General features: G+C 52.4%; 457 protein-coding genes, 7 tRNA genes, 4 rRNA genes, 2 other RNA genes, 5 pseudogenes and 1 riboswitch (2 of these 476 cut by a window edge). Of the genes and pseudogenes, 192 read left to right on the top strand and 283 right to left on the bottom strand.

What is annotated here, in order from left to right; all coding sequences use genetic code 11:
• A protein-coding gene (rppH, locus tag LCS67_RS04155; protein ID WP_000564481.1) for an RNA pyrophosphohydrolase crosses the window boundary here: on the bottom strand, positions 1-115 show its 5' end (the start). The gene continues 416 nt to the left of window position 1, outside the view; 115 of the gene's 531 nt are visible here — the first part of the coding sequence; it begins with the start codon at positions 113-115; its stop codon lies off the left edge, out of view.
• Between the two features lie 682 nt (positions 116-797).
• Between rppH and mutH the strand changes: the two genes are divergently transcribed.
• The 4 genes from mutH to LCS67_RS04135 all read left to right on the top strand — a co-directional run bounded on the left by mutH (position 798) and on the right by LCS67_RS04135 (position 4,007).
• A complete protein-coding gene (gene mutH / locus LCS67_RS04150) occupies positions 798-1,493 on the top strand; it encodes a DNA mismatch repair endonuclease MutH (protein ID WP_001274930.1) in 696 nt (231 codons plus the stop codon).
• 181 nt (positions 1,494-1,674) lie between these two features.
• Positions 1,675-2,388, top strand: a complete 714-nt coding sequence (locus LCS67_RS04145) for a TerC family protein (RefSeq protein ID WP_000895635.1) — start codon at positions 1,675-1,677, stop codon at positions 2,386-2,388.
• 169 nt (positions 2,389-2,557) lie between these two features.
• Positions 2,558-2,776, top strand: coding sequence for a YgdI/YgdR family lipoprotein (locus tag LCS67_RS04140; RefSeq protein ID WP_000758662.1), 219 nt, complete (start codon positions 2,558-2,560; stop codon positions 2,774-2,776).
• Positions 2,777-2,966: 190 nt separating this feature from the next.
• Positions 2,967-4,007 (top strand): NADP(H)-dependent aldo-keto reductase, encoded by a 1,041-nt coding sequence (locus tag LCS67_RS04135; protein ID WP_000558960.1) that lies wholly within the window; start codon positions 2,967-2,969, stop codon positions 4,005-4,007.
• Between the two features lie 86 nt (positions 4,008-4,093).
• Here the strand turns inward: LCS67_RS04135 and lplT are convergent, their stop codons facing one another.
• A complete protein-coding gene (gene lplT, locus LCS67_RS04130) occupies positions 4,094-5,296 on the bottom strand; it encodes a lysophospholipid transporter LplT (RefSeq protein ID WP_000004684.1) in 1,203 nt (400 codons plus the stop codon).
• Entirely contained in the window at positions 5,289-7,448 is a 2,160-nt protein-coding gene (aas, locus tag LCS67_RS04125) for a bifunctional acyl-ACP--phospholipid O-acyltransferase/long-chain-fatty-acid--ACP ligase (RefSeq protein ID WP_000896101.1), read from the bottom strand. The genes lplT and aas overlap by 8 nt, the downstream gene beginning before the upstream one ends.
• Positions 7,449-8,040: 592 nt before the next feature.
• On the opposite strand from aas, the gene galR reads away from it, so the two are divergent.
• The gene (galR, locus tag LCS67_RS04120; protein WP_000201030.1) at positions 8,041-9,069 is read left to right on the top strand and encodes an HTH-type transcriptional regulator GalR; all 1,029 of its coding nucleotides are present in this window, start codon (positions 8,041-8,043) and stop codon (positions 9,067-9,069) included.
• A gap of 10 nt (positions 9,070-9,079) precedes the next feature.
• Positions 9,080-10,102, top strand: coding sequence for a LacI family DNA-binding transcriptional regulator (locus LCS67_RS04115; RefSeq protein ID WP_000968338.1), 1,023 nt, complete (start codon positions 9,080-9,082; stop codon positions 10,100-10,102).
• 9 nt (positions 10,103-10,111) lie between these two features.
• On the opposite strand, the gene lysA is transcribed toward LCS67_RS04115, so the two are convergent.
• On the bottom strand, positions 10,112-11,374 hold the full coding sequence (gene lysA / locus LCS67_RS04110; RefSeq protein WP_000058915.1) for a diaminopimelate decarboxylase: 1,263 nt from the start codon (positions 11,372-11,374) through the stop codon (positions 10,112-10,114).
• Between the two features lie 117 nt (positions 11,375-11,491).
• On the opposite strand from lysA, the gene LCS67_RS04105 reads away from it, so the two are divergent.
• A complete protein-coding gene (locus LCS67_RS04105; protein WP_000741798.1) occupies positions 11,492-12,427 on the top strand; it encodes a LysR family transcriptional regulator in 936 nt (311 codons plus the stop codon).
• Here the strand turns inward: LCS67_RS04105 and LCS67_RS04100 are convergent.
• The 6 genes from LCS67_RS04100 to LCS67_RS04075 all read right to left on the bottom strand — a co-directional run bounded on the left by LCS67_RS04100 (position 12,399) and on the right by LCS67_RS04075 (position 19,237).
• The gene (locus LCS67_RS04100) at positions 12,399-13,106 is read right to left on the bottom strand and encodes an aspartate/glutamate racemase (RefSeq protein ID WP_000848629.1); all 708 of its coding nucleotides are present in this window, start codon (positions 13,104-13,106) and stop codon (positions 12,399-12,401) included. The two genes, LCS67_RS04105 and LCS67_RS04100, sit on opposite strands and share 29 nt — an antisense overlap.
• Positions 13,107-13,218: 112 nt before the next feature.
• Entirely contained in the window at positions 13,219-14,637 is a 1,419-nt protein-coding gene (gene araE, locus LCS67_RS04095) for an arabinose-proton symporter AraE (protein WP_031566436.1), read from the bottom strand.
• A 351-nt stretch (positions 14,638-14,988) separates the two neighbouring features.
• Positions 14,989-15,750: a 2-dehydro-3-deoxy-D-gluconate 5-dehydrogenase KduD gene (kduD, locus tag LCS67_RS04090; protein ID WP_000602478.1), complete on the bottom strand. Its 762-nt coding sequence runs from the start codon at positions 15,748-15,750 to the stop codon at positions 14,989-14,991.
• A gap of 56 nt (positions 15,751-15,806) precedes the next feature.
• A complete protein-coding gene (gene kduI, locus LCS67_RS04085; protein ID WP_000383274.1) occupies positions 15,807-16,643 on the bottom strand; it encodes a 5-dehydro-4-deoxy-D-glucuronate isomerase in 837 nt (278 codons plus the stop codon).
• 429 nt (positions 16,644-17,072) lie between these two features.
• Positions 17,073-18,251, bottom strand: coding sequence for an acetyl-CoA C-acetyltransferase (locus tag LCS67_RS04080; protein ID WP_000665979.1), 1,179 nt, complete (start codon positions 18,249-18,251; stop codon positions 17,073-17,075).
• Between the two features lie 122 nt (positions 18,252-18,373).
• Positions 18,374-19,237, bottom strand: coding sequence for a LysR family transcriptional regulator (locus tag LCS67_RS04075; RefSeq protein ID WP_001270779.1), 864 nt, complete (start codon positions 19,235-19,237; stop codon positions 18,374-18,376).
• Between the two features lie 103 nt (positions 19,238-19,340).
• Between LCS67_RS04075 and LCS67_RS04070 the strand changes: the two genes are divergently transcribed.
• The gene (locus LCS67_RS04070; protein ID WP_001530217.1) at positions 19,341-19,796 is read left to right on the top strand and encodes a multidrug/biocide efflux PACE transporter; all 456 of its coding nucleotides are present in this window, start codon (positions 19,341-19,343) and stop codon (positions 19,794-19,796) included.
• Between the two features lie 141 nt (positions 19,797-19,937).
• Positions 19,938-21,167, top strand: coding sequence for an amino acid permease (locus tag LCS67_RS04065; protein ID WP_000036828.1), 1,230 nt, complete (start codon positions 19,938-19,940; stop codon positions 21,165-21,167).
• Between the two features lie 30 nt (positions 21,168-21,197).
• On the opposite strand, the gene rcnR is transcribed toward LCS67_RS04065, so the two are convergent.
• The gene (gene rcnR / locus LCS67_RS04060; RefSeq protein ID WP_000019953.1) at positions 21,198-21,470 is read right to left on the bottom strand and encodes a Ni(II)/Co(II)-binding transcriptional repressor RcnR; all 273 of its coding nucleotides are present in this window, start codon (positions 21,468-21,470) and stop codon (positions 21,198-21,200) included.
• 121 nt (positions 21,471-21,591) lie between these two features.
• Here rcnR and LCS67_RS04055 point away from each other — a divergent pair, with 121 nt between their 5' ends.
• Positions 21,592-22,428 (top strand): nickel/cobalt efflux protein RcnA, encoded by an 837-nt coding sequence (locus tag LCS67_RS04055; RefSeq protein ID WP_023226312.1) that lies wholly within the window; start codon positions 21,592-21,594, stop codon positions 22,426-22,428.
• Between the two features lie 209 nt (positions 22,429-22,637).
• On the opposite strand, the gene LCS67_RS04050 is transcribed toward LCS67_RS04055, so the two are convergent.
• The 9 genes and pseudogenes from LCS67_RS04050 to vapC all read right to left on the bottom strand — a co-directional run.
• The gene (locus tag LCS67_RS04050) at positions 22,638-23,396 is read right to left on the bottom strand and encodes a transcriptional regulator (protein ID WP_000134782.1); all 759 of its coding nucleotides are present in this window, start codon (positions 23,394-23,396) and stop codon (positions 22,638-22,640) included.
• Positions 23,383-23,895 carry a CaiF/GrlA family transcriptional regulator gene (locus tag LCS67_RS04045; RefSeq protein ID WP_001613584.1) on the bottom strand — a complete coding sequence of 171 codons (513 nt, stop codon included), beginning with the start codon at positions 23,893-23,895 and terminating at the stop codon, positions 23,383-23,385. The genes LCS67_RS04050 and LCS67_RS04045 overlap by 14 nt, the downstream gene beginning before the upstream one ends.
• A gap of 108 nt (positions 23,896-24,003) precedes the next feature.
• Positions 24,004-25,086 (bottom strand): fimbrial protein, encoded by a 1,083-nt coding sequence (locus tag LCS67_RS04040; protein WP_000147767.1) that lies wholly within the window; start codon positions 25,084-25,086, stop codon positions 24,004-24,006.
• Positions 25,083-25,826: a fimbrial biogenesis chaperone StdC gene (stdC, locus tag LCS67_RS04035; protein ID WP_000798491.1), complete on the bottom strand. Its 744-nt coding sequence runs from the start codon at positions 25,824-25,826 to the stop codon at positions 25,083-25,085. Before stdC ends, LCS67_RS04040 begins: the two co-directional genes overlap by 4 nt.
• A gap of 40 nt (positions 25,827-25,866) precedes the next feature.
• On the bottom strand, positions 25,867-28,356 hold the full coding sequence (gene stdB / locus LCS67_RS04030) for a fimbrial outer membrane usher protein StdB (protein ID WP_000705498.1): 2,490 nt from the start codon (positions 28,354-28,356) through the stop codon (positions 25,867-25,869).
• A 119-nt stretch (positions 28,357-28,475) separates the two neighbouring features.
• Entirely contained in the window at positions 28,476-29,063 is a 588-nt protein-coding gene (locus tag LCS67_RS04025; protein WP_001244645.1) for a fimbrial protein, read from the bottom strand.
• Between the two features lie 718 nt (positions 29,064-29,781).
• Positions 29,782-30,414 carry a YfdX family protein gene (locus tag LCS67_RS04020; protein ID WP_000835269.1) on the bottom strand — a complete coding sequence of 211 codons (633 nt, stop codon included), beginning with the start codon at positions 30,412-30,414 and terminating at the stop codon, positions 29,782-29,784.
• A gap of 46 nt (positions 30,415-30,460) precedes the next feature.
• Entirely contained in the window at positions 30,461-30,997 is a 537-nt protein-coding gene (locus LCS67_RS04015; RefSeq protein ID WP_001038499.1) for an STM3031 family outer membrane protein, read from the bottom strand.
• An 803-nt stretch (positions 30,998-31,800) separates the two neighbouring features.
• Positions 31,801-31,971, bottom strand: a pseudogene (gene vapC / locus LCS67_RS04010) (tRNA(fMet)-specific endonuclease VapC); the annotation flags it as partial.
• A 190-nt stretch (positions 31,972-32,161) separates the two neighbouring features.
• Here vapC and LCS67_RS04005 point away from each other — a divergent pair.
• A complete protein-coding gene (locus LCS67_RS04005; protein WP_001635492.1) occupies positions 32,162-32,968 on the top strand; it encodes a DUF1460 domain-containing protein in 807 nt (268 codons plus the stop codon).
• A 123-nt stretch (positions 32,969-33,091) separates the two neighbouring features.
• Here LCS67_RS04005 and LCS67_RS04000 read toward each other — a convergent pair.
• Positions 33,092-33,165: transfer RNA gene (locus tag LCS67_RS04000), tRNA-Gly, on the bottom strand.
• A gap of 79 nt (positions 33,166-33,244) precedes the next feature.
• Positions 33,245-34,003, bottom strand: coding sequence for an amidase activator ActS (gene actS / locus LCS67_RS03995; protein WP_000244328.1), 759 nt, complete (start codon positions 34,001-34,003; stop codon positions 33,245-33,247).
• A gap of 264 nt (positions 34,004-34,267) precedes the next feature.
• Between actS and idi the strand changes: the two genes are divergently transcribed.
• Complete coding sequence (gene idi / locus LCS67_RS03990; protein WP_000133994.1) at positions 34,268-34,813, top strand: isopentenyl-diphosphate Delta-isomerase; 546 nt, start codon at positions 34,268-34,270, stop codon at positions 34,811-34,813.
• A 75-nt stretch (positions 34,814-34,888) separates the two neighbouring features.
• On the opposite strand, the gene lysS is transcribed toward idi, so the two are convergent.
• The 5 genes from lysS to xerD form a co-directional block, all read right to left on the bottom strand.
• The gene (gene lysS, locus LCS67_RS03985) at positions 34,889-36,406 is read right to left on the bottom strand and encodes a lysine--tRNA ligase (RefSeq protein WP_000003339.1); all 1,518 of its coding nucleotides are present in this window, start codon (positions 36,404-36,406) and stop codon (positions 34,889-34,891) included.
• 9 nt (positions 36,407-36,415) lie between these two features.
• Positions 36,416-37,514, bottom strand: a protein-coding gene (gene prfB / locus LCS67_RS03980) for a peptide chain release factor 2 (RefSeq protein ID WP_010989230.1) whose coding sequence is annotated in 2 segments (ribosomal slippage) — positions 36,416-37,438 and positions 37,440-37,514 — 1,098 coding nt in all. Because the reading frame shifts where the segments join, the coding sequence is not laid out codon by codon here.
• A gap of 104 nt (positions 37,515-37,618) precedes the next feature.
• Positions 37,619-39,352 (bottom strand): single-stranded-DNA-specific exonuclease RecJ, encoded by a 1,734-nt coding sequence (recJ, locus tag LCS67_RS03975; RefSeq protein ID WP_000813394.1) that lies wholly within the window; start codon positions 39,350-39,352, stop codon positions 37,619-37,621.
• Between the two features lie 5 nt (positions 39,353-39,357).
• The gene (gene dsbC / locus LCS67_RS03970) at positions 39,358-40,071 is read right to left on the bottom strand and encodes a bifunctional protein-disulfide isomerase/oxidoreductase DsbC (protein WP_000745614.1); all 714 of its coding nucleotides are present in this window, start codon (positions 40,069-40,071) and stop codon (positions 39,358-39,360) included.
• A 23-nt stretch (positions 40,072-40,094) separates the two neighbouring features.
• Entirely contained in the window at positions 40,095-40,991 is an 897-nt protein-coding gene (gene xerD, locus LCS67_RS03965) for a site-specific tyrosine recombinase XerD (RefSeq protein ID WP_000434302.1), read from the bottom strand.
• Between the two features lie 112 nt (positions 40,992-41,103).
• On the opposite strand from xerD, the gene fldB reads away from it, so the two are divergent.
• A complete protein-coding gene (fldB, locus tag LCS67_RS03960) occupies positions 41,104-41,625 on the top strand; it encodes a flavodoxin FldB (protein WP_001055885.1) in 522 nt (173 codons plus the stop codon).
• 52 nt (positions 41,626-41,677) lie between these two features.
• Here fldB and LCS67_RS03955 read toward each other — a convergent pair whose 3' ends face one another.
• The gene (locus tag LCS67_RS03955) at positions 41,678-42,091 is read right to left on the bottom strand and encodes a protein YgfX (RefSeq protein ID WP_000244757.1); all 414 of its coding nucleotides are present in this window, start codon (positions 42,089-42,091) and stop codon (positions 41,678-41,680) included.
• A complete protein-coding gene (gene sdhE / locus LCS67_RS03950) occupies positions 42,072-42,338 on the bottom strand; it encodes an FAD assembly factor SdhE (RefSeq protein ID WP_000351186.1) in 267 nt (88 codons plus the stop codon). Before sdhE ends, LCS67_RS03955 begins: the two co-directional genes overlap by 20 nt.
• A 249-nt stretch (positions 42,339-42,587) precedes the next feature.
• Between sdhE and ygfZ the strand changes: the two genes are divergently transcribed.
• On the top strand, positions 42,588-43,568 hold the full coding sequence (gene ygfZ / locus LCS67_RS03945; RefSeq protein WP_000874170.1) for a tRNA-modifying protein YgfZ: 981 nt from the start codon (positions 42,588-42,590) through the stop codon (positions 43,566-43,568).
• Positions 43,569-43,683: 115 nt separating this feature from the next.
• Here ygfZ and trhA read toward each other — a convergent pair whose 3' ends face one another.
• Both trhA and yqfB read right to left on the bottom strand, forming a co-directional pair.
• Positions 43,684-44,343, bottom strand: a complete 660-nt coding sequence (trhA, locus tag LCS67_RS03940) for a PAQR family membrane homeostasis protein TrhA (protein WP_000250289.1) — start codon at positions 44,341-44,343, stop codon at positions 43,684-43,686.
• Positions 44,344-44,506: 163 nt separating this feature from the next.
• Entirely contained in the window at positions 44,507-44,818 is a 312-nt protein-coding gene (yqfB, locus tag LCS67_RS03935; protein WP_001182976.1) for a N(4)-acetylcytidine aminohydrolase, read from the bottom strand.
• Between the two features lie 158 nt (positions 44,819-44,976).
• On the opposite strand from yqfB, the gene bglA reads away from it, so the two are divergent.
• Positions 44,977-46,410, top strand: coding sequence for a 6-phospho-beta-glucosidase BglA (gene bglA / locus LCS67_RS03930; RefSeq protein WP_001230152.1), 1,434 nt, complete (start codon positions 44,977-44,979; stop codon positions 46,408-46,410).
• 47 nt (positions 46,411-46,457) lie between these two features.
• On the opposite strand, the gene LCS67_RS03925 is transcribed toward bglA, so the two are convergent.
• From LCS67_RS03925 to LCS67_RS03890, 8 genes are all read right to left on the bottom strand, one after another.
• Positions 46,458-47,351 (bottom strand): transporter, encoded by an 894-nt coding sequence (locus LCS67_RS03925; RefSeq protein WP_000819367.1) that lies wholly within the window; start codon positions 47,349-47,351, stop codon positions 46,458-46,460.
• Between the two features lie 455 nt (positions 47,352-47,806).
• On the bottom strand, positions 47,807-50,680 hold the full coding sequence (gene gcvP, locus LCS67_RS03920; RefSeq protein ID WP_031566498.1) for an aminomethyl-transferring glycine dehydrogenase: 2,874 nt from the start codon (positions 50,678-50,680) through the stop codon (positions 47,807-47,809).
• 162 nt (positions 50,681-50,842) lie between these two features.
• The gene (gene gcvH, locus LCS67_RS03915; RefSeq protein ID WP_001295377.1) at positions 50,843-51,232 is read right to left on the bottom strand and encodes a glycine cleavage system protein GcvH; all 390 of its coding nucleotides are present in this window, start codon (positions 51,230-51,232) and stop codon (positions 50,843-50,845) included.
• Positions 51,233-51,257: 25 nt separating this feature from the next.
• On the bottom strand, positions 51,258-52,352 hold the full coding sequence (gene gcvT / locus LCS67_RS03910) for a glycine cleavage system aminomethyltransferase GcvT (protein WP_031566508.1): 1,095 nt from the start codon (positions 52,350-52,352) through the stop codon (positions 51,258-51,260).
• Positions 52,353-52,806: 454 nt separating this feature from the next.
• Positions 52,807-54,009, bottom strand: a complete 1,203-nt coding sequence (gene ubiI / locus LCS67_RS03905; protein WP_001192136.1) for an FAD-dependent 2-octaprenylphenol hydroxylase — start codon at positions 54,007-54,009, stop codon at positions 52,807-52,809.
• 125 nt (positions 54,010-54,134) lie between these two features.
• A complete protein-coding gene (gene ubiH, locus LCS67_RS03900; RefSeq protein ID WP_000111142.1) occupies positions 54,135-55,313 on the bottom strand; it encodes a 2-octaprenyl-6-methoxyphenyl hydroxylase in 1,179 nt (392 codons plus the stop codon).
• Entirely contained in the window at positions 55,310-56,626 is a 1,317-nt protein-coding gene (gene pepP, locus LCS67_RS03895) for a Xaa-Pro aminopeptidase (protein WP_000193690.1), read from the bottom strand. Before pepP ends, ubiH begins: the two co-directional genes overlap by 4 nt.
• A 25-nt stretch (positions 56,627-56,651) precedes the next feature.
• A complete protein-coding gene (locus tag LCS67_RS03890; protein WP_000027236.1) occupies positions 56,652-57,230 on the bottom strand; it encodes a YecA family protein in 579 nt (192 codons plus the stop codon).
• Positions 57,231-57,396: 166 nt separating this feature from the next.
• Between LCS67_RS03890 and zapA the strand changes: the two genes are divergently transcribed.
• From zapA to LCS67_RS03875, 3 genes are all read left to right on the top strand, one after another.
• Positions 57,397-57,726, top strand: coding sequence for a cell division protein ZapA (gene zapA / locus LCS67_RS03885; protein ID WP_001276011.1), 330 nt, complete (start codon positions 57,397-57,399; stop codon positions 57,724-57,726).
• 41 nt (positions 57,727-57,767) lie between these two features.
• A non-coding RNA gene (ssrS, locus tag LCS67_RS03880) (6S RNA) lies at positions 57,768-57,951 on the top strand.
• 20 nt (positions 57,952-57,971) lie between these two features.
• On the top strand, positions 57,972-58,568 hold the full coding sequence (locus LCS67_RS03875; protein ID WP_031607403.1) for a 5-formyltetrahydrofolate cyclo-ligase: 597 nt from the start codon (positions 57,972-57,974) through the stop codon (positions 58,566-58,568).
• 380 nt (positions 58,569-58,948) lie between these two features.
• On the opposite strand, the gene serA is transcribed toward LCS67_RS03875, so the two are convergent.
• Together serA and rpiA are read right to left on the bottom strand one after the other, a co-directional pair.
• A complete protein-coding gene (gene serA, locus LCS67_RS03870; RefSeq protein ID WP_001151627.1) occupies positions 58,949-60,181 on the bottom strand; it encodes a phosphoglycerate dehydrogenase in 1,233 nt (410 codons plus the stop codon).
• A 266-nt stretch (positions 60,182-60,447) separates the two neighbouring features.
• Positions 60,448-61,107 carry a ribose-5-phosphate isomerase RpiA gene (gene rpiA / locus LCS67_RS03865; RefSeq protein WP_000189741.1) on the bottom strand — a complete coding sequence of 220 codons (660 nt, stop codon included), beginning with the start codon at positions 61,105-61,107 and terminating at the stop codon, positions 60,448-60,450.
• A gap of 153 nt (positions 61,108-61,260) precedes the next feature.
• On the opposite strand from rpiA, the gene argP reads away from it, so the two are divergent.
• Entirely contained in the window at positions 61,261-62,154 is an 894-nt protein-coding gene (gene argP / locus LCS67_RS03860) for a DNA-binding transcriptional regulator ArgP (RefSeq protein WP_000828345.1), read from the top strand.
• A 167-nt stretch (positions 62,155-62,321) separates the two neighbouring features.
• Here argP and LCS67_RS03855 read toward each other — a convergent pair whose 3' ends face one another.
• The 6 genes from LCS67_RS03855 to epd form a co-directional block, all read right to left on the bottom strand.
• The gene (locus LCS67_RS03855; RefSeq protein WP_000669854.1) at positions 62,322-63,068 is read right to left on the bottom strand and encodes an oxidative stress defense protein; all 747 of its coding nucleotides are present in this window, start codon (positions 63,066-63,068) and stop codon (positions 62,322-62,324) included.
• 93 nt (positions 63,069-63,161) lie between these two features.
• Positions 63,162-63,797: an arginine exporter ArgO gene (gene argO / locus LCS67_RS03850; RefSeq protein WP_000626876.1), complete on the bottom strand. Its 636-nt coding sequence runs from the start codon at positions 63,795-63,797 to the stop codon at positions 63,162-63,164.
• Positions 63,798-63,997: 200 nt separating this feature from the next.
• Entirely contained in the window at positions 63,998-64,858 is an 861-nt protein-coding gene (locus tag LCS67_RS03845; protein WP_000389833.1) for a small-conductance mechanosensitive channel MscS, read from the bottom strand.
• Positions 64,859-65,080: 222 nt separating this feature from the next.
• Positions 65,081-66,160: a class II fructose-bisphosphate aldolase gene (fbaA, locus tag LCS67_RS03840; RefSeq protein WP_000034386.1), complete on the bottom strand. Its 1,080-nt coding sequence runs from the start codon at positions 66,158-66,160 to the stop codon at positions 65,081-65,083.
• 101 nt (positions 66,161-66,261) lie between these two features.
• Complete coding sequence (pgk, locus tag LCS67_RS03835; protein WP_000111274.1) at positions 66,262-67,425, bottom strand: phosphoglycerate kinase; 1,164 nt, start codon at positions 67,423-67,425, stop codon at positions 66,262-66,264.
• Between the two features lie 21 nt (positions 67,426-67,446).
• Positions 67,447-68,493, bottom strand: a complete 1,047-nt coding sequence (gene epd / locus LCS67_RS03830; RefSeq protein ID WP_023241571.1) for an erythrose-4-phosphate dehydrogenase — start codon at positions 68,491-68,493, stop codon at positions 67,447-67,449.
• Positions 68,494-68,866: 373 nt separating this feature from the next.
• Between epd and LCS67_RS03825 the strand changes: the two genes are divergently transcribed.
• Genes LCS67_RS03825 through LCS67_RS03805 form a run of 5 tightly spaced genes read left to right on the top strand, consistent with a single transcriptional unit; the run spans position 68,867 to position 71,952 of the window.
• The gene (locus tag LCS67_RS03825; RefSeq protein WP_000218563.1) at positions 68,867-69,292 is read left to right on the top strand and encodes a PPC domain-containing DNA-binding protein; all 426 of its coding nucleotides are present in this window, start codon (positions 68,867-68,869) and stop codon (positions 69,290-69,292) included.
• Between the two features lie 25 nt (positions 69,293-69,317).
• Complete coding sequence (locus LCS67_RS03820) at positions 69,318-69,896, top strand: ECF transporter S component (protein ID WP_000124001.1); 579 nt, start codon at positions 69,318-69,320, stop codon at positions 69,894-69,896.
• Positions 69,897-70,604: an energy-coupling factor transporter transmembrane component T gene (locus tag LCS67_RS03815; protein ID WP_000553256.1), complete on the top strand. Its 708-nt coding sequence runs from the start codon at positions 69,897-69,899 to the stop codon at positions 70,602-70,604. It begins immediately after the preceding gene.
• A complete protein-coding gene (locus LCS67_RS03810; RefSeq protein ID WP_001517914.1) occupies positions 70,592-71,269 on the top strand; it encodes an ABC transporter ATP-binding protein in 678 nt (225 codons plus the stop codon). The genes LCS67_RS03815 and LCS67_RS03810 overlap by 13 nt, the downstream gene beginning before the upstream one ends.
• Positions 71,263-71,952, top strand: a complete 690-nt coding sequence (locus tag LCS67_RS03805) for an energy-coupling factor ABC transporter ATP-binding protein (RefSeq protein WP_023136678.1) — start codon at positions 71,263-71,265, stop codon at positions 71,950-71,952. Before LCS67_RS03810 ends, LCS67_RS03805 begins: the two co-directional genes overlap by 7 nt.
• Here LCS67_RS03805 and LCS67_RS03800 read toward each other — a convergent pair.
• The 7 genes from LCS67_RS03800 to tkt form a co-directional block, all read right to left on the bottom strand.
• The gene (locus LCS67_RS03800) at positions 71,921-72,637 is read right to left on the bottom strand and encodes a nucleoside/nucleotide kinase family protein (protein WP_000684837.1); all 717 of its coding nucleotides are present in this window, start codon (positions 72,635-72,637) and stop codon (positions 71,921-71,923) included. The genes LCS67_RS03805 and LCS67_RS03800 overlap by 32 nt on opposite strands.
• Positions 72,634-73,143 carry an MltR family transcriptional regulator gene (locus LCS67_RS03795; protein WP_000209974.1) on the bottom strand — a complete coding sequence of 170 codons (510 nt, stop codon included), beginning with the start codon at positions 73,141-73,143 and terminating at the stop codon, positions 72,634-72,636. The genes LCS67_RS03800 and LCS67_RS03795 overlap by 4 nt, the downstream gene beginning before the upstream one ends.
• Before the next feature lie 213 nt (positions 73,144-73,356).
• Positions 73,357-74,328 (bottom strand): class II fructose-bisphosphatase, encoded by a 972-nt coding sequence (glpX, locus tag LCS67_RS03790; protein ID WP_001519647.1) that lies wholly within the window; start codon positions 74,326-74,328, stop codon positions 73,357-73,359.
• Complete coding sequence (locus tag LCS67_RS03785) at positions 74,325-75,599, bottom strand: zinc-binding dehydrogenase (RefSeq protein ID WP_000853171.1); 1,275 nt, start codon at positions 75,597-75,599, stop codon at positions 74,325-74,327. Before LCS67_RS03785 ends, glpX begins: the two co-directional genes overlap by 4 nt.
• A gap of 23 nt (positions 75,600-75,622) precedes the next feature.
• Positions 75,623-77,002, bottom strand: coding sequence for a PTS mannitol transporter subunit IICB (locus LCS67_RS03780; protein ID WP_000400411.1), 1,380 nt, complete (start codon positions 77,000-77,002; stop codon positions 75,623-75,625).
• 27 nt (positions 77,003-77,029) lie between these two features.
• The gene (cmtB, locus tag LCS67_RS03775) at positions 77,030-77,473 is read right to left on the bottom strand and encodes a PTS mannitol transporter subunit IIA (RefSeq protein ID WP_042843193.1); all 444 of its coding nucleotides are present in this window, start codon (positions 77,471-77,473) and stop codon (positions 77,030-77,032) included.
• A gap of 311 nt (positions 77,474-77,784) precedes the next feature.
• Entirely contained in the window at positions 77,785-79,776 is a 1,992-nt protein-coding gene (gene tkt, locus LCS67_RS03770) for a transketolase (protein WP_023136680.1), read from the bottom strand.
• A gap of 275 nt (positions 79,777-80,051) precedes the next feature.
• Between tkt and LCS67_RS03765 the strand changes: the two genes are divergently transcribed.
• Positions 80,052-80,810 carry a M48 family metallopeptidase gene (locus tag LCS67_RS03765; protein WP_000701825.1) on the top strand — a complete coding sequence of 253 codons (759 nt, stop codon included), beginning with the start codon at positions 80,052-80,054 and terminating at the stop codon, positions 80,808-80,810.
• Positions 80,811-80,910: 100 nt separating this feature from the next.
• Here the strand turns inward: LCS67_RS03765 and speB are convergent, their stop codons facing one another.
• From speB to LCS67_RS03740, 5 genes are all read right to left on the bottom strand, one after another.
• Complete coding sequence (speB, locus tag LCS67_RS03760) at positions 80,911-81,831, bottom strand: agmatinase (RefSeq protein ID WP_000105549.1); 921 nt, start codon at positions 81,829-81,831, stop codon at positions 80,911-80,913.
• Between the two features lie 228 nt (positions 81,832-82,059).
• The gene (speA, locus tag LCS67_RS03755; protein ID WP_001278580.1) at positions 82,060-84,036 is read right to left on the bottom strand and encodes a biosynthetic arginine decarboxylase; all 1,977 of its coding nucleotides are present in this window, start codon (positions 84,034-84,036) and stop codon (positions 82,060-82,062) included.
• Positions 84,037-84,044: 8 nt separating this feature from the next.
• Positions 84,045-84,176: an acid stress response protein YqgB gene (gene yqgB, locus LCS67_RS03750; protein ID WP_000729109.1), complete on the bottom strand. Its 132-nt coding sequence runs from the start codon at positions 84,174-84,176 to the stop codon at positions 84,045-84,047.
• 85 nt (positions 84,177-84,261) lie between these two features.
• On the bottom strand, positions 84,262-84,411 hold the full coding sequence (locus LCS67_RS22770; RefSeq protein WP_001751809.1) for a hypothetical protein: 150 nt from the start codon (positions 84,409-84,411) through the stop codon (positions 84,262-84,264).
• A 59-nt stretch (positions 84,412-84,470) separates the two neighbouring features.
• Positions 84,471-84,770 (bottom strand): hypothetical protein, encoded by a 300-nt coding sequence (locus LCS67_RS03740; protein WP_001543499.1) that lies wholly within the window; start codon positions 84,768-84,770, stop codon positions 84,471-84,473.
• Positions 84,771-84,825: 55 nt separating this feature from the next.
• On the opposite strand from LCS67_RS03740, the gene metK reads away from it, so the two are divergent.
• From metK to ruvX, 8 genes are all read left to right on the top strand, one after another.
• Positions 84,826-85,980 carry a methionine adenosyltransferase gene (gene metK, locus LCS67_RS03735; protein ID WP_001062140.1) on the top strand — a complete coding sequence of 385 codons (1,155 nt, stop codon included), beginning with the start codon at positions 84,826-84,828 and terminating at the stop codon, positions 85,978-85,980.
• Between the two features lie 492 nt (positions 85,981-86,472).
• Positions 86,473-87,867, top strand: a complete 1,395-nt coding sequence (gene galP, locus LCS67_RS03730) for a galactose/proton symporter (RefSeq protein ID WP_001113171.1) — start codon at positions 86,473-86,475, stop codon at positions 87,865-87,867.
• Between the two features lie 78 nt (positions 87,868-87,945).
• Entirely contained in the window at positions 87,946-88,443 is a 498-nt protein-coding gene (locus tag LCS67_RS03725; RefSeq protein ID WP_000856775.1) for a SprT family zinc-dependent metalloprotease, read from the top strand.
• Between the two features lie 94 nt (positions 88,444-88,537).
• Positions 88,538-89,245 carry a deoxyribonuclease I gene (gene endA, locus LCS67_RS03720; protein ID WP_000286123.1) on the top strand — a complete coding sequence of 236 codons (708 nt, stop codon included), beginning with the start codon at positions 88,538-88,540 and terminating at the stop codon, positions 89,243-89,245.
• A 76-nt stretch (positions 89,246-89,321) separates the two neighbouring features.
• Entirely contained in the window at positions 89,322-90,053 is a 732-nt protein-coding gene (gene rsmE / locus LCS67_RS03715) for a 16S rRNA (uracil(1498)-N(3))-methyltransferase (protein WP_001222488.1), read from the top strand.
• A 19-nt stretch (positions 90,054-90,072) separates the two neighbouring features.
• The gene (gene gshB, locus LCS67_RS03710) at positions 90,073-91,020 is read left to right on the top strand and encodes a glutathione synthase (protein ID WP_023137233.1); all 948 of its coding nucleotides are present in this window, start codon (positions 90,073-90,075) and stop codon (positions 91,018-91,020) included.
• Between the two features lie 215 nt (positions 91,021-91,235).
• Entirely contained in the window at positions 91,236-91,799 is a 564-nt protein-coding gene (locus LCS67_RS03705) for a YqgE/AlgH family protein (protein WP_001053175.1), read from the top strand.
• A complete protein-coding gene (gene ruvX / locus LCS67_RS03700) occupies positions 91,799-92,215 on the top strand; it encodes a Holliday junction resolvase RuvX (RefSeq protein WP_000017096.1) in 417 nt (138 codons plus the stop codon). The genes LCS67_RS03705 and ruvX overlap by 1 nt, the downstream gene beginning before the upstream one ends.
• 31 nt (positions 92,216-92,246) lie before the next feature.
• On the opposite strand, the gene LCS67_RS03695 is transcribed toward ruvX, so the two are convergent.
• On the bottom strand, positions 92,247-92,948 hold the full coding sequence (locus tag LCS67_RS03695; RefSeq protein WP_000098326.1) for an IclR family transcriptional regulator: 702 nt from the start codon (positions 92,946-92,948) through the stop codon (positions 92,247-92,249).
• Between the two features lie 127 nt (positions 92,949-93,075).
• Positions 93,076-94,056, bottom strand: coding sequence for a type IV pilus twitching motility protein PilT (locus tag LCS67_RS03690; protein ID WP_001055636.1), 981 nt, complete (start codon positions 94,054-94,056; stop codon positions 93,076-93,078).
• Between the two features lie 17 nt (positions 94,057-94,073).
• Here LCS67_RS03690 and LCS67_RS03685 point away from each other — a divergent pair, with 17 nt between their 5' ends.
• Genes LCS67_RS03685 through hemW form a run of 5 tightly spaced genes read left to right on the top strand, consistent with a single transcriptional unit; the run spans position 94,074 to position 97,380 of the window.
• Complete coding sequence (locus LCS67_RS03685; protein ID WP_000997790.1) at positions 94,074-94,778, top strand: YggS family pyridoxal phosphate-dependent enzyme; 705 nt, start codon at positions 94,074-94,076, stop codon at positions 94,776-94,778.
• An 18-nt stretch (positions 94,779-94,796) separates the two neighbouring features.
• A complete protein-coding gene (locus LCS67_RS03680; RefSeq protein WP_001094848.1) occupies positions 94,797-95,363 on the top strand; it encodes a YggT family protein in 567 nt (188 codons plus the stop codon).
• Positions 95,360-95,650 (top strand): DUF167 family protein YggU, encoded by a 291-nt coding sequence (gene yggU / locus LCS67_RS03675; protein ID WP_001277203.1) that lies wholly within the window; start codon positions 95,360-95,362, stop codon positions 95,648-95,650. The genes LCS67_RS03680 and yggU overlap by 4 nt, the downstream gene beginning before the upstream one ends.
• A gap of 7 nt (positions 95,651-95,657) precedes the next feature.
• On the top strand, positions 95,658-96,251 hold the full coding sequence (locus LCS67_RS03670) for an XTP/dITP diphosphatase (RefSeq protein WP_023195148.1): 594 nt from the start codon (positions 95,658-95,660) through the stop codon (positions 96,249-96,251).
• A complete protein-coding gene (gene hemW / locus LCS67_RS03665; protein WP_031566572.1) occupies positions 96,244-97,380 on the top strand; it encodes a radical SAM family heme chaperone HemW in 1,137 nt (378 codons plus the stop codon). The genes LCS67_RS03670 and hemW overlap by 8 nt, the downstream gene beginning before the upstream one ends.
• A gap of 91 nt (positions 97,381-97,471) precedes the next feature.
• Here hemW and LCS67_RS03660 read toward each other — a convergent pair whose 3' ends face one another.
• From LCS67_RS03660 to trmB, 5 genes are all read right to left on the bottom strand, one after another.
• Positions 97,472-98,479, bottom strand: a complete 1,008-nt coding sequence (locus LCS67_RS03660; RefSeq protein ID WP_000252191.1) for a DUF1202 domain-containing protein — start codon at positions 98,477-98,479, stop codon at positions 97,472-97,474.
• Between the two features lie 132 nt (positions 98,480-98,611).
• A complete protein-coding gene (gene ansB, locus LCS67_RS03655; protein WP_000394189.1) occupies positions 98,612-99,658 on the bottom strand; it encodes an L-asparaginase 2 in 1,047 nt (348 codons plus the stop codon).
• A gap of 188 nt (positions 99,659-99,846) precedes the next feature.
• Positions 99,847-100,566 carry a DUF2884 domain-containing protein gene (locus tag LCS67_RS03650; protein WP_000984835.1) on the bottom strand — a complete coding sequence of 240 codons (720 nt, stop codon included), beginning with the start codon at positions 100,564-100,566 and terminating at the stop codon, positions 99,847-99,849.
• Positions 100,567-100,615: 49 nt separating this feature from the next.
• Complete coding sequence (locus LCS67_RS03645; RefSeq protein ID WP_001107559.1) at positions 100,616-100,942, bottom strand: YggL family protein; 327 nt, start codon at positions 100,940-100,942, stop codon at positions 100,616-100,618.
• Entirely contained in the window at positions 100,942-101,661 is a 720-nt protein-coding gene (gene trmB / locus LCS67_RS03640) for a tRNA (guanosine(46)-N7)-methyltransferase TrmB (RefSeq protein ID WP_000786890.1), read from the bottom strand. Before trmB ends, LCS67_RS03645 begins: the two co-directional genes overlap by 1 nt.
• Before the next feature lie 154 nt (positions 101,662-101,815).
• Between trmB and mutY the strand changes: the two genes are divergently transcribed.
• The 4 genes from mutY (at position 101,816) to LCS67_RS03620 (ending at position 105,842) form a co-directional block, all read left to right on the top strand.
• The gene (gene mutY, locus LCS67_RS03635; protein WP_001148959.1) at positions 101,816-102,868 is read left to right on the top strand and encodes an A/G-specific adenine glycosylase; all 1,053 of its coding nucleotides are present in this window, start codon (positions 101,816-101,818) and stop codon (positions 102,866-102,868) included.
• Positions 102,869-102,895: 27 nt separating this feature from the next.
• Positions 102,896-103,171 carry an oxidative damage protection protein gene (locus tag LCS67_RS03630; protein ID WP_000091706.1) on the top strand — a complete coding sequence of 92 codons (276 nt, stop codon included), beginning with the start codon at positions 102,896-102,898 and terminating at the stop codon, positions 103,169-103,171.
• Between the two features lie 112 nt (positions 103,172-103,283).
• Entirely contained in the window at positions 103,284-104,369 is a 1,086-nt protein-coding gene (mltC, locus tag LCS67_RS03625; protein WP_000976289.1) for a membrane-bound lytic murein transglycosylase MltC, read from the top strand.
• A 216-nt stretch (positions 104,370-104,585) separates the two neighbouring features.
• Positions 104,586-105,842 carry a nucleoside permease gene (locus LCS67_RS03620; protein WP_001049805.1) on the top strand — a complete coding sequence of 419 codons (1,257 nt, stop codon included), beginning with the start codon at positions 104,586-104,588 and terminating at the stop codon, positions 105,840-105,842.
• Between the two features lie 61 nt (positions 105,843-105,903).
• Here the strand turns inward: LCS67_RS03620 and LCS67_RS03615 are convergent, their stop codons facing one another.
• Positions 105,904-108,039, bottom strand: coding sequence for an ornithine decarboxylase (locus LCS67_RS03615; protein WP_000839721.1), 2,136 nt, complete (start codon positions 108,037-108,039; stop codon positions 105,904-105,906).
• A gap of 425 nt (positions 108,040-108,464) precedes the next feature.
• Here LCS67_RS03615 and LCS67_RS03610 point away from each other — a divergent pair, with 425 nt between their 5' ends.
• Both LCS67_RS03610 and LCS67_RS03605 read left to right on the top strand, forming a co-directional pair.
• Complete coding sequence (locus LCS67_RS03610) at positions 108,465-109,172, top strand: DUF554 domain-containing protein (RefSeq protein ID WP_000234464.1); 708 nt, start codon at positions 108,465-108,467, stop codon at positions 109,170-109,172.
• 105 nt (positions 109,173-109,277) lie between these two features.
• Positions 109,278-109,353: transfer RNA gene (locus LCS67_RS03605), tRNA-Phe, on the top strand.
• Between the two features lie 158 nt (positions 109,354-109,511).
• Here the strand turns inward: LCS67_RS03605 and LCS67_RS03600 are convergent.
• The 4 genes from LCS67_RS03600 to ripC all read right to left on the bottom strand — a co-directional run bounded on the left by LCS67_RS03600 (position 109,512) and on the right by ripC (position 112,700).
• Positions 109,512-109,892 (bottom strand): VOC family protein, encoded by a 381-nt coding sequence (locus tag LCS67_RS03600; RefSeq protein ID WP_000582672.1) that lies wholly within the window; start codon positions 109,890-109,892, stop codon positions 109,512-109,514.
• A 64-nt stretch (positions 109,893-109,956) separates the two neighbouring features.
• Positions 109,957-111,282, bottom strand: a complete 1,326-nt coding sequence (gene ripA / locus LCS67_RS03595) for an itaconate CoA-transferase RipA/Ict (protein WP_000982337.1) — start codon at positions 111,280-111,282, stop codon at positions 109,957-109,959.
• 24 nt (positions 111,283-111,306) lie between these two features.
• Positions 111,307-111,834 carry a (R)-specific enoyl-CoA hydratase RipB/Ich gene (gene ripB / locus LCS67_RS03590; protein WP_001094308.1) on the bottom strand — a complete coding sequence of 176 codons (528 nt, stop codon included), beginning with the start codon at positions 111,832-111,834 and terminating at the stop codon, positions 111,307-111,309.
• Between the two features lie 23 nt (positions 111,835-111,857).
• A complete protein-coding gene (ripC, locus tag LCS67_RS03585) occupies positions 111,858-112,700 on the bottom strand; it encodes an itaconate degradation C-C-lyase RipC (protein ID WP_001112897.1) in 843 nt (280 codons plus the stop codon).
• A 91-nt stretch (positions 112,701-112,791) separates the two neighbouring features.
• Between ripC and ripR the strand changes: the two genes are divergently transcribed.
• Positions 112,792-113,670, top strand: coding sequence for an itaconate degradation transcriptional regulator RipR (gene ripR, locus LCS67_RS03580; protein WP_000423178.1), 879 nt, complete (start codon positions 112,792-112,794; stop codon positions 113,668-113,670).
• Positions 113,671-113,717: 47 nt separating this feature from the next.
• Here the strand turns inward: ripR and LCS67_RS03575 are convergent, their stop codons facing one another.
• Positions 113,718-115,457, bottom strand: a complete 1,740-nt coding sequence (locus tag LCS67_RS03575; RefSeq protein WP_000745171.1) for an arylsulfatase — start codon at positions 115,455-115,457, stop codon at positions 113,718-113,720.
• Positions 115,458-115,525: 68 nt separating this feature from the next.
• Positions 115,526-116,710: an anaerobic sulfatase maturase gene (locus LCS67_RS03570; protein WP_000933446.1), complete on the bottom strand. Its 1,185-nt coding sequence runs from the start codon at positions 116,708-116,710 to the stop codon at positions 115,526-115,528.
• 510 nt (positions 116,711-117,220) lie between these two features.
• On the opposite strand from LCS67_RS03570, the gene LCS67_RS03565 reads away from it, so the two are divergent.
• Positions 117,221-117,904, top strand: a complete 684-nt coding sequence (locus LCS67_RS03565) for a helix-turn-helix transcriptional regulator (protein ID WP_001275356.1) — start codon at positions 117,221-117,223, stop codon at positions 117,902-117,904.
• A 104-nt stretch (positions 117,905-118,008) separates the two neighbouring features.
• Here LCS67_RS03565 and LCS67_RS03560 read toward each other — a convergent pair whose 3' ends face one another.
• The 4 genes from LCS67_RS03560 to LCS67_RS03545 all read right to left on the bottom strand — a co-directional run bounded on the left by LCS67_RS03560 (position 118,009) and on the right by LCS67_RS03545 (position 121,942).
• Positions 118,009-118,566: a DUF3156 family protein gene (locus tag LCS67_RS03560; protein WP_000100109.1), complete on the bottom strand. Its 558-nt coding sequence runs from the start codon at positions 118,564-118,566 to the stop codon at positions 118,009-118,011.
• Positions 118,544-120,043 (bottom strand): APC family permease, encoded by a 1,500-nt coding sequence (locus LCS67_RS03555; protein WP_000475960.1) that lies wholly within the window; start codon positions 120,041-120,043, stop codon positions 118,544-118,546. The genes LCS67_RS03560 and LCS67_RS03555 overlap by 23 nt, the downstream gene beginning before the upstream one ends.
• A 208-nt stretch (positions 120,044-120,251) precedes the next feature.
• Positions 120,252-120,626, bottom strand: coding sequence for a cupin domain-containing protein (locus tag LCS67_RS03550; protein ID WP_000542984.1), 375 nt, complete (start codon positions 120,624-120,626; stop codon positions 120,252-120,254).
• A 14-nt stretch (positions 120,627-120,640) separates the two neighbouring features.
• Positions 120,641-121,942: an NAD(P)/FAD-dependent oxidoreductase gene (locus tag LCS67_RS03545; protein WP_001092825.1), complete on the bottom strand. Its 1,302-nt coding sequence runs from the start codon at positions 121,940-121,942 to the stop codon at positions 120,641-120,643.
• Between the two features lie 161 nt (positions 121,943-122,103).
• On the opposite strand from LCS67_RS03545, the gene LCS67_RS03540 reads away from it, so the two are divergent.
• Complete coding sequence (locus LCS67_RS03540) at positions 122,104-123,588, top strand: NAD-dependent phenylacetaldehyde dehydrogenase (RefSeq protein WP_001286382.1); 1,485 nt, start codon at positions 122,104-122,106, stop codon at positions 123,586-123,588.
• A gap of 135 nt (positions 123,589-123,723) precedes the next feature.
• Here the strand turns inward: LCS67_RS03540 and iraD are convergent, their stop codons facing one another.
• The 5 genes from iraD to LCS67_RS03515 form a co-directional block, all read right to left on the bottom strand.
• Positions 123,724-124,104, bottom strand: coding sequence for an anti-adapter protein IraD (iraD, locus tag LCS67_RS03535; RefSeq protein WP_001543513.1), 381 nt, complete (start codon positions 124,102-124,104; stop codon positions 123,724-123,726).
• Positions 124,104-124,589: an Hcp family type VI secretion system effector gene (locus LCS67_RS03530; RefSeq protein WP_000338753.1), complete on the bottom strand. Its 486-nt coding sequence runs from the start codon at positions 124,587-124,589 to the stop codon at positions 124,104-124,106. The genes iraD and LCS67_RS03530 overlap by 1 nt, the downstream gene beginning before the upstream one ends.
• A 725-nt stretch (positions 124,590-125,314) precedes the next feature.
• Positions 125,315-126,238 carry a polysaccharide deacetylase family protein gene (locus LCS67_RS03525; protein ID WP_000540892.1) on the bottom strand — a complete coding sequence of 308 codons (924 nt, stop codon included), beginning with the start codon at positions 126,236-126,238 and terminating at the stop codon, positions 125,315-125,317.
• A 38-nt stretch (positions 126,239-126,276) separates the two neighbouring features.
• Positions 126,277-127,155 (bottom strand): carbon-nitrogen hydrolase family protein, encoded by an 879-nt coding sequence (locus LCS67_RS03520; protein ID WP_000089257.1) that lies wholly within the window; start codon positions 127,153-127,155, stop codon positions 126,277-126,279.
• 312 nt (positions 127,156-127,467) lie between these two features.
• Entirely contained in the window at positions 127,468-128,064 is a 597-nt protein-coding gene (locus LCS67_RS03515; RefSeq protein ID WP_000428463.1) for a TetR/AcrR family transcriptional regulator, read from the bottom strand.
• Positions 128,065-128,438: 374 nt separating this feature from the next.
• On the opposite strand from LCS67_RS03515, the gene uidA reads away from it, so the two are divergent.
• Genes uidA through uidC form a run of 3 tightly spaced genes read left to right on the top strand, consistent with a single transcriptional unit; the run spans position 128,439 to position 132,921 of the window.
• Positions 128,439-130,250, top strand: a complete 1,812-nt coding sequence (uidA, locus tag LCS67_RS03510) for a beta-glucuronidase (protein ID WP_000945953.1) — start codon at positions 128,439-128,441, stop codon at positions 130,248-130,250.
• The gene (gene uidB / locus LCS67_RS03505; RefSeq protein WP_001075549.1) at positions 130,247-131,620 is read left to right on the top strand and encodes a glucuronide transporter; all 1,374 of its coding nucleotides are present in this window, start codon (positions 130,247-130,249) and stop codon (positions 131,618-131,620) included. Before uidA ends, uidB begins: the two co-directional genes overlap by 4 nt.
• 35 nt (positions 131,621-131,655) lie before the next feature.
• Positions 131,656-132,921: a glucuronide uptake porin UidC gene (gene uidC / locus LCS67_RS03500; RefSeq protein WP_031566616.1), complete on the top strand. Its 1,266-nt coding sequence runs from the start codon at positions 131,656-131,658 to the stop codon at positions 132,919-132,921.
• A gap of 79 nt (positions 132,922-133,000) precedes the next feature.
• On the opposite strand, the gene LCS67_RS03495 is transcribed toward uidC, so the two are convergent.
• Positions 133,001-134,305: an MFS transporter gene (locus tag LCS67_RS03495; RefSeq protein WP_000784371.1), complete on the bottom strand. Its 1,305-nt coding sequence runs from the start codon at positions 134,303-134,305 to the stop codon at positions 133,001-133,003.
• 404 nt (positions 134,306-134,709) lie between these two features.
• Between LCS67_RS03495 and uxuA the strand changes: the two genes are divergently transcribed.
• The 3 genes from uxuA to uxaC all read left to right on the top strand — a co-directional run bounded on the left by uxuA (position 134,710) and on the right by uxaC (position 138,901).
• Positions 134,710-135,894: a mannonate dehydratase gene (gene uxuA, locus LCS67_RS03490; RefSeq protein WP_000815491.1), complete on the top strand. Its 1,185-nt coding sequence runs from the start codon at positions 134,710-134,712 to the stop codon at positions 135,892-135,894.
• Positions 135,895-136,004: 110 nt separating this feature from the next.
• The gene (locus tag LCS67_RS03485) at positions 136,005-137,477 is read left to right on the top strand and encodes a fructuronate reductase (RefSeq protein ID WP_000437125.1); all 1,473 of its coding nucleotides are present in this window, start codon (positions 136,005-136,007) and stop codon (positions 137,475-137,477) included.
• A gap of 11 nt (positions 137,478-137,488) precedes the next feature.
• Positions 137,489-138,901: a glucuronate isomerase gene (gene uxaC / locus LCS67_RS03480; protein ID WP_000190180.1), complete on the top strand. Its 1,413-nt coding sequence runs from the start codon at positions 137,489-137,491 to the stop codon at positions 138,899-138,901.
• A gap of 299 nt (positions 138,902-139,200) precedes the next feature.
• On the opposite strand, the gene LCS67_RS03475 is transcribed toward uxaC, so the two are convergent.
• Both LCS67_RS03475 and gss read right to left on the bottom strand, forming a co-directional pair.
• Positions 139,201-140,256: a methyl-accepting chemotaxis protein gene (locus LCS67_RS03475; RefSeq protein WP_000475255.1), complete on the bottom strand. Its 1,056-nt coding sequence runs from the start codon at positions 140,254-140,256 to the stop codon at positions 139,201-139,203.
• A gap of 669 nt (positions 140,257-140,925) precedes the next feature.
• Positions 140,926-142,782, bottom strand: coding sequence for a bifunctional glutathionylspermidine amidase/synthase (gss, locus tag LCS67_RS03470; RefSeq protein WP_000033688.1), 1,857 nt, complete (start codon positions 142,780-142,782; stop codon positions 140,926-140,928).
• Between the two features lie 226 nt (positions 142,783-143,008).
• On the opposite strand from gss, the gene yghU reads away from it, so the two are divergent.
• A complete protein-coding gene (yghU, locus tag LCS67_RS03465) occupies positions 143,009-143,875 on the top strand; it encodes a glutathione-dependent disulfide-bond oxidoreductase (protein ID WP_000774852.1) in 867 nt (288 codons plus the stop codon).
• 67 nt (positions 143,876-143,942) lie between these two features.
• On the opposite strand, the gene LCS67_RS03460 is transcribed toward yghU, so the two are convergent.
• The 14 genes from LCS67_RS03460 to LCS67_RS03395 all read right to left on the bottom strand — a co-directional run bounded on the left by LCS67_RS03460 (position 143,943) and on the right by LCS67_RS03395 (position 155,921).
• Positions 143,943-144,653, bottom strand: coding sequence for a molybdate ABC transporter substrate-binding protein (locus LCS67_RS03460; RefSeq protein ID WP_001613763.1), 711 nt, complete (start codon positions 144,651-144,653; stop codon positions 143,943-143,945).
• On the bottom strand, positions 144,653-145,705 hold the full coding sequence (locus LCS67_RS03455; protein WP_001032025.1) for an ABC transporter substrate-binding protein: 1,053 nt from the start codon (positions 145,703-145,705) through the stop codon (positions 144,653-144,655). Before LCS67_RS03455 ends, LCS67_RS03460 begins: the two co-directional genes overlap by 1 nt.
• A gap of 75 nt (positions 145,706-145,780) precedes the next feature.
• Positions 145,781-146,029 carry a hydrogenase maturation factor HybG gene (gene hybG / locus LCS67_RS03450; RefSeq protein WP_000334890.1) on the bottom strand — a complete coding sequence of 83 codons (249 nt, stop codon included), beginning with the start codon at positions 146,027-146,029 and terminating at the stop codon, positions 145,781-145,783.
• Between the two features lie 27 nt (positions 146,030-146,056).
• Positions 146,057-146,398 (bottom strand): hydrogenase maturation nickel metallochaperone HypA, encoded by a 342-nt coding sequence (hypA, locus tag LCS67_RS03445; RefSeq protein WP_000544945.1) that lies wholly within the window; start codon positions 146,396-146,398, stop codon positions 146,057-146,059.
• Positions 146,391-146,879 (bottom strand): hydrogenase-2 assembly chaperone, encoded by a 489-nt coding sequence (gene hybE, locus LCS67_RS03440; protein WP_000004951.1) that lies wholly within the window; start codon positions 146,877-146,879, stop codon positions 146,391-146,393. Before hybE ends, hypA begins: the two co-directional genes overlap by 8 nt.
• A complete protein-coding gene (locus LCS67_RS03435; RefSeq protein ID WP_001221960.1) occupies positions 146,872-147,366 on the bottom strand; it encodes a HyaD/HybD family hydrogenase maturation endopeptidase in 495 nt (164 codons plus the stop codon). Before LCS67_RS03435 ends, hybE begins: the two co-directional genes overlap by 8 nt.
• Positions 147,366-149,069: a hydrogenase 2 large subunit gene (hybC, locus tag LCS67_RS03430; RefSeq protein WP_000083045.1), complete on the bottom strand. Its 1,704-nt coding sequence runs from the start codon at positions 149,067-149,069 to the stop codon at positions 147,366-147,368. Before hybC ends, LCS67_RS03435 begins: the two co-directional genes overlap by 1 nt.
• Positions 149,066-150,244 (bottom strand): Ni/Fe-hydrogenase cytochrome b subunit, encoded by a 1,179-nt coding sequence (gene hybB / locus LCS67_RS03425; RefSeq protein ID WP_000017678.1) that lies wholly within the window; start codon positions 150,242-150,244, stop codon positions 149,066-149,068. The genes hybC and hybB overlap by 4 nt, the downstream gene beginning before the upstream one ends.
• Complete coding sequence (gene hybA / locus LCS67_RS03420) at positions 150,234-151,220, bottom strand: hydrogenase 2 operon protein HybA (protein ID WP_001081721.1); 987 nt, start codon at positions 151,218-151,220, stop codon at positions 150,234-150,236. Before hybA ends, hybB begins: the two co-directional genes overlap by 11 nt.
• A 2-nt stretch (positions 151,221-151,222) precedes the next feature.
• Positions 151,223-152,341, bottom strand: a complete 1,119-nt coding sequence (gene hybO / locus LCS67_RS03415; protein ID WP_000145429.1) for a hydrogenase 2 small subunit — start codon at positions 152,339-152,341, stop codon at positions 151,223-151,225.
• A 189-nt stretch (positions 152,342-152,530) separates the two neighbouring features.
• Positions 152,531-152,818, bottom strand: coding sequence for a DUF2623 family protein (locus tag LCS67_RS03410; protein ID WP_001059119.1), 288 nt, complete (start codon positions 152,816-152,818; stop codon positions 152,531-152,533).
• A gap of 84 nt (positions 152,819-152,902) precedes the next feature.
• Positions 152,903-154,546 (bottom strand): methyl-accepting chemotaxis protein, encoded by a 1,644-nt coding sequence (locus LCS67_RS03405; RefSeq protein WP_001238425.1) that lies wholly within the window; start codon positions 154,544-154,546, stop codon positions 152,903-152,905.
• 306 nt (positions 154,547-154,852) lie between these two features.
• The gene (locus LCS67_RS03400; protein ID WP_000439335.1) at positions 154,853-155,347 is read right to left on the bottom strand and encodes a TIGR00645 family protein; all 495 of its coding nucleotides are present in this window, start codon (positions 155,345-155,347) and stop codon (positions 154,853-154,855) included.
• 70 nt (positions 155,348-155,417) lie between these two features.
• Positions 155,418-155,921, bottom strand: a complete 504-nt coding sequence (locus tag LCS67_RS03395) for an ESA_00282 family adhesion-associated protein (RefSeq protein WP_001084409.1) — start codon at positions 155,919-155,921, stop codon at positions 155,418-155,420.
• Positions 155,922-156,024: 103 nt separating this feature from the next.
• Here LCS67_RS03395 and LCS67_RS03390 point away from each other — a divergent pair, with 103 nt between their 5' ends.
• The 3 genes from LCS67_RS03390 to LCS67_RS03380 all read left to right on the top strand — a co-directional run bounded on the left by LCS67_RS03390 (position 156,025) and on the right by LCS67_RS03380 (position 157,834).
• The gene (locus LCS67_RS03390) at positions 156,025-156,435 is read left to right on the top strand and encodes a hypothetical protein (RefSeq protein WP_000936446.1); all 411 of its coding nucleotides are present in this window, start codon (positions 156,025-156,027) and stop codon (positions 156,433-156,435) included.
• Positions 156,422-156,826, top strand: coding sequence for a hypothetical protein (locus LCS67_RS03385; RefSeq protein ID WP_000665657.1), 405 nt, complete (start codon positions 156,422-156,424; stop codon positions 156,824-156,826). The genes LCS67_RS03390 and LCS67_RS03385 overlap by 14 nt, the downstream gene beginning before the upstream one ends.
• Before the next feature lie 123 nt (positions 156,827-156,949).
• Positions 156,950-157,834 carry an SDR family oxidoreductase gene (locus LCS67_RS03380; protein ID WP_000019032.1) on the top strand — a complete coding sequence of 295 codons (885 nt, stop codon included), beginning with the start codon at positions 156,950-156,952 and terminating at the stop codon, positions 157,832-157,834.
• A gap of 112 nt (positions 157,835-157,946) precedes the next feature.
• Here the strand turns inward: LCS67_RS03380 and exbD are convergent, their stop codons facing one another.
• Complete coding sequence (gene exbD, locus LCS67_RS03375) at positions 157,947-158,372, bottom strand: TonB system transport protein ExbD (RefSeq protein WP_001251476.1); 426 nt, start codon at positions 158,370-158,372, stop codon at positions 157,947-157,949.
• A 6-nt stretch (positions 158,373-158,378) separates the two neighbouring features.
• A complete protein-coding gene (gene exbB, locus LCS67_RS03370) occupies positions 158,379-159,113 on the bottom strand; it encodes a tol-pal system-associated acyl-CoA thioesterase (RefSeq protein WP_000527859.1) in 735 nt (244 codons plus the stop codon).
• Positions 159,114-159,364: 251 nt separating this feature from the next.
• Between exbB and metC the strand changes: the two genes are divergently transcribed.
• Together metC and yghB are read left to right on the top strand one after the other, a co-directional pair.
• A complete protein-coding gene (metC, locus tag LCS67_RS03365; protein WP_000130270.1) occupies positions 159,365-160,552 on the top strand; it encodes a cystathionine beta-lyase in 1,188 nt (395 codons plus the stop codon).
• A 139-nt stretch (positions 160,553-160,691) separates the two neighbouring features.
• Positions 160,692-161,351, top strand: a complete 660-nt coding sequence (yghB, locus tag LCS67_RS03360; protein ID WP_000268441.1) for a DedA family general envelope maintenance protein YghB — start codon at positions 160,692-160,694, stop codon at positions 161,349-161,351.
• Between the two features lie 63 nt (positions 161,352-161,414).
• Here the strand turns inward: yghB and LCS67_RS03355 are convergent, their stop codons facing one another.
• Entirely contained in the window at positions 161,415-162,314 is a 900-nt protein-coding gene (locus LCS67_RS03355; RefSeq protein ID WP_001078198.1) for an AraC family transcriptional regulator, read from the bottom strand.
• 192 nt (positions 162,315-162,506) lie between these two features.
• Between LCS67_RS03355 and yqhD the strand changes: the two genes are divergently transcribed.
• The 11 genes and pseudogenes from yqhD (at position 162,507) to LCS67_RS03300 (ending at position 173,241) form a co-directional block, all read left to right on the top strand.
• Entirely contained in the window at positions 162,507-163,670 is a 1,164-nt protein-coding gene (gene yqhD / locus LCS67_RS03350) for an alcohol dehydrogenase (RefSeq protein ID WP_001058720.1), read from the top strand.
• 105 nt (positions 163,671-163,775) lie between these two features.
• Positions 163,776-164,603, top strand: a complete 828-nt coding sequence (dkgA, locus tag LCS67_RS03345) for a 2,5-didehydrogluconate reductase DkgA (RefSeq protein WP_000013100.1) — start codon at positions 163,776-163,778, stop codon at positions 164,601-164,603.
• Positions 164,604-164,768: 165 nt separating this feature from the next.
• Positions 164,769-166,254: pseudogene (locus LCS67_RS03340) on the top strand (DASS family sodium-coupled anion symporter).
• A gap of 140 nt (positions 166,255-166,394) precedes the next feature.
• The gene (locus tag LCS67_RS03335; protein ID WP_000649287.1) at positions 166,395-167,303 is read left to right on the top strand and encodes a hypothetical protein; all 909 of its coding nucleotides are present in this window, start codon (positions 166,395-166,397) and stop codon (positions 167,301-167,303) included.
• A gap of 54 nt (positions 167,304-167,357) precedes the next feature.
• Complete coding sequence (locus LCS67_RS03330) at positions 167,358-168,410, top strand: DUF3828 domain-containing protein (protein WP_000680458.1); 1,053 nt, start codon at positions 167,358-167,360, stop codon at positions 168,408-168,410.
• Positions 168,411-168,439: 29 nt separating this feature from the next.
• Complete coding sequence (gene yqhH / locus LCS67_RS03325; RefSeq protein ID WP_229578409.1) at positions 168,440-168,682, top strand: lipoprotein YqhH; 243 nt, start codon at positions 168,440-168,442, stop codon at positions 168,680-168,682.
• A 125-nt stretch (positions 168,683-168,807) separates the two neighbouring features.
• A complete protein-coding gene (locus tag LCS67_RS03320; RefSeq protein ID WP_000214883.1) occupies positions 168,808-170,514 on the top strand; it encodes an amidohydrolase in 1,707 nt (568 codons plus the stop codon).
• Entirely contained in the window at positions 170,511-171,656 is a 1,146-nt protein-coding gene (locus LCS67_RS03315) for a hypothetical protein (RefSeq protein ID WP_000643576.1), read from the top strand. Before LCS67_RS03320 ends, LCS67_RS03315 begins: the two co-directional genes overlap by 4 nt.
• A 105-nt stretch (positions 171,657-171,761) precedes the next feature.
• Positions 171,762-172,535, top strand: coding sequence for a hypothetical protein (locus LCS67_RS03310; protein WP_223617439.1), 774 nt, complete (start codon positions 171,762-171,764; stop codon positions 172,533-172,535).
• Between the two features lie 139 nt (positions 172,536-172,674).
• Positions 172,675-172,923 (top strand): LPP leucine zipper domain-containing protein, encoded by a 249-nt coding sequence (locus LCS67_RS03305; protein WP_000823890.1) that lies wholly within the window; start codon positions 172,675-172,677, stop codon positions 172,921-172,923.
• 87 nt (positions 172,924-173,010) lie between these two features.
• Positions 173,011-173,241: an LPP leucine zipper domain-containing protein gene (locus LCS67_RS03300; RefSeq protein WP_001044026.1), complete on the top strand. Its 231-nt coding sequence runs from the start codon at positions 173,011-173,013 to the stop codon at positions 173,239-173,241.
• Between the two features lie 37 nt (positions 173,242-173,278).
• Here the strand turns inward: LCS67_RS03300 and LCS67_RS03295 are convergent, their stop codons facing one another.
• The 11 genes from LCS67_RS03295 to LCS67_RS03245 all read right to left on the bottom strand — a co-directional run bounded on the left by LCS67_RS03295 (position 173,279) and on the right by LCS67_RS03245 (position 187,227).
• The gene (locus tag LCS67_RS03295) at positions 173,279-175,498 is read right to left on the bottom strand and encodes a YgiQ family radical SAM protein (protein WP_001274471.1); all 2,220 of its coding nucleotides are present in this window, start codon (positions 175,496-175,498) and stop codon (positions 173,279-173,281) included.
• 133 nt (positions 175,499-175,631) lie between these two features.
• A complete protein-coding gene (locus LCS67_RS03290; RefSeq protein ID WP_001613842.1) occupies positions 175,632-176,519 on the bottom strand; it encodes a YARHG domain-containing protein in 888 nt (295 codons plus the stop codon).
• A gap of 15 nt (positions 176,520-176,534) precedes the next feature.
• Positions 176,535-177,053 (bottom strand): DUF4459 domain-containing protein, encoded by a 519-nt coding sequence (locus LCS67_RS03285; protein ID WP_225090902.1) that lies wholly within the window; start codon positions 177,051-177,053, stop codon positions 176,535-176,537.
• A 64-nt stretch (positions 177,054-177,117) separates the two neighbouring features.
• A complete protein-coding gene (locus LCS67_RS03280) occupies positions 177,118-178,542 on the bottom strand; it encodes a hypothetical protein (RefSeq protein ID WP_000384556.1) in 1,425 nt (474 codons plus the stop codon).
• A 15-nt stretch (positions 178,543-178,557) separates the two neighbouring features.
• The gene (locus LCS67_RS22765; protein ID WP_306294178.1) at positions 178,558-179,463 is read right to left on the bottom strand and encodes a hypothetical protein; all 906 of its coding nucleotides are present in this window, start codon (positions 179,461-179,463) and stop codon (positions 178,558-178,560) included.
• A 911-nt stretch (positions 179,464-180,374) separates the two neighbouring features.
• A complete protein-coding gene (locus LCS67_RS03270) occupies positions 180,375-181,007 on the bottom strand; it encodes a hypothetical protein (RefSeq protein WP_001613851.1) in 633 nt (210 codons plus the stop codon).
• 40 nt (positions 181,008-181,047) lie between these two features.
• Positions 181,048-182,460: a cell division protein FtsP gene (gene ftsP / locus LCS67_RS03265; protein ID WP_000010658.1), complete on the bottom strand. Its 1,413-nt coding sequence runs from the start codon at positions 182,458-182,460 to the stop codon at positions 181,048-181,050.
• 73 nt (positions 182,461-182,533) lie between these two features.
• Positions 182,534-183,271, bottom strand: a complete 738-nt coding sequence (gene plsC / locus LCS67_RS03260) for a 1-acylglycerol-3-phosphate O-acyltransferase (RefSeq protein WP_000965733.1) — start codon at positions 183,269-183,271, stop codon at positions 182,534-182,536.
• A gap of 256 nt (positions 183,272-183,527) precedes the next feature.
• The gene (parC, locus tag LCS67_RS03255; protein ID WP_001281857.1) at positions 183,528-185,786 is read right to left on the bottom strand and encodes a DNA topoisomerase IV subunit A; all 2,259 of its coding nucleotides are present in this window, start codon (positions 185,784-185,786) and stop codon (positions 183,528-183,530) included.
• A gap of 110 nt (positions 185,787-185,896) precedes the next feature.
• On the bottom strand, positions 185,897-186,763 hold the full coding sequence (locus LCS67_RS03250) for an AraC family transcriptional regulator (RefSeq protein ID WP_000998790.1): 867 nt from the start codon (positions 186,761-186,763) through the stop codon (positions 185,897-185,899).
• 71 nt (positions 186,764-186,834) lie between these two features.
• Positions 186,835-187,227 carry a YgiW/YdeI family stress tolerance OB fold protein gene (locus LCS67_RS03245; RefSeq protein WP_000731552.1) on the bottom strand — a complete coding sequence of 131 codons (393 nt, stop codon included), beginning with the start codon at positions 187,225-187,227 and terminating at the stop codon, positions 186,835-186,837.
• A 151-nt stretch (positions 187,228-187,378) separates the two neighbouring features.
• Between LCS67_RS03245 and qseB the strand changes: the two genes are divergently transcribed.
• The 4 genes from qseB (at position 187,379) to LCS67_RS03225 (ending at position 190,418) form a co-directional block, all read left to right on the top strand.
• The gene (gene qseB, locus LCS67_RS03240; RefSeq protein WP_001221574.1) at positions 187,379-188,038 is read left to right on the top strand and encodes a quorum sensing response regulator transcription factor QseB; all 660 of its coding nucleotides are present in this window, start codon (positions 187,379-187,381) and stop codon (positions 188,036-188,038) included.
• Positions 188,035-189,384 (top strand): quorum sensing histidine kinase QseC, encoded by a 1,350-nt coding sequence (qseC, locus tag LCS67_RS03235; protein WP_000779333.1) that lies wholly within the window; start codon positions 188,035-188,037, stop codon positions 189,382-189,384. Before qseB ends, qseC begins: the two co-directional genes overlap by 4 nt.
• 106 nt (positions 189,385-189,490) lie before the next feature.
• Positions 189,491-190,072 (top strand): NAD(P)H-dependent oxidoreductase, encoded by a 582-nt coding sequence (locus tag LCS67_RS03230; protein ID WP_000065416.1) that lies wholly within the window; start codon positions 189,491-189,493, stop codon positions 190,070-190,072.
• 31 nt (positions 190,073-190,103) lie between these two features.
• Entirely contained in the window at positions 190,104-190,418 is a 315-nt protein-coding gene (locus LCS67_RS03225) for a putative quinol monooxygenase (RefSeq protein WP_000958587.1), read from the top strand.
• 124 nt (positions 190,419-190,542) lie between these two features.
• Here LCS67_RS03225 and parE read toward each other — a convergent pair whose 3' ends face one another.
• From parE to nudF, 5 genes are read right to left on the bottom strand one after another with little or no spacing between them, the layout of a single operon-like run.
• Positions 190,543-192,435 (bottom strand): DNA topoisomerase IV subunit B, encoded by a 1,893-nt coding sequence (gene parE, locus LCS67_RS03220; RefSeq protein WP_023262778.1) that lies wholly within the window; start codon positions 192,433-192,435, stop codon positions 190,543-190,545.
• A 27-nt stretch (positions 192,436-192,462) separates the two neighbouring features.
• Positions 192,463-193,044 carry an esterase YqiA gene (gene yqiA / locus LCS67_RS03215; RefSeq protein WP_000105725.1) on the bottom strand — a complete coding sequence of 194 codons (582 nt, stop codon included), beginning with the start codon at positions 193,042-193,044 and terminating at the stop codon, positions 192,463-192,465.
• Entirely contained in the window at positions 193,044-193,871 is an 828-nt protein-coding gene (cpdA, locus tag LCS67_RS03210; protein WP_000444735.1) for a 3',5'-cyclic-AMP phosphodiesterase, read from the bottom strand. Before cpdA ends, yqiA begins: the two co-directional genes overlap by 1 nt.
• Positions 193,872-193,895: 24 nt before the next feature.
• Positions 193,896-194,318: a DUF1249 family protein gene (locus LCS67_RS03205; protein ID WP_000833404.1), complete on the bottom strand. Its 423-nt coding sequence runs from the start codon at positions 194,316-194,318 to the stop codon at positions 193,896-193,898.
• Positions 194,315-194,947, bottom strand: coding sequence for an ADP-ribose diphosphatase (nudF, locus tag LCS67_RS03200; RefSeq protein ID WP_001231950.1), 633 nt, complete (start codon positions 194,945-194,947; stop codon positions 194,315-194,317). Before nudF ends, LCS67_RS03205 begins: the two co-directional genes overlap by 4 nt.
• Before the next feature lie 200 nt (positions 194,948-195,147).
• On the opposite strand from nudF, the gene tolC reads away from it, so the two are divergent.
• The 3 genes from tolC to LCS67_RS03185 all read left to right on the top strand — a co-directional run bounded on the left by tolC (position 195,148) and on the right by LCS67_RS03185 (position 198,676).
• Complete coding sequence (tolC, locus tag LCS67_RS03195) at positions 195,148-196,623, top strand: outer membrane channel protein TolC (RefSeq protein ID WP_001663008.1); 1,476 nt, start codon at positions 195,148-195,150, stop codon at positions 196,621-196,623.
• Positions 196,624-196,835: 212 nt separating this feature from the next.
• A complete protein-coding gene (locus LCS67_RS03190; protein ID WP_000831528.1) occupies positions 196,836-197,507 on the top strand; it encodes a DUF1190 family protein in 672 nt (223 codons plus the stop codon).
• Positions 197,508-197,512: 5 nt separating this feature from the next.
• Positions 197,513-198,676: a glutathionylspermidine synthase family protein gene (locus tag LCS67_RS03185; protein WP_100521890.1), complete on the top strand. Its 1,164-nt coding sequence runs from the start codon at positions 197,513-197,515 to the stop codon at positions 198,674-198,676.
• A 61-nt stretch (positions 198,677-198,737) separates the two neighbouring features.
• Here LCS67_RS03185 and ygiD read toward each other — a convergent pair whose 3' ends face one another.
• A complete protein-coding gene (gene ygiD / locus LCS67_RS03180) occupies positions 198,738-199,526 on the bottom strand; it encodes a 4,5-DOPA dioxygenase extradiol (RefSeq protein WP_001520560.1) in 789 nt (262 codons plus the stop codon).
• A 140-nt stretch (positions 199,527-199,666) separates the two neighbouring features.
• Here ygiD and zupT point away from each other — a divergent pair, with 140 nt between their 5' ends.
• The gene (gene zupT, locus LCS67_RS03175; RefSeq protein WP_000115874.1) at positions 199,667-200,440 is read left to right on the top strand and encodes a zinc transporter ZupT; all 774 of its coding nucleotides are present in this window, start codon (positions 199,667-199,669) and stop codon (positions 200,438-200,440) included.
• A gap of 66 nt (positions 200,441-200,506) precedes the next feature.
• On the opposite strand, the gene LCS67_RS22760 is transcribed toward zupT, so the two are convergent.
• Positions 200,507-200,683 (bottom strand): hypothetical protein, encoded by a 177-nt coding sequence (locus tag LCS67_RS22760; RefSeq protein ID WP_000469257.1) that lies wholly within the window; start codon positions 200,681-200,683, stop codon positions 200,507-200,509.
• Positions 200,684-201,082: 399 nt separating this feature from the next.
• On the opposite strand from LCS67_RS22760, the gene LCS67_RS03170 reads away from it, so the two are divergent.
• Genes LCS67_RS03170 through dsbI form a run of 3 tightly spaced genes read left to right on the top strand, consistent with a single transcriptional unit; the run spans position 201,083 to position 204,262 of the window.
• Entirely contained in the window at positions 201,083-202,879 is a 1,797-nt protein-coding gene (locus LCS67_RS03170; RefSeq protein WP_000460265.1) for an aryl-sulfate sulfotransferase, read from the top strand.
• Positions 202,880-202,898: 19 nt separating this feature from the next.
• The gene (locus LCS67_RS03165) at positions 202,899-203,570 is read left to right on the top strand and encodes a thiol:disulfide interchange protein DsbA/DsbL (RefSeq protein WP_000096230.1); all 672 of its coding nucleotides are present in this window, start codon (positions 202,899-202,901) and stop codon (positions 203,568-203,570) included.
• Positions 203,571-203,584: 14 nt separating this feature from the next.
• A complete protein-coding gene (dsbI, locus tag LCS67_RS03160) occupies positions 203,585-204,262 on the top strand; it encodes a protein-disulfide oxidoreductase DsbI (protein WP_000345576.1) in 678 nt (225 codons plus the stop codon).
• A gap of 170 nt (positions 204,263-204,432) precedes the next feature.
• Here dsbI and ribB read toward each other — a convergent pair whose 3' ends face one another.
• Entirely contained in the window at positions 204,433-205,086 is a 654-nt protein-coding gene (gene ribB / locus LCS67_RS03155) for a 3,4-dihydroxy-2-butanone-4-phosphate synthase (protein ID WP_001076978.1), read from the bottom strand.
• Between the two features lie 105 nt (positions 205,087-205,191).
• Positions 205,192-205,390, bottom strand: a riboswitch (FMN riboswitch).
• Between the two features lie 132 nt (positions 205,391-205,522).
• Here ribB and ubiK point away from each other — a divergent pair.
• Positions 205,523-205,819: a ubiquinone biosynthesis accessory factor UbiK gene (gene ubiK, locus LCS67_RS03150; protein WP_000566824.1), complete on the top strand. Its 297-nt coding sequence runs from the start codon at positions 205,523-205,525 to the stop codon at positions 205,817-205,819.
• Between the two features lie 73 nt (positions 205,820-205,892).
• Here ubiK and glgS read toward each other — a convergent pair whose 3' ends face one another.
• Positions 205,893-206,102 (bottom strand): cell surface composition regulator GlgS, encoded by a 210-nt coding sequence (gene glgS, locus LCS67_RS03145; protein WP_000928927.1) that lies wholly within the window; start codon positions 206,100-206,102, stop codon positions 205,893-205,895.
• Positions 206,103-206,359: 257 nt separating this feature from the next.
• Between glgS and LCS67_RS03140 the strand changes: the two genes are divergently transcribed.
• From LCS67_RS03140 to LCS67_RS03130, 3 genes are all read left to right on the top strand, one after another.
• Positions 206,360-206,980: an OB-fold-containig protein gene (locus LCS67_RS03140; RefSeq protein WP_000171744.1), complete on the top strand. Its 621-nt coding sequence runs from the start codon at positions 206,360-206,362 to the stop codon at positions 206,978-206,980.
• 18 nt (positions 206,981-206,998) lie between these two features.
• Positions 206,999-208,678, top strand: coding sequence for a flotillin family protein (locus tag LCS67_RS03135; RefSeq protein ID WP_031566695.1), 1,680 nt, complete (start codon positions 206,999-207,001; stop codon positions 208,676-208,678).
• A 238-nt stretch (positions 208,679-208,916) separates the two neighbouring features.
• Positions 208,917-208,976, top strand: a complete 60-nt coding sequence (locus LCS67_RS03130) for a type I toxin-antitoxin system Ibs family toxin (RefSeq protein WP_001804776.1) — start codon at positions 208,917-208,919, stop codon at positions 208,974-208,976.
• Between the two features lie 159 nt (positions 208,977-209,135).
• On the opposite strand, the gene hldE is transcribed toward LCS67_RS03130, so the two are convergent.
• From hldE to LCS67_RS03115, 3 genes are all read right to left on the bottom strand, one after another.
• On the bottom strand, positions 209,136-210,569 hold the full coding sequence (gene hldE / locus LCS67_RS03125; protein ID WP_031566698.1) for a bifunctional D-glycero-beta-D-manno-heptose-7-phosphate kinase/D-glycero-beta-D-manno-heptose 1-phosphate adenylyltransferase HldE: 1,434 nt from the start codon (positions 210,567-210,569) through the stop codon (positions 209,136-209,138).
• Between the two features lie 47 nt (positions 210,570-210,616).
• Positions 210,617-213,460: a bifunctional [glutamate--ammonia ligase]-adenylyl-L-tyrosine phosphorylase/[glutamate--ammonia-ligase] adenylyltransferase gene (gene glnE / locus LCS67_RS03120; RefSeq protein WP_031566702.1), complete on the bottom strand. Its 2,844-nt coding sequence runs from the start codon at positions 213,458-213,460 to the stop codon at positions 210,617-210,619.
• A 117-nt stretch (positions 213,461-213,577) separates the two neighbouring features.
• Positions 213,578-214,879: an inorganic triphosphatase gene (locus LCS67_RS03115; protein WP_000046223.1), complete on the bottom strand. Its 1,302-nt coding sequence runs from the start codon at positions 214,877-214,879 to the stop codon at positions 213,578-213,580.
• A gap of 241 nt (positions 214,880-215,120) precedes the next feature.
• Between LCS67_RS03115 and LCS67_RS03110 the strand changes: the two genes are divergently transcribed.
• The 3 genes and pseudogenes from LCS67_RS03110 to LCS67_RS22785 all read left to right on the top strand — a co-directional run.
• Complete coding sequence (locus LCS67_RS03110; protein ID WP_001125344.1) at positions 215,121-215,735, top strand: TIGR04211 family SH3 domain-containing protein; 615 nt, start codon at positions 215,121-215,123, stop codon at positions 215,733-215,735.
• A 62-nt stretch (positions 215,736-215,797) separates the two neighbouring features.
• Positions 215,798-217,039, top strand: a complete 1,242-nt coding sequence (locus tag LCS67_RS03105) for a multifunctional CCA addition/repair protein (RefSeq protein ID WP_000708454.1) — start codon at positions 215,798-215,800, stop codon at positions 217,037-217,039.
• Positions 217,040-217,059: 20 nt separating this feature from the next.
• Positions 217,060-217,144: pseudogene (locus LCS67_RS22785) on the top strand (hypothetical protein); the annotation flags it as partial.
• Here the strand turns inward: LCS67_RS22785 and bacA are convergent.
• Positions 217,143-217,964, bottom strand: a complete 822-nt coding sequence (bacA, locus tag LCS67_RS03100) for an undecaprenyl-diphosphate phosphatase (RefSeq protein ID WP_001281933.1) — start codon at positions 217,962-217,964, stop codon at positions 217,143-217,145. The pseudogene LCS67_RS22785 and the gene bacA sit on opposite strands and share 2 nt — an antisense overlap.
• A gap of 97 nt (positions 217,965-218,061) precedes the next feature.
• A complete protein-coding gene (gene folB / locus LCS67_RS03095; protein WP_000355776.1) occupies positions 218,062-218,421 on the bottom strand; it encodes a bifunctional dihydroneopterin aldolase/7,8-dihydroneopterin epimerase in 360 nt (119 codons plus the stop codon).
• Positions 218,422-218,527: 106 nt separating this feature from the next.
• Here folB and plsY point away from each other — a divergent pair, with 106 nt between their 5' ends.
• Both plsY and LCS67_RS03085 read left to right on the top strand, forming a co-directional pair.
• Positions 218,528-219,145, top strand: coding sequence for a glycerol-3-phosphate 1-O-acyltransferase PlsY (gene plsY / locus LCS67_RS03090; protein WP_001272785.1), 618 nt, complete (start codon positions 218,528-218,530; stop codon positions 219,143-219,145).
• Positions 219,146-219,182: 37 nt separating this feature from the next.
• Positions 219,183-219,245 (top strand): annotated as a pseudogene (locus LCS67_RS03085) (hypothetical protein); the annotation flags it as partial.
• A 123-nt stretch (positions 219,246-219,368) separates the two neighbouring features.
• On the opposite strand, the gene tsaD reads toward LCS67_RS03085, so the two are convergent.
• Positions 219,369-220,382 carry a tRNA (adenosine(37)-N6)-threonylcarbamoyltransferase complex transferase subunit TsaD gene (tsaD, locus tag LCS67_RS03075; RefSeq protein ID WP_001264396.1) on the bottom strand — a complete coding sequence of 338 codons (1,014 nt, stop codon included), beginning with the start codon at positions 220,380-220,382 and terminating at the stop codon, positions 219,369-219,371.
• A gap of 227 nt (positions 220,383-220,609) precedes the next feature.
• Between tsaD and rpsU the strand changes: the two genes are divergently transcribed.
• From rpsU to rpoD, 3 genes are all read left to right on the top strand, one after another.
• Positions 220,610-220,825, top strand: a complete 216-nt coding sequence (gene rpsU / locus LCS67_RS03070) for a 30S ribosomal protein S21 (RefSeq protein WP_001144069.1) — start codon at positions 220,610-220,612, stop codon at positions 220,823-220,825.
• Between the two features lie 235 nt (positions 220,826-221,060).
• Positions 221,061-222,806, top strand: coding sequence for a DNA primase (gene dnaG, locus LCS67_RS03065; RefSeq protein WP_000918862.1), 1,746 nt, complete (start codon positions 221,061-221,063; stop codon positions 222,804-222,806).
• A 14-nt stretch (positions 222,807-222,820) separates the two neighbouring features.
• The gene (rpoD, locus tag LCS67_RS03060) at positions 222,821-224,803 is read left to right on the top strand and encodes an RNA polymerase sigma factor RpoD (protein WP_001120159.1); all 1,983 of its coding nucleotides are present in this window, start codon (positions 222,821-222,823) and stop codon (positions 224,801-224,803) included.
• 123 nt (positions 224,804-224,926) lie between these two features.
• On the opposite strand, the gene mug is transcribed toward rpoD, so the two are convergent.
• The gene (mug, locus tag LCS67_RS03055) at positions 224,927-225,433 is read right to left on the bottom strand and encodes a G/U mismatch-specific DNA glycosylase (RefSeq protein ID WP_000237776.1); all 507 of its coding nucleotides are present in this window, start codon (positions 225,431-225,433) and stop codon (positions 224,927-224,929) included.
• A 125-nt stretch (positions 225,434-225,558) separates the two neighbouring features.
• Here mug and LCS67_RS03050 point away from each other — a divergent pair.
• Positions 225,559-225,634, top strand: a tRNA-Ile gene (locus LCS67_RS03050).
• 78 nt (positions 225,635-225,712) lie between these two features.
• Here LCS67_RS03050 and LCS67_RS03045 read toward each other — a convergent pair.
• Entirely contained in the window at positions 225,713-226,480 is a 768-nt protein-coding gene (locus LCS67_RS03045; protein ID WP_000213763.1) for a siderophore-interacting protein, read from the bottom strand.
• A gap of 231 nt (positions 226,481-226,711) precedes the next feature.
• Between LCS67_RS03045 and LCS67_RS03040 the strand changes: the two genes are divergently transcribed.
• Complete coding sequence (locus LCS67_RS03040) at positions 226,712-227,359, top strand: PadR family transcriptional regulator (RefSeq protein WP_000983434.1); 648 nt, start codon at positions 226,712-226,714, stop codon at positions 227,357-227,359.
• Here the strand turns inward: LCS67_RS03040 and LCS67_RS03035 are convergent.
• Positions 227,356-228,924 carry a methyl-accepting chemotaxis protein gene (locus tag LCS67_RS03035; protein ID WP_000478462.1) on the bottom strand — a complete coding sequence of 523 codons (1,569 nt, stop codon included), beginning with the start codon at positions 228,922-228,924 and terminating at the stop codon, positions 227,356-227,358. The two genes, LCS67_RS03040 and LCS67_RS03035, sit on opposite strands and share 4 nt — an antisense overlap.
• Before the next feature lie 387 nt (positions 228,925-229,311).
• Complete coding sequence (locus tag LCS67_RS03030) at positions 229,312-230,832, bottom strand: PAS domain-containing methyl-accepting chemotaxis protein (protein WP_225090901.1); 1,521 nt, start codon at positions 230,830-230,832, stop codon at positions 229,312-229,314.
• A gap of 429 nt (positions 230,833-231,261) precedes the next feature.
• Between LCS67_RS03030 and ygjG the strand changes: the two genes are divergently transcribed.
• Positions 231,262-232,641 (top strand): putrescine aminotransferase, encoded by a 1,380-nt coding sequence (gene ygjG, locus LCS67_RS03025; RefSeq protein WP_001520281.1) that lies wholly within the window; start codon positions 231,262-231,264, stop codon positions 232,639-232,641.
• A 170-nt stretch (positions 232,642-232,811) separates the two neighbouring features.
• Positions 232,812-234,830, top strand: coding sequence for an NADPH-dependent 2,4-dienoyl-CoA reductase (locus LCS67_RS03020; protein WP_000121531.1), 2,019 nt, complete (start codon positions 232,812-232,814; stop codon positions 234,828-234,830).
• Between the two features lie 80 nt (positions 234,831-234,910).
• Here the strand turns inward: LCS67_RS03020 and rlmG are convergent, their stop codons facing one another.
• The gene (rlmG, locus tag LCS67_RS03015; protein ID WP_000019989.1) at positions 234,911-236,047 is read right to left on the bottom strand and encodes a 23S rRNA (guanine(1835)-N(2))-methyltransferase RlmG; all 1,137 of its coding nucleotides are present in this window, start codon (positions 236,045-236,047) and stop codon (positions 234,911-234,913) included.
• An 85-nt stretch (positions 236,048-236,132) separates the two neighbouring features.
• On the opposite strand from rlmG, the gene LCS67_RS03010 reads away from it, so the two are divergent.
• From LCS67_RS03010 to LCS67_RS02945, 14 genes are all read left to right on the top strand, one after another.
• A complete protein-coding gene (locus LCS67_RS03010) occupies positions 236,133-236,630 on the top strand; it encodes a M48 family metallopeptidase (RefSeq protein WP_000202966.1) in 498 nt (165 codons plus the stop codon).
• Between the two features lie 151 nt (positions 236,631-236,781).
• Entirely contained in the window at positions 236,782-237,474 is a 693-nt protein-coding gene (locus LCS67_RS03005) for a vancomycin high temperature exclusion protein (RefSeq protein ID WP_000951045.1), read from the top strand.
• A gap of 88 nt (positions 237,475-237,562) precedes the next feature.
• The gene (locus LCS67_RS03000) at positions 237,563-238,561 is read left to right on the top strand and encodes a Gfo/Idh/MocA family protein (protein ID WP_000617682.1); all 999 of its coding nucleotides are present in this window, start codon (positions 237,563-237,565) and stop codon (positions 238,559-238,561) included.
• A 269-nt stretch (positions 238,562-238,830) separates the two neighbouring features.
• Positions 238,831-239,799 (top strand): TerC family protein, encoded by a 969-nt coding sequence (locus tag LCS67_RS02995; RefSeq protein ID WP_001098833.1) that lies wholly within the window; start codon positions 238,831-238,833, stop codon positions 239,797-239,799.
• Between the two features lie 254 nt (positions 239,800-240,053).
• On the top strand, positions 240,054-241,298 hold the full coding sequence (sstT, locus tag LCS67_RS02990; protein WP_000235363.1) for a serine/threonine transporter SstT: 1,245 nt from the start codon (positions 240,054-240,056) through the stop codon (positions 241,296-241,298).
• Positions 241,299-241,747: 449 nt separating this feature from the next.
• Positions 241,748-242,410: a DedA family general envelope maintenance protein YqjA gene (yqjA, locus tag LCS67_RS02985; protein WP_000422141.1), complete on the top strand. Its 663-nt coding sequence runs from the start codon at positions 241,748-241,750 to the stop codon at positions 242,408-242,410.
• Between the two features lie 3 nt (positions 242,411-242,413).
• Positions 242,414-242,797, top strand: coding sequence for an EnvZ/OmpR regulon moderator MzrA (mzrA, locus tag LCS67_RS02980; RefSeq protein WP_000917516.1), 384 nt, complete (start codon positions 242,414-242,416; stop codon positions 242,795-242,797).
• Positions 242,798-242,941: 144 nt separating this feature from the next.
• Positions 242,942-243,310: a DUF1090 domain-containing protein gene (locus tag LCS67_RS02975; protein ID WP_000877297.1), complete on the top strand. Its 369-nt coding sequence runs from the start codon at positions 242,942-242,944 to the stop codon at positions 243,308-243,310.
• Positions 243,311-243,351: 41 nt separating this feature from the next.
• Positions 243,352-243,657, top strand: coding sequence for a DUF883 family protein (locus LCS67_RS02970; protein WP_000031219.1), 306 nt, complete (start codon positions 243,352-243,354; stop codon positions 243,655-243,657).
• 2 nt (positions 243,658-243,659) lie between these two features.
• Positions 243,660-244,058: a phage holin family protein gene (locus LCS67_RS02965; protein WP_000785626.1), complete on the top strand. Its 399-nt coding sequence runs from the start codon at positions 243,660-243,662 to the stop codon at positions 244,056-244,058.
• Positions 244,055-244,354 carry a YqjK-like family protein gene (locus tag LCS67_RS02960; RefSeq protein ID WP_000095496.1) on the top strand — a complete coding sequence of 100 codons (300 nt, stop codon included), beginning with the start codon at positions 244,055-244,057 and terminating at the stop codon, positions 244,352-244,354. The genes LCS67_RS02965 and LCS67_RS02960 overlap by 4 nt, the downstream gene beginning before the upstream one ends.
• 247 nt (positions 244,355-244,601) lie before the next feature.
• Positions 244,602-244,994, top strand: a complete 393-nt coding sequence (locus LCS67_RS02955; RefSeq protein WP_024133739.1) for a DoxX family protein — start codon at positions 244,602-244,604, stop codon at positions 244,992-244,994.
• Between the two features lie 67 nt (positions 244,995-245,061).
• Entirely contained in the window at positions 245,062-246,048 is a 987-nt protein-coding gene (locus tag LCS67_RS02950; protein WP_000531158.1) for a glutathione S-transferase family protein, read from the top strand.
• Between the two features lie 123 nt (positions 246,049-246,171).
• Positions 246,172-246,537 carry a DUF805 domain-containing protein gene (locus LCS67_RS02945; protein ID WP_000384139.1) on the top strand — a complete coding sequence of 122 codons (366 nt, stop codon included), beginning with the start codon at positions 246,172-246,174 and terminating at the stop codon, positions 246,535-246,537.
• Between the two features lie 38 nt (positions 246,538-246,575).
• On the opposite strand, the gene yhaJ is transcribed toward LCS67_RS02945, so the two are convergent.
• Entirely contained in the window at positions 246,576-247,472 is an 897-nt protein-coding gene (gene yhaJ, locus LCS67_RS02940; RefSeq protein ID WP_001041026.1) for a DNA-binding transcriptional regulator YhaJ, read from the bottom strand.
• Between the two features lie 104 nt (positions 247,473-247,576).
• Between yhaJ and LCS67_RS02935 the strand changes: the two genes are divergently transcribed.
• Positions 247,577-248,278, top strand: a complete 702-nt coding sequence (locus tag LCS67_RS02935) for a pirin family protein (protein WP_000633548.1) — start codon at positions 247,577-247,579, stop codon at positions 248,276-248,278.
• A 23-nt stretch (positions 248,279-248,301) separates the two neighbouring features.
• Positions 248,302-248,466: a hypothetical protein gene (locus LCS67_RS02930; protein ID WP_000039326.1), complete on the top strand. Its 165-nt coding sequence runs from the start codon at positions 248,302-248,304 to the stop codon at positions 248,464-248,466.
• Positions 248,467-248,578: 112 nt separating this feature from the next.
• On the opposite strand, the gene LCS67_RS02925 is transcribed toward LCS67_RS02930, so the two are convergent.
• The 12 genes from LCS67_RS02925 to garL form a co-directional block, all read right to left on the bottom strand.
• Positions 248,579-249,889, bottom strand: coding sequence for a serine dehydratase subunit alpha family protein (locus LCS67_RS02925; RefSeq protein WP_031566757.1), 1,311 nt, complete (start codon positions 249,887-249,889; stop codon positions 248,579-248,581).
• Positions 249,890-249,914: 25 nt separating this feature from the next.
• Positions 249,915-251,246, bottom strand: a complete 1,332-nt coding sequence (locus tag LCS67_RS02920; protein WP_000443189.1) for an amino acid permease — start codon at positions 251,244-251,246, stop codon at positions 249,915-249,917.
• 315 nt (positions 251,247-251,561) lie between these two features.
• Positions 251,562-252,926, bottom strand: a complete 1,365-nt coding sequence (gene tdcG, locus LCS67_RS02915; protein ID WP_000622086.1) for an L-serine ammonia-lyase — start codon at positions 252,924-252,926, stop codon at positions 251,562-251,564.
• A gap of 69 nt (positions 252,927-252,995) precedes the next feature.
• The gene (gene pflB / locus LCS67_RS02910) at positions 252,996-255,290 is read right to left on the bottom strand and encodes a formate C-acetyltransferase (protein ID WP_000867314.1); all 2,295 of its coding nucleotides are present in this window, start codon (positions 255,288-255,290) and stop codon (positions 252,996-252,998) included.
• Between the two features lie 33 nt (positions 255,291-255,323).
• Positions 255,324-256,532, bottom strand: a complete 1,209-nt coding sequence (gene tdcD, locus LCS67_RS02905; RefSeq protein ID WP_001001855.1) for a propionate kinase — start codon at positions 256,530-256,532, stop codon at positions 255,324-255,326.
• Positions 256,533-256,598: 66 nt separating this feature from the next.
• Positions 256,599-257,930 (bottom strand): threonine/serine transporter TdcC, encoded by a 1,332-nt coding sequence (gene tdcC / locus LCS67_RS02900; RefSeq protein WP_000108129.1) that lies wholly within the window; start codon positions 257,928-257,930, stop codon positions 256,599-256,601.
• A 20-nt stretch (positions 257,931-257,950) separates the two neighbouring features.
• Entirely contained in the window at positions 257,951-258,940 is a 990-nt protein-coding gene (gene tdcB / locus LCS67_RS02895) for a bifunctional threonine ammonia-lyase/L-serine ammonia-lyase TdcB (protein ID WP_000548368.1), read from the bottom strand.
• Positions 258,941-259,037: 97 nt separating this feature from the next.
• The gene (gene tdcA, locus LCS67_RS02890; RefSeq protein ID WP_001094907.1) at positions 259,038-259,976 is read right to left on the bottom strand and encodes a transcriptional regulator TdcA; all 939 of its coding nucleotides are present in this window, start codon (positions 259,974-259,976) and stop codon (positions 259,038-259,040) included.
• Between the two features lie 1,173 nt (positions 259,977-261,149).
• An RNA gene (gene rnpB / locus LCS67_RS02885) (RNase P RNA component class A) lies at positions 261,150-261,524 on the bottom strand.
• Positions 261,525-261,556: 32 nt separating this feature from the next.
• Positions 261,557-262,702: a glycerate 2-kinase gene (gene garK / locus LCS67_RS02880; RefSeq protein WP_000706456.1), complete on the bottom strand. Its 1,146-nt coding sequence runs from the start codon at positions 262,700-262,702 to the stop codon at positions 261,557-261,559.
• 97 nt (positions 262,703-262,799) lie between these two features.
• A complete protein-coding gene (garR, locus tag LCS67_RS02875; RefSeq protein WP_000178106.1) occupies positions 262,800-263,690 on the bottom strand; it encodes a 2-hydroxy-3-oxopropionate reductase in 891 nt (296 codons plus the stop codon).
• A gap of 25 nt (positions 263,691-263,715) precedes the next feature.
• The gene (garL, locus tag LCS67_RS02870; RefSeq protein WP_001057715.1) at positions 263,716-264,486 is read right to left on the bottom strand and encodes a 2-dehydro-3-deoxyglucarate aldolase; all 771 of its coding nucleotides are present in this window, start codon (positions 264,484-264,486) and stop codon (positions 263,716-263,718) included.
• A gap of 529 nt (positions 264,487-265,015) precedes the next feature.
• Between garL and garD the strand changes: the two genes are divergently transcribed.
• Positions 265,016-266,587 carry a galactarate dehydratase gene (gene garD / locus LCS67_RS02865; protein WP_001273723.1) on the top strand — a complete coding sequence of 524 codons (1,572 nt, stop codon included), beginning with the start codon at positions 265,016-265,018 and terminating at the stop codon, positions 266,585-266,587.
• Between the two features lie 239 nt (positions 266,588-266,826).
• On the opposite strand, the gene LCS67_RS02860 is transcribed toward garD, so the two are convergent.
• Positions 266,827-267,774: a sugar kinase gene (locus LCS67_RS02860; RefSeq protein WP_100521892.1), complete on the bottom strand. Its 948-nt coding sequence runs from the start codon at positions 267,772-267,774 to the stop codon at positions 266,827-266,829.
• Between the two features lie 10 nt (positions 267,775-267,784).
• A complete protein-coding gene (locus LCS67_RS02855) occupies positions 267,785-268,618 on the bottom strand; it encodes a DeoR/GlpR family DNA-binding transcription regulator (RefSeq protein WP_001118368.1) in 834 nt (277 codons plus the stop codon).
• Positions 268,619-268,951: 333 nt separating this feature from the next.
• On the opposite strand from LCS67_RS02855, the gene LCS67_RS02850 reads away from it, so the two are divergent.
• The 10 genes from LCS67_RS02850 (at position 268,952) to LCS67_RS02805 (ending at position 278,589) form a co-directional block, all read left to right on the top strand.
• Positions 268,952-269,806: a tagatose bisphosphate family class II aldolase gene (locus LCS67_RS02850; RefSeq protein WP_000469985.1), complete on the top strand. Its 855-nt coding sequence runs from the start codon at positions 268,952-268,954 to the stop codon at positions 269,804-269,806.
• 10 nt (positions 269,807-269,816) lie between these two features.
• The gene (pfkB, locus tag LCS67_RS02845; protein ID WP_000640685.1) at positions 269,817-270,731 is read left to right on the top strand and encodes a 1-phosphofructokinase; all 915 of its coding nucleotides are present in this window, start codon (positions 269,817-269,819) and stop codon (positions 270,729-270,731) included.
• Between the two features lie 26 nt (positions 270,732-270,757).
• The gene (locus tag LCS67_RS02840; RefSeq protein WP_000719914.1) at positions 270,758-272,185 is read left to right on the top strand and encodes a PTS fructose transporter subunit IIC; all 1,428 of its coding nucleotides are present in this window, start codon (positions 270,758-270,760) and stop codon (positions 272,183-272,185) included.
• Positions 272,172-272,978, top strand: a complete 807-nt coding sequence (locus LCS67_RS02835) for an HPr family phosphocarrier protein (protein ID WP_001175244.1) — start codon at positions 272,172-272,174, stop codon at positions 272,976-272,978. The genes LCS67_RS02840 and LCS67_RS02835 overlap by 14 nt, the downstream gene beginning before the upstream one ends.
• Positions 272,979-273,175: 197 nt before the next feature.
• A complete protein-coding gene (gatZ, locus tag LCS67_RS02830; RefSeq protein WP_000676006.1) occupies positions 273,176-274,447 on the top strand; it encodes a tagatose-bisphosphate aldolase subunit GatZ in 1,272 nt (423 codons plus the stop codon).
• Positions 274,448-274,461: 14 nt separating this feature from the next.
• A complete protein-coding gene (gatA, locus tag LCS67_RS02825) occupies positions 274,462-274,926 on the top strand; it encodes a PTS galactitol transporter subunit IIA (protein WP_000080446.1) in 465 nt (154 codons plus the stop codon).
• A 30-nt stretch (positions 274,927-274,956) separates the two neighbouring features.
• A complete protein-coding gene (gene gatB / locus LCS67_RS02820) occupies positions 274,957-275,241 on the top strand; it encodes a PTS galactitol transporter subunit IIB (protein WP_000824293.1) in 285 nt (94 codons plus the stop codon).
• Positions 275,242-275,244: 3 nt separating this feature from the next.
• A complete protein-coding gene (locus tag LCS67_RS02815) occupies positions 275,245-276,618 on the top strand; it encodes a galactitol-specific PTS transporter subunit IIC (RefSeq protein WP_000490600.1) in 1,374 nt (457 codons plus the stop codon).
• 43 nt (positions 276,619-276,661) lie between these two features.
• Positions 276,662-277,705, top strand: a complete 1,044-nt coding sequence (gene gatD, locus LCS67_RS02810; protein ID WP_000844174.1) for a galactitol-1-phosphate 5-dehydrogenase — start codon at positions 276,662-276,664, stop codon at positions 277,703-277,705.
• 110 nt (positions 277,706-277,815) lie between these two features.
• Positions 277,816-278,589, top strand: a complete 774-nt coding sequence (locus LCS67_RS02805; RefSeq protein WP_001083899.1) for a DeoR/GlpR family DNA-binding transcription regulator — start codon at positions 277,816-277,818, stop codon at positions 278,587-278,589.
• A gap of 157 nt (positions 278,590-278,746) precedes the next feature.
• Here the strand turns inward: LCS67_RS02805 and rsmI are convergent, their stop codons facing one another.
• Positions 278,747-279,610 (bottom strand): 16S rRNA (cytidine(1402)-2'-O)-methyltransferase, encoded by an 864-nt coding sequence (rsmI, locus tag LCS67_RS02800; protein ID WP_000812285.1) that lies wholly within the window; start codon positions 279,608-279,610, stop codon positions 278,747-278,749.
• A gap of 63 nt (positions 279,611-279,673) precedes the next feature.
• On the opposite strand from rsmI, the gene LCS67_RS02795 reads away from it, so the two are divergent.
• The 4 genes from LCS67_RS02795 to dolP are packed head-to-tail and all read left to right on the top strand — an operon-like array spanning position 279,674 to position 283,266.
• A complete protein-coding gene (locus LCS67_RS02795; RefSeq protein ID WP_031566790.1) occupies positions 279,674-281,716 on the top strand; it encodes a penicillin-binding protein activator in 2,043 nt (680 codons plus the stop codon).
• Positions 281,674-282,069, top strand: coding sequence for a YraN family protein (locus LCS67_RS02790; protein ID WP_000057285.1), 396 nt, complete (start codon positions 281,674-281,676; stop codon positions 282,067-282,069). Before LCS67_RS02795 ends, LCS67_RS02790 begins: the two co-directional genes overlap by 43 nt.
• 21 nt (positions 282,070-282,090) lie before the next feature.
• Complete coding sequence (gene diaA, locus LCS67_RS02785) at positions 282,091-282,681, top strand: DnaA initiator-associating protein DiaA (protein ID WP_000893481.1); 591 nt, start codon at positions 282,091-282,093, stop codon at positions 282,679-282,681.
• A gap of 9 nt (positions 282,682-282,690) precedes the next feature.
• Complete coding sequence (gene dolP / locus LCS67_RS02780; protein ID WP_000643280.1) at positions 282,691-283,266, top strand: division/outer membrane stress-associated lipid-binding lipoprotein; 576 nt, start codon at positions 282,691-282,693, stop codon at positions 283,264-283,266.
• A gap of 66 nt (positions 283,267-283,332) precedes the next feature.
• On the opposite strand, the gene LCS67_RS02775 is transcribed toward dolP, so the two are convergent.
• Positions 283,333-283,968: an NAD(P)H-binding protein gene (locus tag LCS67_RS02775; RefSeq protein WP_001552025.1), complete on the bottom strand. Its 636-nt coding sequence runs from the start codon at positions 283,966-283,968 to the stop codon at positions 283,333-283,335.
• Between the two features lie 130 nt (positions 283,969-284,098).
• Here LCS67_RS02775 and yhbO point away from each other — a divergent pair, with 130 nt between their 5' ends.
• Complete coding sequence (gene yhbO, locus LCS67_RS02770) at positions 284,099-284,617, top strand: protein/nucleic acid deglycase (protein WP_000037599.1); 519 nt, start codon at positions 284,099-284,101, stop codon at positions 284,615-284,617.
• Here yhbO and LCS67_RS02765 read toward each other — a convergent pair.
• Positions 284,597-285,040, bottom strand: a complete 444-nt coding sequence (locus LCS67_RS02765; RefSeq protein ID WP_000380406.1) for a YhbP family protein — start codon at positions 285,038-285,040, stop codon at positions 284,597-284,599. The genes yhbO and LCS67_RS02765 overlap by 21 nt on opposite strands.
• Positions 285,041-285,077: 37 nt before the next feature.
• On the opposite strand from LCS67_RS02765, the gene LCS67_RS02760 reads away from it, so the two are divergent.
• Complete coding sequence (locus tag LCS67_RS02760; protein ID WP_000928379.1) at positions 285,078-285,395, top strand: GIY-YIG nuclease family protein; 318 nt, start codon at positions 285,078-285,080, stop codon at positions 285,393-285,395.
• On the opposite strand, the gene LCS67_RS02755 is transcribed toward LCS67_RS02760, so the two are convergent.
• Together LCS67_RS02755 and ubiT are read right to left on the bottom strand one after the other, a co-directional pair.
• Complete coding sequence (locus LCS67_RS02755) at positions 285,382-285,885, bottom strand: GNAT family N-acetyltransferase (protein WP_000908562.1); 504 nt, start codon at positions 285,883-285,885, stop codon at positions 285,382-285,384. The genes LCS67_RS02760 and LCS67_RS02755 overlap by 14 nt on opposite strands.
• Complete coding sequence (ubiT, locus tag LCS67_RS02750; protein ID WP_000884721.1) at positions 285,879-286,403, bottom strand: ubiquinone anaerobic biosynthesis accessory factor UbiT; 525 nt, start codon at positions 286,401-286,403, stop codon at positions 285,879-285,881. The genes LCS67_RS02755 and ubiT overlap by 7 nt, the downstream gene beginning before the upstream one ends.
• Before the next feature lie 216 nt (positions 286,404-286,619).
• Here ubiT and ubiU point away from each other — a divergent pair, with 216 nt between their 5' ends.
• The 3 genes from ubiU (at position 286,620) to LCS67_RS02735 (ending at position 289,686) form a co-directional block, all read left to right on the top strand.
• Positions 286,620-287,615 (top strand): ubiquinone anaerobic biosynthesis protein UbiU, encoded by a 996-nt coding sequence (ubiU, locus tag LCS67_RS02745; RefSeq protein ID WP_000421310.1) that lies wholly within the window; start codon positions 286,620-286,622, stop codon positions 287,613-287,615.
• Between the two features lie 8 nt (positions 287,616-287,623).
• Positions 287,624-288,502 (top strand): U32 family peptidase, encoded by an 879-nt coding sequence (locus tag LCS67_RS02740; RefSeq protein ID WP_000877715.1) that lies wholly within the window; start codon positions 287,624-287,626, stop codon positions 288,500-288,502.
• A 176-nt stretch (positions 288,503-288,678) separates the two neighbouring features.
• Positions 288,679-289,686: a luciferase-like monooxygenase gene (locus tag LCS67_RS02735; RefSeq protein WP_000130432.1), complete on the top strand. Its 1,008-nt coding sequence runs from the start codon at positions 288,679-288,681 to the stop codon at positions 289,684-289,686.
• Positions 289,687-289,776: 90 nt separating this feature from the next.
• On the opposite strand, the gene mtr is transcribed toward LCS67_RS02735, so the two are convergent.
• From mtr to LCS67_RS02675, 12 genes are all read right to left on the bottom strand, one after another.
• Positions 289,777-291,021 carry a tryptophan permease gene (gene mtr, locus LCS67_RS02730; RefSeq protein ID WP_000224322.1) on the bottom strand — a complete coding sequence of 415 codons (1,245 nt, stop codon included), beginning with the start codon at positions 291,019-291,021 and terminating at the stop codon, positions 289,777-289,779.
• A 153-nt stretch (positions 291,022-291,174) separates the two neighbouring features.
• Complete coding sequence (gene deaD / locus LCS67_RS02725) at positions 291,175-293,064, bottom strand: ATP-dependent RNA helicase DeaD (RefSeq protein WP_000807248.1); 1,890 nt, start codon at positions 293,062-293,064, stop codon at positions 291,175-291,177.
• On the bottom strand, positions 293,057-293,137 hold the full coding sequence (gene yrbN / locus LCS67_RS02720; RefSeq protein WP_010723222.1) for a protein YrbN: 81 nt from the start codon (positions 293,135-293,137) through the stop codon (positions 293,057-293,059). The genes deaD and yrbN overlap by 8 nt, the downstream gene beginning before the upstream one ends.
• 105 nt (positions 293,138-293,242) lie before the next feature.
• Complete coding sequence (nlpI, locus tag LCS67_RS02715) at positions 293,243-294,127, bottom strand: lipoprotein NlpI (protein ID WP_000802069.1); 885 nt, start codon at positions 294,125-294,127, stop codon at positions 293,243-293,245.
• Between the two features lie 109 nt (positions 294,128-294,236).
• Positions 294,237-296,372 (bottom strand): polyribonucleotide nucleotidyltransferase, encoded by a 2,136-nt coding sequence (gene pnp / locus LCS67_RS02710; protein WP_001670767.1) that lies wholly within the window; start codon positions 296,370-296,372, stop codon positions 294,237-294,239.
• A gap of 241 nt (positions 296,373-296,613) precedes the next feature.
• Positions 296,614-296,883 (bottom strand): 30S ribosomal protein S15, encoded by a 270-nt coding sequence (rpsO, locus tag LCS67_RS02705; protein WP_000059465.1) that lies wholly within the window; start codon positions 296,881-296,883, stop codon positions 296,614-296,616.
• 150 nt (positions 296,884-297,033) lie between these two features.
• The gene (gene truB / locus LCS67_RS02700; RefSeq protein ID WP_023212280.1) at positions 297,034-297,978 is read right to left on the bottom strand and encodes a tRNA pseudouridine(55) synthase TruB; all 945 of its coding nucleotides are present in this window, start codon (positions 297,976-297,978) and stop codon (positions 297,034-297,036) included.
• Entirely contained in the window at positions 297,978-298,379 is a 402-nt protein-coding gene (gene rbfA, locus LCS67_RS02695) for a 30S ribosome-binding factor RbfA (RefSeq protein ID WP_001040208.1), read from the bottom strand. Before rbfA ends, truB begins: the two co-directional genes overlap by 1 nt.
• A gap of 220 nt (positions 298,380-298,599) precedes the next feature.
• Positions 298,600-301,278 carry a translation initiation factor IF-2 gene (gene infB / locus LCS67_RS02690; RefSeq protein ID WP_000133064.1) on the bottom strand — a complete coding sequence of 893 codons (2,679 nt, stop codon included), beginning with the start codon at positions 301,276-301,278 and terminating at the stop codon, positions 298,600-298,602.
• Positions 301,279-301,302: 24 nt separating this feature from the next.
• Positions 301,303-302,805 carry a transcription termination factor NusA gene (nusA, locus tag LCS67_RS02685; RefSeq protein ID WP_001031038.1) on the bottom strand — a complete coding sequence of 501 codons (1,503 nt, stop codon included), beginning with the start codon at positions 302,803-302,805 and terminating at the stop codon, positions 301,303-301,305.
• A 27-nt stretch (positions 302,806-302,832) separates the two neighbouring features.
• On the bottom strand, positions 302,833-303,285 hold the full coding sequence (gene rimP, locus LCS67_RS02680) for a ribosome maturation factor RimP (RefSeq protein ID WP_000105461.1): 453 nt from the start codon (positions 303,283-303,285) through the stop codon (positions 302,833-302,835).
• A gap of 207 nt (positions 303,286-303,492) precedes the next feature.
• A tRNA-Met gene (locus LCS67_RS02675) sits at positions 303,493-303,569 on the bottom strand.
• Positions 303,570-303,912: 343 nt separating this feature from the next.
• On the opposite strand from LCS67_RS02675, the gene argG reads away from it, so the two are divergent.
• Positions 303,913-305,256, top strand: coding sequence for an argininosuccinate synthase (gene argG, locus LCS67_RS02670; protein ID WP_000207658.1), 1,344 nt, complete (start codon positions 303,913-303,915; stop codon positions 305,254-305,256).
• Positions 305,257-305,452: 196 nt separating this feature from the next.
• Here argG and LCS67_RS02665 read toward each other — a convergent pair.
• The 6 genes from LCS67_RS02665 to rlmE form a co-directional block, all read right to left on the bottom strand.
• Positions 305,453-305,539 (bottom strand) — tRNA-Leu (locus LCS67_RS02665).
• Between the two features lie 13 nt (positions 305,540-305,552).
• Positions 305,553-305,885, bottom strand: a complete 333-nt coding sequence (secG, locus tag LCS67_RS02660; protein ID WP_000272680.1) for a preprotein translocase subunit SecG — start codon at positions 305,883-305,885, stop codon at positions 305,553-305,555.
• 222 nt (positions 305,886-306,107) lie between these two features.
• Positions 306,108-307,445 (bottom strand): phosphoglucosamine mutase, encoded by a 1,338-nt coding sequence (gene glmM / locus LCS67_RS02655; RefSeq protein WP_000071171.1) that lies wholly within the window; start codon positions 307,443-307,445, stop codon positions 306,108-306,110.
• Positions 307,438-308,286, bottom strand: coding sequence for a dihydropteroate synthase (gene folP, locus LCS67_RS02650; RefSeq protein WP_000764711.1), 849 nt, complete (start codon positions 308,284-308,286; stop codon positions 307,438-307,440). The genes glmM and folP overlap by 8 nt, the downstream gene beginning before the upstream one ends.
• Before the next feature lie 103 nt (positions 308,287-308,389).
• A complete protein-coding gene (gene ftsH / locus LCS67_RS02645; protein ID WP_001107481.1) occupies positions 308,390-310,324 on the bottom strand; it encodes an ATP-dependent zinc metalloprotease FtsH in 1,935 nt (644 codons plus the stop codon).
• 103 nt (positions 310,325-310,427) lie between these two features.
• Complete coding sequence (gene rlmE, locus LCS67_RS02640; protein ID WP_000145974.1) at positions 310,428-311,054, bottom strand: 23S rRNA (uridine(2552)-2'-O)-methyltransferase RlmE; 627 nt, start codon at positions 311,052-311,054, stop codon at positions 310,428-310,430.
• 126 nt (positions 311,055-311,180) lie between these two features.
• On the opposite strand from rlmE, the gene yhbY reads away from it, so the two are divergent.
• Positions 311,181-311,474, top strand: coding sequence for a ribosome assembly RNA-binding protein YhbY (yhbY, locus tag LCS67_RS02635; RefSeq protein WP_001592995.1), 294 nt, complete (start codon positions 311,181-311,183; stop codon positions 311,472-311,474).
• A gap of 155 nt (positions 311,475-311,629) precedes the next feature.
• Here the strand turns inward: yhbY and greA are convergent, their stop codons facing one another.
• Positions 311,630-312,106, bottom strand: a complete 477-nt coding sequence (gene greA, locus LCS67_RS02630; protein ID WP_001148008.1) for a transcription elongation factor GreA — start codon at positions 312,104-312,106, stop codon at positions 311,630-311,632.
• Positions 312,107-312,353: 247 nt separating this feature from the next.
• Here greA and dacB point away from each other — a divergent pair, with 247 nt between their 5' ends.
• Positions 312,354-313,787, top strand: coding sequence for a serine-type D-Ala-D-Ala carboxypeptidase (gene dacB, locus LCS67_RS02625; protein ID WP_001212675.1), 1,434 nt, complete (start codon positions 312,354-312,356; stop codon positions 313,785-313,787).
• A 130-nt stretch (positions 313,788-313,917) separates the two neighbouring features.
• Here dacB and cgtA read toward each other — a convergent pair whose 3' ends face one another.
• The 4 genes from cgtA to rplU all read right to left on the bottom strand — a co-directional run bounded on the left by cgtA (position 313,918) and on the right by rplU (position 316,789).
• Positions 313,918-315,090 (bottom strand): Obg family GTPase CgtA, encoded by a 1,173-nt coding sequence (cgtA, locus tag LCS67_RS02620; RefSeq protein WP_000673556.1) that lies wholly within the window; start codon positions 315,088-315,090, stop codon positions 313,918-313,920.
• A gap of 15 nt (positions 315,091-315,105) precedes the next feature.
• Entirely contained in the window at positions 315,106-316,071 is a 966-nt protein-coding gene (locus LCS67_RS02615; RefSeq protein WP_000813052.1) for a DMT family transporter, read from the bottom strand.
• 129 nt (positions 316,072-316,200) lie between these two features.
• A complete protein-coding gene (rpmA, locus tag LCS67_RS02610; protein ID WP_000940593.1) occupies positions 316,201-316,458 on the bottom strand; it encodes a 50S ribosomal protein L27 in 258 nt (85 codons plus the stop codon).
• A gap of 19 nt (positions 316,459-316,477) precedes the next feature.
• The gene (rplU, locus tag LCS67_RS02605; protein ID WP_000271398.1) at positions 316,478-316,789 is read right to left on the bottom strand and encodes a 50S ribosomal protein L21; all 312 of its coding nucleotides are present in this window, start codon (positions 316,787-316,789) and stop codon (positions 316,478-316,480) included.
• Between the two features lie 257 nt (positions 316,790-317,046).
• On the opposite strand from rplU, the gene ispB reads away from it, so the two are divergent.
• A complete protein-coding gene (gene ispB, locus LCS67_RS02600) occupies positions 317,047-318,018 on the top strand; it encodes an octaprenyl diphosphate synthase (RefSeq protein ID WP_001047353.1) in 972 nt (323 codons plus the stop codon).
• Between the two features lie 232 nt (positions 318,019-318,250).
• Positions 318,251-318,538, top strand: a complete 288-nt coding sequence (gene sfsB / locus LCS67_RS02595; RefSeq protein WP_000444168.1) for a DNA-binding transcriptional regulator SfsB — start codon at positions 318,251-318,253, stop codon at positions 318,536-318,538.
• Between the two features lie 57 nt (positions 318,539-318,595).
• Here the strand turns inward: sfsB and murA are convergent, their stop codons facing one another.
• The 7 genes from murA to mlaF all read right to left on the bottom strand — a co-directional run bounded on the left by murA (position 318,596) and on the right by mlaF (position 323,459).
• Positions 318,596-319,855 (bottom strand): UDP-N-acetylglucosamine 1-carboxyvinyltransferase, encoded by a 1,260-nt coding sequence (murA, locus tag LCS67_RS02590; RefSeq protein ID WP_000357288.1) that lies wholly within the window; start codon positions 319,853-319,855, stop codon positions 318,596-318,598.
• Between the two features lie 53 nt (positions 319,856-319,908).
• Positions 319,909-320,163 carry a BolA family iron metabolism protein IbaG gene (gene ibaG, locus LCS67_RS02585; protein WP_001518349.1) on the bottom strand — a complete coding sequence of 85 codons (255 nt, stop codon included), beginning with the start codon at positions 320,161-320,163 and terminating at the stop codon, positions 319,909-319,911.
• A gap of 187 nt (positions 320,164-320,350) precedes the next feature.
• Positions 320,351-320,647 carry a lipid asymmetry maintenance protein MlaB gene (gene mlaB, locus LCS67_RS02580; RefSeq protein ID WP_000188844.1) on the bottom strand — a complete coding sequence of 99 codons (297 nt, stop codon included), beginning with the start codon at positions 320,645-320,647 and terminating at the stop codon, positions 320,351-320,353.
• On the bottom strand, positions 320,647-321,282 hold the full coding sequence (gene mlaC, locus LCS67_RS02575; protein ID WP_000476475.1) for a phospholipid-binding protein MlaC: 636 nt from the start codon (positions 321,280-321,282) through the stop codon (positions 320,647-320,649). Before mlaC ends, mlaB begins: the two co-directional genes overlap by 1 nt.
• Before the next feature lie 18 nt (positions 321,283-321,300).
• On the bottom strand, positions 321,301-321,852 hold the full coding sequence (mlaD, locus tag LCS67_RS02570) for an outer membrane lipid asymmetry maintenance protein MlaD (RefSeq protein WP_001193591.1): 552 nt from the start codon (positions 321,850-321,852) through the stop codon (positions 321,301-321,303).
• A 4-nt stretch (positions 321,853-321,856) separates the two neighbouring features.
• Positions 321,857-322,639: a lipid asymmetry maintenance ABC transporter permease subunit MlaE gene (gene mlaE, locus LCS67_RS02565; protein ID WP_000925786.1), complete on the bottom strand. Its 783-nt coding sequence runs from the start codon at positions 322,637-322,639 to the stop codon at positions 321,857-321,859.
• A gap of 7 nt (positions 322,640-322,646) precedes the next feature.
• On the bottom strand, positions 322,647-323,459 hold the full coding sequence (mlaF, locus tag LCS67_RS02560; RefSeq protein ID WP_000531566.1) for a phospholipid ABC transporter ATP-binding protein MlaF: 813 nt from the start codon (positions 323,457-323,459) through the stop codon (positions 322,647-322,649).
• Positions 323,460-323,671: 212 nt separating this feature from the next.
• On the opposite strand from mlaF, the gene LCS67_RS02555 reads away from it, so the two are divergent.
• The 12 genes from LCS67_RS02555 (at position 323,672) to yrbL (ending at position 332,511) form a co-directional block, all read left to right on the top strand.
• Positions 323,672-324,649 carry a calcium/sodium antiporter gene (locus LCS67_RS02555; protein WP_000922736.1) on the top strand — a complete coding sequence of 326 codons (978 nt, stop codon included), beginning with the start codon at positions 323,672-323,674 and terminating at the stop codon, positions 324,647-324,649.
• 13 nt (positions 324,650-324,662) lie between these two features.
• Positions 324,663-325,649, top strand: a complete 987-nt coding sequence (kdsD, locus tag LCS67_RS02550) for an arabinose-5-phosphate isomerase KdsD (RefSeq protein WP_000018613.1) — start codon at positions 324,663-324,665, stop codon at positions 325,647-325,649.
• A 20-nt stretch (positions 325,650-325,669) separates the two neighbouring features.
• On the top strand, positions 325,670-326,236 hold the full coding sequence (kdsC, locus tag LCS67_RS02545; RefSeq protein ID WP_000030029.1) for a 3-deoxy-manno-octulosonate-8-phosphatase KdsC: 567 nt from the start codon (positions 325,670-325,672) through the stop codon (positions 326,234-326,236).
• A complete protein-coding gene (gene lptC, locus LCS67_RS02540; RefSeq protein WP_000047845.1) occupies positions 326,233-326,808 on the top strand; it encodes an LPS export ABC transporter periplasmic protein LptC in 576 nt (191 codons plus the stop codon). Before kdsC ends, lptC begins: the two co-directional genes overlap by 4 nt.
• Positions 326,777-327,331, top strand: coding sequence for a lipopolysaccharide ABC transporter substrate-binding protein LptA (gene lptA, locus LCS67_RS02535; RefSeq protein WP_000669770.1), 555 nt, complete (start codon positions 326,777-326,779; stop codon positions 327,329-327,331). The genes lptC and lptA overlap by 32 nt, the downstream gene beginning before the upstream one ends.
• A gap of 6 nt (positions 327,332-327,337) precedes the next feature.
• A complete protein-coding gene (gene lptB / locus LCS67_RS02530; RefSeq protein WP_000224104.1) occupies positions 327,338-328,063 on the top strand; it encodes an LPS export ABC transporter ATP-binding protein in 726 nt (241 codons plus the stop codon).
• Between the two features lie 47 nt (positions 328,064-328,110).
• Positions 328,111-329,544: an RNA polymerase factor sigma-54 gene (gene rpoN / locus LCS67_RS02525; protein WP_000809020.1), complete on the top strand. Its 1,434-nt coding sequence runs from the start codon at positions 328,111-328,113 to the stop codon at positions 329,542-329,544.
• 22 nt (positions 329,545-329,566) lie between these two features.
• Complete coding sequence (hpf, locus tag LCS67_RS02520; protein WP_001176589.1) at positions 329,567-329,854, top strand: ribosome hibernation promoting factor; 288 nt, start codon at positions 329,567-329,569, stop codon at positions 329,852-329,854.
• A gap of 117 nt (positions 329,855-329,971) precedes the next feature.
• Positions 329,972-330,463 carry a PTS IIA-like nitrogen regulatory protein PtsN gene (gene ptsN, locus LCS67_RS02515; protein WP_000609332.1) on the top strand — a complete coding sequence of 164 codons (492 nt, stop codon included), beginning with the start codon at positions 329,972-329,974 and terminating at the stop codon, positions 330,461-330,463.
• Between the two features lie 45 nt (positions 330,464-330,508).
• A complete protein-coding gene (rapZ, locus tag LCS67_RS02510) occupies positions 330,509-331,363 on the top strand; it encodes an RNase adapter RapZ (protein WP_000243749.1) in 855 nt (284 codons plus the stop codon).
• Positions 331,360-331,632 carry a PTS phosphocarrier protein NPr gene (gene npr, locus LCS67_RS02505; RefSeq protein ID WP_000216797.1) on the top strand — a complete coding sequence of 91 codons (273 nt, stop codon included), beginning with the start codon at positions 331,360-331,362 and terminating at the stop codon, positions 331,630-331,632. The genes rapZ and npr overlap by 4 nt, the downstream gene beginning before the upstream one ends.
• Before the next feature lie 246 nt (positions 331,633-331,878).
• Positions 331,879-332,511 carry a PhoP regulatory network protein YrbL gene (gene yrbL / locus LCS67_RS02500; protein WP_000576805.1) on the top strand — a complete coding sequence of 211 codons (633 nt, stop codon included), beginning with the start codon at positions 331,879-331,881 and terminating at the stop codon, positions 332,509-332,511.
• A gap of 74 nt (positions 332,512-332,585) precedes the next feature.
• On the opposite strand, the gene mtgA is transcribed toward yrbL, so the two are convergent.
• The 4 genes from mtgA to LCS67_RS02480 form a co-directional block, all read right to left on the bottom strand.
• On the bottom strand, positions 332,586-333,314 hold the full coding sequence (mtgA, locus tag LCS67_RS02495; RefSeq protein WP_000044653.1) for a monofunctional biosynthetic peptidoglycan transglycosylase: 729 nt from the start codon (positions 333,312-333,314) through the stop codon (positions 332,586-332,588).
• Positions 333,311-333,964: an isoprenoid biosynthesis glyoxalase ElbB gene (gene elbB / locus LCS67_RS02490; RefSeq protein ID WP_000719811.1), complete on the bottom strand. Its 654-nt coding sequence runs from the start codon at positions 333,962-333,964 to the stop codon at positions 333,311-333,313. Before elbB ends, mtgA begins: the two co-directional genes overlap by 4 nt.
• 226 nt (positions 333,965-334,190) lie before the next feature.
• Complete coding sequence (gene arcB / locus LCS67_RS02485; protein ID WP_000809807.1) at positions 334,191-336,527, bottom strand: aerobic respiration two-component sensor histidine kinase ArcB; 2,337 nt, start codon at positions 336,525-336,527, stop codon at positions 334,191-334,193.
• A gap of 93 nt (positions 336,528-336,620) precedes the next feature.
• Positions 336,621-337,550, bottom strand: a complete 930-nt coding sequence (locus LCS67_RS02480; RefSeq protein WP_001176888.1) for a TIGR01212 family radical SAM protein — start codon at positions 337,548-337,550, stop codon at positions 336,621-336,623.
• Positions 337,551-338,221: 671 nt separating this feature from the next.
• Between LCS67_RS02480 and gltB the strand changes: the two genes are divergently transcribed.
• The 5 genes from gltB to LCS67_RS02455 all read left to right on the top strand — a co-directional run bounded on the left by gltB (position 338,222) and on the right by LCS67_RS02455 (position 348,057).
• Positions 338,222-342,682: a glutamate synthase large subunit gene (gene gltB / locus LCS67_RS02475; protein ID WP_015406273.1), complete on the top strand. Its 4,461-nt coding sequence runs from the start codon at positions 338,222-338,224 to the stop codon at positions 342,680-342,682.
• Positions 342,683-342,691: 9 nt separating this feature from the next.
• Positions 342,692-344,110, top strand: coding sequence for a glutamate synthase subunit GltD (gene gltD / locus LCS67_RS02470; protein ID WP_000081633.1), 1,419 nt, complete (start codon positions 342,692-342,694; stop codon positions 344,108-344,110).
• A gap of 207 nt (positions 344,111-344,317) precedes the next feature.
• Positions 344,318-345,421, top strand: a complete 1,104-nt coding sequence (locus tag LCS67_RS02465; RefSeq protein WP_000184310.1) for a PDDEXK nuclease domain-containing protein — start codon at positions 344,318-344,320, stop codon at positions 345,419-345,421.
• Between the two features lie 115 nt (positions 345,422-345,536).
• Entirely contained in the window at positions 345,537-346,790 is a 1,254-nt protein-coding gene (gene codB / locus LCS67_RS02460) for a cytosine permease (protein WP_000076263.1), read from the top strand.
• Positions 346,777-348,057, top strand: coding sequence for a cytosine deaminase (locus LCS67_RS02455; RefSeq protein ID WP_001180671.1), 1,281 nt, complete (start codon positions 346,777-346,779; stop codon positions 348,055-348,057). The genes codB and LCS67_RS02455 overlap by 14 nt, the downstream gene beginning before the upstream one ends.
• An 81-nt stretch (positions 348,058-348,138) precedes the next feature.
• Here LCS67_RS02455 and nanQ read toward each other — a convergent pair whose 3' ends face one another.
• The 12 genes from nanQ to zapE all read right to left on the bottom strand — a co-directional run bounded on the left by nanQ (position 348,139) and on the right by zapE (position 358,365).
• Positions 348,139-348,606 (bottom strand): N-acetylneuraminate anomerase, encoded by a 468-nt coding sequence (gene nanQ / locus LCS67_RS02450; protein ID WP_000979901.1) that lies wholly within the window; start codon positions 348,604-348,606, stop codon positions 348,139-348,141.
• Positions 348,603-349,478 carry an N-acetylmannosamine kinase gene (gene nanK, locus LCS67_RS02445; protein ID WP_000208981.1) on the bottom strand — a complete coding sequence of 292 codons (876 nt, stop codon included), beginning with the start codon at positions 349,476-349,478 and terminating at the stop codon, positions 348,603-348,605. The genes nanQ and nanK overlap by 4 nt, the downstream gene beginning before the upstream one ends.
• Positions 349,475-350,164, bottom strand: a complete 690-nt coding sequence (locus LCS67_RS02440) for an N-acetylmannosamine-6-phosphate 2-epimerase (RefSeq protein WP_000054444.1) — start codon at positions 350,162-350,164, stop codon at positions 349,475-349,477. The genes nanK and LCS67_RS02440 overlap by 4 nt, the downstream gene beginning before the upstream one ends.
• A gap of 46 nt (positions 350,165-350,210) precedes the next feature.
• A complete protein-coding gene (gene nanT, locus LCS67_RS02435; RefSeq protein ID WP_000108071.1) occupies positions 350,211-351,701 on the bottom strand; it encodes a sialic acid transporter NanT in 1,491 nt (496 codons plus the stop codon).
• A gap of 115 nt (positions 351,702-351,816) precedes the next feature.
• Positions 351,817-352,710, bottom strand: coding sequence for an N-acetylneuraminate lyase (nanA, locus tag LCS67_RS02430; protein WP_001029667.1), 894 nt, complete (start codon positions 352,708-352,710; stop codon positions 351,817-351,819).
• A 134-nt stretch (positions 352,711-352,844) separates the two neighbouring features.
• Complete coding sequence (gene nanR, locus LCS67_RS02425) at positions 352,845-353,636, bottom strand: transcriptional regulator NanR (RefSeq protein WP_000382923.1); 792 nt, start codon at positions 353,634-353,636, stop codon at positions 352,845-352,847.
• A 108-nt stretch (positions 353,637-353,744) separates the two neighbouring features.
• Complete coding sequence (gene sspB, locus LCS67_RS02420; protein ID WP_000366112.1) at positions 353,745-354,245, bottom strand: ClpXP protease specificity-enhancing factor; 501 nt, start codon at positions 354,243-354,245, stop codon at positions 353,745-353,747.
• 5 nt (positions 354,246-354,250) lie between these two features.
• Positions 354,251-354,889, bottom strand: coding sequence for a stringent starvation protein SspA (gene sspA, locus LCS67_RS02415; RefSeq protein ID WP_000257298.1), 639 nt, complete (start codon positions 354,887-354,889; stop codon positions 354,251-354,253).
• 262 nt (positions 354,890-355,151) lie between these two features.
• Positions 355,152-355,904 carry a DUF695 domain-containing protein gene (locus tag LCS67_RS02410; protein ID WP_077906029.1) on the bottom strand — a complete coding sequence of 251 codons (753 nt, stop codon included), beginning with the start codon at positions 355,902-355,904 and terminating at the stop codon, positions 355,152-355,154.
• 198 nt (positions 355,905-356,102) lie between these two features.
• Positions 356,103-356,495, bottom strand: a complete 393-nt coding sequence (gene rpsI / locus LCS67_RS02405; protein ID WP_000829815.1) for a 30S ribosomal protein S9 — start codon at positions 356,493-356,495, stop codon at positions 356,103-356,105.
• Between the two features lie 15 nt (positions 356,496-356,510).
• Entirely contained in the window at positions 356,511-356,939 is a 429-nt protein-coding gene (gene rplM, locus LCS67_RS02400) for a 50S ribosomal protein L13 (RefSeq protein ID WP_000847559.1), read from the bottom strand.
• A gap of 301 nt (positions 356,940-357,240) precedes the next feature.
• On the bottom strand, positions 357,241-358,365 hold the full coding sequence (zapE, locus tag LCS67_RS02395; protein ID WP_076166660.1) for a cell division protein ZapE: 1,125 nt from the start codon (positions 358,363-358,365) through the stop codon (positions 357,241-357,243).
• A gap of 192 nt (positions 358,366-358,557) precedes the next feature.
• Here zapE and zapG point away from each other — a divergent pair, with 192 nt between their 5' ends.
• The 3 genes from zapG (at position 358,558) to degS (ending at position 361,643) form a co-directional block, all read left to right on the top strand.
• Entirely contained in the window at positions 358,558-358,956 is a 399-nt protein-coding gene (gene zapG, locus LCS67_RS02390) for a Z-ring associated protein ZapG (protein ID WP_001519074.1), read from the top strand.
• A gap of 156 nt (positions 358,957-359,112) precedes the next feature.
• The gene (degQ, locus tag LCS67_RS02385) at positions 359,113-360,480 is read left to right on the top strand and encodes a serine endoprotease DegQ (protein ID WP_000716690.1); all 1,368 of its coding nucleotides are present in this window, start codon (positions 359,113-359,115) and stop codon (positions 360,478-360,480) included.
• Positions 360,481-360,572: 92 nt separating this feature from the next.
• Positions 360,573-361,643 (top strand): outer membrane-stress sensor serine endopeptidase DegS, encoded by a 1,071-nt coding sequence (gene degS / locus LCS67_RS02380; protein ID WP_000497705.1) that lies wholly within the window; start codon positions 360,573-360,575, stop codon positions 361,641-361,643.
• A 33-nt stretch (positions 361,644-361,676) separates the two neighbouring features.
• Here degS and LCS67_RS02375 read toward each other — a convergent pair whose 3' ends face one another.
• The 10 genes from LCS67_RS02375 to mdh all read right to left on the bottom strand — a co-directional run bounded on the left by LCS67_RS02375 (position 361,677) and on the right by mdh (position 371,308).
• Entirely contained in the window at positions 361,677-362,408 is a 732-nt protein-coding gene (locus LCS67_RS02375; protein ID WP_000602022.1) for a triphosphoribosyl-dephospho-CoA synthase, read from the bottom strand.
• Positions 362,409-362,427: 19 nt separating this feature from the next.
• Complete coding sequence (locus LCS67_RS02370; protein WP_023230910.1) at positions 362,428-363,729, bottom strand: oxalacetate decarboxylase subunit beta; 1,302 nt, start codon at positions 363,727-363,729, stop codon at positions 362,428-362,430.
• 15 nt (positions 363,730-363,744) lie between these two features.
• Positions 363,745-365,520 carry a sodium-extruding oxaloacetate decarboxylase subunit alpha gene (gene oadA, locus LCS67_RS02365; RefSeq protein ID WP_023230911.1) on the bottom strand — a complete coding sequence of 592 codons (1,776 nt, stop codon included), beginning with the start codon at positions 365,518-365,520 and terminating at the stop codon, positions 363,745-363,747.
• 15 nt (positions 365,521-365,535) lie between these two features.
• Positions 365,536-365,784 (bottom strand): oxaloacetate decarboxylase subunit gamma, encoded by a 249-nt coding sequence (locus tag LCS67_RS02360; RefSeq protein WP_023230912.1) that lies wholly within the window; start codon positions 365,782-365,784, stop codon positions 365,536-365,538.
• Positions 365,785-365,940: 156 nt separating this feature from the next.
• On the bottom strand, positions 365,941-366,558 hold the full coding sequence (gene ttdB / locus LCS67_RS02355; RefSeq protein ID WP_000162405.1) for a L(+)-tartrate dehydratase subunit beta: 618 nt from the start codon (positions 366,556-366,558) through the stop codon (positions 365,941-365,943).
• Positions 366,558-367,457 carry a L(+)-tartrate dehydratase subunit alpha gene (gene ttdA, locus LCS67_RS02350; protein WP_000045349.1) on the bottom strand — a complete coding sequence of 300 codons (900 nt, stop codon included), beginning with the start codon at positions 367,455-367,457 and terminating at the stop codon, positions 366,558-366,560. The genes ttdB and ttdA overlap by 1 nt, the downstream gene beginning before the upstream one ends.
• A 32-nt stretch (positions 367,458-367,489) precedes the next feature.
• Positions 367,490-368,758: an SLC13 family permease gene (locus LCS67_RS02345; protein ID WP_000433390.1), complete on the bottom strand. Its 1,269-nt coding sequence runs from the start codon at positions 368,756-368,758 to the stop codon at positions 367,490-367,492.
• Between the two features lie 210 nt (positions 368,759-368,968).
• A complete protein-coding gene (locus LCS67_RS02340) occupies positions 368,969-369,634 on the bottom strand; it encodes a GntR family transcriptional regulator (RefSeq protein WP_001171581.1) in 666 nt (221 codons plus the stop codon).
• Positions 369,621-370,250 (bottom strand): GntR family transcriptional regulator, encoded by a 630-nt coding sequence (locus LCS67_RS02335; RefSeq protein WP_000723776.1) that lies wholly within the window; start codon positions 370,248-370,250, stop codon positions 369,621-369,623. Before LCS67_RS02335 ends, LCS67_RS02340 begins: the two co-directional genes overlap by 14 nt.
• A 119-nt stretch (positions 370,251-370,369) precedes the next feature.
• A complete protein-coding gene (gene mdh, locus LCS67_RS02330; RefSeq protein WP_000861586.1) occupies positions 370,370-371,308 on the bottom strand; it encodes a malate dehydrogenase in 939 nt (312 codons plus the stop codon).
• Between the two features lie 414 nt (positions 371,309-371,722).
• On the opposite strand from mdh, the gene argR reads away from it, so the two are divergent.
• The 3 genes from argR to yhcN-B all read left to right on the top strand — a co-directional run bounded on the left by argR (position 371,723) and on the right by yhcN-B (position 373,191).
• Positions 371,723-372,193 carry a transcriptional regulator ArgR gene (argR, locus tag LCS67_RS02325; RefSeq protein WP_001257852.1) on the top strand — a complete coding sequence of 157 codons (471 nt, stop codon included), beginning with the start codon at positions 371,723-371,725 and terminating at the stop codon, positions 372,191-372,193.
• 364 nt (positions 372,194-372,557) lie between these two features.
• Positions 372,558-372,821 carry a peroxide/acid stress response protein YhcN gene (gene yhcN / locus LCS67_RS02320; protein WP_000695695.1) on the top strand — a complete coding sequence of 88 codons (264 nt, stop codon included), beginning with the start codon at positions 372,558-372,560 and terminating at the stop codon, positions 372,819-372,821.
• Positions 372,822-372,924: 103 nt separating this feature from the next.
• On the top strand, positions 372,925-373,191 hold the full coding sequence (gene yhcN-B, locus LCS67_RS02315; protein ID WP_000853277.1) for a DUF1471 family stress response protein YhcN-B: 267 nt from the start codon (positions 372,925-372,927) through the stop codon (positions 373,189-373,191).
• A 59-nt stretch (positions 373,192-373,250) separates the two neighbouring features.
• Here the strand turns inward: yhcN-B and LCS67_RS02310 are convergent, their stop codons facing one another.
• From LCS67_RS02310 to aaeX, 4 genes are all read right to left on the bottom strand, one after another.
• On the bottom strand, positions 373,251-373,523 hold the full coding sequence (locus LCS67_RS02310) for a hypothetical protein (RefSeq protein ID WP_001103888.1): 273 nt from the start codon (positions 373,521-373,523) through the stop codon (positions 373,251-373,253).
• 171 nt (positions 373,524-373,694) lie between these two features.
• Positions 373,695-375,662 carry a p-hydroxybenzoic acid efflux pump subunit AaeB gene (gene aaeB, locus LCS67_RS02305; RefSeq protein ID WP_000510913.1) on the bottom strand — a complete coding sequence of 656 codons (1,968 nt, stop codon included), beginning with the start codon at positions 375,660-375,662 and terminating at the stop codon, positions 373,695-373,697.
• Positions 375,663-375,667: 5 nt separating this feature from the next.
• Positions 375,668-376,600 carry a p-hydroxybenzoic acid efflux pump subunit AaeA gene (aaeA, locus tag LCS67_RS02300; protein ID WP_000855138.1) on the bottom strand — a complete coding sequence of 311 codons (933 nt, stop codon included), beginning with the start codon at positions 376,598-376,600 and terminating at the stop codon, positions 375,668-375,670.
• Between the two features lie 7 nt (positions 376,601-376,607).
• Complete coding sequence (gene aaeX, locus LCS67_RS02295; protein WP_000051840.1) at positions 376,608-376,811, bottom strand: p-hydroxybenzoic acid efflux pump operon protein AaeX; 204 nt, start codon at positions 376,809-376,811, stop codon at positions 376,608-376,610.
• Positions 376,812-376,992: 181 nt separating this feature from the next.
• Here aaeX and aaeR point away from each other — a divergent pair, with 181 nt between their 5' ends.
• Entirely contained in the window at positions 376,993-377,922 is a 930-nt protein-coding gene (gene aaeR / locus LCS67_RS02290) for an HTH-type transcriptional activator AaeR (protein ID WP_000440300.1), read from the top strand.
• 121 nt (positions 377,923-378,043) lie between these two features.
• Here the strand turns inward: aaeR and tldD are convergent, their stop codons facing one another.
• The 8 genes from tldD to csrD form a co-directional block, all read right to left on the bottom strand.
• Positions 378,044-379,489, bottom strand: a complete 1,446-nt coding sequence (gene tldD, locus LCS67_RS02285) for a metalloprotease TldD (protein ID WP_000055936.1) — start codon at positions 379,487-379,489, stop codon at positions 378,044-378,046.
• A gap of 144 nt (positions 379,490-379,633) precedes the next feature.
• Positions 379,634-383,434 carry an AsmA2 domain-containing protein YhdP gene (yhdP, locus tag LCS67_RS02280; RefSeq protein ID WP_001253511.1) on the bottom strand — a complete coding sequence of 1,267 codons (3,801 nt, stop codon included), beginning with the start codon at positions 383,432-383,434 and terminating at the stop codon, positions 379,634-379,636.
• 103 nt (positions 383,435-383,537) lie between these two features.
• A complete protein-coding gene (gene rng, locus LCS67_RS02275) occupies positions 383,538-385,007 on the bottom strand; it encodes a ribonuclease G (RefSeq protein WP_000123188.1) in 1,470 nt (489 codons plus the stop codon).
• A complete protein-coding gene (locus LCS67_RS02270; protein ID WP_000210306.1) occupies positions 384,997-385,590 on the bottom strand; it encodes a Maf family protein in 594 nt (197 codons plus the stop codon). Before LCS67_RS02270 ends, rng begins: the two co-directional genes overlap by 11 nt.
• Before the next feature lie 8 nt (positions 385,591-385,598).
• Positions 385,599-386,087 carry a rod shape-determining protein MreD gene (gene mreD / locus LCS67_RS02265; protein ID WP_000179403.1) on the bottom strand — a complete coding sequence of 163 codons (489 nt, stop codon included), beginning with the start codon at positions 386,085-386,087 and terminating at the stop codon, positions 385,599-385,601.
• A gap of 2 nt (positions 386,088-386,089) precedes the next feature.
• Positions 386,090-387,142, bottom strand: coding sequence for a rod shape-determining protein MreC (gene mreC, locus LCS67_RS02260; protein WP_000802538.1), 1,053 nt, complete (start codon positions 387,140-387,142; stop codon positions 386,090-386,092).
• 64 nt (positions 387,143-387,206) lie between these two features.
• On the bottom strand, positions 387,207-388,250 hold the full coding sequence (mreB, locus tag LCS67_RS02255) for a rod shape-determining protein MreB (RefSeq protein ID WP_000913396.1): 1,044 nt from the start codon (positions 388,248-388,250) through the stop codon (positions 387,207-387,209).
• A 307-nt stretch (positions 388,251-388,557) separates the two neighbouring features.
• Entirely contained in the window at positions 388,558-390,498 is a 1,941-nt protein-coding gene (gene csrD / locus LCS67_RS02250) for an RNase E specificity factor CsrD (RefSeq protein WP_001241372.1), read from the bottom strand.
• Positions 390,499-390,701: 203 nt separating this feature from the next.
• Between csrD and LCS67_RS02245 the strand changes: the two genes are divergently transcribed.
• From LCS67_RS02245 to LCS67_RS02185, 13 genes are all read left to right on the top strand, one after another.
• Complete coding sequence (locus tag LCS67_RS02245; protein WP_001148254.1) at positions 390,702-391,676, top strand: MDR family oxidoreductase; 975 nt, start codon at positions 390,702-390,704, stop codon at positions 391,674-391,676.
• Positions 391,677-391,788: 112 nt separating this feature from the next.
• Positions 391,789-392,793: a protein-methionine-sulfoxide reductase catalytic subunit MsrP gene (gene msrP, locus LCS67_RS02240; protein ID WP_000723876.1), complete on the top strand. Its 1,005-nt coding sequence runs from the start codon at positions 391,789-391,791 to the stop codon at positions 392,791-392,793.
• On the top strand, positions 392,794-393,393 hold the full coding sequence (gene msrQ, locus LCS67_RS02235) for a protein-methionine-sulfoxide reductase heme-binding subunit MsrQ (protein ID WP_001240053.1): 600 nt from the start codon (positions 392,794-392,796) through the stop codon (positions 393,391-393,393).
• Between the two features lie 392 nt (positions 393,394-393,785).
• A complete protein-coding gene (accB, locus tag LCS67_RS02230) occupies positions 393,786-394,256 on the top strand; it encodes an acetyl-CoA carboxylase biotin carboxyl carrier protein (RefSeq protein WP_000354628.1) in 471 nt (156 codons plus the stop codon).
• Positions 394,257-394,266: 10 nt separating this feature from the next.
• Positions 394,267-395,616 carry an acetyl-CoA carboxylase biotin carboxylase subunit gene (gene accC / locus LCS67_RS02225; RefSeq protein WP_000884627.1) on the top strand — a complete coding sequence of 450 codons (1,350 nt, stop codon included), beginning with the start codon at positions 394,267-394,269 and terminating at the stop codon, positions 395,614-395,616.
• Between the two features lie 108 nt (positions 395,617-395,724).
• Entirely contained in the window at positions 395,725-395,967 is a 243-nt protein-coding gene (locus LCS67_RS02220) for a YhdT family protein (RefSeq protein ID WP_000340017.1), read from the top strand.
• Entirely contained in the window at positions 395,957-397,408 is a 1,452-nt protein-coding gene (panF, locus tag LCS67_RS02215) for a sodium/pantothenate symporter (protein WP_001175685.1), read from the top strand. Before LCS67_RS02220 ends, panF begins: the two co-directional genes overlap by 11 nt.
• Positions 397,409-397,419: 11 nt before the next feature.
• On the top strand, positions 397,420-398,301 hold the full coding sequence (gene prmA, locus LCS67_RS02210) for a 50S ribosomal protein L11 methyltransferase (protein WP_001145843.1): 882 nt from the start codon (positions 397,420-397,422) through the stop codon (positions 398,299-398,301).
• Positions 398,302-398,961: 660 nt separating this feature from the next.
• Positions 398,962-399,927: a tRNA dihydrouridine synthase DusB gene (gene dusB / locus LCS67_RS02205; RefSeq protein ID WP_031571386.1), complete on the top strand. Its 966-nt coding sequence runs from the start codon at positions 398,962-398,964 to the stop codon at positions 399,925-399,927.
• Between the two features lie 25 nt (positions 399,928-399,952).
• Positions 399,953-400,249, top strand: coding sequence for a DNA-binding transcriptional regulator Fis (gene fis, locus LCS67_RS02200; RefSeq protein ID WP_000462905.1), 297 nt, complete (start codon positions 399,953-399,955; stop codon positions 400,247-400,249).
• An 85-nt stretch (positions 400,250-400,334) separates the two neighbouring features.
• On the top strand, positions 400,335-401,219 hold the full coding sequence (yhdJ, locus tag LCS67_RS02195; protein ID WP_000642611.1) for an adenine-specific DNA-methyltransferase: 885 nt from the start codon (positions 400,335-400,337) through the stop codon (positions 401,217-401,219).
• 82 nt (positions 401,220-401,301) lie between these two features.
• Positions 401,302-401,466: a DUF2556 family protein gene (locus LCS67_RS02190; RefSeq protein WP_000620015.1), complete on the top strand. Its 165-nt coding sequence runs from the start codon at positions 401,302-401,304 to the stop codon at positions 401,464-401,466.
• 150 nt (positions 401,467-401,616) lie between these two features.
• Positions 401,617-403,716, top strand: a complete 2,100-nt coding sequence (locus tag LCS67_RS02185) for a putative bifunctional diguanylate cyclase/phosphodiesterase (protein WP_031571397.1) — start codon at positions 401,617-401,619, stop codon at positions 403,714-403,716.
• 2 nt (positions 403,717-403,718) lie between these two features.
• Here the strand turns inward: LCS67_RS02185 and envR are convergent, their stop codons facing one another.
• A complete protein-coding gene (gene envR / locus LCS67_RS02180) occupies positions 403,719-404,381 on the bottom strand; it encodes an acrEF/envCD operon transcriptional regulator (protein WP_001085725.1) in 663 nt (220 codons plus the stop codon).
• Between the two features lie 413 nt (positions 404,382-404,794).
• On the opposite strand from envR, the gene LCS67_RS02175 reads away from it, so the two are divergent.
• The 3 genes from LCS67_RS02175 (at position 404,795) to LCS67_RS02165 (ending at position 409,536) form a co-directional block, all read left to right on the top strand.
• Entirely contained in the window at positions 404,795-405,952 is a 1,158-nt protein-coding gene (locus LCS67_RS02175; protein WP_001529294.1) for an efflux RND transporter periplasmic adaptor subunit, read from the top strand.
• A gap of 11 nt (positions 405,953-405,963) precedes the next feature.
• On the top strand, positions 405,964-409,077 hold the full coding sequence (locus LCS67_RS02170) for an efflux RND transporter permease subunit (RefSeq protein ID WP_001273290.1): 3,114 nt from the start codon (positions 405,964-405,966) through the stop codon (positions 409,075-409,077).
• Positions 409,078-409,314: 237 nt separating this feature from the next.
• Complete coding sequence (locus LCS67_RS02165) at positions 409,315-409,536, top strand: membrane protein (RefSeq protein WP_000825645.1); 222 nt, start codon at positions 409,315-409,317, stop codon at positions 409,534-409,536.
• A 996-nt stretch (positions 409,537-410,532) separates the two neighbouring features.
• Here the strand turns inward: LCS67_RS02165 and rrf (LCS67_RS02160) are convergent.
• The 7 genes from rrf (LCS67_RS02160) to LCS67_RS02130 form a co-directional block, all read right to left on the bottom strand.
• Positions 410,533-410,648, bottom strand: a 5S ribosomal RNA gene (gene rrf / locus LCS67_RS02160).
• Positions 410,649-410,687: 39 nt separating this feature from the next.
• Positions 410,688-410,763 (bottom strand) — tRNA-Thr (locus tag LCS67_RS02155).
• Between the two features lie 14 nt (positions 410,764-410,777).
• Positions 410,778-410,893: ribosomal RNA gene (gene rrf / locus LCS67_RS02150) — 5S ribosomal RNA — on the bottom strand.
• 197 nt (positions 410,894-411,090) lie between these two features.
• Positions 411,091-414,095, bottom strand: a 23S ribosomal RNA gene (locus tag LCS67_RS02145).
• A 193-nt stretch (positions 414,096-414,288) separates the two neighbouring features.
• Positions 414,289-414,364, bottom strand: a tRNA-Glu gene (locus LCS67_RS02140).
• 85 nt (positions 414,365-414,449) lie between these two features.
• Positions 414,450-415,991 (bottom strand): 16S ribosomal RNA (locus tag LCS67_RS02135).
• Together the 16S, 23S and 5S rRNA genes with 2 tRNA genes alongside form the textbook arrangement of a ribosomal RNA operon.
• Positions 415,992-416,199: 208 nt before the next feature.
• Positions 416,200-416,352: a hypothetical protein gene (locus LCS67_RS02130; RefSeq protein WP_000795911.1), complete on the bottom strand. Its 153-nt coding sequence runs from the start codon at positions 416,350-416,352 to the stop codon at positions 416,200-416,202.
• A 113-nt stretch (positions 416,353-416,465) separates the two neighbouring features.
• On the opposite strand from LCS67_RS02130, the gene LCS67_RS02125 reads away from it, so the two are divergent.
• Positions 416,466-417,020 (top strand): gamma carbonic anhydrase family protein, encoded by a 555-nt coding sequence (locus LCS67_RS02125; RefSeq protein WP_001285635.1) that lies wholly within the window; start codon positions 416,466-416,468, stop codon positions 417,018-417,020.
• On the opposite strand, the gene LCS67_RS02120 is transcribed toward LCS67_RS02125, so the two are convergent.
• Genes LCS67_RS02120 through dprA form a run of 6 tightly spaced genes read right to left on the bottom strand, consistent with a single transcriptional unit; the run spans position 416,996 to position 420,788 of the window.
• Entirely contained in the window at positions 416,996-417,253 is a 258-nt protein-coding gene (locus LCS67_RS02120) for a DUF1488 domain-containing protein (protein ID WP_001070578.1), read from the bottom strand. The two genes, LCS67_RS02125 and LCS67_RS02120, sit on opposite strands and share 25 nt — an antisense overlap.
• A complete protein-coding gene (gene aroE, locus LCS67_RS02115; RefSeq protein ID WP_000451203.1) occupies positions 417,250-418,068 on the bottom strand; it encodes a shikimate dehydrogenase in 819 nt (272 codons plus the stop codon). The genes LCS67_RS02120 and aroE overlap by 4 nt, the downstream gene beginning before the upstream one ends.
• Before the next feature lie 4 nt (positions 418,069-418,072).
• Positions 418,073-418,645 (bottom strand): L-threonylcarbamoyladenylate synthase type 1 TsaC, encoded by a 573-nt coding sequence (gene tsaC, locus LCS67_RS02110; protein WP_001063621.1) that lies wholly within the window; start codon positions 418,643-418,645, stop codon positions 418,073-418,075.
• 4 nt (positions 418,646-418,649) lie between these two features.
• Entirely contained in the window at positions 418,650-419,192 is a 543-nt protein-coding gene (locus LCS67_RS02105) for a type I DNA topoisomerase (RefSeq protein ID WP_001129708.1), read from the bottom strand.
• A gap of 26 nt (positions 419,193-419,218) precedes the next feature.
• Positions 419,219-419,692: a DUF494 family protein Smg gene (smg, locus tag LCS67_RS02100; protein WP_000460663.1), complete on the bottom strand. Its 474-nt coding sequence runs from the start codon at positions 419,690-419,692 to the stop codon at positions 419,219-419,221.
• Entirely contained in the window at positions 419,664-420,788 is a 1,125-nt protein-coding gene (dprA, locus tag LCS67_RS02095) for a DNA-protecting protein DprA (RefSeq protein ID WP_001631020.1), read from the bottom strand. The genes smg and dprA overlap by 29 nt, the downstream gene beginning before the upstream one ends.
• 131 nt (positions 420,789-420,919) lie before the next feature.
• Between dprA and def the strand changes: the two genes are divergently transcribed.
• From def to mscL, 5 genes are all read left to right on the top strand, one after another.
• On the top strand, positions 420,920-421,429 hold the full coding sequence (gene def / locus LCS67_RS02090) for a peptide deformylase (protein ID WP_000114987.1): 510 nt from the start codon (positions 420,920-420,922) through the stop codon (positions 421,427-421,429).
• A 15-nt stretch (positions 421,430-421,444) separates the two neighbouring features.
• On the top strand, positions 421,445-422,392 hold the full coding sequence (gene fmt / locus LCS67_RS02085) for a methionyl-tRNA formyltransferase (RefSeq protein ID WP_001285176.1): 948 nt from the start codon (positions 421,445-421,447) through the stop codon (positions 422,390-422,392).
• Positions 422,393-422,443: 51 nt separating this feature from the next.
• Complete coding sequence (rsmB, locus tag LCS67_RS02080) at positions 422,444-423,733, top strand: 16S rRNA (cytosine(967)-C(5))-methyltransferase RsmB (RefSeq protein ID WP_031571699.1); 1,290 nt, start codon at positions 422,444-422,446, stop codon at positions 423,731-423,733.
• Between the two features lie 21 nt (positions 423,734-423,754).
• Positions 423,755-425,131: a Trk system potassium transporter TrkA gene (trkA, locus tag LCS67_RS02075; RefSeq protein ID WP_000691374.1), complete on the top strand. Its 1,377-nt coding sequence runs from the start codon at positions 423,755-423,757 to the stop codon at positions 425,129-425,131.
• Between the two features lie 141 nt (positions 425,132-425,272).
• A complete protein-coding gene (mscL, locus tag LCS67_RS02070) occupies positions 425,273-425,686 on the top strand; it encodes a large-conductance mechanosensitive channel protein MscL (protein ID WP_000008119.1) in 414 nt (137 codons plus the stop codon).
• A 1-nt stretch (position 425,687) separates the two neighbouring features.
• On the opposite strand, the pseudogene LCS67_RS02065 reads toward mscL, so the two are convergent.
• The 31 genes and pseudogenes from LCS67_RS02065 to rpsJ all read right to left on the bottom strand — a co-directional run.
• Positions 425,688-425,891, bottom strand: a pseudogene (locus LCS67_RS02065) (alternative ribosome-rescue factor A); the annotation flags it as partial.
• A 57-nt stretch (positions 425,892-425,948) separates the two neighbouring features.
• Positions 425,949-426,374 carry a Zn(2+)-responsive transcriptional regulator gene (gene zntR / locus LCS67_RS02060; RefSeq protein WP_000285585.1) on the bottom strand — a complete coding sequence of 142 codons (426 nt, stop codon included), beginning with the start codon at positions 426,372-426,374 and terminating at the stop codon, positions 425,949-425,951.
• A gap of 10 nt (positions 426,375-426,384) precedes the next feature.
• A complete protein-coding gene (locus LCS67_RS02055) occupies positions 426,385-426,753 on the bottom strand; it encodes a DUF1992 domain-containing protein (RefSeq protein WP_000266518.1) in 369 nt (122 codons plus the stop codon).
• Between the two features lie 107 nt (positions 426,754-426,860).
• On the bottom strand, positions 426,861-427,244 hold the full coding sequence (rplQ, locus tag LCS67_RS02050) for a 50S ribosomal protein L17 (protein ID WP_001216370.1): 384 nt from the start codon (positions 427,242-427,244) through the stop codon (positions 426,861-426,863).
• Positions 427,245-427,284: 40 nt separating this feature from the next.
• A complete protein-coding gene (locus LCS67_RS02045; RefSeq protein ID WP_001162094.1) occupies positions 427,285-428,274 on the bottom strand; it encodes a DNA-directed RNA polymerase subunit alpha in 990 nt (329 codons plus the stop codon).
• Positions 428,275-428,299: 25 nt separating this feature from the next.
• Positions 428,300-428,920, bottom strand: a complete 621-nt coding sequence (gene rpsD, locus LCS67_RS02040; protein ID WP_000135226.1) for a 30S ribosomal protein S4 — start codon at positions 428,918-428,920, stop codon at positions 428,300-428,302.
• Positions 428,921-428,953: 33 nt separating this feature from the next.
• Positions 428,954-429,343, bottom strand: a complete 390-nt coding sequence (gene rpsK / locus LCS67_RS02035; RefSeq protein ID WP_001029758.1) for a 30S ribosomal protein S11 — start codon at positions 429,341-429,343, stop codon at positions 428,954-428,956.
• 16 nt (positions 429,344-429,359) lie between these two features.
• The gene (gene rpsM / locus LCS67_RS02030) at positions 429,360-429,716 is read right to left on the bottom strand and encodes a 30S ribosomal protein S13 (protein WP_000090780.1); all 357 of its coding nucleotides are present in this window, start codon (positions 429,714-429,716) and stop codon (positions 429,360-429,362) included.
• 146 nt (positions 429,717-429,862) lie between these two features.
• Entirely contained in the window at positions 429,863-429,979 is a 117-nt protein-coding gene (gene rpmJ, locus LCS67_RS02025) for a 50S ribosomal protein L36 (protein ID WP_000868187.1), read from the bottom strand.
• 31 nt (positions 429,980-430,010) lie between these two features.
• Positions 430,011-431,342, bottom strand: coding sequence for a preprotein translocase subunit SecY (gene secY, locus LCS67_RS02020; protein ID WP_001118864.1), 1,332 nt, complete (start codon positions 431,340-431,342; stop codon positions 430,011-430,013).
• 7 nt (positions 431,343-431,349) lie between these two features.
• Complete coding sequence (gene rplO, locus LCS67_RS02015) at positions 431,350-431,784, bottom strand: 50S ribosomal protein L15 (protein WP_001238917.1); 435 nt, start codon at positions 431,782-431,784, stop codon at positions 431,350-431,352.
• Positions 431,785-431,787: 3 nt separating this feature from the next.
• On the bottom strand, positions 431,788-431,967 hold the full coding sequence (rpmD, locus tag LCS67_RS02010; RefSeq protein ID WP_001140434.1) for a 50S ribosomal protein L30: 180 nt from the start codon (positions 431,965-431,967) through the stop codon (positions 431,788-431,790).
• Positions 431,968-431,970: 3 nt separating this feature from the next.
• Positions 431,971-432,474 carry a 30S ribosomal protein S5 gene (rpsE, locus tag LCS67_RS02005; RefSeq protein WP_000940121.1) on the bottom strand — a complete coding sequence of 168 codons (504 nt, stop codon included), beginning with the start codon at positions 432,472-432,474 and terminating at the stop codon, positions 431,971-431,973.
• 14 nt (positions 432,475-432,488) lie between these two features.
• Positions 432,489-432,842 carry a 50S ribosomal protein L18 gene (gene rplR, locus LCS67_RS02000; protein WP_000358956.1) on the bottom strand — a complete coding sequence of 118 codons (354 nt, stop codon included), beginning with the start codon at positions 432,840-432,842 and terminating at the stop codon, positions 432,489-432,491.
• A 9-nt stretch (positions 432,843-432,851) separates the two neighbouring features.
• Positions 432,852-433,385 carry a 50S ribosomal protein L6 gene (rplF, locus tag LCS67_RS01995; RefSeq protein ID WP_000091939.1) on the bottom strand — a complete coding sequence of 178 codons (534 nt, stop codon included), beginning with the start codon at positions 433,383-433,385 and terminating at the stop codon, positions 432,852-432,854.
• Between the two features lie 12 nt (positions 433,386-433,397).
• Positions 433,398-433,790 (bottom strand): 30S ribosomal protein S8, encoded by a 393-nt coding sequence (gene rpsH / locus LCS67_RS01990; protein WP_000062611.1) that lies wholly within the window; start codon positions 433,788-433,790, stop codon positions 433,398-433,400.
• A 33-nt stretch (positions 433,791-433,823) separates the two neighbouring features.
• Positions 433,824-434,129 (bottom strand): 30S ribosomal protein S14, encoded by a 306-nt coding sequence (gene rpsN, locus LCS67_RS01985; RefSeq protein ID WP_001118932.1) that lies wholly within the window; start codon positions 434,127-434,129, stop codon positions 433,824-433,826.
• 14 nt (positions 434,130-434,143) lie between these two features.
• Complete coding sequence (rplE, locus tag LCS67_RS01980) at positions 434,144-434,683, bottom strand: 50S ribosomal protein L5 (protein WP_001096206.1); 540 nt, start codon at positions 434,681-434,683, stop codon at positions 434,144-434,146.
• A 14-nt stretch (positions 434,684-434,697) separates the two neighbouring features.
• Complete coding sequence (gene rplX / locus LCS67_RS01975) at positions 434,698-435,012, bottom strand: 50S ribosomal protein L24 (protein WP_000729185.1); 315 nt, start codon at positions 435,010-435,012, stop codon at positions 434,698-434,700.
• Positions 435,013-435,022: 10 nt separating this feature from the next.
• Entirely contained in the window at positions 435,023-435,394 is a 372-nt protein-coding gene (rplN, locus tag LCS67_RS01970; protein WP_000613954.1) for a 50S ribosomal protein L14, read from the bottom strand.
• A 163-nt stretch (positions 435,395-435,557) separates the two neighbouring features.
• Positions 435,558-435,812: a 30S ribosomal protein S17 gene (gene rpsQ, locus LCS67_RS01965; protein ID WP_000130101.1), complete on the bottom strand. Its 255-nt coding sequence runs from the start codon at positions 435,810-435,812 to the stop codon at positions 435,558-435,560.
• A complete protein-coding gene (gene rpmC / locus LCS67_RS01960; RefSeq protein ID WP_000644742.1) occupies positions 435,812-436,003 on the bottom strand; it encodes a 50S ribosomal protein L29 in 192 nt (63 codons plus the stop codon). Before rpmC ends, rpsQ begins: the two co-directional genes overlap by 1 nt.
• Positions 436,003-436,413 carry a 50S ribosomal protein L16 gene (gene rplP, locus LCS67_RS01955; RefSeq protein ID WP_000941208.1) on the bottom strand — a complete coding sequence of 137 codons (411 nt, stop codon included), beginning with the start codon at positions 436,411-436,413 and terminating at the stop codon, positions 436,003-436,005. The genes rpmC and rplP overlap by 1 nt, the downstream gene beginning before the upstream one ends.
• 12 nt (positions 436,414-436,425) lie before the next feature.
• Positions 436,426-437,127 (bottom strand): 30S ribosomal protein S3, encoded by a 702-nt coding sequence (gene rpsC / locus LCS67_RS01950; protein WP_000529945.1) that lies wholly within the window; start codon positions 437,125-437,127, stop codon positions 436,426-436,428.
• Positions 437,128-437,144: 17 nt separating this feature from the next.
• Entirely contained in the window at positions 437,145-437,477 is a 333-nt protein-coding gene (gene rplV, locus LCS67_RS01945) for a 50S ribosomal protein L22 (RefSeq protein ID WP_000447529.1), read from the bottom strand.
• Positions 437,478-437,491: 14 nt separating this feature from the next.
• Positions 437,492-437,770, bottom strand: a complete 279-nt coding sequence (gene rpsS, locus LCS67_RS01940; RefSeq protein WP_001138115.1) for a 30S ribosomal protein S19 — start codon at positions 437,768-437,770, stop codon at positions 437,492-437,494.
• A gap of 16 nt (positions 437,771-437,786) precedes the next feature.
• Entirely contained in the window at positions 437,787-438,608 is an 822-nt protein-coding gene (gene rplB, locus LCS67_RS01935; RefSeq protein WP_000301869.1) for a 50S ribosomal protein L2, read from the bottom strand.
• Positions 438,609-438,625: 17 nt separating this feature from the next.
• Entirely contained in the window at positions 438,626-438,928 is a 303-nt protein-coding gene (gene rplW, locus LCS67_RS01930) for a 50S ribosomal protein L23 (protein WP_000617546.1), read from the bottom strand.
• Positions 438,925-439,530, bottom strand: coding sequence for a 50S ribosomal protein L4 (rplD, locus tag LCS67_RS01925; RefSeq protein WP_000424395.1), 606 nt, complete (start codon positions 439,528-439,530; stop codon positions 438,925-438,927). Before rplD ends, rplW begins: the two co-directional genes overlap by 4 nt.
• Before the next feature lie 10 nt (positions 439,531-439,540).
• A complete protein-coding gene (gene rplC, locus LCS67_RS01920) occupies positions 439,541-440,170 on the bottom strand; it encodes a 50S ribosomal protein L3 (RefSeq protein ID WP_000579838.1) in 630 nt (209 codons plus the stop codon).
• 32 nt (positions 440,171-440,202) lie between these two features.
• Entirely contained in the window at positions 440,203-440,514 is a 312-nt protein-coding gene (gene rpsJ / locus LCS67_RS01915; protein ID WP_001181005.1) for a 30S ribosomal protein S10, read from the bottom strand.
• A gap of 379 nt (positions 440,515-440,893) precedes the next feature.
• Between rpsJ and hopD the strand changes: the two genes are divergently transcribed.
• Positions 440,894-441,361 (top strand): prepilin peptidase, encoded by a 468-nt coding sequence (gene hopD, locus LCS67_RS01910; protein WP_000495848.1) that lies wholly within the window; start codon positions 440,894-440,896, stop codon positions 441,359-441,361.
• Here the strand turns inward: hopD and bfr are convergent.
• From bfr to fkpA, 11 genes are all read right to left on the bottom strand, one after another.
• Complete coding sequence (bfr, locus tag LCS67_RS01905; protein ID WP_000675530.1) at positions 441,358-441,834, bottom strand: bacterioferritin; 477 nt, start codon at positions 441,832-441,834, stop codon at positions 441,358-441,360. The two genes, hopD and bfr, sit on opposite strands and share 4 nt — an antisense overlap.
• A 72-nt stretch (positions 441,835-441,906) precedes the next feature.
• Positions 441,907-442,101, bottom strand: coding sequence for a bacterioferritin-associated ferredoxin (bfd, locus tag LCS67_RS01900; protein ID WP_000289082.1), 195 nt, complete (start codon positions 442,099-442,101; stop codon positions 441,907-441,909).
• 184 nt (positions 442,102-442,285) lie between these two features.
• On the bottom strand, positions 442,286-443,470 hold the full coding sequence (tuf, locus tag LCS67_RS01895; RefSeq protein ID WP_000031748.1) for an elongation factor Tu: 1,185 nt from the start codon (positions 443,468-443,470) through the stop codon (positions 442,286-442,288).
• A 71-nt stretch (positions 443,471-443,541) separates the two neighbouring features.
• Positions 443,542-445,656 (bottom strand): elongation factor G, encoded by a 2,115-nt coding sequence (fusA, locus tag LCS67_RS01890; RefSeq protein WP_000124693.1) that lies wholly within the window; start codon positions 445,654-445,656, stop codon positions 443,542-443,544.
• A gap of 96 nt (positions 445,657-445,752) precedes the next feature.
• Positions 445,753-446,223, bottom strand: coding sequence for a 30S ribosomal protein S7 (gene rpsG, locus LCS67_RS01885; RefSeq protein ID WP_001138042.1), 471 nt, complete (start codon positions 446,221-446,223; stop codon positions 445,753-445,755).
• Positions 446,224-446,318: 95 nt separating this feature from the next.
• Positions 446,319-446,693 carry a 30S ribosomal protein S12 gene (gene rpsL / locus LCS67_RS01880; protein ID WP_000246815.1) on the bottom strand — a complete coding sequence of 125 codons (375 nt, stop codon included), beginning with the start codon at positions 446,691-446,693 and terminating at the stop codon, positions 446,319-446,321.
• A 125-nt stretch (positions 446,694-446,818) separates the two neighbouring features.
• The gene (tusB, locus tag LCS67_RS01875) at positions 446,819-447,106 is read right to left on the bottom strand and encodes a sulfurtransferase complex subunit TusB (RefSeq protein ID WP_000903398.1); all 288 of its coding nucleotides are present in this window, start codon (positions 447,104-447,106) and stop codon (positions 446,819-446,821) included.
• Positions 447,107-447,113: 7 nt separating this feature from the next.
• On the bottom strand, positions 447,114-447,470 hold the full coding sequence (gene tusC / locus LCS67_RS01870) for a sulfurtransferase complex subunit TusC (protein WP_000820705.1): 357 nt from the start codon (positions 447,468-447,470) through the stop codon (positions 447,114-447,116).
• Positions 447,470-447,856 (bottom strand): sulfurtransferase complex subunit TusD, encoded by a 387-nt coding sequence (gene tusD / locus LCS67_RS01865; RefSeq protein ID WP_001268010.1) that lies wholly within the window; start codon positions 447,854-447,856, stop codon positions 447,470-447,472. The genes tusC and tusD overlap by 1 nt, the downstream gene beginning before the upstream one ends.
• A complete protein-coding gene (locus LCS67_RS01860; RefSeq protein ID WP_000091471.1) occupies positions 447,856-448,578 on the bottom strand; it encodes a transcriptional regulator in 723 nt (240 codons plus the stop codon). The genes tusD and LCS67_RS01860 overlap by 1 nt, the downstream gene beginning before the upstream one ends.
• Positions 448,579-448,854: 276 nt before the next feature.
• A complete protein-coding gene (gene fkpA / locus LCS67_RS01855; protein WP_000838225.1) occupies positions 448,855-449,673 on the bottom strand; it encodes an FKBP-type peptidyl-prolyl cis-trans isomerase in 819 nt (272 codons plus the stop codon).
• A gap of 219 nt (positions 449,674-449,892) precedes the next feature.
• Here fkpA and LCS67_RS01850 point away from each other — a divergent pair, with 219 nt between their 5' ends.
• Positions 449,893-450,111 carry a protein SlyX gene (locus tag LCS67_RS01850; RefSeq protein WP_001152701.1) on the top strand — a complete coding sequence of 73 codons (219 nt, stop codon included), beginning with the start codon at positions 449,893-449,895 and terminating at the stop codon, positions 450,109-450,111.
• A 188-nt stretch (positions 450,112-450,299) separates the two neighbouring features.
• On the opposite strand, the gene slyD is transcribed toward LCS67_RS01850, so the two are convergent.
• The 4 genes from slyD to kefG all read right to left on the bottom strand — a co-directional run bounded on the left by slyD (position 450,300) and on the right by kefG (position 453,551).
• Entirely contained in the window at positions 450,300-450,890 is a 591-nt protein-coding gene (gene slyD, locus LCS67_RS01845; RefSeq protein WP_000861341.1) for a peptidylprolyl isomerase, read from the bottom strand.
• 94 nt (positions 450,891-450,984) lie between these two features.
• Positions 450,985-451,185 (bottom strand): YheV family putative zinc ribbon protein, encoded by a 201-nt coding sequence (locus tag LCS67_RS01840; RefSeq protein ID WP_001007735.1) that lies wholly within the window; start codon positions 451,183-451,185, stop codon positions 450,985-450,987.
• 9 nt (positions 451,186-451,194) lie between these two features.
• A complete protein-coding gene (gene kefB, locus LCS67_RS01835; RefSeq protein ID WP_000398129.1) occupies positions 451,195-453,000 on the bottom strand; it encodes a glutathione-regulated potassium-efflux system protein KefB in 1,806 nt (601 codons plus the stop codon).
• Entirely contained in the window at positions 453,000-453,551 is a 552-nt protein-coding gene (gene kefG / locus LCS67_RS01830) for a glutathione-regulated potassium-efflux system ancillary protein KefG (RefSeq protein WP_000081820.1), read from the bottom strand. The genes kefB and kefG overlap by 1 nt, the downstream gene beginning before the upstream one ends.
• A 265-nt stretch (positions 453,552-453,816) precedes the next feature.
• Here kefG and LCS67_RS01825 point away from each other — a divergent pair, with 265 nt between their 5' ends.
• Together LCS67_RS01825 and LCS67_RS01820 are read left to right on the top strand one after the other, a co-directional pair.
• The gene (locus LCS67_RS01825) at positions 453,817-455,724 is read left to right on the top strand and encodes an ABC transporter ATP-binding protein (RefSeq protein WP_000634765.1); all 1,908 of its coding nucleotides are present in this window, start codon (positions 453,817-453,819) and stop codon (positions 455,722-455,724) included.
• A 15-nt stretch (positions 455,725-455,739) separates the two neighbouring features.
• The gene (locus LCS67_RS01820; RefSeq protein ID WP_001054030.1) at positions 455,740-455,961 is read left to right on the top strand and encodes a helix-turn-helix domain-containing protein; all 222 of its coding nucleotides are present in this window, start codon (positions 455,740-455,742) and stop codon (positions 455,959-455,961) included.
• 1 nt (position 455,962) lies between these two features.
• On the opposite strand, the gene LCS67_RS01815 is transcribed toward LCS67_RS01820, so the two are convergent.
• Entirely contained in the window at positions 455,963-456,274 is a 312-nt protein-coding gene (locus LCS67_RS01815) for a monooxygenase (protein ID WP_000047689.1), read from the bottom strand.
• 197 nt (positions 456,275-456,471) lie between these two features.
• On the opposite strand from LCS67_RS01815, the gene LCS67_RS01810 reads away from it, so the two are divergent.
• The 3 genes from LCS67_RS01810 to LCS67_RS01800 are packed head-to-tail and all read left to right on the top strand — an operon-like array spanning position 456,472 to position 458,675.
• The gene (locus LCS67_RS01810) at positions 456,472-457,539 is read left to right on the top strand and encodes a hydrolase (RefSeq protein ID WP_001214117.1); all 1,068 of its coding nucleotides are present in this window, start codon (positions 456,472-456,474) and stop codon (positions 457,537-457,539) included.
• Positions 457,536-457,754 carry a YheU family protein gene (locus tag LCS67_RS01805; RefSeq protein ID WP_000586568.1) on the top strand — a complete coding sequence of 73 codons (219 nt, stop codon included), beginning with the start codon at positions 457,536-457,538 and terminating at the stop codon, positions 457,752-457,754. Before LCS67_RS01810 ends, LCS67_RS01805 begins: the two co-directional genes overlap by 4 nt.
• Before the next feature lie 51 nt (positions 457,755-457,805).
• Positions 457,806-458,675: a phosphoribulokinase gene (locus LCS67_RS01800; RefSeq protein WP_001274690.1), complete on the top strand. Its 870-nt coding sequence runs from the start codon at positions 457,806-457,808 to the stop codon at positions 458,673-458,675.
• A gap of 95 nt (positions 458,676-458,770) precedes the next feature.
• On the opposite strand, the gene LCS67_RS01795 is transcribed toward LCS67_RS01800, so the two are convergent.
• Positions 458,771-459,175 carry an OsmC family protein gene (locus tag LCS67_RS01795; protein ID WP_001148919.1) on the bottom strand — a complete coding sequence of 135 codons (405 nt, stop codon included), beginning with the start codon at positions 459,173-459,175 and terminating at the stop codon, positions 458,771-458,773.
• A gap of 307 nt (positions 459,176-459,482) precedes the next feature.
• Here LCS67_RS01795 and crp point away from each other — a divergent pair, with 307 nt between their 5' ends.
• Positions 459,483-459,700 carry the 5' portion of a cAMP-activated global transcriptional regulator CRP gene (gene crp, locus LCS67_RS01790; RefSeq protein ID WP_000242758.1) on the top strand. Its footprint extends 415 nt past the window's final position, so only the first 218 of its 633 coding nucleotides appear in the window; the start codon lies at positions 459,483-459,485; its stop codon lies beyond the right edge, outside the window.

Genomic DNA, 459,700 nt, shown 5'->3' with positions numbered 1-459,700 from the left:
CGCCCTGCGGGAACTGCCAGGAGTGCTGACCAAATCGCCGGGCCCACATCACCTGCCCCTGACGATTACAAATTACGATACCTACATTTGGGCGGTAGCCATCGTCATCAATCACCGGACTACCTCAACATAAACCTTATATATGAACGATTGTTTCATACTCCAGTGAGGCGGTAAACCACTCTGTAATAGTGACACAGCCTAATAACAATTGAATAACTCACAGTAAATAGCCGAGTTATAAACAGATGATGACGCCCTTGCGCCATTTTATTCACCTTTTCTGTGGATATAGTTGTGAAGAAGTATGGAATTACCACGGGAAAACCCAGAACAGTCTGAATTCCTCATACTGGAGGCAGTAAAAATAGTTCCTTATATTCATTGTGTTATAGACAAACCTTACATGCCACCTTCATAAAGCGTGACCAGCATCACATCTAAGATCCTTATGCTGATGAAAGATCAACCAGCGCCGGTTTTATCCACAGATTGTGCCAATAACTTACGCACTATTTGTCTGAATTTTCGATTTTCGTCGCACGTCAAGGCTGTAAATGGAAACAGTAGTGGTGGTTTTACACAGTTATCCCAACTTTCTGTGGATAACATAGTGTAAGATCCTGTTTATTGTCAGTGACCAGAATTGGAAAACCCGCTTCAGCGTTGCGCAACACGAAGAAACAACACAAAAAAGGCAATAAAAATCAGTCTATTGAATATAAGACACAGAAAAAGATAAACTCTGCCCATACGGTATAAAATCACTGCTCACTTTTTGACCTAAGGTAATTGTCATGTCCGCTCTTTGTCCGCTACTGACTCCGCCTGCTTCGGAAGCATTGCTGTTAGCCCAGGCGCGGCAGCTTTCCGGCTATACGTTAGGCGAGCTGGCGGCGATGGCCGGCATTACCACGCCTAAAGATTTGAAGCGAGACAAAGGCTGGATCGGCGTCTTGCTGGAGATCTGGCTCGGCGCCAGCGCCGGGAGCAAGCCGGAGCAGGATTTCGCCGCGTTAGGCGTAGAACTGAAAACCATCCCGGTGGATAGTCTGGGTCGTCCTCTGGAAACAACCTTTGTTTGCGTGGCGCCGTTAACCGGTAACAGCGGCGTGACCTGGGAGACAAGTCACGTACGGCATAAATTGAAGCGCGTGCTATGGGTACCGGTCGAAGGCGATCGCAGCATACCGTTAGCCGAACGCCGCGTAGGTTCGCCGCTACTCTGGAGTCCGAGTGAAGAAGAGGACAGGCAGCTACGCCTCGACTGGGAAGAGCTGATGGACATGATAGTGCTGGGCCAGGTGGAACGCATTACCGCCCGCCATGGCGAAGTCTTGCAACTGCGACCCAAAGCCGCCAATGCCAGGGCGCTCACCGAGGCTATCGGCGCGCGCGGGGAACCTATTTTGACGCTACCGCGTGGATTTTATCTGAAAAAAAATTTTACGCAGGCGCTGCTGGCTCGCCATTTTTTATTGCAGAATCCGTAACGTCCATTACACGCAAATGCGCCTCCGCTATGGCTACGCATCGGGCCGATGCCGGATAAACGTAAGCGTATTGTCGCCGCTATTTTACACCGTTCCTGGTTGCGCAAATTCAGCCTGGGCTTTCGCCCGTCACTCGACGGGCCTATAATTACCGCTTCTTTTTTTGGCAGGACTTTGTTCGATGTTATTTGCATGGATAACCGATCCTAATGCCTGGCTGGCGCTCGGTACGCTGACGCTGCTGGAGATTGTACTTGGGATCGACAACATTATTTTTCTTTCTCTGGTGGTAGCAAAACTTCCTACGGCGCAACGGAACCACGCACGGCGGCTTGGGTTGGCGGCGGCGATGGTTATGCGCCTGGCGCTGCTGGCGTCAATCGCCTGGGTCACTCGTCTGACTAATCCGCTGTTTGAGCTTTTCGGCGAAGCGATTTCCGCCCGCGATCTCATTCTGTTACTGGGCGGGTTATTTTTAATCTGGAAAGCCAGCAAGGAGATCCATGAGTCCATCGAAGGCGAAGAAGAAGGGTTAAAAACCCGGGTTTCTTCTTTCCTGGGCGCAATAGTACAGATTATGCTGCTGGATATTATTTTCAGCCTTGATTCAGTTATCACAGCGGTTGGCCTCTCCGATCATCTGTTTATTATGATGGCGGCAGTCGTTATTGCCGTGGGCGTCATGATGTTTGCGGCACGGCCCATCGGCGAGTTTGTCGATCGCCATCCGTCGGTAAAAATGCTGGCGCTCTCCTTTCTGATCCTGGTTGGCTTTACCCTGATTCTGGAAAGTTTCGACGTTCACGTTCCGAAAGGGTATATCTATTTCGCCATGTTCTTCTCTATCGCAGTAGAGAGCCTGAACCTGTTGCGTAATAAAAAGAATCCGCTGTAATCCTGTCTCGCTCCCCCGCCGGGGAGCGAATACTCACTTTATTTCCTTTCTTCTCACAGATTAAGATTTTGCTGCTTCCGACATGCAGATCTGCGCGTTATTACTAGACTATTATCAGACATATGATTAACAGACTATTATCAGATGCAGGCTACGTGAGGACAAACGGATGAAAAAGTGGGCAGTTGTAATTTCCGCAGTAGGGTTGGCTTTTGCGGTATCCGGATGCAGCAGCGATTATGTAATGGCGACGAAAGATGGTCGTATGATCCTGACCGATGGAAAACCGCAAGTTGACGATGATACCGGTCTGGTCAGCTATACCGATGCACAGGGAAACGAGATGCAAATCAACCGTGACGAAGTGTCTCAAATCATCGAACGTTAAGCGGTGGCCTGTGATCGAGGTCAGCGTTCTGCAAGCCTTCAGGCTGCGTCCCGTAACGGTGCGTGGCGACCACGCCCGGTAACAATTACGCCGCGCAGCCTGCAATTTTACTTTCCCTTTTGCCTTCCCTCTGCCATTTTTATTGTCCTTTGTCGGGAATTTCTGACTTCATAATAAAAAGGAAACGGCTATGCACTATCACCGTATACCCCACAGCTCGCTCGAAGTAAGTACGCTAGGGCTGGGCACAATGACATTTGGTGAACAAAACAGCGAAGCCGACGCTCACGCACAGCTCGACTATGCCATCGCAAATGGCATTAACCTTATCGACGCCGCCGAGATGTATCCGGTACCGCCGCGCCCGGAAACACAAGGGCTGACGGAATCCTATATCGGTAACTGGCTCGCCAAACGCGGCAACCGTGAAAAACTGATCATCGCCAGCAAAGTTAGCGGACCGGCACGTAATAATGATCAAGGCATCCGGCCTCATCAGGCGCTGGATCGTAAAAATATTCGCGAAGCGCTACACGACAGTTTGACCCGGTTGCAGACCGACTATCTGGATTTGTATCAGGTGCACTGGCCGCAGCGCCCCACTAACTGCTTCGGTAAACTCGGCTATAACTGGACGGACTCCACGCCAGTAGTAAGTCTGCTGGAGACGTTAGACGCGCTAAGTGAGTTTCAGCGAGCGGGTAAGATTCGTTATATTGGCGTTTCAAATGAGACAGCGTTTGGCGTTATGCGCTATCTGCATCTGGCGGAAAAACATGACCTGCCGCGTATTGTCACTATCCAGAACCCCTATAGCCTGTTAAACCGCAGCTACGAGGTCGGACTGGCGGAAGTCAGCCAGTATGAAGGTGTTGAATTGCTCGCCTATTCCTGTCTGGCGTTTGGCACATTAACCGGTAAATACCTGAACGGGGCCAAACCCGCAGGCGCGCGGAATACCTTGTTCAGCCGCTTCACACGTTACAGCGGCGAACAGGCGCAAAAAGCCGTTGCCGCCTACGTCGATATCGCGAAGCGTCACAATCTTGATCCGGCGCAGATGGCGCTGGCCTTTGTTCGCCGCCAGCCGTTTGTCGCCAGTACGTTACTGGGCGCAACCACGATGGCGCAGCTCAAGACGAATGTGGAAAGTCTGCATCTGACGTTAAGCGAAGAGGTTCTGGCGGAGATTGAGGCGGCGCATCAGGTTTATACCTACCCGGCGCCGTGACGGTCAGTGCCCGGTGGCGCTACGCTTCCGGGCTTACAGAGACAATGTAAGCCGGGTAACGCGCGCTCGCCGCCCGGCATATTCACTCAGTATGATGCCTGCCGGCGCTGCCAGATCCACAGCGCCGCGATCGCCAGCGCGAACAGCACGCCAAAGCCGATACCTATCGCCACTGCCGGAACGCCAACCAGCACCGCCAGCGAGTACAGTCCCAGCATTAATAGCATGGCGCTATTCTCGCCCAGATTTTGTACGGCAATGGCATTCCCGGCGCCAACGCTCTTCTTACCGCGCTCCTGGAGCAAGGCGTTGAGCGGCACCACAAAAAAGCCGCCCAGCATACCTATCAACAGCAACAAGGCATAAGCAGGCAGCAATGCGTGCTGTAATGAGAAGATCGCAACCACAACGCCAATCAAAATCCCGGCGGGCATACAGCGCGATACGGTCTCCAGCGTCACCAGTTTTGCTGCCGCGCCCGCGCCGACCACAATGCCTACCGCCACCATGGCGTTCAGGTAAGTCGGCGTGGCGTTATCCGTAATACCCAGCGCCACCGGCACCCACAGCACCAGCAGAAAACGCAGCGTCACGCCTGCGCCCCAGAATAGCCCGGTCCCCACCAGCGAAAAACGCGTTTCACCGTTACGCCAAAGGACAACGCAAGCGCAGAAGAAGCTACGCGTCATCGCCGACAACCGCCAGGATTGTCCTGGACGCGCCGCCACAAGCTTCGGGATAAACAGGTTCGCCGCCACTGCGCCAGCGTAGGCCAACGCGCAGGCAACCAGCGCGGCGATAACATGCCAGTCGGCCAATACGCCGCCCGCGACGGAACCGAGCAAAATCGCCGCAATCGTAGAGGCTTCCATCAGGCCATTGGCTTTCACCAGCTTATCGCCCGTCGTCAATTCGCCCAGAATACCGTATTTCGCCGGAGAATAAGCCGCCGCGCCGATCCCGACCAATGTATAACCGACAAAAGGATTCACGCCGAGGCAGATACCTGCCGCTCCCGCCAGTTTAAGACCATTGGCGACCATCATCACCCGGCCTTTGGCAAAGCTGTCCGCTATCTGGCCGACAAACGGCGCAAAAAGAATGTAAGCGCCCACAAACACCATTTGCAAAACAGGCTGGCTCCAGTCCGGGTAAAACTGAGCTTTCAGCAGCGCCAGCGTCGCGAACAGCAGCGCATTATCGCCAAAAGCCGAGAGAAACTGCGCGACAATCACCGACAGCATCCCTTTCGACCAGATGGAGGTGTTAGTACGTACTGACTCACTCATGATGTTGTTCCGGCGCATCCACCCAACTTTTCAGCGTCACAAAATCGGGTTTCCCGCTGCCAAGCAAGGGAAGCTGTTTCAGATAACGGATATCACGCGGGACGGCAAGTTCCGGAATACCGTGTTCACGGGCATAGTGCTGTAACTTTTCTCGGGTGAGTTCGCTGTCAGTCGTAAACAGTACCAGCGCTTCACCTTTGCTGGCATCGCTTTTAATGGCGGTAGCGTGCATTTTGTCCGCCGAAACGCCAAGCGCCAGTTGCTCGACCATCTCCAGCGAGACCATTTCGCCAGCAATTTTCGCAAAGCGTTTCGCGCGCCCCTGAATCTGCACAAAACCATTTTCATCGAAGCGTACAATATCGCCCGTGTCGTACCACCCGCGCTCGGTTTCGCCTCTGGCGTTTTCCGCTGACGGCACCTCCAGCACGCCCGGTTTTTCCACGCGCAGATAGCCATTCATGATATTCGGCCCTTTCAGCTGTAGCCGACCGCCGTTTTCAATACCGGGCACCGCCAGCAGACGCGCGTCCATGCCAGGCAGAATGCGGCCAACAGTGCCCGGCTTAGCCGCCATCGGCACGTTAATCGAGACTACTGGCGCGCATTCCGTTACCCCGTAGCCCTCAAGAATGCGCAGACCGAATTTATCCTGCCACAGTTGTTTGGTGCTCTCCTGAAGTTTTTCCGCACCGGCCACCACATAGCGCAGGCGATAAAAATCATACGGATTGGCAAAGCGCGCATAGTTGCCGAGGAAGGTTGATGTACCAAACAGCACGGTACAGTTACGGTCATAGACCAGTTCCGGCACAATGCGATAGTGCAGCGGACTTGGATAAAGAAACACTTCCGCGCCGGTCAACAACGGCGTAAACAGGCCCACCGTCAAACCGAACGAGTGAAAGAGCGGCAGCGCCGACATAAAACGGTCATTGGCGGTGAAATCCGCAATCGTTTTTATCTGCTCGACGTTCGCCAGAATGCTTTTATGGCTGTGCACCACCCCTTTCGGGTGCCCTTCCGAGCCGGAGGTAAAAAGAATGATCGCCGCGTCTTCCGGCTGCTGTTTTACCTGTGCCAGTCGCGGCGCCAGGAGGTGGGCAAAAATCCACAGCTTGTCGGCGGGTGTGACGTCCGCTTTTAAATCTTCCAGGTAAACCCAGCGAACCTGCGTTAGCTGTTCCGGCAGGTGCCATAATTTACCTTTATCGAGGAACTGGCGGGAGGTAAAAATCGTTTTAATTTCCGCCGCGGTAATCGCGCTGGTCAGCCCTTTTACCCCCGCTGTGTAGTTCATCATGGCCGGAATGCGGCGACGAGAAACCGCGCCGAAAATCACCGCCGCGCTGATGGCGGCATTCGGCAGCATTAAACCGATTTTCTCGCCCTCAACGCTGTACTTTTCCAGAATCCGGCCAACAAAAAGCGTCTTGGTCAGTAACTTACGATACGTATCCGGCGTAAAGTTAATGTCCTCAATACAGTTTTTACCTGCGCCGTAACGATATTGCGCCGCCAGCAACGATTCGTATAACGTCTCGCGCGGGCGCACCGCCATACGCGCTTCCATCATGATCTGGTGCAGCATCTCACCCGCTATCTTACGTCTGTCGCGCGCGCGCGGCGCTTCCGGCATCGGTATTTGCGTCGGCGGTAAAATATGAAGCTGAATGCGGGGGAATAAGCGCCGTTTAACCAGACCTTTAAGGCGACTGAAAGGCGTAAGCTCCGCGCCGTCAATACGGAGCGGAATGACGGTTGCGCCCGATTTTGCCGCCACAAAGCCTGCGCCGTCATAAATTTTCATCAGCGAGCCGGTCACGGAAATCCGCCCTTCCGGGAAAATCACCACTGGACGCCCCTGCTCCACCAGACGCACCAGGTGTTTAATGGACATGGGTTTAGTGGGATCGAGCGGCACAAAATCGATCAGCGGCGTTAACCAGCGCATATACCATTGCTGGCTGATGGAGGTATATACCGCAAAGACAGGCCGTACCGGCAAAAACAGCGCCAGTAGCATACCATCGATAAATGAAACGTGATTGGGGGTAATTAAGACCCGGTTCCCCTGTAGCGCCCGGACATCGCCAGTGACGCGCACACGATAAAGCACGCGAAACAGGTTACGGAAAAATCCAAACAGCATTTCAACTCCCTTTGGCCGACAATTCGCTAAAACATGAATTGTGGCAGATTACACGAGTTGCGTAACAGGAGCGATAGCAAAATAGGTTCGAAAAAAAACCTGCGCATCCGCGCAGGTTGGTGCAAGAGACAGGTACGAAGAGCGTACCGAATAATCTCACCAATCAATACCTCTGGGATCTTGATTGTGGGCTTCGCGCGTCTGCATCGCCAGTCCGAAAACGCAAAGGAATAAACGGAAATGCAACGAGTTGTGTAAATTATCCGTTACTGTTACAGGTTCAGGCGAAACAAAAAAAAACCTGCGCATCTCTACGCAGGTTGGTGTAATTCGTGTGATCAACAATGACGTTGATTCCACCTATCAATACCTCTGGGATCACCACTCTATCAACCTGACTCGCTGGCCTGCCAGCAGACAATCGCAACAGCGCTTCGCAAACTGTAACGAAAGATTTGTATTGTCACTTTACAGACGCATTTCTCCCGTGCAGGTCACATTTGCCCGACACGGCGGGGCAAGAGGCTTGAACAGACGTTCATTTTCCGTAAAACTGGCGTAATGTAAGCGTTTACCCACTATAGGTATTATCATGGCGACCATAAAAGATGTAGCCCGACTGGCCGGTGTTTCAGTCGCCACCGTTTCTCGCGTTATTAACGATTCGCCAAAAGCCAGCGAAGCGTCCCGGCTGGCGGTGACCAGCGCAATGGAGTCCCTGAGCTATCACCCTAACGCCAACGCGCGCGCGCTGGCACAGCAGGCAACGGAAACCCTCGGTCTGGTGGTCGGCGACGTTTCCGATCCTTTTTTCGGCGCGATGGTGAAAGCCGTTGAACAGGTGGCGTATCACACCGGAAATTTTTTACTGATTGGCAACGGGTATCATAACGAACAAAAAGAGCGTCAGGCTATTGAACAGTTGATTCGTCATCGTTGCGCAGCGTTAGTGGTACACGCCAAAATGATTCCGGATGCGGACCTGGCCTCATTAATGAAGCAAATCCCCGGCATGGTGCTGATTAACCGCATTTTACCGGGGTTAGAACACCGCTGTGTCGCGCTGGATGACCGTTACGGGGCATGGCTGGCGACCCGACATCTGATCCAGCAAGGTCATACGCGTATTGGGTATATCTGTTCCAACCACACCATCTCTGATGCCGAAGATCGCCTGAGGGGCTATTACGATGCGCTGGCGGAAAGCCATATTCCGGCTAACGATCGGCTGGTGACGTTCGGCGAACCGGATGAAAGCGGCGGCGAGCAGGCGATGACTGAGTTATTAGGCCGCGGCAGAAATTTTACCGCGGTGGCCTGCTATAACGACTCGATGGCGGCTGGCGCGATGGGAGTATTAAATGATAATGGCGTGGGGGTGCCGGGCGAAGTATCGCTCATCGGTTTTGATGATGTACTGGTCTCACGCTATGTGCGTCCCCGACTGACCACCATTCGGTATCCGATCGTCACCATGGCGACACAGGCGGCGGAGCTGGCGTTAGCGTTGGCGGGGAAATGCCCTACGCCAGAAGTAACTCATGTATTTAGTCCGACACTGGTACGCCGACATTCGGTATCCACGCCGACGGATACCGGACACCTGTCGACAACCGATTAATCAGGGTAGCATGATGGCGACAATGCTGGATGTTTCCCGCCATGCGGGCGTATCAAAGGCCACCGTCTCACGAGTGCTGAATGGGACGGGGCAGGTAAAAGAAAGCACGCGCCAGAAAGTGTTTACGGCGATGCAGGCTCTGGACTATCGCCCCAACCTGCTGGCACGCTCGCTGGCGAATCGCACCAGCAACAGCATCGGTCTGGTCGTCTCTACGTTTGACGGCTTCTATTTTGGCAGTTTGTTGCGCCGGGCGTCGCGCCAGGCGGAGTTTCATAACAAGCAGTTGATCGTCACCGATGGTCACGATACGCCGGAACGAGAGCAGAAAGCCGTACAAATGTTGGCCGACAGACAGTGCGACGCTATTATTCTTTACACTCGCTATATGGATGAGCCGGCGATTTTGTCGTTGATTGACGCCACGGAAATGCCGCTGGTGATTATTAATCGCAACGTCACTCAGGCCCGCGATCGCGCTATTTTCTTCGAGCAGGAGACGGCGGCATTCCAGGCGGTGGAATATCTGATTACGCAGGGCCATCGCGATATCGCCTGTATTACGCTGCCTGTTCATACTCCCACCGGCACATCACGCGTAGCGGGTTATCGCAAGGCGCTGGAAAAATATGGCATTCCCTGGCAACCGGCAAAAGTGAAATACGGCGATTACACGCTGACGCGCGGCTATGACGCCTGCCGGGAATTACTGGAGGAAGGCGTCACGTTTAGCGCGCTATTCGCCTGTAATGATGACACGGCGCTGGGCGCGGCAAAAGCGCTGCGCCAGGCCGGATTACGCATCCCGCAGGATGTGTCGCTGTTTGGTTTTGACGATGCGCCGGGCGCAACCTGGCTTGAACCGGGGCTTTCAACAGTCTATTTACCCATCGAGGATATGATAGCCACCGCAATCGATCAGGCCGTTCGTCTGGCGAACAGCGAGCCGGTCGCCCCGATCCCGCCCTTTACCGGCACGCTGATTCTGCGCGAGTCCGTCGCCGCGGGCCCGTTTTTTCAACGTCCGGCCTAATGATGCGCTTCAGAACATCTCCAGCGCTAACAGCTCTTCAATGGTCTGACGACGGCGGATCAGCCGCGCCTGTCCATTGTCAAACAGCACTTCCGGCAGGAGCGGGCGGCTGTTGTAATTCGATGACATAGACGCGCCGTACGCGCCGGTATCGTGCAATACGAGGTAATCGCCGGGGATGACCGCAGGTAAGGCGCGTGTTTCAACCATTCCCCCTTCCTGCTGCGTAAAAACATCGCCTGATTCGCATAGCGGCCCGGCGACCACCGTCTCGACCCACGGGCCATTTTCAAGCGCGCGACCATCCGCCGCCAGCGCCGAAATACGGTGATAGCTACCGTACATCGCCGGGCGCATCAGATCGTTAAAACCCGCATCTACCAGCACGAAATGGCGGCTTCCCATCTGTTTTACGCTACGCACCTGCGTTACCAGCACGCCCGATTGCGCCACCAGAAAACGTCCGGGTTCGATCTCAAGTTTGACCGCATGTCCCAGATGGCGGGCGATTTGCTCGCGCGCTGCGTTCCACAGGCCATAGTAATGGCGCGTATCAACGGGCTCTTCTCCCTCACGATAAGGTATCGAGAGTCCGCCGCCTGCCGAAATCGCCTCCACATCCTGACCACATTCCAGCACCTGGCGTACCATCGCGCCGCAAACCTGCTCCAGATGGCCATAATCGACGCCGGAACCAATGTGCATATGGATACCGACAAGTTTCAGTCGGTATTTCTGCATTACCGCCAGCGCCGCTGGAAGATCGCTATGCCAGATGCCGTGTTTGCTGTTTTCGCCCCCGGTGTTGGTTTTCTGGCTGTGGCCGTGACCAAAGCCAGGATTCACGCGCAACCAGACGCGATGCCCAGGCGAAACCTGACCAAGCTGCGTCAGCATATCTACCGAGCCGGCATTGACCGGAATATGCAGTTCACTGACGCGCGCCAGCGTGGCGGCATCAATCACATCGGCGGTAAAAACGATATCATCAGGGCACGTTTGCGGATCGTAGCCCGCCGCCAGCGCACGTTCGATCTCTCCCAATGAAACAGAATCCACCTTGACGCCCTGCGCGCGCATTAAGCGCAGGATATGAATGTTCGAACAGGCTTTTTGCGCAAAACGCACGACGTCAAACTGCTGCAGGGCGGCTATCTGACGGCGAATAATGTGCGCGTCATAGACCCAGACCGGACAGCCGAATTCAGCAGGCAATCTGAGCAAATTTTCAGCGTTAAGGTCAGTTTCAGCGTAATAATGCGACAATGACATAACAAACTCCGGAACAGGCTTTTTAACGATTACGCCATACCTTAGAAAGAATAAAAAATATCGTTTTATTGTCAGTCTATGCAAAAATGATATGGGATAAATGATTCAGGAAAACGTATGGCTGCCGTTAATTTACGTCACATTGAAATTTTTCATGCCGTAATGACCGCCGGAAATCTCACCGAAGCGGCGCGGCTGCTGCATACCTCGCAGCCTACCGTCAGTCGCGAGCTGGCGCGTTTTGAGAAAGTGCTGGGATTAACGCTGTTTGAGCGCACACGCGGGCGTTTACATCCGACGGTGCAAGGGCTACGCCTGTTCGAAGAGGTACAACGCTCCTGGTATGGGTTGGATCGCATCGTCAGCGCGGCGGAAAGTCTGCGCGAGTTCCGTCAGGGCGAGCTCTCTATCGCCTGCCTGCCGGTCTTTTCACAATCCTTTTTGCCGCCGCTACTACCGCCTTTTCTGGCGCGTTATCCGGATGTCAGCCTGAATATTGTGCCGCAGGAGTCGCCGTTGCTGGAAGAGTGGCTCTCCGCCCAGCGCCACGACTTAGGGCTGACAGAGACGCTTCATGCCCCGGCAGGAACAACCCGTACCGAGTTACTAACGCTAAATGAAGTGTGCGTACTGCCCTGCGACCATCCGCTTGCCGCCAAAACGGTACTGACGCCAGACGATTTTCAGGGGGAAAACTTTATCAGCCTCTCCCGCCTGGACAGCTATCGACAGTTGTTGGATACGTTATTTGCCGAACATCAGGTGAAGCGCAGAATGGTGGTGGAAACGCATAGCGCGGCCTCCGTCTGCGCGATGGTGCGCGCCGGGGCGGGCGTTTCGATCGTTAACCCGCTAACCGCGCTGGACTATGCCGCCAGCGGCGTCACCGTTCGCCGCTTCAGCATTGACGTGCCCTTTACCGTCAGCCTGATTCGCCCGCTACACCGCCCCGCCTCCGCGCTGGTTGACGCCTTCAGTAAGCATTTACAAACGCACCTTTCGCGCCTGGTCGAACCGCTGGAGGTTATTCTGGGGCCGATGACGAAAGCATAAAGCTCACGGCATCTGCGGCATGAATTGCCGTGGTATCGAAAACCGGTAGCGCGCTTTGCGTCTGGGGAACAAGCAAACCTATTTCAGTGCAGCCAAAAATAACGCCCTGCGCGCCTTGCGCAGCCAGTTGTTCGATAACCTGTAAATAATAGTGGCGCGACGCGTCAGTGAATGTCCCCTGACAGAGCTCGTCAAAAATGACCTGATTGATACGCGCCCGATCGTCCGCCTCCGGCACGATGGTCTCAATCGCAAATTGCTGTTCCAGCCGCCCGCGATAAAAATCCTGCTCCATCGTATAGCGAGTCCCTAATAGCGCCACGCGATGCAACCCCTGACGGGCGATAGCTCGCCCGGTAGCATCCGCGATGTGTAGAAAAGGCAGAGAACAACGAGATTCAATAATGTGCGCGATTTTATGCATGGTGTTGGTACACAGCACAATGCCTTCTGCGCCCGCCTGCTGTAACCCCTGCGCGGCCTGCGCCAGGATATCGCCCGCTTTATCCCACTCGCCGCGGCGTTGACATACTTCAATATCGTGGAAATCTACGCTATGCAGCAGTAAGCTCGCCGAGTGCAGGCCTCCCAGCTGCTGTTTAATGCCTTCATTGATTAAACGGTAATAAGGGATAGTCGATTCCCAGCTCATCCCCCCCAACAGCCCGATCGTTTTCACTGCGCTCTCCTTTTTTTAAAGCATTATGGCAGTGAAGCAAACTTACACATCCGTTTCCAGTCTATTTTTCATCATGCCGGATAACAGGCGTCATCCGGCATGGGAGGGGTGATTACACGCCAATATTTCTTAGCTTCTCGCCCGCCATCAGCTTGCGTTCGATGTGCTCCAGGGTGACATTTTTGGTTTCCGGAATCAGCCAGAAAGTGATGCCGATAAAAGCGATATTCAGCGCGGTGTAAAGCCAGAATGTACCTGCCGCGCCAATGCTGTCCAACAGTGTCAGGAATGTCGCGCCGATGATCATGTTCGATACCCAGTTTGTCGTGGTTGAACAGGTAATGCCAAAATCACGGCATTTCAGCGGCTGGATTTCCGAACACAGTATCCACACCACCGGAGCGGCGCTCATCGCGTAACCGGCGATACACATCATCGTCATCCCAACGGAAAGCCAGGAGAGGCCGCTTGATGCCGTACCGTTATCAAACTGCATCAGGCAGTAGCCCAACACCAATGTCCCTAACGCCATTACGCTGAAACCGATTTTTAACGCCGGTTTACGCCCGGCCTTATCTACCGTAAAGACGGCGATAAACGTCGCGAACATAAAGGTCAGTCCGACCACCAGCGTAGCGATCATTTGCTGTTCCATGGTGGTAAAGCCGGCCATTTTAAAAATGCGCGGCGCATAGTACATAATGATGTTCATGCCGGTGAACTGCTGCATTGCCTGTAGCAGCATACCGAGGAACACGGCGCGGCGAACATTGCGGTTAGCTTTAAATAATGCCCACCCGCCCTGCTTGAGTTTGAGGCTTTCCCGAATCTCATTCAGTTCATCACGGGCTTTTTCCGAGGTATCGCGCAGCATACGCAGCACCTCTTCCGCTTCAATATGGCGACCTTTTTGCGCCAGCCAGCGCGGACTATTCGGCAGGAATACCACCAGAATAATGAGCAACACCGCAGGCAGCGCCAGTACGCCCAACATCGCGCGCCAGTTGCCGCTGTAGCTGAATGCCGTATCGGATAAAAAAGCCAGCACAATGCCTAACGTCACCATCAGTTGATACATACTGATCATTTTGCCGCGAACATTTTCACTTGCCATTTCAGATAGATAAAGCGGCGCGGTATAGGAGGCAATCCCTACTGCTACGCCCAGTATCACGCGGGCACCAATCAATACTTCCACGCTGGAAGCAAACGCCGACCCCAGCGAGCCGAGCACAAACAAAATCGCGCCAGCCATCAGGCTATACTTACGCCCCAGCCGGAATGAAAGCCAGCCGTTAAATAATGCGCCAATTGCCGCGCCAAGCATCATACTGCTGACGACCCATTCCTGCAGCCGGCTGGTCAGTACGAAATGGTCGGTAATAAAAGGCAGCGCCCCGGCGATAACGCCGATATCCAGACCAAATAACAGTCCCGCTACCGCTGCAGAAACCGAAACAAACATATTCATACGTCGTGTGTCGCGAAGCGAACGCGGCGTTAAAGCAGAGTCATGATTAATAGAGACCATATTTTCCTGCCACAACAGAGTAAGACATAGCCTGAAAGTACGGGATACTCTTCCTCAAGTGTCAGGCTGGAAACGGCATAAATATGGATTAAATGGCTACGCTATAGCGATATGTGATGGATATTACACTTTTTAAATTTAACGCCGTTGCCGGGTATTCTTTTAAACCACCAATATTTCAATGAATTAAAGCATTGATCATAGCTATTATTTAACAATATATGGATTAAGTTAAACCCCCAATATGGACTATGCTAATGAGATCATAAAAAACCCTGTACCAGGACAGGGCTTTATCAGTTTTTCGGCCAAAGAGTCGATTTTCCCAGAAACGCATTTGTCAGTAGCGGATTAACGCGCCAGCCAACCGCCATCTACCGCTATGGTATAGCCGTTAATATAATCAGCGGCGCTGGATGCCAGGAAGACTACCGGGCCCATTAAATCGCCCGGTAGCCCCCAACGACCAGCCGGAATACGGTCGAGAATTTCGGCGCTACGTTGTGCATCAGCGCGCAATTGCTGGGTATTATTCGTGGACATATAGCCCGGTGCGATGGCGTTCACATTGATATTGTGTTTCGCCCACTCGTTCGCCATCAGACGTGTTATTCCCATTACGCCGCTTTTCGACGCGGTATAAGACGGAACGCGAATGCCGCCCTGGAAGGAGAGCATAGACGCGATATTAATAATTTTGCCGCCGTTGCCCTGGGCAATAAAATATTTTGCCGCCGCCTGAGACATAAAGAACACGCTCTTGATGTTCAGGTTCATGACGTCATCCCAGTCTTTTTCCGTGAAATCAATCGCATCTTCACGACGGATCAAACCCGCGTTATTCACCAGAATATCAATATGACCGTATTCCGCCACCGCCCGTTCCAGTAATGCCGGAATACCATCGATTTGACGCAGATCGGCTGTCAGGCTTAAAAAACGACGTCCCAGAGCGGTGACGCGCGCAATAGTGTCCGTCGGTTCAACAATGTTAATACCGACAATGTCACAGCCCGCTTCCGCCAGCCCTAACGCCATCCCCTGCCCCAATCCGGTATCGCACCCCGTCACAACCGCGACTTTACCCTCAAGAGAAAATGCATTCAAAATCATTGTTAATCCTTATTTTTGTCATGCCTGTCACGCACAGGCGTTATCACCGGTCGCGACTAGCGCAGATCTTGTACCGCAACGTGATCCATGTCATCGAAGACCTGATTTTCTCCCACCATGCCCCAAATAAACGTATAGGCTTTGGTGCCAACGCCGGAATGTATTGACCAGCTTGGGGAAATAACCGCCTGTTCATTACGCATCACAATATGACGGGTTTCCTGAGGCTGCCCCATCATATGGAAAACGCAACTGTCTTCTTCCATATTGAAATAGAGGTAAACTTCCATACGGCGCTCATGGGTATGGCATGGCATGGTGTTCCATAGATTGCCGGGCGCCAGTTCGGTGAGTCCCATACTGAGCTGACAGGTTTCCAGTACATCCGGTACGAAGTATTTATTGATGGTGCGACGGTTACTGGTGAGGTTATCGCCTAAGGTGACGGGCGCAACGTCGGCAGGCGACACTTTTTTCGTCGGATAAGCGGTATGCGCTGGCGCGCAGTTGTAATAAAACTTCGCCGGTCTGCTCGCCTCATTGCTGACGAAGACCAACTCTTTCGCCCCTTTACCAATATACAGAGCATCACGATGACCAATGTCATGGCGCTGCCCGTCAACGATAATGGCGCCCGCGCCGCCAATATTAATGACGCCCAGCTCGCGGCGGTCCAGTAACCGGGAAACGCCAAGCTGTTTACCCACCTCTCCGCCGATTTCAACAGAATGGCTGACGGGCATAATGCCGCCGACAATAATACGGTCGATATGGCTGTAGACCATCGTATATTCATCAGCGACAAAAATATTTTCTATTAAAAACTCGCGTCGCAGCGCCTGGGTGTCCAGCGTTTTAGCGTGCTCGCTATGGATGCTTTGCCTTACGTCCACTTTTCCCTCCAATGATAAATCGATCGCAACGGCATAAAATCAAAACACTGTTTTGATTTATTTAACGGCATCATAGTCGCCTGGATGAAGGTTTTCAACAATAAATAAAACAACGTTTCATTTATATGGTTGGTTATTTTTAAAACTGCTGTAGCGATCACGAACGGCGCTAAAACTTACACACATGTCTGATTTTCAGACATGTGCGCCAGATGCTGTATGCGGTTACTCAGATAAAAATTGAAGCTTGTTTTAGAACGAGGTCTGATGTGCGAATTGAATTAAAAGCGGTATGCGTCTGCAATGCCCGACGCGGCAAGACGTTCCGCGCTATAACGAAAAAGGGGGTTCTGTTACTGGCTTTGCCCTCGTGATAGAGGGCTTTTTATGACGGAATAATGAAGCAGAAAAAGGATGGCTGGCGCAGGATCAATCGCGTTCAATGGTTAAAGCAACGCCCTGGCCGCCACCAATACACAGCGTCGCCAGGCCTTTTCGCGCGTCGCGTTTAACCATTTCGTGCACCAGTGAAACCAGAATTCGACAGCCGGAAGCGCCAATAGGATGCCCCAGCGCAATCGCGCCGCCATTAACGTTTACCCGTCGCTCATCCCATTCCAGCATTTTTCCTACCGACAACGCCTGGGCGGCAAACGCTTCGTTGGCTTCGATAAGGTCGACCTCCGCCAGTTGCCAGCCGGCACGCTCCAGACAGCGCCGGGTAGCATATACCGGCGCAATCCCCATTAGCGCAGGATCGACGCCGACGCTGGCAAACGCGCGGATGCGCGCCAGCACCGGCAGCCCCAGCGCCTGGGCTTTCGCCTCGCTCATCATCATCACCGCGGCGGCGCCATCGTTGATTGAGGAGGCATTACCCGCCGTCACCGAACCTAAACTATCAAACGCCGGATGCAGCAGGGCTAACCCCTCCGCACTGGCGTCGGCCCGCGGTTGTTCATCCGTATCGACAATTGCGGTCTGCCCATTACGTTGCGTGACGATGGGGACAATCTCATCTTTAAAACGTCCGGTATCAATCGCGGCCCTGGCTTTTTGTTGCGAACTGAGCGCATAAGCATCCTGTAACTCGCGGCTGATGCCATATTCCCGCGCCAGGTTTTCTGCCGTCACGCCAATGTGATAATCGTTGAAGGCATCCCATAAGCCATCATGTACCAGACTATCCACCAGATTGTCGGCATCAGGCAACGCGCCGGTACGGCTGTCATTGAGGACATGCGGCGCACGGCTCATATTCTCCTGCCCGCCCGCAATAACAATGTCCGCTTCGCCGCACTGAATAGCCTGCGTCGCCAGGTGCAACGCTTTTAAACCGGAACCACAAACGTCATTAATGGTAATGGCGGAAACGGTTGTCGGCAGCCCTCCTTTGATGGCTGACTGGCGCGCCGGATTCTGCCCGGCGCCAGCCGTCAGTACCTGACCGAGGATGACCTCATCGATAGCGTTAGCGTCCACGCCGGTGCGCTCAATTAACGCTTTTACGACCATGCTCCCCAGCTCGACGGCGGAATGACGGGCCAGCGTTCCCTGAAAACAGCCGATGGGTGTCCGTAAAGCCCCCACTATCACAACCTCTTTCATTACCACCTCAGCGCAAAATGACACCGCCATAGTAGAGCATTGTTAAAATTAGTTATCTTGATTGTTTAAAAAAAGTGAGTTTTATCACAAAGGAAATGACGCTGATTTGACGGTGACGCAGCTTATTTCTGCTGCAAATGGTAGCGAAGCCAGTTCCCCGCCGTTCCGGGCGGCGTTTTCTTGTTCCACAGCAAATCAATAGCAATCGCCCTCGGCCAGCCAGGAACATCCAGCTGCGCCAGCGGTTTTTCCGCCGCAAACTCTTCCACCAGCGCGCAGGGCAATACGCACCAGCCAAATCCCTGAACCGCCATGCTCAACAGCAATAAATAGTTTGGCGCTGACCAGGCCGGGCCGCGCGTAATGTTGGCGTTAGATTCAAGGTAGGTATTCAGACGCAGCTCGCGCCAGGTATGCAGTTGCTCCCATTGCAGGTTCGTCTGCGACGCCAACGGATGCGTGGTCGCCACATAAACCCCCATCCAGCTTTGAACAGGCAGACGCGTCGCGCCAATGTTTGTGGGATAGTCATCACGCGCTTCAATCAGGCCTATCTGGGCGCGCCCTTTTTGCAGCAGGTCGATGACATCATCATTTTCTCCGATCAAACATTCAAACTCGGTATGCGGAAATTGACGATCAAACTGCGCCATTAACTCTTCCAGACTGTCAGGGTGCAGGGTATCAGAGAGGACGAACGTGAGCCTTGCCTCCGTCTCGCCGGATAACGTCAGCGCCACCTCATCCAGACGGTCGCTCGCCGATAAAATAGCCTGAACATAGCTAAGCACCCGTTTTCCTTCTTCGGTCAGAACGGGCTGGCGCGAAGATCGATCAAATAATGAAAATCCCAGATCCGCCTCCAGATGCGCAATGGCGGTACTAATGGTGGACTGGCTTTTACGCAGGCGGCGCGCCGCCGCAGAAAACGAACCGCAAGAGACGGTCTCAACAAATGCCATTAACGCTTCAGGTGAGTAACGCATAACATATCTATTTTATCGATGGATGTTATCTTTTAGGTATCACATTAAACGATAAAATAGCGGAAATTTCTTTAGTTTGATTAAGAGTAAGGTTTTTTCGTTTATGCAACATGACGCCATACAACGTCGCTCGCTGCCGGAGCGTATTCTCCATGCTGTCTGTTTTGAAGGTATTGCGACTGCGATACTGGCGCCAACGACCGCCTGGCTAATGCAGCGCTCGGTGCTGGAGATGGGCGGCCTGACGATATTGCTGGCAACGACGGCCATGATCTGGAATATCATTTATAACGCTCTGTTTGATCGACTGTGGCCTGCGCATCAGGTGAGACGAACCGCCAAAGTGCGCGCACTCCATGCGTTAGGATTTGAAAGTGGGTTTATTGTCATTGGCGTGAGTATTGTCGCCTGGGTACTGAATGTCAGCCTGCTACAAGCATTCACCCTGGAAATTGGTTTCTTCCTGTTCTTTTTGCCGTACACGATGCTGTACAACTGGGCGTACGATGTTTTACGCCAGCGAATAGTGACCCGCCGCCAACAGCGCGTTAGTGCATGATATTGCTCTTTTTTGCCGGGATCGCAACGCTCCCGGCCCTCCTCCTCCACGACATCCATCTGCTTAAAACGCCCCCAACTGACGCTATTTATGGTAAATTGCGCTTCTTTTTGTGTGTTTTATAGTTGATAAATTCAAATAATGTCTAAAATTTGGTCAAAAGATGAGACTCTCTGGAGTTTTGCATTATACGGAACGGCTGTAGGCGCAGGCACTCTTTTCCTTCCCATCCAGTTGGGATCGGCAGGCGCAATCGTGCTATTTATTACCGCGCTGGTCGCCTGGCCTCTAACATACTGGCCGCATAAGGCGCTGTGTCAGTTTATTCTTTCCTCAAAGACTTCTGCCGGTGAGGGAATTACTGGCGCCGTTACTCATTATTACGGCAAGAAAATCGGCAATATTATTACCACGCTTTATTTCATTGCGTTTTTTGTCGTGGTATTAATTTATGCTGTGGCGATTACCAATTCCCTGACAGAGCAATTAGCGAAGCATATTCAGATAGATATTCGCATCCGGATGGCAGTTAGCTTCGGCGTAGTACTTATCCTGAATATGATTTTCTTAATGGGAAGACATGCCACTCTTCGCGTAATGGGCTTTTTAGTCTTTCCACTTATCGCTTACTTCTTGTTCCTTTCGCTCTACTTAACCGGAAGCTGGCAACCCTCGTTACTGACCGGGCAGATGTCATTGGATAGTCACACGTTGCATCAGGTATGGATTTCTATTCCGGTGATGGTTTTTGCTTTTAGCCATACGCCCATTATTTCGACGTTTGCCATCGACAGACGGGAAAATTTTGGCGATCAGGCCATGGATAAATGCAGAAAGATCATGAAGGTCGCCTACCTGATTATCTGCCTGAGCGTGCTATTCTTTGTCTTTAGCTGCCTGCTCTCCATTCCGCCGTCATACATTGAAGACGCGCGCAACGAAGGCGTTACCATCCTTTCCGCGCTCTCGATGATGCCCAATGCGCCGGCCTGGCTCTCTATTTCCGGTATTATCGTTGCCGTCGTGGCCATGTCGAAATCTTTCCTCGGCACCTATTTCGGCGTCATCGAGGGCGCAACCGAAATGGTAAGAACCACCCTACAGCAGGTTGGCGTGAAAAAAAGCCGGGCGTTCAATCGCGCGCTGTCTATCATGCTGGTTTCCGGGATTACGTTTATTATTTGCTGTATTAACCCGAATGCCATCTCTATGATTTATGCCATTAGCGGCCCGCTCATTGCGATGATTCTGTTTATTATGCCCACGTTGTCAACGTACCTGATACCGGCATTGAAACCCTACCGTTCAGTAGGTAATTTCATTACGTTGGTCGTCGGTTTACTTTGCGTATCGGTGATGTTTTTCAGCTAAAGTAAAAGATAGCCGGGATATAACTCCCGGCTATTTTATATAAGAATCCAGCACCTTTAATATTACGTCCAGATCTTCTTCACGTCTGGCTTCATCACTCTGATGAACGATATGCTCGGTCAGATGCCCTTTAATCACCTCGCGCATTAAGCCATTTACCGCGCCGCGAATCGCCGCGATCTGTTGTAACACGGCCGCGCATTCATGCGGTTCATCCAGCATTTTTTTTAGCGCTATCACCTGTCCCTGAATCTTGCTGGTTCTGGCTTTAAGCTTTTGTTTGTCCCGGATGGTATGTGACATTGCAACACCTCACTAACATTAACGAATACAAATTATAGCATTACGATGCTACTGGGGGGTAGTATTCCATACTGGGGGGGAGTAGAATGACACCCACATAAAACAACTAAGAATCATTCTCATGGGTGAATTTTCGACACTTCTTCAGCAAGGAAACGGCTGGTTCTTCATTCCCAGCGCCATTTTATTAGGTATTTTGCACGGGCTTGAACCAGGGCACTCCAAAACTATGATGGCGGCTTTTATCATTGCCATTAAAGGTACGGTTAAACAGGCCGTCATGCTCGGTCTGGCAGCAACGCTTTCTCATACCGCGATCGTCTGGTTAATCGCGCTGGGTGGGATGTATCTTAGCCGGGCATTCACCGCACAATCAGTGGAACCATGGCTGCAGTTAATTTCTGCGATTATTATTCTGAGCACCGCGTGCTGGATGTTCTGGCGGACATGGCGAGGCGAGCAGCAGTGGCTGGCGGGAAACCACCATCACGACCACGACCACGACCACGACCACGACCACGACCACGACCACGACCATCATGGTCACATACATCCGAAAGGCGCAACGTCAAAAGCGTATCAGGATGCCCATGAACGCGCCCATGCTGCCGATATTCAACGCCGTTTTGATGGTCAAACAGTGACTAATGGACAGATCCTGCTGTTCGGCCTGACCGGAGGGCTTATCCCCTGTCCGGCTGCGATCACCGTTTTACTGATTTGTATCCAGCTTAAAGCGTTTACGCTGGGCGCCACGATGGTGCTGAGCTTTAGTCTTGGCCTGGCATTAACGCTGGTGACGGTAGGCGTGGGCGCGGCGATAAGCGTTCAACAGGCAGCAAAGCGCTGGAGTGGTTTTTCGACGCTTGCCCGGCGGGCGCCCTATTTTTCGAGCATTCTGATTGGTCTGGTCGGCGTGTATATGGGAATTCATGGCTATACCGGGATCATGCAGTAAATATATAACGCTTCTGCTCAGGCCGTATCATTCACTTCGGGTTTCATTCCAGAAGCGTTTTTACTTATCAAACGGTATGAAAGGCCATACATTCAGCGTCCCGCCTGAATTCTGTATTTTACTCCACTACACCACAGGCAAAACATGCCCCACCGCCACCGGGTGTAGCCGGAGTGTCAGTGTTTCTGGATAGGGTCGCCGGAGGCGGGTTATTGCGGAGCGATAAACGGAGTTCGCTGCAGTGATTTACAAAACCGGGTACCAAACAGCAGTTCCCGTAATCGGTTCCGCATTCCCAGCTTCACCAGTAACCGGTATTTGTCCTGCCAGATTTGCTTCTCCTGCGTATTCAGCCTTCCACACAACGCTGACAACCTTCCCCGTCCACGGTAAACTTCCTGAAGCAAGCGTAACTGGGCCAGGCTCACTCCGCATGCCAGTATCTCCCGGTGCATCAACTGGTCCATATAGTTCATCAACCGCTTCGGATTGTTAAATATCGCTGGCACTTCCAGAAAGCCCGTCACCGGAGCCGGAGATAACAAAAAGGCGTCCAGCTCTCCTGTCCTGCGCAGGCGTGCCCCCCCGGCCCACTGTTCATCCCGCCGCCACCGAATAAGTATCTCCGCCAGTTCCTGCTCCAGCAGTGCCGGGATGCCGCCGTATACCTTCAGTACCACCCGGTCGCTGAAAAACAGCTCATCGCTGATAATCATAACCGGGTAGTCCGGCAGTATCTGTCTCAGGGAATAGAACAAAAAGAGATGTTCACGGGGACGCAGACACAGTATCAGTATGGCCTCCGGTTTCCGACGTAATTGCTGCAACAGAACAGGCAGACTGTATGCGGTTTCACAGTTGCAGCCCGGCAGAAATCTCCGGATCAGGTGTGCCACGGCGATCGTCACCGGCCAGCAGTCACCGTAAACGATAATCTGCCGGGCCGGTATCCGGTTATGTTCCGTCATCCTCATCCTCATCCTCCTTCTTTTTCAGGATCTTCCCCGCATTTCTGTTACTGCACAGCCGGTTCCACAGTTCATTTGCCATCGACCTGTCACCATTACCGACCCGGCGTTTTGATACCGGCGGCGGTCCGGCTTTTTCACGGCGCGTGGACGGGGTGGGACTGTCAAGAACCCGGATAACATAAATCTCATAGCGTCGTGCTTTATTGGGCAGGGTCTGGTGACGGCAGATGCTGACCACCCGCGATGTTTTGCTTCGCAGATAGGCAATCAGGTAGCTGGCCCGTCTGGCCGTGATGTGAAACGCCTCTGCTATCTGGTTACGCTGAACCCAGTTCTGCTGCAACAGGCACCAGTGTGCCACGATGATATACAGGGGCTCGCCGGCATACTGGCGGACACTTACCGGAATAAAACAGGCATCATGGTTGGTCTGTCCGGGATAATGAATATCGTTACCTGAAAAAACTATCTTCCCTTTTGATTTATCAGAAGACATGCAAACTCTCCGTTTTTTTAGTGAAAAAGACCGAGAAGAAAAAATAATCATAAAGATAAATTTATAGCTATTTTTTAATTAACTATCAGGAAATGGTATTTAATCCTGCTAATTGTAAGTAACAATCACTGTCATTGCGGCTGAAAAAGCACCTGTTTTAATTACCGCACCGGGTATAGCTTCGACCTTTGCTTTATACTGTTTTATAATTCTGCCACCGGCACCGTTATCAAGATGGATAGATCCCATATCTGTTTTCACATTAAATTTAACTGGTGTGTTATTATCCACATCCATTACCGACAGTCTGAAACCATTGTTTTCTTGTTTATTATTCTTAAGAATCACGGTGCTGTCAGCATCTGCCAGTGTCAGACCGTTGGTCCTGAACTCTATAGCCAGTGGGGCGACGAATGGGATCTGCGTTCCGACATTCTGTTGTGCTGTAACGGTGAAAGGTACTTCCCTGGGCACCAGGGTTTCCTTATATTCCGTATAAAAACGCCCCATATTGATAGTATTAGAAGGAGAGATAATAACCTTGCCTGAGTTGTCAGGAATAAACCTGAGATTAAACGCAGAAACAGTTAAAGGTCTGAATGGAACAGTCGGTGGTTCAACAGACAGTCCGGGTTGTGACGGGCTATAGGGATATATATTAATTTTACTTCCCGGAATGTTTATGTCCAAAAAATTATTATTGAAAACCTGTTCGACAAAAATATGTACTGTAATCGTTCCGCTCCGGTTATATGTTTTTTGCGCTTCCATACGTTGCCCGAATGCTTTTGAACTGGACCAGCCTGAAAACCCTGCCTGTATATCCCTCCACGTAAATGTCACGGGAGTCAAGCTCCCTTCCTGAACAACGATATCCATTCCAAGACCGCGATCTTTTAGCGCAGTGGCTACCTGTCTCATATCGGAAAGCGAAACTGCTGTAGAGTAAACAAGTGAATTAAAACTGCTCCATGTTGTAGTACAGGTATAACTTATGGGAACAGTAATCTTCTGCAGTTCCTGCCCTTGTAAATATTGTCCTCCCTTCAGACTGATATTCTGAATATTTACATTTCCATTGGCATCACATTTTGACCAGTCATAGTTTGCCCTCGCAGAATCACAGACAGCAAAGAAAAGAAACACACCTGACAGTATCAGTGATTTCATATTGAATAATCGTCCTGTCATGATGTCGCCCCTGCGTCCTTAAACGCGCAGTTCAGGGCATCGCAGGCGTAGCGGTTCATCTGCAGTCCACCGTAATCATCAATATACCCCACCCACAGCGTCCGGGTTTCTGCCGGCAGAACAGCCTTTAAAGGCAGGCTCCCCAGGGGCGGCACCATCACGCCCTCGCGGAAACCGCTGAGCCTGTGGCTACGGTCTGCTCCCAGCCACGCCACAGTGATGTAGTACGGCGTCGGGTTTCTGAGGGTCAGGTGTCCCGCATTCCGCTCAGCGGTCAGCTTTCTTTCCGGCTGGTCATTGCTGCTTCTGATAATGGCTTTCGGACGGTAAAACAGTTTCAGCTGGCTCTGCATGGCCAGCTGCAGGACGTTGTCGTCTTCCGGCTTCGGGGGAACGCCCCGCACGTTAAACCAGAACAGCGTTTCCCTGTCCTGAGGGAGCTTATCTGTCAGCCCACGAACCTGGGTGATACGGACCTGGGATTTCTGTCCGGCATCAATACGCTGCAGCGGCGGCAGCGCCATCAGCGCATCGGTTCTCACCCCGTCAGCATCCGTCACCCAGGACTGCGCCAGGAACGGCGTGGTTTTGTCATCGTTATTCAGCGTGATGGCCACCGTTTTCTGCGGCGCATCCATGATAATACGGGTCCGGTCGACATTGACGGCCGCCGGGCTGCACTGGCTCCATGCTGCCGCCAGCGCGAGTAAAATCACACGGCTTCTTCTGCTGTTTTTCACCTGTTTTCTCCGTTAGTCCTGCTCTGTGACAGGGATATTTTTATCTGCAGGGCAGTAACAGCGGCCCCCAGCTGAGTGTCACCGTTTCCGGCAGGGTGAGTCTGCACTGCACCCGGCCATCCCAGGACACATTCAGGGTCCGGCGGTCTTCCCCGCTGAGACCTGTCAGGTAGGCCAGACCGCCATCTCCGACCATCCCCGCGGTTCTGCCGGTTTTCCCGGACACCACCAGGGCGCCAAACGGCGGACTGGCGCCATCAGCCAGCCGGATATGACCGAGCACCTGCTCCCCCTGGCTGGCGTCAATCTTCCGGTAGCCCACCGCGCCTTCCGTCAGTACCTGACTGATGACGGAGCTGCTGACGTCCACGTCCTCCGGCAGGGCGGCCACATCAACCGAAATATCGCTGCGGCGATAGCTGCTGCCGGCGCTCACCACGCCCACCCCGAAGCGGTTGGTCACCCCGCTGTTGCCGTTCACCGGCACACCGGCCACGTCTCCGGTATCTATCATCATGCGGGGCTCATTCCCGGCCATCGACTGGCTGAAAGCGGCGCCGTGGGCGGTGGCGGTCACCGAGCCGTACCAGCTCAGGCCCAGGCTGCGGTACTGTCCGGGCTGCAGGGTGGCGTCCGCTGCCGCCTGGCCCCACGGTAGACGGCTCTGCACACTGCCGCTAAAGCTGCTGTTACTACCAGTGTCATAGCGGTTATGACCAGCGCTGATGTTCCATGTGGTGTCCGGGTTATGGAAATCGCTGTAATTCACGGTCTGCTGCAGGCCACCCCGGTTATCCTTCTGCACGCTGTAGCTCACCTGGCGGCTGTCGCCCCACGGGATACTGATGGTGGCGTAGACCTGGTTCTGGCTCCCCCCGCCGGTGTACTGGTTACGGGCAAACGACACCGAGGCCGAGAGCCCCTGAAGCTCGCCGAGACTGAACACTTTGTTGAAGCTGAGCATGTAGTTATTGTTGGACTGCGCATTCCAGTAATTGAGCCGGCTTACCGAGAGGGCCGCGCTCATATTGAGTACCGGAACGGACTGGCTATAAGTCACGGTGTAGCTCTGTTTTTCATGCCATGCATCGCCGCCGTCGGTGGCCCGACGCTGCAGGTACTCCGGCATGGACAGAAAATGGCGGTCCGAGAAGCGGTATCCGACGAACGCCAGGGTACTGCCGGTTTTATCAAACGTTTTGGCATAGTTGATACGGTAGCTGTAACCGGACTGCTTCTGCCCGTGCGGCAACCGTGCATCTGAGCGGGTGACGTCCGCAGACAGAGCGCCCAGCAGCCCCATATTCTGGCCGATCCCGAGCGCCGCGGACTGGTAGTCGCCGGTGGAGGCAATGAGGCCGCCATACAGCGACGTGTTGTTAAATGCTCCCCAGGTGGCCTCCCCGAGCAGAAAGTCAGGGCTGACCGTGCTGTTGTTATGCGTCCCGCCGTACAGCGGACGTCCGGCGGCCACCTTATAGCGAACCTGTCCCTGGCGTGCCATAAAGGGGACGCTGGCCGTGTTGACCTGCCATGTCCGGACGCTACCGTCGCTTTCCCGGACGCTGACATCCAGGTTGCCGCTGATATTCTGGCTCAGGTCGGGAAGCTCAAAAGGCCCCGGCGACACCCGGGTCTGGTACAGAATGCGGCCATTCTGGCTGACGGTAACCTGTGCATTACTGTTCGCAATGCCGCTGATTTTCGGGGCATACCCCTGAAGAGAGGGCGGTAGCATGCGCTCATCGCTGGCCAAAGTGAGCCCGGCAAAGCGGAAGGAATCAAAAATAGCGGAGCTGAGGTACGTCTGTCCGAGCGTCAGTTTTGAGCGCAGTGCTGGCAGGGCACGGAACAGATACGTCTGCGGCAGATAAAAATCGGACTGTGATGCGCCCTGCCCACTGTCAAAACGGCTGTACTGGTAATCGCTCCGCAACCGCCAGGCGCCGAGATTAAACCCGGCGGTGCCGTAGAGGCTGTAGCTGGTAGAGGTCTCCCCCTGCTGCGGCATATAGCGGTTGGCCATCAGGCTGTAATCGAGCAGGCCGGCGGTGACGCCGTCGCTCCAGCGTGAAGGGGGGACCCAGTCCGGGTCCTGATATCGCATCCAGGCCTGGGGAATAATGAAGGTCAGACGCTGATTTTCAGCGCTGTACCGTACCTGACTGTCAGCGGAGCGCAGCTCAAGGCATTGCCCGTCCGGGATACCGGTAACGGGTTTCAGGCCATGAATAATCTTATCCTTAAGACCCAGCATGGCCACCATGTCTGTTGTCACACAGATGACGGCCGCGTCGCGTCCGGCAACCGGTACAACTCTGACCGGATACTGTTCCCGTACCGGCTGGTCATTGAGCCAGATATCGAGAATATAGTTACCGGGCGCCACATACCCCTCGCGGCTGAAGGCCGTGAGGTCCACGTTGGACAGGTTCCCGCTGTCCAGCAGGCTGGCATTGAACTCCGTGGCCTGCGACTTCAGGACGGAAAATGTCAGGGTAATCAGAATGGCAAGCCGGGTAATTTTCATGGCATGGCGCTTTCGTGTTGTCGTCCGTGTAACAGACAGCCCGCAGGCATGGTCAGATATAAAAGCCGTCCGAACCCCTCCGTGGACGGCTTCTCCCTGTCGTTATTTACCGCGTAAAATCACAGGTATTTCAGGGTGTAGGTGACAGATGCGTTAACATCGCCAGGAGTTGCGGCATTTGTCAGGGCTATCAGGCGGGCAAAGAAGTTAAGTTCGTTATTCCCGGCTTGCAGTTGCTGAGCTTCGCCATCCGGCATCGGGGTATTGGGTGTAATCAGTGAGGTATTGTCACTTTTCAGAAGCTGCACACCAACATGCTGGGCACTGCCGGTGCTGACGTAAGCTTTACCTGAGGTATCAGCTGTGCCACTGAAAGAGACGGTTACTTTAGACATTTTCCCTGCGGAGCCAGCAGGATTTGAACCTGCATCATTCGGATCGAAAGCACAGTTCTGCAGATGAATGGTGAACGGTTTTGAGTCCGTGGTTGCGTCGGCGGTATTCAGTTTACGGTAAGAAATCTGTCCAAACGGAACGGTGATCGCATCGTCGCCCGGTGCGATATCACAGGGGGAGTTGGTGATGGTGCCAGTAAAGGTAATTTTACCTGAGCCGAACGGGCCTGCTGTTGGTGGATCGACTGCATATACAGAAGCGCCATACATCATACCGGCAGCCGCCATGGCAAGTATTATTTTATTACGCATAGATAATATGTCCTTTGGGTGAATGAGAATTATTTTGCAAAGGCTGAAAACAAATCTGAGGGTATTAATGAAAGCGTTCAGAAAAGATTCGTATGAATAATAAACGCCTGGTGTTAAACGAAGCACCTGAACTTTCCATCGAAAAATATTGATTTCAGCTAATGCCTAATCAGTTGTAAGAAAATTCTTATTCAAATTAAAACAATAAAAATAGATCGATACGATCGATGATTATGATCGTAATTTAAGAATAATCATCAAAGAAATACTTTTTAATGTAATTATAAGCGGATGAATACCTAACAGACAGATATTCGCAGCGGACATGAAATATTTTGTAATATGTTATCGGGAATGTATGTTTTGCTTTTCCATCACACTGGATATTTACAAAACATAATACTAACCATATATAACAATGAAACTACTGGTAGCATAAAAAACTAGATATAACGCAAGTAAAAGGCATTTAATTCCAAAACATTAACTTAATAAATCATTATGAACCATCATAAGCGGAAGGGATAAAAAATAATAAATGAAATGATATTCTTCTGTATTTGTGATGAGCATCACAATAGATATGAATGCAGGTACCCTGACATTACTGAACTTCACGGATGAAATTTAAAAACAATGCCGACAGCACAGAACAAACTGGTAATAGCTGTCAGACATAATGCTGCCTGCTGTAATATATACAGCAGGCTGGGGGATATTAATGCGCGGAATCGTGCTGCACGGGGGCCGTGGGTAATTCCTGAACTGACTGAGAATCCACAATTATGCCATCCTGAGCTGATTTTAGTATCAGACCTGCCTGATAGTATTTTCCTTCGTTCATCAAGGAAAGCGCTGTGGTCACATCCTTACGGGTTTGCTGAAGAGGAATGAGTTCCTGATTTTCAATCATACTGACGCCTGCTAGTTTCAGGGCCTCTATAGTCCCTTTTTTATCTCCTTCTTTCATTTTCTGGTTTGCTTTATTAATAGCATCATTTTTCTGCCCCGCAGGGAGATAATCTTCGGCTACCGTAATCGATGAATTTATCCGAATATAGCGGTCTCCTTCAACTGGGGCTTTTTTATCTGATTTGACATACAGATTCCAGTCAGTGCTGTCATCGTTCAGGAGTTTTTCTGCTTGCGCAGCCAGTTGTTCCGCCTTTTGGGTTCGACCATTAAACAACTCGAATCGCGACATTCCGATATCACGCATGGCCTGCCAGGCCTGTCCGGATATCTTGTCATTATTCAGAGTAACATTATCAGTCATGTTTGTTGCGGCCATAACATTTCCTGAAAACAGGATAACCATCAGCGCAACGCCTGGCATAATATGGCTTTTCATAATCCATCATCTCCACAAAGTAACATTTTTTATCGAATTATCCTATTCAGAACCGGTAACCCACGCCAAGATTAAAGCCGTTGCTATTAAGGCTTCCGCTGTTATGGGTAGCATCAAAATCCGCACCCTCATAACCCAGATTTATAGCGACATTACTGACCGGGGTATAAGCCACGCCTGCAGAATAACCATATCCGACCTTACTGTCAGACTCATTTATTCCGTGATCACGCTGATGCAATAATACGGGGCCCACTTGACTATACAGGCTTAACTGGTTATTTATTTTCCATGAAGGGCCTGCAAGCAGGGAGTAATAACGGGTTGTTACACGACCATTACTGCTTTCATCGGAATAGCGCTGGCTTCCATTTAGCCAGGCAAATGAGGTTGTCAGCCCCCAGTCCGGTGACATTTCATAGTTGTTTGCCAGCCGAACCCCACGCAACGTCCCGGCGTGATTAGTATGGGACTGGGCGTATCCAAGTGAAAATGTACTGGCATTATCGTCTGCCCATACCGGACTGGCTGCAGCAGACAGCAGAACAATACCGGCACTTCCGGCTAATAGCATTTTGTTCATCTTCTTCTCTCCGGTTATTTTTACCTGATGCCTTACTGGCATGTATTAAGTTAAAATCTTTCCGTGATAACAAACTATAAATAAATCTTTTAAATTATGAGCGCTGTTACGCCAGCAAATATCTTTGTCTGCGGCTGTCGGGAGGCTATTCACGAAAATATATCCAGGCCAGAAACAGCATTTAATAATAAATAAACTGAAAAATAAAAACTGACAAAAATAGAAGTTCACTGATATATACCCAAAATAATTTGAGTTGCTTAAAGGCGGCAAGGGAGTGAGTCCCCAGGAGCATAGATAACTCTGTGACTGGGGTGAGCGACAAATCTGCCGGGAGCAGATTTGAACGTCGCGTGCGACGGCCCGTCAGGGCGAGGCCCATGATGGGCCGAGTAATCCGTAGTCAACACATAAGCCACTTGAAGTATGAAGGGTATATAACGGGAAAGAAGTCATATCGGCCTGGTAAACCAACGTCTGTGACTTAGTTGCAGGAAACGGCTATGGAGAGGGGATGCGGCAGTTATCGGGCAGTAACGGCATTGTTCAGTGAGTATCCAGGAAACAAAAAAAGAAGGGAGCGGTACTCCCTTCGTAAACATGTCAGAATACGACATTTTGGTACTCTTTTATTTATTATCTGGCCGTAAAAGTTATGCTGTTGGCAGGTATCTCCAGTCAACATAAAAAAATACCACCAGCTAAAAATGTGATGCAAACCACCATTAAGCAGGTAACCAAACTGACTGTGCCACTAAATCCGGAAAAGAGTTTGAATCCGGGGATAACATCTGATGCAGAAATTAGCACCAGTCTTCGATTCGGATACCCGGAATGCGTTCAAACTCGCGGAGATTGTTTGTGACGACGACCAGTCCGCGGCTACGGGCATGGCCAGCAATCATCTGGTCATAAGGCCCGACAGGTGTTCCCTTGCGGGCCAGTTCGGCACGGATTTGACCGGTATGTATCGCCAGCCTGAAGGGGCATGTTGGCTTTGACGATCAGGCAAAAAACAACTGCGAATAAAGTCGTATGATGATCTTCACATTTATCATCATCAGCGTTCATATTACTCAACCTGTAATCAACCTCTGGCGTTTTTCTGTATCCATCACAACCATTTCCGGTAAAGGTAAAAAAGGGATTTGAACCTTTCCGGAGATGATAATGAAGGTAAATACATGGACAATTTTGCTTATGTCGGCGCATCTGACGGCCTGTACCGTCCCTGGCACAGAAAAATATCAGACCAGCATGGACAGCGTTACGGCAGAAAAAGTAAGCCGGATTATCCAGTCGGATGTCATTCCTTATAAAGGCGAAAACCATGGAGAAGTTATCAGCCGCGTATCGTCTGCTTTTCTCGGAACACCTTATCAGGCAAATACGCTCATCGGTGGGCCCGGCACACCCGAAGTCCTTGTAGCGAATTTCAACGGCGTGGACTGCTTTACCCTGGCTGATTACGTTGAGGCCCTGGCCCGCAGCGATAATCAGAAATCGTTTCTGCATAATCTTGCCAGGACTCGCTACGCCGCAGGCAAAGTTGCTTATCTCAGCCGCCGGCACTTCTTCTCTGACTGGTTCGCCGCAGTACCGCGTAATGCACGGGATGTAACGCCGTATATCAGCCCTGATTATATCGTTGTTGACAAGCAGCTTAACCATAAACCTGATGGCGGCGAGTACATTCCTGGTCTGGGCATCCATCCTCGTAAAATAAATTATATTCCCGGAAGAGCCATCAACCAGCAGGTCATGAACCACCTAAAAAATGGGGACTATATCGGTGTCTACTCCCCGCTTGACGGGCTGGACGTTTCACATGTGGGTATCGTAGTTCGCCATGATGAACAGGTGTGGTTTCGGAACGCCTCCTCATTGGCCGCAAACAGAAAAGTGGTGGACACACCGTTTATGGAATACATGCATTCCAGACCAGGCATCGTTGTACTGCGGGCTGAATGATAAAGTCATTACCAGAGTCGCCAGAGCCGTCCGACATAGGCATTGAAACCCTGTTCACTGTGGGGCCGACAGGAAAAATTGCTGTAAATTCGTGGGGTTAGTAAATATTAGAAGATATTTGTCTGGAGCGGGCGAAGGGAATCGAACCCTCGTATAGAGCTTGGGAAGCTCTCGTTCTACCATTGAACTACGCCCGCTTTGAGATGCGTAAGGCATTATAAACCTTAAGTTCTGGTTGGCAAGAGACTTACTGGCTGACTGGCGATTAATTCACCGTCAGCACTTCGGTTTACTCCCCTGCGGCGGCAGATAACGCAGCGGATCGATGGCCGTCGCCCGGTAGCGAATCTGGAAGTGTAGTCTTACGGATGCGGCATCCGTGCTGCCCATCGTAGCGATTTTTTGCCCCGCTTTAACGCTTTGCCCATTATTAACCAGCATGGTGTCATTATGAGCGTAAGCCGTAATGTAATCTTCATTGTGCTTAATCATGATGAGATTGCCGTAACCGCGCAGCTGGTTCCCGACATAGACAACTTTACCCGCTCCCGCCGCATAAACAGGCGTTCCGCGCGCGCCCGCAATATCGATGCCCTTATTTCCGCCCTCTGCGGTGGAATAAGGTAAAATCACTTTACCGTTGGCAGGCCATACCCAACAGCGCTGCCCCACCGGCGGCCAGGAGGATTTTGGCACCGAAGATGACGGTCTGACCGCGGCAGTTTTTGTTGCTGTTTTATTGCTGGTTTTGCGTGTTGAACTGCTACTCTTTGCACTGCCGCGCACTTTAATTCGCTGCCCCACCTCAATAGTATAAGGCGGAGAAATGCCATTCAGTCGGGCCAGTTCTTTCACGCTGGTTCCCGTGGCGCGCGATATACGATACAACGTATCGCCGCGCTTAACGGTATAGACGGAGCCGGAATACGTTCCTGAGCCGGAATTACTGGAACACCCCGCCAGCAGCAGCCCTGTGCATAACAGCACCGCAATACCCAGGCTATTTTTGTTCAGGCGTCCTGCGCTCAAAACCATTCCTCACTCTATTGACAGACGCCTTATGATAGCAGCCAAATGCCGTATGCCCAATCCATTGACGCCGGAAAGGGTCCGCGCGGATGATGATGCCGCGAATATCCGATATGCCAGCATAATATCGACTCACGGCGCAATGGCGCTCGTCTGCGTTCTGTCAGGGCCTGTTTTGGTAATGCCTTTCTTTCTGTTATGCGCTACGCTGATCGTCTGAGTATATGGCCTGGCCATGCTGCCGGGCCATTTTAATTTTCAGGAGCTTTCATGACTGAGGAACATGTCGTTTTATTGGATGAGCAGGATAAGCCTTCCGGCACACTGGAAAAGTATGCGGCTCATACGCTTAATACGCCTTTGCATCTGGCTTTCTCCTGCTGGCTATTTAACGAAGATGGTCAGTTGCTGGTAACACGACGGTCGCTGAGCAAAAAAGCCTGGCCAGGCGTGTGGACGAATTCGGTTTGCGGTCATCCGCAACAAGGCGAAACCACCGAAGAGGCGATCATCCGCCGTTGTCGGTTCGAACTCGGCGTGGAAATTACCGATCTCACCCCCGTCTATCCGCACTTCAGCTATCGGGCGACAGATCCAAACGGTATTGTGGAAAATGAAGTCTGTCCGGTATTTGCCGCGCGGGCAACCAGTGTGTTGCAGGTTAACAGCGAAGAGGTGATGGACTATCAGTGGAGCGAATTTAAAAGCGTATGGAAAAGCCTTCTCGCTACGCCGTGGGCATTTAGCCCGTGGATGGTCATGCAAGCGTCAGACGAACAAGCGCGTGAACGACTGCTCAATTACTGCCAGCGTTAAAGATTGCCTGATGGCGCTACGTCTGAACGAAGAGATGCCGGATGGCGGCTAATGCCCCATCCGGCAATTTACATCTTATTTCACCGGACGCATCGCCGGGAACAGAATAACGTCGCGAATCGTGTGGCTGTTAGTAAACAGCATCACCATACGGTCGATACCAATTCCCAGACCCGCTGTCGGCGGTAAACCGTGTTCCAGCGCCGTCACGTAGTCTTCGTCGTAGAACATGGCTTCGTCATCGCCTGCCGCTTTTGCATTAACCTGATCCAGGAAACGCTGCGCCTGGTCTTCCGCATCGTTCAACTCGCTAAAGCCATTACCGATTTCACGACCGCCGATAAAGAACTCGAAGCGGTCAGTGATTTCCGGGTTCACATCATTACGACGCGCCAGCGGAGACACTTCAGCCGGATATTCGGTGATGAAGGTCGGCTGAATCAGATGCGCTTCAGCGACTTCGTCAAAGATCTCGGTGACGATACGGCCCAGACCCCAGCTCTTCTCGACGTGAATGCCGATGCTTTCAGCAATCGCCTTCGCGGAGTCGAAGTTGTCCAGATCAGCCATATCCGTTTCCGGACGATATTTCTTGATCGCTTCACGCATGGTCAGTTTTTCGAACGGCTTACCGAAGTCAAACACTTCATCACCGTACGGAACCTGGGTGGTGCCCAGAACATCCTGCGCCAGCGTACGGAACAGAGACTCCGTCAGTTCGATCAGGTCTTTGTAGTCCGCATACGCCATATAGAGTTCCATCATGGTGAACTCAGGATTATGGCGCACGGAGATGCCTTCGTTACGGAAGTTACGGTTAATTTCGAATACGCGTTCGAAGCCGCCAACCACCAGACGCTTGAGGTACAGTTCCGGCGCGATACGCAGGTACATGTCCAGATCCAGCGCGTTGTGATGGGTGATAAACGGACGGGCAGACGCGCCGCCTGGGATCACCTGCATCATCGGCGTTTCGACTTCCATAAAGCCGCGAGCAACCATAAACTGGCGAATACCGGCCAGGATCTTCGAACGGGTTTTGAAGGTGTTACGGGATTCATCGTTAGAGATGAGATCCAGATAACGCTGGCGATAGCGCGCTTCCTGGTCCTGCAGGCCGTGGAATTTATCCGGCAACGGACGCAGCGCTTTCGTCAGCAGGCGCAGTTCGGTGCAGTGGATAGACAGCTCGCCGGTTTTGGTTTTGAACAGCTTACCTTTCGCGCCGAGGATATCGCCAAGATCCCACTTCTTGAACTGCTCGTTGTAAACGCCTTCCGGCAGATCATCGCGCGCCACATACAGCTGAATGCGGCCGCCTACGTCTTGCAGGGTAACAAAAGAGGCTTTACCCATAATACGGCGAGTCATCATACGGCCCGCGACGGACACTTCAATATTCAGCGCTTCCAGTTCTTCAGCTTCTTTCGCGTCAAACTCTGCGTGCAGTTGGTCTGAGGTACGGTCACGACGGAAATCGTTCGGGAACGGGATACCCTGCTCACGCAGTGCAGCCAGCTTCTCGCGACGTGCCTTCATTTCATTGTTAAGATCGACTACCTCGTCAGCGCCCTGTGCGTTTTGTTCAGACATGTTGATTCCTCATAGCCCTGCTTTCAAACTTGCTTCGATAAATTGATCCAGACTACCGTCCAGTACCGCCTGTGTATTGCGGGTTTCCACCCCAGTACGCAGGTCTTTAATGCGGGAATCGTCCAGGACATAGGAACGAATCTGGCTTCCCCAGCCGATATCGGACTTAGTGTCTTCCATCGCCTGTTTTTCAGCGTTCTTTTTCTGCATCTCCAGTTCATAAAGCTTCGCTTTCATCTGCTTCATGGCCTGGTCTTTGTTTTTGTGCTGCGAACGGTCGTTCTGGCACTGCGTCACAATCCCGGTGGGAATATGGGTGATACGCACTGCGGATTCAGTACGGTTAACGTGCTGACCGCCTGCGCCAGACGCGCGATAGACGTCGATACGCAGATCCGCCGGGTTAATGTCGATATCGATATCGTCGTCCACTTCCGGGTACACAAACGCGGAGCTAAACGAGGTATGACGGCGACCGCCGGAGTCAAACGGGCTTTTACGCACCAGACGATGTACGCCGGTTTCAGTGCGCAGCCAGCCATAGGCATATTCGCCGGAGATTTTGATAGTCGCGGACTTAATGCCGGCGACTTCCCCTTCCGACTCTTCAATGACTTCCGTCTTGAAGCCGCGCGCTTCCGCCCAACGCAGATACATACGCAGCAACATGCTGGCCCAGTCCTGCGCTTCAGTACCACCAGAACCGGCCTGAATATCGAGATAGCAATCGGCGCTATCGTACTCGCCGGAGAACATCCGGCGGAATTCCAACTGCGCCAGTTTCTCTTCCAGCGTATTCAGCTCCGCGACGGCTTCGTTAAACGTCTCTTCGTCGTCAGCTTCTACCGCCAGTTCCAGCAGCCCGGAAACGTCGTCCAGCCCCTGAGTCATTTGATCAAGCGTATCGACGATCGCTTCGAGCGATGAACGCTCTTTTCCCAGCGCCTGCGCGCGCTCAGGTTCGTTCCAGACATCCGGCTGTTCCAGCTCGGCGTTTACTTCTTCCAGACGCTCTTTCTTAGCATCGTAGTCAAAGATACCCCCTAAGAACGTTGGTGCGTTCCGTGAGGTCCTGAATGCGGTTATTCACCGGGTTAATTTCAAACATGGTCTGATTTCTTTTATTTGACTTGTCAAAATGCGGTTATAAGGGCGAAATATTAGCGGATTTCGCCCCTTAATTACAGCGAAAGTGTTGTTAAATCGCCCCGATCATAGCGGCCAAATATCATCGATAATAATCTGTAAACTACGGTTGCCGCGAAACTCGTTAATGTCCAGTTTATAAGCCAGTTCTACCTCCCGCACGCCGTTATCCGGCCAACAGGTCGTATCAATATTAAATGCGATGCCATCCAACAGCGGGCCGCCGCCGACGGGCTCCACCATCACCTTGAGGTGGCGCTCGCCCACCAGACGCTGTTGTAGCAGACGGAAACGACCATCGAATAACGGTTCCGGGAACATTTGCCCCCACGGTCCGGCATCCCGCAACAGTTGCGCCACTTCCATAGACATCTCCGCCGCGCTTAATGGACCATCGGAGATCACTTCGCCTTGCAACAGGGCAGGATCGAGCCATTCCGTTACCAGCTCGCCAAAACGTTGCTGAAACTGCTCGAATTTATGCTCTTCCAGCGACAATCCCGCCGCCATCGCATGACCGCCGAACTTGATCATCAGATCAGGGTAAAGCGTATCCAGCCTTTCCAGCGCATCGCGCATATGCAACCCCTGAATCGAACGGCCTGAGCCTTTTAGCGTGCCGTCGCCCGCAGGCGCAAAGGCGATCACCGGGCGGTGAAAACGCTCTTTAATGCGCGACGCCAGAATTCCGACCACGCCCTGATGCCATTCAGGATGATACATCGCCAGACCGCCCGGAAGCGTTTCACTACTGCGCTCAAGCTTTTCGCACAGGATAAGCGCTTCCGCCTGCATCCCCTGCTCTATTTCTTTGCGCGTCTGGTTAAGCGCATCCAGCTCGCTGGCCAGAACACGCGCTTCGCCGAGGTTGTCGCACAACAGTAACGCCACGCCAACGGACATATCATCCAGCCTGCCGGCGGCATTCAGGCGAGGCCCCAACGCGAAGCCTAAATCACTGGCGGCAAGCTGCTGCGGATCGCGATTCGATATCTCCAGCAACGCTTTAATTCCCGGACGGCATTTCCCGGCACGAATACGACTTAGCCCTTGCCAGGTCAGAATACGGTTGTTAGCGTCCAGCGGCACAACGTCTGCTACCGTTCCCAACGCCACTAAATCCAGCAGCTCCGCCAGATTCGGCGGCGCGATGTTGCGCTCGTCGAACCATCCTTTGTCGCGCAAAAATGTTCGCAACGCCAGCATCAGGTAAAACGCCACGCCGACGCCCGCCAGCGACTTAGACGGGAATTCGCAGTCGCGCAGATTAGGATTAATAATCGCTTCGGCATCCGGCAACGTGTCGCCTGGCAGGTGGTGATCGGTCACGATCACCGGAATCCCCAACGTCTTTGCATGCGCTACGCCGGCGTGGGATGAAATGCCGTTGTCTACGGTGACGATAAGCTGCGCGCCGCGCGCCTTCGCCTGATCGACCACTTCCGGGCTTAAACCGTAGCCATCTTCAAAGCGATTAGGCACCAGATAACTGATGTTGTCACATCCCAACGCACGCATTCCCAATACGCTTAGCGCAGTACTGGTCGCGCCGTCGGCGTCAAAATCGCCAACAACAATAATGCGGGTACCTTCGCGAAAGGCGTTGTAGAGGATCTCCACCGCGTTATCTATGCCGCTAAGCTGTTGCCAGGGCAGCATTCCTTTCACGCTGCGCTCCAGTTCGCGGGCGCTACGAACGCCCCGGCTGGCATATAAACGTCGTAGTAATGGAGGAAGATCGGCGGGGAGTTCCGCTGTCTCATCAGCCTCACGCCGACGAAGTTGTCTCTGTTGTTTCACGCGTATTATTTACCACTGGTCTGTTTTTGATGCTCATCAAGAAACGCTTTCATCTCTTTCGGTCCCTGATAGCCAGGCACCACATAGCCGTTACTCAATACAATGGCTGGCGTACCGCTAACGCCCAACTGCACGCCCAACGCATAATGATCAGCAATGTTCACGTCACAGCTTGCCGGTTTCACGCCCTTACCTGCCATGGCGTCATCAAACGCTTTGTTTTTGTCTTTGGCGCACCAGATAGATTTCATATCCTGCTCCGCCTGGCTTTCCAGCCCCTGGCGCGGGAAGGCCAGATAACGTACCGTGATCCCCAACGCGTTATAATCTTTCATCTCTTCATGTAGCTTATGACAATAGCCGCAGGTGATATCGGTAAAAACAGTAATGACATGTTTCTCATCCGGCGCTTTATAGACGATCATCTCTTTTTCCAGCGCATTTAGCTGGCTCATCAGCAGTTTGTTCGTCACGTTTACCGGATGCGCGCCGCTCACGTCATACATCGGCCCTTGAATAATATGTTTGCCGTCGTCAGTGACGTACAGTACGCCGCTGTGAGTGAGGACGGTTTTCATTCCTGCCACTGGCGAGGCCTGAATTTCCGTACTCTGAACGCCCAGCTTAGCCAGCGACTGACGGATAGCCGCATCATCCGCATGGGCCACGCCTGAAAACGCCGCCGCCAGTAAAGTGAACATCATAAAACGCTTTTTCATAAACTATCCTTTCCTGTCAGCACTCATGCCCGCGGATGGTGCTGTTGATGAAGTTGACGCAAACGCTCCGTTGCGACATGCGTATAAATTTGTGTCGTCGAAAGATCGCTATGCCCAAGTAGCATTTGTACAACGCGCAAGTCGGCGCCGTGATTCAGCAAATGCGTGGCGAAAGCGTGACGTAAAACATGCGGCGATAGTTTTTCGCTATCGATTCCAGCCAGTACCGCATAATGTTTAATACGGTGCCAGAAGGTCTGCCGCGTCATCTGCTGCGCACGCTGGCTGGGGAACAATACGTCAATCGATACGCCATTGAGTAACCAGGGACGCCCATGCTCCAGATACGTTTCCAGCCAATATACCGCCTCTTCGCCTAACGGCACTAACCGCTCTTTATTGCCTTTACCGATAACCCGCACCACGCCCTGCCGCAGACTGATATCGCTCATTGTCAGCCCCACCAGTTCCGACACGCGCAAACCGGTGGCATACAGCACTTCCAACATAGCTTTATCGCGCAACTCCAAAGGTTGATCAATAAGCGGCGCCTGCAAGAGCCGTTCAACCTGTGCCTCGCTAAGGTCTTTCGGTAAACGCTGCGGAAGCTTAGGCGAGGCCAACTGCGCGCTCGGATCATCCTCACGATACTTTTCACGGTACAGATGCTGGAAAAAGCGCCGCATAGCGCTTAACAGGCGTGCGGAACTGGTCGCTTTGTATCCGCCCTCCACCCGTTCAGCCAGCAGCGTTTGTAAATCATCAGCCTGCGCCGTCGCAAGCGTTTTTCCGCGATGATGCAACCACGCAACGACCATCGATAAATCGCGACGATACGCGCTTAATGTATTTTCCGCCAGATTTCGTTCCAGCCACAGGGCATCCAGAAACTGCTCAATACGCGCTAAATCCTGTTCCATTCGCGCTCCCCACTTCACGCTGACTTTGGGTGCATTATGCCTCATTGTGCCGTGAATGCAGCGATTCTGTTACACTACCCGCAACGCTATAGCAGAATCGAGATGTAACGTAATGAACATGGGTCTTTTTTACGGTTCCAGCACGTGCTACACCGAGATGGCCGCAGAGAAAATTCGCGATATCCTCGGCCCGGAGCTGGTGACATTACATAACCTTAAGGATGACGCCCCCGCCTTAATGGAGCAGTACGACGTGCTCATTTTAGGCATTCCCACCTGGGATTTTGGCGAAATTCAGGAGGACTGGGAAGCCGTCTGGGAGCAACTGGACGATCTCAATCTGGAAGGCAAAATCGTTGCGCTTTACGGTATGGGCGACCAGCTCGGCTACGGTGAGTGGTTCCTGGATGCGCTGGGTATGTTGCATGACAAACTTGCCCTCAAAGGCGTTAAATTTGTCGGCTACTGGCCCACAGAAGGCTACGAATTTACCAGCAATAAACCGGTCATTGCGGATGGGCAACTGTTTGTCGGCCTGGCGCTGGATGAAACGAACCAGTACGATCTCAGCGATGAGCGTATACAGACCTGGTGTGAACAAATTCTCGGCGAAATGGCCGAACACTACGCCTGAAACCTTACTCGCTGTATTTCCCTCTCGACGGAACCGCGTTTACGCCGTTCCGTCAGTGTTGGCGCGATATCGGCTGCTGTAACAGTATCCGACGCAACTCACGCCATTCCGCTTCTTCCATGCTATCCGCCGCCAGCCATAAATGCTGATGACGTCCAGACTCTGCGCGTAAACGCAACACCATCCCGCTCTTCAGTAACCAGGGCGGACGCAAGAGCGTCCAGTCCTGCCCCTGCCAGCGTAAGCGCCCGTCCATGAGTAGCTTGATCTCTCCCTGACAGGTATTAATCCTGCGCTGGCTACGTACACAGTCAAACACGACCAGCGACAGTAGTATCATCCATAACGGGGTATAACTCAGCGGCCAGGGCATCAATAAAATCACCGCGGCAACCAGCCCATGAATGAGCAATGAGATCCACTGAGCGCGCCATGAGACGCGTAAATCAGATTGCCACAGGACCACGTTCCCGATTCCGTGTCTGAATGAGTCGGACCATCTGTTCCAGTTCAGCGTCAGCCGGTTTACCGTGATTCATTAACCAGTTAAATAAATCCGGGTCATCACTCTGCAACAAACGGACAAAAATACGCTTTTCTTCATCACTTAAACTATCGTACTCATGTTCAAAAAACGGCATGATGGAAATATCAAGTTCGCGCATACCGCGACGACATGCCCAGTGAATACGTGCTTTATTGTGAATATCCATGTTCTTCCTGCCTCGCGAAAATGAAGTACCGGGCTATTGTAACGTGTTTTTGGCGTTGTTTTACGGGAATCTCAGTAATCTGGAACGCGATCGCGAAATAAAAGGCTGGGAATCAATACGTTCATCCGTTTTGGATACCGCCTCGCAAAACGATCAATCCGCTCTCAATGGGCTATTTAAAGCACTTGCAATGACCGATGGCTCTTTTACCATTAACCATTATTGTTGCAGCTAACCAGGACATTATTTATGGCTTTTATCTCCTTTCCGCCACGTCATCCTTCATCGTCAGCCCGCCTGCCGCTGACGCTGATCGCGCTTGACGACTGGGCGCTGTCGTCCATCACCGGCGTAGACAGTGAAAAGTATATTCAGGGCCAGGTCACCGCTGACGTAAGCCAGATGACTGAACAGCAACACCTTCTCGCCGCCCACTGCGATGCTAAAGGTAAGATGTGGAGCACTCTGCGCCTGTTCCGTGAGCGCGACGGTTTCGCCTGGATTGAACGCCGTAGCGTGCGTGAAGCGCAATTAACGGAGCTGAAAAAGTACGCCGTATTTTCCAAAGTGGTCATCGCGCCAGATGACGAACGCGTATTGCTTGGCGTGGCAGGTTTTCAGGCCCGCGCGGCGCTGGCTAATGTCTTTAGCGAACTGCCCAATAGTGAAAATCAGGTGGTCAGAGACGGCGCCTCCACGCTGCTATGGTTTGAACATCCTGCGGAACGATTCCTGCTTGTCACTGATGTCGCGACGGCCAACATGTTAACGGAGAAGTTGCATGGCGAAGCCGAACTGAATAACAGTCAACAGTGGCTGGCATTGGATATTGAAGCAGGCATTCCGGTGATTGACGCGGCGAACAGCGGTCAGTTTATCCCCCAGGCGACTAACCTACAGGCGCTGGGCGGCATCAGCTTCAAGAAAGGCTGCTACACCGGGCAAGAGATGGTCGCACGGGCAAAATTCCGCGGCGCCAATAAACGCGCGCTTTGGTTGCTGGCGGGCAAAGCCAGCCGGGTACCGGAAGCAGGAGAAGATCTGGAGCTACAGATGGGCGAGAACTGGCGTCGTACCGGCGCTATTCTGGCGGCGACGCAGTTGGACGATGGTCAGTTACTGGTTCAGGCCGTCATGAATAACGATTTAGAAGCCGAAAGCGTCTTCCGCGTTCGCGACGATGCCAACACCCTGCATATCGTCCCGCTGCCCTACTCGCTGGAAGAGTGATATCACGTTAAAAGCCGGATAGCCTGATAGCGCAACGCCATCAGGCTCGCACGTGCTATTCTCGTAGGCCGGATAAGGTGCGACAGCGCCGCCATCCGGCACGGGCATCCGGGAATTACGCCTGTCCCACATACAAATAGATGGCCAGGAAGTGGCACACGCTGCCACCCAGCACAAAGCCATGCCAGATGGCGTGGTTATAAGGTATGCGTTTGCAAACATAGAAAATTACGCCCAGCGAGTAAACGACGCCACCTACCGCCAGCAGCGTCACGCCGCCTATCGCCAGCTTAATCGCCAACTGATAAACCACTATCAGCGACAGCCAGCCCATTGCCAGATACGTAACCAGTGAAAGCACTTTAAATCGGTGCGCAATCGTCAACTTGAAGAGGATACCGAATAGCGCCAGGCTCCAGATCACAATCATTAGTCCGCGCGCCAGCGGCGAATCCAGACCTACCAGCAGAAATGGCGTATAGGTTCCGGCAATGAGCAGATAGATAGCGCAGTGATCAAATTTCTTTAACCAGATTTTTGCCCGCTGATGAGGAATGGCATGATAAAGCGTTGAAGCAAGAAAAAGCAGGATCATGCTCCCGCCATATAAACTGTAGCTGGCGATAGCCGTCATACCCGCATTCGCCTCTACCGCCTGAACCAACAACAGCACCAGGCCGACAATACCAAATACCAATCCAATGCCGTGGCTAATACTGTTGGCGATTTCCTCAGCCAGCGAATATCCCTGCGTCATTAATGGTTTTTGCACCATAACTTACTCCGGAGAAACGTTCATAACGATGAACTGCGCCTCTAGCGTAACTGAGAATGGTTCCAGTGAACACATGTTAGCTAAAATAAATTCGCAAAATTAAATTTTCTTTCTTATTCAAGAAGTTAATTACAAAAACTCAACTAACACGCGTTCATATTTATCAAAGACATTTAAAATCAATCACATAAAATTGCGTCTGGTTGGGATAGATTTCAGCAATGACCCGTTTCAGCTCATCAAGCGACATATTTTCCTGTTGCGCATGTTTTTCGTTCAGCGTATCCAGCGTCACAGTTGACGTTCCTGTCACTTCGATTGTGCAAAAATAGCCATCATCTTCGAACCGTCCCACGCGTAGCACATCGCCTGCTTTAAAGTGGGACTCGGAGGCATCACGAATAGTGATGGTTTTACGCCCTGCCAGAATGTCATTCTGGAAACGTTGAAAGAAAGTAATGTCGTTTGGCTGCATGTGGTTATCCCCCTGAATATGGCCTCTTGAAGTGAATGCTACGATCTGAATATGTTCCTGCCCCGACACGCGAGCATCCTGGAATTTTGCGTACGCTTTACATGTCATTTGGTGCAGAATGAATGATAACAGACTAAATAAATTGAGATTATGCAACAATGAGAAAACTCACCTTGCCAAAAGATTTTTTATGGGGCGGCGCGGTTGCTGCACACCAGGTTGAAGGCGGCTGGAATAAAGGCGGTAAAGGCCCCAGCATCTGCGACGTGCTAACCGGCGGCGCACACGGCGTGCCACGCGAAATTACCCAGAATGTCGTTGCTGGCAAATACTATCCGAACCACGAGGCGGTGGATTTTTACGGACATTACAAAGAAGACATCCGTCTTTTCGCCGAAATGGGGTTCAAATGCTTCCGTACCTCTATTGCCTGGACGCGTATCTTCCCGAATGGCGACGAATCCCAGCCAAACGAGGCCGGTCTGAAATTCTACGACGACATGTTTGATGAATTGCTCAAATACAACATCGAACCGGTCATCACCCTTTCCCACTTTGAAATGCCGTTACATCTGGTCCAGCACTACGGCGGCTGGACCAATCGTAAAGTCGTTGATTTCTTTGTCCGTTTTGCTGAAGTCGTGTTTGAACGCTACAAGCATAAGGTCAAATACTGGATGACCTTCAACGAAATTAACAACCAGCGAAACTGGCGCGCGCCGCTGTTTGGCTACTGCTGTTCCGGCGTGGTGTATACCGAGCATGAGAATCCAGAAGAAACCATGTATCAGGTCTTACATCATCAGTTTGTCGCCAGCGCCCTGGCGGTGAAAGCGGCACGTCGTATTAATCCACAGATGAAAGTTGGCTGTATGCTGGCGATGGTCGCGCTGTATCCTTTCTCCTGTAAACCAGAAGATGTGATGTTTGCTCAGGAGTCGATGCGTGAACGCTACGTCTTTACCGATGTGCAGCTGCGCGGCTATTACCCGTCCTATGTGTTGAACGAGTGGGAGCGCCGCGGATTTAACATCAAAATAGAAGATGGCGATCTTGAAGTGCTGCGCGAAGGAACCTGCGATTATCTTGGTTTCAGTTATTACATGACCAACGCGGTCAAAGCCGAAGGCGGTAGCGGCGATGCGATTTCCGGTTTTGAAGGCAGCGTACCGAACCCCTATGTTAAAGCATCTGACTGGGGCTGGCAGATTGACCCGGTGGGCCTGCGTTATTCATTGTGTGAACTGTACGAACGCTATCAAAAGCCGCTGTTTATTGTCGAAAACGGTTTTGGTGCTTACGACAAAGTAGAAGAAGATGGCAGCATCAACGACGACTATCGCATTGACTACCTGCGCGCCCATATTGAAGAGATGAAAAAAGCGGTGACTTACGATGGTGTCGACCTGATGGGCTACACGCCGTGGGGCTGCATCGACTGCGTGTCGTTCACCACCGGGCAGTACAGCAAGCGCTACGGCTTCATCTACGTGAACAAGCACGATGACGGTACGGGCGATATGTCGCGTTCGCGTAAGAAGAGCTTCAACTGGTACAAAGAGGTGATTGCCAGCAACGGCGAGAAGCTTTAACTCCTGCACGTTACCCGCCAGTCGGCGGGTAACACTTTGAACGAGTCTTACCAGGTCTTACCTATTTTAAATTCCCAGCGTACATCTTCCATTTTGGTTGGCGACTTCGCTTCCTGCATTACCGGGAAGAAGGCTCCGGCACCAAACCATAATTTCAGTGAATCAACGGCAATATTAAATGACGGACCAACAACCCATTCGGTAGTTCCAGAATGGTTATTAATTACGCTGCCATTAGACAGTTTTTTCGTTCCAGAGGCATTATTGCTGTAGGCACTTTCCAGACCAAGATCCAGCGGTAAATCGCTAAACATATACCGCACCTGGGTATTCCACTGGAATTCGTTACCTCGTTTCACGTCCTGGTTACCGCGCTCAAATGGTCCCTGATATACAAAACCCATATCCCCTTTAATGTTAGGAGTAAATAATTTTGTTAAAGTGAGTGTTACTCTTCCTCCCCAGGCGCTATTCCCAGGCAAATGATTATCTCCATCTTGCCCGGTGGGTAGTAATAATGCCCCACCTACCGTAACCCAAAACGGATCACCTCTTCGCTGGCTCATTAAAGCATAATTGACCCCCACCGATTGGTCGCCCATTCCCTCTATGTGCTCAGGAGACAGATTGTCTCGTTTGTTATTGATATAGGAACCCACAGTTGATAATTCCAGTCTGTCGGTCAAACCGTAACGAATCTTCAATAACCATATCTGGGAGTAAACATCCGGACTTCCGTGCCCCTCGATTTGATGATCTTTATCGCGAAATGAGCTATTCACGGCGGTTAATAACTTTCCTTCCGGCAATACTGAACCACCAGAAATAGCGGTATTAACAGGTGCACCTAATAGATTACTGGGATTATTTTCTCCGTCAGCTGCCATTGCATTCATTAATATAAAATATGTCATTAATGGCAGAAATATAAATCGTTTCATTATTCCCTCCAGGTATAAAAAACAAAGCACTAAGTTAATAAATATTTACGTTATTTATGGTTATTTTTAATTTATAATTTAAATTAATAACTTGATGAATTTAATATACGGAAATTTTTGTAACTATATTGAGAGGTAAATAACGATTCCGGAGAGAAACTATTTGTAATCACATGTAAATACACCGTGTTATTTTGATTAAATAACAGCAAGGTAAAAATGATGCACAATGAATCATTAGACTCTAAAAAACCGGTAATTTAATTCTGGCTAATACACTGATACAAACGCCAGGTTACCTGACAGGAGCCAACGATTTACTGTAATATATTGAATTAGTAACACTTTGTAGCCTGAATAAGGCACTCACACTGTATCCGACATAAACAAAGCGCACTTTATTAACAAGCTGAAAAGGCGCCGAAGCGCCTTTAGAAGACAGTCGAATCAGTAAATTACTGGTAGTCGCTAATCGGTACGCAGGAGCAGAACAGGTTACGGTCGCCATAAACATCATCCAGACGTTTCACCGTCGGCCAGTATTTGTCTGCCACGCCTGCCGGGAATACGGCAACTTCACGGCTGTACGGATGCGCCCACTCGGCGACCAGTTCGTTCTGAATGTGCGGCGCGTTCACCAGCGGGTTATCTTCCAGCGGCCAGACACCGGCTTTCACCTGGTCAATCTCTGCGCGGATAGCCAGCATCGCATCGATAAAGCGATCCAGCTCGGCCTTACCTTCAGATTCCGTCGGCTCTACCATCAGCGTGCCCGCCACCGGGAACGACATGGTTGGCGCATGGAAACCGTAGTCGATCAGACGCTTGGCAATATCCAGCTCGCTGATGCCGGTTTCTTCTTTCAATGGGCGAATATCAAGAATACATTCGTGCGCCACACGGCCATCGCGACCGGTATACAGTACCGGGTACGCGTCTTTCAGACGGCTGGCAATGTAGTTAGCGTTAAGAATCGCGACCTGGCTTGCCTGCTTCAGGCCTTCTGCGCCCATCATGCGGATGTACATCCAGCTGATTGGCAGGATAGAGGCACTACCGAACGGCGCGGCAGACACCGCGCCCTGACGGGTGAGCATCCCTTCGATTTGCACCACGCTATGACCAGGTACAAACGGTGCCAGATGCGCTTTCACGCCGATCGGTCCCATGCCTGGGCCGCCGCCGCCGTGCGGAATGCAAAAAGTTTTATGCAGGTTAAGATGCGAAACGTCCGCGCCAATAAAGCCCGGTGAGGTGATGCCGACCTGGGCGTTCATGTTCGCGCCGTCAAGGTAAACCTGACCGCCGAACTGGTGCACAACTTCACACACTTCACGGATCGTTTCTTCATAGACGCCGTGGGTGGACGGATAGGTCACCATGATGCAAGAGAGGTTCGCAGCATGTTGTTCTGCTTTTGCTCGCAGATCGTCCAGGTCGATGTTGCCGTTCTTATCACACGCCACAACCACCACCTGCATTCCTGCCATATGTGCAGAAGCAGGGTTAGTGCCGTGAGCAGAGGCCGGAATCAGGCAGATATCGCGATGCCCTTCGTTGCGGCTTTCGTGATAGTGACGAATCGCCAGCAGCCCCGCGTATTCCCCCTGTGCGCCGGAGTTAGGCTGCATACAGACGGCGTCGTACCCGGTGAGTTTCACCAGCCAGTCAGAAAGCTGGCTAATCATCTGATGATATCCTTCGGCCTGTTCCGGCGGGCAGAACGGGTGCAGTTCAGCGAATTCCGGCCAGGTGATAGGAATCATCTCGGCGGCGGCGTTCAGCTTCATGGTGCAGGAACCCAGCGGGATCATCGCCTGATTCAGCGCCAGATCTTTACGCTCCAGCGAGTGCATGTAGCGCATCATCTCGGTTTCGCTGTGGTAACGGTTAAATACCGGATGCGTCAGAATCGCATCGTCACGCAGCATACTTTGCTGAATGGAACGGCTATCAAGCGCCACGTCTTTATCCAGTGTTTCAATGTTCAGACCGTGGCTGTCGCCCAGCAAAACATTGAACAACTGCGCCACATTCTCACGGGTGGTGGTTTCATCGAGCGTAATACCAACCGCGTTATGAATATCGCTGCGCAGATTGATCTCCGCCGCTTCCGCACGCGCCAGTACCGCAGCTTTATCAGCCACTTCCACACACAGCGTGTCAAAGTAATGCGCATGACGCAGCTTTAAGCCTTTCTGCTGCAGACCTGCCGCCAGAATATCGGTCAGGCGGTGGATACGATTAGCGATGCGCTTCAGACCGACCGGACCATGATAAACGGCATACAGACTGGCGATGTTAGCCAGCAGTACCTGCGAGGTACAAATATTGGAGTTCGCTTTCTCACGACGGATATGCTGCTCGCGAGTCTGCATCGCCATGCGCAGTGCGGTATTGCCCGCCGCATCTTTTGAGACGCCGATAATACGGCCTGGCATGGAGCGTTTAAATTCGTCTTTGGCGGCAAAGAACGCCGCGTGCGGGCCACCGTACCCCATCGGTACGCCGAAGCGTTGCGCAGAGCCGAAAACAATGTCCGCGCCCTGTTTGCCCGGAGCCATCAGCAGCACCAGCGCCATAAAATCGGCGGCGACGCTGACCACAACTTTACGGGATTTCAGCTCAGTAATCAGTGCGCTGTAGTCGTGAATTTCGCCCGTGGTGCCTACCTGTTGTAACAGCACGCCAAACACATCCTGGTGATCCAGTGCTTTCGCCGCGTCATCAACAATGACGTCAAAGCCAAAGGTTTCGGCGCGAGTACGCACGACGTCCAGAGTTTGCGGATGGACATCAGAGGCGACAAAGAACCGGTTGGCATTTTTCAGTTTGCTGACGCGCTTTGCCATCGCCATCGCTTCAGCGGCGGCGGTCGCTTCATCCAGCAGCGAGGCGGAAGCCATGTCCAGCCCCGTCAGGTCCAGCGTCACCTGTTGGAAGTTGAGCAGCGCTTCCAGACGCCCCTGAGAGACTTCCGGCTGATAAGGAGTGTAGGCGGTATACCAGCCTGGATTTTCCAGCATGTTGCGCAGGATAACCGGCGGTAGCTGCACGGCTGTGTAGCCCATGCCAATGTAGGACGTGAAGCGCTTGTTACGCCCGGCGATGGCTTTTAATTCCGCCAGTGCGGCATATTCGGTTGCCGCCTCGCCAACCTGCGGCGGAGTCGCGAGCTGAATGTCTTTCGGCACAATCTGACCTGTCAGCGCGTTTAACGACTCGGCGCCAACCGCATTCAGCATCTCTTGCTGCTGCGCGGCGTCCGGTCCGATGTGGCGTTCAATGAAAGCGCCGCGGTTTTCAAGCTGGCTTAACGTCTGTGTCATGGGCGATGGTTCCTGAAACGTGCAGTGAATCGTAGGTGTCTCTAACTCAATTGCCCGGTGGCGCTGACGCTTACCGGGCCTACGCGTGCGAAAACGAATACGCAAAATCATTCGCGTTGCAGTGAGTAGGCCGGATAAGCATTAGCGCCATCCGGCACAACATTATTCGTCTTCTAACAATGCCTCATACGCGGTGGCATCCAGCAGCGATTCAAGTTCGCTTTCATCGCTGGCTTTGATTTTAAAGATCCAGCCACCGGCATACGGTTCGCTGTTCACCAGCTCCGGGGAGTCGCTCAGCGCATCGTTTACCGCCACGATCTCGCCGCTTACCGGCGCATAAATGTCGGACGCCGCTTTTACGGACTCCGCCACGGCGCAGTCGTCGCCCGCGCTTACGGTCGCGCCGACTTCCGGCAGATCAACAAAAACCATATCGCCCAACAGCTCCTGAGCGTGTTCAGTAATGCCAACGGTGTAAGTGCCATCCGCTTCTTTACGCAGCCATTCGTGTTCTTTGCTGTATTTCAGTTCTGCGGGTACGTTGCTCATCAATTAATCTCCAAAAAAGGATGAATCACGCGACGGCTTTGCCGTTACGCACAAAAACAGGTTTAGTCACTTTTACCGGCATTTCACGGTTACGAATTTGTACAATCGCCGTCTCGCCGATGCCCGCCGGAACGCGCGCCAGCGCAATGCTGTAGCCCAACGTTGGGGAAAACGTCCCGCTGGTGATAATGCCTTCTTGCTGATTGCCCTGCGCATCGGTAAAACGCACCGGCAGTTCATTACGCAATACGCCTTTCTCGGTCATCACCAGACCGACAAGCTGCTCATGGCCTTTTTCACGCTGCATCTCCAGCGCCTCACGGCCAATAAAGTCGCGGTCAGCAGGTTCCCAGGCGATAGTCCATCCCATATTAGCCGCCAGCGGAGAGATACCTTCATCCATCTCCTGACCGTACAGGTTCATGCCTGCTTCCAGACGCAGCGTGTCGCGCGCGCCAAGACCGCACGGCTTCACGCCCGCCTCCACCAGCGCACGCCAGAAATCCGCCGCTTTTTCATTCGGCATGGCGATTTCATAGCCCGCTTCGCCGGTATAACCGGTGGTGGCGATAAACAAATCACCCGCCTGTACGCCGAAGAACGGCTTCATACCTTCTACTGCATGGCGCTGTTGGTCAGTAAACAGAGTCGCCGCTTTTTCCTGCGCATTCGGCCCCTGTACCGCAATCAGCGACAGGTCGTCACGAACGGTGATGTCGATGGCATAAAGTTCAGCATGTTGGGTAATCCAGGAGAGGTCTTTTTCGCGGGTGGCGGAGTTAACAACGAGACGGAAGAAATCTTCAGTGAAGTAGTAGACGATAAGGTCATCAATCACGCCGCCCGATGCGTTAAGCATACCGGAGTAGAGGGCTTTACCCGTCTTCGTTAGCTTCGCGACGTCGTTTGCCAGCAGATAACGTAGAAACTCTCGTGTACGGCTACCATGAAGATCGACAATGGTCATATGCGATACATCAAACATCCCGGCATCGGTGCGCACAGCGTGGTGTTCATCAAGCTGAGAGCCGTAATGCAGGGGCATCATCCAGCCATGAAAATCGACCATGCGGGCGCCGCATAGCGTGTGTTGTTCGTACAAAGGCGTCTGTTGGGCCATCTTTTCCTCGTTGAATTAGCGGGGGCTAACAACCATTTTCATGGGAAATCTTCGCCACGAAACCTGGCATCGACGCCCTTTTTCCTGCGCCGACGCAAACGTTCTCTTGCTCCTGAACTTACCACCGAACCAGGCGCTAAACCATAAGGCTGAATTTACCATCACATTAGCTTATGACTAAAAAACGCTAAAATCCCATCAGCACAAAAAACCACTATTACGCTAAATAACCGTCATAAAAAGGAAGCTGATACGATTTACCACAACATAAATTAATATTAAATGCGGAAAAAATGTCGAAAATCGCGTTCAACAAAAATAGTGGCATTAGAAAATATAATGCTAAATAGGCGGTGAAATTAGATTATTTCAAACGAGGAAAGCCCCCCGGCGCGATAGCCGGGAAAGCAAAGTGTGACGGGTTTCAAACTCTTGCTAGCGTGCAGTCAGACGCTTAACGAAGCCATTGCGGAAGGTCGTTTAGCCCCATTGCCTGGCGAAGCAGTTGGGGTTTGACGCCGGGGAGCGTATCCGCCAGTTTCAGTCCGATGTCGCGCAGCAATTTTTTTGCCGGGTTTTCGCCGGCAAACAGGTCACGAAAACCTTGCATCCCGGCAAGCATCATCGCCGCGCTATGTTTACGGCTACGCTCATAACGACGAAGATAAAGATGTTGACCAATGTCTTTGCCCTGGCGCTGAAGCCGGCGCAGATCGTCCACCAGTTCGGCCGCGTCCATAAAGCCGAGGTTGACGCCTTGCCCTGCCAGCGGATGGATGGTGTGCGCGGCATCGCCGACTAACGCCAGACGATGCGCGGCAAACTGGCGAGCATAGCGGCCCGTCAGAGGAAAAACCTGCCGTTCGCTTTCCAGGCGGCATAAGCCCAGCCGATTATCGAAGGCGATAGTCAACGCCTGGTTAAACGCCTCGTCGCCGCTCTGTTGCATACGCTCCGCATCCTGCGGAGAAAGCGACCAGACAATGGAACACAGATGCGGATCGCTTAACGGCAAAAACGCCAGAATACCTTTACCATGAAACACCTGGCGAGCAACCGCGCCGTGCGGCTCTTCGGTGCGGATAGTCGCTACCAGCGCATGGTGACGGTAGTCCCAGAAAGTTAAGGGAATATCCGCTTTGTTACGCAGCCAGGAGTTGGCGCCATCCGCGGCAATCACCAGACGCGCGGTTAACATCGCGCCGTCTTTTAAAGTCAGGAAGGCGTCGTTCTCCCCCCAGGCGACCTGCTGTAACTCTGCTGGCGCCATTAAGGTGATATCCGCCGCTTGCTGCGCTTTTTGCCACAGTGCGTAGTGAATGACGCTGTTTTCAACAATATGCCCCAGATGGCTATATCCCATGCTTGCGTCATCAAACGTAATACGGCCAAAGCTGTCTTTATCCCAGACTTCCATACCGTGATAGCAACTTGCCCGTCGCGCCACAATGTTTGACCATACGCCAAGACGGGTAAGCAGTTTTTCGCTGGCGGCATTAATCGCCGACACCCGAAGCTGAGGCGGCGCATCGTTCGCCAACGGCTGGGGGACAATGTGATCCAGTACCGCAACGCGCAAACCGCTCCCCTGCAAGCCGCAGGCGACAGCCAGTCCCACCATGCCTCCGCCAACTATTGCTACATCAACACTTTGCACTATTTACTCCTGGAAACCGGAACAATCAAAACCGTAGGCCGGATAAGGCGAAGCTGCCATCCGGTATTTTTACGAACACGATGCCGGATGGCGGCGTAAATGCCTTATCCGGCCTACAGATCGGCTTAACGCGCAACCCAACCTAAGGTCCGCTGTGCCAGCGCATCGCGCGCAGGCGGTAATAATTCCATCGCCATTAAACCGATATTGCGCCCAATAACCAGCGGCGCCCAACGATTTGCAAATAGATGGACCAGACCGTTCGTTACGCCAATCGTCGTATCCCGGTCAACCTGACGACGCTGCTGATAGCGCGATAACACGTGCCAGGCGCCAATATCCTCGCCCGCGTCCTGTGCCGCGACCAGCGTTTCCGCCAGGCTCATGACATCGCGCAGACCGAGATTAAACCCTTGTCCGGCGATAGGATGCAACGTCTGCGCCGCATTGCCGACCACGACAGTCCGGTGAGTAAACACTTTTGCCGCCGTAGTAAGGGCAAGCGGATACGCGCTGCGCTTACCGGCCTGAGTAATTCGCCCCAGCCGCCAGCCGAACGCGGCCTGCAACGCATGACAGAACTGCGCGTCGGACCAGCTCAGCACCTCATCGCGCTGGTCGAGCGGGTGACACCAAACCAGCGAACATCGGCCATGCGACATCGGCAACATCGCCAGCGGGCCATTGGGGGTAAAACGTTCAAAGGCGCGTCCCTGGTGCGGGATAGCGGTCGCGACATTCGCTATCACCGCTAACTGTTCGTAAGGCTCCTGATGCCAGTCAACGCCGCAGGCTGACGCGAGCGCAGAGTGGGTGCCGTTAGCCGCCACCAGCACGCTGCCAGCTATCACATTGCCGTTTTCCAGAGTGACGTTAACCTGCTGTTGGGTACGCGACACGCTGGCCACGCGCTCCGGGCAGTGCAGCGTAACGCCCGGCGCTTTACGCAAGAGCGCAAACAGACGCAGCCCGATATCATGCAGCTCCGCAACGTGACCCAACGCTGCCAGGCTGTAATCCTGCGCGTCGAGAGTCACAAATCCGGCATGACCGCGATCGCTGACGTGTACGGTGTTGATTGCCGTTGCGCAATCGGAAATCGCCTGCCAGACGCCAATTCGCGCCAGTTGCTGGCAAGTGCCCGCCGCCAGCGCAATCGCTCTGGCGTCAAAACCGGGATGACCGTCGGCTTCAGGCGCTTTCGCTTCAATCAGGTGTACCGGCAACGTCCCATGACTGAACTGAGAGATGGCTAGCGCCAGCGTTGCGCCTGCCATGCCGCCGCCAACGATAATGACGCTCATTGCTGCCGCGCCGCCGCCATTAATGCCTCAATGTCATCCGCCTTCTTCACAACGCCAGCGGTCAGGTTTTCATTACCGGTTTCGGTAATGACAATGTCATCTTCAATTCGAACGCCAATGCCGCGATACGCTTCCGGCACGTCGGCATCCGGCGCGATATAGAGGCCTGGCTCTACGGTCAGCACCATGCCCGGCTCCAGGATGCGGGAGCGATCCGGCCCATAAACGCCGACATCATGAACATCCAGCCCCAGCCAGTGGCTCAAGCCATGCATAAAGAAAGGACGATGCGCATTTTCGGCAATCAGTTGATCAACCTCTCCTTGCAAAATCCCCAGCTTCACCAGCCCGGTTATCATGATGCGCACGACTTCGCCGGTCACCTCCTGAACAGAGGTACCAGGACGGAACAGTCGCAGGCTGGTCTCCAGCGATTCCAGAACGATGTCATAAATTTCACGCTGAGCTGGCGTAAATTTCCCGTTCACCGGGAAAGTACGCGTGATGTCGCCCGCGTAACCTTTATATTCACAGCCCGCGTCGATAAGCACTAAATCGCCGTCGCGCATTTCACTTTCGTTTTCAGTGTAATGCAGGATACAGCCATTTTCGCCGCTGCCGACAATGGTGTTATAGGAGGGATAGCGTGCGCCGTGGCGGTTAAATTCGTGGTGAATTTCACCCTCCAGCTGATACTCAAACATCCCCGGACGACATTTTTCCATCGCGCGGATATGCGCCAGCGCGCTAATTTCCCCGGCGCGGCGCAGGACAGCAATCTCTTCCGGCGATTTGAACAGGCGCATCTCATGGACAATCGGTCGCCAGTCAGTCATGGTGGCCGGCGCGGTCAGATTCTGGTGAGAGCCTTTACGCAGCTTCTCCAGCGCAGCCAGAACAACCTCGTCGGCATACGCATATTCGCCCTGCGCGTGGTACACCACATCCAGACCATTAAGCAACTGAAAGAGTTGCTGGTTGATTTCGCTAAACGCCAGCGCCCGGTCAACGCCCAGTTTTTCCGGCGCGGCATCCTGTCCTAAACGGCGACCAAACCAGATTTCCGCCGTCAGGTCGCGAACGCGGTTGAACAAAACGCTGTGGTTGTGGGTGTCATCACTCTTAATCAGTACCAGCACGGCTTCCGGTTCGTTAAAACCGGTGAAATACCAGAAGTCGCTACTCTGGCGATACGGATATTCACTGTCTGCGCTGCGCGTCGCCTCCGGCGCGGCAAAGATCAGCGCGGCGCTGCCGGGCTGCATTTGCGCCAGTAATGCCTGGCGACGGCGTTGGTATTCCTGCTGAGTCATGACATGGCCTCCATTTCGTTTTTTCTTAGTGTAGCGTCGGTTTACGCACTTCCGGCGCGGTCGGCTGTTGGCGCGTGAAAGTGTCATGACATAACAGCGCCGCAACACGGACATATTCGATGATCTCTTCGAGCGACATCTCCAGCTCTTCCTGATCTTCGCTCTCATCATAACCAAGCTGCGCAATATTACGCAGGTCGTCAATCGCTTCACCCGTTTCGCCGGTGACTTTATCAAGTTTAGGCTGCGTTACGCCGAGGCCAAGCAAAAAGTGGTTAACCCACCCGGCTAATGCATCTGCGCGATCGAATACGCTGACATCGTCGCCTTCAGGCAGATAAAGCTGAAAAAGAAAGCCGTCGTCTTCCAGCGCGTCGCTGGTCGCCGCGTGCATTTTGCGCAGCGCCTGAGCAAGCTCATGCCCGAAGGCCAGACCTTCGTTCGTCAGGTCGTGCAACAGCGGCTGCCATGAGCTGTCGTTGTTGCCGCCGCAAATCATCCCGCTGATTAAACCATGCATTTCAGCCGGGGTCAGACCGGCCCCTTGTTGATTCAAAAACCGGTTCATTTCGTTGTAACCAGGCATTTCGTTCTGTATAGACATAAGCATTCGTCATCAAAGGGAGGATATTCATGATATGCTACCACTTTGGACCCTGGTGAACCAGAAAAGGGCTTGTATCTTCACACCAGGGTAGCTATAGTGTCGCCCCTTCGCGGACCCTGGGTCTGGAGACGAAGGCAGCGCAGTCAATCAGCAGGAAGGTGGCATGTCTGCACAACCCGTCGATATCCAAATATTTGGCCGTTCACTGCGAGTGAATTGCCCGCCTGACCAAAGGGATGCGTTGAATCAGGCTGCGGACGATCTGAATCAGCGGTTGCAAGATCTGAAAGTTCGCACTAGAGTCACAAATACTGAGCAGTTGGTTTTCATTGCCGCATTGAATATCAGCTATGAGTTAACTCAGGAAAAAGCGAAGACCCGCGATTACGCGGCGAGCATGGAACAACGTATTCGGATGCTACAACAGACCATCGAACAGGCGTTGCTTGATCAAGGTCGCATAACCGAAAAAACGGGCCAAAACTTTGAATAACACTTTTCGCTTTACTATGGTAAAGTGATTGTGAAAACAGAATTTCTCTGAGATGTTTGCAAGCGGGCCAGTCCCCTGAGCCGATATTTCATACCACAAGAATGTGGCGCTCCGCGGTTGGTGAGCATGCTCGGTTCGTCCGAGAAGCCTTAAAACTGTGACGACACATTCACCTTGAACCAAGGGTTCAAGGGTTACAGCCTGCGGCGGCATCTCGGAGATTCCCCTTCTGACTGGCGACAGCCATGACGCAACTTCCCGAACTCTCTTTATCACGACAAGAAATCCGCCGAATGATTCGGCAACGTCGCCGCGCGCTGACGCCAGAGCAGCAACGCCGCTTTGGTCAACAGGCCGCCGCCCGAATGCTCAGCTTTCCTCCCGTCGTGATGGCGCACACTGTCGCCGTGTTTCTCTCCTTTGATGGCGAACTCGACACCCAGCCGCTGATTGAACAGCTATGGCAAGCGGGCAAGCGCGTCTACCTTCCGGTTCTTCATCCCTTCAGCCCCGGCAACCTCCTGTTCCTGCACTATCATCCGCAGAGTGTGCTGGTGACCAACCGCTTAAAGATTCAGGAGCCACGGCTTGATGTCCGCGACGTATTGCCGCTGGCAAAGCTGGATGTGCTGGTAACGCCGTTAGTCGCGTTTGACGAAGACGGGCAGCGTTTAGGTATGGGCGGCGGTTTTTATGACCGCACGCTACAAAACTGGCAGCAGCATAAGATCCTACCTGTGGGCTACGCGCATGATTGCCAGTTAGTGGAAAAACTGCCGGTTGAAGAGTGGGATATCCCGCTGCCTGCGGTGGTAACGCCATCCAAAATTTGGGAGTGGTAGCCGTGTTTTGTCGATTGACAGCGTCGCTTTTTTGACCTAAATTTCTCGGTGAAGGGTGAGGGAGGCGAACCTCCCTCCTGCGTACTCACTGTTAATATGCTGGGCAAGCGATGATTAACAGGATCAGCAGCATGATGACGTATCTCATCATCGTCCCTTTCCTTTTTAGAGCCCCTGCTTCGGTAGGGGCTTTCCCGTTTCAGCGCTATGCTGAGCCCTTATCGTAAATTCCTTTTATTGCTGTACAACACGCAACGCTGCCTTTAATTACCAATTGCGGCAAGGCTCGAAAACAGAATGTATGCGTTACACGAAGAGATGTTGAGGCAGGGAAACCAGAGAAAGGATGGGCAGGTCATCTCCTGCCCATTTAGAGGAAATTAGTACAGTAGACGGGCGCGAATGGTGCCCGGAATCGCCTTCATCGCCAGCAGCGCTTTCTCCGCTACATCGCCATCGGCTTCTATATCAATTACCACATACCCCATTCGGGCGGAGGTTTGCAGATACTGTGCGGCAATGTTAACGCCCTGCTCGGCAAAGATCTGGTTAAGCGCGGTCAATACGCCCGGGCGGTTTTCGTGGATGTGCATCAGGCGACGACCACCGTGCAGCGGCAGCGACACTTCCGGGAAGTTCACGGCGGAAAGCGTCGAGCCGTTATCCGAGTACTTAATCAGTTTTCCTGCGACTTCCAGACCGATGTTTTCTTGCGCCTCCTGCGTCGAGCCGCCGATATGCGGCGTCAGGATCACGTTATCGAATTCGCACAGCGGAGAGGTAAACGGATCGCTATTAGTGGCCGGTTCCGTCGGGAAGACGTCGATAGCCGCCCCCGCCAGATGTTTCGTCGCCAGCGCGTCGCACAAAGCCGGGATATCCACTACCGTACCGCGCGCGGCGTTAATCAGCAGCGAACCCGGCTTCATCAGGGCTATCTCTTTTGCGCCCATCATGTTTTTGGTGGAGGCGTTTTCAGGTACGTGCAGACTGACCACATCGCTCATATTCAGCAATTCAGACAGGTGCTGCACCTGAGTTGCGTTACCGAGCGGCAGTTTATTTTCAATATCATAGAAATAGACATGCATCCCCAGCGATTCCGCCAGAATGCCCAACTGCGTTCCGATATGGCCGTAGCCGATAATGCCAAGCTTTTTACCGCGCGCTTCGAACGATCCCGCCGCCAGTTTATTCCATACGCCGCGGTGCGCTTTGGCGTTCGCTTCCGGCACGCCGCGCAGCAGCAGCAATAGCTCGCCAATCACCAGCTCCGCCACGGAACGGGTATTCGAGAATGGCGCGTTAAAGACCGGAATACCGCGTTTTGCCGCCGCATTTAAATCCACCTGGTTGGTGCCGATGCAAAAACAGCCAATCGCCACTAGCTTCTCTGCGGCGTTAATCACTTCTTCTGTCAGATGAGTACGGGATCGCAGACCGATGAAGTGAGCATCGCGGATGGACGCTTTCAACTGTTCAGCGTCCAGCGCGCCCTTGTGATATTCAATGTTGGTGTAACCTGCCGCACGAAGGCTTTCCAGCGCCTTTTGATGCACCCCTTCAACCAGCAGAAATTTAATTTTATCTTTCTCCAGCGATACCTTTGCCATTTCCCCGATCCTGTCTTTTTTTGCCATCTGATGTTGTGTGTGGATTTGCATCCGTCCTTCAACATATCAAAAAAAATTATCACGGCAATATGAACGTTTGCGCCAGCGTCGTGAAGGAATCGCATACAGCGGGAAATAGCAGATGAAAATACCGGGAATAACTTTTTCTTTGGAGGGATCGGCAGGGCAAACGATTAAACGTGATACATGTCACCAAATTTGCCCTGACCGAATTTTTTACGCGGCAGGAAATACGCCTGGCGGGATCATTTTACGATGGTTTTCACCCCGTCCGGCGTGCCGATCAGTGCGACATCGGCGCCACGGTTGGCGAACAACCCTACGGTCACGACGCCCGGAATCGCGTTAATGGCGTTTTCCAGCGCGATGGGATCAAGGATTTCCATACCATAAACATCCAGAATCACGTTGCCGTTATCCGTGACCACGTTCTGACGGTACTCCGGACGCCCGCCCAGCTTCACCAGTTGACGAGCGACCGCGCTGCGCGCCATCGGAATCACTTCGACCGGCAACGGGAATTTGCCAAGAATATCTACCTGCTTAGAGGCATCCGCAATGCAGATAAATTTCTCCGCCACGGAAGCAATAATTTTCTCACGGGTTAATGCCGCGCCGCCGCCTTTAATCATCTGCATATGACCGTTGATTTCGTCCGCGCCATCGACATAGATACCCAGGCTATCCACTTCGTTGAGATCAAACACATGAATACCGAGGCCTTTGAGTTTTTCAGTCGAGGCGTCCGAGCTGGAGACCGCGCCTTCAATCTGGCCTTTCATTGTGCCCAGCGCATCAATAAAGTGTGCGGCCGTTGAGCCTGTACCAACGCCCACAATGGTGCCGGGCTGTACATACTGAAGTGCCGCCCATCCTACCGCTTTTTTCAGTTCATCCTGCGTCATAGATCGTTTCGCCTGTGGTGTGAAAATACAGCCGCATTATAGAACATTGTCGGGAAAAATCTCCGTGTCCGTACACAGGCTACGGATTTCATCTGTACCGACGGCAAATTTATGTCATAGTGCGGAAAAAAATAACAGGAGCATGACACAACAATGAAACGTCCGGACTACAGAACACTACAGGCGCTGGATGCCGTTATACGTGAACGAGGATTCGAGCGCGCCGCCCAGAAGCTGTGCATCACGCAATCCGCCGTCTCACAGCGCATAAAACAGCTTGAGAATATGTTCGGACAACCGTTGTTGGTGCGTACCGTTCCTCCTCGCCCCACGGAGCAAGGGCAAAAATTACTGGCTCTGCTGCGTCAGGTTGAACTGCTGGAAGAAGAGTGGCTGGGCGATGAACAAACCGGCTCTACGCCGCTGCTGCTGTCGCTGGCGGTTAACGCCGACAGTCTGGCGACCTGGCTGCTTCCGGCGCTGGCGCCGGTGCTGGCGGACTCCCCTATCCGTCTCAATTTACAGGTGGAAGATGAAACGCGCACGCAAGAACGTCTGCGTCGCGGCGAGGTGGTGGGCGCGGTGAGTATTCAGCATCAGGCGCTGCCCAGTTGCCTGGTAGACAAACTGGGCGCGCTCGACTATCTGTTTGTCGCGTCAAAGCCGTTTGCCGAGCGCTATTTCCCCAATGGTGTTACCCGGTCGTCGCTGCTGAAAGCGCCCGCCGTCGCGTTCGACCATCTGGATGATATGCATCAGGCCTTTTTGCAACAGAATTTCGATCTACCACCCGGCAGCGTGCCGTGTCATATCGTTAATTCATCCGAAGCGTTTGTACAGCTTGCGCGTCAGGGCACGACCTGCTGCATGATCCCTCACCTGCAGATTGAGAAAGAGCTGGAAAGCGGCGAGTTGATCAACTTAACGCCTGGTTTGCTACAACGCCGGATGCTTTACTGGCACCGCTTTGCCCCGGAAAGCCGGATGATGCGCAAAGTGACCGACGCGCTACTGGAGTACGGGCACAAGGTGCTGCGTCAGGATTAGCCTCTCAATGAATGCCGGATGGCGGCGTGAACGTCTTATCCGGCCTGCATGACCCATTATTCCCCCGTCGCTTCTTTGAAATTCATCACAAAATCATTGCGTTCAGGCGGCAAAAAACGAGAACACCGGGAGAAAACGCGGCCTGGAAGCGCCCAGGCCGGGCGAGATTACTGCGTGCTGGCGGCCGTTGTCGACGTCTGCCCTGTTCCAGGTTCAAGCTGGAATACCACATCGACCTGATCGTCGAACTGAATAGTCGGCTGCTCGTAAGTTTCCTGCGCGGATACCGGCGCAGCATCTGCGGCTTTCATCATTCGCACCACCGGACTCGGCTGATAATTAGAGACATGGTAACGAACGCTGTAAACCGGCCCCAATTTGCTGTTAAAACCGGCTGCCAGCGCTTGCGCCTGATGAATCGCGTCATCAATGGCGGCTTTGCGGGCCTTGTCTTTATAGGCGTCCGGTTGCGCCACGCCCAGCGATACCGAACGAATCTCGTTCAGACCCGCCTTCAGCGCGCCGTCCAGCAGCGAATTGAGTTTATCTAACTGACGCAGCGTCACTTCAACGGTTCGCACCGCGCGATACCCTTTCAGAATGCTTTTACCGTTTTGGTAATCATAATCCGGCTGCGTGCGCAGATTCGCCGCGCTAATGTCTTTTTTCGCAATCTGATTTTGCTCAAGGAAGGAAAGATATTGCGCCACGCGCTCATCGGCCTGCTTCTTCGCCGTCGCCGCATCCTTCGCCGCGACGTTCACTTCAATCGCTAAGGTGGCGATATCAGGCACAGCATCGACGCTTGCCGTACCGGAAGTCACGATGTGCGGGCCTTCCGGCAATTCGCTTGCCTGCGCCGACATTGCACTTAAACCCACTAATGCCGCCAGGGCCATCACTTTGAACTTCACAGTCTCTCCTCCATATTGCAGTCATTGCCCTGATATACAGGGCGCATGCAGGCAAGCTTAGCGGATATCGGCCTGTTGTCCATCAGACAACGCTTAGTTGAAAAGCGCGTGCATATGCGCGACGCCTTCCCGCGCCAGTTGGAAGGCGATAAGCCACATCACCACCCCAACCAGAATGTTGATAATGCGTTGAGCTTTCGCCGTACGCAGTCGAGGCGCAAGCCAGGCCGCCAGTAGCGCTAACCCAAAAAACCATAAGAACGACGCGCTAATCGTGCCGAGAGCAAACCAGCGCTTTGGCTCCATAGCCAGTTGCCCGCCGAGACTGCCCAACACGACAAACGTATCCAGATAAACGTGCGGATTCAGCCACGTTACCGCCAGCATCGTAGCAATAATTTTCCAGCGCCCCTGCTTCATAACCTCGGCGCTGGCCAGCTCCAGATTACTGCTCATTGCCGTTTTCAGCGCGCCAAAACCGTACCATAACAAGAACGCGACCCCGCCCCATGTGACCAGCGCCAGCAGCCACGGCGACTGCATCAGCAACGCGCTGCCGCCAAAAATACCGGCGCTGATCAGGACTAAATCACTTAACGCGCAAAGCAGCGCTATCATGAGGTGGTACTGGCGACGAATTCCCTGATTCATCACAAACGCATTTTGCGGGCCAAGCGGAAGGATCATGGCGGCGCCAAGGGCAAGCCCTTGAAAATAATAAGATATCACGTTAACTACCCTGAGCTGTTTTTCTTAAAGGCAGACTATAGCGCGGGAATATTATTAGCGGAAATTGATAATTTTAATCACTAATAAGAAAAGCTAATGAAGAGACTGAATAACGGATGGCGGCTACGCTTATCCGCTCAATAACCAGAGAATACTGGAGGCGGATAAGCGCAGCGCCGGCAGGCAGCGCGGGAGAAAAATTACTCCGCGGCGTTATCTTTCACACGTTTAAAATTGACGTCCATCTGCGGGTACGGGAAGCTAATACCAGCGGCGTCGAATTCACGTTTAATACGTTCCAGCACGTCCCAGTAGACATTTTGCAGGTCGCTGCTTTTACTCCAGACACGCACCACAAAATTAATTGATGAGGCGCCCAGCTCATTCAAACGTACCGTCATTTCGCGATCTTTTAAAATACGATCGTCGGACTCGATAATCGTCGTTAGCAGCTGTTTCACCTGATCGATATCCGAATCGTAGGCCACCCCAATAATGAATTCGTTACGGCGAACCGGCTCACGAGAATAGTTGATGATATTTCCCGCGATAATTTTGCCATTCGGAATCACAATAATTTTGCCGTCTACCGCGCGCATTGTCGTGGAAAAGATTTGCACATTCAGTACCGTACCGGCAACGCCGCCCAAATCGACATACTCACCGGCGCGAAACGGACGGAACATAACCAGCAATACCCCAGCCGCAAGGTTAGAGAGCGATCCCTGTAATGCCAGGCCAACGGCTAAACCGGCGGCGCCCAGTACGGCAATAACCGAGGCGGTTTGAACCCCCACGCGACCCAGAGCCGCAATCAGCGTAAAAGCGATAACCCCATAGCGCACCAGCGCAGAAAGAAAGTCGGCCACTGTCGCATCAATATGACGCGCACGCATCAGACGATTTACCGTATTGGAGATCACGCGCGCTACAATCAAGCCGATGATGATAATAGCGATAGCCGCAACAATATTCACAGCATAGCTGAGCAATAACGCCTGGTTGCGTACCAGCCAGGTGCCCGCACCATTTATGCTGTCGACAACATTCAAATCTTCCATTCAATATTCCTTGGTCATAGCAAAACAAGCAAATGAGATCATTCTCACGAAAAGAACTTTTTAAAGGTAAACAAAAACAGAGGAATATGCCATTTTTCGGCATCATCCCCAAAAAGGCAGGTACACTGTGAGTTGGCCGGATGAAAGCGCTAACGCCGCTCTCCGGGAATAACGATAAAAAAATGGCTTCCCAAGGGAAGCCATTTTAATCAACAGACTACATTACAGAACGTCAATCGCGTTCAGTTCTTTAAATGCTTTTTCCAGACGAGCGATCATCGAAGTCTGGCCAGCACGCAGCCATACGCGTGGGTCATAGTATTTCTTGTTCGGCTGATCTTCGCCTTTCGGGTTGCCCAGCTGACCTTGCAGATACGCTTCGTTTTCTTTGTAGTAGTTCAGAACACCTTCCCAGGTTGCCCATTGGGTATCGGTATCGATGTTCATTTTCACTACGCCGTAGCTTACGGAGTCTTTGATTTCCTGAGCGGTAGAACCGGAACCACCGTGGAAAACGAAGTTCAGGCTGTTGTGCGGCAGGTTGTGTTTCTTAGAAACATAGTCCTGAGAATCACGCAGAATGGTCGGGGTCAGAACCACGTTACCCGGCTTGTAAACGCCGTGTACGTTACCGAAGGAAGCGGCAATGGTGAAACGCGGGCTGATTTTGCTCAGCTCAGTGTACGCGTAATCAACATCTTCCGGCTGGGTGTACAGGGCAGAAGCGTCCATGTGGCTGTTGTCCACGCCGTCTTCTTCGCCACCGGTGCAACCCAGTTCGATTTCCAGAGTCATGCCAATTTTGGACATGCGCGCCAGGTATTTGGAGCAGATTTCGATGTTTTCGTGCAGAGACTCTTCAGACAGGTCGATCATGTGAGAAGAGAACAGCGGTTTACCGGTCGCTGCGAAGTGTTTTTCACCCGCGTCCAGCAGACCGTCGATCCACGGCAGCAGTTTCTTGGCGCAGTGGTCAGTGTGCAGGATAACCGGAACACCGTAGTGCTCAGCCATCTGGTGAACGTGATGCGCGCCAGAGATAGCGCCCAGGATTGCCGCGCCCTGAGGTACGTCAGTTTTCACGCCTTTACCCGCGATGAAGGAAGCACCGCCGTTGGAGAACTGAACGATGACCGGTGCTTTAACTTTTGCAGCGGTTTCCAGAACAGCGTTGATGGAATCAGTGCCCACGCAGTTAACTGCCGGCAGAGCAAAATTGTTTTCTTTTGCTACCTGGAACACTTTCTGTACGTCATCACCAGTGATCACGCCTGGTTTTACGAAATCAAAAATTTTAGACATGTTTCGTTGTCCTGTATCGTCGGGCTTTGGGAAAAAACACGGGCCGCCCTGAATGTCAGATCGGCAATAAATCAACGGGCAGGAATCCCTGCCCGTAACGATTACTTCTTAGCGCGCTCTTCGAGCATCGCTACGGCTGGCAGAACTTTACCTTCCACGAATTCGAGGAATGCGCCGCCGCCAGTAGAAATGTAGGAAATTTTGTCAGCAATGCCGAACAGGTCGATTGCCGCCAGGGTGTCGCCGCCGCCAGCGATAGAAAACGCTTCGCTATCAGCGATGGCATTCGCCACGATTTCAGTCCCTTTACGGAAGTTCGGGAACTCAAACACGCCAACCGGGCCGTTCCACAGAATGGTTTTGGCATTCTTGAGGATTTCAGCCAGCTGCTGAGCGGAAGCATCGCCGATATCCAGGATCTGCTCGTCTTCTTTCACGTCGTTAACGGATTTCAGAGTCGCCGGTGCGGTTTCGGAGAACTCGGTGGCAACGCGAACATCGGTCGGAACCGGGATATCGCAAGTGGTCAGCAGACGTTTTGCTTCGTCAACCAGGTCAGCTTCGTACAGGGATTTACCGACGCTGTGGCCCTGAGCGGCAACGAAGGTATTGGCGATACCGCCGCCGACAATCAGCTGGTCAGCGATTTTAGACAGGGAATCCAGAACGGTCAGTTTGGTAGATACTTTAGAACCACCAACGATAGCCACCATCGGACGAGCCGGCTCTTTCAGCGCTTTACCCAGCGCATCCAGTTCAGCGGCCAGCAGCGGGCCTGCGCACGCGACGTCAGCAAATTTGCCGATACCGTGGGTAGAAGCCTGCGCGCGGTGCGCAGTACCAAAGGCGTCCATCACGAATACGTCACACAGGGCGGCATATTTTTTAGACAGCGCTTCGTCGTCTTTCTTTTCGCCTTTGTTAAAGCGAACGTTTTCCAGAACCACCAGCTCACCTTCGGCCACGTCAACGCCGTCCAGGTAATCTTTGACCAGGCGAACCGGGTTAGACAGTTTGTCTTTCAGGTAGTTAACAACCGGCAGCAGAGAGAATTCTTCGTTGTACTCGCCTTCGGTAGGACGACCCAGGTGGGAAGTTACCATCACTTTCGCGCCCTGTTTCAGAGCCAGTTCGATGGTCGGCAGAGAGGCGCGGATACGCGCGTCGCTGGTCACTTTCCCTTCTTTAACAGGTACGTTCAGATCCGCACGGATAAAAACGCGTTTCCCGGCCAGATCCAGATCGGTCATCTTAATTACAGACATGGTGAATCCTCTCAATGATGCTTAAAGTTTTGTCGACGCTGACGCGTCGAGCCTGAAACCAACTGCGGCCATCGCTAACGTGGTGTCGAGCATCCGGTTAGCAAAGCCCCATTCATTATCGCACCAGACCAGCGTCTTGATCAGGTGGGCGCCACTGACCCGGGTTTGCGTGCCATCAACAATGGCGCTGTGCGGGTCGTGGTTAAAATCTATCGAGACCAACGGTGATTCCGTATAGTCAACTATACCATGAAATGCACCTTGTGCTGCTTTTTGCAGCAACTGGTTGACTTCACTGGCTTTTACTGGTTTTTTCACCGTTACGCTTAAATCGATCGCCGTCACATTAATGGTTGGAACGCGCACCGCAATCGCCTCAAAACGATCGTTAAACTGCGGGAATATACGCGTAATGCCTGCCGCCAGTTTTGTATCTACCGGGATAATCGACTGGCTGGCCGCGCGCGTGCGCCGTAGATCGGAGTGATACGCGTCGATCACCTGCTGATCGTTCATCGCGGAGTGGATCGTCGTGACGGTACCAGACTCGATGCCGTAAGCATCATCCAACAATTTAATGACGGGAATTATGCAATTCGTGGTACAGGACGCGTTTGAGACAATACGATGTTCCGCACACAGTTGGTTCTGGTTCACGCCAAAAACGACGGTGGCGTCAAGATCGTTGCTGCCCGGATGAGAAAAGAGCACTTTCTTCGCGCCAGCGGCAATATGCGCCTCGCCATGCTCCCGGTTGCCATATACGCCCGTACAATCCAACACGATATCCACGCCCAGTTCGCGCCACGGCAGATCCGCCAGCGTTCGTTCATGCAGAATACGAATGACATCGTCGCCGACAAAAAGCTGCTCGCGCTCATGGCGAACCTCCCATGCAAAACGCCCGTGGCTGGTATCGTATTTCAACAAATGCGCCATGCCTGCGGCATCCGCCAGCTCGTTGATGGCCACCACGGTAATTTCCGCCCGACGTCCGGATTCATACAAAGCACGAACCACGTTACGCCCGATGCGACCAAAGCCATTAATCGCTATGCGTACGGTCATAGGTCTCCTGCAAGGCTATCCCGATTCAGATGAGGCTGACAGAGTAATGCAGCTCATCGTCGAGTAAAACCTCACCTGTCGCAAACTGCGACTGATTGGTTAATTGTCGAACATTTAATTAACTGAAACGCTTCAGCTAGAATAAGCGAAACGGGGAATAAAAGGAATGTTTGTCCAGTCGAAGAAGACAGTTATCTGACCTGCATCACATTTCAAGGCCGCTTACGCTGCAATTTATTCCATATTTAAGAATCACCAGTACATCCGTCAGATCTTTTCATCGCCGCGTCACAAATACTGATTTATATCAGAAAGCGCTGCCGCCAGCGTCTATATTATCAGCGCCACGTCCGAGTCTCGGAGTCCTGTAACGATGACTGTATCTCACCACAATGCCTCTACAGCGCGCTTTTACGCGCTTCGTCTGCTTCCCGGCCAGGAAGTGTTTTCCCAATTACACGCCTTTGTGCAACAGAACCAATTACATGCCGCCTGGATTGCAGGGTGTACCGGCAGTCTGGCCGATGTTGCGCTGCGTTATGCCGGGCAAGAGGCGACCACATCGCTCACCGGCACGTTTGAAGTTATCTCGCTAAACGGCACGCTTGAATTGACCGGCGAGCATCTGCATCTCGCGGTATCAGATCCCTACGGGGCCATGCTCGGCGGCCATATGATGTCAGGGTGTACCGTGCGTACCACGCTGGAACTGGTTATCGGCGAGCTGCCAGCGCTGACGTTCAGCCGTCAACCGTGCGCCATTTCCGGTTATGACGAACTGCATATTTCTTCCCGTTAATTGACGACTCTTTAAGAGGTACTTTATGGCGCGTCGCCCGTTTTCCAGCCAGTCTCTGGTGCTGATTGTCATCGCTATTGCCATCAATATGATTGGCGGACAGCTTATTAGCATGTTGAAGCTGCCTATTTTTCTCGACTCGATCGGCACCTTAATTAGCGCGGTACTGTTAGGACCGTTCATCGGCATGTTGACTGGGCTTCTGACCAACTTGCTGTGGGGGCTGCTTACCGATCCTATCGCTGCCGCGTTTGCCCCGGTAGCGATGGTTATCGGCCTGGTCGCCGGGTGGCTGGCGCGCGCAGGCTGGTTTCGTACCCTGCCCAAAGTGATCGTCAGCGGCGTCGTCATTACGTTAGCGGTGACGCTGGTTGCCGTACCGCTTCGTACCGCGCTTTTTGGCGGCGTTACCGGCAGCGGCGCTGATTTATTCGTCGCCTGGATGCATTCAATGGGCCAAAACCTGGTAGAGTCGGTCGCGATTACCGTCATAGGCGCTAATCTGGTCGATAAAATTCTGACGGCGATCATCGTTTGGGTGTTGCTGCGTCAGCTACCGTTACGTACGACACGGCATTTTCCTGCGATGTCAGCCGTACGCTAAATGCATCCGTTTACCTCGTTAACCTTATGGGCGCTGGCGGCCTGCACCACGCTGCTACTCCCTGCGCAGACCGTGCTCCCGGTTTATAGCGCGGCGGCCTTCCTCTGTCTGCTGGCGCTGAAATCAACGCGGCAGCGGGCGAAGTATGTCGCCTGGCTGATGCTGTCTTTAGGGTTTGGGCTATGGCTGGTACATGGCGGTTGGCTAACAGAATGGATAAGCGGGCAGCCTCGCGATCCGCAGCGCTGGATATATGCCGTTACGCTATGGCTACGCCTGCTGGCGATCGTGTCGACGTCGCAGCTATGGATGCAGTATGTGCCGGTTCAGCGGTTTATTCGCGCCCTGTTCGCTTCACGTCTGCCCCCCGGCATCGCTTACCTGTTCGCTGGCCCTCTGCTGGTCGTCGAACAACTCAAACGACAACTGACGATCGTTCATGAAGCCCAGCGCGCACGCGGCGTACCGCTGGATGAAGGCTGGTATCAGCGGCTACGGGCAATGCCTGCGCTGATCGTGCCGCTTACGCAAAATGCGCTTAACGATCTGACAATACGCGGCGCGGCGTTGGATATGCGGGGGTTTCGGCTGCATCGCGCCCGAACCACGCTGTGGGCGCCGAAAGATAGCGTGTTACAACGGGTTGCGCGGTATGGCATGGTATTGCTAATACTGGCGGAAGCGGGAGTATGGATATGGTTACGTTAGAGCAGTTTCGTTATCTTCCGTCCGATGCGACACGCCCGCCGGCATGTTTTGATTTCCACTATTCAACACCCGGAATAGTGGCGATAGTCGGCGATAACGGCAGCGGAAAAAGTACGCTGGCGCAACTGATGGCTGGCTGGTATCCGGATTATCTCCCCGGTGATATTGACGGCACAGGCTTACTGCTTGGCGTCCCTATCGGGCGGCTCCCGCTGGTAGAACAGTCGCCCACCATCCAGTTGGTGCAGCAATCGCCATATTTACAGCTTTCCGGCTGTACCTTTAGCGTAGAGGAAGAGGTGGCGTTTGGCCCGGAGAATCTCGGCCTCCATGAAGCGGAAATTCTACGGCGCATTGACGAGGCGCTGACCCTGACAAACTGCCAGTCGTTACGCCATCGCCATCCCGGCACGCTCTCCGGCGGCGAAACGCAGCGGGTAGTGATTGCCAGCGCGCTTGCCATGCAGCCCAGGCTATTAGTTCTTGATGAAGCCTTCAGTCGGCTGACGTCAGCGGCCACCGGGACGCTGCTGGAACGGTTACAACAGTGGGCGCTGGAACGTCATTCTCTCATTGTGCTTTTTGAGCGTAATCATTTTCCTTTTCTGACGCGATGCCAGCGGGTATGGCAATTGCGTGACGGAGCGCTAACCCCATTATGTTGACGTTAAATCAGGTCGCTTATCGCTGGCCGAATGCCGCAGCTGACTGTCTGCACGCTATCTCGCTTGAACTTCAGGACGGCGAATGGCTGGCGTTGACCGGCGATAACGGCGCGGGAAAATCAACGCTGTTACGGATTATGTCCGGCCTGCTTTCCCCCACTTCCGGCTCGGTAACGCTTAATGGAGAGCCGATTTCGCAGCTTAAAAATCGTCAACGCGCCGCCGCTATCGGCGTACTCTTTCAGGAAGCGGAAAACCAGATTTTCCACAGCAATGTCGCGCAAGAGGTCGCTTTTGGGCTGAAACTACAACGCTTATCGGCGGAGGAAATTTCACGGCGCACGCAGGCCGCGCTGCGGTTATGTCAGCTAACGGACGTCGCCGAGGCGCACCCGCTCGATCTGCACGCCGCGCAGCGCCGGATGGTGGCGGTCGCCAGTCTGGAGGCGATGGCGCCGCCTGTGCTATTGCTGGATGAACCCAGCCGGGATTTTGACGCCCACTGGCTAACCATATTTGAACACTGGCTGGCGACATGCCGGGCACGGGGAACCAGCGTCGTGGCGATTAGCCATGACGCTGCGTTTACCCGGCGTCATTTTTCACGGGTGGTACGGCTGCATAATGGCGCGATAACGCCGCGTAACATCATTAAGGACACGCCATCCGATATTCGCCCGTAGAGGTCATTTCCAGCATGAGATCGGCTGGCAGGCTACTTTCCAGCACCCGGCGCACATTTGGGCCGTCGGTGCGTTCATAAAAGGTTTCCGCCTCCGCCTGTGATAATCCTCCCGCCAGTTTACGTCCAATCAACCGGGCGCGTAAGGTTTCCGCCGGGGCGCGAATAAATAATGAGAAATCGCAAAACTCCGCTAACGCGCGCCATCTGTCGTCATCCCGCAGGAGCCAGTTTCCTTCCACAATCACGATCGGCGCCGTGACCATAACAGCGTGTTCCACCGGGTCGTGCCGCTGTCGGTCGTACTGCGGCCAGGTCGCTTCGCCAGCCCGCACCAGACGCAGATTTTCCGCCAGCTTATCAACGTCAAAGGTTTCCGGCGCGCCTTTACAGGCACGTAAATGATGCGCCTCCAGCCAGCGGTTATAGTAATGAAAGCCATCCATGGGAAGCGTTTGAATTTCCGGCAGGCCAGCATCCTGACGAGAGAGATATTCCCAGAAGGTGGTCAGCGTGGATTTGCCTGTGCCGGGCGGCGCGCTAAGAAAAACGATGGTACGGCGCTCAGGTTTAGCGGCATGTATTTTAGCCAGTTGTTGCAGTAAGGGCTTGTGAACCTTCTCTATTTCATCATCATGATAATGTGCTTCAACGTGCAGCCCATTAACCGTTAATGCGATTTTCACGGCGTTAATTCCTTTAAAATTGTCGTTACCGCCAGCGCCATCGCCGTTTTGACCATACCGGTAAAACGCACCTCAGACCACGCGGCGAAGTCGGCAAACTTCATCGACTCCAGCGCGCCATATAAGGGCGCATTACGGGTAATACAGTTAACGTTACTGATGAAGTCCCAGGTAATGTCGTCGGCAAAACCGGGAATCGCGTCCTGTTCATGCAGGTACTGATAAAACTGAGAAAAATGGGTGATGTCAGCGTAGAGCCATTTATCCATTTTCCCCAGCGCATAAATCAGACGTAATGCAACGTCGATATCGTCAAGCGGCCCGCTTTGGGCGAGTAACGGCTTCACTGCATATTCCACAATTTCTTCATCATTATCGACAAATAGCGACGGCAGAAAGCGCTTAATGCCCTGGAGCAAAATGTTATGTGCCGTCGTCATAAACGAAAGTAAATTATTTTGAGCATCCAGTTGCTCAAGCACATCGTCTTCTGTCAGCGTCGTCATTTGTGTCCCGATATACTCATCGTCTTTCAAGCTACAGGTGGGCGTGGACTTGCCACCGTCCTTTATCCTGAAAAGCCCAGAGTATATACCCTAAATAATTCGAGTTGCAGACAAGCGGCAAGAGAGAGAACCACCAGGAGCTTACATGAGTAAGTGACTGGTGTGAACGCGCGTCGCCAACGTACTTGCAACGTGAAGAATGACGGGGATAAGTCACCATGAATGCAGAGAGTCTATAATATTACACGTTCGATCTGCGCTACCAATCAGTAAAGTTTGCGTGCGCACACCGTTCGCAACCCGTTGGATCCCGTTAACCAGATCGCCGCCCGTAACGCCCGTCGCGCTAAAGAGAATGTCGTTACCGGCAGCCAGCTCATCAAGGGAGTAGACACGGTTAACCGCAACGCCCATTTCTTCGCAGCGTTGACGCTCCTGTTGCGCCACCAGGCGGTTGTCAGCGTTGTCCCCTTTCGCTTCACAAAAGTCGAGTAGCTCCGCCTGCATATCACCGCCCAGCGCTTTTACCGCACAGGCGGAAATTACGCCTTCAGGCGCGCCGCCAATGGTATACATCAGATCATAAGGGTTATCCTGCAAACAGGTCAGGACGCTGGCCGCTACATCACCATCGGGGAGAGCGAATACCTTAACCCCAAGTTGCGTCGCCTGTGTAATGGCCGGTTTCAGCCGCGGTTTATCTAACGTGACCATACGCAGATCCTCCAGCGGCTTATTTAGCGCCCTGGCGACATTTCGCAGATTATCGGTTAACGATAACGCCAGATTGATCACGCCTTTCGCCTGCCGATTTACAACCAGCTTTTTCATATACATATCGGGCGCATGTAACAAGCTGCCCCGGGGCGCAAACGCCATGACGGCCAGCGCATTACTTTGTCCCATGGCGACCATTCGGGTGCCTTCTATAGGATCGACGGCGATATCCACCTCCGGCCCCTCGCCGTTACCCACCTCCTCGCCAATCCATAACATGGGCGCATGATCGATCTCCCCCTCGCCGATGACGATCCGCCCACGGATGGCGATATCATTCAATGCCTGTCGCATCGCGGTAACAGCCAGCCCATCAATTCTGTTCTTATCGCCGCATCCCGTTTGCGGCCAGGCAGCCAGTGCTGCCTGCTCCGTAATGCGAAATAGCGGCCATGCCAGAGACATCATGCCGCCTCCCCGATATCCACGCCAAATTGCGCCAGCAGGTATCTTTCCGCTTTTTCGTTCCAGATGCCGTGCGTCTCTTCAACCAGACGCGCCAGCTCCCTGAACAACGGATCCGTTTTTCCTTTTTCGGCGAAATCAGTAATCGCCGTCAGCGGCATGGTGACGCCGTTATAGATAAGCTTCTTACCGCCGGGAATATCCGGCAGGTTGAGTACGGTGTCCGGTACTGCATCCAGCCCACCAATATGCGTCACCATGAATGAAGGCTGAAGCTGTCCTGTTGCGCTTAACGTAATAGCCTCTTTCATATCCTCCGTGGAGCCGCCGGATGTCCCTACGACATGGGTACTGTTGTAATGCACATTGTAGAAATTAAACGGTACCTTGAACTGGCTATCTGTCGGCCCGGCAAAGAAATTCAGGCAACCGTCTTCGGCGAGAAGATCGTCAGCCATTTCAACGACGGACGGAACGGCGGCATAAACAAAGACATCATCAAATCCTGCGCCATCGGTTAATGTCCGAAGTTGCGCAGCAGGATCAGCCATGCCCGCGGTATTCACATAGATAAGCTCAATGCCTTTCTCGGCGGCCTGTTTGACCGGCAGCAGTTTTTTCGCCTGCGCCAGGCGGGCTTCATCGATATCTACCACCACAACTCGCGCCGGCTGGATCCCGCCGTTAATGGCATAATCAATCGCGCCAATGCCCATCGGTCCGGCACAGGCCAGGAGCGCGATATTACCGCCGGGTTTGACTCCCATCCGATGTTCATAAACATAAGGTGTTGTATGGTAATTGGCGTTATAAGCGCCAATAATGCAGCACATCGGTTCCGCCAGCGATGCCGCGGCAAAATATGAGCCGTGATACGGTAAAACACAGCCCAAATTAATCGCTACTTCCGGGATTATCATGTACGTGGCGTTACCGCCAAAATATTCGTAACTGTAGCCAGCAGAATAACCGCTCGGCAGGCCCATCGCCGGTTGTAAAACAAAACGCTGTCCTTTTTTATATTTATCAGTCAGATTTTTTCCTACTTCGACGATAATTCCAGCACATTCATGCCCCGTAATGACTGGATGATTTTCCAGATCATCTGGCACTCGTTTATGTTCACTGCCTAATAAAGCGGCTTTCCAGGTAGAGAGACATACGCTGTCGGAAATTACGCTTACGAGCAGTTCATTCTCCGTAATGTCGGGTAATTCAAACTCACGGATACGGACATCCCGCTTGCCATATATAGCAGCTACTTTCGTTTTCATATTTACTCCAGAAACCTGAAATATTAATTCGATGTCAAATGGTTAAATAAATCATCAAGGCACGGATCGCCAATATAGTTTTTAATAAGTATTAAGGGCTTATCGCTGACTCGCTTAACACGTCCTTCAAGGCTGGCGTGGGTAACGATAATATCGGCATCATCCGGTACATTTTCGATAGCGTAATGTTTAACGTCGATAGTCAGGCCCGCCTTTTCCAGACGTCGGCGGAACGTTGTGGCGCCCATTGCGCTGGAGCCCATCCCCGCATCGCAGACAAAGGCGATACGTTTCACGTCGCGATATGAAAATTTGCCTTCTTGCTTCATGGCTTTCACCGCTTTAGCGGAATCACTAAAAGTATCTTCGCTGTCGGCTTCGCTACTTTTTTCCATTTTCAAAATGAAAGCGGTGATAATAAAGGTCACTGCCGTTCCCGCCGTTACGCCAGCAATCGTAGCAAGGAAAGAACCTTTCGGCGTCAGCGCCAGGTAAGCGAAAATTGACCCCGGGCTTGGCCCTGCAACCAGGCCGCCATCCAACAGGTTAAACACCCATGTTCCGCTCATCCCGCCGGCAATCATGGCGATGAGTGTTAATGGCTTCATCAGCACATAGGGGAAATAGAGCTCATGAATCCCCCCGAGGAAATGGATAATCATGGCGCCAGGCGCAGATTTCTTTGCCATTCCTTTGCCGAATAGCGTAAAGGCAAGCAGCAAACCTAAGCCAGGCCCCGGGTTAGAGGCCACCATAAAGAAAATGGACTTTCCGGTTTCCGACGCCTGTTGCATTCCCAACGGATAATAAACGCCCTGATCGATGGCATTGTTCAAAAAGAGGATTTTTGCCGGTTCATTGATTAAAGACAGCAGCGGCAGATAGCCCGCATGTACCAATGATTCAATACACTCCTTCACAAAGTTATTGGCAATAAGTACCGCCGGACCAATCACTTCAAAACCCAGCAGGCACAAAATCATCCCGGCGATACCCAGCGAGAAGTTATTAATCACCATCTCAAAACCGGCGGGAATCCGCTTTTCCAGCAACCGATCAATATATTTAATGACCAGACCGCCGAGAGGCCCCATAATCATTGAGCCAAGAAACATGGGGATATCAGCGCCGATGATAACGCCAATGGTGCCAATTCCCCCCATCACGGCGCCACGCTTTCCACCGACCAGATGTCCACCGGTAGAACCAATCATCACCGGCAGTAAATAAGTAATCATCGGGCCGACAATTTTGGCGAAATGCTCATTTGGCATCCACCCGGTTGGAATAAATAATGCAGTGATAAAACCCCAGGCAATAAAAGCGCCGATATTGGGAATGACCATCGCGGTCAAAAATCCCCCAAAAGCCTGGACCTTTGCACGAGCAGACTTGTGTTCCATATTAATATCCTGTAAAGGAGAGAATAATTATGCGCGAACTATAATATCCGCCAGCTCTTTTTCTGATTTCGCAGCTAATAACGCCGCTAAAACATCCTCTTCACATAATAGTTCGCTTAACGCCTGAATAGCGCCAATATGTGAATCTGAATCTGCTGCTGACAGGCCGATTAATAATTTTATGCCGTCATCCTCGTCGGTAAACTGCACATCCTGCCTGAGCAATGTTAATGACATCCCGGTTTTTAACGCGCCGCATTCGGGGCGAGCATGAGGCATCGCGACACCAGGTGCCAGAATATAGTAAGGACCATTACTGATTGTTGAATCTTTGATAGCCTGAATATAATTTTCATTTATATAACGATTAGCCAAAAGAGATGACATGGAAAAATCAACAGCTTCCTGCCAATTTTGTGCCAATGGCCTTATTGTAATAGATGCTTCAGGAAAATAATCTATTAACCGCATAAACTATCCTTATTTTATTTTTAGGGTACAACTTGTCGTTAAAAATAAAATACGCGGGCGGCAAAATGAAATCAATCCAGGCGAAAAAGCGAGCGCTTAAAATGACATGATTATAATTTATCTATAAAACAACCTGTTATAATTATAAAAATAAAAAGCAAGCTTCATTTTGTGATGTTAATTGCAAATTCAATAAATAATAAAATATCAAAATTGTGATAAAAATCACAAATAAAGCCTTGTTAGCAATAAAATAAATGTATCTAAAAAAACGGGTCGCCGAAGCGACCCGTTTCATGCCGTATTAAGGATTACAGCAGCGCTTTCGCTTTGGCGATCACGTTGTCCACCGTGAAGCCAAACTCTTCAAACAGCAGCTCTGCCGGGGCGGATTCACCGAAGGTGGTCATCCCGACAATAGCGCCGTTCAGGCCGACGTATTTGAACCAGTAGTCAGCGATACCCGCTTCAATCGCCACACGCGCAGAGACCGCCTTCGGCAGCACGGATTCACGGTAAGCCGCATCCTGTTTGTCGAACGCGTCGGTGGACGGCATGGAAACCACGCGCACCTTCACGCCTTCGGCAGTCAGTTTTTCGTAAGCGGCAACCGCCAGCTCAACTTCTGAACCAGTCGCAATGAAGATAATCTGCGGCTGGCCCGCACAATCTTTCAGTACGTAACCACCGCGGGCGATATTCGCCAGTTGCTCTTCAGTACGTTCCTGCTGCGCCAGGTTCTGACGGGAGAGGATCAGCGCGGTTGGGCCATCCTGACGCTCTACGCCATATTTCCACGCCACTGCGGATTCCACCTGGTCACACGGACGCCATGTGGACATGTTCGGCGTTACGCGCAGGCTTGCCACCTGCTCGACCGGCTGGTGCGTCGGGCCATCTTCGCCCAGACCGATGGAGTCGTGGGTGTACACCATCACCTGACGTTGTTTCATCAGCGCTGCCATACGCACTGCGTTACGGGCATATTCGACGAACATCAGGAAGGTGGAGGTGTACGGCAGGAAACCGCCGTGCAGGGCGATACCGTTGGCGATAGCGGTCATACCGAATTCACGCACACCGTAGTGAATATAGTTACCCGCTGCGTCTTCGTTGATAGCCTTAGAACCGGACCACAGGGTCAGGTTAGACGGTGCCAGGTCTGCAGAGCCGCCGAGGAATTCCGGCAACAGCGGACCGAAGGCTTCGATGGCATTCTGGGACGCTTTGCGGCTGGCGATTTTCGCCGGGTTAGCCTGCAGTTTAGCGATGAATTCATTCGCTTTCGCATCGAAGTCAGCCGGCATGTCGCCTTTCATACGACGGGTGAATTCAGCAGCTTCCTGCGGGAAGGCTTTCTCATAAGCCGCGAATTTCTCGTTCCATGCGGATTCTTTCGCCTGGCCGGCTTCTTTCGCATCCCACTGGGCGTAGATTTCAGACGGGATTTCGAACGGCGCGTATTTCCAGCCCAACTGTTCGCGGGTCAGCGCGATTTCCGCGTCGCCCAGCGGCGCGCCGTGGGAATCGTGGGTACCCTGTTTGTTCGGCGAACCGAAACCGATGATGGTTTTGCACATCAGCAGGGACGGTTTGTCAGTCACGGCGCGAGCTTCTTCCGTGGCGCGTTTAATGGCGTCGGCATCATGACCGTCAATGCCACGGATAACATGCCAGCCGTAGGCTTCAAAACGTTTCGCGGTGTCATCGGTGAACCAGCCTTCAACATGACCGTCGATAGAGATACCGTTGTCATCATAGAACGCGATCAGTTTGCCCAGTTTCAGAGTACCAGCCAGAGAGCACACTTCGTGAGAAATGCCTTCCATCATGCAGCCGTCGCCCATAAAGACGTAGGTGAAGTGGTCAACGATGTCGTGGCCAGGACGGTTAAACTGCGCCGCCAGAGTTTTCTCGGCAATCGCCATCCCGACGGCGTTGGCAATACCCTGACCCAGCGGGCCAGTAGTGGTTTCAACACCAGCGGTGTAGCCCACTTCCGGGTGACCAGGGGTTTTTGAATGTAGCTGACGGAAATTCTGCAGTTCGGACATCGGCAGGTCATAGCCGGTGAGGTGCAGCAGGCTGTAAATCAGCATTGAGCCGTGGCCATTGGACAGCACAAAGCGGTCACGGTCGGCCCAGGACGGGTTGGTCGGGTTGTGGTTCAGGAAATCACGCCACAGGACTTCGGCAATGTCAGCCATACCCATCGGGGCACCCGGGTGACCGGATTTGGCTTTCTGTACTGCGTCCATGCTCAGCGCACGAATAGCATTGGCAAGCTCTTTACGTGAGGACATTTTGACTCCAGATCGGATGTTGAAAGGCCATGCCCGTAACGACTTGACGACAGCGCGTTTTGGGCTACGCCGGAAAATTTGCCAACAATTTACCCCAAGCCGCGCGTCATGTACATGGAACATCCTTTTACCGCTTCAGAAATCTCCGGATCGTGCTCGCATGTTGCGCAATTAGCTAACTTGCCTGCCATGCTTTTCTTTATACTTAACCCAGGCGCTAATTCATCTGCAACGGGCGCATTTCAAAATAATATTAATTCGTATGGAAGAGAAAAATGAAAATTCGCGCTTTACTGCTTGCTTTGGGCATGGCGACGGTGCTGACCGGTTGCCAGAATATGGACTCTAATGGACTGCTTTCTTCGGGCGCTGAAGCTTTTCAGGCCTATACGTTAAGCGATGCGCAGGTAAAAGCGCTGAGCGATCAATCCTGTCAAGAGCTCGACAGCAAAGCGAAAATCGCGCCGGCGAGCAGCGAATACGCTAAACGACTGACAAAAATTGCCGCCGCGCTGGGGGATAACATTAACGGCCAGCCGGTGAACTATAAGGTTTACGAGACGAAAGACGTCAACGCGTTTGCCATGGCGAACGGTTGTATCCGCGTCTACAGCGGACTGATGGATATGATGACCGACAACGAAGTTGAAGCCGTGATCGGCCATGAAATGGGCCATGTCGCGCTGGGTCATGTAAAGAAAGGGATGCAGGTCGCGCTGGGCACTAACGCCGTGCGCGTCGCGGCGGCATCGGCAGGAGGAGTTGTCGGCAGCCTGTCGCAATCACAGCTTGGCGATCTTGGCGAAAAACTGGTGAACTCGCAGTTCTCTCAGCGTCAGGAGTCCGAAGCGGATGATTATTCTTACGATCTGTTGCGCAAACGCGGTATCAGTCCGGCAGGACTCGCTACCAGCTTTGAGAAACTGGCAAAACTGGAAGCGGGTCGTCAAAGCTCAATGTTCGACGATCACCCGGCGTCCGCCGCACGCGCACAGCATGTGCGCGATCGTATGAGCGCGGACGGGATCAAATAACCCCCGAACAGTGCCGGATGGCGGCGTGAACGCCTTATCTGGCCTACAAGCATCAATCAGCTGTAGGCCGGATAAGCGCAGTGCCATCCGGCAAAACAACTTACTCGCCCTTCTTCGCCGCCTGGATATAGAGCATTTCTAATGCCAGCGTCGCGGCCGCCAGAGCGGTGATCTCTGAATGATCGTAAGCCGGCGCGACTTCCACTACATCCATACCGACAATGTTCAGATCTTTCAGACCGCGTACCAGCTTAATGGCGCGATCGGAGGTCAAACCACCGATCACCGGCGTACCTGTGCCAGGCGCAAACGCCGGGTCCAAACAGTCGATATCAAAGGTCAGATAGACCGGCATATCGCCGACGATCTGTTTCACCTGAGCGAGAATATCATCCACGCCGCGATCGTTGACCTGGCAGGCATCCAGCACGGTAAAGCCATTGTCTTTGTCAAACTCAGTGCGAATACCGATCTGTACCGAATGATGCGGATCGATCAGGCCTTCTTTCGGCGCGGTGTAGAACATCGTGCCGTGATCGAATTCGCAGCCGTTAGCGTAGGTATCGGTATGCGCGTCAAAATGTACCAGCGCCATTTTGCCAAAATGTTTCGCGTGGGCGCGCAGCAGCGGCAGCGTGACGAAGTGGTCGCCGCCGAAAGAGAGCATACGCTTGCCTGCAGACAGCAGTTTTTCAGCGTGCGCCTGTAATTTTTCGCTCATTTCACGGGCATCGCCAAACGCATACACTAAATCGCCGCAGTCTACGACGTTCAGGCGCTCGCGCATGTCAAAATTCCACGGGAAACGGTGATGTTCCCAGGCGAGGTTGGTCGACACCTGACGGATCGCCGCCGGGCCATGACGACCGCCAGCGCGACCGGACGTTGCCATATCAAACGGTACGCCAGTGATCACCCAGTCGGCATCGCTGTCATACGGCTGGAAGTTCATTGGCAGACGTAAAAAACCAAACGCATTAGAAACCAGTGAGTTATCGTACTGATGACCTAAGGTGCTCATGTCCTGACCTCTTTTAGAGTCGTTGCATTAAAACAGATGAAAAAAAATCCCCTCCGCGTCGTTAAACCCGACGAGGAAGGGATTGATTTGTAAATCGCTATTGCGGCGAATTATCGCCGTTAATTCATACGGGTTCAAGTGAGTATAGCATTCTGCCGGGTGGCGGCTTTACCTTATCCAGCCTGCATTCGTAGGCCCGGTAAGCGCAGCGCCACCGGGCATCAACGGCTACTCATCTTCAAGATAAGTATAACCGTACAGTCCCGCTTCAAATTCCTCAAGGAACTGCTGCTGCAACGCATCGTCCAGATCCGTCTGTTTTACCTGGTCGCGGAAATGCGTTAACAGCGTTTTCGGATCCAGTTGCACATATTGCAGCATATCCGCAACGGTATCGCCTTCGTCCGACAGCTCAACCTCGACGCTACCATCCGGGAAAACAAACACATCAACCGCTTCAGTATCGCCAAACAGGTTGTGCATGTTACCGAGGATCTCCTGATAAGCGCCGACCATAAAGAAGCCGAGCATCGGCGGATTCTCTGGATCGTATTCCGGCATCGGCATCGTCGTGGCGATACCGTCGCCATCGATATAGTGGTCAATAGCGCCATCGGAATCACAAGTAATATCCAGCAGCACGGCACGACGTTCCGGTACCTGATCTAACCCTTCCAGCGGCAGTACCGGGAAGAGCTGATCGATTCCCCACGCGTCCGGCATTGACTGGAACAGCGAGAAGTTGACGTACATTTTGTCCGCCATCCGCTCTTGCAGTTCGTCGATAATCGGACGATGCGCACGGTTTTGCGGGTCCAGTTGCTTCTGCACTTCATGGCACATGCTGAGATAAAGTTGCTCCGCCCAGGCGCGCTCCTGCAAACTAAACGCGCCGGAAGAGTAGCCGATATGAATATCGTGCAGATCCATTTGGCTATCATGCAGCCATTCACGCAGCGAGCGGCGAGTGCCTGGCTTATGCATCTCCTGCCAGGTTTCCCAGAGATTTTGCAGCGCGCGCGGCGCATCTTCAGCAGGGGCAGTCGGATCCGTGTATTCGTTACGCTCCACGCCGATAATGTTAGAGACCAGTACCGTATGGTGCGCAGTGACGGCGCGGCCAGACTCGGTAATCACCGTCGGATGCGGTAAACCATGCTCTTCGCAGGCATCGCCAATCGCCCAGATGATGTTATTGGCATATTCGTTCAGGCCATAGTTCACCGAACAGTCGGACTGCGAGCGGGTACCTTCATAATCCACGCCCAGACCGCCGCCCACGTCGAAGCACTGGATATTCACGCCCAGCTTATGCAGCTCAACATAGAAACGCGCGGACTCGCGCACGCCGGTCGCGATATCGCGAATGTTCGCCATCTGCGATCCCAGGTGGAAGTGCAACAGTTGCAGACTGTCCAGACGCCCGGCGTCACGCAGGGTCTCCACCAGTTGCAGCACCTGGGTCGCCGCCAGGCCGAATTTTGATTTTTCGCCGCCGGAAGATTGCCACTTACCGGATCCCTGAGAGGCCAGACGCGCACGCACGCCCAGGCGAGGAACCACGTTCAGGCGCTCGGCTTCTTCCAGCACAATCGCGATTTCAGACATCTTTTCGATGACCAGATAAACCTTATGGCCCATCTTCTCGCCAATCAGCGCCAGCCGAATGTATTCACGGTCTTTATAACCATTACAGACGATCACGCTACGGGTCATGCCGGCATGCGCCAGCACCGCCATCAATTCCGCTTTTGACCCCGCTTCCAGCCCCAACGGTTCACCGGAATGGATAAGGGACTCGATCACGCGGCGATGCTGATTGACCTTAATCGGGTAAACGAGGAAGTAGTCGCCGTTATAACCGTAAGATTCACGCGCACGCTTAAACGCCGCGTTAATTGAACGCAAACGGTGTTGCAGGATCTGCGGGAAGCAAAACAGCGCCGGCAGACGCTGACCTTGCGCTTCGCGCGCTTTCACCAGTTTGGCAAGATCGACACGCGCTTCCGGTACGTCGGGATCGGGGCATACGCTAATATGGCCCAGCTCGTTGACGTCGTAGTAGTTATTGCCCCACCAGGCAATATTGTAAGTGCGCAGCATCTTGCTGGCTTCCTGGGAGCTCATTGCAACCTCCTGCATGGAGCGTAGTACACCCTGTTCGCCTGCTGACGAAGGCGAACCCATAGACATGTCGTCAGACATAGCGAACCTCAATTTTTATTAGCAAGTGTAAAACAGTTGACTACTATCGCAATCCGAAGACGCGATAACAACCCATAGACAAGCGGATTTTCCAGCAGATAGCGCTGATGCTCCGCCTGCGCGACCGGTTTCTTTTTCATATCATTGTAAACACGTAACCGAACTCACAGATAACGGTTCGGCGAAACCACGAGAAAACTCTTGCGTTAACAAGAGCGCCCTTGTTCAGTCTTCAGCGCCATTGCCGGCTCTGGAATCCTGAGAAGCGCCGAGATGGGTATAACATCGGCAGGTATGCAAAGCAGAGATGCAGATTGCGGGGGACATGCGCGCACCAGAACGATGCGACAGATTCAGCAGAATACAACGGTTCATTATCTCGTATCACCTCCACGGCCGCCTCGTAAGACGAACCCACAAGCCAAAGCAACGTTTTAACCCGGCTGGAAGTGGCGACACGAAGAAAACGTCGTGTGCTTTTGTATGAGCCGCGCGTCGCGTTTTATACCCAGAACGCAGAAAAAAAGCAAAGCATAAATGCGCATAATGTCAGCATTATCAGAAACGTTTACCGCCTGATTTTGACCGACATTGCGACGGCCTTCAAAAAAAGCTGGAAATTGGGCGAAGAAGTGACCTAAAATAGCCGTCCAGATGTTAATCCATCCATACTGATTAACACTCAGACTGCCAGTGTCAGTAACCTTCAGACTCATGGTAGAATCTTCTGTCATGACTATTCCGCACAACAGTTTGAGCTAACTAAATTCTCCTTAGGTGAAATTAAATATGGCAAAACACCTTTTTACGTCTGAGTCCGTATCAGAAGGGCATCCTGACAAAATCGCAGACCAAATCTCTGATGCCGTGTTGGATGCTATCCTGCAACAGGATCCGAAAGCACGCGTCGCCTGTGAAACCTACGTTAAAACCGGCATGGTTTTAGTTGGCGGTGAGATCACCACCAGCGCCTGGGTCGATATCGAAGAGATTACCCGTAATACGGTGCGCGAAATTGGCTATGTGCATTCCGACATGGGCTTTGACGCCAACTCTTGCGCGGTACTGAGCGCAATTGGCAAACAGTCTCCGGATATCAACCAGGGCGTTGACCGCGCAGACCCGCTGGAACAAGGCGCGGGCGACCAGGGCCTGATGTTTGGCTACGCGACAAATGAAACCGACGTACTGATGCCTGCGCCAATCACCTACGCGCACCGTCTGGTACAGCGTCAGGCTGAAGTGCGTAAAAATGGCACCCTGCCATGGTTGCGTCCGGATGCAAAAAGCCAGGTCACTTTCCAGTATGACGACGGCAAAATCGTCGGTATCGACGCCGTGGTTCTCTCTACGCAGCACGCAGAAGATATCGACCAAAAATCGCTGCAAGAAGCGGTGATGGAAGAGATCATCAAACCCATTCTGCCGTCTGAATGGTTAAATACGTCCACTAAGTTTTTTATCAACCCAACCGGGCGTTTTGTTATCGGCGGCCCGATGGGCGATTGTGGTCTGACCGGTCGTAAGATCATCGTTGATACCTACGGCGGTATGGCGCGTCACGGCGGCGGCGCCTTCTCCGGTAAAGATCCGTCTAAAGTTGACCGTTCTGCAGCTTACGCTGCGCGTTATGTCGCGAAAAACATCGTGGCGGCAGGTCTGGCGGATCGCTGTGAAATCCAGGTCTCCTACGCTATCGGCGTAGCGGAGCCGACGTCCATCATGGTGGAAACGTTCGGTACTGAAAAAGTGCCTGCTGAACAGTTGATTCTGCTGGTGCGCGAATTCTTCGACCTGCGCCCGTACGGCTTGATTCAGATGCTGGATCTGCTGCACCCGATCTACAAAGAAACTGCGGCTTACGGCCACTTCGGTCGCGAAAACTTCCCATGGGAAAAAACCGACAAAGCGCAACTGCTGCGCGATGCTGCCGGTCTGAAATAATCGCCCGCGCCTGACGCTGTTTTTCAGTCAGGTAAACCATACCGTACTTATCAAGGCCAGCGCCCTGCTGGCCTTTATCATTGCTGATACACGCAACGTTATCAGATGTTCCAGCGTGTATTTATACTGACCTTTTTGTGATGCGCAGCACAATCCACTCTCCCCTTTCGTTTCTTCGACTACACTTTTTATCATTCAGTTTCAGTCATCATGAAAGCGGTTACATTCATTTTCATTAAGAACTGACCGCATCACTATCGGTATGCTAATTCTGCGATGAAAATATTACATAATTTTTCAACTTTGTCTGAATACCAGGCGATTGATATGGTTATAAGATTATTAAAACTATTATTTTTCAGATAATTAAATAATCACCGAGATAAATAGTAGTGTAAACGATTACACCATTGTGATTAGCCTCACATCTTTTTACGGCGTACTCACCTACTCTTAACATCGATAAAATTGCTAACCCAACCGGAGGGCATAATGCCTGACAATAAAAAACAAGGGCGTTCCAACAAGGCCATGACATTTTTTGTCTGCTTTCTTGCAGCCCTGGCAGGATTACTTTTTGGCCTGGATATCGGCGTTATCGCCGGTGCTTTACCCTTCATTACCGACGAGTTTCAGATTACCGCACACACTCAGGAATGGGTGGTCAGCTCCATGATGTTTGGCGCGGCCGTCGGCGCTGTCGGCAGCGGCTGGCTCTCCTTTAAGCTGGGTCGTAAAAAAAGCCTGATGATCGGCGCTATCCTGTTCGTCGCCGGTTCGCTGTTCTCCGCTGCGGCGCCTAACGTTGAAGTCCTGATTATTTCTCGCGTGCTGCTGGGTCTGGCCGTCGGCGTCGCTTCCTACACCGCACCGTTGTACCTGTCCGAGATCGCGCCGGAAAAAATTCGCGGCAGTATGATCTCAATGTACCAACTCATGATCACCATCGGGATTCTGGGCGCTTATCTGTCCGATACCGCGTTCAGCTACAGCGGCGCATGGCGCTGGATGCTCGGCGTGATCATCATCCCAGCCATTCTGCTGCTGATCGGCGTCTTCTTCCTGCCGGACAGCCCGCGCTGGTTTGCGGCGAAACGCCGCTTCCATGATGCTGAACGCGTCCTGTTGCGCCTGCGTGACACCAGTGCGGAAGCAAAACGTGAGCTTGATGAAATTCGCGAAAGTTTGCAGGTTAAACAGAGCGGTTGGGCGCTGTTCAAAGAGAACAGCAACTTCCGCCGCGCCGTGTTTCTTGGCATTTTGTTGCAGGTAATGCAGCAATTTACCGGGATGAACGTCATCATGTATTACGCGCCGAAAATCTTCGAGCTGGCGGGGTACACAAATACCACGGAGCAGATGTGGGGCACCGTTATTGTTGGTCTGACTAACGTCCTGGCAACCTTCATCGCTATCGGCCTGGTTGACCGCTGGGGTCGCAAACCTACCCTGACGCTGGGCTTCCTGGTCATGGCGATTGGTATGGGGATTCTGGGTACGATGATGCACATCGGCATCCATTCGCCGTCTGCGCAATACTTCGCTATCGCTATGCTGCTGATGTTCATCATTGGATTTGCGATGAGCGCTGGTCCGCTGATTTGGGTACTGTGCTCCGAAATCCAACCGCTGAAAGGCCGCGATTTCGGCATCACCTGCTCCACCGCGACCAACTGGATCGCCAATATGATCGTCGGCGCAACGTTCCTGACCATGCTGAACAATCTGGGTAACGCCAACACCTTCTGGGTCTACGCTGGCCTGAACGTGCTGTTTATCCTGCTGACCCTGTGGCTGGTGCCGGAAACCAAACACGTTTCGCTGGAACACATTGAACGTAACCTGATGAAAGGTCGTAAACTGCGCGAAATCGGCGCCCACGACTAATCCCTCCACGCTTCCTCCTGCCACAGGAGGAAGCGTTTTTCTTGCAGTCCCTCTTCCGTCGCACTATTCTCTGCCGCTATGAAAACCCCTCGTCTCCCTATCGCTATCCAGCAGGCCGTGATGCGTCGTCTGCGGGAAAATCTCGCCCAGGCGAACCTCAAGCTCGATAGACATTATCCGGAGCCGAAACTGGTGTATACGCAACGCGGCACCTCGGCGGGCACCGCCTGGCTGGAGAGCTACGAAATCCGCCTCAACCCGGTGTTACTGCTGGAAAACATCGACACCTTTATAGCAGAGGTCGTGCCGCATGAACTGGCGCATCTGTTGGTGTGGAAGCACTTCGGACGCAAGGCTCCGCATGGCAAGGAATGGAAGTGGATGATGGAAAGCGTGCTGGGCGTTCCGGCCAGACGTACTCATCAATTTGCGCTGCAATCCGTACGGCGCAATACCTTTCCCTACCATTGCCAATGCCAGCAACATCAACTCACCGTCCGCCGTCATAATCGGGTAGTACGCGGCGAAGCGGTTTATCGTTGCGTTCACTGCGGCGAACCACTGGTCGCCGGGTAGTTCCCGAAACGTCCGGGAACTTTCCTGAGCGGACTGATTGCATACAGACACAACTTTCGTTACGTTGCGGGCTCGTTTTGCTATGGAGTGTGCAATGTACCGTAATTTTTCTTTTGCCGCTGCGTTGCTGGCCGCAGCGTTTTCAGGCCAGGCCCTGGCCGATGGCATTAACAATTTTTCTCAGGCCAAAGCGGCGAGCGTCAAAGTCAATGCTGACGCGCCCGGCAGCTTTTACTGCGGGTGCCAAATCCGCTGGCAGGGTAAAAAAGGCGTCGTAGACCTGGAGTCCTGCGGCTATAAGGTGCGTAAAAACGAGAATCGCGCCAGACGCATTGAGTGGGAGCACGTTGTCCCCGCCTGGCAATTCGGTCATCAGCGCCAGTGCTGGCAGGACGGCGGGCGAAAAAACTGCGCTAAAGATCCGGTCTACCGCAAAATGGAAAGCGATATGCATAACCTGCAGCCCGCCATTGGCGAAGTGAATGGCGATCGCGGCAACTTTATGTATAGCCAGTGGAACGGCGGCGAAGGCCAGTACGGGCAATGCGCCATGAAAGTGGATTTTAAAGCGAAAATCGCCGAGCCGCCCGCCCGCGCCCGTGGCGCAATCGCCCGCACTTATTTTTATATGCGCGACCAATACCAACTGAAACTTTCCCGCCAACAAACGCAGCTTTTTAACGTCTGGGATAAGCAGTACCCCGTTACCGCCTGGGAATGCGAGCGCGATGCGCGTATCGCGAAGGTCCAGGGTAATCATAATCCCTATGTGCAACGCGCTTGCCAGGCGCGAAAGAGCTAACCTACACTAGCGGGATTCTTGTTAACCCATGCCCTGGATAGCCAAACGCCGGGGCCATGACGCGGATTTTTTTATTATGCGTATTCCCCGCATTTATCACCCTGAATTGTTGACGTCCGGTACGCAGATTTCGTTATGCGAAGATGCGGCCAACCATATTGGTCGTGTACTGCGCATGGGACCGGGACAAGCGTTACAGCTGTTTGACGGCAGTAATCAGGTATTCGATGCTGAAATCATTAGCGCCAGTAAGAAAAGCGTTGAAGTGCAAGTGATGAAAGGCGAAATCGACGATCGTGAATCGCCGCTGCATATCCATCTGGGCCAGGTGATGTCGCGCGGTGAAAAAATGGAATTTACTATCCAGAAATCGATCGAACTGGGTGTAAGCCTCATTACGCCACTGTTCTCTGAGCGCTGCGGCGTTAAACTGGATAATGAACGTCTGAACAAAAAGCGCCAGCAGTGGCAAAAGATCGCCATCGCCGCCTGCGAACAATGCGGGCGTAACCGGGTGCCGGAAATTCGCCCGCCGATGGCGCTGGAGGCCTGGTGCGCCGAGCAAGATTCCGGGCTGAAGCTCAATCTTCATCCGCGCGCCCATGCCAGCATCAACACTCTGCCGCTGCCGGTTGAACGCGTCCGACTGCTGATCGGCCCGGAAGGCGGGCTGTCGGCGGACGAAATCGCGATGACCGCGCGCTATCAGTTTACTGATATTCTGTTAGGACCTCGCGTTCTGCGTACTGAGACAACCGCGCTCACCGCCATTACTGCGCTACAGGTGCGTTTTGGCGACTTAGGATGAAGCGTTAACGGAGAAAATAATGATCAAGCTCGGCATCGTGATGGACCCCATCGCACACATCAACATCAAGAAAGACACCAGTTTCGCTATGCTGCTGGAAGCCCAACGTCGTGGTTATGAACTTCATTATATGGAGATGGCTGACCTTTATCTGATTAACGGCGAAGCCCGCGCCCGCACGCGAACGTTGAGCGTGGAGCAAAATTACGATAAATGGTACGAGTTCGACAGCGAGCAGGAGATTAAACTCGCCGATCTGGACGTCATTTTGATGCGCAAAGATCCGCCGTTTGATACCGAGTTTATTTATGCGACCTATATTCTGGAACGCGCTGAAGAGGAAGGGACGCTTATCGTCAACAAACCGCAAAGCCTGCGCGACTGTAATGAAAAACTGTATACCGCCTGGTTTTCCGACCTGACCCCGGAAACGCTGGTAACGCGCAATAAAGCGCAGCTCAAAGCGTTTTGGGAAAAGCACGGCGATATCATTATGAAACCGCTGGACGGTATGGGCGGCGCGTCCATTTTCCGCGTTAAGGAAGGCGATCCTAACCTAGGCGTTATTGCCGAAACGCTGACCGAGCTGGGCAACCGCTACTGCATGGCGCAGAACTATTTGCCCGCGATCAAAGATGGCGATAAGCGCGTACTGGTCGTCGACGGCGAGCCGGTGCCTTACTGCCTGGCGCGTATTCCGCAGGGCGGCGAAACCCGCGGCAACCTGGCGGCTGGTGGTCGCGGCGAACCCCGTCCGTTGAGCGAAAGCGACTGGGAAATCGCCCGCCGCGTTGGGCCGACGCTTAAAGCCAAAGGGCTTATTTTCGTCGGTCTGGATATTATCGGCGACCGCTTAACGGAAATTAACGTGACCAGCCCAACCTGCGTGCGTGAAATTGAAGCGGAATATCCGATCTCTATCACCGGGATGTTGATGGACGCCATCGAAGCGCGTCTGGCGAAGTAAAGGTTTATTGCCCGGTGGCGTGCGATTACCGGGCCTGAGCAATCACGCCGCCCCGGTCGGATAAGGCGGCGCATCAGCATCGCCATCCGGCAATCTATTGCCCGATAAGGCAGCCGTCCTTTGGCAAAAGACGGCTTATATGAGTGACAACCGTCCGCTTTCCCCACATACTGAACGCTGTCGTTTTTTTGAACCAGGAAACAGAACCTCTGACAATGAATTTACAGCATCACTTTCTTATTGCCATGCCTGCGCTCCAGGACCCGATTTTCCGCCGTTCCGTGGTGTATATTTGCGAGCACAACCAGGACGGCGCTATGGGGATTATTGTTAATAAGCCTTTGGAAAATCTGCAAATTGAAGGGATTCTGGAAAAACTAAAAATTACGCCGGAACCGCGCGATTCGTCAATTCGTCTTGATAAAGCCGTGATGCTCGGCGGCCCGCTGGCGGAAGATCGCGGATTTATTCTCCATACTCCGCCGTCACGTTTCACCTCCAGCATTCGTATCTCAGACAATACCGTGATTACCACCTCCCGCGATGTGCTGGAAACGTTAGGTACCCAACAACAGCCTTCCGATGTACTGGTCGCGCTGGGCTACGCCTCCTGGGATAAAGGCCAGCTTGAACAAGAGTTGCTTGATAACGCCTGGCTTACCGCGCCCGCCGATCTCAATATTTTGTTCAAAACGCCCATTGCCGAGCGCTGGCGCGAAGCGGCAAAACTTATTGGCATTGATATTCTGACCATGCCTGGCGTTGCGGGGCACGCCTGATGAGCGGCACCTTACTGGCCTTTGACTTCGGCACAAAAAGCATCGGCGTTGCAATAGGACAACGCATTACCGGCACCGCCCGTCCGCTTCCGGCAATCAAAGCACAGGACGGCACGCCCGACTGGACGCTCATTGAACGTTTGCTGAAAGAGTGGCAGCCGGACGAAATTATTGTCGGGCTACCGCTCAATATGGATGGCACTGAACAACCGCTGACGGCGCGCGCACGTAAATTCGCCAACCGTATTCATGGGCGTTTCGGGGTAACTGTCACGCTGCACGATGAACGACTCAGCACCGTTGAAGCACGCTCCGGTCTGTTTGAACGAGGTGGGTATCGCGCACTGAACAAAGGCAAAGTGGACTCGGCCTCCGCCGTGATTATCCTCGAAAGCTATTTTGAACAGGGGTATTAAAGCCGTTTTTGTCAGCAGGCGGATAACGCGGTCACGGTTGCCAGGCTTGCTGGGCAATACGCTGGTTTAATGCGTTCAACGCCTGTAAACGCGCAGCCGCCTCCGCCTCATCAATCCGCCACATTCCCGCAAAGGCCAGCGCTGCGGCGTGCTTGCCTAGCGGTTGCGCCATAGAAACTTCACCATCAGCGTGATGCCACAGCACGTATCCCCGCTGGCGCTGCTGCGCCACATGCGGTGCCAGATTACGCCACTGCTCCGGAGTAAAACGCTGCATTAGCGCCTCATCGCTTTCTGCCGCCAGTAACGCCACTCCTGTTACCGACTGCCAGGCCGGGCACATGCGAAACCCCGCCAGCGCCTGACTTCCCTGCGAACCCGGCGTAGAGTGATAAATATAGATAATCTGGTCTTCCCATAGCACGCCTAATGCCACCACGATGTCTTTGGGCGCATGGCGCTCAAGGATAGGCAACGCATGGGAGAACAGCGCTGAACCACGAATCGCCTGCGCCGCCAAAGCATGAATGCCTGGCCCGGGTAAATAGCGTCGGTGCTCATCCTGCATCGTGAGTCCAATAGAGGCCATCGTCATTAACAGGCGATTAACGCGCGTGGTATTAATATCCATCAGCCGGGCAAGCTCGCGACATCCGATAGCACGGTCGCTGGAAACCAGATATTGCAGACAGCGAATGCCATCTATCAGGCTTTGATTCGGTTGTGATGACATCGTTAAATGGCTTCGCTGTGGTTTTAACAAAGCTGCGATTTTAACGCCGGTTCGCCAGGATACAAGCCTGTATGCCGTTCAATCCACCGCGCCAGTCAACACTTTCCCCCCTACGCCGCCATCTTCGCTACAGCCGTCCCTGCGCCTGACGCCATTGCGCGCTCTGGGCGAATGTCATCATCCCCTGCTGCTGCCCGGTTTGTATCACGTGGGCCAACTGATGGAGTTTGCCTTCACGGATCAAATTCCCTGTGGCTGGCGTATTAATCAGTAATTCAAACAACGCCACGCGCCCATCCTGTCTGTCGACCTCCAGTTTTTGCGATAGTACAGCGCGCAGACTACCCGCCAGTTGACTGCGTACCGGTTCTTTTTCCTGCGCCGGAAAACTATCCACTAATCTTTCCACCGCCTGCGCCGCACCGCGAGTATGCAGGGTTGCCAGTACCAGATGCCCCGTTTCCGCCGCCGTCAGCGCCAGGCGAATGGTCTCGCTGTCACGCAGCTCTCCCAGCAAAATGACATCGGGATCTTCACGCAACGCCGCGCGCAGCCCGGCGGCAAAAGTGGCGCAATGCTGGCCGATTTCCCGCTGCTGTATCAGGCAACGCTTGCTGGTGTAACGGTACTCAATAGGATCTTCCAGCGTCAGGATGTGTTTATCGGCATGTTGATTAAGATGTCCCACCATCGCCGCCAGCGTGGTGGACTTCCCGCAGCCAGTAGCGCCAGTGACCAGAATCAGTCCGTTCTCGCTGGCAAGCAGTGCGGGTACTATCGGCGGCATCTGGATTTCCGCCAGATCAGGACAACGCTCGGGCAATAGCCGTAGCGCCAGCGACGTTCCCTGTTGATGTGTGAACGCACTGGCGCGTAGGCGCCGCGTGCCAGACAGCGAGACGGCGAAATCAAGCTGGCCGTGCGTTCGCCACTGATATTGTTGCGCGTCATTAAGCCAATCAAGCAGAAGCTTGTCGACATCTGGCGCGGTAAAAGGCGCGATCTCCATGCGTCCTTGTTTGCGCCATCGCGCAGGCCAGGCGTTACACAGGTGTAGATCCGAGACGTTATGCTTTACACTAAGCGTCACAATTTCTTCCATATTCATATAAACATCCTCGGAAAATGAACGATATCGCGCATAACCTGGCACACATCCGGGACAAAATCTCCGCCGCGGCGACGCGTTGCGGCCGCTCTTCAGAAGAAGTTACGTTGCTTGCAGTGAGTAAAACCAAACCTGCGAGCGACATCGCAGAAGCCATTGCCGCCGGACAACGGGCATTTGGTGAAAATTATGTACAAGAGGGGGTGGAAAAAATCCGCCACTTTCAGGAAGCGAAAGTGGAAGGCCTGCACTGGCACTTTATTGGCCCTTTACAGTCCAACAAAAGTCGGCTGGTGGCCGAGCATTTTGACTGGTGTCATACCATCGATCGCCTGCGTATCGCCTCGCGGCTGAGCGAACAGCGTCCGGATAATCTGCCAGCGCTAAATGTTCTGATCCAAATTAATATCAGCGATGAAAACAGCAAATCAGGCATTCCGCTGGCGGAACTGGATGAGCTGGCCGCGGCGGTGGCAACACTGCCGCGTCTGCGGCTTCGCGGACTGATGGCGATCCCGGCGCCAGAGTCAGATTATGTAAGGCAGTTTGAAGTCGCACGTCAAATGGCTGTAGCATTTGCCGGGCTGAAAGCGCGCTACCCTGACGTTGATACCTTATCTCTGGGTATGAGCGACGATATGGAAGCCGCGATTGCGGCAGGTAGCACAATGGTGCGCATCGGCACCGCTATCTTTGGTGCTCGTGATTACACAAAAAATTAAGGAAAACTGAGGAACGCCATGAATACGTTGACCTTCCTGCTCTCAACGGTAATTGAGCTGTATACCATGGTGCTATTATTGCGCGTGTGGATGCAGTGGGCCCGCTGTGACTTTTACAACCCTTTTTCCCAGTTCGTGGTGAAAATTACGCAGCCCATCATCGGACCGCTGCGTCGTATTATCCCGCCAATGGGGCCGATTGACAGCGCTTCTCTGCTGGTGGCGTTTATTCTTAGCGTTATTAAGGCGATAGTGCTGTTTAAGGTCATTACGTTTCAGGCGATTATCTGGATTGCCGCGGTGCTTATCTTACTTAAAACAATCGGCCTGCTGATCTTCTGGGTGCTGCTGGTCATGGCTATCATGAGCTGGGTGAGCCAGGGTCGTAGCCCGATTGAATATGTATTGATTCAGCTTGCCGAGCCGCTGCTCAGCCCGATTCGCCGTATACTGCCTGCGATGGGCGGCATCGACTTCTCGCCGATGGTTCTGGTGCTGCTGCTGTATGTCGTTAATATGGGGATCGCTGAAGTCTTACAAGCGACAGGCAACATGTTGCTGCCGGGGCTGTGGATGGCGCTATGAGTGCTGTGACTCGCTGCGAAGACGGTCTGGTGTTACGGCTTTATATTCAGCCGAAAGCCAGCCGCGACAGTATTGTGGGCTTACATGGCGACGAGGTGAAAGTCGCCATTACCGCCCCGCCGGTTGACGGTCAGGCAAACAGCCATCTGATCAAGTTTCTCGGTAAACAGTTTCGCGTGGCGAAAAGTCAGATCGTCATCGAAAAAGGCGAGCTGGGCCGTCACAAACAGGTAAAAATTATTCACCCGCAACAGATCCCGCCGGAAATTGCGGCGTTAACTGAGTAGGTATCCCATGCAAAAAGTTGTTCTCGCAACCGGTAACGCCGGTAAAGTGCGCGAGCTCGCGTCGCTGTTAAGCGATTTTGGGCTTGATGTGGTAGCGCAAACGGAACTGGGCGTCGATTCCGCGGAAGAAACCGGCCTGACGTTTATTGAAAACGCGATTCTCAAAGCGCGCCATGCCGCTAAAATGACCGGTCTGCCCGCCATTGCCGATGACTCCGGTCTGGCCGTTGACGTTTTAGGCGGCGCGCCGGGTATCTATTCCGCGCGCTATTCTGGCGAAAACGCGACAGATCAGCAAAATCTGGAAAAACTGCTGCATACTCTACGGGATGTTCCGGACGACAAACGCCAGGCGCGATTCCATTGTGTGCTGGTTTATTTGCGTCATGCCGAAGATCCCACACCGATAGTCTGTCACGGTAGCTGGCCTGGCGTCATTACTCGCCAGGCGGTCGGAAATGGCGGATTTGGCTATGATCCCATTTTCTTCGTACCGTCTGAAGGCAAAACCGCCGCAGAACTGACCCGTGAAGAAAAAAGCGCGATTTCCCACCGAGGACAAGCGCTCAAGCTGCTGCTGGATGCGTTACGCAATGGCTAAACTACCGCCGCTCAGTCTTTATATTCATATTCCCTGGTGTGTACAAAAATGTCCATATTGCGACTTCAATTCCCATGCGTTGAAGGGCGAGGTGCCACATGACGACTACGTCCAGCATCTGTTAAACGATCTGGATGCCGACGTCGCCTGGGCGCAAGGGCGTGAAGTAAAGACCATTTTTATTGGCGGCGGTACGCCAAGCTTGCTTTCCGGGCCGGCGATGCAAACGCTGCTGGACGGCGTGCGTGCACGCCTGAATCTGGCGGCGGATGCGGAAATTACCATGGAAGCGAACCCCGGCACGGTCGAAGCCGACCGCTTCATCGACTATCAGCGCGCCGGCGTAAACCGGATCTCCATTGGCGTGCAGAGCTTTAGTGAGCCTAAGCTGAAACGTCTTGGCCGTATTCACGGTCCACAAGAGGCGATGCGGGCAGCAAGACTGGCAAATGGGCTTGGGCTACGCAGCTTTAACCTCGACTTGATGCATGGATTGCCGGACCAAACGCTGGAAGATGCGCTGAACGATTTGCGACAGGCGATTGCGCTTAATCCGCCGCATCTCTCATGGTATCAATTGACGATTGAACCCAACACTTTGTTCGGTTCGCGTCCGCCGGTTTTACCGGACGATGACGCACTGTGGGATATCTTTGAGCAGGGCCACCAGTTATTAACCGCTGCTGGCTATCAGCAATACGAAACGTCGGCCTATGCCAAACCCGGTTATCAGTGCCAGCATAATCTGAACTACTGGCGCTTTGGCGACTATCTGGGGATTGGCTGCGGCGCCCACGGTAAAGTCACCTTCCCGGGCGGCAGGATCCTGCGCACCACCAAAACCCGTCACCCACGCGGTTATATGCAGGGACGTTACCTGGAAAGCCAGCGTGACGTGAGTGATGACGATAAACCCTTTGAGTTCTTTATGAACCGTTTTCGGTTGCTGGAGCGCGCGCCTCGCGCCGAATTTGTCGACTACACCGGGCTTACGGAAGCGGTTATTCGTCAGCCAATCGACGAGGCTATTGCCCAGGGCTACCTGACCGAATGCGAGCAATACTGGCAGATTACCCGGCACGGTAAACTGTTTTTAAACTCTCTTCTTGAGTTGTTTCTCGCGGAATAACAAGGAATAAGCCTGTAGCGCCAGCGGGTAAAATACCTGATGGCGCGACGCTTACCGATCTGTGGCGGTTAATGCGCCGCCGGCAAGCGCATTATTTAATAACGCCTTTACGACGCAAATCGTCCGTATCTTTTTTCCAGCGCTCGTAACCGTCATTAATATCCATGATTTTCATGCGGATATCACTCTGTTGCATCTGAAGTTTCTGTACCGCTATATTCAGCGGATATTGTCCTTTCTCTAACGTTATCCAGTCATTCTGCGCTTTTCGACGCAGCTCTTCTGATTTCAAAAATACCTGCCGCCGTTGCTCGTGTATGTCTAAATCTCTTTTCTGCTGAATAGCCGCTTCATTGCACGGCTCACTCTGCTTACGGCACGCGTCTAATGCCGGTTGATAGACCTCTTTTTCGTATTTCTCGGCATATACGCTGCTATCGTTGGCTTTTACATAATCATCGCGCTCTTTTAACGTCTTTTTAAACGCCTCGGCGCGGGTCAACGGTTTCCCATCAGCGCCTTTTCCCCAATATGCGTCGGCTTCTTTTTTAGCTACCGCTATTTTCTTATCCAGGGCAGAGAGTTGTTTTTCAAGACCGGGGATCGACGCTTTCTGCGCACGCCAGGAGGCTTCAATGTTGCCAAACCGATAGTTAAAGTCATCACTGTTGACGATCAGGTATTTATCATTCGTTTTAATGTCGTCAATAGCCCGGCCCTGATCGCTGGCTGCCATTTGTAATGAGTAATAGCTCACCGTCCAGCCAGAGGCTGGCGTCCCTTTGCTGGTCAACATGGCAGAAAATTTAACGGGACGATCTTTGGTCCAGGTTTTTTCAACAAAATAATAATCCGCCGCCATACCAACGCCGGTATACATATCTTCACGGGAAGAAATATCCCCTTCGGCAGACCAGGTGGCCTGATTGCCCCTCGAATCAAGATTTTTTAAGGTAATGGAATCCAGTTTAAGTATGCCGTGGTACTGCTTACTAAACTGTTCTTTTAAGATGTTATCGGAGGGTTGAGCAACCTCTGCCCAACTATAGCCTGAAATCAGGGCAAACAGCGCTGCGCCAGCAATCCATTGTCGAACCACTTGTGGACCTCCCGTCCAGAGACATGACGCCCACGATTATCATAACCAGGATGATAATTAGCAAGATAATAGTGTTGATTGTGCGAGAGGTCTTCCAAAGATAGCCCCGGCCTTCCGACCGGGGCATTATCTTTAATACTGATTGAACATCGTCTGGATCTGTTTTGGATCTTTAGTCTGGGTTAACGCCAGTTGCAGTAAGACACGCGCTTTTTGCGGGTTCAGCGTGCCAGAGGCGACAAAGCCGTATTTTGCATCGTCCACTTCCGCATCCTGCGTGGTTGCGCCAGTCGGCACACGTGAAGAACGCACCACTACCGTACCGTTGTGCGCAGCGGTCGCCAGGGTATCAAAGACCGTTTTATACAGGTTGCCGTTACCCACACCTGCGCTCACGATCCCGTCATAACCCGCGTCTACCAGCGCTTTTGCCGGCAGATCGGACGCATTCGCATAGTTATAAACGATACCGACTTTCGGCAACGCGGTCAGCTTCGACACGTCGAACGGGGTGGAGGTGGTATGTTTACGCTCTGGCGTACGCTGGTAGTCAATTTTACCGTTGTGGATATAACCCAGCGGGCCGTAGTTAACCGCTTTGAACGTCGCCACGTCAGTCGTATTGGTCTTAGTGACGTCGCGTCCGTCCATGACGGTATCATTCATTACCACCAGCACGCCGCGGTTGGCAGACTGTTTATCAGCCGCTGTTACTACCGCATTATAGAGGTTGAACGGGCCATCTGCGCTCATTGACGTGGAAGGGCGCATCGCGCCGACCAGTACCACCGGTTTATTGCATTTCACGGTCAGATCGAGGAAATAAGCGGTCTCTTCCATCGTATCAGTACCGTGGGTAATCACGAAACCGTCGGTGCTGTCGCACTCGGTATTGATTTTTTTCGCCAGCGTGAGCCAGACTTCATCGTTCATATCCTGCGAGCCAATGTTAACGACCTGCTCGCCTTTCACTACCGCAATGTCCTTCAATTGAGGAACGGCATCCACCAGATTTTCGACACCGACTTTACCTGCCGTATAATTTGATTTTGTTGCTGAATCACCGCCGCCAGCGATCGTTCCGCCGGTCGCTAAGATGGTGATATTCGGTAAAGCGAACGCTGCGCCGCTGAAACCCATTACCAGAGCAGCTAATGCCGTTTTCCTGAAAAACTCCATGTTATATCTCCAGTTATGTCAACTGGTCGCATTATCCCTATATTGCAGACGAATAATGTGACGCCATACGATTAACCAGCGATATATATCCAACAGAGAGTATTTTTTAGAGATGGATAACAAAATGCAGGAAAAAACAGAATAAAAAGGCGCAGATACGATCTACGCCATTGTTTAAAAAGGAAAGATTACTTCAGGCTGCCAACCAGCGCTTTGCGGCTATCTTCTAAGGTTACTACGCGGCTACAGACATCTTTGCCAAACTGCTGGAAATCTTTCTCCTGATTTTTCCATTCGTTCTGGATAGCGGTTTGCAAACCACCGAGGCTGCCCATCACGCCCTGTAAAGGATTGCCGCCGCCTTTAAGCACCGCTTTGGCGCCCATTTCGTTAATGCTGTCCTGCAAAATACCGCCCATCGCCTGATTCACCAACTGCTGACCGTCGGCACGCACCTGGTCGATAGCCTTATAGTGGAACGTCAGGCCGTCCGTACGATGTTCGATAATACGGTTCATTTGCGCTTTTAATTGCGCATCAAGCTTCGTCAGACGGCTACGCATGTTGCTGCTTTCGCCTACCTCTTTAGCGATGATTTTATCCAGCGCCACGCGGCCTTTTTCGACGCGCGATCGGGCGCCCTCATCAATCCACGGCAGCGCGCTTCGCAGTTCCGCCTGGTAATCTTTCGCTTGCTCGCGTTGCGCGGCGCTAAGGGTGTACTGCTTACCGTTGTACATCACATTGCCGTCCGGCGTGATCACCAGGTTGCCGTTTTCACCTTTCACCTGTACCGTTTGTGGACTCAGGATCACATCGTCACGCGGCGTGACACTGCATTTGTAATCTGCATGAGCGGCCATCGCCGTCAACGTTAGCACTGCCGCCAGCAGCGTTTTGCGCATCATAACTTTCCCTCAAGACAAAGCGGGCCGGCATTTGCCGACCCTGTACTCATTAGTCCCACCAAACGTCGAAAAGTTCGCTGGTTCGGACTTCTTCAAGGTTGCGCGCTTCCAGCCACTTACGCACAATCGCCTGATGTTCTTCGGTACATTTACCGATTTCCTGCATACAAATCAGCCCTTCCCAGGCCAGGTAGCCGCTGCCGTCAAACGCCAGTTTATTAGGCTCAATAACGTCATTAATAAAGTCATCGACAGTCTTATCGATCTGCTCTTCAGATGTACCTTCCGGAAAACGCCATGCCACCGAAAATCCTAATTCCTGGAATTCGTCAATGTGCATTTTTTTACGCAGACGACGACTACGGTTCTTTGCCATTATTTCACCCTCTCGAACATTAAGTCCCATACGCCATGACCAAGACGATGGCCACGTTGTTCAAATTTCGTTACCGGGCGCGATTCCGGGCGCGGTACATAATCATTGCTCTCTGACAGATTTTTGTACCCGTCGATAGAAGACATGACTTCAAGCATGTGTTCCGCATACGCTTCCCAGTCGGTCGCCATATGGAAAACGCCGCCCAATTTCAGCTTGCTCAATACCAGTTCAGCAAACGGCACCTGAACGATACGGCGTTTATTATGACGCGCTTTATGCCACGGGTCAGGGAAAAAGAGCTGAACCATCGATAAAGAATTGTCAGGAATCATTTTATGCAACACTTCTACCGCGTCGTGGCACATGACGCGCAGGTTTTCAACGCCCTCTTCATGAGCGGACGCCAGACATGCGCCGACGCCGGGTGAATGCACTTCAATGCCGAGGAAATTCTGCTCCGGGCGCGCTTTCGCCATCGCCACGAGAGACGCCCCCATGCCAAAACCAATCTCCAGCGTCACCGGCGCTTCGCGACCAAACAACGTGGCGAAATCTACCGGCGCTTCGCTGAACTCGACGCCCATCACCGGCCAGTAGTTTTCCAGCGCGTGTTCTTGCCCCTTTGTCAGTCGCCCCTGGCGACGAACAAAACTACGAATACGGCGCAGCGGGCGACCGTTTTCATCAAATTCCGGTGAAATGACGTCGTTTTTCATAAAAGTGTAGTCTGCTGTGTTTGAGTTCTGAAAACGGGCATTATCCAAAGTTAGTTGCCGGATGCAAGCATGAAGCGCACTGCGGAAAGTTCCGGTTTACACCCTGCGGCCTCTGTGCTGCAATCTTGCCCCCGGCAATAATGAATGAGTTTCCATGCAAGCGTCTCAATTTTCAGCCCAGGTTCTGGACTGGTACGACAAATACGGGCGGAAAACGCTGCCCTGGCAAATTAACAAGACGCCTTACAAAGTATGGCTCTCGGAAGTCATGTTGCAACAAACGCAGGTGACGACGGTGATTCCTTACTTTGAGCGATTTATGGCGCGCTTTCCCACGGTGACGGATTTAGCGAATGCGCCGCTGGATGAAGTGCTCCATTTATGGACCGGGCTCGGCTATTACGCCCGCGCGCGTAATTTGCATAAAGCGGCGCAACAGGTAGCGACGCTTCACGGTGGAGAATTCCCGCAAACTTTTGCCGAAATCGCCGCGCTCCCCGGCGTCGGACGTTCAACCGCCGGCGCAATTCTCTCCCTCGCGTTAGGTAAACATTATCCGATTCTTGATGGAAACGTTAAACGTGTGCTGGCTCGCTGTTATGCTGTTAGCGGCTGGCCTGGAAAAAAAGAGGTGGAGAATACGCTGTGGACGTTGAGCGAGCAAGTGACGCCCGCACGCGGCGTGGAGCGTTTTAATCAGGCGATGATGGATCTGGGCGCGATGGTTTGTACGCGTTCAAAGCCAAAGTGCACCCTGTGTCCGCTGCAAAACGGTTGTATCGCCGCTGCGCATGAAAGCTGGTCACGCTATCCGGGCAAGAAACCGAAACAGACGTTACCGGAGCGGACGGGTTACTTTTTATTGTTACAGCATAATCAGGAGATTTTCCTGGCGCAGCGCCCTCCCAGCGGTTTATGGGGCGGACTCTACTGCTTCCCGCAGTTCGCCAGCGAAGATGAATTACGTGAATGGCTGGCGCAACGGCATGTTAACGCTGATAATTTGACCCAGCTTAACGCGTTTCGCCACACATTTAGCCATTTCCACCTGGATATTGTGCCTATGTGGCTTCCCGTGTCGTCACTGGACGCCTGCATGGATGAAGGCAGCGCGCTCTGGTATAACTTAGCGCAACCGCCGTCAGTCGGACTGGCGGCCCCCGTGGAGCGCTTGTTACAGCAGTTACGTACCGGAGCGCCAGTTTAACGCTCCGGTCGATGAAGAGGATGACTTATGAGCAGAACGATTTTTTGTACTTACCTGCAACGCGACGCTGAAGGGCAAGATTTTCAGCTCTACCCTGGCGAACTGGGAAAACGTATCTATAACGAGATCTCTAAGGACGCGTGGGCGCAGTGGCAGCATAAGCAGACCATGTTGATTAACGAGAAAAAGCTCAACATGATGAACGCCGAGCACCGTAAGCTGCTGGAACAGGAGATGGTGAGCTTCCTGTTCGAAGGCAAAGACGTTCATATCGAAGGTTATACGCCGGAAGATAAAAAATAGGCCCGTTGCTGAATGAGGCTGCGCTTATTCGGCCTGTGAGTTATGCCGGATAAGCTCTTAGCGCCGCTGCCCGGCAACATGGCATAACGACAACACAACATGCACTCCCGGAATGATGAAAAAATTACTCGCGCTTGCTGTTATTGCGCCGTTGCTCATCTCCTGCTCCAGTTCGACCAAAAAAGGCGAGACGTATAATGAAGCCTGGGTCAAGGATACCAACGGCTTTGATATTTTGATGGGGCAATTTGCCAACAATATTGAAAATCTGTGGGGATATAAGGAAGTCCTGATCGCCGGGCCGAAAGACTACGTCAAATATACCGATCAGTTCCAGACCCGTAGCCACATCAACTTTGATGATGGGACCATTACCGTTGAAACCATCGCCGGGACGGAACCTACCGCACATCTGCGCCGGGCCATTATTAAAACGTTGCTCATGGGTGACGACCCAACCTCCGTCGATCTTTACTCCGATGTCGATGACATAAAAATTTCTAAAGAACCCTTCCTGTATGGTCAGGTCCTCGACAATACCGGCCAGCCTATTCGCTGGGAAGGCCGCGCCACGACATTCGCGGATTACTTGCTGAAAACGCGGCTCAAAAGCCGCAGTAACGGCCTGCGTATTATTTACAGCGTCACCATTAATCTGGTGCCGAACCACCTTGATAAACGCGCGCATAAATACATTGGCATGGTACGCCAGGCCTCCCGTAAATACGGCGTTGACGAGTCGCTGATTCTGGCGATTATGCAAACGGAGTCCTCGTTCAACCCGTATGCGGTCAGCCACGCGGATGCGCTGGGCCTGATGCAGGTGGTGCAACACAGCGCCGGGAAAGATGTTTTCCGTTCTCAGGGTAAGTCCGGCACGCCAAGCCGTAACTTCCTGTTCGACCCCGCCAGCAATATCGATACCGGCACAGCGTATCTGGCGATGTTGAATAATGTCTATCTGAGCGGTATTGAGAATCCGACGTCGCGGCGCTATGCGGTCATTACCGCCTACAATGGCGGCGCAGGCAGCGTATTACGCGTATTCTCGAACGATAAAATTCAGGCCGCGAATATGATTAACCGCATGTCGCCGGGGGATGTGTACCAGATATTAACCACCCGACATCCATCTGCGGAGTCGCGCCGCTATCTGTATAAGGTGAATTCCGCCCAGCGATCGTATCGCCGCCGATAAACCATCGCATCCCGCCTCTGGCTGGCACAGGACAGCGGCGGGAAAGGCAAAAGTGTTAACTCCGTCACCATTTTACCTTGCAATCAGAAATTGTTTGCAAATATTTGTCACAGGTAACAAAAAAAGCCCGCCTCTCATTGATAGAATCACACCAAATCACAACGGCAAATGTGCCTTTTAAAACATTCATCCGCTCTCAGGTGTGAGGAAATTAACATGAATCTTAAGCTGCAGCTTAAAATACTTTCTTTTCTGCAGTTCTGTCTGTGGGGAAGCTGGCTCACTACCCTGGGCTCGTATATGTTCGTCACCTTAAAATTTGACGGCGCATCTATTGGCGCAGTTTATAGTTCACTGGGGATTGCCGCCGTCTTTATGCCGACCTTGCTAGGCATTGTGGCTGACAAATGGCTGAGCGCGAAATGGGTCTATGCCCTGTGTCATGTTGTCGGCGCCATCACGCTATTCATGGCCGCGGAAGTCACTACGCCTGGGGCGATGTTCTTTGTGATCCTGCTTAACTCGTTGGCCTATATGCCGACGTTGGGCTTGATCAATACCATATCGTATTACCGCCTGCAGTCTGCCGGCATGGATATTGTGACTGACTTCCCACCTATCCGTATCTGGGGTACCATTGGCTTTATTCTGGCGATGTGGGGCGTGAGTTTCTCCGGTTTCGAGCTGAGCCATATGCAGCTTTATATCGGCGCGACGCTTTCTGTTCTGCTGGTACTGTTTACCTTTACCCTGCCGCACATTCCGGTGGCGAACCAACAGAAAAACCAGAGCTGGACATCAATGCTGGGCCTTGACGCTTTTGCGCTGTTTAAAAATAAGCGGATGGCGATTTTCTTCATCTTCTCCATGATGCTGGGCGCGGAACTGCAGATCACCAACATGTTTGGCAACACCTTCCTGCATAGCTTTGATAAAGATCCGCTATTCGCCAGTAGCTTTATCGTGCAGCACGCCTCGGTGATGATGTCGATTTCGCAGATTTCTGAAACGTTATTCATCCTGACCATTCCGTTCTTCCTGAGCCGTTATGGTATTAAGAACGTTATGCTTATCAGTATTGTGGCGTGGATGCTGCGTTTCGGCCTGTTCGCTTATGGCGACCCGACGCCGTTCGGTACCGTTCTGCTGGTACTGTCGATGATTGTGTACGGCTGCGCCTTCGATTTCTTCAACATTTCTGGCTCGGTGTTTGTCGAAAAAGAAGTACGCCCGGAAATCCGCGCCAGCGCGCAGGGGATGTTCCTGATGATGACCAACGGCTTCGGCTGTATCCTGGGCGGCATTGTGAGCGGTAAAGTGGTGGAGTATTACACTCAAAACGGCATTACCGACTGGCAGACCGTGTGGCTCATCTTCGCAGGCTACTCGCTGGTGCTGGCCTTCGCGTTCGTAGCCTTGTTCAAATACAAACACGTTCGCGTTCCGGCGGTTTCGCAACCCGTTGCACATTAATCCTTGCCCTGTTTCGCAGGCCGGATAAGGCGTAAATGCCTTATCCGGCCTGCAGGCAACGTTACTTTAAAACATATCCGTACAAGCGTTGAATTCCATCGGCATCGGTCTCGCTATATACCCCCTGCAATTCCGGCGAAAAACCGGGCAACAGATTGATGCCCTCTTCCAGCGCCAAAAAATAACGCTGCGCCGCGCCGCCCCAAATCTCCCCCGGCACCACGCACAGTACGCCCGGCGGGTATGGCAATGCCCCCTCGGCAGCAATACGCCCGTCCGCCTCGCTGATACGCACCAGCTCTACATCGCCGCGAATAAAGGCGCTGTTGGCGTCCTGTGGGTTCATCGCCACATGCGGCAGGCTTTCTTTGCGGAACATCGCTTTTTGCAGATCCTTAACGTCAAAGCTAACGTACAGGTTGTGCATCTCCTGACATAGCTCACGCAGGGTGTAATCGCGGTAGCGCACCGGGTATTTCTGAAAAACCGTCGGCAATACATCCGCAAGCGGCGTATCGTCTTCAATGTGCCGTTCAAATTGCGCCAGCATCGCGACCAGCCGCGCCAGTTTCTCTTCGCTCTCAGCGGGTGTCAGCAAGAACAGAATCGAGTTGAGATCGCACTTCTCAGGCACAATACCGTTCTCACGCAGATAGTGGGCGAGAATGGTCGCCGGGATGCCGAATTCGGTGTACTGCCCACTATCGGCATCAATACCTGGCGTGGTCAGTAACAGTTTACAGGGGTCGACAAAATACTGGTCATCCGCATAACCCTCAAAGCCATGCCATTTCGCCCCGGGCTCAAAACTGAAGAAACGACGATTGCTGGCAATGGTCTCCGTCGGATATGCCTGCCACGGCTTGCCGTCAACAACCAGTGGGATAAAGGGCTGAAGCAGTTTGCAACGGGCGAGAATGGCTTTACGCGCATCAATGCCCAGCGCAACGCACTCCGCCCACAGGCGGCGACCGCTCTCCCCTTCGTGGATTTTGGCATTGATATCCAGCGCCGCAAACAGCGGGTAGAACGGACTGGTCGAGGCGTGCAACATGAAGGCGTTGTTCAGGCGTTTGTGCGGGCAAAAACGCGCCTGGCCGCGAATATGGTTATCTTTTTTGTGGATCTGCGAGGTTTGTGAGAACCCCGCCTGTTGCTTATGTACCGATTGGGTCACAAAGATCCCAGGGTCGTTTTCATTAAGCTCCAGCCGCAACGGCGAGGTATCCGCCATCATATTGATAAACTGCTCATAGCCTACCCACGCGGAGTCAAACAGAATGTAATCGCAGAGATGCCCGATTTTATCCACCACCTGACGGGCGTTGTAAATAGTGCCGTCATAGGTACCCAGCTGAATGATCGCCAGGCGGAACGGACGCGATGCATCGGCGCTTTCCGGCATCACGTCACGAATCTGGTCGCGCAGGTACGTTTCATCAAAACAGTGCGCATCAATACCACCGATAAAACCAAACGGGTTACGCGCTGCTTCAAGATAGACTGGCGTCGCCCCGGCCTGAATCAGGGCGCCGTGGTGGTTGGATTTGTGATTATTACGATCAAACAGCACCAGATCGCCGCGCGTCAGCAGGGCGTTGGTGACCACTTTATTCGCCGCCGAAGTCCCATTCAGCACAAAGTAGGTTTTATCCGCATTAAACACTTTTGCCGCAAATTTCTGCGCGTGTTTGGCAGAACCTTCATGTATGAGCAGATCGCCAAGTTTCACATCGGCGTTACACATATCCGCACGAAACAGGTTTTCACCAAAAAAGTCATAAAAATGGCGGCCTGCGGGATGTTTTCTAAAAAACTCGCCATGCTGGTGCCCCGGGCAAGCAAAGGTACTATTCCCCATGTCGACATACTGGGTCAGGGTGCCATAAAAGGGCGGCAGAAGTTCTGCTTCGTAGAGACAGGCAGCGTTTTCCAGCTCCAGCCATTCCTGCGCGTTCCCACCTATTACCGCCGTAACGCCGACAGGCGCGCTGACGGGTTCATCCGCAAGCATAAACACCGGCAGGTGAAAACCGGTGCGTTTAAGCAACGCCAGAATACCGCTACGGCTGTCGGCAGTGGTAATGACGACTGCGGCCACATCGGTAAAGTCGGTACTGTCCAGCGCCACTACGTTTCGGTGGGTGGAGAGACGGGGGATGAGTTCACCGCTGGCGGCAATATTCATTGATTTCATAAGCGCAAATACCCGTTTCGGGAGTAGAGTAACCCCGGACAAAGCCCGATGCCTTGCCCAACGAGATGCCGGGTCAAACTGGATACCAGCTCCGACCGCCAGACATCAGTAAAAACAGACTGTTTCTGATTTTACTGTTGTCCTGCAGTGAGCGTGCGCTGCCCTCACCGCATAGCGGGGACGACAAAAAAAAGGAAAGAAAGGGGCAAACCTCGCGCAGTCAGGCGACAGTGAAGACAATATAAAGGCGCTATGTTCATCCCGGCGAGCCCCATGCTGGCAGGAGAAATTTCGCGCAATCATGGCACCTTTCACCAGACGGCGCAAGGTAAAATCAGCGCTCTATACGTCACAGATAGTCAAGCTATTAACAGCTTAATCGCGTGATAATAAGGCAATTTGAAAGACAAATAACAGGAGTCATTGTGGTAATTGGACCTTTTATTAACGCTGGCGCAATTTTATTCGGCGGCGTTATTGGCGCGCTGTTAAGTCAGCGTCTGCCAGAACGGATTCGCGTCTCAATGACGTCTATTTTTGGTCTGTGCTCTCTGGGTATTGGCATTCTGCTGGTGATGAAGTGCGCTAATCTTCCGGTGATGGTGCTGGCGACGCTGGTCGGCGCGCTTATCGGCGAGTTTTGTTTGCTGGAAAAAGGCATTAATGGCGCAGTCGCGAAAATCCAACAATTATTTATGGCATCGGGTAAGAAGCCAACACACGACTCATTTATTCAAAGTTACGTCGCTATCATTGTACTTTTTTGCGCCAGCGGCACCGGTATTTTCGGCGCGATGCATGAAGGGATGACTGGCGATCCAAACATTTTGATCGCTAAATCTTTTCTGGATTTTTTCACTGCCATTATTTTCGCCTGTTCGCTTGGCATCGCCGTTTCGGCGATTTGCGCGCCGATGTTGATTATCCAGTTAACGCTTGCCGCCTGCGCCACCCTCATTCTTCCACTGACCACGCCGGCAATGATGGACGACTTTAGCGCTGTAGGCGGACTGCTGCTGGTGGCGACCGGCTTGCGTGTATGTGGAATCAAAATGTTTCCGGTAGTGAATATGCTCCCGGCGCTGTTGCTGGCGATGCCGATTTCCGCCGCATGGGCGATGTTTTTTGCCTGATTCTGCGTGCAATAGCAACAAAGTGGTGATAGATTGTGCAGTCTACGTTGATTTGAAGAAATTTCGTTGACGAAGCGAGGCGATTACGGTTTAATGCGCCTCGTTGCCCGGATAGCTCAGTCGGTAGAGCAGGGGATTGAAAATCCCCGTGTCCTTGGTTCGATTCCGAGTCCGGGCACCACCTTTCCTTTTTTACGCTTTCTTATGAATTCCTCGATGTCTTCAAGTCAATAAGTTTGAACATAGACTCTTTCCAGAAATTATTGCCATATGATCTCCATTAGACCAATATAAACGGATGCGTGATCATAATAAAGGCAGTAATAGTAAGTTTTAACATTAAACATACTGCGAAATTTCAATTAAGTTTCCATCAGGGTCCCTGATGTAGATAGACATTATCTCGCCTGTGGCTCCAGTTCTCTCAACCGGGCCTTCAACAATGGGAATGCCTGCCTGTAAGATCTCAGACACAACATCATTTATCGGTGTCGATGTAATAAAACATAAATCGGCAGATCCCGGCGTTGGTCTACTCGCTTTTGGTTCGAACTCCATTTCTTGCTGATGGAGGTTAATTTTTTGCGCTCCAAATATTAACGCTTTTCTGTTTTGTTTAAATGTTACCGCAGAAAAACCAAGTACCTCTTCGTAGAATCTTATTGTGGTTGATATATCAGATACCGTTAATACAAGGTGATCAATTCTGTCAATTATCATTTGAATAGACTCATGATGTTTATATTTTAGGGATGCTACATTAAAAAATAGCATTAACCTACTTTTAAATCAGATGCATTTTTTTTGCATCTACTCTAAGTTGCTGCCGAAAATTGGGATGTGCCAATTCAATGATGCTGAGCGCACGCTCGGTTGAAGAGAGCCCCTTCAGGTTTACGGAGCCAAATTCAGTGACTATCCAGTGCGTATCCGTTCGTGGGGTTGTTACAGGCCCCTCAAGGCGGGGAACAATACGAGAAATCGTATCATTCGCGGCCGTTGAGCGGGTCGTAATAATGGAACGACCTCCTTTAGATGCATATGCGCCTCTGACAAAATCCAATTGCCCTCCTGAAGCGCTGTACTGGTGTCCAAGCAAATATTCAGAGTTACAGGCACCAGTGAGATCGATTTGTAAGGTAGCGTTAATGGAGACAACATTCTCATTTTGCGCAATGATCCCCGGATCGTTAACATAATCGACAGGCCGACTAAAAAAAGAGGGGTTGTCGTTGAGATAGTCATACATATCCTTTTGTCCCATAGCAAAAGTAAATACAGACATTCCCCGGTCGATATTTTTACGCTGGTTGGTAACGACGCCTTGTTGAATCAAACTTACCAACCCCGGATTCAGCGCCTCTGTATGGACCCCCAGATCATTATGTTCCTTGAGCGCATTACAGATGAGCTCCGGTAATGCGCCGACCCCCATCTGGAGACAAGCGCCATCTGGCACAAGAGAAGCGATAATCTGACTGATAGCAATATCTTCGGCTACGGCAGTACGTATTGGTAGTTCAATTAAAGGGACATGGTTTTCAACAATGGCGTCAATTTCTGAAATATGGATTGCAGCACCTTCTCCATGAACGCGCGGCATATATTTGTTAACTTCGACAATAAGCTTTTTAGCTGTCCTCGCAATCCGGGTGGAATAATCGTTTCCAGTTCCAAAATTAAAATAGCCATACTTATCCATAGGGGACACGGTGTGAATAAAGGTATCAATACCAATATCATCAGCCAGTAATCGCGTCGCCTGATGAAAATTTGAAGGTACATAGTTAACTATTTTTCGCCCGGAACTCTCAATCCCCTGACGTATTAAAGCCCGTTCAATACCGGTAATAAACATACTGTAGAGATGAATATAGTCACTTAGCTCATAACGGAAAATAGTGTTCCCGGCAATGCTGGCTGTTTCATAACAGTAAACCCGCAGATCGTTGATTTCTCCCCTTTTCGCTCGCTTTGCCAGCGCATTCAGCAAAGCTGGAGGCTCTGCTGCAAACATTCCCATAGAGAGGTGACTGCCGGAGGTAATTAAAGTAACCGCCTCGTCAGGCGTCACGCATTTTTCGGCATACACTGCATTAACATTCATCATGACTCTAAACCTCAGGGCGATTTCTCAATAAGCGGCGTCTTCTTCAGGCGAACATCCACAGCAATAAACTAACATTGTTCGTTCGAAGCGCATGACCTCTACACCATTCTGATTAATGCCACATGTCCGAACGGTAACGATGCCTTGTCCCGGGCGACTATTTGACAGGCGTTTGCTGAGTACAGTGCTTTCAGCATAAAGTGTATCCCCTGCGAAAACCGGATGGACGGCTTGTACCTTATCCCAGCCAAGATTGGCCACGACCCTGGCGCTGACAGTACGCACGCTCATACCGGTTAAAAGCGCCAGAGTGAACGTTGAATCAACCAGTAACTTTTTCCATTCCGTTTTGCTGGCGTAAGCCGCATCGAAATGGACCGGCTGCACATTGAGAGTGAGCAGGGTAAACCACACATTATCGGCGTCCAGAACCGTCCGGCCGGGACGATGTTCAAAAACATCACCGGGATGAAAATCCTCCCAGTAAAGACCCGAAATTTCTCGGTAGCGCCCCTCGCTAATGGTTTTATAAGCGGGTAATAACGTGTTCATAATCAATTCCTCTGTTAATAAAATCAGGAAAAGATCCCTGCCCGGGCGAGTAATCTCCGGGCCTGACGGGCAACGGCTGCATCTATCATCATGCCGCTAACGATCCCGACGCCTTTGGCATTCTCTGTCAGTACTGCACGAGCATGATTAATTTCTGCCGTTGTAGGAGTAAATGCGGCGTTGATTACACTAATCTGAGCGGGGTGAATAGCCGATTTTGCAGAAAAACCAAAACTGAGCGCCTGCAGCGTTTCCTCTTTCAGACCTGAAAAATCGCCTATATCAAAGAAGGGAGCATCTATTGCAAGAAGCCCTTTCATAGCGCAGGCAGCCACTATTCTGGCCCGCGCCAGCGCAAGAGGCTCCCAGGCGGGTGTGGCGCCAATGTCAGCCGCCATATCTGCGGCGCCAAACATCAACCCGCAGAGTCTGGGGGTGGCGTCCGCAATAGACTCTACGGCATTAAGTCCGACAACTGACTCAATAATGCCAATAAGGCGAGTATCAGAACCAGCCATCATGATAAGACTATCCACGATTTGCAGGTGCGCGGCTGACTCTGTTTTCGGAAGAATAATGTAATCAGGAAAAAAACGGCATTCCAGTAACATATGCAGGTCTTCAATGCCAGCATGAGTATTCATTCCATTAATTCTTAATGCTATTTTCAGCGATGAGTTTGGTCGGGATGAAAGGAACTGCATCGCAATTTTCCGGGCCTGCGCCTTGTCATTCGGGGTGACGGAATCTTCAAGATCGATAATAGAAATGTCCGCCGCACTTTCAACTGCTTTTATGAAACGTTCTGGTCGAATTGCTGGGGTAAAAAGCCAGCTACGTGTCGGTGTATGAGAAATATCGGGCATATTGCACCTCCTGTTAACCTCACTATGCGCTCGCTGGTTTCATTCTTCCAATATATGATGGTGCCATTCTTAATTGCTTTTGGAGATGAGGATGGAACTGCGCCATATTCGCTATTTTCTCGCCGTCGCTGAAGAGCGGCATTTCACGCGGGCTGCGACAAAAGTAGGCATAGGTCAGCCGCCGCTAAGCCAACAGATTAAGGATCTGGAAAGAGAGCTGGGAGCGCAGCTATTCCGGAGAGTGCCTCATGGCGCGGAATTAACCGAGGCTGGAAAAGCATTTTATGATGTTGTTAAAGGGATGCCTGCTACCGCGACAAGAGCCGTGCTGGCAGCGCAGCGTGTTGCCAGGGGGGAATCGGGCGTGTTAAGGGTGGGTTTTACTGCCTCTGCGGCATTTAACAGTGTGGTGCCCGGCGCAATCCGTACTTTCAAGCGGGCTTATCCTGACGTTCGTTTGCAGCTTGAGGAAGGAAATACAACTCAACTGGCTGATGAATTGAATGAAGGATCGCTGGATGTTGCCTTTCTGAGACCCGGTTTTACAGGCAATGAACGGTTCCAGCTCAGGTTACTGTCTGAAGAGCCAATGGTTATTGTGCTGGCAGAAACGCATCCTGCTGCGGCGTGTAAACAGATTGCACTCTCGATTCTCAAAGATGAGTTTTTTTTACTCTTCCCACGTGAAATCGGCCTGTCGCTTTATGACGTAGTGATCGAGGCCTGCGGTAAAGCGGGCTTTGAACCGAAAATTGGTCAACTCGTGCCGCAAATTTCGTCAGTCATTAACCTTGTGTCGGCAGAGATGGGCGTGTCGATGGTTCCAGATTCAATGAGACAGGTTAATGTCAAGGGAGTAGTATACCGCCCCGTTGCAGACCAGATGCCCGTCGCAAAGCTGGCTCTGGCATACCGGCGCGGCGATACATCACCAACGCTGAGAAACTTCATCCTGAAAGTCACTGGCTGAATGCGGTTATGTGAGCGTTGAATAATCATTTGAAACGTAACCAATAATTATTGGTCCGATTTTGTGTCTAAAGGAATCGCTAACGGAGCAGGAACTGGCTGCAATGTCTGTGGATCGACAGCCAGATAACGCCCGGTTTTACTGTCGATACCCACATAATCGATAAGCTTGCCTTTGGCATAAAGCACCATTGTCTGTTTTGCAAATGCCTCATATGCACTGCTCAGTATTTTCACTTTATCCACATAATCTGCTGCGAGATTATGCGTTTCCAGGGGGTCACGTTGCAGGTTGAATAATTCCCATGGCGCATTACCCGCCTGTGGGAATACTGTGACAAGACGACGCAATTTCCATTCCCCATCTATCCAGGCCGCCTGATTATGGAGTTCAACACCATATTGTGTGCGAGGCGCGTGCAGACTTTCACCGGTCAGATAGCGTTTAAAACTCACGCCGATCATTGGCAGTGTCGGTCTTTCAGATAATGATTTACTGACATCAATACCTGCAAATTCATAGAGCGTGGGCGCGACATCATACGCCGCCATTGTGGCGTTATCTATGGCGCCATTATGGATGATACCAGGACCGGAAATCATAAAACTGGTATTAATTCCCCCCTGACCGCTGGTCGTTTTGTGATAGCGACCATAAGGCGCATTGCTGACATCAGCCCAGTGTGGACCATAAGAGATAAATGAATTTTTACGACCAATATTTTCGTAACGATTATCGAATTGCTTCCAAAAATCCGGTTCAGATTCATAGTGAAAGCCCTCCGCCGGATTCACCCCATTATCACTTAAGAAGACCAGAATCGTGTTTTTATCGCGCCCGGTCTTTTTTAACGTCTCAATAACGGTACCAATCTGTGCATCCATATTGGCGATCATAGCAGCGTAAACCTGCATCACCTTCGCCGTATATTTCTGCTGTTCCGGGGTCATCGCCTGCCATTCTTTATCAAGTTCCAGTCCTGGCAGAGGTATGTCATCACGCAGGAAACCCAGTTTCTTCAAACGAGCAATACGCTGACGATAGACGTCTGCATAGCCCTGTTCATACTGATTTTTAAAACGACTAATCCATTCATCCGGCGCCTGCAGAGGATCATGTGGCGCAGTAAAGGCCAACCACGCGAAGATAGGTTGTTCCCGTGGCGTCTCGCTGATCCAGCGATTAATCTGGCTGGCATAGGCTTCGCTGGAGTAAAAACTGGAGGGCAGTGAAATGCGCTGATTGTCACGGGTATAATAGGTATGAAATATCTCCACGGTTCCCAGCGGCACGGCATCATCAAAGTGACTGGCGCCTCCCCCCATCAAGGCGAAAGAATGACGAAAGCCCCGATCTTTTGGCGTCGAGCCTGGCGTAAAACCAAGATGCCATTTACCCGCCATCAGCGTATTGTAACCAGCATCTTTAAAGCGTTCAGCCATGGTCGTCACCCGATCAGTCAGGCGCAATTCATAGCCTTCCTTACCTATGGTATTTTCATACCACCACATACCGCCTATACCCGCTTGCTGACTGGTGTTCCCGGTTAATAGCATCGCACGGGCGGGAGCAGACATGGGAGACGTGTAATATTGACTCATCCGCACGCCGTTCTCAGCCATCGCCTGCAAATTAGGCGTTGGGATTTCCCCACCGAAGGGAGTGATATCAGAATATCCCATATCATCAGCGATAATCACGATAATATCAGGACGTTCGTTTTGCGTACTGTGCGCCGTACCGGAGAAGATAATGCTGAGTGTGGCAAGTGTTACTTGTTTTTTCACGGCTTATTCTCCATTTCAGACTACGGATGTTGTACAAGAGCGGCGGGCAAATGCGGCAAGATGGACCATCAGCCCGAAAATCTGCCCATAACGTCAGCACGCCAGGCTTTCAGTCCATTCAGATTCCGGGGCCAGGCGCGTAGCGGAGCCAGAATCTCAGTGAAAAAAGAGTAATAGCCGCTACAAAGTCGGTTGTAGCCGGCACTGTTGATATGTGCGGGGCAGCCTCCCTGGCAGACTATTTTCACAGAACACCGTTGACACTCCCGGCGCTGGCTTTTCTTAATACCAAAGGGAAGCCGGGTTGCGGTATCTACGGCTGGCGCTAACATATTATTAGAAAGCTGTCCCAGGTAATGCTGGCTATTAATCAGATGATCGCAGGCATAGAGTTTGCCGTCCGGCTCCATGACCAGATTCGTTCCGCAGCGGGCGGAATGGACACAGGTGGCGCTGATATGCGTAAAATATTGTGCCCATGCCTGTTCAATGTTGATCACAAAAACCCGTCCCATATCGCCGCGTTTGCGCCATTGACGCCAGATATCAATCATGAAACGCCCCCAGTTATCCGCACTCAATTGGTAATTTTGCTGTAGGGCGTTGCCTTCGTTCATCAGTGGCTGAAATTGCAGATAACGAGCGCCAAGGCTAACAACATGATCGTAGATGGCTGCCGCATGGCTAGCCATGTCATCATGCACGACAATCAGTACGTTAAAATCGACTCGATAGTGTTGTAACAATGTGATTCCCCGCAACACCGCCGGATAACTGGACTCGCCGCGTTTGCCCGGACGATGGTAATTTTGCAAGTCTTCACTGCCCTCAAGACTGATGCCAATAGTAAAATTATTGTCGCGAAACAGACGACACCAGGCATCGTTTAACAACGTCGCGTTCGTTTGCAGACTATTACTGATCGTCACGCCGTCAGGCGCATATCGTTGTTGAAGCGCTATTACCTTTTTATAAAAACCGATTCCGGCTAAAAGCGGTTCACCGCCTTGCCAGACAAAATTAATTTCACGCGCACTGGCAGGTTGCGCCGCAATATAGCGACAAATAAAAACCTCCAGCGTTGATTCATTCATTTTTTCTACGGGCGTTTCGCCCTGTGGGTAATAACAATAGCGGCAGGCCAGATTACATGCAGGGCCTATGGGTTTTGCCAAAATATGAAAGGGTATCTGCGCGCGATATTCAGTCATTACGGGGATTTGTTGTTGCCGTAATGTGTTGAGATTCAACATTATTCTGTCCTGTAATTGTCATTTCTGATGCGGAGACATGACTCACATTTCGCAATAGCGTCCGTCTGGTGCTGCGGGCAGAATGCCGCAAGCAAGCTTTATCTATTGATACGCCGGTTTTCTGCATAGCGAATGACGCTATTGAAACGTTATTTAGCAAATCCTGTCTGAGCCAGAAATTAAGTCTCTGTTAACCTGCGCTATTACAGAAAATCATAGAACAGTCGTCTCAAAAGAATATCGTCCTGAAGGACGAGAACCCACGGCATTTTCAGGAGATGAGTCAACCGCGACAGAAAAAATTATATTAATAATTTTAAATTATTTTTTAGAAAACCAAACAGGATTTAAATTAAAACTGTTTTATTTCAAATATTTATAAAAAATACCGTAACACGCATCACATTATTAACATGTGAATGATTGTGTTAATCGAATGTAAATTGTATGTTTCAACATACCACTATTTTACTGCGTCCCGGCGCGCTCATCCGGATGGAAGGAGATAACATGTCAGCCTTATCAACTACTGGCCATAATGACGGGATCACTCTCCATTGCTTACAGAGCATTGCGCAACTCATTCCTCTGTCGTCGGCGGTTTTTTATCGTGTTAATGCTTATTTAAAGCCGGAAGCCTATGTTTTACATAACATTTCTAATAGCACACACCAACAATATCTGGAGCATTTTCAACCATTAGACCCGCTATCGCCTTCCCGGTTCGGCCAGCAGGTTATTACCGTAGCGACGATGACGCCCGGTATCTGTGCCCGTCATCGCCATTATTATCATGAATTTATGCTACCTAATCATGTGTGCGACATGATTGAGATCTTTATTCGTCGGGGCCATCGTATTATCGCGGGCATTTCATTAATGCGCGATATACCTTTTTCCAGCGAAGAGCGTTTGCGAGCCCAGGCAGTACAACCATTACTGGGACTGGCAATTCATGATTCTCTTCAGGAAGACAACAATCTGGCGTCAATATTGACCGCAAAAGAGCGTGAAATTGTGGGAATGGTCTGCGAAGGGGCCAGTAACAAATTGATTGCCCGTCAGTTGAATATATCTCTCTCAACAGTGAAAACGCATTTACGTAATATTTTTGCTAAAACAGAAGTGATAAATCGCACGGAACTGGTTTCCCGAACCAGAATGTCCTCGGTACAACATTCACAGCATATGTGAAAGCGTGCTTTTTACCCCGCGTCAATTGCGGGTCTTTTCCCCATGTGTCATATATGCCTGAATTAATACCACTCTCTGAGCTGATGCCTCAATAAAATGTCATATTATCTGGCGTCGGTATCCTGTTGCAGCCATTGATTCATGGCCTGATTGATCATATTTATCACACTCAGCAGAAGAACACGCTGGTGTCGCTCAAGCCGCAGATAACGGCGCAGCGGCGGCATTTTACAAACCACTTCGCTCGCAGCCCATAGCTCAATGCTGCAATACCATTCCTTATGATGTAAAACCAGCGTGAACCGACGATAATCCAGTTCACTCAGAGCCTGTTGTAAATTGGGGAAACGATTAAGATAGTTAATCAGCCCGGCGGTACTTTTGCTGCCAGTAAAAATGACGGGATAACGTTTCAGCCATCCGGGCTGATGAACGCGAATTTTGCCCTGCAAAGGATAATTGATTGTGCCTTTCACCCTGAATTCACAACTGTGAATACTGGCCATGAATAACCGTTTTTGCTGAACATGGCAGATAACCTGGGTAAATGCATTCAGATGCAGCACGGCGCTATGTTCGGTCAATTTTTCACAACGCCAGCCGCTCAAATCACGTAACACCATGTTCATTAATGTGCTCTTAAACCAGGGGACGGAGGACATCTGGCGTCATCTCTTCATTGTTTCGCTTTTCATAATTGCCCATCGCCCGTTCCACGACCTCTTCTACCGGAAGTGGGAGGAAAGGATTAACCCGTTGCACACATAATGTCCAGAATAAGGCATAGGCGGCAGTCAATCCAAGCATAATACCGAATGGTATAAGTACATCCCGACTGTTCATTCCTGGAGGCGCGATATTAATAATGGCGATAATAATACCCACGCTCGAAATAATCTGAGGTAAGGGGAACCAGGGGGCCCGGTAAGCGCGTGGCAAATCGGGGCGCCGAATACGTAAGATAACGACCGATAACGTTACCAGCAGATAAGCTACCCCCCAGGCGCAGACCGCAGCGAGGATCAGCGGAACAATGTGGTCGATATCACCGTTCAGATACCAGGCATGTAAACAGGGGATCGCAACACCGAATGCGATGGCGATGACCGGTGTTTTAAAGCGGGGGTGCAACCAGGTTAGAAACCGCGGCAAAGCGCCGTCCAGCGCCATGCCGTATATAATACGCGGTACTGCCGCCATCAGCGTATTAATTGTCGCACATCCCGCTAACAACAACCCCACGCCCAGCCAGTATTGCCCGACATGTCCCATGACACGATTGGCAAAGGCGGGAATAGCCATCGGCGTATCCAGTAAAAAGATATGGTTTGCCGCATCGACAACCACATTATTTACCTGCCGGTTAATCGCAGCGCCATAGAGGAACATACAACCTGCCACCGCTAAAAGGCCAAGCGCCATCGCTCTGGGGATCGTACGATGCGCTTTTTTAATTTCCGGCGCCATTGGCGTTACCAGTTCACAACCGACGAACATAAACATCGCCATGCCAATATAACCAAACAGGCCAGAAAGATTACTGACATCAAGCGGTGCGCCAAACCACCCAGAATGATGAGTGACCGGGGATAACAGGATCCCGCATAAACCGAAGATGGTCAGGGTAGTCCACATACCGAAAGTAAGAAATACTTCCACCTTGCCAAATACTTCAACACCAATGGCATTCAGTAACCCGAAAACCACTACCATGCCGACGCCAACCATCCAGGTATTGTGCTGCATGGCCACGTGTTCGCTAACAGACTCAAAGTTCACCAGCGCCATGACGCCAGCGAGAATCGTTTCTGCCGTGCCGGCAAAAATGTGTACGATCAGGTAAGCGCAAAGCGCACCGGTGATAGCGAAAAAACGCCCCATTCCGCAGGAAATATAGTCGTAGACGGAGCCAGTTGTGGGAATAAGCGTTGCCGCTTCGGCAAAGGTGGTAATCTGCGCTTGCATCATAATAAATGCCAGTAATACCGCAAGGGCAAAGGTATCTCCCCCTGAGCCAAAACCACTGGTCACGGTCAGGATCACCGGGCTTGCCATAATCAGCCCGACGGAGCTGGCAAGCGTCGTGGGGAAACCAATAACGCCACGTTCAAGATGGCTGGCAAGTCTGTTTTTAAACATGGTCAACCTCTTCACTATTATTACAACAATAAATTACCGCTCCGGAATAACGCTTATTTATGGCAGGCAGCGCATCTAACAGGTATCGTCCTGAAGAGGGATAACGGTAAATAACGTTGTGACGCCGTCCCCGCATGCGCTAATAGCAAGTGGGGAGCGCGTTATTCTCCCCAGTGATGCCAACGCTACTGACGAACAATTAAAGGATTCAACCCTGTTTGTGGCTTTCAACGTTTGCCAGATAATGTTTTACAAAACGGGGCGTTAAAACTTTCCATGCCACTTCGGTTCCCTGTTCAACAAACCAACTATCGCCTGGTGAAAAACGTATCGGTTCCTGACCCGCAACAGTGAGTTCCACTTCCCCTTCCAGCACGGTTGCGTGCTCGGTAAAGGGATAAATCATAGTGAAACCGCCGCGGGTCGATGAAAACAGTCCACAGGTAAATACATCCTCAGGTTTACCGTAAATCATCGCAACGGCGACCTGGGGATCGCCTTCTGTTGGCAACGCCCCTAACAGGCTGACACTCCCGACTGGCTGTAATTCAGGAACAGGTTGATTGAGTTTAAAAGCGTGCATTAATGTTCTCCTGGTTAATTCCGGCCTTTCCAGAAACCGGCTGTTTGATGTATCAGTTTTCCCGCACTGACCAGCAATAGACGTAAACTGTCGCGACCATAAATTGTCGCGTGGGGAATGCTACTCATCAGACGATACCGCTCGGAACCGCCATTTATTCCTTCGGCCAGGATTTTGCATACAATATGGGAAGGCGTGACGCCAAATCCGGAATAACCCTGAACATAAAAAACATTATTGTGTTCACGAAGCGTGCCAATCTGCGGAAACAGATTCGCGCTACAGGCCATCGGTCCGCCCCAGGCAAAATCGATTTTAACGTCTTTCAAATAAGGGAAGACCTCCGTCAACAGAGTGCGGTTCCAGGCAGCAAAATCGTGCGGGGTATATTCAAGAAACCTTGTGGCGCTGCCAAACAGCAGACGGTTTTCTTTTGTGAGACGGTAGTAATTTATAACCGGGCGGATATCGCTAAAAGCCCCGCGCAAGGGACTGATCCGCTCAACAAGCTCGCTGGAGAGAGGTTCTGTAGAGACCTGATAAGAATAAGTAACCAGCGTTTTCTTATAAATTTCTGGTTCCAGATTATTGAGAAAACTATCACAGGCCCACAGCAATTTGGCTGCTTTTACGCTGCCCATCGCAGTACGTACCCGCACAGTTTTACCGTAACTGACCTCAACCACAGGTGAATATTCGAATATCTTCACCCCCAGCGAATTCGCAGCCTGAGCGGAGCCCAGCAATAAATTCAGCGAGTGGACATGCCCTCCCCCCATATGCTTGAGAACACCGCAGTAGACGTCGGAACCGATAACCTGCTGCACGTCTTTACCGGTATAGAGTTCAATATCGTCTTCCGGCGTAGCGGCTTTGAATTCTTTTTCCCATTGTTGCAGCGTTTTTAACTGCCGCTGGTTGTAGGCCAGATAACCATATCCGGGGACAAAATCAGCATCAATATGGTATTTACGAATTCGCTCCCGAATAATACCCGCGCCGAGGTTCGAGATTTTAAACAGCGTCTCCATTCCCGCTGCGCCTACATATTTTTTAACGGCTTCGATGTCGTGACCTATACCGGCCATTACCTGACCGCCGTTTCGTCCGGTGCCGCCATACCCAAGATGACGGGCTTCCAGAACGACAACATTAGTGATCCCCTGCTCCGCCAGTTCCAGCGCGGTATTGATGCCTGAAAAGCCACCGCCAATGATCACCACATCGGCATCAATATCCTCTTGCAAAGCAGGAAAATGCAACGGGTATTTTTTCGTCGCGCCGTAGTAATTCAACGCATCGATTTTTGTATTCATCGCGTTACCTTGTCATCACGCTTGACTAAGAGCGCTATCACAGCACGGTAACGTTTTACAAAATATCGTCCGGAAGAATGACGTTCTTTGGAACGATATTCAGCTCCGAAAAAGTATGTTGGGATGGAAAAACGTACATTCCTAACCTACAGGCACTTCTGATGAGCGATGTGACATTACTTGCCGAAGTAACGACTTTTTTACGCCAACGACACGGACAATTTATTGCAGGTGAACGTCAGGCCGGAAACGGCACGAACTTTTCGGTCACTAACCCAGCCACCGGCAAAATCATCGCCGACGTTGTGTCGGCAACCCCTGCGCAGGCAGAAGAGGCCATGCAGAGCGCCAGACGGGCGTTTGATGTCTGGCGTAAAATGCCAACGTTACAACGCGGCGCATTACTGCTGAAACTGGCTGATACTCTTGCCGCTCATCGTGAAGAGTTAGCTCAGCTGGAAAGCGTCTGTTCAGGTAAAACGATTCTGCTGTCGCGCGGTCTTGAACTCGATCAGTCAGTGGCCTTCCTGCGTTACTTTGCCGGTTGGGCAGGAAAAATAACCGGTGAAACGCTGAATGTCTCCCTGCCATCAATGGGAGAAGAGAGATACACAGCGTTTACCCAACGCCAACCCATTGGCGTGGTCGTCGGTATTGTGCCGTGGAATTTCTCAATTATGATTGCTATCTGGAAGCTGGCCGCAGCGCTGGTATGTGGCTGCACCATCGTCATTAAACCAAGTGAATATACCCCGCTGACACTGCTGCGAGTCGCTGAACTGGCTAAAGAGGCAGGTTTCCCTGATGGCGTAATTAACGTGGTAAACGGTGCTGGCGGTGAGATAGCGCAACAGCTGATCGCGCATCCAGATTGCGCCAAAGTGAGTTTCACCGGGTCAGTCGCGACAGGTGAGAAAGTCCGGCGTTCGGCAACATCGTCAGGAAAACGCGTTACCCTCGAACTGGGAGGGAAAAATGCGGCGCTGTTTCTCAATGATCTCTCGGCACAAGCCATGGTCAACGGTATTCTTGAAGCCGGTTATCTGAATCAAGGACAGATTTGTGCTGCCGCAGAGCGTTTTTATCTGCCCCAGGAAAAACTGGATACAGTCATGACGCTCCTCAGGCAACGGTTATCGGAGATCGTGCCCGGGTCGCCTTTAGATGAAAAAACGGTGATGGGCCCGCTGGCGAATCAGGTTCAGCTTGAAAAAGTGCTGCGTCTGATTCAAATCGCACGGGAAGAAGGGGATACCATTGTTTACGGCGGTGAAACTTTACCCGGCGAAGGGTACTTTTTACAGCCGACGGCGGTAAAAGTGCGTAGTAAAAACAGTACGCTGATGCACGAGGAGACCTTTGGCCCTGTCTGTAGCTTTATCGGTTATCAGAATGAAAAAGAGGCGCTTTCGCATATCAACGCTTCGCCATTTGGCCTTGCAGCAAGTGTGTGGTCGGAAAATATGTCTAAGGCATTACGCTACGCTGAAGATATTGATGCTGGCATGGTGTGGGTCAATATGCATACCTTCCTCGATCCTGCGGTACCCTTTGGAGGGATGAAAGGATCGGGCATTGGTCGTGAATTTGGTAGCGCGTTTATTGATGACTATACCGAACTTAAATCTGTCATGGTCCGTTATTAACCATCCTGAAAATGATGCAGGCAGATCAACCATACCGAAAGGTGGACTGCCTGCCTGATTATCAGGTTCGCTCGCTGCGTTTTATTGCTTTTGGGGTAATGTAAAACGCCCGGCCCGGCGTTCTTTTCTGCATTACTAGCGCCATCTACCGTTAGAGTAGGCTATCTCCAGTCTTAACGGTTCAGACTCATCCTGTAACATCGCTTCCAAAGACAACGCCAGCGTCTGATGATGGGCATCTTTTACACTGACTTTCAGCATGTTGATGCTCGGTTCATAACGTAAAATAGCAGCGCGAAGCTCACGGCAAAACCAGTTGAGAACCCGTTTGTCACCCACATTCACCTCGTGCCATTCCGGCATACCCCGAGTGAGCAGCGGCGGTAATGTCTCGCCACCTGCCACAGCGCAAGAGTTGAATAAACACATTAACTTGCGGCGTACCAATTCATGTGGGCTTATCCCCTCAACCAAGAGCCTGTCGAATAGCGCGACCGGAATGGTTGGCGTCATCATCATTTCCCTATCTGGTCCATCGCCAGATCCCATACTGACGTTCTGGACTCCTGTTGAGCGCCGTCTGATTTCTCGGCAGTGATTTGCCATTCGATTTTCGTGAAGTTCAGCGACATCGTTTCCACCGGCTTACCGCCGGCGCCGCCGCTAACACTGAGTTGTGATATCAGCACGTTTGTCAGGGTATAAACGATAAGCGACCGCATTTTGCCGTCGTCATTGCGGCACAACGTCAGCACCGCGGTTCTAATTAGCCTCCCGCTACAGCAGTACTCATTGAGCACAGGCGTGGCGAGGTCGACAAATTTGGTGAGCGACATTTCACCAACATGCGCACGCCCGGAAGTCCGCTCAGTGAGGCTAACATCGTTATTTACCTGCATTGCCACATTGTGGCTATAAGACATGATCTCTATCTGATCTTCAAAGCCTTCAACCTGGCTTTCGCCTTTGATATTGTCGAGCTTTAAAAAAATCGCATCCATGATTTATCTCCTTGTTGATCAGGTGGCAGTTCAGCAGCCAGACGAATACCAGCAGCCAACGCTTGTGACTCTTATTAAAAGCGCAACTACCAAAAAACACAGCGTGAAAAGCGCCAGGTTTGCAGGGATTTTACCAACGTTTACCCACGTCTGATAAACGTTATTCCGCTGGTTGCAATGCAATAGAGGGTTTTGGCCCGCTGTGGCCAAATACAATTGAGGTTATACTGAACGCTCTCTGCCATATTCAATCCCTTTTATCGCAAAGTATCCCTGGTGCCGGTATCACAGCGTCATTATTCAAAAATTGACATTTCAGAATAATAATCAGCTATATATAAAAAACACATCAAAAAGCAAATATCAACTTAATTTTTACTTATTTAATAAAAAAACCCAAATTGATTTACATCAATTAACACATACAAAAACACTAAAAATCAAAGCGTTAAATAAAAATTAATCACTATGGAAATTTTATTTTTCTTAATACTCACATTATAAATGTTATTTGCTTATTTTCCTGTGAACACTAAAAAATGATTTAAATCAAAAAACAAACTATTCTCGTTGATTAACGTTTTGACCGAAATAAAAAAGATTTTATACGTCCCGGGATAGTCTCCCTTTCTGATGGACAATATGCATTAACGAGCGGGCAAACAGGTAACTTCTGCCCGGGTAATCCGTTACCCGACTGATATTAACATTGTCATGAGGTGATATCATTTGCCTGGCCAGCCATAATCATCCGGAACCGGCGCTACGCCACGAACATCAGGACGGAGCATTTTTTGTCGATCCTCTTCGTCATCCACCCAGACACTGGCTATCTCTTCACAGGTTGCAAACCATACGCCATCATGCCCTTTAATATGTTCAATCAAGCGTGACAACATCATCATATGATGCCCATGACCGATTATCTGCGGATGAAGGGCCATCGCATATAAACCGTTTTCCTGATGGTTATAAGCATAGGTAAAAATATCCTTCCAGCGTCGCAGAACACCGTCAGTATCGCTCATCCCCTCCTGGTTGCCGGTATACGCCAGTGCGGGAAAATCATCCAGATACCAGCTAACAGGAATTTCCAGAATCGCGCTGGCCGGGCCTGCGATATTTCCCGTCTCCCAATTCACCTGCCAACGTTGAGGATGGTAAGGCACAAGATCTCTCGCCATCAGGCTACTGTCATAGAGAAAACCGGCTTCCTCCAGAAGATCCAGCGTATTCTCGCTATAATCCCAATAGGGAGAACGGTATCCCACAGGACGTATGCCGAAATGTCTTTTATAACAGGCGAACGCCAGATCCATAAGTCGGCGCTCTGTATCACGATTCACCAGCGTCGGATTTTCATGATAGTAGCCATGGTGAGCGATTTCATGCCCGGCATCAAAAATCGCTTTACTGATTTCCGGGAAGGTGTCTACAGTGTGTCCGGGAATAAAAAAGGTGGTTTTGATATTATTTTCTTTGAACAATTTCAGAAGCCTTGGTACGCCAACTTGTGCACCAAACTCTCCTCGTGACATAAAGGATGGCGACGGTCGATTAAATCCGCCCAGCCATAAAGACTGAGCATCTACATCGACACCAAGATTGACCGCAATCCTTTTACCCTCAGGTAATTTTAAATATCCCATAACGACCTCCAGCTAATACATAGAAGGGACACATTCTGTTATTTAATGTGTGATGGCCAGATATTATATATGCCTGCTTTTCTGCGTCTGTCCTTGAACGTTGTTGCTGCCCCACCGAGTCTATTTTCATATAGAACATCGAGGTTAATTTCTCCTGAAATGACATCCTCTTGATTGACGTGCGCCTCTGCGATAATACCTTGTGGATTTTTCCACACGACATCACAGGGGCTTAAAATTGAACTTCGGGCCCAGCAGCCTGGCAGTGGTCCACCCGGGTTTCCGCCCAGGCAACAGTGAACAAGATAAATTTGATTTTCAATACAACGTGCGTGGCAACAATGCCTGACTCGCCAAAATCCCTGTTCAGTAAACGTAGCGGAAGGCGTTAAAATTAACTCCACACCCTGTTCCACCAGCGTCGCGGCACACTCCGGTATTTCTGCTTCATAACAAATATTAAAACCCACCTTTGCAAATGGCAGTTGAAAAACAGCCATTTTATCGCCTTCCTGAGTATACCAACCCCGTTCAGCCGGAAAGATATGCGTCTTACTGTGAGCATAATGTTCGCCATCGGGTCCCCATATATGCGCAACATTCTCATAGCGATCTGCTCCGGTCTGCTCCAGATGAGAGCCAGCAATAATGAACTGTCCTCTTTCTTTCGCTTCCTGTTGAAAAAGCTGCTTATAGGCATCCGTGAACTGATCAATTAAAGTAAGGTGTGAAATGGGTCTTTCTTGCCATTTTTTCAATAGTGTAAATAGCTCAATGGTAAATAGCTCCGGGAAGATAACGACATCAGCTCCCTGACTTTTATTAAGAAGTATCCTTACCTTTGTTATGAAATCTTCAAAAGTGTTTATTTCAGTAACAATATACTGACAGGCTGAAACAGTAAAATTACGTGACATCGTGATATCCCCGGCATGAAATTTAAACTTAAATTAACGTATAGCGCATGGAGAATATTAGGGAGTGGGCATTACGACATCAGGTTATTTTTTGTGAAGCTACGCAAAATATATGGAGAAAAGAGTAGCAGCATTGAAGCTTTATTTACATAAAGGGGACTTTATCGATGATCGCAGCGAGACAGAGAGTCGATAAAAATCCAGGCGAAAAACAATAACCCTTACCACAATATTATTTTCATCATCTAAAAATAATCAGGCAAACTAAATGATAACGCGCTCGTATAAAACGAACGCGTATTTTTACCGACACTAGCTTGCAGAGTTGCATTTTAGTAGCCCGGTTAACATAGTTCTTAACGTCGTCGCAAAACTGACGTGCCGGGCATTCTCAGCAGAGCTGCTATCCGATAAAACACCATACGTGGTAGCTAATAATAGCCTTGCCGCCATTTCTTTATCCACATCGGCGCCAATTTCCCCCTTCGCCTGCGCATCGTTAAAACGTGCAACCAGCGAGGCGATAATAGTGTGGTATTTATTGGTTAGCATTTCCGCGACCTGAGGATTACGCATCCCTTCAGCCATAATCTCTACGACCAACGCCCGCTGCGCGCAGTCTTCACGCGTGACGGCAATAGTTGACTCCACCAGATAATCCACCAGCCCAACGCCCTCCAGCGGCTCACGAAAATGGGTTAGTGCTCTTTCCTGATCTTCTAAAATAATGGCTTCAATCAGGGCCTCTTTAGAGGGGAAGTGATGATAGAGTGTGCCGGGGCTCATGTCGCTGGCCTTACAGATCGTTTTCATTGATGTACTGTGAAAACCGTTTTCAGCAAAACACTGCCTGGCGGCGCGTAAAATTCGCATCCGCGTCGGTAGTGATTCGGTAAGTTTATTCTCCATTACGTTGACCCATTTTTCACTCTGCGTGGTGGCAGTGTACCCGGGCGCACTTCAGGCGCCTACTCTTCATCCTATTTTCTTTGATCCTCATGATATCCCTCCCGCCCCCTCCCCCTCACTTCCTGTATAAAAAACAGTAGAACGAACGTTCGATTGAACATTTTTTGCCATATGTCAACGGATGAAAATGGTTTTATGTGACAAAAGAAACAAAAATCAGGTTGCAATCCTGTTTTTTTTGATCCGCCTTAAGATCCTTCCTTTCTGCATTTTCCCTCTCGATCGCTGCGTGATAACTATTGCCTCAGACAACTGGTTAACTTGTTTTATTGCTGGTTGACCAATGAAAATTCATCAGGATTAAGGAGTGAACAATGTTACGTCCCGTAGAAACCCAGAGCCGCGAAATCAAAAAACTTGATGGACTGTGGTCGTTTTGCACGGATGCAGACGATTGCGGTATCGCGCAACAATGGTGGCGACAACCGCTCCCCCAAAGCCGCGCTATCGCCGTACCGGGTAGTTATAACGATCAGTTTGCCGATGCAGAGATCCGCAACTATGTCGGCAATGTCTGGTATCAGCTCAACGTCCGCATCCCCAAAGGCTGGGAGCATCAACGCATCGTTCTACGTTTTGATGCCGTCACGCATTATGGAAAGGTATGGGTAAATGACCACGCCGTGATGGAACACCAGGGAGGCTATACACCTTTCGAAGCGGATATCAGCCACCTGGCGGCAGCCGGAGAGAGCATACGTATCACAGTATGCGTCAATAACGAGCTGAGCTGGCAGACTATCCCTCCGGGGGTGGTGACCCGTGATGAAACGGGGAAAAGGCAGCAATCATACTTCCATGATTTCTTTAATTACGCCGGTATCCACCGTAGCGTCATGCTCTACACCACACCAAAAACGTTTGTTCAGGATATTACGGTGACGACGGAGGTCGCGAACGATCTCTCCCGGGCCACACTGAGCTGGCGGGTGGAGGCCAACGGTGAAGTACGCGTAGAACTGCGGGATGCCGGGCAGCATATTGTCGCCTACGGCGAAGGGGCAAAGGGCGAATTACAGATAGCAGCGCCACGATTATGGCAACCGGGCGAAGGATATCTGTACGAGCTGCGGGTTATCGCACAGCATCAGGACGAACGTGATGACTATCCGCTTCGGGTAGGAATCCGTAGCGTAGCGGTAAAAGGCGAACAGTTTCTGATAAATCATAAACCTTTTTATTTTACCGGCTTCGGTCGCCATGAAGATGCCGATCTACGAGGGAAAGGATTTGATAACGTGCTGATGGTACACGATCACGCGCTAATGTCGTGGATTGGCGCCAACTCTTATCGCACGTCGCACTATCCTTACGCCGAAGAGATGCTCGACTGGGCGGACGAGCATGGCATTGTCGTCATTGATGAAACAGCAGCTGTTGGTTTCAATCTCTCTTTAGGTATCGGCTTTGATTCCTGCGAAAAACCGAAGGCGCTATACAGCGAGGAAGGCGTCAATGATGAAACACAGCGGGCGCATCTCAAGGCTATTCAGGAATTGATCGCCCGCGATAAAAACCATCCCAGCGTGGTGATGTGGAGTATCGCGAATGAGCCGGATACCCGTCCAGAAGGCGCCAGAGACTATTTTGCGCCACTGGCGCAGGCCACGCGCGAACTGGACCCGACCCGCCCTATAACCTGCGTGAACGTCATGTTTTGCGATGTGGAAACCGACACCATCACCGACCTCTTCGATGTGGTGTGCCTGAACCGCTATTACGGTTGGTATGTACAAAGCGGCGATCTTGCGAAAGCAGAAAAAGTGCTGGAGAAAGAGTTACTGGCCTGGCAGGAGAAACTCCACCGCCCCATCATCATGACGGAATATGGTGTCGATACGCTGGCAGGGCTGCATTCGATGTACAGCGACATGTGGAGCGAAGAGTACCAGTGCGCCTGGCTGGAGATGTATCACCGAGTATTCGATCGCGTTAGCGCCGTTGTCGGCGAGCAGGTCTGGAACTTTGCCGATTTCGCGACTTCACAGGGCATTATGCGCGTCGGCGGTAATCGAAAAGGGATTTTTACCCGCGACAGAAGACCAAAATCGGCGGCCTTTATACTGCAAAAACGCTGGACCGGTATGACCTTCGGCGAAAAGCCACAGCAGGGAGAGAAATCATGAACCAGCCGCTTTCCTGGCGCGTTATCGTAGGCTACAGCCTGGGTGATGTTGCCAATAATTTCGCCTTCGCCATGGGGGCGCTGTTCCTGCTAAGTTATTACACCGACGTCGCAGGCGTCGGTGCCGCCGCTGCCGGTACGATGCTCTTACTGGTACGAATATTTGACGCCTTCGCCGATGTGGTGGCGGGACGCATAGTAGATAGTGTAAATACCCGCTGGGGGAAATTTCGCCCGTTCCTGCTGTTCGGATCGGCGCCGTTAATGCTGTTTAGCGTACTGGTATTCTGCGTCCCGGCAGAGTGGAGTCATAGCAACAAAGTTATTTACGCATATCTCACCTATATGGGACTTGGGTTCTGCTATAGCATGGTCAATATTCCCTATGGATCGCTGGCGACGGCAATGACTCAGGAACCGCGTTCGCGCGCCCGTCTCGGCGCGGCGCGCAGTATTGCGGCCTCGCTAACGTTTGTCTGTCTGGCCTTCCTGATCGGGCCGCGTATTACTCATTCCAGCCCGACAGAAATGGCGTCGGTCTACCTCTTCTGGACCATTATCCTGGCCATTGCCGGTATGGCGCTGTATTTCATCTGTTTTAAATCTACCCGCGAAAACGTGGTGCGTATCGTCGCGCAGCCGTCGTTAAAAATCAGTCTGCAAACGCTTAAACAGAACCGCCCGCTAATGATGCTTTGTACCGGCGCGCTATGCATTCTGATCTCGACCTTCGCCGTCAGCGCATCGTCACTGTTCTATGTACGCTATGTTTTGAATGATACCGCCCTTTTCTCGGTTATCGTGCTGGTACAAATGCTGGTAGGTTCTGTGGCGTCAGCACCTCTGGTTCCCCGTCTGGTGGCGAAGATAGGTAAGAAGAATACCTTCCTGGCGGGCGCCTTAATGGGCACCCTTGGGTATTTGCTTTTCTTTTATATGTCTGACCATTCAGTGCCCGTGGCCTTAACCGCTCTGGCGATTGCCGCTATTGGCCAGGGGATCACCATGACGGTAATGTGGGCGCTGGAGGCGGATACCGTGGAGTACGGCGAATATCTCACGGGCGTGCGCATAGAAGGTCTGACTTACTCGCTATTTTCTTTTACCCGTAAATGCGGCCAGGCTATCGGCGGTTCTATTCCGGCCTTTATTCTTGGGTTAAGTGGCTATATCGCCAATCAGACGCAGACGCCGGAAGTCATTACCGGTATCCGGATGTCTATATCGCTCATACCGTGCGGCTTTATGTTACTGGCTTTTATTATTATTTGGTTTTACCCATTAACGGATAATAAATTTAAGGAGATTGTTCAGGAGATAGATAAACGAAAACAGTCACAGCAACAACTTATTAAAGATTTTAATAAATAGCTTTTCGATAACAATAATATACAACAGGTTAAACAATGAAAAAATTCGCGAAGATAGCGGCTATTCCAATAGCAGTAGTCGCGGCCTGTCCTTCTGCCCTGGCCCTACAAATTTCTGATGATGAGTCCGCCTTACGTTTTAGACTGAAAAATGAGTTACGAAGAGCTGATAAGCCCAGCGCGGGCGCAGGCAGAGATATTTATGCCTGGGTTCAGGGTGGGTTAATTGATTTTAATAGCAGCTATTATTCACAACGGATCGGTGTCGAGGGTAGCGCGTATTATGTTTATAAACTCGGTGCTCGCGATAATATGAGTACACGCTGGTACTTAGACGGACACGAGAGTTTCGGCTATGTGCTTGGCGCAATAAAAATAAAGCCAACAGAAAATAGCCGCTTAAAAATAGGTCGTTTTGGCACCGATTATAGTTATGGCAGCCTCCCCTGGCGAATTCCACTCATCGCCAGCAGCTCACAACGCACGCTACCGACCGCTTCCGAAGGCGCGCTGGGCTACCTGGCGCTGACGCCAAATGTAGAGTTCTGGGCAATGTGGCGTACCCGCGTTTTTCAGTGGACAGACTCAACGACCGGTATTCGCAATGAAGGCGTCTACAACAGTAAAACGGGTCAATATGATCATCATCGTCCACGCGCATTTTTCGCCGCCAGCTGGCACGACGAGAGCAGCCGCTATTCCATAGGCGGCTCGCAGCAAAACGATGTCTCCCGTCAGGTACAGGGTATCTTTGAAAAACGGATACCACTAGACGATGGTTATGCCCTGAAAGGCGAGCTGCTCGGTTTTTACGCCCGGCTGGAGGGGCTAAGTCGTTCATCCACCCAGCCTAATGAGACCGGGTTGGTTAGCGCTCAGTTTACCTGGAGCGCCCCCTGGGGCAGCCTGTTTGCCAGTGGCGGCTATCTGCAACACGCCATGAACGGCGCAGTAGTCGATACCGATATTGGTTATCCCTTCTCTTTAAGCCTCGATCGCAACCGGGAAGGCATGCAGTCCTGGCAGGCGGGCGTTAATTACCGTGTTACGCCACAGCTCACCATGACATTCGCGCCTGTCGTCACGCGCGGTTATGAGTCCAGCCAGCGCGCTGTTCAAATTAAGGGGGTGGGTCTGCTGGGAGCCATAAATTATCGTATTGAAGAGGGGTCGCTAGAGGGCATGAACATTTTTCTTGCCGCTGACAAAGGGCGCGAAAAACGCGACGGTAGCGCGCTGGGCGATCGCTTGAATTACTGGGATGTGAAGATGAGCATCCAGTATGATTTTATGCTCAGGTAAGATGAAGACGGCCACCCGGAGGTGGCCGTTAGAGGCCGGTAGCGCTTTCGCTTATCAGGCCTGTGAAACCGAGACAGCTTTAGCGGTGAGACGCCAGCGGCTGTTCCGTCATTGGCGGGTGATGCTTTTCCGGATCTTTAATCAGTACCCACAGGATGATGGCGCCGATAATATCGAACAGACTGAGTGCAATGAAGAACGGGCCGTAACCGATAATAGCGACCAACGCCCCCATAAACAGGTTGAAGCTTAACTGTCCCATCCATGCCGCAGATCCTGCCAGACCGGCAACCGTCGCGACCTCATTTTTCTTGAATAGGTCAGCGCTCATGGTAATCACGACGGTAGACAGCGTCTGGTGCGCAAAACCGCCAATACTCATCAATGCAATGGCGACATACGGGTTAGTCGTAATGCTGACAAAACCGATCGAAATCATCAAAACAGCGCCGATGGTAAAGCTACAACGACGCGCATTGATCGTGGTCATGTGCATCTTTTCCATGAAGAACTTCGCCAGGAAACCGCCTGCAACGCAGCCAAAGTCCGCCGCCAGGAACGGCAACCAGGCAAACATGGCGATCTCTTTTAACGGCAGATGCATCACGTTAATCAGATACAGCGGCATCCAGAAACTCAGCGTTCCCCATGCCGGGTCAGCCAGAAAACGGGTAATCGCCAACGCCCAGAAGTTACGCTTTTTAACGATCTCTTTAACGGCCGGTTTTTTGTTATCGTCCTGGAGATAGCTTTCCTGGCCGTCTTCGATATAACGCAGCTCTTTGTGGGTGATCCACGGGTGTTTATTTGGCGAGTTATAAATCAGGAACCAGGTGATGGCGAACAGCACGCCGATCCCACCGGTAATCACAAACGCCATTTCAGTACCGATGCCGCTATCAGCAAAGGTCAGCATCGCCCAGACCACCAGCGGCGGCGCCAGCATCGCGCCAATCGAAGTACCGATATTAAACAGCCCCCCCGCAATACCGCGTTCTTTCGTCGGGAACCATTCGGCGCTGGCTTTAATCCCGGCCGGAATCGCCGACGCTTCGGTCAGCCCCATCAGACCACGCAGAAATGCCAGGCTTATCCAGCCGCCGGCCAGCGCGTGCGCCATGTTGATCAGCGACCACAACAAGGCAAAGATAAAGAAGCCGATTTTCAGTCCGATGACATCCATCAAATAGCCGGTGATCGGCTGCGCAATGGTGTAACAAAGCTGGAAGGCGCTCACCACCCAGGAATATTGTTGCTCATCAAAATGGAGTTCTTTCATCATCGCTGGCGCCGCAACGCTAAGCGAGCTACGGGACAGGTAGTTTACGATGGTCCCTACGCAGACCAGGCCGATAATCCACCATCTTAATTTTGTCATCTTCATGATAAAGCCTCGTTAAAAAACATTAGCTCCGCGCCGTCTGACCTGTAGCGGGAAAACTGAAATCACAAAAATTGGTTGACCAATCAATATTTTCTCATCCGGACCGGTCAAAATCTGGCGGCAACTCCCGCACTTAGTATTCTTGAAATAAATACATCAACTCATTTCAAGTTGAATGGTGAATGCTTTTCACCCAGTAAAAATTGACACAGATCAAATAAATAAAATTGGCAGACCGTGAATGATGATATTTGTGATTTGGTTAGCCAATTTAGACAATAAGGTTGACATGAGAAAATTTTTGGTTGAATTTAGGAGCCAGAACGGGTTTACAAAGCACGTTTCGATGTTGGCTGGCAATGGGTCAACCACGAAGACGTTATCGCAAGAAGAGGAAACGAGATATGAAACAAACCTGGCGCTGGTACGGACCTAACGACCCGGTAACGCTGTCAGATGTACGCCAGGCTGGCGCAACCGGCGTGGTAACGGCGTTACACCATATCCCGAATGGAGAAATTTGGTCGGTAGACGAGATCCAGAAACGTAAAGCAATCGTTGAAGAGGCGGGTCTGGAGTGGTCTGTGGTAGAGAGCGTACCTATCCACGAAGACATCAAAACCCACACCGGTCAGTACGATTTATGGATCAAAAACTACCAGCAAACGCTACGTAACCTGGCGCAATGCGGTATCTATACGGTTTGTTATAACTTTATGCCGGTGCTGGACTGGACACGTACGGATCTGGAATACGTATTACCGGATGGTTCCAAAGCGTTGCGTTTTGACCAGATTGAATTCGCCGCGTTCGAACTGCACATCCTGAAGCGTCCGGGAGCAGAAGCCGACTATACGGCAGAAGAGATTGCTCAGGCAGAGCGGCGTTTCGCCACCATGAGCGAGGAAGACAAAGCACGTCTGACCCGCAACATTATTGCCGGTTTACCTGGCGCGGAAGAAGGCTATACGCTGGAGCAGTTCCGTCAACACCTGGCGACGTATAAAGATATCGATAAAGCAAAACTGCGTGAACATTTTGCCTATTTCCTGAAAGCCATTATTCCGGTTGCCGACGAGGTTGGCGTGCGTATGGCCGTTCACCCTGACGATCCGCCGCGCCCTATTCTCGGCCTGCCGCGCATTGTCTCTACCATTGAAGACATGCAATGGATGGTGGAAACCGTTAATAGCATGGCGAACGGCTTCACCATGTGTACCGGATCTTACGGCGTGCGCGCCGACAACGATCTGGTTGATATGATCAAGCAATTTGGTCCGCGCATCTACTTTACGCATCTGCGCTCTACGCTGCGCGAAGAGAATCCGAAGACCTTCCACGAGGCCGCCCATTTGCACGGCGATGTGGATATGTATGAAGTCGTTAAAGCGATTGTGGAAGAAGAGCACCGTCGTAAAGCCGAAGGTAGCGACGATCTGATCCCAATGCGCCCGGACCACGGTCATCAGATGCTGGACGATCTGAAGAAGAAAACGAATCCGGGTTATTCCGCCATTGGCCGTCTGAAAGGGCTTGCGGAAGTCCGCGGCGTCGAACTGGCTATCCAGCGCGCTTTCTTTAGCAAATAACCTTCTTTCGCATGGCGCGACGCGTCATGCGATTTCCCCTACTCAATGCAATAGCAACATGCCTCGCCCCGGAGATCGCGGGCGAAGACGTCGAATGACAGGAGTTTGCAATGGAACAGAATATCGCCACCGCCCAGGTTTCCGTCGCCCGCCCAAACTGGGACAAATCACGTCTGGTATCCCGTATTGTGCATCTGGGCTGCGGGGCGTTTCACCGCGCGCACCAGGCGCTCTTTACTCATCATCTACTGGAAAAGAGCGACAGCGACTGGGGCATTTGTGAAGTGAACCTGATGCCGGGTAACGACGCGCGGCTGATCGCGAACCTGAAAGCGCAAAATCTGCTGTACACCGTTGCAGAACGCGGCGCAGAAAGCACCGAACTGAAAATTATCGGTTCAATGAAAGAAGCGCTACACCCTGAATTCGACGGTCATGCAGGGATTCTGGCGGCAATGGCGCGCCCGGAAACCGCCATCGTCTCCTTAACCGTGACCGAAAAAGGCTACTGCACCGACCCCGCCAGCGGCGAGCTTGATGTCAATAACCCGCTGATCCAAAACGATCTTGCCCATCCACAGCAGCCTAAATCCGCCATTGGCTATATTGTCGAAGCGCTAAACATGCGCCGGGAGCAAGGACTGAAAGCTTTTACCGTGCTGTCGTGTGATAACGTGCGCGAGAATGGTCACGTCGCGAAGGCTGCCGTCCTCGGTCTGGCAAAAGCTCGCGATGCCGCCCTCGCCGCATGGATTGCCGACAATGTGACCTTCCCCTGCACCATGGTTGACCGCATTGTTCCGGCAGCGACCGAAGAGACGCTACAACTGGTTGCCGACCAGTTAGGGGTTTATGATCCCTGCGCTATCGCCTGCGAACCCTTCCGCCAGTGGGTCATCGAAGATAACTTTGTGAATGGTCGCCCGGACTGGGACACCGTCGGCGCGCAATTCGTTGCAGACGTCGTACCGTTTGAGATGATGAAGCTGCGTATGCTTAACGGCAGTCACTCTTTCCTCGCCTATCTGGGTTATCTCGGCGGGTATGACACTATCGCCGATACCATGACCAACCCGGCTTACCGTCGCGCGGCGCTGGCGCTGATGCTTGATGAACAAGCGCCGACGTTGTCAATGCCGGAAGGCACCGATCTGGAAGGGTATGCGAATTTGCTGATTGCGCGTTTCACTAACCCCTCGTTGAAACACCGCACCTGGCAGATCGCGATGGATGGCAGTCAGAAACTGCCGCAGCGTTTGTTGGACCCGGTACGTCTGCACTTACAACAGGGCGATGACTATCGCCACCTGACGCTGGGCGTCGCCGGATGGATGCGTTACGTCGGCGGTGTCGATGAACAAGGTAAAACCATTGATGTCGTCGATCCGCTGCTCGCGCAGTATCAGGCGATTCATCAGCAATATCAGACGCCGGAAGAACGCGTTCGCGGGCTACTGGCCATCGAGTCTATCTTTGGCAGCGACCTGCCGAAGAACCACGAATTTGTGCAAGCCGTTACCGACGCTTACCAACAGCTATTGCAGAACGGCGCGAAAGCCACGGTAGAAGCGCTGGCTAAGTAAGGAGATAAATCATGGCTACGTTTATGACTGAAGATTTTCTACTTAAAAACGACATTGCCCGCACGCTGTACCATAAATACGCCGCGCCCATGCCGATTTATGACTTCCACTGCCATTTAAGTCCGCAGGAAATTGCCGACGATCGCCGTTTCGATAACCTCGGTCAGATCTGGCTGGAAGGCGACCACTATAAATGGCGAGCGCTACGAAGCGCAGGCGTGGATGAATCGCTGATCACCGGCAAAGAGACCAGCGATTATGAAAAATATATGGCCTGGGCCAATACCGTACCAAAAACGCTGGGTAATCCGCTGTATCACTGGACGCACCTTGAACTACGCCGTCCATTTGGCATTACAGGTACGCTGTTCGGACCGGATACCGCAGAAAGTATCTGGACGCAGTGTAATGAGAAACTGGCGACGCCGGCCTTTTCCGCGCGCGGTATTATGCAGCAGATGAATGTGCGGATGGTCGGAACCACCGACGACCCGATAGATTCTCTGGAATATCACCGCCAGATAGCCGCCGACGACAGCATTGATATTGAAGTCGCGCCAAGCTGGCGCCCCGACAAAGTTTTCAAAATCGAACTGGACGGCTTTGTCGATTACCTGGGGAAACTGGAAGCGGCGGCAGATGTCAGCATTACCCGTTTCGACGATTTACGTCAGGCGCTCACTCGCCGTCTCGACCATTTCGCCGCCTGCGGCTGCCGCGCGTCGGATCATGGCATTGAAACGCTGCGATTTGCACCGGTGCCCGACGATGCGCAGCTTGACGCCATTCTGGGCAAACGTCTGGCTGGCGAAACGCTGAGCGAACTTGAGATCGCCCAGTTTACCACAGCGGTGCTGGTCTGGCTGGGCCGTCAGTACGCCGCGCGCGGCTGGGTGATGCAGTTACATATTGGCGCGATCCGTAACAATAATACCCGGATGTTCCGCCTGCTGGGGCCGGATACCGGCTTTGACTCCATTGGCGATAATAACATTAGCTGGGCGCTCTCCCGTTTGCTCGACAGTATGGATGTGACCAATGAACTGCCCAAGACTATCCTCTATTGCCTGAACCCACGTGATAACGAAGTCCTGGCGACCATGATCGGTAACTTCCAGGGGCCGGGAATTGCCGGAAAAGTGCAGTTTGGTTCCGGCTGGTGGTTTAACGATCAGAAAGACGGGATGCTGCGCCAACTGGAGCAACTGTCGCAAATGGGACTGTTAAGTCAGTTTGTCGGGATGCTGACCGACTCCCGCAGTTTCCTTTCTTATACGCGACATGAATATTTCCGTCGTATTCTCTGTAACCTGCTGGGACAGTGGGCGCAGGACGGAGAGATTCCTGATGATGAAGCGATGCTAAGCCGTATGGTTCAGGATATCTGCTTCAATAATGCCCAACGTTATTTCACGATTAAATAATCGCTATTAATCTGTGAGCACAGGTTTCAGGTATTCCGAGGGGCAGGAAGGCGGTAAGAGAGTGAGAAATTTAGCAGTAACGCACTTTTCCAGCCAAAGTCTGGCCGCCGATAAAAAGCAAAGAGGTTGCTGATTAATCCCGAATCACTTACTAAGGTAAGTGATTCGGGTGAACAAACACAGCCATCTTCTGCGTCATGCTTCTTTTCTCTGTCCGGAATAACTCCAGTGCAGAAAGTGTGATACATCAGTCCTGTTGATGATGGCTCCAGTTGGTTATACGGTAATAACTCATGACTTCACAGTGTGGTTTCTTTTAACAAATCGACAGCCAGCATTTCCAGCTGGTTAACCACCTCATTACTGGATCGCTCCATTCTGTCGAGTTCTTGCGACATCGCATTCATATTGCCTGCGGCAAAATAGTTCAACGCAGAGTGACCAGCAGTATGCACCTCTTTATGCGGCGCTTCCAGACTACGGAAACTGTAGTAATTGCTAAACTGCTGCCCTTCAAAACCGTAGTACCATTTCCCCAGCCGACACTGATCGTGCATCGTTATTTTACTGTTTATGTCTTTATTTAAGAGTAATTTGTAGACTTCCATTTTCCAGATAACATGGTCAACTTTAACAATATTCAAAAACTGCACCGTAGAGATGTACTGCATGACCGATTTCATGCTCAGCGATTTATCGATGACGATGCCAATAGACTCCACAATTTGATTTATGTTAGTCGTAATATTATCAATAACCGGCTGTTGGTTATCCAGTACCTCACTCACTCTGGCCGTATTATCTTTGATTACAGAGGTTAACGTACTGACGCTTTTCGAACTGTGTTTAACATCTTCGGACAGGTTTTTCACCTCTTTCGAAATAACGCTAAAACCACGCCCGGCATCCCCTACGCGCGCGGCCTCGATCGCGGAGTTAATCGCTATCAAATTGGTCTGGTTAGCGATCTTCTGTATCTCTTTAATACACGCATTAATTTGCGTTAAGGAGGTATTTAAGTCGCCCATACGACAGCCAATATCCGATGAAGTCGTGCCAATTTCGGTGATAAATTCCACGAGCGATTTTAATGAACTTCTGGCTTTATCATTCTGTTCGTTAAGTTCATTAATGCGTTCTTTTTCAATGTTGAGCTGCTCACAGGACTTAATGATGGCATTACGAATGATATCGATCGTCGAAATCCCCATCAGAATTTTTTGACACAATATCCGCTCATAAGGCTCAGGAGTATCCACCACCACGTCAGACGCATTAGCGCCAGATTCTGCTGGCGGCGGTATTTTTACAACATTATTATTCCAGTGGCGCAAGCCTAATACTTTTTTAAACATATACCATTCTCCTTATTATATGTGGACATCCTGATCTATGCCTGGATAAAGTATTATCAACTCATGCTAACATAATGAAAAATCGGCTGTCATCTGCCATAACCATACGTTCACCAGAATAAGACAAAACGTCCACTAAACTTAAATAATTACAGAGTAAACTATTCAACAATACTATTAATAGTCATAATGGAAGTCGCTTCACTTTATACGGAAATATTATTTACAAGGCTGACAACAATAGCTGAATAATAATTAACTGCATTTACTTAGGTGTAGCTATATCTCGCCACGAAGATTGCAGACAGGGTTTAAACGCAAACTTTTGCAATAGAAAAATAACCTAACGTAAACTTTTTATATGACCAATAATATCATTTGGACTCATCAATATATTATGCTGTCCGTTTACCAGCCAAACAGGCATGACCTAAATCCAAAGGAATGGGGGCAGCGTAACCAGCCGCAAAAAGTATCGATTAGTCGAAAATCAGGAAACGGATGCGCCAACGCGGCGAGCGTCACCGCCTGCGTCAGAAAAGTTAAGAATAATTTGTGATATTATTTCTCATATGTTACCAGTAAATGGCAAGCTGAAAGCCGTTCGCTGGTAAACACAACAGGCGGGATATCGGCACCAACGCCGATATCCCGACGAGAATGACCCCGTTACGCTTTGATGACGATTAACGGTTCAATATCGCTCTCTTTTCTAATGACTAATGAATCATCGCCGCGCAGGCACGTACCGCCGTAGTTACCGCCCACGGTAAACGTACAGACCTGAATATACTTCCCGGCGACCTTCGGCAGGCACCACAACTGCTGATAGATATTTTTCTGCGTGGCGAACTTGCCGCTGGTTTTATCCAGGAGCTCTTCCTGATGGCTCACCAAATCAATATTACTACCGCAACGTCCGGCAATCGGTTTTACCGCATAGCCGGTCTGCACCAGCTCATCGTTAACGGTAAAATCCGTGTCGAGCAAATAGCGATGATGCGGGAAGAGCGACCACAGGATGGGCAGGATCGCTTTGTTACCTGGGATCACCGTCCACAGCGGTTCAAACACCAACACTTCCGGGCGCAGTAATACATCAATCAGCCGGACTTCATTTTTCGGGTGCCCGGTACGAATAGGCACTGCGGCATACTCCGTCTCGCTGACTTCGCGTATCTGCTCCATCGCCGTTTCCCACGCCCAGGTTTTCCAGACACAATTCACCAGCCGTCCGTCGCCATCAATCAACTGCCCGGCGTCATCCCAGCGCAACTCGCCCAGCCCGCGGAGAATTTTGCTCGCGAAGCCGGCCTGATGCAGCGCCTGCTGCATAAACTGCGCGTGATAGTCCTCCTCGATATCATCATCCTGCATGATATGGACGAAAGGACGCGCTTTACTGTGTTTCCAGGCGCCTGCCAGCTCGTTAATTAAGCCCTCCGCCGGGTTATGCCCTTTACCGGTATAGCCCTGCTCAGCCCATTTTTCGAGAATTAATCCCGCTTCGGTATGGCATGATGCGGAATCGGCATTGTATTCATAGACTTTCAGCCCGCGTTCATCCATGCAGAAATCCATACGACCGGTGATCATATGGTGACGACGGCGCTGCCAGGAGAGACGCAGGCGCGGCCAAAGAATTTTGGGGATATCGAATAGCGCCAGCAGATTATCGTCTTTTAAAACTTTGTCCGTGGCGTGCAGGTACATCAAATGCAACTCATTAGTCGCTTTGATAAGCTCCTGTTCAGCGCTCTCAGTGATGGTAAAATACTGGTACGGGTCCTGATTGATAACGTGTCCGTTCGCCTGTACATAGGCTTTTTGTAACGGATCGCACTCATCCAGCCACTGACCGTCAAACTGACCTTTCTCTGGCAGTCTTGCGCCGCGAATCGCCAGCGACTGATTCGCGATGTCAGGCTGTGACAAACTGTATTGCGTGTCGTCGGTCTGGATCATCCAGCCTAAAATCGTCGTGTCATCAAAGGTGTCGCGCAGGGTGTAACACCCGTTTTCTACGACCATTTCCAGTTCGCGAGTCCACTGCTGCCCTGGCGGCAATGGCGTGTGGATAACGTTTTGCTCAGCAATACGAATTTTGTTATCCAGGAGTTGGGTGATAATCGCGACGTGCCCGGTTTCGTTAAACTCGCCGCCCTTTTGCCAGATGAGCAGCGCCCCGGCCTCCGGCGCGCGCGGCGAACCGTTCGGGAAGGCCTGCAAAGGCAAAATATTGTCATTCACGACCTCGCGCAGAAAACGCAGCGAGAAGATTTCCCAGGCCATGCCGACGTCAGTAAAAACAACGCCATAATTCAGAAAGAGAAAACGGCGGGCAAATTCCACGCACTGCCATTTATGCCCCATGTATTCATCGTCGATGTAGCTACGAAAAGCTGCGTCGTCGTCGTCCCACGGATCGAGGGAATTGTAATCTGAAGAGTAGATCGCTACGCCGCCGGGGGCGTAACCCAATAATGTCCCGAAGGGGGCATCCTGACTGGTGGTTCCTTTGCTCATGCACTTACCTCAAAACAAGACCGCCTGAGCAGCCTGGCGTGATTTCGCTCTGATTGTCTGCTCTGTGACACTAACCGGACAGAGGTCGACATAATCATACACCTCAATAAGGCACACTGAGGCCAGAAGGTTAAAATTTCACTCGCCGGAATGTCCCAATCGGTTAAATGTCCGGTTAGCAAGCTGCTACACTGCTTCAACACCACCACAGTGAAGGCAGGTCAATATGGCAGATAATACTTATCAACCCGCAAAAGTCTGGACGTGGGATAAATCCGGCGGCGGCGCGTTCGCTAACATTAATCGCCCGGTTTCCGGCCCGACGCACGACAAAACGCTGCCCGTCGGCAAACATCCGTTACAGCTCTATTCGCTGGGGACGCCTAACGGCCAGAAAGTGACCATTATGCTGGAAGAACTCCTGGCGCTGGGCGTGACTGGTGCCGAATATGACGCCTGGTTGATTCGCATCGGCGAGGGCGATCAGTTCTCCAGCGGCTTTGTTGACATCAATCCGAACTCAAAAATCCCGGCGCTGCGCGATAATTCACACAACCCGCCGATTCGGGTTTTTGAGTCGGGCGCAATTCTTGTTTATCTGGCGGATAAGTTTGGCCATTTCCTGCCGCAGGATCTGGCTAAGCGCACAGAAACCCTTAACTGGTTGTTCTGGCTACAGGGCGCGGCGCCGTTCCTCGGCGGCGGTTTCGGTCATTTCTATCATTATGCGCCGGTAAAAATTGAGTACGCCATTAATCGCTTCACCATGGAAGCCAAGCGTCTGCTGGACGTGCTGGATAAGCAGTTAGCTCACCACCCGTATGTCGCGGGAGAAGAGTACACTATTGCCGATATGGCCATCTGGCCGTGGTTCGGTAACGTGGTGCTGGGGAATGTCTATGATGCAGCGGAGTTTCTGGATGCCGGAAGTTATCAAAACGTACAACGCTGGGCGAAACAGGTAGCCGAACGTCCGGCGGTAAAGCGGGGGCGCATTGTCAACCGGACCAACGGCCCATTGAACGAACAGCTTCACGAACGCCATGACGCCAGCGACTTCGAAAACCATACCGAAGATAAACGTCAAAGTTAAACCATAATGCCGGATGGGGTAGTAATGTCGTCATCCGGCATGGTATTCCCTGCTGACGCTTCGCTTATCAGTTCTGCGAGCGTGTCATATGCGGCGCTTCACTAAACCCATGTTGCATGAGAATCGACCTCGCCCGTGCTGATAGTAAAAAGTCGGCAAGCGTTTTTCCCTGCTCGCTCAGGCAGGCAAAGCCATATTCAGCCACGGGATTATAAGGTTCCGGGATATCAACCACTCGCAGCGAATTAACCTGCCGTAGCCTGGGAGCATAGCTGGCATAGCCGATAAAGATATCGGTGTAATCATGATTGATGAGCCATTCCGCCGCCAACCGGCCCGCCGGTAACGACAAAGTCTGCCTGCCGCCAACCAGCGCTACCGCGCGTTTTCGGACCGCTTCGCCCTCCTTGCCCATCCGCGAAAAAAGCTGCTGCGTATAATCGCCGGAAGGATCGCAACCTGCTGTTGAGGTGCCGATCCGCAGATCCCGCCGGGTTAATAGCGACAGCCAGTCCTCGCCTTCACGCATCGCCTGTGCCCGCACGCTCAGACACAAACGGTTCGTCGTAAAAGGCGCGACCCGCAGCGCCCGCCCGCTTTCCAGCAGCGCCTGCGGATGCGCCAGGTTCGCCGAAGCAAAAAAGTCGCACGCTTCGCCCGCTTCGATGCGTTCACGTAACAACCCCGCCGGACCGAAATCACATACCGCATCCGCCTGAAACGCCGCCATTAGCTGCGGCCAGACGACACGCAAGCTCCCCGCAGCCAGTATTCGCATCACTGTACGCCCTGATAGTCAGTACGGTAAAAACGTTGATACCAGTCGTTAGCGGCCTTTTGCATGTCAATATCGTGGAATTTTTCCGGATAGAGTTTTTTCGCCATCCACAGTTCGCCGATTCCCACCGCCTCCGGCATCGGATATCCCCAAGCTTTGGCATAATCCGGCATCAGGTAAACCCGATGATGCTTCACCGCGTCAATGACCTGCCACTGGGGATTGTGCAGGATCTCATTGACGACCTTCGGATAGCGATTCTGGACAAAGATCACCTGTGGATCCCAGGCGATCACCTGCTCCATTGTCACCTGCTTAAAGCCTTTCACCGAGGATGCCGCTACATTCAGCGCCCCCGCATGGGCCATCATCAGACCGGTATATTTACCGGAACCGTAGGTGGTTAGCTCCGGATTCGCCATATAGGCGCGAACCCGCTCATTTTCAGGAACCGACTGCAAACGGTCGCTGACCATTTTGCGACCTTTATCCATCGCCTCAATCAGCGCTTTCGCCTCCTGCGGTTTATTGACGATATCGCCAATCAGCGTTATTCCTTCACGCAGCCCGCGGTTGTAAGCCTGCTCTTCATCGGCCAGGGTCGGGTTCATTTTAGCCTGCTCGCCAACAACATCATGGCGCAGCGAAATCGCCACCACCGGAATGCCAAGACGGCTGATCTTGTCGATCATCTCCTGTGGAGCGTAATTCGTGACAAACACCACCTGCGGGCGCAGCGCCACCAGTTTTTCAGGATCAACTTGCGTTAGATCGCCCAGCGAGGCTTTTTGCGCCAGTTCCGGCGCCAGACGCGCATAGCCGTCGCCTAATTGCTGTTTCCAGTTCGCCATGACCCCAACGATTTTGTCAGTGGCATTCATCTGTACAAGGAGATTGAGCGTTTGATGCTGGAGCACCACCACTCTGTCGACGGTGTCGGGAACCGTGACCTGGCGGCCAATTTGATCGGTAAAAGTACGCGCCGCTTGTGACATTAACGACCAGCAAAAAAGCAACGCCAGCAGAGAGAGCTGGCGCAAAAATTTATTCATAGGTTTCGCCCCACAATCGATATATAAATAATTATACAACGATTGTAGAGCGATATAATAGAGGTGATTAAGGGATCACGCGCTGGTGATGTCGTACTCCATGCGGCGCAGCGCATCTAACGTGGCTTTCGCTTCGTCTTCGTCAATGATGCTCATCGCAAAACCAACGTGTACCAATACCCATTGCCCTATCAGCTCGGCTGGCTTACCTTCACAAATCAGAGCAATATTGACATCACGTTTGATGCCACACACTTCCACCTGCGCAAGCTGGTGAATATCATCTCCGACGGCCAGCACCTGACCGGGGACGCCAATACACATAATTAACCACCTGGAATAAAATGCGGGTTATTCGACCTCAATACTTTTTACTTTCAACGAATCGCCGGTATCCACCCGCAGGCGATCGCCATGACAATGCGGACATTGCGCGTCATGCCTGAGAATTTCCACCACCTGACTGCAATCCCAGCACCAGGCCTGGGCCGGTCTGTAGTCGATGTGCAATTCGCACCCTTGCGCTAAAGTCCCCTGGCAGGCGATGTCAAAGCTGAAACGAACCGCGCGCTCTTCAACGCACGAAAGCGCGCCTATCTCCAGCCATACGCCGGTGACGCGCGCCACGCCGTGCTGTTCTGCCTGCTGCTGAATAATTTCAACGGCGCTTTGGCAAAGAGACAGCTCATGCATTCTCACAGCTCCGACGGCCAAACAGCAACGCACGCCGGCTTGTCTGCGGTGCATCAGGATTGCTTACCGGCAGGGATAACAGCATCCGCGCGCAGTCATCCGCCAGCCGGACGCCCTCTTCCGGCGACAGGCTACGGGAAAGCGGTGACATCAACGAGCAGGCAAGATATTGCGAAACGCCTTCCAGTTCGCCAACGGTAAAGGTCATCGTGCCATAAGGCAGTTGCAGACCGAGTTTTTCACCGACGGTACGCCCGGGCCAGATCTGGTCCGGGCCAGGGAAGATTAATGCGCTTAACATCCACGGCGTAATTACCGTGCCCGTCCATTGTCCTTCAAACAACGTAAAATCAGAGACATGCACAGGCATAGTCGGATGCAGAAACGAAAGATCGTGCATCGAACGATGGGCTATCTCTTCAAACGCCGCCTGAACCCGGGCGACGGGCGCCGTGTCGAATCCGGAAAACGTTTCAGACATGCGCCGTCTCCTTAGGAATTGCTTCGACGCCGGATTCACGCAGCGCAGCAAGAACCTGCTCAAGCGCAGGTTCAATCATCGCCTCGACGGTTGGCGTTAAGCCGATGTGCGGTTCCAGCGACTGTGGAATAACGCCGACCAGGGTCAACTTCTTCGGAAACTCGCCGGTAAAGCGGAGGGCCGACAATACGTCGGCCAGTCCAAGCTGATGGGGGGAGATTTTGTTGGTGAACAACGCCGGAACTTCATCGTCGCGCAGTACCATAATGGTTCCCGGCGCGTTCTTTTTCGACACGATGGCGTCGGCAATGATCAAATGATCCCGATTCGCCATATCGCCAAGAAGTTCCATTCCCGCCGTACCGCCATCCAGAATCTCAACGAAATCCGGCAGGGTGTATCGTTGCTCTAACGCTTCAACAATACGCACCCCGATGGCTTCATCGGTCAGCAAAATATTGCCGACCCCTAAGACTAATATCCGCATTACAAAACCTTCACCGAGACCACTTCATTGCCATCGGCGTCCACCACGTGTACCGCGCACGCCATGCAAGGGTCGAAGGAGTGGATGGTACGTACCACTTCCAGCGGCTTCGCCGGATCGGCGATCGGCGTACCGACCAGCGACTGTTCGTACGGCCCCACGTCATCGTTGAAGTTACGCGGACCTGAGTTCCAGGTCGATGGCACCACTGCCTGATAGTTACTGATAATACCGTCTTTAATCACCATCCAGTGAGACAGCATACCGCGCGGCGCCTCCAGGAAGCCCACGCCTTTGAACTCGCCCGTCGCCGGAATGTTCGGCTTCACAAACGTGGTGTAATCGCCTTTGCCGATATTTACAATCAGCGCGTTGTATTGATCCTGCAATACGTTTTGCAGTTCACAACAGTGAACGGTACGCCCGATGATACGACCCAGCGTAGAGTGAAGTTGCGCCATTTCCAGCGTTTTGCCGGTCAGCTTCTGATAAAGCGCAATGATTTCATTGAGCTTGGTCTGGGTGGATTCACGACCTGCAGCCAGTTTACACAGCATGTTCGCCAGCGGCCCGACTTCGACGGTTTTGCCGTAGAATGTCGGCGACTTGACCCATGAGTATTTACCGTCATCCGACCAACCGTCGTAAGCCGGAATCGTGGTGCCTTCCCACGGTGCCTGCGGCGCTTCATCTTTATACCAGGCGTGCTTCGCGCTCTCCTGAATACCTTTAATCAGGAACTCGTCGGAGTGAGAGGTGATCGGACGGTATGTCGACAGATCGGCATTGGTAATGTAACCGCCCGGGAACAGGAAACTGCCGTTTTTACCGTCGGTCGGGAATTCCGGCGCGCTCAGGTAGTTCACCGCGCCTTTGCCGCGCTCCAGCCATTCCGGATAGTAGGCCGCGATGACTGCGGTATCCACTTTATACACCTGCTCGACAAAATCGCTCAGCTTATCGATAAACGATTTGATGTACATCAGGCGTTCAAGGTTCAACGTACCGATGCTGTCGAGATTGATCGGGTTCGCCACCCCACCGACCGCCAGGTTCTGGATATGCGGCGATTTACCGCCCAGCAACGCCACCACGCGGTTAGCGTCACGCTGACATTCCAGCGCCTGCAGATAGTGGGCGACCGCAATCAGGTTGACCTCCGGCGGTAACTGCATTGCCGGGTGCCCCCAGTAGCCATTGGCGAAAATACCTAGCTGACCGCTGGCGACAAGATCCTTGATCTTGTTCTGAACTTTCGTGAACTCTTGCGCGCTGTTCAGGTGCCAGCTCGACACGCCATCCAGCATCGCGGAGGCTTTTTCCGGATCGGCTTTCAGCGCAGAGGTAATGTCCACCCAGTCCAGCGCAGAGAGCTGGTAGAAATGGACAATGTGGTCATGGGTGGTATGCGCCGCCAGAATAATATTACGGATATACTGCGCGTTGACGGGAACATCAATATTCAGCGCGCTTTCCGCCGCACGAACGGAGGAGATCGCGTGAGTTGTCGTACAAACGCCGCAAATACGTTGCACAATCATCCACGCATCGCGCGGATCGCGGTTCTTCACGATCTCTTCCATACCGCGCCACATGGTGCCGGACGCCCATGCTTTGGATACGACGCCGTTCTCAATTTCGCAGTCAATGCGTAAATGACCCTCAATACGGGTTACCGGATCAATAGTAATTCTCTGGCTCATGCTTTGCTCGCCTCATGACGATTATGATCGTTTTGTTTTAAAGGAGGAAGTATCGGCAGTAGACGAATGAGTACGATGTATGCACAAATCTCAATGGCCACAAAACCAATAGAAATCAACAATTCTTCCCAGGTTGGGAAGTAGTGGTAGCCGCCACCCGGGTTGAATGCCACCAGCGAATAGGTCAGACGCCACGTCGCGCAGCCCAACAGCGCGCTCAGCGCCGACAGGTACAGCATACGAGAGTCATTACGCAGTTTCGCCACACGCAGCACCACTAACGGGAAGACCATCAGGACGACTTCAATCCAGAACATAGCGGAGTAAAAATCGCCGGCAAACGCATAGGACAGCTTGTCGCGATAAATCAGTTCGCCAAAGCGCAGGACGACGAAAATCGCCAGCAGCACGCTGATGGTATTCGTCAGCTTAACAAACAAATTTTTCTCATCCGGACCGTTTCCTTTCAGGCCTGCCTGAACCAGCGAACCCTCAAATATGACAATGGAGAAGCCCATGATAAACGCGGTCAGAACCGAGAACAGCGGCAGCATTTCATAGCTTTGCCATAGCGGATGTACTTTATAGCCCGCCGAGATCATCAATGACCCCATTGAGGACTGGTGCATCGTCGGCAGCAGCGCGCCCAGCGCGATAATAAAGAACATCACCTTATTCAGACGCTTGAGCGACACTTTCCAGCCCAGACGTTCAAACAGGGCAGGCGCAAACTCCAGCGCCATCACGCCGATGTAGATGGTCATACAGACCGCCGTCTCAAACAGTACCGAGTTCACGTTGAAGTGACCTGGAATGTAGAAGTACGGCAGGTTCCAGTAACGACCGACGTCGATAGTGATCGACAGGCCGCCCAGCGAGTAACCAAACAAGCTTGCCAGCAACGCCGGGCGCACCAACGGATGGTATTGCCCACGGTTAAAGACATACACCGCCCATGCCAACGCCCAACCGCCGCAGGCAAAGCCGGTGCCGATCAACAGGTCAAAGGCAATCCAGACGCCCCACGGGAAACCGCCGTTCAGGTCGGAAACGGAGCCCAACCCGAAGACCAGACGCTTCACGATAAGGAGCATACACAGGACGATTAACGGTCCAAAAATAATGACCGGTTTACTGATGATTTTTCCGCCCAGCGGTTTTGGATCATGACTCATGATCGTCTCCTCCATCGTGATGGTCGTTTTTGCTATTACGACGAACCAGCACGGTTAAGCCCGCCAGCGCAGCCAGGGGTAGTATCATGCCTTTATAAAGCGTGTGTTGAACATGCTCGGAGCGCGCTCCGGTTGAAAGGTCATCCAGCTTCGGCAGATCCAGATCTTCATAAGGAACGCCTGTCAGCACCAGCACCTGAGTACCACCGCCCTCTTTTTCACCGTAGAGGTGTGGGTAGTATTTAGGCACCGTATGCAGATAGGTGTCGTCCGTTTTCAACGTCTGGCGCGGATAGTGATATTCACTGCCTGGTTTGAGGGCCAGACGTTTTTTCGCTTCCGCCATCAGCTCTTCACGAGTACCGAAAATGACGGCCCCTGCCGGACAAACTTCCACACACCCAGGCAAACCGCCTTTATCCAGACGCTCAACGCCTTTCTGGTTACACAACTCACACTTGTGAAGCGCGCCAAACGGGTTGTTGTAGTCGTACTTAGGTACGTTGTACGGGCAGGCAACCATACAGTAACGGCAGCCGGTGCAGACATCTTTGTCATAGTGGACGATGCCGGTTTTCGGATCTTTTTTCAGCGCCGACACCGGGCAAACGGAAACGCAGTTAGGATCAACGCAGTGCATACACTGTTTCTTGATGTAGGCATAGCCGTTCTCTTCCTGATCTTTGTTCACGCCCGTGCCGCTACGCCATACCTGGATAATGTTATTGGTATACGGCGACAGCTTGTCGTTGTTCGACCAGGTCTGCTCCCCTTCCGGGTTACGCGCCGGGAAGTTGATATCCTGACACTTTGTGACGCAGGCCTGACAGCCCACGCACAGAGTGGAGTCATACAGCATGCCCAGCGAACCTGGAATTGGCGGACGGTTTTCTGCAGCCGCATGGCTGACAGACGGCGCGGCGCCCAACAGCAATGCTCCACCGGAGGCTGCTTTAATAAAGTCACGTCTGTTCACGGTTATTCTCCCCGTGAGTCAGCGTTATCTTTCTTTTGCTGACGCCCCAGTTCACGTACCGCCATCACGCTGACGCCGGCAACCAGACCGACTACGCCGCCAAGCAGACCGACAGCGCCCGCAGAGATATTGCCGCCTTCTTTCATATTGACGTCAGGTTTCTCTGAACGCGGAGTTTGGTTTTCGACATGAGCAAGCTGGTGAATGCCCTTATGGAAGCCGATACCTTCTTCGTTACAGCCATAGCAAGGATGACCGATCGCCACTGGCCAGACGCCGCCAACGTCACAGAACTGTAACGTAGAACAGTTGCCCCAGGTTTCCGGCCCTTTACAGCCAAGATGGTAGAGACACCAGCCCTGACGGTGGCCTTCGTCGCCAAATTCTTTGGCAAAACGGCCTGCGTCGAAGTGTGGACGACGTTCGCAATGCTCATGAATCAGACGGCCATAGGCAAAGGTTGGACGATTTTTCGCATCCAGCTTCGGCGGCGTGCCGTAAGTGATGATATGCGCGACGGTCGCCAGGAAGTTATGCGGGTTTGGCGGACAACCTGGAATATTGATAACCGTTTTGCCCGGTAAGACTTCCTGCAGACTGACAGCGCCGGTTGGGTTTACGCCAGCCGCAGCAACGCCGCCCCATGCCGAGCAGGAACCGATAGCGATAATCGCAGCTGCGCCGTCGGCGGCTTTGCGGATGTGATCCACGATCGGCTCGCCGGCAACCATGCAGTAGATACCGTTATCTTTTAGTGGGATAGAACCATCCACCACCAGAACATATTGCCCTTTATACTTCTCCAGAGCGTTATGTTTGTTTTCTTCGACCTGGTGACCGAATGCGGCGGAAAGTACCTCGTGGTATTCCAGAGAGATGGTCTCCAGAACGAGGTTTTCAACGGTTGGGTGTGTAGCACGAAGCAGTGATTCGGTACAACCGGTACACTCCTGAGCGCCAATCCAGATAACGGGCGGACGCTGTGGATTGGATACCGATTCTGCCATTTCTGCGGCGGCTTTGCTACTGAGCCCCATAGTAGCGGCCAGTGCTGCACAAAGCTTCATGAAATCACGACGGTTAATGCCGTGAGAAGTGATGAGAGTATTATCTCCAGTCATTTTATAGTTATTCCGTTACGAAGACCTGGCTTTTATTTTGCACTGTTCGCGAAGAAGTTATTGCGATCGGTACGCCATTTACCACACTTTTTTTATGGTTATGTGCGCCATAATACTTCGACGGAACAGTAAAACGAAGGGAAGAGGCGATAGTGTAATTAATTAAAGCAAGATAATACCCCTGTTGGATCAACCTTCGAGTCGATAACCGGCCATAAAGAAGCGAACCGCCATCCCGGAATGATTCTCTTTAAAGAAATCCATCACCATTTCTTTATCCAGACCATAGCGACGCGTCAGAATTCCGGCCTCCCACGCGCTAAGTTGACGATCGCCGGTCTTTTCGAACATACGGTGTGTAAAACCCAATACAAAGCCACGTTTATACTCAGAACAGAAATTCACCGCATGATGCGCGCTATATGCATATGGCGCGTGCAACCCAGCCATTAACCCTTTCCCAAAATGATTATTCATCTGACCTCCTTAGTCGCTATATAATAAATTATATAGCGACTGATTAAATGAAGGCCAGCGCATTACGCGCTTTTTTGCTTCACATCAGAAGGAAACCCATTCATCAGTAGACTGTGCGGGAGCCGACGCCATTCTCTGAACGCCAGGCGCCGCTTTCGCCGTTACGCATTGTTGCGGCTCACTAGCGGAAAGCCGGAACTGCTGTACGGAGCGTTGCAAATCCTCCGTCTGCCGTTCCAGCGCCGCCGCCGCCGCGGAAACCTGCTCAACCAGCGCGGCGTTTTGTTGCGTAACGCTATCCATTTGCGTGATCGCCACGCCAACCTGAGAGATACCTTTACTCTGCTCTTCGGAGGCGGACGCGATCTGTTTCATAATCGTCGTCACTTCCGTGACGCCGCGCAGGATGGCGTCCATCGTCGCGCCGGTCTCCTGGACCAACTGCGCGCCCTGCGCTACGCGACGTACCGATTCGCCAATTAAGGCTTCAATTTCTTTCGCCGCCCCCGCGCTGCGGCTGGCCAGGTTACGTACCTCACCGGCGACCACCGCGAAGCCGCGTCCCTGCTCGCCCGCTCTGGCCGCTTCTACCGCTGCGTTCAAGGCCAGAATATTGGTCTGGAAAGCAATACTATTAATCACGGTAGTAATTTCGGCGATCTGCTGCGAACTGGCGGAAATGCCGTCCATTGTTTCTACCACATCGGAAACCAGTTCACCGCCTTTTCCTGCCGTTAGCGAGGCGGCATCCGCAAGCTGACTCGCCTGGCGGGCGTGTTCGGCGTTCATTTTCACCGTTGCGGTAAGCTGTTCCATGCTGGCGGCAGTTTCTTCCAGCGCGGCGGCCTGTTCTTCCGTTCGGGAAGAGAGATCGTTATTACCGGTAGAAATTTCCGTCGCGCCGCGCCAGATATTGTCACTTCCGGCGCGGATCGTACTCACGGCTTCGCGTAAACTGTCCTGCATCGCGCGCAGTAGCGGCACCAACCGGCCTACGCAGTTACGCCCCAACGCTTCAATCGGCTGGCTAAGATCGCCTTGCGCGATGCGCTGAAATTGCTGGCGGATGCGCTCCAGCGGTTTCACCATCATTGCAACCAGATAGCGATCGGTAAAAATCAGGATGGCAATGCCCAGAATCACCGCCGTGATAAGCAGGATGCGGATGGTATAGGTTTTACCATCGACCATTACGCGGGTGTTATCCAGCATGGCGCCAGCTTCATGACTAAACCGTTCCGCGCTGGCGCCGAACGCGCGACTGAGTGCGGGCGTGACCGTACTGGCATGTTCGCTCCAGGCGGCCAGCGATCCTTGCTGCGCCAGTTGCATTTGAGGAACGACGCCTTTCTCCAGCAAGGCCTGCCAGTTGGACAAGACCTCCCTTGAGATATCAGGGTTCATCGGCCCTGGCGATAGCGCTTTCATCTCCTCCAGCTTCTGACGCATATTCTCGAGCGACTGCCGGGCGGGCGCAAAATCGGGCGTGCCGCCGCCGATTTTTACATCCATCGCGCGGCTAAGGCGGGTAACAAAGCGGAAATATTGATCGTTACCCTGGCTTAGCACCGTCATTTGCCGCACAAGATGCCGGTCAATATCATTTCCTTCCGAAACTTCGGATAAAGCATGGACGCTGTATAACCCCACCCCCGACCAGAGTAGACAAAAAAGTCCCAGTATCGTCAGCATGACCATACGAATAGTAAAGTTTTGCAGCAAACGCATATGAATTTCCTTGCTGAATATAAGAGATTAGTCATCAGACGATGACGCACTCTCGTTATCGGCAAGGCGCGGAGAATATATAATGCATTCTCCATTTTTTTACAGTTATCGCCGTTCACGTACCCGCAGATGTTATATATCTGTGAACGCAGAGAAAATCTTTTAGTCTTATTACTGGGTAAATGAATAGATGTAGTAAAAATATTGCGTAAGGCTGCAGGGAGGCGGTTATCCGCCGTTAAAGAAGTGCTGTTTTACAGCCGGGCTCAGTGTCCTTTGCCCGACTGCCCCGCCGTTGACGGCGGCTCAATGGTTATGCCGCGTCAATCTGTCCAGATAGCCCATCACGAACGCCGACAGGACAAAGGTCAGATGGATGATGACATACCACATTAATTTGTTATCCGGGACGTTTTTCGCGTCCATAAACACGCGTAACAGGTGAATGGAAGAGATAGCGACTATCGATGCCGCCACCTTATTTTTTAGCGAAGTCGCATCCATTTTCCCCAGCCAGTTCAGCTTCTCCTTGCCCGCAGAGATATCCAGCTGAGAGACAAAGTTTTCATACCCGGAGAACATGACCATTACCAGCAATCCGCCAACCAGAGTCATATCAACCAGCGATAACAGCACCAGGATCAGATCGGCCTCCGCCAGGGCAAAAACGTTCGGCAGAACGTGTAGAATTTCCTGGAAAAATTTTAGCGCTAAAGCGATCAGCGCCAAAGAGAGGCCAAAATACACTGGCGCGAGCAGCCAGCGAGACGCATACATTACATTTTCAAGAAAGCGTTCCATAGGGACCTGTCAGGTAACTAAAATCAGCAACAGTATATCTCAACCATGCAACATCAGATCAACATGCCAGTTAAATCTCATCCGGTTTAACCTGTGGACGCTGATATTCCGGCCATACCAGCGCGACCAATGCCGGGTAGGCCTCAAGACTGAACTCCCGAAAACACTGACGTAAATTCAGGACGTCCAAATCCGAATACGGCACCTTTTCTCCGTTCAGACAACGCTTCTTAATATTGTCGTAATACTTATAAACGGCAGAGTTAAGGTCGCTGCAACGACGCTGTGCGTCAAATAATCCAGGCGTTTCATTCAACTCAGTCATTGTCATTCGTTTTATCGTTGCATGAAGGAAATCGATATATTCATGGTTAACGCGCCAGTACCATACCGGCGTTATCGAATTCATTAATACTGAAAAATGATCTTCGCCCTCTTCCTTTGTCATGGGTTCAGTTTGATTTAAATTTACGATTTTTCCACCAGGACGTTTTTTATTAACCTCCCACATCAGGAAGAGTATCGCGCCGGTCAGTAATAGCAATATAATAACAGAATAAAAAATACTGTTCATAGCAGGCTCCATTTTTTTTGATTTTAAAATTACACCATGTTATTGTCAACGAAACCTACACTATTAAAAATAGTATGCCACTGATCGTAAAGGATATTTAGTCATGCTTCCTGAGCATCTGGTTTCCTCTCATTTTCGCCTGTCATCGCCGCCCCCTGAAGCCACAGAAAACAGTAAAAATTTGCCTAAGGGAAAGACAAAACTCAGCGATTACGAGCCTGATATTTTAATTAGCGCTAACGCTGCCGGGCAACACAGAAACGTATTATTTGAAGAACGCGACCGTCATATTAAAGAACGTCTGTATTGTGTGGCTAAAATTGAAACGTTTGCCCGCCTGATAAACGCACTACAGGCAGAAGGCGATATTGATGCCCAAACGCTAAGTAAAATACTGGCGGATAAAACCGCAATGATAAATGAAAAAGGCAATGCCATTTGGCTTAATTTAATCACTCGCGAAACCAATATGCCGCTATTTTATTCACTGGAAGATAAAGATGAAAGAAGTTGAAGACAATAACGTTTATTTGGCTTTAGACAACCATAAAAGTGATGAATTTATCTTAAAGCAAAATCTTGCAGCGCTAATCGCCAGTAAAAATGCCACCCTGGAAAAGGTAACGCAGGAGGTGGTATCCATACCGGCGGCGTTAGTACGCCTGAAGTGGCAAAACCGACGGGAGATGTATGCGTTACAGGTCAAAGAGGAGATTTATGGCGCGACCATCAATGCCATTATCGAGCAGCATCCTGAATTACGAGACAAAATTATGTCTCGTCTTGAAAGTGACTGGCAGCATCTGCTGGCTCGCGAGACGGCAACCTTACGTCTGACGCGTAAGCTTTCCGATGGCGACTACCGGACGCGCAACGTCACCACCGTCGCACGGCAAGAAAAATAACCTTCATGGCTAGTTAACTCTGTTGTGAATACGGGCGAAGCATAAGGATCGTTCTGATTCTCCCTCTTACGGTAGTAAAAGTGTCTACGCTTAAAGGGTGTTCAACCTGAAGGGAGAAGCTCAATGTCTCATCTATACGACCCTACCACGCAGTATTACACCGGCGAGTATCCTAAGCAAAAACAGCCGGCGCCCGGCGTCCAGGCGAAAATGACGCCTGTTCCTGACTGTGGTGAAAAAAGTTATGTCGGCAGTGGTCGCCTTAAAGATCGTAAGGCGCTGGTGACAGGGGGCGACTCCGGGATTGGGCGTGCTGCCGCTATCGCTTACGCGCGTGAAGGCGCAGATGTCGCGATCAACTATCTGCCAGCGGAAGAAGAGGACGCCCAGCAGGTTAAAGCGCTGATTGAGGAGTGCGGCCGTAAAGCGGTGTTATTGCCAGGCGATCTTAGCGACGAATCTTTCGCCCGTTCGCTGGTCCATAAGGCGCGTGAAGCGCTGGGCGGGCTGGACATTCTGGCGCTGGTGGCCGGTAAACAGACGGCAATCCCGGAGATAAAAGATCTGACCAGCGAGCAATTTCAGCAAACCTTCGCCGTTAACGTTTTTGCCCTGTTCTGGATAACCCAGGAAGCGATTCCGCTGCTGCCAAAAGGCGCCAGTATTATCACGACGTCGTCTATCCAGGCGTATCAGCCCAGTCCGCACCTGCTGGATTATGCGGCAACCAAGGCGGCAATCCTCAATTACAGCCGTGGCCTGGCGAAACAGGTGGCGGAAAAAGGAATTCGTGTGAATATTGTCGCGCCAGGCCCTATCTGGACAGCGCTGCAAATTTCCGGCGGTCAAACCCAGGATAAAATTCCGCAGTTTGGTCAGCAGACGCCAATGAAGCGGGCCGGCCAACCTGCAGAGCTGGCGCCGGTGTATGTCTATCTGGCAAGCCAGGAATCCAGTTACGTTACCGCAGAAGTGCACGGCGTGTGCGGCGGGGAACATTTAGGCTAACGCATGAAGTCGATTAAGATGGCGCACTTCTGTTAAGCAAGGCGCCATCTTAGGCAATAAAAAAGCCGGGTGGCGACTTCGCCTTACCCGGCCTACAGCGTCAGCAGAATTCTTATTTCGCTTTCGCGGTCTCTTCGCCGACCAGACCAATCTTGAGATAGCCCGCCTGATGCAGCATATCCATCACTTTCATCAGGGTTTCATACTCTACGGTTTTATCCGCGCGGAAGAAAATCGTAGTATCCTTTTTCCCTTCCGTCAGGGCCGTTAGCTCGGCAATCATCGTATCATCCGTCACCGGATCGTTACCGATAAACATGGTGTTATCCGCTTTCACCGACAGATAAACCGGTTTTTCCGGGCGCGGCTGTGGCGTACTGGTAGAAGCGGGCAGATTCACCTTGACGTCCACCGTCGCCAGCGGCGCAGCCACCATAAAGATAATCAGCAGAACCAACATGACATCGATAAACGGCGTCACGTTGATTTCATGCATTTCGCCGTTGTCATCCAGGTTCTCGTTAAGACGCATTGCCATGACGCATTACCCTACCCGTAATTTCTGCGCGGCGCGTACCGGCTGCGCACTGGCGCTCGCATTCAGATCGAGATCGCGGCTTTGCAGCAGCAATACCTGCGCCGCCACGTCGCCCAGCGTCGCTTTGTAACTGCCTATCTGACGTGCGAAGATGTTGTAAATGACAACCGCCGGGATCGCAGCCACCAGCCCAATCGCCGTCGCCAGCAGCGCTTCCGCAATACCAGGAGCGACCACCGCCAGGTTGGTGGTCTGCGTTTGCGCAATACCGATGAAGCTATTCATAATGCCCCATACGGTGCCAAACAACCCGACGAAGGGGGAAATGGCGCCGATCGTCGCCAGATAACCGTTGCCTCGTCCCATGTAGCGGCCAACTGCCGCGACGCGACGTTCCAGACGAAAGCCGGTACGTTCTTTAATCCCTTCGTTATCTTCGCTGCCCTGAGAGAGTTCCAGTTCATTCTGCGCTTCATTGATGAGCTGTGCGCTGAGACTTTTTGCACTGAAACCTGCCGCAATGTCGGAAGCCTGATCTAAAGAGCGCGCATCGGCTAATTGCAGTTGTTCACGCTTTAAGCGGCGCTTTTGAGTGAAAAATTCAACACTTTTACTGAAGAAGATAGCCCAGGTGACGACTGACGCCAGAATCAGACCAATCATCACGCACTTCACGACAATATCGGCGTGCTGATACATACCCCAGACGGAGAGATCCGTCTGCATCAAATTATTACCCACTCTGTATCTCCAGGACGCAAATCACAAAATCTGAGCATAATAATATCAAAACGGCGTCGAATTGATAGTCGTTCTCATTACTATTTACATACTGCCGCACCTTTACTGCTTTTTCTTTGCGCTTACGCATTAAAAAAGCCACCTGTTTTTATTTTGGCAAAATTTTCATCTGTATCACACGTCGCCAGGGTGCAGATGGTTATATTCATGCTAGTTTAGACATCCAGACGGTTAAAATCAGGAAACGCAACATGACGGATAAACAGTTGGATACCAAACTGGTAAACGCAGGACGCAGCAAAAAATACACGCTTGGCTCAGTGAATAGTGTGATTCAACGCGCTTCTTCACTGGTGTTTGACACCGTCGAGGCCAAAAAACACGCTACCCGCAATCGCGCCAACGGCGAATTATTTTACGGACGCCGGGGAACGCTGACCCACTTTTCGCTCCAGGAAGCCATGTGTGAACTGGAAGGCGGCGCCGGATGCGCGCTCTTCCCGTGCGGCGCGGCGGCGGTCGCCAACACCATTCTGGCATTCGTTGAGCAGGGCGACCACATCCTGATGACCAACACAGCCTATGAACCCAGCCAGGATTTCTGCAGCAAAATTCTCGGCAAACTGGGCGTGACGACAAGCTGGTTCGACCCGCTCATCGGCGCTGATATCACGCAACATATTCAGCCGAACACGAAAGTCGTTTTTCTGGAATCCCCCGGTTCTATTACCATGGAGGTACATGATATTCCGACCATTGTCAGTGCGGTCAGACGCGTCGCGCCAGAAGCCGTCATCATGATTGATAATACCTGGGCGGCTGGCGTTCTGTTCAAAGCTCTGGAGTTCGATATTGATATCTCTATCCAGGCGGGCACTAAGTATCTGATTGGTCATTCTGATGCGATGGTCGGTACTGCCGTTGCAAATGCGCGTTGCTGGGAACAATTGCGGGAAAACGCCTATCTGATGGGGCAAATGCTCGACGCCGACACGGCTTATATGACCAGCCGCGGTTTGCGCACGCTCGGCGTCCGACTGCGCCAGCATCAAGAAAGCAGCCTCAAAATCGCCGCATGGCTGGCGAACCATCCTCAGGTCGCGCGCGTTAATCATCCGGCCCTGCCGGGTAGCAAAGGTCATGCGTTCTGGAAACGAGACTTTACAGGCAGCAGCGGTCTGTTCTCCTTTGTGCTCAATAAAAAGCTGACCGAGGCAGAATTATCTGCCTATCTGGATAACTTTTCGCTGTTCAGTATGGCCTACTCCTGGGGAGGCTACGAATCGCTGATTATTGCTAATCAGCCGGAACAGATCGCCGCGATTCGTCCCGCAGGCGGCGTAGATTTTACCGGTACGCTGGTTCGGGTGCATATTGGTTTAGAGAGTGTTGATGATTTGATCGCTGATTTAGCCGCCGGCTTCGCCAGAATTGTGTAAAGTTGCCGGGGATGGACATATATGCAGACAATTTCCGTGGAAAAGTCTGCGTTTGTTGCGTCCGGGATCAAGGCATCCCGGACGATTCAGGAGTACAATAGGCAGATAAAAGCGTAAATGCTGTTCCACAGGAAAGTTCATGGCTGTCATTCAAGATATTATCGCTGCGCTCTGGCAACATGATTTTGCCGCGCTGGCGAATCCACACGTTGTTAGCGTCGTCTACTTTGTCATGTTCGCCACGCTATTTTTAGAAAACGGTCTGCTGCCAGCGTCATTCTTACCTGGCGATAGTCTGCTACTACTGGCAGGCGCGTTGATCGCCCAGGATGTGATGCATTTTTTGCCGACGATTGGCATTCTCACCGCCGCGGCCAGTCTCGGCTGCTGGCTAAGTTATATCCAGGGACGCTGGCTCGGTAATACGCGTACCGTCAAAGGCTGGCTGGCGCAGCTTCCGGCAAAATATCATCAGCGCGCCACCTGCATGTTTGACCGTCACGGTTTGTTAGCGTTACTTGCCGGGCGCTTTCTGGCGTTTGTCCGCACTCTGCTGCCAACAATGGCGGGTATTTCCGGCCTGTCCAACCGCCGGTTTCAGTTTTTTAACTGGTTAAGCGGCCTGCTGTGGGTGACTGTCGTGACCAGCTTCGGCTACGCGCTCAGTATGATCCCGTTTGTTAAGCGCCATGAAGACCAGGTAATGACATTTTTAATGATCCTTCCCGTCGCGCTACTGGTCGCCGGGCTGTTAGGTACGCTGGTCGTGGTGATTAAAAAGAAATACTGTAACGCCTGACGTATCCATAATCGGCCAGGATGGCCCGGTTACGCTTCGTTGCCCCGTGGCGGGATGCCCCACTTAGCTCCCTTGCATTGTCCGCATTCTTGCCGCATCTTCGCCCGGCGTAACGCCAAAATAACGTTTAAACTCCCGGCTAAACTGCGATGCGCTCTCATAGCCGACCCGCATCGCCGCGGCGCTGGCCTTCATACCGTCGTGAATCATCATCATCCGCGCTTTATGCAGTCGGTAGCTTTTTAAATACTGCAATGGCGAGGTGCTGGTGACCGCCTTAAAATTATGGTGAAACGCCGACACGCTCATGTTCGCTTCTGCCGCCAGTTGCTCAACATTCAGGTTCTCGGTGTATTTCATTTCGATCTGTTTAAGTACGCGACTGATCAGGCTAAAGTGCGTCTGGCGACTAACCAGTGCAAGCAGCGCCCCGCCGCGCGGTCCCATCAGCACATGATAAAGAATTTCGCGAATAATCTGTTTTCCCAGAATCCGCGCATCCAGCGGGCGCTCCATCACATCCAGCAATCTTTCCACCGCGCATAAAATCTCGTCCGACAGCGTGGCGGAGTTAATCCCACTGGCCGCCATCGGCAACTGGAAACGCTCATCTTCGCCAATGTCCATGAGCAACTCTTGCAGTTGCAGCACATCAATGTCGAGCCGAATACCGGCCAGCGGTACCTCCGGCGTCGCCCAGGTCTCGCATTCAAAAGGGAGCGGCACGGTCAGTAAAAGATATTCATTAGCGTCATAACGAAACTTGCGCTTGTTAATATAGCCAATTTTATGGCCGGAAAAGAGAAATATGATGCCAGGCTGATACATGACCGGCGTGCGCGGCCCCGGTTCAACACCATACAACAGACGAATGCCCGCCAGCCGCTCGCTGATTATTTTATCATTATTTTTTAAATGATTAATTTTATCCGCCAACTGTAAGCAAATTGCTTCACGATTCATAACGCGCCATTTTTTCATCAAATCCACTCCGCTGGATTGTGCGCATTTTTAGCGATTTTCTCCAGCATTCTGGAGAAATAGGCAAAACATTGGCAGAAATGTGCATTGAGAGACATCCCTCACAAGACCACAATGATGACCATCAGGCAGACAGCCGCCTGCCCTCTTTTTACCCACATAAGGGAATGAGCAATGAACAATTTCAAATTACATACCCCTACCCGCATTCTGTTTGGTAAAGGCGCTATCGTCGATCTTCGCGATCAGATCCCGCAGGACGCCCGCGTGCTGATTACCTATGGCGGCGGTAGCGTGAAAAAGACCGGCGTACTGGCGCAAGTTCAGGAAGCGTTAAAAGGACTGGATGTTCGGGAGTTTGGCGGTATTGAACCGAACCCGTCCTATGAAACGCTGATGAAGGCCGTGCAGCTTGTGCGCGACGAAAATATTACCTTTCTGCTGGCCGTTGGCGGCGGTTCCGTACTGGACGGCACCAAATTTATCGCCGCAGCGGCGCAATATACGGACGGCGTCGATCCGTGGCACATTCTGGAAACCGGCGGTACTGAGATTCGTAGCGCAATCCCGATGGGGTCTGTGCTGACCCTACCGGCAACCGGCTCAGAATCGAACGCCGGCGCAGTCATTTCCCGTAAAACCACTGGCGACAAACAAGCCTTCCACTCCTCGTTCGTGCAACCGGTGTTTGCCGTACTGGACCCGGTCTACACCTATACATTGCCGCCGCGCCAGGTTGCGAACGGCGTCGTGGATGCTTTCGTCCATACCGTTGAGCAGTACGTCACTTACCCGGTTAACGGCAAAATTCAGGATCGTTTCGCCGAAGGTATTTTACTCACACTGATCGAAGAAGGTCCCAAAGCGCTGCAAGAGCCTGAAAACTATGACGTCCGCGCTAACGTGATGTGGGCCGCTACTCAGGCGTTAAATGGCCTGATTGGCGCTGGTGTTCCGCAGGACTGGGCGACGCATATGCTGGGCCATGAGCTTACCGCGATGCACGGTCTCGATCATGCCCAGACGCTGGCTATCATTCTGCCTGCGCTATGGAACGAAAAACGAGACGTTAAACGCGCAAAACTCCTGCAATATGCTGAACGTGTATGGAATATCACCGACGGTTCCGACGACGAGCGTATTGATGCCGCCATTGCCGCCACCCGCCGTTTCTTTGAACAGATGGGCGTGCCTACCCACTTGTCCGATTACGGTCTGGATGGCAGCACTATTCCGGCGCTACTGGCTAAACTTGAGGCGCATGGATGCACAAATTTAGGTGAAAATCAGGATATTACGCTGGATGTCAGCCGTCGGATTTATGAAGCAGCGCGCTAAGGTTTTTTCGCCTCTGACTTTCGTTTTTGGCCATTTCGTCCAGACTTAAGTCACTTAGTCTCGCCGGCCCCGACTCCGGCGAGCCAATTAAAAGAGGAACACATCATGGCTAATCCAACCATTATCAGGCTACAGGATGGCAACGTAATGCCACAACTTGGGCTGGGAGTCTGGAAAGCAAGCAATGAAGAGGTGATCGCGGCGATTCATAAAGCGCTGGAGGTGGGCTATCGTTCTATTGATACCGCCACAGCATATCAGAATGAAGAAGGCGTCGGCAAAGCGCTAAAAGCAGCGAGCGTAGCGCGGGAAGAGCTGTTTATCACCACCAAGTTGTGGAATGACGATCAAAAACGTCCCCGCGAAGCCCTGCAGGAGAGTCTGAAAAAACTGCAGCTTGATTATCTCGATCTCTATCTGATGCACTGGCCCGTACCGGCTATCGATCACTATGTCGACGCCTGGAAAGGCATGATCGCGCTGCAAAAAGAGGGGCTGGTAAAGAGTATCGGGGTCTGTAACTTTCAGATCCATCACCTCCAGCGTCTGATCGATGAAACCGGCGTTACCCCTGTGATCAACCAGATCGAGCTTCACCCCTTGATGCAACAGCGCCAGCTACATGCGTGGAATGCGACGCATAAAATCCAGACCGAGTCCTGGAGCCCGCTGGCGCAGGGCGGCGAAGGCGTATTCGATCAGAAAGTGATTCGCGAACTGGCGGATAAATACGGCAAAACGCCCGCCCAGATTGTTATTCGCTGGCATCTGGACTGCGGGCTGGTCGTCATTCCGAAATCCGTCACCCCTTCCCGTATCGCGGAAAACTTTGCTGTCTGGGATTTCCGTCTCGATAAAGATGAATTAGGCGAGATCGCAAAACTGGATCAAGGAAAACGCCTCGGCCCCGATCCGGATCAGTTCGGCGGTTAAGCCGGATTTATCGCACGCCATGCCCGACGATGTCGTCGGGCTTTTTTGCATTCAGAAACATTAAGAAACAATTACGCGCATTTAACAGTATATTTCCCCCACACACAAGCGCAGAATTATTCTGATTTTGTGAATATTTATTCATATTTATTATGAATTTACTTAATACATATAAAATATTTATGGATGTGTGATTGTGGCGGAAAAAAAATCTCAGGGCGTCAAATGGCTCCCATTAATTCTTATTCTGGTTATCGCCGCCGGACTGTGGCAGCTAACGCCCCCTTCCGGGTTAAGCGCGCCGGCCTGGCATTCCGCGATTATTTTTGTCGCGACGATCGCCTCTATCGTGGCGAAAGTGCTGCCTATTGGCGCGGTCGGTATTATCGGCATCACCGTCTTTGCGCTCGCCTATGCTGCCGGCGACAAAACGGCCAGCGGCGCGATTACCACGGCGTTGAGCGAGCTGAACAGTTCGTTGATCTGGCTTATCGTCGTCGCCTTTATGATTGCCCGTGGGTTTATCAAAACCGGACTGGGTCGGCGTATCGCCCTACAAATGATCCGTCTGTTAGGTAAACGAACGCTGGGCCTGGCTTATGGTCTGGCGTTTGCCGATCTGATCCTCTCCCCCGCGATGCCCAGTAACACCGCGCGCTGCGGCGGCGTGATTTACCCGATCGCCGACTCGCTGGCGCGCAGCTTTGATTCACATCCGGAAGATGAGTCTCGCAGCAAAATCGGCACCTTTCTGATCACCTGTATTGGCAATGTTAACGACGTCACCGCCGCACTGTTTATGACCGGTTATACGGGTAACCTGCTGGCGGTAAAACTGGCGGCGAACGCCGGCGTTACGTTGAGCTGGGGAAGCTGGTTTATCGCCGCGCTCCTGCCTTGCCTGGTCTCTCTTCTTATCGTCCCGCTGCTGGTCTACTGGCTGACCCGTCCGGAAATTAAACATACGCCGGATGCGCCGGATCTGGCGCGCAAAGAGCTGGCGCAAATGGGCAGTATGACGCGCGGCGAGTGGCTCATGCTGGCGACCGTCGGCGTGTTGCTGGTGCTATGGATTTTTGGCAGCTCGCTCGGCGTGGATGCCACGACGGCCTCTTTTGTCGGTCTCTCTATTTTATTACTGAGCGGCGTGCTCACCTGGGAAGATGTTAAAAGCGAAAAAGGCGCCTGGGATACGTTGATTTGGTTTGCCGCGCTGCTGATGATGGCTAACCAGTTGAAGAAACTAGGATTCACCAGTTGGTTTGGCAACCTGATTGGCGACAGCATCGGCAGCACGATGCATGGAACCAGTTGGATAATCATCCTGCTGCTGCTTAACGCAGCCTATTTTTATACCCACTATTTTTTCGCCAGCGGCAACGCGCAAATCGCCGCGCTGTATGCGGTGTTTCTGGGTGTCGGTCTGCATCTGAATATACCGGCGGCGCCGATGGCGCTTATGCTGGCGTTTACCAGCAGCCTGTACTGCTCTCTTACGCAGTATACCCACGCACGCGGCCCCATTCTTTTTGGCGCCGGCTATGTACCGACGGGCATCTGGTGGCGAACGGGATTTATTATCAGTCTCTTTAATCAGGCGGTCTTTTTGACAGTCGGCCTCGCATGGTGGAAAGTGCTGGGTCTTTATTAAACTCAGTCGCGAAGATAATTGAGCGGTTAATCGTCTCTTCCGGCCCGACAATTGTCGGGCTTTTCGGAAATCATCAATTTCCCCCGTTAGCCCTCACTTGTTAATATTTACAACTCCGCCTCTTCATCAGGGATGTCATCATGAAAGCGTGGTCAACAGGGTTGTTGCCTCTGCTTCTTCTGCTATTTAGTACTGCGGTGTTTGCCGGAGAATCCCCGGCGCAGGCGATTACCCGACTGTATCAGCCGCTGGTGGAAAATAGCGACAAAATATTGTCAGGGGGATTTATCGTCGATTTACGGACGAATGCCAATGTGACAAAGGGAGGTACAACGCCCTGGCTGAGCAATAATCTTCTTTGCCGCTGTCAGGACGAGATGTTTGTCTCCGCCGAATTGATTGATACCACGCCGCTGAATGCCGGACGTATTCATGCTCTGGTACAACTGACGCTTAATAAAGAGAACGTCGGCGCTCATCGCTTGTTAGGGCTAACGCTGGTTCGCGATCGCGACAGCGAACTCTGGTTAGTGGAAGATACCGACGACGGAAGCGAACTCCCCAAAAGTCTGCGCAGTGAAATCCGTGAAGATACGAGGATAAAAAGTACGGCGACAAGTGCTGAACCGGGGAGAGATTCATTCTCCTGGCCGATATCTATGGCGGCCTTGCTGGCCAATCCAGAAAAATACCATCTGCAAAAAATAGTGGTCATCGGCGTCGGAAATATCGAATTTGAAGGTAACGCGCTATTCCTTGATAAAGACGCCTGGTTAAATAACGTTGACGGCAATAGCCTGTGGCTGGATATTGGCTTTCCTAACCCGGTCATTACCCTCGCCAAAGCGCGTCAGCTTAACGGCGATTATGTGATGATCGCGGGAACGTTCGATATGGACATGAACGGCCATTTCGGCGCGTGGCCCGGTGGCATTACCGATATCACACGCTACGGGCGCGTAGCAACGCGGGCGGAAAATGAACGTAAAAGGCAGCAAGATATTAAAGAACTCGAGGCCGAAATGGCTAAACAAAAGAGTAAAAAATAATACCGCTTACAGACTCAGATCGGATGGATTAAACCGGGAATAAGGAAACGCCCAATGAAGCATATATTCCTCTTGCTCAGTTTTTTTTTGACGATTCCCGCGCTGGCGCAAACGCCGCCGTTATCGCCAGAGCAGACGGTCAGACAGATTTACCATAGCTATGAAATAGAATCTGATTCCCTCTATTTTGGTGATACAACGGAAAAATCGCTTATTTCCACGCGGATGAAAAACGTCATTCTCCTGAACGATCGGTTGACCTTACCGGGCGATATTGGCTGGCTGGACTCCGATCCGCTTTGTGGCTGCCAGGAATATGACCACTTGGTTTTGGAAAACATAACCATTCATCAGACGGATGTCTCTCATGCTGACGCCACCGTACAGTTTCGCCCTTTCAAAGACTCTCCGGAAGCCATCACACAAACGCTGAAACTGATCGCCGAAGGCGACCGCTGGCTTATTGACGATATTATCAGCCCGCAAGGCAGTCTCTGGCAGGCAATTAATAGCGAAAACCAGAAAACCCTTGCGTCGCTGCGATCGCTGCAAAGAGAGCGCCCACAACATTTTGTCCGTGAACTTTTCAACCGTCTGGATGATTATAGCTGGCCGTGGACATGGGTTGTTTCCGCACAGTATCGCCAGGCGGTGAATGATTATTCTCAGGCAGCATATAAAAATAATGATATTCCTGCATTTGGCCGCCTTAGCCATTTTGCCTGGCCGTGGCGCTGGACGACGTCATCTGCGTATCGTAACGCCTTTCTTGCCGACGCCCCTATAACCGTCGAATCTGATAACAGTCAGTATATGGAAATGGAAACCGATAAGTTATATTTCTATGATAATCCGATATTTTTTGGCAAAGAATCGCAATTTGCCAGGTTGAATAGCATTCAGGTGATTGCAGAAAATAACGATCGCGCACGTATCCATGTCCGTTTTACGCTGACCGATTCGTCAACGAAAGAGCAGGATTTATTGCTTCACCGCACGCAGGGCCAATGGGAGATTGAAGACTTTATCCGCCCGGATGGCGGAAGCCTGCTAAAAGCAATGCAACAGACCACCCGCCGGCGCTTATCTACTATTTCACCCAAATAAGAGAAAATTAAGGAACAATAAATGAAAAAATTTTTACTGTGGGAACCATTATTCTGGCGACCAGTCTGTTAAGCGGTTGCGTGAATGAAGAAAGAGTTAATCATTTGTCCTCTGATATTCAGACTCTGAATGCCAAAATAGACAGGCTCCAGCGGGATATCAACGCCCTGCGCCCGGAGGTTTATGCGGCCAAAGCCGAGGCCAGTCGTGCGAACACGCGTCTTGATGCGAAGGATTTCTTCGATTGCCTGCGCCTGTATTCAGATTATTAAGCTGTTGCGTTGCTGGCTATCGCACAATAACAGGATATCGCCGGGTTCAGATCCATCCCGATAAACGAAGCGCCGTTTATTACGCTGGTACGGAGATTTCCCGCCAACAAACACAGGAGAAAATGATGACCGTTGCAGATACCGTATTGATTAACGGCAAAGTGGCGACAGTCGATCGTCATTTTCGTTTCACCCGCGCCATCGCGGTGAAAAACGGCTGGATCATCAACGTCGGCGAAGATGAAGAGATAAAAACGCATATCGGCCCCGACACGCAGATTATTGATCTGCAAGGCAAGCTGATTCTGCCCGCCGCCCACGATGCCCATGTGCACATTAGCTGGCTGGCGGCGAGCTGGAAATGCGTTAACTGCAGCACGGCACGCACACTGGAGGCGCTTTTAGCGCTGCTGCGCGAGCGAGCGGCAACTACGCCTCCCGGCCAGTGGATCCACGCCTGCGGCTTCAACCCTGCCATCATCGACAGTAGCCGCCCGCTGACGCGTCATGATATCGACAGCGCGACGCCCAACCACCCTGCCTTTCTGGCCCTCTGGGATGGTCACTCCTGTCTCGTCAACAGCAACGCGCTGGAGATCGTCGGCATCACCCGCGAGACGCAAGATCCCATCGGTGGGTACATTGGTAAAACGCCAGACGGCGAACCGGACGGCAACTTCCTGGATATCCCGGCGCTGCAATTGATTACACAAACCATGCCGCGCCCGACGGTGGAAGAACTAAAAGAAAACATTATCGCGGCCCAGCGCTTTATGAACCGCGAAGGCTATGCCAGCTATACGGAGGGCGCTTTGGGGCCGGGCGAGACGGGCGCCGCTGGCGTATGCGGCATTGCCGCTTACCGCCAGCTACTGGAAGAAAAAAAACTTACGGCGCGCGTCTCTATCGCCTTTTATGCCGCCGATAAAGGCGTTCAGTCTTATGAGATTTTAAAACACACGCTGGACGCCAGCGGGCTACCGGAATTCCCCGATAAAAACTGGCTGAACTGCCACAGCGTGAAGATATTCTGCGACGGCGTGCCGATGTCGCACACGGCGTGGATGAATCAGGATTACGCCGACAGGCCGGGCTGGGCTGGCCGTTCGGTATTTTGCGGCCCAATGGCCAGCGAAGAAGAACAAATTCAGGAGTTCCATAAAATGGCCCTGCTGGCGCATCAGCGCGGCTACCAGTTGGCCGTTCACGCGGTCGGCGATAAAGCGGTAAAGGTCACCATCAACGGCTTCATTAACGCCATTCAAACCTGCCCTGGCCCGCAGCGCCGCCACTATGTGCTGCATGGCTCAATGGGGGATCGCGAAGATTTCGTCAAGGCGGCAAAATACGGCATTATCCTGTCTGAACAACCCTCTCCCGGAGGATCGGCATACGACTACGAGCGCCGGGCGCAGGTCTGCGGAATCAAAGGCGAAATCGGCAAGGGGCTGAAAGATATCATCGACCTTGGCGTTACGGTGGCGGGCGGCTCCGACGGTATTATGGATCTCGTCAACTGGCGGCAAATGGTGCAGGCGGCGGTCACGCGCAAATCGGCATCCAGCGGCAAGATTATCCGGCCAGAGCTGGCGATAAGCGTGGCGGACGGCGTGCGAATGTATACCATCAATGCGGCGTATCAGGAGTTTCAGGAACAGGTTCGCGGCTCTATCGAAGTGGGAAAAGTAGCCGATTTTCAGGGGCTGGACAGGGACATTTTCTCGGTCCCGCATGAGGATATCGGCAATAGCCAGGTGCTGCTGACGATGGTTGACGGCAACATCGTCTGGCAATGCAAGGAACAGGTATTGCAGATAAGGAAAGGCGGATGAAAGCCGGGCGGCGGTGTTTTTTCTTGTTAATACTTTGCGCTTTTAGCCAGGGTGCGCAGTGCAGTGAAACGCTTGCGCAGGCGATTACGCGTATTTACGGCTCCCCACAGGATCGGATGAATTATGACATCTGGCTGCGCGGTGAGATGTTAGAGAACCACCGTACCGCATCCGTCACCAGTAAACCACTTTTTGACACGCTGGCTAATGCGCTGTGTTTTTGCCATAACCCAAACGATATCTCCGTTGAAATACGTCAGGCAAAATCCTTTACCGGTGATAAATTCGCTGAAGCGGAGATTACTCTGAAAGAGAAAAATCACTCGCACTGGCTAACGCTTCAGTTGCATAAACCGCACGATCGCTGGCTGATTGCCGATGTTGATAATATAGATGATCCGCTACCGTCACTGGGGCGACAGCTTCACGATAACACACAATTAAAATTATCAATCGCCCCGCAACTGGCAACCAATAATCAAAAAATCGCAGATGTGACTATTGCAGAATTACTTGCTCATCCAGACGAATACCATAGTAGAAAAGTTCGCGTTCGTGGTCTGGTCCTCACTGGCTTTGAGCGCCACGCTATTTATGGCGATCCACAGCAAGATGGATTATGGCTGGAAAATTTTCTCGTGCCCTATACCGTAAGCCGTAACCACACAGAGGAGTCGATGGTAGTTGAAGGCACCTTTGATATGCGTGTATCCGGACATTTAAGTCAATATCCCGGTGGAATAACAAATATTACCCATTATGAGAAAGTGCAGCCCACAAGGGCGAGTACTGTTACAGATATTTCATTCACCGATCTTCTTCAGCACCCGGATAATTATCATCAGAAAAAAATACGTTTACGCGGATACGTTATTCTCGGTTTTGAACATGCGGCGATTTATGCCAATAAAGATGCAATGCAGAGAGAAAATGGATTTTGGTTGGGAAACTTCGTCACTAATATTCCTCTCGACCTCCAGAAGGACGGAGGATACGAGGTGCTAATTGAAGGCTCTTTTAATAAAGACGAGCATGGTCATATGGGGCTCAGCGCAGGCGAAATAACCGACATCTCTCATTACGAGGCAATAGCGCTACCAGAAAACGTAATTCAGATTAAAAACCAGGGAGCAAAGGAATGAACAACCTCCTGATTTTAAATAGCAATAATATTTTCTCTACCGGGTTTATCGTCGATTTACGCAGTAATGCAAATGTCACTACAAGACGGCAGCCTGCTGGCGCAAATGCGCGCGGTAATCACCCGCATAGAAAGGAGTAAAAATATGTATCGTTCACTTTGCCCAATCTGCCGTGTAAACCGGCTAATGACGCCTCACGAAGTGTGCGACGTCTGTTTTAATAAGATAAAGAGGCGCTGGGTTCATTCCCGTCAATTCTGGGAGAACGATTTAGGAGAGAGCGAAGCACAACGGCGCGGCCACAGAGAAACCAGTGTAACGCAAGAGCAACATAAACATAACGTTGATTTTCGCATCAACAGCGAAATAGAACGCTGGAAAATCCGCACATCCCCCAAGTTAACCGCCGTCAGCGTAGCCATAGACATTATTGATGGCACGGGCGAGGCAATAATGGATTGCGGCGCAGAAAGTGAATTAGCCTGGCATTTACAGCGGCTTAATTTCGTCAGCGATTGTATCGACCGGCTTAATGACGATCTTTTTCTCCCGGCAAGCCGAGAGCAGCTCAACAACTGTAAGAAAATGGCCTTCGATTTCTGGCGTCAGAAAGACCCTGATGGCAATCTGCGTGAAATATCTCAATATATCCGTCATGTCACTGACGATAAACACCGTGCAAAATGGGATGCTAAAACGCTATTAGGCATGATGGCTTCAGACGTAGACGATCTGGATTTTATGTGGACACAATTTATTGAAAGCGCTGTGGCCTGCGTAGAAGATGAGTTCAGCACTGCAACATGGATGATGTTATTTGATAAACACTTTTCGGCTGAGATCCAGCAATGGGCCATATCAACAGAAGAGTCGTGGTGAGCTGTATTTTTAACCAAACTGTTATGAAGTGGTGATTATGCTCATTTCAGGTATGGTGTCCGGCGCAATAATGGGAGCGATGATAACGTATTTGCCGGGGTTACGAAAAGTGATGCGTGATAATAAACAGGATTAACAAATGAAACGGAAAAATTTAACACCAATACTCATCACCATTATGCTAAGTGGTTGCGCCAATCATGAAAAAATCGATAGGCTAGCTCGCGATATTCAGACATTGCAGGCCAGAGTTGCACAGGTGGAACAGGATATTAATGCGCTACGCCCAGAGGTTATCGCGGCAAGCACGGCGGCGGCACAAGCCAATTTGCGCCTTGATGCTGTCTGCATGCAGCCTGGTAGCCCTTGTTACCATCCACGTTTGTAGGCTGATAAGCGCAGCGCCATCAGGTTATTTTTAAACAAGATGCAGGCTTAGAAAAACTTAGCCCGGAATAAACCACAAGGAAGAAAAATGAATAAAACCATAATATTAATTTCGCTAACATTGTGTCTTAGCGGCTGTTCCAATAACGCAAAAATTGAACAGCTGGATCAAAATATTCAGGCATTAAATAGCAAAATTAATCAACTTCAACAGGATATTAATGCCCTGCGCCCGGAAATTCAGGCAGCAAAAGACGAAGCGGCAAGAGCAAATTACCGGATAGACGATCGTAACAGCCCATTCTCACCAAGATTATAAATCTCCCGGCAGCATTAACGCTGCCGGGATAACCTTCTTAACGACTTGCTGACGTTTTAGCGCGCTTTTTCGCACCTGCATTCACAGGACGAGATGGCGCAACCGGTGCTTTCTTTGCTCCCGCAGGCGTCTGCCGCTGATGTTCCACCGGCGTATGCTTGGTCAACGCCGGGCGCGTGTTGCGGTTCTGGCGACGCGCTTCGCGCATCTCTTCAATGGTCGGCGCAGGCACCAGACACTCACGGCGACCGCCAATCAAATGCTTTTTCCCCATCGCTTCCAGCGCCTGGCGAATCAGCGGCCAGTTCGCCGGATCGTGATAACGCAGCAGCGCCTTATGCAGGCGACGTTGCCTGTCTCCCTTCGGCACCACCACATCTTCACTCTTATAACCAATTTTACCCAGCGGGTTTTTGCCGGTGTAATACATGGTGGTCGAATTCGCCAACGGCGACGGATAGAAGTTCTGCACCTGATCCAAACGGAAGCGGTGGCGCTTGAGCCACAGCGCCAGATTCACCATATCCTCGTCCCGCGTGCCCGGATGCGCGGAGATAAAATACGGGATCAGATACTGCTCTTTTCCGGCCTGTTTAGAGTAAAGGTCAAATAACTCTTTAAAGCGATCGTAGCTGCCCATACCCGGCTTCATCATTTTCGACAGCGGACCTTCTTCAGTATGCTCCGGGGCAATCTTCAGATAGCCGCCCACATGATGGCTCGCCAGCTCTTTAATGTAGCGAGGATCTTCTACGGCGATGTCGTAGCGCACGCCGGAGGCAATTAAGATTTTCTTAATGCCTTTTAGCTCACGGGCGCGGCGATAAAGATTGATCGTCGGCGTATGGTCAGTATCCATATGCGGACAGATATCCGGATAGACGCACGACAGGCGACGACAGGTCTGCTCCGCACGCGGCGACTTACAGCGCAGCATATACATGTTCGCGGTAGGACCGCCCAGATCGGAGATCACGCCGGTAAACCCCGGCACCGTGTCGCGGATCGCTTCGATCTCGTTGATGATAGAGTCTTCCGAGCGGCTCTGAATGATGCGCCCTTCATGTTCAGTGATCGAGCAGAAAGAGCAGCCGCCAAAGCAGCCACGCATGATATTGATCGAAAAGCGGATCATCTCATAGGCCGGAATACGGGCATTGCCGTAAGCCGGGTGCGGCACACGCTGATACGGCAGCGCAAACACGCTATCCATCTCTTCAGTGGAGAGCGGTATGGCGGGCGGGTTGATCCAAACATAGCGGTCGCCGTGTTTTTGCATCAGCGCCCGCGCGCAGCCAGGGTTAGTTTCGTGATGCAGAATACGCGACGCATGGGCGTACAGCACCTTGTCGCCTTTCACCTTTTCAAAGGATGGCAGCAGGATATAGGTTTTTTCCCACGGCTTCGGACGCGGCGGCTGCACGGTAATCGCCTTAGCTTCCTGCTTTTTCGGCGCGACCGGCTTGTTATCCGCGCACGGCAGATCCTCGCCATAGGGATGGGGAATTGGATCGATTTTACCCGGCGTGTCCAGACGAGTGGAGTCGACGCCGCTCCAGCCAGGCAGAGCTTCTTTAACCATAATCGCAGTGTTACGCACGTCGCGAATCTGATCGATGGTTTCGCCCATTGCCAAACGGTGCGCCACTTCCACCAGCGGACGCTCGCCGTTGCCAAACATCAGCATGTCGGCTTTGGAATCGACTAACACTGAACGACGCACAGTATCAGACCAGTAGTCGTAATGCGCGGTACGACGCAGACTGGCCTCAATGCCGCCGAGGATCACCGGGACGTCTTTCCATGCTTCTTTGCAACGCTGGGTATAGACCAGCGTCGCGCGATCCGGGCGCTTGCCCGCGACGTTGTCCGGGGTGTAGGCGTCGTCATGGCGCAGCTTACGGTCGGCGGTGTAGCGGTTGATCATCGAGTCCATATTGCCGGCGGTCACGCCGAAGAACAGGTTCGGTTTACCCAGACGCATAAAGTCGTCTTTGCTGTTCCAGTCCGGCTGGGCGATGATCCCCACGCGGAAGCCCTGCGCTTCCAGCATACGACCGCAAATCGCCATGCCGAAGCTCGGATGGTCGACATAGGCGTCGCCGGTTACCAGAATGATGTCGCAGCTATCCCAGCCAAGTTGATCCATCTCTTCACGTGACATCGGCAAAAACGGCGCCGGCCCAAAGCAGGCGGCCCAGTACTGCGGCCAGGAGAAAAGGTCGCGATCCGGTTGGATCAGGGAGATAGCGCTCATAATGCTTCCAAAAAATTGGCAAAAAAATAATCAAAGGTCGGGGATTATAAGCCGGAATGGAAGAGAAATCGAATTGATTGGTGAGGCAGCACTCTGTAGCGGGGCCGATTGCCTGCCCCGCCGGTTATCGTACTTATGGACGAGCAGGCATATCTGCTACTTTGATAATAGGATTTTGTTCTTCGAGCAAATTCAACAGTACCGGCGTGACATGATACATGGATTCTGCAATCATGACTTTCCCTCGCAGGGTGATTCTCTCCCCTATAAACCGTTGATAATAATTGTATTTTTCAGGAGGAAGAATGAGCTGGACATAGCGATCCCAGTCAGGTTGGTCCATCATGGCCCCTGCCACACACTGAAGGTTTATTGTTTTTAATTCGAGATCTTTATCCGAGTGTTGGCCTTGGTTATCTTCAATGACGTGCTCGCGTTTGACCATCATACCTTCCAGTTCAATCGTGTCACCCTCTTTGTTGCAGGAAGAATCAAAGTTCACATAAGTGAGAACATATTTCCCTTTCTTTTCATCAAACTCAAAAGTGGAATTGTAATAAATACCTAAAGGTTCGCTGTATAAAAAGGAGTAGCGCTTATAGCTCTCGATATCGCGTTGACAGTTTCCGCCGCCATTGATCATTAAGTCTCTGTATTTTTGCCATACTTTTTCTAAATTGATTGGCTGATCTGCGCCAGTCGTAAGGTATTCTGCCGTATTGTCCATGACATATTTGATATTATTCGCTTTCAGCGCCTCACAAAAATCGGTTGTGTTCTGAATATACAGCGCCTTTTTACGCTGTGACTCAGGAGAAAGCAGCTCTTTGAGGAGTTTGATATTACGATGCTCTGTCTTGGTAATTAGGTAATCAACGTTCGCATAGCGTGGGCGATACCACGGCTGCTGTCGGAAGTACCGATCCATCTCACCGCCCGGTCTGAAAATATAACCGTGGCGAGCATAAATCTCATTAAGCATAATTTTAAGATCGGCTATCGAGGTTGCCCTGGTTTGCACGCTTCTTACAGGAAGCTAGGTCCGCGAGGCTTCAGGAAATCGGCCTTCCAGCGTGATGTGCTCTATCTGCGGTGCGAAAGCAAGATAGCTGCCGTAATCCATCAGCGTTCCCTTTGTCCCCATAGGAATGAGCCCTTTTCTTTTAGGCGTCACGAGAAAATCGATACAGCGCATATGTTCACTTCCAGTAATCACCGAATGATCATTCTCTTGTTCAAAAAACTGGATGTCACACCACGGCGCGCCATACATCGTAGAAAAATCGTCAGGAACCACGCGCTGCCATTTTCGAACGTCGGGCAACTCAGCGTAAAATCCGAGCCACTCATCTGCAGTGGCGGTATAATCATCGTTTTCGCTGCCATAAAAGGGTTCGCGACTGTCACCGAAAAAGGTAAAGTCATTTAGTGTGTAGTCTGTGACCTTGCCCTGAAAATAGATTTTTTTATTTTCGAACTCAGGGCGGGATTTTAGTTCCGCATTAGCTGAGAAGATAAACAGGCACACAAATATAAATAAAAAACATTTTTTCATTATTTACCACTCCCTGTATTTCTATTAACAATCAATGTAATTTCAATTATCAGAGCACGGCATATCAGTCTAAATCGGCGCACTGCTGTGCTAATTTTATACGCGCATTGGTACGCCGCGTATCTTCTGGTGGATACACCTTATCGATCATTGCGTTAAGCTTGTTACAGTCCAACCAAGCCATCCGGTAGGCAGTCATCAGGCTATGTATTTCATCCTGGTAATCAAGGCTGGCTACAATAAGGGCTTCCGGCAACGCCGTATGTTGCTGTTGCATACTTTGCAGTATCCCCGCCAGAATATCCGGCGGCAGCGCGTCCTCTTTCGAGGCTGTATGCAATGTGCGTGAAATCAGGAAATTCCAGCCGTCCGTCAACTTATCCTGAGGGATGTGCTGCCAGTTCAGCATCTGCCCTTTCACCAACGCACGCAGCGTCTCGCCATCCGCATCACTAAACAGCGACGCCAGCAGATTTTTATTCGGATAAAGTGATTGTCCCAGCACCTGCGGCGTCAGTTTTATCTGGGCAAGCAGCGCTTTAGTTTGCCCCTGCAACAAGAAATAATATGCGCGATACAGCGGATTTTGCGCTTCACGCCGCTGCCAGAAAAAGGCCAGAGTCTCTTTATCCTGAAGCTGTATCGCCCCCGAATAGGCTTCATCGGTGAGGAGATCGGGCATGACCCGTAGTAGAACGTCGGCCATCTCAAAAAAAGTCTGGCGAAATCCCTCAGGCTTAAAATGGGGCGTGGGGAGATATTCCAACGGATTTTGCTGCCGTACGATGGTGCGATTTGCCTGCGCCTGCTGAGAGTCGCCCGTGAGCTGCTCGCTAAAAATACGCACCGCAGTGATATTGCCACTCTCAAAAGCTGCAAAAAATGGCGCATTGACGAAATAGCCATCTTCCCGCGAAACACTAAAAGGCGATGCCACACGTGCAGTCAGAGCGCGCAAGTTTTTTTCTGATATGCCTGGCGCTTTTACCGCCTGAACCAGTGTCTGTTCCAACATACTGTTATCATGAATGCTCTCTAACTGGTCCAAGTCGCCTGCCTGAACCTGCCTGAGCAACTGCGCAATATTTTGCTGTTGCCATTGATGGCTAATAGCACGCCACAGCTCCGGCATCACCGGGCACAGCACCCCAATGAACACAATATGGCACAGTAGCCATGCGGGCCACGGCTTGCGCAGCCAGGTTCCCAGCAGCAGCGCGGGCAGCAAGCCCGCCCAACTCAGAATCGGCAACAGGAGCATCAACATCCATACCGTGCCTGTTTGGCTCAACAACTGGGTGTACTGCAACGTGAGTAACAGCAATACCACGACTGCCCACTGTGGTAGTAATACCCACAGCAAAATCTGTCGGCTGCGTTTTTTGGAAAACATCAGGATCAGCAGTGATGCCACCGCAGCGGCATACCCCCACGGTAGAATACAAAACATCAGCAGTTCAGAGCCAAGCCATCGATTAATATAATCCATTTACTATTCCTTTAGTCACTTCGCGACTGGACATAGCGCATTCAGCCGTTGCCGCGTATCGTTTCGTGCTTGTTCGCCCCCCGCCACTGAAGCATTCAACGCCTCACGCAATTGCTCACAGGAAAGCCCAGCCTGTAAAAAAGCGGCAGGAAACGTCGGTGTCCAGGGAAGATAGTGGGCGATTTGCTCGTTGGATAACGCTTTCTGCGCTTGCATCGCCTTAATGATCTGTATCAGCAATGCGTTCTCTAACGCTCCACCACGCAGTCGCAATATGGCCTGATGCAGAGGCTCATTATTTCCGTCTTCCATTGCTCGTTTCCAGTCCACTACGTTTGCATCAATAAGCGACTGAATCATTACCAGATTGCCATTGCTCAGTATGAAAGTGAGCAGGTTTTCACGATCCCACCTCTCAATCGGCGGTGTGATCAATATTTCTGGATTATGGGTTACCTCGCTTATTAGCGTTTCCGTTTTGGCTAACAACACCATCGCTTCGAGCCTGCGCAGAGGAATAGTGGGCGGATGTTTCTGCCAAAAATAAGCAACCAACTCGGTGTTACGTTGGATAATGGGATAAATATAGACAGCATCATTCAACAGTTCTGGCATAATATTCAGCAATAAATGACTAATTTCTAGCCTGTACTGCTCGCGATACTGTGATATATAGTTAGATTTATAAAGCGTCAGCAGTGGATTTTCTTTACGAGCGACAATGTTGCGATTCTCTCTGGCGGAAAATGTCTCGCCCACCAGTTGCTGGCTAAAAAAGCGTACTATCGGTACGTTATGTTGGCGAAGAGCGGTAACAAATGGCGTATAAAGAAATTCGGCATTCGGGATCGCCGCTTTAGGGCAAGATTCTGCCGCTGTCAAAAATGGCGAAATACCTCGTATTTTAGCCAGATAACGCAATAAATTTTCCGGTGTATCGCGGTGTTCTGCAGCCAGCGTCAAAACACTTGCCAATTGATAACAAGAGGCATCCTGCAAAACCTGAACATCCCCCTTCGCGCGCTCAAACAGTCGGGTAATTTTATAGTTATTCCAGTCTTCACCAATGTGATGCCATAATCGCGGGCCGTCCATCACATAAACGAAAACGAACAAAAAAATAGTATGGGACACGATAGTTCCCAGAATAAAAAATGGAGACTCTCGACTAGAAAAAATAGCAATTATTATCGAGGGCATCAATCCTAATATCAATAAATATACGATATAAATATTTTTTGAATCGATCCAGAATAATCCTCCCCACAATATACAAACAACGCTCACCTGCGGAAGAACAACACGCAAGAAAACCCGCCGATAGCGCAAAGAATCAAATGCGCCGACAATTAACCTCAATAATACGACGCCATAAATCCCCCACGCGCTCATCAATATTACTGAGTCCCACATCATCCACGCAAATGATTCAACCATAAAGCATCCTTACTTTCCATGCTCACTACCGAATTCAAATCTCTCGTTTCTATTTTCTGATAACACAGCGAGCTAAACGCACTAATAACTATAGCCAATACGATGATTGTATATATTGCCCAGCACGGTGGATATTATCATCAACAACAAACTCCATCCGTTTCCAAAATTCATTATTGCCCGTTATTTTTTCTGATGATAAAACACATCGAATTCAAACTGCCATGAGAAAGGTTTCGGTTTGTTGCTATTATCAAAGGCAACGGCTTGCGCATACAGTTCGTCCGTCAATAATTCCGGCACGACGCTAATCAAACTGGTACAAATATCTCGCGCCAAAAGTTATTGTTGCAGAAAAATTTGTTCGTCAGCCATACTATCATTAAAAATACGATTCAGTAGGTCCAATAATGGATTGTTTTGTAAGAGCTGATGCCGATATTGCTTTGCCTGTACAGAATCGCCAATAAACCAGGAGGCAAACGCCCCAACGGCAGGGCGATTAAGCCGGTCGATGGCCAAAACCAACCAAATTTTTTCAGCTCCGTCCGCAATATCAAAAGGGGAAATGCGTTTTGCGACTGCATTGCTTGCGACATCAAATGATTTAAAAAAGCGCGGTCATCGGTCGTATCGATTTTTTGTAACAGCGTTTCTTCCGCCGCCTGCTGTGCCCGATAGGCATCGCGCCGATGATGCCTCTCGAGAATATCCCCTATGTGCGCTAACAACAGCAGCAATACGACCGCATGGCACCCGGCCCAAAGGTGGTGTGGTTGGCGTAATCGGTGGCTAAACAGTAGCGCCAGCAATAAACTAAGCCCCAGTATCCACCCTGCGCCAATCGGGAAGAAAAGCGTTTCATCACCCGCAGCAAACCATAGCAAAAGAACCAGCGTAATCTGTGGCAAAGCAATCCACAGCAACACGCGACGAGGCGTTTGGAACAAAAAAGCCAGGCAAATAACAATGAAGAACAGAATAAGATAGCCGCTGCAGTAAACATCCAGAACGTCAGCAGCCGCCATCCCTCCTCACTGATTCTCATCGAATATCACTGGTCCGCCTTTACGACGCAGGATTCACCAGCATTTGCCCAATCGAGCCGCGGTCAGCCATTTCCAGCGTCTGGCTATTGAAATAGAACGGGAAGTGCGGCCAGGACGGCTGACCGTAGTAGACCAGCAGTTCGACTTGCCCATCCACCCAGACGGTATCTTTCCAGCCTCTATCTTCCGGGAACGGCATAGCGCCGTTGACGTTACGAATCAGGAAAGAGACGCCCTCAATATGGAACGACTGCGGCATATCGGCGCGTACCGTCCAGCGCTCCCAGGTGCCTTGTTGGGCGGTAATATCAATGCGATTCACATCCCACAGTTGGCCGTTAATCCCCGGATCGTCGCCAAGACTGATGTCCCGACTGCGGACAGGCGCGCCGCTCATGATCTCCGTCGGCAACAGACGCATCGGCAGATTATCGGTCACCAGCGGCAGCAATCCGGTTGGCCGTAACGTCAGCACCAGGGTAGAAACCAGAATACTGGAAGGCTCAAAGAAACCGCGAATCCGATCGACTATGCTGGCCGCCTCCCCGCAGGTGATCGAGACTTCGTCGCCGTTGGTCATATCAACCAGGATTTCACGTCGCTCGCCGGGCGCCAGTGACAACTGTTTGACGGAAACCGGCGCAGGTAAAAAGCCCTGATCGCCTGAAATCACATGCAGCGCCCGGCCATCGCTCATCTGAAGCTGATAGCGCCGCGAGTTCGAGGCGTTCAACAACCGTAACCGCACCCAGCCGCGGGACACTTCGACATAGGGGCTTTGCGCGCCGTTCACCAGCAGCGTATCGCCGACAAAACCACCGCTTCCCGGTTCGCTGTACTCCGGCGTCCCAAAGTTATCCAGCCGTTTATCCTGGATAATGACGGGAAAATCATCCACGCCGTAATGGTTCGGAATGGGCAGCGTTTTACTGATGTCGTCTTCGACCAGCCACATTCCGGCCAGGCCGTTATACACCTGCTGCGCGGTACGGTTAGGCGTGTTAGCGTGATACCACAGCGTCGCGGCGCTCTGACGAATCGGCAACACCGGCGCCCAGTCCGCGTTCGGCGACATCATACGCGCCGGGCCACCCATCAGCGGCCCCGGCACCAGTAAACCAGCAACCGTCATGGAGACATTTTCCGCCAGGCGGTTGCTATAGATGAGTTTAACGTCATCGCCTTTCCAGACGCGGATTGTCGGCCCCAGATAACGACCGTTCACTCCCCAGACCGGTGCGCGCGTGCCTTGCGTAAAGGACCAGTGCGCTCGCTGTAGCGTCATAAACAACGGCTGCCCGCGACGGGACTCCAGCAACGGCGGAACAGGCAACGGCTGTTGCTGACCGGCAGCATTCGCCCTGAGGGGAATCGCGCCTGCACATAGTGCGATTCCCGATGCCTGAAGAAACTGACGCCGACTGAATGACATATAAGCTCCATGTAAAACAGGCTAAAGAGTTGTGCCTGAAAAAATGATTTCTACAATAACAGAGTAAGGCTGCTTAAACCTTACCGGTCGCTTCACGTTCCGCAACCTCTTTATCAAGTTCCGCGATTTTTTGCTCCATTAACGCACGGCAGTGGGCCGCCAGCTCGCGAACCTGATCTTTACCATATTCGCTGACGTCGACTGGCGGCAGCATTTCCACAATAACCAGTCCGTTGTTCAGGCGGTTTAGATTGACTTTGTTAGAGGTGTTGGAAACGCAGACAGGAATGATCGGCACACCAGCCGCGATAGCCGCATGAAACGCGCCGGTTTTAAACGGCAGCAGACCGCGTCCCCGGCTACGCGTACCTTCAGGGAACATCCAGATAGAAATACGGCGCTTTTTAAAATGGTTAACCACTGCCGCAATGGTGCTATGCGCTTTGGCGCGGTTATTACGGTCAATCAACAGATTACCGGTCAGCCAGTACAGTTGCCCAAAAAACGGGATCCAAAGCAGGCTTTTTTTCCCCACCGTCACCGTTGGCGGCTGCACAATATTCGACGCCGTGACCATATCATAATTATTCTGGTGGTTAGCGATATAGATAGCATTGCCATAGCTTTCCGCGTCGGCGGGTTTGCGGCACTCCACTTTCAGGCCAAACAGCGGGGCCAGACGACCGAACATATGTCCAAACGTCGCCACGTGTTTTGGGTTACGTGGGCTGAAAAGGCAGTAAATAGAACCGAAAACACAGACCAGAATGGAGTAAATAACGGTAACAATAAGACGAAAAATATATAGCATAACAACCTCTGAAGGCCTAAGAGCCCGGCATTCTACGTCACCTGAAATTCAGGTTAGGATTTTGGTAAGTGTGGCTCTCTGGAAAAACGTATTGTTAATCGCAATGCACGAATAAACAACGGTTTTACGGGAAATTTTAATGTTAATCCGATCTGAAACCGTAGGCCGGATAAGACGCTACTGCGTCGTCATCCGGCAACGGCAGAGCGCTGGATGGCGGCTTAAATGCCTTGTCCGGCCTACGGGTGCCCCTGTCTTACTCTTCGCTGTCGCCATGACTTACGCGATGCGGTGAATCAATCTCAATGCGATCGATACGCTGCAGGCCGCGCATTAATGTGCCACGGCGTCCGCGTTCGCCGACCACCTTTTGTAACTCTTCAGGGCGCAGTTTGATTTTGCGCTTCCCGACATGGATAGTCAGAGTGCTTTGTGGCGGCAGCACGTACAGGTGCGCCAGTCCATCATCGCCTTTCGCCGCTTCCGCAGAGGGGATATTAATGATCTTATTCCCTTTGCCTTTCGACAGCTGCGGCAGAGAGTCAACCGGGAACATCAACATCCGTCCGGCCTGGGTAATCGCCAGCAGCATATCGTGCTCGTCTTCAATCACCAGCGGCGGCATGACGTGCGCATTTTCCGGCAGTGTAATCAACGCTTTACCGGCACGGTTACGGGCAACCAGATCGTTAAACGTACAAACGAAGCCATAGCCCGCATCCGACGCCATCAGCAGTTTCTGGTCATCGCCTTCCATCAGCATATGCTCTACGGTCGCCCCCGGCGGCAGCGTGAGTTTGCCGGTCAGCGGCTCGCCCTGCCCACGCGCCGACGGAAGCGTAATGGGATCAATAGCATAGCTGCGCCCGGTGGTATCAATAAACACCACCGGTTGATTGCTCTTACCTTTCACCGCGGCTTTAAAGCTGTCGCCCGCTTTATAGTTAAGCCCCGGCGCATCAATATCATGACCTTTGGCGCTGCGCACCCAGCCCATCTGCGACAGCACGATAGTCACCGGTTCGGACGGCAGCATATCGTGTTCGCTCATCGCTTTAGCTTCTTCGCGCTCACGCAGCGGAGAACGGCGATCGTCGCCATAGGCATCGGAATCTGCCTGTAGCTCTTTTTTCAGCAAGGTATTCATTTTGCGTTCGGACGCGAGAATGCCCTGCAACTGGTCCCGCTCTTTTTCCAGCTCGTCCTGCTCGCCGCGAATTTTCATCTCTTCCAGTTTGGCGAGATGACGCAGTTTCAGTTCGAGAATCGCTTCCGCCTGGGTTTCGCTGATGCCGAAACGCGACATCAGCGCGGGTTTCGGCTCATCCTCGTTACGGATAATCTCAATCACTTCATCGATGTTGAGAAACGCCACCAGCAAACCTTCGAGGATATGCAGGCGCTTAAGCACTTTCTCCAGACGATAGTTCAGACGACGACGCACCGTGTCGCGGCGGAACACCAGCCACTCGGTGAGGATCTCCAGCAGGTTTTTCACCGCCGGACGACCATCCAGACCGATCATGTTCAGGTTAATACGGTAGCTTTTTTCCAGATCGGTGGTGGCGAACAGATGGTTCATCACCTGTTCCATATCCACACGGTTGGAGCGCGGGACAATCACTAAACGCGTCGGGTTTTCGTGATCCGATTCATCGCGCAGATCGTCTACCATCGGCAGTTTTTTATTACGCATCTGCGCAGCAATCTGCTCCAGCACTTTCGCGCCAGAGACCTGATGCGGCAGCGCGGAAATTACCACGGCGCCGTCTTCTTTGGTCCATACCGCGCGCATACGCACGGAGCCACGCCCGTTTTCGTAAATTTTACGAATTTCCGCACGTGGGGTAATGATCTCCGCTTCGGTCGGGTAATCCGGCCCCTGGACGATATCCAGCAACTGATCCAGCGTCGTTTTCGGCTGCTCAATCAGCGTAATCGCCGCTTTCGCCACTTCGCGCAGGTTGTGCGGCGGGATATCTGTTGCCATGCCCACCGCTATACCGGTGGTGCCGTTCAGCAGGATGTTCGGCAGACGCGCCGGTAACATTTTCGGTTCCTGCATCGTGCCGTCGAAGTTTGGCACCCAGTCCGCCGTCCCCTGACCGAGTTCGCTTAGCAGCAGCTCGGCGTATTTGGACAGGCGAGATTCGGTATAACGCATTGCCGCGAATGACTTCGGATCATCCGGCGCGCCCCAGTTCCCCTGCCCGTCGACCAGCGGGTAACGGTAAGAGAACGGCTGCGCCATCAGCACCATGGCTTCATAGCAGGCGCTGTCGCCGTGCGGATGATACTTACCCAGTACGTCACCGACGGTACGGGCGGATTTTTTAAATTTAGCGCTGGCGTTCAGCCCCAGCTCTGACATCGCATAGACGATGCGGCGCTGTACCGGCTTCAGGCCGTCGCCAATAAACGGCAACGCACGATCCATGATCACGTACATGGAGTAGTTTAAGTAGGCGTTTTCCGTAAATTCATGTAGCGCAAGGCGCTCTGCCATATCGCTCATTAACAGGGGATCCTCAATCTGCATGCTGACCGTTCGGACGGCAATATTGCCGCAGATAATACCCTATCTCACGGTCTGAGTCACAAACCGTGAGACAGGTGGCAAGGAAGTTAACGAAGCGGCAGATAGATATCCGTCAGCAGCTCATGTTCCGCGACCTCATGGACGAAATTCAGGTACTGGAAGAAGACCGGAAAATCGCGCAGCGTCTCGCCGCTGGCCGGTAGCCATTCGCGGAATAAATACCACACGCTCTCCGGGAGGCTGTCGAGCGATCCCTGATGGCGTACCACCGCGCAGCGCCCGCCAGGAATCTCGCTATTCACCACGCCAACGTCATTTTCGGCTATCGGCTGGTGGACGCTGCCGCAGATATCAAAGCGGAATTGATCCGGCGGCGTCGTCTGCGGGTCGTGCCAGGCAATACCAAAAGTTTGACTGCTGGCAATCGGCGACTGGCCCGTTTCGCGCCGCCATGCAATAAATTTCGCCGCGCTGGCGTTGACCTTATCCGGATGCCCCAGATGCGTCAGCATCGCGACGCGGGTAGGTGGAAATTCAACGATTTTTACGTCCATGACATGCTGCTCCTGTAACGCAAGTTTAGGAACGCGTTGGTGCCAGGCCAGCCAGTCCGGCGATTGCCGAAACCGGCGCGGGCTTTGACCAAACGCGGTTTTGAAAGCACGTGTGAACGACTCCGGATTCTGAAACCCGGCATCCAGCGCGATATCGATAACTTTATCCTGCGGGTTAAACGCCAGCCGCCATGACGCGCGGCGCAAACGCAACCACTGGATATAGCGATAGAGCGGAAGCCCGCTCCAGGTGGTAAACTGCCGGTGAAAATGAAACGGCGAGCTGTGCGCCATCCGGCTTAACGCCTCAATCGACAGAGGCTCATCCAGATGACGCTCAATGTGGTCGCAAACGCGCCGCAGACGTTCGGAATAAGCCGCGCTGATCAGGTCATTCATCACTGCCTCCTTGTGGCCTATTCTGCCCACCGGGCGGCTGTGAATCCTGACCGATCTTGCGCAATGTGGGATTACGGATTCACTTTACGAATCTGTTTTACGTCGATTTCGACAGAGTTCCAGTCTTTATCCACTTCGCCCTGAATTTCAACGGTATCCTGCGGGGTTACGGTCAGGCCGTTCCAGCGCTTGTGGTCAATATCCACATTGATAGTACCGGTCGCATCTTTAAACACATACAGGTCGTCGGAAATGCGCTCGACGATATTCCCGCGCAGCGTTACCCACGCATCGTCACGCAGCGATTTAGCGCTCTCTACCGTCGTGCTGCTGCCGTTCGGGCCGACAAATCCGCCGCCTTGCGTTTGCGTCGCCGACGGGCCGGAGAAACCGCCCTGCTGAGCCGCCAGAACCGGGGTAGAACACAGTGCCATAACGGCAACGATTGCAGCTAATTTTTTCATGATTACTTTTCCCTTTCATGTCGTTTCAGATCCATTTAATAAGGTAATCCTTAACAACTTCTTAAGGCAAAAAAAGAATCTTTTTTTCTGTACATCGCCTGCGGCGACAAGGTTAACTGACGGTAACGCGAGTTACCGCAAGGAAGAACAGATGCGAATTTTACTGGTAGAAGATGACACACTTATTGGCGATGGCATAAAAGCGGGCCTGAGTAAAATGGGTTTCAGCGTCGACTGGTTTACCGAGGGACGTCCGGGCAAAGAGGCGCTTTACAGCGCGCCTTATGATGCGGTTATTTTAGATTTGACGCTGCCAGGCATGGACGGACGGGATATTTTGCGCGAATGGCGCGAAAAGGGTAAACAGGAACCGGTCCTGATCCTGACGGCGCGCGACGCGTTAGCAGAGCGCGTCGAGGGGCTACGTCTGGGCGCCGATGACTATTTATGTAAACCTTTCGCGCTCATTGAGGTCGCCGCCCGTCTGGAGGCGCTGGTACGCCGCGCCAGCGGTCAGGCCAGTAGCGAATTGCGCCACGGCCAGGTGACGCTCAATCCAGGCAATCTCGTCGCAACGCTTGCCGGCGAACCGCTGGCCCTAAAACCAAAAGAGTTCGCGTTGCTGGAACTATTACTGCGCAACAAAGGTCGCGTGCTGCCGCGCAAGCTTATTGAAGAGAAGCTGTATAACTGGGATGACGACGTGTCCAGCAATGCAGTGGAAGTCCATGTTCATCATTTACGCCGCAAGCTCGGCAGTGAATTTATTCGCACCGTACACGGCATCGGCTATACCCTGGGTGACGCATGAAATTGACGCAACGTCTCAGCCTGCGCGTCAGGCTGACGCTTATTTTTCTGATTCTGGTCTCCATCACCTGGGCAATCTCCAGTTTTGTGGCCTGGAGAAAGACGACGGATAATGTCGACGAGCTGTTTGACACACAGTTGATGTTGTTCGCCAGACGGCTTAGCACCCTCGATCTTAACGAGATCAACGCCCCGCAGCGCATGGCGCATACGCCAAAGAAATTAAAACATGGGCATATCGATGACGATGCGCTGGCATTCGCCATCTTTTCCGCTGACGGCAAAATGTTGCTGCATGATGGCGACAACGGCCAGGATATTCCGTATCGCTATCGCCGCGAAGGTTTCGACAATGGCTATCTGAAGGATGACAACGATCTCTGGCGTTTTTTGTGGTTGAACTCGGCGGACGGTAAGTATCGTATCGTCGTCGGTCAGGAGTGGGATTACCGCGAAGATATGGCGCTGGCGATCGTGGCGGCGCAATTAACGCCGTGGCTGCTCGCCCTTCCCTTCATGCTACTGATTTTATTACTCCTGCTTCACCGCGAGCTCAGACCGTTGAAAAAACTGGCGCAGGCGCTGCGCTTCCGGTCGCCGGAATCGGAAACGCCGCTCGACGCCAAAGGCGTACCGAGCGAGGTTCGCCCACTGGTCGAAGCGCTTAATCAGCTTTTTAGCCGCATCCACTCCATGATGGTGCGCGAACGGCGATTTACCTCCGACGCCGCCCATGAATTGCGCAGCCCGCTGGCCGCGCTGAAAGTACAAACCGAGGTGGCGCAGCTCTCTGGCGACGATCCGCTATCGCGTGATAAAGCGCTGACCCAGCTCCATGCGGGGATCGATCGCGCCACGCGGCTGGTCGATCAGCTACTGACGTTATCGCGTCTCGACTCGCTCAATAATTTGCAGGATGTGGCGGAGATTTCGCTGGAAGAGCTGCTGCAGTCCGCGGTAATGGATATTTATCATCCGGCGCAGCAGGCGAATATCGACGTGCGTTTACAGCTTAACGCCCATGACGTCATACGTACCGGCCAGCCGCTACTCTTAAGCCTGTTAGTGCGTAACCTGCTGGATAATGCGATTCGCTACAGTCCGCAGGGCAGCGTCGTCGACGTTACCTTACACGCCCGCAGCTTCACCGTCAGAGATAATGGCCCCGGCGTAGCGCCAGAGATTCTGACGCATATCGGCGAGCGTTTTTACCGCCCGCCAGGCCAAAGTGTGACCGGCAGCGGTCTGGGATTATCAATCGTCCGTCGCATCGCTACGCTGCACGGCATGACGGTGTCGTTTGGCAACGCCGCGGAAGGTGGATTTGAGGCCGTAGTAAGTTGGTAACAGAGACTTTTGCCAAAAATGCAAAAGACTTTGCACATTTTGCTAATTTCACCGCACCGCCCGTCAGCGTAGAATCAGCAGCAAACGCATTTCTTGAGGACACAAAATGAGTAACATCCTGATTATCAACGGGGCGAAAAAATTCGCGCACTCCAACGGCCAGTTGAATGACACCCTGACCGAAGTTGCCGATGGGCTTCTGCGCGATCTGGGTCATCAGGTTAAGATCGTCCGCGCCGACAGCGACTATGACATTAAAGAAGAGGTGCAGAATTTCGTCTGGGCTGACGTGGTGATTTGGCAGATGCCAGGCTGGTGGATGGGCGCGCCATGGACAGTAAAAAAATATATGGATGATGTCTTTACCGAAGGTCACGGTACGCTCTATGCCAGCGATGGCCGCACGCGTTCCGATGCCGCTAAAAAGTACGGTTCCGGCGGTCTGGTGCAGGGGAAAAAATATATGCTGTCACTGACGTGGAACGCGCCGATGGAAGCATTTACCGAAAAAGATCAGTTTTTCCACGGCGTAGGCGTAGATGGCGTCTATCTGCCATTCCATAAAGCCAACCAGTTCCTGGGCATGGACGCGCTGCCAACGTTTATTGCCAACGACGTGATTAAAATGCCGGATGTTCCGCGCTATACCGCAGAATATCGCAAGCATCTGAGCGAAATTTTTGCTTAACTGGTCATCCTGGAATTAGAAGGAGTTAACCATGCTTACCGTCATTGCCGAAATTCGCACGCGTCCGGGCCAACATCACCGTCAGGCCGTCCTCGACCAGTTTGCGAAAATTATTCCAACCGTTCTTAAAGAAGAGGGGTGCCACGGTTACGCGCCGATGGTGGATCATGCCGCGGGCGTGAGTTTTCAGACTCTGGCGCCTGACTCGATCGTGATGATTGAACAGTGGGAAAGCGTTGCGCACCTTGAGGCGCATCTGCAAACCCCGCATATGAAAGCCTATAGCGACGCGGTAAAAGACGATGTGCTGGAAATGAATATTCGTATTCTGGAATCCGGCGTTTAAGTTATTACCCTCGTCTGACGTCGCCCTGATGCGATGCGCAAGTGTCGCCATCAGGCTGCGGCGTCATGTCGGATTCGCTTATCCGGCCTGCGGCATGCAGACCGGATAAAGCGTGCAACAACCGTTACACGTCGAGATCCGCGAGATCGCCTTTTTCCTGTAGCCAGTTGCGTCGATCTTCAGAACGTTTCTTCGCCAGCAGCATATCCATCATCGCGTTAGTACGCTGATCGTCTTCATCGTTAATGGTGAGCTGCACCAGGCGGCGAGTATTTGGATCAAGCGTGGTTTCGCGTAACTGCATCGGGTTCATTTCACCCAAGCCTTTGAAACGCTGTACGTTCGGCTTGCCTTTCTTACGCTTCAGTTGTTCCAGTACGCCCGCCTTCTCTTCTTCCGTCAGCGCGTAATAGACCTCTTTACCCAAATCGATACGGTATAGCGGCGGCAGCGCGACGTAGACATGACCATTCTTCACCAGCGCGCGGAAATGTCTGACAAACAGCGCGCAAAGCAGCGTAGCGATATGCAAACCATCGGAGTCCGCATCCGCCAGGATACAGATCTTGCCGTAGCGCAGCTGACTCAGATCGTCGCTGTCCGGATCGATACCGATCGCCACGGAAATATCATGCACTTCCTGCGAGGCCAGCACTTCATCGGAAGAGACTTCCCAGGTGTTAAGGATCTTACCTTTGAGCGGCATGATCGCCTGATATTCGCGATCGCGCGCCTGCTTGGCGGAACCGCCTGCCGAATCCCCTTCCACAAGGAACAGCTCGGTCCGATTAAGATCCTGCGCGGTACAGTCCGCCAGTTTCCCCGGCAACGCCGGACCGCTGGTGAGCTTTTTGCGCACCACTTTTTTTGCGGCGCGCAGTCGCCGCTGCGCGCTGGCAATCGCCATCTCTGCCAGTTGTTCCGCCGCCTGCACGTTCTGGTTCAGCCACAGGCTGAAGGCATCTTTCACCACGCCGGAAACAAATGCCGCACATTGACGCGACGACAGACGCTCTTTAGTCTGCCCGGCAAATTGCGGGTCCTGCATTTTCACGGAGAGCACATAAGCGCAGCGATCCCAGATATCTTCCGCCGACAGTTTGACGCCGCGCGGCAGAATATTGCGGTATTCGCAAAATTCGCGCATCGCGTCGAGCAGGCCCTGGCGCAGACCGTTGACGTGCGTCCCCCCCTGCATGGTCGGGATCAGGTTGACGTAGCTTTCCGTCAGTAATTCGCCGCCTTCCGGCAGCCACAATAGCGCCCAGTCAACCGCTTCCGTTTCACCGTTAAAATTACCGATAAACGGTTTTTCCGGCAGCGTCGGCAGGCCGTTTACCGCTTCGCCCAGATAGTCGTTCAGGCCATCCTGGTAGCACCAGCGCTGCTCGCTGTTATTCACTTCATCTTTAAAAGTGATTTCCACGCCGGGACACAGCACCGCTTTTGCTTTCAGAACGTGCATTAAGCGAGAGACAGAAAAACGCGGGCTGTCGAAGAAACTTTCGTCGGGCCAGAAATGGACGCTGGTGCCAGTATTACGTTTACCGCAGGTGCCGACAACCTGCAAATCCTGCACTTTTTCGCCGTTTTCAAACGCGATGTTATAGACCTGACCGTCGCGGCGCACGGTCACTTCCACGCGCTTTGACAGGGCATTCACGACCGAAATCCCCACCCCATGCAGACCACCAGAGAACTGATAGTTCTTATTGGAGAATTTACCGCCGGCATGAAGCCGACAGAGGATCAGTTCTACCGCCGGAACCCCCTCTTCCGGATGGATATCCACCGGCATCCCGCGTCCGTCGTCAATCACTTCCAGCGATTGATCGGCATGTAAAATGACATCCACGCGTTTGGCGTGACCTGCGAGTGCTTCATCCACACTATTATCAATCACTTCCTGACCCAAATGGTTGGGGCGGGTCGTATCGGTGTACATCCCCGGGCGGCGGCGTACCGGCTCAAGCCCAGTGAGTACCTCAATGGCATCAGCGTTATAAGTTTGCGTCATGGTTTAATTAGCAATTCGAATTGATTGTCAGCAACTGTGCAGTCCAAGAAAATCGACAATCTGGTTGAAATAATCTTCGAAGCCCGTGAATGCGTGATTACCACCCTCGGTCACTGTCTGACGGCAGGAGGCGTAATATGCCACCGCCTGGCGGTAATCCAGCACTTCATCGCCCGTCTGTTGCAGTAGCCAGATCAGGTCCGGCGCTTCCAGCGGGTCAATCTGCATGACTTTAAGATCATAAATATGGCGAGACTCTAGCACATATTGCTGCCCGGTGTAGGGGTTCTCGTTCTGACCGAGATAGTCGGTCAGTAATTCAAAGGGCCGCACGGCGGGATTCACCACCACAGCCGGCAGCATAAAACATTGCGACAGCCAGGTGGCGTAATAACCACCCAGCGACGATCCTACCAGCCCTAATGGCGCACCGCCATGCTCAAGCACGAGAGATTCCAGCAACTCCGCCGCATCGGCAGGATACGGCGGGAGTTGAGGGACGATCATCTCAACATGCGGATGACGCTCCGCCAGCCAGTTTTTTAGCTGGCACGCTTTTGCCGAGCGAGGGGAACTGTTGAATCCGTGCAAATAGAGAAGCGTAGACATCAGTATCCTTCCGAAGCGGTATCGGGTCGGAACCGGGTATCCTGCAGGCGATGCACTTCCGTCTCCAGGACGCCGTTCGCCCGGAGCTCCAGCGTACGCCAGCCCGGCGCGATAGTATCCAGCGTAAAGTTCGCGCAGTGTGGTTTGAACTGTACGCAGGTTGACGGCGACGCCAACAGACGGCGACCGTTCCAGTCAAGATCCAGCTCCTGGTGAATATGTCCGCATAACAGATATTTTACACGCGGGAAATTCGCCAGCACGCTATCCAGCTCACCGGCATTACGCAAGCTGTGCTGATCCAACCAACTGCACCCTGCCGGCAACGGATGATGGTGCAAAAGGAGCAATGTCTGTCTCTCTGGCGCATCGGCGAGCTTACGCTCAAGCCATTCCAGTTGGAACTCGCTCAGTTCGCCATGCGGAACGCCAAACACCTGGCTATCCAGCAACAAAATCTGCCATTGTTCACCGATTAACACGCGTTTAGCCGGGGAAATCCCCGCCTCTTGCAGCGCGCTGTACATTGCCGGCTGAAAATCATGATTGCCCGGTAGCCAAACGCAAGGCGCGCGAAAGCTTGCGATACCCTCAGCAAAATGCTGATAAGCCGCAGCGGATTGATCCTGCGCCAGATCGCCGGTGGCCACGATCAGATCATATTCATACTGTTGCGCCCGAATAGCCTCCAGCACAGCCTGGTAACTTTCCCAGGTATTGACGCCTAACAGCGTTTCATGCTTTTCGGCAAACAGGTGAGTATCTGTAATTTGTAAAATCCTGACTCGGGCCTCACCAGCCAGAGGTAGGGTTAACAGGCTTTCCAAATGGTGTCCTTAGGTTTCACGACGCTAATAAACCGGAATCGCCATCGCTCCATGTGCTAAACAGAATCGTAGCCAGTCGGCCAGAAACTGATTAATTTGATGCTTTTCGTCGCGTTGATGCAACTTTTTATTTGGATAATCATACCGCGCTTTGAAGCGAAAGATCTGCTGGCTTGAACACACTTCAGCCACCATCGCATCATGGTAGAGGCGCACCGTCAGCGACGGCAGGCTCCAGTAGGTGATGGCTGGCGCCGTTTGCTCGATCGTTACAAGCGTAGTGTATCGGGTCGATTCCACAATCGTTAACCGATATTGTACGTTGCCCACCTGATAGCTCACCGTTTCACCGGGGGCGTCATTGCGCGGCAGCAGGCGGCGCAATTGCGAAAAATTGGTTTCGCACAAACGCATCATTTCTGGGAAGTCAGGTGTATAACGCTTCATTTTTTCCACTCGTTTTTTAACTCTTGATGATGCAACTGAAGCCATTGCAAAGCGATGACTGCGGCTGCGTTGTCGATTTTCCCCTCTTCTACCCACTGGTATGCCTGTTCCCGGCTTACCACATGAACCCGAATATCTTCGTTTTCATCCGCCAGACCATGAATACCTGCCGCGGTCGTGGCGTCCACTTCACCCACCAGAATAGATGAGCGCTCGCTGGTTCCTCCTGGACTCGCCAGGTAACTGATGACCGGTCGGGTGCGGCCTACGGTCAGCCCCGCTTCTTCCATCGCCTCTCGCCGGGCGACCGCCTCAATGGTTTCGCCTTCTTCTATCATGCCGGCGACCATCTCCAGCAGCCACGGCGTAACGCTTGTGTCATACGCGGCAATACGAATCTGTTCGACCAGCACCACCTCGTCGCGTTCAGGGTCAAAGGGTAGCAAGACGGCGGCGTGCCCGCGCTCAAAAATTTCGCGCTTTACCTCGCCACTCATTTCTCCGTTGAATAAACGATGGCGGAATCGATACACATCCAATGAAAAAAAACCGCGATAGCGCGTTTCCCGTGCAATAATTTCTACATCGCTTTTGGTGAAAGTAACTGGCAAGTTGTCTGATTTACGCATTGTGCTGCCCTGCTAGCAATAATGATTAAATGATGAATTTCAAGGGTGGTTGACTGCTGTTTTATCACCCTTGTGGTAAATTGGTGCCAATTAAGGCTCGTATGGCACGTAACGCCAACTTTTTGCAGTGGCGGATTCTGCTAGAATCAGCAATTATTTTTACAAATTGATCAGCGCTAAATACTGCTTCACAACAAGGAATGCAAATGAAGAAATTGCTCCCCATCCTTATCGGCCTGAGCCTGTCGGGGTTCAGCACACTAAGCCAGGCAGAGAACCTGATGCAAGTTTATCAGCAAGCACGCCTGAGCAACCCGGAATTGCGTAAATCCGCTGCCGATCGCGATGCTGCATTCGAAAAAATTAACGAAGCGCGTAGTCCTTTACTGCCGCAACTGGGTTTAGGTGCCGACTACACCTACAGCAACGGTTATCGCGATGCGAACGGTATCAACTCCAATGAAACCAGCGCTTCCCTGCAATTAACGCAGACGTTATTTGACATGTCGAAATGGCGTGGGCTCACCCTGCAAGAAAAAGCAGCAGGCATTCAGGATGTCACCTATCAGACCGATCAGCAGACGCTGATCCTCAATACCGCGAACGCGTATTTTAAGGTATTGAACGCTATTGATGTGCTTTCCTATACCCAGGCACAAAAAGAGGCTATCTACCGTCAGTTAGATCAAACGACGCAACGTTTTAACGTGGGTCTGGTCGCCATTACCGACGTGCAAAACGCCCGTGCGCAATATGATACCGTACTGGCGAATGAAGTGACCGCCCGCAACAACCTGGATAACGCGGTAGAAGAGCTGCGCCAGGTAACCGGCAATTATTACCCGGAGCTGGCGTCGCTTAACGTCGAGCATTTTAAAACCGACAAACCCAAAGCTGTTAATGCGCTGCTGAAGGAAGCGGAAAACCGTAACCTGTCGCTGTTGCAGGCGCGTTTAAGTCAGGATCTGGCGCGCGAACAAATCCGTCAGGCGCAGGATGGCCATCTGCCGACGCTGAATTTAACGGCCTCAACCGGCATTTCTGATACCTCTTATAGCGGTTCTAAAACCAACTCCGCCCAGTACGACGATAGCAACATGGGGCAGAATAAAATCGGCCTGAACTTCTCCCTGCCGCTGTATCAAGGCGGGATGGTTAACTCGCAGGTAAAACAGGCGCAGTATAACTTCGTCGGCGCAAGCGAACAGCTGGAAAGCGCGCACCGTAGCGTGGTGCAGACCGTACGTTCTTCCTTTAACAATATTAACGCCTCCATCAGCAGTATCAACGCGTATAAACAGGCAGTCGTTTCCGCGCAAAGTTCTTTGGATGCAATGGAAGCCGGTTACTCGGTCGGTACACGTACCATTGTTGACGTACTGGATGCCACCACCACTCTGTATGATGCCAAGCAGCAACTGGCCAACGCGCGTTATACCTATTTGATTAATCAGTTAAATATCAAATATGCGCTCGGTACGCTGAACGAGCAGGATCTGCTCGCGCTTAACAGTACGTTGGGTAAACCTATCCCGACGTCGCCGGAAAGCGTAGCGCCGGAAACGCCAGAGCAGGATGCTGCCGCAGACGGTTATAATGCCCATAGCGCTGCGCCGGCAGTACAGCCGACCGCCGCTCGCGCCAACAGCAATAACGGCAATCCATTCCGGCATTGATAAGTTATTCGCTGGCGCTGCGCTTATCAGACCTGTGCCCTTGTAGGTCTGGTAAGCGCGGCGCTACCTGTCATAAAGCCACGCCTGAACGTAAGACAACGTAAAGATCCTGCTATTCCGCCGCATTCTCGCCTTTTCTCGCTTCAATTTCGACCAGTCATCCTCTATTCTGAACGCATGTTGTATTTACCACTGGGTCCTGGAAGACAAATATGAAACGGACAAAATCCATCCATCACGCATCATTTCGCAAAAGCTGGAGCGCGCGGCATTTAACGCCGGTCGCCCTGGCGGTTACGGCTGTTTTTATGCTGGCTGGCTGTGAAAAAAGCGATGAAACCGTATCGCTGTATCAAAACGCTGATGACTGTTCAGCGGCGAATCCGGGCAAAAGCGCGGAATGTACAACCGCGTATAACAATGCGCTGAAAGAGGCCGAACGTACTGCGCCTAAGTACGCTACACGCGAGGATTGCGTCGCTGAGTTTGGCGAAGGTCAGTGCCAGCAAGCGCCTGCACAGGCTGGCATGGCGCCGGAAAATCAGGCGCAGGCCCAACAATCCAGCGGCAGTTTCTGGATGCCGCTTATGGCAGGTTACATGATGGGGCGTCTGATGGGCGGCGGCGCAGGCTTTGCGCAACAGCCGCTGTTTAGCTCGAAAAACCCGGCCAGCCCTGCATACGGCAAATATACCGATGCGGCAGGTAAAAACTACGGCGCGGCGCAACCGGGCCGGACAATGACCGTACCGAAAACCGCGATGGCGCCGAAACCGGCCACCACAACAACCGTTACCCGCGGCGGTTTTGGCGAATCCGTCGCCAAACAGAGCACCATGCAGCGTAGCGCTGCCGGTACTTCAACACGTTCGATGGGCGGCTGATACGCATGGAAAGAGTCAGTATTACCGAGCGCCCGGACTGGCGCGATAAAGCGACTGAATACGGGTTTAATTTTCACACTATGTATAGTGAACCGTACTGGTGTGAAGACGCTTATTACAAGTTAACGCTCGCCCAGGTGGAAAAACTGGAAGACGTTACCGCCGAGCTGCACCAGATGTGCCTCAAGGTAGTAGAACGCGTCATCGCCAGCGATGAGCTGATGACGAAGTTTCGTATTCCAAAACATACCTGGGGTTTTGTTCGCCAGTCCTGGCAAACGCAACAACCGTCGCTCTATTCCCGCCTCGATCTGGCCTGGGACGGCATCGGCGAGCCTAAGCTGCTCGAAAATAATGCCGACACGCCAACGTCGCTGTATGAAGCGGCGTTTTTTCAGTGGATTTGGCTGGAAGATCAGATCAACGCGGGCAATCTGCCGGAAGGCAGCGATCAGTTTAATAGCCTGCAGGAAAAGCTGATTGAACGCTTTGCTGAACTTCGCGAGCAGTACGGTTTTCAGTTGCTGCATCTCACCTGCTGTCGCGATACGGTTGAGGATCGCGGCACCATTCAGTATTTACAGGATTGCGCGGCCGAAGCGGAAATCGCCACCGAATTTCTCTATATCGACGATATTGGTCTGGGGGAAAAAGGCCAATTTACGGATCTGCAGGATCAGGTCATTGCGAACCTGTTCAAGCTCTATCCGTGGGAATTTATGCTGCGCGAGATGTTTTCCACCAAGCTGGAAGATGCCGGCGTGCGCTGGCTGGAACCGGCCTGGAAAAGCATTATCTCCAATAAAGCGTTATTGCCGCTGTTGTGGGAGATGTTCCCGGACCATCCGAATCTGTTGCCTGCGTATTTCGCCGAAGACGAACATCCGCCAATGGATAAATATGTCGTGAAACCGATCTTCTCCCGCGAAGGGGCGAACGTATCGATTATTGAGAACGGTAAAACGATCGAATCCGTGGAAGGCCCGTATGGCGAAGAGGGTATGATCGTGCAACAGTTCTATCCGCTGCCAAAATTCGGCGACAGTTACACCCTGATTGGTAGCTGGCTGATTAACGATCAGCCCGCCGGAATTGGTATCCGTGAAGATCGGGCGCTGATCACCCAGGATCTCTCCCGCTTCTATCCGCATATTTTTGTCGAAGGATAGATTCTCCTGTAAGCCCGATGCGCGTAGCGCCATCGGGCAATCATTCCGCGCCTTATCCGGCCTACCCCACCTGCACCGACAACATACTTATACTGCCCATCTCAATACCGTCGACCGGGATGGTGATAGGCTCCTTGCCGTCCCAGGCGCCAAGTACATACAGCAAAGGTAAAAAGTGCTCCGGCGTCGGGTTCGATAAGGCCCCCCCTTCATGTTGCAGATAATTCACCAGCGGGTGCTGTTCTACCGGCCCCTGCCACGTCAAATTGGCTTTCACAAAGTCATTAAATGACGCCGCCCAGGGATACGGTATATTGTCACCGTGCCAACGCACAGTCCGCAGGTTATGAACCACATTCCCGCTGGCCACCAGCATCACGCCTTCGTCACGCAGCGTCGCCAGCTTACGACCCACCTCAAAATGCCATGCCGCCGGTTTGGTACTATCAACACTAAGCTGCACCATCGGGATATCCGCATTCGGGTACATCTTGATCAATACGCCCCAGGAGCCATGATCAAATCCCCACGCCTCTTTATCGAGCGCGACGGGAACGGGAGCCAACAGTTCAACCAAACGCTGCGCCAGCGCAGGCGATCCAGGGGCCGGATAATGCGTGTCATACAGCGCCTGCGGAAAACCGCCAAAATCATGGAGAGTTTGCGGCCTTTCCATCGCTGTGACGCCCGTCCCGCGGGTATACCAGTGCGCCGACACCACCACTATCGCCTGTGGTCGAGGCAGGGCTTCCCCCAATCGCCGCCAGGCGCGGGTATAATCGTTATCGTCCAGCACGTTCATCGGGCTGCCATGCCCCAAAAACAATGCTGGCATACACGTTAAAGACATGATGTTATCCTTACAGGAAAGACATTTTGTTAACATCACCATACGCTTTCTTCACAGAGGAAGAACTCAGATAACTATGATGAAGATCATCAGTTATTTTGAAGGTCAGGTTCGGACGGCAAATTGATAAGGAGTAATGGATGTCAGTACCACTTATTCTGACCTTACTGGCGGGCGCCGCCACCTTTATTGGCGCGTTTCTTGGCGTTCTCGGCCAAAAACCGTCTAATCGCGTGCTGGCTTTTTCTCTGGGCTTCGCCGCAGGGATCATGCTGCTCATCTCGCTGATGGAGATGCTGCCCGCCGCGCTTGATACCGAGGGAATGTCGCCCGTACTGGGCTACGGAATGTTTATTATCGGCCTGTTGGGCTACTTCGGGCTGGACCGCCTGCTTCCTCACGCTCATCCGCAGGATCTGGTGCAAAAGAGGCAGCAGCCGCTTCCCGGCTCGATAAAACGCACTGCGATTTTATTGACGCTCGGCATTAGCCTGCACAACTTTCCGGAAGGGATCGCCACCTTTGTCACTGCCAGCAGCAATCTTGAACTGGGTTTCGGCATCGCACTGGCGGTGGCGTTGCACAATATTCCTGAAGGTCTGGCGGTTGCCGGTCCGGTTTATGCCGCGACGGGCTCAAAACGTACCGCGATTTTTTGGGCCGGTATCTCCGGCATGGCGGAAATTCTTGGCGGCGTGCTGGCGTGGCTGATTTTGGGCAGTCTGGTTTCGCCAATCGTTATGGCGGCTATCATGGCGGCAGTCGCCGGTATTATGGTGGCGCTCTCCGTCGATGAACTGATGCCGCTGGCAAAAGAGATCGATCCTAACAATAACCCCAGCTATGGCGTGCTTTGCGGTATGTCCATCATGGGGCTCAGTCTCGTCATTTTGCAGACGATAGGTATCGGTTAAGAGAAACCTCGCGCCGGATGCAGGCCTTTAGCCAGGCAACATCCGGCTGCCCGTCAAGGATATGCGCTATTTCTGCTCATTCATCACGCTGTCGCCTTCGTTCGTCTGGCGAAAACGTTTCGTTCGCGCTTCAAGTAATGCATCTCTGTCTTGCCGAAACGCTCTGCAATAACGCTTCATATGGCAAATATACCCTACTACCACCAGAACGATTAATATTATCCAATACCAAGCAATAAACATCCTTTTTACCCTTAAAATTTAACATCACTAAACATTTAACGTTAAAATTTTACATACCCTTATTTTGACGTATTCATATACTGGCATATTTGTGGAACAAATAAATGATTTTGATCATATAAATCAGTGGTGAAACACAATAATGAAAGAGGTATTAAGCAGAAAACAATGTCGATAAGATCACACTTCGTACTAATTTATATTGTTCTTAAAATATCACACTCCTACTATCGACTCACTCAGGCAATTAAAAAATATTGATACAAAATATACTTTAAAATAAGTAATAGCATCATGACTTATATTTAAAGACCAATCATTTACCTCATTTATCATTAATAAAAACATAGTATATACAGAAGTATTATATTTAGAAGTTGTATATAAGGAGATATATCCATGTTTGACCAATACCGGAAAACAATACTTGCCGGTGCCGTCGCACTGACATGCGGACTCACCGCAGCCAGTACGTTTGCCGCAGGTTTTCAACCGGCGCAGCCCGCAGGAAAATTAGGCGCAGTCGTTGTCGATCCTTACGGTAATGCCCCTCTCACCGCACTGGTGGAATTAGATAGCCATGTTATTTCAGACGTTAAAGTTACTGTACATGGCAAAGGGGAAAAAGGCGTTCCCGTTACTTATACCGTTGGGAAAGAGTCTTTAGAAACCTATGACGGTATTCCTATTTTTGGCCTTTATCAGAAATTTGCCAACAACGTCACAGTAGAATATAAAGAAAACGGCAAAGCCATGAAGGATGACTATGTGGTGCAGACGTCCGCCATCGTCAACCATTATATGGATAACCGTTCTATTTCAGATCTCCAGCAAACGAAAGTTATTAAAGTCGCGCCAGGATTTGAAGATCGCCTTTATCTGGTAAATACCCATACCTTTACGCCGCAGGGCGCTGAATTTCACTGGCACGGCGAAAAAGATAAAAATGCGGGCATTCTTGATGCCGGTCCGGCGGGCGGGGCTTTGCCTTTCGATATCGCCCCTTATACGTTTGTGGTCGACACCCAGGGTGAATATCGCTGGTGGCTGGATCAAGATACCTTCTACGACGGCCACGATATGAATATCAACAAACGCGGCTACCTGATGGGTATTCGTGAAACGCCTCGCGGCACCTTTACCGCGGTGCAGGGCCAACACTGGTACGAGTTTGACATGATGGGGCAAATTCTTGCCGATCATAAACTGCCGCGCGGGTTCCTGGATGCGTCTCATGAATCCATCGAAACCGTGAACGGCACCGTACTGCTGCGCGTCGGCAAACGCGATTACCGCAAAGAAGACGGCATACATGTTCATACGATTCGTGACCAAATCATTGAGGTCGATAAGTCTGGCCGCGTAGTAGACGTTTGGGATTTAACCAAAATCCTCGACCCTATGCGTGATGCGCTGCTAGGCGCGCTGGATGCGGGCGCAGTATGCGTGAATGTCGATCTGGCCCATGCCGGACAGCAGGCGAAACTCGAACCGGATACGCCGTATGGCGATGCACTTGGCGTTGGTGCCGGTCGTAACTGGGCGCACGTCAACTCTATCGCTTATGACGCGAAAGACGACTCCATCATCCTTTCTTCCCGCCATCAGGGTATTGTAAAAATTGGTCGCGATAAGCAGGTGAAATGGATACTGGCACCGTCTAAAGGCTGGAATAAGCAGCTAGCCAGTAAATTGCTGAAGCCGGTAGACGATCATGGTAAGCCGTTGACCTGTGACGAAAACGGCAAGTGTAAGGACACCGATTTCGATTTCACCTATACCCAACATACGGCATGGCTTTCCAGCAAAGGCACGTTAACGGTCTTTGATAACGGCGATGGTCGCGGCCTGGAGCAACCGGCTCTACCGACCATGAAATATTCCCGTTTTGTCGAATATAAGATCGATGAGAAGAAAGGCACCGTACAACAAGTTTGGGAATACGGTAAAGAACGTGGATATGATTTCTATAGTCCTATTACCTCGGTTGTTGAATATCAAAAAGACCGCGACACCATGTTCGGCTTTGGCGGTTCTATTAACCTGTTCGATGTTGGTAAACCCACAGTCGGCAAACTGAATGAGATTGACTATAAAACGAAAGAAGTGAAAGTTGAAATTGATGTGCTGTCGGATAAACCCAACCAGACTCACTATCGTGCGTTACTGGTTCATCCAACGCAAATGTTTAAATAAATCACGGGAAGGAATTAATATGTCATCTAAATGGATTACCTCTTTATTTAAAAGCGTAGTATTAACCGCGGCATTGGTCACTCCTTTTGCGGCATCGGCTTTTACCGAGGGCACAGATTATATGGTTCTGGAGAAACCAATTCCTAATGCGGATAAAACGCTGATTAAGGTATTTAGCTATGCCTGCCCTTTCTGCTACAAATATGACAAAGCCGTAACAGGTCCGGTTTCTGATAAAGTAGCCGATCTCGTTACGTTCACCCCGTTCCACCTGGAAACAAAAGGCGAATATGGAAAACAGGCCAGCGAAGTATTTGCAGTCCTGATCGCCAAAGATAAAGCTGCCGGGATTTCGTTATTTGATGCTAAATCACAATTCAAAAAAGCGAAGTTCGCCTGGTACGCGGCTTACCATGATAAGAAAGAGCGCTGGTCAGATGGGAAAGATCCGGCAGCATTTATTAAAACCGGGCTGGACGCCGCAGGCATGAGCCAGGCTGATTTTGAAGCGGCGCTGAAAGATCCTGCCGTTCAGGAGACTCTGGAAAAATGGAAAGCCGCCTATGACGTTGCCAAAATTCAGGGTGTTCCGGCTTACGTCGTCAACGGCAAGTACCTTATCTATACCAAAAACATCAAATCCATCGATTCTATGGCTGAACTCGTCCGGGAACTGGCCACTAAAAAATAAGCAGGGAAACGATTATGGATTTTATTAAGGGATTATGGCGAGACCTACGCGCAAGACCAGTAGATACGCTGGTGAGATGGCAGGAACAGCGCTTTCTGTGGCTGTTAATGGCCATCGCGATGGGAGGGTTAATTATCCTGGCGCACTCGTTCTTCCAAATCTATCTCTACATGGCGCCGTGCGAACAGTGTGTTTACATTCGTTACGCGATGTTTGTGATGGTAATTGGCGGGGTGATTGCGGCGATAAATCCCAAAAATATCGTGCTGAAGCTGATTGGCTGCATCGCGGCGTTTTATGGCAGCATTATGGGCATTAAGTTTTCTATTAAGCTTAATGGTATCCATCATGCGGTACATAATGCGGACCCCGATTCACTTTTTGGCGTGCAAGGATGTTCGACTGACCCGACCTTTCCTTTCAACTTACCGTTGGCGGAATGGGCACCGGAGTGGTTTAAACCTACCGGAGACTGCGGTTATGACGCGCCTATCGTCCCTGATGGCGTAACGCTCAGTAGCGTACAGCAGTGGTTTGTCGATCTCTACCAGCAGTCCGAAGGCTGGTATCTGCTTCCGCCCTGGCACTTTATGAACATGGCGCAGGCATGTATGTTGGCCTTTGGGTTGTGCCTGATTCTGCTGCTGGTGATGAGCGGCGCCTGGGCATTGAAACTGGCCAGAGGAAAATAACCTGAATAGATAAACCAAAGCAGAGGTCTGCATTCAGGCCTCTGCTTTTCTCACAATAATTTTACCATTCAGCTTATTCGTCGTCCTTTGAAACTGAACAATATGGCACCGAAGGAATACAAAAAAGCCGATGACATCTCATCGGCTTTTTTCAACCATGATCCGTTCGATCAGCTGGCTTTGCGCTCATGCGCCTGGCGGTAAGCCACCAGATCTTCAATCGTGACCACCGCCATATTATGCTGGCCTGCAAACGCGATACACTCCGGCGCGCGCGCCATCGTCCCATCGTCGTTAGTCAACTCGCACAGTACACCTGCAGGTTTAAAACCAGCCAGCGTCATCAGATCGATGGTCGCCTCCGTATGACCGCCGCGCGTCAGCACGCCGCCCGCCTGAGCGCGTAGTGGGAAAACGTGCCCCGGACGGTTAAGATCGGACGGTTTTGCGCCATCCTTAATTGCCGCACGCACCGTAGTGACACGGTCAGCGGCGGAAACGCCGGTGGTCACGCCTTCTGCGGCTTCAATGGTCACGGTAAAACCGGTGCCGTAGGCGCTGGTGTTGTTTTCCACCATCATTGGCAAGTCGAGCTGCTTACGACGGTCTTCAGTAATACACAGGCAAACAATACCGCTACCGTGACGAATGGTTAACGCCATCTGTTCTACGGTCATCGTCTCTGCGGGGAAAATCATATCGCCTTCGTTTTCACGATCTTCATCATCAAGCACCATCACACCGCGTCCTTCACGCAGCGCATCCAGTGCAAGTTCAACACGTTCAAAAGGCGTACCAAAAGAGGAAAGTAGCGTCTGATTCATGGTAAAAAAACCTCATTAACATTATGGTTACCAGAATCAGGGCAGTCTTAGGAGTGCCGACAAGCGGCAAAAAAATAACGTGAGCGGGTCCATGCCCGACTGGATCGTTACCCTCTCCCATCCGGACTTTAACCGTCGGCCCCGGAATTACACCGGATCTGCTGACCTTTTCGCTATGGCAAAAAGCGCTCGCGGGCTTTCAACCTGCTCTCCGCGTTCCGTCACGGCGCGCCGTGATGAGAAATGCGTTAAACATCGCTGATTTACCGCCGGTGGGGAATTTCGCCCCGCCCTGAGAATAAGCGGGTTAACTATAACGCTATTGATTACCTTCATCAACGCCTTTACTCCGTATGACGTCACACAATTCTGGTTTATGGCGTCCACATATCGCACTACAATAAGAGCTAACACTTACCAGTTCAGGGAAACCACAATGATTGACCCGAAAAAAATTGAGCAAATCGCACGCCAGGTTCATGAGTCAATGCCGAAAGGTATTCGCGAGTTCGGGGAAGATATCGAGAAAAAAATCCGTCAAACGCTGCAATCTCAGCTGACGCGTCTCGATCTGGTGAGCCGCGAAGAGTTTGATGTCCAGACTCAGGTCTTGCTGCGCACCCGGGAAAAACTGGCGCTGCTGGAGCAACGCCTCAGCGAACTGGAAGCTCGTGACAAGCCTGAAGAAGTAAAACCTGCGCCCGCCATCCCGCCAGTCGATCCACAAGAGTAAAAACGTGAACGGGCCTGACGGCCCGCTCATATAAGATCTGAATAATGCCCTGCACCTGTAAAGGGAGCCTGCATTAGTGTTCTAATTCTAACCTTTTCGCCTGAGTCGCCTGCTGGCAGTAAAGCGCGTAACGCTTGCAAAACCAGTCGCGGTGCTCCTCGTCCATATTGCCGGTTACCGCCTGGATATCAACAGGACGCCCCTCCGCCTGCATTCTGGCAAAACTGCGCGCCAGAAAATCGAAATTATTTAATGAATAGACGTTATTGTTGTTCATCAGCATACCCTCCAGTTATTGAATTCTGTTAAGGCTATATGCTTTTTCTGATTTCAGTATTTCCCTATATGTACGGCGGTTTTATACATAACGTGCGCAAATTTAATGCGCAAAATCACAATATTCACCAAAGATAGCGACGGATAAATCGCTTTTCGGACTTAAGGAGATATGGGTCACATGATATTGTAACGCAATGAAATAACAAGCATGAAAATTATCACGCGAACCCCCTTCTGAAGGCGGCGACAAGGATAGAAAATATGACCTTATTTGCGGAGTATAACAGCCCCTATCTGTTTGCCATCGCGTTCGTTTTCTTTATCGGCGTGCTGGAGATGATTTCTCTGATTTTTGGCCACTTTCTTTCAGGCACGCTCGACGCCCATCTCGATCATTATGACGCCCTGTCATCTGGCCCTGCGGGCCAGGCGCTTCATTATCTGAATATTGGACGCGTTCCCGCACTGGTCGTCCTCTGTCTATTGGCTGGTTATTTCGGCCTCTTCGGTATCCTCATCCAGCATGGCGGGATCATGCTCTGGCAAGCGCCGCTCAGCAATCTGCTGCTGGTCCCGTTGAGCATTGTCCTGTCGGTCTTTGCCGTGCATTACAGCGGAAAAATCCTCGCGCCCTGGCTACCCAGAGATGAAAGCTCCGCCCTCAGGGAAGAGGAATTTATCGGCGGCATGGCGATTATTACCGGCCACGCCGCCGTCGCCGGTACACCTTGCGAAGGAAAATTTACCGATAAGTTCGGCCAGATTCACTATTTACTGCTGGAACCCGAAAAGGGAAAAGAATTTAAAAAAGGAGACAAGGTGCTGATTGTCTGCCGACTTTCCGCAACGCGTTATTTGGCTGAGCGTACCTTCTATGTCTAATTGAGAGGAACTTACATAATGGATGATGTTTTTGGCATATTGCCATCATGGATGTTTACCGCCATCGTTGCGGTTATCGTCTTACTAATTATCGGGATCATTTTTGCTCGCCTCTATCGCCGCGCATCTGCGGAACAGGCGTTTGTCCGTACCGGGCTTGGCGGGCAAAAAGTGGTGATGAGCGGCGGCGCTATTGTGATGCCAATCTTTCACGAAATTATTCCGATCAATATGAATACCCTAAAACTTGAGGTCAGCCGTGCTACCGTCGACAGCCTGATCACCAAAGATCGTATGCGCGTTGACGTGGTCGTTGCTTTCTTCGTGCGTGTAAAACCCTCTGTTGAAGGTATTGCCACCGCCGCACAAACGCTTGGTCAGCGAACTCTGTCGCCGGAAGATCTGCGTATGCTGGTTGAGGATAAATTCGTTGACGCCTTACGCGCCACAGCAGCCCAGATGACGATGCATGAGCTACAGGACACGCGTGAAAACTTCGTTCAGGGCGTACAAAACACCGTTGCGGAAGATTTGTCGAAAAACGGCCTGGAACTGGAAAGCGTCTCATTAACCAACTTTAACCAAACGTCCAAAGAGCATTTCAACCCAAACAATGCTTTTGATGCCGAAGGTCTGACGAAACTGACGCAGGAAACCGAACGCCGCCGTCGTGAACGTAATGAAGTGGAACAGGATGTGGAAGTGGCGGTGCGCGAAAAGAACCGCGACGCGCTTGAACGCAAGCTGGAAATCGAGCAACAAGAAGCCTTTATGACTCTGGAGCAGGAGCAACAGGTTAAAACCCGCACCGCCGAACAAAACGCCAAAATTGCCGCTTTTGAGGCCGAGCGCCATCGTGAAGCAGAACAGACGCGCATTCTTGCTGAGCGGCAGATCCAGGAGACGGAGATCGAACGTGAGCAAGCAGTACGGTCCAGGAAAGTTGAGGCCGAGCGTGAAGTACGTATTAAAGAGATCGAACAGCAACAGGTGACAGAAATCGCCAACCAGACGAAATCTATCGCCATTGCCGCCAAATCCGAGCAGCAATCACAAGCGGAAGCGCGCGCCAACGACGCGCTGGCCGATGCGGTTCGCGCCCAGCAAAACGTAGAAACCACCCGCCAGACCGCCGAAGCGGATCGCGCCAAGCAGGTCGCTCTGATCGCCGCGGCGCAGGATGCGGAAACCAAAGCGGTCGAACTGACCGTTCGGGCAAAAGCAGAGAAAGAAGCGGCAGAATTGCAAGCCGCCGCCATCATCGAACTGGCGGAAGCAACGCGTAAAAAAGGTCTGGCGGAAGCCGAAGCGCAACGGGCGCTGAATGACGCTATCAACGTACTATCTGACGAACAAACCAGCCTCAAATTTAAACTAGCGCTCTTACAATCGTTGCCTGCTGTTATTGAGAAGTCTGTTGAACCGATGAGATCCATCGACGGCATTAAGATTATTCAGGTCGATGGCCTCAATCGCGGCGCGACGGCGGGCGACGTCGCCGCTGGCGGCGCTAACGGGGGAAACCTGGCGGAACAAGCGTTATCTGCCGCGCTCACCTATCGTACCCAAGCGCCGCTGATCGATTCGCTGTTAAACGAGATTGGCATCGCTGGCGGCTCGCTAAAGGCGCTGACCACGCCGTTGGTTTCATCGACAACGGATGAGATTAATCGCGAAGCAACGGTAAAAGAGCAATAACCCCCGCCATATCTCCTGTCCCTGGTCATAAGACCGGGGATTTTTTTATCTTTTTTCCACCTTGTCTGTACAAAGCGTTATGACCAGCAGGCCGTTTTGCGTGGGCGATCCAGTAACGCAAAATCGGCGGGAGAAAGCCCTTGCGCCAGACAGGCCACTCACCAACAATCGCGATGTCAGCAAGGGGCTGAAACGGGAAAGCCCCTCCCGAGGAAGGGGCTTTAATAAGGAAAGGGTTATGATGCACCAGGTCATCATACTGATTGTTCTGTTACTGATAAGTTTCGCAGCTTACTAACAGCCAATCAGAGGGGGGAGAGATCCCCTCTCACCCTTATTCCTTTACTTTAGGTCGAAAAAAAAGCAGCGTCAACCGCGAGATACGCGTCGAAACAAAATGTCCGACGCGCCTTCAAAATCAGCGCCTGCAGCGTCTGTAACGCCTGATGACGCGGTTTTACTTCTCGCTCTCGGTCTGGATCTTTTTGATGATATTGGTCGTGGAACAACCATCTTCGAAGTTCAGCACCATGACTTCGCCGCCGTTGGCCCAGACCTCTTCGCTGCCCGCGATCTCTTCCGGCTTATAGTCGCCGCCTTTTACCAGCAGATCCGGCAGAATACCGGCAATCAGTCGTTGCGGCGTATCCTCTTCAAAAGAGACAACCCAGTCGACCGACTCCAGCGCGCCCAGCACAATCATACGCTGTTCGAGCGGATTAACCGGACGGCTGTCGCCTTTCAGACGTTTAGTCGAGGCGTCACTATTGACCGCAACAATCAGGCGGTCGCCCAGTTTGCGCGCGTTCGCCAGATAAGAGACGTGGCCCGCGTGCAGAATATCGAAAACGCCGTTGGTCATGACCACTTTCTCGCCACGCTTACGCGCGCTGGCGACGGCCTGTCTCAACTCCTCTTCGGTCATGACGCCGAAGCCGGTATCCGCGCGTCCGCGCACTGCGTTTTCCAGCTCAATAGGGGAAACCGTTGACGTCCCGAGTTTACCTACCACTACGCCCGCCGCCGCATTGGCGAAATAACACGCCTCCTCCAGGGTATTTCCCGCCGCCAGCGTCGCCGCCAGCACGCCGATCACCGTATCGCCCGCACCGGTAACATCATAAACTTCCTGCGCCTGCGTCGGCATATGTAGCGGCGCTTTATTCGGTTGCAGCAGCGTCATTCCCTGTTCGGAACGCGTGACCAACAGCGCGGAAAGGCCGTAATCGGCAATGAGCTTCATGCCGCGTTCAACCAGTTCGTCTTCGCTTTTACATTTCCCCGCGACCGCCTCGAATTCAGAAAGGTTTGGCGTCAGCAGCGTGGCGCCGCGGTAACGTTCAAAATCCGTTCCTTTCGGATCGATGAGCACCGGCACGCCCGCCTGGCGCGCCAGGGAAATCATAGTCTGCACGCTGGTCAGAGCGCCTTTGGCATAATCGGACAATACCAGCGCGCCGATCGATCCCAGCGCCTGGTTGATACGCTCATGCAACGGCTGCGGGTCCACGCCCTCAAAGCCTTCTTCAAAATCAAGACGAATGAGCTGCTGATTACGTGATAGTACGCGCAGTTTGGTAATCGTCGGATGCGTCGGCACAGAAACGAAGTCGCACTTCACATTGACCTCCGCCAACGTTTTGCTCAGCGCGCGCGCGGCGTCATCAATACCCGTCAGGCCGACCAGACGGGCGTTCGCTCCCAGAGACGCAATGTTCATCGCCACGTTCGCCGCGCCGCCCGGACGTTCCTCAACGGTATTTACCTTAACCACGGGCACCGGCGCTTCCGGTGAAATACGGCAAGTGGGGCCATACCAATAGCGATCCAGCATTACATCACCCACAACCATGACGCCTGCACGTTCAAACGCTGGCAGATTTACTTTCATTCCTGTCTCCTGAGAGATTCAAAATTTGCGCGCGATAATAGCATAATTCAAACGGCTACCAGCCACTTCCGCCAGCTTGCCTGCACCAGCGCGCGCTCTTTGCTAAAACACGTCTGCGCCACATGACCGGGAAGCTCCTGCAACGCCAGGTGGTGCAGTTCATCACGCAGTGTGGTGTAGGCTACCGTCAGCGCCTGCGCCTCGTGATCATCCATAATGCCGTTTTGCGCCAGAAGCTCCAGGATGCGCACGTTATCAGACCAGCGCGTTAATTTAGGTTTTTCATGAGCGTAGCGCAGTACCAGATATTGCGCGATAAACTCAATATCCGTAATACCGCCTTCATCAGCTTTAATATCAAAACGATCGCGATGCTTATTGCCGAGATGCGCCCGCATTTTCTCGCGCATTTCACGCACTTCAGTCTGCAATGTCTTGCCGTCGCGCGCCGTCGTCATGATAGTGCGGCGTACCGCATCAAACTGTGAGGTAAGCTGCGGGTCGCCATATACCACGCGAGCGCGTACCAACGCCTGATGTTCCCAGGTCCAGGCTTCATGCTGCTGATAATCGGCAAACGCGTCCGCTGAAGTCACCAGCATTCCCGCCGCGCCAGAGGGGCGTAGACGCGCATCTACCTCATACAAAATGCCGGAGGAGGTGCGCGTACTGAACAGATGCATAATGCGCTGCGCCAGGCGCAGATAAAACTGCCGCCCGTCGATTTCGCGTTCGCCGTTGGTCATGACGTCCATCGGACAGTCATGCAGGAAGATGAGATCCAGATCGGAACTGTAGCCCAGCTCCCATCCGCCCAACTTGCCATAACCGACAACTGCAAACCCCCGCCCCTGGCGCTCGTCCAGATGCGCTGGCTGACCATAACGCGCAACCATTTGCGTCCACGCCTGCTGCACCACAGCATCAATCATCGCCTCCGCCAGCCATGTGAGGTGATCGCTCACTTTCATCACCGGCAGCGTACCGGCAATATCCGCCGCCGCAATCCGCAAAAGCTGTGCCTGTTTAAACTGGCGTAATGCCTCCAGTTGTTGTTCTTCGTCTTCTTCCGGCACGCGCAGCAAATATTGGCGTAATTCGTCGCGGTAAGCGTCTGTAGCCGTCGGCTGATAAAGCGTGCCGGGGTCGAGCAGTTCATCAAGCAACAACGGATAACGCGCCAGTTGGCTCGCTATCATTGGCGAAGCGGCGCAGAGCATAATCAGGTGTTTCAGCGCGCCGGGAAATTCGCTCAGCAGCTCCAGATAGGTGGTGCGAGTGACAATCCCCGCCAGCAACGGCGTTATCCGCGATAGCGTAACAGCGGCGTCTTCGCGGGAACAAACGTCAGCAAGCAGGTGCGGCATCAGTTGGTCCAGCACTTGCCGCCCGCGCGGGCCGATAGGGCGTTTATCCAGTTCCTTACGGAAGTCAGCGATGAGGGTCAGAACTTGTCGCCGATCCTCATCGGCTAAATGCGCCAGCACTGGCGTCGAATCATCCTCCTGTAGCGCATCCTGCCATACTTCACGCCACGGCTCTGAACGTTCTTCCTCCTGCGGGGTATCGGCTTCATCATCGCCAATTAATTCGTTGAATACGCGGCGTACATTAGCCATATGATCCGTCAGTTCGCCAACAAGCTGCGGCCAATTCTCCGCCTTCATTCCCCAGGCCAGCCGCGCCCGATTCAGATCGTCGGCAGGCAGCGTTTGCGTCTGTTCGTCATTGATGCTTTGCAGCAGATTCTCCAGACGACGTAGAAAAAGATAGGCCACGCGCAGTTGCGCCACGTCATTCTCAGGCAGCAAATGCAGCGCAGCGATAGCATCCAACGTCGGCAGTAACGAACGCGACTGTAGCGACGGCTCGCGTCCGCCGCGGATCAGCTGGAATACCTGCACGATAAACTCAATTTCACGAATACCGCCCGCGCCAAGTTTAATGTTGTCTTTCAAACCGCGGCGTCGCACTTCGCGGGCGATCATCCCTTTCATATTGCGTAGCGACTGGATGACGCTGAAATCGATATAGCGGCGGAAAACGAAAGGTCGCAGCATGGCGCGTAATTCACGAGACCAGGCGTCGTCGTTATCGCCCATTAGCCGCGCTTTCACCATAGCGTAGCGTTCCCAGTCGCGTCCTTGTTCCTGATAGTAATCCTCCAGCGCGGCAAAACTCAGGACCAGCGGGCCGCTGTCGCCAAACGGTCGCAGGCGCATGTCCACCCGATAGACAAAACCATCCATTGTGGGCTGATCCAGCGCTTTGATCAGCCGCTGCCCGAGACGCGTAAAAAACTGGGCGTTATCGAGTTCACGGCGCCCGCCCCGGGTCTCGCCATGTTCCGGCCAAGCGAAAATCAGATCGATATCAGACGAAAAATTCAGTTCGCCTCCGCCCAGCTTGCCCATGCCTAAAATCAACAGCGGCTGCGGAACGCCCTGCGGGTTACAGGGGGTTCCCCATTCGCGGCAACAGGCGGCATACAGCCAGTCACGCGCCCCCACGATGAGCGTCTCCGCCAGATGGCTCAACTGTTGTAAAATAGTCTCGTCGTCCACCAGCGACAGCGTCTGCGCCCAGGCGATGCGTATCATGATGCGACGACGAAAAAGCCTCAGTTCACGCATCAGCGAGGCGTCGTCACAGACACCTGCCAACGCCTCCTGTAACCAGCCAGCATAATGTCGCCATTCATCAGCCTGCGGCGATGCGGATTCCAGTTCGGCAAGCCACTCCGGATGCGCTATCACGCTATCCAGCGCAAAATCGCTAAATGTAAGTACTGACTTCGCCTGCACGCTAAGCGATGTCTCAGTAAATCCTTCTGGTAGGCGCTCAACAACGGTCTGCCAGTACTGCGATAAGGGTGAAGAGAGCGGCGTCATTTAGGGGATATCCTTTAAATAATGCCGGATGGCGGCGTTTCGCCTGATCCGGCCTACAAGTCCGCATACCGTAAGCCTGATAAGCGCAGCGTCATCAGGCGCTTTCTACGGTTCTGATTATCGTTTTCCGCTGTGCAACCAGAACGGCTGCTGGTTAATGGCCTCATTACGGAAATGTTCAATTTCAATACGTTGCCCGGTAATAATGGCGTGACGCAATCCCTGCCAGTTCTCCAGCCATGCCTGCGCGACCATCGCATCATAATACCCGGCCAGCAGTAAAACGCTGTCAATATCGCGAGTCAAACGCGGCAGCTGGTCGCGATACTTATCACCCAGCGGTTGTCCAAAAACTTTTTTTAATTCAGCAGCATGACGAGAAAGATGAATGTCGGCGAAACGCTTAAAAGAATCGGCCATTTTGGCCTGCGCCTTCGCGTCCAAAAATGGCTGCCAGGCTTTCGTCACCAGCCATTCCGTCAATGCCAGTTTCGCCATCGCCGTTTGCGTACTATAAACGGCTGTGACGGCGGACACCGCGGATGTCATCGTCGCTTCCGCCTGGGTAAGTAGATCACGTAAGTGAGCGCTCGCTTTACGTGGAACAATGCCCCCAAAGAGCATTAAGGCATGGCGCACTAACCCCATAGCATCCAGCACGTGTTCTTTCGCCGACTCGTCGCCGCGCAGCCAGAGCTCTTCATGGTACTGCCACTGTGACAACGCCAGATCCAGCGAGGCCTCCAGCCCTTGCTCTACCGTGGCTTTCGCGGCAGTCCGCAGAATTGCCGTTGGTGTATTCTCTCGCGGCGCATTCCCCTGCGCCAGGTGATAACCTCGCGCCGCCTTACTCAGACTGCCCTGACGCAAACCGGTTTGCGACAGCAGTTGCTTCGCCAGTTTTAACACGGCGCGCGTATCGCCGCGAAGCAACTCAAGCTCCAGCTCACAAATCGGTTCGGCAAACTCGCCCGCTTTTACGTCGCCGAGATCGAGCGCAATTTCAATCCTGCTGCCGTCAACGTCCAGACACCATTTTTCCCGGTAAAAATCGGTACTGAACAGCGGCTGTACGCTTGATGCCAGGCCGGCGGGCAGGTTGCCATCCGGCCAGACCTCCGCCGGAAGTTGCGTCAGATCCAGCACGGGTTCGCTTAGCGCGACATTGTATTCGGGTCGCTGGTGCAGCCCGCCCGTTACCCGGCCGGCAATTTTCATGGTCATTTCATAGCGCCCATTTTCACCACGAATACGTAGCCCCATATCATGGCGGCGTAGCCAGTTATCAGGCGTTTCGAAGTAGATATTCAGCAACTGGCTGGGCGCATGATGCTCACCGCCGAGCGTATGAAGATGATTTCGCAGCGCATCTACGGCGTCGTGATTGACGATAAACTTTAATTCGATTTCCTGAGCCATGGCCTTGTACTTATGGGTTATGTCACATCTGGGAAGATTCTTGGCGAACTTACCCGCATTATTTTTGTCAGTAGATAGTATTTTGCGCCAAATTGCCATGCAACGAGCAATTTGACGGGCGTAAAAGTTTGACGTAGCGGCAAAGGCGACACAGATGATTCCGATTGATGTCGACTGCTTTGCGTAGCGACACTGATGCCGTTACTATCGTTCCACTTTCTCTGACAATAACGACAGCCTGATGCCAAAATTACGCCTGATTGGACTAACTTTACTTGCGCTTAGCGCCACCGCCGTCTCTCATGCTGAAGAGACGCGTTACGTTTCTGATGAACTGAATACCTGGGTCCGCAGCGGTCCGGGAGATAATTATCGCCTTGTGGGTACCGTCAACGCCGGCGAGGAAGTCACGCTCTTACAGAGCGATGCCAACTATGGTCAAATCAAAGACAGTTCTGGTCGTACTGCCTGGATACCGTTAAAAGAACTGAATACCACGCCAAGCCTGCGTACCCGCGTGCCGGATCTGGAAAATCAGGTCAAAACGTTGACCGATAAACTCAACAATATTGATACCACGTGGAATCAGCGCACCGCCGATATGCAGCAGAAAGTGGCGCAAAGCGACAGCGTCATCAACGGGCTAAAAGAAGAGAACCAGAAGCTGAAAAACGAGCTGATTGTCGCGCAGAAAAAAGTTAGCGCCGCGAATCTGCAGCTGGATGACAAACAGCGCACCATTATTATGCAGTGGTTTATGTATGGCGGCGGCGTATTGGGTATTGGCTTGCTGTTAGGGCTGGTGCTGCCGCATATGATCCCAAGCCGTAAACGCAAAGACCGCTGGATGAACTAAATCGCCTTCTCTGCGGCACTGTCTTATCATTAGAGGATGATCGTTTTTAAAAGGAAAGTGGCGTGAAGATTTATCTGGTCGGTGGTGCGGTTCGGGATGCGTTGTTAGGGCTACCGGTTAAAGATAAAGATTGGGTCGTTGTCGGCGCCACGCCGCAGGAGATGCTTGATGCGGGCTACCAGCAGGTAGGCCGTGATTTTCCTGTGTTTCTCCATCCGCAAACTCACGAAGAATACGCGCTGGCGCGTACCGAGCGTAAATCCGGTTCCGGCTACACGGGCTTCACCTGTTATGCCGCGCCGGACGTTACCCTGGAAGCCGATCTCCAGCGTCGCGATCTGACCATTAATGCTCTGGCGCGCGACGATGACGGCCAGATTATCGACCCTTACCACGGGCGCCGGGATCTGGAGGCGCGTCTACTGCGCCATGTCTCTCCCGCGTTTGGCGAAGATCCCTTGCGCGTATTGCGCGTGGCGCGTTTTGCCGCCCGTTACGCTCATCTGAGTTTCCGTATCGCCGATGAAACACTGTCGCTAATGCGCGACATGACCGCGGCAGGCGAGCTGGAACATCTGACGCCGGAACGGGTATGGAAAGAGACGGAAAATGCGCTTACCACCCGCAATCCGCAGGTTTACTTCCAGGTATTGCGCGACTGCGGCGCCCTGCGCGTCCTGTTTCCGGAAATCGACGCCCTGTTTGGCGTACCCGCGCCGGCAAAGTGGCATCCGGAAATTGATACCGGAGTTCATACGCTGATGACGCTGTCGATGGCCGCTATGCTCAGTCCGCAGCTTGATGTCCGTTTCGCCACGCTTTGTCATGATCTGGGCAAAGGCTTAACGCCGAAAAACCTCTGGCCGCGCCATCATGGCCACGGCCCGGCGGGCGTGAAACTGGTCGAACAGTTATGCCAGCGTTTGCGCGTCCCCAATGACCTGCGTGATTTAGCTAAACTGGTCGCCGAATACCACGATCTGATCCACACCTTTCCGATACTCCAGCCGAAAACGATCGTTAAGCTGTTTGACGCCATTGATGCATGGCGTAAACCGCAGCGCGTCGAGCAGATTGCGCTGACCAGCGAGGCCGATGTCCGTGGACGTACCGGATTTGAAGCGTCGGATTACCCGCAGGGGCGCTGGCTGCGTGAAGCCTGGCAGGTGGCGCAGGCGGTACCGACGAAAGAGGTGGTGGAGGCCGGATTTAAGGGCATTGAGATTCGCGAGGAGCTGACAAAGCGACGAATTGCAGCGGTCGCCAACTGGAAAGAGAAGCGCTGCCCGAACCCCGCCAGCTAAACGCCATCCGGCACGATAAATTGCCTGATGGCGCTGCGCTTATCAGACCGACAAAACAGTTAGGCCGGACAAGGCGGTACGCCGCCATCCGGCAGGTCAATCATCAGAAGAAGACAACGTAAACGGCAGCCGCCACCACAAAGCGGTAAATCGCAAACGGAATAAACGAGATACGCTTAATCAGTTGCAGGAAGGTCTTGATGGCGATCAGCGCCACCACAAACGCCGTCACAAAGCCCACTGCGAACATCGGAATATCCGCTGCGGTCAGGAATGACCAACTTTTGTAGAGATCCAGAACCGTTGCGCCCATCATCATCGGCACAGCCAGTAAGAACGAGAACTCAGAGGCGGCGTAACGGCTGACGCCCATTAGCATCCCACCGGAAATGGTCGCTCCGGAACGCGAGAAGCCCGGCCACAGCGCCAGACACTGGAAACAGCCAATCATAAACGCCTGACGATACGTCATATCATCCAGCCCCGGCGCGCGCGGTTCTTTCGGCTTCAGGCACTCGGCGGCAATCAGCAACAGACCGCCTACCACCAGCGCGTACATCACGTTAATCGGGTTAAATAGCGACTTGATCGTGTCATGAAAGACTAACCCCAGCACCACCGCCGGAATCATGCCCAGCAGGATGTGAATCAACGTTAATCGACCTTTACTTTCACCTTCACGCTGTAGCGGGCGGCCAAAGTGAATACCGATGAGACCAAACAACCGCCGCCAGAACATCACCACGACCGCCAGAATAGATCCAAGTTGAATCACCACTTCGAATGTCTTGGCCGTATCGCCTTCAAACCCCAGCAGATGACCCACAATAATCATATGGCCCGTGCTGGATACCGGCAAAAACTCCGTCAATCCTTCGACCACACCCAAAATTGCCGCTATCAGCAGCGAGTGCATATCGCTCATCAATAAACCCCTAAAATGAAAAACACTGCAAAAATGGATCTCGCGTTAAGACCCCATATATAACCGTTTGGTTTAAAAAATATAAAATTATTTATTTTTATTTCAGATTATTGCCACGCTCAATAATTACCCCTACGTTCGCCGCGCGCGCGACGGCGCCAGGCTTGCTCAGTTTGATGCGAACCCACGGAGAATTAAATCGGCTAAGCAGCAGATCCGCCACCTCTTCCGCCACGCGCTCGACCAGAGCAAAACGCCCGCCTTCGACATGATTTATCACCGTGTCGGCGATATCCGCGTAACTTAGACAATCTGCGACATCATCGCTTTTCGCCGACTTACGGTTATCCCACGCCATTTCGATATCGAACACCAGTTTTTGCTCGATAGTCTGTTCCCAGTCGTAAACACCGATAGTGGTGATTACCGAAAGTTGCTCTATAAATACAATATCCATCACGACCTGCCTGCTTTTTGGCTAACCCGGATACCACTTCCGGCGAAATGTGCGTATTATCCACAGAAATAGTAAATAAAACGACACTTTCAATACGGAACAGCTTATGAGTGCAATCGCGCCTGGAATGATCCTCTTCGCGTACCTCTGCGGCTCAATTTCCAGTGCCATTCTGGTTTGCCGCATCGCCGGGCTGCCCGATCCGCGAGAAAGCGGCTCCGGCAACCCGGGCGCGACGAACGTATTACGAATCGGTGGCAAGGGAGCGGCTGTCGCGGTACTTATTTTTGACATCCTTAAAGGCATGTTGCCCGTCTGGGGCGCGTATGCGTTAGGCGTTACCCCTTTCTGGCTGGGGCTTATCGCTATCGCCGCCTGTCTGGGGCATATCTGGCCAGTCTTTTTTGGCTTTAAAGGTGGGAAAGGCGTAGCAACCGCATTTGGTGCCATTGCGCCCATCGGCTGGGATTTAACCGGCGTTATGGCTGGCACCTGGCTGCTGACGGTCCTGTTAAGCGGTTATTCATCGTTAGGGGCGATTGTCAGCGCCTTGATTGCGCCGTTTTACGTCTGGTGGTTTAAACCGCAGTTCACCTTCCCGGTATCGATGCTGTCATGTCTCATTTTGCTGCGCCATCATGACAACATCCAGCGTCTGTGGCGTCGCCAGGAGACGAAAATCTGGACGAAGCTGAAAAAGAAACGCCAGAAAGATTCGGAGTAGTTTTTTACGCTATGCCGTGCCTGCGCATCGCCGGATAAATAGCTCGGTGATAGGCGTACATATCGAATCCGCCGCGCGTCACCCTTCCACCATTGGCGTGGTTAGGCGCGATTTTCGGCCTGATCTTCCTGGTGCTGCTGATCGTCACCGAGCTGTTGTGGATGCCCGTCGTTTTACTGTAAACCCGTTGGGGCGGCATGATGTTGCCCCCCTTTTTCCGCTTTTACGCCGCCGGCAGCTCGGCCAGCGGCCAGCGCGGACGTACCGTTACGCCAAGATCCGCCGTAACGCCCGCCTTAAACCGCACCATTCCGGCATAGGCGATCATCGCCCCGTTGTCAGTACAAAACTCCGGACGCGCATAGAACACTTCGCCGCGGCGTTTTTGCATCATTTCGGCAAGCTTCGCGCGCAGCGTGCGGTTAGCGCTGACGCCGCCCGCCATGACCAGACGCTTAAAACCGGTGCTTTCCAGCGCGCGCTTGCACTTGATCATCAGCGTATCCACGACCGCATCTTCAAAAGCGCGCGCGATATCAGCGCGAGTTTGTTCGTCGTCGCCATTACTACGAATGGTGTTAGCGGCAAAGGTTTTCAGACCGGAAAAACTAAAATCCAGCCCCGGGCGATCGGTCATCGGGCGCGGAAAGACAAAGCGTCCCGCCGTCCCCTGCGACGCCATTTTCGACAGCATCGGGCCGCCAGGATAATCCAGCCCCAACAATTTGGCGGTTTTATCAAACGCTTCACCAGCGGCATCATCAATCGACTCTCCCAGCAGTTCGTACTGACCGATTCCGGTCACGCTAATGAGCTGCGTATGTCCGCCGGAGACCAGTAGCGCCACAAACGGGAAATCCGGAGGGTTATCTTCCAGCATCGGCGCCAGCAGATGACCTTCCATATGGTGTACAGGAATGGCCGGCACAGTCCAGGCAAATGCCAGTGAACGCCCGACGGTTGCGCCGACCAGCAGCGCGCCGACCAGGCCCGGGCCTGCGGTATAGGCCACCGCGTCGATATCGCTCGCCGTCAAACCGGCTTCTTTTAATGCCGCCTGAATCAGCGGCACGGTTTTACGCACATGATCGCGGGAAGCCAGTTCAGGCACTACGCCGCCGTAGTCAGCATGTAATTTCACCTGACTATACAATTGGTTGGCTAACAGACCTTTTTTGTCGTCGTAAATAGCGATGCCGGTTTCATCGCAGGATGTTTCAATACCCAGTACACGCATGACTTGTTTTACCTCGCTCTAATACCGCGCAGTGTAGGTCGAATGCGGGTGGATGTATACCCTCAGTCCCGACTTCGTGTATACTCCCTCACCTTATAAAAGTCCCGTTCAAAAAAGGCCGCGGTGCTTTACAAAGCAGCAGCAATTGCAGTAAAATTCCGCACCATTTTGAAATAAGCTGGCGTTGATGCCAGCGGCAAACCGAATTAATCAAAGGTGAGAGGCACATGCCGGTAATTAAAGTACGTGAAAACGAGCCGTTCGACGTAGCTCTGCGTCGCTTCAAGCGTTCCTGCGAAAAAGCAGGTGTTCTGGCGGAAGTTCGTCGTCGTGAGTTCTATGAAAAACCGACGACCGAACGTAAGCGCGCTAAAGCTTCTGCAGTGAAACGTCACGCGAAGAAACTGGCTCGCGAAAACGCACGCCGTACTCGTCTGTACTAATCTTTTGAGAGCGGGCTGCTCTCAATTCAGATCGAGTTGTAGTTGTAAGGCCGTGCTTCCGAAAGGAATGCGCGGCTTGTTTTCGTTTATGCATTAGCATATACACAAAATCATTCATGCTGCGTCCAGGCGGCAAGAGAGCAAGTCCCCGGCGCTTACGCAAGTCAGCGACAGGGGTGAGCGAACGTAGTCAACACTGCGGCAGCCTGAAGAATGACGTGTATAAAAGGGGCATATGGCTGGACGAATCCCACGCGTATTCATTAATGACCTGCTGGCGAGAACCGATATCGTCGATCTGATCGACGTGCGCGTAAAACTCAAGAAACAGGGCAAGAACTATCACGCGTGTTGTCCATTCCATAATGAGAAAACCCCTTCTTTCACCGTAAACGGTGAAAAACAGTTTTATCACTGCTTTGGATGCGGCGCACATGGCAATGCGATCGACTTTTTGATGAATTACGACAAGCTCGAATTTGTCGAAACCGTCGAAGAATTAGCGGCCATGCATAACCTGGAAATTCCCTATGAAGCAGGCACCGGGCTTAGCCAGATAGAGCGCCATCAACGGCAAAACCTCTATCAGTTGATGAATGGTCTGAATGACTTTTATCAGCAGTCGCTTACCCATCCTGCGGCAAAACCTGCGCGTGACTATCTGCAAAAGCGCGGTCTGAGCGCTGAAATTATTCAGCGTTTCGCCATTGGCTTCGCGCCGCCTGGTTGGGATAACGCGTTAAAGCGCTTCGGTAATAACAGCGATAACAAGGCATTGTTGCTGGATGCCGGAATGCTGGTCAATAACGAGCAGGGCAGCACTTACGATCGTTTCCGTAATCGGGTCATGTTCCCTATCCGGGACAAACGCGGCAGGGTGATTGGTTTTGGCGGTCGAGTTCTGGGGAACGACACGCCGAAATACCTTAACTCTCCGGAAACGGACATTTTCCATAAAGGCCGCCAGCTATATGGTCTTTATGAGGCTCAGCAATATAGTGCTGAACCGCAACGCTTGCTTGTGGTCGAAGGTTATATGGATGTCGTCGCACTAGCGCAATACGACATTAACTATGCGGTTGCTTCGCTGGGTACCTCAACCACGGCAGACCATATGCATATGTTATTCCGGGCGACGAACAACGTAATTTGCTGTTACGACGGCGACCGGGCTGGCCGTGATGCCGCCTGGAGAGCGCTGGAAACAGCAATGCCTTATATGACCGATGGTCGGCAGGTACGCTTTATGTTTTTACCTGACGGCGAAGACCCGGATACGCTGGTGCGTAAAGAAGGCAAGGCGGCTTTTGAAGCGCGGATGGAGCAGGCGCAGCCGCTCTCTACGTTTCTGTTTAATAGCCTCCTGCCGCAGGTGGATTTAAGCTCGCCGGATGGCAGCACGCAGTTAGCCGCACTGGCGCTGCCGCTCATTAATCAGGTGCCTGGCGACGCACACCGTATTCAGTTGCGCCAGACGTTGGGGCTGAAGTTAGGCATTTTCGATGATAGTCAGCTTGATCGTTTAGTGCCAAAACAGGCGGAAAGCGGCGTTTCCCGCCCGGCTCCGCAGCTAAAACGCACGACCATGCGTATACTGATAGGATTACTGGTGCAAAATCCGGATCTCGCGCCGTTAGTGCCGCCCTTAGACGCGCTGGATGAGAATAAGCTGCCTGGGCTTGGCTTATTTAAAGAATTGGTCAAAACTTGTTTGGCTCAGCCAGGTCTTACTACCGGACAACTTCTGGAACTCTACCGTGGCACAAATGATGCTGCGACCCTTGAAAAATTATCGATGTGGGACGATATAGCAGATAAGGCGATTGCCGAAAAGACCTTTACCGACTCACTCAACCATATGTTTGATTCGCTGCTGCAACTGCGACAAGAAGAGCTGATCGCTCGCGATCGCACTCACGGTTTAAGCAGCGAAGAACGCCGAGAGCTCTGGACGTTAAACCAGGAGCTGGCCAGAAAATGAATTTAACGGCTTAAATGCCGCATATCGATCGGGAAGCCCCCGACAGCCGCAGTGAGAGGCAGCGGCCAAAATATAAGTATGCCCTCGCTTTAAATGTCGACAGCTATACCGTCGACACCAATCAAACGAATAAGTGTGGATACCGTCTTATGGAGCAAAACCCGCAGTCACAGCTGAAACTTCTTGTCACCCGTGGTAAGGAGCAAGGCTATCTGACCTATGCTGAGGTCAATGACCATCTGCCGGAAGATATCGTCGATTCAGATCAAATTGAAGATATCATCCAAATGATCAACGACATGGGTATTCAGGTAATGGAAGAAGCGCCTGATGCCGATGATCTGCTGCTGGCTGAAAATACCACCAGCACCGATGAAGATGCGGAAGAAGCTGCTGCACAAGTTCTGTCCAGTGTTGAGTCTGAAATCGGTCGTACGACTGACCCGGTACGCATGTATATGCGTGAAATGGGCACTGTTGAACTATTGACCCGGGAAGGCGAAATCGACATCGCTAAACGTATCGAAGACGGGATCAACCAGGTTCAATGCTCCGTTGCCGAATACCCGGAAGCCATTACCTATCTGCTGGAACAGTACGATCGCGTTGAGGCTGAAGAGGCTCGTTTGTCCGATCTTATCACCGGCTTTGTCGATCCGAACGCGGAAGAAGAGATGGCGCCGACCGCAACTCACGTCGGTTCTGAACTCTCCCAGGAAGACCTGGATGATGACGAAGACGAAGATGAAGAAGACGGCGACGATGACGCCGCCGATGACGACAACAGCATTGACCCTGAACTGGCACGCGAAAAATTCGCTGAGCTGCGCGCGCAATACGTCGTTACGCGCGACACCATCAAAGCGAAAGGCCGCAGCCATGCTGCCGCGCAGGAAGAGATTCTGAAGCTGTCTGAAGTGTTCAAACAGTTCCGTCTGGTACCGAAGCAATTCGACTATCTGGTCAACAGTATGCGCGTGATGATGGATCGCGTGCGTACTCAGGAACGTTTGATCATGAAGCTCTGCGTTGAGCAGTGCAAAATGCCGAAGAAGAACTTTATCACGCTGTTTACCGGTAACGAAACCAGCGAAACCTGGTTCAACGCCGCTATCGCGATGAACAAACCGTGGTCGGAAAAACTGCACGATGTCGCGGAAGAAGTGCAACGCTGCCTGCAAAAACTGCGGCAGATTGAAGAAGAGACCGGTCTGACCATCGAACAGGTGAAAGACATCAACCGTCGCATGTCCATCGGGGAAGCGAAAGCCCGCCGTGCGAAGAAAGAGATGGTTGAAGCGAACTTACGTCTGGTTATTTCTATCGCTAAGAAATACACCAACCGTGGCTTGCAGTTCCTTGACCTGATTCAGGAAGGCAACATCGGTCTGATGAAAGCGGTTGATAAATTTGAATACCGTCGTGGTTACAAGTTCTCCACCTACGCAACCTGGTGGATCCGTCAGGCGATCACCCGTTCTATCGCGGATCAGGCGCGCACCATCCGTATTCCGGTGCATATGATTGAGACCATCAACAAGCTCAACCGTATTTCTCGCCAGATGCTGCAAGAGATGGGCCGCGAGCCAACGCCGGAAGAGCTGGCTGAACGGATGCTGATGCCGGAAGATAAAATTCGTAAGGTGCTGAAGATTGCCAAAGAGCCTATCTCCATGGAAACGCCGATCGGCGACGATGAAGATTCGCATCTGGGTGATTTCATCGAGGATACCACCCTCGAGCTGCCGCTGGACTCTGCCACTACCGAGAGCCTGCGTGCCGCCACTCACGACGTTTTGGCTGGCCTGACCGCTCGTGAAGCGAAAGTGCTGCGTATGCGTTTCGGTATCGATATGAACACCGACCACACGCTGGAAGAAGTGGGTAAACAGTTCGATGTTACCCGCGAACGTATCCGTCAGATCGAAGCGAAGGCGCTGCGTAAACTGCGCCACCCGAGCCGTTCTGAAGTGCTGCGCAGCTTCCTCGACGATTAATTCGCCATACAGGTATAAACGCCGCCGCAAGGCGGCGTTTTTTTATCAGGCCATGCGCAAGCGCCCTATTTGGCCTGCAGAATTTCTGCACAGCGCGAGTATTCGCGCCCTCATTCCCCATTGCTATAGCCCACGCATAATGAGCGCTTGATCCAGTTCGCGATAGGCCTCGACCAGTTTTTCCGTTTTAATTCGGTTTAAGCCGCTGGGATTCGGCAACACCCACACCATCGTCGCGCCAATGGCGATCTTTTGTTTACCCCAGGCGATACCACGCTGGCTGAATCCCTGTTCAAAAGCCTGTTTACCAAGCACCGCCAGCGCTGCGGGCTGGTAGTCCTCTATTTTTTCAATCAGGTTGCGTCCGCCGCTACGTAATTCATGCAACTTCACTTCAGTCGCTTGTACCGTCGGTCGATCGACGAGTTTCGTTACCCCGCAGCGAAAATCCAGTAATTTTTCCGCCTCTTCCGGTTTCAACTGTCGATCGGTGAAACCGGCCAAATGAATAACTTTCCAAAAACGATTCGCGGGATGCGCAAACGGAAAGCCGGTATTCGCCGAGGAGAGTCCCGGATTGATGCCGCAAAAAACCACCCGTAGCCCTGGCGCCAGTATGTCCTTAACCATTATTACTCCTGAGCAATACAACGTTCTTTAAGTATAACGGGTTGAAAACACATTGTTTATAAAAACAGCACCCGCACGGTTACGGCTGGATTACAGCGTAAAGTTACATTATAATCCACCGCCACGGCCCCTTAGCTCAGTGGTTAGAGCAGGCGACTCATAATCGCTTGGTCGCTGGTTCAAGTCCAGCAGGGGCCACCAAATTTTAGCTTTAAAATCATATAATTAAGCCACTCTAAAGAGTGGCTTTTTTGTTTCTGACAGGTTCGCCCCATACCGCTATTTACGATGCCAATAGGCTGCCGCACGTACCAGGTGTGGATCAAACTCCTTTTCAAAGCACTGACTTAAACGTTTTACCGTTTTGCCTTCGCCAGTAATCCAGATGAAATAGTCCGATTCTGGTATTGTCAGCTGCGACAGGCGCGTTTGCATTACCTGTTCATTGCCGCCAACAACATATTCCACAGTAATATCCGTCAAATGGGCGAGATAATCGCGATATGCGGCATCCTGAATGCTCACCAGCGCGGTTACCGCAGGGCGCGCAGGCAGACGACTAAGCGATTCCAGACGACGACGCAGCGCAGGCATACCGGACTCATCGCAGACATAAACCTGACAGGCATAATCTTCCGGCACCACCAGCGAACCGCGCGGCCCGCCAATCGTCAGTGTATCGCCTTCACGGGCTTCCATTGCCCAACGGCTGGCTACGCCGCCATCGTGGATAAAGAAATCCAGCGCCAGCTCGCGACGCGCCTCGTCATACAGCGGCGTGTAATCCCTGGAGACCGGACGAACGCCCTCCCCCCAGATAATGCCTTCCTCAGTGACTGTCGGGGGCGTAAAGCGACAGCCTGGCTCAGGGAAAAAAACTTTCGTGTGATCGTCAAAGCCCAGGGAGGTAAAGCCGTCCAGCGCCTCGCCGCCAAGTACGATCCGCTGAAATCCTGCGCTAATACGTTCTACCCGCAGAACGGTCAGCTCGCGAAAACGCAGTTCATTACGAACACGTTGTGGGTAGCGTACGGATGATGTCGTCATTTTTTGCCTTCGTGAAGTAATACGATATATCTAAATTAAAGTTTTAAATGATAATGATTGTTAATCAGTAAAAATGCAACTGTTTTTTGATAGTGTTCTGGCAACGAGTCGCTAACTATAACCTTAGAATAAAACGTTATAAATTAATAGATTATAGCAACAATCGCTTTTATCCTTGCTAAAACCCATCATTTAGATATAAATTAGATATATCTAAATAAGCAGGAGGCAATGATGCAAAATCAACATGAAGGGTGTTGCAAAAACCGGGATCATAAGCACGATGGTTGCTGCAAAGATCGCGAACATCAGCATGAAGGCTGCCATAGCGCGCATCAGCATGAGAACGCCAGTTGCGGCGGCGAACACCGTCACGGACACGGCTGTGGTCGTCATGGACAGGGCGGTGGTCGACGCCAGCGATTTTTTGGCCACGGGGAACTTCGGCTGGTCATTCTTGATATCCTGACCCGGGACGCCAGCCACGGCTATGAACTGATTAAAGCGATAGAAAACCTGACGGGGGGCGGCTATACGCCAAGCGCTGGCGTGATCTACCCTACGCTGGATTTTTTACAGGATCAGCAATTTATCACGATTAGCGACGAAGAAGGCGGGCGGAAAAAAATCGCGATTACCGCGAACGGCGCGCAATGGCTTGATGAAAATCGCGAACATCTGACGCATATTCAGGCGCGGCTAAAAGCCCGTTGTGTGGGCATGGAGTTACGTAAAAATCCGCAGATGAAGCGGGCGCTGGATAACTTCAAGGCCGTGCTGGATCTGCGGATAAACCACAGCGATATCAACGACGCGCAAATCAAACGCATTATCGGCGTGATTGATCGCGCGGCGCTGGAAATCGCCGAACTGGATTAAGCGGGCTGCGTGTCCTCTTCGCGGACGCGGAACACGTTAACCAGCTCTTTTAAATGTAACGCCTGTTCGTTCAGCGACGCCGCGGCGGCAACAGACTCTTCCACAAGGCAGGAGTTTTGTTGCGTGGCGGCGTCAATCAGGCCAATCGCGCTGTTAATCTGCGAAATGCCGTCAGTTTGCTCGCGGCTGGCCTGCCCAATCTCACGTAATATCACATCCATCTCTTCGACGTTATCCACCATGCCATTAATCAGGGCGCTGGCTTTCTCCACCAGGTGCATCCCTTCCTGAGTCTGACTGGTTGAATCTTCAATCAAATTACGGATTTCACTGGCTGACGAGGCGCTCTTTTGCGCCAACTGGCGAACCTCTCCGGCGACAACGGCAAAACCACGTCCATGTTCGCCCGCGCGCGCCGCTTCAACCGCCGCGTTCAGCGCCAGAATATTGGTCTGAAAGGCAATGGAATCAATGATATTGATGATATCTGACATACGATTTGCCGTATCGTTAATGACGCGCATTTTCTGCGTCACTTGATTCATCATCTCCCCATTGTTTTTCACCACGCTGGCGGCGCCGGCAGAGAGTTTGGTCGCTTCACTGGTATGGTCAGCCGTATTTTTAACCGTGGCGGTAATCTGTTCCATCGACGCCGCCGTTTCTTCAACCGAGCTGGCCTGCTCTTCCGTACGCGCCGCCAAATCCTGGTTACCGGCGACAATTTGCGCCGCCGCCGTGGAGATACTCTCCGAACCGTTTTGCACTTCCTGTACGATATCCAGCAGACGCGTTTTCATCGCCATTAATGCTTGCAGTAGTACGCCTGTTTCATCTTTATAGTCGGTGGTGATATGACGAGTCAGATCGCCATCGGCGATCGCCTCGGCAAAGCGTACCGCGTCATCAAGCGGTCGGGTAATAGAACGCACAATATACCATCCCATTACGCCTCCGGCGGCGATGCTTATCAGCGCCAAAGTGATTAACAGCGTCCGATTATTTTTAAAATCCTCTTTGACCTGCACGCTCGCTTCATGCATCTGCGCGTCCTGAACAGCGATAAGTTCCTGGACTTTGTCCTTATAGACTTTTTGCACCTGCACCGTTCTGGTCATCATCTCCTGAATGGCCGCCTGACGATTATTGCTTTGAATATCTTTCAAAATACGGAATCTGGACTCCAGATATTGCTGGCGCGCTTCACGGATCTCATTAATGATTTTCTGTGAATCCGCATCGTGACTATTTTCCCTGGAAAGCTCATCCAGTAACGCCGAAATGCGCTGGCTTATCTCACTGAGTTCTTTCTGCGAGCTCTGGCTCCAGCGCCCCTCTTCATCCAGTAACATGAGCTGCTGCGCGATGATGAAATCATTAAAATTATCGATTAATAGATTGGCTTTTACCGTGGTGGGATAATCATTGGTAATAATGTCCTGCATACCCGTATTAGCCCGATCAAGGCTAAACAAAGACAGAGCGGAACTCACCACCATGAGAACAATGAATAAGCCAAAGGCCATAAATAATTTTGAACGTATTTTAATGTTATGCAAAAACATATTTTCTCCCTGGGATTGCATATCCTCATACAGGAAGATTTATCGGCAATAATGTTACTAACTTTATGATATTGATCGCTTTTTATTTCGGAACATTATTAGTAAGTAATATTTATTGTTCACAGAAAGATGAACCAAAAGTGACATAAATTGGCACTAATAATGAAAGAAATACGCTAAAAGGTTAACCATTTCTTATTTATCAACTGAGCTTATACCTATTAATAGGTAGACAAGGGAGAAGGAATAAATATCACATTATTTTTAACATCACAGGCCACTGATACTCTCTGTGATGGCAGGCACCGCCTTCTATCAGAGCGCACCCGCCCGGTAAGTTTGTTGCTACCGGGCGGATGTCATTACCGTTGCGACCTACAAATAAACTTAATGCAGTACCGTGACCGCATCCTCCAGCCGGCTGGCACGGTGTTTTACCATTGCGGAGACTTGTGCGCTCTCTTCCACCAGCGCCGCATTTTTCTGGGTTATGCGGTTCAACTCGTCCACGGCGCGAGTCAGGCTGGAAAGCCCATCTGTCTGTTCCTGCGTCGACTGACTGATCCGTGCGATAAGCAGGGTGACATTTTGCACCTGGGCTACAATGTCATCCATGGTACGGCCTGCGGCGTGAACCTGCTCGGAGCCTGACTGCACCTTTGTTGCGCTGGCATCAATTAATTTACGAATATCGTTCGCCGCGTTAGCGCTGCGGCTGGCAAGATGGCGTACCTCGCCAGCAACCACGGCAAACCCTTTCCCCTGCTCGCCCGCTCTCGCCGCTTCTACCGCCGCATTCAGCGCCAGGATATTCGTCTGAAAAGCGATATCGTTAATTAGCGTGGTGATCGTCCCGATACGTTGCGTACTGTGAGCGATATCATCCATCGTTTTAATCACCGTATCCATCGCCTCACCTCCCTGAGTCGCCGCACTACTGGCCGCCATGGAAAGCTTATCCGCAGCGGAAGCCGTCTCGGAATTGAGCTTCACGGACTCCGCCATCTGGTTCATGGTCGTTACCGTTTCCTGAACATTCTCCACGGTCTGACAGGTGTGTTCGTTCAGATCATTGTTACCCTTCGCCAGCCTTTCACTGCCGTTTCTGACGCTGGAAACCTGACTTGATACGTCATTGATCAGCCAGCGGCACATCAAGCCAAGCTGCCCTACGGCCCTCAGCGTCAGCCCCAACTCATCGCTACGATTAAGATGTTGTACGCTGTTGCGTTCGCCGGTCGCCACTTTCAGCGCCTGCGTCGCCACATTTTCAATGGGACGCACAATTTGCCATTCAAATAGCGCCGTACCTGCCAGCATCGCCAACGCGCCCAACAGCAACGCCTGCCATGACGCATCCGTACCGAACAGAGCCAACGCCAGCATTACGGCCATTAGCCCCATAATGCTACGCACTCGCCAGCGAACAGGCATAGCGGGCAGTTTGCCCAGCAAACCCTGACGAACCACCAGGCCTTTATGAATACGTTTACTACACCGCCCTTCATTTAGCGCCTGATATAAAGGCTCAACGGCGGCAATCTCATCATCCGTGGCGCGGGTACGGATCGACATATATCCCGTCACACGCCCTTCACGTATCATCGGTACCGCGTTGGCCCGCACCCAGTAATGGTCGCCGTTTTTACGCCGGTTTTTCACAATGCCGCTCCACGGTTCGCCCTGTTTTAGGGTGTACCACATATCTGCGAAGGCAGCTTTCGGCATATCCGGATGACGCACCAGATTATGTGGCTGCGCCAGTAACTCGTTTAACTGATAGCCGCTCACCTGGACAAAAGTGTCATTGGCGTGAGTGATATAGCTTTCCAGGTCGGTCGTAGACATCAGAGTGGTATCATCATCCAGCGGGGTATTTAGCTGGCTGACGTAGGGATGAGAAGACATGATAGCGTCCTGTGCAGGTTATCTGGATGTTAATTTTTCGCTCAGATGTTATTTCGGCGCTAATCTATTTATCTTTAGTTGTTAAAATTGCTCTGGATCGCAATTTGCGGTTAATCCTTAATATTTGTACGATTTTCACCTCATCCTGCGCCTTATTTTCATTATGAAATTGTTTAGCATGGACAACCTTTTTCTTTAAAATCTGCCCTGGCTCACCTTTTTCTCACGCCGCTGCTAACGCAACACACCCTAAACCGTAAAACAAGATCTGCTCAAAATGCATTCAATTGTTAGCACATGACATTAAATGTTGTGTAAATGTGATTATTCCTGGTGTTTATCCCGATTTTCACTATGGGCTTAGACCCCCGCTAATCCCTGCAATACTTAATTCAGTATCATGTGATACACGGCCCTCTGGAGCTCATTTTGAACAGGTTACCTTCCAGCGCATCGGCTTTGGCCTGTAGCGCGCACGCACTGAATCTCATCGAGAAGCGAACGCTAAACCATGAGGAAATGAAAGCACTAAACCGAGAGGTCATTGACTACTTTAAAGAGCATGTAAATCCAGGATTTCTGGAATACCGGAAATCTGTTACCGCCGGCGGGGATTACGGAGCCGTAGAGTGGCAAGCGGGCAGTTTGAATACGCTTGTCGACACCCAGGGGCAGGAGTTTATCGACTGTCTTGGGGGGTTTGGCATCTTTAACGTGGGGCACCGTAATCCTGTTGTGGTATCCGCCGTCCAGAATCAACTCGCAAAACAACCTCTCCACAGCCAGGAGTTACTTGATCCCTTGCGGGCGATGCTGGCAAAAACGCTGGCGGCGCTGACACCGGGGAAACTCAAGTACAGCTTTTTCTGTAACAGCGGCACCGAATCCGTCGAAGCGGCGCTAAAACTGGCAAAAGCGTATCAGTCGCCGCGCGGCAAGTTTACCTTTATCGCCACCAGCGGCGCATTTCACGGCAAATCATTGGGCGCGCTCTCCGCCACGGCCAAATCCACCTTCCGCAGACCCTTTATGCCTTTACTGCCGGGCTTCCGCCATGTGCCGTTTGGCAATATTGACGCGATGAGCATGGCATTTAGCGAAGGCAAAAAAACGGGCGACGAGATAGCAGCCGTGATTCTGGAGCCTATTCAGGGTGAAGGCGGCGTGATCCTGCCGCCGCAGGGATACCTGACAGAGGTACGTAAGCTCTGTGATGAATTCGGCGCGCTGATGATTCTGGATGAAGTACAAACCGGCATGGGGCGTACCGGCAAGATGTTTGCCTGCGAGCACGAAAATGTGCAGCCTGATATTCTGTGTCTGGCGAAAGCCCTGGGCGGCGGCGTGATGCCGATTGGTGCCACCATCGCGACTGAAGAGGTGTTTTCGGTTCTGTTCGACAACCCCTTCCTGCATACCACCACTTTTGGCGGTAATCCGCTGGCTTGTGCTGCCGCGCTGGCGACCATTAACGTCCTGCTGGAGCAAAACCTCCCGGCCCAGGCGGAACAAAAAGGCGATACGCTCCTGGATGGTTTCCGACAACTTGCGCGTGAATATCCCAATCTGGTACACGATGCGCGCGGCAAAGGTATGTTGATGGCCATTGAATTTGTCGATAACGAAACGGGCTACCGTTTTGCCAGTGAGATGTTCCGTCAACGCGTGCTGGTCGCTGGTACGCTGAATAATGCGAAAACAATTCGTATCGAGCCACCGCTCACGCTAACCATTGAACTGTGCGAACAGGTATTGAAATCAGCGCGTAATGCGCTGGCGGCGATGCAGGTGAGCGTTGAAGAGGTTTAAAAACGATGCCGGATGGCGCTATGCTTATCCGGCCTGTTTTCCCCGGGTCGCGGCCTCTTTTTTGAATCCCATCACAATCACCACATTCCCCTTTTCCCTTTTACCTCGCGACGGCTACAGTAGTAACTCATCCGACCACATAACAATAATTTTACATACTGGATACGCTTATGAGCTACCCATCGCTGTTCGCCCCGCTCGATCTGGGCTTTACTACTCTCAGAAACCGCGTGCTGATGGGATCGATGCACACGGGTCTGGAAGAACATCCTGATGGCGCCGAGCGCCTGGCGGCATTTTATGCCGAGCGCGCGCGACACGGCGTAGCGTTAATCGTCACCGGCGGTATTGCGCCCGTTCCCTCCGGGGTCGTGATGACCGGCGGTGCGATGCTGAACGATGCCAGCCAATTAACGCCTCACCGCGTGGTGACCGATGCCGTACATGCGCAAGGCGGTAAAATCGCGCTGCAAATTCTGCACACCGGACGTTACAGCTATCAGCCGCACCTGGTCGCGCCGTCGGCAATTCAGGCGCCAATCAACCGCTTTATGCCGCACGAACTGACGCATGATGAAATCTTGCAGTTAATCGACGACTTCGCGCATTGCGCGCAACTGGCGCGGGAAGCAGGCTACGACGGCGTAGAGGTGATGGGATCAGAGGGCTATCTGATTAATGAATTTCTCACCCGGCGAACTAACCATCGCGATGACGAATGGGGCGGCGACTATACCAGCCGTATGCGCTTCGCGGTTGAGGTAGTACGCGCGGTACGCCAGCGGGTAGGGAACGACTTTATTATTATCTATCGCCTGTCGATGCTCGATCTGGTGGAAAATGGCGGCACGTTCGACGAAACGGTACAACTGGCGCAAGCCATTGAAGCCGCAGGCGCAAGCCTAATTAATACCGGCATTGGCTGGCATGAGGCGCGAATCCCGACCATCGCCACGCCAGTACCGCGTGGCGCCTTTAGCTGGGTGACGCGGAAACTCAAAGGTCATGTGTCGGTTCCGCTGATCGCGACCAATCGCATTAACGATCCGCAGGTCGCTGAGACGATCCTGACGCGCGGCGATGCCGATATGGTGTCGATGGCGCGTCCCTTCCTTGCCGATGCCGAATTCCTGACTAAAGCGCAATCCGGACGCGCAGATGAGATCAACACCTGTATCGGCTGTAATCAGGCCTGTCTGGATCGGATCTTCATCGGCAAAGTGACCTCCTGTCTGGTGAACCCACGCGCCTGTCACGAAACCCACATGCCGATAACGCCGGCCATACGCAAAAAGAATCTGGCCGTTGTCGGCGCAGGCCCGGCGGGGCTGGCTTTCGCGATTAACGCCGCGTCGCGCGGCCATCATGTCACGCTGTTTGACGCCCAGAGTGAAATTGGCGGTCAGTTCACTATCGCCAGGCAGATCCCGGGTAAAGAGGAGTTTTACGAAACGCTGCGCTACTACCGTCGAATGATCGATATTACTGGCGTTACGCTGAAACTGAACCAACAGGTGAACGCAGAGGATCTTCAGCCGTTTGACGAAGCGATCCTCGCCTGTGGAATAGTACCGCGCCGCCCGCCGATAGACGGTATCGATCATCCAAAGGCATTGACCTACCTGGAGGTATTGCGCGATAAAGCGCCGGTTGGTAAACGAGTGGCGATCATCGGCTGCGGCGGGATCGGTTTTGACACGGCCATGTATCTGAGCCAGCACGGCGAATCCACCAGCCAAAATATTGCTGAATTTTGTACGGAATGGGGAATTGATACCAGCCTGCAGCAGGCAGGCGGTCTGCGCCCGGAAGGCCCACGCCTGGCACGTAGTCCACGGCAAATCGTCATGCTGCAACGCAAAGCCAGCAAGCCGGGCGAAGGATTAGGTAAAACCACCGGCTGGATCCATCGCGCGACGTTACTGGCGCGCGGCGTGAAGATGATCCCGGCGGTTAGTTACCAGAAGATCGACGACGACGGATTACATCTCTTGATCGGCGGCGAACCGCAGTTGCTGGAAGTGGATCATGTGGTGATCTGCGCCGGACAGGAACCTCGCCGCGAGCTGGCGGACCCGTTACGCGCCGCAGGTAAAACGGTACATCTTATCGGCGGATGCGATGTCGCGATGGAGCTGGATGCCCGACGGGCGATTGCCCAGGGCACCCGACTGGCGCTGGAGATTTAACGACTTTACCTGATGGCGCTGCGCTTATCGGGCTTACGCTGTCATACCGGTTTTATAGGCCGGTATGACGCTTGAGAGCCTTATCGACGGCGTCCCTGCTTCACCGCTTTCAAAATGACAAATTTATTGTTGGTTGCTATCGTCGCACAATTACCGAAAATCTTCTTCAGCTTGTGGAAATAGTCCAGATGGCGGTTCGCCACAATATACAGTTCGCCGTTGATTTTCAGGCAACGGCGGGCGTGATGGAACATCTCCCAGGCGATATTATCCGTCAGCGCATGTTTCTGGTGGAACGGCGGGTTGCAGAACACAGCGTTAAAACGGAACGGCTCCACACCGGAGAGCGCATTGTTGATCATAAATTCGCAGCGTTCGAACGCTTCCGGCAGGTTCGTTTCTACATTCAAACGGCTGGAATCTACCGCCATCGGCGATTCATCGACAAATACCACGTTCGCCTGCGGATTTTTCGCCAGTAAGCTCAGGCCAATCACCCCATTGCCGCAGCCGAGATCGACAATCTCCCCGTCGAGGTTTTCCGGCAAATGCTGCATAAAGAAGCGCGCGCCGATATCCAATCCGGTACGAGAAAACACATTCGCGTGGTTGTGAATCGTCCAGCCTGTATCTTCCAGTTTCCAGCTTAGCGTTTGCGGCGCGTCGGCCAGTTGCGGATGACTGAAGGTACAGTTAATCAGGCGCGCTTTCTTCCACGCCAGCGTCGTCGTGGTTGGGCCCAGCACTTTTTCAAACAGTTCCAGCGTAGAGGTATGAATATCACGCGCTTTCGCGCCGGCGATAATACGCGTTTGCGCCGTAACGACCTTACGCAAAGCGCGTAACTGCTGTTCCAGCAACGCCAGTGTTTTCGGTACCTTAATCAATACCACGCCCGGCGCCTGCGGGTAGTCAGCGGTACTGTCGAGAAACGTTACGCTGGACTCCGCGATGCCGTTATGGCGTAAATTCTCTCGCGTACCCAGTTCGCTTAAATATGAATCGCCAATACTGTATGGCGAATGCTCCGCCAGCGCACAGCTTAGCGCGCCAAACGTATCATTCAGGATCAGCACCGGGCCGCGAATTTCCGTCTCATCCAACTGTTGCAGCAGGTACTCATCGGCCGCCTCCCACGCCAGAAGCGGGTTAACATCATCCGTTTGCGGAAAACGTTTCAGCGTCAGTGAACGGAAACCGTCGTCTACGTGGCTCATTAGGCCTCCTGAATGGTAAAATTGCGGCGTTATCCCTGAAAAGGGTGCGTGAGTATACACTTTTTATCAGCAACATGGAGCTTTGATGACCTCACTAACTTACCTTCAGGGGTATCCGGAACATCTCCTTGCCCAGGTGCGCGCCTTAATCGCCGAGCAGCGCCTGGGAGCAGTGCTGGAAAAACGTTATCCCGGCGCGCATGATTACGCCACTGACAAAGCGCTATATCACTATACTCAGGAACTGAAAAGTCAGTTTCTGCGCAATGCGCCGCCCATCAATAAAGTGATGTATGACAGCAAGATCCATGTGCTGAAAAATGCGCTGGGACTGCATACCGCTGTCTCGCGCGTTCAGGGCGGCAAGCTCAAGGCAAAGGCGGAGATCCGCGTCGCCACCGTGTTTCGCAACGCCCCGGAGCCATTCTTACGAATGATTGTGGTTCACGAACTGGCGCACCTGAAAGAGAAAGATCATAACAAAGCGTTTTATCAGCTCTGCTGCCATATGGAGCCGCAGTACCATCAACTGGAGTTTGATACGCGCCTGTGGCTGACGCATCAGGCGCTGTCGGCACAATAAATTCTGAAAATGCCCCTTCCCCCGTATCTTTTTAACGGCGTGGGCATAAAATCGACGCGTTCACATTTCGCTCATTGCCTGCCGCCACGTCAAGGATGACGATCTGTAGAGGGTATTTTTTATCCACCGCCAACGGAACCGCGCAACGACCATGCTCTCACAATGTGCCCGTTTTATCCGCCGCCTCTGTTTTACACGCCGGGCGTTAACAGTGGCGTGTTTTCTGCTTGTCGCAGCAGGCGTCGCGCTTTTCTATTCCAACTGGCTTATCGTCAACGCCTCGCAGCATCTGACATGGAATGACATTCAGACCGTTCCCGCCCGCAACGTCGGGCTGGTGTTAGGCGCTAAACCCGGCAATCGGTATTTTACCCGGCGGATTAATACTGCCGCCGCGTTGTATCACGCCGGTAAAGTGAAGTGGCTGTTAGTCAGCGGCGATAACGGCAAAAAAGAGTACGATGAACCTTCGGCGATGCAGCAGGCGCTGATAGCGAAAGGTGTGCCGGAAGCGGCCATTTTTTGTGATTATGCCGGATTCTCCACGCTGGACTCCGTAGTTCGCGCCCGGAAAGTGTTTGGCGAAAGCCGCATTACGATTATCTCGCAAGCATTCCATAATCAACGGGCGATCTGGCTAGCGCAACAATATGGCATTGACGCTATCGGCGTTAACGCGCCGGATCTGAATAAAAGGCACGGAACCTACACACGACTTCGGGAAAAGCTGGCGCGGGTTAGCGCGGTGCTGGATGCCAAAATTTTGCACCGTCAGCCTAAATATCTGGGCGCTGGCGTCACTATTGGGGCTGATAGCGCACACGGGTGCCCTTCTCGCCAGTAAAATGCCAGAGTGCGTCGCAGCGCACTGGCAAGGGCGGAAAGGCGTGCTACATTGACGAAAAATCCCTTTCTGGAGTCCGCTGACGTTTATGATACGTTTCGCTGTAATTGGGACTAACTGGATCACGCGCCAGTTTGTCGACGCCGCCCACGAAACCGGCAAATTCAGGCTCGCCGCCGTTTACTCCCGTAGTCTTGAACAGGCGCAGTCTTTCGCAAATGATTATCCCGTCGAGCATCTGTTTACCTCGCTGGAAGCGATGGCGCAAAGCGACGCGATTGAGGCGGTTTATATCGCCAGCCCGAACTCCCTGCATTTCTCCCAGACACAGCGCTTTTTGCAGCATAAAAAACATGTCATGTGCGAAAAGCCGCTGGCTTCTAACCTGGCGGAGGTTGATGCCGCTATCGCCTGCGCGCGCGATAACCAGCGGGTACTGTTTGAAGCCTTTAAAACCGCCTGCCTGCCCAATTTTCTGCTGCTGCGGGAATCGTTGCCGAAAATCGGCAGAATGCATAAAGCATTCCTAAATTACTGCCAGTACTCTTCACGTTATCAGCGCTATCTGAACGGTGAAAATCCGAATACGTTTAATCCGGCCTTCTCCAATGGTTCGATTATGGATATCGGGTATTACTGTCTGGCGTCGGCGATCGCGCTATGGGGCGAGCCGCGCAGCGTTCAGGCGTCGGCGAATTTGTTGGAAAGCGGAGTAGATGCGCACGGCGTCGTGGTTATGGATTACGGCGATTTTAGCGTCACGCTACAGCATTCCAAAGTCAGCGACTCGGTACTGGCCAGTGAAATTCAGGGCGAGAGGGGATCGCTGGTCATTGAAAAGCTGTCGGAATGCCAGAAAGTGTGTTTTGCGCCGCGCGGCGCGCTGATGCAGGATCTGACCCAGCCTCAGCATATTAATACCATGCTGTATGAAGCCGGGGCGTTTGCCCAGCTTATTGAAAACCATGCCGTGGAACATCCGGGGTTGTCGCTAAGTCGCGCCACGGCAAAATGGCTGACAGAAATACGCCGTCAAACCGGGGTCATCTTCCCGGCGGACGATCTGACCCATCCCCTTACTGCGTAAAATTATGTAAATTATATGTTACAGGTCATTGACTCTACGCGTGGCCTGTCATACTTTGTTACGCGCAAAGGGGAGTAACTTCATTGCCGGTCGATCGTCATTACGATGTGTGCAAAACCACATCCGGTCACCGGGCAGCCATAAAGGAATGCGTCAGCGTATTCCTTTATTGTTGTAAGTGAGACCTTGCCGAATGGCAAGGTCTATGCATAAAAGCAGCGGCTAATGCCATTCGGCGTTAGCCGTTTTTTTTTGCATAGGGAGAAATAATGAATACTGTTGGTACGCCATTATTATGGGGTGGATTCGCGGTTGTTGTGGTGATAATGCTATCCATCGACCTGTTGTTGCAGGGACGCCGTGGCGCACATGCGATGTCGATGAAACAAGCGGCAGGATGGTCAATCCTGTGGGTAACGCTCTCGCTACTGTTTAACGCTGCTTTCTGGTGGTATCTGGCTGAAACGCAAGGGCGCGAAGTTGCTGACCCGCAGGCATTGGCGTTCCTTACCGGCTATCTGATTGAAAAGTCGCTGGCCGTAGATAACGTCTTTGTCTGGCTGATGCTGTTTAGCTATTTCTCCGTCCCTCCGGCTCTGCAACGCCGGGTGCTGGTGTATGGGGTTCTTGGCGCGATCGTGTTGCGTACTATCATGATTTTCGCCGGTACCTGGCTTATCACTCAGTTCGAATGGCTGCTGTATGTGTTCGGCGCCTTCCTGCTGTTTACCGGCGTAAAAATGGCGCTGGCGAAGGAAGACGAATCCGGCATTGGCGAAAAACCGATGGTGCGTTGGCTGCGCGGGCATCTGCGCATGACCGATACGATCGAGAACGAGCACTTTTTCGTACGTAAAAACGGCCTGCTGTATGCCACGCCGCTGCTGCTGGTGCTGATTATGGTTGAGTTCAGCGATGTGATCTTCGCCGTTGACAGTATTCCGGCGATCTTTGCGGTCACCACCGACCCGTTTATCGTACTGACCTCTAACCTGTTTGCCATCTTAGGACTGCGCGCGATGTACTTCCTGCTGTCCGGCGTGGCGGAACGTTTCTCGATGCTGAAATATGGTCTGGCGGTCATTCTGGTCTTTATCGGCATTAAGATGCTGATCGTCGACTTCTACCATATTCCTATCGCGATTTCGCTGGGCGTAGTGTTTGGCATTCTGACCATTACTCTGGTGATTAACGCCTGGGTTAACCATCAGCGCGATAAGAAACTACGAGCGCAATAATCTTTTATCGGGGTAAACCTGCCCCGTCAAAAACGCCCGGCAGCGCACACCTGCCGGGCGTTTTTGTTTAACATGTCACAATACTGTTAATATAAAGTTATAAAACATGATCACAGCAAAAAATCCAGGATATTTCGCTTCCCGAACCTTCAACTTTCCTTATACTCAACCAGGCAAACACTTTGTTACATCCTGAAAGATGCGCCGTAAGAGCGTGCAGGGGATGACCAGCAACACAATACAAGGAACATGAAATGGCTACGCAACGAGCATCAGGGCTACTGCAGCGTTTAGCGCAAGGCAGTCTGGTTAAACAAATTTTAGTGGGTCTGGTACTGGGGATTTTACTGGCATGGATTTCTAAGCCTGCGGCAGAAGCGGTTGGCTTGCTTGGCACCCTGTTCGTCGGCGCCTTAAAAGCAGTCGCCCCCGTTCTGGTGCTGATGCTGGTAATGGCCTCGATCGCCAACCACCAGCACGGTCAAAAAACCAATATTCGCCCTATTCTCTTTCTTTACCTGCTAGGCACCTTTTCAGCCGCGCTGGCGGCCGTTGTGTTCAGCTTCGCCTTCCCTTCAACCCTGCATCTGTCCAGTAGCGCCCAGGATATCGTGCCGCCGTCCGGCATTGTAGAAGTCCTGCGCGGTCTGCTGATGAGCATGGTGTCGAACCCCATCGACGCGCTGCTGAACGCTAACTATATTGGGATTCTGGTATGGGCCGTCGGTCTGGGATTTGCCCTGCGTCATGGCAATGAAACCACCAAAAACCTCGTGAACGATATGTCTAACGCCGTGACCTTTATGGTGAAACTGGTGATCCGTTTCGCGCCAGTCGGTATTTTTGGTCTGGTTTCATCAACGCTTGCAACCACCGGCTTCTCCACTCTGTGGGGCTATGCGCACCTGCTGGTCGTCTTGATTGGCTGTATGCTGCTGGTCGCGCTGGTGGTCAACCCGCTGTTGGTATTCTGGAAAATTCGTCGCAACCCTTATCCGCTGGTGTTCGCCTGCCTGCGTGAAAGCGGCGTTTATGCCTTCTTTACCCGCAGCTCTGCCGCCAATATTCCAGTGAATATGGCGCTGTGCGAAAAGCTGAATCTGGACAGGGATACTTACTCCGTTTCCATTCCGCTGGGCGCCACTATCAATATGGCCGGCGCGGCAATTACCATTACGGTTCTGACGTTGGCGGCAGTCCATACGTTAGGCGTCCCGGTGGATCTGCCTACAGCGCTGCTGCTGAGCGTGGTGGCCTCGCTGTGTGCTTGCGGCGCCTCCGGCGTGGCAGGCGGTTCATTGCTGCTGATCCCGCTGGCGTGCAACATGTTTGGCATTCCGAACGATATCGCGATGCAGGTAGTAGCGGTCGGCTTTATTATCGGCGTATTGCAGGATTCGTGTGAAACGGCGCTGAACTCATCTACTGATGTTCTGTTCACTGCGGCAGCCTGCCAGGCAGAGGACGAACGTCTGGCGAATAACGCCTTGCGTAGCTAAGTGATTATCGATGTCGGATGGCGTATGCCATCCGGCGTAACGATAGATCTGAATCTCCCAATCCATAGGCTGTGACCTAAAGCGAATTGATGTTCACGCGCGACATCCTCGCGTAACGTTATATGTAGATGGCGTCTGCCGCGGCGCTCGGTCAGCGTACAGTATAAAGTGTCAGCCTGTGTAAATCCTCTCGCCACCCTCCTTTGCGATAAGCAAAATCAAAGCTCAACGACGCGTAATTTCTATAACGGACTTCGTTGACCTTTGTTACAATTAGATGCATTTTGAATTTTTGTGTGTTAGTGCTTGCTTACTTCACAACTTAACAAGGAATAGTTCAGGCCGCGAATTTGCCGTTTCCGCAACGCTGATAAAAACTCCAACTCTGTTGCGGCAGTGCAAACCTCAGATCACCGGCGTGACGTTAACCGATTCTCCAGGAATACTGAATGGAACTACTGACTCAATTGCTGAATGCCCTGTGGGCTCAGGACTTTGAAACACTGGCCAATCCTTCCATGATTGGCATGTTATATTTTGTGTTATTTATGATTTTGTTTCTGGAAAATGGGCTGCTCCCTGCCGCCTTTTTGCCTGGCGACAGCCTGTTGATCCTGGTCGGCGTGCTGATCGCCAAAGGCGCGATGGGTTTTCCACAAACCATTTTGCTGCTTACCGTCGCGGCCAGCCTGGGTTGCTGGGTGAGCTATATTCAGGGCCGCTGGCTGGGGAATACCCGCACCGTGCAAAACTGGCTCTCTCATCTCCCCGCACATTATCATCAACGCGCCCATCACCTTTTTCATAAACACGGCCTGTCGGCATTATTGATAGGCCGTTTTATCGCGTTTGTCAGAACACTGCTGCCCACCATTGCCGGCATATCCGGCCTGAATAACGCGCGCTTTCAGTTCTTCAACTGGATGAGCGGCTTGTTGTGGGTGCTTATCCTGACGTCGCTGGGCTATCTGCTGGGCAAAACGCCCGTCTTTATGAAATATGAAGATCAGTTAATGTCATGCCTGATGCTGCTGCCCGTGGTGCTGCTCTTTTTTGGCCTGGCGGGTTCACTGGTCATGCTGTGGAAAAAGAAGTATGGGAGCCGGGGATAACTTATGCTTAAACCACGCATAACTGCCCGACAACTCATTTGGATCAGCGCTTTTCTACTGATGCTGACCATACTCATGATGACGTGGTCAACGCTGCGTCAGCAAGAGTCGACGCTGGCCATTCGCGCGGTTAACCAGGGCGCCAGTATGCCAGACGGCTTCTCAGTTCTGCATCATCTGGATGCGAACGGCATTCATTTTAAAAGCATTACGCCTAAAAATGACATGTTGCTCATTACCTTCGATTCCCCTGCGCAAAGCGCCGCAGCAAAAACAGTGCTTGATCAAACATTACCACACGGTTATGTCGTCGCTCAGCAGGACGATGACAACGAAACGGTACAGTGGCTGTCCCGCTTACGGGAAAGCTCCCACCGCTTTGGCTAATCTCCAGGAATCCGAATCATATCACTCACTTTGGTGATTTCATTGTTTAATGACTATGATTAATAAAGCGGTGTTTAACCCACCGCGTTATTATCGGGATCACCGCCCCGGACAACGGGTCCGAACATAAGGGAAAGTTCAGGAATGAAATACCGCATCGCTTTGGCTATCACGCTTTTTACACTTAGCGCCGGTAGCTACGCTAATTCGCTTTGTCAGGAAAAAGAGCAGGATATACAAAAGGAAATTAGCTACGCTGAAAAGCACAACAATCAGCGCCGTATTGAGGGTCTGAACAAGGCGCTCAGCGAAGTACGCGCTAATTGTACTGACAGCAAGCTACGCGCCGAGCATCAGAAAAAGATCGCTGAGCAAAAAGAAGAGGTAGCCGAACGCCAACGTGATTTAGCCGAGGCAAAAGCAAAAGGCGATGCGGATAAAATAGACAAACGTGAACGTAAGCTGGCCGAGGCTCAGGATGAGCTAAAAAAACTTGAGGCCAGAGACTACTAAATTAACGCCGAATGTAAATACTCACTCACCTGGAGAAAACTATGTCGAAAGATAACACTACGGAACATCTGCGCGCTGAGTTGAAATCCCTGACCGATACGCTTGAAGAAGTGCTGAGCTCTTCGGGCGAAAAGTCGAAAGAAGAGTTGAGTAAGATTCGTAGCAAAGCCGAGCGCGCGCTGAAAGAGAGCCGTTACCGCCTGGGCGAAACGGGTGATGTGATTGCCAAACAGACTCGCGTCGCCGCCGCCCGCGCCGATGATTATGTGCGCGAAAATCCCTGGACAGGCGTAGGCATTGGCGCCGCTGTCGGTCTGGTGTTGGGCGTACTGCTGACGCGTCGTTAATTATGGCGGACTCTCGACAGGCACAAGGACCAGGCAAAAGCGTACTGGGTATCGGGCAGCGGATTGTCACCATTATCGTTGAGATGGTGGAAACCCGGCTGCGACTGGCGGTAGTAGAACTGGAAGAAGAGAAGGCGAACCTCTTTCAGCTTTTGCTGATGGTAGGTCTTACCATGCTCTTCGCGGCGTTTGGCTTAATGAGCCTGATGGTTCTGGTCATCTGGGCTATCGATCCTCAGTACCGTTTGAACGCGATGATCGCTACCACAGTTGTGCTGTTAGTGCTTGCGCTAATCGGCGGCATCTGGACTTTGCGCAAAGCGCGTCAGTCCACGCTATTGCGCCATACGCGGCACGAACTGGCTAACGATCGGCAAATTCTGGAGGACGATCAGTCGTGAGCAGCAAAGGCGAACGCGAAAAACGTAAAGCGCTGCTTCTCAGTCAGATCCAGCAGCAACGGCTGGATCTGTCCGCCAGTCGTCGCGACTGGCTGGAGACCACCGGCGCGTACGATCGCGGCTGGAATACGGTGTTAAGCCTGCGCTCCTGGGCGCTGGTCGGTAGCAGCGTAATGGCCATCTGGACCATCCGTCATCCTAATATGTTGGTACGCTGGGCGAAACGCGGCCTGGGTATCTGGAGCGCCTGGCGCCTGGTAAAAACTACCCTCCGTCAACAACAGCTCCGCGGTTAATATCTTTTCTTTTATAGCATCGCGCCATCAGGTTATCGCCCTATTACACCTGGTGGCGCGATACTTTTATGCATATCGTCTCTTTATCAATCACTCAAATTTTTTGAAAAAATTTGGCAATTTTCCTTGCTAACAATTCCTGTACGCCACGTTTATGATTCTCTCCAGCGATAACAATGACGCGCTAAACCGCGCCATTGCTCATGAAAATAGCAGCAGCAGCCGAATCGGCCTCCTGGAGAATAAAATGAAAAAATTAGAAGATGTTGGTGTACTGATAGCGCGTATTTTAATGCCAGTTCTGTTTATTACCGCAGGATGGGGAAAAATTAGCGGCTATGCGGGCACACAACAGTATATGGAAGCGATGGGCGTACCAGGATTCCTGCTGCCGCTCACCATACTGCTTGAGTTCGGCGGCGGTCTGGCGATTCTGCTAGGGTTCCTTACCCGCACCACTGCGCTTTTCACCGCTGGTTTTACGTTGCTGACGGCATTGATCTTCCATAGCAATTTTGCAGAAGGTGTAAACTCGCTGATGTTTATGAAAAACCTGACCATTGCCGGCGGATTCGTATTACTGGCGTTAACCGGGCCTGGCGCGTTCAGCCTTGACCGTCTGCTGAATAAAAAGTGGTAAGCAATCTATACTCAATTAAAAAAGCGAGGGAATAGCGCCTCGCTTTTGTCATCTGAAGGAGAGAGACATGGGACAACTGATCGATGGCGTCTGGCACGACACCTGGTATGACACCAAATCTTCCGGGGGGAAATTTCAGCGTTCAGCGTCGGCTTTCCGCAACTGGCTTACCGCTGACGGCGCGCCCGGACCTTCCGGCGAAGGCGGATTCGCCGCAGAAAAAGATCGTTACCATCTGTACGTTTCCCTTGCCTGCCCCTGGGCGCATCGCACGCTCATTTTCCGTAAACTGAAAGGTCTGGAGCCATTTATTCCGGTTTCCGTCGTGAATCCATTGATGCTGGAAAACGGCTGGACGTTTGATGATACTTTTCCGGCGGCCACCGGCGATACCCTCTATCAGCATGAATTTCTCTACCAGTTGTATCTGCACGCCGATCCACACTACAGCGGCCGCGTCACCGTACCGGTCTTATGGGATAAAAAAAATCATACTATCGTCAGCAACGAGTCCGCCGAAATCATTCGTATGTTTAACTCCGCCTTCGATGGGCTGGGCGCTAAAGCCGGGGATTACTATCCCCCCGCGCTGCAAAGCAAAATTGACGAGTTAAACGGCTGGATTTATGACAACGTTAATAACGGCGTTTATAAAGCAGGCTTCGCCACCAGCCAGCAAGCGTATGATGAAGCGGTAGACAAGGTATTTACTGCGCTGGCGCGCCTGGAACAGATTCTCGGACAGCACCGCTATCTGACGGGCGACCAGTTGACCGAGGCGGATATCCGCTTATGGACGACCCTGGTACGCTTTGATCCGGTTTACGCGACTCATTTCAAATGCGACAAATACCGAATCAGCGACTACCTGAATCTGTACGGTTTCCTGCGCGATATCTATCAAATACCGGGCATTGCTGAAACCGTTAATATGGACCATATTCGTCACCACTATTTCCGTAGCCATAAAACGATTAACCCCACGGGTATCATTTCTATCGGACCGTGGCAGGATCTGCTCGAACCTCACGGGCGCGACGTGCGCTTTGGCTAATTTCAGGCGTCCTCCGGGACGCCTTATTAATTAATACCACAAATATTTACCAGCATTTCATTCGCGGCTATTCTTAGTTTGATTACTTTAAAAACAAGTGATTGAACCATTATTGAGGCGAAAATGGATTGGTATTTAAAGGTTTTAAAAAATTATCTGGGATTTGGCGGCCGCGCGCGACGCAAAGAGTACTGGATGTTTATTCTGGTCAATATCATCTTTACCTTTGTGTTGGGCCTGCTGGACGCCATGCTTGGCTGGCAACGCGCCGGGGGTGAAGGCGTTCTGACCACCATTTACGGCGTTCTGATCTTTTTACCGTGGTGGGCCGTGCAGTTCCGTCGTCTGCATGACACTGACCGCTCCGCATGGTGGCTACTGTTGCTACTTATCCCCATTATCGGCTGGCTTATCATCATCGCGTTCAACTGCCAGAATGGTACGCCAGGCGACAACCGCTTCGGCCCCGATCCGAAACGTTTTTCCTGATGGCGGCGCGGCGCCGCTTTTAAAGCGCCGCGCGCTATTTATTTTCCGGCGAATAGCTTAGGTATTTCCCGCAGGCACCAGGCTTTTGCCTCCCCCATACTGTCGCGCCGCCAGGCCATAATAATATCGATTTCGCTGGTCGATTCCGGGCTGACCACGCGTAGCCGCCCTTCGGCAATATCCTGTTCCACCATCGAATATGGCATAGTCGCGACGCCAAGCCCGGCCAGCAGCGCCTGACGTTTATCTTCAATCGTGCTTACCGTCAGACGTGGCTGCTTATCCAGCAGTTGCACCGTTAATACCGGCCGCTCGCGCGCGGTATCCGCTACCGCTACGCCGCGGTATTTAACCCGCGTCACTTCCGAAAGCGGCTCCGGCTCCTGATGAATAGGATGGTCAGGCGCAGCGACATACACATTCATTAACGTATACAACTTACGGGAGTTAATTTCCGACGACGATCGAAAATGCATATCCGGGGCGATAACGATATCCGCCCGTCCCTGCTCAAGCCGCTCCCATGCGCCAGCCAGTACTTCGGTAATCAATGAAAGCTGCGTATTGGCTTTAGCGGCCAGCCGGTCGATCAGCGGAAAAAAAGCAGGCGTCGGTACCAGAGCTTCAGTGACCAGCGTCAGATGCGTTTCCCAACCGCGGGCCAACGCTTCAGCATCCGTCGTTAACTTGTCTGCCGCTTCCAGCAATACCCGCCCGCGTTCCAGCAGCATACGTCCGACGTTGGTGAATTTTGTACGATGGCCGGAGCGATCGAACAGTACAACGTCCAACTCTTCTTCCAGCTTCTGCATGGTGTAACTCAGCGCGGAGGGCACCCGCCCCAACTCATCTGCCGCTGCGGCAAAACTGCCCCGGCGGTCAATGGCGTCCATCACACGCAATGCTTCAAGCGTCAGCGCTCTCTCTTTAGCCATAACGTTCTCATTCAGGAAATTTGAACATACCGGGCAGAATATCTGGCTAACAATGCAGCGTCCAGCCCCTTAACATAAAAGGAAGTAAAGAGAGGTTAATAACGATGATTACGACCCGAACCGCCAAACAATGTGGACAGGCAGACTACGGATGGCTACAGGCCCGCTATACCTTCTCCTTTGGACACTATTTCGACCCTACACTGCTGGGCTACGCGTCGTTGCGCGTACTGAACCAGGAAGTGCTGGCGCCGGGCGCCTCTTTTCAGCCTCGAACTTATCCAAAGGTGGATATTTTAAACCTGATTCTGGACGGCGAAGCGGAATACCGCGACAGCGACGGCAACCATGTACAGGCTAAAGCGGGCGAAGCGTTGCTGCTCGCCGCGCAGCCGGGCATTAGCTACAGCGAACATAATCTCAGCAAAGTTAAGCCGTTAACCCGAATGCAACTGTGGCTTGACGCCTGTCCTGAACGGGAAAACGCGCTGGTACAAAAAATCCCACTCCTGGCGGCGCAACAACAGCTTCTTGCCTCGCCCGACGGTGAGCAAAACAGCTTACAACTGCGCCAACAGGTCTGGGTACATCATATTACGCTGGAGAAAGGCGAATCGCTTAATTTCCAGCTTCACGGGCCGCGCGCCTATTTGCAGTCGATTCACGGTACGTTCCACGCGCTGACGCACAACGAAGAACGCGAGGCGTTAACCTGCGGAGATGGCGCATTTATTCGTGATGAACCTAACATTACGCTGGTTGCCGATACGCCGCTGCGCGCATTACTGGTAGATTTACCGGTGTAGCCAGCCAGAAAAGGAGTCGCAAGATGAGCAAAAAATCGGCGAAAAAACGTCAGCCCGTGGTAAAACCTGCCGTACAGGAGGCGATGAGCGCCACTGTGCCGCTGGGCTATGAAGAGATGCTAACCGAACTGGAAGCCATCGTGGCGGACGCCGAAGCCCGGCTGGCAGAAGAAGAGGCCGCAGCCTGAAATCATGCCGGATGGCGGCGCAAGCGCCCGATCCGGCTTAGAACAGGTAGACCCGATAAGCGCAGCGCCATCGGGCAACACGCTGCCCCGACGTCATGCCGGGGCGTTATTATTAATGCGCTTTACTGGCCATAATCTCGATGATCTGCTTGTCTGTCTGCTGCATTGAGCGACACGCCAGCGAACACAAATTCGCAATAGATTGTTCGACATTGTGCGCCACAATCCCTTCGTTTCCGGTCACCGCCGTATCATCCAACGCCATCAGTACGGCTTTCCACGCCGCCGACGCGCTGGTAGAGACTTTCATCGCACAGCTATTCGACGCGCCATCGCAAATCATCCCGCTGACATCGCCGATCATACTGCTGATAGCCATTGCGATAGTGTCATAACGACCATCTATCAGCCACGCCATACCCGCCGCCGCGCCCATCGCCGCCGTAGTTGCCGCGCACAGCGCCGACAAACGCGGAAGCTGATGGTGAATATAGATAGCGCTCAAATGCGATAACATTAGCGCGCGCGCCAGGCGCTCGTCATCGGCACCGACATGTTCAGCAACCACCATGACTGGCACCGTGGCGGTAATCCCCTGGTTGCCGGAGCCGGAGTTGCTCATCGCGGGCAACGTGGCGCCGCCCATTCTGGCGTCTGACGCCGCGCTGGTACGGATCAAAATCGCCGTGGAGAGATCTTTCGCCAGCAGACCGCGATCGCACTGTTTGGCCAGCGTCGAACCGATATGCAGCCCCCAGGAACCACGCAGTCCCTCCTGCGACAACGCGCCGTTTAGCCTGGCCGCATCCAGAATAAAGCGGATAGCGTCAAAGGGCACCGCATTCACAAACGCCAGGATCTCTTCCAGCGAGGTATGAGACAGCACTCCCAGCGGCGAGGTTTTTTCTTCTTCCTGCGCATTATCGGCCTGGGTAAATACCACGCCCTTGTCGGTTTCTATCCGCACAATGTTTGTATGATCGCCGACGATCGTGACACATGCCCAGCTATCGCCGCTATACACTTTCGCCCGTGAAAACAGGATATCGTTACATGGCTCCTGCAACATCACTGTGACATGTCCGGCGGCCAGCATCGCTTTTGCATTGGCAACGGCTTTAGCGGAAGCGTCTTTTAACACCTCCAACCCGGCTTTCGCATCACCGCCCAACGCGCCAAGCGCCGCGGCGATCGGTAGCCCTACCATTCCCGTTCCTGGAACGGTAACGCCCATACCATTTTTCATCAGATTAGGCGAAACCCACGCGTCAATGCGTTCAACTGTGCCGTCAAGTTCAGCCGCCGCCGCCGCTGCCGCCAGCGCCAGTGAAATTGGCTCAGTACACCCCAGCGCCGGTTTTACTTCTTCCTGTACGGCCAGGATAAAACTTTGCCACAATGGATTTATTTTAGATTCAAACATAACAACAACCTTAATCTCAGGTATATCAAGAGAATGCCAGGAACGGAGAAACGCATAGCAGCAGACCGGTAATAATAATCAGGTACAACGAAGCGCCTTTATATTTGTGCAATGCGGGAACCTTGTAGACCAACCATGCCGGAATTAAACAGCCCACCATACCGAAGATAGGGCTACAAATAGAGGTGAAGCTCAGTACCGGCGCGTTGAGCACAATGGCGCTCCAGGCCAGCAAAATAGCGAAAATCATAATGCCGCGCTGTACCAGATTTTCCTTAATCTTCTCGGCGGGCATTTTGCGGCGCAGGATATTCATCACAATGCCTTGCGTCGCTTCGCGGAATCCTAAGTAAACGCCAAAGAAGGCGGTCATGACGGCAAAGATGTTCAGAATTACGCTAACCACTTTGACCCAGCCAGCGCCATCGCCGCTAATAAACTGCGCGGCGATCGCCAGGGCGGAAATATTCTGCTCGTAGGCTTTCACCGCTTCGTCATGCCCCATCGCCAGGGTGAAGGAAACCGCATAGAAAAATACGGTAACGAACAAGACGCCAAACGCGATATTCATGGCGCGCAACGCTTTATGACGTGCGACCTCAATAGATTTTTCGCGTGAACGGTAAGAGATCACCATTGGGCTTAACGTCTGGATAAATAAAATCGAGGTCAGCGTAAATGGCAGGGTAATAATGGCGTTTTTAATCAGCAGGGCCATCGGCGGCAGCGCGCCAATGTTATACAGATGCCACATACCCACCATGGAGACGCCCAGCGCCGCTACTACCAGTAGCTTGGTCAGCACCATGCCGGTGGAAATTTTGAACAGTAATTTTTCACCGCGTGAGGAAATCGCCACCAGGATGCAGATCAGCACCAGACCATAAAACGGACTATCGGAAAGTAATCCTTCCGTTACGCCGAAAGTATGCAGATAAGAGGCGCTGTCGTTAGTAATCGCCGTAGAATAGACGAACATCCAGATGACGAGCATTACAAAGTACAGCGCGCCTAATAAAATACCCCAGTTTTTGCCCAGATAGCCGCTGATCACGCTGGGGTAGTCTTTACATTCCGGGGATTCCGCCAGCGTATTAATAAACAGCCGCTGGAACAGGTACATGGCCGGATAGCCAATAATAGAAGAGAGTAAAAAGACCCAAAGTCCCATCAGGCCAACCTGGACAGGAAGAAAAACGATCCCTGCGCCGATCGCCATCCCGATACTCATAATGACCCAACCGGTGTCGGTACTATCAAATTTGATGGCTTCACGCCATTCGCTTTCTGTCATCCCTGCCCGACGCGCCGGGGCTGATGCGTCGAGGATTACGCTGGTATTACTAGCCGATTCCATAAAATTCTCGCTCAATGTGTAGGTAGAGGTTTTTTTTATTTTTCGTGCCGCAGCAAGGCGATATGCAGAACGTGAGGTGCAGGTACTTTCTTGTAATAAGAAAATCATACGCGCACGATAAGAGAAAAACTTACCAATAAAACACCTGCATTTCTTGTGGGTTAAGAATTCTTTTCTATTTACTATTGGTTTAATGTTGTTATTTTCTCTATTTGACGCACATCACAACAAAAAAGGGCGCACATTGGTGCGCCCTTTTCTCAGCTTCTGTCTTCTGCGTTATCCCATAGCCTGCTCACTCTGCGCCTGTCGGGCCTATCCACAAACGACTTTAATCGCCAGACCGCCGCGCGACGTCTCGCGATATTTGTCGTTCATGTCTTTACCCGTTTCGTACATGGTTTCGATCACTTTATCGAGCGAAACCCGCGGCTCAGAGGTTCGGCGTAGCGCCATTCGCGCCGCATTTACCGCTTTAACGGCGTTAATCGCATTACGTTCAATACAAGGGATTTGCACCTGACCCGCCACCGGGTCACAGGTGAGGCCAAGGTTATGCTCCATCGCAATTTCCGCCGCAATACAGACCTGCGCCGGGCTACCGCCCAGCAGTTCTGTCAGCCCCGCCGCCGCCATCGAACACGCGACGCCAACCTCGCCCTGACACCCCACTTCCGCGCCGGATATCGAGGCGTTCATCTTGTACAGCATGCCAATCGCCCCCGCCGACAACAGATAACGGGCGATAGAGTTGGCATTGACCGGACGACGGAATTTGTCGTAATAGGCCAGCACCGCAGGAATAATGCCGCACGCGCCGTTGGTCGGCGCGGTGACCACTCGCCCGCCCGCCGCGTTCTCTTCGCTCACGGCCAGGGCGAACATGTTAATCCAGTCGATGACGTTCATTGGATCGCGGGAGAGATTATCGCTGGAGACCAGCAGACGCCGTAACGCTACCGCGCGGCGTGGAACGTTCAGCGGCCCCGGCAGCACGCCCTCAGTATTCATGCCACGTTCAATTCCGGTCGCCATCACCTGCCAGATGCGGGCAAAGCCAGCGTCAATCTGCTCTTTGCTCCGCAACGCCAGTTCATTTTGCATCATCAGACCGGAAACCGAGAGCCCCTGTCTTTCACACAGCGTCAGCAGTTCGCTGGCGGAATGAAAATCATACGGCACCGACTTTTCTACGTCGTGCGACTGACCAAAGCGTTCCTCTTCGACAATAAAGCCGCCGCCAATAGAGTAATACGTTTTGTGTAAAAGCGGCGTTTGTCCGTTCCAGGCGGTAATTCGCATACCGTTTTCATGGCGCGCCAGGGTTTCAGCGTGAAAGAGAATACTGTCGGCGACGGGAAAATCCACCACATGCGCGCCACCCGCCACCGATAAACGGCTGCTGCGGGCAACCTCCTGGATAAACGCCGGAATGCTATCAATATTGACATCCTGCGGCGTATTGCCCGCCAGGCCCATAATGATGGCGGTATCGGTCGCGTGGCCTTTGCCCGTCAGCGATAGCGATCCGTAAAGATCAACCGTGATGCGCGTCGTTCGCGGCAGGTCGCCGCTGTCGTTCAGCCGATCGATAAAACATTTTCCTGCATTCATTGGCCCTACGGTATGGGAGCTTGAAGGTCCAATGCCAATCTTAAAAATATCAAATGCGCTAATCATATCTCCCCCTAAGATTACCGTTCAGTGAAGATCCGTCGCGGGGCGATCCACACGATCGCCCCGTTCACGTTACATCGCCTGAGTAAAGGTGCGCGAAATAACGTCCTGTTGCTGCTCACGAGTCAGCGCATTGAAGCGCACGGCATAGCCGGAAACGCGGATCGTCAGGTTCGGGTAGTTTTCCGGATGTTCAATCGCATCCAGCAACATTTCACGGTTCATGACATTGACGTTCAGATGCTGCCCGCCTTCTACCTGTGCTTCATGATGGAAATAGCCGTCCAGCAGGCCAACCAGATTGGTTTTCCGCACCGCATCTTCTTTTCCGAGCGCCGCAGGCACAATCGAGAAGGTGTACGAAATACCGTCTTTGGCGTAGGTAAACGGCAGTTTCGCCACCGACGTCAGCGAGGCCACCGCCCCTTTGCGGTCACGACCGTGCATCGGGTTCGCCCCCGGCGCGAACGGCGTTCCGGCGCGGCGTCCATCCGGCGTATTGCCGGTCTTCTGCCCGTACACGACGTTCGAGGTGATGGTCAAAATGGACTGCGTCGGCACCGCATTGCGATACGTCGGCAACACACTAATTTTTTGCATAAAGCGTTTCACCAGGTCGCAGGCGATGCTGTCCACGCGCTCATCGTTGTTGCCGTACTGCGGATACTCGCCTTCAATAGCGAAGTCGATGGCAAGGCCGTTTTCGTCGCGGATCGGCTTCACCTGAGCGTACCTGATGGCGGACAGGGAATCCGCCGCCACCGACAGTCCGGCGATGCCGCACGCCATCGTCCGATACACATCACGGTCGTGCAGCGCCATCAGCGAAGCTTCATAGCTGTACTTATCGTGCATGTAGTGAATGATGTTCAGCGCGCTAATGTACTGCACCGCCAGCCAGTCCATAAAATGGTCGAGGCTCTCCATTACCGCGTCGTAATCCAGCACCTCATCCGTTAACGGCGCGGTTTTCGGCCCAACCTGGATTTTCAGTTTCTCGTCAACGCCGCCATTGATAGCGTACAGCAACGTTTTGGCAAGGTTGGCGCGCGCGCCGAAGAACTGCATCTGCTTACCGATGACCATCGGGCTGACGCAACAAGCGATGGCGTAATCGTCGCTGTTAAAGTCGGTACGCATTAAATCGTCGTTTTCATACTGCAAAGATGAGGTCACGATGGAGACCTGCGCAGCATATTTTTTGAATGCCACCGGCAACGCTTCTGACCACAGTATGGTCAGGTTCGGCTCCGGCGCTGGCCCCATCGTGTGCAGGGTATGCAGATAACGGAAGGAGTTCTTCGTCACCAGCGTGCGGCCATCAAGCCCCATCCCGCCAATAACTTCGGTGGCCCAGATCGGATCGCCGGAAAAGAGCGAGTCAAATTCCGGCGTGCGCAGGAAGCGCACCATGCGGATCTTCATGATGAAATGGTCGATCAGTTCCTGCGCCTGCTGCTCTGTCAGAAGGCCCGCGTTGAAATCGCGCTCAATGTAGATATCAAGGAACGAGGCGGTTCTTCCCAGCGACATTGCACCGCCATTTTGCGATTTTACCGCCGCCAGATAAGCGAAGTAGAGCCACTGTACCGCTTCCTGCGCGTTCCGCGCCGGGCGGGAGATATCATAGCCGTATTTCGCCGCCATCTCCTGCATTTGCAGCAGCGCGCGACGATGCTCCGCCAACTCCTCACGCAGGCGAATCGTCGCCTCAAGATTCTGTCCCTGCTCCAGATTCGACTGCAGATCGGCGAATTGCAGCTCGCGTTCGCGCACCAGATAACGGATGCCATACAGCGCGACGCGACGATAATCGCCAATAATGCGCCCGCGACCATAACCATCCGGCAAACCGGTTAATACGCCGGATTTACGGCAGCGCAGCATATCCGGCGAGTAAACATCGAATACGCCCTGATTATGGGTTTTCCGCAGGTCGGTAAAGGTATATTCAAAATCGGCGTCCATTTCGCGGCCATAAGCGTGGAATGAACTTTTGATCATGTTAACGCCGCCAAACGGATGCAAAGCGCGTTTAAGCGGCTTATCCGTTTGTAAACCGACGATTTTTTCCAGATCTTTTTCAATATATCCCGCATCGTGCGCGGTAATCGTCGTCGCGATGTTGGTATCGAAATCCACCGGCGCATGGGTCGCGTTCTCGATACGTATTCCCGCCATCACCTTTTCCCACAGCGCCGTGGTCGCTGGCGTCGCGTCGGCGAGAAAAGATTCATCCCCCTCATAGGGCGTATAGTTATGCTGAATAAAATCACGGACATTAATTTCTTCTTTCCAGTCCGTACCTTTAAAATCACGCCATGCTTCGGCATACAGCATATCGCTGGTATCGATATTTACCTTCATGAAAAATAATCTCTCTACAGAACAGCCGTTAAGTTATGCAAATTCCACTGGTGCTTTCACGTTGCCTAAATGAATGGCATCAAGAGCAATCATTTTCTCTTCATTCGTGGGAATAACAGCGCAAATAACCTGAGAAGGGTTAGCGGAAATAATGCGCTCGCCGTGAGAATTCGGCTGCTTATTCATTTCAACGTCTAACGTAAGCCCCAGCACGCCCAAATGTTCAATTACCAACTGGCGAATTAATACTGAATTTTCACCAATACCGCCGGTAAAAATAATGCCATCCAACCGATGTAACGATGCCGCGTGTCCGGCAATATGACGGGCGATACGGTGGACAAATGTTTTTATCGCTAACCGGGCGCGCTCATGTCCTTCGTGCCAGGCTTTTTCCAGGACTCTAAGGTCGGATGACAACCCGGAGATGCCGAGCAAACCGGACTCTTTATTCACCACTCGCTCCAGATCGCTCAACGTCTGCCCGGTTTCTTTGGCTATCCACGCCATCGCGCCGAAATCAACGTCGCCGCTGCGAGTACCCATCATCAGCCCCTCAAGCGGCGTCATCCCCATTGAGGTATCCACGCTCTGACCATTGCGTACCGCGCAGATAGACGCCCCATTGCCCAGATGCGCGACAATCAGACCCGAGTTTTTTTCATCGAGGTCAAGCAGTTCATACGCGCGCCGCGAAACATAGCGATGCGACGTACCGTGAAAGCCGTAGCGACGCACACCCAGACTGGAAAAATACTCCCACGGCAATCCGTATAAATAGGCTTCCGGCGCCAGCGTCTGGTGGAAACTGGTATCAAATACCGCCACTTGCCGCACGGCCGGGAAAAGGTGCCGCGCCGCGTCAATGCCGCTTAAATTAGCGTAATTATGCAGCGGCGCTAAAGGCGATACCCGACGAATATTATCGATAATCTCATCGGTAATAATGACGGACTGCGTAAATAGCTCTCCACCGTGCGCGATACGGTGACCAATTAATGCCACGCTATCCGTTAAATCACGTTTTTCCAGCTCAAAGGCAATGGCTTTTAACGCGTCCTCATAATTAGAGTGCGCGAGGTTTATCGGCTTATCGCCATTAATAGATAAAAAGGCGTTTTCAGTATTCATTCCATCTGCTATTCCCGCCATTAAAACATCACAGGTAGCGACATCCAGTACAGAGAATTTGATAGAAGATGATCCGCAATTAATGACCAGAACGACCGGAAATTCATTCATGTAGTGCCTCCGTCGATGTCAGCCTGCGTCCGCGCCCTGGGGTGGAACGCAGGCTAAACGTGAGGATTAGAACAATTTGTAGACAATATTCAGGATGGTCAGCAGACCAATCAGGGTGACGAACACGTTATCCAGACGACCACGGTACTTCGCCAGCGACGGCGCTTTACGAATGGCGTACATCGGCAGCAGGCATAACAGCGAGGCGATAATCGGCGCGCCCATCGCTTCAATCAGGTCCAGAATGTTCGGGTTTGCGTAAGCTACGACCCAGGTAGACCCCATAATGAAGATCATGCTGATGGTATTAAGCTTGCCCATAGAGACTTTGGTTTTATCGCCTTTATAACCGAATTTCAGCACCAGGCCGTTCAGCCCTTCCAGCGTCCCCAGGTAGTGACCGAAGAAAGATTTGAAAATAGCAACCAGCGCGATGATAGACGCGCCATACTCCAGCACCGTTGCAAAAGTGGATTTTGTCCCCGACAAAGAGGCGAAATGGTTGGCCAGGTAGGAAAGTACCGGAATGTTCTGCGCTTTCGCATCCGCCATGTTCTGTGGAGAGAGCGTAAACAGGCAGCTAAAGGCGAAGAACATCACCACGGCGACCATCAGCATACTGGCGCGCGAGATGATCTGTGAACATTTACGCTCGGTAAATTCGCGGCCAAACTCTTTCTCATACTCTTCCCGCTTAGACACCACGAAGGAAGAGACGATAGGCGAAAAGTTAAAGGAGAACACCATGATAGAGATGCCCAGCCACACCGTAACCAGTATGCCATCGTGCCCGGTCAGCGCGATATTACTGAGATCAACCTGATCAATAACCGCCGAGTTCCAGTAAGGAATCAGCGATAATGAGATTAGCACCAGACTGGCGATAAACGGCCATACCAGGTAACTCATCACCTTAACCATCAGATCTTTACCAAACCAGATCACAAAGGCCATCAGCAGCAGCAAGAACAGCGCCACGAAACCGCGATTCAACGCTGGCATCTGCAACTGGTTTTCCCAAAACGTCATGAACGTGTTAGTAATGGTGACGCCATAAATCCACAGCAGCGGACAAATCGCAAAGAAGTAAAGGAACGTGATAACTACCCCGCCCGTTTTACCAAAGTGCTCTTCGACCGTTTCCGTAATATTGCCGGACGGATTAGATCCGGATAAACACAGACGCGCCAGCGCCCGGTGACAATAGAACGCAATGGGGTAAGCTAAAACCAGCATCAGCAGAATGGGGATAAGCCCGCCAAACCCGGCGCGGATAGGGAAAAACAGCACCCCGGCGCCAATGGCGGTACCAAATAAACCCAGCGTCCACGTCGTGTCCGATTTACGCCATGACGACTGTTTTGCCTGGCTGGATACAATGCTATCAGTAGTACTCATATCCTATCCTCACGAAAAGATTAAGCGTCAACTAAACCCGTAATTTGTGATACACGAGAAAGATCGATATTGCCGCCAGAAATAATACTGACCGTTTTTCTGTTCTGAATATGGCTATCTAATTTCCCGCTTAATAGTGCAGCGCAGGCCAGAGCGCCAGCGCCTTCAGTAATAACCTTATTGCGCTGAATTAAAGCGATCATGCTGTTACGAATTTCATCTTCGCTAACCAGGACAATGTCATCGACTAATTCACGAACGATTTCATAGGTTAAATTACCCGGGCGGGAGACATCACAACCATCCGCCAGGGTGCCGGTCGTTCGGTGCGTGGTTATTTCGCCAGCGTAATAAGACGCCGCCATACCGTGAACATTTTCGGCCTGTACGCCGATAACTTTAATGGTCGGGTTAATCGATTTAATCGCAATGGCAATACCTGCAATTAAACCGCCGCCGCCAATAGGCACGATGACATTATCGACATCGTACAGATCTTCCATAATTTCCAGACCAATAGTGCCCTGTCCGGCAATGACTTTTGGATCGTCGTAAGGCGGAATAAAAATGCGGCCTTCGGTTTCGACAATTTCACTCACCTTAGCAATGGTGTCATTGAAGTTGTCACCGTGGAGCACCACTTCCGCCGAATAATCACAGGTGGCCGCCACTTTTGACTTTGGCGCGCCCTTCGGCATCACGACTTTGCCGTCAATACCCAGCATTGCGCAAGAAAGAGAAACGCCCTGTGCATGATTACCTGCGGAACAGGCCACGACGCCTTTACGTTTTTCCGCCTCCGTTAACGAGCTAAGTTTGTTAAAAGCGCCACGAATTTTAAATGAACCCGTACGCTGCATATTTTCAAACTTGAGAAATATTTCGCCTTTGCAACGTTCACTAAAATAGTTAGAGCGAGGCATTCCCGTTTTATATATCTTCCCCGCCAGTCTTTTTTTCGCTTCGAGGATATCTTCAATTGCAACCGGGAGATCGTATGTAATGTGCATTATAACCTCTTAACCTGGGTATTAAAAATAAGTTACCGTTGCCCACTGTTCAAAAGAAACAGGTGACGTCAATTTCGCTAAATATGTTTATTCCATATCATTCAATTTCTATTAACTGCCTGCGTCTGCATCCATTATATGATGAATATTGTTTAGCCAATTCTACTAATACTGAAGCGGCTTTTTTGATACGATAATTTTTAGACCATACCGCCGCATAACGTGCAACGGGTAATGTGTCTTTGATTGGTATCGTGATAAATTGATTAGAGCCAAAAGGCGTGGTCATATCGCAGGGAATAACAGTTAAGAAATCAGCATTGAGAACAAGATTATATATTGTGACGACGGAATCTGTTTTAACAATGTTTTCGATGCTGATGCCATTTCGTTGTAGAGTGGTGAGTAATTCGCTGTAGTAGCCCATATTCGTTTGCGGCAACACCCACTGTTCGTCTTTTAACGATTCCAGTGTGATGGTGCCGGTGCATGTTCGGGACTTGCTGGCTACCAGGACAAACTCTGATTCAAACAGCGGCTCGACATGCAGATCCTGTAGCTGCATTTCATTACTGAGCGTACCGATAGCAAAGTCCAGCCGCCCGTCGCGCAGGGCCGGCAGGAATGAAGAGAGCTGGGCTTCGTACATGGATACTTGCGCTTTTGGAAAGACCTCTTTGAACTTATGAATCATATCGGACATGAAGGTAAAGCCAATCAGCGAAGGAAAGCCAAACGAGACGTCGACAACGGTATTGCACGTCATACTGTTCATCTCGTTGATCATGTTTTTCATTTCGCGGGTGATAGATTCAGACCAGGAAAGCAGTACCTGTCCCGCTTCGGTCAACGTAACGCCGGTATTTTTGCGTACAATTAGCTCAACGCCAAAATAGGCCTCAACATCGCTAATGATTTTACTGACGGCGGGCTGGGTTAACCCTAACGATTTTGCGGCAGAACCGATAGAACCACTTCTAATGACTTCCTGAAAGACCACCAAATGCTGTGTTTTAGGGAGAACAAGAGTATTCATATCTACCGCTCTGAAATAACATTGTGAACGGCAGGAAGTGTAGCAAATTAAATCTTAAAGGTTATGTGCGACCACTCACAAATTAACTTGCCGCAATTTTTACATGGTCTTTATTAAATAAATAAAACCTATTATTTCAATAAGTTGCAAAAATAAAGCAGTAACTTAGTCTGATTTCAATCAAAAAACAGGGTCGGGATAACGATATATTATGGCGATAACCAGTCTATTTTACCTCCTATTTTCGACATCCTATGAAGACGATATTTCAATCAATTACGGGACATTTTATCGACAATTCCAGCGTTAAATTTAAAGCGTAATTTCTCAAATTTAAGTATAAACCGGAGGTAAATGCGCTTAAAAACCGTTACGCGTCACATTTTTTTACCTTATTTGTTTGTAAAGAAACATTTAATAAAATTTTAACCAAAATATTTCATACATTTAATTTTCATTTACAACAAATAATTTACACCGCTTTCTTGCTGTTTTTCAGGATGTAATTTTGTGAAAGAAATCGATTGCTTTTCACTTCAACTAAAAAGAGCGCAGTCTATAGCGTTTTGTGTTTCTCATCACAAAAACGAATAATATTATGTCACCACGGCTGTCAATTAATTGCCGGATAGTGACGCTGGCGTCTTCTGCAACCTCTATACCCTTCACCGGCCTGATAAGCAAAAACCCGCCAGCTTACACTGACGGTTTTTTGCATGAAGAGATGAAACTGACCGATAAGCCGCTTTCTTTTGGGTATAGTGTCGTGGACAGTCATTCATCCTGCCGCCCTGTAAAAGCAAAAACCCGCCAGCTTACACTGACGGGTTTTATGAAGAGGTGAAACTGACCGATAAGCCGCTTTCTTTTGGGTATAGCGTCGTGGACAGTCATCCATCCTGCCGCCCTGTAAAAGCAAAAACCCGCCGAAGCGGGTTTTATGAAGAGGTGAAACTGACCGATAAGCCACTTTCTTTTGGGTATCGCGTCGTGGACAGTCATTCATCCTGCCGCCCTGTAAAAGCAAAAACCCGCCAGCTTACACTGACGGTTTTTTGCATGAAGAGATGAAACTGACCGATAAGCCGCTTTCTTTCGGGTATAGCGTCGTGGACAGTCATTCATCCTGTCGCCCTGTAAAAGCAAAAACCCGCCGAAGCGGGTTTTATGAAGAAGTGAAACTGACCGATAAGCCGGGTTCTGTCGTGGACAGTCATTCATCTAGGCCAGCAATCGCTCACTGGCTCAAGCAGCCTACCCGGGTTCAGTACGGGCCGTACCTTATGAACCCCTATTTGGCCTTGCTCCGGGTGGAGTTTACCGTGCCACGGACTGTTACCAGCCGCGCGGTGCGCTCTTACCGCACCCTTTCACCCTTACCTGATCCCACTTGCGTGGGCCATCGGCGGTTTGCTCTCTGTTGCACTGGTCGTGGGTTTCCCCCCCAGGCGTTACCTGGCACCCTGCCCTATGGAGCCCGGACTTTCCTCCCCTCCGCCCGTCTCCCCGAAAGGACGACGACGAAGCGGCGACTGTCTGGTCAGCTTCGGCGCGAAGTATAGAGGGTTCGCGCGACTTTGTCACCCTGCGCTGCGCATTCCTATCGCCAGAGCGGCAGCAACATTTCTGGATGCCCGATAAATATTGTCAAAAGCGCCCCGAAAAGCCTCCTCCAGCGTCACGATGCGCGTGAGTACGCTAAAGACAGCGTCGATGCCATAGTGATGCACTATCCCTACATCGTGCGTCAGGCTGCCGGCAATGCCAATCACTGGCTTATGATATTTTTTCGCCACATTCGCGACGCCAATCGGCACTTTACCGCGAATACTTTGGCTATCAATCCGCCCTTCTCCCGTCACCACCAGCGTACAGTCGTGGATATGCTCCTCCAGGTTCAGTGCCGCCGTGACAATTTCGATCCCGCTGCGTAATTCCGCACCGAGAAAAGCCATTAACGCCGCCCCCATACCGCCTGCCGCGCCTGCGCCGGGCGCCGCCTTTACGTCGATATTCAGCGATTTTTTTATGATGTCGGCATAGTGAGCAAGATTTCTGTCCAGCTCAACAATGTTCTCTTCGGTCGCGCCTTTCTGCGGCCCAAAAATTCGTGATGCGCCGTTGTCGCCGATCAGAGGATTAGAGACATCGCAAGCGACACGAATAGCGCAGAGTTTTAAACGGGGATCGAGCTCTGAAATATCAATGTCGCTTAGACAATGAAGGCTTCCGCCACCGTAACCGATATCCGCGCCGTTTGCATCGCGCAGTTTTGCGCCTAACGCCTGCATCATCCCCGCGCCGCCATCATTTGTCGCGCTGCCGCCAATGCCGATAATGATATTGCTTGCGCCGCTTTCCAGCGCCTGCAATATCAGCTCCCCCGTTCCCCGCGAGGTAGTAATCAAAGGGTTGCGTTTTTCTGGCGGAACCAGCGCCAGTCCGCTGGCCGCCGCCATTTCAATAAACGCGGTTTTACCATCCCCGGACATTCCCCAGCAGGCTTTCACTTTTTCACCCAACGGCCCGGTCACCCATGCGGCGCGTTCAACGCCCTGCGTCGCGGCAATCATGGCTTCGACCGTTCCTTCGCCGCCATCGGCAACCGGAACAGAGACATATTGCGCATCGGGGAAAATTTCCCGAAATCCTTTTTCTATCGCCTGCGCTACCTCGGCGGCAGAAAGGCTTTCTTTGTAGGAGTCGGGGGCAATTACGATTTTCATAGTGGTAGCCTGTTACTGCACAACGCCGGATGGCGTTTCACTTATCCAGCCTGAAATTCAGGCCCGGATCGCTACACGCCATCCGGGCACAACGTCGTTAGCGAGTGACTTCCACTTTCGCCAGTTTTTCGTAGTAGCACGCCAGCGCGCTATGGTCGTCATTACCGTGTCCATCCGCGCGTAACGCCTGCATCATTTCCATAACGGCGGCGGTCAGCGGGAGCTGCGCGCCAACGCCGTGGGAGGTATCCAGCGCATTCGCCAGATCTTTAATGTGCAGATCGATACGGAAACCTGGCTTAAAGTTTCTGTCCATGACCATCGGCGCTTTCGCATCCAGTACCGTGCTGCCAGCCAGACCGCCGCGAATCGCCTGATAGACCAGATCCGGGTTGACGCCCGCTTTAGTCGCCAGCGTCAGCGCTTCAGACATGGCGGCGATATTCAACGCCACGATCACCTGGTTAGCCAGTTTTGTGACGTTGCCTGCGCCGATATCGCCGGTATGCACCACGGAACCCGCCATCGCTTTCATCAGGTCGTAGTACTTGTCGAAAATGGCTTTATCGCCCCCCACCATCACCGACAGCGTGCCATCAATCGCCTTCGGCTCGCCGCCGCTGACCGGCGCATCCAACATCTCAACGCCCTTCGCCTTCAGCGCATCGCTGATTTCACGGCTTGCCAGCGGCGCGATAGAACTCATATCAATCAATACGGTTCCCGGCTTCGCGCCTTCGATGATACCGTTCTCGCCCAGCGCAACCTCTTTCACATGCGGAGAGTTAGGCAGCATCGTGATGATGACGTCACACTGTTCAGCGATCGCCTTCGCCGTAGAGGCCGTTTCCGCGCCTGCGGCAATGACGTCGGCAATCGCTTCAGGATTACGATCGGACACCACCAGCGAATACCCTGCTTTCAGTAAGTTTTTGCTCATGGGCTTACCCATGATGCCTAAGCCAATAAAGCCAACTTTCATCGTCATAGCGTTCTCTCTTTCCATACCAGGATTATTTTTTAAAGGTGTCGGCAAGCTTCTGCGTGCTGGCGCGGAATGCGCCTAAATCGCTGCCAACGGCGACAAAGGTCGCGCCCCATTCCAGATAACGGCGGGCATCCGCCTCTACCGGCGCCAGAATGCCGCACGGTTTACCGTGCGCTTTAGCGCGGGCGAAAATATGTTGAATCGTCTGCTGCACGTCAGGGTGAGAAGCATTGCCGAGATGACCCAGCGCGGCGGCCAGATCGCTTGGGCCAACAAAAATGCCATCAACGCCTTCCGTTGCGGCGATGGCATCAACATTGTCGACACCCAACTGGCTTTCGATTTGAACAATAATGGTGATGTTTTTGTTTGACTGCGCAAAGTAATCAGGCACCGTGCCGAACATATTCGCGCGGTGAGAAACGGAGACGCCGCGAATGCCTTCCGGCGGGTAACGCGTCGAGGCGACGGCGCGAGCCGCTTCCTCTTGCGTTTCAACAAAGGGGATCAGGAAGTTATAAAACCCAATATCCAGCATCCGTTTGATAATGACCGGTTCATTGGTTGGCACACGTACTACAGGCGCGCTGGCGCTGCCTTTCAATGCCATTAGCTGCGGAATTAAGGTGGTCACATCGTTCGGCGCATGTTCGCCATCCAGCACCAGCCAGTCAAATCCCGCCAGACCGAGAACTTCGGTGGTGATTGGGCTTGCCAGTGCAGACCAGCAGCCAATCTGCACCTGTTGCGCCGCCAGCGCCGCTTTAAACTTATTAGGGAAAATAGCGTTATTCATCGCTTATACCTTCGCTTATTTCTTTAATTCTCTACATGTGATGCCGCCACCATAACTTATAGCAACGACAATAAAATGCTTATCTGAAATCAGAATGGATCTCCACATTCTATTTCTAATGTGGTACACATCCTGTAGCACAATATACCGTTCTGATATCTTTAGCGTCTTTTATTATTATCATGGTATTTTCAAATAACTCGTCAGATACACTGAATTCGCCATTCAGTATAAACAGCCTATGGCGGATAATCATTGTGCAAACGCTCATTAAAAAGGGATTATTTAACGCTTATTTTTGAGCATACGCCCATGATACTGGGCGCTAATGCACACATTTACGCTTTACCCGGCCTACATAAAAAATTTCATAATTTGCGGTGATCTGGATCACATTCTTATATTTATACTCCTGTCATTCTTATTTCATTATGCATGAACTTTATTTCTTATATTGAGATTTAACGATTTAACCATAACCAAAATAGATAATCCTATTTCTATCATCCAGGCTGGAGAATGTTGAACAATGGCCAATATCGAAATTCGCCAGGAATCGCCATCGGCGTTTTATATAAAAGTACATGAAACCGATAATGTCGCAATTATTGTTAATGACCACGGTCTTAAAGCCGGAACACGTTTTCCGGATGGCCTGGAACTGACTGAACATATTCCGCAAGGCCATAAAGTCGCTCTGACGGATATCCCCGCTCACGGCGAAATCATCCGTTATGGCGAAGTCATCGGTTATGCGGTACGCGACATCCCGCGCGGAAGCTGGATCGACGAGTCGCTGGTTGAACTGCCAAAAGCGCCGCCGCTGAATACGCTACCGTTGGCGACCAAAGTACCGGAACCGCTGCCGCCGCTGGAAGGCTACACGTTTGAGGGCTATCGTAACGCCGATGGCAGCGTCGGCACCAAAAATCTGCTTGGCATTACCACCAGCGTGCACTGTGTGGCGGGCGTGGTCGATTATGTGGTGAAAGTGATTGAGCGCGATCTCCTGCCCAAATATCCGAATGTCGATGGCGTTGTAGGGCTAAACCATCTGTACGGCTGCGGCGTGGCAATCAACGCGCCGGCGGCGGTCGTGCCGATTCGCACGATTCATAATATCGCGCTCAACCCCAATTTTGGCGGCGAAGTGATGGTGATTGGCCTCGGTTGCGAAAAACTGCAGCCGGAACGGCTGCTGGAAGGCACCGAGGATGTTCCCGCCATCGCCGTTGAAAGCGCCAGTATTGTGCGTTTACAGGACGAGCAGCATGTCGGCTTTAAATCAATGGTCGACGATATTTTGCGGGTCGCCGAACGCCATCTGACGAAACTGAACCAGCGCCAGCGCGAAACCTGCCCGGCCTCCGAGCTGGTCGTCGGGATGCAGTGTGGCGGCAGCGATGCGTTTTCCGGCGTCACGGCAAACCCGGCGGTGGGTTATGCTTCCGATCTGTTGGTACGCTGCGGCGCGACCGTCATGTTCTCGGAGGTCACCGAAGTGCGCGATGCCATTCATCTTCTGACGCCGCGCGCCATCAACGAAGCCGTGGGTAAACGCCTGCTGGATGAAATGGCCTGGTACGATAACTATCTTGATATGGGGAAAACCGATCGCAGCGCTAACCCGTCCCCTGGCAACAAAAAAGGCGGCCTGGCGAACGTCGTGGAAAAAGCGTTGGGCTCTATCGCTAAATCGGGTAAGAGCGCCATTGTCGAAGTATTATCGCCGGGCCAGCGCCCCACCAAACGCGGCCTGATTTACGCCGCGACGCCCGCCAGCGATTTCGTCTGCGGCACGCAGCAGGTCGCTTCCGGCATTACCGTACAGGTCTTTACCACCGGACGCGGCACGCCTTACGGGCTGATGGCGGTGCCGGTCATTAAAATGGCGACGCGTACCGAGCTGGCGAACCGTTGGTATGACTTAATGGATATCAATGCAGGCACCATCGCCACGGGTGAAGAGACAATCGAAGATGTGGGCTGGAAGCTGTTTCACTTTATTCTCGATGTCGCCAGCGGCCGGAAAAAGACTTTCTCGGACCAGTGGGGATTGCATAACCAGCTGGCAGTGTTTAACCCGGCACCTGTGACCTGATCTATTCTGGAAAGCGCCTCGCAAAACATGGCTTAAGGGCCATGTTTTCATATGTTTGATAAACTGCGCCATGTTCATACCGGATATGGCAAAAACACCCACTCCACCATAAAAGCATTAAAATTCAATAAATTGAAATTCTCTGCCAGGCGCAACATTACGTTTCTCACTAATTTGAGTCGCAGCACATGCAATTTGAGGTATGTCGAATATAACGACAGCCTATTAATCACCTTTACTCAATTCTGCTGCATCATCAATTCTTTAATTTGTGCCAGCGTGGACGTGCCTTCCATCGGCCCACGCGCAGAGATAGCCAGCGATCCTGCGGCATTAGCATGGGCTAAAGCATCGGGTACGGAATATCCCGCAAGAAACAGGCTAACAAAGGTTGCGCCAAAGCAATCGCCAGCGCCTGTAGGATCAACCACCTTCACCGGATACTCAGCCACATGATGTTGTTCGTCTTTTGAATAGTAACTGGCTCCACGGGCGCCACGTTTAATGATGACGTGGGCAATTCCACGCTTGTGAAGCCTTGCGACAATTTTCTCTTCATCGCGGGATTTACTCAGGCCGAAATAATCCAGTTCGCCATCGCTTGGCAGGAAGAAATCCGTGTAATCAAGAATGTATTCAAAGGCCTGCGACATTTCGCGGATCTTTAGCATCTCTTTACGGATATTAGGATCGAAAGAAATTGTGCCACCATTTTCTTTTACAATGCTAATCGCCTTGCGTACGGCATCGATCAAACGAAAGGAAAATAATGACGATCCCATAATATGAAAGTGGCGATATTGTCTGAGTAATGTTTCATCAAGGTGATCGGCACTCAGCAAACCGCACGCACTGTCCGGCATGTTGAAAATAAAATCGCGCTGGGCCTGGCTTCGGTAGCTGACAAAAGCACTGCCTGTTGTGGCGTTCGGCAGTACGGAAATTCCCTGTACATTTACGCCATCGCGCGACAAGCGGGTAATATTCATAACGCCAAAGGCATCGTTGCCAACACAGCTAAACAACAATGAACGAAAACCAAGTTTAGCAACCTGATCGGCAAATATGGCGGGCGCCCCACTGGGATACGGCCCCCAAAATTCTCCCGGAGAGGAAAATCCCTGGTTCTCTTTTTTTGCCAGAAACTCGACGAGCAATTCACCCAATGTTGCGATTGTTATGTTCATGCGTTGTCCTTCATCTTGCCTGATGCAGGGTCGGGTTTATCCAGGTCAGACATTCGTTATTGGTATAACTGTTGGTTAAGCCGTCGGCCAGAAACCGTGAGTGGTACTCAGCGGCGACAATCTGTGGCGTAATAATCGCGCTCAGCGTATTCAGTTTCCCTACCGGATAACGCGCCACATCATGAATCGGACGCTGCGCCACCACGGCAATACTCTGTCCACTAAGGCGCAGGCATTCACTTAGCAAAGCAGCTGCACTTTCGTTTTTCACGTTGAGCGTGCCATCCTCGCTGATATGGTCTACCATCACCAGACAACATGACGGTTGAAATTGTTGCAAAGATTGGATGGCGATTTCGCCCCCCAGCGCCTGGCCACTACGCCCCAGTACACCGCCCAACAACACAATTTCACCATCGATATAATCACGGGCCGGCGCAACATGGCTAAGATCGTTGATGATAAGGCACAGATCCCGATAATCGCCCAGGAAAGGAAGCGCTTTACGCAACACCTCTCCGGCCCCCAGAAACACGGTATCGTCGTCGCAGACCAGACGGGCAACCTGCTTAGCCAGTTCCAGCTCTACGCTATGCTCTAACGCCTGCGACTGCACCACTTCATGGCTTACCGCTGCTCTGACGGGTTGGGCCGTGTAAATCGCTCCGCCAAAGGAGCGTTTCAGATAGCCTTGTTGCTCCAGGTAATTGAGATCATTACGGATCGTTACCCCTGAAACCGATAACATTTCAGCCAAATCGTCTACTTTTATTTCGCCGTTTTTACGGACGATTTCGGCAATGTCCAGACGCCTTTTCAACAGGCTGGTAGATGGTTTTGCCACAACATACCCTTTTTTTCCGCTTCGTCGGGAAGTTATCCCGTGCTTTAACTTTCATTTTTAAACTTCTGACAGGGGATGTCAATTTTGCACCACGTCACCGAATGCTCAATGGAAAACATAACAATAAAATCAATTAATTATAGAATTTTCACGTCTCCTATTTACTTACAAAACAAAATTTAAATCCACATTTTTGCTTTCATTTAAGAAAAATTATCCTGCTTTTGTGTCGATGATCACAATCATGTGTGGCAATGATCGTTACATTACTTTCAAAACGAAGGTTATTTTTATTTTAAACTTTAATTTCGAAAGTTATAAACGGAGACCACTATGTTCATTATTTCCAGTAAAAATATGCTCCAGAAGGCCCAGCATGCAGGCTATGCCGTGCCAGCCTTTAACATCCATAACCTGGAAACCTTGCAGGTGGTGGTAGAAACCGCCGCAGAAATGCGCTCACCGCTGATCGTTGCCGGAACACCAGGCACGTTTAGCTATGCCGGAATGGGTAACATTGTGGCGATCGCGGGCGATCTGGCTCGTGAATACAATCTGCCACTGGCCATTCATCTGGATCATCATGAATCGTTAGCCGATATCGAAAGCAAAGTTATGGCAGGGATCCGTTCAGTCATGATCGATGGTTCCCACTTTCCCTTTGAAGAGAATGTGGCGCTGGTGAAAAGCGTGGTCGATTTTTGCCATCGCTACGACACCAGCGTGGAGGCAGAACTGGGCCGCCTTGGTGGGATCGAAGATGATTTAGTGGTAGACAGCAAAGATGCCCTTTACACCAATCCACAGCAAGCACGTGAGTTTGTGGCGCGCACCGGCATTGATTCGCTGGCGGTTGCTATCGGCACGGCACACGGCATGTATGCCGCTGAACCTAAACTTGATTTTGAGCGACTGGCAGAAATACGCGCTCTGGTGGATATCCCTCTGGTATTGCATGGGGCATCTGGTTTGCCGGAAAGCGATATTCGCCAGGCCATCAGCCTTGGGGTATGCAAAGTCAATGTTGCCACCGAACTGAAAATCGCCTTCTCCGACGCCTTAAAAGAGTATTTCCTGCAAAACCCGAAAGCCAATGATCCCCGCCACTATATGCAACCAGCAAAACAGGCGATGAAAGAGGTGGTACGCAAAGTAATTCATGTTTGCGGCTGTGAAGGGCAACTGTGAGGAATCGCCTGTGATCTACACGCTAACACTTAATAGCGCGATTGATATGAATATATTTAGCGATCCTTTACAGCCAAATATTGTCAATCGCACTCACCACACCGAGTTTTGCCCAAATGGTAAAGGGGTAAATGTTGCGCTGGTTCTGGATCACTTTCAAATACCTGCGCATATATTAGGAATTTTTGGAGGTTTCACCGGGCATTATATTGTAGAAAGCCTGCGTACCCGAAAAATGCCAGTCACACCAGCATGGGTAGAAGAACCCACGCGGATTAATATTTTCATTCATGACGGGCAGCAGGAATATAAACTGATCAACCCTGGCTCATATATTCCAGATGAATGTAAACAACAAATCATCACGATTATTTCTCAACTGCCCGATGCAGAATATCTGGTGATAAGCGGCAGCCTGCCACAAGGTATTGAAAGCCGCTTTTACGCAGAAATTATGCATATTTGTCAGCAAAAAAATATCGGCGTAATTTTAGATATTAGTCATCCGTCATTACGTCAGTTACTGGAGTTCAAACCGTTATTAATTAAACCAAATGATGAAGAGGTTAAAGCAATATTCGGTTTAACTGTCTCTGACGACAATGATGCGAAAAATACTCTTACCACTTTACATGCACTTGGTGCACAAAATGTTCTGCTAACCCTTGGCGCTAAAGGAATGTATTTCTCCAATGGGATTGATTACTGGTTTTGTAGCGCGCCAACAGTTGATTTGGTGAGCTCCGCCTGTGCAGGCGATGCTGCACTGGCCGCCTTTCTCAGCCAGTGGTTATCTACAGGAGAAGTGGAATATGCCTTATCTCTTGCCAGTGCAACAGGAGCTGATGTCGCAAGTTCTGCCGGATTAGGCCAACTTGCGGCAATAGAAACCTTACTTTCGCAAATCCACGTCAGAAAGCTGTAGGTTAAATTACAATTTAAGGTCTGCTTATGAAAAAGATCATTGCAGTGACCGGCTGCCCTACCGGTATTGCGCATACATTTATGGCTGAAGAAGCCTTAAAAAATGCCGCGAAAAAATTATCTGTTGAAATAAAAGTTGAAACCAATGGTGCCAGTGGCGTTGAAAATGCTATTCAACCTGCTGATCTGGTAGATATTGCCGGAGTCATTATTGCGGCGGATAAAGATGTCTTACCTGATCGCTTTAATGGTTTACCGGTTATTGAAGTACCGGTAAAAGAAGCAATCCATCATCCTGCGGAGCTGATTAACAAAGTTATTAATGGTGAAGCCCCAATACGTAAAGGCGAATCAACCACCAGAACGGAAATTATCGAAAAAGAATCGCTTGGGCGACAAATTTATAAACACCTGATGAGTGGTGTTTCAAATATGCTGCCTTTTGTAGTTGCCGGAGGCATATTAATTGCGGTGTCGTTTTTATGGGGGATTTATTCCGCTGATCCTAATTCAGCTGAATACAATGCAACCGCCGCTATGCTAATGAAAATCGGTCAGCAAGCCTTTTCGATTATGGTTCCGGTCTTTACCGCTTATATTGCATTCTCTATTTCTGGCAGACCAGGGATGGTGGCTGGATTTGTCGGCGGCTTACTGGCAAATGCTACCGGCGCAGGATTTCTCGGTGGGATAATTGCCGGATTCGCTGCCGGTTACCTGATGTTATGGGTAAAGAATCGACTCGAAGGCTTACCGCGTCAGTATGAAGGCCTGAAATCGATTTTTATTATGCCGCTCATTGGCGTACTGGTTATTGGCGTGTTGATGTCGCTGCTTGGGCAACCTGTCGCAGCTATCAATAATAGCATGATGAACTGGCTGGCATCTCTACAGGAAGCGAATCCAATATTGCTGGGTATTGTGGTGGGTGCAATGTGCTCCTTTGACTTTGGCGGCCCGGTAAACAAAGCCGCTTATGTCACCGGCACGCTTTTACTGGGCCAGGGCAACTTCTACTTTATGGCTGGTGTGTCTGCCGCATGTATTACTCCACCACTGGTAATTGCTCTGGCGACCACCTTCTTTCCAAAAGGTTTTAGCGAGGAAGAACGTGCCGCAGGCATGGTTAACTATATCCTCGGTTGTACACACATCACTGAAGGCGCGATTCCTTTCGCAGCGAAAGATCCTTTGCGTGTCATCCCGATGATGATGATTGCTTCCAGCATTTCCGCGGTACTTAGCTACAGCTTGCGTATTCAGGTTCCGGCTCCTCACGGCGGCTTCTTAATTTTACCTTTGGTGAGTCAGCCGCTGGCCTGGGTGTTATGTATCCTTGCGGGCTCTGCATGTGGTGCGGTGATGCTTGGCCTATGGAGATTGTGGGCTGTGCGCAAAAATTCAGTCAACACAACTCCTGTAGTAAAGGCTGGAGGTCAGAATGCAGCTCTGTGAACACGATATTTTTGTCAGCGATGAGCGCCTCGATAAAGTCACCGCTCTGCACCGTGTGGTGGAAAAGTTATCTGCGGCTGGCAATACCACGCCTGACTATTTACGCGGCATGTTGGATCGCGAAGCACAGATTTCCACTTATCTGGGCAATGGAATCGCGATCCCACACGGTACGCCAGAGTCTCGCGATGCGGTATTACAAACCGGTGTAAAGGTAATCGTTTTTCGCTACGGCGTTGACTGGGGTGACGGCAACACCGCGTATCTGGTCACCGGAATTGCCGCGCGCTCCAATGAACATCTTGAGATTTTGCGCCAACTGACTCGCGTGCTCAGCGATGACGCTATTCCGCAAGCATTGGCTAAAGCCGAATCCCCCAGTCAGGTTTTAACGCTACTGACTGGATCGACGACCAATACGCCAGCAGCCGTGGAGTTGCAGGAGGGTGAGCAGGCAACGTTTGTCATCCATAATCCGCATGGTTTACATGCCAGACCCAGTGCGGTGCTGGTGAAGTTTATCAAACAGTTTCAAAGCCACATTACGGTAGAAAATCTGGATAACGCTTCCGGCCCGGTGGACGGGAAAAACCTGATGCGGGTGGTGTCGCTCGGCGCGAAAAAGGGGCATCGCTTGTTGTTCCGGGCGCAGGGCGAAGATGCACAGCAGGCACTACGTGAAATCGAGGAGCTTATCGCCTCTGGTGCAGGCGAGATGATCACCGTTCCCGTTACCCCACCACCAGAAGTCATGCAGCCAAAGCGCAGTTGGCTATCTCGATTGTTTAATTAGCCTTCGTTTGTTCCTCCGTGCCCGCTCCGGCGGGTACGGTTTTTCATGACAAAGTGAAATCACAGACATTACATACCATTTCGTCATCTTACATTTTCTTTCGCAACTTTCATTTATCAGATCAAAATCACAAAACAACATTACGAAAGCCTATAAATTCTTTCGAAGAAAACAAACGAAAGAATTCGGAGATAAAAGTGAAAGGAATAATTGCTCGTCATAAAGCAGGAGAACATCTGGGCATCTGTTCAGTTTGTTCTGCTCATCCCCTGGTTATCGAATCAGCTCTGCTTTTCGATCTCAACACTGACAACAAAGTATTGATTGAAGCCACATCCAATCAGGTGAATCAGTTTGGCGGTTATACCGGCATGAAACCGGCTGACTTTCGTGATTTTGTCTATGGCATCGCCCAGGAAGTGGGATTTCCACGTGAGCGGTTGATTCTTGGTGGCGATCATTTAGGGCCTAACTGCTGGCAGAACGAACCGGCAGCGGCGGCAATGGAAAAGTCGGTTGAGTTAATAAAAGCGTATGTCGCCGCTGGTTTTAGCAAAATTCACCTGGACGCGTCGATGTCCTGCGCAGATGACCCGACACCGTTGGATCCGATGGTCGTTGCACGCCGTGCCGCCGTGCTTTGTAAAGCAGCAGAAGAGACCGCAAACGAAGAACAAAAATGCCATCTGACTTATGTCATCGGCACGGAAGTGCCCGTTCCTGGCGGTGAAGCCAGTACTATCGGCAGCGTTCATGTCACCCGCGAAGTCGATGCTGCCCGTACGCTGGAAACTCACCAAATCGCGTTTCGTGAATCAGGTCTGGAAGAAGCACTGTCACGCGTGATCGCCATTGTGGTGCAACCGGGCGTTGAATTTGATCATACCCAGATTATTCATTATCAGCCGCAGGCGGCACAGGCGCTCTCCGCATGGATAAAAGAAACGCCGATGGTCTATGAAGCGCATTCGACTGATTATCAGACGCGACAGGCCTACCGCGCCCTCGTTCGCGATCATTACGCCATTCTGAAGGTCGGCCCGGCGCTCACTTTCGCGCTGCGCGAAGCCATTTTCGCACTTGCGCAAATGGAAAATGAGCTGGTATCCCCAGAACAACGTAGCCGCGTGATGGAAGTTATCGATGAAGTGATGCTAAACGAGCCAGGCTACTGGAAAAAATACTACCGTCCAACCTGGAGCCAGGCGATGGTCGACATCCACTTTAGTTTGTCTGACCGTATTCGCTATTACTGGCCGCACCCGCGTATTCGTCAAAGCGTAGAGAAGTTAATCGCCAATCTGAACAACGTCACATTGCCGCTGGGATTAATTAGCCAGTTTATGCCCGTACAGTTTGAACGCCTGTCTGAGGGCGTGCTCACCCCCACGCCGCATAACCTGATTATTGACAAAATTCAGGATGTTCTGCGCGCTTATCGCTTCGGTTGCACGCCGGATGTCGCCTGAATAATGGAGAATTTATGAGCCAACTATTTGTCCGAACCGGAATCACATTCGACTCGAGCCAACAGGCGCTGTCGCACATTGGCAAAGAGATGCTGGCGAAAGGCGTGGTACATGACAGTTATCCGCAGGCGCTGGTGGAACGTGAAGCGTCTTTTCCTACCGGCATTGCGCTGGAGCGTCACGCCGTCGCTATCCCTCATTGCGAGGCGGTTCATGCGAAATCACCCGCTATCTATCTGATTCGTCCAGATAAGCCGGTCATGTTTCAACAGGCGGATGATGACGAAGAGATTGCCGTTTCGTTAATCATCGCCTTAATCGTTGAAAACCCGGCGGCACAGCTAAAACTTCTGCGCCGCCTGTTTAGTGAGCTACAGAACCCGAGCACCCTCGATGCCCTGTTAAGCGCGCCGGATGCCGAACTGGCGATACGCTTTCAGGAAACCATCCTTGAGCCTGAGCAGTGCGCCCAGGTTTGATAATAAATTGATAATAATGAGGAATACCCTATGAAACGTAAAGTAATTGTGGCCTGTGGCGGTGCGGTTGCAACCTCAACGATGGCTGCGGAAGAAATTAAAGAGCTATGTGATGCCAACCATATTGAGCTCGACTTAGTGCAATGTCGGGTCACCGAAATCGAAACCTATATGGACGGAGCCGATCTTATCTGTACCACTGCCAGGGTCGATCGCGCCTTTGGCGATATTCCCGTCGTTCACGGTATGCCTTTTGTTTCCGGCGTGGGTATTGAAGCATTACAGCAAAAAATTCTGTCCATTCTCATGGGGTAACGTATGTTTAGCGAAATAATGCGTTATATCCTCGACTTAGGCCCAACGGTGATGTTGCCCCTGGTGATCATCGTGTTCTCTAAACTGCTGGGAATGAAGCTTGGGGATTGTTTTAAATCGGGTTTGCATATTGGTATCGGCTTCGTGGGTATTGGTCTGGTCATCGGCCTGATGCTGGATTCTATCGGCCCCGCGGCAAAAGCCATGGCGGAACATTTCCAAATCAATCTCCACGTTATTGACGTCGGCTGGCCGGGTTCATCGCCCATGACCTGGGCGTCACAAATCGCGCTGGTCGCGATCCCTGTCGCTATCGGGGTTAACGTCCTGATGCTGGTGACCCGCATGACCCGCGTGGTGAATGTCGATATCTGGAATATCTGGCACATGACCTTCACGGGCGCCATGCTGCATCTGGCGACCGGTTCATACTGGCTGGGGATTCTGGGCGTTGTGGTTCATGCCGCCTTTGTCTACAAACTGGGGGACTGGTTTGCCAAAGATACCCGCGACTATTTTGGCCTCGAGGGGATTGCTATCCCACACGGTTCATCCGCCTACCTGGGCCCCGTGGCGGTGCTCGTTGATACCATCATCGAAAAAATTCCGGGCCTCAATCGTATTCACTTTAGCGCAGATGATGTCCAGAAACGCTTCGGACCGTTTGGCGAGCCGGTGACTGTCGGCTTCGTGATGGGGCTGGTGATTGGTGTGCTGGCAGGCTACGACGCCAAAGCCGTTCTGCAACTGGCGGTCAAAACCGCAGCGGTGATGCTGCTTATGCCACGCGTCATTAAACCTATTATGGATGGCCTAACGCCTATCGCGAAACATGCGCGTAAACGTCTACAGGCCAAATTTGGCGGGCAGGAGTTCCTGATAGGCCTTGATCCAGCGCTACTGCTCGGTCATACCTCTGTTGTCTCCGCGAGCCTGATATTCATTCCGCTGACCATCCTGATTGCCGTCTTAGTACCGGGGAACCAGGTGCTGCCGTTCGGCGACCTCGCCACCATCGGTTTCTTTATTGCGATGGCGGTTGCGGTACACCAGGGCAACCTGTTCCGCACGCTGATTTCAGGTGTCATTATTATGGGTATCACCCTGTGGATAGCCACGCAGACGATTGGCCTGCATACCCAACTGGCTGCCAATGCCGGAGCGCTAAAAGCTGGCGGACAAGTCGCCTCGCTGGATCAGGGCGGTTCTCCCATCACCTGGCTGCTGATTCAACTTTTTACCTGGCAGAATATCGTCGGCTTCGCCGTCATTGCCATTATCTATCTGGCCGGCGTACTGCTGACCTGGCGTCGCGCCCGACAGTTTGTTGCGGCTGAGAAAGCCACGGCGCTACAGCAAAATCAAATCGCCTCTTAATTTTAGGGGAGCAATCGCTCCCCTCACCTTCCTGGAGAATGTTATGAAATCAGTGGTTATTCACGCTGAGGGAGACGTGCGCGTTGAAGAACGCCCCTTACCACAACTGCAAGCCGAGGACGATGTGTTGGTCAAAGTCGTTAGCTCAGGGCTTTGCGGATCGGATATCCCGCGTATTTTCGCGCAGGGCGCCCATTATTATCCTATTACGTTAGGTCATGAATTCAGCGGCTACGTTGAATCCTACGGCACAGGCGTAACGGATATGCAGCCTGGCGATGCCGTCGCTTGTGTCCCGCTTCTTCCCTGCTTTCACTGCCCGCAATGCGAACGCGGTTACTTTTCTTTATGCAAACAGTATCAGTTTGTAGGATCGCGCAGCGAAGGCGGTAATGCGGAATATGTGGTGGTCAAACGGGCCAATCTTTTCCGCTTGCCGTCTGATATGCCGATTGAAGATGGCGCGTTTATCGAACCGATTACCGTGGGCTTACACGCCTTTCATCTGGCGCAGGGCTGCGAGGGGAAAAACGTAATTATCGTCGGTGCCGGGACAATTGGCCTGCTGGCCTTACAATGCGCGCGGGAACTGGGCGCGCGAAGCGTAACGGCGATTGATATCAATCCGCAGAAACTGGAACTGGCGAAAGCGCTCGGCGCAACGCATACCTGTAATAGCCGGGAAATGACCGCCGACGACATCCAGACCGCGTTGTCCGACATTCAGTTTGATCAACTGGTTCTCGAAACGGCAGGAACTCCCCAGACCGTCTCGCTGGCTATCGATATCGCCGGGCCGCGCGCGCAACTGGCGCTGGTGGGGACGTTACATCACGATCTCACCCTGACAACGCGTACATTCGGGTTAATTTTGCGTAAAGAGCTCACACTCCTCGGCAGTTGGATGAACTACTCCGCGCCATGGCCAGGAGAAGAATGGGAAACCGCAGCGCGCCTGTTAGCTGAAAAACGTCTTCAACTGACCCCTCTCATTGCCCATCGAGGCGATGCGGAAAGCTTTGCAGAAGCAGTCAAAGCGCTTAATGGCGCGCCCATGCAGGGCAAAATTTTACTTCAACTTTCCTGATGGTACGAGCCAGCAACCTGCGCTGGCTCACATTTCCTTTCGAAATTTAGCGTTCACCTTTCGCAATCCTTCGTTTAAACTAGTTACAGTTAATTATCAGGCAAATCAATATGAACTCATTTGAGCGAAGAAATAAAATTGTCGACCTGATTAATACGCAAGGCAGCGTGCTAGTGATGGACCTTTCAAATACCTTTGGTATTTCTGAAGTGACTATCCGTGCTGACCTGCGTCTGCTGGAAGAGAAAGGCCTTGTCACCCGTTTTCATGGCGGCGCGGCAAAACCGGGAAGTCATCTGGCGGAAGGCGACAATCAGGAAGTCATTCTGGAAGATCGGTATCAACTCGCCAGCGATCCGAAAAAGCGGATTGCCCAGGCGGCTGCGGCAATGGTTGAAGAAGGAATGACCATCATTCTGGATAGCGGGAGCACAACATTACTGATTGCGGAAGCGCTCGCGCGAAAAAGCAATATTACGGTGATCACTAACAGCTTGCCTGCCGCTTTTACGCTATCAGAAAATAAAGATCTCACGCTGGTGGTCTGCGGCGGTACGGTACGGCATAAAACCCACTCAATGCACGGCACGATTGCGGAACGATCGCTACACGGCATCAGCGCCGATGTCATGTTTGTCGGGGCGGATGGCATTGATGCGACAAACGGTATTACCACGTTTAACGAAGGTTATTCCATTAGCGGCGTCATGGCGGCGGCGGCACACAAAGTTATCGCGGTACTGGACGCGACCAAATTTAACCGTCGCGGCTTTAACCAGGTATTGCCGATGGACAAGATCGATTGTGTGATAACCGATGACACCATCAGCAAACAGGATAAAGCGGCATTAGCGAAAACAGGCGTGGAACTAATGATCGTCTAAAAAGGAGTCGGTTATGCGTTGCTGATCGCGAGAGTAAGCCCGAAGGAAAGGCCCGGCCCGCTATCACCGCCCAATGCCCCCATCACTTTACCCACATCAATCACCTGATTGAGTATTAACGCGATGGCGATAAAAGGCGGTTCCCGGGCGCTCGCTTTTACTCTTCCTGCTGCCCCAGCGCATATTTATACAGCGCATTTTTCTTCACGCTGTGAATTTCTGCTGCCAGCGCCGCCGCTTTTTTCAGCGGCAGTTCTGCCTGTAGCAGCGCCAGCGTGCGCAGCGCGTCGGCGGGCAGGTCGTCTTCTTGCGCTTTATGCCCTTCGACAATCAGCACCATTTCGCCTTTGCGACGGTTTTCATCTTCTTTGACCCACGCCAGCAGCTCGCCGACCGGCGCGCCGTGAATGGTTTCCCAGGTTTTGGTCAGCTCACGCGCCAGCACCACATAGCGGGATTCTCCCAATACCGCGACGATATCTTCCAGGCTATCTAACAGGCGGTGGGTTGACTCATAAAAAATCAGCGTTCGCGGCTCCGCTTCAATGGCTTTTAGCGCATCACGGCGGCCTTTGGATTTCGCCGGTAAAAAGCCTTCATAGCAGAAACGGTCGGATGGCAGGCCAGCGGCGCTCAGGGCGGCAATCGCCGCACACGGCCCCGGTAGCGGCACCACGCGAATCCCCGCTTCACGGCAGGTACGTACCAGGTGATAGCCGGGGTCATTAATTAGCGGCGTACCGGCGTCGGAAACCAGCGCAATGTTCTGCCCTTCTTTTAGCTTCGCGACCAGCGTTTCCGCTTTTTGTTGTTCGTTATGGTCGTGCAGCGCAAACAACCGGGCATTAATCCCAAAATGTTGCAGCAATAAACCGGTATGACGAGTGTCTTCAGCGGCAATTAAATCAACGGCTTGTAAAACTTCCAGCGCGCGTTGAGTAATATCAGCCAAATTCCCGATAGGAGTAGGTACAATAAAGAGTTGGCCCTGAGAATTATCCGCCGATTCGTTTTGTTTCATTGTGTCGTCCGTATTGCCGATTTAATATTGAGCATTGCGTAAAAAAATATCACTGGATACAGTATGGTACCCTCAACATTTTCTCGTTTGAACGCCGCGCGCGCGCTGCCTGTCGTCCTGGCTGCGCTACTTTTCGCCGGGTGCGGCACCCAGGCGCCAGATCAAAGCGCAGCCTATATGCAGGGTTCAGCGCAAGCTGACTCCGCCTTTTACCTGCATCAGATGCAGCAAAGCGCAGATGATAGCAAGACCAACTGGCAATTACTCGCCATTCATGCACTGCTGAAAGAAGGAAAAAGCCAGCAGGCCGTCGACCTGTTCAACCAACTCCCGCAAAATCTGAATGATGCCCAGCGTCGCGAACAGTCTTTATTAGCGGTAGAAATCAAACTGGCGCAAAAAGATGTCGCAGGCGCGCAGGCCTTGCTGGATAAACTAAAACCCGCCGACTTTGCGCCACATCAGCAAGCGCGTTACTGGCAGGCGCAGATCGTTGCCAGCCAGGGACGCCCGTCGCTTACCCTATTGCGGGCGTTAATCGCCCAGGAACCGCTACTGGCGGCGAAAGAGAAACAAAAAAATATCGACGCCACCTGGCAGGCGCTCTCCGCCATGACGCCGGATCAGGCCAGGACGCTGGTTATCAACGCCGATGAAAATGTGCTTCAGGGCTGGCTGGATCTGCAACGCGTCTGGTTTGACAACCGCAACGATCCGGACATGCTGAAAGCCGGGATCGCCGACTGGCAAAAACGCTACCCGCAAAATCCGGGGGCGAAAATGCTGCCGACGCAGCTCGTCAATGTACAACGTTTTAAACCAGCTTCCACCAGCAAAATCGCTCTGCTGCTGCCGCTGAACGGTCAGGCTGCCGTGTTTGGCCGTACCATCCAGCAAGGTTTCGAAGCCGCGAAAAACCTCGGCACCCAGGCGGTGGAAATGCAGCCTGCCGCCGCGCCTGACGCGCCGGTCGAACCTGGCGTGGAGGAGACGCAACCACAAATGACCAACGGCGTCGCCAGTCCGTCGCAGGCCTCGGTGAGCGATCTGACTGATGACGCTCCATCCCAGTCCGCTACGCCAGTCAGCGCGCCACAAACTCCCCCTGCTACAGCAAGCGCGCCGGCGGATCCCTCCGCTGAATTAAAAATCTACGATACCTCTTCCCAGCCGTTGGATCAGGTGCTCGCTCAGGTTCAGCAAGACGGCGCCAGTATCGTGGTCGGGCCGCTGTTGAAAAACAATGTGGAAGCGCTGATGAAAAGCAACACGCCGCTCAACGTGCTGGCGCTCAACCAGCCGGAAACTGTACGTAGCTTCCCTAATATCTGCTATTTCGCGCTCTCTCCTGAAGATGAAGCCCGTGACGCGGCGCATCATATTTATGACCAGGGCAAGCAGTCGCCGCTGCTGTTGATCCCACGCAGCGCGCTTGGCGATCGCGTGGCGAACGCCTTCACCCAGGAGTGGCAAAAACTGGGCGGCGGCATCGTATTACAGCAAAAATTCGGCTCCGTAGCCGAGCTCAAAATGGGCGTGAACGGCGGCGCGGGTATCGCGTTGACGGGCAGTCCGGTCGCCGCCAGCGTGCCTGCGCACCCGGGCGTCACCATTGGCGGTCTGACTATCCCTGCGCCGCCGACCGACGCGCAAATCACCGGCGGCGGACGCGTAGACGCGGTCTATATTCTGGCTACGCCGGAAGAGATTGGCTTTATCAAACCGATGATCGCCATGCGTAACGGCACCCAGAGCGGCGCGACGCTGTATGCCAGCTCCCGCAGCGCGCAAGGCACCTCCGGCCCCGACTTCCGTCTGGAGATGGAAGGTTTACAATACAGTGAAATTCCTATGCTGGCAGGCGGCAATATGCCGTTGATGCAGCAGGCGCTGAGCGCTGTACATAACGACTATTCTCTGGCGCGGATGTACGCCATGGGCGTGGATGCCTGGACGCTGGCGAACCACTTTTCGCAGATGCGTCAGGTGCAGGGGTTTGAGATCAATGGTAATACCGGCGCATTAACTGCCAGCCCGGATTGTGTGATTAACAGGAAGTTATCATGGCTCAAATACCAGCAAGGGGAGATTGTTCCCGCCAGCTAACGCGTAAACAGGCTGGCGACGCGTGGGAAGCTGCCGCGCGTCGCTGGCTGGAAAGCAAAGGACTGCGGTTTATCGCCGCCAACGTGCGCGAGCGCGGCGGCGAAATCGATCTGATCATGCGTGACGGAAAAACGACGGTTTTTGTTGAGGTCCGCTATCGGCGCTCCGGGCTTTATGGCGGCGCGGCGGCCAGTGTGACCCGCAGCAAGCAACACAAATTATTACATACTGCCCGCTTGTGGCTCGCCCGCCAGAATGGGAGTTTTGATACTGTGGATTGTCGGTTCGATGTGTTAGCCTTCACCGGAAATGAGATTGAGTGGTTTCGGGATGCGTTTAACGACCACTCATAATTGAAGATTTTAAGGATTAGCGTGCTCGAAAGAATCAAAGTTTGCTTTACAGAAAGCATTCAAACTCAAATTGCTGCGGCGGAAGCGCTTCCGGATGCCATTTCCCGCGCCGCCATGACGCTGGTTCATTCCCTGCTTAACGGCAACAAAATCCTCTGTTGTGGAAACGGGACGTCCGCGGCCAACGCACAGCATTTTGCTGCCAGCATGATTAACCGCTTTGAAACGGAGCGACCCAGTTTACCCGCCATTGCACTAAATACCGATAATGTGGTCTTAACTGCGATCGCTAACGATCGCCTGCACGATGAAGTTTATGCAAAACAAGTCCGGGCGCTGGGACATGCAGGCGATGTTTTATTGGCGATCTCTACGCGTGGTAATAGTCGCGATATCGTAAAAGCCGTTGAAGCAGCCGTCACACGTGACATGACCATTGTGGCGCTAACCGGGTATGACGGGGGTGAGCTGGCCGGACTATTAGGGCCGCAGGATGTTGAAATTCGTATCCCTTCACATCACAGCGCGCGCATTCAGGAAATGCATATGCTGACGGTAAACTGCCTGTGCGATTTGATCGATAACACGCTTTTTCCTCACCAGGATGATTAAGGAGTACACATGAAGGCATTTTCGCCGCTCGCAGTCCTTATTTCTGCGTTGCTATTGCAAGGTTGCGTCGCCGCCGCGGTAGTGGGTACGGCAGCCGTCGGCACCAAAGCCGCAACCGACCCGCGTAGCGTGGGCACCCAGGTGGATGACGGAACGCTGGAACTGCGTGTCAGCAGCGCGCTGTCGAAAGATGAGCAAATCAAAAAAGAGACGCGCATCAATGTCACGGCTTATCAGGGCAAAGTTTTGTTAGTGGGCCAGTCGCCAAACAGCGAACTCTCCGCACGCGCGAAACAGATAGCGATGGGCGTTGAAGGCACCACCGAGGTCTATAACGAGATTCGCCAGGGTCAGCCTATCGGCCTGGGGACCGCCTCTAACGATACCTGGATCACCACGAAAGTTCGCTCACAGCTACTGACCAGCGATCAGGTAAAATCGTCAAATGTGAAAGTCACCACCGAAAATGGCGAAGTATTCCTGCTGGGCCTGGTAACTGAACGTGAAGGTAAAGCGGCAGCGGACATCGCCAGCCGGGTGAGCGGCGTGAAACGCGTGACCACCGCCTTTACGTATATTAAGTAACCGGTGTGCCGGGTGGCGATAAAAATGTGTAAACCGCGTCGCCATCCGGTAAATCATCCGGCTTCGCTACCCCGCTTTTTCCCGCAGTTGCGATGAGGTCAGAATCGTCACGCCTTCTTGTGCTGGCGCCAGCGCTTCCGCCAGCATGGCCCGCGCCACATCCCGCGCATCAATCGATTTCCAGTTTCCGGGCAGCAGCCGGAATAGCGGAGCGAAAAGCGTTTCATTCACCCGCCGCGTTGTTCTGTCGCCGAGCAGCATAGAAGGCCGGGCAATCGTCAAACGAGGCCAATCTTGCGCGATTAACGCCTCCTCCATTTCTCCTTTCACCCGATTGTAGAAAAACGGAGAGTGCGCGTTTGCTCCCATTGCGCTGACCACCAACATGTGCTGCGCGCCCAGTCGACGCCCGGTCAGCGCGGTATCAACCACCAGCGTATAATCCGCATGAATAAACGCCGCTTTACTTCCCGCTTCACGCCGGGTCGTGCCCAGGCAGCAAAAAACAATATCTACCGGGTCGGTCACCTGAGCTAACGCGTCGGTAAGCTGCGGATCGTGAGGGTTATAAACGCCGACAATATCCGTCAGCGGACGACGCGTCGGCGCGGCGATAGCGCTCACCTGCGGCGTGTTGATTAACATTCTCAGCAGATGTCCGCCGACCAGTCCGGTCGCGCCGGTAATCAGTACCTGACTCATCCTCGCTCCTTTACAGATTTGTCCACCTTGCACTCTCGGCCCTATCGACCAGGCTTAATAGTCTACGAGGTAAGTATCCATCATTGTGGAAAATTTGCCTTACCCGACGCCACCACTGCGGAGGAAACGCATGAGTAAGAAAATTGCCGTTTTGATTACCGATGAATTTGAAGATTCAGAATTTACCTCGCCGGCTGCAGAATTCCGTCAGGCCGGCCATGAGGTCATCACCATCGAAAAAGAGGCGGGTAAAACGGTGAAAGGAAAAAAAGGCGAGGCCAGCGTCACCATTGATAAGGCTATTGATGACGTTCGTCCCGACGAGTTCGACGCCTTGCTATTGCCGGGAGGTCATTCGCCGGACTACCTGCGCGGCGACAGCCGTTTCGTGGATTTTACCCGCGATTTCGTTAACAGCGGTAAACCGGTTTTTGCCATTTGCCACGGCCCGCAGTTGTTGATCAGCGCCGATGTCATTCGTGGCCGCAAACTCACGGCGGTGAAACCGATTATTATCGATGTGAAGAACGCGGGCGCGGAATTTTACGATCAGGAAGTCGTCGTCGATAAAGATCAGCTGGTGACCAGCCGCACGCCTGACGACCTGCCGGCATTTAACCGCGAGGCGCTACGCCTGCTGGGCGCGTGAGTCGCGTAACCAGTGCAGTTTTTTACCAAACCCCAGCGTGTTGTCGGTGAATTTAATCTCATCCAGCCGGATTTCCCATACCGGCGCTGGCAGCACCCTGGCGACCGGGAAGCGACGAAGGTAAGCTTTACGCGCGGCGTCGCTCTCCTGCCCCTCCAGACGGCGAATTACCCCTTTAAACTGCACGCCGCGAATGCGCGCCACCGTTTTCGGCTGACCATTGACCGTTCCCGCAACTGGCGCGCACGCGCCGGACATTTGCGCATGGCGGGTTTTATCATCCGTTAACAGATACAGTGCGACGTTTTGCGCATCGAACAAATAAAACGCATTGGCGCACCACAGCTCTCCCTCATGGTGTACGCACCAGGTCACCACGTGTTGTTTCGCCAGCCAACGGCCAATAGCGGTAAGTGTGTCCATCTTTATTCTCGCTTATACTGGGAACCTGAAAATTATCATGCTGATGGCGACAATGACACCCTGGTATCTGTATCTGATTCGTACCGCAGACAATGCGCTTTACACCGGAATAACCACCGATGTGGCGCGTCGTTACAGGCAGCATCAAACGGGAAAAGGCGCAAAAGCATTACGGGGAAAAGGCGAGTTAACGCTGGCGTTTGCGGCGCAGGTCGGCGATCGCTCGCTGGCCCTGCGCATAGAGTATCGCATCAAACAGCTCACAAAGCGCCAGAAGGAGCGCCTTGTGACGGAACGCGAAGCGTTTGAGGCGCTGCTGTCCAGCCTGCAAACGCCGGTGCTTAAAAACGATTGAAGTGGTCGTGATACTCCACCAGCCCCGTCACGCCTTCCAGCGCATCCTCAGCCAAACGGTGTACCTGGAAAGCGCTTTCCGTACCGGGCCAACGGCAGTGAAGATCGTAATGCGCGGCCAGTTCAAAACCGAAGCGGCTATATAACGCCGGGTCGCCCAACGTCACGACCGCCGCGTAGCCGAACTCGTTGAGCGAATCCAGCCCTTCATACACTAACTGGCGCGCCAGCCCTTGCCCGCGATACTTTTCATCGACCGCCAGCGGCGCCATGCCGACCCACTGTAAATCTTCGCCCTGCACATCAACCGGACTAAAGGCGACATAGCCCACCACCTGGCCTTCATCATCCGTGGCCACCAGTCCGAGCGTCAGAAAACCATCTTCACGCAAATCGTGAACCAGCTTCGCTTCCGCATCGCTTTCGAATGAACGGCGTAACAGCGCATCAATACCAGGCGCATCAATAGGAATTTCTACTCGAATTAGCATGGTTCACCTACCGAGGTCTGTTTGGTTTCCGGCGAGTTTTTCATACCCGCCTCAACAAAATCCGCCAGTTGCAGCAGCATAACGCGTAACGCTTTCGGCATCTGCTCCAGTTCGATGGCGTCCATCAGATTCTTCACATACAACCCTAACTCAGTATCGCCTTCAATGACCAGTCGACGCTGGAAAAAGAGCGTATCCGGGTCCTGTTTACGGGCAGCTATCATTAGCAGATCGCTGGCGTCGGCGCTAAAACTGACGTCGGCATCCGCCTGCTGGCTAACGATCAGTTTTTCATTTTCAACCGTGGTATACCATTTTAAGTCGATGTCACGAACATGAATGCTTAACCAACGACCTTCGAGGAATTCCAGCTCTCCATCGGCCAGCGCCTGACGAAACTGCCAGCTCAGAACCTGTTCCAGAACCTGGCGCTTTAGCGCAAAGGGCGTCAGTTTAACCGGTACACTCATCAGAGACGGGCCAGCATGGACTAAGCGTGAACGCAGTTTATCTAACACGAGCTTTACTCCCTGTTTCAATAGTCCTGTTATTTTGCCATATCCAATAAATCACATGGCGGCGTAAATCAACAATTGGGTCTGATTTTCTACCCCATTATTGGTGTTACCAATACGCCTTTAACTGCCTTAAATCAAAAATTGTCGCAGCAAGGTTAACTAAAATCCCTGTTCGTTAACAATTTTGCGTCTCAGACGTAACCCTCAGGATAAATTATGGAGCTGCTCTGCCCTGCCGGAAATCTCCCGGCGCTGAAGGCGGCCATCGAAAACGGCGCTGACGCCGTTTATATCGGGTTAAAAGACGATACCAATGCCCGTCATTTTGCCGGCCTTAACTTTACCGAAAAAAAATTGCAGGAAGCGGTGAGTTTTGTTCACCAACATCGCCGCAAATTACACATCGCCATTAATACTTTTGCGCATCCGGACGGCTATGCCCGCTGGCAGCGCGCCGTGGATATGGCGGCGCAGCTTGGCGCCGACGCGTTGATTCTCGCCGACCTCGCTATGCTGGAATATGCCGCAGAGCGTTACCCGCATATTGAGCGCCATGTTTCCGTTCAGGCCTCGGCAACCAACGAAGAGGCGATTCGCTTTTATCACCGCAACTTTGATGTCCACCGCGTAGTACTGCCGCGTGTACTGTCGATTCACCAGGTAAAACAACTGGCCCGCGTCACGCCGGTGCCGCTGGAGGTATTCGCGTTTGGCAGCCTGTGCATTATGGCGGAAGGTCGCTGCTATCTTTCTTCTTACCTGACGGGGGAGTCGCCCAATACCGTCGGCGCCTGCTCGCCCGCCCGCTTTGTCCGTTGGCAGCAAACGCCGCAGGGGCTGGAATCGCGCCTGAATGATGTCCTGATTGACCGTTACCAGGATGGCGAAAACGCGGGCTACCCAACGCTGTGTAAAGGCCGCTATTTAGTGGACGGCGAGCGCTATCACGCGCTGGAGGAGCCAACCAGCCTGAACACGCTGGAACTGCTGCCGGAGCTCATGGCGGCGAACATCGCTTCGGTGAAGATCGAAGGTCGCCAGCGCAGCCCGGCCTATGTCAGCCAGGTGGCGAAAGTGTGGCGCCAGGCGATCGATAGCTGCAAAGCCGCCCCGCAAAACTTCGTTCCACAGCGCGACTGGATGGAGACGCTCGGCGCGATGTCCGAAGGCACCCAAACCACGCTTGGCGCATATCACCGTAAATGGCAGTGAGAGGAGCTATGAAATATTCCTTAGGACCGGTGCTTTATTACTGGCCGAAAGAGACGCTGGAAGATTTTTATCAGCAGGCCGCAAAAAGCAGCGCTGATGTCATTTATCTGGGCGAAGCGGTGTGCAGCAAGCGTCGCGCGACCAAAGTCGGCGACTGGCTGGAAATGGCGAAATCCCTCGCCGCCAGCGGTAAGCAGGTGGCGCTCTCCACCCTGGCGCTGGTACAGGCGTCATCTGAATTAAGCGAGCTGAAACGCTATGTGGACAACGGCGATTTTCTGCTGGAAGCCAGCGATCTTGGCGTGGTGAATCTGTGCGCCGAGCGCAAACTGCCGTTTGTCGCCGGCCATGCGCTGAATTGCTACAACGCGGTCACGCTGCGCCGGTTGCTGAAAGAAGGCATGGTACGCTGGTGTATGCCGGTGGAGCTGTCCCGCGACTGGCTGGTGAATTTGCTTAATCAGTGCGATGAACTGGGCATCCGTAATCAGTTTGAAGTGGAAGTGTTGAGCTACGGGCATCTGCCGCTGGCCTACTCCGCTCGCTGCTTTACCGCCCGTTCGGAAGACCGCCCGAAAGATGAGTGCGAAACCTGCTGTATCAAGTATCCAAACGGTCGTGACGTGCTCTCGCAAGAGAATCAGCAGGTGTTTGTGCTTAACGGTATTCAGACCATGAGCGGCTATGTCTATAACCTTGGCAACGAACTGACGTCGATGCAGGGATTGGTCGATATCGTGCGGCTGTCGCCGTTGGGGACGGAGACATTTGCCATGCTTGATGCCTTTCGCGCTAACGAAAACGGCGGCGCACCATTACCGCTTGCCGCGCATAGCGACTGCAACGGCTACTGGAAGCGGCTGGCAGGGCTGGAGCTACAGGCCTAGCCGGATGGCGGCATAAATACCTTGTCCGGCCTACAAATAGCGCTCCCGTAGGCCCGATAAGCGCAGCGCTATCGGGCATTGTTTTGCCGTCAGTCTCATAAAGCTCACTTTGTTAACAACATTCGCTAATCTTTAATGCAGTATTAAAAGATTAACCGGTAACAAAGTGAGCCGTTATGACTGACAAAACTATTCCGTTCTCGGTGCTGGATCTGGCGCCGATCCCTGAAGGATCTTCGGCAAAAGAAGCCTTCACGCACTCGCTTGATCTCGCACGGCTGGCTGAAAAGCGCGGTTATCACCGCTACTGGCTGGCAGAACATCACAACATGACCGGTATCGCCAGCGCGGCGACCTCGGTATTGATTGGTTATCTGGCGGCCAATACCACAACATTACATCTTGGCTCCGGCGGCGTGATGCTGCCTAACCATTCACCGCTGGTGATTGCCGAGCAGTTCGGCACGCTGAATACGCTCTACCCGGGACGTATCGACTTAGGGTTGGGACGCGCGCCGGGTAGCGATCAGCCGACGATGCGCGCGCTGCGTCGCCATATGAGCGGCGATATCGATAACTTTCCACGCGATGTCGCAGAGCTGGTGGACTGGTTCGACGCTCGCGACCCTAATCCGCATGTGCGCCCGGTTCCCGGCTACGGCGAGAAGATCCCGGTCTGGCTGTTGGGCTCCAGCCTGTATAGCGCACAGTTGGCGGCCCAGCTTGGCCTACCGTTCGCCTTTGCTTCGCATTTCGCGCCGGATATGTTGTTCCAGGCGCTGCATCTGTACCGTACCCAGTTCAAACCTTCAGCGCGGCTGGAAAAACCGTACGCGATGGTGTGTATCAATATTATCGCCGCCGACAGCAACCGCGACGCCGAATTCCTGTTTACCTCCATGCAGCAGGCTTTTGTGAAGCTACGCCGTGGGGAAACCGGCCAACTGCCGCCGCCGATTGAGAATATGGAGACCTTCTGGTCGCCATCCGAGCAGTATGGCGTGCAGCAGGCGCTGAGTATGTCGCTGGTCGGCGATAAAGCGAAAGTCCGCCACGGGCTGGAATCCATCCTGCGGGAAACCCAGGCGGATGAAATTATGGTCAACGGGCAGATTTTCGACCACCAGGCGCGGCTGCATTCGTTTGATTTGGCGATGGATGTGAAGCAGGAATTGTTGGGGTAGTGCGTTGTTTTGCCCGGAGGCGCTTCGCTTACCGGGCCTACAGCATCAAGTAGGCCGGATAAGGTGCAACCGCCATCCGGCACAATAACGTTACTGGTACACCGGCAGCAAATTAAAGCTCGACAGAATATGGATAACCGCGTTGCCGACACCGAAGACCAGAATCAGTACAATCATCGGCGTGCCGCCCCAGACGCGGAATTTCGGGCTGCCGAAACGTTCGCGAGATTTACGTGCTAACAGCGCAGGCACAATGGCCGCCCAGATAGTTGCAGCTAAACCTGCATAGCCAATGGCGTACAGAAAACCGTTCGGCCACAGCAGGCCACCGACAATTGGCGGCACAAACGTCAGCAGTGCGGTTTTAAAACGCCCCATTGCCGAGTCATCAAAACCAAACAGATCCGCCAGATAGTCAAACAGCCCCAGCGTCACGCCGAGGAAGGAACTGGCGACCGCAAAGTTAGAGAACACCACCAGCAGCAGATCCAGGCTGCGGCTGTTCAGCACGCCGCTTAACGCCTGTACCAGCACATCAATATTGCCGCCTTTCTGTGCAATGCCGATAAATTCTGGACGCGGGATGTTGCCCATCGTCCCCAGCAGCCAGACGGAATAGAGCGCCAGCGCCAGTAACGTTCCATAAATCAGGCATTTCACGATGGTGCGCGGATCTTTGCCGTAATATTTCATCAGGCTCGGTACGTTACCGTGATAACCAAAAGAGGCCAGACAAAATGGCAGCGTCATCAGCAGGTACGGCGTATATGACGCGTGGCTTTCAGCCACGTTAAACAACGTGGCAGGCTGAACGTGTCCTAACAGGCTGCCGAAGGTCAGGAAGAAAGTAATCACTTTCGCGCCCAGCACAATCGCCGTCATCCGACTGACCGCCTTCGTACTCAGCCACACGACAAACGCCACCAGCAGCGCAAAGGCAAAACCTGCCGCTCGCGCCGGAACGTTCAGCGACATCTCAGCAAAGGTATGATGCAGAATTGAGCCGCTCGCCGAGATATAGGCGTAAGTCAGGATGTAGAGCACAAAGGCAATAGAGATGCCGTTGACAATGTTCCAGCCTTTCCCCAACAGATCTTTGGTGATGGTGTCGAAACTCGAACCAATGCGGTAGTTAAGGTTGGCTTCGAGGATCATCAGCCCGGAGTGCAGCATACAAAACCAGGTAAAGATCAGCGCCGCCATCGACCAGAAGAACCACGCCCCGGACATGACCACCGGCAGGGAGAACATCCCCGCGCCAATGATGGTGCCGCCGATAATCACCACGCCGCCAAGCAGCGAAGGTGACGTTTGGGTGGTGGTAAGTGTTGCCATTCAGCTCTCTCTCCAGTCATTTATAGTGTGACTATCTCTCAATACGCTGCACTGTACCAGTACACGAGTACAAAAGAAATAAAAAAAGCCCCGATTGTGACGATCGGGGCTGTATATTTTACTTTACGCTGTGAATGCGCAGGTCAGCGCGAGTTACGCATCACCGCCGAAACGACGGCGACCGGTAGAGTCATCACGACGCGGACCACGGCTTTCACGACGTTCGCCGCTGAAGCGACGACCATCACCACGACCACCTTCACGACGTTCGCCGCTGAAATTACGACCGCCTTCACGACGTTCGCCACTGAAGCTACGACCACCGCCGCGACGTTCGCCGCCCGCGTGCGGAACCGCATCACCCAACAGCTGCATATTCATCGGCTTGTTCAGAATGCGGGTACGCGTGAAGTGCTGCAACACTTCGCCCGGCATACCTTTCGGCAGCTCGATGGTGGAGTGAGACGCGAACAGCTTAATGTTACCAATGTAACGGCTGCTGATGTCGCCTTCGTTAGCGATAGCGCCCACGATATGACGAACTTCAACGCCGTCATCACGGCCCACTTCAATGCGGTATAACTGCATATCGCCAACGTCACGACGTTCACGACGCGGACGTTCTTCACGGTCGCCACGCGGGCCACGGTCATTACGATCGCGCGGACCACGGTCGTCACGGTCACGGAATTCACGCTTAGGACGCATCGGCGCATCCGGCGGCAGGATCAGCGGACGCTCGCCCTGCGCCATTTTCAGCAGTGCGGCGGCCAGCGTTTCGAGATCCAGCTCTTCACCTTCGGCAGACGGCTGGATTTTCGCCAGCAGCGCACGGTACTGATCCAGATCGCTGCTTTCCAGTTGCTGCTGAACTTTCGCGGCGAATTTTTCCAGACGGCGTTTGCCCAGCAGTTCTGCGTTCGGCAGTTCCACTTCCGGAATGGTCAGCTTCATGGTGCGTTCGATGTTGCGCAGCAGACGACGCTCGCGGTTCTCAACGAACAGCAGCGCGCGACCGGCGCGACCCGCACGGCCGGTACGACCGATACGGTGAACGTAGGACTCGGAGTCCATCGGGATATCGTAGTTCACCACCAGGCTGATACGTTCAACGTCCAGACCACGTGCCGCAACGTCGGTGGCGATCAGGATGTCCAGACGACCATCTTTCAGGCGTTCCAGAGTCTGCTCACGCAGCGCCTGGTTCATATCGCCATTCAACGCGGCACTGTTGTAGCCGCTACGTTCCAGCGCTTCTGCTACTTCCAGGGTCGCGTTTTTGGTACGCACGAAGATAATCGCCGCATCAAAGTCTTCCGCTTCCAGGAAACGCACCAGCGCTTCGTTTTTACGCATACCCCAGACAGTCCAGTAGCTCTGGCTGATGTCAGGACGGGTAGTCACGCTGGACTGAATGCGCACTTCCTGCGGCTCTTTCATAAAGCGGCGGGTAATGCGACGAATCGCTTCCGGCATGGTGGCGGAGAACAGAGCGGTCTGATGACCTTCCGGGATCTGCGCCATAATAGTTTCAACGTCTTCGATGAAGCCCATACGCAGCATTTCGTCGGCTTCATCCAGCACCAGACCACTCAGTTTAGAGAGGTCGAGGGTGCCGCGTTTTAAGTGATCAAGCAGACGTCCCGGCGTACCGACAACGATCTGCGGCCCCTGACGCAGGGCGCGTAACTGCACGTCATAACGCTGACCGCCGTACAGGGCAACCACGTTTACGCCGCGCATGTGTTTAGAGAAATCCGTCATGGCTTCGGCCACCTGTACCGCCAGTTCGCGGGTTGGCGCCAGCACCAGAATCTGAGGTGCCTTCAGCTCAGGATCAAGATTGTTGAGCAGCGGTAAAGAGAACGCTGCGGTTTTGCCGCTACCGGTCTGGGCCATGCCCAGCACGTCGCGACCGCCCAGCAGATGCGGAATGCACTCTGCCTGGATTGGAGATGGTTTTTCGTAACCCAGATCGGTAAGGGCTTCAAGGATAGGAGCCTTCAGCCCCAGATCTGCAAAAGTGGTTTCGAATTCAGCCATGTAGTACGTGTGCCTCAAAATTAATGGCGGCCAGTCTACATAACTCATCATGAAATTGATCTGCAATTTTCATTGAAAAGTGTGAACCGGCTCAAAGTAGGTGTATTAACGAACAACAACGCCCTCACCCGCGAAGGTGATGGCAATCAAAAAGATTACGGGCTGATATGTTCGTCAGCTATTGCTGGTCCGATTCTGCCAGGTCATCTTGGTCCTGGCCCAGGAGCGATAATTCCAACAATGCGTATCGGTGCTCAACAAAGTTATGAACGTTGTTGGCCACCGCCAGTTTGAACAGAGCCGTGGCGCTGTCCAAATCCCCCAGACTTAGGTAATACTTACCTAAATAGAAGTTGGTTTCACTGAGATGCTCAGCGAGCGAGGTGTTATCCGTTGCGTCCGCCTTGAGCCTTTCCATCAGCGTTGCTTCGCTAATGTCGCCCAGGTAGAACTCGACAATGTTCCATCCCCATTGCTCTTTATCCGATTTTTCGAAGCGTGCTTTTAACGCTTCTTTCGCCTGCTTCTCATTAAGCTTCTGCTCAACAAGATACAGCCACAGGCTGCGGTAAGGATCATTGGGATCGTCTTGATAAAACGCCAGCAGATCATCTTGCGCTAACTTATCACGGCCGCCGTAATACAATGCGATACCGCGGTTTAAGTGCGCGTAGTTGTAAGTTGGATCAAGCTCTAGTACAGAATCAAACGCTTCATAGGCAGCATCAAAATTGCCTGCCTGCGTTAAATAAATGCCTAAGTAATTGAATACTTCAGGCATATCCGGTCTGATTGCCAGCGCTTGTGAAAAATCATTTCGCGCTAATGCCCTCAAACCAAGACTATCATACAACACTCCGCGCTCATATAAAAGCTGTGCGCGTTCGTCATCGGTTAAAGCCCGACTGGCAAGAATCTGTTCCATACGCGCCAGAATCACTTCCTGCTGTAAAGTCGGTTGCAATGGTACTGCGAGGACTTCACTTTTACGCCAGGCGGAATTACTGCATCCTGCAAGCGTAAGTGCTGTCGCAACGAAACACCAGCGCAAAAAAGGCTTCATTTCCCACTCCCGAAGACAACGATTGAATGAACGTCCTGTTCCCCGGTGGCTCAACAAGGCGTCCAGCCAGGTCTAAAGCCCTCCGCACTGCGGAGGGCAAAAGGCTACCTTACTCGGCCTGTTCGCTCGCCGGAGCTTCCGGCGCAGCCGCAGGTTGAGACTGCTCGGTTGCTTCTTTAATGCTCAGACGTACACGGCCCTGGCGGTCAACTTCCAGAACCTTAACCGGGACTTCCTGACCCATCTGCAGATAGTCGGTCACTTTCTCTACACGCTTATCCGCGATTTGAGAGATGTGAACCAGACCTTCTTTACCGCCGCCGATGGCAACAAACGCGCCAAAGTCAACGATACGGGTCACTTTACCATTGTAGATACGGCCGACTTCGATCTCTGCGGTGATCTCTTCGATACGACGGATAGCATATTTCGCTTTTTCGCCGTCGGTCGCCGCGATCTTCACAGTACCGTCATCTTCGATTTCGATGGTGGTGCCGGTCTCTTCAGTCAGCGCGCGGATCACAGAACCGCCTTTACCGATCACGTCTTTGATCTTGTCCGTGCTGATCTTGATGGTATGGATACGCGGCGCAAATTCAGAGATATCGCCGCGCGGCGCGTTGATCGCCTGTTCCATCACGCCCAGGATGTGCAGACGCGCACCTTTAGCTTGGTTCAACGCAACCTGCATGATCTCTTTGGTGATACCTTCAATTTTGATATCCATCTGCAGCGCAGAGATACCGTCGCGGGAACCCGCCACTTTGAAGTCCATATCGCCCAGGTGATCTTCGTCGCCCAGAATGTCAGACAGTACAACGTAGTTGTCGCCTTCTTTCACCAGACCCATAGCGATACCTGCTACGGCGGCTTTAATTGGCACGCCAGCGTCCATCAGCGCCAGAGAAGCGCCGCACACGGAAGCCATAGAGGAAGAACCGTTGGATTCGGTGATTTCAGACACCACGCGAACGGTGTACGGGAATTTATCCATGTCCGGCATCACTGCCAGCACGCCGCGCTTCGCCAGACGACCGTGACCAATTTCACGACGCTTCGGAGAACCGACCATGCCGGTTTCGCCTACGGAGTACGGAGGGAAGTTGTAGTGGAACAGGAAGCTATCAGTGCGCTCGCCCATCAGTTCATCAAGCACCTGCGCGTCACGAGCAGTACCCAGAGTCGCGGTAACCAGCGCCTGCGTTTCACCACGGGTAAACAGAGCGGAACCGTGAGTACGCGGCAGCACGCCAGTGCGCACGTCCAGACCACGGATCATGTCTTTTTCACGGCCATCAATACGCGGCTCGCCTGCCAGTACGCGGCTACGCACCACGTTTTTCTCAATAGCGTGCAGGATTTCGCCCAGCTCGTTAGCATCCAGAGTTTCATCTTCTGCAATAAGCTGCTCGATGGTTTCGGATTTGATTACGTCAACCTGAGCATAGCGTTCTTGTTTATCGGTGATGCGGTACGCGTCGCTCAGACGAGATTCAGCAAGCGCAGCAACACGCGCGTTCAACGCGTCGTTGACGGCTTCCGGCTGCCAGTCCCAACGTGGTTTACCGGCTTCTTTCACCAGATCGTTGATCGCCTGGATAACAACCTGCTGCTGCTCGTGACCGAATACCACCGCGCCCAGCATAGTGTCTTCGCTCAGCAGTTCAGCTTCGGATTCCACCATCAGCACAGCCGCTTCGGTACCGGCAACCACCAGGTCCAGCTTGCTTTCTTTCAGCTCGTCCTGGGTCGGGTTCAGCACGTACTGGTCATTGATATAACCTACGCGCGCCGCGCCGATTGGGCCGTTGAACGGAATGCCGGACAGCGACAGTGCAGCAGATGCGCCGATCATCGCCACGATATCCGGGTTAACCTGCGGGTTAACGGAAACGACGGTCGCGATAACCTGCACTTCGTTAACGAAGCCTTCCGGGAACAGCGGACGAACCGGGCGGTCAATCAAACGCGCGATCAAGGTTTCGCCTTCGCTTGGACGGCCTTCACGACGGAAGAAGCTGCCCGGGATACGACCAGCAGCGTAGGTACGCTCCTGATAGTTAACGGTCAGTGGGAAGAAGTCCTGGCCTGGTTTGGCTTTTTTCTGGCCGACAACGGTAACGAATACGGCGGTGTCATCCATGCTTACCATAACAGCGGCAGTGGCCTGACGCGCCATCATGCCAGTTTCCAGCGTAACGGTATGCTGACCGTACTGGAATTTACGAACGATCGGATTAAGCAAAATAATATCCTTTCCAATTTTTGACGGCATAATACGCGCCGTCGTTAATACCCGATCTTCTGCGCATCCTCGCGACTAATGACAACCCTAACCCTGATATGGGTAAAGCCTCTCATTAGCCGCGCGAACCTCTGCAACGGAAGATCATTCATAGCAACAATACATTAGTTTCCAGCGAATTGCTGCCATCTGCTGGAAAAAAGGGGCCATGAAGGCCCCCTCTTTCTGAAACTCGAAAGAATTAGCGACGCAGACCCAGACGCTCAATCAGCGCGGTGTAGCGTGCAACATCTTTACGTTTCAGGTAGTCGAGCAGTTTACGACGCTGAGAAACCATACGCAGCAGACCACGACGGCTGTGGTGATCTTTTTTATGCTCTGCAAAGTGCCCCTGCAGGTGGTTAATCTGTGCAGTCAACAGAGCAACCTGAACATCGGTAGAACCGGTGTCGTTTGCGTCACGACCGAACTCAGAAACGATTTTAGCTGTAGCTTCAGTACTTAGAGACATTTTAAAACTCCAAAGTATTTAAGAATGAGAGGACGCCGATCTCTAATTCAGCGATCCCAGTGTACGCCGCGTAAACTGTTAAATAATTTACGCGACGTTAAGCGGCGGTATTCTACTCGCAGCGCTCTCTTATCGCAAGATGAAGCGACATTACGCTGGGTACTCTACTACCAGCCGACGAGGCGCGACACGGCCTTCGTCGTCAATTTCGCCCATACCGATAAATTTACCGTCTTCACCTTCCGTCACACGAACCAGTCCCTTCAACGGCGCGCCCGTGGTACGAACCGGGTTGCCATTCTTGAAGTATACCGAAGATGTTAACGGTAGATTAACAACCGGATAGTCCGAAGCTGGACTGTCCATTGGCATCAATAATGGATCGAGCAACTGCGCCGCCGGAACGCCCTGCTGTTCCGCCTGTGCTACCAGCTCGCGCAAGTGCTCCAGCGTCACCATACGATCCACCGGATACTTGCTGACCGTCAGACGACGCAGGTACGTTACGTGCGCGCCACAGCCCAGTTTCTCACCTAAATCATCAATAATGGTACGAATATAGGTGCCTTTGGAGCAGTGAACTTCCAGCTCCAGCTCGTTACCTTCATGGCGAATAAACAGCAGCTCATAGACGGTAATCGGGCGGGCTTCGCGCGGCACTTCGATACCCTGGCGGGCATATTCGTACAGCTTCTTGCCCTGATACTTCAGCGCCGAATACATCGAGGGAATCTGTTCGATATCCCCACGAAAGGTCTCCAGCGCGCTCGCAAGCTGCTCAGCGCTGAAAGTCACCGGACGCTCCTGCACGATTTGACCATCGGCGTCAGAGGTATCCGTGCGCTGCCCCAGACGGGCAATAACACGATAGCGTTTGTCAGAATCCAGCAGGTACTGCGAAAATTTTGTCGCTTCGCCGAGGCAAATCGGCAACATGCCGGTCGCCAGCGGGTCCAGCGCGCCGGTATGCCCGGCGCGGTTGGCATTGTAGATGCGCTTAACTTTCTGCAGCACGTCATTGCTGGACATGCCCTGCGGCTTATCCAGCAGCAGAACGCCGTGAATGTCGCGGCCACGACGACGAGGACGACTCATCAGTCCTCCTTGCTGTCGTCCGGGTTCACACGACGTTCTTCGTCATGTTTCACCACGTTAGTCACCAGGTTGGACATACGCATCCCTTCCACCAGCGAGTTGTCGTAGAAGAAGGTCAGTTCCGGTACGATGCGCAGACGCATCGCTTTACCCAGCAAGCTGCGGATGAAACCAGACGCTTCCTGCAGGGCCTTAATGCCGTTTTTCACAGCCGCTTCGTCCTGATCGTTGAGGAACGTCACGAATACTTTGGCGTATGCCAGATCGCGGGACATTTCAACACCCGATACGGTGGTCATCATACCTACACGTGGATCTTTGATTTCGCGTTGCAGGATGAGCGCGATCTCTTTCTGCATCTCTTGCGCTACGCGCTGAGGGCGACCAAATTCTTTCGCCATAATAAATTCTCCAGAATAAAGACAAAAAAGGGGCCATAAGCCCCTTTTTAAATTTCTTGCCGGGTGGCGCTTCGCTTACCCGGCCTACGCCTAATCATCTTCTAAGGATTTTGGATTGCAACAAGGCGGCAAGCTCGTAAATCCCCGGGAGCATAGATAACTATGTGACCGGGGTGAGCGAGCGCAGCCAACGCCGTTGCGGCCCAAAAGACGACGAAGATTAAGCGATAGTACGTTGGATCTCGATAATCTCGAATACTTCGATCATATCGCCAACGCGAACGTCGTTGTAGTTCTTCACGCCGATACCACATTCCATGCCGTTACGGACTTCGTTAACGTCATCTTTGAAGCGGCGCAGGGATTCCAGCTCGCCTTCATAGATAACCACGTTGTCACGCAGAACGCGGATTGGGTTATGGCGTTTAATCGTACCTTCGGTAACCATACAGCCCGCGATCGCGCCGAATTTCGGCGATTTGAACACATCGCGTACTTCAGCCAGACCGATGATCTGCTGTTTCAGCTCCGGAGACAGCATACCGCTCATCGCCGCTTTCACTTCGTCGATCAAGTTATAGATGACGGAGTAGTAACGCAGATCCAGGCTCTCGGATTCAATCACTTTACGCGCAGAAGCGTCGGCACGAACGTTGAAGCCCACCAGAATGGCGTTGGACGCCGCAGCCAGGGTCGCGTCGGTTTCGGTGATACCACCTACGCCAGAACCGATGATCTTCACTTTCACTTCGTCGGTAGACAGTTTCAGCAAAGAGTCGGAAATCGCTTCCACAGAACCCTGTACGTCGGCCTTCAGCACGATGTTCACTTCGTGAACTTCGCCTTCGGTCATGTTGGCGAACATGTTCTCGAGTTTAGATTTCTGCTGACGCGCCAGTTTAACTTCACGGAATTTACCCTGACGATACAGAGCCACTTCACGCGCTTTCTTCTCGTCGCGAACGACGGTCACTTCGTCACCGGCAGCCGGAACGCCGGACAGGCCGAGGATTTCCACCGGAATGGACGGACCCGCTTCCAGCACTTCCTGACCCAGTTCGTTACGCATCGCACGCACGCGGCCGTATTCGAAGCCACACAGCACGATATCGCCCTTATGCAGCGTACCTTCGCGTACCAGAACGGTAGCCACCGGACCACGACCTTTATCCAGGAAGGATTCGATCACCGCACCGCTCGCCATACCTTTACGAACGGCTTTCAGTTCCAGAACTTCGGCCTGCAGCAGGATAGCGTCAAGCAGTTCGTCAATACCGGTACCTGCTTTCGCAGACACGTGAACGAACTGGCTCTCGCCGCCCCACTCTTCCGGCAGAATGCCGTACTGGGACAGTTCGTTCTTAACGCGATCCGGATCGGCTTCCGGCTTATCGATTTTGTTCACCGCAACCACGACCGGCACACCTGCCGCTTTCGCGTGCTGGATAGCTTCGATAGTCTGCGGCATCACGCCGTCGTCTGCCGCTACCACCAGAACCACGATATCCGTTGCCTGGGCACCGCGAGCACGCATAGAAGTAAATGCGGCGTGGCCCGGGGTGTCCAGGAAGGTGATCATCCCGTTGTCAGTTTCAACGTGGTAAGCACCGATGTGCTGGGTAATGCCGCCCGCTTCGCCAGAGGCTACTTTCGTGGAACGAATGTAGTCCAGCAGAGAGGTTTTACCGTGGTCAACGTGACCCATGATGGTCACAACCGGTGCGCGCGGTTCAGCCGCAGCGCCGGTATCACGGTCGCTCATTACCGCTTCTTCCAGTTCGTTTTCACGACGCAGGATAACTTTGTGGCCCATCTCTTCGGCAACCAGCTGTGCGGTTTCCTGGTCGATGACCTGGTTGATGGTGGCCATGGCGCCCAGCTTCATCATCGCTTTGATGACCTGAGAACCTTTCACCGCCATCTTGTTCGCCAGTTCGCCAACGGTGATGGTTTCACCGATCACCACGTCGCGGTTAACGGCCTGAGCGGGCTTCTGGAAGCCTTGCTGTAAAGAAGACCCTTTACGCTTGCCGCCTTTACCGCCGCGAACCGCAGCACGCGCTTCTTCGCGATCGGCTTTGGATTCGGCATGTTTGCCTTTTTTCGCCGGACGCGCCGCTTTTGCATTACGGCCACGACCACGACCGCCTTCAACTTCACGATCGTTTTCGTCTTCGGCCTGGCGCGCGTGCTGAGAAGTGGTGACATGATAGTCACTGGTGTCTTCTACTGGCTCAGGCGTTGCGGTCCATTTGTTTTCTTCCGCCATGCGGCGAGCTTCTTCTGCTACACGACGCGCTTCTTCTTCGAGTTTGCGACGTGCTTCTTCTTCCGCTTTACGCTTCAGCTCTGCAGCTTCATTCTCACGGCGGGCTTTTTCGGCCTGGGCGGTTTTGGTCATATCGTCAGTCTGTTGATTGCTCACTTTGTCTTTTTCCGCAGCTTCACGTTTCGCTTTTTCAGCGGCTTCACGCTTAGCTTGTTCTGCGGCCTCGCGTTCAGCTTTTTGTTGCGCCTCGCGTTTGGCCTGTTCTTCTGCCTCACGACGGGCTTGCTCTTCCGCTTCACGCTGCGCCTGCTCTTCCGCGGCCAGGCGTTCAGCCTCTTGCGGATCGCGTTTCACAAAGGTGCGCTTCTTGCGGACTTCGATTTGTACCGATTTACTTTTTCCACCGGTACCTGGAATATTCAGGGTGCTGCGCGTCTTACGCTGCAGCGTCAGTTTATCGGGACCAGAAACCGCTTCGCGGTTCAGGTGCGCCAGTAAAGTCTGTTTTTCTTGTGCGGACACAGAGTCGTCAGCAGATTTCCGGATACCTGCATCAGCAAACTGCTGTACCAGGCGATCCACGGAAACCTGTCTCTCTGCGGCCAGCGCTTTTAGGGTTACATCTGTCATGCTGTTCCTTCCTGCTACAGTTTATTACGCTTCGTCGCCGAACCAGCAAATATTACGGGCAGCCATAATCAGCTCACCGGCTTTTTCGTCGGTCAACCCTTCGATATCAGCCAGATCATCAATGCCCTGGTCGGCGAGATCTTCCAGCGTACAAACACCACGAGCCGCCAGTTTGAAAGCCATATCGCGATCTAATCCTTCCAGATTCAGCAGATCGTCAGCCGGTTTGTTATCACCGAGGCTTGCTTCCTGGTCCTGCGCCAGAGTGGCCAGTGCGTTTTTAGCACGCTCGCGCAGTGCTTCAACGGTCGGCTCATCAAGGCCGTCAATTTCCAGCAGTTCTTTCATTGGCACATAGGCCAGTTCTTCGAGCGTGGAGAAACCTTCTTCTACCAGAACGGTCGCGAACTCTTCATCAATATCAAGATATTTAGTAAAGATCTCGATAGCGGCATGTGCTTCAGCCTGATGTTTAGCCTGCAAGTCATCAACGGTCATTACGTTGAGTTCCCAGCCGCTCAATTGCGAAGCCAGGCGGACGTTCTGACCATTACGTCCGATCGCCTGCGCCAGATTACCGGCTTCAACGGCGATATCCATGGTATGTTTATCTTCGTCCACCACGATAGACGCGACGTCTGCCGGTGCCATCGCATTAATGACGAACTGCGCCGGGTTATCATCCCACAGCACGATATCGATACGCTCACCGCCCAGTTCGGTAGAAACCGCCTGAACGCGCGCGCCGCGCATCCCCACGCAAGCGCCGACCGGATCGATACGTTTATCGTTGGTTTTCACTGCGATTTTCGCACGAGAACCCGGATCGCGAGCCGCCGCTTTAATTTCAATCACTTCTTCGCCGATTTCCGGCACTTCGATGCGGAACAGTTCGATCAGCATTTCCGGCTTGGAACGGGTGACGAACAGCTGCGCGCCACGCGCTTCCGGGCGAACAGCATACAGCACGCCGCGAATACGGTCGCCAGGGCGGAAGTTTTCGCGCGGCAGCATATCTTCACGCAGAATCACCGCTTCAGCGTTACCGGCCATCCCTTCGGATTTAATTTCCAGAGAGATATTGTCGCGGTTCACTTTCTTCACCACGCCAGTGACGATTTCGCCTTCCTGGTCGCGGAACTGATCGACAACCATCGCCCGTTCAGCTTCACGGACCTTCTGTACGATAACCTGTTTCGCAGTCTGCGTGGTGATACGGTCAAAGGTGACAGATTCAATCTGATCTTCAACATAGTCGCCGACATTCAGGCTTTCGTCTTCAAAACGCGCCGCTTCCAGCGTAATTTCCTTCGTCGGCATGGTCACTTCTTCAACGATCAACCAACGGCGGAAAGTATCAAAATCACCGCTTTTACGATCGATTTCTACACGAACATCGATCTCCTGCTCATATTTTTTCTTTGTTGCTGTCGCCAGCGCACTTTCCAGCGCTTCAAAAATTTTTTCGCGTGGCAGCGCTTTTTCGTTGGAGACGGCTTCAACAACAGCCAAAATTTCTTTGTTCATCGCGGGCTTTTCACCTCATCCAGACTGTTAAAAGTGGGGAACCAGGTTCGCCTTCTGGATATTACTCAGCGCGAACACTTCATCTTTGCCTTCGACTGTGACGGTAATCATTTCACCGTCCACCGCTTTGATAATGCCCTGCCACTTGCGACGGTTCTGTACCGCCATGCGAAGAACCAGCGCGACTTCTTCACCCTGGAAACGCGCATAGTGATCGGCAGTGAACATAGGACGGTCGAGACCCGGTGACGAGACTTCAAGGTTGTAAGCCACGGAGATAGGATCTTCAACGTCCAGCACCGCGCTTACCTGGTGGCTCACATCAGCACAATCATCAACATTGATGCCATCTTCACTATCAATATAGATGCGCAGTGTGGATGTGCGACCGCGAATAAATTCGATGCCGACCAGCTCGTAGCCTAAGGCTTCAACTGGCGCTGTAATCATCTCTGTTAATTTTTGCTCTAATGTGGACAAGCCCACCCCCAAGACATAAAAAAAGGGCCTAAAGCCCAGTTATTCTGTAGTCAGATAACAAAAAACCCCGATAAATCGGGGCTTTAGATAACTGAACCCTATAACCGCAACGGCGGTCTGGTGTACCTTCCGAAAGAATTTTTTTCAAATCCAGCTACGAAGGACATAATCTTCACAGTATATTTGAAAAAGAACTCTAAGGGAAAGTGGTTGCGGGGGCCGGATTTGAACCGACGACCTTCGGGTTATGAGCCCGACGAGCTACCAGGCTGCTCCACCCCGCGCCTGAAACGTGGCAAATTCTACTCGTTTTGGGTAAAAAATGCAAATACTGCTGGGATTTGGTACCGAGGACGGGACGTAAAATCTGCGCACAGTATAGTGACCAGGCATGAGTTATGTCAACCCTATTCCCAATATGCAGATGAATGAATATCACTCTTCGTTATACTCATCCCACCTCTCCGGCTTATACACGCATTTCACAACGTTATTTCAGTAAACCTTCACTAAATGCTTCCTGTCTCTGCTAAAAGATGATTAAATGAAAACTCATTTATTTTGCATAAAAATGCACTAAAGCAGAAACCGATCTCATTATCAGTCAATCAAGCAGGGTTCTATTCTATGACGACGATTCTTAAGCATCTTCCAGCAGGTCAACGTATTGGTATCGCTTTTTCCGGCGGTCTGGACACCAGCGCCGCGCTGCTGTGGATGCGACAAAAAGGAGCTGTCCCATATGCCTATACTGCGAATCTGGGACAACCGGATGAGGATGACTATGACGCCATTCCTCGTCGCGCAATGGAGTATGGCGCAGAGAATGCTCGCCTGATTGATTGCCGCAAGCAGTTGGTTGCAGAAGGGATCGCAGCGATTCAGTGCGGCGCTTTCCATAATACGACTGGCGGACTGACCTATTTCAATACCACGCCGCTGGGCCGTGCCGTGACCGGCACGATGCTGGTCGCCGCGATGAAAGAAGACGGCGTGAATATCTGGGGCGACGGCAGCACCTATAAAGGCAACGATATTGAACGTTTCTATCGTTACGGCTTGCTGACCAACGCCGAGCTGCAGATTTACAAACCGTGGCTGGATACCGACTTTATCGATGAGCTGGGTGGTCGCCATGAGATGTCTGAATTTATGATTGCCTGCGGTTTCGACTATAAGATGTCAGTCGAAAAAGCCTACTCCACCGACTCCAACATGCTCGGCGCCACGCATGAAGCGAAAGATCTGGAGTTTCTTAACTCCAGCGTCAAGATCGTCAACCCGATTATGGGCGTGAAGTTCTGGGACGAAAGCGTGAAGATCCCGGCAGAAGTTGTGACCGTCCGCTTCGAGCAGGGTCACCCTGTTGCCCTGAACGGTAAAACCTTCAGCGATGATGTTGAGATGATGCTGGAAGCGAACCGCATCGGTGGCCGTCACGGCCTGGGCATGAGCGACCAAATTGAAAACCGCATCATTGAAGCAAAAAGCCGCGGTATTTATGAAGCCCCCGGAATGGCGCTGCTGCACATCGCTTACGAGCGTCTGTTGACCGGTATTCACAACGAAGACACCATTGAACAGTATCATTCACATGGTCGTCAGGTGGGTAAACTGCTGTATCAGGGCCGCTGGTTCGACTCTCAGGCGCTGATGCTGCGTGACGGCCTGCAACGTTGGGTCGCCAGCCAGATTACCGGTGAGGTCACACTCGAGTTGCGTCGCGGCAACGACTACTCCATCCTGAACACGGTGTCTGACAACCTGACCTATAAGGCTGAGCGTCTGACCATGGAGAAAGGCGAGTCCGTGTTCTCACCGGACGATCGTATCGGTCAATTGACCATGCGTAATCTGGACATTACCGATACCCGCGAGAAACTGTTCGGCTACGCGAAAGCGGGTCTGTTAACCGCCTCTTCCGCGACCGGTCTGCCGCAGGTTGAGAATCTGGAAAACAAAGCGAAGTAAACATTTATCATTTTAAGGCCGCGAAAGTGGCCTTTTTTATGCGCGGAATATAAGGTGTCTGTTGGCCTGATAAACGTAGCGCCATCATGGGTTGTAATAATGTCGGATGGCGGCGTAACGTCTTATCCGACCTACAGACAACCACAAATAACAAACGAAAAAAAAGACGCTTTTCAGCGTCTTTCTTTCGGAATATTGGTACCGAGGACGGGACTTGAACCCGTAAGCCCTATTGGGCACTACCACCTCAAGGTAGCGTGTCTACCAATTCCACCACCTCGGCACGGATACTGCTATTAGCGCGGGATATCGCTGGTCGGCTGGGCCGGTGCAGCAGGTTGAGTCTGCTCGGTCTTCGCCGGCGCGCTCAGATTTTCCCACTCGCTTCCTTTATTGGTTTTGTTACTATTGATATTACCCAACACCAGACTGATGATGAAGAACAGCGTCGCCAATACCGCCGTCATTCGGGTCATGAAGTTACCAGAACCACTTGAACCAAATAGCGTAGCGGAAGCGCCTGCTCCGAAGGAGGCTCCCATATCAGCGCCTTTACCTTGCTGCAGCATGATCAGACCTACAAGGCCAATTGCCACAATAAGGAAAACAACTAAAAGAGCTTCGTACATAATCAACCTGTTCCTTGCGGAGTTGCCGCGTACCAATGCTTCTACCAATAAAGCGGGATTTTTACTGTTTCCCACTGAAGCGGGTGTGAATACTAACCAAAGCGAATGACCTTCGCAAGGGCAATTTAAGCGCATTGTATCAACTGCGGAAAAAAACAGCAAAAGCGTTGTTTTTTGCGGGCCGTAAGGCGGCAACCGCCGCCTTTTTAGTCACTTAAACGCTTAAACGGCTTTTACCGCATCCGCGATACGATGGGCGAATGCCGTAACCTGTGCTTCATCCTCGCCTTCCACCATCACGCGAATCAGCGGTTCGGTACCGGATTTACGTAGCAGTACCCGCCCACGATTGCCGAGCGTGGCTTCTACGTCCGCCGTTACCGTTTTCACCGCTTCATTTTCCAGCGGATCGCCGCTACCGGCGGTGTAACGCACGTTAACCAGAATCTGCGGGAACATTTTCATACCGCTGCACAGATCGTGCAGACTCATATGATTACGCACCATCGCCGCCAGAACTTGTAGCCCCGCTACAATACCGTCGCCAGTGGTCGTTTTATCCAGCAGAATAACGTGACCAGAGTTTTCCGCGCCGATGCGCCAGCCTTTTTCCTGCAATTTTTCCAGCACGTAGCGGTCGCCCACTTTCGCCCGGGCAAACGGAATGCCAAGCTGCTTGAGCGCCAGCTCCAGCCCCATATTGCTCATCAGCGTCCCCACCGCGCCGCCGCGCAGTTGCCCCTGGCGCAGCCCTTCGCGCGCGATGATATACATGATCTGATCGCCATCGACTTTATTGCCTTCATGGTCAACCATGATGACCCGGTCGCCGTCGCCGTCAAGCGCAATGCCGAGGTCCGCCTTCTCCGCCAACACGCGCGCCTGCAACGCGCGCACGTCGGTCGCGCCCACTTCTTCGTTAATGTTGACGCCGTTTGGCTCACAGCCGATGGCGATAACGGTCGCGCCCAGCTCGCGCAGCACATTCGGTGCGATATGGTAGGTAGCGCCGTTGGCGCAATCCACAACCACTTTCAGACCGTTGAGGCTCAGTTCGTTCGGGAAGGTGCCTTTACAGAACTCAATATAGCGTCCGGCGGCGTCGACGATGCGGCTCGCTTTCCCCAGCTCGGCGGAGTCTACGCAGGTGATCTCTTTTTCCATTTCGGCTTCGATGGCTTCTTCCACATCGTCAGGCAGTTTCGTACCGTCGATAGAGAAGAATTTAATGCCGTTATCATAGAAGGGGTTATGCGAAGCCGAGATAACGATACCCGCCTCCGCGCGGAAAGTCCGCGTCAGATAGGCGACGGCTGGCGTTGGCATAGGTCCGGTAAACGAGGCCGACAACCCCGCAGCGGCAAGGCCCGCCTCCAGCGCGGACTCCAGCATATAGCCGGAAATACGCGTATCTTTACCGATAATGATTTTACGCGAGCCATGACGCGCCAGCACTTTTCCGGCAGCCCAACCCAGTTTAAGCACGAAATCAGGTGTAATGGGGGCATTGCCTACACGTCCGCGAATCCCATCGGTACCGAAATATTTACGATTACTCATAGCGTTTGTTTCCCTTTGCAGACAGAGTGGCTTCTACCACCCGCATCGCCTCTACGGTTTCTTTGACGTCATGGACGCGAATGATCTGCGCGCCCTGCATCGCGGCAATTACCGCGCACGCAAGGCTGCCGTTCAGACGGTCTGATGGTCCCACGTTAAGTAACTGACCAACCATCGTTTTACGTGACATTCCCACCAGCAGCGGCAGGTTAAAATGATGAAACTCACCCAGTCGCGCCAGTAAGGTATAATTGTGAGAGAGATTTTTACCGAAACCGAATCCGGGGTCGAGCAACAATTTCTCTTTTGCGATGCCGGCCTTCTCACAACGTGCTATTTGCTCAATAAAGTAGCGATTCACCTCGGCAAAGACATCGTCATATTTCGGCGCCTCCTGCATGGTTTTGGGGTTGCCCTGCATGTGCATAAGACTGACCGGCAAGCCGGTTTCCGCTGCCGCTTCCAACGCGCCGGGTTCGGAGAGCGAACGGACATCATTGATAATATGCGCGCCCGCCCTTGCCGCTTCACGGATCACCTCGGGTTTAGAGGTATCCACAGAAATCCACACTTCAAAACGTTGCGCGATTGCTTCCAGTACCGGAATAACGCGATCCAGCTCTTCTTCCACGCTCACTTCCGCCGCGCCTGGTCGCGTTGATTCCCCCCCCACATCAATAATTGTCGCCCCGGCATTCACCATTAAATTCGCATGTTTCACCGCCTCAATCAGCGTGTTATGCGCGCCGCCGTCGGAGAACGAATCCGGCGTTACGTTCAGGATACCCATAACATGCGGATGAGTGAGATCGAGCGTGGCGCCCTGAGCGAAGAGTTTCATGGTCAAAATCCCTGTTTTATTTATGGTGAGTTAAAAAAGAAAAACCCCGGGGCAAGCCCCAGGGTTTCGGTGAGCGCTAAACATAATGTTGTACAACAAACGCTTATTTGTCGCCCAGCTGCTCTGACATCGTGTTGCCCGGGTTCGGCGTGCGTGGTTCATCAACCGGACGCGGCGCCTGAGGCGTACCATTGCTGTCAGAGTTATTGGTGCCGTTTGGATCTTCCCAGCCCGCAGGCGGACGCACTTCACGACGCGCCATCAGGTCATCAATCTGCGGCGCATCGATGGTTTCATATTTCATCAGCGCATCTTTCATCGCGTGCAGAATATCCATATTGTCAGTCAGGATCTGACGAGCGCGATTGTAGTTACGTTCAATCAGCGCTTTCACTTCCTGGTCGATGATACGCGCAGTTTCATCAGACATATGTTTCGCTTTTGCGACGCTACGGCCGAGGAACACTTCGCCCTCTTCTTCCGCATACAGCAACGGACCGAGTTTCTCCGAGAAGCCCCACTGGGTGACCATGTTACGCGCCAGGTTAGTCGCGACTTTAATGTCGTTCGACGCCCCGGTAGAAACATGCTCAACGCCGTAGATAATCTCTTCCGCCAGACGACCGCCGTACAGCGTGCTGATTTGGCTTTCCAGCTTCTGACGGCTAGCGCTGATTGCGTCGCCTTCAGGCAGGAAGAAGGTCACGCCCAGCGCACGACCGCGCGGGATAATCGTCACTTTGTGCACCGGATCGTGTTCCGGCACCAGGCGACCGATAATCGCGTGGCCCGCTTCGTGGTACGCGGTCGACTCTTTCTGCGCTTCCGTCATCACCATGGAGCGACGTTCGGCGCCCATCATGATTTTGTCTTTCGCTTTCTCGAACTCAACCATCGACACAACGCGCTTGTTACCACGAGCCGCAAACAGCGCCGCTTCGTTGACCAGGTTCGCCAGGTCCGCACCGGAGAAGCCCGGCGTACCGCGCGCAATGATCGCCGCATCAATATCCGTCGCTAACGGTACGCGACGCATATGCACCTTCAGAATCTGCTCACGACCGCGAACATCCGGCAGGCCTACCACCACCTGACGGTCGAAACGACCAGGACGCAGCAGCGCCGGGTCAAGGACGTCCGGACGGTTAGTTGCGGCGATAACGATGATACCTTCGTTACCTTCGAAGCCGTCCATCTCAACCAGCATCTGGTTCAACGTCTGCTCACGTTCATCGTGACCACCGCCCAGACCAGCGCCACGCTGGCGACCGACGGCGTCGATTTCATCGATGAAGATAATGCACGGCGCCGCTTTCTTGGCCTGTTCGAACATGTCACGCACACGAGACGCGCCGACACCGACGAACATTTCCACAAAGTCAGAACCGGAAATCGTAAAGAATGGCACCTTCGCTTCACCCGCAATGGCTTTTGCCAGCAGGGTTTTACCGGTACCCGGCGGGCCGACCATCAGGACGCCTTTCGGAATTTTACCGCCCAGCTTCTGGAAACGGCTCGGTTCACGCAGGTATTCAACCAGTTCCGCCACTTCTTCTTTCGCTTCGTCACAGCCCGCGACGTCAGCAAACGTGGTTTTGATCTGATCTTCCGTCAGCATACGCGCCTTGCTCTTACCGAACGACATGGCGCCTTTGCCACCGCCGCCCTGCATCTGACGCATGAAGAAGATCCAGACGCCGATCAGCAACAGCATCGGGAACCAGGAAATGAAGATAGAAGCCAGCAGGCTTGGCTCTTCAGGTGGTTCGCCAACAACCTTGACGTTTTTAGTCAGCAGGTTATCAAGCAGCTTCGGATCATTAATCGGAATGTAAGTCGTGTAACGGTTACTATCTTTCTTGGTAACGTTGATCTCACGTCCGTTGATACGCGCTTCGCGAACCTGGTCCTGATTGACCTCTTGCAGGAAGGTAGAGTAATCCACCTTACGGCCATTAGACTCGCTGGGCCCAAAGCTCTGGAATACTGACATCAGCACAACGGCAATGACCAGCCAGAGTATTAGGTTTTTCGCCATGTCACTCAAGGGATTAACCTCTTATTACAACTGTGTTAAAAACAGCGTCAGGATACTCTATATCCAGTTTCTTTCAAACCTTACGTCTGAAATCTGCCGGTTATCACTTTCGCCCGGTCGCTACAATGTACACTTCACGCGAACGCGCACGCGAAGAGTCCGGCTTACGAACTTTAACCTTCGTAAACAGGGAGCGAATTTCCCTTAGATACTCATCGAAACCTTCGCCCTGGAACACCTTCACTACAAAACTTCCGCCTGGCGCCAGCACATCGCGGCACATCTCTAACGCCAGCTCCACCAGATACATGGCGCGGGGGATATCCACCGCCGGTGTTCCGCTCATGTTTGGTGCCATATCCGACATGACAACTTGTACTTTACTGTCACCCACGCGTTCCAGTAACGCTTTCATGACAAGTTCATCACGAAAATCGCCCTGAAGAAAGTCCACACCAACGATAGGATCCATAGGTAAAAGATCACAAGCGATGATGCGGCCTTTGCCGCCAATCTGCGTGACCACATACTGTGACCAGCCTCCTGGCGCAGCGCCGAGATCGACTACCGTCATTCCCGGCTTAAAAAGTTTGTCACTTTGCTGTATTTCATCAAGTTTAAACCAGGCACGGGAGCGTAGCCCCTTTTTCTGCGCCTGTTGAACATATTTATCGCTAAAGTGTTCCTGAAGCCAGCGGCTTGAGCTGGCAGAACGCTTTTTACCTGTCATTTAACTTTCCCGTCGGGGCAGTTCATCGTAGCCAATGGCGTAAATTTCTACACGCCTATTTGGCGATATAAGGGAGATGGCGGTAGAATGACCCGTTTTCAATCCCAACGTAAGCAAAAATATACGATGAATCTGAGTACTAAACAAAAACAGCACCTAAAAGGTCTGGCACATCCGCTCAAGCCTGTTGTTATGCTTGGCAATAATGGTTTGACCGAAGGGGTACTGGCCGAGATTGAACAAGCGTTAGAGCACCATGAACTTATCAAGGTGAAAATCGCCTCGGAAGATCGCGAAACAAAAACCTTGATCGTGGACGCTATCGTGCGCGAAACCGGCGCCTGTAACGTACAGGTCATCGGTAAAACGCTGGTGCTGTATCGCCCAACTAAAGAGCGTAAAATCTCGCTGCCGCGTTAAGGATATCCTAAAGTCGAACACAAAATCTGTGTAAAACGAGGGGTTTTCCACGAGCAGGAGAGCAAAATGCCACGCTCTCTCCGTTGATAAAAGGCCGCTATGCGGCCTTTTTCCTTTCTTTACAATACACCAACAATTTGCGTATTGAGTACTGCTTAAAGGTATTCCACTTTAAGCACTTCGTATTCCACATCGCCGCCAGGCGTTTTGATCACCACGACGTCATCCTGCTCTTTGCCGATCAGACCGCGAGCGATTGGCGAGTTTACCGAAATGAGATTTTGCTTAAAATCCGCCTCATCATCGCCAACAATACGATAGGTCTGCTCTTCATCGGTGTCCAGGTTCAGCACCGTGACGGTAGCGCCGAAAATCACGCGACCATTGTTCGGCATTTTAGTGACATCAATCACCTGCGCATTCGACAGTTTTGCTTCGATATCTTTAATGCGCCCTTCGCAGAAACCCTGCTGTTCGCGTGCAGCATGATACTCCGCGTTTTCTTTTAAATCGCCATGTTCGCGCGCTTCGGCGATAGCGGCGATGATTTCAGGACGGCGCACAGATTTCAGAAAATCCAGCTCTTCGCGCAGTTTTTCGGCTCCGCGTAAGGTCATCGGAATAGCTTGCATTTGTTATACCTCTTGAACATTCCTGTAGGGGGCAATGAACTCTACCCCGGCTGCTAAGCCAGCCCCGGCATATGCCATACCAGGGTCAGAAGCAAAAAAACACCAACCCGGGCGCGCAGTCCCAGGTCAGCTACAATTTCCTCTTTGATAACCATTTTACCCTGGAGTTCCCTATGGGTCATCGTTTACTTTTTAGGGCGTTGCGCCGTAGTATGACGGCTTGTTTCCAGGGTGTTAGCGCGAGATTATGCGATTTTCCAGATTTATCATCGGATTGACCACCAGTATAGCGTTCAGCGTTCAGGCCGCGAATATTGACGAATACATCAAACAGCTTCCGGCCGGCGCCAACCTCGCGCTGATGGTGCAAAAGATTGGCGCGCCCGCGCCAGCTATTGATTATCATAGTCAGCAGATGGCGCTTCCCGCCAGTACCCAAAAGGTGATTACCGCGCTGGCGGCGCTGATTCAACTCGGCCCGGATTTCCGTTTTACGACCACGCTGGAGACTAAAGGCAACGTCGATAACGGCATCCTGAAAGGTGACTTAATTGCGCGATTCGGTGGCGATCCAACGCTAAGACGTCAGGATATTCGCAATATGGTCGCGACGCTGAAAAAGTCAGGCGTCACGCAAATCGACGGCAATGTGCTTATCGACACGTCGATTTTCGCCAGCCACGATAAAGCGCCAGGCTGGCCGTGGAACGACCTGACGCAGTGTTTCAGCGCGCCTCCCGCCGCCGCCATTGTTGACCGCAACTGTTTTTCTGTGTCGCTTTATAGCGCGCAAAAACCAAACGATTTAGCCTTTATTCGCGTGGCCTCTTATTATCCGGTAACGATGTTCAGCCAGGTACGGACTCTGCCGCGCGGTTCGGCAGACGCGCAGTATTGCGAGCTGGATGTTGTGCCTGGCGATTTGAACCGTTATACGCTTACCGGCTGTTTACCACAGCGCGCCGACCCGCTGCCGCTGGCCTTTGCTATTCAGGACGGCGCCAGCTACGCGGGCGCGATCCTCAAGCAGGAACTGAAAGAGGCCGGGATAACTTACCGCGGCACGCTGCTGCGCCAGACGCAGGTTAACGAGCCCGGAACGATCGTCGCCAGTAAACAGTCGGCGCCACTGCACGATCTGCTTAAGATTATGCTGAAAAAGTCAGACAACATGATCGCCGATACTGTTTTTCGGATGATTGGTCATGTCAGGTTTAACGTGCCTGGCACCTGGCGGGCGGGATCGGATGCCGTTCGCCAGATCCTACGCCAACAGGCGGGAATTGATATCGGCAATACCATTATTGCCGACGGTTCCGGTCTTTCTCGCCATAACCTGATCGCTCCCGCCACGATGATGCAGGTGCTGCAATATATCGCCCAACACGATAACGAGCTGAACTTTATCTCTATGCTGCCGCTGGCGGGCTATGATGGTTCATTGCAATACCGCGCCGGGCTGCATCAGGCGGGCGTAGACGGTAAGGTTTCGGCGAAAACCGGGTCGCTGCAGGGCGTGTACAACCTGGCGGGCTTTATTACCACCGCAAGCGGGCAACGGATGGCATTTGTACAGTATTTGTCGGGCTACGCGGTTCCACCTGCCGATCAGCGTAATCGGCGTATTCCGCTGGTACGCTTCGAGAGTCGGTTGTACAAGGATATTTATCAGAATAACTGAGTGCATTATTGCCGGATGGCGGCGCTAACGCGTCTTATCCGGCCTACAACGAACATAATAAAACGGGCCGCAAATGCGGCCCGTTGGCTTTTGTAGGCCGGATAAGCGTTAGCGCCATCCGGCTACGAGATTAACGTTTGTAGATGAACTCGACGCCTTCTTCGTCGTCTTCATCCCAGTCGTCATCCCAGTCATCGTCTGCGTCTTCTTCCACTTCAGCCAACTGCTGGCGATGATAATCGTCCCACATGAACTCGACTTTTTCCGGCTGTTTTGCTTCTTCAGCCTGCGCGATCGGATTCTCGATGATAAAGGTCATCACATCCCAGCAGAGATCTTTCACCCCTAGCTGACTGGCGGCGGAAATCAGATAGTATTTCCCTTCCCAGCCCAACGCTTCGGCGATCGCTTTCGCTTTCTCTTCCGCTTCGGTTTTATCCATCAGATCGATCTTGTTGAACACTAACCAGCGCGGTTTAGCCGCCAGATCCTGGCTGTATTTTTCCAGTTCGCCAATAATGATACGGGCGTTTTCCACCGGATCGGAACCGTCGATCGGATCGATATCAATGAGGTGCAGCAGTACGCGGCAACGTTCGAGGTGCTTCAGGAAGCGAATCCCCAGGCCCGCGCCTTCCGCCGCGCCTTCGATCAACCCCGGAATGTCAGCCACCACAAAACTCTTTTCGCTGTCCATTCGTACCACGCCCAGGCTCGGCACCAGCGTGGTAAACGGATAGTCCGCGACTTTCGGTTTTGCTGCCGATACCGCACGAATGAACGTTGATTTACCGGCGTTTGGCATCCCCAGCATCCCGACATCCGCCAGCAGCATCAGTTCCAGCAGCAGGTCGCGCTTATCGCCCGGCGTACCATTGGTTTTCTGGCGCGGCGTACGGTTAACCGAGGATTTAAAACGGGTATTGCCTAACCCATGCCAGCCGCCCTTCGCGACCAACAGACGCTGACCGTGTTTGGTCATGTCGCCCATCGTTTCACCGGTTCCCTGGTCGATAACGCGCGTACCGACCGGCACTTTGATGGTCACGTCTTTACCGCGTTTACCGGTACAGTCGCGGCTCGCGCCATTCTGACCACGTTCAGCGCGGAACGATTTTTCAAAGCGGTAATCGATCAGCGTATTCAGGTTTTCATCGGCTTCCATCCAGACGTCGCCGCCGTCGCCGCCATCACCGCCGTCCGGGCCGCCTTTCGGGATATATTTTTCGCGGCGGAAGCTCACACAGCCATTACCGCCATCGCCTGCAACGACCAGAATCGATGCTTCATCAACAAACTTCATTTTATTCTCCGTAAATCATTCGCCTGAGCGGGGTTGCGAAACCACCGTTTCATGCTTGCGTAAACCGCCCCAAATACGATGACCAATGGCGGAATACATCGCGCCCGCAACCACGACAAACGCACCGAGATAACCTAAAAGGTTTAACATCGGTCTGGCGAAGAAATCGGGCCAGGCCATAGATAAAAGATCTGAAAACAGCAGGGTAAATAGCGGTGTAAGCGTGATTATCGCGCTCACCTGCGCCGCCTGCCAACGCGCCATCGCTTCCGCCAGGGCGCCATATCCTACCAGCGTATTTAGCCCGCAGAAAATCAAACAGGCGAGCTGCCAGTCGCTCAGTTGCGCTATCACCATCGGTTTTGCCAGCGGCAAGAGCGCTATCGTACATAAAGTGTACAGTAAAAACAGGATCTGCTGCGAGGCCAGACGTCGCAATAATACTTTTTGCGCCACGCCATAGCTCACCCACACCATCGCCGCGCCTACGCCAAAAATAACGCCCCAGGTGTAGTCGGTCAGTCGGGTAAAAATCTCGATCAGACTGGTGTTAAAAAACATCACCAGCCCGCTCAATAACATCAGCGCGCCAATCACCTGCGTACCGCGCATCTTTTCTTTCAGAATAAAGACGCTGGCGACCATCATGCCAACCGGCGAGAGCTGGCCGATAACCTGCGACGCGGTTGGGCTTAAATATTGCAGGGAAGAACTGAACAAAATGAAATTACCGAACAGTCCGCAGGTCGCTATCGCTAATAACACCAACCAGCGCGGCTTACGAAAAATACGCAGCGGCGGCAGCTTTCTTTTTACTGCCAGTATCGCCCCGAGGCCAATACTGGCCATTAAGAAGCGGTAGAAGACAATGGTTGAAGGCTCCATCACCTCCAGCACTTGCTTCATTGCTATTGGCAACGCTCCCCAGCACATCGCGGTAGTGAGCGCTAAAAGAATGCCAATGCCTGCCTGCTGCTTCATGCCGTGTTCCCTGCAAAGACCCGTTAACGGCATTCGCACAGCCACACGGGTATATTTTAGTCGGCCATCGAATGTAAAAAGCCCCGCAACAGGTGCGGGGCTTTCATCCGTTACCGGACCACAAAAAACTTACTCAGCAACGATGCTGATGTATTTACGGTTTTTCGGGCCTTTAACTTCGAATTTCACTTTACCGTCTGCTTTAGCAAACAGAGTGTGGTCACGACCGCAACCAACGTTGGTGCCAGCGTGGAATTTAGTACCACGTTGACGAACGATGATGCTGCCTGCCAGAACTGCTTCACCGCCAAAGCGTTTTACGCCCAGACGTTTAGCTTCAGAATCGCGACCGTTACGAGTCGAGCCGCCAGCCTTTTTATGTGCCATTTAATCTGCTCCCCTAATCTTAAGCGCTGATGCCGGTAATTTTCACATCAGTGAACCACTGACGATGGCCCTGCTGCTTACGGTAGTGTTTACGGCGACGAAACTTAACGATTTTAACTTTCTCGCCACGACCGTGGGCAACAACTTCAGCTTTGATTACGCCGCCATCAACGAAAGGAACGCCGATTTTGACTTCTTCACCGTTTGCGACCATCAGAACTTCAGCGAACTCGATAGTTTCGCCAGTTGCGATGTCCAGCTTTTCCAGGCGAACGGTCTGACCTTCGCTTACTCGGTGTTGTTTACCACCACTTTGGAAAACCGCGTACATAAAAAACTCCGCTTCCGCGCACACCTTTCAATGATTCAGAGCGCGCTATAAATATTCACAATAGGGCGCGAATATTACGCAAATTGCACGGCTTTGACAAGTGCTACCATCAATACATGAAGAAAAAAAACACAACGCATACGGTAACGTTTATCTGCGGCGTTTTTTCAGTACAATCAGGGTATATTTCTAACCATAAACCCTACGTTACCTCATTCAGACATGGGATAATCGGGGCGATAAGCCCGGCTTTTGCGATGAATTTAGAAAAAATCAACGAGTTAACCGCGCAAGATATGGCGGGTGTCAATGCGACAATCCTTGAACAGCTTAATTCCGACGTTCAACTGATTAATCAGCTAGGATATTACATTATTAGCGGCGGCGGGAAACGCATTCGTCCGATGATTGCCGTTCTTGCCGCGCGTGCGGTGGGTTATCAGGGTAACGCGCACGTGACTATCGCCGCTCTGATCGAGTTTATCCACACGGCGACGCTGCTACATGATGATGTGGTGGATGAATCCGATATGCGTCGCGGCAAGGCAACGGCAAATGCCGCCTTCGGTAATGCCGCCAGCGTGCTGGTCGGCGACTTTATCTATACCCGCGCCTTCCAGATGATGACCAGCCTCGGCTCGTTAAAAGTGCTGGAAGTGATGTCGGAAGCGGTCAACGTGATTGCAGAAGGCGAAGTGCTGCAATTGATGAACGTGAATGACCCGGACATTACCGAAGAAAATTACATGCGGGTGATTTACAGTAAAACGGCCCGTCTGTTCGAAGCCGCCGCCCAGTGCTCCGGTATTCTTGCCGGTTGTACGCCTGAGCAAGAGAAAGGGTTGCAGGACTATGGCCGCTACCTTGGTACGGCTTTCCAGCTCATTGACGATCTGCTGGATTACAGCGCCGACGGCGAGCATCTCGGTAAAAATGTGGGTGATGACCTCAATGAGGGCAAACCCACCTTACCGTTGCTTCACGCCATGCGCCACGGTACGCCAGAACAGTCAGCGATGATCCGTACCGCTATTGAACAAGGTAATGGTCGTCATCTTCTGGAACCGGTTCTGGAAGCGATGACCACCTGCGGCTCGCTGGAATGGACGCGTCAGCGAGCGGAAGAAGAAGCCGACAAAGCGATATCCGCGTTGCAGATATTGCCGGATACTCCATGGCGTGAGGCGCTAATCGGTCTCGCACACATCGCGGTGCAGCGCGATCATTAATGCCGTTCTCTTATCCCGCGTACTACGCGGGATATCCCATTAAGTTCCAATAAACTCCAGATACTTTGCTCCCTGTCTTTTCATATAGCCATATAGGGCTTCCCCTGGCATATTCTGAATATTGCCGCCACTTACATGAACTTTTTAGAACATTCTTTCACGAAGCGTTATAGTATCGAACGTCGTCGGGTTGTTAAAACCGTAAGTGATTAACCTAAGGAGTGATGGATGTATGGAAAGCAAGCTTATTGACTGGCATCCGGCCGATATCATTGCCGGACTACGTAAAAAAGGGACGTCAATGGCCGCTGAGTCACGTCGGAATGGATTGAGTTCATCCACGCTGGCCAATGCATTAACGCGCCCGTGGCCGAAAGGAGAGTTGATTATCGCGAAAGCATTGGGAACGGAACCCTGGGTTATTTGGCCATCGCGTTATCACGATCCGCGCACGCATGAGTTTATCGACAGAACGCGGCTTATGAGAGCGCGTAATAAAAACAAACAGAATGTAGAGTAAGTGCCTGTAAAACAACCCCCGCATCGCGTTCGCGGGGGTTATTCAGCGTACAGAAGGTTATTCGCCTTTCACGCGTTCAATATTCGCGCCTAGCGCGCGCAGTTTGTCTTCGATGCGCTCATAACCGCGATCGATGTGATAAATGCGATCCACAATCGTCGTGCCTTCCGCAATACAGCCCGCCAGCACCAGGCTCGCAGATGCTCGCAGATCTGTCGCCATGACCTGGGCGCCAGAGAGCGTTTCTACGCCATGGCATATGACGGTATTGCTTTCAATTTCCGCACGCGCGCCCATGCGGCTGAGTTCAGGCACGTGCATAAAACGGTTTTCAAAGACGGTTTCAGTGATAAAGCCCGTCCCTTCCGCCACCAGGTTCAGCAACGTGAACTGCGCCTGCATATCGGTCGGGAATGCTGGGTGCGGCGCGGTACGGACATTGACCGCCTTCGGTCGTTTGCCGTGCATGTCCAGACTAATCCAGTCCTCGCCCACTTCGATATCCGCGCCAGCATCGCGCAGTTTCGCCAGTACCGCGTCCAGAGTGTCCGGTTGCGCGTTACGGCAGAGGATTTTGCCGCGAGAGATCGCTGCCGCCACCAGGAAAGTCCCCGTTTCGATACGATCCGGCAGCACACGATAAACGCCGCCGCCCAGACGCTCTACGCCCTCGATCGTAATACGATCGGTGCCCTGCCCGGCGATCTTCGCCCCCAGCGTAACCAGGAAGTTAGCGGTGTCGACAATTTCCGGCTCGCGCGCGGCGTTTTCAATGATGGTCGTCCCTTCCGCCAGCGTAGCGGCGCACATAATGGTGACGGTCGCGCCGACGCTGACCTTATCCATCACGATATGCGCCCCTTTAAGACGTCCTTCGACGGAGGCCTTTACGTAGCCCTCTTCCAGCTTGATGGTCGCACCCAGTTGTTCCAGACCGGTAATATGCAGATCAACCGGACGCGCGCCGATAGTACAGCCCCCCGGCAGAGAGACTTGTCCCTGACCAAAACGGGCAACCAGCGGCCCCAGCGCCCATATCGAGGCGCGCATGGTCTTAACCAGATCATAAGGCGCGCAGAACACGTTCACCTGGCTGGCGTCAATGTGTACCGATCCATTGCGTTCCACTTTCGCACCTAATTGGCTCAGGAGCTTCATCGACGTATCCACGTCTTTCAGTTTTGGAACGTTTTGGATCTCTACCGGTTCTTCTGCCAGCAGAGCGGCGAACAGGATCGGCAGCGCGGCGTTTTTGGCGCCGGAAATTGTGACTTCGCCCTGGAGCGTCGTTGGCCCCTGTACACGAAATTTATCCATTATTGTATTCTCAGTTAAGCATTCATCTCCGCTACCGGCAGGTTACCCGTAGCTTAAAATCCGTTAAGTTTACGATCGCGCGCCCATTCCGCCGGGGTATATGCTTTGATCGATACGGCATGGATACGGTTGTCCGCAATGTACTCCATTAGCGGCCCATAGACCGTTTGCTGTTTCTTGACCCGGCTCATGCCGTCAAACATCTCGCCCACGGCAATAACCTGAAAGTGACTGCCATCGCCGGAGACGTGGACTTCCTGGAGGGAGAGGGCATTCATCAGCACACTCTGAATTTCATGATTTTCCATGGGTTCTTTATTCGTCAAATAGTGAAAACAGCCCAACATCTTAGAGCAAAGTCGCGCCGTCTTAAATAAGCAAAAGATTACGCTGATAAATCAGCGCGGTAAAAGTGCCGGATGGTGCTGCTAACGCAACTTATCCGGCCTACGGGGATCATGCGAAGTGTAGGCCGGATAAACCATCCGGCATTCATTACATACGGGGAAGTACGTCTTCGGGCAAGTTATATAATTGCGCCAGCGCGTAAACCTTGTCGTTAACGCCAGACAGCGACACGGCATTGCCCTGCTTTTTTGCCTGGTTCACAAGGTGCGCCAGCAGCGCCAGTCCCCCTGTATCCACCCTGGAGATCTGGCTCAGGTCGATACGGGTAACGCCAGTCATCGCTTCTACGCGCGCGTCCCATAGCGGCGCCAACACGTCCTGATCCAGCTCTCCCGCCAGCACCAGAGTGTCCGCCTCACGCGTCCAGGTGAGTTGCGGCGTCATTACTGTTTCTCGTCCAAAGTAATTTTCTGTTGAGAGATAGATTTCAGTTGTGCGGTCAGGCCGTCGATGCCTTTAGTACGCAGCAGATCGCTCCACTCATTTTGCTTGGTGGTGATCATGCTGACGCCTTCCGCAATCATGTCATACGCCTGCCAGTTGCCGGTCTGGGTGTTTTTGCGCCACTGGAAATCCAGGCGTACCGGCGGACGACCGTTGGGATCGATAATCGTTACACGGATAGGCACAATGGTCGCATCGCCCAGCGGTTGCTCAGGCGCTATCTGGTAAGTCTGGCCGTGGTACATCGCCAGCGCCTGACCGTAGGCCTGTTTCAGGTATTCGCGAAACGCTGCAAAATAGGCTTCACGCTGCGCCGGGGTCGCCTCTTTGTAGTAGCGGCCCAGCACCAGCGCGCCGGCATATTTTACCTGCACGTACGGCAGAAGTTCCTGATCAACAACGTCGCGCAGGTAATCCGGATTGGCACGAATTTTCGGCTGTTCGTTTTTTAGGCGATCAAAAGTTTTCTGCGCCGCCTCGTTCATCAGTTTATAAGGATTGCTCTGATCCGCTGCCGTTGCTGCGCTTAATGGCGCAATGACCAGCAGGGCCACCATCATCAGTCGTTTAAACATGCCTCAATTCTCCTGAGATTATTTCGTTTCGCCCGCGGGCGTTGTGGCTTCAGTATGGCCTTCCGTTGCGGCTGGCGCATCGCCAGAATTCTTATTGTCGTCGCCTTTGCTGTTATAAAGGAACTGACCAATCATATCTTCCAGCACCATTGCAGACTTGGTGTCCTGAATCGTACTCCCATCTTTGAGGATAGACGTTCCCAGCTCAGGATCTTCAAAACCGACGTTTAATGCCAGATATTGCTCCCCCAGCAGCCCGGAAGTACGAATACTCAACGAGCTGGTATCGGGAATATGGTTATAACGCTCTTCGATGTCGAGCGTTACGCGCGGCAGGTATGTTTTCGGATCAAGCGAGATATCTTCAACCCGCCCGACAACCACCCCGCCGATGCGTACCGGGGAGCGCACTTTCAGACCGCCGATGTTATCGAAGGTCGCATAAACCTTATAGGTCGGCTCCGTGCGCATAGAGGTCACATTTGCCGCCTTCAGGCAAACAAACAGCGCCGCCAGCAACGCTACCAGCAAAAAAACGCCTACCCAAATTTCATTTTTTTTCGTTTGCATGAACTCAATTCCCAAACATCAGTGCGGTCAGCACAAAATCCAGCCCCAGAACGGCCAACGATGCGTGAACCACGGTACGCGTCGTTGCCCGGCTAATCCCGGCAGAAGTCGGTATTGCGTCATAACCGTTGAATAACGCAATCCATGTTACCGTAATGGCGAACACCACGCTCTTTATCAGACAGTTCACCAGGTCCATACGCCAGTCAACGGCATTCTGCATCGCGGACCAGAAGAACCCGGCGTCGATTCCCTTCCAGCTTACGCCGACCAGCGAGCCGCCCCAGATACCGACCGCCACAAAGATAATGGTCAGTAGCGGCAACGAAATCACGCCCGCCCAGAAGCGCGGCGAAATCACCCGGCGCAATGGATCGACCGCCATCATCTCCATACTGGAGAGCTGCTCCGTCGCCCGCATCAGGCCGATTTCCGCCGTCAACGCCGACCCGGCCCGCCCGGCAAACAGCAACGCCGCGACCACCGGCCCCAGCTCGCGCAGCAGCGAAAGCGCCACTAACATGCCAAGACTGGTCTCCGCGCTGTAAGTAGTCAGAACCAGATAGCCTTGCAGCCCCAGCACCATACCGATGAATACGCCGGAGACAATAATGATAAGCATCGACAAGACGCCCACATTATAAAGCTGGCGCACCAGCAGCGGCGCATGTTTGCGAAACTCCGGCTTACCGATAATCGCATTGAATAACATTAACCCGGCGCGCCCGAATGTCCTGACGGTTTTGATCCCGCTGTGTCCGAGTGCTGCCAGCGCATTTAACAGCATGAGTGGCTTAACTCCCTGTTTCGAGTAAATCAAGGTGATAGTCGCCCGCCGGATAGCGGAACGGAACCGGCCCGTCGGCAATGCCGTCAAGGAACTGACGCACGCGCGGGTCCGTATTCTCCTGCAACGCCTGAGCGCTACCGTGAGCGACGATTTTTTTGTCCGCCATGATCCAGGCGTGATCCGCAATACTGAGCACCTCTGGCACATCATGCGAGACCACCACGCAGGTCACGCCCAGCGCGCTGTTCAATTCTGAAATCAGCTTCACCAGAACGCCCATGGTAATCGGGTCCTGGCCGACAAACGGCTCATCGAACATGATGAGATCCGGTTCCAGAGCGATGGCGCGCGCCAACGCGGCGCGACGCGCCATCCCACCGGAGAGCTCGGAAGGCATCAGTTTTGCCGCACCGCGCAGCCCGACAGCTTCCAGTTTCATCATCACAACGCTTTTTAGCAGCGGCGCGGGTAAATTGGTGTGCTCCCGTAGCGGATAGGCCACATTGTCAAACACGTTCATGTCGGTAAACAGCGCTCCCGACTGAAACAGCATACTCATACGTTTGCGGACGGTGTAGAGCCGCGAACGGGACATGGCCGGCACATTCTCGCCATCAAATAAGATCTCGCCCTTATCCGGCGGGATCTGTCCGCCAATCAGGCGCAACAGCGTGGTTTTACCGATGCCCGACGGCCCCATGATCGCCGTGATCTTCCCGCGCGGCACCGTCAGGGAAATATTATCGAAAATGCAGCGTTCGCCACGGGAAAAGCTGACGTCGCGCATATCGACTAAATTGGCCGCAGACTGACCCATTGATTCATCCTTCGTATTGCCTTGTTGAGGTAACCATGGCGCTGAATTTAACCATGGGTTCGACATAATTACAGAATATTAACTGACAGGGTTAGCGAAAGCTGGCATTCGTTTTACTTTTTAGCCGCATAAAGTCAAAATTAGGACTTCGTTACGGCTTCCAGATATCCCTTCCAGGGGACCGGCGAGTATACCTGAAGAAAGGACTTTAGATGCTTTTAGCGATGGCGCTACTCATAATTGGTTTGCTTCTGGTGGCCTACGGCGCCGATCGTCTGGTGTTTGCGGCCTCTATTTTATGCCGTACATTCGGTATTCCCCCGCTGATCATCGGGATGACGGTCGTGAGTATCGGCACCTCGCTGCCGGAAATTATTGTGTCGGCCGCCGCATCGCTACACGGTCAGCTCGATTTGGCCGTCGGCGCGGCGCTCGGTTCTAACATCACCAATATTTTGCTGATCTTAGGGCTGGCGGCGCTGGTTCGTCCATTTACCGTGCATTCCGATGTTTTACGTCGCGAATTGCCATTAATGTTATTTGTTAGCGTGGTAGCCGGTTCCGTACTGCATGACGGACAGTTAAGCCGCAGTGATGGTATCTTTCTCCTGCTTCTGGCTGTGCTATGGCTGTTATTCATTGTTAAAATCGCGCGTCTGGCCGAACGCCAGGGGAATGACAGCCTCACCCGCGAACAACTGGCGGAGCTACCGCGCGAAGGCGGGCTCCCCGTCGCGTTCTTATGGCTGGGCATTGCGCTGGTCATCATGCCGATGGCGACGCGCATGGTAATCGATAACGCTACGGTGCTGGCGAACTATTTCGCCATGAGTGAATTAACGCTCGGTCTGACAGTCATCGCCGTCGGCACCAGTCTGCCAGAACTGGCGACGGCGATTGCCGGCGTGCGAAAAGGCGAAAATGATATTGCCGTTGGTAATCTCATTGGCGCCAATATTTTTAATCTCGCCATCGTGCTGGGACTACCTGCGCTGATCGCGCCGGGGGAGATCAACCCGCTGGCGTTTGGGCGAGATTATAGCGTGATGTTGCTGGTTAGCGTGGTTTTCGCTTTACTTTGCTGGCGGCATCCGCGCCAGATTGGCCGGGGCGCAGGTATACTGCTGACCGGCGGGTTTATCGTATGGCTGGCGATGCTCTATTGGCTATCGCCACTTCTTGTTGGATAACTGGAAACGGATTATGTCGCATTTAGCGTTGCAACCGGGGTTTGACTTTCAGCAGGCAGGCAAAGAGGTCCTGGAAATTGAACGTGAAGGCCTGGCGGAACTTGATCAATATATCAACCAGGATTTCACGCTGGCCTGTGAAAAAATGTTCAACTGCACCGGAAAAGTGGTGGTCATGGGGATGGGAAAATCCGGCCATATCGGACGGAAAATGGCCGCCACGTTCGCCAGTACCGGCACCTCTTCCTTTTTTGTACATCCGGGCGAAGCCGCGCACGGCGATTTGGGGATGGTTACGCCGCAGGATGTGGTTATCGCTATCTCCAACTCCGGCGAATCCAGCGAGATCGCGGCGCTAATACCGGTGCTTAAACGGCTGCACGTGCCGTTAATTTGCATTACCGGGCGACCGGAAAGCAGCATGGCGCGTGCGGCAGATGTGCATCTGTGTGTTAAAGTGCCCAAAGAAGCGTGTCCGTTAGGACTGGCGCCTACCAGTAGTACCACCGCAACGCTGGTGATGGGCGACGCGCTCGCCGTGGCATTGTTAAAAGCGCGCGGCTTTACCGCCGAGGATTTCGCTCTGTCGCATCCTGGCGGCGCGCTGGGACGTAAGCTACTGCTGCGCGTAAGCGATATTATGCATACTGGCGATGAGATCCCGCATGTTAATAAACATGCCACCCTGCGTGATGCGCTGCTAGAAATTACGCGTAAAAATCTCGGTATGACCGTCATTTGCGATGAATCCATGAAGATTGACGGTATCTTCACCGACGGCGATTTACGTCGCGTGTTCGATATGGGCGGCGATATGCGCCAGTTGGGGATCGCCGAGGTGATGACGCCAGGGGGCATTCGCGTGCGTCCCGGTATTCTCGCTGTCGATGCGCTGAATTTAATGCAGTCCCGCCATATCACCTCCGTACTGGTTGCTGATGGCGACCAGTTACTCGGTGTGTTACATATGCATGATCTCCTGCGTGCAGGCGTCGTGTAGAAACTCAAGGATAATTAACGATGAGTAAAGCAGGTGCGTCGCTTGCGACCTGTTATGGCCCCGTCAGCACCCATGTCATGACCAAAGCGGAGAATATCCGCCTGCTCATCCTGGACGTGGATGGCGTATTGTCTGACGGCCTGATTTATATGGGCAATAACGGCGAAGAGCTGAAGGCTTTCAACGTTCGTGACGGCTATGGCATTCGCTGTGCTTTGACCTCCAATATCGAGGTTGCCATTATTACCGGACGAAAGGCTAAACTTGTAGAAGATCGCTGCGCCACGCTGGGGATTGTCCATCTTTATCAGGGACAGTCGAATAAGCTGATCGCCTTTAGCGATCTGCTGGAAAAACTGGCCATTGCGCCGGAAAATGTTGCCTATGTCGGCGATGATCTGATTGACTGGCCGGTGATGGAAAAAGTGGGGTTAAGCGTTGCCGTTGCGGATGCGCATCCGCTGCTGATCCCCCGCGCTGACTATGTGACGCACATTGCCGGCGGGCGCGGCGCGGTACGTGAGGTGTGCGATTTGCTGCTGCTGGCGCAGGGCAAGCTGGATGAGGCCAAAGGGCAATCGATATGAGTAAAACCAGACGTTGGGTTATCATTCTACTGTCGCTGGCCATTCTGGTACTGATTGGTATCAATCTGGCGGATAAAGACGATCCTGCTGCCGTGATGGTCAACAGCAACGATCCCACGTATAAAAGCGAGCATACGGATACCGTCGTATACAGTCCGGAAGGCGCGTTGAGTTATCGTCTGATCGCGCAGCACGTTGAATATTTTTCCGATCAGGCGGTCTCATGGTTTACGCAACCGGTATTAACCACCTTTGATAAGGATAAAGTGCCGACATGGTCGATCAAGGCCGATAAAGCCAAATTGACTAACGATCGGATGCTCTATCTGTATGGTCATGTTGAAGTCAACGCCCTGGTGCCTGACGCTCAATTACGCAGAATTACCACCGATAACGCGCAGATTAATCTGGTGACACAGGATGTTACCTCGAACGATCTGGTGACGTTATACGGCACAACATTTAACTCCAGCGGACTGAAAATGCGCGGTAACTTACGCAGCAAGAACGCCGAGCTGATTGAAAAGGTTAGAACCTCTTATGAAATTCAAAACAAACAAACTCAGCCTTAATCTTATGCTTGCCGGCTCGCTGCTGGCCGCCAGCATTCCGGCTTTCGCCGTCACGGGCGATACCGAACAGCCTATTCATATTGACTCGGATCAACAGTCGCTGGATATGCAAGGCAACGTCGTGACCTTTACGGGCAACGTGGTGATGACCCAAGGCACGATTAAGATCAACGCCGATAAAGTCGTGGTTACCCGCCCTGGCGGCGAACAGGGGAAAGAGGTGATCGACGGTTACGGCAATCCGGCCACCTTCTACCAGATGCAGGACAACGGTAAGCCGGTGAAAGGCCACGCTTCCCATATGCACTACGAGCTGGCGAAAGATTTTGTGGTGCTAACCGGCAACGCTTATCTGGAGCAGCTTGACAGCAACATTACCGGCGACAAAATCACCTACCTGGTGAAAGAGCAGAAAATGCAGGCCTTCAGCGAGAAAGGCAAACGCGTCACCACCGTTCTGGTGCCGTCGCAGTTGCAAGACAAAAACAAAGGCCAGACTCCGGCGCAAAAGAAGAGTAACTAATTCGTTATGGCAACATTAACTGCAAAGAATCTGGCGAAGGCCTATAAAGGCCGTCGCGTAGTGGAAGATGTCAGTCTGACCGTTAACTCCGGGGAGATTGTCGGGCTGCTCGGTCCAAACGGCGCGGGTAAAACCACCACCTTTTATATGGTCGTCGGTATCGTGCCGCGTGACGCGGGCAATATCATCATCGATGATGAAGATATCAGTCTGCTGCCGCTGCACGCGCGCGCGCGCCGCGGTATCGGCTATTTGCCGCAGGAAGCCTCTATTTTCCGCCGTCTCAGCGTATTTGATAACCTGATGGCGGTACTGCAAATTCGTGACGATTTGACCGCAGAACAGCGAGAGGACCGCGCCAACGAGCTGATGGAAGAGTTTCATATTGAGCATCTGCGCGACAGTATGGGACAGGCGCTGTCCGGTGGTGAACGCCGTCGTGTAGAAATAGCCCGCGCGTTGGCCGCTAATCCCAAATTTATCCTGCTGGATGAACCGTTTGCCGGCGTTGACCCGATTTCCGTTATCGACATCAAACGCATTATCGAGCATCTGCGCGATAGCGGGCTCGGCGTGCTGATCACCGACCATAACGTCCGTGAGACGCTGGCAGTCTGTGAACGCGCCTATATCGTGAGCCAGGGCCACCTTATTGCCCACGGTACGCCGACAGAAATCCTGCAAGACGAACACGTTAAGCGTGTATATCTTGGGGAAGACTTCAGACTCTGATAGGGTAGAGGGCTATGCTGCTCTAGCGGGAGAAAACGACTCTGAATATGAAGCAAGGTTTGCAACTCAGGCTTAGCCAACAACTGGCGATGACGCCTCAGCTACAACAGGCCATCCGTCTGTTGCAGTTGTCTACGCTGGAACTTCAGCAGGAACTCCAGCAAGCGCTGGAAAATAACCCGCTGCTTGAGCAAACCGATCTTCATGACGAAATCGACACTCAGCAACCTCAGGATAACGATCCTCTCGATACCGCCGACGCGCTCGAACAAAAAGAGATGCCGGAAGAGCTGCCGCTTGACGCCAGTTGGGATGAAATTTACACCGCCGGGACGCCGTCCGGCCCCAGCGGCGATTATATCGACGATGAGCTGCCCGTCTATCAGGGCGAAACGACGCAGTCGTTGCAGGATTATCTGATGTGGCAGGTTGAGCTAACGCCCTTCTCGGACACCGATCGCGCTATTGCGACATCCATTGTCGACGCGGTAGATGATACCGGCTATCTCACCGTATCCCTGGACGAAATTCGCGAAAGCATGGGCGATGTAGAGGTGGATCTCGATGAGGTTGAAGCCGTTCTGAAGCGCATTCAGCGTTTTGATCCGGTAGGCGTCGCGGCAAAAGATCTTCGCGACTGTCTGCTGATCCAGCTTTCACAATTCGACAAATCCACGCCGTGGCTGGAAGAGGCGCGGCTTATTATCTGCGATCACCTTGATCTGCTGGCCAACCACGATTTCCGCACGTTGATGCGCGTTACCCGACTAAAAGAAGAGGTGCTGAAAGAGGCGGTAAACCTGATTCAGTCGCTCGATCCCAGACCCGGTCAATCGATCCAGACCGGTGAGCCGGAGTACGTTATCCCGGATGTGCTGGTACGCAAGCATAACGGTCGCTGGACGGTGGAGCTTAATAGCGACAGTATTCCCCGTTTACAGATTAACCAGCACTATGCCGCCATGTGCAACAGCGCGCGCAACGATGCCGACAGCCAGTTCATCCGCAGTAATTTACAGGATGCGAAGTGGCTGATAAAAAGCCTTGAAAGCCGCAACGACACGCTGCTGCGTGTCAGTCGCTGCATCGTCGAGCAACAGCAAGCCTTTTTTGAACAGGGCGAAGAATATATGAAACCGATGGTACTGGCGGATATCGCCCAGGCCGTCGAGATGCACGAATCCACCATATCCCGCGTGACCACGCAGAAGTATTTGCACAGCCCGCGCGGTATTTTTGAACTCAAATATTTCTTTTCCAGCCACGTCAATACCGAAGGCGGAGGCGAAGCCTCTTCCACCGCGATTCGCGCGCTGGTGAAGAAGTTAATTGCGGCGGAAAACCCCGCGAAACCACTGAGCGACAGCAAGTTAACCTCTCTGCTGTCAGAACAAGGTATCATGGTGGCGCGCCGCACTGTTGCGAAGTACCGAGAGTCTTTATCCATTCCGCCGTCAAACCAACGCAAACAGCTGGTTTGACCCAACCGATAAGGAAGACACTATGCAGCTCAATATCACCGGACATAATGTCGAAATTACTGAAGCCCTGCGTGAATTTGTGACGACGAAATTCGCCAAACTTGAACAGTATTTTGAGCGGATTAATCAGGTATACGTGGTGTTGAAAGTGGAGAAGGTCACGCACATCTCGGATGCGACGCTACACGTTAACGGCGGCGAAATTCACGCCAGCGCGGAAGGCCAGGATATGTATGCCGCCATTGACGGCTTGATTGATAAACTGGCAAGGCAGTTAACCAGGCATAAAGATAAACTGAAACAACACTAATTGTCCGGGCAGTTAGCCAGTGCAGGACGGCCTGTTGTGTGACACAACGGGCCATTTGTACAGTTAGCGCTCCGAACCTGGCCATCAACCTGACAGGACAGGTTCTTAGGTGAAATTATGATAAATAACGATACGACTCTACAACTGAGCAGTGTACTTAACCAGGAGTGTACGCGTAGCGGCGTTCATTGTCAGAGTAAGAAACGCGCGCTGGAAATCATCAGCGAACTGGCGGCAAAACAGCTCAGTTTACCTCCTCAGGTCGTGTTTGAAGCCATTCTGACACGCGAAAAAATGGGCAGTACCGGTATTGGTAATGGTATCGCCATCCCGCACGGGAAACTGGAAGAAGATACCTTACGCGCCGTCGGCGTGTTCGTTCAGCTCGAAACGCCGATCGCGTTCGACGCCATCGATAACCAGCCGGTCGATCTCCTCTTCGCCCTGCTGGTGCCCGCCGATCAAACTAAAACGCATCTGCACACGCTGTCGCTGGTGGCGAAACGTCTGGCGGATAAAACGATCTGCCGCCGCCTGCGCGCGGCGCTGAATGATGAAGAGCTGTATCAAATCATTACTGACACCGAAGGTGAACAGAATGAGGCATAACAACTCAATGGCATTTATTTCTGTCGTTGTGAGGAGAAACGGTACATGGTACTGATGATCGTCAGCGGGCGTTCCGGATCAGGTAAATCTGTCGCTCTGCGCGCGCTGGAAGATATGGGATTTTACTGCGTGGATAACCTCCCCGTCGTGCTGTTGCCCGATCTGGCGCGAACGCTGGCCGATCGCCAGATTTCCGCCGCCGTCAGCATTGATGTGCGCAATATGCCTGAATCACCTGAGATTTTTGAACAGGCGATGAATAATCTGCCTGGCGCTTTCTCGCCGCAATTGCTGTTTCTTGATGCCGACCGCAATACCTTAATTCGCCGCTACAGCGACACGCGCCGTTTGCATCCGCTTTCCAGCAAAAACCTTTCTTTAGAGAGTGCGATCGATAAAGAGAGTGACTTGCTGGAGCCGTTACGCTCACGTGCGGATCTGATCGTCGACACTTCAGAAATGTCCGTCCATGAGCTGGCGGAGATGCTGCGTACCCGGCTGTTGGGCAAACGCGAGCGCGAACTGACGATGGTATTTGAGTCCTTCGGCTTTAAACATGGTATCCCGATTGATGCGGACTATGTGTTTGATGTCCGCTTTCTGCCCAACCCGCACTGGGATCCAAAACTGCGCCCCATGACCGGGCTTGATAAGCCGGTAGCCGCGTTTCTTGACCGACACACAGAAGTTCACAATTTTATCTATCAGACTCGCAGCTATCTTGAGCTATGGTTACCGATGCTGGAGACCAACAACCGCAGCTACCTTACCGTCGCTATCGGTTGTACCGGCGGGAAACACCGTTCGGTGTATATTGCAGAACAGCTGGCAGACTACTTCCGCTCGCGCGGTAAAAATGTCCAGTCTCGCCATCGCACGCTGGAAAAACGCAAAACATGACCGTAAAGCAAACTGTTGAAGTCACCAATAAGCTGGGCATGCATGCCCGGCCTGCCATGAAGCTTTTCGAACTGATGCAGGGTTTTGACGCCGAGGTGCTATTACGCAATGACGAAGGCACCGAAGCGGAAGCAAATAGCGTCATCGCTCTGTTAATGCTCGACTCCGCCAAAGGGCGTCAGATCGAAATTGAAGCCACCGGTCCGCAAGAAGTTGAAGCGCTGGCGGCGGTTATCGCGCTGTTCAATTCCGGCTTTGACGAAGACTAAACCTCCTCATATACCCTATTTTCCCCAACGCCGTCCCGGTATTTGATGACAATCATCCCAAAACCGGGCGTGTTACGCCTGCCTGCCACTTATCCCGCAGCCCCACCCTTTCGTAAGATTTGTACATTTCGTGCGCTTTACCTATGCATAAAAACATTAAGAAAACCTTAAAAAATTTCGTTTAGGTTTTATTTAAGTTCTTTGTCCATACTAAATTTATGTGAATAAATTTTTCCAGGACTTGCCATGATCTTCTTATCCAAACAGACTCCGCTGGGCACCGGTCGACATCGTAAATGCTATACGCATCCGGATAATGCCCGGCGTTGCATAAAAGTCATTTACAACCGTAACCACGGCGGTGATAAAGAGATTCGGCGTGAACTGAACTACTATGCGCATCTGTCCCGCTACCTGACGGACTGGAGCGCTATCCCCCGTTATTACGGCACGGTAGAAACCGATTGCGGCACCGGCTATGTCTACGACATGATTACCGATTTCAACGGCGCGCCCTCTATTACCCTGACCGAGTTCGCCGCGCAATGTCGTTATGAAGAGGATGTCGCTGTCCTGCGGCGGCTACTGAAAAAACTGAAACGTTACCTGCTGGATAACCATATTGTGACGATGTCGCTGAAGCCGCAAAACATCCTGTGCCAGCGTATCAGCGAGTCAGAAGTGGTTCCGGTGGTTTGCGACAATCTGGGGGAAAGTACCTTTATCCCGCTGGCGACCTGGTCAACATGGTGCTGTGAACGCAAACTGGAGAGGGTGTGGCAGCGGTTTATCGCCCAGCCTGCACTGGCCGTTGCCCTGGAGAGGGACGCGCAGCCAAAAGACAAGAAACGGCTGGCGCTTACTTCTCACGAAGCTTAATGGCCTGTGCTTATCAGGCCTGGACGACACAGATCGCAGGCCGGATAAGGCGTTCGCGCCGCCATTCGACAAAATTAATTAAGCTGGTTGCGCGTCATAAAAGATTCCCCGCCCAGTTGGCGCATCTGGCGCATAATCCACGCCTGCCGGCTACGCACATAGCCAGAAGGCGCATTCGCCTTATAGCGTAACGGATTTGGCAATACCGCCGCCAGCAACGCGGCTTCAGACACACTCAAGCGACTGGCAGGTTTATGAAAATACCGTTGTGCCGCAGCCTCCACGCCGAAAATACCATCGCCAAACTCCGCGATATTCAGATAAACCGTGAGGATGCGCTTTTTGCTCCAGACAGTTTCAATGCCCAGCGTTAGCCCAGCCTCCAGACCTTTGCGCACCCAACTGCGTCCATCCCATAAAAAGAGATTTTTCGCCGTTTGCTGCGAAAGCGTAGAGGCGCCGCGAATACGGCTCTCATTCCGCTCATTATGCGCCAGCGCTTTTTCAATCGCCGGAACATCAAAGCCCCAGTGCTCAGGGAACTTCTGGTCTTCCGCCGCAATTACCGCCAGCCCCATCCACGGCGAGATATCCGCCATACTGACCCAGTCAGAATGCGCCACATAACCGAACTCTCCGCCGAGCCAGGCGCTAATCTGCCGTTCCGCCATCACCGCCGAAAAAGGCACCGGAACCACGCTAAACAGCGCAATGCCGCCGCCCCAAAAGACGGCGAGCGCAGCAAGGATACGTAAAAGTAGACGGCGCAAAAACGTTAACGGCGCGATGCGTCGTTTGCTCATTCCGCCAGAACCAGCACGCGCGACACTAATTTATCAATGCCGCTTGCCGCCTGGGCGATATCCTGCGCCAGCATATAGGCAGGGGTGGTCACGACCTTGTTATCCTCGTCCACAACGATATCATCAACCGGGCAAGGTACGTGTTCGGCCCCCATCTCTTCAAGTACTTCAGCGGTATCAATATCCGTCCCTATTGTCAGACGTAGCGGGAAGTCAAAGATTTTCGGCAACATTGCGGGCGCGATACAGATGAATCCCAGCGGCTTGCCGGACTGGTGCATGGCCTTCGCCAGCGCGACGACATCGCTATCCACCCGGCATTCGCTCCCCTGGCTGGCGAAATTACTCAGGTTCTTCGCCGCGCCGAAACCGCCAGGCACAATGAGCGCATCCAGTTCCTCTGGCTGAGCCTGGGACAGGGGACGAATATCGCCCCGCGTAATACGCGCCGCCTCAATCAGAACGTTACGCGTTTCCGCCATCGCTTCGCCGGTCAGGTGATTAATAACATCCGCTTGTGGTTTATCCGGCGCGAAGCAGACAGCCTGCGCGCCGCTGCGGGCAATGGCCAACAGCGTCAGAACGGCCTCATGAATTTCGGCGCCGTCATAGACGCCGCATCCGCTGAGCACTACGCCAATTTTTTTCATGGTGAACATCCTCCTGCAACCGACTCAAGCCCATTAATAATTTTGATTAAAATGCTACGCTTCACACATTTAAATGATTCATGTAACAAATCATTTAGGATTTGCTATCTTAACTGCGTGCGGCCTGAAAACAGGACTGCGCCTTTGACATCATCATAATAAGCACGGCGCAGCCACGATTTCCCTGGTGTTGGCGCAGTATTCGCGCACCCCGGTCAAACCGGGGTCATTTTTTTTCCGCGTTTGCCACCCAGGCTTTCAGCACCGCGACATCGTGCTGCCACTCCTGCTTCATCTCTTCAATCCATTCCGCGACGTTATCTTCCCAGGCTGGAAGATCCGGCGACTGGATTTGCTGGCCAAGCTGTTGCAGATGACGCAGCCCTACCGAACCGGCGGCGCCTTTAATCTTATGCCCTTCCTCAACGACGCCTTTTTTGTCACGCGCCGTCAGATTGGACTCCAGCACGCTTAAATAGCCAGGCATCATTTTTTCAAACACCGCGAGACCGTCGGTGATCAATTTAGGCCCAACCAACTCGATGTATTGTTCCAGCATCGGGATATCCAGCAGCGCTTGCGCTTTATCGCTCTCTTCAGGCGTCACGGTACTCTCCTCTTTATCGGTGGCGTCCCAGAATTTTTTAATCATCGCGGTTAAGGCCGGCACCGACAGCGGCTTACTCAGCACATCGTCCATACCAGCGTCCAGATACTCTTTTTTATCTTTCAGAACGTTAGCCGTAAGCGCTACCAGCGGCGGTAAATCTTCCCGCGTGTGGCGACGGGTCAGTTCTCTGGCGATATCCAGACCCGTCATATCCGGTAGCTGAATATCTAGTAAGACCAGGTCATATTCGCCCGGCGCGAACATCTCCAGCGCCGCCTTGCCGGTCATCGCGACATCCACGCTGTTCCCCAGTTTTTCCAGTACCGAACGCGCTACGATCACGTTCAGTTCAATATCTTCGACCAGCAGAACATGCAGCGCGGGCAGCGGCATGTCGTCTTCATCAAAGGCGTCCTCCACCTCTTCCGCCACCGCTGGCGCATGAACCGTTAGCGTAAAGGTCGATCCTTTGCCCGGCAGACTGGAGACGGTAATATCGCCGCCCATATTTTTCGCCAGCCGACGGGAGACCGCCAGCCCGATACCGGTACCCGTCGCCGGCTTACCGCCATGACTGTCTTTCACCTGATAATACATGGCGAAAATTTTATCCTGCTCATCCTGCGGAATGCCGATCCCGGAATCTTCCACTTCAAAGTGCAGCATGTCGCCTTCATCATAGCGCGCCCGCACCGTCACCTGGCCCTGCTGAGTAAACTTCACCGCATTGCTGATCAAATTCCATAAAATCTGGCGCAGACGCGTTCCGTCGGTAATGACTTTGTGCGGCAGCGGCAACGTCGGCTCAAGCACAAAACGTAGCCCTTTTTGCTGCGCCTGCAAACCGGAAAGGTTTTCCAGATCGGCCATAAAGCTGGTGAAATCAACCGGTTGGTTATCAAGCTGAACCTTACGCCGCTCCATCTTATCCATATCAATGATGTCATTGAAAATATTGCCTAACGTCACGGCGGAGACATGGATTGTTTTAAGGTATTTTTCCTGTTCGGCGGTGAGATCGGTATCCAGCAGGATGCGGCTTAAACCGACGATGCCGTTAAGCGGGGTGCGCAGCTCATGACTGATGGTAGAGATAAACGTGGTCTTGTCGCGGCTGGCGCGTTCCAGCGCGTCCTGATAACGCTTACGTTCGGTAATATCACGACCAAATCCCATCAGGCCATGACGTTTACCGACACGGTCGTAATAAGGCACTTTACGAATTTCAAAGCAGGCTTTTCGTCCGTCCGGGTAATCCAGCCACTGTTCGTAGGTCAGGGAGACGTTATGGCGGAATACTTTTTCATCGGTTTCAATGACTTTCTCCGCCGCTTCGGGAGAGTACACATCTTCCGGCTTCAAATGCACCAGCTGTTTTTCGCTCTTGCCGGTTAGCAATTCCATTGCGCGGTTACAGCCGGAAAATTCTTTATCCTCATTACGATAAAAAACCAAATCCGGCGAGGCGTCCAGAAAGGAGCGCAGAAAAGAGGATTGCTGTTCTAGCTGGATTTGCGCTTCTTCACGCTCTTTAATTTCTACTTTTAGCTGTTCAAATGTCTCATGCAGCTCCGCTTCCGCTTTTTCGCGATCGGCAATTTCCTGATTAAGCTGGGCAATATTGTCCTTCAACTGTACGTTAAGCTTGAGATCGCGCTCGCGCATCTCCTCCAGCTTTTGCACCAGACGCGACAGTCGCTGCCTTGACTCTTCCAGTTGTTCAACAACAACGGATAAGAAATAGACCGCCCAGGGCGTAATTAACAGGCCAAAAAAGATGGAACGAATAACGTCGATACTTTCAACCTGACCATGCAGCACCATGGTCACCGCCATCTGCACGACAATCGCCAGCACCACCAATGCCAACGCCAGGAGCATGGAAAAGCGCACCAGACCCAATTTCATCATCAGGTCGACATAGTATTGCGCCAGCATACGAATTTGCTTCATAGAGGATTCCTTCACCACAACTTCGCACATAATACCCAATTATGGGAACCGCGTTGAATATTGTGCGAAATATGCGTAGCGCCCCTCATCACGCTACGCTACAGGTGGTATCCAGGGACGGGCCAGCGCAGAGCCCTGTACGCCATGCTCATTCAGGTATTTGTCCAGCTCAACCATCCCCGTCCAGCGATTCTCGCACCACAGCGGGGCAAGCAGCGTCGGACGGCGAGCGCTGGCTGAAATCCGGTGATAAATTACCTCCGGCGGCGTATGACGAATCATCTCACCTGCCGTTAGCGTGTAGTCGTCCAGTTCGATGCCGTTCAGCCGCCCCGCTTCCCAGGCTTTGGCCATCGTACTGCCTTTCACAATATGCAGCGGATGCAGTTTAAGGCCGTCTACGCCCGTCTCCACCACACGCTCCATGGTTTGCAGGCATTCTGCCTGCCCTTCTCCCGGCAGCCCCACAATCAGATGCGCGCACACTTTCAGCCCGCGCTCCCGGGCAATCCGGGTGGTACGCTGATAGCAGGCGAAGTCATGCCCGCGGTTAATTCGGCGCAGGGTTTTATCGTGCGCGGTTTGCAATCCCAGTTCCAGCCACACCTCGTAGCCTTGATCTTTATATTCACACAGTAAATCTACTACTGCCTGCGGGACGCAATCCGGACGCGTACCGACACATAACCCGACGATACTGGCCTGGCTGACCGCCTGTTGATACATGGAACGCAGCACCTGCACTTCCGCAAAGGTGCTGGTGTAGGCCTGGAAATAGGCCAGATAGCGTTTAGCGCGGTTCACCAGATGCGCCTGATGCGCAAGCTGCTCGGCAATGGAATGATGCTGCTGCGCCTCATCGGCAAAAGAGGCGACATTACAGAAGGTGCAACCGCCACGCCCGATGGTACCGTCGCGATTAGGGCAGCTAAAACCGCCATGAAGCGTCAGCTTATGAACCTTTTGCCCATACCGACGTAAAAGATCCCCACCAAACATATTGACTAATTTCTGTAACTGCATAATCTGATAGACCGCCTCTTAAAAAGAGGCCAAAGCCTGCCATTTTTAGTCTCCTTTGGCGATGACCTGGATCAATCGTCCCGGAAGGCTTTTATCCATTGCATAATCAAGCAAAATAAACGATATTTCATTCATAATCCCGCTGATGATTTTTCCTGATATTCCCCTCTTTTTTCAGCGTTTGCTGGGTCATCGATAAAAACAGTAGCATTCAATACTGCTCACGCTTAAAACAGCATAAAATGCCAAGATTTTTGAAAAAGCAAGGTCAGATAACGTCTGGCGAGCGGCTCTTATAGTGAGACAGATCACAGGCTTTCTGCCGCTCCGTATTAGCAGCCACTCTATAAAAAACCTTTTAATTTCAATATATTCAAAAAGTTATCTGTGCTGCAGCACACTTTTGCATAAATCAGTTTGCCATTTGACCTGGGTGTGGATTCCCGATAAGTTGGGGATCCGCTGGAAGCTTTCTGGATGAGCCGTCTGCTCATCATATTTATGCAGTAATTGAGATTCCCTCTTAACCGTATTTACCAATGCGCAAAGGACACAAAGAGGGCGAATGCGAGGTAAGCGTATGATGCGCCAGCCCCGTCGCCATGCTCTTGCTGTGCCCGCGCGCCGTCGGTTGGGAGAGCGTCCCGTAGAGCCTGGGGAGGTTCACTGATATGTTGTACGATAAATCCCTTGAGAAGGATAACTGTGGTTTCGGCCTGATCGCCCACATAGAAGGCGAACCTAGCCACAAGGTAGTGCGTACCGCCATACACGCGCTGGCCCGGATGCAGCACCGTGGGGCGATCCTTGCCGACGGTAAAACCGGCGACGGTTGCGGCTTGCTGTTACAAAAACCTGACCGTTTCTTTCGCATCGTGGCCGAAGAGCGCGGCTGGCGCTTAGCCAAAAACTACGCCGTCGGGATGATCTTTTTGAATAAAGATCCTGAACTGGCCGCCGCGTCACGCCATATTGTCGAAGAAGAATTACAGCAGGAAACCCTGTCGATTGTCGGCTGGCGCGATGTGCCAACCAATGAAGGCGTGCTCGGTGAAATCGCCCTCTCCTCCCTGCCGCGTATTGAGCAGATTTTTGTCAACGCTCCGGCGGGCTGGCGTCCGCGCGATATGGAGCGCCGTCTGTTTATCGCCCGCCGACGCATTGAAAAACGTCTGCAGGACGACAAAGATTTCTACGTATGCAGCCTGTCGAATCTGGTCAACATTTATAAAGGTCTGTGTATGCCGGCGGATCTGCCGCGCTTCTACCTGGATCTTGCGGATCTGCGTCTGGAATCGGCCATCTGCCTGTTCCACCAGCGCTTTTCCACTAACACCGTGCCGCGTTGGCCGCTGGCGCAGCCGTTCCGCTACCTGGCGCATAACGGCGAGATTAACACTATCACTGGCAACCGCCAGTGGGCGCGCGCCCGTACCTATAAATTCCAGACGCCGCTGATCCCGGATTTACAGTCCGCTGCGCCGTTTGTTAACGAAACCGGTTCGGATTCCAGCTCGCTGGACAACATGCTGGAACTGCTGCTGGCAGGCGGGATGGACATTATCCGCGCCATGCGCCTGTTGGTGCCGCCCGCCTGGCAGAACAACCCCGATATGGACCAGGATCTGCGCGCCTTCTTTGACTTTAACTCCATGCATATGGAGCCGTGGGACGGTCCGGCAGGCATCGTGATGTCCGACGGGCGCTTCGCCGCCTGTAACCTTGACCGTAACGGCCTGCGCCCGGCACGCTATGTCATTACCAAAGACAAGCTGATCACCTGCGCCTCCGAAGTCGGTATCTGGGACTATCAGCCGGATGAAGTGGTCGAGAAAGGCCGCGTCGGTCCAGGCGAGCTGATGGTGATCGACACCCGCGGCGGACGTATTCTGCATTCCGCGGAAACCGATGACGATCTGAAAAGCCGCCATCCGTATAAAGCGTGGATGGAAAAGAATGTTCGCCGTCTGGTGCCGTTTGAAGAGCTGCCTGATGAAGAAGTCGGTAGCCGCGAACTGGACGATGACCTGCTCGCCAGCTATCAGAAACAGTTTAACTACAGCGCCGAAGAGCTGGACTCGGTTATCCGTGTGTTGGGCGAAAACGGCCAGGAAGCCGTCGGCTCAATGGGCGACGACACCCCCTTTGCCGTGCTCTCCAGCCAGCCGCGTATTATTTACGACTACTTCCGCCAGCAGTTCGCGCAGGTCACTAACCCGCCTATCGACCCGCTGCGTGAAGCGCACGTCATGTCGCTCGCCACCAGCATCGGTCGCGAAATGAACGTCTTCTGCGAAGCGGAAGGTCAGGCCCATCGCCTGAGTTTTAAATCGCCAATTCTGCTGTACTCCGATTTCAAACAGCTCACCACCATGAGCGAGCATCACTACCGCGCCGACTGGCTTGACATTACCTTTGATGTCACCGAAACCACACTGGACGCGACGGTTAAGGCGCTGTGCGATAAAGCGGAACAGATGGTGCGTAACGGCACCGTGCTGCTGGTCCTCTCGGATCGCAATATCGGTAAGAATCGCCTGCCGGTCCCCGCGCCGATGGCGGTGGGCGCGGTGCAAACGCGTCTGGTGGAACAAAGCCTGCGCTGCGACGCCAACATCATCGTAGAAACCGGAAGCGCCCGCGATCCGCATCACTTTGCGGTACTGCTCGGCTTTGGCGCAACGGCCATCTATCCGTACCTGGCCTACGAAACGCTGGGGCGTCTGATTGATACCCAGGCCATCGCTAAAAACTACCGTACCGTGATGCAGAACTACCGCAACGGCATCAACAAGGGGCTGTACAAGATTATGTCCAAAATGGGCATTTCGACCATTGCCTCTTACCGCTGCTCCAAACTGTTTGAAGCGGTCGGGCTGCACGATGATGTGGTAAAACTGTGCTTCCAGGGCGTGGTCAGCCGTATCGGCGGCGCGAGCTTTGATGACTTCCAGCAGGATCTGCTGAATCTCTCCAAACGCGCCTGGCTGGCGCGCAAACCCATTAGCCCTGGCGGCCTGTTGAAGTACGTCCACGGCGGCGAATATCACGCCTATAACCCGGATGTCGTGCGTACCCTGCAACAGGCGGTACAGAGCGGCGAGTACAGCGATTATCAGGAATACGCCAAACTGGTCAATGAGCGTCCGGCGGCAACGCTGCGCGATCTGCTGGCGATACATCCAGACGGCGAGGCGGTGACTATCGACGAGGTTGAGCCCGCCAGTGAGCTGTTTAAACGCTTTGATACCGCAGCCATGTCTATCGGCGCATTAAGTCCGGAAGCGCACGAAGCGCTGGCGGAAGCGATGAACAGCCTCGGCGGCAACTCCAACTCCGGCGAAGGCGGTGAAGACCCTGCGCGCTACGGCACCAATAAAGTGTCGCGTATCAAACAGGTGGCCTCTGGTCGCTTTGGCGTGACGCCAGCGTACCTGGTCAATGCCGATGTGATTCAGATTAAAGTCGCGCAGGGCGCGAAACCGGGCGAAGGCGGTCAGTTGCCGGGGGATAAAGTCACCCCGTATATCGCTAAACTGCGCTATTCAGTGCCGGGCGTGACGCTGATCTCCCCGCCGCCGCACCACGATATTTACTCTATCGAGGACTTAGCGCAGCTCATTTTCGACCTCAAACAGGTCAACCCGAAGGCGATGATCTCCGTGAAGCTGGTGTCCGAACCGGGCGTCGGCACCATCGCGACCGGCGTGGCGAAAGCCTATGCGGATCTGATTACTATCGCCGGTTACGACGGCGGTACTGGCGCCAGCCCGCTCTCTTCGGTGAAATACGCTGGCTGCCCGTGGGAACTCGGACTTGTTGAAACCCAGCAGGCGCTGGTCGCCAACGGTCTGCGTCACAAGATTCGTCTGCAGGTGGACGGCGGTCTGAAAACCGGCGTCGACATCATTAAAGCGGCGATTCTCGGTGCGGAAAGTTTCGGCTTCGGCACCGGCCCGATGGTGGCGCTGGGCTGTAAATATCTGCGTATCTGCCACCTGAATAACTGCGCAACCGGCGTAGCGACGCAGGATGAAAAACTGCGTAAGAACCACTATCACGGCCTGCCGTTCAAAGTGACCAACTACTTTGAATTTATCGCCCGCGAAGTGCGCGAGCTGATGGCTTCGCTTGGCGTGACCCGCCTGGTGGATTTGATTGGCCGCACCGACCTGCTGAAAGAGCTGGAGGGCTTTACGGCGAAACAGCAGAAGCTGGCGCTGTCTCGTCTACTGGAAACCGCTGAACCTCATCCGGGTAAAGCGCTGTACTGCACCGAGAATAACCCGCCGTTTGATAACGGCGTGCTGAATGCGCAACTATTGCAGCAGGCGAAACCGTTTATCGATGCGCGCCAGAGCAAAACCTTCTGGTTCGACATCCGCAACACCGATCGTTCCGTCGGCGCGTCGCTTTCCGGCTACATCGCACAGACCCACGGCGATCAGGGGCTGGCTTCCGATCCGATTAAAGCGCACTTCAGCGGTACCGCAGGCCAGAGCTTTGGCGTGTGGAACGCGGGCGGCGTGGAGTTATATCTGACTGGCGATGCCAACGACTATGTCGGTAAAGGTATGGCAGGCGGTTTGATCGCCATCAGACCACCGGTAGGTTCCGCCTTCCTCAGTCATAAGGCCAGCATTATCGGCAACACCTGCCTGTATGGAGCGACCGGTGGCCGTCTGTACGCAGCGGGCCGCGCGGGCGAACGTTTCGGCGTGCGTAACTCCGGGGCGATTACCGTAGTAGAGGGCATCGGCGACAACGGCTGTGAATACATGACCGGCGGCATCGTCTGCGTGCTGGGTAAAACCGGCGTTAACTTCGGCGCGGGGATGACCGGCGGCTTCGCCTATGTGCTGGACGAAGATGGCGAATTCCGTAAACGCGTGAACCCGGAACTGGTAGAAGTACTGGACGTTGATTCGCTGGCTATCCACGAAGAGCATCTGCGCGGCCTGATCACCGAGCACGTGCAGCATACTGGTTCGCAACGCGGCGAAGAGATCCTGTCCAGGTGGTCAAGCTTCTCAACCCAATTCGCGTTAGTGAAGCCCAAGTCCAGCGATGTCAAAGCCCTGTTGGGCCACCGTAGTCGTAGTGCGGCAGAATTGCGCGTGCAGGCGCAGTAAGGAATTGAAATGAGCCAGAATGTTTATCAATTTATCGACCTGCAGCGCGTTGATCCGCCGAAGAAACCGCTGAAGATCCGTAAGATCGAATTTGTTGAAATCTACGAACCGTTTTCTGAAGGTCAGGCGAAGGCCCAGGCGGATCGCTGTTTGTCCTGCGGTAACCCCTACTGCGAGTGGAAATGTCCGGTACATAACTACATCCCGAACTGGCTGAAACTGGCTAATGAAGGGCGTATTTTTGAGGCGGCTGAGCTATCGCACCAGACCAACACCCTGCCGGAAGTGTGTGGCCGCGTCTGCCCGCAGGACCGCCTGTGTGAAGGCTCCTGTACGCTGCACGATGAGTTCGGCGCGGTGACCATCGGTAACATTGAGCGCTATATCAACGATAAAGCGTTCGAAATGGGCTGGCGCCCGGATATGACCGGCGTGCGCCAGACGGACAAACGGGTAGCAATTATCGGCGCAGGTCCGGCAGGGCTGGCGTGCGCCGACGTGCTGACCCGCAACGGCGTGAAGGCGGTGGTCTTTGATCGCCATCCGGAAATCGGCGGCCTGCTGACCTTCGGTATTCCAGCTTTCAAACTGGAAAAAGAGGTGATGACCCGCCGTCGCGAGATCTTCACCGGCATGGGTATTGAGTTCAAACTTAATACCGAAGTGGGCCGCGACGTCGAACTTGACGAGCTGTTGAAAGAGTACGACGCGGTATTCCTTGGCGTCGGCACCTATCAGTCGATGCGCGGCGGGCTGGAAAATGAAAATGCGGACGGCGTATTCGACGCTCTGCCGTTCCTGATCGCCAATACGAAGCAGATCATGGGGTTTGGCGAAACCAGCGACGAACCATATGTCAGCATGGAAGGCAAACGCGTGGTGGTGCTGGGCGGCGGCGATACCGCAATGGACTGCGTACGTACCTCCATTCGTCAGGGCGCAACGCACGTAACCTGTGCTTATCGTCGTGATGAAGAGAACATGCCGGGCTCCAGACGCGAAGTGAAGAACGCGCGCGAGGAAGGTGTCGAATTTCAGTTTAACGTTCAACCGCTGGGCATTGAAGTCAATGCCAACGGCAAAGTGAGCGGCGTAAAAATGGTGCGCACTGAAATGGGCGAACCGGATGCCAAAGGCCGTCGGCGGGCGGAGATCGTCGCCGGTTCCGAGCATGTGGTTCCGGCTGATGCGGTGGTGATGGCGTTTGGTTTTCGTCCACACAGCATGGAATGGCTGGCGAAACACAGCGTGGAACTGGACTCGCAGGGACGAATTATCGCGCCGGAACGCAGCGATAATGCTTTCCAGACCAGCAACCCGAAAATCTTCGCCGGTGGCGACATCGTGCGCGGTTCCGATCTGGTGGTGACGGCGATTGCCGAAGGCCGTAAGGCGGCTGACGGGATTATGAACTACCTCGAAGTGTAACCCTTCCGGCTCCCCGGTTGATGCCTTGTGCTGATGGCTGGGGAGCCGATATTCCTCTCCTCAATATCTCTCCTGCCGATTCTGGAAACCCGCTCGTAAATCGAGATGTAATGCCATGTAAAATCCGTTCATGGATTGATCCGTTTACGCCTGAAGCGTATTGATAGCGTTCTAATTTCATAATGAAACTATCACGTAAGGGATGACATGACGAATCCAACTTTAGCGCCACAGTCTGATGAATATCAGCAAATCCATGACGGAATTGTTCAACTGCTGGATACAGCGCGGACACAAACCGTTCGCAGCATCAACACCATCATGACAGCAACCTATTGGGAAATGGGTCGACGCATTGTTGAATTTGAACAAGGCGGTGAAGCCAGAGCTGCTTATGGTGAACAGCTAATTGATCGTTTATCACAGGATTTAAGCCAAAGATATAAACGAGGTTTTTCTGCCAGTAATCTATGGCAATTTAAAAAGTTTTATCTTTATTTTCAAAAAATTGAGATTCTCCAGACAGTGTCTGGAGAATCTCTCCATTTGGCGCAACTGGCTAAATCTTTCCCACTCCCCTGGTCGGCGTATGTCCGCCTCTTGTCGGTAAAAAATCCCAATGCCCGCACTTTTTACGAGAAAGAGACGCTACGTAACGGCTGGTCCGTACGGCAACTCGACAGGCAAATCGCCACTCAGTTTTACGAACGAACGCTACTGTCCCACGACAAATCTGCCATGTTGCAGCAGCCTGCACCCGCCGAGCCAAACGTTTTGCCGGAGCAAACCATACGCGACCCGTTCATTCTGGAATTTCTTAACCTGAAGGACGAGTATTCCGAATCAGATCTCGAAGACGCGCTGCTCAGCCACCTGATGGACTTTATGCTGGAGCTCGGTGACGATTTTGCTTTTGTTGGCCGTCAACGCCGACTACGCATAGACGATAGCTGGTTCCGCGTCGATCTGCTGTTCTTCCATCGTCGCTTGCGCTGCCTGTTGCTCGTTGACCTGAAGGTAGGCAAATTCGGTTATGCGGATGCCGGGCAGATGAATATGTACCTGAACTATGCCAAAGAGCACTGGACAATGCCCGGCGAAAACCCGCCAGTCGGCCTGGTTTTGTGCGCAGGGAAAGGCGCGGGGGAAGCGCATTACGCGCTGACTGGCCTGCCAAACACCATCATGGCGAGCGAGTACAAGGTGCAGTTGCCCGACGAAAAATTACTCACAGACGAACTTATTCGTTCGCAAACCATGCTGGAAACTCAACTCACACGCGGTGGTTCACTGACAACGGAGAAAAACTAGCGAACCATTAATGCCATGAATAATTATCAAAAAAATATCATACGAAAACGTTTGCTTTATTCTGAGAACTGTATATTATGCGGCGGATTTTTTGGGCAAAATTCATGGAGGCGTTGTGTCGCAGGACAACAATTATAGCCAGGGCCCTGTCCCTCTGGCGGCGCGGAAGGGCGTGATTCCACTGACGTTTGTCATGTTGGGTTTAACGTTTTTTTCCGCCAGTATGTGGACCGGAGGGACACTCGGCACCGGTCTTTCTTATAATGATTTCTTCCTCGCAGTTCTCTTCGGTAATCTCCTCCTCGGTATCTACACTGCATTTCTTGGTTACATCGGCGCAAAAACCGGACTCTCCACCCACCTCCTTGCACGTTACTCCTTTGGCGTTAAAGGTTCATGGCTTCCCTCCTTGCTGCTTGGCGGCACACAGGTAGGCTGGTTTGGCGTTGGCGTAGCGATGTTCGCTATTCCGGTCAGTAAAGCGACAGGCATTGATGCCAATATTCTGATTGCCGTTTCGGGTCTGCTGATGACCCTGACCATTTTTTTCGGCATCTCGGCGTTGACCATTTTGTCTATCATTGCCGTACCCGCGATCGTGATTCTGGGCAGCTACTCCGTCTGGCTGGCGGTCAGCGGCGTGGGTGGGCTGGAGCATTTAAAAACGATAGTGCCGCAGACGCCGCTGGATTTTTCCAGCGCGCTGGCGCTGGTGGTGGGCTCGTTTGTCAGCGCCGGTACATTGACCGCCGACTTCGTCCGCTTCGGACGTCATGCCAAAAGCGCCGTACTGATTGCGATGGTCGCTTTTTTCCTCGGCAACTCGCTGATGTTTATCTTTGGCGCGGCAGGCGCTGCCGCCGTCGGTCAGGCGGATATCTCTGACGTGATGATAGCGCAGGGGCTGCTGCTGCCCGCGATTGTGGTGCTCGGCCTGAATATCTGGACCACCAACGATAACGCGCTGTACGCATCGGGTCTGGGCTTCGCCAATATTACCGGTCTTTCCAGCCGCACGCTGTCGGTGGTGAACGGGATTATCGGTACCGTGTGCGCGCTGTGGCTTTATAATAATTTTGTCGGCTGGCTGACGTTCCTGTCATCTGCCATCCCACCGATTGGCGGAGTGATTATTGCCGACTATCTGTTGAACCGCCGCCGCTATGCTGACTTCAACACCGTGCGCTTTATTCCCGTTAACTGGATTGCTATTCTTTCCGTCGCGCTGGGCATCGCCGCCGGACATTATGTTCCTGGTATTGTGCCCGTCAACGCCGTACTCGGCGGCGTCTTCAGCTATATCCTGCTGAATCCACTTTTCAACCGCAGCCTTGCTAAATCACCAGAGGTCAGCCATGCAGAACAATAACATCACCATTCGTCAGGCGCGTCTGCAGGGACACGAAGGATTATGGCAGATTACGATTGAAAACGGGCGCTTTAGCCGGATTGATCCTCAGGAAGCCGCATCGTTACCGCAGGGCGAAGTGCTTGATGCCGAAGGCGGTCTGGCTATTCCACCGTTTGTTGAGCCACATATCCACCTGGATACCACGCAAACGGCGGGTGAACCGAGCTGGAACCAGTCCGGCACACTGTTTGAAGGGATTGAGCGCTGGGCAGAACGTAAAGCAATGCTCACGCATGAAGATGTGAAAGCGCGCGCGATGCAGACCCTGAAATGGCAGATGGCTAACGGCATCCAGTACGTTCGTACTCACGTTGACGTTTCAGATCCTACGCTCACCGCGCTGAAAGCCATGCTGGAAGTGAAGCAAGAGGTTGCGCCGTGGGTAGACCTGCAAATTGTCGCCTTTCCGCAAGAAGGTATTCTGTCTTATCCCAACGGTGAAGCGCTGTTAGAGGAAGCCGTGCGTTTGGGCGCTGACGTTATTGGCGCCATTCCGCACTTTGAGTTCACGCGGGAATATGGCGTTGAATCGCTGCACAAAACCTTCGCCCTGGCGCAGAAATACGATCGCTTGATCGATGTGCACTGCGACGAAATTGATGACGAGCAGTCTCGCTTTGTCGAAACGGTCGCGGCGCTGGCGCATCGTGATGGCATGGGGTCGCGCGTGACCGCCAGCCACACCACGGCTATGCACTCGTACAACGGCGCGTATGCGTCACGCCTGTTCCGCCTGTTGAAAATGTCGGGGATTAACTTCGTCGCCAACCCGCTGGTGAATATTCATCTGCAAGGGCGGTTTGACACTTACCCGAAACGTCGTGGCGTCACGCGAGTGAAAGAGATGCTGGAAGCGGGGATCAACGTCTGCTTTGGCCATGATGACGTCTTCGATCCGTGGTATCCATTAGGCACGGCAAATATGCTGCAGGTGCTGCATATGGGGTTACACGTTTGCCAGTTGATGGGGTATGGGCAAATCAACGATGGGTTAAATCTGATCACTACCCACAGCGCAAAAACCCTGCATTTACAGGACTACGGTCTGAGCGTCGGCAATGCCGCGAATCTGGTTATCTTACCCGCTGAGAATGGATTCGATGCGGTACGTCGCCAGACGCCTGCCCGTTACTCGATTCGCCACGGGCGGGTAATTGCCGAGACGGTGCCGAGCCAGACGACGCTGCACCTGCCCCAGCCGGAAGCCGTGACGTTTAAGCGTTAACCCGTCATACCCGCGCTCTCCGGCACATTCACCACGCAGCCCGTAAGGGGCTGCGTTCGGAAGACTGCTCCGGCAAGAGATTCAGGCCGCCAGCAGACTGGCGCGTACTTTCACTACCACTTTCTTGATGTCATCCGGCTCACCCACTGCACATCCCGGTTTATGCGGTTCTCCCGGCATAAACACAGCAAACATCCCCGCTTGCAGCGTAATAGTCTGCTCGTCGACAATTTGACTACAAAGCTGGTAATCCTCTTCAACGTGCATCTCCTCGCACTGGCGAGCGGCACCGGACATCCCAAACGCAATACGCTCGACGCCGGTTAGTAGTAGCTGAATATCAATGTATTGTTCATGCAATTCCGCTTTCTTCTCGGCCGGCATTTGCGTCGTTAACTGCATTACATTCATAAAGATATTGTCGCCCTGCAATTCATAGCGCCCCGGCGCTTTCTCCTGCGGCCTTGCCGCCAGCGCGAGAGTCAAGGCATCCAGCAGTCGCGGATGCAACCCGCAAGAAGGCAACGACTGTACTTCCCCCATCATCATAATGTGTCTCCTTGAGCTAACAAAGCAGCGCCTAATAATCCTGCGTCATGCCGATAGCGAGCGGCGCTCAGCGCCACGTGATAAGGCGCAGGCTCTTGCATCAAAAACGCGCGAACCTGCTCCAGGTAACCCTCAGCTAACCCTACGCTGCCGCCAATGACCACACACTGGCAGTCGGTAATCGCTTTCACATCGGCGATCATTCGCGCTATCACCTGCGCGGATTGGCTTACCAGATGTCGCGCCTGCTGATGACCTTCGCCAGCGCGAATAAATAGGGTTTTGGCGTCGCATCCCGCCAGATCGTCCCGCGCCGCCGCGGCCATCCCTCGTCCGGAGGCGATGGCCTCTACGCAGCCAACGCGTCCACAGCCGCATACGGGCCCGTGTGGGTCCGCCAGGGTGTGTCCCAGGTGCCCGGCCAGACCGCCTTTTCCGGTAAGGAGCTTGCCGTCGCAGACAACGCCGCCGCCAACGCCGGTTGAAACGGTGATAAATACCATATCGCGAATATCATCAGGGAGCGCGTGATACTCCGCCCAGGCCGCCGCCTGCGCGTCGTTCACCGCCAGCGTCGGCAGGCCTGCTATCGTTTCCAGTGTTTGTACTAACGGAAAGTGTAGCAAGCCGCCCAGATTATGGGGGTTTAGCGCCAGCAGCATCCCTTCCTGAATGATCCCGGTAGAAGCTATCGCTACCTGACGCGCCTCTGCCCGTAGTGGTTCAACCAGCGCCTTTAATGCTTCACGTAACGCATCCGGCGTTTTGCTCGCGGGGGTCGGTAGCTCGCGACGCTGGCTAATGCGCAAGTTGTTGTCGATGAGCGCGGCGGCAAGTTTAGTACCGCCAATATCAATTGCTAACGTAGTCATGACGCCGCCTTTTTTAATGCGTCGTTATACCATCCACAGATATGTTCCAGACGGGTAATGGCGGACCCCACCGTCACCGCCCATGCGCCATAGCGGATCGCCTCCGCCGCCAGTGCTGGCGAGTTATAGCGCCCTTCGGCTATTACCCGGCATCCGGCGTCATGCAACGCTTTGACTAAGGGCAGATCGGGTTCCTCCGGCGTATCGGGGGTGGTGTAGCCGGACATTGTCGTGCCGATAATGTCCGCGCCCAACCGTTGGCAGGCGAGACCATCGTCCACGGATGAGCAGTCGGCCATCGCCAGTAGATGGTGGTGATGAATGCGCGCCAACAACGCCTCAACGGCTACCGGCCGTTGCCGAGCGGTTCCATCAACGGCGATAATAGCTGCGCCAGCCTGCGCCAGCGCATCTACATCGTCGAGAAAAGGGGTAATGCGCACTGGAGAGTCGTCCAGATCGCGTTTGATAATGCCGATAATGGGTACCGAAACGAGCGAGCGGGCCACGCGCAGGTTGTCTATGCCTTCAATACGCACCGCAACCGCGCCCGCCTGTTCCGCCGCCAACGCCATTGCCGCTACAATCTCCGGCTTATCCAGCGGACTGCCCGGAACGGGCTGGCAGGAGACAATCAGGCCGCCAGAAGCGGCAATATTTTTATCCAGTTGTTCAAGTAACGACATACTACTCCCTTACAAATATTGCCCGGTTTAAAACCGGGCAAGCGGATTAACTTTTCGTTTTTACAAAGGCACCTTTACCACTGCCAAGCGGTACGGCTCCGCTGAACGGTTTGTCGTCGATAGCATCATGGGTGCGTAACGCTTCCGGACGTAGCCAACGCTGTACGCGAGACGGCATATCAAGCCCAATAAGCAGGATCACGACAAACGTCAGGCTGAAAGAGAGCGATGCCAGCGCAGTGCCCAGATCCAGACGTTGAGCGATCAGCGCTCCCAGGATCGGTGCCAGCGCGCCGCCGAGCGCGCCGACGTTATAAGTAAAGCCCAGCCCCGCCGCGCGCTGATCGGTATCGAAGTAACCGCCGATCAGCTTCGGCAGAATCCCGGCAATCCCCTGCCCCAACATCTGTTGGAAAAACAGTAGCAGACCCAGAACCCAGACGTTTGTGCCGCCAATCGCAAAGACCGGAATAATGAGGATTTGCGAGGCCAGCAGGCTACAGACATAGGCTTTACGCGTTCCCAGCCAGTCGCCAAGAAAACCGCCTACGCAGCAACCAACCGCCGCGCCAAATCCGCTAAAGAACAGGACATTCGCCACCGTATGCGGATCGTAGGCCAGCTCGGTTTTCAGATAAGTAGGTAATAGCGCCTGAATCGGCCAGGAATAGAGGAAAGCAAACAGTACCACCAGCATCAGCATGACGCCAGTGGGCCAGCGTTTACCGCTGCTCTGCACCATAAAACTGATAAAGATAACCGCGCACAGTAGTCCCAGCCCCGCCACAATCGCAGCATTTTGTAGGTTACCGGCAAAGCAGAACCACAGCGCAGCAGCGGCGGCGAAGGTCATTAAAATGTTGATGATGCGATGTTCGCCCCGATAAAGAATGTCAACCATCGTGCGTACCGGCGCTTTACCCGCGTGTTTCTCTTTCCAGTCTTCCGCTTCCGGAATGTTTTTCCGCAGCCAGAGGGCGAAGATAATTGGCAAAATGCCAATGAAAAACAGCGCGCGCCAGCCCCAGACAGGCACCACCAGGCTGTACACCTGCGCGGCAACGACCGCGCCGACGGAGAAGCCGGAAATCAGAAAACCGCTGGCTTTATTGCGTAAATGTTTTGGCCAGCTTTCAATCACATAGGTCGCGCTGGAACCATATTCGCCCGCCATGCCCATACCAATCACCAGTCGGGCGATGAACATGGTGGTGTAACCGGGCGCAAACCCGCAGGCCAGGGTTCCCACTGAAAACAGGATGATGCTGCTGACCATCGCCAGACGACGCCCATAGCGATCGCCCATCGCGCCCAGTAATAACCCGCCGAACCAGCGAGAGATAAAAGCCGCAGAAATCAGGCTTGCCGCCTGTACTGTCGTCAGCCCAAATTCGCTTTGTACCTCAGTCAGTACAAGAGCAATCAACACAAAATCAAAACCATCAAGCAGATATCCCAGCCAGGCAGCGGAAAATGCCCGCCACTGCGCCCGGTTGAGATGGCGATACCACGGGATGTTCTGGGTAGAAGTACTCATTTTACTCTCCCGACGATTTTTGTTGTCGTTATGCCGAATGGCGGCTCCGCCTTATCCGGCCTACCGCTCACACTGTTGTAGGCCGGGCAAGCGTAGCGCCCCCGGCATTATGCTGTTACGCCTTTTCTTCCATCAGTTGTTGAGCCAGCGCCTTGAGCGCCGGCAGATATTTTTCATCAACAGGCGCGAACGGTTTACGACACAGCGGCACCGATACCACGTCCATATAATGCAGGACCGTTTTCAGGCCGCGGAATACGCCGGTTTTAATCAGTAAATCAATAACCTTATTGCACTCGGTTTGCAGACGCTGCGCTTTCGCCACATCGCCCTCACGTAATGCCTGCACAATTCCCTGATAACGCCAGCCCATAATGTTGTATGTGCTGCCGATACCGCCGTCCGCGCCCGCCAGCAGACCGGAAGCGAAGATTTCGTCATAACCGTTGTACAGCACCAGATCCGGATGCGCGCGGCGGATCTGCTCCATCTGGAAGAGATCGCCGGAGGTTTGCTTCAGCGCGCTCACGCCCGGTAATGTCACCAGCGTATTGATCTGATCGAGGGTAAGTTTTACGCCGCTTAACGCCGGAATGTTGTATACCACCATCGGCAATCCATCTGCGGAATCAATGATTGCCCGATAATGGTCACAGTGCTCTTCAAAACTGAAAGGGTAATAAAAAGGCGTCACCGCAGAGACCGCATCAAAACCGTAACGCTTTGCGGCGCTGGCAAGCTGCTGGCTTTCTGCGGTGCTTACCGTCCCGACATGGGCGATCAACGTGATTTTTCCCTTCGCCTCTTCGGCGACAATCTCCAGTACCTGCTCTCTTTCAGCAAGGCTCTGTACGAATGCTTCCCCGGTGGAACCGCCAACGTACAGCCCGTCGATACCCTGGCCGATGTTAAAACGCACCAGACGGCGCAGGCTTTCGCTATCCAGTTGCTGCTGATGATCAAATGGGGTCAACAACGCCGCCATTACGCCTTGCAATGCTTTTGCCATACCTACCTCTACGGATGATGAATATATTAACTACCTACCTTTATACCTGTTATACCAGATCAAATAAGCAGCAAATAATACAGAACGCTTATAGTGCGATCTGCTTCACTAAACCGGGATCGGAGGTGCGATCGCTACCGCATTTTTTGACTTTTTTTACCGAGCGCGTGCCAGGTAGCGGAAACGCTATTGAGGTGGGTTTGCAGAGCGCGATCCGCTTTATCGGGATCTCGCTGGCGAATGGCATCAACAATCACAATATGCTGTTGATAACTCAAGTTATTATGTTCATGCAGCTCACGATCGGGAACGCTTGGGCGAGCGGCGATTAGCCAGTCCAGCAGAGCAACATGAATAGCCATAAAGATCGGATTGCCGGGAATTTCAGCCAGCACCCGGTGAAACTCGACATCCGAACGAATAAACAGCGCGTTGTCATCCAGCGACTGGCTATTAATTTCCAGTGCTTTCGTTAACAACGCGATCTGCTCGTCGGTGGCATGTTCCGCCGCATAGCGTACCAGGCTGGATTCAAAGAAAAGCCGTAGCTGTTCAAAGTGAGCGATGCCGCCAGGATGAGTAAGAAAATCTTTCGCCATACCCGACAGTTCGCTGATGATGGTATCAGCAGAGGGGCGCGAGACGCGGGCGCGTTCGCCGTTATTGATTTGCACCAGGCCTTTACGCTTCAGCGCAGCTAACGCTTCACGCACAGAGGGACGTCCCACATTGAAGAAGGCCATTAATTCACGTTCAGACGGTAGCTGTTCTCCCTCGCCAAACTCATGACGGCGGATCATCTGCTCCAGCTCTTCCTCAACCATTTCAGACAGTTTTTTACGCGCCAGCGGGCGGCGGCGCAAACTACGCCCGAGGGATGTCGGTGAATCTTCTGCTTGCGAATCAAATGCGTTCATAACGTCCATTCATGAGTGGTCGGTGGCAAATAATAGCAAGCTTATCGTAACACAGCTTCAAAAGCAGGGTGAACCCGCGAGGAGACCAAACAAAACAGGCCCTTCCGGGCCTGTTGGTTATTTTACTACGCGCAGCGCCGGACGTCCGCCACGCGGCGGAGGCGGCTCGTCATCAGGGCTACTGTCGTCATCGTGGTCGGGCTTATCGCCATCAATGACGGACATCACGGTCTCGCTTTCCGCGCCTGCGGTATTGTCATCATCATTTAAGCTGACAACGTCTTCATCATAGGCGGCTTCAGGCTCAAACATAGTGCCTGCGCCGTTTTCACGGGCGTAAATCGCCAGCACCGCAGCCAAAGGCACAGAAACCTGACGGGGAACGCCGCCGAAGCGCGCATTAAAACGCACTTCATCATTAGACAGCTCCAGATTACCTACCGCTCGCGGCGCAATATTGAGGACGATTTGCCCATCGCGCGCATATTCCATAGGGACATGCACGCCAGGCAGCATCACATCCACCACCAGATGCGGGGTCAACTGGTTATCCAGCAACCACTCGTAGAAAGCACGCAACAGATAGGGACGACGCGGCGTCAACTGTGACAAATCCATACAGGTTAACCCCGACCGAGGCGCATTTCACGTTCAGCTTCGGTTAAAGAAGCCAGGAAAGAATCACGTTCAAAGACGCGGGTCATATAGCCTTTCAGCTCTTTCGCCCCTGCGCCGCTGAATTCAATACCCAACTGCGGTAAACGCCACAAGAGAGGCGCCAGGTAGCAATCAACCAGGCTGAATTCGTCGCTCAGGAAATACGGTTTCTGACCAAATACCGGCGCAATCGCCAGCAGCTCTTCACGCAGTTGTTTACGCGCAGAGTCGGCCTCGGAAGCAGACCCGTTTACGATGACGTTCATCAGCGTATACCAGTCTTTTTCAATACGGTGCATGTACAGACGGCTTTCACCGCGCGCGACCGGATAAACCGGCATCAGCGGCGGATGAGGGAAACGCTCATCCAGATATTCCATAATGATGCGAGATTCCCACAGGGTCAGCTCACGATCCACCAGTGTCGGAACGCTTTGATTCGGGTTGAGGTCAATCAGATCCTGAGGTGGATTGTCCTTTTCCACATGTTCGATCTCAAAACTAACACCCTTTTCAGCCAACACAATGCGGACCTGATGGCTATAGATGTCAGTAGGACCAGAAAACAGCGTCATTACCGAACGTTTGTTGGCAGCGACAGCCATGAAAACCTCCAGGTATATTCAGAATTTTTACTGCTACCAGCCACAATGTGACCAGCCAGATGTTATGTCACCCAGGGCGAAAAAAGCCATCATTGCTCAGAAACGAGACAAAAAATGAACATTCCCCGCTATTTGGGCAGAAAATTGGATGATAGTTTACCAGATTTTGTGACCTTTGTGGTGAGTCGATTCTGGAAATGAGGAAAAAGAGATATTCCTGGTCTGAAATGCTCGTCCCACCTGAGATATTGTCTTTCGCCTGTTATGCCTGTACTACCGGTGCGCCCCAGCCATCAAAACTGCCGCCATGTTTTTCAGCCAGATCGGTAAGCTGGCAAGTGATTTCTGTCATATGCCATTGTTGCGGAGCATCGGTGCTGATAAAAGACGCCATAACCCCCTGTTGCGGGTCATTCATTCGAATACTGACCAGCGTTATGCCATACGGTAATGCAGCAATATCTTGCGCCAGGTCACGCGCTGCGACTTCTGTAGGCAATGTCGCATAATAATCAATAGCGCGCGGAAGCGTCAGATCATCACCTTGTTCCTGTAATCCCCGGCACACACGGGAATCGTGTATCCAGTTCCAGTCGTATCGGGTTGGATACAAGAACTGGCGGTAAAAGTTTCCTTTATCATTGTGACTCTCTCTATAACTAAAAGAGATTTCCGGGCCACCAGCGAGCAATTTATCCAGCGTCTTTTCCCAGTTAAGATCCTCTTCCGACATGAACACAAAATCGCGCCAGCCTTGTTGGGTAACCACACCCACCAGCCAGATCGGAAACGTCTTCCCCTTTTCATCAAGCCAGTCCTCTATACGATTTAAACGCTGTGTTTCATCGGGCTGCGGTAAACCATTTTCATAACAGTTTGTGTAATGAACACGTAAGAACCAGGTATGGATAAGGCGATCAAATTTTTCATCCTGAATAGCGCCGATATCCACACGTATACCCGTAACATGGTCATCCACCGTTGTTATAAAGAATTCCCATTTATTCGACAGCATTAACGACTCTTTCTTAGTAAACAATGCGTTAAAAAATCCCACTGCGACTTCCTTTTCTCTGAGCGTGCATGAAAGATGAATAAGATGAGAATAATGCTAAAGATAGGGAGGAAAAGAGACTGGATTCGGACTTTAGCCATAAAAAAACCCGCCGAAGCGGGTTTTTCGCTAACAGTTGTCTGCCGAAGCAGAAACCCATTAACGTTTGGAGAACTGCGGACGACGACGTGCTTTACGCAGGCCGACTTTCTTACGTTCAACCTGACGAGCGTCACGAGTAACAAAGCCAGCTTTACGCAGTTCGCCACGCAGGGACTCGTCGTACTCCATCAGAGCGCGGGTGATACCGTGACGGATCGCACCAGCCTGACCAGAGATACCACCACCTTTAACAGTGATGTACAGATCCAGTTTCTCAACCATGTCGACCAGTTCCAGCGGCTGACGAACTACCATGCGGGCAGTTTCACGACCGAAGTACTGTTCCAGAGAACGTTGGTTGATAACGATTTTACCGTTGCCCGGTTTGATGAAAACGCGAGCTGCGGAACTTTTGCGGCGACCAGTGCCGTAGTATTGATTTTCAGCCATTGCCTATAATCCCGATTAGATGTCAAGAACTTGCGGTTGCTGTGCCGCGTGGTTGTGCTCGTTGCCCGCGTAAACTTTCAGTTTACGGAACATAGCACGACCCAGCGGGCCTTTTGGCAGCATGCCTTTAACCGCGATTTCAATCACACGCTCAGGACGGCGGGCAATCATCTCTTCAAAGGTCGCTTGTTTGATACCACCGATGTGGCCGGTGTGGTGATAGTACACTTTGTCAGTACGCTTGTTGCCGGTTACAGCAACTTTGTCAGCGTTCAGAACGATGATGTAATCACCGGTATCTACGTGCGGAGTGTATTCCGCTTTGTGCTTACCGCGCAGGCGACGAGCCAGTTCAGTAGCCAGACGGCCCAGAGTTTTACCGGTCGCGTCAACAACATACCAGTCGCGTTTTACGGTTTCTGGTTTAGCTGTAAAAGTTTTCATTAAAAGCTTACCCAAATAAATAAGTTACACGTTGGTGAACACCCAAACGTTTAAATAGTTGAGGTTCACACGACAAAGTCCGGTAAACCTACCCCCTCGGATATGTTTGGCCGGCACAGAGAAAGTTTGGGAAAAAACTCTCTTGTAACGTGGGGTCGCAGGATTATAGAGAAGTCCAGGTCAAAGATCGACCCCTTTTTGCGATTTGCCGCGGGTTTTGTTCAGGCCTGGTTCACCCTCCGGTAGGGGAGGTTGCACAGATATGATACCGCACAATGCCGGGGCGCTGCGCTTGTCCGGCTTACGGCATATGCTCCCGCTTGAGATACTCCGCACTCTGCATCTCTTGCAGGCGCGACAGACAGCGCTGAAATTCAAACTTGAGCCGCTCCCCCTGATAAATTTCATATAACGGCGCGGCGGCGCTGACCACCAGCTTAACGTGGCGCTCGTAAAACTCATCCACCAGAGCAATAAAGCGGCGCGCTTCGTTCTCCATCAGCGGCGTCATGACCGGCACGTCAAACAGCAGAACCGTGTGAAATAACCTTGAGAGCGCAATGTAATCATGCTGGCTGCGGGCCTCGACGCACAGCGTAGCGAAAGAGACCGCTAACGTTTGGTTTTCAACGCCCAGGGTGGATAAAGGGCGATGATTGATTTCCAGCGTCGGAGCGTGCTCGCGCGCGGCCCCCGCTAACGCCAGCCACAGTTTATCCATTTGCCGCCGGGTTTCATCATTAAGCGGCGTTAGCCATAAATGGGCCTGCGTCAGCGTCCGCAGCCGGTAATCGACGCCGGCGTCCACATTCATAATGTCGCAGTGCTGTTTAATGGCATCGATAGCCGGCAGGAAGCGGGCGCGTTGCAAACCGTTGCGGTAGAGTTCATCCGGCGGAATATTGGAGGTCGCGACCAGCGTAATGCCGCGTGCAAACAGCGCTTTCATTAAACCGCCCAACAGCATGGCGTCGGTAATATCGGTGACGAAAAACTCATCGAAACACAGTACGTCCGTCTCGGTTTTAAACCGATCGGCAATAATGTCTAACGGATCGATCTGCCCCTGTAGCGCGGTAAGTTCTTCATGCACGCGCAGCATAAACCGATGAAAATGCAGGCGTAGTTTTCGCTCGCCCGGCAGGCTGTGGTAGAAGAGATCCATGAGCCATGTTTTGCCGCGCCCCACGCCCCCCCACATATACAGCCCGCGAACCGGTATTTGCGCGTCCGGTTCGTTTTTGCCTAATAATTTCCCCAGTCGCGCTATCAGACCGCCGGGTGGCGTAGCCGACGATTTTTTCGCGGTGAGCGCCTGATAAAGGGTTTCCAGACGGTCGACCGCCTCTTTCTGTACGTCGTCAGGCTGATGGGTGCCTTCGTTGAGTGTCTGGAGATAACGCGATGTAGGGGAAAGGCTTTGCATAATGTTATTGTTATTCCTTGAAAATCGATGTGCCGTCGTTCACGGCTGACGAAAAAAAGGCCGTTCTACACTACGCGATATGCTGTCGGGATTCCACTTCTACGGAATTAGCGGTTATAGTGGCATAATCAGGCGCGGGCATGGAGCCTGGAGCCAACACCCTACGGAAACATAAGACAACGGGAGATGTTCATGACCTGGGAATATGCGCTAATTGGATTAGTCGTCGGTATCATCATTGGTGCCGTGGCCATGCGTTTTGGTAATCGTAAGTTACGTCAACAGCAGGCATTGCAGTACGAACTGGAAAAAAACAAAGCTGAGCTGGAAGAGTACCGTGAAGAGCTGGTTAGCCACTTTGCCCGCAGCGCGGAACTGCTGGATACCATGGCGCATGATTACCGCCAGCTGTATCAGCATATGGCGAAAAGCTCCAGCAGCCTGCTGCCGGAAATGTCTGCGGAGTCGAATCCGTTCCGTAACCGTCTGGCGGAGTCTGAGGCGAGCAACGATCAGGCGCCAGTACAAATGCCACGTGATTATTCTGAAGGCGCGTCTGGCCTGTTACGTAGCGGCGCAAAGCGCGATTAATCGCACGCCGTTAAGAAATTTATCGGGCGCATCGCTTGCGCCCTCTCTCTATCTTTCCTGTCCCAGCTATTATCATTGTTACCAGGCTGAAAATTCAATAACATCAATCTGTTTTGAATTGTCTATCCGTTCATCCAAGGTACGAGAGCAGCATCCATGAAAAAACACACCCAGCTGTTAAGTGCATTAGCGTTAAGTGTCGGGTTAACTCTTTCGGCGCCGTTTCCAGCCCTTGCATCGATACCAGGCCAGGTGCCAGGCCAGGCGACGCTGCCAAGCCTTGCCCCTATGCTGGAGAAAGTGCTGCCTGCTGTCGTCAGCGTAAAAGTCGAGGGAACCGCCGCCCAGAGCCAAAAAGTGCCGGAGGAGTTTAAAAAATTCTTTGGCGAGGATCTGCCAGACCAGCCGTCCCAGCCGTTTGAAGGACTCGGTTCGGGGGTGATTATCGATGCCGCGAAAGGCTATGTATTAACCAATAATCATGTGATTAATCAGGCACAGAAGATCAGTATTCAACTGAATGACGGACGCGAATTCGACGCGAAGCTGATCGGCGGCGACGACCAGAGCGATATCGCTCTGTTACAAATTCAGAACCCCAGCAAGTTAACGCAAATTGCCATCGCCGATTCCGACAAACTCCGCGTCGGCGATTTCGCCGTGGCGGTCGGTAATCCGTTTGGCCTTGGGCAAACCGCCACCTCCGGGATTATTTCAGCGCTGGGACGCAGCGGGCTTAATCTGGAAGGGCTTGAGAACTTTATTCAAACCGATGCCTCTATTAACCGCGGCAACTCCGGCGGCGCGCTGCTTAACCTGAACGGCGAGCTGATCGGGATTAATACCGCGATCCTCGCGCCAGGTGGCGGGAGTATCGGCATTGGCTTTGCTATTCCTTCCAATATGGCGCAGACGCTGGCGCAGCAGTTGATTCAGTTCGGCGAAATCAAACGCGGATTGCTGGGAATTAAAGGCACTGAAATGACCGCTGATATCGCCAAGGCATTCAAACTGAACGTTCAGCGTGGCGCTTTTGTCAGCGAGGTTTTACCCAATTCAGGTTCGGCGAAGGCCGGGGTGAAATCCGGAGACGTGATTATCAGTCTTAACGGTAAGCCGCTGAATAGCTTTGCCGAACTGCGTTCACGTATCGCCACCACCGAACCGGGCACGAAAGTGAAGCTGGGCCTGCTGCGCGATGGTAAGCCGCTGGAGGTGGAAGTCACGCTGGATTCCAATACCTCTTCTTCCGCCAGCGCCGAAATGATCGCCCCGGCGTTGCAAGGCGCGACGTTGAGCGACGGCCAGCTGAAAGACGGGACGAAAGGCGTTAAGGTTGATAGCGTCGAAAAAAGCAGTCCTGCCGCGCAGGCCGGTTTGCAAAAAGATGATGTTATCATCGGCGTTAATCGCGATCGCATCAGTTCTATCGCCGAAATGCGCAAAGTGATGGCGGCAAAACCGTCCATCATTGCTCTTCAGGTAGTACGCGGCAACGAGAACATTTATCTATTGCTGCGCTAATCCTGTCTTAAACCGGGCATCAGCCTGCGATGTGATGTCCGGTTAACTCATGGTATGCTGCTGCCGTTCCCTTTTTTAACGACGCCTCCATCATGTTTGTGAAGCTCTTACGTTCGGTCGCAATAGGTTTAATTGTCGGCGCTATTCTGTTGGCCGTCATGCCTTCTTTGCGCAAAATTAATCCTATCGCCGTCCCGCAATTCGACAGTACCGATGAGACGCCAGCCAGTTATAATTTTGCGGTTCGCCGCGCCGCGCCTGCCGTCGTCAACGTCTATAACCGCAGTATGAACAGTACCGCGCATAATCAACTGGAGATCCGCACGCTGGGTTCCGGCGTGATCATGGATCAACGCGGTTATATTATTACCAACAAGCACGTGATTAACGATGCCGATCAGATTATCGTCGCGCTACAGGATGGCCGCGTCTTTGAAGCGCTACTGGTTGGCTCCGATTCGCTTACCGATCTGGCGGTGCTGAAGATCAACGCCACTGGCGGGCTGCCTACCATCCCGATTAATACAAAGCGTACACCGCATATTGGCGACGTCGTACTGGCTATCGGCAACCCATATAATCTGGGACAGACCATCACCCAGGGGATCATCAGCGCAACGGGTCGTATCGGCCTGAACCCGACGGGGCGACAGAATTTTCTCCAGACCGACGCCTCGATTAACCACGGTAATTCCGGCGGCGCGCTGGTCAACTCGTTAGGCGAACTGATGGGGATCAACACCCTCTCTTTTGATAAGAGTAACGATGGCGAAACGCCGGAAGGCCTTGGTTTTGCGATTCCCTTCCAGCTAGCCACGAAAATTATGGATAAGCTTATCCGCGACGGTCGCGTGATTCGCGGCTATATCGGTATTGGCGGACGAGAAATCGCACCGCTGCACGCGCAGCAGGGTAGCGGCATGGACCCGATTCAGGGCATTGTCGTTAATGAAGTGACGCCAAACGGCCCCGCCGCGCTTGCCGGTATTCAGGTTAATGATTTGATTATTTCGGTCAATAATAAACCCGCTGTGTCCGCACTGGAAACGATGGATCAGGTGGCGGAAATCCGTCCGGGCTCCGTCATTCCGGTCGTGGTAATGCGGGATGATAAGCAGCTCACGTTCCAGGTGACGGTGCAGGAATACCCGGCGTCGAACTAAAACGACGCGGCTTTTGCCCGCGTCGTTCGACGGCTAGTCAATAAAGACTGGCCCTGCCGGAAAATGTGCCAGGAAACTCGTGAAAATCAGCAGAGCGGGGAGACTTTTCTCCCCGACGGCCTCTTCACGCAGCGCCTTATCGAGTGCCAATAAGCCAGACTCGCCTCCTTCCCCCAGAATGCCGCCCATCCAGAGCAGTCGTTGCGCCTGTTGACGCGCATACTGCGATGCGCTTTTCCAGGCGATCAGATGCAGCAACGTTTGTAACAGCAGGATCCGAGATGCGTGACCATCGCGTTGTAATCGCCTGAATACGGGTAATGCAATACTACGTACCGTCGAGAAACCGCTCGCCGCCTCCTCCTCAATCGGCGATAAACCAACAGCCGCCTGTTTGACGAAATCGCATAACTGATTGTGTGTTAATGGCCGCTCGCCTGCGCTCATATACCCTGCGGCAAAACAGAGTAACCCGATACCCTGAGCCCAATCGGTCGATGGCAGAATCCCCTGCGGAACATTCGGTGCCGACGTCTGTGCGGCACAAAGCCCCTCGTCGTAACACTGTGCAAAACGTTGCTCATATATTGCTGAGTTGACGCCAGACCACGGCAGCAAATGCAGCGCTGGCTCAAGCTCAGTTATCTGATTCACCGTCTCAACAACATAATGCAAGATGGTTTCTCTGGATGGCATGGATGTACCTTGCCGAAACGCAACCATTTCACTCATTACTGTGTCCTCATTTTGCGGGAGCAGAATCACTGCCCCCGATTAGATTGGATTACATCGCCAGCACGTACTTCAGCATCACGCCCGCCGCAATCGCCGAGCCAATAACCCCCGCCACGTTCGGGCCCATCGCGTGCATCAGCAGGAAGTTCTGCGCGTCCGACTCCAGCCCCACCTTGTTCGATACCCGCGCCGCCATCGGCACCGCCGAGACGCCTGCGGAGCCAATCAGCGGGTTGATTTTGTTTTTGCTGCACAGGTTCAGCAGCTTCGCCATCAGTACCCCGGCCGCCGTCCCAATTCCGAACGCAATCACCCCCAGCAGCAGAATGCCCAGCGTCTGCGGCTGCAGGAACTTATCCGCCACCAGCTTGGCTCCCACCGACAGGCCGAGGAAAATGGTGACGATATTAATCAGCCCGTTCTGTACCGTGTCGCTCAGACGCTCCACCACGCCGCTTTCGCGCATCAGGTTACCGAAGCAGAACATCCCCAGCAGCGGCGCGGCGTCCGGTAGCAGCAGCGCCACCAGCAGCAACAGCACCACCGGGAAGAGGATTTTTTCCCGCTTGCTGACGGTGCGCAGTTGCACCATGCGGATTTTGCGCTCTTTCTCCGTGGTGAGCAGCTTCATAATCGGCGGCTGGATTAACGGCACCAGCGCCATGTAGGAGTAGGCCGCCACCGCAATCGCCCCCAGCAGTTCCGGCGCCAGCTTGCCCGACAGGTAAATCGCCGTCGGGCCGTCCGCGCCGCCGATGATGCCTATCGCCGCCGCCTGCGGCAGGGTGAAGGAAATCAGGCCGAAGTAGTTCAGCGTCAGCGCCCCCAGCACGGTGGCGAAGATACCGAACTGCGCCGCCGCGCCGAGCAGCAGGGTGCGCGGATTCGCCAGCAGCGGGCCGAAGTCGGTCATCGCCCCCACGCCCATGAAGATGACCAGCGGCGCGACGCCGGAGCCAATCGCCACTTTATAGAACAGCGCCAGCACCCCCGGCGTGTAGCCCATGTCCACCGCCAGGCTCTCCATCTGGCCCTGCACCGACGGCAGCGCCAGCGCTAACGCCTCCTTGATGGCGTGCACGTCCGGCGCGCAGTTAAGCTTCGCGGCAATCACCGCCAGCTGCCCGGCGTCGTGATGTGCCAGCAGGCTTTCCAGCGCGGTCAGCGCCATGCCCGCTTCCGGGATGTTGGAGAGCAGGCCGCCGAAGCCAATCGGCAGCAGCAGCAGCGGCTCGAACTTTTTCGCAATCGCCAGCCACAGCAGCAGCAGGCTGACCAGCAGCATGATGGCCTGGCCGATGCCGAGGTGCATCAGCCCCATGCCCTGAAGCAGGGCGTTCAGACTTTCCATTTCCGCTCCTCGTCCTTACGCCAGCGTCATCAGGGTGTCGCCGACGGAGACGGCGTCCCCGGACTTCACCGCGATACCGCGGACGGTGCCGGCCTGCGCGGCGCGGATTTCGGTCTCCATCTTCATGGCTTCCAGAATCAGCAGCACGTCGCCTTCGGCCACCGTCTGGCCCTCGGTGGCAATCACCTTCCAGATGTTGCCCGCCAGCGGCGCGGTGACCGGTGTGCCTGCGCCTGCCGGGGCGGCAGCCTGAACCGGTGCGGAAGAGGCCGCCGGAACAGCCGCAGTGAGCTGGCTGATATCGCCGCCGTCGCTGACCTTCACCACAAAGGCTTTGCCTTCCACTTCCACGGTGTAGATACCGGAGGCGGCAGGTTTTGCCGGGGCTGCGGCAGGCTGCGCGGCTTCCGCCTGCGGCACCGGCTCAAACGCCGCCGGGTTGTGGCGGTTCTCAAGGAACTTCAGGCCAATCTGCGGGAACAGCGCCACGGTGAGCACGTCGTCAATGGCGTTTCCCGCAAGCTGAATGCCCTTCTCCTGCGCCTGGCGCCTGACGTCCGCTTCCAGTTCAGCCAGTTCCGGTTTGAGTAAATCCGCCGGACGGCAGGTCACCGGGGCTGCCCCTTCCAGCACGCGGGCCTGTAACGCGGCGTTAACCGGTACCGGCGTGTGGCCGTATTCGCCCTTCAGAATGCCCGCCGTTTCTTTGGCGATGGTTTTGTAGCGTTCGCCCGTCAGCACGTTGAGCACCGCCTGAGTGCCGACAATCTGCGAGGTGGGGGTGACCAGCGGGATAAAGCCGAGGTCCTCGCGCACGCGGGGGATTTCCGCCAGCACCTGGTCGAGTTTGTCCGCCGCGTTCTGCTGCTTCAGCTGGCCTTCCAGGTTAGTGAGCATTCCGCCCGGCACCTGCGCCACCAGAATGCGGCTGTCGTAGCCCTTCAGCTGGCCTTCAAAGGCGTGGTATTTCTTGCGCACCTCGCGGAAGTAGGCGGCGATGCTTTCCAGCTTCAGGATATCCAGCCCGGTGTCATATTTTGTGCCGGCAAGCGTGGCGACCAGCGCCTCGGTGCCCGGGTGGCCGTAGGTGGCGCTCATGGAGGAAATCGCCGTGTCCACGCCGTCGACGCCCGCCTCGATGGCCTTCAGCAGCGCCATCTCCGCCATCCCGGTGGTGGCGTGACAGTGCAGGTGCAGGCGCACCTCAAAACGTTTTTTGATTTCGCTGACCAGCTCATACGCCGCCATCGGCGTGAGAATGCCGGACATATCCTTGATGGCAATCGAGTCAACGCCGGTTTCCAGCAGCTGTTCGGTCAGGTCCAGCCAGGTCTGCAGGGTGTGCGCCGGGCTGGTGGTGTAACTCAGGGTCCCCTGGGCGTGCGCACCGTGGCTGCGCACCGCCTGCAGGGCGGCTTTCATATTGCGCGGATCGTTCATGGCATCAAACACGCGGAAGACGTCCATACCGTTTTTCACCGCGCGCTCGACGAAGCGTTCCACCACGTCATCGGCGTAGTGGCGGTAGCCGAGCAGGTTCTGGCCGCGCAGCAGCATCTGCAGCGGGGTTTTCGGCATGGCTTTTTTCAGCTCGCGCAGGCGCAGCCACGGGTCTTCGCCGAGGAAACGGATGCAGGCGTCAAAGGTGGCGCCGCCCCAGCACTCCAGCGACCCGTAGCCCACGTCGTCGAGCTGAGCGGCAATCGGCAGCATATCGTCAAGACGCAGACGGGTGGCAAACAGGGACTGGTGGGCGTCACGCAGGACGACGTCGGTAATGGCAATAGTCATGGATCCCTCCGGGAATTAAGCGTTAAGGCGGTGATGGTGAATGGCGGCGGCAATCACCGGCTTTAAGCGGGTGAAGTCGTCAGCGGGCGCGGCGGCGGCAGGTGCCGCCTTCGGCGCCGGGACCGGTTCGGGGAAGAAGCGGTTGACGGCGGCGGACATGCCGCGGATGGCGAAAATCAGCAGGAACAGAAACGCCAGCACGAACCCCATGCCGAGGAACATCAGGGTGAAGCCTTCACCTAATAGCAGAGCTGCATCAGTCATAAAATAGCCTTCAGGCAGGAGGCACGATAATGGTGCTATTTATGACGATGAAATAATAAGGGTGGATTTCCCTGAGCCGCCCCCGGCCAGAGCCCTTGGTTATTATTATCGTCATAACGTATTACCACCATTATCGTGCAATTTACGTAATCAGGTTTATTTGATGAAACTTACGTTCTGGCATATTTCATCAGCGACAATCTCTTTACGCTGATTAAAAATAATTTTGTTCTGTTCAAACAGATTATTCCCATGGGTATCAATAGAAACAATCAGCGGGCCAAACTCTTTAACCCGGCAGACCCACAGCGTTTCCGGCATCCCCAGATCGCGCCATTGGGCATCTTCAATTTCTTCCACGCACACGGCGGCTACAACCGCACAACCGGCAGGGAATACGCAGTGCAGCGCTTTGTGTTCAGCACAGCCCTCTTCCGTGCCTTTGCCCATTCCACCTTTACCCACAATTAATTTCACGCCGGTCTGCGCAATAAACTCTTTTTCGAATTTCTCCATACGCATGCTGGTGGTTGGTCCAACGGAGACCATTTCAAACTTATCGTCTTCGCCTTTAATTGGGCGGACAATTGGGCCAGCGTGTAAAATAGCGCCGCCGCGAACATCTACCGGAAGTTCGCGACCACCTTCAATTAAACGGCGATGGGCTACGTCACGGCAGGTAACAATATGACCGTTGAGATAAATAATATCGCCAGCCTTAATATCCGCTAAATCTTCATCTTTAATTGGCGTAGTCAGGATTTTTTTAGTCATCAGAAATTCACTCCGCTGTGAGACGTAATGGTGTAATTCAAATCTTTATCGAAAACGATATGCCCTTTACGGTGCGACCAGCAGCCGACGTTTACCGCCACGCCGATGGTAGAAGGATGACGCGCGGTGTTTTCAATGTTCACGCCCATAACGGAGGTATTACCGGACATCCCCTGCGGCCCCAGGCCAATTTTGTTAATGCCGTCTTCCAGCATTTTTTCCAGCGAGGCTGCACGCTCATTCTCGTTATGCGAACCGATCGGACGCATCAGCGCTTTTTTCGATAGCAGTGCCGCCGTTTCAACAGAGGTCGCTACGCCCACGCCAACCAGCAGCGGCGGACAAGCGTTGAGGCCGTAGCTGGTCATCACATCCAGTACAAAGCGGGTCACACCTTCATAGCCTGCACCCGGCATCAGCACCATCGCTTTCCCCGGCAGAGAACAACCACCGCCCGCCATATAGGTATAAATGCTGCACTGATCGGAATTGGGAACGATCTCCCAGAAGACCGTCGGCGTACCTTTACCCACGTTTTTACCGGTGTTGTATTCATCAAAAGTTTCTACGCTGTTGTGGCGCAGCGGAGAATCTACAGTTGCTTTGATCACCGCCTCACGCAACAACGCTTCCAGCTCGCCAATCAGCGGAAAGTTCGTCCCGCACTCCACCAGAAACTGAATGACACCGGTGTCCTGGCAGGAAGGACGATCCAGCTCTTTCGCCAGACGCTGGTTCTCAATCATGGTAGTAAAGATGACGTCGGCCAGTTTACTGGTCTCTTTCTTATGCAAATCTTCCAGTTTTGCAGTGACATCATCAGGCAAAACTTTGCCGGTATATCCCACAAACTTGGCCATAACGTCGGTCATATGGGATATCTGTTCACTTTTGCTCATAAATGCTCCTTAGTCAGAACAGCTTCCGTTAATTACGGATGAAAAGGGAAAAGGATTGGCAGCAGGATCAAGCTGACAATGGTTGAAACGATAATCAGGGGGATACCGGCCTTAGCGTAGTCGACAAATTTATAGCCACCCGCAGAGAGCACCATCATGTTGGCAGGCATACCGATAGGGGTTGCGTAGGCGCAGGAACCGCCAATGACCGTCGCCATCAGAACCGCACGCGGGTCGGCCCCCATACCTGCGGCAATGGACAAACTCACCGGCACCAACAGCGCTGTCGTTGCGGTATTGGACATAAAATTGGTCATCACAACGGATAAGGCGAAAACGGCGATCAGCAACATGAACGGTGAGGAGTTTTGCCCCAGCATGCCGATTACATAGTCCGCAACCAGCTTGCCTGCCCCGGTCATTTCCAGCGCTTTTGCCAGCGCCAGGGTGCCGCCAAAGATAAAAATAGTCTGTGAATCAATGGCTTTATAGGCCTGTTTTTCCGTGAGTACGCCGCTTACTACCAGCACAAGAGCGCCAATACAACCGGTCACGGCCAGGCTGACACCGATCTTCTTCTCAAAGATCATGCCGAGGATCGTTGCGATCAACACCACGAGTGAGAGCCGTTGTTTCCACTGTGGAACATGGCTGTAGTCACGTTGCTCCCCGACGCTCCCCACCTCACCGCCGGTCGCATTATTCGGCAGAAAGCGATAGCCAATAGTCAGGAAGTAGAGAATGCCGCAGATGAGCATCGGGAGACCGATTTTTGCGTATTCAAAAAAGCCAAAGCCGCCGCCAATATTCTGTAGCGCAGACTGCGCGATAAGATTTCCCGGCGCGCCAATTAACGACAGGTTACCGCCCAACGCAGCGGCGAAAACCAGCGGCATCAGTAGACGAGAACGCGAGAAGCCCGATTTTGCCGCCACGCCGATCACCACCGGAATCAAAACCGCAGCGGTACCGGTGTTAGAGAGGACGCCAGACATCAACCCCACCACCACCATAATGGTGAAGATCAGCTGTTTTTCTGTTTTCGCGAAGCGCGTGATGACGCCGCCCACTTTGTTTGCCATACCGGTCTCGAACAACGCACCGCCTACGATGAACATCGCGACAAAGAGGATGACGTTAGTGTCGATAAAGCCAGCAAAGGCCTGTTTGATATTCAGAACGCCGGTGATAACTAAGGCCACGCAGACAATCATGGAAGTGACGGCCAGTGGCACTTTTTCCCATACAAACATGACGATAGCGAACACCAATAAACATAAGGTAAGGGTAATGGGTTCCATATTTATAATTATCCAATCAATGATATATGATATTGTATCCAATGCTGACAGTGAGAAATTATTCCCATACAAAAACTAAGTCAAATCGTTTCTCAGGAAAAATGCAGGAGTGGGATCTACATCAAGATCGTAGTTGGATCGTTACTGGACGTGATTAATAGAATTGAAGAATTGGTTGAAACGCCTGCGATGCTCACGCAGGCGAAAAGATCAGGCAGAAGGGTCACCAACATAGCGGGTCAGCATATTCTCCATCGAGCGAATAATGTGTTCGCGCATGCGCTGGCGTGCCAATGTTTCATCATGAAGTTCAAGAGCTTGCAGAATACTTTTATGTTCCTGAATGGAAATCACGGCATACTCTTCTTCGGTGACCTTATGGCCCATCGAAAGGCCGTTCCACATATTACAGAGCAACATTTTCATTTTTTCGTTGCCAGCAACATTCCATATTTCCATATGAAATGCCTGATTCAGGTCGGAGTATTCCGCCGAGTTATTTTCCGCGAGAGCCTTTTCAGCGGCATAATGCACCTGGGCTATCCGCGAGATATCGGTGCCGGGACGAGAAGCTTTAGCCACCGCCTCACTTTCTAACAGCGCGCGAATTTCATAGTGTTCACGGATCGTTTGTTCATTGATGCCCAACACCACCGCCCCTTTATTAGGGCGCACTTTTATCAGCCCATCCGCCGCCAGAATCTGAAACGCCTCGCGCACTGGCATACTGGACACGCCGACCATTCCGGCAATGCCTTCTAACGTAATCTCCTGCCCTTCCACTAACTCCCTCGAAAGAATCGCTTTACGCAGCACCGCCGCGACCTGTTCTTTCGCTGAAAGAAGCTTAATCTTCCCTAACTTAGGCTTCTGCACTTTCCCAATCCTTCATATGTTGACGCATTATTTCTGCTAAAGAGAGGAAATAACGCTGCATAACTTGCCCAATCTCATCACGCCGCCCCTGGCGTATGACGTCAGCCAGTTCAGCGAAAAGCTGCGCCGACTCCTGATTATCTTTTTTCAGATGCAAAATAACATAAGAGACATAACCGTCCAGGAACTGCTGATACACCTTTTCCAGATAGCGGTTATTCACATAAGAAATCAGCATCGCATGACACTCCAGTTCGCAGGATTTGTCTTCTGCGACAGCCAGCGCTTGCGCACGTATCAGGAGGGCATCGCCTACTTCGCTGGGTATCAGCGAAAACATTTCGGCGGCCATCGCGGCAATCACGCGAAAAATATGACTCACGCGATCGGCCTCAAGATGCGCGACCTGCATGTGCCTGTTGGGCAGTCGGATTAAAAAACCTTCCTGTTCGAGTGACTGTAGCGCTTCTCGAACCGGCATTCGTGAAAGACCGAGCTGCTCCGCAATACTTTCCTGCGCGAGTTCTTCTCCCGCTTTTATATTGCCGGAAAGAATTTCATAGCGAAGCATTTGCGTAATGTGATCGCGGGTTTGCGTTCTTTGGATCTTTTTCACGACGTTCTCGTTAATAACCGATAAGACGTGAGGAGTTTAGCAGATTTAGTACTTGATTTCGTGGCTTGTTTACAGTCAAAGAAGCCGGAGCAAAAGCCCCGGCATCGGGCAGGAACAGCTTATTTATTAATAAAATCTTCACCCAACTGAATATCTTTTTTCAGCGTATCCAGCATAGCGTCCAGCGAATGTTGCTCGAAAGCGCTCAGTGTGCCGATGGATTTACGCTCTTCTACACCGTTTTTACCCAGCAGCAGCGGCTGAGAGAAGAAACGGGCATACTGACCGTCGCCTTCCACATAGGCGCATTCCACCACGCCTTTTTCGCCCTGCAGAGCGCGAACCAGAGAAAGACCGAAACGTGCGGCAGCCTGACCCATAGAGAGGGTTGCCGATCCGCCGCCGGCTTTCGCCTCGACGACTTCAGTACCGGCGTTCTGAATACGTTTAGTCAGCTCGGCCGCTTCTTGTTCGGTAAAACTTACGCCTGGAATCTGCGACAGCAGCGGCAGAATCGTCACGCCGGAGTGCCCGCCAATCACCGGGACTTCAACTTCCGTTGGCAGCTTACCTTTCAGCTCTGCAACAAAGGTATTAGAGCGGATGATATCCAGCGTGGTGACGCCAAACAGTTTGTTTTTGTCGTATACGCCTGCTTTTTTCAGCACTTCCGCCGCAATCGCAACGGTGGTGTTCACCGGGTTGGTGATAATGCCCACGCACGCTTTCGGGCAGGTTTTAGCGATCTGCTGCACCAGGTTTTTCACGATGCCGGCGTTAACGTTAAACAGGTCGGAACGGTCCATACCCGGCTTACGCGCCACACCCGCAGAAATCAGTACTACGTCAGCGCCTTCAAGCGCCGGGGTTGCGTCTTCACCGGAGAAACCTTTGATTTTTACAGCGGTGGGGATATGGCTCAAATCAACGGCCACACCGGGAGTCACTGGAGCGATGTCGTACAGGGAGAGTTCTGAACCTGAAGGCAGTTGGTTTTTTAAAAGTAATGCCAGCGCCTGACCGATACCACCAGCAGCGCCGAGGACTGCGACTTTCATCCTAAACTCCTTATTATATGATTAGCTAAGTGTCTATTGCTCCGCGGCGGCGACCTTAATTCACAAATTCAATGATTACAATCCTCACTCATCAAGAATGCGGAGTCGCGCAATTTTGGCTTTTATGCATTTAATTTGCGTAATCCGGATCGGCTGCAACCAGAGAGCAACGTTCCTACAGGTGGTGACAATATACCCTACTATCCTCTCAAAACAACATCATTTTGATAACAATTAATTTACTTTTAATCTTATTTGCGAGGCGTGACACAGGCATGTTTCTTGATAACGAAATTTGATAAAATTCCGCTCTTTCATAACATTATTTCAGCCTTAAACAAGGCAGACTGTTTGCATAAAAATTCATCTGTATGCACAATAATGTTGTTTCTACTGCCATATTACGGGTGACTTATGCGAAGCTCGGCTAAACAAGAAGAACTAGTAAGAGCGTTTAAAGCGCTCCTCAAAGAAGAAAAATTCAGCTCACAGGGCGAAATCGTCCTCGCGTTGCAGGATCAGGGCTTTGAAAATATCAATCAGTCCAAGGTCTCGCGCATGTTGACTAAGTTCGGCGCAGTGCGTACACGTAACGCAAAAATGGAAATGGTGTACTGTCTTCCGGCTGAACTGGGCGTCCCAACAACATCCAGTCCGTTGAAAAATCTGGTGCTGGATATCGACTATAACGACGCTGTCGTGGTGATTCATACCAGCCCCGGCGCGGCACAACTCATTGCGCGCCTGCTGGATTCACTGGGGAAAGCAGAAGGTATTCTCGGCACGATTGCCGGCGACGATACTATCTTCACTACGCCTGCCAGCGGATTTTCCGTAAGAGATCTGTACGAAGCCATTCTGGAACTTTTTGAACAAGAGCTCTAGTCCCACTTCCTCCGTCGTCGTACGGCGGAGGCACCTTTTTGTCCTCTCCCCTCGCCGCTTTCCTGTACGGCTATCATTTGGCAAATCATGCCCTTAAACATTCACCACGTGAATGACAAATCAAAAAAACGCACAAAATGCCAAATTTCTTAACCAATTGATTTTCTTTTATTTTTTAAAAGACAGCGGCGAAAAACAGCAATTTTAATTCCATAACGTTATAAAAAATAAAATTTTTAATGTCTTTAAAAAGCAGAAACAATTAGCGTGGTATTAATTAATCGCGTGATTAGTGTATACTTAATTTTGTGATGAGGGTCACGAAACAAAGACCCCAGTAAAGGAATTCGACGAGGTAAAAATCATGAAAATCAAAACCACTGTTGCAACATTAAGTGTTCTGTCCGTTCTCTCTTTTGGCGCTTTCGCCGCAGAACCTATCAGCGCAGAGCAAGCGCAAAATCGTGAAGCAATCGGATCGGTTTCAGTCAGCGCTATCGGCTCATCGCCTATGGATATGAACGCCATGCTGAGCAAAAAAGCGGATGAACAAGGCGCTACGGCCTACCACATTACCGAAGCGCGTAGCGGCAGCAACTGGCACGCCACTGCCGAACTGTACAAATAAAATTCACCTGCCATCGCATATAACGTGTCGTTACTTCGCGGAGATATCGCATAAGAAAAGCCCATTAATCCGCGGGGTTGACCCTATAAAGGAATAAAAGACCATGAAAACGAAATACATTATCGCATCACTCGGCCTGGCCACTCTGCTCTCTTTCGGCGCAAATGCCGCAGTACACCAGGTCAACGCGGAACAGGCGCAGAATCTGCAACCGATGGGCACCATTTCCGTCTCGCAGATTGGCAGTACGCCAATGGATATGCGCCAGGAGATCGTCGCTAAAGCCGAAAAAGCAGGCGCTAATAGCTATCGCATCATCGAATTAAAAGAAGGTGATAACTGGCACGCCACCGCCGAGTTGTATAAGTAAACCCTCGTCGTCTAACCCGACGACTTGCCCCCGCCTGTCGGGGGCTTTTTTATGCTTTTTCAATGCCGGACATTAAACCGTAGCCGCCCCTCCAGCTCTTCTTCCGCTTCATCAAAGAGTAAAATCAGCGCCCCGTAGCGCCTGCGCAGTTTATCAGGCAGGTGAACAAACTCAATCTCTAGCGGTAGGGGTAAGGTATCGCTCATTACCGCATCCCATAATGTATCAAGATCGCTTACTTTCTCACTGGCAAGACCAAACGTCTGCGTAAACTCGCGATAAAAATCGCTTTGGTTTTTAATATCATTAAAATCAAAAGTATAGACATTCATAGCCAGCCACCATCCCCGACAGACAATTGTCTGTTTTACTACAAAGCATCATTATGCAGAGGTTTCACTTCCAGAAACGCTTTTAGCCCCGGAGCACTCTTGCGCTGTTTTTGTATCTCAAATAAGTATAGTCATAAAAAAACCGACGCTTTTGGCATCGGTTCTTGTGGGTTAGCTATCGGTAAGCGCGTTCTGGTATTTATGTAACATGCCCGTCAGGCGTTTAACCGGTTCCGTCACCTGCGGCGGCGCCTCCCAGATACGTAATTTCTCCTGATAGATATCCAGCTCATCCAGCAACTGACCAAAGTAGCGTCGCCGTTTATCATCGCTTCCGGCGGAAATAACATGGTCTGCGGTACGACGAAGCTGGCGGTGGAACACTGACAGATCCTCATTAACCGGTATCGGCGCGTCGCGCAGACGTTGATGAGCAATGATCATCGTTAGCGCCAGGCGAAACTTCGGCAAATCGCCAGGGAATTTATTCATCAGCAAAAAGAGTTGCTGATATAACGCAGGCAGGCGGTTTTCTTTACGACGTACCACGTTGGTCGTCATTGCCGAGACCGCAGCGGAAACAAACTGATTAAGCAGCACGCGACCGGTTCGATCTTTGGATTTATCACGCACCAGCAGGATGACGATAAACGCCAGCATACAGCCGACAATTTGCCCCAACGCGCTGTCGAGGAACTGGCTGAAATGGAACGTCATCGGATTATCCAACACAATAATGTTAATCGTACTGGCCAGCGCCCCCATCGACCCCAGACGCCGTTTCTGGACCTCAATGCCGATAAAGAACCCCAATACCGCCAGGCTCAAACATAACAACAGCATACTTTGCTGCGTATTGGGAATAATCACCAGGAAATAGAGCAATCCCAGCGGCAACGCCGCCAGAGTGCCATAAATAAAATCAATGCAGACCATGCGCGGATTGGGTAAACGCATCGCCAGCGAGGTCACCACGGCAATCATCACCATCGCGCCATTACCCGATGTCCAGCCGGTCCATAGCCAGAATAATGTCCCCAGAATGCAGGAAAGCGTGGTGCGCCAGAAGTTCACCATCGCATGGTGGCGTTCAGCGGATTCCACTTTAACCACGGGTTCGCCTTGCAGGATCTCTTCTTCCGTCGCGCTGATTTTGGTGTTGCTGATCACGCCGCGTTTAAGCAGCAGATAGCGCGTCGCAGCGCCTACCCAGCTATAAAGCGTGACGGGCGTTTCGCGCTCACCGGTCCAGACAATGACACGCCGCATCCGTTTTAACTGCCTGTGGACGTCCTGTACCGTTTCAACCGGCGTCTCGAACAGTTCCCGGAATGTATCGGTAATCAGTTCCGGCCGCGTGTTTTGAATAAGATAAGTTTCACAGGATTGCGTAATCAGCGTGAGCGAAAGCGTATTCAACGCTTTCAGGCGGCGGTTAGCGCGTACCCAGCGCGAAGATTCCATATTCAGATTACTTCGCATCCCCTCCAGCGCCGCCGTGCGTCGCACCAGATCGCCCCAGGCGTTGTCGACTTCTTCGCTGTCGCCATGCTTAATACAAAGTTGCATTAGCTGATATTGCGCTACCAGTAAACTGTCCAGTTCGCGATCAACCTCCTGCTTTATCGATCGCGGCGAGAAAAGCAGATCCGCTAAAATAGCGCAGCCAATGCCGATGACGATTTCGCTACAGCGCTCAAGCGCAAATTGCGGCGTGAGCAGCGGCTCCGTCTGAATGGTAATCACAATGATCAGCGCAGTATAACCTGACAGTCCCCACGCATAAGAGTTTTCGATCCGTACTAAAGAGGAGATCCAGGTACAAAAACCGGCCCAGACACAGCACACCAGAATCATCAATAGCGGCGCGCGGATCATAGAGATAATAATGATAAGCGCGGCGATACAGCCAATAAACGTCCCGATAATACGCAACATTCCGCGATAACGGATAGCGCCGGAATAGGGTTCCCCGCCGGCGGCAAATGCCGGGCCTGCCGCCACGATCGCGGCGGTCAGCACCGCCCAACGCGGCGTCTCCAGTTGAAAATGGAAGCCGATAAATAATGCCAGCACAATGGCGCACGCCAGCTTTACCGCAAAACGAATGTGCTGGTTGGCAATGGAGAAAATGCCCATGACGATTAACCGAATTCGCGCAGCCGGTGCGCCAGTTTACGGAAGAAGGAGTCCTGGCTTGCGTCACGATCCTGCTTACCGGTGATCACGACGGTTGCCGTCGTACCGGCAGGCCACAAATTTCCCTGCTGCTCGTCAAGCCGGATGCGCACCGGAACACGCTGGGCCAGACGCACCCATTCGAGGTTAGAGTCTATCGTCGCCATCCCTTTCGCATCGCTGGTACTGCTGGCATTCGTTACCCCTGCCGCCACGCTATCGACGGTACCTTTTAATACCCGGTTGCTGCCAAGCGGCGTGATTTCGGCACGATATCCCGGACGCACGCCTTCCAGCTTGGTCTCTTCCATATAGGCCTGCACGTAAAAAGAGTTCTTTTTCACCAGGGCGACGGCTGTGGAACCGCGGGTAATAAATTCACCGGCATAAACATTGAGGTTAGTCACCCAGCCGTCGGCAGGCGCGCGAATGACGGTGCGTTCCAGATCGAGTTTAGCCAGATCGCGCGTCGCCTGGGCTTTAGCCAGTTGATGCAGTACAGTCTGCAAAACATTGTTCGCCTGATCGATCTCTTCCCGGGACATCGCCTGTACGCCGAGGCGATTACGGCGACTGGCTTCCTGGCGTTTTTCCTGCGCCAGGACCTGATAATAGGCTACATCAGCTTCCGCTTCCGCCAGCGCTTTTTGATAGCGTGGCTGATCGATGGTAAACAGGACCTGATCCTTTTTCACCAGTTGGTTATCATGCACGTTTACATGGGTAATCAGGCCCGCGACATCCGGGGCAATAGCGACGACATCGGCGCTAAAACGCGCGTCACGCGTCCAGGGAGATTCGGTGTAATACACCCAGGCGCGGAAAATGGCGATAAAGGCCAGAATAACCAGTACGAGGGTAATGGCCGTACGGGAGAGTTTTCTTGTTAGTGTTTTCACTTCAACCTCAAACGAACAGGCGCGATATTAAATAAAACAGACAACAATACAGCGCGGTATTGAACAGAGCCGGATGCCAGACAAAATCATAGATGCCCGTCGGCACAAGCATCCGACGCACCAGCCAAAAAATAGCCAGTGACAAAAGCAATTCGAAAAATATCGGTGGGAAGGAAAGACCAAACACCACGATAACGGGAAACAGACTCATGTTGACCTTGATTTCTGAGAGAGAGCAGGCGATAGATTGTTAAGCTACATCGCCGCAGAGAAGGGCAAGAGACGCCAGGCGAGAGCGACATAGCTCTTATTCGAATAATAGTATATTAACGTAATTGTTATGCTGTTATCTATATTATGTGATCTAAATCACTTTTAAGCCAGAGTGAATAATGGAACGATTAAAACGAATGTCGGTATTCGCCAAAGTTGTCGAGTTTGGCTCTTTTACCGCCGCAGCCAGACAGCTGCAAATGAGCGTATCGTCCATCAGCCAGACTGTGGCGAAACTGGAAGATGAGCTTCAGGTTAAATTGCTCAACCGCAGCACACGCAGCATTGGGCTCACCGAGGCTGGAAAAATCTATTATCAGGGCTGTCGTCGTATGCTGCATGAAGTGCAGGATGTTCATGAGCAGCTTTACGCTTTTAATAACACGCCTATCGGTACATTGCGTATCGGCTGTTCTTCAACCATGGCGCAAAATGTGCTGGCCGGGCTTACCGCAAAATTATTAAAAGAGTATCCCGGTCTGGCGGTCAATCTGGTGACAGGAATTCCGGCCCCGGATTTAATTGCCGACGGGCTGGACGTGGTGATCCGCGTGGGCGCGCTGCAAGACTCCAGCCTGTTTTCCCGTCGACTTGGCGCGATGCCGATGGTTGTGTGCGCCGCCAAGCCCTACCTCGCTCAGTACGGCGTCCCGGAAAAACCCGCCGATCTCAGTAGCCATTCCTGGCTGGAATATAGCGTGCGCCCGGATAATGAGTTTGAACTTATCGCGCCGGAAGGAATTTCTACCCGACTGATTCCACAGGGGCGGTTCGTCACTAACGATCCGATGACGCTGGTACGCTGGCTGACCGCCGGAACCGGAATCGCCTATGTGCCGCTGATGTGGGTGATCGATGAGATCAATCGTGGCGATCTGGAGATCCTGCTGCCTCGCTATCAGTCCGATCCCCGTCCGGTGTACGCGCTGTATACCGAAAAAGATAAGCTGCCGCTTAAAGTGCAGGTAGTGATTAACGCGTTAACTGACTATTTTGTCGATGTCGCACACCTGTTTCAGGGGATGCACGGGCGAGGGAAAGAAAAATAAAAACACCGGGTAATTGCTGAAGACGATTGTAGCCAGATGCCACCCGAGGCTGACATTGCCTGATGGCGCTGCGCTTATCAGGCCTGGGCGGCACACACCACAGGCCTGATAAGGCGGACAGTTATGCGGTGCCGCCAACCGTCAGGTTATCGACTTTCAGCGTCGGCTGGCCTACGCCTACCGGCAGACTTTGACCCTCTTTACCGCAGACCCCCACCCCGTTATCCAGCTTAAGGTCGTTGCCGACCATGGAGATCTGTTGCATCGTTTCAATGCCTGATCCAATCAACGTCGCGCCCTTCACCGGCGTCGTGACTTTGCCGTTTTCAATCAGATACGCTTCCGAGGTAGAGAACACAAACTTGCCGGAGGTGATATCCACCTGACCGCCGCCAAAGTTAGGCGCATAGATGCCGTACTCAACGGATTCGATAATTTCCTGCGGCGTTGACTGCCCCGCCAACATATAGGTATTCGTCATACGCGGCATCGGCAGATGCGCATAAGATTCGCGACGCCCGTTACCGGTCGGCGCAGCGCCCATCAGGCGCGCGTTCAGCTTGTCCTGCATGTATCCTTTCAGCACGCCATTTTCAATCAATACGTTGTACTGGCCTGGCGTACCTTCATCATCGATAGCAACGGAGCCGCGACGGTTCATCATTGTGCCGTCGTCCACTACGGTGCAAAGCGCGGAGGCAACCTGCTCGCCGATCTGACCGCTAAACACAGATGTCCCACGACGGTTAAAATCACCTTCCAGCCCGTGACCGACCGCTTCGTGCAGCAATACGCCCGGCCACCCGGCGCCCAGAACCACCGGTAACGTCCCCGCTGGCGCAGCGACCGCGGAGAGATTAACCAGCGCCATGCGTACCGCTTCTTTCGCCCACGCGTCGGCGCGAACCTCGCCGTCGAGATCGGCAAGAAAATACTCATAACCAAAGCGACCGCCGCCGCCGCTGGCGCCGCGCTCGCGTTTACCGTCTTCTTCCACCTGCACGCTAACGGACAACCGCACCAGTGGACGGACATCCGCCGCCAGAGTCCCGTCGGTCGCCGCCACGAGGATTAATTCATATACGCCGGTCAGGCTGGCGTTAACTTCCTGCACGCGTTTATCGGCTTCTCGCGCCGCTTTATCAACGCGTCTGAGGATATCCAGCTTCTCTTCGCGGCTCATACTTTGCAGCGGATCAAGGGTGGTGTAGAGCGGCTGATGCGCTACGGCGGCGAGCGTTTTTACCTTGCCTTCGCCGTTCTCGCGTACAATGGTTCGCGCTGCCTGCGCACTCTGCTCCAGCGCCAGGAGGCTTATCTGGTCAGCATAAGCAAAACCGGTTTTTTCGCCGCTAATGGCGCGAACGCCAACGCCCTGGTCGATATTATATGAACCATCTTTAATGATGCGGTCTTCTAAAACCCAGGATTCGTGATAGCTCGACTGAAAATAGAGGTCGCCATAATCAAGACGGCGTTCGGCCAGTTGGCCCAAAATAGCGAACAGATCCTGATGGTTCAGGCCATTCGCCGCTAGCAATTGTTCACTTACCAGGTTCAGACTCATCGTTTTTGCTACTCGTTGATTTCTGCCGGATGGCGGTTCACGCCTTATCCGGACTACGTTGTTAGATTGTACAAACCGGATAAACGCAGCGCCGTCCGGCATGACTATTTACTGAGAGTGGGGCAATTCCTCGCCCCCGTCAAATCATTGCTGGCTTTCTTTTCTCGGTTGGCGCAGAACTTCGTTGATCTGCGGCGCATCGACCGGACCGGTAATGCGATAACGCAAAATGGAGACCTTGCTCCATAGCGGCCCCAACACTTTACTGGCGGCAAATACCGCCGCGCCGACAATCGGGTTAACGGCAAACGCGGCAGCGACGCCCACGGTGGCGGAAATTTCCGGCGCGACAACGGCCTCCATATCAAGACGACGACGCACCAGATCAACAGAACCTTTCATTGCAATATCCGCTTCCAGCCCATCCACCAGCGTATCGTCAGTATGCAGGACGCCATCTTTAATCCACGCGGTACTATGAATAGAGTCGAAATAGAAGCCCTCGCTAAAGGTATCTCTGAAGTCAAACCGCAGCTTACGCAGCAACGCATCAAAACTGAGCAGCCGCAGTAACTGTCCGGCATGACCGCTACTGAGATCAGTAAACTCGCCTTTGCCCAGACGCGTGCGTAAAATCCCGTTGAGCGTGGCTTCCTCAGGTTGCCAGGGCGGGTTTCGCCAGTGCAGATCGTAATCTACGTTAAAAGACGCGTTCTGGATTGGCGTCGAGATGCCGAAGAACCCGGCAGCCGTGTCGAGGTTACTACCATGCAGACTACCTTTCAGCGAGGTTCGTTCATTACCCGGCGCATTCACCCACTCGCCGTTCGCTTTCAAACGGGCGAATCCGGTATCGATCAGGCCATTCGCCAGAGTCAGCGTATTGCCTTTGATGGCGAAATCGCCATCAATACGCCCATATTTTTGCCCCCACAGCCAGCACTCTTCGCAGCGAAGCTGTAAGTCCGGCCAGCCGCGGAAGCTAATCGTGTTCGCCGAAGCCAACGGCGATGTCGGCGTGGGTGACGAGGCGTGCGTTTTTGCGACGCCAGGGTTGTAGTACAGGTACTTAATGTTCGCCAGCCACGGCGCATGGTTGCGCATGAGCAGCGTGGCGTTCACCTCACGGCCCTGCGCTTCAATTTTTGTTCCGTTCAGCGAGGGGGCTGAAACGACGCTCAAATTGTTCCACTGCTGGCCGCCCAGCGATAGCGCGGGAGTACGCAACGTGATGCGTTGAGGAAACTCGGCCGAACTGCTCACGTTATCCGCCGCGCCTTTCTGGAATAACGCCAGCCACTGCGCGCCATCCAGCGCCGGCAGATTGAGCTCAACGCCTTGTTGAGCAGGTAATGGCGGAATCGTCCGGCTGTCCGTCGTCCAGATAGCCCGATCCAACGTCAGCTTCTGATTTAATAACCAGCGGCTGTTAAAGTGATTTTTACTCCCTGCGCTCCCCGTTAGCGCAAAACTTTTCAGGTTGCCGTCAGCCTGAATGTTCACCGGAATGGCTTCGCCTGCGGGTTTATTTAGCGGAGAAGGTAAGTGACTGCTCACATTTCTCAGATCGCCGTTCAGCTCGATGTGATAAGTGGTGTCAGCGTGATACGGAAGATCGATGCCGACTTTACCATTCCACGTCACGCTGCCGCTCAGGGCGTCATTCAGTTGCGGCGGTAAGACGCCCATACGCGTTGGCTGCCAGTTACCGTTCAGGTTGACGGCGACCTGATAGGCTTTTGCCCCTTCCGTCGTACTGAAATCCAGGTTAAGCGGCTGATTAAACCAGTTTGCCGTCAGCGGCCCGCTTTTTAGCGCGCCATTCACAAAGCTGAATTTACCGTTCAGATTTTTGAGCGTGCTGTTTAGCGGCTTAATAAACAGACTGTTATTACGCAACGAGACATCGCCCTCAGCGGTAACCTGTTCGCCATCCAGCGGAATATCAAGATGTAAGCGAGCATTCACATCGCCATCTAATTGGAGCTCCGCCAGCGTCGAGCCAAGCGAGTCTTTTAGCGGCGTCTCGTCAAAATAAGGCCCAACGGCTTTTCCCGGCCCGTTAATATCGGCATCAATGAGCAGTTTCTCTTTGGAATAATCCGGAATCGCCGCCGCGAGTTTGCTGGCCTTCACCCCGCCCAAATCGACGCTATCCGAACGCATCCACAGGCCGTCGTTCAGGAAATCCAGTTCAATGTTGAGATTTTTTAGCGCCGGCCAGTCGGGTTGAAAGGCAAACGTCGCATTGCGCAGCGGCACCAGCACTTCAAACTGACCTTCGTTATGCTTATAGGGAAAGAGGTGCGGGTTACCACCGTAAACCAACGTGGCGTTATCCGCCTCGCCGCCCTGAATCGCGCCGCTAAGGTAATCGACCAGCGCTTTGCCCATCAGGTTTTCCGGAAAATAGCGCCACGCCTGAGATCCATCGTCGGTACTGATGCCGGCCAGAATGCCCAGCCACGGTTCGTCGCCCGTCGGTTGCAGATAGCGGAACCCGCCGCGCGCATGTACCGCCTTTGCTTTGACGTCAATGTCGCGGCCATCAAGCTGAAAGCCGTTCTCATTCTTCAACCAGCTAAGCGTCGCGACGCCGTTTTCAATTTCCAGCGGCGCGCGAAAAACGGTTTCATAGGGCATTTTAGCCTGCTGCATCGCAACCTTCATCTGCCCGTCTTCTACGCTTCCCGCCAGCGTACCGGAAAAATGTTCCGCGCCGGGCAACAGCTTCCACTGTTTCCAGGCAAGATTTTCCCACGATGCCTGAAAACGCGTTTTTTCGGTCGCCTGTAGCGGAATATCCAGCGCCAGTGTGGCGATCTTTCCGCTCGGCTGCGTAGCCTGCCATATTTCGCCCAGCACAGGCGACAGTTTAGCCGCCAGCGGACGTAATGCTTCCAGCCCCGCCAGTTCAAGGTTACTGGCGCGAATGCGTAGCTCATCGCTACGTGTGTGATTCTCGCCGCCGACGTCCTGCTGCGGGAGCCAGGCCACTGTTAAGGCTCCGCTCGGCCAGGATTTACCATCAAGCGTAATCCGTGTGTCCGGAATATAAAACTGCCAGCCCGGCTGCTCACGGCTAATCTGCGCCGTCAGGTTATCGACAGACAGCGTGTGCGTCGTGTTATCGCCCAGCCAGCTTGCGCCGCCCTGTTTCAGCCAGACGTCTCCTCCGGCGATTTCGCCTTTACTGAGCGTCATCCAGCCTTCCAGACTGAAACGCGCCGTCTGGAGCGCCACATTATCCTGCATCCATTTGCCCAGCCACGGCTTGACGTCAATATCGTCGGCCTGTAACCAGACTCTGCCGTTATTCAGCAAACCGTCGTCATCGCGTAAATCCATCCGCACCTGCATCACGCCGTGCTGCCCGGTCAGGCTGGAGAGGCTGACCTCGCCTTCGGCGCGGTGTCGCTCTTTGCCGTTTAGCCAGGTAAGCTGTGGGATCGCCAGCTCCGCGCGTTGTCCGGAAAGCGTCAGAAAACTGATTTGGCTATCGCGCAGATCGAAATGATCGAACTGCCGCAGGAAAAGATCGCTTAAACGGCTGGTTTCGATGCCTTCGCCGTCGCTGCTTTGAAGAGGCGTGTTGGTGCGGAAATTGAGTTGCCAGAAGGTCAGGTCGCGAAACTGCCAGCGCATATGCAACAGGCTTTGCCAGACGTCCAGCGCCAACGTAACGCGTTTTATCGACAGTTCGCCGCCATCTTTCAGGGCGGCATGAATATTATGCGCTTCCAGCGTAGGGCCAAAATTTTGCCAGCTTGCGGAGAGTTGGCTGGCGGCCACCGGCACGCCGGTCACAGACTCAATTTTATTCAGGATAGCCGGACGCCAGGCGTCAAGATGAGGCAACGCCAGGCGCAGCCCGCTAACCAGCAGCGCTGCAATGACGATGAGCGCGGCTCCAGTGAGCAATAAAATCCCCGGCAATCGCCTCACGCGTCTCTCCTTGTCTGCCAAAAAATACGACTCACACCCTTGCTTTGCCGGACGGCGGCGCTTGCGCCTTATCCGGCCTACATGCGCTGGTGCTACTACTCAATTACATCATTACGACGTCAAACTGCTCCTGGTTATAAAGCGGTTCGACCTGAACTTTAACCTGTTTGCCGACAAAGATTTCGACTTCCGCCAGCGCGTGTGATTCTTCGCCTTTCAGCGCTTCCGCCACCGCAGGAGAAGCATAAACCAGGAAGCGATCGGAGTCATAAGCGTGATGAACACGTACAATTTCACGCATGATCTCATAGCAGACGGTTTCCACCGTTTTTACCGTCCCGCGGCCATGACAGGTTGGACATTCGTTACAAAGCACATGTTCCACGCTTTCACGAGTCCGTTTACGGGTCATTTCCACCAGTCCCAGCGGCGAAAAACCGTTAATACTGGTTTTCACGCGATCCTTACTTAACGCCTGTTCCAGCGAATGCAGCACCCGGCGGCGATGATCTTCATTATTCATGTCGATAAAATCGATAATGATAATGCCGCCCAGATTACGCAGGCGTAGCTGGCGGGCAATGGCCTGAGTCGCTTCAATATTGGTATTAAAAATGGTGTCGTCGAGATTACGGTGTCCGACAAACGCGCCGGTATTGATATCTACCGTCGTCATCGCTTCGGTTTGGTCGATAATCAGATAACCGCCGGACTTGAGTTCAACCTTACGCTCCAGCGCGCGCTGGATTTCATTTTCCACGTCATAAAGATCGAAGATCGGCTGATGGCCACTGTAATGCTCCAGCTTACTGGTCATTTCCGGGATGTATTCTGCGGTAAACTCCAGCAGCGACTCATAGGTCAGACGTGAGTCGACGCGAATTCGGTCCAACTGCGCATCGGCGAAATCGCGCAGCACGCGCTGCGCCAGCGCCAGTTCGCCATACATCTGGTAGCGCGTTTGCGGACGCTTTTTGCGCTCCATGACTTTCGTCCAGACGCGCTTGAGATAGGCGGCGTCAGACGCGAGATCCTCTTCACACACGCCTTCCGCCGCGGTACGGATAATAAACCCGCCCTGTTCGTCGCAGTATTCCGCCACCACCTTTTTCAGGCGCTCGCGTTCACTTTCGCTTTCGATACGCTGGGAAACGCCAACGTGTGACGCGCCGGGCATAAAAACAAGGTAACGGGAGGGCAACGTGATGTCCGTGGTCAAACGCGCGCCTTTCGTGCCGAGCGGATCTTTCACTACCTGCACCATCAGATCCTGTCCCTGACGCACCAGTTCGGAGATATCGCGCACGGTAAACTGTTTTTGCTCGTCGCCCGCCACGCATTCGGTATGCGGCATAATATCGGAAGCGTGAAGAAATGCGGCTTTATCCAGCCCAATATCTACAAAAGCCGCCTGCATACCTGGAAGTACACGACTTACACGACCTTTGTAGATATTGCCTACGATTCCGCGTCGCGCTTCGCGCTCAATATGGATTTCCTGAAGAATACCGCCATCAATGTACGCCACGCGCGTTTCCGATGGCGTTACGTTTACCAACAATTCAGCCGTCATGTTTATCCCTTTTATCACGCAGTGCGTTAAAATGACTCAACAACTCATACGTTTCAACCAGCGGTAAGCCGACCACGGCGTGATAGCTGCCATTTATCTTCCTGACAAAACAGCCACCCCGCCCCTGAATACCGTATGCACCTGCTTTATCTAAAGGCTCGCCGCTGGCGACATAGCCAGTAATATCCTGCGCAGAAAGCGTGCGGAAAGTCACCTCCGTTACCACCAGACAATCCAGCGTCTGCTGCGAGTCCGCAAGCGCAACAGCAGTCATCACCTGATGCGTATTTCCGGAAAGCAAACGCAGCATTTCTGCGGCATGAGCGGCGTCGCGCGGCTTTTCCAGCACCTCGCCGTTTAACACGACTATCGTATCCGCGCCCAACACCGGCAGATCACGGGGAACCAGCGCCACGCCAGCCTGCGCCTTTTCGCGCGCCAGCCGAACAACATACTGCTGCGCGCTTTCCTGAGCACGCCGTTGCTCTTCAATACCAGGCACGACCTGCTCGAATGAAAATCCAAGTTGAGTCAATAATTCCTGGCGACGCGGGGAACCGGAAGCAAGATACAGAGTTGTCATATCGACCTTTATTGCACAGCAAACTGCTGGCGTACTTTACGCATCAGCAAAAAGAGCCAGGGCCACAGCACGCCATTGACTACACTACTCCAGAACACTTCCGGTCTGAAAGAGACGTTGATCACTAAAAACTCGGCCCAGAAAACAATAATGTCCACGGCCAGTGAAAGCAACATTACCACCAGCGCCTGCTGCCAGAGCGCCAGGTTACGGAAGAGCTGGAATTTCAGAGCGACCAGGTAGGCGACAATACTCATCGACAGAGCGCGCACGCCAAGTGTGGAACCGCTGATGAGATCAAGTATGGCACCCATCACAAATCCCGTCCCCACATTTACGCGGTGCGGCAGGGCCAGAATCCAGTACAGTAAGATGAGCAAAACCCAGTTTGGCCGGAAAACAATGATGTCGTCCGGCCAGGGCATGATTTGCAGCAACAGCGCAATAAGAAACGAGAGCCAGATAACCCAGCGCCCCTGGCTACGATAGCTCGCCACCATTACCCTCCCGGCGCACGCGCAGGCGGCGTGGTCGCGCCCGAAGGCGATGGTTGCGTTGATACCGGCGCCGTCTGGCCCGCAGATGGCTGAGTAATCCCCGTCGCCGGGTCCGGCACTGGCGCCGGCGGCCCCATCGCATCTGGAGAAGGCAACACCTGCGGCATCATCTGCATCAGGCGCTCATTGGCGACGCGGTGAACCTCTTCCGGCGTCATCGGATTGGCGCCGTTACGATCGGCTCCCCACAACAGCAGCAGATAGCGTAAACGCTGCAAACCCGCGGTTGGACGTGCCTGAATGACGGTATAGGCGCGCTGAGTGTCCAGCTTGACGGAGGAGACCACCGCCACCGGATACCCTTCCGGGAAACGCCCACCAAGTCCGGACGTTACCAGCACATCGCCAACGCGAATATCGGTATTGGCGGGCAGATGTTCAAGCTGAAGATCGTCAGTGCAGCCGTTACCGGCGGCAATCACGCGGATGTCATTGCGCAGTACCTGAATCGGCAGCGCATGAGTCGCATCGCAAATCAGCAGTACGCGACTGGTCAGTTTCGCCACGGCGACAACCTGCCCTACGACGCCTTTGTCGCTAATGACCGGTTGACCTTCATATACGCCATTAACGCTGCCTTTATCGATAACGACCTGATCGCTGTAAGGATCGTTAACCGTTGAAATAACCTGCGTCACCATTTTCTGCTCGTCCTGACGCAGCGGAGACCCCAGCAGCTCGCGCAACCGCGCGTTCTCCTGTTTGTACTGCCCCAGCATCAGCAGGTCGCTGTTTTTTAGCAGTAATTCCTGGCGCAGCGCCCGGTTTTCCAGTTCAAGCTGGTCGCGAGAAGCCAGCGTTTGTGACACGCTGTCGAGCAGTTCACGAGGGCCGTTTGAAATAAAATAGAAAGGACTGACGGCAGTGTCCATGTACGTTCGGATTTGACTGAACGTCCCCAGGCGGCTGTCGGCAATGATAACGCCGAGCGCCACCAGCACCGCCAGAATAAGGCGAATCTGTAGCGACGGGCCACGGCTAAAAATTGGCTTCATAGGCTATGCGTATTCTCGCGTCGGAGAGGCAGGACAATCCAGGGATAATCCTGCCCGTATCCAACTACTCTTCGCTGAACAGGTCGCCGCCGTGCATATCGATCATTTCCAGCGCCTTGCCGCCGCCGCGCGCCACACAGGTCAGCGGATCTTCAGCAACCACGACAGGAATGCCCGTCTCTTCCATTAACAGACGGTCAAGGTTACGCAGCAGCGCGCCGCCGCCGGTGAGCACCATACCGCGCTCGGAGATGTCTGACGCCAGCTCCGGCGGACACTGTTCCAGCGCTACCATTACCGCGCTGACGATACCGGTCAACGGTTCCTGCAACGCTTCCAGAATCTCGTTTGAGTTCAGGGTAAAACCGCGTGGAACGCCTTCCGCCAGGTTACGGCCACGCACTTCGATCTCACGGACTTCGTCGCCCGGATAAGCGGAACCGATTTCGTGTTTAATACGTTCTGCGGTAGCTTCACCGATCAGAGAACCGTAGTTACGACGAACGTAATTAATGATGGCTTCGTCGAAGCGGTCACCACCAATACGGACAGAAGAAGAGTAAACCACGCCGTTCAGGGAGATCACGGCAACTTCAGTGGTACCACCACCGATATCCACAACCATTGAACCGGTTGCTTCAGAAACTGGCAGACCTGCGCCGATCGCGGCCGCCATCGGCTCTTCGATCAAAAAGACTTCACGGGCGCCTGCGCCCTGAGCGGATTCACGAATCGCGCGACGTTCTACCTGCGTCGCGCCGACCGGCACGCATACCAGTACGCGCGGGCTTGGGCGCATGAAGCTGTTGCTGTGCACTTGTTTAATAAAGTGCTGGAGCATTTTTTCGGTCACAAAGAAGTCAGCGATAACGCCGTCTTTCATCGGACGGATCGCAGCGATATTGCCCGGCGTACGGCCCAGCATCTGCTTTGCATCATGACCGACTGCAGCCACGCTTTTCGGCGAACCGGCACGATCCTGACGAATGGCCACAACGGAAGGCTCATTCAATACGATGCCTTGTCCTTTTACATAAATGAGGGTATTCGCGGTACCCAGGTCAATGGACAGGTCATTGGAAAACATGCCACGAAATTTTTTCAACATACTAAGGGATAATCCTGAAAGCTGGGGCGGAAAACAAAATCCGCTTACTTTACCAACCACACGCAGCAGCGACAAGGCGCAAAAATCATCTGCTACGGTGAAAATTAGTGCAGTTCGTTTCCTTTGTTACAAATCTCGGCCTGAGTCCCTCAGGGCTGAAAAAATCAGCAGCAATCCTCGCCTTCGTTTGCAACCTGTCAAAGGTCATTCACCTGCATATTTGCTGCAACAATCTGGCGAGCAGACAAGCACACCCCCATGAGGCGCAGCGCGCGTTATTCTACGTGAAAACAAATTAAACGGCAGGTTAAACCGAGTATCTTTGCGAATATTTTTTCACGTTTGTGTCAAGTAGTTGGGAGGAGGCAAAAAAATCACCCTGCCCGCCAGCCACGCCGCGTTTTGTCAGCGTCTGCCACTCGCCGCGCGAACGGACGCCCGTCGCGTAAACCTGCGTAGGCGTACCCGCGCAGGCCTCTACCAGACTTTGAACCAGAAGCTGGTTTTCCGTTCGCTTCTCAATGTTTCTGACCAGACTCGGATGCAGCTTGAGTAATTCCACATTGAGCGCTTTAATCCAGCTCGTGCTAACCAGCGTCAAACCCGCCTGTGTCACCGCCACCCGAACGCCAAGCGCATTGACTAAGCGAAGGATGGGTTGTAACCGACTGATGTGTTGACAAACATCTGCCTCCGCAAGTTCAATAATTATGCGATTTCGCTGTGATTTTTCACACTGCATTAACGTATCGCGCAACCAGCGCTGAAAACGCGGACGAATCAGCGACTCAACCGTCAACTGCATTGCCAGATTTTCATCCGGCCAGTAGCCCAGCAACGTAATCAGGCGGCTAATTTGTAATCTGTCATACTCTTCCGATAAACCAAATTGCAACACCATCGGCATATACTCCGCCGAGCTCACCTCTTCTTTACCGTCATAGATGCGACACATCAATTCCCGATGATGCACACGACCTTCTCGCGTGACCGCCGGTTTTTGATAAAGTCGCGGTCCGCCCCGGTTCAGCATCTGCTCAATCAATGTGCGCCAGCGCACATTGCCGCGCCCTTTTTCCGGCAAAGTGTCGTCGTAGATAGCCCAGCTATTTCCCCCCTGCAGGGCGGCGTTCCGCGCCGCGGCTTCAGCATGTTCCATCACCTGCTCGGTGGACTGTCCGCTGCGCCAAGCGCAAATGCCGATATGTACCATATCGTCACGATCGAGCATTTTGTTAGCCGGTAGCGCATCGACAGCTTTTAAAAGTTGTCCGGCAATACTTTCCGCTTCTTTCAGCGTTCGATGCGGTAGCAGCACGGCAAAGTCGCTGCGGTGATAACGCGCCAGCAGCGAGCCTGGGTAACGCATAATAAATGTCGATAGCAGATTGATAAGCATAAACATCTGCTCTTCCGCCTGATTGCCTCCCAGGCTGTCGCGCAGAAGATTGAAGTCTGGCAAGCGGATCATCATCACCACGCCATGCACTCCCACTTTTTCCTGATCTTCCAGCAGCGTCGCCAGTTGGTTATCAAAAAACAGACGGTTACCGAGCCCGGTTTTGGTGTCCTGCGCGGCGTAGGAGCGAATGAGGGTGTCCAGGCGACTACGCTGTTCGTGAGCAAACTGAATTTCGGAAAGCAATACATCAAGCGCGCTACTGGTGCGCGCTGGCCATTCGTAAACAGAACCGCGGACATTCGCCCCGCGTTCGCCGTTCAGAATACGCGTTGAGCGAATTTCCAGAAGCTCTTGCCCGGAAAGCTGCCGCTGCAGCCAGCGCACCGATAAAAACAAAATCAGAACGATAAAACCGATCGCCAGCGTCAGCGGCGCCGTGGTGATCAGTGAGTGAAAATAGTTACCCATCGGGTCCTGATAAACCAGACGTAGCGACATTCCTGGATGTTTTATCAGCGGTACGACCAGCTCGCGATACATGTCGCTGGTGCCGGCTGGCCGATAACCTCTGGCGCGAGAATGGCTGTAGACGCTGCGCTCCCCCTGCAACAGATCGACACGCACAATATCGGAAGCGATCATGAGCTCGTCGATTTGCGGCGTCAGCGAGACAATATCATGGGTCACCAGGTGCGTATCAATGGCTGTCGCCGCCGCCTGCACACGGCTGACATACTTAGACTGTACGGCGTTATAAAAGCTTAGCGAGCAACCTATCAGAGTCACGAAGATCGTTAACCCCGTGAGCAGCGTGATAAAAGCTGAGAATTTCGTCGTTAATCGCATCCTTGAGTTAACTCCGACGGTTATAAACAGTATGAAAAAGCGAATCTGAAGACGGAATTCGCCACGGCGCGCAATGAAGCAGGCATACTACCAAAATGGATCTATCTGGCAATTTATTGCGTTGCATCGGCATCACGTTTTAATTAGCGAGTATAGTCTTCGTAGCTATTTTTCCAATCTACCATGTAAAGTGAGGACAGGTTATGCAGGCGTTGATCTTAGAACAGCAGGACGGTAAAACCCTCGCATCCGTGCAACATCTCGAAGAGAGTCAACTGCCGGCAGGTGATGTGACGGTGGATGTCCACTGGTCCAGCCTGAATTATAAAGATGCTCTGGCTATCACCGGAACAGGGAAAATTATCCGTCATTTTCCGATGATTCCTGGTATTGATTTCGCCGGCACCGTTCACGCAAGCGAAGATCCTCGCTTTCATGCAGGCCAGGAAGTACTACTGACTGGCTGGGGCGTGGGCGAAAACCACTGGGGCGGCCTGGCCGAACGCGCACGCGTTAAAGGCGACTGGCTGGTCGCGCTGCCTGCGGGACTGAGCAGCCGTAACGCCATGATCATCGGCACCGCCGGTTTTACTGCCATGCTGTGCGTCATGGCGCTTGAAGATGCAGGTATTCGCCCGCAAGACGGTGAGATTGTCGTCACCGGCGCCAGCGGCGGCGTGGGCAGCACTGCCGTTGCATTACTGCATAAGCTGGGCTATCAGGTTGCAGCAGTATCAGGACGTGAAAGCACCCACGGCTATCTTAAGAGCCTGGGAGCTAACCGTATTCTCAGCCGCGATGAGTTTGCTGAATCTCGCCCGTTGGAAAAACAGCTGTGGGCCGGTGCAATTGATACCGTTGGCGATAAAGTGCTGGCGAAAGTGCTGGCACAGATGAACTATGGCGGTTGCGTGGCCGCCTGCGGCCTGGCTGGCGGCTTCGCGCTGCCGACCACCGTTATGCCATTCATTCTGCGTAATGTGCGTTTGCAAGGGGTGGACTCGGTGATGACCCCACCGGCACGTCGCGCAGAGGCCTGGGCGCGTTTGGTTAAGGATCTGCCGGAATCGTTCTATGCTCAGGCCGCCACAGAGATTACGCTGGCGGATGCGCCGAAGTTCGCCGATGCCATCATCAATAATCAGGTTCAGGGCCGTACGCTGGTGAAGATAAAATAACGTCACGTATAAAAAAATTTACACTTAATTAACTATTTATTTTTACACATTGACACACTCCCTGTCATATTCACTACACGCCATGTTGTGGTGGGTAGACCGGGAGTCTGTGATGAAAAAGATACGTCCATTAACAGAAGCCGATGTGACTGCGGAATCGGCTTTTTTTATGCAGCGCCGACAGGTGCTAAAAGCATTAGGCATCAGCGCGGCCGCCTTATCCTTACCCTCAACGGCGCAGGCCGATCTCTTCAGTTGGTTTAAAGGCAACGATCGTCCGAAAGCGCCTGCCGGTAAACCGCTTGAGTTTAGTCAGCCTGCCGCCTGGCGAAGCGATTTAGCGTTAACGCCGGAAGATAAGGTGACGGGCTACAACAATTTCTATGAGTTTGGCCTCGATAAAGCCGACCCGGCGGCCAATGCCGGGAGTCTGAAAACCGAACCGTGGACGTTGAAAATCAGCGGGGAAGTCGCGAAGCCATTTACGCTGGATTACGACGATTTAACACATCGTTTTCCATTAGAAGAGCGTATCTATCGAATGCGCTGCGTCGAAGCGTGGTCCATGGTCGTGCCGTGGATTGGTTTCCCTTTATATAAGCTACTCGCGCAGGCACAACCCACCAGCCACGCTAAATATGTGGCATTCGAAACGCTATACGCGCCGGATGATATGCCAGGACAGAAAGATCGCTTTATTGGCGGCGGACTGAAATACCCTTATGTCGAAGGGCTACGTCTGGATGAAGCTATGCATCCGCTGACTCTGATGACCGTTGGCGTCTATGGTAAGGCGTTACCCCCGCAAAACGGCGCGCCCATTCGACTCATCGTTCCATGGAAGTATGGTTTTAAAGGTATTAAATCTATCGTCAGCATTAAACTCACCCGCGAACGTCCGCCAACCACCTGGAATTTGTCGGCTCCCAACGAATATGGTTTTTACGCCAATGTGAACCCGCATGTGGATCATCCACGCTGGTCTCAGGCTACCGAACGCTTTATTGGTTCAGGCGGTATCCTTGATGTGCAAAGGCAGCCGACGCTGCTGTTTAACGGCTACGCCAATGAAGTCGCTTCGCTGTATCGCGGTCTCAATTTGCGGGAGAATTTTTAAGTGCGTCTGACAGCAAAACAGATAACCTGGCTAAAAGTTTGTCTGCATCTTGCCGGTTTTTTGCCGCTTCTGTGGCTCTTTTGGGCGATAAATCACGGTGGACTCAGCGCAGACCCGGTAAAGGATATCCAACACTTTACCGGCAGAACCGCGCTCAAATTTTTGCTCGCCACCTTGCTGGTTTCACCGCTGGCGCGCTACGCTAAACAGCCATTATTGATACGCACACGCCGCCTGTTGGGGTTATGGTGTTTCGTTTGGGCTACGCTGCATTTAACCAGCTATGCCTTACTGGAACTGGGGATACATAACCTGGCGCTGTTAGGAAGCGAGTTGATTTCACGCCCTTATTTGACGCTTGGGATCATTAGCTGGCTGGTGTTATTGGCGCTGACGTTGACCTCAACGCAATTTGCGCAGCGTAAATTGGGCAAACGCTGGCAAACATTGCATAACGTCGTCTATCTTGTCGCGATCCTGGCTCCCATACATTACCTGTGGTCGGTAAAGATTTTATCACCGCAACCGGTCATCTACGCGGCATTAGCGTTAGCCCTTTTAGCGTTGCGTTACCGGAAGTTTCGCCAGTGGTGGCGCTAGTTTGGTGAACTGTGCGGTCGATTGCAAAACGCAAAACAGGTAATGTCCTTTTTATGTTTCGGGTTGATTATCTTCCCTGATAAGACCAGTATTTAGCTGCCAATTGCGACGAAATAGTTATAATGTGCGACTTTACATTGCCCAACGGCGATTTTCGTTCGCAGAAAGGGTGACAATCGTGCAATGAAGGTATATTTTGTTTTTTGCCCGAAAATGGCAGAAGATAGCCACACAATGACTGGCAAATCATGAATTTCACCTTCGGGTGCTACGGCATAACAGGCAAATCAAAGATGCGCGGTATTTTACTCGCGGCAGTCATTCACATGCTTTACAGACGGCGCTAAAACGCCTGTCACAATCACACTAAACAAAGAGTACGGAACCCACTCATGGATATTCGTAAGATTAAAAAACTGATCGAGCTGGTTGAAGAATCAGGTATCTCCGAACTGGAAATTTCTGAAGGCGAAGAATCTGTTCGCATCAGCCGCACAACGGCAAACGCCGGTTTTCCGGTGATGCAGCAGGCTTATGCGGCGCCGATGATGCAGCAACCCGCTCTGTCTAACGCTGTCGCGCCAACGGCTACTCCAGCAATGGAAGCGCCTGCCGCAGCGGAAATCAGTGGTCACATCGTACGCTCCCCAATGGTTGGTACTTTCTACCGCACCCCAAGCCCGGACGCGAAAGCGTTCATCGAAGTGGGCCAGAAAGTGAACGTGGGCGATACCCTGTGCATCGTTGAAGCCATGAAAATGATGAACCAGATCGAAGCAGACAAAGCAGGTACTGTGAAAGCGATTCTGGTCGAAAGTGGTCAACCGGTAGAATTTGACGAGCCACTGGTCGTCATCGAGTAACGAGGCGAACATGTTGGATAAAATTGTCATCGCCAACCGCGGCGAGATCGCATTACGTATTCTTCGAGCCTGTAAAGAACTCGGCATCAAGACCGTCGCTGTGCACTCAAGCGCGGATCGCGATTTAAAACACGTATTGCTGGCGGATGAGACGGTCTGTATTGGTCCGGCACCGTCCGTAAAAAGTTATCTGAACATCCCGGCTATCATTAGCGCCGCTGAAATCACCGGCGCGGTGGCAATCCACCCGGGTTACGGCTTCCTTTCTGAGAACGCCAATTTTGCCGAGCAGGTTGAACGCTCCGGCTTTATCTTTATCGGCCCGAAAGCGGATACCATCCGCCTGATGGGCGATAAAGTGTCCGCGATTACCGCGATGAAAAAAGCGGGCGTGCCGACCGTACCAGGATCTGACGGCCCGCTGGGCGACGATATGAATGCGAACCGCGCTCATGCCAAACGTATTGGCTATCCGGTGATCATCAAAGCGTCCGGCGGCGGCGGCGGCCGCGGTATGCGAGTAGTTCGTAGCGATGCTGAACTGGCGCAGTCCATCTCCATGACCAAAGCGGAAGCGAAAGCGGCTTTCAGCAACGACATGGTATACATGGAAAAATACCTGGAAAATCCACGCCACATCGAAATTCAGGTGCTGGCGGACGGCCAGGGCAACGCTATCTATCTGGCGGAACGCGACTGTTCCATGCAGCGTCGCCACCAGAAAGTGGTTGAAGAAGCCCCGGCGCCAGGCATTACGCCGGAACTGCGTCGCTATATCGGCGAACGCTGCGCGAAAGCGTGCGTAGACATCGGCTATCGCGGCGCAGGGACGTTCGAATTCCTGTTCGAAAACGGCGAGTTCTATTTCATCGAAATGAACACCCGTATTCAGGTTGAACACCCGGTGACTGAAATGATTACCGGCGTCGATTTGATCAAAGAGCAGTTGCGCATCGCGGCGGGTCAGCCGCTGTCGATCACACAGGACGAAGTTGTCGTTCGAGGCCATGCGGTAGAATGCCGTATCAATGCCGAAGATCCGAACACCTTCCTGCCAAGCCCTGGCAAAATCACGCGCTTCCATGCGCCTGGCGGCTTTGGCGTTCGCTGGGAATCTCATATCTACGCGGGCTACACGGTGCCGCCGTACTATGATTCCATGATCGGCAAACTCATCTGCTACGGTGAAAACCGCGACGTGGCGATTGCCCGTATGAAAAATGCCCTGCAGGAACTGATTATCGATGGTATCAAAACCAATATCGATCTGCAGACCCGCATCATGAATGACGAACACTTCCAGCACGGTGGAACTAACATCCACTATCTGGAGAAAAAACTCGGTCTTCAGGAAAAGTAATCGCACGTTAATCTCAAAAGGCCGGTGAATCCGGCCTTTTTTATTTCTGGGGATAGCGATGCCCCATCATGTACAATTCCCGCTTTCTTCACCCATAAGGGACAAAAAATGGACGCTCGTTTTGTTCAGGCCCATAAAGAGGCGCGCTGGGCGCTGTGGCTGACCCTTTGCTATCTGGCGGCATGGTTAGTGGCTGCTTACTTACCTGGAGACTCGCCGGGAATTACCGGTCTGCCGCACTGGTTCGAGATGGCCTGCTTATTGACGCCGCTGGTCTTTATTTTGCTGTGCTGGGCGATGGTGAAATTCATTTATCGCGATATTCCGCTGGAGGATGACAATGCAGCTTGAGGTCATTCTACCACTGGTAGCCTATCTGATCGTGGTCTTCGGAGTCTCGATTTACGCTATGCGCAAGCGTACCGCCGGCACCTTTTTAAACGAATATTTTCTTGGCAGCCGTTCGATGGGCGGGATCGTGCTCGCGATGACGCTTACCGCCACCTATATTAGCGCCAGTTCCTTTATCGGCGGTCCCGGCGCGGCTTATAAATACGGTCTGGGCTGGGTCTTGCTGGCGATGATCCAGCTTCCCGCCGTCTGGCTTTCACTGGGTATTCTGGGTAAAAAATTCGCTATCCTGGCGCGTCGCTATAATGCCGTCACGCTTAACGATATGCTATTCGCTCGTTACCAAAGCCGCCTGCTGGTGTGGTTGGCAAGCCTGAGTTTATTGGTCGCGTTTATTGGCGCAATGACCGTACAATTTATCGGCGGCGCGCGACTGCTGGAAACCGCGGCGGGAATTCCCTACGAAACCGGCCTGCTAATATTTGGCGTCAGTATCGCACTCTATACGGCGTTTGGCGGCTTTCGCGCCAGCGTACTTAACGATACGCTACAGGGCCTGGTGATGCTGGTCGGCACGATAGTGCTGCTGGTGGGCGTGGTCCATGCGGCGGGCGGTCTAAGTCAGGCCGTTGACACGCTGCACGCTCTCGACCCCAAACTGGTAACGCCGCAGGGTGCCGATGACATACTTTCTCCCGCTTTTATGACCTCTTTTTGGGTACTGGTCTGTTTTGGCGTGATTGGCCTGCCGCATACGGCGGTGCGCTGCATCTCCTATAAAGACAGTAAAGCGGTACACCGGGGCATTATTATCGGTACGATTGTCGTGGCGATTTTAATGTTCGGGATGCACCTTGCCGGCGCGCTGGGTCGCGCGGTGCTTCCAGATCTGACGGTGCCGGATCTGGTGATCCCAACGCTAATGGTGAAAGTTTTGCCGCCGTTTGCCGCCGGGATCTTCCTCGCTGCGCCAATGGCGGCGATCATGTCAACAATTAACGCCCAACTGCTGCAAAGTTCCGCGACGATCATTAAAGATCTCTATCTCAATCTACGCCCCGATCAGATGCAAAATGAGATCCGGCTGAAGCGTATGTCGGCAGCGATTACTTTACTGCTAGGCGTGCTGTTGCTGCTGGCCGCATGGAAACCGCCAGAGATGATCATTTGGCTCAACCTGCTGGCGTTTGGCGGCCTGGAAGCGGTGTTCTTATGGCCGCTGGTATTGGGCCTTTACTGGGAGCGGGCAAACGCGGCAGGCGCGCTAAGCGCCATGATCGTGGGCGGCGTGCTATATGCCCTACTTGCCACATTTAATATTCAGTACCTGGGCTTTCATCCGATTGTGCCCGCGTTACTGTTAAGTTTATTGGCTTTTCTGATCGGAAACCGATTCGGCTCTTCCGCTTCGCAAGCCACCGTATTGTCTACTGATAAATAAAGAGTTTTGCCATGCCATGGATCCAATTGAAACTGAATACCACCGGCGCGAATGCTGAAGAGCTGAGTGATGCGCTGATGGAAGCGGGCGCCGTTTCCATTACCTTTCAGGATACGCACGATACGCCGGTTTTTGAGCCGTTGCCGGGCGAAACCCGTCTGTGGGGCGATACCGATGTGATCGGTCTGTTCGACGCCGAAACCGACATGAAAGACGTTGTCGCGATTCTGGAGCAACATCCGCTGCTGGGTGCCGGATTTGCCCATAAAATCGAACAACTGGAAGATAAAGACTGGGAACGCGAATGGATGGATAATTTCCATCCGATGCGTTTTGGCGAGCGTCTGTGGATTTGTCCCAGCTGGCGTGACATTCCGGACGAGAATGCCGTCAACGTGATGCTCGACCCGGGACTGGCGTTCGGTACGGGTACGCACCCCACCACTTCTTTATGTCTGCAATGGCTGGACGGGCTCGATCTCAACGGCAAAACCGTGATCGACTTTGGCTGCGGTTCAGGCATTCTGGCGATTGCCGCGCTGAAGCTGGGAGCGGCAAAGGCGATTGGTATTGATATCGATCCGCAAGCTATTCAGGCCAGTCGCGATAATGCCGAACGCAACGCCGTGTCTGACCGGCTGGAGCTGTACCTGCCGAAAGACCAGCCAGAAGCCATGAAAGCCGACGTGGTCGTCGCTAACATCCTGGCAGGCCCATTACGCGAACTGGCCCCGTTAATCAGCGTACTGCCCGTTGAGGGCGGTCTGCTGGGGCTTTCAGGTATTCTCGCCAGCCAGGCGGAAAGCGTCTGCGATGCTTACGCCGAGCTTTTTACTCTCGACCCGGTCGTCGAAAAAGAAGAGTGGTGCCGCATTACTGGCCATAAGAAATAATTCTTGTCAGCGTGGTCGCCCGGCCACGCTTTTCTCCACACAACTGCCTTAACGCCTTTCAGGCACCGAGACATCATTAAATTCATCAAATGAATGCCTGAAATGACTTCTTTGTCACTATCCGTCTGGATGATCAGCTGCTACCAGCGGACAAAAGGTACTGGCGTTTTAACGGGTCACAGCCATCCCCCTCGTGCTTAGTAATGCTGTCCGGGTTGTTCTGCAGCATCCGCTAACGCGCTCTTCAGCACAGCTGGAAAAATTTATGCGTGCCATTCATGAACACAAAAGCGCGTCTGTGCGCCCCCTTCCGACTGACAATGGAGAAAAATCACGCGCAGCGGGAAGTGATCTTGTCCTGAAACGAGACGGCGATCCCATTCATTTGGGGTAATTAGCTTATAAAAAAAGCAGATTATTCCGTTTATCTTGTTTCTGGACGAAGAAATAGAGAGAAGTTACGGGAATTTGTAAGCGCGTACAAAACCGCCGACAATAAATAACTCTTTGATTTTACTGAATTATAAATTTATTTTGCTGTTTTTAAGCACGATTCATTGATCTACAACAGTGGATTGTTCAAAGTTTGGCCTTTCATCTCGTGCAAAAAATGCGTAATATACGCCGCCTTGCAGTCACAGTATGGTCATTTCTTAACTCATGCGCATCGGACAATATCAGCTCAGAAATCGCCTGATCGCAGCGCCCATGGCTGGCATTACTGACAGACCTTTCCGGACGCTGTGCTATGAGATGGGAGCAGGATTGACAGTATCCGAGATGATGTCTTCTAACCCGCAAGTGTGGGAAAGCGATAAATCTCGTTTACGGATGGTGCACGTTGATGAGCCAGGAATTCGCACGGTGCAAATTGCCGGTAGCGACCCTGTTGAGATGGCCGATGCCGCACGTATTAACGTGGAAAGCGGCGCCCAGATTATTGATATCAATATGGGGTGCCCGGCGAAGAAAGTGAATCGTAAGCTGGCAGGTTCAGCCCTCTTGCAGTACCCGGATTTAGTGAAGTCTATACTCATCGGGGTCGTAAACGCGGTGGACGTTCCTGTGACTCTCAAGGTTCGCACCGGCTGGGCGCCGGAACACCGTAACTGCGTAGAGATTGCCCAACTGGCTGAAGATTGTGGTATTCAGGCTCTGACCATCCATGGCCGCACCCGCGCCTGTTTGTTCAACGGAGAAGCTGAATACGACAGTATTCGGGCAGTTAAGCAGAAAGTTTCCATTCCGATTATCGCGAATGGCGACATTACTAACCCGCATAAAGCCAGAGCTGTTCTCGACTATACAGGGGCGGATGCCCTGATGATAGGCCGCGCAGCTCAGGGAAGACCCTGGATCTTTCGGGAAATCCAGCATTATCTGGACACTGGGGAGCTGCTTCCGCCGCTGCCGCTGGCAGAGGTAAAGCGCTTGCTTTGCACGCATGTTCGGGAACTGCATGACTTTTACGGTCAGGCAAAAGGGTACCGAATCGCGCGTAAACACGTCTCCTGGTATCTCCAGGAGCACGCTCCAGACGACCAGTTTCGGCGCACATTCAACGCTATTGAGGACGCCAGCGAACAGCTGGAGGCGTTGGAGGCATACTTCGAAAATTTTGCGTAAACAGAAATAAAGAGCTGACAGAACTATGTTCGAACAACGCGTAAATTCTGACGTACTGACCGTTTCTACCGTTAACTCTCAGGATCAGGTAACCCAAAAACCCCTGCGTGACTCGGTTAAACAGGCACTGAAGAACTATTTTGCTCAACTGAATGGTCAGGACGTTAATGACCTGTATGAGCTGGTACTGGCTGAAGTAGAACAGCCCCTGTTGGACATGGTGATGCAATACACCCGTGGTAACCAGACCCGTGCTGCTCTGATGATGGGCATCAACCGTGGTACGCTGCGTAAAAAATTAAAAAAATACGGCATGAACTAATTTCGATTAGCTAACTGCTTGTTTAAAAAGGCGCTACTCGGCATGGGGAAGCGCCTTTTTTATACGCATCACATGGAATTTGGTCATGAAAGCGGAATGTGAACCTCAGTACTTTGGCGATGAATCGAAGAAGATTATTCACGGTGACGCGCTAACAGAACTTAAAAAACTGCCTTCTGAAAGCATTGACTTAATTTTTGCCGATCCGCCTTACAATATCGGAAAAGATTTCGACGGTATGGTCGAATCCTGGGACGAAGCGTCTTTTCTGGCCTGGCTGTATGAATGCATTGATGAGTGCCACCGCGTACTGAAGAAACACGGCACCATGTACATCATGAATAGCACAGAAAATATGCCGTATATCGATCTCAAATGCCGAACGCTTTTTACCATCAAAAGCCGTATCGTCTGGTCCTATGATAGTTCCGGGGTGCAGGCGAAAAAATACTTTGGTTCTATGTATGAACCGATCCTGATGATGGTAAAGAACCCGAAAAGCTATACCTTTAACCGTGACGCGATTCTGGTCGAGACCACCACGGGCGCTAAGCGCGCGCTAATCGATTATCGAAAAAACCCGCCCCAACCATACAATCAGAAAAAAGTGCCGGGCAACGTCTGGTCATTTCCTCGCGTACGTTATCTGATGGATGAATATGAAAACCATCCTACGCAAAAGCCCAGCGCGCTGTTAAAACGGATCATACTGGCCTCTTCTAACCCGAGCGATACTGTATTGGACCCTTTCGCGGGCAGTTTCACCACAGGCGCTGTCGCAGCGGCGTCAGGTCGTAAGTTTATCGGTATTGAACTCAATAATGAGTACGTAAAAATGGGGCTCAGAAGATTGAGCGTCACTTCGCATTATTCAGAAAATGAACTTGCAAAAGTCAAAAAGAGAAAAACACAAAACCTGTCCAAAAAGCAGCGAAATGTCGGGATAAACGCGCTATCTTCAGAGAAGTAAAAGCATTGTAAGTCCGCTTTTCAGCGTCAAAATTTCATGTATATTCCCAGCACGCATGGGCATGAATACACAGGATTTGACGATGATACGTAAGTATTGGTGGCTGGTTGTTTTTGCCGTCTCCGTTTTTCTTTTTGATGCGCTTTTGATGCAATGGATCGAATTGATGGCAACTGAACAGGATAAGTGCCGAAACATGGATTCGGTTAACCCTCTCAAATTGATCAATTGTACCGATCTGGAGTAGCGAACCGGGCGATTTAACCTATGATTATTTATCACCCGGATTTCTTTTATCCCTTATAAAAACAGGGAATTAAAACACGTTGAGGATAAAAGAAGGGGTGATACTGTCTCGTCCTGTTCTTTTCCTGCATAACCAATGAGCTAGTGATACATGCCGGTTAGTGAGTACAACCACATCCTTGTGGCGGTTTCATTTGCTGTCGCTATTTTTGCGTCCTATACCGCATTAAATATGGCCGGACGCGTAGCCGGAAGCGCCCGATCAAACGCCAGAATATGGCTAATAGGCGGCGGCTTCGCGCTGGGCGTCGGTATTTGGGCGATGCATTTTGTCGGGATGCTGGCGATGGATCACGCGATGAACATGCGCTTCGATCCGTTCCTCACCGGCCTCTCCATGCTGATCGCGATCGGCTCCTCCCTGTTTGCGCTATGGCTGGTCAGCGCTGAAAAACTGCGCCTGCGCCGTTTACTGCCGGGCGCGCTGGTGATGGGACTGGGCATCAGCGCAATGCATTATACCGGGATGGCGGCGCTGCAATTTGCTTCCATTATCGTCTGGAATAGCGCATGGGTTGCCCTCTCTATCATTATCGCGCTACTGGCGTCCTGCGGCGCGCTGTGGCTCACGTTCCGCCTGCGTCATGAGGGAACAGATGTCGCCCTGAGGCGAGCAGGCGCTGCGGTATTAATGGGGATAGCTATCGCCGGCATGCATTACGCCGGCATGAAGGCCGCACACTTTCCCCAAAACTGGCCGATGGAGCATCGTGGCGTCGATAGCAACTGGCTGGCTGTTCTTGTCAGCGTAGTCGCGCTGACTATCCTGGGCATTACTCTTCTGGTTTCTTTATTTGACGCCCGGCTTCAGGCCCGCACCGCACTACTTGCCTCTTCGCTGGCGCAGGCGAACCAGGAACTAGCGCAGTTGGCGCTGCATGATACGCTCACCCGTTTACCAAACCGGGTACTCCTTGAAGATCGTCTGGAACAGGCCATCAGCAAAGCGAATCGGGAAAGCACGTCTTTCGCGCTACTGTTTATGGATCTGGATGGCTTTAAAGCCGTTAATGACGCTTATGGTCATGATATCGGCGATAAGCTACTGGTAGCGGTCACGCATCGTCTGAACCAACCGCTGAGCGGGCAGTTTACCCTGGCGCGGATTGGCGGCGACGAATTTGTGCTGCTTGCAGAAGTCAGCGCGCCTGACGAAGCGGCTTCCCTTGCCAGCGCGCTGGTACATTCGATAGATGCGCCCTTTACGATAGATCCGTATGAACTGGTCGTCACCCTTAGCGTGGGAATAGCGCTCTATCCGCTGGACGGAAAAAACGAACGGGAACTGATGTTCAACGCCGATGCCGCAATGTACCACACGAAACATACGGGGCGTAACGGATACCATTTCTTTCAGCCATCAATGAATATGTTGGCGCAAACCCAGCTTCAGCTAATGAATGACCTGTGGCTGGCGCTGGAAAGACAAGAGCTCAGGCTGGTGTACCAGCCTAAATTTCAGGCTCCTGCCGGCCCCATTGTAGGATTTGAGGCCCTGTTGCGCTGGTATCATCCAAAACAAGGCGTACTGAATCCTGACCAGTTTTTACCGCTGGCGGAAAAAACGGGTCTTATCGTCACTATCGGTAGCTGGGTGATAGACGAGGCGTGTCGACAGCTACGCGAGTGGCACTTACAGGGATACGCCTTATGGTCAGTGGCGATAAATCTTTCCGCCTTACAATTTGAGCAGCCCGGCCTTGTGGACACCATTACGCGGAGCCTGGCCCGACACAGTATCCGTCCCGATTTATTGATTCTGGAAATCACCGAAACCACGGCGATGAACAAGCCAGAGCAAAGCGTCGCTATACTCACCAGATTAACGGAAATGGGGGTTAAGGCCTCTATTGACGACTTTGGCACCGGTTATTCCAGCCTTCTCTATCTGAAACGTCTTCCGGCGTGCGAACTAAAAATTGATCGCGCTTTCGTACATGAACTCAGCGAGGCAAGCGACGGCGCGACCATTGTTGCGGCTATTGTCGCGCTGGCGAAAGCGTTAAATCTGCAAATTGTGGCAGAAGGGGTAGAAAATGAAACGCAGCAACAATTTTTGACCCAGTTAGGATGCCATACACTTCAGGGGTTCCTGCTTGGCAAGCCGCGTACGGCAGAGGAAATTGCTCGCGATATTCGGAACCCTGCCAATATATTCACAAGGTCAATATATAATATCAACTCAAAATAATCTCAGGCTTCTTCCGCCTGTTGTTCATTTGGCATTAATTGCCTCACACTGCCATCCGGGCTTAGCATTTTTAATACATTATCGACTAATGCAGGCGCCTGCTTATAAAGATCATAACTTGTGGGATTCATTAACCAGTTCTTTACTATTCCGCTAAAACTACCATGCAGAATAATTAATATGACATCCAGATCAAGACTGCCTGAGATCAGCTTTTTATCCATACATCGCTGTAATACTTCAAGCAGCGACTGATGATGGAAACCCATCTTCTCCCGAATGGCCTGTTCCGATATCATACCATTATGGAATTCACATTTATGATATAAAATCTGCATTAATGCCTGCTGACGAGGCACTGCCGCAATATATTGTAAGGCTGCAATAAATTTCTCTCGTAGATCCTGTAAAGGATTATCATTCCAGCATCCCGTAAGCCTATCCTGAATAAGTTCACGTAAAGGTGGTTGCTGTAACCAAACCTCATTAAACAACTGCGTTTTATTCTCAAAGTGCCAGTAGATGGCGCCCCGCGTGACATCAGCGGCATCAGCGATATCATTCAGCGTCGTGTTGGCAACGCCGCGCAAAGCGAACTGCGCAATAGCGGTTTCAATCAAGTGTTGCCGCGTTTTAAGCGCATCCGCCTTCGTTTTCTTCGCCATAATTAAGATATCCTGGACCATAAAAACGATAAATACGCTGATAAAATACTCAGCACAAAAAACAACTTTATCATGTCCTTTTTAGTCAGACGAGAGACAGCTATTTTTATTTCGCACAATATCGCCAAATCAATAATAAAAACAAATAAATTAATAAAACATATTCATATAAAATATATATTTCTATTTATGTTATTCAACATCATGATTTTACTAATCGGGACATTATGAAACGACAGGGAATAGTTCTTTTTTTTTGCTTTTATGTGCCGTGAACCCCATCCCAAAATAAGTATTGCTTACATCACAAGCTAATAATTTGTAGGATACCCCACTGCTATTCTATTTTTCGCGCGTTAACGCCTTACCGTTATCCGGTGAATAACGAGCTTTCGGTTTTTTAAGGAACAGTAATGACGAAACATGCCAGGTTTTCACTCCTGCCCTCATTCATCATATTCTCTGCTGCGCTGCTGGCCGGTTGTAATGACCAGGGAGATACCCAGGCTCATGCCGGCGAGCCGCAAGTCACCGTCCATGTGGTCGAAACAGCGCCGCTAGCCGTAACGACCGAACTTCCCGGACGTACGTCCGCATTTCGCATTGCGGAAGTTCGCCCCCAGGTGAGCGGGATCGTGCTTAAAAGAAACTTCACCGAAGGTAGCGATGTAGAGGCCGGGCAGTCGCTTTATCAGATCGATCCTGCCACCTATCAGGCCGATTATGACAGCGCTAAAGGCGAACTTGCTAAAAGCGAAGCGGCTGCGGCTATCGCGCACCTGACGGTCAAACGCTATGTTCCACTGGTCGGCACAAAATATATCAGCCAACAGGAATATGATCAGGCGATTGCCGACGCCCGCCAGGCCGATGCCGCCGTTGTGGCGACAAAAGCCGCTGTTGAAAGCGCGCGTATTAACCTTGCGTATACCAAAGTCACCTCGCCCATCAGCGGGCGTATAGGAAAATCTAATGTGACTGAAGGCGCGCTGGTGACTAATGGCCAGTCAACTGAACTGGCTACCGTGCAACAACTCGACCCGATTTATGTCGACGTGACGCAATCAAGCAACGACTTTATGCGACTCAAGCAATCCGTCGAACAAGGTAACCTGCATAAAGACAGCGCCAGTAGCACGGTTCAACTGGTAATGGAAAATGGTCAGGTCTACCCGATTAAAGGCACGCTGCAATTTTCCGACGTTACCGTAGATGAAAGCACCGGCTCTATCACGCTCAGGGCAGTTTTCCCTAACCCGCAACACAGTCTGCTTCCCGGTATGTTTGTGCGCGCCCGCATTGATGAAGGCGTCCAGCCCAATGCCATCCTTGTCCCCCAGCAGGGCGTAACCCGCACGCCGCGCGGCGACGCAATGGTGATGGTGGTTAACGATAAAAGCCAGGTTGAAGCCCGCAATGTCGTGGCGGCTCAGGCTATTGGCGATAAATGGCTCATCAGCGAAGGGTTAAAACCGGGCGATAAGGTCATCGTCAGCGGCTTACAAAAAGCGCGACCGGGCGTCCAGGTGAAAGCCACTACCGATGCTCCTGCAGCGAAAACGGCGCAATAAGGTAACCGTACATGGCAAACTTTTTTATTAGACGTCCTATTTTCGCCTGGGTTCTGGCCATTATCCTGATGATGGCTGGCGCACTGGCAATAATGCAACTTCCCGTTGCGCAGTATCCAACCATTGCGCCGCCAGCGGTTTCTATTTCTGCAACCTATCCTGGCGCGGATGCGCAGACGGTACAGGATACGGTTACTCAGGTTATCGAACAAAATATGAACGGTATCGATAACCTGATGTATATGTCCTCTACCAGCGACTCTGCTGGTAGCGTGACCATCACCCTGACCTTCCAGTCCGGAACCGATCCGGATATCGCGCAGGTTCAGGTGCAAAATAAATTGCAGCTCGCCACGCCTTTACTGCCGCAAGAAGTCCAGCAGCAGGGGATTAGCGTTGAAAAGTCCAGCAGCAGCTTTTTGATGGTCGCCGGGTTCGTCTCGGATAATCCGAACACTACCCAGGACGACATCTCTGACTATGTCGCCTCTAACATTAAGGATTCTATCAGCCGTCTGAATGGTGTGGGCGACGTTCAGCTATTTGGCGCACAGTACGCCATGCGTATCTGGCTGGATGCGAATCTGCTAAATAAATACCAGCTCACGCCAGTTGATGTCATCAACCAGTTAAAAGTACAGAACGACCAGATTGCGGCAGGCCAACTGGGCGGCACGCCAGCATTACCGGGCCAGCAGCTTAACGCCTCAATCATCGCCCAAACGCGTCTGAAAGATCCGCAAGAGTTCGGCAAAGTTACGTTGCGTGTCAATACCGACGGTTCTGTCGTCCATCTCAAAGATGTCGCGCGTATTGAGCTTGGCGGTGAAAACTATAACGTTGTAGCGCGCATTAACGGTAAACCAGCCTCCGGTCTCGGTATTAAACTGGCGACCGGCGCTAACGCGCTGGATACCGCAACCGCAATCAAAGCGAAACTGGCGGAACTGCAGCCTTTCTTCCCTCAGGGAATGAAGGTGGTTTATCCTTATGACACAACGCCCTTCGTAAAAATATCTATCCACGAAGTGGTAAAAACGCTGTTTGAAGCGATTATTCTGGTGTTCCTGGTAATGTATCTGTTCTTACAGAATATCCGGGCAACTCTGATTCCTACCATTGCTGTTCCTGTCGTGTTGCTAGGCACTTTTGCGGTACTCGCCGCCTTTGGCTACTCCATCAATACCCTGACGATGTTTGGTATGGTACTGGCGATAGGGCTATTGGTTGACGATGCGATAGTGGTCGTAGAAAACGTTGAACGTGTAATGATGGAGGATAACCTTTCTCCCCGAGAGGCGACGGAAAAATCCATGTCGCAGATTCAGGGAGCGCTGGTAGGTATCGCGATGGTACTGTCTGCGGTATTTATCCCGATGGCCTTTTTTGGCGGCTCGACCGGGGCAATTTATCGCCAGTTCTCTATTACTATTGTTTCAGCAATGGCGCTATCCGTTCTGGTTGCGTTGATTCTGACGCCAGCGCTGTGCGCTACGCTGCTTAAACCTGTATCTGCTGAACATCACGAGAAAAAAAGCGGCTTCTTTGGCTGGTTCAATACCAGGTTTGATCACAGCGTTAACCACTATACTAACAGCGTAAGCGGTATCGTGCGTAATACGGGTCGCTATCTCATTATCTATCTACTTATTGTAGTCGGAATGGCGGTTCTGTTTTTACGCCTCCCAACCTCCTTCCTGCCGGAAGAAGATCAGGGGGTATTCCTGACTATGATTCAGCTCCCCTCTGGCGCTACGCAAGAACGTACGCAGAAAGTGCTGGATCAAGTCACTCATTACTACCTGAATAATGAAAAAGCGAACGTCGAAAGCGTGTTTACCGTAAACGGCTTTAGCTTTAGCGGTCAGGGACAAAACTCAGGGATGGCATTTGTCAGCCTTAAACCCTGGGAAGAGCGTAACGGTGAAGAAAATAGCGTCGAAGCCGTTATCGCCAGAGCGACACGTGCCTTTAGCCAGATTCGCGACGGGTTGGTGTTCCCCTTCAACATGCCGGCAATTGTCGAGTTAGGTACCGCGACAGGTTTCGACTTTGAACTGATTGATCAGGGAGGACTCGGTCACGATGCGTTAACAAAAGCGCGTAATCAACTGCTGGGTATGGTCGCGAAGCATCCTGATCTATTAGTGCGCGTACGCCCGAATGGGCTGGAAGACACGCCACAGTTCAAGCTGGATGTCGATCAAGAAAAAGCGCAGGCGCTCGGTGTTTCGCTGTCTGATATCAACGAAACCATCTCCGCGGCGTTGGGCGGCTATTACGTTAACGACTTTATCGATCGCGGACGAGTGAAAAAAGTATACGTTCAGGCTGACGCTCAGTTCCGTATGCTGCCGGGAGATATCAACAATCTTTATGTTCGCAGCGCCAATGGCGAGATGGTGCCCTTCTCTACCTTTAGCTCAGCACGGTGGATTTATGGTTCGCCACGCCTGGAACGCTATAACGGAATGCCGTCAATGGAACTGCTCGGTGAAGCAGCGCCCGGACGAAGTACCGGTGAAGCCATGTCGTTAATGGAAAATCTGGCTTCACAGCTGCCAAACGGTATTGGCTATGACTGGACAGGTATGTCGTATCAGGAACGGTTGTCAGGTAACCAGGCGCCGGCGCTGTACGCAATCTCACTCATTGTCGTTTTCCTCTGCCTTGCCGCTCTGTATGAAAGCTGGTCAATTCCGTTCTCGGTAATGCTGGTCGTACCGCTCGGCGTGGTTGGCGCTCTGCTTGCAGCGTCATTGCGCGGTCTGAACAATGACGTTTACTTCCAGGTTGGCTTGTTAACCACTATTGGCCTTTCTGCTAAAAACGCCATCCTGATTGTTGAGTTCGCCAAAGATCTTATGGAGAAAGAAGGACGTGGATTGATTGAAGCGACGCTGGAAGCATCCCGTATGCGTTTACGTCCTATTCTAATGACCTCGCTGGCCTTTATTCTCGGGGTAATGCCGTTAGTTATCAGTCGTGGCGCAGGTAGTGGGGCACAGAACGCAGTAGGCACAGGGGTTATGGGGGGAATGTTAACCGCAACCTTATTAGCTATCTTCTTCGTGCCAGTATTCTTCGTTGTTGTAAAACGCCGATTTAATCGCCATCATGATTAACCGGTAAACAGAGGCGTCTTCGGACGCCTTTTTAAACGGTACGTCTTTATCTCCGCTATTCCCCCCTCTCCGCTTACTTTTTCATTCTCCATAGTTTTTACAATTCACATGAATTGAGATGATTCCTCATGTCGGCCATTTTTTCTGTGGTGGTAAAATAACTCCCGTTTTCGCAGCGGTTAGAGCCAGCATTTACGTTGCTGTACTTCGCGAAACGCTGATTAATGAGGTAACACCATGAAAAGACTAATTCCAGTTGCATTGCTTACCACCTTATTGGCAGGTTGTGCACATGATTCTCCCTGCGTACCGGTTTATGACGATCAAGGGCGGCTGGTTCATACCAATACATGTATGAAAGGTACTACGCAGGATAACTGGGAGACAGCAGGCGCTATTGCTGGCGGCGCTGCGGCGGTAGCAGGGTTGACGATGGGTATCATTGCGCTTTCTAAATGATACATGCAGGCGCGGCAATGCCGCGCTTTCAGTAATAATATAAAGGTCGTAAGGATACTCAGCGACGTAATCTGTTCAGCCTATCCCCCGAAAGTTAACACGATAAAACGCTCTCTTTTCTTACTCGCCCATCCCGATAGTATTTATTCTATTCCTTGTCCGATGCAGACAAAATTGTAGCTTGATAGCATCGTAAGCCGCATTACAAACAGGCTTTATACAGTAAGACTTAGAGCGTGATCATTAGGCGTAATTATTACAGACAGTCTGGATATAAACCGGAGCATACACGTAATACATGAGGATTTTGAGCACTGTCCCAGGGCCAAACTGGCAAATAAAATAGCCTAATGGGCCAGACTCTTAGTCCTCAGCGAATATCTCTATTGCTTATTAGAGGCGTAAGTAAAAGCCGTTTGTACATCTACGTCAGCACGGTTCACATTCGATGGTTCAGGCGGATATATGGCGGGAAATCACGTTTACTAAAACGGTTTTTATCCACCCTACGAAGATGTTATATACCCAAAATAATTCAAGTTGCTTAAAGGCGGCAAGGGAGTGAGTCCCCAGGAGCATAGATAACTATGTGACTGGGGTGGGCGACAAATCTGCCGGGAGCAGATTTGAACGTCGCGTGCGACGGCCCGTCAGGGCGAGGCCCATGAATGGGCCGAGTAATCCGTAGCCAACACATAAGCGACTTGAAGTATGAAGGGTATAAACCAAATATAAAACGCGTCGGCGCCATTATCCGATAACTTTTTCCATAGAAAGATAAATGCAAAAAGGCCCAATCTTTCGATTGGGCCTTTTGCTTTATTTGATGTCTGGCAGTTTATGGCGGGCGTCCTGCCCGCCACCCTACGGGCCGTTGCTGCGCAACGTTCAAATCCGCTCCCGGCGGATTTCTCCTCCTCAGGAGAGTGCTCACCGACAAAAAACAGATAAAACAAAAGGCCCAGTCTTTCGACTGAGCCTTTTGTTTTATTTGATGTCTGGCAGTTCCCTACTCTCGCATGGGGAGACCCCACACTACCATCGGCGCTACGGCGTTTCACTTCTGAGTTCGGCATGGGGTCAGGTGGGACCACCGCGCTACTGCCGCCAGACAAATTCTTTTTCAAATGCCGAACTTTAACCGTATTAAGTGGTGCTGATACCCAGAGTCGAACTGGGGACCTCACCCTTACCAAGGGTGCGCTCTACCAACTGAGCCATATCAGCACACTAAATTTGATGCCTGGCAGTTCCCTACTCTCGCATGGGGAGACCCCACACTACCATCGGCGCTACGGCGTTTCACTTCTGAGTTCGGCATGGGGTCAGGTGGGACCACCGCGCTAGTGCCGCCAGGCAAATTCTTTTATGCTCAGTACGCAATTCTTTATCACATCAGCGGCGTTGCCTGCGCTCGTAAAGTCAGTCACATACTTCTGTATGCTCCTTCCTTTCCTTCGCTTGCCGCCTTGCTGCTGCGCAAATTATTGCGTACTCAACTCTGAATCAGTGCTGAAAATCGTCTCTCAACCGCCAAAACATCTTCGGCGTTGTAAGGTTAAGCCTCACGGTTCATTAGTACCGGTTAGCTCAACGCATCGCTGCGCTTACACACCCGGCCTATCAACGTCGTCGTCTTCAACGTTCCTTCAGGAGACTTTAAGTCTCAGGGAGAACTCATCTCGGGGCAAGTTTCGTGCTTAGATGCTTTCAGCACTTATCTCTTCCGCATTTAGCTACCGGGCAGTGCCATTGGCATGACAACCCGAACACCAGTGATGCGTCCACTCCGGTCCTCTCGTACTAGGAGCAGCCCCCCTCAGTTCTCCAGCGCCCACGGCAGATAGGGACCGAACTGTCTCACGACGTTCTAAACCCAGCTCGCGTACCACTTTAAATGGCGAACAGCCATACCCTTGGGACCTACTTCAGCCCCAGGATGTGATGAGCCGACATCGAGGTGCCAAACACCGCCGTCGATATGAACTCTTGGGCGGTATCAGCCTGTTATCCCCGGAGTACCTTTTATCCGTTGAGCGATGGCCCTTCCATTCAGAACCACCGGATCACTATGACCTGCTTTCGCACCTGCTCGCGCCGTCACGCTCGCAGTCAAGCTGGCTTATGCCATTGCACTAACCTCCTGATGTCCGACCAGGATTAGCCAACCTTCGTGCTCCTCCGTTACTCTTTAGGAGGAGACCGCCCCAGTCAAACTACCCACCAGACACTGTCCGCAACCCGGATCACGGGTCCACGTTAGAACATCAAACATTAAAGGGTGGTATTTCAAGGTCGGCTCCATGCAGACTGGCGTCCACACTTCAAAGCCTCCCACCTATCCTACACATCAAGGCTCAATGTTCAGTGTCAAGCTATAGTAAAGGTTCACGGGGTCTTTCCGTCTTGCCGCGGGTACACTGCATCTTCACAGCGAGTTCAATTTCACTGAGTCTCGGGTGGAGACAGCCTGGCCATCATTACGCCATTCGTGCAGGTCGGAACTTACCCGACAAGGAATTTCGCTACCTTAGGACCGTTATAGTTACGGCCGCCGTTTACCGGGGCTTCGATCAGGAGCTTCGCTTGCGCTGACCCCATCAATTAACCTTCCGGCACCGGGCAGGCGTCACACCGTATACGTCCACTTTCGTGTTTGCACAGTGCTGTGTTTTTAATAAACAGTTGCAGCCAGCTGGTATCTTCGACTGACTTCAGCTCCATGAGTAAATCACTTCACCTACGTGTCAGCGTGCCTTCTCCCGAAGTTACGGCACCATTTTGCCTAGTTCCTTCACCCGAGTTCTCTCAAGCGCCTTGGTATTCTCTACCTGACCACCTGTGTCGGTTTGGGGTACGATTTGATGTTACCTGATGCTTAGAGGCTTTTCCTGGAAGCAGGGCATTTGTTGCTTCAGCACCGTAGTGCCTCGTCATCACGCCTCAGCCTTGATTTTCCGGATTTGCCTGGAAAACCAGCCTACACGCTTAAACCGGGACAACCGTCGCCCGGCCAACATAGCCTTCTCCGTCCCCCCTTCGCAGTAACACCAAGTACGGGAATATTAACCCGTTTCCCATCGACTACGCCTTTCGGCCTCGCCTTAGGGGTCGACTCACCCTGCCCCGATTAACGTTGGACAGGAACCCTTGGTCTTCCGGCGAGCGGGCTTTTCACCCGCTTTATCGTTACTTATGTCAGCATTCGCACTTCTGATACCTCCAGCAACCCTCACAGGCCACCTTCGCAGGCTTACAGAACGCTCCCCTACCCAACAACACCTGAGTGTCGCTGCCGCAGCTTCGGTGCATGGTTTAGCCCCGTTACATCTTCCGCGCAGGCCGACTCGACCAGTGAGCTATTACGCTTTCTTTAAATGATGGCTGCTTCTAAGCCAACATCCTGGCTGTCTGGGCCTTCCCACATCGTTTCCCACTTAACCATGACTTTGGGACCTTAGCTGGCGGTCTGGGTTGTTTCCCTCTTCACGACGGACGTTAGCACCCGCCGTGTGTCTCCCGTGATAACATTCTCCGGTATTCGCAGTTTGCATCGGGTTGGTAAGCCGGGATGGCCCCCTAGCCGAAACAGTGCTCTACCCCCGGAGATGAATTCACGAGGCGCTACCTAAATAGCTTTCGGGGAGAACCAGCTATCTCCCGGTTTGATTGGCCTTTCACCCCCAGCCACAGGTCATCCGCTAATTTTTCAACATTAGTCGGTTCGGTCCTCCAGTTAGTGTTACCCAACCTTCAACCTGCCCATGGCTAGATCACCGGGTTTCGGGTCTATACCCTGCAACTTAACGCCCAATTAAGACTCGGTTTCCCTCCGGCTCCCCTATTCGGTTAACCTTGCTACAGAATATAAGTCGCTGACCCATTATACAAAAGGTACGCAGTCACCCCACCACTAAGCCCCCTCTGCTTCTTTTGAGGTTGAACGTCGCTTTCGCTCCGTTAACCGTATCCTCAGCAAAGGATGCGTATGTGGAGTTCACCACTGGCTTAGTGGTGGGGCTCCCACTGCTTGTACGTACACGGTTTCAGGTTCTTTTTCACTCCCCTCGCCGGGGTTCTTTTCGCCTTTCCCTCACGGTACTGGTTCACTATCGGTCAGTCAGGAGTATTTAGCCTTGGAGGATGGTCCCCCCATATTCAGACAGGATACCACGTGTCCCGCCCTACTCATCGAGCTCACAGCACATGCGCTTTTGTGTACGGGGCTGTCACCCTGTATCGCGCGCCTTTCCAGACGCTTCCACTAACACACATGCTGATTCAGGCTCTGGGCTCCTCCCCGTTCGCTCGCCGCTACTGGGGGAATCTCGGTTGATTTCTTTTCCTCGGGGTACTTAGATGTTTCAGTTCCCCCGGTTCGCCTCATTAACCTATGGATTCAGTTAATGATAGTGTGACGAGTCACACTGGGTTTCCCCATTCGGAAATCGCCGGTTATAACGGTTCATATCACCTTACCGGCGCTTATCGCAGATTAGCACGTCCTTCATCGCCTCTGACTGCCAGGGCATCCACCGTGTACGCTTAGTCGCTTAACCTCACAACCCGAAGATGTTTCTTGCGATTCATCATCGTGTTGCGAAAATTTGAGAGACTCACGAACAACCTTCGTTGTTCTGTGTTTCAATTTTCAGCTTGATCCAGATTTTTAAAGAGCAAATATCTCAAACGTGACTCTTAAGTCAGTTTTGAGATACTGATGGCAACGCCTTTCACACATTACCGCGCAAGTGGCGTCCCCTAGGGGATTCGAACCCCTGTTACCGCCGTGAAAGGGCGGTGTCCTGGGCCTCTAGACGAAGGGGACGTATCAGTCTGCTTCGCAAGACGCCTTGCTATTTACTTTTCATCAGACAATCTGTGTGAGCACTGCAAAGTACGCTTCTTTAAGGTAAGGAGGTGATCCAACCGCAGGTTCCCCTACGGTTACCTTGTTACGACTTCACCCCAGTCATGAATCACAAAGTGGTAAGCGCCCTCCCGAAGGTTAAGCTACCTACTTCTTTTGCAACCCACTCCCATGGTGTGACGGGCGGTGTGTACAAGGCCCGGGAACGTATTCACCGTGGCATTCTGATCCACGATTACTAGCGATTCCGACTTCATGGAGTCGAGTTGCAGACTCCAATCCGGACTACGACGCACTTTATGAGGTCCGCTTGCTCTCGCGAGGTCGCTTCTCTTTGTATGCGCCATTGTAGCACGTGTGTAGCCCTGGTCGTAAGGGCCATGATGACTTGACGTCATCCCCACCTTCCTCCAGTTTATCACTGGCAGTCTCCTTTGAGTTCCCGGCCGGACCGCTGGCAACAAAGGATAAGGGTTGCGCTCGTTGCGGGACTTAACCCAACATTTCACAACACGAGCTGACGACAGCCATGCAGCACCTGTCTCACAGTTCCCGAAGGCACCAATCCATCTCTGGAAAGTTCTGTGGATGTCAAGACCAGGTAAGGTTCTTCGCGTTGCATCGAATTAAACCACATGCTCCACCGCTTGTGCGGGCCCCCGTCAATTCATTTGAGTTTTAACCTTGCGGCCGTACTCCCCAGGCGGTCTACTTAACGCGTTAGCTCCGGAAGCCACGCCTCAAGGGCACAACCTCCAAGTAGACATCGTTTACGGCGTGGACTACCAGGGTATCTAATCCTGTTTGCTCCCCACGCTTTCGCACCTGAGCGTCAGTCTTTGTCCAGGGGGCCGCCTTCGCCACCGGTATTCCTCCAGATCTCTACGCATTTCACCGCTACACCTGGAATTCTACCCCCCTCTACAAGACTCAAGCCTGCCAGTTTCGAATGCAGTTCCCAGGTTGAGCCCGGGGATTTCACATCCGACTTGACAGACCGCCTGCGTGCGCTTTACGCCCAGTAATTCCGATTAACGCTTGCACCCTCCGTATTACCGCGGCTGCTGGCACGGAGTTAGCCGGTGCTTCTTCTGCGGGTAACGTCAATTGCTGCGGTTATTAACCACAACACCTTCCTCCCCGCTGAAAGTACTTTACAACCCGAAGGCCTTCTTCATACACGCGGCATGGCTGCATCAGGCTTGCGCCCATTGTGCAATATTCCCCACTGCTGCCTCCCGTAGGAGTCTGGACCGTGTCTCAGTTCCAGTGTGGCTGGTCATCCTCTCAGACCAGCTAGGGATCGTCGCCTTGGTGAGCCGTTACCTCACCAACAAGCTAATCCCATCTGGGCACATCTGATGGCAAGAGGCCCGAAGGTCCCCCTCTTTGGTCTTGCGACGTTATGCGGTATTAGCCACCGTTTCCAGTAGTTATCCCCCTCCATCAGGCAGTTTCCCAGACATTACTCACCCGTCCGCCACTCGTCAGCAAAGCAGCAAGCTGCTTCCTGTTACCGTTCGACTTGCATGTGTTAGGCCTGCCGCCAGCGTTCAATCTGAGCCATGATCAAACTCTTCAATTTAAAAGTTTGATGCTCAATGAATTAAACTTCGTAATGAATTACGTGTTCACTCTTGAGACTTGGTATTCATTTTTCGTCTTGCGACGTCAAGAATCCGTATCTTCGAGTGCCCACACAGATTGTCTGATAAATTGTTAAAGAGCAGGTGCGACGCGGCTTTCAGCTCACCGTCGCGAGGTGGCGTATATTACGCTTTCCTCTTTCAGAGTCAACCCTGAATTTCAGGATTTTTCTCTTCAACCGACCGGCTGTTTGTGTGAAGTGATTCACATCCGCCGTGTCGATGGAGGCGCATTATAGGGATCCCATTTTTTTGCACAAGCGTTTTTTGGATCTTTTTTTCTGTTTGTTGATTTTTCATCCCTTTCGCTCCATTCCTGCACAAAGTGGCGATTTTTTGATGCTATCTCCCCTTGCACAACGCCATTAAAGCAACCAAAGTCTTCATGACTATTCATTTATGATGAGGTAGACATGTCTGACACATTACGTCCTTATAAGGATCTTTTTCCTGAAATCGGTCAGCGCGTGATGATCGATACCAGCAGCGTGGTTATTGGCGATGTCCGTCTGGCGGATGATGTCGGGATCTGGCCGCTTGTGGTGATTCGCGGCGATGTGAATTACGTTGCGATAGGGGCTCGTACGAACATTCAGGATGGCAGCGTTCTTCACGTAACCCACAAGTCTCCATCCAATCCACACGGCAACCCATTAATCATTGGCGAAGATGTTACCGTTGGCCATAAAGTTATGCTGCACGGCTGTACCATCGGTAACCGCGTACTGGTCGGTATGGGCTCCATTGTGCTGGATGGTGCGATAATAGAAGATGACGTAATGATTGGCGCGGGAAGCCTGGTGCCGCAGCACAAACGGCTGGAAAGCGGCTATTTATATCTTGGCAGTCCGGTAAAACAGATCCGCCCCCTGAGCGATGCTGAGAGATCGGGTCTGCAGTACTCCGCCAATAACTATGTAAAATGGAAAGACGACTATCTTTCTCAGGATAACCATATCCAACCGTGATCGTCTTCCTGCTGGGCCAGGATTAATGCTTCCGCCTCTTCTTCCAGGTCCCAGCGATACTCACGAAAAATGGCCAGCCATTGCTCCACTGTTTCTCCACCAAAGCGATACGCCAGTACATCTTTTTTTATTGCACACGTGAGTTGCATCCCATTGACCATGGCGGGAAAGATGACAGCGCTGGCGGCAGTATCCCATTCTTCGCGGTCAGGAAATTGTATGGCCTGGTTCACGCTAATAATTCCTGCTGTAGCAGCTCAATCACTGGCTCGACCTGCGGTAATACACCGTGCCAAAGCAAAACGGCGTGTGCAGCCTGCCCCACCAGCATTCCCAGCCCATCTGCGTAACGTTTTGCGCCCTGTTGTACACACCAGGAGAGAAATGGCGTATTCCCTTTTTGATAGAACATGTCATAGCAACAGAGGGAAGGGTGAATAAGTGACGCCGGAATCGCCGGGATTTCGCCCCGTATGCCGCTGGAGGTCGCATTAATAATCAGGTCAAACTCACAACTATCCAGCTTGTCCATATCCATGGCATGAACGCTGCCGGTATGAGCAAAGATTTTCGCCAACGCTTCGGCACGCGAAGCTGTACGGTTGGTGATAGTGACCGCGCAATCCAAAGAAAGCAGAGGTAACAGCACGCCCCGGGATGCGCCGCCCGCGCCAATCAGCAAAATACGCCATCCTGGGCGGATAAAATTTAAACGTTTGAGATCGCTTAATAAACCGATACCGTCAGTATTGTCGCCAAGCAAACGACCATCTTCCAGCCGTTTTAATGTATTGACTGCTCCCGCCAGCGATGCTCGTTCCGTTAACTCATCCGATCGCGCAAACGCCTCCTCTTTAAAAGGTACTGTGATGTTTGCGCCTTTTCCCCCTGCCGCGAAAAAGGCATCAAGCGTATTAATGAAATTATTAATAGGGGCCAGCACGCGACCATAGGGGTGAACAATATCTAGCTGCTGAGCAAACTGCTGATGAATAAATGGCGATTTGCTGTGAGCAATCGGATTTCCAAAAACAGCATAGGTTTCCATCATATTACCCCTGTCGAAACAGTTCGCCCGTCAGAGCATCGCGAATTTCTGAAGGATTTAAACGCCCACCCGTTGCGCCTTCAACCACCGGAAAATCATCGCCAAATTGCGCACGTACCTCTTCAACGGTACGACATGGCGGTAATCCGCTCAGATTGGCGCTGGTGGAAACCAGCGGTTTGCCATACGCATTGCATAGCGCGACCACCAGCGGGTGGTTGGTAACACGAACGGCCAGGGAATCAAAACGTCCCGTGAGCCAACGCGGCGTTGTCGCGGGCGCAGGAAAAACAAACGTTACCGGCCCGGGCCAGCAATCAAATACCGCTTTACGCTGTGCGGCGGTAAGTATGCTGTCATCAATATAAGGTTTTAACTGCTCAAAGCTGGCGGCAATCAAAATGAGTCCCTTATCGACGGGCCGTTGTTTTAACGCCAGCAGGCGCGTAACGGCTGTTTCACTATCGGGATCGCAGCCGACGCCGAAAACGGCTTCTGTTGGATAAGCGATGACATTTTCTTTATTCAGGAGATCTACCGCTGCGACGATAGATCCTGTTGGCAGGTTATTATTCACTTGTTTATTCCACCGGAACCGGCTTTCCACATTGTTTACTGGCGCAAAAGCGCTTCACGCCCTGCGCGGTTTTCTTTTCGATGAGTAGCGGATAATGGCACTCGGGGCATTCCCCCGCAACCGGTGTGAAGTTAATGACGAACTGACATTCCGGGTAGCGATCGCAGGAATGAAAGATTTTACCGTAACGAGAACGGCGCTGGACCAAATGTCCTTGCTGGCAGGCTGGACAGGCAATCGCCGTTTCATCCGGTTTATCAATAACCACTGTATGTTCACATTGCGGATACTGACTGCATCCGATGAACATACCAAAGCGCCCCTGACGCAGCACCAGTACGGCGCCACACTCAGGACACAGTTGCCCCTCCAGAATTTTAACGATATGTCCGTCCGCCTGACTTTTCAGCGGACGAACGTAATCGCATTCCGGATAGCGAGAACAGCCGAGAAACGGACCATGTTTCCCGGAGCGAATTACCAGTTCGGCCCCGCACTGCGGGCAGGGCTCATTTTTACGCACCGAAAACAGTGCTGATTTAGCCATATTCACTCATGCAGCATTAACACCTATCAATGCAGCATACCTTCATTTACCTCAAAGAGTAATTCTTCCATTTGCTGATAGGCGTTTTCACAGCCCGGAATGTTGAATAACACCATCAAAATAACCCATTTCAAGTCTTCCAGGTCAAACTCTGCGGTATCCAGCGCCAGCACACGCTCAATCACCATTTCTCGTGTTTCGAGGTTTAGCACCTGAATCTGCTCAAGGAATAACAGGAACCCCCGGCAACTGGCATCAAGCCTTTCACACTCTTCAACCGTATAAATGCGCATTGAAAGAGGGTCGGAAGCAAGTTGCATGGGTTCCGCGAGGCCATCTTGATAGTCAGCGAGTTTTTCCAGCCACAGCAGCGCATTGTAGATGTCTTCGCGATCAAACCCGGCGTCGGTGAGATCACGCTCCAGTCTGTCCTGATCCACGCGCAGCTCGGCTTCGTTATGGATGTATGTTTCAAACAAATACATTAGTACGTCGAACATGGCTTGCCCTCCTTAATCGGACATAGCCGCCGGGTACAGCTGCGATCCATCCTGCTAACTCCAGTTCGAGTAGCTGAGCCACTACCGCTGGCACAGGTTGGCCGGCACGTTCAGCGACGACGTCAACAGGTGTTACCTCATCTCCTACGTTAGCCAGGAGCTCAGGAAATGGCAATGCCGCCTCATCCTGATTTAGTGAATAAAGTGAATTTTCCGCCGTAGTTGGCAACCAGTGTAAGCCGTATTGCAAATTTTCCAGAATATCCTCCGGCGTCGTCACAAGCGTAGCCCCTTGTTTAATTAACCAGTGCGTGCCTTCGCTTCCCGGACTACCGATAGGACCTGGTAATGCAAAAACGTCCCGCCCCTGTTCAAGCGCGCAGCGCGCCGTCACCAACGAACCGCTGCGCAACGCCGCCTCAATCACCAGCACGCCTTTGCTCAGTCCGCTGATAATGCGGTTTCTGCGAGGAAAATTTTGCGGTAGCGGAGGCGTTGAAAGCGGAAATTCTGAGATCACTGCGCCGCCGGTGGCAATCAAGTTTTCAGCCAGCACGGCATGTCGGCGAGGATAAATCTTTGCCAAACCATTCCCTAACACCGCTACACTTTTTCCCCCCATACTCACCGCGGCGTTGTGTGCTACGCCATCAATTCCCCGGGCAAGGCCGCTGGTGATCGTCAAACCGCTTTTCGCAAGGCTTTCGCAAAGCAGACGTCCCCAGCGTTCTCCATACCAGGAGTGGCTCCGGCTCCCTACGACGGCAAGTTGGCAGGTATGCAGACAGGCAGGATCACCGTCAATAAAAATAGCGCCGGGATAATCGTCAATAGCACGCAGTTGGGGAGGATAAATTTCACTATCCGCACACAGAAAATAGTGCTGCGGTAGTTCAAGCCAGCGTAACGTCTCATCAAGCACACCTGCTGGAAGCTGTAAAAAACGTTCAGCTTGCCGCGCGGTAAGACCAGCCTCCTGAAGGTGCGTGCGATTTATCTGAGGCTGGCGAATAAGCGAATTCGCCATGTTCAACATCGCCTCGCCATAAAGGTCGCCGACGTACATTAAACGTAACCAAATTTCGGTACGGGCCATCCTTTCCCTCCCCTGCCACAAGCAGTCTGAACAATCTTTGCGATTGGTCACTGATGCTGTCAATCAGGTGGGGATTTGTCTAGAATAGAGGTAATAATCTTTTCAACTCCTGAACACAACTCTGGATAATTATGTCAGTTTTGCAAGTGTTACATATTCCGGACGAGCGCCTTCGCAAAGTCGCAAAGCCGGTTGAAGAAGTGAATGCAGAAATTCAGCGTATCGTCGATGATATGTTCGAAACGATGTACGCCGAAGAAGGTATCGGTCTGGCTGCAACGCAGGTCGATATCCACCAGCGAATCATCGTGATTGACGTTTCGGAAAACCGCGACGAGCGCCTGGTACTCATTAACCCGGAATTGCTGGAGAAAAGTGGCGAAACGGGTATAGAAGAAGGCTGTCTGTCGATTCCGGAACAGCGCGCTTTAGTGCCGCGCGCCGAGAAAGTGAAAATCCGCGCGCTGGATCGCGACGGCAACCCGTTTGAGCTTGAAGCGGATGGTTTACTGGCAATCTGCATTCAGCATGAGATGGATCACCTGGTCGGTAAACTGTTTATCGATTATTTGTCGCCGCTGAAGCAACAACGTATTCGTCAGAAAGTAGAAAAACTCGACCGCCTGAACGCCCGGGCTTAAAGGACAAGAACCAACGTGTCAGATTCACTACGTATTATTTTTGCGGGTACACCTGACTTTGCAGCGCGTCATCTCGACGCGCTGTTAACTTCTGGACATAACGTTGTCGGCGTATTTACCCAACCCGATCGTCCAGCAGGTCGCGGCAAAAAGTTGATGCCCAGCCAGGTAAAAGTGCTGGCGGAAGAAAAAGGCCTGCCCGTTTTCCAGCCCGTGTCGCTTCGTCCTCAGGAAAACCAGCATCTGGTTGCTGACTTACATGCCGACGTCATGGTTGTCGTAGCATATGGTCTGATTCTCCCAAAGGCAGTGCTGGATATGCCCCGTCTCGGATGTATCAACGTTCACGGTTCGCTGCTTCCACGCTGGCGCGGCGCGGCGCCTATTCAGCGCTCACTCTGGGCAGGCGATGCGGAAACCGGCGTCACAATTATGCAGATGGATGTAGGGCTGGATACCGGCGACATGCTGTATAAACTTGCGTGCCCGATTACCGCAGAAGATACCAGTGGCTCACTGTATAATAAGTTGGCTGAACTTGGCCCGCAGGGGTTAATTACCACACTAAAACAACTGGCGGACGGCACAGCGACGCCTGAAGCGCAGAATGAAGCGCTGGTCACTCATGCGGAAAAGCTCAGTAAAGAAGAAGCGCGTATTGACTGGTCTCTCTCCGCAGCACAGCTGGAGCGTTGCATTCGCGCCTTTAATCCGTGGCCAATGAGCTGGCTGGAAATCGACGGTCAGCCGGTAAAAGTCTGGCAGGCGTCCGTCATTGAGGACGCCACGCAGTCGCTGCCGGGAACTATTCTGGCCGCGACGAAACAGGGCATTCAGGTTGCAACAGGCAAGGGGATATTAAATTTGCTTTCGCTTCAGCCTGCCGGCAAAAAAGCGATGAGCGCCCAGGATCTGTTAAATTCACGCCGGGAATGGTTTATTCCTGGTAACCGTCTTGCCTGACGGTCACGCCTTTATAAGCCCGGTGTTACCGGGCATTTTTATTTTATACATATGAAAAAACAAAACAATTTACGTAGTCTGGCAGCACAGGCCGTTGAACAGGTCGTCGAGCAGGGACAATCATTAAGTAATGTGCTCCCGCCGCTGCAACAAAAAGTCGCCGATAAAGACAAAGCGCTACTTCAGGAGCTGTGCTTTGGCGTCCTGCGCACTCTTTCACAGCTGGAATGGCTGATCAATAAGCTGATGTCTCGTCCAATGACCGGCAAGCAGCGTACTGTGCATTACTTAATTATGGTCGGCTTTTATCAGTTGCTGTACACCCGCGTCCCTCCCCATGCGGCGCTGGCTGAAACCGTTGAAGGCGCGGTCGCCATCAAACGTCCGCAGTTGAAAGGGTTAATTAACGGCGTCCTGCGCCAGTTCCAGCGCCAGCAGGAAACGTTGCTTAATGAGTTTGCGACCAGCGATGCGCGCTTTTTACATCCCGGTTGGCTGGTAAAGCGTTTGCAAAATGCTTACCCCACACAGTGGCAACGCATTATTGATGCGAATAACCAGCGTCCGCCTATGTGGCTACGTGTAAATCGTACACACCATACCCGCGACGGTTGGCTTGGCTTACTTAAAGACGCAGGCATGAAGGGATATCCGCATCCCGATTATCCCGACGCTGTACGTCTGGAAACGCCAGCTCCGGTACATGCTTTACCCGGTTTTGCTGAGGGTTGGGTAACTGTCCAGGATGCCTCTGCGCAGGGATGTGCGGTTTTTCTCGCTCCTCAGAACGGTGAGCACATTTTAGACTTGTGCGCCGCGCCCGGCGGTAAAACCACGCATATTCTCGAAGTGGCCCCCGAAGCAGACGTGTTGGCGGTTGATATTGATGAACAACGGCTCTCCCGCGTTTACGACAACCTAAAGCGTCTTGGGATGAAAGCGACAGTTAAACAAGGGGATGGACGTTATCCCGCCCAATGGTGCGGCGAGCAGCAGTTTGACCGTATTCTGCTGGATGCGCCCTGCTCCGCAACCGGCGTCATTCGCCGTCATCCAGATATCAAATGGCTGCGTCGCGATCGCGATATCGCGGAACTGACGCAATTACAGGCGGAAATTCTTGATGCCGTCTGGCCGCGCCTGAAACCCGGCGGGACGCTGGTTTACGCCACCTGCTCCGTACTGCCGGAAGAAAACCGCGATCAGATCAAAGCCTTTTTGCAACGCACTCCCGATGCTGCGCTCAGCGAAACGGGAACACCTGATCAGCCAGGACAGCAAAATCTGCCGAGCGGCGAAGAAGGTGATGGGTTCTTTTACGCTAAGCTAATCAAGAAGTGATGAGATAACGGGCCACGACTGATGAAAATTATCATACTGGGCGCAGGGCAAGTTGGCGGAACACTGGCGGAAAACCTGGTCGGCGAAAACAACGACATCACGGTGGTTGATACCAACGGCGAACGGTTACGCAGTTTGCAAGATAAGTTCGATCTACGCGTAGTTCAGGGGCATGGTTCGCATCCCCGCGTGTTGCGCGAAGCGGGCGCTGACGATGCGGATATGCTGGTCGCTGTCACCAGTTCAGATGAAACTAATATGGTTGCCTGTCAGGTAGCCTATTCACTCTTCAACACTCCAAACCGTATCGCTCGCATTCGCTCCCCGGACTATGTTCGCGATGCGGATAAACTCTTTCATTCTGAAGCGGTTCCGATTGATCATCTGATCGCGCCGGAGCAGTTGGTTATCGATAATATTTATCGTCTGATCGAGTATCCGGGAGCATTACAGGTTGTAAACTTTGCCGAAGGGAAAGTCAGTCTGGCAGTAGTTAAAGCCTACTATGGCGGTCCACTAATAGGTAACGCGCTCTCGACAATGCGAGAGCATATGCCGCATATCGATACCCGCGTTGCCGCAATTTTCCGCCATGACAGACCAATCCGTCCCCAGGGCTCGACTATCGTGGAAGCAGGGGATGAAGTCTTCTTTATTGCGGCTTCACAGCATATCCGTGCAGTAATGAGCGAATTACAGCGTCTGGAAAAACCCTACAAGCGCATCATGCTGGTGGGCGGCGGCAATATCGGCGCCGGGCTGGCAAGGCGTCTGGAAAAAGACTATAGCGTTAAATTGATCGAACGCGATCAACAACGCGCCGCAGAACTGGCTGAGAAACTGCAAAACACGATCGTCTTTTTTGGCGACGCTTCCGATCAGGAATTGCTGGCGGAGGAGCATATTGATCAGGTCGATCTCTTTATCGCGGTCACTAACGATGATGAAGCCAATATCATGTCCGCGATGTTGGCTAAGCGGATGGGTGCCAAAAAAGTGATGGTGCTGATTCAGCGTCGAGCTTATGTCGATCTTGTGCAGGGTAGCGTTATAGATATTGCGATTTCTCCGCAGCAGGCCACCATCTCTGCATTACTGAGCCATGTGCGTAAAGCAGATATCGTCGGCGTTTCCTCACTACGTCGCGGGGTTGCCGAAGCCATCGAAGCCGTCGCGCACGGCGATGAAAGCACTTCCCGCGTGGTTGGCCGCGTCATTGACGAAATTAAACTGCCGCCAGGCACCATTATTGGCGCGGTCGTTCGCGGTAATGATGTCATGATTGCTAATGACAATTTGCGCATTGAACAAGGCGATCACGTCATTATGTTTTTGACCGATAAAAAGTTTATTACCGACGTCGAACGTCTGTTCCAGCCAAGTCCTTTCTTCCTCTAATTTAAGGGGCGCTCATTCAGCGCCCTTTTTAATTCCCTTTATTTATCAAGGTTTAATTTATTTCGCTAAACAGAAGCCGTAAATGGAAAATGCCTTAGCATTTGTTAAACTTATAACGTCAGCTGCATAGGGAGAATAAAAATGAGTTTTATTAAAGAATTTCGCGAATTCGCGATGCGCGGGAATGTTGTGGATTTGGCAGTGGGTGTCATTATTGGCGCGGCATTCGGTAAGATTGTTTCTTCACTGGTTGCCGATATCATTATGCCGCCGTTGGGATTGTTAATCGGCGGGATCGACTTTAAACAATTTGCTTTTACGTTACGCGAAGCGCAGGGAGATATTCCGGCGGTCGTCATGCATTACGGCGTGTTTATCCAGAACGTATTTGATTTTGTGATTGTGGCCTTTGCTATCTTTGTTGCCATTAAGCTTATCAACAGACTCAACCGTAAAAAAGCAGAAGAGCCGGCAGCTCCGCCAGCGCCTTCTAAAGAGGAAGTGTTATTGGGCGAAATCCGCGATCTGCTGAAAGAACAAAATAACCGTTCTTAATAAGCAGAAGGCCAGTGGTAAAAAAGTCACTTACTTTCTTGCCACTGGCCTCCCAGTTCCCTCGATTACCGTGTTTACCTTTACGCAGATAACTTCCTTTGCCTTTCTTATTTTTTTCAACGCGTTGCCTGAACAGTGGATCATGCAGTAATGCCTCAATGGCATTGTCCTTTATCTGCCCTTTCTTATGTTGATAACGACTCATAATGTCTCCCGATTGTATAAATTAACGGCGCGAGTGTAGCCCCGCCGGTTCAATAAATCAACATCCTGATTTCGCTCCACTGGCCCCCTGCTCCAGGGCTTCCAGAATGGAACAATAGACGCTACTGTGGGCCGTTCCGCAACAAGCATCATTAAGCCTTTGTAACGAACGCTGCATCGTTTGCAGTTCCGCAATCCTGGCTTCAACCTCCTGCAATCGCTCTTGCACAATACTTTTTGACTCCTGACAGGTATGGTGCTCAGGATCAATTCGGATCGATAAAAGTTCGCGGATCGAGTCGAGCGTGAAACCCAACTGTCGCGCATAACGAATAAATTTGAGACGCTGCAGATCGTTTTCGGTATACAGACGAAACCCGCCTTCAGTACGTACCTCATGATCCATCATCTGCTGTTTTTCATAGTAGCGAATGGTATCAGGCGTTACGTCTGCCAGCTTTGCCAGCTCACCAATGCGATACATACAAGCTCCGTTAATTATCGTTGATTTTATGCAGCAGTTTTTGTGCATACTCACCGTGTAAAAAGTCGGTACTCAACCCAGCCTGCCGAAGTTTTAGTTCAAGCAGCGAGAGCTGGCGACTAACCTGATGGTATCGAGGGTCATCTTCCCGGATACTGTTGAGGATATCAAGTAACTGAATAGCGTCTCTGCGCTGCTCCAGTTCAGGGGGAAGACAGCCCGCATTCTTGAGTAAGCGATAACCCGCACGAAGTTCCGCCGGCACATGAGAATCATCATCCAGAATAAGCGGCTCGCCGCGGCCAGGCAGATTATCCAACTCGCCTTTACGCTGTGCCTCGATAATATGACGCTCTGCCCACTGGTCAAGTAACCACATACGTCGCTCCAGGGATTGAACGAAAAGAATACAATTATTGTAGATATATGGGGTTCAGGAGGGTATAAAAAAACCCGCCGAAGCGGGTTTTTTTACGTTACTACAGATTACTCTGCAGCAGCTTCTGTTTTCTCTGAACGATCAACCAGCTCGATGTATGCCATCGGCGCGTTGTCGCCTGCACGGAAGCCACACTTCAGAATGCGAGTGTAACCACCGGCGCGGCTCGCGAAACGCGGGCCCAGCTCGTTAAACAGTTTTGCCACGATCTCGTTATCACGAGTACGGGCGAATGCCAGACGACGATTAGCAACGCTATCAGTCTTGGCAAGAGTAATCAGCGGCTCAACTACGCGACGCAGCTCTTTCGCTTTAGGCAGGGTCGTCTTGATGATTTCATGACGAACCAGTGAACCTGCCATGTTGCGGAACATAGCCTGGCGATGGCTGCTGTTGCGGTTCAGTTGACGACCACTCTTACGATGGCGCATGACCTTATCCTTCTCAGTAAAACCTTAACCTGTGATCCGGTTACTCGTCAGCGATGCTTGCCGGTGGCCAGTTTTCCAGGCGCATACCCAGAGACAGTCCACGGGAAGCCAGCACGTCTTTAATCTCGGTAAGAGATTTTTTACCCAGGTTAGGCGTCTTAAGAAGCTCAACCTCGGTACGCTGTACCAGATCACCGATATAGTGGATAGCTTCTGCCTTGAGGCAGTTAGCAGAGCGGACAGTCAATTCCAGATCGTCAACAGGGCGCAGCAGGATCGGATCGAATTCTGGTTTCTCTTCTTTCACTTCCGGTTGACGTACATCACGTAAATCAACGAAAGCTTCCAGTTGTTCAGCCAGGATGGTTGCCGCACGACGAATCGCCTCTTCAGGATCGATTGTGCCGTTGGTTTCCATTTCGATGACCAGCTTGTCCAGGTCGGTACGCTGTTCTACACGCGCTGCTTCAACATTGTAGGCAATACGCTCTACAGGGCTGTAGCAGGCGTCGACCAGCAGACGGCCGATTGGGCGCTCATCTTCTTCCGAATGAATTCGGGTAGAAGCCGGCACATAACCACGACCGCGCTGAACTTTGATACGCATACTAATAGACGCGTTTTCATCGGTCAGGTGGCAGATCACGTGCTGCGGCTTGACGATTTCGACATCCCCATCATGGGTGATATCGGCTGCAGTCACAGGGCCAATGCCAGATTTATTCAAGGTAAGAATAACTTCATCTTTACCCTGAACTCTCACCGCCAGCCCTTTCAGGTTGAGCAGGATTTCCAGGATGTCTTCCTGAACGCCTTCTTTGGTGCTGTACTCATGTAGTACACCATCAATCTCAACCTCGGTCACCGCGCAACCCGGCATCGATGAGAGCAGAATACGGCGCAGTGCGTTACCCAGAGTATGGCCGAAGCCACGCTCTAAAGGCTCAAGGGTCACCTTGGCGTGCGTCGAACTCACTTGCTCGATATCTACCAGGCGCGGTTTTAGAAACTCTGTCACAGAACCCTGCATTGTGTCCTCTCTTTGGTACTAAGCTTTACTTGGAGTAAAGCTCGACGATCAGGTGTTCGTTAATGTCCGCAGACAGATCAGAACGCTCAGGCTTACGCTTGTACGTACCTTCCATCTTGCCAGCATCAACTTCCAGCCAGGTTGGCTTTTCACGCTGCTCAGCCAGCTCCAGAGCGGCTTTCACGCGAGACTGCTTCTTCGCTTTCTCACGAATGCTAACAACGTCATTCGGACTAACCTGATAAGAAGCGATGTTAACAACACGACCGTTTACCATAATTGCTTTATGGCTAACCAGCTGACGTGCTTCTGCACGAGTGGCGCCGAAGCCCATACGGTATACAACGTTGTCCAGACGACCTTCCAGCAGAGCCAACAGGTTTTCACCGGTGTTGCCTTTCAGACGTGCTGCTTCTTTGTAGTAGTTACGGAACTGACGCTCCAGCACACCGTAAATGCGGCGAACTTTTTGCTTTTCACGCAACTGCACACCATAGTCAGACAGACGCGGCTTACGCGCACCGTGCTGGCCAGGAGCTTGTTCAATTTTACACTTGGTATCGATCGCGCGAACGCCAGACTTAAGGAATAAGTCGGTGCCCTCACGACGGCTCAGCTTGAGCTTAGGACCCAAATATCTTGCCATTTTCTTTCTCCAACTAACCTGGAAAACGAAGCGTTATACGCGACGTTTTTTCGGCGGACGACAACCGTTATGAGGGATCGGAGTCACATCAGTAATATTAGTGATGCGGAAACCAGCGGCGTTCAGAGCACGAATAGTAGATTCGCGGCCTGGACCCGGACCTTTAACCATAACTTCCAGATTCTTGATACCGTATTCTTTCACGGCGTCAGCGCAACGCTCTGCTGCAACCTGAGCTGCAAACGGAGTGGATTTGCGAGAACCACGGAAACCGGAACCACCGGCTGTTGCCCAACCCAGCGCATTACCCTGACGATCGGTAATAGTCACGATGGTGTTGTTGAAAGAAGCATGGATATGAGCCACGCCGTCAGAGACTTGTTTTCTTACACGTTTACGTGCGCGAACTGGTGCCTTTGCCATTATTCAATCACCCCGATTATTTCTTGATCGGTTTGCGCGGACCCTTACGGGTACGAGCGTTGGTCTTGGTACGCTGACCGCGAACCGGGAGACCACGACGATGACGCAAACCGCGATAGCAACCAAGATCCATCAGGCGCTTGATGCTCATGCTGATTTCACGGCGCAGATCACCTTCAACGACAAATTTGGCAACTTCGTCACGCAGCGTGTCGATTTGTTCTTCAGACAGCTCACTGATCTTAACATTTTCAGCGATACCCGCTGCAGCCAGGATGGCTTTAGAACGGGTCTTGCCGACACCGTAGATCGAAGTTAACGCGATCACGGCGTGTTTCTGATCAGGAATGTTAATGCCTGCTATACGGGCCACTATGCACTCCTACTATTTAATATGTACGTACCATGCTGAAAAGCCCGTTTTCAGGATACTCAAATGGAAACGTACAGACATACAAAAGATTGGCTGGCTAATCTAGCCAGCTCAACCCAACTTTGCAAGAAAAATATGCGAAAAAATCAGCCTTGGCGCTGTTTATGCTTCGGCTCGGCACTGCAAATCACACGGATGACACCATCACGCTTAACGATTTTGCAGTTACGGCATAATTTCTTGACGGAAGCACGAACTTTCATTTTTACTCTCCGTAACTTCTCAGGCGACCAATTAACGGCCGTAGCCTTTCAGGTTCGCCTTCTTCAATGCAGACTCATACTGACTGGACATCATCAGAGTTTGCACTTGAGCCATAAAGTCCATAATCACGACAACAACGATAAGCAGTGAGGTCCCACCGAAGTAGAACGGCACTTTCATTGCATCACGCATGAACTCCGGGATCAGGCAGATAAAGGTAATATACAGCGCACCAACCAGGGTCAGGCGGGTCATTACTTTATCGATATACTTCGCCGTTTGCTCTCCCGGACGAATTCCTGGTACAAATGCACCGGACTTCTTCAGGTTATCTGCTGTTTCACGCGGGTTGAAAACCAACGCCGTGTAGAAGAAACAGAAGAAGATGATTGCAGACGCATAGAGTAACACATAAAGCGGTTGCCCAGGCTGCAAATACAGCGAAATTGTTGTCAGCCAGTTCCAACCAGTACCGCCCCCGAACCATGACGCGATGGTCGCCGGGAACAGAATAATACTGGAAGCGAAGATTGCCGGGATTACCCCCGCCATATTCACTTTCAGCGGTAAATGTGTGCTCTGTGCAGCATAGACACGACGACCTTGCTGACGTTTGGCGTAGTTTACCACAATACGGCGTTGACCACGTTCAACGAATACTACAAAGAACGTCACTGCAAATACTAATACTGCAACCAACAGCAACACGAGGAAGTGCAGGTCGCCTTGACGCGCTTGCTCGATAGTATGGGCAATGGCTGGCGGGAGTCCCGCAACGATACCAGCGAAGATGATGATTGAGATACCGTTACCGATACCGCGCTCAGTAATCTGTTCGCCGAGCCACATCAGGAACATGGTTCCTGTAACCAGACTTACAACAGCGGTGAAATAGAATGCAAAGCCTGGATTCATCACCAGGCCCTGCATACCAGGCATATTCGGCAAACCGGTAGCAATACCGATCGACTGGAATATCGCCAGCACCAGAGTACCGTAACGGGTGTACTGGCTGATCTTACGACGACCAGACTCCCCTTCTTTCTTAATTTCTGCCAGCGTTGGATGAACCACCGTCAACAGCTGGATAATGATCGACGCCGAAATATACGGCATGATCCCCAGGGCAAAGATAGAAGCACGGCTGAGAGCACCACCAGAGAACATGTTAAACATTTCAATGATGGTGCCTCGCTGTTGCTCAAGCAGTTTGGCAAGTACAGCGGCATCAATACCAGGGATCGGAATAAAAGAGCCAATACGGAACACAATCAGCGCGCCGATAACAAACAGCAGTCTGCGTTTCAGCTCACCTAAGCCACCTTTGGCACTTTGAAAATCTAATCCCGGTTGTTTAGCCATCTGCTACTTATTCCTCGATTTTACCGCCAGCAGCTTCGATAGCAGCACGAGCGCCTTTAGTAACACGCAGGCCACGAACAGTTACCGGAGTAGTGACTTCGCCAGCCAGGATCACTTTCGCGAACTCGATCTGGATACCGATAATGTTTGCCGCTTTCAGCGTGTTCAGGTCTACAACGCCGCCTTCTACTTTCGCCAGGTCAGACAGACGAACTTCGGCTGTAATCGCTGCTTTGCGAGAAGTGAAGCCGAATTTCGGCAGACGACGGTACAGAGGCATCTGACCACCCTCGAAACCGCGACGTACGCCACCGCCAGAACGAGACTTCTGACCTTTGTGACCACGACCACCGGTTTTACCGAGGCCAGAACCGATACCACGACCCAGGCGTTTACCCGCCTTTTTGGAGCCTTCGGCCGGAGACAGAGTATTTAAACGCATCTCTTACTCCTCAACTTTAACCATGAAGGAAACCGCGTTGACCATACCACGAACAGCAGGAGTATCCTCGCGCTCTACGGTGTGGCCAATACGACGCAGACCCAGGCCAAGCAGCGTTGCCTTGTGTTTCGGCAGACGACCGATTGCACTGCGGGTTTGAGTAATTTTAATAGTCTTTGCCATGGTTTATTTCCCCAGAATTTCTTCAACGGATTTACCACGCTTGGCAGCGACCATTTCTGGAGAATTCATATTTTCCAGGCCATCAATAGTTGCACGAACCACGTTGATCGGGTTGGTGGAACCGTATGCTTTAGCCAGAACGTTATGAACCCCAGCAACTTCCAGAACGGCGCGCATTGCACCACCGGCGATGATACCGGTACCTTCGGAAGCTGGCTGCATGAATACACGAGACCCCGTGTGAACACCTTTAACCGGGTGCTGCAGGGTGCCGTTGTTCAGCGCGACGTTAATCATATTGCGACGGGCTTTTTCCATCGCTTTCTGGATCGCTGCTGGAACTTCACGCGCTTTACCGTAACCAAAACCTACGCGACCGTTACCATCGCCTACTACAGTCAGAGCTGTGAAGGAGAAAATACGACCACCTTTAACGGTTTTAGATACGCGGTTTACCGCGATCAGCTTTTCCTGCAGTTCGCCAGCTTGTTTTTCGATGTGAGCCATCTTACACCTCTACCTTAGAACTGAAGGCCAGCTTCACGGGCAGCATCTGCCAGTGCCTGGACACGACCATGATATTGGAACCCGGAACGGTCAAAGGACACATCTTTGATGCCTTTTTCCAGAGCGCGTTCAGCGACAGCTTTACCCACAGCTGCAGCCGCGTCTTTGTTACCGGTGTACTTCAGTTGTTCAGCGATAGCTTTTTCTACAGTAGAAGCAGCTACCAGAACTTCAGAACCGTTCGGTGCAATTACCTGTGCGTAAATATGACGCGGGGTACGATGTACCACCAGGCGAGTTGCGCCCAGCTCTTTGAGCTTGCGGCGTGCGCGGGTCGCACGACGGATACGAGCAGATTTCTTATCCATAGTGTTACCTTACTTCTTCTTAGCCTCTTTGGTACGCACGACTTCGTCGGCGTAACGAACACCCTTGCCTTTGTAAGGCTCAGGACGACGGTAGGCGCGCAGATCTGCTGCAACCTGGCCGATCACCTGCTTATCAGCGCCTTTCAGCACGATTTCAGTTTGAGTCGGACATTCAGCAGTGATACCTGCCGGCAGCTGATGGTCAACCGGGTGAGAGAAACCTAAAGACAGGTTTACTACATTCCCTTTAACCGCTGCACGATAACCTACACCAACCAGCTGCAGCTTCTTAGTGAAGCCTTCGGTAACACCGATAACCATTGAGTTCAGCAGGGCACGCGCGGTACCAGCCTGTGCCCAACCGTCTGCGTAACCATCACGCGGACCGAAGGTCAGTGCATTATCTGCATGTTTAACTTCAACAGCATCGTTGAGAGTACGAGTCAGCTCGCCGTTTTTACCTTTGATCGTAATAACCTGACCGTTGATTTTGACATCAACGCCGGCAGGAACAACGACCGGTGCTTTAGCAACACGAGACATTTTTTCCTCCGATTAGGCTACGTAGCAGATAATTTCGCCACCAAGACCAGCCTGGCGCGCTGCACGATCAGTCATAACACCTTTAGAGGTAGAAACAACTGCGATACCCAGACCGGCCATAACTTTCGGCAGCTCATCTTTACGTTTGTAGATGCGCAGACCTGGGCGGCTGACACGCTGAATGCTTTCTACAACAGCTTTACCCTGGAAATACTTAAGAGTCAGTTCCAGTTCCGGCTTGGTGTCGCCTTCAACTTTAAAATCTTCAATAAAACCTTCTTCCTTCAGCACGTTGGCAATTGCCACTTTCAGCTTGGAGGAAGGCATGGTGACCGCAGCTTTGTTCGCGGCCTGACCGTTACGGATACGGGTCAGCATATCCGCGATCGGATCTTGCATGCTCATCTGTCTTTACTCCCGTGATTCAATTGGTGACAATTACCAGCTAGCCTTTTTCAGACCCGGAATTTCACCGCGCATAGCGGCTTCACGGACCTTAATACGGCTCAACCCGAACTTCCGCAGGAAAGCGTGCGGACGACCAGTTTGACGGCAGCGGTTACGCTGACGTGACGGGCTGGAATCACGCGGCAGAGTCTGCAGCTTAAGAACCGCATTCCAACGATCTTCGTCGGTTGCGTTCACATCAGAGATGATCGCTTTCAGTTCAGCGCGTTTCGCGAAGTATTTATCAGCTAAAGCTACGCGTTTTACTTCGCGTGCTTTCATTGATTGCTTAGCCATTTAGTAACCCTACCTTACTTGCGGAACGGGAAGTCAAAGGCAGCCAGCAGAGCACGGCCTTCTTCGTCAGATTTCGCAGTAGTGGTAATGGTAATATCCAAACCACGAACGCGGTCGACTTTATCGTAGTCGATTTCTGGGAAGATGATCTGCTCACGGACACCCATGCTGTAGTTACCACGACCGTCGAATGACTTAGCGGACAAGCCACGGAAGTCACGGATACGAGGAACAGCAATAGTGATCAGGCGCTCAAAGAACTCCCACATGCGTTCGCCACGCAGAGTTACTTTACAGCCGATCGGATAGCCCTGACGGATTTTGAAGCCTGCAACAGATTTGCGTGCTTTGGTGATCAACGGTTTTTGACCGGAGATTGCTGTCAGGTCTGCTGCTGCGTTATCCAGCAGTTTCTTGTCAGCGATCGCTTCACCAACACCCATGTTCAGGGTGATCTTCTCGACCCGAGGGACTTGCATGACAGAATTGTAGTTAAACTCAGTCATGAGTTTGTTAACTACTTCGTCTTTGTAGTAATCATGCAGTTTCGCCATCGTACTACTCCAAATTACTTGATAGTTTCGCTGTTAGACTTGAAGAAACGGACTTTTTTGCCGTCTTCGAATCTAAAGCCTACACGGTCAGCCTTGCCGGTTGCCGCATTGAAGATTGCAACGTTAGAAACCTGAATTGCAGCTTCTTTTTCAACGATGCCGCCCGGTTGGTTCAGAGCCGGAACCGGCTTCTGGTGTTTCTTAACCAGGTTGATACCTTCAACAATGACCTTGCCGGAAGACAGGACATTCTTAACTTTACCGCGTTTACCTTTATCTTTACCGGTTAACACGATAACTTCGTCATCACGACGGATTTTCGCTGCCATGATTCGCTCCTTAGAGTACTTCTGGTGCCAGAGAGATAATTTTCATGAACTTCTCGTTACGAAGTTCACGAGTTACCGGCCCAAAAATACGCGTACCGATAGGCTGCTCGCTGTTATTGTTTAAAATAACGCATGCATTACCATCGAAGCGAATGACAGAACCGTCCGGGCGACGAACACCCTTCTTGGTGCGCACCACTACCGCCTTCAGCACATCACCTTTTTTGACCTTACCACGCGGAATCGCTTCTTTGATGGTGATCTTAATGATGTCGCCTACGCCTGCGTAGCGACGGTGCGAGCCACCCAGAACCTTGATACACATTACGCGACGTGCACCGGAGTTGTCGGCGACGTTCAGCATAGTCTGTTCTTGGATCATTTTAGTGCTCCGCTAATGTCAACTACTACTGAGACCCGAAAATCAGGTCGTTAAAAAAACCCCATATCGAGGGCGCGGCATTATAACACCGCAAATCAGATATGGGTAGAAAAAATAAACGGCCCATCGCTGAGCCGTTTATTCGTTGAGAATGCGTACTGTATTACAGAACCGCTTTCTCTACAACGCGAACCAGAGTCCAGGATTTGGTCTTGGACAGCGGACGGCATTCGCGGATTTCAACCACGTCGCCGATACCGCATTCGTTGTTCTCGTCATGTACGTGCATTTTGGTCGTACGCTTGATGAATTTACCGTAGATCGGGTGTTTCACAAAACGTTCGATAGCAACAACAATGGATTTCTCCATTTTGTCGCTAACCACGCGACCTTGCAGAGTACGGATTTTATCGGTCATTACGCACCCGCCTTCTCAGTCAGTAAAGTCTTAACGCGTGCGACATCACGACGCACTTGCTTCAACAGGTGAGACTGTTGCAGCTGGCCACTTGCAGCCTGCATACGCAGGTTGAACTGCTCACGCAGCAGGTTCAGTAGCTCGGTGTTCAGCTCTTCAACGCTCTTCTCACGCAGCTCTTTTGCTTTCATTACATCACCGTCTTAGTTACAAAGGTGGTTTTAATCGGCAGTTTCGCTGCTGCCAGCTTGAATGCTTCACGGGCCAGCTCTTCCGGTACGCCGTCCATTTCATACAGGACTTTACCCGGCTGAATCAAGGCAACCCAATACTCCACGTTACCTTTACCTTTACCCATACGCACTGCCAGCGGCTTTTCAGTGATCGGTTTGTCCGGGAATACACGGATCCAGATCTTACCTTGACGCTTAACTGCACGGGTCATAGCACGACGTGCTGCTTCGATCTGACGGGCAGTCAGACGACCACGGCCAACAGCTTTCAGGCCGAAGCTGCCGAAGCTAACATCCGCGCCTGCAGCCAGACCACGGTTGCGGCCTTTGTGCATTTTACGGAATTTTGTACGCTTTGGTTGTAACATCAGCGACGCTCCTTATTTACGGCCTTTACGCTGCTGCTTTTTCGGTTGAGCAGCCGGTTTTTCCGGTTGTTCAACAGCAGCCATACCACCCAGGATCTCGCCTTTGAAGATCCACACTTTAACGCCGATTACACCATAAGTGGTGTGCGCTTCAGAGGTGTTGTAGTCGATATCAGCACGCAGAGTGTGCAGCGGTACGCGACCTTCGCGGTACCATTCGGTACGTGCGATTTCCGCGCCGCCCAGACGGCCGCTAACTTCAACTTTGATACCTTTAGCGCCCAGACGCATGGCGTTCTGTACAGCACGCTTCATCGCACGACGGAACATAACGCGACGTTCCAGCTGAGAAGTGATGCTGTCAGCAACCAGTTTAGCGTCCAGTTCAGGTTTACGAACTTCGGCGATGTTGATCTGTGCAGGAACGCCAGCGATATCCGCTACGACCTTACGCAGTTTTTCTACGTCTTCACCTTTTTTACCGATAACGATACCCGGGCGAGCGGTGTGAATAGTCACACGGATGCTCTTAGCCGGACGCTCGATAACGATACGAGATACAGACGCTTTAGCCAGTTCCTTCGTCAGGTACTGACGTACTTTAAAATCGCTGTCCAGGTTGTCAGCGAATTCTTTGGTGTTCGCAAACCAGGTAGAGTTCCATGGTTTTACAATACCCAGGCGAATACCATTAGGATGTACTTTCTGACCCATTGCTAGTCTCCAGAGTCTCAGCGATCGGACACAACCACAGTGATGTGGCTGGTGCGCTTCAGGATGCGATCTGCACGACCTTTTGCACGCGGCATAATGCGCTTCATGCTCGGGCCTTCGTCTACGAAAATTTTCGTAACTTTCAGATCGTCAATGTCAGCGCCATCGTTGTGTTCAGCGTTAGCAATGGCAGATTCCAGAACTTTCTTGACCAGTACAGCCGCTTTCTTGTTGGTGTAGGTCAGAATATCCAGAGCCTGCGACACTTTCTTACCGCGAATCAGGTCAGCAACAAGGCGAACCTTCTGAGCAGAAGAACGAGCATGGCGATGTTTAGCGATAGTTTCCATCTCTTCCTCCTACCTTATTTCTTCTTCGCTTTTTTATCAGCAGCGTGGCCGCGATAAGTACGAGTCGGTGCGAATTCACCCAGTTTGTGACCGACCATTTCGTCGGAAACAAATACCGGAACGTGCTGACGACCATTATGGACAGCGATGGTCAAACCGATCATGTTAGGAAAGATCGTTGAACGACGGGACCAAGTGCGCAGGGGCTTCTTGTCTCCGCTTTCCACCGCTTTCTCTACCTTCTTCAGCAAGTGCAGGTCAATAAAAGGACCTTTCTTGAGAGAACGTGGCATGGCTTATCCTCTAAAATTATTTGCTACGGCGACGTACGATGAATTTATCAGTACGCTTGTTGCTGCGGGTCTTCTTACCTTTGGTCTGAACGCCCCACGGAGTTACCGGGTGCTTACCAAAGTTACGACCTTCACCACCACCATGTGGGTGGTCTACTGGGTTCATCGCAGTACCGCGAACGGTAGGACGAACGCCACGCCAGCGTGCAGCACCTGCTTTACCCAGAACGCGCAGCATATGCTCAGCATTGCCAACTTCGCCCAGGGTTGCACGGCAGTCTGCTTCGACTTTACGCATTTCACCAGAACGCAGACGCAGGGTGACATAAGCGCCATCGCGAGCAACGATCTGAACGTAAGTACCAGCGGAACGCGCCAGCTGACCGCCTTTACCTGGTTTCATTTCTACGTTATGAACGGTAGAACCAACCGGGATATTGCGCATCGGCAGGGTGTTGCCTGCTTTGATTGCAGCATCAACGCCAGACTGAATCTGGTCGCCAGCTTTCAGGCCTTTCGGGGCCAGGATGTAACGGCGTTCGCCGTCTTTGTACAGAACCAGCGCGATGTTCGCGGAACGGTTCGGGTCGTACTCAAGACGTTCAACAACTGCCGGGATACCGTCTTTGTTGCGTTTGAAGTCAACAATACGATAAGCCTGTTTGTGACCACCACCGATATGACGAGTGGTGATACGGCCATTGTTGTTACGACCACCGGATTTGCTGTTTTTTTCAACCAGCGGAGCAAAAGGTTTGCCCTTGTGCAGCTCTGGGTTGACCACTTTAACGACGTGGCGACGACCCGGAGATGTCGGTTTACATTTAACAACTGCCATTGTATTACTCCTCCGACTTACTCAGCGCCGCCGACGAAGTCCAGATTCTGGCCTTCTTTCAGGGTGACGTAAGCTTTTTTCCAGTCGCTACGACGACCGATACGCTGTCCGTGACGTTTAACTTTCCCTTTAACAACCAGGGTGTTAACGACTTCGACTTCGACTTCAAACAGTTTCTGCACAGCAGCTTTGATTTCTGCTTTGGTCGCGTCTTTAGCAACTTTGAGAACGATGGTGTTAGTTTTTTCCATCGCAGTAGACGCTTTTTCAGAAACGTGCGGTGCGCGCAGCACCTTCAGCAGACGTTCTTCACGAATCATGCCAGCATCTCCTCAACTTGCTTAACAGCATCAGCAGTCATTACGACTTTGTCGAAGGCGATCAGGCTAACCGGGTCGATACCAGTCGCATCGCGTACGTCAACCTTGTGCAGGTTACGTGCGGCCAGGAACAGGTTCTCGTCCAGCTCACCGGTGATGATCAGCACATCTTCCAGAGCCATGTCTTTCAGTTTCTGTGCCAGCAGCTTAGTTTTCGGCGCTTCTACAGAGAACTTCTCGACAACGATCAGACGATCCTGACGTACCAGTTCGGACAGGATGCTTTTCAGCGCGCCGCGGTACATCTTCTTGTTAACTTTTTGACTGTGGTCCTGCGGACGAGCAGCGAAGGTCACGCCACCGGAACGCCAGATCGGGCTCTTGATAGAACCTGAACGCGCACGGCCAGTGCCTTTCTGGCGCCACGGTTTTTTACCGGAACCAGTTACTTCAGCACGAGTCTTCTGAGCACGAGTACCCTGACGAGCACCAGCTGCATAAGCAACAACAACCTGGTGAACCAGCGCTTCGTTGAAATCACGACCGAAGGTAGTTTCGGAAACAGTCAGCGCGCTCTGCGCGTCTTTCAATACTAATTCCATTGCTATCCCCTTACGCCTTCACAGCTGGTTTAACGATCAGGTCGCAACCGGTTGCACCCGGAACACCACCCTTAACCAGCAGCAGGTTGCGCTCAGCGTCAACGCGTACTACGTCAAGGCTCTGAACGGTTACGCGCTCATTACCCATCTGACCTGCCATTTTCTTGCCTTTGAACACTTTGCCCGGAGTCTGGTTCTGACCGATAGAACCCGGAACGCGGTGAGACAAGGAGTTACCGTGAGTAGCGTCCTGGGTACGGAAGTTCCAGCGCTTAACGGTACCAGCGAAACCTTTACCTTTAGAGGTACCGGTTACGTCAACTTTTTTAACGTCAGCAAACAGTTCAACGCTGATGCTCTGACCTACGGTGTATTCTTCGCCTTCAGCCAGGCGGAATTCCCACAGACCACGGCCAGCTTCTACGCCAGCTTTAGCAAAGTGACCCGCTTCCGGCTTGGTGACACGGTTAGCTTTTTTAGCACCCGTAGTAACCTGAACAGCGCGGTAGCCATCGTTAGCCAGGTCTTTAACCTGAGTAACACGGTTTGCTTCAACTTCGATTACGGTTACTGGGATAGAGACGCCATCTTCAGTGAAGATGCGGGTCATACCCACTTTTTTACCGACTAAACCAATCATTGTATCAACCTCTCAATCGCTCGATGACCTGATTAACCCAGGCTGATCTGCACGTCTACACCGGCAGCCAGGTCCAGACGCATCAGAGCATCAACGGTTTTCTCGGTTGGCTCAACGATGTCAACCAGACGCTTGTGAGTGCGAATTTCGTACTGATCGCGCGCATCTTTGTTAACGTGCGGAGAGATCAGAACGGTAAAGCGCTCTTTGCGGGTCGGCAGCGGGATCGGACCGCGAACCTGCGCACCAGTGCGCTTGGCAGTCTCGACGATTTCCGCGGTTGATTGATCGATCAGACGATGATCAAACGCTTTCAGGCGGATACGGATTCTTTGGTTCTGCATGAGACCAGAGCTCCAATTATTTTATAAACGAAAATGATTACTCCTCACACCCATTACGATTGATGGGAGAGTGTAACCGTTCTTACGTAGCTCCCCGATTGGGAGCATTGTTAAATAGCCAAATCGGCTATTCGAGGTTCAAATCGAACCTGCCGTCAATTACGACAAGCCCGCGCATTATACGTAAATCTCAGCCTGACGCAAGTGTCGGATAGAAATTAAGCGCTTTATTCTTATGCGAGCATGATTCCAGATGGTACGCATGGGATGGCAACGCGCATCTTTTCTTTGGAAGGCATCAGGCAAATCTGGCGATACGTCGTTGTCGCTGTCGCATAAATCTATAAAGGTGAGCACAAGCCTTGACGAGGATTTGCTTATGTTTGTTGCCCTCCCCTTTCTCATTTTTTATGCGTCGTTCTCTTTATTACTTGGCATATACGACGCGCGTACCGGTCTGTTGCCTGACCGGTTTACCTGTCCATTACTGTGGGGTGGTCTGCTTTATCACCAGATTTGCCTGCCGGAGCGTTTACCGGATGCGCTTTGGGGTGCTATCGCCGGCTATGGCGGATTCGCGTTAATTTACTGGGGCTATCGCCTGCGTTATCAGAAAGAGGGGCTTGGATATGGCGACGTCAAGTACCTTGCAGCCTTAGGAGCGTGGCATTGTTGGGAAACACTGCCGTTACTGGTTTTCCTTGCCGCCATGTTGGCCTGTGGCGGGTTTGGCGTCGCGCTACTGGTGAGAGGTAAATCGGCATTAATAAACCCGCTACCTTTTGGGCCATGGCTGGCGGTGGCGGGTTTCATAACAGGTTGGAAAGTTTTCTTTCCAGACGGTTAATCGGTAACCTTAATTTGTGATTGCAGATAATTTTGCATACCAAGTTTGGCAATCAAATCCAGCTCAGTTTCCAGCCAGTCGATGTGGCCTTCCTCGTCGGCAAGAATTTCAATCATCATATCCCGGCTGACATAATCATGAACGCTATCGGCATAGGCTATTGCCTCACGTAGATCTTTTGCGCCTTCCAGTTCGAGCCGGAGATCCGATCGTAGCATCTCTTCGACATCTTCACCGATGCCCAGCTTGCCCAGATCCTGTAGGTTCGGTATGCCTTCCAGAAATAAAATACGCTCAATATACTTATCGGCGTGTTTCATCTCATCAATGGATTCATGGTACTCAACATCATTAAGCCGGGTCAGCCCCCAGTTTTTGAACATACGGGCATGAAGAAAATACTGATTAATTGCGACAAGCTCATTTCCCAATAGTTTATTGAGATAATTTATGATTTTAACATCACCTTTCATTTTATAGTCCCTCCGCTTCCACTCTCTAGAGCGTAGATGGGGCTACAGGGATGTCAAAAAAAAGAGTGTGACTCAGGCGATCTCTTTAAATTCCGGCATTTGCGTTAACTCATCCTGCATCACTTCTCGCGCGGCGCGAATACACTTACCACATTGATTTCCCACAGGAATAAATTTGCGCAACTGTTGAAATGACTGTGGATGAAATTGTCGTACAGCCTGGCGGATTTTTTTATCGCTTATACCATTACACAAACAAACGTACATGATCGCTCCCGTTCAATTTCTGCACAAATTGTAAATGAGAATGGTTATGATTACAATAGCACAAAGCGATTTACGCCACGGGAGAAGCGTTAAAAAAGGCAAATAAATATAACAGCGGCTAAATAGCAGGCAACAAAAAGGGCGCCGAAGCGCCCTCTTCAATTCAAAACTAATTAACGAGTAATTAGCCCAGAACTTTAGCAACAACGCCCGCGCCAACGGTACGGCCGCCTTCACGGATTGCGAAACGCAGACCGTCGTCCATCGCGATCGGGTGGATCAGGGTAACAACCATTTTGATGTTGTCGCCCGGCATTACCATCTCTACGCCTTCCGGCAGTTCGATGGTACCAGTCACGTCAGTAGTACGGAAGTAGAACTGCGGACGGTAGCCTTTGAAGAACGGAGTATGACGGCCGCCTTCATCTTTGGACAGAATGTACACTTCAGATTCGAACTTGGTGTGCGGCTTGATGGTGCCCGGCTTAGCCAGTACCTGACCACGTTCGATTTCTTCACGTTTGATACCACGCAGCAGAACACCTACGTTCTCACCGGCACGGCCTTCGTCCAGCAGTTTGCGGAACATTTCAACGCCAGTACAGGTAGACTTCTGAGTCTCTTTGATACCAACGATTTCAACTTCTTCGCCCACTTTGATGATACCGCGTTCTACACGACCGGTAACAACGGTACCACGACCGGAGATGGAGAATACGTCTTCGATCGGCAGCAGGAACGGCTTGTCAATCGCACGCTCTGGTTCCGGGATGTAAGAATCCAGGAAGCCAGCCAGTTCGATGATTTTCGCTTCCCACTCTGCGTCGCCTTCCAGCGCTTTCAGAGCAGAACCACGAACGATCGGCGTGTCGTCGCCCGGGAAGTCGTACTGAGACAGAAGTTCACGAACTTCCATTTCAACCAGTTCCAGCAGCTCTTCGTCATCAACCATGTCGCATTTGTTCAGGAACACGATGATGTACGGAACGCCTACCTGACGACCCAGCAGGATGTGCTCACGGGTCTGCGGCATCGGGCCGTCAGTCGCAGCAACAACCAGGATCGCGCCGTCCATCTGCGCAGCACCGGTGATCATGTTTTTAACATAGTCGGCGTGCCCCGGGCAGTCTACGTGTGCGTAGTGGCGGGTCGGGGTATCGTATTCAACGTGAGAAGTGTTGATGGTGATACCACGCGCTTTTTCTTCCGGAGCGTTATCGATCTGGTCGAATGCACGAGCAGCACCGCCGTAGGTTTTAGCCAGTACGGTGGTGATTGCAGCGGTCAGGGTAGTTTTACCGTGGTCAACGTGGCCGATGGTGCCGACGTTAACGTGCGGTTTTGTACGTTCAAATTTTTCTTTAGACACGGCTATATTCCTTACTATAGCGCTCTCCCCTTCAGGAGAGAGCACGGGATTTTGGTTTTTAACCCTGCGGCTTATTTACCACGGGCTTCGATTACGGCCTGAGCAACGTTGTTCGGCGCATCATCATACTTCAGGAATTCCATAGTGTACGATGCGCGACCTTTGGTCAGAGAACGCAGCTGAGTTGCATATCCGAACATTTCAGACAGCGGTACTTCAGCGTGGATCTTAACGCCTGTAACTTCAGATTCCTGACCTTTGAGCATACCACGACGGCGGCTAAGGTCGCCGATAACGTCACCGGTATTCTCTTCAGGTGTTTCTACTTCAACCTTCATGATCGGCTCAAGCAGAACTGGTTTTGCTTTCTTAAAGCCTTCTTTAAAGGCGATAGACGCAGCCAGTTTAAACGCCAGCTCAGAGGAGTCAACGTCATGGTAAGAACCGAAGTGCAGACGCACGCCGAGATCAACTACCGGATAACCCGCCAGCGGGCCAGACTTCAGCTGCTCCTGGATGCCTTTATCAACGGCCGGGATGTATTCGCCAGGAATTACACCACCTTTGATGTCGTTGATGAACTCGTAACCTTTCGGGTTAGAGCCCGGCTCCAGCGGGTACATGTCGATAACAACATGACCATACTGACCGCGACCACCAGACTGTTTCGCGTGTTTACCTTCGATGTCGGTAACTTTCGCGCGAATCGCTTCGCGGTAAGCAACCTGAGGTTTACCCACGTTAGCTTCAACGTTGAATTCACGCTTCATACGGTCAACGATGATATCCAGGTGAAGTTCACCCATACCAGCGATGATGGTCTGGTTAGATTCTTCATCAGTCCATACGCGGAATGACGGGTCTTCTTTCGCCAGACGGCCCAGAGCCAGACCCATTTTTTCCTGGTCAGCTTTGGTTTTCGGTTCTACCGCGATGGAGATTACCGGCTCAGGGAATTCCATACGTTCCAGAATGATCGGGTTTTCCGGATCACACAGGGTGTCACCGGTAGTCACGTCTTTCAGGCCGATAGCAGCCGCGATGTCGCCCGCGCGAACTTCTTTGATCTCTTCACGTTTGTTGGCGTGCATCTGAACGATACGACCGAAACGCTCACGTGCGGTTTTCACGGAGTTCAGTACGGTATCACCAGAGTTAACCACACCGGAGTACACACGGAAGAAGGTCAGGTTACCCACAAACGGGTCGGTAGCGATTTTGAACGCCAGCGCAGAGAACGGCTCGTCGTCGCTTGCGTGACGCTCAGCCGGAGTATCTTTACCGTCGTCCAGAATACCGTTGATCGCAGGTACGTCTACCGGGGATGGCAGGTAATCAATTACCGCATCCAGCATCGCCTGAACACCTTTGTTCTTGAATGCAGAACCACAGGTTACCAGGATGATTTCGTTGTTCAGAACGCGCTGACGCAGAGCTTGTTTGATCTCTTCTTCAGTCAGTTCTTCACCACCCAGGTATTTTTCCATCAGCTCTTCAGAAGCTTCTGCGGCGGACTCGATCAGGTTCTGGTGCCATTCGTTAGCCAGGTCCTGCATGTCAGCCGGGATATCTTCGTATTCGAAGGTAACGCCCTGGTCGGCATCGTTCCAGTTGATGGCTTTCATTTTCACCAGGTCAACAACGCCGGTGAAACCTTCTTCAGCACCAATTGCCAGCTGCAGCGGAACCGGGTTCGCGCCCAGACGGGTTTTGATCTGACCAACAACTTTCAGGAAGTTCGCGCCCATGCGGTCCATTTTGTTAACGAACGCAATGCGCGGAACTTTGTATTTGTTTGCCTGACGCCATACGGTTTCAGACTGCGGCTGAACACCACCAACTGCGCAGTAAACCATTACCGCACCATCGAGAACACGCATGGAACGTTCTACTTCGATAGTGAAGTCAACGTGCCCCGGGGTGTCGATGATGTTGATGCGATGCGGTTCATACTGCTTAGCCATACCAGACCAGAATGCAGTAGTCGCTGCGGAGGTGATAGTAATACCACGCTCCTGCTCCTGCTCCATCCAGTCCATGGTAGCTGCGCCGTCATGAACTTCACCGATTTTGTGGTTTACACCGGTGTAGAACAGAATACGTTCGGTAGTAGTGGTTTTACCGGCGTCGATGTGCGCACTGATACCGATATTACGGTAGCGTGCGATGGGTGTTGTACGAGCCATTTGATTCCTCGTTGATATCTTTAGGCGTTCAGTTAAGTTATCCAAAACGGGCGACTTACCTGAAGCGCCCGCCTGGTGACTATGACTCCGAAGGGATTACCAACGGTAGTGTGCGAACGCCTTGTTGGCTTCTGCCATACGGTGAACGTCTTCACGTTTCTTAACTGCAGTACCTTTGTTGTCTGCAGCATCAGAAAGTTCGTTCGCCAGGCGCAGAGCCATGGATTTATCACCGCGTTTACGAGCAGCTTCTACGATCCAACGCATTGCCAGAGCATTACGACGGACCGGACGGACTTCAACTGGTACCTGATAAGTAGAACCACCTACACGGCGGGATTTAACTTCTACAGTCGGGCGAACGTTTTCGAGAGCGACTTCGAAAGCTTCCAGTTCAGATTTACCAGAACGCTGAGCCAGGGTCTCCAGCGCGCTGTATACGATTGATTCTGCAGTAGATTTTTTACCATCTACCATCAGGATATTGACAAATTTAGCCAGCAGTTCTGATCCGAACTTCGGATCCGGCAGAATTTTACGCTGACCAATGACGCGACGACGTGGCATGGAAATACTCCGTTGTTAATTCAGGATTGTCCAAAACTCTACGAGTTTAGTTTGACATTAATTTAAAACGTTTGGCCTTACTTAACGGAGAACCATTAAGCCTTAGGACGCTTCACGCCGTACTTAGAACGAGCTTGCTTACGGTCTTTAACGCCGGAGCAGTCAAGCGCGCCACGAACGGTGTGGTAACGAACACCCGGGAGGTCTTTAACACGACCGCCACGGATCAGGATCACGGAGTGCTCCTGCAGGTTGTGACCTTCACCACCGATGTAGGAAGTCACTTCAAAACCGTTAGTCAGACGAACACGGCAAACTTTACGCAGTGCGGAGTTCGGTTTTTTAGGAGTGGTAGTATATACACGAGTACATACGCCACGTTTTTGCGGGCATGCCTCCAGCGCAGGCACGTTGCTTTTCGCAACTTTGCGAGCACGTGGTTTGCGTACCAGCTGGTTAACTGTTGCCATTAAATAGCTCCTGGTTTTAGCTTTTGCTTCGTAAACACGTAATAAAACGCCCTCACACAATATGAGGACGCCGAATTTTAGGGCGGTGTCGAAAAGGTGTCAAGAAATATACAACGATCCCGCCATCACCAGGCCATCTGGTTGGCATACTTAACCGTGAGTCTGACAAACTCAGTATAGTCAACCCTGACGACACTGTCTGAAATTTGACCCCCCAGGCCGCGGGCGTCAATGTCTTCTTTCAAGGCATAGACCGTTATGGGGGCATCGCGCAGACTTTCAAGGAAGCGGTTACCTTCAATCGCGACGGTAACGCCATCCTGGAGCAACAAAAGCGCATCGCCCTCTTTTAGCAGGCGCAGCAAAGCGGGAAAATCAACGCCCGAAGCGCAATGAGGTAAGGTATGCAGCATAAACGCCTCAGAATCTCAGGATGACATCATAGTTGCCAAGCTCGCGGCGTAACGCCACGGGTTCCAGCGGCGTGGCGTCTACCACAAAATTAACGTTTTCCAGACCACGCTCGCGCAGCGATGCCGCGCAGATCCAGCATTGATCAATATCGTACAAATCAAAGAGCTTGAAAGTAGCAATATAGTCACGCGCCAGCACAGCGTCTGGTTTTTGTCCCGGTAATAACTGAAAGACGCCGTCGCTGATAAAAAAGACGCCCAGCGCTTCCGTTAGCGCTGACGTCGCCAGCAGCGCATCCAGCCCTTCACGACCTGAGGCGCTACCATGTGGCGCGGTGGAAAAGACAAATGCAATACGTTTCATTAAAACTGCACCACCCGATCGCAGGTGAGAGATGCCTCCGCCAGCGCGCCCAGTCCGCTTAGCGTAAAGCCCGGCTGAAGATTGGCGGACGGCAACGCCAGTCTGCCGGCTTCAGTTTCATCAATAATACCGCGACGAAGCGCCGCCGCGACACAGATGTTCAGCGCTACGCCATGCTGCGTATTCAATTTCTGCCAGGCGCGTACCAGATCATATTCATCGCTCGCCGGCGAGGTCAGGAGATTGGCGTTATAGACACCTTCCCGATAGAAAAAGACGCTGGCTAACTCATGCCCCTCATTGAGCAGCGCGTGGGCGAACTGCAATGCGCTGCTGGCCTGCTGGGTGCCATATGCCGGCCCGGTGACCATAATGGCATAACGCATTATTTATCCTGCCCCTGAAAATCGCCGCTTTTGAACTGGCGAATATAGAGGTAAACCGTATGTTTTGAGATATTCAGACGATCGGCTACCTGGTTAATGGCGTCTTTAATATCGAAAATGCCTTTTTCGTACAGGTTAAGGACGATCTGACGATTTTTCGCATTGTTAGAGACATTACGATCGGCATTCACTTCTTCGATCGTGAACTCCAGCGTCTGGGTGACTAAATCTTCGACTGAGGAGGCAAAATTAACCGCTGAGCCGACTTCCGGCGTTTCCGGCGGAATAAAGGTATTCATAATCTGTGAAAATGGCACATCAAGATTCATGTTGATGCACAGTAGACCAATGACGCGCTGCTCGCGGTTGCGAATGGCAATCGTCAACGACTTCATCAAGACACCGCTTTTCGCGCGCGTGAAATAGCATTTCGACACGCTACTGTCCGCCCCTGTCATGTCGTGCAACATGCGCAACGCCAGGTCGGTAATCGGCGAGCCAATTTTACGGCCCGTATGTTCGCCATTGGCAATACGAATGGCTGAACATTTTAGATCCTGCAAAGAGTGCAATACGATTTCACAATGGGAACCTATAAGCATCGCTAACCCGTCCACTACCGCTTCGTAGGATTTCAGAATATCGAAGTCGGTTTGCTCGAAGGGACGCTGATCCAGCAAATCAAGTTCACTGGTTTCGTTGGTTAAAAGCGACCTGGACATGAAAAAAAACACTCCTTTTCAGGAGCCTGTCGTTATGTTTTCAGGGCAGGCTCATTATTTACGCGGATGATTAAATTAATACAGTGAGGGTTCATCTTTCCAGTACTAATTTGTTCGTCTATTTCAGGCTACGTGTGCGTTGGCGGTCATTCAGCCTACGGTCTCGCCCTTAACGACCAGCGCAAGCGCCGTTATCCGCAAATCAAATTATGGTGAGTAATATATCCGGCCTGCATAAAAAAAACCGCCGCTATTACAAGCGGCGGCTCTCAGTTTTTATTTTTTAGCAGCATCTGCGGCTTTAGCGTCAGCCGCATCGGCAGGTTTAGCATCCGCTTTCGGCGCTGGTTTGATATCCAGCAGCTCTACGTCGAATACCAGGGTGGAGTTCGCCGGGATACCCGGAACGCCCGTTTTACCGTAGGCCAGCGCCGGTGGGATAACCAGCTTGATCTTGCCGCCTTTCTTAATATTTTTCAGGCCTTCAGTCCAGCCAGGGATAACGCCGTCCAGACGGAAGGAGAGCGGTTCGCCGCGCGTGTAAGAGTTATCAAACTCTTTACCGTCGATCAGCGTACCTTTGTAGTTCACCACAACGGTATCGCTATCTTTCGGCGCCTCGCCTGTGCCTTCTTTCTCTACTTTGTAAAGCAGACCGGTAGAGGAGGTTTTCACGCCTTTCTCTTTAGCAAAAGCGTCGCGGAACGTTTTACCTTTTGCTTCGTTATCGGCAGCGTCTTTTTCCATCTTCGCCTGAGCAGCGCTCTTCACGCGTGCTTCAAACGTCTGCAGCGTTTGCTCAATTTCCTGATCGGACAGTTTGCTCTTATCGGCAAAGGCATCCTGAACGCCGGCAATCAACTGATCTTTATCCAGTTTGATGCCCAACTTTTCCTGCTCTTTAAGCGAATTTTCCATGTAACGACCCAGCGAGGCGCCCAGCGCATAAGCCGCTTTTTGGTCGTCGTTTTTAAATGCTGCTTTGCTATCAGCGGTAGCTGCCGGTTTCGCCGCATCAGCAGCAAAAGTGATCGGTGCGTGCATAGCAACGGCCATCGTAGTTGCCAGCAGCGTGGCTTTAAACAGTGATTTCATCCATATCTCCAGGGCCGGGGCATCTCGCCCCATGTTAACTTACGTAAGAAGCGTACTATAAATCGTTGCAGAACAAATCAACATACGAACACGCCCTATTATCACTTCTTTTCAGACTCTTTTTGTTTAAATTAGTTTCGTAGGGCGCGTAATGGTTGCTGTGAAAGCCGGTAAAGTTAAGTAGAATCCGCCGACGGAGACAACATAAAGAGGTACATCATGCAGGATATCACGATGGAAGCTCGTCTGGCTGAACTGGAAAGCCGTCTGGCGTTCCAGGAGATTACCATAGAAGAACTAAACCTGACGGTAACCGCACATGAAATGGAGATGGCGAAGCTGCGCGATCATCTGCGTTTGCTCACGGAAAAGTTAAAAGCCAGTCAGCCGTCAAATATCGCCTCTCAGGCAGAAGAAACGCCGCCGCCGCATTATTGAGACGAAAAAAAAGCGGGGTTAACCCGCTTTTTTTGTGCCCGATGATTTATCGAACCAATGATAATACCCTAAGGATTTCGAGTCACAGCAAGGCGGCAAGCTTGAAAATTCCCCGGGAGCATAGATAACTATGTGACCGGGGTTTGAAAGCGTAGCCAACACCGCGGTGGCTTGAAAGACGACGGGGATTAGTGGCAACCGCAGCCGCCTTTACCACCGCCACCGCAGCAGCCTTCGCCGCCGTGCTCGTGACCATGGTCATGACCATGACCGCCACAGCAGCCGTCTTCACCGTGATCGTGGTGGTGATCGTGCGCGCCGTGAACATGACCGTGAGCCAGTTCTTCTTCAGTCGCTTCACGAATCGCAACAACTTCGACGTTAAATTTCAGATTCTGGCCCGCCAGCATGTGGTTACCATCAACCACAACGTGATCGTCTTCCACTTCGGTAATCTCTACCGGTACCGGGCCCTGGTCGGTTTCAGCCAGGAAACGCATCCCTACCTGCAGTTCATCAACGCCCATAAAGACGTCTTTAGGCACACGCTGCACCAGATTTTCGTCATACTGGCCGTAAGCGTCGTTCGCGCCAACAGCGACATCAAATTTGTCGCCAACTTCATGGCCTTCCAGCGCGGTTTCCAGACCAGAGATCAGGGAGCCGTGACCGTGCAGGTAATCCAGCGGCGCACTCACCGGAGACTCATCAACCAACACACCGTCTTCTGTACGTACCTGATAGGCCAGGCTGACCACCAGGTCTTTTGCTACTTTCATGATATCTCCTGAGCATGGGAAGAATAGTGGCGCAGATTGTAGCGGAATTCTGCAGCCGTGTACCCCTTAGCTTAAAAAAACCTGCGGCATATCGCTAGTCCGGATGAAAAATCCCGATCACTTGCTCTTCTTTGCGAACATGCTCGCGAACGTCTTTATCCGCTTCCCGCATTTGATGCCCGCACTTAACGCATTCAACAATATCGACATTATTTTCACGCCACATCGCCATTGTATCCTGCGCCTGACAGGCCGGACATTTCGCGCCTGCAATAAAACGTTTACGGATTGCCATTGTTCACCTCTACTCAAATTCATCCCAGCCATCCAACTGGCGCCGTTCCTGTTGCATTTCGCGCTGAAAAATCTCCTCCAGCTCGCGTCGGGCCTCTCTGGCGCGCGAAATCTGTACCATGTCGCTATGCTCCGGGATCAGCTCCCGCAACATTCGCATATCCAGCCGACGAAAATGCAACTGCGCGCGTTGCGCCTGATGCGGATGCATACCTAACGACACCAGAGTTTTACGTCCCAATTCCAGCGCGCTGGAAAACGTTTCACGGGAAAACTGCGTGACGCCAGCCTGTAATAACTCATGGGCCTCCACACGTCCACGCGCTCGCGCAAGAATATGCAGATGAGGAAAATGCTGCTGACACAGCGCCACCAGCTTCATCGTGTCTTCCGGTTCATTACATGTGATGACTATCGACTCCGCCGCCTCCGCGCCCGCAGAACGCAGCAGCTCGACTTGTGTAGCGTCGCCGTAATACACTTTATAACCATATTTGCGCATCAGATTAACGGCGCCGATATCGCGTTCCAGCACGGTGATACGCATCTTATTCGCCATCAATAAGCGAGCGATCACCTGACCAAAACGGCCAAAGCCGACGACAATCACCTGGGGCTTATCATCCTCAACCCACGGCTTTTCATCATTCTCTTCCGGGCCATTAAGGCGGCGCGATAACCACTTATCAATCCCTTTCATCAGTAGCGGCGTGGTCATCATTGATAACGTGACAGTCACCAATAATAACGCCATCTGATCGCCCTGAAACAGGCGCTGAGAAGAGGCGGTAGAAAAGAGCACAAAAGCGAACTCGCCCCCCTGACTCAGCACGCTGGCAAACTGCATCCGTTCAGAACTTCTTATTCCATATAGCCGCGCCAGCAGATACAGCGTCAGCATTTTTATGGCGACCAGAATAACAACGCTCGCCGCCACCCACAGTAAATGGGTATAAAGTACGCCGAGATTTAGCGACATACCGACGGAGATAAAGAACAGCCCAAGCAGTAAACCTTTAAAGGGATCGATAGCGTTTTCCAGCTCATGCCGGTATTCGCTCTCTGCCAGTAAAACGCCGGCAATGAAGGTTCCCAGGGCCATCGACAGTCCCAGCGCGTCCATAAATAAGGCGGCGCTCAACACCAGCAACAACGTCGCGGCAGTGAAGACCTCCCGCACGCCGGACGCAGCAATAAAACGAAATACCGGGCGCAACAGGTAACGACCGCCAATCAGCATTACCGCGAAGGCCAATACCTTCATTGCCACTTTAAACCAGTCGAAATGCTCGTCGGCCGATCCCGCCAATAAAGGCACCAACGCCAGTGCGGGGATCACCGCTAAATCCTGAAACAGTAAGACGGAAAACCCTAACTGCCCGGACTCGCTACGGTTCATGCCTTTCTCGCGCATCAGTTGTAGCGCCATCGCCGTCGAAGACATCGCCAGGCCAATCCCGCCGACGACCGCCGCCTGCCATAAGAAATCAGCAAGCATCAATAACCCCGCCAGCACCGCCGCGCTTAACAGCACCTGAGCAGCGCCGACGCCGAAGATAGAGCGCCGTAGTTGCCAAAGCCGGGACGGATTGAGTTCGAGACCAATGATAAACATCAGAAACACGACGCCCAGTTCGGAAAAGTGCAGGATCTCGTCAACGTCGCTGATAAATCCCAGCCCCCACGGACCGATGGCGATTCCCGCCAGCAAATACCCTAGCACCGCGCCGATGCCCAGCCTGGCCGCCAGCGGCACCGCCGCCACCGCCGCGAAGAGAAACAACACTCCCGCTGTCAATAAATCAGCACCTTCCATCAATAGCCTCCCGCGCTCACAGGATTCGCCAGCCACTCGCCATAGGCTTTCGCATGACTGGCCAGCGTCTGCGGCGACTGGCGCCGCGCCCAGTACACAATAATGGGCGGCATCCAGTGCATCCGGCACATGGCCGCGGTCAATTCAAAGGGGCGCAGTACATCGCTCATTGGATAGCGGTTTAGCGCGTCATACCGGTAAGCGCTCTCCGGCTCGCCGGTCGTAATCACGCTACGCCAGTACTTTCCCACCAGTTGGTTTCCCCCTGGTCCGCTGGCGAACCCCCGACTCAAAACGCGATCAAGCCATTCTTTCAGTAAAGCCGGACAGCTATAGGTGTAAAGGGGATGCTGAAAAACAATGACGTCGTGCTCACGTAACAGGGCTTGTTCATAGGGCGTGTCGATAAAAAAATCAGGATAGCGCGCATAAAGATCGTGCACGGTTACGTTATTGTGCTGTATGGCCGGTTTAAGCAGTACCCGGTTAGCAACCGAGTCCTGAGATTCCGGATGGGCATACAACAGCAAGACTTTCGCTGGCTGAGACATCAATCCCCCTCCCGGTTGTTTTGGGTCGATACATGCCATTCTTCAGGCCGCTTCTACGTTGACAGTGTTTGTTCAACTCAGGAACGTACTCTATGTCCGCCGCTGGAGATTAATGAGAGATATTCTTGTCCCTCACCAAAGGCGGCCTGAATGATTTTGTGTATCGTTGTTGTTTTGAGCTACCATTGCGCTCCAGCGCGGCGGTACGCCCGAATATTACATTATCATAATGATAAATTAACATAGTCTGAACATACGGCGCCTTATGATTGTTTTCTCCTCGTTACAAATTCGTCGCGGCGTGCGCGTCCTACTGGACAATGCCTCGGCTACCATTAATCCAGGCCAGAAAGTCGGCCTGGTGGGTAAAAACGGCTGCGGTAAATCTACCCTGCTGGCATTGCTAAAAAATGAAATCAGCGCCGATGCCGGGAGTTTTACCCTGCCCGGAACCTGGCAATTAGCGTGGGTGAATCAGGAAACACCTGCGTTGCCTCAGCCAGCGATTGAGTATGTCATTGATGGCGACCGTGAATACCGGCAGCTGGAGGCGCAGCTTAACGACGCCAACGAACGTAACGACGGACATGCTATCGCCTCCATACACGGCAAGCTGGACGCTATCGACGCATGGACAGTTCGCTCGCGCGCCGCCAGCCTGCTACACGGCCTCGGCTTTTCTAACGATCAGTTGGAACGTCCGGTCAGCGACTTTTCCGGCGGCTGGCGGATGCGCCTTAACCTGGCCCAGGCGTTGATTTGCCGTTCCGATTTACTGCTGCTCGACGAACCGACCAACCACCTCGATCTGGATGCCGTTATCTGGCTGGAAAAATGGCTGAAGAGCTATCCGGGCACCCTGATTCTGATTTCCCACGATCGCGATTTTCTTGACCCGATAGTGGATAAAATTATCCATATCGAACAGCAGACTCTGTTCGAGTACACCGGCAACTACAGCGCGTTTGAAGTTCAGCGCGCCACGCGCCTGGCGCAACAGCAGGCGATGTATGAGAGTCAGCAGGAGCGTGTGGCGCATCTGCAAAGCTACATCGACCGTTTCCGCGCCAAAGCGACCAAAGCCAAGCAGGCGCAAAGCCGTATCAAGATGCTGGAGCGTATGGAACTGATTGCGCCGGCTCATGTCGACAACCCGTTCCATTTCAGCTTCCGCGCGCCGGAAAGCCTGCCGAACCCGCTGCTGAAGATGGAAAAAGTCAGCGCAGGTTATGGCGATCGCATCATTCTGGAATCCATCAAGCTGAACCTGGTGCCCGGCTCGCGTATCGGCCTGCTGGGCCGCAACGGCGCGGGGAAATCGACGCTGATCAAGCTGCTGGCGGGCGAACTGGAACCGTTGCACGGTGAAATTGGCCTCGCCAAAGGCATTAAGCTCGGCTACTTCGCCCAGCACCAGTTGGAGTTCCTGCGCGCCGATGAATCCCCGTTACAGCATATGGCGCGTCTGGCGCCGCAGGAACTGGAGCAGAAGCTGCGCGACTATCTCGGCGGCTTCGGCTTCCAGGGCGACAAAGTAACGGAAGAGACGCAACGTTTCTCCGGCGGCGAGAAAGCGCGCCTGGTACTGGCGCTGATCGTCTGGCAGCGTCCAAATCTGCTGCTGCTCGATGAACCGACCAACCACCTGGATCTCGACATGCGTCAGGCGCTCACCGAAGCGCTGATTGATTTTGAAGGCGCATTGGTCGTCGTGTCGCACGACCGCCACCTGATTCGCTCCACCACTGACGACCTCTATCTGGTGCACGACAAAAAGGTCGAACCGTTCGACGGCGACCTGGAAGATTATCAGCAGTGGCTGAGCGACGTGCAGAAGCAGGAAAACCAGGCCGACGACGCGCCGAAGGAAAACAACGCCAACAGCGCCCAGTCACGCAAAGATCAGAAGCGTCGCGAAGCCGAGCTACGCACTCTGACGCAGCCGCTGCGTAAAGAGATTACCCGTCTGGAAAAAGAGATGGAAAAGCTCAACGCCCAACTGGCGCAGGCGGAAGAGAAACTCGGCGACAGCAGCCTGTATGACCCCAGCCGTAAAGCGGAGATGACCGAGTGTCTGCAACTGCAGGCCAGCGCCAAATCCGGGCTGGAAGAGTGTGAAATGGCATGGCTTGAGGCGCAGGAGCAGCTTGAGCAAATGATGCAGAACGACTAACGCGCGGGGCGGACGATGAACCTGTCAATCACCGATGACATTACCTTCCGCAAGCTCACCATCTTCATGATGTTTGTGGAGAAAGGTAACATCGCCCGCACCGCCGAGGCGCTGAACACGCTGGAAGAGAACGTTCGTTGTCCGCTGTTCGTCCATAAAGGCCTCTTCGGTACTCGTCCCGATATAAAGGTTACCGTTGCGGTCGGCAGCACCGGAACAGAAGCCTGCGTTATGTGATTTAGCGGCAAAGGTTGCCGTGATTTATTTTCGTCAGCGCGTCGTTCACGCCAAATAATTTAAACGTCACCTCATCAACGCCAAGATTTTTCAGACGCGCAGTGTGTTTTTTAATATAAGCCTGCGCCGTTTCTTCGGATTCAAACAAGTAAATGCCGCCAGCTTGCTGGTTTTTCTCGCTTTCTGTCCAGATTTTCCAGATGAAGCCCGGCTCCTCATTGATAGACTCCGCCAGCCCGACCAGTTGCTGAGTCATCTCCTCGCCAAAAGGGCCGCTAAAGTTAAAATGGATCTGTAAAAGTGTTTTCGACATGCCTTCTCCTTGAGTCACATAACTATCGTGTTGCCACACTACCACGATTAATTCGGCTGATGCAGAGGTTCACGCGATTTCTGTGGGGTATTGCGCGCGCCTTGCATACCGCCCCCTCTGGTGAAATGAGGCGCAATTTTATTTCGCCAGACGACCAATTGAACGTAAAATCACATATTGACTAATCTGTGAACCTTATGCGCGGTATAGTATTGTTTCCAATTATCAATTGTTCTGGTGCTATGGTTGAGATCACGTCCACAGAAATGACCCCGCCTGTCAATGACTCGCATGAATTTATTCCCATGCGTGGCATTCGTAATCGCCATTTACAAACTATGCTGCCGCGCTTAATCCGCCGCAAAGTGAAGTTCAACGCCCACTGGCAGCGGCTGGAGCTACCGGACGGCGATTTTGTCGATCTGGCATGGAGCGAAGAACCGCAACAGGCAAAGCATAAACCGCGGCTGGTGGTCTTTCACGGTCTGGAAGGCAGCCTGAACAGCCCCTATGCCCACGGGCTGATTGAGGCGGCGCAAAAGCGCGGCTGGCTGGGCGTGGTGATGCACTTTCGCGGCTGTAGCGGCGAACCCAACCGTCTGAATCGTATTTACCACTCCGGTGAAACGGAGGACGGAGCCTGGTTTTTACGCTGGCTACAGCGGGAGCTCGGCGCCGTTCCGACAGCCGCCGTGGGCTATTCGCTCGGCGGTAATATGCTGGCGTGCCTGCTGGCGAAAGAAGGCCGCGATATTCCCATCGAGGCGGCGGTGATTGTTTCTGCGCCCTTTGTTCTCGAAGCCTGTAGCTACCACATGGACAAAGGGTTTTCCCGCGTCTATCAGCGTTATTTGCTTAATCTGTTAAAAGCGAATGCGTCACGCAAGCTGGCGGCGTATCCCGGGTCGCTGCCGGTGAATCTGGCGCAACTGAAATCAATGCGCCGTATTCGTGAGTTTGACGACCTGATCACCGCGAAAATTCACGGCTTTGCCGACGCCATCGACTACTATCGTCAGTGTAGCGCCATGCCGTTGCTTAACCAGATTGCTAAACCGACGCTGATTATTCACGCTAAAGACGATCCGTTTATGGATCATCATGTGATCCCTAAAGCGGAAGATCTGCCCCCGCAGGTGGAGTATCAGCTAACTGAGCATGGCGGACACGTAGGATTTATCGGCGGTACGCCGCTGCGCCCTGAAATGTGGCTGGAACGCCGAATTCCTGACTGGCTGACAACGTACCTGGAGGCGTCATCATGATCATTCCCTGGCAGGGGCTCGCCCCCGACACGCTGGACAACCTGATCGAAAGCTTTGTGTTGCGCGAAGGCACCGATTATGGTGAACATGAACGTTCGCTTGAACAAAAAGTCGCTGACGTAAAACGCCAACTGCAATCCGGCGAGGCCGTGCTGGTATGGTCTGAATTACATGAAACGGTCAATATTATGCCGAAAAAGCAGTTTCGCGAATAAAACGCCTTTGCCGACAATACATTATTACTAAAGCTCAATCATGGAGTTGCCATGTCAGCCAAACATCCGGTGATAGCAGTAACAGGGTCAAGCGGCGCGGGGACCACCACCACCAGCCTCGCGTTTCGTAAAATTTTCGCGCAGTTAAATCTGCATGCCGCCGAGGTGGAAGGCGACAGTTTTCATCGTTACACCCGCCCGGAAATGGACATGGCGATCCGCAAAGCGCGTGACGCCGGGCGGCATATCAGCTATTTCGGGCCTGAAGCCAATGACTTCAGCCTACTGGAACATACTTTTATTGAGTACGGGCAGACGGGTAAAGGCCAGTCGCGTAAATATCTGCATACCTATGATGAAGCCGTACCGTGGAATCAGGTTCCCGGCACGTTTACCCCCTGGCAGCCGCTTCCCGAACCGACCGATGTGCTGTTTTATGAAGGACTGCACGGCGGCGTCGTCACCCCGCAACATGATGTCGCGCGTCATGTTGATCTGTTGGTTGGCGTGGTGCCTATCGTCAACCTCGAGTGGATTCAGAAACTAATCCGCGACACCAGCGAGCGCGGACACTCCCGTGAAGCGGTGATGGATTCCGTGGTGCGTTCCATGGACGACTACATCAATTACATTACGCCGCAGTTCTCGCGTACCCATATTAACTTCCAGCGCGTGCCGACCGTCGACACGTCCAATCCGTTCGCCGCAAAGGGTATTCCCTCGCTGGATGAGAGTTTTGTGGTGATCCATTTCCGCAATCTGGAAGGGATCGATTTTCCCTGGCTTCTGGCGATGCTCCAGGGCTCGTTCATTTCTCACATTAATACATTAGTGGTGCCGGGCGGCAAAATGGGGCTGGCGATGGAGCTGATTATGTTGCCGCTGGTGCAGCGATTAATGGAAGGCAAAAAAATCGAATAACCGCGGTGAAATGCCCGATGGCGCTACGCTTATCGGGCCTACGAGATAAAAACGGGTAGGCCGGATAAAGCCACGCCGCCATCCGGCATCACATGTTACGCCGCAATCACTTCATACGAATGGGTAATATTGACCGCTTTTTCCAGCATTAGCGCCACCGAGCAATATTTTTCCGCGGAGAGATCGACAGCGCGCGCGACGGCAGCCTCTTTCAGATCGCTGCCGGTAACGATAAAATGCAGATTAATGTGCGTAAACAGGCGCGGCGCGTCTTCCCGGCGCTCGGATGTCAGCTTCACTTCGCAGTTGGTGACATTCTGACGGCCCTTTTGCAGGATTGATACCACATCAATAGCGCTACATCCGCCAGCCGCCATTAATACCATCTCCATCGGACTCGGCGCTTTGTCACCGGAGTTGCCATCCATTAAAATCTGGTGGCCGGAGGAGGACTCTCCGAGGAACGTGAGCCCTTCAACCCACTTTACACGCGCTTGCATATTTCGTAACTCCAATGTTTCAATTTTCCTGAAAGATTACGCGCATACAACAAAACTGGCAATGGAAGGCGACCTGGGTCATGCTGAAGCGAGACACCAGGAGACACACGGCGAAAGCTATGCTAAAACAGACAAGATGCTACAGTAATACATTGACGTACTGCATGTATGCAGAGGACATCACATTACAGGCTACAATCTATTTTCGTAGCCCCCTTCCCAGGTAGCGGGAAGTATATTTTTGCAACCCCAGAGACAGTGCCGTTTTCTGGCTCTGGAGACAGCTTATAACAGAGGATAACCGCGCATGGTGCTTGGCAAACCGCAAACAGACCCGACTCTTGAATGGTTCTTGTCTCATTGCCACATTCATAAGTACCCGTCAAAGAGCACGCTGATTCACCAGGGTGAAAAAGCAGAAACGCTGTACTACATCGTTAAAGGCTCCGTGGCAGTGCTGATCAAAGATGAGGAAGGGAAAGAAATGATCCTTTCTTATCTGAATCAGGGAGATTTTATTGGTGA

Source organism: Salmonella sp. A7 (genome assembly GCF_020181675.1).
GTDB classification, from domain to species: domain Bacteria; phylum Pseudomonadota; class Gammaproteobacteria; order Enterobacterales; family Enterobacteriaceae; genus Salmonella; species Salmonella enterica.
This window is presented reverse-complemented; position numbering and strand designations above follow the sequence as displayed.

What these genes read in the sequence shown, in the direction of transcription:
- rcnR (WP_000019953.1), bottom strand. Translation starts at nt 21,470, where the DNA reads ATGTCACATACCATCCGGGACAAACAAAAGCTTAAAGCCAGAACCAGC.
- stdB (WP_000705498.1), bottom strand. Translation starts at nt 28,356, where the DNA reads ATGAAAATTACCCGGCTTGCCATTCTGATTACCCTGACATTTTCCGTC.
- epd (WP_023241571.1), bottom strand. Translation starts at nt 68,493, where the DNA reads ATGACCGTACGCATAGCGATTAATGGCTTTGGTCGCATCGGGCGTAAC.
- LCS67_RS03525 (WP_000540892.1), bottom strand. Translation starts at nt 126,238, where the DNA reads ATGGGATATTTAAAATTACCTGAGGGTAAAAGGATTGCGGTCAATCTT.
- truB (WP_023212280.1), bottom strand. Translation starts at nt 297,978, where the DNA reads ATGAGTCGTCCTCGTCGTCGTGGCCGCGACATTCACGGCGTTCTGCTG.
- rpsU (WP_001144069.1), top strand. Translation starts at nt 220,610, where the DNA reads ATGCCGGTAATTAAAGTACGTGAAAACGAGCCGTTCGACGTAGCTCTG.
- glgS (WP_000928927.1), bottom strand. Translation starts at nt 206,102, where the DNA reads ATGCTGATGAACAACAATAACGTCTATTCATTAAATAATTTCGATTTT.
- rapZ (WP_000243749.1), top strand. Translation starts at nt 330,509, where the DNA reads ATGGTACTGATGATCGTCAGCGGGCGTTCCGGATCAGGTAAATCTGTC.
- glnE (WP_031566702.1), bottom strand. Translation starts at nt 213,460, where the DNA reads ATGACGCCGCTCTCTTCACCCTTATCGCAGTACTGGCAGACCGTTGTT.
- LCS67_RS03035 (WP_000478462.1), bottom strand. Translation starts at nt 228,924, where the DNA reads ATGTTTTTGCATAACATTAAAATACGTTCAAAATTATTTATGGCCTTT.
- tdcG (WP_000622086.1), bottom strand. Translation starts at nt 252,926, where the DNA reads ATGATTAGCGCATTTGATATTTTTAAGATTGGCATTGGACCTTCAAGC.
- LCS67_RS03245 (WP_000731552.1), bottom strand. Translation starts at nt 187,227, where the DNA reads ATGAAAAAATTAGCTGCAATCGTTGCCGTTATGGCACTGTGTTCTACC.
- LCS67_RS04140 (WP_000758662.1), top strand. Translation starts at nt 2,558, where the DNA reads ATGAAAAAGTGGGCAGTTGTAATTTCCGCAGTAGGGTTGGCTTTTGCG.
- glpX (WP_001519647.1), bottom strand. Translation starts at nt 74,328, where the DNA reads ATGATGTCTCTGGCATGGCCGCTATTTCGCATTACGGAGCAGGCAGCA.
- qseC (WP_000779333.1), top strand. Translation starts at nt 188,035, where the DNA reads ATGAAATTGACGCAACGTCTCAGCCTGCGCGTCAGGCTGACGCTTATT.
- ripA (WP_000982337.1), bottom strand. Translation starts at nt 111,282, where the DNA reads ATGATGAATGTTAATGCAGTGTATGCCGAAAAATGCGTGACGCCTGAC.
- LCS67_RS02245 (WP_001148254.1), top strand. Translation starts at nt 390,702, where the DNA reads ATGCAGGCGTTGATCTTAGAACAGCAGGACGGTAAAACCCTCGCATCC.
- LCS67_RS03305 (WP_000823890.1), top strand. Translation starts at nt 172,675, where the DNA reads ATGAAACGGAAAAATTTAACACCAATACTCATCACCATTATGCTAAGT.
- LCS67_RS03395 (WP_001084409.1), bottom strand. Translation starts at nt 155,921, where the DNA reads ATGAACAGTATTTTTTATTCTGTTATTATATTGCTATTACTGACCGGC.
- LCS67_RS04080 (WP_000665979.1), bottom strand. Translation starts at nt 18,251, where the DNA reads ATGAAAGAGGTTGTGATAGTGGGGGCTTTACGGACACCCATCGGCTGT.
- yggU (WP_001277203.1), top strand. Translation starts at nt 95,360, where the DNA reads ATGAGTGCTGTGACTCGCTGCGAAGACGGTCTGGTGTTACGGCTTTAT.
- LCS67_RS03165 (WP_000096230.1), top strand. Translation starts at nt 202,899, where the DNA reads ATGTCATCTAAATGGATTACCTCTTTATTTAAAAGCGTAGTATTAACC.
- rpsK (WP_001029758.1), bottom strand. Translation starts at nt 429,343, where the DNA reads ATGGCAAAGGCACCAGTTCGCGCACGTAAACGTGTAAGAAAACAAGTC.
- LCS67_RS01840 (WP_001007735.1), bottom strand. Translation starts at nt 451,185, where the DNA reads ATGGCAATCCGTAAACGTTTTATTGCAGGCGCGAAATGTCCGGCCTGT.
- LCS67_RS02935 (WP_000633548.1), top strand. Translation starts at nt 247,577, where the DNA reads ATGATTACGACCCGAACCGCCAAACAATGTGGACAGGCAGACTACGGA.
- LCS67_RS03540 (WP_001286382.1), top strand. Translation starts at nt 122,104, where the DNA reads ATGAGCGATGTGACATTACTTGCCGAAGTAACGACTTTTTTACGCCAA.
- LCS67_RS03925 (WP_000819367.1), bottom strand. Translation starts at nt 47,351, where the DNA reads ATGAAACGATTTATATTTCTGCCATTAATGACATATTTTATATTAATG.
- yghU (WP_000774852.1), top strand. Translation starts at nt 143,009, where the DNA reads ATGGCAGATAATACTTATCAACCCGCAAAAGTCTGGACGTGGGATAAA.
- tusC (WP_000820705.1), bottom strand. Translation starts at nt 447,470, where the DNA reads ATGAAACGTATTGCATTTGTCTTTTCCACCGCGCCACATGGTAGCGCC.
- tdcA (WP_001094907.1), bottom strand. Translation starts at nt 259,976, where the DNA reads ATGAATACTCTTGTTCTCCCTAAAACACAGCATTTGGTGGTCTTTCAG.
- deaD (WP_000807248.1), bottom strand. Translation starts at nt 293,064, where the DNA reads ATGGCTGAATTCGAAACCACTTTTGCAGATCTGGGGCTGAAGGCTCCT.
- rsmI (WP_000812285.1), bottom strand. Translation starts at nt 279,610, where the DNA reads ATGAAACAAAACGAATCGGCGGATAATTCTCAGGGCCAACTCTTTATT.
- nanR (WP_000382923.1), bottom strand. Translation starts at nt 353,636, where the DNA reads ATGGACGTTATGAACGCATTTGATTCGCAAGCAGAAGATTCACCGACA.
- LCS67_RS03320 (WP_000214883.1), top strand. Translation starts at nt 168,808, where the DNA reads ATGACCGTTGCAGATACCGTATTGATTAACGGCAAAGTGGCGACAGTC.
- accB (WP_000354628.1), top strand. Translation starts at nt 393,786, where the DNA reads ATGGATATTCGTAAGATTAAAAAACTGATCGAGCTGGTTGAAGAATCA.
- lptB (WP_000224104.1), top strand. Translation starts at nt 327,338, where the DNA reads ATGGCAACATTAACTGCAAAGAATCTGGCGAAGGCCTATAAAGGCCGT.
- gatB (WP_000824293.1), top strand. Translation starts at nt 274,957, where the DNA reads ATGAAACGTAAAGTAATTGTGGCCTGTGGCGGTGCGGTTGCAACCTCA.
- LCS67_RS03115 (WP_000046223.1), bottom strand. Translation starts at nt 214,879, where the DNA reads ATGGCTCAGGAAATCGAATTAAAGTTTATCGTCAATCACGACGCCGTA.
- LCS67_RS02055 (WP_000266518.1), bottom strand. Translation starts at nt 426,753, where the DNA reads ATGTGGTTACTTGACCAGTGGGCAGAGCGTCATATTATCGAGGCACAG.
- yqfB (WP_001182976.1), bottom strand. Translation starts at nt 44,818, where the DNA reads ATGCAGCCAAACGACATTACTTTCTTTCAACGTTTCCAGAATGACATT.
- LCS67_RS03315 (WP_000643576.1), top strand. Translation starts at nt 170,511, where the DNA reads ATGAAAGCCGGGCGGCGGTGTTTTTTCTTGTTAATACTTTGCGCTTTT.
- LCS67_RS02975 (WP_000877297.1), top strand. Translation starts at nt 242,942, where the DNA reads ATGAAATACCGCATCGCTTTGGCTATCACGCTTTTTACACTTAGCGCC.
- LCS67_RS02220 (WP_000340017.1), top strand. Translation starts at nt 395,725, where the DNA reads ATGGACGCTCGTTTTGTTCAGGCCCATAAAGAGGCGCGCTGGGCGCTG.
- LCS67_RS02775 (WP_001552025.1), bottom strand. Translation starts at nt 283,968, where the DNA reads ATGAGTCAGGTACTGATTACCGGCGCGACCGGACTGGTCGGCGGACAT.
- sdhE (WP_000351186.1), bottom strand. Translation starts at nt 42,338, where the DNA reads ATGGATATTCACAATAAAGCACGTATTCACTGGGCATGTCGTCGCGGT.
- rplE (WP_001096206.1), bottom strand. Translation starts at nt 434,683, where the DNA reads ATGGCGAAACTGCATGATTACTACAAAGACGAAGTAGTTAACAAACTC.
- LCS67_RS03570 (WP_000933446.1), bottom strand. Translation starts at nt 116,710, where the DNA reads ATGTTGAATCTCAACACATTACGGCAACAACAAATCCCCGTAATGACT.
- kefG (WP_000081820.1), bottom strand. Translation starts at nt 453,551, where the DNA reads ATGTCTCAGCCAGCGAAAGTCTTGCTGTTGTATGCCCATCCGGAATCT.
- LCS67_RS03815 (WP_000553256.1), top strand. Translation starts at nt 69,897, where the DNA reads ATGCATCCGTTTACCTCGTTAACCTTATGGGCGCTGGCGGCCTGCACC.
- LCS67_RS03170 (WP_000460265.1), top strand. Translation starts at nt 201,083, where the DNA reads ATGTTTGACCAATACCGGAAAACAATACTTGCCGGTGCCGTCGCACTG.
- rpoD (WP_001120159.1), top strand. Translation starts at nt 222,821, where the DNA reads ATGCCGCATATCGATCGGGAAGCCCCCGACAGCCGCAGTGAGAGGCAG.
- LCS67_RS03135 (WP_031566695.1), top strand. Translation starts at nt 206,999, where the DNA reads ATGGATGATGTTTTTGGCATATTGCCATCATGGATGTTTACCGCCATC.
- uidC (WP_031566616.1), top strand. Translation starts at nt 131,656, where the DNA reads ATGAAAAAATTCGCGAAGATAGCGGCTATTCCAATAGCAGTAGTCGCG.
- LCS67_RS03530 (WP_000338753.1), bottom strand. Translation starts at nt 124,589, where the DNA reads ATGGATGCGATTTTTTTAAAGCTCGACAATATCAAAGGCGAAAGCCAG.
- tdcB (WP_000548368.1), bottom strand. Translation starts at nt 258,940, where the DNA reads ATGCACATTACATACGATCTCCCGGTTGCAATTGAAGATATCCTCGAA.
- LCS67_RS01800 (WP_001274690.1), top strand. Translation starts at nt 457,806, where the DNA reads ATGTCAGCCAAACATCCGGTGATAGCAGTAACAGGGTCAAGCGGCGCG.
- LCS67_RS02360 (WP_023230912.1), bottom strand. Translation starts at nt 365,784, where the DNA reads ATGACTGATGCAGCTCTGCTATTAGGTGAAGGCTTCACCCTGATGTTC.
- aaeR (WP_000440300.1), top strand. Translation starts at nt 376,993, where the DNA reads ATGGAACGATTAAAACGAATGTCGGTATTCGCCAAAGTTGTCGAGTTT.
- LCS67_RS03475 (WP_000475255.1), bottom strand. Translation starts at nt 140,256, where the DNA reads ATGTTTAAAAAAGTATTAGGCTTGCGCCACTGGAATAATAATGTTGTA.
- LCS67_RS04025 (WP_001244645.1), bottom strand. Translation starts at nt 29,063, where the DNA reads ATGCGTAATAAAATAATACTTGCCATGGCGGCTGCCGGTATGATGTAT.
- npr (WP_000216797.1), top strand. Translation starts at nt 331,360, where the DNA reads ATGACCGTAAAGCAAACTGTTGAAGTCACCAATAAGCTGGGCATGCAT.
- envR (WP_001085725.1), bottom strand. Translation starts at nt 404,381, where the DNA reads ATGGCGAAGAAAACGAAGGCGGATGCGCTTAAAACGCGGCAACACTTG.
- xerD (WP_000434302.1), bottom strand. Translation starts at nt 40,991, where the DNA reads ATGGAACAGGATTTAGCGCGTATTGAGCAGTTTCTGGATGCCCTGTGG.
- LCS67_RS03845 (WP_000389833.1), bottom strand. Translation starts at nt 64,858, where the DNA reads ATGGAAGATTTGAATGTTGTCGACAGCATAAATGGTGCGGGCACCTGG.
- LCS67_RS02185 (WP_031571397.1), top strand. Translation starts at nt 401,617, where the DNA reads ATGCCGGTTAGTGAGTACAACCACATCCTTGTGGCGGTTTCATTTGCT.
- trmB (WP_000786890.1), bottom strand. Translation starts at nt 101,661, where the DNA reads ATGAAAAACGACGTCATTTCACCGGAATTTGATGAAAACGGTCGCCCG.
- ttdB (WP_000162405.1), bottom strand. Translation starts at nt 366,558, where the DNA reads ATGACTAAAAAAATCCTGACTACGCCAATTAAAGATGAAGATTTAGCG.
- rplC (WP_000579838.1), bottom strand. Translation starts at nt 440,170, where the DNA reads ATGATTGGTTTAGTCGGTAAAAAAGTGGGTATGACCCGCATCTTCACT.
- lplT (WP_000004684.1), bottom strand. Translation starts at nt 5,296, where the DNA reads ATGAGTGAGTCAGTACGTACTAACACCTCCATCTGGTCGAAAGGGATG.
- murA (WP_000357288.1), bottom strand. Translation starts at nt 319,855, where the DNA reads ATGGATAAATTTCGTGTACAGGGGCCAACGACGCTCCAGGGCGAAGTC.
- LCS67_RS02970 (WP_000031219.1), top strand. Translation starts at nt 243,352, where the DNA reads ATGTCGAAAGATAACACTACGGAACATCTGCGCGCTGAGTTGAAATCC.
- kdsC (WP_000030029.1), top strand. Translation starts at nt 325,670, where the DNA reads ATGAGTAAAGCAGGTGCGTCGCTTGCGACCTGTTATGGCCCCGTCAGC.
- rpsD (WP_000135226.1), bottom strand. Translation starts at nt 428,920, where the DNA reads ATGGCAAGATATTTGGGTCCTAAGCTCAAGCTGAGCCGTCGTGAGGGC.
- LCS67_RS03205 (WP_000833404.1), bottom strand. Translation starts at nt 194,318, where the DNA reads ATGAAGCGTTATACACCTGACTTCCCAGAAATGATGCGTTTGTGCGAA.
- LCS67_RS03670 (WP_023195148.1), top strand. Translation starts at nt 95,658, where the DNA reads ATGCAAAAAGTTGTTCTCGCAACCGGTAACGCCGGTAAAGTGCGCGAG.
- LCS67_RS03460 (WP_001613763.1), bottom strand. Translation starts at nt 144,653, where the DNA reads ATGCGAATACTGGCTGCGGGGAGCTTGCGTGTCGTCTGGCCGCAGCTA.
- zapE (WP_076166660.1), bottom strand. Translation starts at nt 358,365, where the DNA reads ATGCAAAGCCTTTCCCCTACATCGCGTTATCTCCAGACACTCAACGAA.
- LCS67_RS04050 (WP_000134782.1), bottom strand. Translation starts at nt 23,396, where the DNA reads ATGACGGAACATAACCGGATACCGGCCCGGCAGATTATCGTTTACGGT.
- rpsL (WP_000246815.1), bottom strand. Translation starts at nt 446,693, where the DNA reads ATGGCAACAGTTAACCAGCTGGTACGCAAACCACGTGCTCGCAAAGTT.
- dsbI (WP_000345576.1), top strand. Translation starts at nt 203,585, where the DNA reads ATGGATTTTATTAAGGGATTATGGCGAGACCTACGCGCAAGACCAGTA.
- LCS67_RS04020 (WP_000835269.1), bottom strand. Translation starts at nt 30,414, where the DNA reads ATGAAAAGCCATATTATGCCAGGCGTTGCGCTGATGGTTATCCTGTTT.
- ansB (WP_000394189.1), bottom strand. Translation starts at nt 99,658, where the DNA reads ATGGAGTTTTTCAGGAAAACGGCATTAGCTGCTCTGGTAATGGGTTTC.
- fbaA (WP_000034386.1), bottom strand. Translation starts at nt 66,160, where the DNA reads ATGTCTAAAATTTTTGATTTCGTAAAACCAGGCGTGATCACTGGTGAT.
- hybB (WP_000017678.1), bottom strand. Translation starts at nt 150,244, where the DNA reads ATGAGTCATGATCCAAAACCGCTGGGCGGAAAAATCATCAGTAAACCG.
- zupT (WP_000115874.1), top strand. Translation starts at nt 199,667, where the DNA reads ATGTCAGTACCACTTATTCTGACCTTACTGGCGGGCGCCGCCACCTTT.
- LCS67_RS03185 (WP_100521890.1), top strand. Translation starts at nt 197,513, where the DNA reads ATGGAAAGAGTCAGTATTACCGAGCGCCCGGACTGGCGCGATAAAGCG.
- rsmB (WP_031571699.1), top strand. Translation starts at nt 422,444, where the DNA reads ATGAAAAAACAAAACAATTTACGTAGTCTGGCAGCACAGGCCGTTGAA.
- LCS67_RS01805 (WP_000586568.1), top strand. Translation starts at nt 457,536, where the DNA reads ATGATCATTCCCTGGCAGGGGCTCGCCCCCGACACGCTGGACAACCTG.
- LCS67_RS03400 (WP_000439335.1), bottom strand. Translation starts at nt 155,347, where the DNA reads ATGGAACGCTTTCTTGAAAATGTAATGTATGCGTCTCGCTGGCTGCTC.
- hopD (WP_000495848.1), top strand. Translation starts at nt 440,894, where the DNA reads ATGTTTGTTGCCCTCCCCTTTCTCATTTTTTATGCGTCGTTCTCTTTA.
- LCS67_RS02805 (WP_001083899.1), top strand. Translation starts at nt 277,816, where the DNA reads ATGAACTCATTTGAGCGAAGAAATAAAATTGTCGACCTGATTAATACG.
- rpsC (WP_000529945.1), bottom strand. Translation starts at nt 437,127, where the DNA reads ATGGGTCAGAAAGTACATCCTAATGGTATTCGCCTGGGTATTGTAAAA.
- lptC (WP_000047845.1), top strand. Translation starts at nt 326,233, where the DNA reads ATGAGTAAAACCAGACGTTGGGTTATCATTCTACTGTCGCTGGCCATT.
- LCS67_RS03250 (WP_000998790.1), bottom strand. Translation starts at nt 186,763, where the DNA reads ATGAATGACCTGATCAGCGCGGCTTATTCCGAACGTCTGCGGCGCGTT.
- metC (WP_000130270.1), top strand. Translation starts at nt 159,365, where the DNA reads ATGACGGATAAACAGTTGGATACCAAACTGGTAAACGCAGGACGCAGC.
- rpiA (WP_000189741.1), bottom strand. Translation starts at nt 61,107, where the DNA reads ATGACGCAGGATGAACTGAAAAAAGCGGTAGGATGGGCGGCACTTCAG.
- ttdA (WP_000045349.1), bottom strand. Translation starts at nt 367,457, where the DNA reads ATGAGCAAAAGTGAACAGATATCCCATATGACCGACGTTATGGCCAAG.
- rpsE (WP_000940121.1), bottom strand. Translation starts at nt 432,474, where the DNA reads ATGGCTCACATCGAAAAACAAGCTGGCGAACTGCAGGAAAAGCTGATC.
- LCS67_RS03020 (WP_000121531.1), top strand. Translation starts at nt 232,812, where the DNA reads ATGAGCTACCCATCGCTGTTCGCCCCGCTCGATCTGGGCTTTACTACT.
- LCS67_RS02925 (WP_031566757.1), bottom strand. Translation starts at nt 249,889, where the DNA reads ATGTTTGAATCTAAAATAAATCCATTGTGGCAAAGTTTTATCCTGGCC.
- rplX (WP_000729185.1), bottom strand. Translation starts at nt 435,012, where the DNA reads ATGGCAGCGAAAATCCGTCGTGATGACGAAGTTATCGTGTTAACCGGT.
- LCS67_RS03680 (WP_001094848.1), top strand. Translation starts at nt 94,797, where the DNA reads ATGAATACGTTGACCTTCCTGCTCTCAACGGTAATTGAGCTGTATACC.
- uidB (WP_001075549.1), top strand. Translation starts at nt 130,247, where the DNA reads ATGAACCAGCCGCTTTCCTGGCGCGTTATCGTAGGCTACAGCCTGGGT.
- dprA (WP_001631020.1), bottom strand. Translation starts at nt 420,788, where the DNA reads ATGGCCCGTACCGAAATTTGGTTACGTTTAATGTACGTCGGCGACCTT.
- hypA (WP_000544945.1), bottom strand. Translation starts at nt 146,398, where the DNA reads ATGCATGAGCTGTCTCTTTGCCAAAGCGCCGTTGAAATTATTCAGCAG.
- argR (WP_001257852.1), top strand. Translation starts at nt 371,723, where the DNA reads ATGCGAAGCTCGGCTAAACAAGAAGAACTAGTAAGAGCGTTTAAAGCG.
- LCS67_RS03890 (WP_000027236.1), bottom strand. Translation starts at nt 57,230, where the DNA reads ATGTCTATACAGAACGAAATGCCTGGTTACAACGAAATGAACCGGTTT.
- rplW (WP_000617546.1), bottom strand. Translation starts at nt 438,928, where the DNA reads ATGATTCGTGAAGAACGTCTGCTGAAGGTGCTGCGCGCACCGCACGTT.
- oadA (WP_023230911.1), bottom strand. Translation starts at nt 365,520, where the DNA reads ATGACTATTGCCATTACCGACGTCGTCCTGCGTGACGCCCACCAGTCC.
- LCS67_RS02170 (WP_001273290.1), top strand. Translation starts at nt 405,964, where the DNA reads ATGGCAAACTTTTTTATTAGACGTCCTATTTTCGCCTGGGTTCTGGCC.
- plsY (WP_001272785.1), top strand. Translation starts at nt 218,528, where the DNA reads ATGAGTGCAATCGCGCCTGGAATGATCCTCTTCGCGTACCTCTGCGGC.
- mtgA (WP_000044653.1), bottom strand. Translation starts at nt 333,314, where the DNA reads ATGAGCAAACGACGCATCGCGCCGTTAACGTTTTTGCGCCGTCTACTT.
- bfr (WP_000675530.1), bottom strand. Translation starts at nt 441,834, where the DNA reads ATGAAAGGTGATGTTAAAATCATAAATTATCTCAATAAACTATTGGGA.
- LCS67_RS04055 (WP_023226312.1), top strand. Translation starts at nt 21,592, where the DNA reads ATGGGTGAATTTTCGACACTTCTTCAGCAAGGAAACGGCTGGTTCTTC.
- slyD (WP_000861341.1), bottom strand. Translation starts at nt 450,890, where the DNA reads ATGAAAGTAGCAAAAGACCTGGTGGTCAGCCTGGCCTATCAGGTACGT.
- gss (WP_000033688.1), bottom strand. Translation starts at nt 142,782, where the DNA reads ATGAGCAAAGGAACCACCAGTCAGGATGCCCCCTTCGGGACATTATTG.
- gatA (WP_000080446.1), top strand. Translation starts at nt 274,462, where the DNA reads ATGAGCCAACTATTTGTCCGAACCGGAATCACATTCGACTCGAGCCAA.
- LCS67_RS03765 (WP_000701825.1), top strand. Translation starts at nt 80,052, where the DNA reads ATGAAAATTCGCGCTTTACTGCTTGCTTTGGGCATGGCGACGGTGCTG.
- hldE (WP_031566698.1), bottom strand. Translation starts at nt 210,569, where the DNA reads ATGAAAGTAAATCTGCCAGCGTTTGAACGTGCAGGCGTCATGGTTGTG.
- mlaD (WP_001193591.1), bottom strand. Translation starts at nt 321,852, where the DNA reads ATGCAAACGAAAAAAAATGAAATTTGGGTAGGCGTTTTTTTGCTGGTA.
- araE (WP_031566436.1), bottom strand. Translation starts at nt 14,637, where the DNA reads ATGGTCTCTATTAATCATGACTCTGCTTTAACGCCGCGTTCGCTTCGC.
- cgtA (WP_000673556.1), bottom strand. Translation starts at nt 315,090, where the DNA reads ATGAAGTTTGTTGATGAAGCATCGATTCTGGTCGTTGCAGGCGATGGC.
- lysA (WP_000058915.1), bottom strand. Translation starts at nt 11,374, where the DNA reads ATGTCATTGTCGCATTATTACGCTGAAACTGACCTTAACGCTGAAAAT.
- yhaJ (WP_001041026.1), bottom strand. Translation starts at nt 247,472, where the DNA reads ATGGCTAAAGAGAGAGCGCTGACGCTTGAAGCATTGCGTGTGATGGAC.
- LCS67_RS04040 (WP_000147767.1), bottom strand. Translation starts at nt 25,086, where the DNA reads ATGACAGGACGATTATTCAATATGAAATCACTGATACTGTCAGGTGTG.
- mlaB (WP_000188844.1), bottom strand. Translation starts at nt 320,647, where the DNA reads ATGACGCCGCAACTCACCTGGACGCGTGAGGCGGACACTCTGGTGCTG.
- LCS67_RS03810 (WP_001517914.1), top strand. Translation starts at nt 70,592, where the DNA reads ATGGTTACGTTAGAGCAGTTTCGTTATCTTCCGTCCGATGCGACACGC.
- LCS67_RS01815 (WP_000047689.1), bottom strand. Translation starts at nt 456,274, where the DNA reads ATGTCGAAAACACTTTTACAGATCCATTTTAACTTTAGCGGCCCTTTT.
- LCS67_RS03310 (WP_223617439.1), top strand. Translation starts at nt 171,762, where the DNA reads ATGCGCGCGGTAATCACCCGCATAGAAAGGAGTAAAAATATGTATCGT.
- aas (WP_000896101.1), bottom strand. Translation starts at nt 7,448, where the DNA reads ATGCTGTTTGGATTTTTCCGTAACCTGTTTCGCGTGCTTTATCGTGTG.
- gatD (WP_000844174.1), top strand. Translation starts at nt 276,662, where the DNA reads ATGAAATCAGTGGTTATTCACGCTGAGGGAGACGTGCGCGTTGAAGAA.
- LCS67_RS04105 (WP_000741798.1), top strand. Translation starts at nt 11,492, where the DNA reads ATGGCTGCCGTTAATTTACGTCACATTGAAATTTTTCATGCCGTAATG.
- rplV (WP_000447529.1), bottom strand. Translation starts at nt 437,477, where the DNA reads ATGGAAACTATCGCTAAACATCGCCATGCTCGTTCTTCTGCTCAGAAG.
- nanA (WP_001029667.1), bottom strand. Translation starts at nt 352,710, where the DNA reads ATGGCAAAAGCATTGCAAGGCGTAATGGCGGCGTTGTTGACCCCATTT.
- LCS67_RS02955 (WP_024133739.1), top strand. Translation starts at nt 244,602, where the DNA reads ATGAAAAAATTAGAAGATGTTGGTGTACTGATAGCGCGTATTTTAATG.
- LCS67_RS03785 (WP_000853171.1), bottom strand. Translation starts at nt 75,599, where the DNA reads ATGAAAACGAAAGTAGCTGCTATATATGGCAAGCGGGATGTCCGTATC.
- argP (WP_000828345.1), top strand. Translation starts at nt 61,261, where the DNA reads ATGAAACGTCCGGACTACAGAACACTACAGGCGCTGGATGCCGTTATA.
- sstT (WP_000235363.1), top strand. Translation starts at nt 240,054, where the DNA reads ATGGCTACGCAACGAGCATCAGGGCTACTGCAGCGTTTAGCGCAAGGC.
- fusA (WP_000124693.1), bottom strand. Translation starts at nt 445,656, where the DNA reads ATGGCTCGTACAACACCCATCGCACGCTACCGTAATATCGGTATCAGT.
- LCS67_RS04015 (WP_001038499.1), bottom strand. Translation starts at nt 30,997, where the DNA reads ATGAACAAAATGCTATTAGCCGGAAGTGCCGGTATTGTTCTGCTGTCT.
- LCS67_RS04135 (WP_000558960.1), top strand. Translation starts at nt 2,967, where the DNA reads ATGCACTATCACCGTATACCCCACAGCTCGCTCGAAGTAAGTACGCTA.
- smg (WP_000460663.1), bottom strand. Translation starts at nt 419,692, where the DNA reads ATGTTCGACGTACTAATGTATTTGTTTGAAACATACATCCATAACGAA.
- LCS67_RS01795 (WP_001148919.1), bottom strand. Translation starts at nt 459,175, where the DNA reads ATGCAAGCGCGTGTAAAGTGGGTTGAAGGGCTCACGTTCCTCGGAGAG.
- infB (WP_000133064.1), bottom strand. Translation starts at nt 301,278, where the DNA reads ATGACAGATGTAACCCTAAAAGCGCTGGCCGCAGAGAGACAGGTTTCC.
- LCS67_RS02790 (WP_000057285.1), top strand. Translation starts at nt 281,674, where the DNA reads ATGGCTCAAATACCAGCAAGGGGAGATTGTTCCCGCCAGCTAACGCGT.
- ruvX (WP_000017096.1), top strand. Translation starts at nt 91,799, where the DNA reads ATGAGCGGCACCTTACTGGCCTTTGACTTCGGCACAAAAAGCATCGGC.
- hybO (WP_000145429.1), bottom strand. Translation starts at nt 152,341, where the DNA reads ATGACTGGAGATAATACTCTCATCACTTCTCACGGCATTAACCGTCGT.
- exbD (WP_001251476.1), bottom strand. Translation starts at nt 158,372, where the DNA reads ATGGCAATGCGTCTTAACGAGAACCTGGATGACAACGGCGAAATGCAT.
- cmtB (WP_042843193.1), bottom strand. Translation starts at nt 77,473, where the DNA reads ATGCGGTTAATAGATTATTTTCCTGAAGCATCTATTACAATAAGGCCA.
- speB (WP_000105549.1), bottom strand. Translation starts at nt 81,831, where the DNA reads ATGAGCACCTTAGGTCATCAGTACGATAACTCACTGGTTTCTAATGCG.
- LCS67_RS03390 (WP_000936446.1), top strand. Translation starts at nt 156,025, where the DNA reads ATGCTTCCTGAGCATCTGGTTTCCTCTCATTTTCGCCTGTCATCGCCG.
- yqgB (WP_000729109.1), bottom strand. Translation starts at nt 84,176, where the DNA reads ATGAAAAAGAAACCGGTCGCGCAGGCGGAGCATCAGCGCTATCTGCTG.
- ripB (WP_001094308.1), bottom strand. Translation starts at nt 111,834, where the DNA reads ATGAACACGTTATTACCCGCTTATAAAACCATTAGCGAGGGGCGCTAC.
- LCS67_RS03685 (WP_000997790.1), top strand. Translation starts at nt 94,074, where the DNA reads ATGAACGATATCGCGCATAACCTGGCACACATCCGGGACAAAATCTCC.
- panF (WP_001175685.1), top strand. Translation starts at nt 395,957, where the DNA reads ATGCAGCTTGAGGTCATTCTACCACTGGTAGCCTATCTGATCGTGGTC.
- speA (WP_001278580.1), bottom strand. Translation starts at nt 84,036, where the DNA reads ATGTCTGACGACATGTCTATGGGTTCGCCTTCGTCAGCAGGCGAACAG.
- endA (WP_000286123.1), top strand. Translation starts at nt 88,538, where the DNA reads ATGTACCGTAATTTTTCTTTTGCCGCTGCGTTGCTGGCCGCAGCGTTT.
- degQ (WP_000716690.1), top strand. Translation starts at nt 359,113, where the DNA reads ATGAAAAAACACACCCAGCTGTTAAGTGCATTAGCGTTAAGTGTCGGG.
- rpsJ (WP_001181005.1), bottom strand. Translation starts at nt 440,514, where the DNA reads ATGCAGAACCAAAGAATCCGTATCCGCCTGAAAGCGTTTGATCATCGT.
- sspA (WP_000257298.1), bottom strand. Translation starts at nt 354,889, where the DNA reads ATGGCTGTCGCTGCCAACAAACGTTCGGTAATGACGCTGTTTTCTGGT.
- parE (WP_023262778.1), bottom strand. Translation starts at nt 192,435, where the DNA reads ATGACGCAAACTTATAACGCTGATGCCATTGAGGTACTCACTGGGCTT.
- mlaF (WP_000531566.1), bottom strand. Translation starts at nt 323,459, where the DNA reads ATGGGTCAGTCTGCGGCCAATTTAGTCGATATGCGCGACGTCAGCTTT.
- mlaE (WP_000925786.1), bottom strand. Translation starts at nt 322,639, where the DNA reads ATGCTGTTAAATGCGCTGGCAGCACTCGGACACAGCGGGATCAAAACC.
- pgk (WP_000111274.1), bottom strand. Translation starts at nt 67,425, where the DNA reads ATGTCTGTAATTAAGATGACCGATCTGGATCTGGCCGGGAAACGCGTT.
- LCS67_RS03330 (WP_000680458.1), top strand. Translation starts at nt 167,358, where the DNA reads ATGAAGCATATATTCCTCTTGCTCAGTTTTTTTTTGACGATTCCCGCG.
- LCS67_RS03875 (WP_031607403.1), top strand. Translation starts at nt 57,972, where the DNA reads ATGACGCAACTTCCCGAACTCTCTTTATCACGACAAGAAATCCGCCGA.
- garR (WP_000178106.1), bottom strand. Translation starts at nt 263,690, where the DNA reads ATGACGATGAAAGTTGGCTTTATTGGCTTAGGCATCATGGGTAAGCCC.
- hybE (WP_000004951.1), bottom strand. Translation starts at nt 146,879, where the DNA reads ATGTCTGAAACGTTTTCCGGATTCGACACGGCGCCCGTCGCCCGGGTT.
- folB (WP_000355776.1), bottom strand. Translation starts at nt 218,421, where the DNA reads ATGGATATTGTATTTATAGAGCAACTTTCGGTAATCACCACTATCGGT.
- LCS67_RS02105 (WP_001129708.1), bottom strand. Translation starts at nt 419,192, where the DNA reads ATGGCTAAATCAGCACTGTTTTCGGTGCGTAAAAATGAGCCCTGCCCG.
- hemW (WP_031566572.1), top strand. Translation starts at nt 96,244, where the DNA reads ATGGCTAAACTACCGCCGCTCAGTCTTTATATTCATATTCCCTGGTGT.
- iraD (WP_001543513.1), bottom strand. Translation starts at nt 124,104, where the DNA reads ATGATGACGCCAACCATTCCGGTCGCGCTATTCGACAGGCTCTTGGTT.
- LCS67_RS03630 (WP_000091706.1), top strand. Translation starts at nt 102,896, where the DNA reads ATGAGCAGAACGATTTTTTGTACTTACCTGCAACGCGACGCTGAAGGG.
- LCS67_RS02860 (WP_100521892.1), bottom strand. Translation starts at nt 267,774, where the DNA reads ATGAACATAACAATCGCAACATTGGGTGAATTGCTCGTCGAGTTTCTG.
- tldD (WP_000055936.1), bottom strand. Translation starts at nt 379,489, where the DNA reads ATGAGTCTGAACCTGGTAAGTGAACAATTGCTAGCGGCGAATGGCCTG.
- yrbL (WP_000576805.1), top strand. Translation starts at nt 331,879, where the DNA reads ATGATCTTCTTATCCAAACAGACTCCGCTGGGCACCGGTCGACATCGT.
- rplM (WP_000847559.1), bottom strand. Translation starts at nt 356,939, where the DNA reads ATGAAAACTTTTACAGCTAAACCAGAAACCGTAAAACGCGACTGGTAT.
- ibaG (WP_001518349.1), bottom strand. Translation starts at nt 320,163, where the DNA reads ATGGAAAATCATGAAATTCAGAGTGTGCTGATGAATGCCCTCTCCCTC.
- rplD (WP_000424395.1), bottom strand. Translation starts at nt 439,530, where the DNA reads ATGGAATTAGTATTGAAAGACGCGCAGAGCGCGCTGACTGTTTCCGAA.
- yhdJ (WP_000642611.1), top strand. Translation starts at nt 400,335, where the DNA reads ATGAAAGCGGAATGTGAACCTCAGTACTTTGGCGATGAATCGAAGAAG.
- gcvP (WP_031566498.1), bottom strand. Translation starts at nt 50,680, where the DNA reads ATGACACAGACGTTAAGCCAGCTTGAAAACCGCGGCGCTTTCATTGAA.
- accC (WP_000884627.1), top strand. Translation starts at nt 394,267, where the DNA reads ATGTTGGATAAAATTGTCATCGCCAACCGCGGCGAGATCGCATTACGT.
- yhcN-B (WP_000853277.1), top strand. Translation starts at nt 372,925, where the DNA reads ATGAAAACGAAATACATTATCGCATCACTCGGCCTGGCCACTCTGCTC.
- zapA (WP_001276011.1), top strand. Translation starts at nt 57,397, where the DNA reads ATGTCTGCACAACCCGTCGATATCCAAATATTTGGCCGTTCACTGCGA.
- kefB (WP_000398129.1), bottom strand. Translation starts at nt 453,000, where the DNA reads ATGGAAGGTGCTGATTTATTGACAGCGGGAGTGTTGTTTCTCTTCGCG.
- def (WP_000114987.1), top strand. Translation starts at nt 420,920, where the DNA reads ATGTCAGTTTTGCAAGTGTTACATATTCCGGACGAGCGCCTTCGCAAA.
- mtr (WP_000224322.1), bottom strand. Translation starts at nt 291,021, where the DNA reads ATGGCAACACTTACCACCACCCAAACGTCACCTTCGCTGCTTGGCGGC.
- LCS67_RS04005 (WP_001635492.1), top strand. Translation starts at nt 32,162, where the DNA reads ATGATAATGAAGGTAAATACATGGACAATTTTGCTTATGTCGGCGCAT.
- rpmJ (WP_000868187.1), bottom strand. Translation starts at nt 429,979, where the DNA reads ATGAAAGTTCGTGCTTCCGTCAAGAAATTATGCCGTAACTGCAAAATC.
- rsmE (WP_001222488.1), top strand. Translation starts at nt 89,322, where the DNA reads ATGCGTATTCCCCGCATTTATCACCCTGAATTGTTGACGTCCGGTACG.
- rplU (WP_000271398.1), bottom strand. Translation starts at nt 316,789, where the DNA reads ATGTACGCGGTTTTCCAAAGTGGTGGTAAACAACACCGAGTAAGCGAA.
- LCS67_RS01860 (WP_000091471.1), bottom strand. Translation starts at nt 448,578, where the DNA reads ATGTCCAGGTCGCTTTTAACCAACGAAACCAGTGAACTTGATTTGCTG.
- ribB (WP_001076978.1), bottom strand. Translation starts at nt 205,086, where the DNA reads ATGAATCAGACGCTACTTTCCTCTTTTGGTACGCCTTTTGAACGTGTT.
- yqhD (WP_001058720.1), top strand. Translation starts at nt 162,507, where the DNA reads ATGAACAATTTCAAATTACATACCCCTACCCGCATTCTGTTTGGTAAA.
- msrP (WP_000723876.1), top strand. Translation starts at nt 391,789, where the DNA reads ATGAAAAAGATACGTCCATTAACAGAAGCCGATGTGACTGCGGAATCG.
- LCS67_RS03270 (WP_001613851.1), bottom strand. Translation starts at nt 181,007, where the DNA reads ATGGCGGCTGCTGACGTTCTGGATGTTTACTGCAGCGGCTATCTTATT.
- ptsN (WP_000609332.1), top strand. Translation starts at nt 329,972, where the DNA reads ATGATAAATAACGATACGACTCTACAACTGAGCAGTGTACTTAACCAG.
- rpsI (WP_000829815.1), bottom strand. Translation starts at nt 356,495, where the DNA reads ATGGCTGAAAATCAATACTACGGCACTGGTCGCCGCAAAAGTTCCGCA.
- tdcC (WP_000108129.1), bottom strand. Translation starts at nt 257,930, where the DNA reads ATGAGTACTACTGATAGCATTGTATCCAGCCAGGCAAAACAGTCGTCA.
- rlmG (WP_000019989.1), bottom strand. Translation starts at nt 236,047, where the DNA reads ATGAGCCACGTAGACGACGGTTTCCGTTCACTGACGCTGAAACGTTTT.
- mltC (WP_000976289.1), top strand. Translation starts at nt 103,284, where the DNA reads ATGATGAAAAAATTACTCGCGCTTGCTGTTATTGCGCCGTTGCTCATC.
- LCS67_RS03550 (WP_000542984.1), bottom strand. Translation starts at nt 120,626, where the DNA reads ATGCACGCTTTTAAACTCAATCAACCTGTTCCTGAATTACAGCCAGTC.
- LCS67_RS03795 (WP_000209974.1), bottom strand. Translation starts at nt 73,143, where the DNA reads ATGACGACGCTGACAGAAGACGATGTGCTTGAGCAACTGGATGCTCAA.
- LCS67_RS03780 (WP_000400411.1), bottom strand. Translation starts at nt 77,002, where the DNA reads ATGGAACACAAGTCTGCTCGTGCAAAGGTCCAGGCTTTTGGGGGATTT.
- ubiK (WP_000566824.1), top strand. Translation starts at nt 205,523, where the DNA reads ATGATTGACCCGAAAAAAATTGAGCAAATCGCACGCCAGGTTCATGAG.
- uxaC (WP_000190180.1), top strand. Translation starts at nt 137,489, where the DNA reads ATGGCTACGTTTATGACTGAAGATTTTCTACTTAAAAACGACATTGCC.
- LCS67_RS02270 (WP_000210306.1), bottom strand. Translation starts at nt 385,590, where the DNA reads ATGACAACTCTGTATCTTGCTTCCGGTTCCCCGCGTCGCCAGGAATTA.
- mutH (WP_001274930.1), top strand. Translation starts at nt 798, where the DNA reads ATGTCCGCTCTTTGTCCGCTACTGACTCCGCCTGCTTCGGAAGCATTG.
- zntR (WP_000285585.1), bottom strand. Translation starts at nt 426,374, where the DNA reads ATGTATCGCATTGGTGAGCTGGCAAAGCTGGCAGACGTAACGCCTGAT.
- trkA (WP_000691374.1), top strand. Translation starts at nt 423,755, where the DNA reads ATGAAAATTATCATACTGGGCGCAGGGCAAGTTGGCGGAACACTGGCG.
- LCS67_RS02125 (WP_001285635.1), top strand. Translation starts at nt 416,466, where the DNA reads ATGTCTGACACATTACGTCCTTATAAGGATCTTTTTCCTGAAATCGGT.
- LCS67_RS03405 (WP_001238425.1), bottom strand. Translation starts at nt 154,546, where the DNA reads ATGCGTTTGCTGCAAAACTTTACTATTCGTATGGTCATGCTGACGATA.
- nanQ (WP_000979901.1), bottom strand. Translation starts at nt 348,606, where the DNA reads ATGATGATGGGGGAAGTACAGTCGTTGCCTTCTTGCGGGTTGCATCCG.
- LCS67_RS03000 (WP_000617682.1), top strand. Translation starts at nt 237,563, where the DNA reads ATGATACGTTTCGCTGTAATTGGGACTAACTGGATCACGCGCCAGTTT.
- mzrA (WP_000917516.1), top strand. Translation starts at nt 242,414, where the DNA reads ATGCTTAAACCACGCATAACTGCCCGACAACTCATTTGGATCAGCGCT.
- garL (WP_001057715.1), bottom strand. Translation starts at nt 264,486, where the DNA reads ATGAATAACGCTATTTTCCCTAATAAGTTTAAAGCGGCGCTGGCGGCG.
- kdsD (WP_000018613.1), top strand. Translation starts at nt 324,663, where the DNA reads ATGTCGCATTTAGCGTTGCAACCGGGGTTTGACTTTCAGCAGGCAGGC.
- folP (WP_000764711.1), bottom strand. Translation starts at nt 308,286, where the DNA reads ATGAAACTCTTCGCTCAGGGCGCCACGCTCGATCTCACTCATCCGCAT.
- mreC (WP_000802538.1), bottom strand. Translation starts at nt 387,142, where the DNA reads ATGAAGCCAATTTTTAGCCGTGGCCCGTCGCTACAGATTCGCCTTATT.
- nusA (WP_001031038.1), bottom strand. Translation starts at nt 302,805, where the DNA reads ATGAACAAAGAAATTTTGGCTGTTGTTGAAGCCGTCTCCAACGAAAAA.
- aaeB (WP_000510913.1), bottom strand. Translation starts at nt 375,662, where the DNA reads ATGGGCATTTTCTCCATTGCCAACCAGCACATTCGTTTTGCGGTAAAG.
- LCS67_RS02920 (WP_000443189.1), bottom strand. Translation starts at nt 251,246, where the DNA reads ATGGAATCGGCTAGTAATACCAGCGTAATCCTCGACGCATCAGCCCCG.
- prmA (WP_001145843.1), top strand. Translation starts at nt 397,420, where the DNA reads ATGCCATGGATCCAATTGAAACTGAATACCACCGGCGCGAATGCTGAA.
- dusB (WP_031571386.1), top strand. Translation starts at nt 398,962, where the DNA reads ATGCGCATCGGACAATATCAGCTCAGAAATCGCCTGATCGCAGCGCCC.
- aaeX (WP_000051840.1), bottom strand. Translation starts at nt 376,811, where the DNA reads ATGAGTCTGTTTCCCGTTATCGTGGTGTTTGGTCTTTCCTTCCCACCG.
- LCS67_RS02175 (WP_001529294.1), top strand. Translation starts at nt 404,795, where the DNA reads ATGACGAAACATGCCAGGTTTTCACTCCTGCCCTCATTCATCATATTC.
- rplQ (WP_001216370.1), bottom strand. Translation starts at nt 427,244, where the DNA reads ATGCGCCATCGTAAGAGTGGTCGTCAACTGAACCGCAACAGCAGCCAT.
- gcvH (WP_001295377.1), bottom strand. Translation starts at nt 51,232, where the DNA reads ATGAGCAACGTACCCGCAGAACTGAAATACAGCAAAGAACACGAATGG.
- LCS67_RS03820 (WP_000124001.1), top strand. Translation starts at nt 69,318, where the DNA reads ATGGCGCGTCGCCCGTTTTCCAGCCAGTCTCTGGTGCTGATTGTCATC.
- rplN (WP_000613954.1), bottom strand. Translation starts at nt 435,394, where the DNA reads ATGATCCAAGAACAGACTATGCTGAACGTCGCCGACAACTCCGGTGCA.
- ftsH (WP_001107481.1), bottom strand. Translation starts at nt 310,324, where the DNA reads ATGGCGAAAAACCTAATACTCTGGCTGGTCATTGCCGTTGTGCTGATG.
- ripC (WP_001112897.1), bottom strand. Translation starts at nt 112,700, where the DNA reads ATGCCCGATATTTCTCATACACCGACACGTAGCTGGCTTTTTACCCCA.
- rpsS (WP_001138115.1), bottom strand. Translation starts at nt 437,770, where the DNA reads ATGCCACGTTCTCTCAAGAAAGGTCCTTTTATTGACCTGCACTTGCTG.
- LCS67_RS02930 (WP_000039326.1), top strand. Translation starts at nt 248,302, where the DNA reads ATGAGCAAAAAATCGGCGAAAAAACGTCAGCCCGTGGTAAAACCTGCC.
- LCS67_RS03485 (WP_000437125.1), top strand. Translation starts at nt 136,005, where the DNA reads ATGGAACAGAATATCGCCACCGCCCAGGTTTCCGTCGCCCGCCCAAAC.
- LCS67_RS03300 (WP_001044026.1), top strand. Translation starts at nt 173,011, where the DNA reads ATGAATAAAACCATAATATTAATTTCGCTAACATTGTGTCTTAGCGGC.
- idi (WP_000133994.1), top strand. Translation starts at nt 34,268, where the DNA reads ATGACTGAGGAACATGTCGTTTTATTGGATGAGCAGGATAAGCCTTCC.
- LCS67_RS03740 (WP_001543499.1), bottom strand. Translation starts at nt 84,770, where the DNA reads ATGACAGAAGATTCTACCATGAGTCTGAAGGTTACTGACACTGGCAGT.
- LCS67_RS02190 (WP_000620015.1), top strand. Translation starts at nt 401,302, where the DNA reads ATGATACGTAAGTATTGGTGGCTGGTTGTTTTTGCCGTCTCCGTTTTT.
- nudF (WP_001231950.1), bottom strand. Translation starts at nt 194,947, where the DNA reads ATGCGTAAATCAGACAACTTGCCAGTTACTTTCACCAAAAGCGATGTA.
- ubiU (WP_000421310.1), top strand. Translation starts at nt 286,620, where the DNA reads ATGGAGCTGCTCTGCCCTGCCGGAAATCTCCCGGCGCTGAAGGCGGCC.
- LCS67_RS03620 (WP_001049805.1), top strand. Translation starts at nt 104,586, where the DNA reads ATGAATCTTAAGCTGCAGCTTAAAATACTTTCTTTTCTGCAGTTCTGT.
- parC (WP_001281857.1), bottom strand. Translation starts at nt 185,786, where the DNA reads ATGAGCGATATGGCAGAGCGCCTTGCGCTACATGAATTTACGGAAAAC.
- LCS67_RS03695 (WP_000098326.1), bottom strand. Translation starts at nt 92,948, where the DNA reads ATGTCATCACAACCGAATCAAAGCCTGATAGATGGCATTCGCTGTCTG.
- arcB (WP_000809807.1), bottom strand. Translation starts at nt 336,527, where the DNA reads ATGAAGCAAATTCGTATGCTGGCGCAATACTATGTCGACCTGATGATG.
- LCS67_RS02740 (WP_000877715.1), top strand. Translation starts at nt 287,624, where the DNA reads ATGAAATATTCCTTAGGACCGGTGCTTTATTACTGGCCGAAAGAGACG.
- LCS67_RS03725 (WP_000856775.1), top strand. Translation starts at nt 87,946, where the DNA reads ATGAAAACCCCTCGTCTCCCTATCGCTATCCAGCAGGCCGTGATGCGT.
- LCS67_RS02995 (WP_001098833.1), top strand. Translation starts at nt 238,831, where the DNA reads ATGAATACTGTTGGTACGCCATTATTATGGGGTGGATTCGCGGTTGTT.
- greA (WP_001148008.1), bottom strand. Translation starts at nt 312,106, where the DNA reads ATGCAAGCTATTCCGATGACCTTACGCGGAGCCGAAAAACTGCGCGAA.
- gltB (WP_015406273.1), top strand. Translation starts at nt 338,222, where the DNA reads ATGTTGTACGATAAATCCCTTGAGAAGGATAACTGTGGTTTCGGCCTG.
- yrbN (WP_010723222.1), bottom strand. Translation starts at nt 293,137, where the DNA reads ATGAAAATTGCAGATCAATTTCATGATGAGTTATGTAGACTGGCCGCC.
- trhA (WP_000250289.1), bottom strand. Translation starts at nt 44,343, where the DNA reads ATGGTGCAAAAACCATTAATGACGCAGGGATATTCGCTGGCTGAGGAA.
- LCS67_RS02345 (WP_000433390.1), bottom strand. Translation starts at nt 368,758, where the DNA reads ATGGAACCCATTACCCTTACCTTATGTTTATTGGTGTTCGCTATCGTC.
- LCS67_RS02465 (WP_000184310.1), top strand. Translation starts at nt 344,318, where the DNA reads ATGACGAATCCAACTTTAGCGCCACAGTCTGATGAATATCAGCAAATC.
- yqiA (WP_000105725.1), bottom strand. Translation starts at nt 193,044, where the DNA reads ATGTCTACGCTTCTCTATTTGCACGGATTCAACAGTTCCCCTCGCTCG.
- LCS67_RS02310 (WP_001103888.1), bottom strand. Translation starts at nt 373,523, where the DNA reads ATGAATGTCTATACTTTTGATTTTAATGATATTAAAAACCAAAGCGAT.
- LCS67_RS03435 (WP_001221960.1), bottom strand. Translation starts at nt 147,366, where the DNA reads ATGCGGATATTAGTCTTAGGGGTCGGCAATATTTTGCTGACCGATGAA.
- LCS67_RS02965 (WP_000785626.1), top strand. Translation starts at nt 243,660, where the DNA reads ATGGCGGACTCTCGACAGGCACAAGGACCAGGCAAAAGCGTACTGGGT.
- LCS67_RS02755 (WP_000908562.1), bottom strand. Translation starts at nt 285,885, where the DNA reads ATGCTAATTCGAGTAGAAATTCCTATTGATGCGCCTGGTATTGATGCG.
- dnaG (WP_000918862.1), top strand. Translation starts at nt 221,061, where the DNA reads ATGGCTGGACGAATCCCACGCGTATTCATTAATGACCTGCTGGCGAGA.
- LCS67_RS03280 (WP_000384556.1), bottom strand. Translation starts at nt 178,542, where the DNA reads ATGGATTATATTAATCGATGGCTTGGCTCTGAACTGCTGATGTTTTGT.
- sfsB (WP_000444168.1), top strand. Translation starts at nt 318,251, where the DNA reads ATGGAAAGCAAGCTTATTGACTGGCATCCGGCCGATATCATTGCCGGA.
- nlpI (WP_000802069.1), bottom strand. Translation starts at nt 294,127, where the DNA reads ATGAAGCCTTTTTTGCGCTGGTGTTTCGTTGCGACAGCACTTACGCTT.
- rplF (WP_000091939.1), bottom strand. Translation starts at nt 433,385, where the DNA reads ATGTCTCGTGTTGCTAAAGCACCGGTCGTTGTTCCTGCCGGCGTTGAT.
- LCS67_RS03230 (WP_000065416.1), top strand. Translation starts at nt 189,491, where the DNA reads ATGAGTAACATCCTGATTATCAACGGGGCGAAAAAATTCGCGCACTCC.
- rng (WP_000123188.1), bottom strand. Translation starts at nt 385,007, where the DNA reads ATGACGGCTGAATTGTTGGTAAACGTAACGCCATCGGAAACGCGCGTG.
- nanK (WP_000208981.1), bottom strand. Translation starts at nt 349,478, where the DNA reads ATGACTACGTTAGCAATTGATATTGGCGGTACTAAACTTGCCGCCGCG.
- LCS67_RS01825 (WP_000634765.1), top strand. Translation starts at nt 453,817, where the DNA reads ATGATTGTTTTCTCCTCGTTACAAATTCGTCGCGGCGTGCGCGTCCTA.
- LCS67_RS02835 (WP_001175244.1), top strand. Translation starts at nt 272,172, where the DNA reads ATGCAGCTCTGTGAACACGATATTTTTGTCAGCGATGAGCGCCTCGAT.
- argG (WP_000207658.1), top strand. Translation starts at nt 303,913, where the DNA reads ATGACGACGATTCTTAAGCATCTTCCAGCAGGTCAACGTATTGGTATC.
- LCS67_RS03600 (WP_000582672.1), bottom strand. Translation starts at nt 109,892, where the DNA reads ATGATAATTGACAGAATTGATCACCTTGTATTAACGGTATCTGATATA.
- bacA (WP_001281933.1), bottom strand. Translation starts at nt 217,964, where the DNA reads ATGAGCGATATGCACTCGCTGCTGATAGCGGCAATTTTGGGTGTGGTC.
- bglA (WP_001230152.1), top strand. Translation starts at nt 44,977, where the DNA reads ATGAGAAAACTCACCTTGCCAAAAGATTTTTTATGGGGCGGCGCGGTT.
- garK (WP_000706456.1), bottom strand. Translation starts at nt 262,702, where the DNA reads ATGAAAATCGTAATTGCCCCCGACTCCTACAAAGAAAGCCTTTCTGCC.
- LCS67_RS04065 (WP_000036828.1), top strand. Translation starts at nt 19,938, where the DNA reads ATGTCTAAAATTTGGTCAAAAGATGAGACTCTCTGGAGTTTTGCATTA.
- dolP (WP_000643280.1), top strand. Translation starts at nt 282,691, where the DNA reads ATGAAGGCATTTTCGCCGCTCGCAGTCCTTATTTCTGCGTTGCTATTG.
- LCS67_RS03225 (WP_000958587.1), top strand. Translation starts at nt 190,104, where the DNA reads ATGCTTACCGTCATTGCCGAAATTCGCACGCGTCCGGGCCAACATCAC.
- LCS67_RS03140 (WP_000171744.1), top strand. Translation starts at nt 206,360, where the DNA reads ATGACCTTATTTGCGGAGTATAACAGCCCCTATCTGTTTGCCATCGCG.
- LCS67_RS03010 (WP_000202966.1), top strand. Translation starts at nt 236,133, where the DNA reads ATGACCTCACTAACTTACCTTCAGGGGTATCCGGAACATCTCCTTGCC.
- LCS67_RS03295 (WP_001274471.1), bottom strand. Translation starts at nt 175,498, where the DNA reads ATGAGCGCTATCTCCCTGATCCAACCGGATCGCGACCTTTTCTCCTGG.
- actS (WP_000244328.1), bottom strand. Translation starts at nt 34,003, where the DNA reads ATGGTTTTGAGCGCAGGACGCCTGAACAAAAATAGCCTGGGTATTGCG.
- nanT (WP_000108071.1), bottom strand. Translation starts at nt 351,701, where the DNA reads ATGAGTACTTCTACCCAGAACATCCCGTGGTATCGCCATCTCAACCGG.
- mlaC (WP_000476475.1), bottom strand. Translation starts at nt 321,282, where the DNA reads ATGTTTAAACGACTGATGATGGTGGCCCTGCTGGTCATTGCGCCATTA.
- rpsN (WP_001118932.1), bottom strand. Translation starts at nt 434,129, where the DNA reads ATGGCTAAGCAATCAATGAAAGCACGCGAAGTAAAACGCGTAGCTTTA.
- LCS67_RS03040 (WP_000983434.1), top strand. Translation starts at nt 226,712, where the DNA reads ATGATGCAAAATCAACATGAAGGGTGTTGCAAAAACCGGGATCATAAG.
- rplR (WP_000358956.1), bottom strand. Translation starts at nt 432,842, where the DNA reads ATGGATAAGAAATCTGCTCGTATCCGTCGTGCGACCCGCGCACGCCGC.
- fis (WP_000462905.1), top strand. Translation starts at nt 399,953, where the DNA reads ATGTTCGAACAACGCGTAAATTCTGACGTACTGACCGTTTCTACCGTT.
- rpoN (WP_000809020.1), top strand. Translation starts at nt 328,111, where the DNA reads ATGAAGCAAGGTTTGCAACTCAGGCTTAGCCAACAACTGGCGATGACG.
- LCS67_RS02945 (WP_000384139.1), top strand. Translation starts at nt 246,172, where the DNA reads ATGGATTGGTATTTAAAGGTTTTAAAAAATTATCTGGGATTTGGCGGC.
- mreB (WP_000913396.1), bottom strand. Translation starts at nt 388,250, where the DNA reads ATGTTGAAAAAATTTCGTGGCATGTTTTCCAATGACCTGTCCATTGAC.
- LCS67_RS04145 (WP_000895635.1), top strand. Translation starts at nt 1,675, where the DNA reads ATGTTATTTGCATGGATAACCGATCCTAATGCCTGGCTGGCGCTCGGT.
- yhbY (WP_001592995.1), top strand. Translation starts at nt 311,181, where the DNA reads ATGAATCTGAGTACTAAACAAAAACAGCACCTAAAAGGTCTGGCACAT.
- LCS67_RS02615 (WP_000813052.1), bottom strand. Translation starts at nt 316,071, where the DNA reads ATGAAGCAGCAGGCAGGCATTGGCATTCTTTTAGCGCTCACTACCGCG.
- dsbC (WP_000745614.1), bottom strand. Translation starts at nt 40,071, where the DNA reads ATGAAAAAGCGTTTTATGATGTTCACTTTACTGGCGGCGGCGTTTTCA.
- LCS67_RS03190 (WP_000831528.1), top strand. Translation starts at nt 196,836, where the DNA reads ATGAAACGGACAAAATCCATCCATCACGCATCATTTCGCAAAAGCTGG.
- LCS67_RS03555 (WP_000475960.1), bottom strand. Translation starts at nt 120,043, where the DNA reads ATGTTTAAAAACAGACTTGCCAGCCATCTTGAACGTGGCGTTATTGGT.
- dacB (WP_001212675.1), top strand. Translation starts at nt 312,354, where the DNA reads ATGCGATTTTCCAGATTTATCATCGGATTGACCACCAGTATAGCGTTC.
- LCS67_RS02735 (WP_000130432.1), top strand. Translation starts at nt 288,679, where the DNA reads ATGACTGACAAAACTATTCCGTTCTCGGTGCTGGATCTGGCGCCGATC.
- LCS67_RS03615 (WP_000839721.1), bottom strand. Translation starts at nt 108,039, where the DNA reads ATGAAATCAATGAATATTGCCGCCAGCGGTGAACTCATCCCCCGTCTC.
- aroE (WP_000451203.1), bottom strand. Translation starts at nt 418,068, where the DNA reads ATGGAAACCTATGCTGTTTTTGGAAATCCGATTGCTCACAGCAAATCG.
- tsaD (WP_001264396.1), bottom strand. Translation starts at nt 220,382, where the DNA reads ATGCGTGTACTGGGTATTGAAACATCCTGCGATGAAACCGGCATCGCT.
- LCS67_RS02950 (WP_000531158.1), top strand. Translation starts at nt 245,062, where the DNA reads ATGGGACAACTGATCGATGGCGTCTGGCACGACACCTGGTATGACACC.
- LCS67_RS02045 (WP_001162094.1), bottom strand. Translation starts at nt 428,274, where the DNA reads ATGCAGGGTTCTGTGACAGAGTTTCTAAAACCGCGCCTGGTAGATATC.
- rpmA (WP_000940593.1), bottom strand. Translation starts at nt 316,458, where the DNA reads ATGGCACATAAAAAGGCTGGCGGCTCGACTCGTAACGGTCGCGATTCT.
- LCS67_RS03385 (WP_000665657.1), top strand. Translation starts at nt 156,422, where the DNA reads ATGAAAGAAGTTGAAGACAATAACGTTTATTTGGCTTTAGACAACCAT.
- kduD (WP_000602478.1), bottom strand. Translation starts at nt 15,750, where the DNA reads ATGATTTTGAATGCATTTTCTCTTGAGGGTAAAGTCGCGGTTGTGACG.
- galR (WP_000201030.1), top strand. Translation starts at nt 8,041, where the DNA reads ATGGCGACCATAAAAGATGTAGCCCGACTGGCCGGTGTTTCAGTCGCC.
- LCS67_RS03030 (WP_225090901.1), bottom strand. Translation starts at nt 230,832, where the DNA reads ATGTCTTCTCATCCCTACGTCAGCCAGCTAAATACCCCGCTGGATGAT.
- pepP (WP_000193690.1), bottom strand. Translation starts at nt 56,626, where the DNA reads ATGACTCAGCAGGAATACCAACGCCGTCGCCAGGCATTACTGGCGCAA.
- yhcN (WP_000695695.1), top strand. Translation starts at nt 372,558, where the DNA reads ATGAAAATCAAAACCACTGTTGCAACATTAAGTGTTCTGTCCGTTCTC.
- rpsH (WP_000062611.1), bottom strand. Translation starts at nt 433,790, where the DNA reads ATGAGCATGCAAGATCCGATCGCGGATATGCTGACCCGTATCCGTAAC.
- ubiH (WP_000111142.1), bottom strand. Translation starts at nt 55,313, where the DNA reads ATGAGCGTCATTATCGTTGGCGGCGGCATGGCAGGCGCAACGCTGGCG.
- LCS67_RS01820 (WP_001054030.1), top strand. Translation starts at nt 455,740, where the DNA reads ATGAACCTGTCAATCACCGATGACATTACCTTCCGCAAGCTCACCATC.
- LCS67_RS02765 (WP_000380406.1), bottom strand. Translation starts at nt 285,040, where the DNA reads ATGGACACACTTACCGCTATTGGCCGTTGGCTGGCGAAACAACACGTG.
- ygiD (WP_001520560.1), bottom strand. Translation starts at nt 199,526, where the DNA reads ATGTCTTTAACGTGTATGCCAGCATTGTTTTTGGGGCATGGCAGCCCG.
- fldB (WP_001055885.1), top strand. Translation starts at nt 41,104, where the DNA reads ATGAACATGGGTCTTTTTTACGGTTCCAGCACGTGCTACACCGAGATG.
- gshB (WP_023137233.1), top strand. Translation starts at nt 90,073, where the DNA reads ATGATCAAGCTCGGCATCGTGATGGACCCCATCGCACACATCAACATC.
- LCS67_RS03650 (WP_000984835.1), bottom strand. Translation starts at nt 100,566, where the DNA reads ATGATGCGCAAAACGCTGCTGGCGGCAGTGCTAACGTTGACGGCGATG.
- rplP (WP_000941208.1), bottom strand. Translation starts at nt 436,413, where the DNA reads ATGTTACAACCAAAGCGTACAAAATTCCGTAAAATGCACAAAGGCCGC.
- LCS67_RS02165 (WP_000825645.1), top strand. Translation starts at nt 409,315, where the DNA reads ATGAAAAGACTAATTCCAGTTGCATTGCTTACCACCTTATTGGCAGGT.
- secY (WP_001118864.1), bottom strand. Translation starts at nt 431,342, where the DNA reads ATGGCTAAACAACCGGGATTAGATTTTCAAAGTGCCAAAGGTGGCTTA.
- LCS67_RS02455 (WP_001180671.1), top strand. Translation starts at nt 346,777, where the DNA reads ATGCAGAACAATAACATCACCATTCGTCAGGCGCGTCTGCAGGGACAC.
- rpmC (WP_000644742.1), bottom strand. Translation starts at nt 436,003, where the DNA reads ATGAAAGCAAAAGAGCTGCGTGAGAAGAGCGTTGAAGAGCTGAACACC.
- LCS67_RS03805 (WP_023136678.1), top strand. Translation starts at nt 71,263, where the DNA reads ATGTTGACGTTAAATCAGGTCGCTTATCGCTGGCCGAATGCCGCAGCT.
- tusD (WP_001268010.1), bottom strand. Translation starts at nt 447,856, where the DNA reads ATGCGTTATGCCATTATGGTCACCGGGCCGGCATATGGCACCCAGCAG.
- csrD (WP_001241372.1), bottom strand. Translation starts at nt 390,498, where the DNA reads ATGCGATTAACGACGAAATTCTCAGCTTTTATCACGCTGCTCACGGGG.
- rpsO (WP_000059465.1), bottom strand. Translation starts at nt 296,883, where the DNA reads ATGTCTCTAAGTACTGAAGCTACAGCTAAAATCGTTTCTGAGTTCGGT.
- LCS67_RS03825 (WP_000218563.1), top strand. Translation starts at nt 68,867, where the DNA reads ATGACTGTATCTCACCACAATGCCTCTACAGCGCGCTTTTACGCGCTT.
- LCS67_RS03045 (WP_000213763.1), bottom strand. Translation starts at nt 226,480, where the DNA reads ATGACGACATCATCCGTACGCTACCCACAACGTGTTCGTAATGAACTG.
- LCS67_RS02480 (WP_001176888.1), bottom strand. Translation starts at nt 337,550, where the DNA reads ATGCAGTTACAGAAATTAGTCAATATGTTTGGTGGGGATCTTTTACGT.
- LCS67_RS03545 (WP_001092825.1), bottom strand. Translation starts at nt 121,942, where the DNA reads ATGAATACAAAAATCGATGCGTTGAATTACTACGGCGCGACGAAAAAA.
- LCS67_RS03705 (WP_001053175.1), top strand. Translation starts at nt 91,236, where the DNA reads ATGAATTTACAGCATCACTTTCTTATTGCCATGCCTGCGCTCCAGGAC.
- LCS67_RS03285 (WP_225090902.1), bottom strand. Translation starts at nt 177,053, where the DNA reads ATGAAAAAATGTTTTTTATTTATATTTGTGTGCCTGTTTATCTTCTCA.
- LCS67_RS03355 (WP_001078198.1), bottom strand. Translation starts at nt 162,314, where the DNA reads ATGAATCGTGAAGCAATTTGCTTACAGTTGGCGGATAAAATTAATCAT.
- lysS (WP_000003339.1), bottom strand. Translation starts at nt 36,406, where the DNA reads ATGTCTGAACAAAACGCACAGGGCGCTGACGAGGTAGTCGATCTTAAC.
- LCS67_RS03380 (WP_000019032.1), top strand. Translation starts at nt 156,950, where the DNA reads ATGTCTCATCTATACGACCCTACCACGCAGTATTACACCGGCGAGTAT.
- gltD (WP_000081633.1), top strand. Translation starts at nt 342,692, where the DNA reads ATGAGCCAGAATGTTTATCAATTTATCGACCTGCAGCGCGTTGATCCG.
- rbfA (WP_001040208.1), bottom strand. Translation starts at nt 298,379, where the DNA reads ATGGCGAAAGAATTTGGTCGCCCTCAGCGCGTAGCGCAAGAGATGCAG.
- fkpA (WP_000838225.1), bottom strand. Translation starts at nt 449,673, where the DNA reads ATGAAATCACTGTTTAAAGCCACGCTGCTGGCAACTACGATGGCCGTT.
- metK (WP_001062140.1), top strand. Translation starts at nt 84,826, where the DNA reads ATGGCAAAACACCTTTTTACGTCTGAGTCCGTATCAGAAGGGCATCCT.
- secG (WP_000272680.1), bottom strand. Translation starts at nt 305,885, where the DNA reads ATGTACGAAGCTCTTTTAGTTGTTTTCCTTATTGTGGCAATTGGCCTT.
- glmM (WP_000071171.1), bottom strand. Translation starts at nt 307,445, where the DNA reads ATGAGTAATCGTAAATATTTCGGTACCGATGGGATTCGCGGACGTGTA.
- gcvT (WP_031566508.1), bottom strand. Translation starts at nt 52,352, where the DNA reads ATGGCCCAACAGACGCCTTTGTACGAACAACACACGCTATGCGGCGCC.
- LCS67_RS03645 (WP_001107559.1), bottom strand. Translation starts at nt 100,942, where the DNA reads ATGGCAAAGAACCGTAGTCGTCGTCTGCGTAAAAAAATGCACATTGAC.
- bfd (WP_000289082.1), bottom strand. Translation starts at nt 442,101, where the DNA reads ATGTACGTTTGTTTGTGTAATGGTATAAGCGATAAAAAAATCCGCCAG.
- ripR (WP_000423178.1), top strand. Translation starts at nt 112,792, where the DNA reads ATGGAACTGCGCCATATTCGCTATTTTCTCGCCGTCGCTGAAGAGCGG.
- sspB (WP_000366112.1), bottom strand. Translation starts at nt 354,245, where the DNA reads ATGGATTTGTCACAGTTGACGCCGCGTCGTCCCTATCTGTTGCGTGCT.
- hpf (WP_001176589.1), top strand. Translation starts at nt 329,567, where the DNA reads ATGCAGCTCAATATCACCGGACATAATGTCGAAATTACTGAAGCCCTG.
- hybC (WP_000083045.1), bottom strand. Translation starts at nt 149,069, where the DNA reads ATGAGCCAGAGAATTACTATTGATCCGGTAACCCGTATTGAGGGTCAT.
- tusB (WP_000903398.1), bottom strand. Translation starts at nt 447,106, where the DNA reads ATGCTGCATACCTTACCTCATTGCGCTTCGGGCGTTGATTTTCCCGCT.
- LCS67_RS03520 (WP_000089257.1), bottom strand. Translation starts at nt 127,155, where the DNA reads ATGTCACGTAATTTTACTGTTTCAGCCTGTCAGTATATTGTTACTGAA.
- LCS67_RS04070 (WP_001530217.1), top strand. Translation starts at nt 19,341, where the DNA reads ATGCAACATGACGCCATACAACGTCGCTCGCTGCCGGAGCGTATTCTC.
- LCS67_RS03005 (WP_000951045.1), top strand. Translation starts at nt 236,782, where the DNA reads ATGCTCTCACAATGTGCCCGTTTTATCCGCCGCCTCTGTTTTACACGC.
- LCS67_RS01850 (WP_001152701.1), top strand. Translation starts at nt 449,893, where the DNA reads ATGCAGGATATCACGATGGAAGCTCGTCTGGCTGAACTGGAAAGCCGT.
- LCS67_RS03495 (WP_000784371.1), bottom strand. Translation starts at nt 134,305, where the DNA reads ATGAAGATGACAAAATTAAGATGGTGGATTATCGGCCTGGTCTGCGTA.
- LCS67_RS22760 (WP_000469257.1), bottom strand. Translation starts at nt 200,683, where the DNA reads ATGTTTATTGCTTGGTATTGGATAATATTAATCGTTCTGGTGGTAGTA.
- yghB (WP_000268441.1), top strand. Translation starts at nt 160,692, where the DNA reads ATGGCTGTCATTCAAGATATTATCGCTGCGCTCTGGCAACATGATTTT.
- tolC (WP_001663008.1), top strand. Translation starts at nt 195,148, where the DNA reads ATGCAAATGAAGAAATTGCTCCCCATCCTTATCGGCCTGAGCCTGTCG.
- yhbO (WP_000037599.1), top strand. Translation starts at nt 284,099, where the DNA reads ATGAGTAAGAAAATTGCCGTTTTGATTACCGATGAATTTGAAGATTCA.
- LCS67_RS03515 (WP_000428463.1), bottom strand. Translation starts at nt 128,064, where the DNA reads ATGGAGAATAAACTTACCGAATCACTACCGACGCGGATGCGAATTTTA.
- LCS67_RS04075 (WP_001270779.1), bottom strand. Translation starts at nt 19,237, where the DNA reads ATGCGTTACTCACCTGAAGCGTTAATGGCATTTGTTGAGACCGTCTCT.
- qseB (WP_001221574.1), top strand. Translation starts at nt 187,379, where the DNA reads ATGCGAATTTTACTGGTAGAAGATGACACACTTATTGGCGATGGCATA.
- tkt (WP_023136680.1), bottom strand. Translation starts at nt 79,776, where the DNA reads ATGTCCTCACGTAAAGAGCTTGCCAATGCTATTCGTGCGCTGAGCATG.
- LCS67_RS04115 (WP_000968338.1), top strand. Translation starts at nt 9,080, where the DNA reads ATGATGGCGACAATGCTGGATGTTTCCCGCCATGCGGGCGTATCAAAG.
- serA (WP_001151627.1), bottom strand. Translation starts at nt 60,181, where the DNA reads ATGGCAAAGGTATCGCTGGAGAAAGATAAAATTAAATTTCTGCTGGTT.
- LCS67_RS03410 (WP_001059119.1), bottom strand. Translation starts at nt 152,818, where the DNA reads ATGAATAATCATTTTGGGAAAGGGTTAATGGCTGGGTTGCACGCGCCA.
- plsC (WP_000965733.1), bottom strand. Translation starts at nt 183,271, where the DNA reads ATGCTATATATTTTTCGTCTTATTGTTACCGTTATTTACTCCATTCTG.
- mutY (WP_001148959.1), top strand. Translation starts at nt 101,816, where the DNA reads ATGCAAGCGTCTCAATTTTCAGCCCAGGTTCTGGACTGGTACGACAAA.
- rpmD (WP_001140434.1), bottom strand. Translation starts at nt 431,967, where the DNA reads ATGGCAAAGACTATTAAAATTACTCAAACCCGCAGTGCAATCGGTCGT.
- uxuA (WP_000815491.1), top strand. Translation starts at nt 134,710, where the DNA reads ATGAAACAAACCTGGCGCTGGTACGGACCTAACGACCCGGTAACGCTG.
- rplB (WP_000301869.1), bottom strand. Translation starts at nt 438,608, where the DNA reads ATGGCAGTTGTTAAATGTAAACCGACATCTCCGGGTCGTCGCCACGTC.
- zapG (WP_001519074.1), top strand. Translation starts at nt 358,558, where the DNA reads ATGACCTGGGAATATGCGCTAATTGGATTAGTCGTCGGTATCATCATT.
- pflB (WP_000867314.1), bottom strand. Translation starts at nt 255,290, where the DNA reads ATGAAGGTAAATATCGATACCAGCGATATGCTGTATGCCGAAGCATGG.
- ftsP (WP_000010658.1), bottom strand. Translation starts at nt 182,460, where the DNA reads ATGTCATTCAGTCGGCGTCAGTTTCTTCAGGCATCGGGAATCGCACTA.
- LCS67_RS03335 (WP_000649287.1), top strand. Translation starts at nt 166,395, where the DNA reads ATGAAAGCGTGGTCAACAGGGTTGTTGCCTCTGCTTCTTCTGCTATTT.
- garD (WP_001273723.1), top strand. Translation starts at nt 265,016, where the DNA reads ATGGCCAATATCGAAATTCGCCAGGAATCGCCATCGGCGTTTTATATA.
- LCS67_RS02370 (WP_023230910.1), bottom strand. Translation starts at nt 363,729, where the DNA reads ATGGAAAGTCTGAACGCCCTGCTTCAGGGCATGGGGCTGATGCACCTC.
- LCS67_RS03690 (WP_001055636.1), bottom strand. Translation starts at nt 94,056, where the DNA reads ATGAATATGGAAGAAATTGTGACGCTTAGTGTAAAGCATAACGTCTCG.
- LCS67_RS02850 (WP_000469985.1), top strand. Translation starts at nt 268,952, where the DNA reads ATGTTCATTATTTCCAGTAAAAATATGCTCCAGAAGGCCCAGCATGCA.
- LCS67_RS02760 (WP_000928379.1), top strand. Translation starts at nt 285,078, where the DNA reads ATGCTGATGGCGACAATGACACCCTGGTATCTGTATCTGATTCGTACC.
- dkgA (WP_000013100.1), top strand. Translation starts at nt 163,776, where the DNA reads ATGGCTAATCCAACCATTATCAGGCTACAGGATGGCAACGTAATGCCA.
- LCS67_RS22770 (WP_001751809.1), bottom strand. Translation starts at nt 84,411, where the DNA reads ATGAACCGTTGTATTCTGCTGAATCTGTCGCATCGTTCTGGTGCGCGC.
- LCS67_RS02555 (WP_000922736.1), top strand. Translation starts at nt 323,672, where the DNA reads ATGCTTTTAGCGATGGCGCTACTCATAATTGGTTTGCTTCTGGTGGCC.
- degS (WP_000497705.1), top strand. Translation starts at nt 360,573, where the DNA reads ATGTTTGTGAAGCTCTTACGTTCGGTCGCAATAGGTTTAATTGTCGGC.
- mscL (WP_000008119.1), top strand. Translation starts at nt 425,273, where the DNA reads ATGAGTTTTATTAAAGAATTTCGCGAATTCGCGATGCGCGGGAATGTT.
- LCS67_RS02815 (WP_000490600.1), top strand. Translation starts at nt 275,245, where the DNA reads ATGTTTAGCGAAATAATGCGTTATATCCTCGACTTAGGCCCAACGGTG.
- rlmE (WP_000145974.1), bottom strand. Translation starts at nt 311,054, where the DNA reads ATGACAGGTAAAAAGCGTTCTGCCAGCTCAAGCCGCTGGCTTCAGGAA.
- mug (WP_000237776.1), bottom strand. Translation starts at nt 225,433, where the DNA reads ATGGTTAAGGACATACTGGCGCCAGGGCTACGGGTGGTTTTTTGCGGC.
- ygfZ (WP_000874170.1), top strand. Translation starts at nt 42,588, where the DNA reads ATGGCTTTTATCTCCTTTCCGCCACGTCATCCTTCATCGTCAGCCCGC.
- LCS67_RS02130 (WP_000795911.1), bottom strand. Translation starts at nt 416,352, where the DNA reads ATGAAAAATCAACAAACAGAAAAAAAGATCCAAAAAACGCTTGTGCAA.
- rpsG (WP_001138042.1), bottom strand. Translation starts at nt 446,223, where the DNA reads ATGCCACGTCGTCGCGTCATTGGTCAGCGTAAAATTCTGCCGGATCCG.
- rplO (WP_001238917.1), bottom strand. Translation starts at nt 431,784, where the DNA reads ATGCGTTTAAATACTCTGTCTCCGGCCGAAGGCTCCAAAAAGGCGGGT.
- ispB (WP_001047353.1), top strand. Translation starts at nt 317,047, where the DNA reads ATGAATTTAGAAAAAATCAACGAGTTAACCGCGCAAGATATGGCGGGT.
- LCS67_RS04045 (WP_001613584.1), bottom strand. Translation starts at nt 23,895, where the DNA reads ATGTCTTCTGATAAATCAAAAGGGAAGATAGTTTTTTCAGGTAACGAT.
- LCS67_RS02440 (WP_000054444.1), bottom strand. Translation starts at nt 350,164, where the DNA reads ATGTCGTTACTTGAACAACTGGATAAAAATATTGCCGCTTCTGGCGGC.
- hybG (WP_000334890.1), bottom strand. Translation starts at nt 146,029, where the DNA reads ATGTGTATTGGCGTCCCCGGTCAGGTGCTGGCCGTCGGAGATGATATT.
- yqjA (WP_000422141.1), top strand. Translation starts at nt 241,748, where the DNA reads ATGGAACTACTGACTCAATTGCTGAATGCCCTGTGGGCTCAGGACTTT.
- LCS67_RS02795 (WP_031566790.1), top strand. Translation starts at nt 279,674, where the DNA reads ATGGTACCCTCAACATTTTCTCGTTTGAACGCCGCGCGCGCGCTGCCT.
- rpsQ (WP_000130101.1), bottom strand. Translation starts at nt 435,812, where the DNA reads ATGACCGATAAAATCCGTACTCTGCAAGGTCGCGTGGTTAGCGACAAA.
- LCS67_RS03110 (WP_001125344.1), top strand. Translation starts at nt 215,121, where the DNA reads ATGCCAAAATTACGCCTGATTGGACTAACTTTACTTGCGCTTAGCGCC.
- LCS67_RS03565 (WP_001275356.1), top strand. Translation starts at nt 117,221, where the DNA reads ATGTCAGCCTTATCAACTACTGGCCATAATGACGGGATCACTCTCCAT.
- LCS67_RS02840 (WP_000719914.1), top strand. Translation starts at nt 270,758, where the DNA reads ATGAAAAAGATCATTGCAGTGACCGGCTGCCCTACCGGTATTGCGCAT.
- lptA (WP_000669770.1), top strand. Translation starts at nt 326,777, where the DNA reads ATGAAATTCAAAACAAACAAACTCAGCCTTAATCTTATGCTTGCCGGC.
- LCS67_RS01810 (WP_001214117.1), top strand. Translation starts at nt 456,472, where the DNA reads ATGCGCGGTATAGTATTGTTTCCAATTATCAATTGTTCTGGTGCTATG.
- uidA (WP_000945953.1), top strand. Translation starts at nt 128,439, where the DNA reads ATGTTACGTCCCGTAGAAACCCAGAGCCGCGAAATCAAAAAACTTGAT.
- mdh (WP_000861586.1), bottom strand. Translation starts at nt 371,308, where the DNA reads ATGAAAGTCGCAGTCCTCGGCGCTGCTGGTGGTATCGGTCAGGCGCTG.
- tdcD (WP_001001855.1), bottom strand. Translation starts at nt 256,532, where the DNA reads ATGAATGAATTTCCGGTCGTTCTGGTCATTAATTGCGGATCATCTTCT.
- galP (WP_001113171.1), top strand. Translation starts at nt 86,473, where the DNA reads ATGCCTGACAATAAAAAACAAGGGCGTTCCAACAAGGCCATGACATTT.
- elbB (WP_000719811.1), bottom strand. Translation starts at nt 333,964, where the DNA reads ATGAAAAAAATTGGCGTAGTGCTCAGCGGATGCGGCGTCTATGACGGC.
- LCS67_RS03455 (WP_001032025.1), bottom strand. Translation starts at nt 145,705, where the DNA reads ATGAATAAATTTTTGCGCCAGCTCTCTCTGCTGGCGTTGCTTTTTTGC.
- LCS67_RS02410 (WP_077906029.1), bottom strand. Translation starts at nt 355,904, where the DNA reads ATGCTGTCGAATAAATGGGAATTCTTTATAACAACGGTGGATGACCAT.
- LCS67_RS03560 (WP_000100109.1), bottom strand. Translation starts at nt 118,566, where the DNA reads ATGTCCTCCGTCCCCTGGTTTAAGAGCACATTAATGAACATGGTGTTA.